This window comes from Bacillus atrophaeus, from assembly GCF_039519175.1.
Lineage (GTDB): Bacteria > Bacillota > Bacilli > Bacillales > Bacillaceae > Bacillus > Bacillus atrophaeus.
Window position 1 is genome coordinate 2,074,589 of sequence record NZ_CP154443.1, and the last position, 461,373, is coordinate 2,535,961.

407 protein-coding genes, 17 tRNA genes, 3 rRNA genes, 13 pseudogenes and 1 riboswitch (2 of these 441 only partly in view) are annotated in these 461,373 nt (G+C 44.9%); of the genes and pseudogenes, 289 read left to right on the forward strand and 151 right to left on the reverse strand.

The window, feature by feature from the left end; genetic code table 11:
- The 6 genes in view from AAHT65_RS10550 to AAHT65_RS10575 are tightly spaced (at most 20 nt apart) and all read left to right on the forward strand, a layout consistent with a single transcriptional unit that may run on beyond the window.
- Positions 1-448 carry the 3' end of a non-ribosomal peptide synthetase/type I polyketide synthase gene (locus AAHT65_RS10550; protein WP_343311470.1) on the forward strand. Its footprint begins 8,651 nt before the window's first position, so 448 of the gene's 9,099 nt are visible here — the last part of the coding sequence; the start codon falls outside the window, past its left edge; its stop codon occupies positions 446-448.
- Between the two features lie 20 nt (positions 449-468).
- A complete protein-coding gene (locus AAHT65_RS10555) occupies positions 469-3,141 on the forward strand; it encodes a non-ribosomal peptide synthetase (RefSeq protein WP_343311471.1) in 2,673 nt (890 codons plus the stop codon).
- Positions 3,134-7,657, forward strand: coding sequence for a type I polyketide synthase (locus tag AAHT65_RS10560; RefSeq protein WP_343311472.1), 4,524 nt, complete (start codon positions 3,134-3,136; stop codon positions 7,655-7,657). Before AAHT65_RS10555 ends, AAHT65_RS10560 begins: the two co-directional genes overlap by 8 nt.
- Before the next feature lie 17 nt (positions 7,658-7,674).
- On the forward strand, positions 7,675-15,234 hold the full coding sequence (locus tag AAHT65_RS10565; RefSeq protein WP_343311473.1) for a beta-ketoacyl synthase N-terminal-like domain-containing protein: 7,560 nt from the start codon (positions 7,675-7,677) through the stop codon (positions 15,232-15,234).
- A gap of 1 nt (position 15,235) precedes the next feature.
- Positions 15,236-21,655, forward strand: coding sequence for an HAD-IIIC family phosphatase (locus tag AAHT65_RS10570; protein ID WP_343311474.1), 6,420 nt, complete (start codon positions 15,236-15,238; stop codon positions 21,653-21,655).
- Entirely contained in the window at positions 21,648-22,649 is a 1,002-nt protein-coding gene (locus tag AAHT65_RS10575) for a phosphotransferase enzyme family protein (RefSeq protein WP_094231581.1), read from the forward strand. The genes AAHT65_RS10570 and AAHT65_RS10575 overlap by 8 nt, the downstream gene beginning before the upstream one ends.
- Positions 22,650-22,718: 69 nt before the next feature.
- Here AAHT65_RS10575 and AAHT65_RS10580 read toward each other — a convergent pair whose 3' ends face one another.
- The 3 genes from AAHT65_RS10580 to putP all read right to left on the reverse strand — a co-directional run bounded on the left by AAHT65_RS10580 (position 22,719) and on the right by putP (position 26,494).
- Positions 22,719-24,098 (reverse strand): alkaline phosphatase, encoded by a 1,380-nt coding sequence (locus AAHT65_RS10580; RefSeq protein WP_343311475.1) that lies wholly within the window; start codon positions 24,096-24,098, stop codon positions 22,719-22,721.
- Between the two features lie 113 nt (positions 24,099-24,211).
- The gene (locus AAHT65_RS10585; protein ID WP_315916544.1) at positions 24,212-24,910 is read right to left on the reverse strand and encodes an MgtC/SapB family protein; all 699 of its coding nucleotides are present in this window, start codon (positions 24,908-24,910) and stop codon (positions 24,212-24,214) included.
- 105 nt (positions 24,911-25,015) lie between these two features.
- Entirely contained in the window at positions 25,016-26,494 is a 1,479-nt protein-coding gene (gene putP, locus AAHT65_RS10590) for a sodium/proline symporter PutP (protein ID WP_094231584.1), read from the reverse strand.
- 411 nt (positions 26,495-26,905) lie between these two features.
- On the opposite strand from putP, the gene gatC reads away from it, so the two are divergent.
- From gatC to gatB, 3 genes are read left to right on the forward strand one after another with little or no spacing between them, the layout of a single operon-like run.
- Entirely contained in the window at positions 26,906-27,196 is a 291-nt protein-coding gene (gene gatC / locus AAHT65_RS10595) for an Asp-tRNA(Asn)/Glu-tRNA(Gln) amidotransferase subunit GatC (RefSeq protein WP_003328442.1), read from the forward strand.
- A gap of 15 nt (positions 27,197-27,211) precedes the next feature.
- Entirely contained in the window at positions 27,212-28,669 is a 1,458-nt protein-coding gene (gatA, locus tag AAHT65_RS10600; protein ID WP_343311476.1) for an Asp-tRNA(Asn)/Glu-tRNA(Gln) amidotransferase subunit GatA, read from the forward strand.
- A gap of 13 nt (positions 28,670-28,682) precedes the next feature.
- A complete protein-coding gene (gene gatB, locus AAHT65_RS10605; RefSeq protein ID WP_003328438.1) occupies positions 28,683-30,113 on the forward strand; it encodes an Asp-tRNA(Asn)/Glu-tRNA(Gln) amidotransferase subunit GatB in 1,431 nt (476 codons plus the stop codon).
- A 34-nt stretch (positions 30,114-30,147) separates the two neighbouring features.
- Here the strand turns inward: gatB and AAHT65_RS10610 are convergent, their stop codons facing one another.
- Positions 30,148-31,005: a TetR/AcrR family transcriptional regulator gene (locus tag AAHT65_RS10610; RefSeq protein WP_258728759.1), complete on the reverse strand. Its 858-nt coding sequence runs from the start codon at positions 31,003-31,005 to the stop codon at positions 30,148-30,150.
- 129 nt (positions 31,006-31,134) lie between these two features.
- Between AAHT65_RS10610 and AAHT65_RS10615 the strand changes: the two genes are divergently transcribed.
- The 4 genes from AAHT65_RS10615 to AAHT65_RS10630 all read left to right on the forward strand — a co-directional run bounded on the left by AAHT65_RS10615 (position 31,135) and on the right by AAHT65_RS10630 (position 38,063).
- On the forward strand, positions 31,135-34,269 hold the full coding sequence (locus AAHT65_RS10615) for an efflux RND transporter permease subunit (protein WP_343311477.1): 3,135 nt from the start codon (positions 31,135-31,137) through the stop codon (positions 34,267-34,269).
- 174 nt (positions 34,270-34,443) lie between these two features.
- Positions 34,444-35,355 carry a diacylglycerol kinase gene (locus AAHT65_RS10620; RefSeq protein ID WP_003328434.1) on the forward strand — a complete coding sequence of 304 codons (912 nt, stop codon included), beginning with the start codon at positions 34,444-34,446 and terminating at the stop codon, positions 35,353-35,355.
- A gap of 55 nt (positions 35,356-35,410) precedes the next feature.
- Entirely contained in the window at positions 35,411-36,790 is a 1,380-nt protein-coding gene (gene rlmD, locus AAHT65_RS10625) for a 23S rRNA (uracil(1939)-C(5))-methyltransferase RlmD (RefSeq protein WP_328184412.1), read from the forward strand.
- Positions 36,791-36,944: 154 nt separating this feature from the next.
- Entirely contained in the window at positions 36,945-38,063 is a 1,119-nt protein-coding gene (locus AAHT65_RS10630) for an MrcB family domain-containing protein (RefSeq protein ID WP_343311478.1), read from the forward strand.
- A gap of 460 nt (positions 38,064-38,523) precedes the next feature.
- Here AAHT65_RS10630 and AAHT65_RS10635 read toward each other — a convergent pair whose 3' ends face one another.
- From AAHT65_RS10635 to AAHT65_RS10650, 4 genes are all read right to left on the reverse strand, one after another.
- Complete coding sequence (locus tag AAHT65_RS10635; RefSeq protein ID WP_061573274.1) at positions 38,524-38,865, reverse strand: hypothetical protein; 342 nt, start codon at positions 38,863-38,865, stop codon at positions 38,524-38,526.
- A gap of 20 nt (positions 38,866-38,885) precedes the next feature.
- Entirely contained in the window at positions 38,886-39,251 is a 366-nt protein-coding gene (locus tag AAHT65_RS10640) for a hypothetical protein (protein WP_343311479.1), read from the reverse strand.
- Between the two features lie 262 nt (positions 39,252-39,513).
- A complete protein-coding gene (locus AAHT65_RS10645; RefSeq protein ID WP_343311480.1) occupies positions 39,514-39,822 on the reverse strand; it encodes a hypothetical protein in 309 nt (102 codons plus the stop codon).
- Positions 39,823-39,827: 5 nt separating this feature from the next.
- The gene (locus AAHT65_RS10650; protein WP_343311481.1) at positions 39,828-41,600 is read right to left on the reverse strand and encodes a ribonuclease YeeF family protein; all 1,773 of its coding nucleotides are present in this window, start codon (positions 41,598-41,600) and stop codon (positions 39,828-39,830) included.
- A gap of 327 nt (positions 41,601-41,927) precedes the next feature.
- Here AAHT65_RS10650 and AAHT65_RS10655 point away from each other — a divergent pair, with 327 nt between their 5' ends.
- The 7 genes from AAHT65_RS10655 to AAHT65_RS10685 all read left to right on the forward strand — a co-directional run bounded on the left by AAHT65_RS10655 (position 41,928) and on the right by AAHT65_RS10685 (position 47,249).
- Positions 41,928-43,043, forward strand: a complete 1,116-nt coding sequence (locus AAHT65_RS10655) for a Rap family tetratricopeptide repeat protein (RefSeq protein WP_343311482.1) — start codon at positions 41,928-41,930, stop codon at positions 43,041-43,043.
- Positions 43,043-43,165, forward strand: a complete 123-nt coding sequence (locus AAHT65_RS10660; protein ID WP_343311483.1) for a PhrK family phosphatase-inhibitory pheromone — start codon at positions 43,043-43,045, stop codon at positions 43,163-43,165. Before AAHT65_RS10655 ends, AAHT65_RS10660 begins: the two co-directional genes overlap by 1 nt.
- Positions 43,166-43,281: 116 nt before the next feature.
- Entirely contained in the window at positions 43,282-44,142 is an 861-nt protein-coding gene (locus AAHT65_RS10665; protein WP_003328417.1) for a DMT family transporter, read from the forward strand.
- 256 nt (positions 44,143-44,398) lie between these two features.
- On the forward strand, positions 44,399-44,896 hold the full coding sequence (locus AAHT65_RS10670; RefSeq protein ID WP_343311484.1) for a nitrate reductase: 498 nt from the start codon (positions 44,399-44,401) through the stop codon (positions 44,894-44,896).
- Between the two features lie 138 nt (positions 44,897-45,034).
- Positions 45,035-46,165, forward strand: a complete 1,131-nt coding sequence (locus tag AAHT65_RS10675) for a tetratricopeptide repeat protein (protein ID WP_343311485.1) — start codon at positions 45,035-45,037, stop codon at positions 46,163-46,165.
- The gene (locus tag AAHT65_RS10680) at positions 46,155-46,283 is read left to right on the forward strand and encodes a hypothetical protein (protein WP_343311486.1); all 129 of its coding nucleotides are present in this window, start codon (positions 46,155-46,157) and stop codon (positions 46,281-46,283) included. The genes AAHT65_RS10675 and AAHT65_RS10680 overlap by 11 nt, the downstream gene beginning before the upstream one ends.
- A gap of 246 nt (positions 46,284-46,529) precedes the next feature.
- A complete protein-coding gene (locus tag AAHT65_RS10685) occupies positions 46,530-47,249 on the forward strand; it encodes a YebC/PmpR family DNA-binding transcriptional regulator (protein ID WP_010787864.1) in 720 nt (239 codons plus the stop codon).
- Between the two features lie 58 nt (positions 47,250-47,307).
- On the opposite strand, the pseudogene AAHT65_RS10690 reads toward AAHT65_RS10685, so the two are convergent.
- Positions 47,308-47,666: pseudogene (locus tag AAHT65_RS10690) on the reverse strand (transposase); the annotation flags it as partial.
- Positions 47,642-47,827 carry a helix-turn-helix domain-containing protein gene (locus tag AAHT65_RS21630; RefSeq protein ID WP_425524852.1) on the reverse strand — a complete coding sequence of 62 codons (186 nt, stop codon included), beginning with the start codon at positions 47,825-47,827 and terminating at the stop codon, positions 47,642-47,644. The pseudogene AAHT65_RS10690 and the gene AAHT65_RS21630, both read right to left, overlap by 25 nt.
- A gap of 236 nt (positions 47,828-48,063) precedes the next feature.
- Between AAHT65_RS21630 and cotJA the strand changes: the two genes are divergently transcribed.
- The 27 genes and pseudogenes from cotJA to AAHT65_RS10825 all read left to right on the forward strand — a co-directional run bounded on the left by cotJA (position 48,064) and on the right by AAHT65_RS10825 (position 78,336).
- Positions 48,064-48,312, forward strand: a complete 249-nt coding sequence (gene cotJA, locus AAHT65_RS10695) for a spore coat-associated protein CotJA (RefSeq protein ID WP_010787867.1) — start codon at positions 48,064-48,066, stop codon at positions 48,310-48,312.
- Entirely contained in the window at positions 48,296-48,559 is a 264-nt protein-coding gene (gene cotJB, locus AAHT65_RS10700) for a spore coat protein CotJB (protein ID WP_010787868.1), read from the forward strand. The genes cotJA and cotJB overlap by 17 nt, the downstream gene beginning before the upstream one ends.
- 13 nt (positions 48,560-48,572) lie before the next feature.
- Entirely contained in the window at positions 48,573-49,142 is a 570-nt protein-coding gene (gene cotJC / locus AAHT65_RS10705; RefSeq protein WP_003328404.1) for a spore coat protein CotJC, read from the forward strand.
- A 131-nt stretch (positions 49,143-49,273) separates the two neighbouring features.
- A complete protein-coding gene (locus AAHT65_RS10710; protein WP_258728772.1) occupies positions 49,274-49,816 on the forward strand; it encodes a GNAT family N-acetyltransferase in 543 nt (180 codons plus the stop codon).
- A 99-nt stretch (positions 49,817-49,915) separates the two neighbouring features.
- The gene (locus AAHT65_RS10715; protein ID WP_088116689.1) at positions 49,916-50,191 is read left to right on the forward strand and encodes a YesK-like family protein; all 276 of its coding nucleotides are present in this window, start codon (positions 49,916-49,918) and stop codon (positions 50,189-50,191) included.
- A 142-nt stretch (positions 50,192-50,333) separates the two neighbouring features.
- The gene (locus AAHT65_RS10720) at positions 50,334-50,954 is read left to right on the forward strand and encodes a YesL family protein (protein ID WP_277714409.1); all 621 of its coding nucleotides are present in this window, start codon (positions 50,334-50,336) and stop codon (positions 50,952-50,954) included.
- The gene (locus AAHT65_RS10725) at positions 50,954-52,684 is read left to right on the forward strand and encodes a sensor histidine kinase (RefSeq protein ID WP_343311487.1); all 1,731 of its coding nucleotides are present in this window, start codon (positions 50,954-50,956) and stop codon (positions 52,682-52,684) included. Before AAHT65_RS10720 ends, AAHT65_RS10725 begins: the two co-directional genes overlap by 1 nt.
- Positions 52,684-53,811 carry a response regulator transcription factor gene (locus tag AAHT65_RS10730; protein ID WP_343311488.1) on the forward strand — a complete coding sequence of 376 codons (1,128 nt, stop codon included), beginning with the start codon at positions 52,684-52,686 and terminating at the stop codon, positions 53,809-53,811. The genes AAHT65_RS10725 and AAHT65_RS10730 overlap by 1 nt, the downstream gene beginning before the upstream one ends.
- Before the next feature lie 104 nt (positions 53,812-53,915).
- A complete protein-coding gene (locus AAHT65_RS10735) occupies positions 53,916-55,202 on the forward strand; it encodes an ABC transporter substrate-binding protein (protein ID WP_343311489.1) in 1,287 nt (428 codons plus the stop codon).
- Positions 55,199-56,129, forward strand: a pseudogene (locus tag AAHT65_RS10740) (carbohydrate ABC transporter permease); the annotation flags it as partial. The gene AAHT65_RS10735 and the pseudogene AAHT65_RS10740, both read left to right, overlap by 4 nt.
- Before the next feature lie 3 nt (positions 56,130-56,132).
- Positions 56,133-57,026 carry a carbohydrate ABC transporter permease gene (locus tag AAHT65_RS10745; RefSeq protein WP_343311490.1) on the forward strand — a complete coding sequence of 298 codons (894 nt, stop codon included), beginning with the start codon at positions 56,133-56,135 and terminating at the stop codon, positions 57,024-57,026.
- A 15-nt stretch (positions 57,027-57,041) separates the two neighbouring features.
- Positions 57,042-58,076, forward strand: a complete 1,035-nt coding sequence (locus AAHT65_RS10750; protein ID WP_258728777.1) for a glycoside hydrolase family 88/105 protein — start codon at positions 57,042-57,044, stop codon at positions 58,074-58,076.
- Positions 58,077-58,099: 23 nt separating this feature from the next.
- Entirely contained in the window at positions 58,100-60,424 is a 2,325-nt protein-coding gene (locus tag AAHT65_RS10755; protein WP_343311491.1) for an AraC family transcriptional regulator, read from the forward strand.
- 17 nt (positions 60,425-60,441) lie between these two features.
- Positions 60,442-61,137 (forward strand): rhamnogalacturonan acetylesterase, encoded by a 696-nt coding sequence (locus AAHT65_RS10760; protein ID WP_088116698.1) that lies wholly within the window; start codon positions 60,442-60,444, stop codon positions 61,135-61,137.
- Positions 61,130-61,792 carry a DUF1961 family protein gene (locus AAHT65_RS10765; protein ID WP_088116699.1) on the forward strand — a complete coding sequence of 221 codons (663 nt, stop codon included), beginning with the start codon at positions 61,130-61,132 and terminating at the stop codon, positions 61,790-61,792. Before AAHT65_RS10760 ends, AAHT65_RS10765 begins: the two co-directional genes overlap by 8 nt.
- Complete coding sequence (locus tag AAHT65_RS10770) at positions 61,789-62,415, forward strand: YesL family protein (protein WP_088116700.1); 627 nt, start codon at positions 61,789-61,791, stop codon at positions 62,413-62,415. The genes AAHT65_RS10765 and AAHT65_RS10770 overlap by 4 nt, the downstream gene beginning before the upstream one ends.
- A gap of 120 nt (positions 62,416-62,535) precedes the next feature.
- Positions 62,536-64,404 (forward strand): rhamnogalacturonan lyase, encoded by a 1,869-nt coding sequence (locus tag AAHT65_RS10775; protein ID WP_343311531.1) that lies wholly within the window; start codon positions 62,536-62,538, stop codon positions 64,402-64,404.
- A gap of 53 nt (positions 64,405-64,457) precedes the next feature.
- Positions 64,458-66,296, forward strand: a complete 1,839-nt coding sequence (locus tag AAHT65_RS10780) for a rhamnogalacturonan lyase (protein WP_343310220.1) — start codon at positions 64,458-64,460, stop codon at positions 66,294-66,296.
- Between the two features lie 10 nt (positions 66,297-66,306).
- Entirely contained in the window at positions 66,307-67,317 is a 1,011-nt protein-coding gene (gene mgrA, locus AAHT65_RS10785) for an L-glyceraldehyde 3-phosphate reductase (RefSeq protein WP_343310221.1), read from the forward strand.
- A 3-nt stretch (positions 67,318-67,320) separates the two neighbouring features.
- A complete protein-coding gene (locus AAHT65_RS10790; RefSeq protein WP_061671044.1) occupies positions 67,321-67,974 on the forward strand; it encodes a rhamnogalacturonan acetylesterase in 654 nt (217 codons plus the stop codon).
- Positions 67,975-67,980: 6 nt separating this feature from the next.
- Positions 67,981-69,972 (forward strand): annotated as a pseudogene (locus AAHT65_RS10795) (beta-galactosidase).
- Between the two features lie 46 nt (positions 69,973-70,018).
- Positions 70,019-72,592, forward strand: coding sequence for a hypothetical protein (locus AAHT65_RS10800; RefSeq protein WP_343310222.1), 2,574 nt, complete (start codon positions 70,019-70,021; stop codon positions 72,590-72,592).
- A 127-nt stretch (positions 72,593-72,719) separates the two neighbouring features.
- Positions 72,720-74,243 carry an extracellular solute-binding protein gene (locus AAHT65_RS10805; RefSeq protein ID WP_343310223.1) on the forward strand — a complete coding sequence of 508 codons (1,524 nt, stop codon included), beginning with the start codon at positions 72,720-72,722 and terminating at the stop codon, positions 74,241-74,243.
- Positions 74,244-74,298: 55 nt separating this feature from the next.
- Complete coding sequence (locus AAHT65_RS10810) at positions 74,299-75,255, forward strand: ABC transporter permease (protein ID WP_003328382.1); 957 nt, start codon at positions 74,299-74,301, stop codon at positions 75,253-75,255.
- 24 nt (positions 75,256-75,279) lie between these two features.
- The gene (locus AAHT65_RS10815) at positions 75,280-76,167 is read left to right on the forward strand and encodes a carbohydrate ABC transporter permease (RefSeq protein WP_343310224.1); all 888 of its coding nucleotides are present in this window, start codon (positions 75,280-75,282) and stop codon (positions 76,165-76,167) included.
- Positions 76,168-76,176: 9 nt separating this feature from the next.
- Positions 76,177-77,523, forward strand: coding sequence for an alpha-glucosidase/alpha-galactosidase (locus tag AAHT65_RS10820; RefSeq protein ID WP_343310225.1), 1,347 nt, complete (start codon positions 76,177-76,179; stop codon positions 77,521-77,523).
- A gap of 117 nt (positions 77,524-77,640) precedes the next feature.
- The gene (locus AAHT65_RS10825; RefSeq protein WP_063638932.1) at positions 77,641-78,336 is read left to right on the forward strand and encodes a DUF421 domain-containing protein; all 696 of its coding nucleotides are present in this window, start codon (positions 77,641-77,643) and stop codon (positions 78,334-78,336) included.
- Between the two features lie 89 nt (positions 78,337-78,425).
- Here the strand turns inward: AAHT65_RS10825 and hmoA are convergent, their stop codons facing one another.
- Both hmoA and AAHT65_RS10835 read right to left on the reverse strand, forming a co-directional pair.
- Positions 78,426-78,749 carry a heme-degrading oxygenase HmoA gene (gene hmoA, locus AAHT65_RS10830; RefSeq protein WP_003328378.1) on the reverse strand — a complete coding sequence of 108 codons (324 nt, stop codon included), beginning with the start codon at positions 78,747-78,749 and terminating at the stop codon, positions 78,426-78,428.
- Positions 78,750-78,853: 104 nt separating this feature from the next.
- Positions 78,854-79,216, reverse strand: coding sequence for a VOC family protein (locus tag AAHT65_RS10835; protein ID WP_003328377.1), 363 nt, complete (start codon positions 79,214-79,216; stop codon positions 78,854-78,856).
- 214 nt (positions 79,217-79,430) lie between these two features.
- Here AAHT65_RS10835 and AAHT65_RS10840 point away from each other — a divergent pair, with 214 nt between their 5' ends.
- The 4 genes from AAHT65_RS10840 (at position 79,431) to AAHT65_RS10855 (ending at position 81,851) form a co-directional block, all read left to right on the forward strand.
- The gene (locus AAHT65_RS10840; protein WP_343310227.1) at positions 79,431-80,300 is read left to right on the forward strand and encodes an STAS domain-containing protein; all 870 of its coding nucleotides are present in this window, start codon (positions 79,431-79,433) and stop codon (positions 80,298-80,300) included.
- Positions 80,301-80,557: 257 nt separating this feature from the next.
- The gene (locus tag AAHT65_RS10845) at positions 80,558-80,734 is read left to right on the forward strand and encodes a YezD family protein (RefSeq protein WP_073991387.1); all 177 of its coding nucleotides are present in this window, start codon (positions 80,558-80,560) and stop codon (positions 80,732-80,734) included.
- A 36-nt stretch (positions 80,735-80,770) separates the two neighbouring features.
- Positions 80,771-81,085: a hypothetical protein gene (locus AAHT65_RS10850; protein WP_013390430.1), complete on the forward strand. Its 315-nt coding sequence runs from the start codon at positions 80,771-80,773 to the stop codon at positions 81,083-81,085.
- 121 nt (positions 81,086-81,206) lie between these two features.
- Positions 81,207-81,851 (forward strand): Bax inhibitor-1/YccA family protein, encoded by a 645-nt coding sequence (locus AAHT65_RS10855; RefSeq protein ID WP_343310228.1) that lies wholly within the window; start codon positions 81,207-81,209, stop codon positions 81,849-81,851.
- Positions 81,852-82,040: 189 nt separating this feature from the next.
- Here the strand turns inward: AAHT65_RS10855 and AAHT65_RS10860 are convergent, their stop codons facing one another.
- Positions 82,041-83,111 (reverse strand): DUF3900 domain-containing protein, encoded by a 1,071-nt coding sequence (locus AAHT65_RS10860; protein ID WP_003328371.1) that lies wholly within the window; start codon positions 83,109-83,111, stop codon positions 82,041-82,043.
- Between the two features lie 171 nt (positions 83,112-83,282).
- Here AAHT65_RS10860 and AAHT65_RS10865 point away from each other — a divergent pair, with 171 nt between their 5' ends.
- The 7 genes from AAHT65_RS10865 to AAHT65_RS10895 all read left to right on the forward strand — a co-directional run bounded on the left by AAHT65_RS10865 (position 83,283) and on the right by AAHT65_RS10895 (position 94,002).
- A complete protein-coding gene (locus tag AAHT65_RS10865; protein ID WP_343310229.1) occupies positions 83,283-86,468 on the forward strand; it encodes a bifunctional cytochrome P450/NADPH--P450 reductase in 3,186 nt (1,061 codons plus the stop codon).
- Between the two features lie 545 nt (positions 86,469-87,013).
- Entirely contained in the window at positions 87,014-88,936 is a 1,923-nt protein-coding gene (locus AAHT65_RS10870; protein ID WP_343310230.1) for an LTA synthase family protein, read from the forward strand.
- Between the two features lie 249 nt (positions 88,937-89,185).
- Complete coding sequence (locus AAHT65_RS10875) at positions 89,186-89,950, forward strand: glucose-1-phosphate cytidylyltransferase (protein ID WP_003328362.1); 765 nt, start codon at positions 89,186-89,188, stop codon at positions 89,948-89,950.
- A gap of 6 nt (positions 89,951-89,956) precedes the next feature.
- Positions 89,957-90,925 carry a GDP-mannose 4,6-dehydratase gene (locus tag AAHT65_RS10880; protein ID WP_010787904.1) on the forward strand — a complete coding sequence of 323 codons (969 nt, stop codon included), beginning with the start codon at positions 89,957-89,959 and terminating at the stop codon, positions 90,923-90,925.
- 24 nt (positions 90,926-90,949) lie between these two features.
- Positions 90,950-91,861, forward strand: a complete 912-nt coding sequence (locus AAHT65_RS10885; RefSeq protein ID WP_061573309.1) for a putative nucleotide-diphospho-sugar transferase — start codon at positions 90,950-90,952, stop codon at positions 91,859-91,861.
- Between the two features lie 27 nt (positions 91,862-91,888).
- Positions 91,889-93,052 carry a glycosyltransferase family 2 protein gene (locus tag AAHT65_RS10890; protein WP_106273361.1) on the forward strand — a complete coding sequence of 388 codons (1,164 nt, stop codon included), beginning with the start codon at positions 91,889-91,891 and terminating at the stop codon, positions 93,050-93,052.
- 14 nt (positions 93,053-93,066) lie between these two features.
- Positions 93,067-94,002, forward strand: a complete 936-nt coding sequence (locus AAHT65_RS10895; RefSeq protein WP_003328358.1) for a hypothetical protein — start codon at positions 93,067-93,069, stop codon at positions 94,000-94,002.
- A gap of 43 nt (positions 94,003-94,045) precedes the next feature.
- Here the strand turns inward: AAHT65_RS10895 and AAHT65_RS10900 are convergent, their stop codons facing one another.
- Positions 94,046-95,278, reverse strand: a complete 1,233-nt coding sequence (locus AAHT65_RS10900) for an MFS transporter (RefSeq protein WP_315916583.1) — start codon at positions 95,276-95,278, stop codon at positions 94,046-94,048.
- Positions 95,279-95,398: 120 nt separating this feature from the next.
- Positions 95,399-96,784, reverse strand: coding sequence for an amino acid permease (locus tag AAHT65_RS10905; RefSeq protein ID WP_343310232.1), 1,386 nt, complete (start codon positions 96,782-96,784; stop codon positions 95,399-95,401).
- 256 nt (positions 96,785-97,040) lie between these two features.
- Between AAHT65_RS10905 and AAHT65_RS10910 the strand changes: the two genes are divergently transcribed.
- Together AAHT65_RS10910 and AAHT65_RS21635 are read left to right on the forward strand one after the other, a co-directional pair.
- Positions 97,041-98,498, forward strand: a complete 1,458-nt coding sequence (locus AAHT65_RS10910; protein ID WP_061671031.1) for an aldehyde dehydrogenase family protein — start codon at positions 97,041-97,043, stop codon at positions 98,496-98,498.
- A 468-nt stretch (positions 98,499-98,966) separates the two neighbouring features.
- The gene (locus AAHT65_RS21635; RefSeq protein WP_370499813.1) at positions 98,967-99,371 is read left to right on the forward strand and encodes a methyl-accepting chemotaxis protein; all 405 of its coding nucleotides are present in this window, start codon (positions 98,967-98,969) and stop codon (positions 99,369-99,371) included.
- Between the two features lie 39 nt (positions 99,372-99,410).
- Here the strand turns inward: AAHT65_RS21635 and AAHT65_RS10920 are convergent, their stop codons facing one another.
- Positions 99,411-100,487, reverse strand: a complete 1,077-nt coding sequence (locus tag AAHT65_RS10920; protein WP_343310233.1) for a glycosyltransferase family 2 protein — start codon at positions 100,485-100,487, stop codon at positions 99,411-99,413.
- A gap of 215 nt (positions 100,488-100,702) precedes the next feature.
- Between AAHT65_RS10920 and AAHT65_RS10925 the strand changes: the two genes are divergently transcribed.
- The 4 genes from AAHT65_RS10925 to AAHT65_RS10940 all read left to right on the forward strand — a co-directional run bounded on the left by AAHT65_RS10925 (position 100,703) and on the right by AAHT65_RS10940 (position 105,061).
- Positions 100,703-102,592, forward strand: a complete 1,890-nt coding sequence (locus tag AAHT65_RS10925) for an ABC-F family ATP-binding cassette domain-containing protein (protein ID WP_343310234.1) — start codon at positions 100,703-100,705, stop codon at positions 102,590-102,592.
- Between the two features lie 115 nt (positions 102,593-102,707).
- Entirely contained in the window at positions 102,708-103,130 is a 423-nt protein-coding gene (locus AAHT65_RS10930; RefSeq protein ID WP_003328348.1) for a MerR family transcriptional regulator, read from the forward strand.
- Positions 103,131-103,193: 63 nt separating this feature from the next.
- Complete coding sequence (locus tag AAHT65_RS10935) at positions 103,194-104,384, forward strand: MFS transporter (RefSeq protein ID WP_003328347.1); 1,191 nt, start codon at positions 103,194-103,196, stop codon at positions 104,382-104,384.
- A gap of 164 nt (positions 104,385-104,548) precedes the next feature.
- Positions 104,549-105,061 carry a GNAT family N-acetyltransferase gene (locus AAHT65_RS10940; RefSeq protein ID WP_010787913.1) on the forward strand — a complete coding sequence of 171 codons (513 nt, stop codon included), beginning with the start codon at positions 104,549-104,551 and terminating at the stop codon, positions 105,059-105,061.
- A gap of 94 nt (positions 105,062-105,155) precedes the next feature.
- Here AAHT65_RS10940 and AAHT65_RS10945 read toward each other — a convergent pair whose 3' ends face one another.
- Positions 105,156-106,712, reverse strand: a complete 1,557-nt coding sequence (locus AAHT65_RS10945; protein WP_010787914.1) for an ABC-F family ATP-binding cassette domain-containing protein — start codon at positions 106,710-106,712, stop codon at positions 105,156-105,158.
- 168 nt (positions 106,713-106,880) lie between these two features.
- Here AAHT65_RS10945 and AAHT65_RS10950 point away from each other — a divergent pair, with 168 nt between their 5' ends.
- Positions 106,881-108,011 carry a DEAD/DEAH box helicase gene (locus AAHT65_RS10950; RefSeq protein ID WP_063638919.1) on the forward strand — a complete coding sequence of 377 codons (1,131 nt, stop codon included), beginning with the start codon at positions 106,881-106,883 and terminating at the stop codon, positions 108,009-108,011.
- A 29-nt stretch (positions 108,012-108,040) separates the two neighbouring features.
- Here AAHT65_RS10950 and AAHT65_RS10955 read toward each other — a convergent pair whose 3' ends face one another.
- The 6 genes from AAHT65_RS10955 to AAHT65_RS10980 all read right to left on the reverse strand — a co-directional run bounded on the left by AAHT65_RS10955 (position 108,041) and on the right by AAHT65_RS10980 (position 113,499).
- Positions 108,041-109,069 carry an NADP-dependent oxidoreductase gene (locus AAHT65_RS10955; protein WP_088116721.1) on the reverse strand — a complete coding sequence of 343 codons (1,029 nt, stop codon included), beginning with the start codon at positions 109,067-109,069 and terminating at the stop codon, positions 108,041-108,043.
- Positions 109,070-109,194: 125 nt separating this feature from the next.
- The gene (gene yfmF / locus AAHT65_RS10960) at positions 109,195-109,992 is read right to left on the reverse strand and encodes a Fe(3+)-citrate ABC transporter ATP-binding protein YfmF (protein ID WP_088116722.1); all 798 of its coding nucleotides are present in this window, start codon (positions 109,990-109,992) and stop codon (positions 109,195-109,197) included.
- Positions 109,993-110,004: 12 nt separating this feature from the next.
- Entirely contained in the window at positions 110,005-111,006 is a 1,002-nt protein-coding gene (gene yfmE, locus AAHT65_RS10965; RefSeq protein WP_010787917.1) for a Fe(3+)-citrate ABC transporter permease YfmE, read from the reverse strand.
- Complete coding sequence (gene fecD / locus AAHT65_RS10970; protein WP_088116723.1) at positions 111,003-112,004, reverse strand: Fe(3+) dicitrate ABC transporter permease FecD; 1,002 nt, start codon at positions 112,002-112,004, stop codon at positions 111,003-111,005. Before fecD ends, yfmE begins: the two co-directional genes overlap by 4 nt.
- 68 nt (positions 112,005-112,072) lie before the next feature.
- The gene (locus tag AAHT65_RS10975) at positions 112,073-113,026 is read right to left on the reverse strand and encodes an ABC transporter substrate-binding protein (protein ID WP_003328336.1); all 954 of its coding nucleotides are present in this window, start codon (positions 113,024-113,026) and stop codon (positions 112,073-112,075) included.
- A gap of 104 nt (positions 113,027-113,130) precedes the next feature.
- Positions 113,131-113,499: a DUF3212 family protein gene (locus tag AAHT65_RS10980; RefSeq protein ID WP_034718380.1), complete on the reverse strand. Its 369-nt coding sequence runs from the start codon at positions 113,497-113,499 to the stop codon at positions 113,131-113,133.
- 229 nt (positions 113,500-113,728) lie between these two features.
- Between AAHT65_RS10980 and AAHT65_RS10985 the strand changes: the two genes are divergently transcribed.
- From AAHT65_RS10985 to nosA, 10 genes and pseudogenes are all read left to right on the forward strand, one after another.
- Entirely contained in the window at positions 113,729-114,076 is a 348-nt protein-coding gene (locus tag AAHT65_RS10985; protein WP_003328334.1) for a general stress protein, read from the forward strand.
- A 209-nt stretch (positions 114,077-114,285) separates the two neighbouring features.
- Positions 114,286-115,545 (forward strand): pectate lyase, encoded by a 1,260-nt coding sequence (locus tag AAHT65_RS10990; RefSeq protein ID WP_343310235.1) that lies wholly within the window; start codon positions 114,286-114,288, stop codon positions 115,543-115,545.
- A 94-nt stretch (positions 115,546-115,639) separates the two neighbouring features.
- Complete coding sequence (locus AAHT65_RS10995) at positions 115,640-116,119, forward strand: GNAT family N-acetyltransferase (protein ID WP_010787923.1); 480 nt, start codon at positions 115,640-115,642, stop codon at positions 116,117-116,119.
- Between the two features lie 561 nt (positions 116,120-116,680).
- Complete coding sequence (locus AAHT65_RS11000) at positions 116,681-118,117, forward strand: anion permease (protein ID WP_010787924.1); 1,437 nt, start codon at positions 116,681-116,683, stop codon at positions 118,115-118,117.
- A 126-nt stretch (positions 118,118-118,243) separates the two neighbouring features.
- A pseudogene (locus tag AAHT65_RS11005) lies at positions 118,244-119,901 on the forward strand (ATP-binding protein).
- Positions 119,849-120,535: a response regulator gene (locus AAHT65_RS11010; RefSeq protein WP_094231626.1), complete on the forward strand. Its 687-nt coding sequence runs from the start codon at positions 119,849-119,851 to the stop codon at positions 120,533-120,535. The pseudogene AAHT65_RS11005 and the gene AAHT65_RS11010 overlap by 53 nt, the downstream one beginning before the upstream one ends.
- Before the next feature lie 11 nt (positions 120,536-120,546).
- Complete coding sequence (locus AAHT65_RS11015) at positions 120,547-121,509, forward strand: tripartite tricarboxylate transporter substrate binding protein (RefSeq protein ID WP_343310236.1); 963 nt, start codon at positions 120,547-120,549, stop codon at positions 121,507-121,509.
- A 188-nt stretch (positions 121,510-121,697) separates the two neighbouring features.
- A complete protein-coding gene (locus AAHT65_RS11020) occupies positions 121,698-122,996 on the forward strand; it encodes a CitMHS family transporter (RefSeq protein ID WP_343310238.1) in 1,299 nt (432 codons plus the stop codon).
- Positions 122,997-123,059: 63 nt separating this feature from the next.
- Positions 123,060-123,857, forward strand: a complete 798-nt coding sequence (locus tag AAHT65_RS11025; RefSeq protein ID WP_343310239.1) for an MBL fold metallo-hydrolase — start codon at positions 123,060-123,062, stop codon at positions 123,855-123,857.
- Between the two features lie 136 nt (positions 123,858-123,993).
- On the forward strand, positions 123,994-125,073 hold the full coding sequence (nosA, locus tag AAHT65_RS11030) for a nitric oxide synthase (RefSeq protein WP_373687794.1): 1,080 nt from the start codon (positions 123,994-123,996) through the stop codon (positions 125,071-125,073).
- Here nosA and AAHT65_RS11035 read toward each other — a convergent pair.
- Positions 125,067-125,339, reverse strand: a complete 273-nt coding sequence (locus AAHT65_RS11035; RefSeq protein WP_003328622.1) for an acylphosphatase — start codon at positions 125,337-125,339, stop codon at positions 125,067-125,069. The genes nosA and AAHT65_RS11035 overlap by 7 nt on opposite strands.
- A gap of 65 nt (positions 125,340-125,404) precedes the next feature.
- On the opposite strand from AAHT65_RS11035, the gene AAHT65_RS11040 reads away from it, so the two are divergent.
- Positions 125,405-126,067, forward strand: coding sequence for an MOSC domain-containing protein (locus tag AAHT65_RS11040; protein WP_106034815.1), 663 nt, complete (start codon positions 125,405-125,407; stop codon positions 126,065-126,067).
- A gap of 43 nt (positions 126,068-126,110) precedes the next feature.
- Here the strand turns inward: AAHT65_RS11040 and AAHT65_RS11045 are convergent, their stop codons facing one another.
- From AAHT65_RS11045 to map, 4 genes are all read right to left on the reverse strand, one after another.
- Complete coding sequence (locus AAHT65_RS11045; RefSeq protein ID WP_343310240.1) at positions 126,111-126,251, reverse strand: YflJ family protein; 141 nt, start codon at positions 126,249-126,251, stop codon at positions 126,111-126,113.
- Between the two features lie 180 nt (positions 126,252-126,431).
- On the reverse strand, positions 126,432-126,587 hold the full coding sequence (locus AAHT65_RS11050; RefSeq protein WP_003328625.1) for a hypothetical protein: 156 nt from the start codon (positions 126,585-126,587) through the stop codon (positions 126,432-126,434).
- Positions 126,588-126,695: 108 nt separating this feature from the next.
- Positions 126,696-127,010, reverse strand: a complete 315-nt coding sequence (locus AAHT65_RS11055) for a DUF3243 domain-containing protein (RefSeq protein ID WP_034718078.1) — start codon at positions 127,008-127,010, stop codon at positions 126,696-126,698.
- A gap of 79 nt (positions 127,011-127,089) precedes the next feature.
- Positions 127,090-127,839 carry a type I methionyl aminopeptidase gene (gene map, locus AAHT65_RS11060; protein WP_199681382.1) on the reverse strand — a complete coding sequence of 250 codons (750 nt, stop codon included), beginning with the start codon at positions 127,837-127,839 and terminating at the stop codon, positions 127,090-127,092.
- Between the two features lie 172 nt (positions 127,840-128,011).
- Between map and nagE the strand changes: the two genes are divergently transcribed.
- A complete protein-coding gene (gene nagE, locus AAHT65_RS11065) occupies positions 128,012-129,373 on the forward strand; it encodes an N-acetylglucosamine-specific PTS transporter subunit IIBC (RefSeq protein ID WP_088116728.1) in 1,362 nt (453 codons plus the stop codon).
- Positions 129,374-129,413: 40 nt separating this feature from the next.
- Here the strand turns inward: nagE and AAHT65_RS11070 are convergent, their stop codons facing one another.
- Positions 129,414-131,363 carry an LTA synthase family protein gene (locus AAHT65_RS11070; protein WP_063638909.1) on the reverse strand — a complete coding sequence of 650 codons (1,950 nt, stop codon included), beginning with the start codon at positions 131,361-131,363 and terminating at the stop codon, positions 129,414-129,416.
- Positions 131,364-131,625: 262 nt separating this feature from the next.
- Between AAHT65_RS11070 and AAHT65_RS11075 the strand changes: the two genes are divergently transcribed.
- The 6 genes from AAHT65_RS11075 to AAHT65_RS11100 all read left to right on the forward strand — a co-directional run bounded on the left by AAHT65_RS11075 (position 131,626) and on the right by AAHT65_RS11100 (position 138,385).
- Positions 131,626-132,000, forward strand: a complete 375-nt coding sequence (locus AAHT65_RS11075; protein ID WP_003328631.1) for a DUF1992 domain-containing protein — start codon at positions 131,626-131,628, stop codon at positions 131,998-132,000.
- A gap of 90 nt (positions 132,001-132,090) precedes the next feature.
- Positions 132,091-133,491, forward strand: a complete 1,401-nt coding sequence (locus AAHT65_RS11080; protein ID WP_094231630.1) for an alanine/glycine:cation symporter family protein — start codon at positions 132,091-132,093, stop codon at positions 133,489-133,491.
- 162 nt (positions 133,492-133,653) lie between these two features.
- Positions 133,654-135,066, forward strand: a complete 1,413-nt coding sequence (gene treP / locus AAHT65_RS11085; protein WP_003328633.1) for a PTS system trehalose-specific EIIBC component — start codon at positions 133,654-133,656, stop codon at positions 135,064-135,066.
- A 79-nt stretch (positions 135,067-135,145) separates the two neighbouring features.
- The gene (gene treC, locus AAHT65_RS11090) at positions 135,146-136,840 is read left to right on the forward strand and encodes an alpha,alpha-phosphotrehalase (RefSeq protein ID WP_343310241.1); all 1,695 of its coding nucleotides are present in this window, start codon (positions 135,146-135,148) and stop codon (positions 136,838-136,840) included.
- Positions 136,841-136,860: 20 nt separating this feature from the next.
- Positions 136,861-137,577 (forward strand): trehalose operon repressor, encoded by a 717-nt coding sequence (gene treR, locus AAHT65_RS11095; protein WP_003328635.1) that lies wholly within the window; start codon positions 136,861-136,863, stop codon positions 137,575-137,577.
- A gap of 142 nt (positions 137,578-137,719) precedes the next feature.
- Complete coding sequence (locus AAHT65_RS11100; protein ID WP_343310242.1) at positions 137,720-138,385, forward strand: NAD(P)H-dependent oxidoreductase; 666 nt, start codon at positions 137,720-137,722, stop codon at positions 138,383-138,385.
- Between the two features lie 30 nt (positions 138,386-138,415).
- Here AAHT65_RS11100 and AAHT65_RS11105 read toward each other — a convergent pair.
- Positions 138,416-142,773: pseudogene (locus AAHT65_RS11105) on the reverse strand (multifunctional 2',3'-cyclic-nucleotide 2'-phosphodiesterase/3'-nucleotidase/5'-nucleotidase).
- A gap of 248 nt (positions 142,774-143,021) precedes the next feature.
- Here AAHT65_RS11105 and AAHT65_RS11110 point away from each other — a divergent pair.
- Positions 143,022-143,537: a type 1 glutamine amidotransferase domain-containing protein gene (locus AAHT65_RS11110; RefSeq protein WP_003328639.1), complete on the forward strand. Its 516-nt coding sequence runs from the start codon at positions 143,022-143,024 to the stop codon at positions 143,535-143,537.
- Positions 143,538-143,598: 61 nt separating this feature from the next.
- On the opposite strand, the gene AAHT65_RS11115 is transcribed toward AAHT65_RS11110, so the two are convergent.
- The 6 genes from AAHT65_RS11115 to AAHT65_RS11140 all read right to left on the reverse strand — a co-directional run bounded on the left by AAHT65_RS11115 (position 143,599) and on the right by AAHT65_RS11140 (position 149,853).
- Positions 143,599-144,612, reverse strand: coding sequence for a LacI family DNA-binding transcriptional regulator (locus AAHT65_RS11115; protein ID WP_003328640.1), 1,014 nt, complete (start codon positions 144,610-144,612; stop codon positions 143,599-143,601).
- A 175-nt stretch (positions 144,613-144,787) separates the two neighbouring features.
- Complete coding sequence (locus AAHT65_RS11120; protein WP_307441600.1) at positions 144,788-146,008, reverse strand: MFS transporter; 1,221 nt, start codon at positions 146,006-146,008, stop codon at positions 144,788-144,790.
- A 296-nt stretch (positions 146,009-146,304) separates the two neighbouring features.
- On the reverse strand, positions 146,305-147,189 hold the full coding sequence (locus AAHT65_RS11125) for a shikimate dehydrogenase (RefSeq protein ID WP_061669787.1): 885 nt from the start codon (positions 147,187-147,189) through the stop codon (positions 146,305-146,307).
- 83 nt (positions 147,190-147,272) lie between these two features.
- Positions 147,273-148,034 (reverse strand): type I 3-dehydroquinate dehydratase, encoded by a 762-nt coding sequence (aroD, locus tag AAHT65_RS11130; RefSeq protein ID WP_088116734.1) that lies wholly within the window; start codon positions 148,032-148,034, stop codon positions 147,273-147,275.
- A 16-nt stretch (positions 148,035-148,050) separates the two neighbouring features.
- Positions 148,051-149,238, reverse strand: a complete 1,188-nt coding sequence (locus tag AAHT65_RS11135; RefSeq protein WP_013390438.1) for an MFS transporter — start codon at positions 149,236-149,238, stop codon at positions 148,051-148,053.
- A gap of 399 nt (positions 149,239-149,637) precedes the next feature.
- Entirely contained in the window at positions 149,638-149,853 is a 216-nt protein-coding gene (locus AAHT65_RS11140) for a DUF1128 domain-containing protein (RefSeq protein WP_004430468.1), read from the reverse strand.
- A gap of 316 nt (positions 149,854-150,169) precedes the next feature.
- On the opposite strand from AAHT65_RS11140, the gene AAHT65_RS11145 reads away from it, so the two are divergent.
- Genes AAHT65_RS11145 through AAHT65_RS11155 form a run of 3 tightly spaced genes read left to right on the forward strand, consistent with a single transcriptional unit; the run spans position 150,170 to position 151,855 of the window.
- Positions 150,170-150,640, forward strand: a complete 471-nt coding sequence (locus tag AAHT65_RS11145; protein ID WP_343310243.1) for a low molecular weight protein-tyrosine-phosphatase — start codon at positions 150,170-150,172, stop codon at positions 150,638-150,640.
- A 25-nt stretch (positions 150,641-150,665) separates the two neighbouring features.
- Positions 150,666-150,998 carry a hypothetical protein gene (locus AAHT65_RS11150; protein ID WP_004430473.1) on the forward strand — a complete coding sequence of 111 codons (333 nt, stop codon included), beginning with the start codon at positions 150,666-150,668 and terminating at the stop codon, positions 150,996-150,998.
- 17 nt (positions 150,999-151,015) lie between these two features.
- Complete coding sequence (locus tag AAHT65_RS11155) at positions 151,016-151,855, forward strand: YihY family inner membrane protein (protein ID WP_004430476.1); 840 nt, start codon at positions 151,016-151,018, stop codon at positions 151,853-151,855.
- Between the two features lie 199 nt (positions 151,856-152,054).
- Here AAHT65_RS11155 and AAHT65_RS11160 read toward each other — a convergent pair whose 3' ends face one another.
- On the reverse strand, positions 152,055-153,230 hold the full coding sequence (locus tag AAHT65_RS11160; protein ID WP_094231633.1) for an MFS transporter: 1,176 nt from the start codon (positions 153,228-153,230) through the stop codon (positions 152,055-152,057).
- 175 nt (positions 153,231-153,405) lie between these two features.
- On the opposite strand from AAHT65_RS11160, the gene cax reads away from it, so the two are divergent.
- Positions 153,406-154,464, forward strand: coding sequence for a calcium/proton exchanger (gene cax, locus AAHT65_RS11165; RefSeq protein ID WP_010787949.1), 1,059 nt, complete (start codon positions 153,406-153,408; stop codon positions 154,462-154,464).
- A 70-nt stretch (positions 154,465-154,534) separates the two neighbouring features.
- Entirely contained in the window at positions 154,535-155,329 is a 795-nt protein-coding gene (locus tag AAHT65_RS11170) for a YfkD famly protein (RefSeq protein ID WP_199681372.1), read from the forward strand.
- A gap of 37 nt (positions 155,330-155,366) precedes the next feature.
- Here the strand turns inward: AAHT65_RS11170 and AAHT65_RS11175 are convergent, their stop codons facing one another.
- Positions 155,367-156,209: a mechanosensitive ion channel family protein gene (locus tag AAHT65_RS11175; protein ID WP_088116737.1), complete on the reverse strand. Its 843-nt coding sequence runs from the start codon at positions 156,207-156,209 to the stop codon at positions 155,367-155,369.
- Positions 156,210-157,331, reverse strand: coding sequence for a radical SAM/CxCxxxxC motif protein YfkAB (gene yfkAB / locus AAHT65_RS11180; RefSeq protein ID WP_343310244.1), 1,122 nt, complete (start codon positions 157,329-157,331; stop codon positions 156,210-156,212).
- A gap of 146 nt (positions 157,332-157,477) precedes the next feature.
- On the opposite strand from yfkAB, the gene AAHT65_RS11185 reads away from it, so the two are divergent.
- Complete coding sequence (locus tag AAHT65_RS11185; RefSeq protein ID WP_004430493.1) at positions 157,478-157,663, forward strand: SE1561 family protein; 186 nt, start codon at positions 157,478-157,480, stop codon at positions 157,661-157,663.
- A gap of 131 nt (positions 157,664-157,794) precedes the next feature.
- On the forward strand, positions 157,795-158,586 hold the full coding sequence (pdaA, locus tag AAHT65_RS11190) for a delta-lactam-biosynthetic de-N-acetylase (RefSeq protein WP_258728821.1): 792 nt from the start codon (positions 157,795-157,797) through the stop codon (positions 158,584-158,586).
- 56 nt (positions 158,587-158,642) lie between these two features.
- Here the strand turns inward: pdaA and AAHT65_RS11195 are convergent, their stop codons facing one another.
- The 3 genes from AAHT65_RS11195 to corA all read right to left on the reverse strand — a co-directional run bounded on the left by AAHT65_RS11195 (position 158,643) and on the right by corA (position 161,278).
- On the reverse strand, positions 158,643-159,521 hold the full coding sequence (locus tag AAHT65_RS11195; RefSeq protein WP_343310245.1) for an NAD(P)-dependent oxidoreductase: 879 nt from the start codon (positions 159,519-159,521) through the stop codon (positions 158,643-158,645).
- Between the two features lie 83 nt (positions 159,522-159,604).
- The gene (locus AAHT65_RS11200) at positions 159,605-160,240 is read right to left on the reverse strand and encodes a hypothetical protein (protein ID WP_088116740.1); all 636 of its coding nucleotides are present in this window, start codon (positions 160,238-160,240) and stop codon (positions 159,605-159,607) included.
- Positions 160,241-160,318: 78 nt separating this feature from the next.
- On the reverse strand, positions 160,319-161,278 hold the full coding sequence (gene corA / locus AAHT65_RS11205) for a magnesium/cobalt transporter CorA (RefSeq protein WP_094231639.1): 960 nt from the start codon (positions 161,276-161,278) through the stop codon (positions 160,319-160,321).
- A gap of 118 nt (positions 161,279-161,396) precedes the next feature.
- Here corA and AAHT65_RS11210 point away from each other — a divergent pair, with 118 nt between their 5' ends.
- Positions 161,397-162,260, forward strand: a complete 864-nt coding sequence (locus AAHT65_RS11210; protein WP_327854342.1) for a DNA-3-methyladenine glycosylase — start codon at positions 161,397-161,399, stop codon at positions 162,258-162,260.
- Positions 162,261-162,295: 35 nt separating this feature from the next.
- Here AAHT65_RS11210 and AAHT65_RS11215 read toward each other — a convergent pair whose 3' ends face one another.
- Positions 162,296-163,294 carry a hypothetical protein gene (locus AAHT65_RS11215; protein WP_343310246.1) on the reverse strand — a complete coding sequence of 333 codons (999 nt, stop codon included), beginning with the start codon at positions 163,292-163,294 and terminating at the stop codon, positions 162,296-162,298.
- Between the two features lie 193 nt (positions 163,295-163,487).
- Here AAHT65_RS11215 and rlmD (AAHT65_RS11220) point away from each other — a divergent pair, with 193 nt between their 5' ends.
- The 10 genes and pseudogenes from rlmD (AAHT65_RS11220) to AAHT65_RS11265 all read left to right on the forward strand — a co-directional run bounded on the left by rlmD (AAHT65_RS11220) (position 163,488) and on the right by AAHT65_RS11265 (position 174,464).
- The gene (gene rlmD, locus AAHT65_RS11220) at positions 163,488-164,888 is read left to right on the forward strand and encodes a 23S rRNA (uracil(1939)-C(5))-methyltransferase RlmD (protein ID WP_063638897.1); all 1,401 of its coding nucleotides are present in this window, start codon (positions 163,488-163,490) and stop codon (positions 164,886-164,888) included.
- A 361-nt stretch (positions 164,889-165,249) separates the two neighbouring features.
- Positions 165,250-166,236: a tRNA dihydrouridine synthase gene (locus tag AAHT65_RS11225; RefSeq protein ID WP_088116743.1), complete on the forward strand. Its 987-nt coding sequence runs from the start codon at positions 165,250-165,252 to the stop codon at positions 166,234-166,236.
- Between the two features lie 497 nt (positions 166,237-166,733).
- Entirely contained in the window at positions 166,734-167,186 is a 453-nt protein-coding gene (locus AAHT65_RS11230) for a DUF6884 domain-containing protein (RefSeq protein WP_150224953.1), read from the forward strand.
- A gap of 74 nt (positions 167,187-167,260) precedes the next feature.
- Positions 167,261-167,442, forward strand: a pseudogene (locus tag AAHT65_RS11235) (hypothetical protein); the annotation flags it as partial.
- 233 nt (positions 167,443-167,675) lie between these two features.
- Positions 167,676-168,677: an acetoin:2,6-dichlorophenolindophenol oxidoreductase subunit alpha gene (gene acoA / locus AAHT65_RS11240; RefSeq protein WP_088116745.1), complete on the forward strand. Its 1,002-nt coding sequence runs from the start codon at positions 167,676-167,678 to the stop codon at positions 168,675-168,677.
- Between the two features lies 1 nt (position 168,678).
- A complete protein-coding gene (gene acoB, locus AAHT65_RS11245; protein WP_343310247.1) occupies positions 168,679-169,707 on the forward strand; it encodes an acetoin:2,6-dichlorophenolindophenol oxidoreductase subunit beta in 1,029 nt (342 codons plus the stop codon).
- Positions 169,708-169,721: 14 nt separating this feature from the next.
- On the forward strand, positions 169,722-170,918 hold the full coding sequence (locus AAHT65_RS11250; protein WP_088116747.1) for a dihydrolipoamide acetyltransferase family protein: 1,197 nt from the start codon (positions 169,722-169,724) through the stop codon (positions 170,916-170,918).
- A gap of 20 nt (positions 170,919-170,938) precedes the next feature.
- Positions 170,939-172,315 carry a dihydrolipoyl dehydrogenase gene (lpdA, locus tag AAHT65_RS11255; RefSeq protein WP_343310248.1) on the forward strand — a complete coding sequence of 459 codons (1,377 nt, stop codon included), beginning with the start codon at positions 170,939-170,941 and terminating at the stop codon, positions 172,313-172,315.
- 99 nt (positions 172,316-172,414) lie between these two features.
- Complete coding sequence (locus AAHT65_RS11260) at positions 172,415-174,226, forward strand: sigma-54-dependent Fis family transcriptional regulator (protein WP_343310249.1); 1,812 nt, start codon at positions 172,415-172,417, stop codon at positions 174,224-174,226.
- Between the two features lie 58 nt (positions 174,227-174,284).
- The gene (locus tag AAHT65_RS11265) at positions 174,285-174,464 is read left to right on the forward strand and encodes a small acid-soluble spore protein H (protein WP_004430527.1); all 180 of its coding nucleotides are present in this window, start codon (positions 174,285-174,287) and stop codon (positions 174,462-174,464) included.
- Between the two features lie 57 nt (positions 174,465-174,521).
- On the opposite strand, the gene AAHT65_RS11270 is transcribed toward AAHT65_RS11265, so the two are convergent.
- The 5 genes from AAHT65_RS11270 to AAHT65_RS11290 form a co-directional block, all read right to left on the reverse strand.
- Entirely contained in the window at positions 174,522-174,848 is a 327-nt protein-coding gene (locus AAHT65_RS11270; protein WP_010787974.1) for a YnfA family protein, read from the reverse strand.
- Between the two features lie 80 nt (positions 174,849-174,928).
- The gene (locus tag AAHT65_RS11275; protein ID WP_151291087.1) at positions 174,929-175,486 is read right to left on the reverse strand and encodes a YfjD family protein; all 558 of its coding nucleotides are present in this window, start codon (positions 175,484-175,486) and stop codon (positions 174,929-174,931) included.
- 13 nt (positions 175,487-175,499) lie between these two features.
- The gene (locus tag AAHT65_RS11280; protein WP_088116751.1) at positions 175,500-176,291 is read right to left on the reverse strand and encodes a hypothetical protein; all 792 of its coding nucleotides are present in this window, start codon (positions 176,289-176,291) and stop codon (positions 175,500-175,502) included.
- 10 nt (positions 176,292-176,301) lie between these two features.
- Positions 176,302-177,525, reverse strand: a complete 1,224-nt coding sequence (locus AAHT65_RS11285; protein ID WP_004430532.1) for a hypothetical protein — start codon at positions 177,523-177,525, stop codon at positions 176,302-176,304.
- 18 nt (positions 177,526-177,543) lie between these two features.
- Positions 177,544-177,846, reverse strand: a complete 303-nt coding sequence (locus AAHT65_RS11290; protein ID WP_004430533.1) for a WXG100 family type VII secretion target — start codon at positions 177,844-177,846, stop codon at positions 177,544-177,546.
- Positions 177,847-178,185: 339 nt separating this feature from the next.
- Between AAHT65_RS11290 and glvA the strand changes: the two genes are divergently transcribed.
- The 9 genes and pseudogenes from glvA to AAHT65_RS11335 form a co-directional block, all read left to right on the forward strand.
- The gene (glvA, locus tag AAHT65_RS11295) at positions 178,186-179,535 is read left to right on the forward strand and encodes a maltose-6'-phosphate glucosidase (RefSeq protein WP_343310251.1); all 1,350 of its coding nucleotides are present in this window, start codon (positions 178,186-178,188) and stop codon (positions 179,533-179,535) included.
- Positions 179,536-179,596: 61 nt separating this feature from the next.
- Entirely contained in the window at positions 179,597-180,355 is a 759-nt protein-coding gene (locus AAHT65_RS11300; protein ID WP_315916613.1) for a MurR/RpiR family transcriptional regulator, read from the forward strand.
- An 18-nt stretch (positions 180,356-180,373) separates the two neighbouring features.
- Positions 180,374-181,960, forward strand: coding sequence for an alpha-glucoside-specific PTS transporter subunit IIBC (locus AAHT65_RS11305; protein ID WP_277714450.1), 1,587 nt, complete (start codon positions 180,374-180,376; stop codon positions 181,958-181,960).
- Between the two features lie 179 nt (positions 181,961-182,139).
- Positions 182,140-184,464, forward strand: a complete 2,325-nt coding sequence (locus AAHT65_RS11310; protein ID WP_343310253.1) for a peptidase G2 autoproteolytic cleavage domain-containing protein — start codon at positions 182,140-182,142, stop codon at positions 184,462-184,464.
- A gap of 284 nt (positions 184,465-184,748) precedes the next feature.
- The gene (locus tag AAHT65_RS11315; RefSeq protein WP_343310254.1) at positions 184,749-186,482 is read left to right on the forward strand and encodes an ABC transporter ATP-binding protein; all 1,734 of its coding nucleotides are present in this window, start codon (positions 184,749-184,751) and stop codon (positions 186,480-186,482) included.
- Entirely contained in the window at positions 186,463-188,280 is a 1,818-nt protein-coding gene (locus AAHT65_RS11320) for an ABC transporter ATP-binding protein (RefSeq protein ID WP_326086499.1), read from the forward strand. Before AAHT65_RS11315 ends, AAHT65_RS11320 begins: the two co-directional genes overlap by 20 nt.
- Before the next feature lie 168 nt (positions 188,281-188,448).
- Positions 188,449-188,853: a DoxX family protein gene (locus AAHT65_RS11325; protein ID WP_004430546.1), complete on the forward strand. Its 405-nt coding sequence runs from the start codon at positions 188,449-188,451 to the stop codon at positions 188,851-188,853.
- Between the two features lie 17 nt (positions 188,854-188,870).
- Entirely contained in the window at positions 188,871-189,728 is an 858-nt protein-coding gene (locus AAHT65_RS11330) for a VOC family protein (protein WP_343310255.1), read from the forward strand.
- 288 nt (positions 189,729-190,016) lie between these two features.
- Positions 190,017-190,388 (forward strand): annotated as a pseudogene (locus tag AAHT65_RS11335) (ABC transporter permease); the annotation flags it as partial.
- A gap of 38 nt (positions 190,389-190,426) precedes the next feature.
- Here AAHT65_RS11335 and AAHT65_RS11340 read toward each other — a convergent pair.
- Positions 190,427-190,981 (reverse strand): PadR family transcriptional regulator, encoded by a 555-nt coding sequence (locus AAHT65_RS11340; protein ID WP_004430555.1) that lies wholly within the window; start codon positions 190,979-190,981, stop codon positions 190,427-190,429.
- A 367-nt stretch (positions 190,982-191,348) separates the two neighbouring features.
- Between AAHT65_RS11340 and AAHT65_RS11345 the strand changes: the two genes are divergently transcribed.
- The 4 genes from AAHT65_RS11345 (at position 191,349) to bstA (ending at position 194,528) form a co-directional block, all read left to right on the forward strand.
- A complete protein-coding gene (locus AAHT65_RS11345) occupies positions 191,349-192,434 on the forward strand; it encodes an acyltransferase family protein (protein ID WP_343310256.1) in 1,086 nt (361 codons plus the stop codon).
- A gap of 167 nt (positions 192,435-192,601) precedes the next feature.
- Positions 192,602-192,874, forward strand: coding sequence for a barstar family protein (locus AAHT65_RS11350; protein WP_004430559.1), 273 nt, complete (start codon positions 192,602-192,604; stop codon positions 192,872-192,874).
- A gap of 59 nt (positions 192,875-192,933) precedes the next feature.
- Positions 192,934-193,941, forward strand: coding sequence for a zinc-binding alcohol dehydrogenase family protein (locus AAHT65_RS11355; RefSeq protein ID WP_106273455.1), 1,008 nt, complete (start codon positions 192,934-192,936; stop codon positions 193,939-193,941).
- A gap of 50 nt (positions 193,942-193,991) precedes the next feature.
- Positions 193,992-194,528 carry a bacillithiol transferase BstA gene (gene bstA, locus AAHT65_RS11360; protein WP_106273457.1) on the forward strand — a complete coding sequence of 179 codons (537 nt, stop codon included), beginning with the start codon at positions 193,992-193,994 and terminating at the stop codon, positions 194,526-194,528.
- Here bstA and AAHT65_RS11365 read toward each other — a convergent pair.
- Positions 194,525-196,081, reverse strand: a complete 1,557-nt coding sequence (locus tag AAHT65_RS11365; RefSeq protein ID WP_151291079.1) for an MFS transporter — start codon at positions 196,079-196,081, stop codon at positions 194,525-194,527. The two genes, bstA and AAHT65_RS11365, sit on opposite strands and share 4 nt — an antisense overlap.
- A gap of 112 nt (positions 196,082-196,193) precedes the next feature.
- Positions 196,194-196,676 carry a MarR family transcriptional regulator gene (locus AAHT65_RS11370; RefSeq protein ID WP_004430569.1) on the reverse strand — a complete coding sequence of 161 codons (483 nt, stop codon included), beginning with the start codon at positions 196,674-196,676 and terminating at the stop codon, positions 196,194-196,196.
- A gap of 168 nt (positions 196,677-196,844) precedes the next feature.
- Here AAHT65_RS11370 and mprF point away from each other — a divergent pair, with 168 nt between their 5' ends.
- A complete protein-coding gene (gene mprF, locus AAHT65_RS11375) occupies positions 196,845-199,412 on the forward strand; it encodes a bifunctional lysylphosphatidylglycerol flippase/synthetase MprF (RefSeq protein ID WP_088116769.1) in 2,568 nt (855 codons plus the stop codon).
- Between the two features lie 43 nt (positions 199,413-199,455).
- Here the strand turns inward: mprF and AAHT65_RS11380 are convergent, their stop codons facing one another.
- Positions 199,456-200,433, reverse strand: coding sequence for an ABC transporter substrate-binding protein (locus AAHT65_RS11380; protein WP_010787999.1), 978 nt, complete (start codon positions 200,431-200,433; stop codon positions 199,456-199,458).
- A 154-nt stretch (positions 200,434-200,587) separates the two neighbouring features.
- On the opposite strand from AAHT65_RS11380, the gene AAHT65_RS11385 reads away from it, so the two are divergent.
- The 4 genes from AAHT65_RS11385 (at position 200,588) to AAHT65_RS11400 (ending at position 204,305) form a co-directional block, all read left to right on the forward strand.
- Positions 200,588-201,589, forward strand: a complete 1,002-nt coding sequence (locus tag AAHT65_RS11385; RefSeq protein WP_010788000.1) for a FecCD family ABC transporter permease — start codon at positions 200,588-200,590, stop codon at positions 201,587-201,589.
- A complete protein-coding gene (locus tag AAHT65_RS11390) occupies positions 201,586-202,641 on the forward strand; it encodes a FecCD family ABC transporter permease (protein ID WP_390841146.1) in 1,056 nt (351 codons plus the stop codon). Before AAHT65_RS11385 ends, AAHT65_RS11390 begins: the two co-directional genes overlap by 4 nt.
- A gap of 117 nt (positions 202,642-202,758) precedes the next feature.
- Complete coding sequence (locus AAHT65_RS11395; RefSeq protein WP_063638875.1) at positions 202,759-203,640, forward strand: PhzF family phenazine biosynthesis isomerase; 882 nt, start codon at positions 202,759-202,761, stop codon at positions 203,638-203,640.
- 80 nt (positions 203,641-203,720) lie between these two features.
- Positions 203,721-204,305: a nitroreductase family protein gene (locus tag AAHT65_RS11400; RefSeq protein WP_061573406.1), complete on the forward strand. Its 585-nt coding sequence runs from the start codon at positions 203,721-203,723 to the stop codon at positions 204,303-204,305.
- Between the two features lie 38 nt (positions 204,306-204,343).
- On the opposite strand, the gene AAHT65_RS11405 is transcribed toward AAHT65_RS11400, so the two are convergent.
- The 3 genes from AAHT65_RS11405 to AAHT65_RS11415 form a co-directional block, all read right to left on the reverse strand.
- A complete protein-coding gene (locus tag AAHT65_RS11405; protein ID WP_004430587.1) occupies positions 204,344-204,535 on the reverse strand; it encodes a YfhD family protein in 192 nt (63 codons plus the stop codon).
- 77 nt (positions 204,536-204,612) lie between these two features.
- On the reverse strand, positions 204,613-204,723 hold the full coding sequence (locus tag AAHT65_RS11410; protein ID WP_003223230.1) for a YfhE family protein: 111 nt from the start codon (positions 204,721-204,723) through the stop codon (positions 204,613-204,615).
- 58 nt (positions 204,724-204,781) lie between these two features.
- Positions 204,782-205,693 (reverse strand): TIGR01777 family oxidoreductase, encoded by a 912-nt coding sequence (locus tag AAHT65_RS11415; RefSeq protein ID WP_327854321.1) that lies wholly within the window; start codon positions 205,691-205,693, stop codon positions 204,782-204,784.
- A gap of 90 nt (positions 205,694-205,783) precedes the next feature.
- Between AAHT65_RS11415 and recX the strand changes: the two genes are divergently transcribed.
- The 3 genes from recX (at position 205,784) to AAHT65_RS11430 (ending at position 208,243) form a co-directional block, all read left to right on the forward strand.
- Entirely contained in the window at positions 205,784-206,575 is a 792-nt protein-coding gene (gene recX / locus AAHT65_RS11420; RefSeq protein WP_004430590.1) for a recombination regulator RecX, read from the forward strand.
- Positions 206,576-206,582: 7 nt separating this feature from the next.
- A complete protein-coding gene (locus AAHT65_RS11425) occupies positions 206,583-206,909 on the forward strand; it encodes a YfhH family protein (RefSeq protein WP_063638873.1) in 327 nt (108 codons plus the stop codon).
- 134 nt (positions 206,910-207,043) lie between these two features.
- Positions 207,044-208,243: an MFS transporter gene (locus tag AAHT65_RS11430; RefSeq protein WP_343310257.1), complete on the forward strand. Its 1,200-nt coding sequence runs from the start codon at positions 207,044-207,046 to the stop codon at positions 208,241-208,243.
- Between the two features lie 40 nt (positions 208,244-208,283).
- Here AAHT65_RS11430 and AAHT65_RS11435 read toward each other — a convergent pair whose 3' ends face one another.
- Entirely contained in the window at positions 208,284-208,436 is a 153-nt protein-coding gene (locus tag AAHT65_RS11435; protein ID WP_004430596.1) for a small, acid-soluble spore protein K, read from the reverse strand.
- Between the two features lie 117 nt (positions 208,437-208,553).
- Between AAHT65_RS11435 and AAHT65_RS11440 the strand changes: the two genes are divergently transcribed.
- From AAHT65_RS11440 to AAHT65_RS11465, 6 genes are all read left to right on the forward strand, one after another.
- On the forward strand, positions 208,554-208,823 hold the full coding sequence (locus tag AAHT65_RS11440) for a YfhJ family protein (RefSeq protein WP_004430597.1): 270 nt from the start codon (positions 208,554-208,556) through the stop codon (positions 208,821-208,823).
- 127 nt (positions 208,824-208,950) lie between these two features.
- Positions 208,951-209,487 carry an SH3 domain-containing protein gene (locus AAHT65_RS11445; protein ID WP_010788007.1) on the forward strand — a complete coding sequence of 179 codons (537 nt, stop codon included), beginning with the start codon at positions 208,951-208,953 and terminating at the stop codon, positions 209,485-209,487.
- Between the two features lie 173 nt (positions 209,488-209,660).
- Entirely contained in the window at positions 209,661-210,008 is a 348-nt protein-coding gene (locus tag AAHT65_RS11450) for an SdpI family protein (RefSeq protein WP_010788008.1), read from the forward strand.
- On the forward strand, positions 209,995-210,861 hold the full coding sequence (locus tag AAHT65_RS11455; protein WP_106273468.1) for an alpha/beta fold hydrolase: 867 nt from the start codon (positions 209,995-209,997) through the stop codon (positions 210,859-210,861). The genes AAHT65_RS11450 and AAHT65_RS11455 overlap by 14 nt, the downstream gene beginning before the upstream one ends.
- A 220-nt stretch (positions 210,862-211,081) precedes the next feature.
- Entirely contained in the window at positions 211,082-212,035 is a 954-nt protein-coding gene (locus AAHT65_RS11460) for a glycosyltransferase family 2 protein (protein WP_063638870.1), read from the forward strand.
- 117 nt (positions 212,036-212,152) lie between these two features.
- Positions 212,153-214,735 carry a YfhO family protein gene (locus AAHT65_RS11465; protein WP_343310258.1) on the forward strand — a complete coding sequence of 861 codons (2,583 nt, stop codon included), beginning with the start codon at positions 212,153-212,155 and terminating at the stop codon, positions 214,733-214,735.
- Here the strand turns inward: AAHT65_RS11465 and AAHT65_RS11470 are convergent.
- Positions 214,728-215,711 carry a metal-dependent hydrolase gene (locus AAHT65_RS11470; protein ID WP_010788012.1) on the reverse strand — a complete coding sequence of 328 codons (984 nt, stop codon included), beginning with the start codon at positions 215,709-215,711 and terminating at the stop codon, positions 214,728-214,730. The genes AAHT65_RS11465 and AAHT65_RS11470 overlap by 8 nt on opposite strands.
- Before the next feature lie 231 nt (positions 215,712-215,942).
- Here AAHT65_RS11470 and mutY point away from each other — a divergent pair, with 231 nt between their 5' ends.
- Positions 215,943-217,037, forward strand: coding sequence for an A/G-specific adenine glycosylase (gene mutY, locus AAHT65_RS11475; RefSeq protein WP_268481592.1), 1,095 nt, complete (start codon positions 215,943-215,945; stop codon positions 217,035-217,037).
- A 24-nt stretch (positions 217,038-217,061) separates the two neighbouring features.
- Here mutY and AAHT65_RS11480 read toward each other — a convergent pair whose 3' ends face one another.
- Positions 217,062-217,286: a hypothetical protein gene (locus AAHT65_RS11480; protein ID WP_004430607.1), complete on the reverse strand. Its 225-nt coding sequence runs from the start codon at positions 217,284-217,286 to the stop codon at positions 217,062-217,064.
- A gap of 82 nt (positions 217,287-217,368) precedes the next feature.
- On the opposite strand from AAHT65_RS11480, the gene fabL reads away from it, so the two are divergent.
- The 5 genes from fabL to AAHT65_RS11505 all read left to right on the forward strand — a co-directional run bounded on the left by fabL (position 217,369) and on the right by AAHT65_RS11505 (position 221,376).
- On the forward strand, positions 217,369-218,121 hold the full coding sequence (gene fabL, locus AAHT65_RS11485) for an enoyl-[acyl-carrier-protein] reductase FabL (protein ID WP_004430608.1): 753 nt from the start codon (positions 217,369-217,371) through the stop codon (positions 218,119-218,121).
- Positions 218,122-218,189: 68 nt separating this feature from the next.
- Positions 218,190-218,438 carry a gamma-type small acid-soluble spore protein gene (locus tag AAHT65_RS11490; RefSeq protein WP_004430614.1) on the forward strand — a complete coding sequence of 83 codons (249 nt, stop codon included), beginning with the start codon at positions 218,190-218,192 and terminating at the stop codon, positions 218,436-218,438.
- 176 nt (positions 218,439-218,614) lie between these two features.
- On the forward strand, positions 218,615-218,875 hold the full coding sequence (locus tag AAHT65_RS11495) for a YgaB family protein (protein WP_010788016.1): 261 nt from the start codon (positions 218,615-218,617) through the stop codon (positions 218,873-218,875).
- A 144-nt stretch (positions 218,876-219,019) separates the two neighbouring features.
- Positions 219,020-219,550, forward strand: a complete 531-nt coding sequence (ntdP, locus tag AAHT65_RS11500; RefSeq protein WP_004430623.1) for a nucleoside tri-diphosphate phosphatase — start codon at positions 219,020-219,022, stop codon at positions 219,548-219,550.
- Positions 219,551-219,633: 83 nt separating this feature from the next.
- Entirely contained in the window at positions 219,634-221,376 is a 1,743-nt protein-coding gene (locus AAHT65_RS11505) for an ABC transporter ATP-binding protein (protein WP_013390444.1), read from the forward strand.
- 71 nt (positions 221,377-221,447) lie between these two features.
- Here the strand turns inward: AAHT65_RS11505 and AAHT65_RS11510 are convergent, their stop codons facing one another.
- Entirely contained in the window at positions 221,448-222,509 is a 1,062-nt protein-coding gene (locus AAHT65_RS11510; RefSeq protein ID WP_004430628.1) for an FUSC family protein, read from the reverse strand.
- A 219-nt stretch (positions 222,510-222,728) separates the two neighbouring features.
- Positions 222,729-224,018: a glutamate-1-semialdehyde 2,1-aminomutase gene (locus AAHT65_RS11515; protein WP_013390445.1), complete on the reverse strand. Its 1,290-nt coding sequence runs from the start codon at positions 224,016-224,018 to the stop codon at positions 222,729-222,731.
- A gap of 166 nt (positions 224,019-224,184) precedes the next feature.
- Between AAHT65_RS11515 and bcp the strand changes: the two genes are divergently transcribed.
- Together bcp and perR are read left to right on the forward strand one after the other, a co-directional pair.
- Complete coding sequence (gene bcp / locus AAHT65_RS11520) at positions 224,185-224,658, forward strand: thioredoxin-dependent thiol peroxidase (RefSeq protein WP_035175036.1); 474 nt, start codon at positions 224,185-224,187, stop codon at positions 224,656-224,658.
- 146 nt (positions 224,659-224,804) lie between these two features.
- Positions 224,805-225,242, forward strand: coding sequence for a peroxide-responsive transcriptional repressor PerR (perR, locus tag AAHT65_RS11525; RefSeq protein ID WP_004430646.1), 438 nt, complete (start codon positions 224,805-224,807; stop codon positions 225,240-225,242).
- 34 nt (positions 225,243-225,276) lie between these two features.
- Here the strand turns inward: perR and AAHT65_RS11530 are convergent, their stop codons facing one another.
- Positions 225,277-225,630, reverse strand: coding sequence for a YgzB family protein (locus tag AAHT65_RS11530; protein WP_106273474.1), 354 nt, complete (start codon positions 225,628-225,630; stop codon positions 225,277-225,279).
- A gap of 210 nt (positions 225,631-225,840) precedes the next feature.
- Between AAHT65_RS11530 and AAHT65_RS11535 the strand changes: the two genes are divergently transcribed.
- The 20 genes from AAHT65_RS11535 to AAHT65_RS11630 all read left to right on the forward strand — a co-directional run bounded on the left by AAHT65_RS11535 (position 225,841) and on the right by AAHT65_RS11630 (position 234,062).
- A complete protein-coding gene (locus tag AAHT65_RS11535) occupies positions 225,841-226,725 on the forward strand; it encodes a nucleotidyltransferase-like protein (RefSeq protein ID WP_343310259.1) in 885 nt (294 codons plus the stop codon).
- 297 nt (positions 226,726-227,022) lie between these two features.
- A 16S ribosomal RNA gene (locus tag AAHT65_RS11540) occupies positions 227,023-228,572 on the forward strand.
- Between the two features lie 181 nt (positions 228,573-228,753).
- Positions 228,754-231,681: ribosomal RNA gene (locus tag AAHT65_RS11545) — 23S ribosomal RNA — on the forward strand.
- Between the two features lie 107 nt (positions 231,682-231,788).
- Positions 231,789-231,904: ribosomal RNA gene (gene rrf, locus AAHT65_RS11550) — 5S ribosomal RNA — on the forward strand.
- The 16S, 23S and 5S rRNA genes sit together here with 15 tRNA genes alongside, the layout of an rRNA operon.
- Before the next feature lie 9 nt (positions 231,905-231,913).
- Positions 231,914-231,988: transfer RNA gene (locus tag AAHT65_RS11555), tRNA-Asn, on the forward strand.
- 5 nt (positions 231,989-231,993) lie between these two features.
- Positions 231,994-232,084 (forward strand) — tRNA-Ser (locus AAHT65_RS11560).
- A 35-nt stretch (positions 232,085-232,119) separates the two neighbouring features.
- A tRNA-Glu gene (locus AAHT65_RS11565) sits at positions 232,120-232,191 on the forward strand.
- A gap of 10 nt (positions 232,192-232,201) precedes the next feature.
- A tRNA-Val gene (locus AAHT65_RS11570) sits at positions 232,202-232,277 on the forward strand.
- 7 nt (positions 232,278-232,284) lie between these two features.
- Positions 232,285-232,361: transfer RNA gene (locus AAHT65_RS11575), tRNA-Met, on the forward strand.
- A gap of 39 nt (positions 232,362-232,400) precedes the next feature.
- Positions 232,401-232,477, forward strand: a tRNA-Asp gene (locus AAHT65_RS11580).
- A 15-nt stretch (positions 232,478-232,492) separates the two neighbouring features.
- Positions 232,493-232,568, forward strand: a tRNA-Phe gene (locus AAHT65_RS11585).
- Positions 232,569-232,573: 5 nt separating this feature from the next.
- Positions 232,574-232,646, forward strand: a tRNA-Thr gene (locus tag AAHT65_RS11590).
- Between the two features lie 18 nt (positions 232,647-232,664).
- A tRNA-Tyr gene (locus tag AAHT65_RS11595) sits at positions 232,665-232,749 on the forward strand.
- 10 nt (positions 232,750-232,759) lie between these two features.
- Positions 232,760-232,833: transfer RNA gene (locus AAHT65_RS11600), tRNA-Trp, on the forward strand.
- Between the two features lie 25 nt (positions 232,834-232,858).
- Positions 232,859-232,934 (forward strand) — tRNA-His (locus AAHT65_RS11605).
- Positions 232,935-232,943: 9 nt separating this feature from the next.
- Positions 232,944-233,015: transfer RNA gene (locus AAHT65_RS11610), tRNA-Gln, on the forward strand.
- A gap of 47 nt (positions 233,016-233,062) precedes the next feature.
- A tRNA-Gly gene (locus AAHT65_RS11615) sits at positions 233,063-233,137 on the forward strand.
- A 5-nt stretch (positions 233,138-233,142) separates the two neighbouring features.
- Positions 233,143-233,213, forward strand: a tRNA-Cys gene (locus AAHT65_RS11620).
- 6 nt (positions 233,214-233,219) lie between these two features.
- Positions 233,220-233,308, forward strand: a tRNA-Leu gene (locus AAHT65_RS11625).
- 672 nt (positions 233,309-233,980) lie between these two features.
- Positions 233,981-234,062 (forward strand) — tRNA-Leu (locus AAHT65_RS11630).
- A gap of 48 nt (positions 234,063-234,110) precedes the next feature.
- Here AAHT65_RS11630 and AAHT65_RS11635 read toward each other — a convergent pair.
- From AAHT65_RS11635 to AAHT65_RS11650, 4 genes are all read right to left on the reverse strand, one after another.
- The gene (locus AAHT65_RS11635; RefSeq protein ID WP_199680577.1) at positions 234,111-235,247 is read right to left on the reverse strand and encodes a zinc-dependent alcohol dehydrogenase; all 1,137 of its coding nucleotides are present in this window, start codon (positions 235,245-235,247) and stop codon (positions 234,111-234,113) included.
- A 22-nt stretch (positions 235,248-235,269) separates the two neighbouring features.
- Entirely contained in the window at positions 235,270-235,629 is a 360-nt protein-coding gene (locus AAHT65_RS11640; RefSeq protein WP_081112778.1) for a spore coat protein, read from the reverse strand.
- Complete coding sequence (locus tag AAHT65_RS11645) at positions 235,626-235,850, reverse strand: hypothetical protein (protein WP_035175039.1); 225 nt, start codon at positions 235,848-235,850, stop codon at positions 235,626-235,628. Before AAHT65_RS11645 ends, AAHT65_RS11640 begins: the two co-directional genes overlap by 4 nt.
- A gap of 94 nt (positions 235,851-235,944) precedes the next feature.
- Entirely contained in the window at positions 235,945-236,724 is a 780-nt protein-coding gene (locus tag AAHT65_RS11650) for a sporulation protein (RefSeq protein WP_343310260.1), read from the reverse strand.
- Between the two features lie 100 nt (positions 236,725-236,824).
- Here AAHT65_RS11650 and AAHT65_RS11655 point away from each other — a divergent pair, with 100 nt between their 5' ends.
- The 3 genes from AAHT65_RS11655 to AAHT65_RS11665 all read left to right on the forward strand — a co-directional run bounded on the left by AAHT65_RS11655 (position 236,825) and on the right by AAHT65_RS11665 (position 240,092).
- Positions 236,825-237,520 carry a Type 1 glutamine amidotransferase-like domain-containing protein gene (locus AAHT65_RS11655; RefSeq protein WP_199680573.1) on the forward strand — a complete coding sequence of 232 codons (696 nt, stop codon included), beginning with the start codon at positions 236,825-236,827 and terminating at the stop codon, positions 237,518-237,520.
- Between the two features lie 68 nt (positions 237,521-237,588).
- Positions 237,589-237,698: riboswitch (TPP riboswitch) on the forward strand.
- Between the two features lie 140 nt (positions 237,699-237,838).
- Positions 237,839-239,611 carry a phosphomethylpyrimidine synthase ThiC gene (gene thiC, locus AAHT65_RS11660; RefSeq protein ID WP_343310261.1) on the forward strand — a complete coding sequence of 591 codons (1,773 nt, stop codon included), beginning with the start codon at positions 237,839-237,841 and terminating at the stop codon, positions 239,609-239,611.
- Positions 239,612-239,909: 298 nt separating this feature from the next.
- Positions 239,910-240,092: an FbpB family small basic protein gene (locus AAHT65_RS11665; RefSeq protein ID WP_010788025.1), complete on the forward strand. Its 183-nt coding sequence runs from the start codon at positions 239,910-239,912 to the stop codon at positions 240,090-240,092.
- A 109-nt stretch (positions 240,093-240,201) separates the two neighbouring features.
- Here the strand turns inward: AAHT65_RS11665 and katA are convergent, their stop codons facing one another.
- The gene (katA, locus tag AAHT65_RS11670) at positions 240,202-241,653 is read right to left on the reverse strand and encodes a catalase KatA (protein WP_343310262.1); all 1,452 of its coding nucleotides are present in this window, start codon (positions 241,651-241,653) and stop codon (positions 240,202-240,204) included.
- Positions 241,654-241,963: 310 nt separating this feature from the next.
- On the opposite strand from katA, the gene AAHT65_RS11675 reads away from it, so the two are divergent.
- The 5 genes from AAHT65_RS11675 to rpsN all read left to right on the forward strand — a co-directional run bounded on the left by AAHT65_RS11675 (position 241,964) and on the right by rpsN (position 246,196).
- The gene (locus AAHT65_RS11675) at positions 241,964-242,731 is read left to right on the forward strand and encodes an ABC transporter ATP-binding protein (RefSeq protein WP_004430095.1); all 768 of its coding nucleotides are present in this window, start codon (positions 241,964-241,966) and stop codon (positions 242,729-242,731) included.
- 29 nt (positions 242,732-242,760) lie between these two features.
- Positions 242,761-243,744 carry an aliphatic sulfonate ABC transporter substrate-binding protein gene (locus AAHT65_RS11680; RefSeq protein WP_343310263.1) on the forward strand — a complete coding sequence of 328 codons (984 nt, stop codon included), beginning with the start codon at positions 242,761-242,763 and terminating at the stop codon, positions 243,742-243,744.
- The gene (locus AAHT65_RS11685; RefSeq protein WP_088116788.1) at positions 243,741-244,577 is read left to right on the forward strand and encodes an ABC transporter permease; all 837 of its coding nucleotides are present in this window, start codon (positions 243,741-243,743) and stop codon (positions 244,575-244,577) included. Before AAHT65_RS11680 ends, AAHT65_RS11685 begins: the two co-directional genes overlap by 4 nt.
- A 25-nt stretch (positions 244,578-244,602) precedes the next feature.
- Positions 244,603-245,739 (forward strand): FMNH2-dependent alkanesulfonate monooxygenase, encoded by a 1,137-nt coding sequence (gene ssuD / locus AAHT65_RS11690; RefSeq protein ID WP_343311532.1) that lies wholly within the window; start codon positions 244,603-244,605, stop codon positions 245,737-245,739.
- Between the two features lie 187 nt (positions 245,740-245,926).
- A complete protein-coding gene (gene rpsN, locus AAHT65_RS11695) occupies positions 245,927-246,196 on the forward strand; it encodes a 30S ribosomal protein S14 (RefSeq protein ID WP_004430086.1) in 270 nt (89 codons plus the stop codon).
- A 44-nt stretch (positions 246,197-246,240) separates the two neighbouring features.
- Here the strand turns inward: rpsN and AAHT65_RS11700 are convergent, their stop codons facing one another.
- Positions 246,241-246,717: a hypothetical protein gene (locus AAHT65_RS11700; RefSeq protein WP_343310264.1), complete on the reverse strand. Its 477-nt coding sequence runs from the start codon at positions 246,715-246,717 to the stop codon at positions 246,241-246,243.
- 1 nt (position 246,718) lies between these two features.
- Positions 246,719-246,919 carry a helix-turn-helix transcriptional regulator gene (locus tag AAHT65_RS11705; RefSeq protein ID WP_063637828.1) on the reverse strand — a complete coding sequence of 67 codons (201 nt, stop codon included), beginning with the start codon at positions 246,917-246,919 and terminating at the stop codon, positions 246,719-246,721.
- A gap of 204 nt (positions 246,920-247,123) precedes the next feature.
- On the opposite strand from AAHT65_RS11705, the gene AAHT65_RS11710 reads away from it, so the two are divergent.
- A tRNA-Gly gene (locus AAHT65_RS11710) sits at positions 247,124-247,197 on the forward strand.
- Positions 247,198-247,287: 90 nt separating this feature from the next.
- Here the strand turns inward: AAHT65_RS11710 and AAHT65_RS11715 are convergent.
- Positions 247,288-247,911 carry a hypothetical protein gene (locus AAHT65_RS11715; protein WP_151291064.1) on the reverse strand — a complete coding sequence of 208 codons (624 nt, stop codon included), beginning with the start codon at positions 247,909-247,911 and terminating at the stop codon, positions 247,288-247,290.
- An 84-nt stretch (positions 247,912-247,995) separates the two neighbouring features.
- Here AAHT65_RS11715 and queG point away from each other — a divergent pair, with 84 nt between their 5' ends.
- The 18 genes from queG (at position 247,996) to AAHT65_RS11805 (ending at position 264,271) form a co-directional block, all read left to right on the forward strand.
- Positions 247,996-249,156 (forward strand): tRNA epoxyqueuosine(34) reductase QueG, encoded by a 1,161-nt coding sequence (gene queG, locus AAHT65_RS11720; RefSeq protein WP_004430074.1) that lies wholly within the window; start codon positions 247,996-247,998, stop codon positions 249,154-249,156.
- A gap of 33 nt (positions 249,157-249,189) precedes the next feature.
- Positions 249,190-250,152 carry an amidase domain-containing protein gene (locus tag AAHT65_RS11725; RefSeq protein ID WP_343310266.1) on the forward strand — a complete coding sequence of 321 codons (963 nt, stop codon included), beginning with the start codon at positions 249,190-249,192 and terminating at the stop codon, positions 250,150-250,152.
- Positions 250,153-250,189: 37 nt separating this feature from the next.
- Complete coding sequence (gene trmL / locus AAHT65_RS11730; protein WP_087941860.1) at positions 250,190-250,672, forward strand: tRNA (uridine(34)/cytosine(34)/5-carboxymethylaminomethyluridine(34)-2'-O)-methyltransferase TrmL; 483 nt, start codon at positions 250,190-250,192, stop codon at positions 250,670-250,672.
- Between the two features lie 91 nt (positions 250,673-250,763).
- A complete protein-coding gene (locus AAHT65_RS11735; RefSeq protein WP_343310267.1) occupies positions 250,764-251,396 on the forward strand; it encodes a YhbD family protein in 633 nt (210 codons plus the stop codon).
- Between the two features lie 12 nt (positions 251,397-251,408).
- Positions 251,409-252,119, forward strand: a complete 711-nt coding sequence (locus AAHT65_RS11740; RefSeq protein WP_216413962.1) for a polymer-forming cytoskeletal protein — start codon at positions 251,409-251,411, stop codon at positions 252,117-252,119.
- Between the two features lie 11 nt (positions 252,120-252,130).
- Positions 252,131-252,796, forward strand: a complete 666-nt coding sequence (locus tag AAHT65_RS11745) for a hypothetical protein (RefSeq protein ID WP_343310268.1) — start codon at positions 252,131-252,133, stop codon at positions 252,794-252,796.
- Between the two features lie 372 nt (positions 252,797-253,168).
- Positions 253,169-255,064, forward strand: coding sequence for a serine/threonine protein kinase PrkA (prkA, locus tag AAHT65_RS11750; RefSeq protein WP_004430056.1), 1,896 nt, complete (start codon positions 253,169-253,171; stop codon positions 255,062-255,064).
- 196 nt (positions 255,065-255,260) lie between these two features.
- Complete coding sequence (gene yhbH / locus AAHT65_RS11755; RefSeq protein ID WP_063637250.1) at positions 255,261-256,439, forward strand: sporulation protein YhbH; 1,179 nt, start codon at positions 255,261-255,263, stop codon at positions 256,437-256,439.
- Between the two features lie 186 nt (positions 256,440-256,625).
- Positions 256,626-257,084, forward strand: a complete 459-nt coding sequence (locus tag AAHT65_RS11760) for a MarR family transcriptional regulator (RefSeq protein WP_061670395.1) — start codon at positions 256,626-256,628, stop codon at positions 257,082-257,084.
- A gap of 41 nt (positions 257,085-257,125) precedes the next feature.
- Complete coding sequence (locus tag AAHT65_RS11765) at positions 257,126-257,791, forward strand: HlyD family secretion protein (RefSeq protein WP_010788040.1); 666 nt, start codon at positions 257,126-257,128, stop codon at positions 257,789-257,791.
- Positions 257,792-257,831: 40 nt separating this feature from the next.
- A complete protein-coding gene (locus AAHT65_RS11770; RefSeq protein WP_004430044.1) occupies positions 257,832-259,442 on the forward strand; it encodes a DHA2 family efflux MFS transporter permease subunit in 1,611 nt (536 codons plus the stop codon).
- 21 nt (positions 259,443-259,463) lie between these two features.
- Entirely contained in the window at positions 259,464-259,994 is a 531-nt protein-coding gene (locus AAHT65_RS11775) for an NAD(P)H-dependent oxidoreductase (RefSeq protein WP_004430043.1), read from the forward strand.
- Positions 259,995-260,006: 12 nt separating this feature from the next.
- Positions 260,007-260,375, forward strand: a complete 369-nt coding sequence (locus tag AAHT65_RS11780; RefSeq protein WP_004430041.1) for a hypothetical protein — start codon at positions 260,007-260,009, stop codon at positions 260,373-260,375.
- A gap of 166 nt (positions 260,376-260,541) precedes the next feature.
- Positions 260,542-261,321, forward strand: a complete 780-nt coding sequence (locus AAHT65_RS11785) for a hypothetical protein (RefSeq protein WP_088116796.1) — start codon at positions 260,542-260,544, stop codon at positions 261,319-261,321.
- 6 nt (positions 261,322-261,327) lie between these two features.
- Positions 261,328-261,699, forward strand: a complete 372-nt coding sequence (locus AAHT65_RS11790; RefSeq protein WP_004430038.1) for a GntR family transcriptional regulator — start codon at positions 261,328-261,330, stop codon at positions 261,697-261,699.
- Complete coding sequence (locus tag AAHT65_RS11795; RefSeq protein ID WP_106047389.1) at positions 261,696-262,394, forward strand: ABC transporter ATP-binding protein; 699 nt, start codon at positions 261,696-261,698, stop codon at positions 262,392-262,394. Before AAHT65_RS11790 ends, AAHT65_RS11795 begins: the two co-directional genes overlap by 4 nt.
- A gap of 16 nt (positions 262,395-262,410) precedes the next feature.
- The gene (locus AAHT65_RS11800) at positions 262,411-263,328 is read left to right on the forward strand and encodes an ABC transporter ATP-binding protein (protein ID WP_004430036.1); all 918 of its coding nucleotides are present in this window, start codon (positions 262,411-262,413) and stop codon (positions 263,326-263,328) included.
- Entirely contained in the window at positions 263,321-264,271 is a 951-nt protein-coding gene (locus tag AAHT65_RS11805) for an ABC transporter permease (protein WP_088116799.1), read from the forward strand. Before AAHT65_RS11800 ends, AAHT65_RS11805 begins: the two co-directional genes overlap by 8 nt.
- A gap of 92 nt (positions 264,272-264,363) precedes the next feature.
- Here the strand turns inward: AAHT65_RS11805 and cspB are convergent, their stop codons facing one another.
- The gene (gene cspB / locus AAHT65_RS11810; RefSeq protein ID WP_004430034.1) at positions 264,364-264,564 is read right to left on the reverse strand and encodes a cold shock-like protein CspB; all 201 of its coding nucleotides are present in this window, start codon (positions 264,562-264,564) and stop codon (positions 264,364-264,366) included.
- 358 nt (positions 264,565-264,922) lie between these two features.
- Complete coding sequence (locus AAHT65_RS11815) at positions 264,923-265,096, reverse strand: hypothetical protein (protein WP_343310270.1); 174 nt, start codon at positions 265,094-265,096, stop codon at positions 264,923-264,925.
- A gap of 376 nt (positions 265,097-265,472) precedes the next feature.
- On the opposite strand from AAHT65_RS11815, the gene AAHT65_RS11820 reads away from it, so the two are divergent.
- Positions 265,473-266,312 (forward strand): MetQ/NlpA family ABC transporter substrate-binding protein, encoded by an 840-nt coding sequence (locus AAHT65_RS11820; RefSeq protein ID WP_343310271.1) that lies wholly within the window; start codon positions 265,473-265,475, stop codon positions 266,310-266,312.
- A gap of 2 nt (positions 266,313-266,314) precedes the next feature.
- Here AAHT65_RS11820 and AAHT65_RS11825 read toward each other — a convergent pair whose 3' ends face one another.
- The gene (locus tag AAHT65_RS11825; protein WP_343310272.1) at positions 266,315-267,394 is read right to left on the reverse strand and encodes a diguanylate cyclase; all 1,080 of its coding nucleotides are present in this window, start codon (positions 267,392-267,394) and stop codon (positions 266,315-266,317) included.
- 174 nt (positions 267,395-267,568) lie between these two features.
- Between AAHT65_RS11825 and AAHT65_RS11830 the strand changes: the two genes are divergently transcribed.
- Complete coding sequence (locus AAHT65_RS11830) at positions 267,569-268,963, forward strand: L-cystine transporter (RefSeq protein ID WP_004430021.1); 1,395 nt, start codon at positions 267,569-267,571, stop codon at positions 268,961-268,963.
- A gap of 36 nt (positions 268,964-268,999) precedes the next feature.
- On the opposite strand, the gene AAHT65_RS11835 is transcribed toward AAHT65_RS11830, so the two are convergent.
- Positions 269,000-269,389, reverse strand: coding sequence for a hypothetical protein (locus AAHT65_RS11835; protein ID WP_343310273.1), 390 nt, complete (start codon positions 269,387-269,389; stop codon positions 269,000-269,002).
- A gap of 174 nt (positions 269,390-269,563) precedes the next feature.
- Between AAHT65_RS11835 and AAHT65_RS11840 the strand changes: the two genes are divergently transcribed.
- Positions 269,564-270,148 (forward strand): YhcN/YlaJ family sporulation lipoprotein, encoded by a 585-nt coding sequence (locus tag AAHT65_RS11840; protein ID WP_010788050.1) that lies wholly within the window; start codon positions 269,564-269,566, stop codon positions 270,146-270,148.
- A 118-nt stretch (positions 270,149-270,266) separates the two neighbouring features.
- A pseudogene (locus AAHT65_RS11845) lies at positions 270,267-271,241 on the forward strand (hypothetical protein); the annotation flags it as partial.
- Here AAHT65_RS11845 and AAHT65_RS11850 read toward each other — a convergent pair.
- On the reverse strand, positions 271,170-271,826 hold the full coding sequence (locus AAHT65_RS11850) for a spore coat protein (RefSeq protein WP_034718055.1): 657 nt from the start codon (positions 271,824-271,826) through the stop codon (positions 271,170-271,172). The pseudogene AAHT65_RS11845 and the gene AAHT65_RS11850 overlap by 72 nt on opposite strands.
- 178 nt (positions 271,827-272,004) lie before the next feature.
- On the opposite strand from AAHT65_RS11850, the gene AAHT65_RS11855 reads away from it, so the two are divergent.
- The 3 genes from AAHT65_RS11855 (at position 272,005) to AAHT65_RS11865 (ending at position 279,830) form a co-directional block, all read left to right on the forward strand.
- Positions 272,005-275,553 carry a CheR family methyltransferase gene (locus AAHT65_RS11855; protein ID WP_343310274.1) on the forward strand — a complete coding sequence of 1,183 codons (3,549 nt, stop codon included), beginning with the start codon at positions 272,005-272,007 and terminating at the stop codon, positions 275,551-275,553.
- 114 nt (positions 275,554-275,667) lie between these two features.
- Positions 275,668-279,240 (forward strand): 5'-nucleotidase C-terminal domain-containing protein, encoded by a 3,573-nt coding sequence (locus AAHT65_RS11860; RefSeq protein ID WP_343310275.1) that lies wholly within the window; start codon positions 275,668-275,670, stop codon positions 279,238-279,240.
- Positions 279,237-279,830 carry a class D sortase gene (locus AAHT65_RS11865; RefSeq protein WP_088116807.1) on the forward strand — a complete coding sequence of 198 codons (594 nt, stop codon included), beginning with the start codon at positions 279,237-279,239 and terminating at the stop codon, positions 279,828-279,830. The genes AAHT65_RS11860 and AAHT65_RS11865 overlap by 4 nt, the downstream gene beginning before the upstream one ends.
- Before the next feature lie 39 nt (positions 279,831-279,869).
- On the opposite strand, the gene AAHT65_RS11870 is transcribed toward AAHT65_RS11865, so the two are convergent.
- Positions 279,870-280,781 (reverse strand): RluA family pseudouridine synthase, encoded by a 912-nt coding sequence (locus AAHT65_RS11870; protein WP_199680530.1) that lies wholly within the window; start codon positions 280,779-280,781, stop codon positions 279,870-279,872.
- A 110-nt stretch (positions 280,782-280,891) separates the two neighbouring features.
- Between AAHT65_RS11870 and AAHT65_RS11875 the strand changes: the two genes are divergently transcribed.
- From AAHT65_RS11875 to AAHT65_RS11940, 14 genes are all read left to right on the forward strand, one after another.
- Entirely contained in the window at positions 280,892-281,287 is a 396-nt protein-coding gene (locus tag AAHT65_RS11875) for a DUF5365 family protein (RefSeq protein WP_106034685.1), read from the forward strand.
- 144 nt (positions 281,288-281,431) lie between these two features.
- On the forward strand, positions 281,432-281,854 hold the full coding sequence (locus AAHT65_RS11880; RefSeq protein ID WP_003327840.1) for a CBS domain-containing protein: 423 nt from the start codon (positions 281,432-281,434) through the stop codon (positions 281,852-281,854).
- 127 nt (positions 281,855-281,981) lie between these two features.
- Complete coding sequence (locus tag AAHT65_RS11885) at positions 281,982-282,644, forward strand: HAD family hydrolase (protein ID WP_106272047.1); 663 nt, start codon at positions 281,982-281,984, stop codon at positions 282,642-282,644.
- 18 nt (positions 282,645-282,662) lie between these two features.
- Entirely contained in the window at positions 282,663-284,201 is a 1,539-nt protein-coding gene (locus AAHT65_RS11890) for a bifunctional GNAT family N-acetyltransferase/carbon-nitrogen hydrolase family protein (RefSeq protein ID WP_003327838.1), read from the forward strand.
- Positions 284,202-284,325: 124 nt separating this feature from the next.
- The gene (locus AAHT65_RS11895) at positions 284,326-285,237 is read left to right on the forward strand and encodes an AEC family transporter (protein WP_003327837.1); all 912 of its coding nucleotides are present in this window, start codon (positions 284,326-284,328) and stop codon (positions 285,235-285,237) included.
- A gap of 190 nt (positions 285,238-285,427) precedes the next feature.
- A complete protein-coding gene (locus AAHT65_RS11900; protein WP_151291046.1) occupies positions 285,428-286,759 on the forward strand; it encodes an aspartate aminotransferase family protein in 1,332 nt (443 codons plus the stop codon).
- 36 nt (positions 286,760-286,795) lie between these two features.
- On the forward strand, positions 286,796-287,371 hold the full coding sequence (locus AAHT65_RS11905) for a glycerol-3-phosphate responsive antiterminator (RefSeq protein WP_010788062.1): 576 nt from the start codon (positions 286,796-286,798) through the stop codon (positions 287,369-287,371).
- A gap of 175 nt (positions 287,372-287,546) precedes the next feature.
- Positions 287,547-288,371: an MIP/aquaporin family protein gene (locus AAHT65_RS11910; RefSeq protein ID WP_010788063.1), complete on the forward strand. Its 825-nt coding sequence runs from the start codon at positions 287,547-287,549 to the stop codon at positions 288,369-288,371.
- Positions 288,372-288,387: 16 nt separating this feature from the next.
- Positions 288,388-289,878: a glycerol kinase GlpK gene (gene glpK, locus AAHT65_RS11915; RefSeq protein ID WP_151291044.1), complete on the forward strand. Its 1,491-nt coding sequence runs from the start codon at positions 288,388-288,390 to the stop codon at positions 289,876-289,878.
- A 142-nt stretch (positions 289,879-290,020) separates the two neighbouring features.
- Positions 290,021-291,685, forward strand: a complete 1,665-nt coding sequence (glpD, locus tag AAHT65_RS11920) for a glycerol-3-phosphate dehydrogenase (protein ID WP_343310277.1) — start codon at positions 290,021-290,023, stop codon at positions 291,683-291,685.
- A gap of 166 nt (positions 291,686-291,851) precedes the next feature.
- Positions 291,852-293,600, forward strand: coding sequence for a phospho-sugar mutase (locus tag AAHT65_RS11925; RefSeq protein ID WP_199680529.1), 1,749 nt, complete (start codon positions 291,852-291,854; stop codon positions 293,598-293,600).
- Between the two features lie 140 nt (positions 293,601-293,740).
- A complete protein-coding gene (locus AAHT65_RS11930; protein WP_106272041.1) occupies positions 293,741-294,883 on the forward strand; it encodes a GAF domain-containing sensor histidine kinase in 1,143 nt (380 codons plus the stop codon).
- On the forward strand, positions 294,883-295,530 hold the full coding sequence (locus AAHT65_RS11935) for a response regulator (RefSeq protein WP_106272039.1): 648 nt from the start codon (positions 294,883-294,885) through the stop codon (positions 295,528-295,530). Before AAHT65_RS11930 ends, AAHT65_RS11935 begins: the two co-directional genes overlap by 1 nt.
- Positions 295,527-296,051, forward strand: a complete 525-nt coding sequence (locus AAHT65_RS11940) for an NADPH-dependent FMN reductase (RefSeq protein WP_106047374.1) — start codon at positions 295,527-295,529, stop codon at positions 296,049-296,051. The genes AAHT65_RS11935 and AAHT65_RS11940 overlap by 4 nt, the downstream gene beginning before the upstream one ends.
- A gap of 15 nt (positions 296,052-296,066) precedes the next feature.
- Here AAHT65_RS11940 and AAHT65_RS11945 read toward each other — a convergent pair whose 3' ends face one another.
- Positions 296,067-296,309 carry a YhdB family protein gene (locus AAHT65_RS11945; RefSeq protein ID WP_003327825.1) on the reverse strand — a complete coding sequence of 81 codons (243 nt, stop codon included), beginning with the start codon at positions 296,307-296,309 and terminating at the stop codon, positions 296,067-296,069.
- A gap of 206 nt (positions 296,310-296,515) precedes the next feature.
- Between AAHT65_RS11945 and AAHT65_RS11950 the strand changes: the two genes are divergently transcribed.
- The gene (locus tag AAHT65_RS11950) at positions 296,516-296,839 is read left to right on the forward strand and encodes a YqzG/YhdC family protein (protein ID WP_010788069.1); all 324 of its coding nucleotides are present in this window, start codon (positions 296,516-296,518) and stop codon (positions 296,837-296,839) included.
- 48 nt (positions 296,840-296,887) lie between these two features.
- Here the strand turns inward: AAHT65_RS11950 and AAHT65_RS11955 are convergent, their stop codons facing one another.
- From AAHT65_RS11955 to AAHT65_RS11965, 3 genes are all read right to left on the reverse strand, one after another.
- Positions 296,888-298,297 carry a LysM peptidoglycan-binding domain-containing protein gene (locus tag AAHT65_RS11955; RefSeq protein ID WP_343310278.1) on the reverse strand — a complete coding sequence of 470 codons (1,410 nt, stop codon included), beginning with the start codon at positions 298,295-298,297 and terminating at the stop codon, positions 296,888-296,890.
- Between the two features lie 214 nt (positions 298,298-298,511).
- Complete coding sequence (gene nsrR, locus AAHT65_RS11960) at positions 298,512-298,943, reverse strand: nitric oxide-sensing transcriptional repressor NsrR (RefSeq protein ID WP_003327822.1); 432 nt, start codon at positions 298,941-298,943, stop codon at positions 298,512-298,514.
- Between the two features lie 122 nt (positions 298,944-299,065).
- Positions 299,066-300,610, reverse strand: coding sequence for a mechanosensitive ion channel (locus AAHT65_RS11965; protein ID WP_088116819.1), 1,545 nt, complete (start codon positions 300,608-300,610; stop codon positions 299,066-299,068).
- 191 nt (positions 300,611-300,801) lie between these two features.
- On the opposite strand from AAHT65_RS11965, the gene AAHT65_RS11970 reads away from it, so the two are divergent.
- Entirely contained in the window at positions 300,802-302,208 is a 1,407-nt protein-coding gene (locus AAHT65_RS11970; protein WP_088116820.1) for a SpoVR family protein, read from the forward strand.
- A 40-nt stretch (positions 302,209-302,248) separates the two neighbouring features.
- Here AAHT65_RS11970 and AAHT65_RS11975 read toward each other — a convergent pair whose 3' ends face one another.
- Positions 302,249-303,625: an alkaline phosphatase gene (locus AAHT65_RS11975; RefSeq protein WP_425524824.1), complete on the reverse strand. Its 1,377-nt coding sequence runs from the start codon at positions 303,623-303,625 to the stop codon at positions 302,249-302,251.
- Positions 303,626-304,208: 583 nt separating this feature from the next.
- Here AAHT65_RS11975 and AAHT65_RS11980 point away from each other — a divergent pair.
- Positions 304,209-305,048: a C40 family peptidase gene (locus AAHT65_RS11980; RefSeq protein WP_106359860.1), complete on the forward strand. Its 840-nt coding sequence runs from the start codon at positions 304,209-304,211 to the stop codon at positions 305,046-305,048.
- 80 nt (positions 305,049-305,128) lie between these two features.
- Here the strand turns inward: AAHT65_RS11980 and AAHT65_RS11985 are convergent, their stop codons facing one another.
- Positions 305,129-306,001: a LysR family transcriptional regulator gene (locus AAHT65_RS11985; protein WP_013390453.1), complete on the reverse strand. Its 873-nt coding sequence runs from the start codon at positions 305,999-306,001 to the stop codon at positions 305,129-305,131.
- A gap of 109 nt (positions 306,002-306,110) precedes the next feature.
- On the opposite strand from AAHT65_RS11985, the gene citA reads away from it, so the two are divergent.
- The 4 genes from citA (at position 306,111) to AAHT65_RS12005 (ending at position 311,285) form a co-directional block, all read left to right on the forward strand.
- Entirely contained in the window at positions 306,111-307,199 is a 1,089-nt protein-coding gene (citA, locus tag AAHT65_RS11990; protein ID WP_343310279.1) for a citrate synthase CitA, read from the forward strand.
- 82 nt (positions 307,200-307,281) lie between these two features.
- The gene (locus AAHT65_RS11995; RefSeq protein WP_088116823.1) at positions 307,282-308,151 is read left to right on the forward strand and encodes an SDR family oxidoreductase; all 870 of its coding nucleotides are present in this window, start codon (positions 307,282-307,284) and stop codon (positions 308,149-308,151) included.
- Positions 308,152-308,405: 254 nt separating this feature from the next.
- The gene (locus AAHT65_RS12000; protein WP_343310280.1) at positions 308,406-309,809 is read left to right on the forward strand and encodes an amino acid permease; all 1,404 of its coding nucleotides are present in this window, start codon (positions 308,406-308,408) and stop codon (positions 309,807-309,809) included.
- Positions 309,810-309,935: 126 nt separating this feature from the next.
- Entirely contained in the window at positions 309,936-311,285 is a 1,350-nt protein-coding gene (locus AAHT65_RS12005; RefSeq protein WP_088116825.1) for a sodium-dependent transporter, read from the forward strand.
- Positions 311,286-311,340: 55 nt separating this feature from the next.
- On the opposite strand, the pseudogene AAHT65_RS12010 reads toward AAHT65_RS12005, so the two are convergent.
- Positions 311,341-311,653 (reverse strand): annotated as a pseudogene (locus tag AAHT65_RS12010) (PLP-dependent aminotransferase family protein); the annotation flags it as partial.
- 246 nt (positions 311,654-311,899) lie between these two features.
- On the opposite strand from AAHT65_RS12010, the gene AAHT65_RS12015 reads away from it, so the two are divergent.
- Positions 311,900-312,328 carry a GNAT family N-acetyltransferase gene (locus AAHT65_RS12015; protein ID WP_199680520.1) on the forward strand — a complete coding sequence of 143 codons (429 nt, stop codon included), beginning with the start codon at positions 311,900-311,902 and terminating at the stop codon, positions 312,326-312,328.
- Positions 312,329-312,382: 54 nt separating this feature from the next.
- Here AAHT65_RS12015 and AAHT65_RS12020 read toward each other — a convergent pair whose 3' ends face one another.
- From AAHT65_RS12020 to sigM, 7 genes are all read right to left on the reverse strand, one after another.
- Complete coding sequence (locus tag AAHT65_RS12020) at positions 312,383-313,810, reverse strand: amino acid permease (protein ID WP_343310281.1); 1,428 nt, start codon at positions 313,808-313,810, stop codon at positions 312,383-312,385.
- Positions 313,811-313,822: 12 nt separating this feature from the next.
- The gene (locus AAHT65_RS12025; RefSeq protein ID WP_343310282.1) at positions 313,823-315,568 is read right to left on the reverse strand and encodes a M20/M25/M40 family metallo-hydrolase; all 1,746 of its coding nucleotides are present in this window, start codon (positions 315,566-315,568) and stop codon (positions 313,823-313,825) included.
- A gap of 96 nt (positions 315,569-315,664) precedes the next feature.
- Entirely contained in the window at positions 315,665-317,212 is a 1,548-nt protein-coding gene (pruA, locus tag AAHT65_RS12030; RefSeq protein WP_343310283.1) for an L-glutamate gamma-semialdehyde dehydrogenase, read from the reverse strand.
- Between the two features lie 212 nt (positions 317,213-317,424).
- Entirely contained in the window at positions 317,425-318,705 is a 1,281-nt protein-coding gene (locus tag AAHT65_RS12035) for a Glu/Leu/Phe/Val dehydrogenase (protein WP_343310284.1), read from the reverse strand.
- Between the two features lie 219 nt (positions 318,706-318,924).
- Positions 318,925-319,215 (reverse strand): hypothetical protein, encoded by a 291-nt coding sequence (locus tag AAHT65_RS12040; RefSeq protein ID WP_003327804.1) that lies wholly within the window; start codon positions 319,213-319,215, stop codon positions 318,925-318,927.
- Positions 319,203-320,279 carry an anti-sigma factor gene (locus tag AAHT65_RS12045; RefSeq protein WP_088116831.1) on the reverse strand — a complete coding sequence of 359 codons (1,077 nt, stop codon included), beginning with the start codon at positions 320,277-320,279 and terminating at the stop codon, positions 319,203-319,205. The genes AAHT65_RS12040 and AAHT65_RS12045 overlap by 13 nt, the downstream gene beginning before the upstream one ends.
- Entirely contained in the window at positions 320,269-320,760 is a 492-nt protein-coding gene (gene sigM / locus AAHT65_RS12050) for an RNA polymerase sigma factor SigM (protein ID WP_003327802.1), read from the reverse strand. The genes AAHT65_RS12045 and sigM overlap by 11 nt, the downstream gene beginning before the upstream one ends.
- 201 nt (positions 320,761-320,961) lie before the next feature.
- Here sigM and AAHT65_RS12055 point away from each other — a divergent pair.
- The 3 genes and pseudogenes from AAHT65_RS12055 to AAHT65_RS12065 all read left to right on the forward strand — a co-directional run bounded on the left by AAHT65_RS12055 (position 320,962) and on the right by AAHT65_RS12065 (position 324,071).
- Positions 320,962-321,955, forward strand: a pseudogene (locus AAHT65_RS12055) (aldo/keto reductase).
- A 141-nt stretch (positions 321,956-322,096) separates the two neighbouring features.
- On the forward strand, positions 322,097-322,696 hold the full coding sequence (locus AAHT65_RS12060) for a 1-acylglycerol-3-phosphate O-acyltransferase (protein WP_003327800.1): 600 nt from the start codon (positions 322,097-322,099) through the stop codon (positions 322,694-322,696).
- A 250-nt stretch (positions 322,697-322,946) separates the two neighbouring features.
- Positions 322,947-324,071 carry an FAD-dependent oxidoreductase gene (locus AAHT65_RS12065; protein WP_343310285.1) on the forward strand — a complete coding sequence of 375 codons (1,125 nt, stop codon included), beginning with the start codon at positions 322,947-322,949 and terminating at the stop codon, positions 324,069-324,071.
- A 145-nt stretch (positions 324,072-324,216) separates the two neighbouring features.
- On the opposite strand, the gene AAHT65_RS12070 is transcribed toward AAHT65_RS12065, so the two are convergent.
- The 3 genes from AAHT65_RS12070 to AAHT65_RS12080 all read right to left on the reverse strand — a co-directional run bounded on the left by AAHT65_RS12070 (position 324,217) and on the right by AAHT65_RS12080 (position 327,459).
- The gene (locus AAHT65_RS12070) at positions 324,217-325,122 is read right to left on the reverse strand and encodes an NAD(P)-dependent oxidoreductase (protein ID WP_343311534.1); all 906 of its coding nucleotides are present in this window, start codon (positions 325,120-325,122) and stop codon (positions 324,217-324,219) included.
- 513 nt (positions 325,123-325,635) lie between these two features.
- Positions 325,636-326,970: a hemolysin family protein gene (locus AAHT65_RS12075; protein WP_003327797.1), complete on the reverse strand. Its 1,335-nt coding sequence runs from the start codon at positions 326,968-326,970 to the stop codon at positions 325,636-325,638.
- A 60-nt stretch (positions 326,971-327,030) separates the two neighbouring features.
- Positions 327,031-327,459, reverse strand: a complete 429-nt coding sequence (locus AAHT65_RS12080) for a MerR family transcriptional regulator (RefSeq protein WP_003327796.1) — start codon at positions 327,457-327,459, stop codon at positions 327,031-327,033.
- 475 nt (positions 327,460-327,934) lie between these two features.
- Between AAHT65_RS12080 and AAHT65_RS12085 the strand changes: the two genes are divergently transcribed.
- A complete protein-coding gene (locus AAHT65_RS12085; RefSeq protein WP_343310286.1) occupies positions 327,935-329,323 on the forward strand; it encodes a hemolysin family protein in 1,389 nt (462 codons plus the stop codon).
- A 232-nt stretch (positions 329,324-329,555) separates the two neighbouring features.
- Here AAHT65_RS12085 and crcB read toward each other — a convergent pair whose 3' ends face one another.
- The 3 genes from crcB to AAHT65_RS12100 are packed head-to-tail and all read right to left on the reverse strand — an operon-like array spanning position 329,556 to position 331,022.
- Complete coding sequence (gene crcB / locus AAHT65_RS12090) at positions 329,556-329,912, reverse strand: fluoride efflux transporter CrcB (RefSeq protein WP_088116834.1); 357 nt, start codon at positions 329,910-329,912, stop codon at positions 329,556-329,558.
- Positions 329,909-330,304 (reverse strand): fluoride efflux transporter FluC, encoded by a 396-nt coding sequence (locus AAHT65_RS12095; protein WP_088116835.1) that lies wholly within the window; start codon positions 330,302-330,304, stop codon positions 329,909-329,911. The genes crcB and AAHT65_RS12095 overlap by 4 nt, the downstream gene beginning before the upstream one ends.
- A complete protein-coding gene (locus tag AAHT65_RS12100) occupies positions 330,291-331,022 on the reverse strand; it encodes a glycerophosphodiester phosphodiesterase (protein WP_010788093.1) in 732 nt (243 codons plus the stop codon). The genes AAHT65_RS12095 and AAHT65_RS12100 overlap by 14 nt, the downstream gene beginning before the upstream one ends.
- Before the next feature lie 244 nt (positions 331,023-331,266).
- Between AAHT65_RS12100 and AAHT65_RS12105 the strand changes: the two genes are divergently transcribed.
- The 3 genes from AAHT65_RS12105 (at position 331,267) to AAHT65_RS12115 (ending at position 333,470) form a co-directional block, all read left to right on the forward strand.
- A complete protein-coding gene (locus AAHT65_RS12105; RefSeq protein WP_003327789.1) occupies positions 331,267-331,371 on the forward strand; it encodes a YhdX family protein in 105 nt (34 codons plus the stop codon).
- 158 nt (positions 331,372-331,529) lie between these two features.
- Positions 331,530-332,645 (forward strand): mechanosensitive ion channel family protein, encoded by a 1,116-nt coding sequence (locus tag AAHT65_RS12110; RefSeq protein WP_343310287.1) that lies wholly within the window; start codon positions 331,530-331,532, stop codon positions 332,643-332,645.
- An 81-nt stretch (positions 332,646-332,726) separates the two neighbouring features.
- Entirely contained in the window at positions 332,727-333,470 is a 744-nt protein-coding gene (locus tag AAHT65_RS12115; RefSeq protein ID WP_094231723.1) for an NAD-dependent protein deacylase, read from the forward strand.
- A 27-nt stretch (positions 333,471-333,497) separates the two neighbouring features.
- Here the strand turns inward: AAHT65_RS12115 and AAHT65_RS12120 are convergent, their stop codons facing one another.
- A complete protein-coding gene (locus AAHT65_RS12120; protein WP_094231724.1) occupies positions 333,498-334,346 on the reverse strand; it encodes a polysaccharide deacetylase family protein in 849 nt (282 codons plus the stop codon).
- 298 nt (positions 334,347-334,644) lie between these two features.
- Here AAHT65_RS12120 and dat point away from each other — a divergent pair, with 298 nt between their 5' ends.
- Entirely contained in the window at positions 334,645-335,499 is an 855-nt protein-coding gene (gene dat, locus AAHT65_RS12125; protein ID WP_094231725.1) for a D-amino-acid transaminase, read from the forward strand.
- A 39-nt stretch (positions 335,500-335,538) separates the two neighbouring features.
- On the opposite strand, the gene nhaC is transcribed toward dat, so the two are convergent.
- Entirely contained in the window at positions 335,539-336,900 is a 1,362-nt protein-coding gene (gene nhaC, locus AAHT65_RS12130) for a Na+/H+ antiporter NhaC (RefSeq protein WP_088116839.1), read from the reverse strand.
- A gap of 127 nt (positions 336,901-337,027) precedes the next feature.
- Positions 337,028-337,528, reverse strand: coding sequence for a universal stress protein (locus AAHT65_RS12135; protein WP_010788097.1), 501 nt, complete (start codon positions 337,526-337,528; stop codon positions 337,028-337,030).
- Positions 337,529-337,988: 460 nt separating this feature from the next.
- Between AAHT65_RS12135 and AAHT65_RS12140 the strand changes: the two genes are divergently transcribed.
- On the forward strand, positions 337,989-339,746 hold the full coding sequence (locus AAHT65_RS12140; protein ID WP_343310288.1) for an ABC transporter ATP-binding protein: 1,758 nt from the start codon (positions 337,989-337,991) through the stop codon (positions 339,744-339,746).
- On the forward strand, positions 339,743-341,764 hold the full coding sequence (locus AAHT65_RS12145) for an ABC transporter ATP-binding protein (protein ID WP_343310289.1): 2,022 nt from the start codon (positions 339,743-339,745) through the stop codon (positions 341,762-341,764). Before AAHT65_RS12140 ends, AAHT65_RS12145 begins: the two co-directional genes overlap by 4 nt.
- Before the next feature lie 48 nt (positions 341,765-341,812).
- Here the strand turns inward: AAHT65_RS12145 and AAHT65_RS12150 are convergent, their stop codons facing one another.
- From AAHT65_RS12150 to AAHT65_RS12175, 6 genes are all read right to left on the reverse strand, one after another.
- Entirely contained in the window at positions 341,813-342,433 is a 621-nt protein-coding gene (locus AAHT65_RS12150; RefSeq protein ID WP_106034659.1) for an NAD(P)-dependent oxidoreductase, read from the reverse strand.
- A gap of 37 nt (positions 342,434-342,470) precedes the next feature.
- Complete coding sequence (locus tag AAHT65_RS12155) at positions 342,471-342,590, reverse strand: hypothetical protein (RefSeq protein WP_206699549.1); 120 nt, start codon at positions 342,588-342,590, stop codon at positions 342,471-342,473.
- Positions 342,591-342,707: 117 nt separating this feature from the next.
- Positions 342,708-342,920, reverse strand: a complete 213-nt coding sequence (locus tag AAHT65_RS12160) for an alpha/beta-type small acid-soluble spore protein (protein WP_003327778.1) — start codon at positions 342,918-342,920, stop codon at positions 342,708-342,710.
- 216 nt (positions 342,921-343,136) lie between these two features.
- Positions 343,137-343,346: a YheE family protein gene (locus AAHT65_RS12165; protein ID WP_003327777.1), complete on the reverse strand. Its 210-nt coding sequence runs from the start codon at positions 343,344-343,346 to the stop codon at positions 343,137-343,139.
- A 170-nt stretch (positions 343,347-343,516) separates the two neighbouring features.
- Positions 343,517-344,875, reverse strand: a complete 1,359-nt coding sequence (locus AAHT65_RS12170; protein WP_343310290.1) for a YheC/YheD family protein — start codon at positions 344,873-344,875, stop codon at positions 343,517-343,519.
- Positions 344,865-345,956: a YheC/YheD family protein gene (locus AAHT65_RS12175; protein WP_035175052.1), complete on the reverse strand. Its 1,092-nt coding sequence runs from the start codon at positions 345,954-345,956 to the stop codon at positions 344,865-344,867. Before AAHT65_RS12175 ends, AAHT65_RS12170 begins: the two co-directional genes overlap by 11 nt.
- 298 nt (positions 345,957-346,254) lie before the next feature.
- Between AAHT65_RS12175 and AAHT65_RS12180 the strand changes: the two genes are divergently transcribed.
- Entirely contained in the window at positions 346,255-347,388 is a 1,134-nt protein-coding gene (locus AAHT65_RS12180) for a DUF445 domain-containing protein (protein WP_088116844.1), read from the forward strand.
- Between the two features lie 90 nt (positions 347,389-347,478).
- Complete coding sequence (locus tag AAHT65_RS12185) at positions 347,479-347,832, forward strand: YlbF family regulator (RefSeq protein ID WP_010788101.1); 354 nt, start codon at positions 347,479-347,481, stop codon at positions 347,830-347,832.
- 68 nt (positions 347,833-347,900) lie between these two features.
- Here AAHT65_RS12185 and AAHT65_RS12190 read toward each other — a convergent pair whose 3' ends face one another.
- Positions 347,901-348,974: a DNA alkylation repair protein gene (locus AAHT65_RS12190; RefSeq protein ID WP_343310291.1), complete on the reverse strand. Its 1,074-nt coding sequence runs from the start codon at positions 348,972-348,974 to the stop codon at positions 347,901-347,903.
- Between the two features lie 471 nt (positions 348,975-349,445).
- On the opposite strand from AAHT65_RS12190, the gene AAHT65_RS12195 reads away from it, so the two are divergent.
- From AAHT65_RS12195 to AAHT65_RS12205, 3 genes are all read left to right on the forward strand, one after another.
- The gene (locus AAHT65_RS12195; protein ID WP_088116846.1) at positions 349,446-350,312 is read left to right on the forward strand and encodes a Cof-type HAD-IIB family hydrolase; all 867 of its coding nucleotides are present in this window, start codon (positions 349,446-349,448) and stop codon (positions 350,310-350,312) included.
- A gap of 127 nt (positions 350,313-350,439) precedes the next feature.
- A complete protein-coding gene (locus tag AAHT65_RS12200; protein WP_010788104.1) occupies positions 350,440-351,942 on the forward strand; it encodes a coproporphyrinogen III oxidase in 1,503 nt (500 codons plus the stop codon).
- A 107-nt stretch (positions 351,943-352,049) separates the two neighbouring features.
- Positions 352,050-353,339, forward strand: coding sequence for a lysine N(6)-hydroxylase/L-ornithine N(5)-oxygenase family protein (locus AAHT65_RS12205; protein WP_343310292.1), 1,290 nt, complete (start codon positions 352,050-352,052; stop codon positions 353,337-353,339).
- Between the two features lie 29 nt (positions 353,340-353,368).
- On the opposite strand, the gene AAHT65_RS12210 is transcribed toward AAHT65_RS12205, so the two are convergent.
- From AAHT65_RS12210 to AAHT65_RS12220, 3 genes are all read right to left on the reverse strand, one after another.
- Positions 353,369-354,589, reverse strand: coding sequence for a cation:proton antiporter (locus AAHT65_RS12210; RefSeq protein ID WP_010788106.1), 1,221 nt, complete (start codon positions 354,587-354,589; stop codon positions 353,369-353,371).
- A gap of 7 nt (positions 354,590-354,596) precedes the next feature.
- On the reverse strand, positions 354,597-355,094 hold the full coding sequence (locus tag AAHT65_RS12215) for a cation:proton antiporter regulatory subunit (RefSeq protein WP_003327765.1): 498 nt from the start codon (positions 355,092-355,094) through the stop codon (positions 354,597-354,599).
- A 77-nt stretch (positions 355,095-355,171) separates the two neighbouring features.
- Complete coding sequence (locus AAHT65_RS12220; protein WP_088116848.1) at positions 355,172-355,486, reverse strand: hypothetical protein; 315 nt, start codon at positions 355,484-355,486, stop codon at positions 355,172-355,174.
- 188 nt (positions 355,487-355,674) lie between these two features.
- Between AAHT65_RS12220 and AAHT65_RS12225 the strand changes: the two genes are divergently transcribed.
- On the forward strand, positions 355,675-356,442 hold the full coding sequence (locus AAHT65_RS12225; RefSeq protein ID WP_010788109.1) for an enoyl-CoA hydratase: 768 nt from the start codon (positions 355,675-355,677) through the stop codon (positions 356,440-356,442).
- A gap of 41 nt (positions 356,443-356,483) precedes the next feature.
- On the opposite strand, the gene AAHT65_RS12230 is transcribed toward AAHT65_RS12225, so the two are convergent.
- Positions 356,484-356,669 carry a YhzD family protein gene (locus AAHT65_RS12230; protein WP_010788110.1) on the reverse strand — a complete coding sequence of 62 codons (186 nt, stop codon included), beginning with the start codon at positions 356,667-356,669 and terminating at the stop codon, positions 356,484-356,486.
- Positions 356,670-356,785: 116 nt separating this feature from the next.
- Here AAHT65_RS12230 and AAHT65_RS12235 point away from each other — a divergent pair, with 116 nt between their 5' ends.
- From AAHT65_RS12235 to AAHT65_RS12260, 6 genes are all read left to right on the forward strand, one after another.
- Positions 356,786-357,682, forward strand: coding sequence for an ABC transporter ATP-binding protein (locus tag AAHT65_RS12235; RefSeq protein WP_003327760.1), 897 nt, complete (start codon positions 356,786-356,788; stop codon positions 357,680-357,682).
- Positions 357,675-358,937 carry an ABC transporter permease gene (locus AAHT65_RS12240; RefSeq protein ID WP_088116849.1) on the forward strand — a complete coding sequence of 421 codons (1,263 nt, stop codon included), beginning with the start codon at positions 357,675-357,677 and terminating at the stop codon, positions 358,935-358,937. Before AAHT65_RS12235 ends, AAHT65_RS12240 begins: the two co-directional genes overlap by 8 nt.
- Before the next feature lie 136 nt (positions 358,938-359,073).
- Entirely contained in the window at positions 359,074-360,300 is a 1,227-nt protein-coding gene (locus tag AAHT65_RS12245; protein WP_010788113.1) for a metallophosphoesterase family protein, read from the forward strand.
- A gap of 13 nt (positions 360,301-360,313) precedes the next feature.
- Positions 360,314-363,190, forward strand: coding sequence for an ATP-binding protein (locus AAHT65_RS12250; RefSeq protein ID WP_343310293.1), 2,877 nt, complete (start codon positions 360,314-360,316; stop codon positions 363,188-363,190).
- 71 nt (positions 363,191-363,261) lie between these two features.
- Positions 363,262-364,206 carry a 3'-5' exoribonuclease YhaM gene (yhaM, locus tag AAHT65_RS12255; protein WP_003327756.1) on the forward strand — a complete coding sequence of 315 codons (945 nt, stop codon included), beginning with the start codon at positions 363,262-363,264 and terminating at the stop codon, positions 364,204-364,206.
- A 138-nt stretch (positions 364,207-364,344) separates the two neighbouring features.
- Positions 364,345-364,575: a sporulation YhaL family protein gene (locus AAHT65_RS12260; protein WP_003327755.1), complete on the forward strand. Its 231-nt coding sequence runs from the start codon at positions 364,345-364,347 to the stop codon at positions 364,573-364,575.
- A gap of 36 nt (positions 364,576-364,611) precedes the next feature.
- Here the strand turns inward: AAHT65_RS12260 and AAHT65_RS12265 are convergent, their stop codons facing one another.
- Positions 364,612-365,466, reverse strand: a complete 855-nt coding sequence (locus AAHT65_RS12265) for a peptidylprolyl isomerase (protein WP_010788115.1) — start codon at positions 365,464-365,466, stop codon at positions 364,612-364,614.
- Positions 365,467-365,625: 159 nt separating this feature from the next.
- On the opposite strand from AAHT65_RS12265, the gene yhzE1 reads away from it, so the two are divergent.
- Both yhzE1 and yhzE2 read left to right on the forward strand, forming a co-directional pair.
- Positions 365,626-365,712: a sporulation protein YhzE1 gene (yhzE1, locus tag AAHT65_RS12270; protein ID WP_003327753.1), complete on the forward strand. Its 87-nt coding sequence runs from the start codon at positions 365,626-365,628 to the stop codon at positions 365,710-365,712.
- A 122-nt stretch (positions 365,713-365,834) separates the two neighbouring features.
- Entirely contained in the window at positions 365,835-365,921 is an 87-nt protein-coding gene (gene yhzE2, locus AAHT65_RS12275; protein WP_003155248.1) for a sporulation protein YhzE2, read from the forward strand.
- 61 nt (positions 365,922-365,982) lie between these two features.
- Here yhzE2 and AAHT65_RS12280 read toward each other — a convergent pair whose 3' ends face one another.
- Entirely contained in the window at positions 365,983-366,201 is a 219-nt protein-coding gene (locus tag AAHT65_RS12280) for a hypothetical protein (protein ID WP_003327751.1), read from the reverse strand.
- A gap of 73 nt (positions 366,202-366,274) precedes the next feature.
- Positions 366,275-366,793, reverse strand: a complete 519-nt coding sequence (locus tag AAHT65_RS12285; protein ID WP_003327750.1) for a DUF3267 domain-containing protein — start codon at positions 366,791-366,793, stop codon at positions 366,275-366,277.
- Between the two features lie 210 nt (positions 366,794-367,003).
- On the opposite strand from AAHT65_RS12285, the gene AAHT65_RS12290 reads away from it, so the two are divergent.
- Positions 367,004-367,345, forward strand: coding sequence for a YhaI family protein (locus AAHT65_RS12290; RefSeq protein WP_061572505.1), 342 nt, complete (start codon positions 367,004-367,006; stop codon positions 367,343-367,345).
- Here the strand turns inward: AAHT65_RS12290 and AAHT65_RS12295 are convergent.
- Together AAHT65_RS12295 and AAHT65_RS12300 are read right to left on the reverse strand one after the other, a co-directional pair.
- A complete protein-coding gene (locus tag AAHT65_RS12295) occupies positions 367,342-367,953 on the reverse strand; it encodes an HTH-type transcriptional regulator Hpr (protein ID WP_003327748.1) in 612 nt (203 codons plus the stop codon). The two genes, AAHT65_RS12290 and AAHT65_RS12295, sit on opposite strands and share 4 nt — an antisense overlap.
- 179 nt (positions 367,954-368,132) lie before the next feature.
- Positions 368,133-368,489, reverse strand: coding sequence for a YtxH domain-containing protein (locus tag AAHT65_RS12300; RefSeq protein WP_003327747.1), 357 nt, complete (start codon positions 368,487-368,489; stop codon positions 368,133-368,135).
- 131 nt (positions 368,490-368,620) lie between these two features.
- Between AAHT65_RS12300 and AAHT65_RS12305 the strand changes: the two genes are divergently transcribed.
- Positions 368,621-368,812: a hypothetical protein gene (locus AAHT65_RS12305; protein WP_003327746.1), complete on the forward strand. Its 192-nt coding sequence runs from the start codon at positions 368,621-368,623 to the stop codon at positions 368,810-368,812.
- Between the two features lie 81 nt (positions 368,813-368,893).
- Here the strand turns inward: AAHT65_RS12305 and AAHT65_RS12310 are convergent, their stop codons facing one another.
- The 3 genes from AAHT65_RS12310 to AAHT65_RS12320 all read right to left on the reverse strand — a co-directional run bounded on the left by AAHT65_RS12310 (position 368,894) and on the right by AAHT65_RS12320 (position 371,198).
- Positions 368,894-369,409, reverse strand: a complete 516-nt coding sequence (locus tag AAHT65_RS12310) for a tryptophan transporter (RefSeq protein ID WP_343310294.1) — start codon at positions 369,407-369,409, stop codon at positions 368,894-368,896.
- A 125-nt stretch (positions 369,410-369,534) separates the two neighbouring features.
- The gene (gene serC / locus AAHT65_RS12315) at positions 369,535-370,614 is read right to left on the reverse strand and encodes a 3-phosphoserine/phosphohydroxythreonine transaminase (RefSeq protein WP_343311535.1); all 1,080 of its coding nucleotides are present in this window, start codon (positions 370,612-370,614) and stop codon (positions 369,535-369,537) included.
- A 146-nt stretch (positions 370,615-370,760) separates the two neighbouring features.
- Positions 370,761-371,198, reverse strand: coding sequence for an HIT family protein (locus tag AAHT65_RS12320; RefSeq protein WP_003327743.1), 438 nt, complete (start codon positions 371,196-371,198; stop codon positions 370,761-370,763).
- Between the two features lie 498 nt (positions 371,199-371,696).
- Here AAHT65_RS12320 and AAHT65_RS12325 point away from each other — a divergent pair, with 498 nt between their 5' ends.
- The 3 genes from AAHT65_RS12325 to AAHT65_RS12335 all read left to right on the forward strand — a co-directional run bounded on the left by AAHT65_RS12325 (position 371,697) and on the right by AAHT65_RS12335 (position 374,431).
- On the forward strand, positions 371,697-372,440 hold the full coding sequence (locus AAHT65_RS12325; RefSeq protein WP_061670443.1) for an ABC transporter ATP-binding protein: 744 nt from the start codon (positions 371,697-371,699) through the stop codon (positions 372,438-372,440).
- Entirely contained in the window at positions 372,433-373,659 is a 1,227-nt protein-coding gene (locus AAHT65_RS12330) for an ABC transporter permease (RefSeq protein WP_315916682.1), read from the forward strand. The genes AAHT65_RS12325 and AAHT65_RS12330 overlap by 8 nt, the downstream gene beginning before the upstream one ends.
- A 61-nt stretch (positions 373,660-373,720) precedes the next feature.
- Positions 373,721-374,431: an EcsC family protein gene (locus AAHT65_RS12335; RefSeq protein ID WP_315916683.1), complete on the forward strand. Its 711-nt coding sequence runs from the start codon at positions 373,721-373,723 to the stop codon at positions 374,429-374,431.
- Between the two features lie 15 nt (positions 374,432-374,446).
- Here the strand turns inward: AAHT65_RS12335 and AAHT65_RS12340 are convergent, their stop codons facing one another.
- From AAHT65_RS12340 to hmoB, 3 genes are all read right to left on the reverse strand, one after another.
- Positions 374,447-375,637, reverse strand: a complete 1,191-nt coding sequence (locus AAHT65_RS12340) for a M20 family metallopeptidase (RefSeq protein ID WP_106359837.1) — start codon at positions 375,635-375,637, stop codon at positions 374,447-374,449.
- A gap of 75 nt (positions 375,638-375,712) precedes the next feature.
- The gene (locus tag AAHT65_RS12345; protein WP_088116855.1) at positions 375,713-377,110 is read right to left on the reverse strand and encodes a hypothetical protein; all 1,398 of its coding nucleotides are present in this window, start codon (positions 377,108-377,110) and stop codon (positions 375,713-375,715) included.
- A gap of 144 nt (positions 377,111-377,254) precedes the next feature.
- On the reverse strand, positions 377,255-377,755 hold the full coding sequence (gene hmoB, locus AAHT65_RS12350; protein WP_003327737.1) for a heme-degrading oxygenase HmoB: 501 nt from the start codon (positions 377,753-377,755) through the stop codon (positions 377,255-377,257).
- A gap of 121 nt (positions 377,756-377,876) precedes the next feature.
- Here hmoB and AAHT65_RS12355 point away from each other — a divergent pair, with 121 nt between their 5' ends.
- The 6 genes from AAHT65_RS12355 (at position 377,877) to AAHT65_RS12380 (ending at position 386,779) form a co-directional block, all read left to right on the forward strand.
- Positions 377,877-380,018 carry a transglycosylase domain-containing protein gene (locus AAHT65_RS12355; protein ID WP_343310295.1) on the forward strand — a complete coding sequence of 714 codons (2,142 nt, stop codon included), beginning with the start codon at positions 377,877-377,879 and terminating at the stop codon, positions 380,016-380,018.
- Between the two features lie 121 nt (positions 380,019-380,139).
- The gene (gene hemE / locus AAHT65_RS12360) at positions 380,140-381,195 is read left to right on the forward strand and encodes a uroporphyrinogen decarboxylase (RefSeq protein ID WP_343310296.1); all 1,056 of its coding nucleotides are present in this window, start codon (positions 380,140-380,142) and stop codon (positions 381,193-381,195) included.
- Positions 381,196-381,265: 70 nt separating this feature from the next.
- A complete protein-coding gene (gene hemH / locus AAHT65_RS12365) occupies positions 381,266-382,198 on the forward strand; it encodes a ferrochelatase (RefSeq protein WP_343310297.1) in 933 nt (310 codons plus the stop codon).
- 21 nt (positions 382,199-382,219) lie between these two features.
- A complete protein-coding gene (gene hemY / locus AAHT65_RS12370) occupies positions 382,220-383,632 on the forward strand; it encodes a protoporphyrinogen oxidase (RefSeq protein ID WP_106271975.1) in 1,413 nt (470 codons plus the stop codon).
- 174 nt (positions 383,633-383,806) lie between these two features.
- Positions 383,807-384,379 (forward strand): TetR/AcrR family transcriptional regulator, encoded by a 573-nt coding sequence (locus tag AAHT65_RS12375; RefSeq protein ID WP_063637314.1) that lies wholly within the window; start codon positions 383,807-383,809, stop codon positions 384,377-384,379.
- A gap of 72 nt (positions 384,380-384,451) precedes the next feature.
- Positions 384,452-386,779 (forward strand): YhgE/Pip domain-containing protein, encoded by a 2,328-nt coding sequence (locus AAHT65_RS12380; protein WP_094231748.1) that lies wholly within the window; start codon positions 384,452-384,454, stop codon positions 386,777-386,779.
- 53 nt (positions 386,780-386,832) lie between these two features.
- Here AAHT65_RS12380 and fabHB read toward each other — a convergent pair whose 3' ends face one another.
- Entirely contained in the window at positions 386,833-387,810 is a 978-nt protein-coding gene (gene fabHB / locus AAHT65_RS12385; protein WP_106271974.1) for a beta-ketoacyl-ACP synthase III FabHB, read from the reverse strand.
- A 262-nt stretch (positions 387,811-388,072) separates the two neighbouring features.
- Positions 388,073-388,243, reverse strand: coding sequence for a hypothetical protein (locus tag AAHT65_RS12390; RefSeq protein WP_155723730.1), 171 nt, complete (start codon positions 388,241-388,243; stop codon positions 388,073-388,075).
- Between the two features lie 163 nt (positions 388,244-388,406).
- On the opposite strand from AAHT65_RS12390, the gene AAHT65_RS12395 reads away from it, so the two are divergent.
- Positions 388,407-389,447 carry a M42 family metallopeptidase gene (locus AAHT65_RS12395; protein WP_094231750.1) on the forward strand — a complete coding sequence of 347 codons (1,041 nt, stop codon included), beginning with the start codon at positions 388,407-388,409 and terminating at the stop codon, positions 389,445-389,447.
- Between the two features lie 96 nt (positions 389,448-389,543).
- Here the strand turns inward: AAHT65_RS12395 and AAHT65_RS12400 are convergent, their stop codons facing one another.
- Both AAHT65_RS12400 and yhfH read right to left on the reverse strand, forming a co-directional pair.
- Positions 389,544-390,833 carry a cation:dicarboxylate symporter family transporter gene (locus tag AAHT65_RS12400; RefSeq protein WP_003327726.1) on the reverse strand — a complete coding sequence of 430 codons (1,290 nt, stop codon included), beginning with the start codon at positions 390,831-390,833 and terminating at the stop codon, positions 389,544-389,546.
- Between the two features lie 284 nt (positions 390,834-391,117).
- Positions 391,118-391,252 (reverse strand): protein YhfH, encoded by a 135-nt coding sequence (gene yhfH, locus AAHT65_RS12405; protein ID WP_010788137.1) that lies wholly within the window; start codon positions 391,250-391,252, stop codon positions 391,118-391,120.
- 157 nt (positions 391,253-391,409) lie between these two features.
- Here yhfH and AAHT65_RS12410 point away from each other — a divergent pair, with 157 nt between their 5' ends.
- The 4 genes from AAHT65_RS12410 to AAHT65_RS12425 all read left to right on the forward strand — a co-directional run bounded on the left by AAHT65_RS12410 (position 391,410) and on the right by AAHT65_RS12425 (position 395,560).
- A complete protein-coding gene (locus AAHT65_RS12410) occupies positions 391,410-392,144 on the forward strand; it encodes an MBL fold metallo-hydrolase (protein WP_010788138.1) in 735 nt (244 codons plus the stop codon).
- Between the two features lie 13 nt (positions 392,145-392,157).
- Positions 392,158-393,153 carry a lipoate--protein ligase LplJ gene (gene lplJ, locus AAHT65_RS12415; RefSeq protein WP_010788139.1) on the forward strand — a complete coding sequence of 332 codons (996 nt, stop codon included), beginning with the start codon at positions 392,158-392,160 and terminating at the stop codon, positions 393,151-393,153.
- 86 nt (positions 393,154-393,239) lie between these two features.
- Entirely contained in the window at positions 393,240-393,884 is a 645-nt protein-coding gene (locus tag AAHT65_RS12420) for an SDR family oxidoreductase (protein ID WP_063637318.1), read from the forward strand.
- 134 nt (positions 393,885-394,018) lie between these two features.
- Positions 394,019-395,560, forward strand: coding sequence for a fatty acid--CoA ligase family protein (locus AAHT65_RS12425; protein ID WP_343310299.1), 1,542 nt, complete (start codon positions 394,019-394,021; stop codon positions 395,558-395,560).
- 55 nt (positions 395,561-395,615) lie between these two features.
- Here AAHT65_RS12425 and AAHT65_RS12430 read toward each other — a convergent pair whose 3' ends face one another.
- Complete coding sequence (locus tag AAHT65_RS12430) at positions 395,616-396,011, reverse strand: hypothetical protein (protein WP_088116861.1); 396 nt, start codon at positions 396,009-396,011, stop codon at positions 395,616-395,618.
- A gap of 205 nt (positions 396,012-396,216) precedes the next feature.
- On the opposite strand from AAHT65_RS12430, the gene AAHT65_RS12435 reads away from it, so the two are divergent.
- The gene (locus tag AAHT65_RS12435) at positions 396,217-397,509 is read left to right on the forward strand and encodes a M48 family metallopeptidase (RefSeq protein ID WP_343310300.1); all 1,293 of its coding nucleotides are present in this window, start codon (positions 396,217-396,219) and stop codon (positions 397,507-397,509) included.
- 39 nt (positions 397,510-397,548) lie between these two features.
- On the opposite strand, the gene AAHT65_RS12440 is transcribed toward AAHT65_RS12435, so the two are convergent.
- Positions 397,549-398,697: a S8 family peptidase gene (locus AAHT65_RS12440; protein WP_003327717.1), complete on the reverse strand. Its 1,149-nt coding sequence runs from the start codon at positions 398,695-398,697 to the stop codon at positions 397,549-397,551.
- A gap of 434 nt (positions 398,698-399,131) precedes the next feature.
- Here AAHT65_RS12440 and AAHT65_RS12445 point away from each other — a divergent pair, with 434 nt between their 5' ends.
- From AAHT65_RS12445 to AAHT65_RS12465, 5 genes are all read left to right on the forward strand, one after another.
- A complete protein-coding gene (locus tag AAHT65_RS12445) occupies positions 399,132-399,581 on the forward strand; it encodes a GNAT family N-acetyltransferase (protein WP_343311536.1) in 450 nt (149 codons plus the stop codon).
- 71 nt (positions 399,582-399,652) lie between these two features.
- Complete coding sequence (locus AAHT65_RS12450; protein ID WP_343310301.1) at positions 399,653-400,645, forward strand: acryloyl-CoA reductase; 993 nt, start codon at positions 399,653-399,655, stop codon at positions 400,643-400,645.
- Positions 400,646-400,821: 176 nt separating this feature from the next.
- Positions 400,822-401,784: an ABC transporter substrate-binding protein gene (locus AAHT65_RS12455; protein ID WP_343310302.1), complete on the forward strand. Its 963-nt coding sequence runs from the start codon at positions 400,822-400,824 to the stop codon at positions 401,782-401,784.
- Between the two features lie 76 nt (positions 401,785-401,860).
- Positions 401,861-402,898: an iron ABC transporter permease gene (locus AAHT65_RS12460; RefSeq protein WP_343310304.1), complete on the forward strand. Its 1,038-nt coding sequence runs from the start codon at positions 401,861-401,863 to the stop codon at positions 402,896-402,898.
- Positions 402,895-403,902, forward strand: a complete 1,008-nt coding sequence (locus AAHT65_RS12465; protein ID WP_277714519.1) for a FecCD family ABC transporter permease — start codon at positions 402,895-402,897, stop codon at positions 403,900-403,902. Before AAHT65_RS12460 ends, AAHT65_RS12465 begins: the two co-directional genes overlap by 4 nt.
- A 28-nt stretch (positions 403,903-403,930) precedes the next feature.
- Here AAHT65_RS12465 and AAHT65_RS12470 read toward each other — a convergent pair whose 3' ends face one another.
- Complete coding sequence (locus AAHT65_RS12470; protein WP_061571145.1) at positions 403,931-404,509, reverse strand: histidine phosphatase family protein; 579 nt, start codon at positions 404,507-404,509, stop codon at positions 403,931-403,933.
- 73 nt (positions 404,510-404,582) lie between these two features.
- Positions 404,583-404,684 (reverse strand): annotated as a pseudogene (locus AAHT65_RS12475) (hypothetical protein); the annotation flags it as partial.
- A gap of 10 nt (positions 404,685-404,694) precedes the next feature.
- Here AAHT65_RS12475 and AAHT65_RS12480 point away from each other — a divergent pair.
- From AAHT65_RS12480 to AAHT65_RS12505, 6 genes are all read left to right on the forward strand, one after another.
- On the forward strand, positions 404,695-405,021 hold the full coding sequence (locus tag AAHT65_RS12480) for a hypothetical protein (protein ID WP_010788150.1): 327 nt from the start codon (positions 404,695-404,697) through the stop codon (positions 405,019-405,021).
- A 594-nt stretch (positions 405,022-405,615) separates the two neighbouring features.
- A complete protein-coding gene (locus tag AAHT65_RS12485; protein ID WP_277714520.1) occupies positions 405,616-407,331 on the forward strand; it encodes an acyl-CoA dehydrogenase family protein in 1,716 nt (571 codons plus the stop codon).
- Positions 407,332-407,346: 15 nt separating this feature from the next.
- Entirely contained in the window at positions 407,347-408,231 is an 885-nt protein-coding gene (locus AAHT65_RS12490) for an NAD(P)-dependent oxidoreductase (RefSeq protein ID WP_010788152.1), read from the forward strand.
- Between the two features lie 21 nt (positions 408,232-408,252).
- Positions 408,253-409,707 carry a CoA-acylating methylmalonate-semialdehyde dehydrogenase gene (locus AAHT65_RS12495; protein ID WP_106047341.1) on the forward strand — a complete coding sequence of 485 codons (1,455 nt, stop codon included), beginning with the start codon at positions 408,253-408,255 and terminating at the stop codon, positions 409,705-409,707.
- Between the two features lie 98 nt (positions 409,708-409,805).
- On the forward strand, positions 409,806-410,591 hold the full coding sequence (locus tag AAHT65_RS12500; protein ID WP_035175435.1) for an enoyl-CoA hydratase-related protein: 786 nt from the start codon (positions 409,806-409,808) through the stop codon (positions 410,589-410,591).
- A 15-nt stretch (positions 410,592-410,606) separates the two neighbouring features.
- Positions 410,607-411,671: an enoyl-CoA hydratase/isomerase family protein gene (locus AAHT65_RS12505; protein WP_106047340.1), complete on the forward strand. Its 1,065-nt coding sequence runs from the start codon at positions 410,607-410,609 to the stop codon at positions 411,669-411,671.
- Positions 411,672-412,052: 381 nt separating this feature from the next.
- Here AAHT65_RS12505 and AAHT65_RS21640 read toward each other — a convergent pair whose 3' ends face one another.
- The 3 genes and pseudogenes from AAHT65_RS21640 to AAHT65_RS12515 all read right to left on the reverse strand — a co-directional run bounded on the left by AAHT65_RS21640 (position 412,053) and on the right by AAHT65_RS12515 (position 415,101).
- Complete coding sequence (locus tag AAHT65_RS21640) at positions 412,053-412,568, reverse strand: methyl-accepting chemotaxis protein (RefSeq protein ID WP_371176577.1); 516 nt, start codon at positions 412,566-412,568, stop codon at positions 412,053-412,055.
- Positions 412,569-412,856: 288 nt separating this feature from the next.
- Positions 412,857-413,234: pseudogene (locus tag AAHT65_RS21645) on the reverse strand (protoglobin domain-containing protein); the annotation flags it as partial.
- A 274-nt stretch (positions 413,235-413,508) separates the two neighbouring features.
- On the reverse strand, positions 413,509-415,101 hold the full coding sequence (locus tag AAHT65_RS12515; RefSeq protein WP_373422320.1) for an FAD-dependent oxidoreductase: 1,593 nt from the start codon (positions 415,099-415,101) through the stop codon (positions 413,509-413,511).
- A gap of 73 nt (positions 415,102-415,174) precedes the next feature.
- Here AAHT65_RS12515 and AAHT65_RS12520 point away from each other — a divergent pair, with 73 nt between their 5' ends.
- Positions 415,175-416,032 carry an SDR family oxidoreductase gene (locus tag AAHT65_RS12520; protein ID WP_003327697.1) on the forward strand — a complete coding sequence of 286 codons (858 nt, stop codon included), beginning with the start codon at positions 415,175-415,177 and terminating at the stop codon, positions 416,030-416,032.
- A gap of 30 nt (positions 416,033-416,062) precedes the next feature.
- On the opposite strand, the gene AAHT65_RS12525 is transcribed toward AAHT65_RS12520, so the two are convergent.
- Positions 416,063-416,296, reverse strand: coding sequence for an IDEAL domain-containing protein (locus AAHT65_RS12525; RefSeq protein WP_003327696.1), 234 nt, complete (start codon positions 416,294-416,296; stop codon positions 416,063-416,065).
- A gap of 326 nt (positions 416,297-416,622) precedes the next feature.
- Here AAHT65_RS12525 and AAHT65_RS12530 point away from each other — a divergent pair, with 326 nt between their 5' ends.
- Together AAHT65_RS12530 and AAHT65_RS12535 are read left to right on the forward strand one after the other, a co-directional pair.
- On the forward strand, positions 416,623-417,198 hold the full coding sequence (locus AAHT65_RS12530; protein WP_010788160.1) for a competence protein ComK: 576 nt from the start codon (positions 416,623-416,625) through the stop codon (positions 417,196-417,198).
- Between the two features lie 217 nt (positions 417,199-417,415).
- A complete protein-coding gene (locus tag AAHT65_RS12535) occupies positions 417,416-417,688 on the forward strand; it encodes an excalibur calcium-binding domain-containing protein (RefSeq protein ID WP_003327694.1) in 273 nt (90 codons plus the stop codon).
- A 27-nt stretch (positions 417,689-417,715) separates the two neighbouring features.
- Here the strand turns inward: AAHT65_RS12535 and AAHT65_RS12540 are convergent, their stop codons facing one another.
- The 3 genes from AAHT65_RS12540 to AAHT65_RS12550 all read right to left on the reverse strand — a co-directional run bounded on the left by AAHT65_RS12540 (position 417,716) and on the right by AAHT65_RS12550 (position 419,890).
- Positions 417,716-419,203, reverse strand: a complete 1,488-nt coding sequence (locus tag AAHT65_RS12540; RefSeq protein ID WP_106359821.1) for a sodium:solute symporter family protein — start codon at positions 419,201-419,203, stop codon at positions 417,716-417,718.
- A complete protein-coding gene (locus tag AAHT65_RS12545) occupies positions 419,200-419,400 on the reverse strand; it encodes a DUF3311 domain-containing protein (protein ID WP_003327692.1) in 201 nt (66 codons plus the stop codon). Before AAHT65_RS12545 ends, AAHT65_RS12540 begins: the two co-directional genes overlap by 4 nt.
- Before the next feature lie 124 nt (positions 419,401-419,524).
- Positions 419,525-419,890 (reverse strand): hypothetical protein, encoded by a 366-nt coding sequence (locus AAHT65_RS12550; RefSeq protein ID WP_094231765.1) that lies wholly within the window; start codon positions 419,888-419,890, stop codon positions 419,525-419,527.
- A gap of 154 nt (positions 419,891-420,044) precedes the next feature.
- Here AAHT65_RS12550 and AAHT65_RS12555 point away from each other — a divergent pair, with 154 nt between their 5' ends.
- The 4 genes from AAHT65_RS12555 to AAHT65_RS12570 all read left to right on the forward strand — a co-directional run bounded on the left by AAHT65_RS12555 (position 420,045) and on the right by AAHT65_RS12570 (position 423,476).
- Complete coding sequence (locus tag AAHT65_RS12555) at positions 420,045-420,668, forward strand: TVP38/TMEM64 family protein (protein ID WP_010788162.1); 624 nt, start codon at positions 420,045-420,047, stop codon at positions 420,666-420,668.
- Between the two features lie 2 nt (positions 420,669-420,670).
- On the forward strand, positions 420,671-421,171 hold the full coding sequence (gene lepB, locus AAHT65_RS12560) for a signal peptidase I (protein ID WP_003327688.1): 501 nt from the start codon (positions 420,671-420,673) through the stop codon (positions 421,169-421,171).
- Between the two features lie 203 nt (positions 421,172-421,374).
- Complete coding sequence (locus AAHT65_RS12565; RefSeq protein WP_390841211.1) at positions 421,375-422,862, forward strand: monooxygenase; 1,488 nt, start codon at positions 421,375-421,377, stop codon at positions 422,860-422,862.
- An 83-nt stretch (positions 422,863-422,945) separates the two neighbouring features.
- Positions 422,946-423,476 carry a MarR family transcriptional regulator gene (locus AAHT65_RS12570; protein WP_003327686.1) on the forward strand — a complete coding sequence of 177 codons (531 nt, stop codon included), beginning with the start codon at positions 422,946-422,948 and terminating at the stop codon, positions 423,474-423,476.
- A gap of 51 nt (positions 423,477-423,527) precedes the next feature.
- Here the strand turns inward: AAHT65_RS12570 and AAHT65_RS12575 are convergent, their stop codons facing one another.
- On the reverse strand, positions 423,528-424,676 hold the full coding sequence (locus tag AAHT65_RS12575; protein WP_315916698.1) for an AbrB family transcriptional regulator: 1,149 nt from the start codon (positions 424,674-424,676) through the stop codon (positions 423,528-423,530).
- 106 nt (positions 424,677-424,782) lie between these two features.
- The gene (locus AAHT65_RS12580) at positions 424,783-425,985 is read right to left on the reverse strand and encodes an MDR family MFS transporter (protein ID WP_151291002.1); all 1,203 of its coding nucleotides are present in this window, start codon (positions 425,983-425,985) and stop codon (positions 424,783-424,785) included.
- Positions 425,986-426,098: 113 nt separating this feature from the next.
- On the opposite strand from AAHT65_RS12580, the gene AAHT65_RS12585 reads away from it, so the two are divergent.
- The gene (locus tag AAHT65_RS12585; protein WP_106359802.1) at positions 426,099-427,826 is read left to right on the forward strand and encodes an SgrR family transcriptional regulator; all 1,728 of its coding nucleotides are present in this window, start codon (positions 426,099-426,101) and stop codon (positions 427,824-427,826) included.
- 35 nt (positions 427,827-427,861) lie between these two features.
- Here AAHT65_RS12585 and AAHT65_RS12590 read toward each other — a convergent pair whose 3' ends face one another.
- On the reverse strand, positions 427,862-428,191 hold the full coding sequence (locus AAHT65_RS12590) for a four-helix bundle copper-binding protein (RefSeq protein ID WP_106359801.1): 330 nt from the start codon (positions 428,189-428,191) through the stop codon (positions 427,862-427,864).
- Positions 428,192-428,286: 95 nt separating this feature from the next.
- Positions 428,287-428,724 carry a ferritin family protein gene (locus AAHT65_RS12595; RefSeq protein ID WP_003327683.1) on the reverse strand — a complete coding sequence of 146 codons (438 nt, stop codon included), beginning with the start codon at positions 428,722-428,724 and terminating at the stop codon, positions 428,287-428,289.
- A 205-nt stretch (positions 428,725-428,929) separates the two neighbouring features.
- Here AAHT65_RS12595 and addB point away from each other — a divergent pair, with 205 nt between their 5' ends.
- The 5 genes from addB (at position 428,930) to AAHT65_RS12620 (ending at position 441,078) form a co-directional block, all read left to right on the forward strand.
- Positions 428,930-432,430: a helicase-exonuclease AddAB subunit AddB gene (gene addB / locus AAHT65_RS12600; protein WP_343310305.1), complete on the forward strand. Its 3,501-nt coding sequence runs from the start codon at positions 428,930-428,932 to the stop codon at positions 432,428-432,430.
- Positions 432,417-436,121: a helicase-exonuclease AddAB subunit AddA gene (gene addA, locus AAHT65_RS12605; protein WP_343310306.1), complete on the forward strand. Its 3,705-nt coding sequence runs from the start codon at positions 432,417-432,419 to the stop codon at positions 436,119-436,121. Before addB ends, addA begins: the two co-directional genes overlap by 14 nt.
- A 70-nt stretch (positions 436,122-436,191) precedes the next feature.
- Positions 436,192-437,370, forward strand: a complete 1,179-nt coding sequence (gene sbcD / locus AAHT65_RS12610) for an exonuclease subunit SbcD (RefSeq protein WP_343310307.1) — start codon at positions 436,192-436,194, stop codon at positions 437,368-437,370.
- A complete protein-coding gene (sbcC, locus tag AAHT65_RS12615) occupies positions 437,367-440,759 on the forward strand; it encodes an exonuclease subunit SbcC (RefSeq protein ID WP_343310308.1) in 3,393 nt (1,130 codons plus the stop codon). The genes sbcD and sbcC overlap by 4 nt, the downstream gene beginning before the upstream one ends.
- 16 nt (positions 440,760-440,775) lie before the next feature.
- Complete coding sequence (locus AAHT65_RS12620) at positions 440,776-441,078, forward strand: HNH endonuclease (RefSeq protein ID WP_258728964.1); 303 nt, start codon at positions 440,776-440,778, stop codon at positions 441,076-441,078.
- A gap of 36 nt (positions 441,079-441,114) precedes the next feature.
- On the opposite strand, the gene AAHT65_RS12625 is transcribed toward AAHT65_RS12620, so the two are convergent.
- Genes AAHT65_RS12625 through AAHT65_RS12650 form a run of 6 tightly spaced genes read right to left on the reverse strand, consistent with a single transcriptional unit; the run spans position 441,115 to position 443,062 of the window.
- Positions 441,115-441,333, reverse strand: a complete 219-nt coding sequence (locus AAHT65_RS12625) for a spore germination protein (protein ID WP_003327676.1) — start codon at positions 441,331-441,333, stop codon at positions 441,115-441,117.
- Between the two features lie 39 nt (positions 441,334-441,372).
- Positions 441,373-441,768: a spore germination protein GerPE gene (locus AAHT65_RS12630; RefSeq protein ID WP_010788171.1), complete on the reverse strand. Its 396-nt coding sequence runs from the start codon at positions 441,766-441,768 to the stop codon at positions 441,373-441,375.
- Positions 441,769-441,770: 2 nt separating this feature from the next.
- Positions 441,771-441,947, reverse strand: a complete 177-nt coding sequence (locus AAHT65_RS12635) for a spore gernimation protein GerPD (RefSeq protein WP_088116884.1) — start codon at positions 441,945-441,947, stop codon at positions 441,771-441,773.
- Positions 441,944-442,561 (reverse strand): spore germination protein GerPC, encoded by a 618-nt coding sequence (locus AAHT65_RS12640; protein WP_343310309.1) that lies wholly within the window; start codon positions 442,559-442,561, stop codon positions 441,944-441,946. Before AAHT65_RS12640 ends, AAHT65_RS12635 begins: the two co-directional genes overlap by 4 nt.
- Positions 442,562-442,594: 33 nt before the next feature.
- Complete coding sequence (locus AAHT65_RS12645; RefSeq protein ID WP_003327672.1) at positions 442,595-442,825, reverse strand: spore germination protein GerPB; 231 nt, start codon at positions 442,823-442,825, stop codon at positions 442,595-442,597.
- Between the two features lie 15 nt (positions 442,826-442,840).
- The gene (locus AAHT65_RS12650) at positions 442,841-443,062 is read right to left on the reverse strand and encodes a spore germination protein (RefSeq protein ID WP_003327671.1); all 222 of its coding nucleotides are present in this window, start codon (positions 443,060-443,062) and stop codon (positions 442,841-442,843) included.
- A 135-nt stretch (positions 443,063-443,197) separates the two neighbouring features.
- On the opposite strand from AAHT65_RS12650, the gene AAHT65_RS12655 reads away from it, so the two are divergent.
- The gene (locus AAHT65_RS12655; protein WP_343310310.1) at positions 443,198-444,385 is read left to right on the forward strand and encodes a DUF418 domain-containing protein; all 1,188 of its coding nucleotides are present in this window, start codon (positions 443,198-443,200) and stop codon (positions 444,383-444,385) included.
- Here the strand turns inward: AAHT65_RS12655 and AAHT65_RS12660 are convergent.
- Together AAHT65_RS12660 and AAHT65_RS12665 are read right to left on the reverse strand one after the other, a co-directional pair.
- Positions 444,348-444,518, reverse strand: a complete 171-nt coding sequence (locus tag AAHT65_RS12660) for an aspartyl-phosphate phosphatase Spo0E family protein (protein ID WP_003327668.1) — start codon at positions 444,516-444,518, stop codon at positions 444,348-444,350. The genes AAHT65_RS12655 and AAHT65_RS12660 overlap by 38 nt on opposite strands.
- Before the next feature lie 151 nt (positions 444,519-444,669).
- On the reverse strand, positions 444,670-445,656 hold the full coding sequence (locus AAHT65_RS12665) for a CotH kinase family protein (RefSeq protein WP_343310311.1): 987 nt from the start codon (positions 445,654-445,656) through the stop codon (positions 444,670-444,672).
- Positions 445,657-445,832: 176 nt separating this feature from the next.
- Between AAHT65_RS12665 and AAHT65_RS12670 the strand changes: the two genes are divergently transcribed.
- From AAHT65_RS12670 to AAHT65_RS12680, 3 genes are all read left to right on the forward strand, one after another.
- A complete protein-coding gene (locus AAHT65_RS12670; RefSeq protein ID WP_258728969.1) occupies positions 445,833-446,738 on the forward strand; it encodes a fumarylacetoacetate hydrolase family protein in 906 nt (301 codons plus the stop codon).
- Positions 446,739-446,834: 96 nt separating this feature from the next.
- Positions 446,835-447,191, forward strand: coding sequence for a YisL family protein (locus tag AAHT65_RS12675; RefSeq protein WP_003327665.1), 357 nt, complete (start codon positions 446,835-446,837; stop codon positions 447,189-447,191).
- A gap of 205 nt (positions 447,192-447,396) precedes the next feature.
- Positions 447,397-450,099: a S8 family peptidase gene (locus tag AAHT65_RS12680; protein ID WP_343310312.1), complete on the forward strand. Its 2,703-nt coding sequence runs from the start codon at positions 447,397-447,399 to the stop codon at positions 450,097-450,099.
- Positions 450,100-450,135: 36 nt separating this feature from the next.
- Here AAHT65_RS12680 and AAHT65_RS12685 read toward each other — a convergent pair whose 3' ends face one another.
- On the reverse strand, positions 450,136-450,705 hold the full coding sequence (locus AAHT65_RS12685) for a DUF2777 domain-containing protein (RefSeq protein ID WP_106271926.1): 570 nt from the start codon (positions 450,703-450,705) through the stop codon (positions 450,136-450,138).
- A 175-nt stretch (positions 450,706-450,880) separates the two neighbouring features.
- On the opposite strand from AAHT65_RS12685, the gene asnB reads away from it, so the two are divergent.
- Together asnB and AAHT65_RS12695 are read left to right on the forward strand one after the other, a co-directional pair.
- Positions 450,881-452,722, forward strand: coding sequence for an asparagine synthase (glutamine-hydrolyzing) (asnB, locus tag AAHT65_RS12690; protein WP_063637358.1), 1,842 nt, complete (start codon positions 450,881-450,883; stop codon positions 452,720-452,722).
- A 138-nt stretch (positions 452,723-452,860) separates the two neighbouring features.
- Entirely contained in the window at positions 452,861-453,703 is an 843-nt protein-coding gene (locus AAHT65_RS12695; RefSeq protein WP_063637359.1) for a phytoene/squalene synthase family protein, read from the forward strand.
- Between the two features lie 10 nt (positions 453,704-453,713).
- On the opposite strand, the gene AAHT65_RS12700 is transcribed toward AAHT65_RS12695, so the two are convergent.
- Positions 453,714-455,081: an MATE family efflux transporter gene (locus AAHT65_RS12700; protein ID WP_063637361.1), complete on the reverse strand. Its 1,368-nt coding sequence runs from the start codon at positions 455,079-455,081 to the stop codon at positions 453,714-453,716.
- 122 nt (positions 455,082-455,203) lie between these two features.
- Between AAHT65_RS12700 and AAHT65_RS12705 the strand changes: the two genes are divergently transcribed.
- The 4 genes from AAHT65_RS12705 to iolG all read left to right on the forward strand — a co-directional run bounded on the left by AAHT65_RS12705 (position 455,204) and on the right by iolG (position 459,568).
- A complete protein-coding gene (locus tag AAHT65_RS12705) occupies positions 455,204-456,067 on the forward strand; it encodes an AraC family transcriptional regulator (RefSeq protein ID WP_010788183.1) in 864 nt (287 codons plus the stop codon).
- A 125-nt stretch (positions 456,068-456,192) separates the two neighbouring features.
- Positions 456,193-457,137 (forward strand): heme o synthase, encoded by a 945-nt coding sequence (cyoE, locus tag AAHT65_RS12710; protein ID WP_268476128.1) that lies wholly within the window; start codon positions 456,193-456,195, stop codon positions 457,135-457,137.
- Positions 457,138-457,242: 105 nt separating this feature from the next.
- Positions 457,243-458,277: a LacI family DNA-binding transcriptional regulator gene (locus tag AAHT65_RS12715; RefSeq protein ID WP_311187445.1), complete on the forward strand. Its 1,035-nt coding sequence runs from the start codon at positions 457,243-457,245 to the stop codon at positions 458,275-458,277.
- A 262-nt stretch (positions 458,278-458,539) separates the two neighbouring features.
- A complete protein-coding gene (gene iolG, locus AAHT65_RS12720) occupies positions 458,540-459,568 on the forward strand; it encodes an inositol 2-dehydrogenase (RefSeq protein WP_343310313.1) in 1,029 nt (342 codons plus the stop codon).
- Between the two features lie 507 nt (positions 459,569-460,075).
- Here iolG and AAHT65_RS12725 read toward each other — a convergent pair.
- Positions 460,076-460,576: a DinB family protein gene (locus AAHT65_RS12725; RefSeq protein ID WP_003327652.1), complete on the reverse strand. Its 501-nt coding sequence runs from the start codon at positions 460,574-460,576 to the stop codon at positions 460,076-460,078.
- 32 nt (positions 460,577-460,608) lie between these two features.
- Positions 460,609-461,037, reverse strand: a complete 429-nt coding sequence (locus tag AAHT65_RS12730; RefSeq protein ID WP_343310316.1) for a LysE/ArgO family amino acid transporter — start codon at positions 461,035-461,037, stop codon at positions 460,609-460,611.
- A 14-nt stretch (positions 461,038-461,051) separates the two neighbouring features.
- Between AAHT65_RS12730 and AAHT65_RS12735 the strand changes: the two are divergent.
- A pseudogene (locus tag AAHT65_RS12735) lies at positions 461,052-461,373 on the forward strand (PLP-dependent aminotransferase family protein); its annotated part runs 333 nt beyond the window's last position; the annotation flags it as partial.

Sequence of the window (461,373 nt, forward strand, 5' to 3'; positions counted from 1 at the left end):
ATTCCTGCAACATGTCAAGCAGCTGGTCATTGATGATTTTGACCATCAGGATTATCAGTATGAACATATGGTTCAAGACTTGAAGTTAGATAGGAAGTTAAACCGGAATCATATTTTTGATACCGTTTTTGCCCTCCAGAATCTAAGTCAGCCTGCTTTAGAGGTAGATGGGATCACATTGACCGATTATGAGTATGAAACAGCGGTCTCTCGCTTTGACTTGCTGTGGATCGCATCAGAAGACAAAAACGGTTTATCTTCTGTCATTGAATACAGCACCGAACTGTTTACAAGAGAAACTATCGAAAGTATTGCGAAAGGGATTAAAGAGGTGCTGTCAGCCGTAAGCGCGTGTAAGCAAACCGCTCTCAAAGATATAGAACTGGCTTCAGGCATCAATGATTTAGAAGTAGTATCGTTGCTGGAACTAGACGATCTGAAAATCTAGCAGAAATAGGTGAATATAGAATGAATCAAACCGATGTCTTTCAATTGAAAACTGCAGCTCTTGAAAAAGTGAAGGAGCGGCAATATTGGACGGCTGCATTATCTCATATGCCGACGGACTGCCGTTTTCCTTATCATTCACAGCACCTTGACCAAAAAGATGAAGAAGCTTCATTAACGTTCACATTTCCGCCTCAGCTGGAAAAGGCCATCTTAAAGGCAGCCGGAGCATCGGATTTGCGTCTGTTTATCATTTTTATGACTACAGCGGTCACACTGCTGCATCGGTACACCGGAAGGACGGATATCATAACGGCGGCTCCTGTGCTGAAGCAGCGGGAAACACAGCCGATAATCAATGATCTTCTTCCGCTGCAGGTGAAAACAGATCCATCTATGAGTTTCAGAGACTGCCTTGAGCGGGTGAAACAGGCTTTTCAACAAGCGCATGCCCATCAAAATTATCCTGTGAAAATTCTGTTGGATGAGCTTCATCCTTTGCATAAAAAGGGGGAGCCCCGCTTCGGGATTTCCCTTGCAGTGGCTGGCCTTCAGCAGCCTGCGTCATTGAAAGAGATGGACACCGATTTGTTGATTTCCATCCAGCGTGACGAAGGGATATTGACTGGTAAGGTGAGCTGGAATTTGAAGCATTACACATTTGAAACTGCTGAACGGATAGCGGGACATTTTTGCACGCTGACAGAGCAGGCAATGTCAGCGCCAGAGACACCGGTCTCTGAACTGCAATTTCTTTCTCAAGAAGAGAGAGAGCAAATCACCACCGCTTTTAATCAAACAGATCAGCCATATCCGAAAAACAAATCCATTGTCGACCTTTTCAAAGAACAGGCCGATCGCAAGCCGGATCAGCCGGCGATTGTTTATGAAGATGTCAGCTACACGTACTGTGAGGCAGATGAATTGTCAGACAGAATCGCGGCTTTTTTGATAAAAGAAGGTGTTCGCCATGAGGAGCCTGTGGGGCTGATGGTCGATCGCTCGGCTGAAATGGTGATTGGCATATTGGGCATTTTGAAAGCCGGCTGTCCTTATTTGCCTCTAGATGTGAATCTTCCGTCTGAGCGGATGGAATATATGCTGAAAAACAGCGGTTCGCGTTTAGTGATCACGAACGAAGACACTGCCATTTCTGCTGACAGGCAAAACAGATTGTTTATAGAGGAGATGCTGAAATTCGATCAGGTAGCGGAGCAGGAGCGTCAGCCGTCTCCTGAAGACCTTGCTTATGTGCTGTATACATCCGGGACAACCGGCAAACCGAAAGGTGTGATGGTTGAGCATCGTCAAGTCGTCAATTTGGTGTCTGGCCTGGACGGCATTCATTTTCAGCCGCTTTCACAAGTGCACCTCCGCATAGGAATGCTTGCGTCACATATTTTTGATGCTTCGGTGCAAACGATGTTTCCCGCGCTGCTTCTCGGGCACACCTTATATATTGCACCGGATCATGCGAGGATGGATGGAAAAGGGCTGTGGTCATTTTATGAAGAGAATCACATTCATATTTCAGACGCGACGCCATCCCATTTACGCCTTATGATCAAAGCGGCTGATGAGAATGAGCCGCATCACGTTGAAGAGCTGAAGTTAATATTGGCAGGTGGCGAAGTCCTTCCACCCCAATTGGTTCAGCAATTTTTACAAACGTTTCGAGCTGACAAGCCAGTGATGACAAATAATTACGGACCGACGGAATGCGCGGTACAGTCAGCCGCTTTTATCATTCCCGAGTCTTGGAAGGAAGCTGCTGTGCCGATCGGCAGGCCGATGCCGAATGAGCAGATTTTTATTTTAGATCACTGTGGCCAGCCTGTGCCGATCGGCGTGTACGGAGAATTATGCATTGCCGGCGACGGTGTGGCTAGAGGATATATCAACCAGCCAGAGCTGACGGCTGAAAAGTTTACAGTACCGCAACATATCCCTGCCAGCAAGCTTTATCGTACCGGTGACTTAGCGAGATGGCGTTCTGACGGATTGATCGAATTTTTCGGCAGATATGATGATCAAGTGAAAATCAGAGGATTCAGAGTGGAACTTGATGAGATTAGGCAGACACTGCTAGATTACCGCGAGTCAGGACAAATCATTCATAATGCTGTGGTCATTCCAGTTCGGAAGGAATCAAATGATCAGTTTCTTGTGGCGTATCTGATTTCCGATCAAAAGCTGAAAACTCGAAAAATGAGAGGGTTTTTAGCATCAAAGCTGCCCGGTTATATGATCCCGAGACGATTCATTCGGGTGGAATCATTTCCGATGAACCTGTCGGGAAAGCTCGATCTTCAGGCGCTCCCTGATCCAACGGAAGAGCCTGAATCGCTCGAGAAAGTCATAAAACCGCACAATGAAACCGAGAAAAAATTAGTTTCAATTTTTGCCGAGATTTTGAATATCCCTGAATCTGATATCAGCATGGAGGATAACTTTTTTGATATCGGCGGAAACTCATTTCACATCGTTGAACTATCGAACAAAATGAAAGAGCAGTTCGGGCAGGAGCTATCAGTTATTCAGCTGTTCCAATACACATCCGTATCGGCAATAGCAGCCCAGCTCAGCCGGCAAGTGGAGTCTGAGAATTCTGCAACAGATGCTGAGGGGGCGGAAGAGGCAGCGGAAGATTTAGAAAATGTCGTACAACTGTTAGGCGGGATCTCTGATGAGTAAAACAACAGGCTTAGAAATAGCTATTATTGGAATGGCGTGCCGCTTCCCGGGTGCCAGGAATATTGATGAGTTTTGGGAGAACCTCAAAACGGGCACGGAGTCGATTACGTTTTTCTCAAAAGAAGAACTGATGGAAGCTGGTGTTCCTGAAGAACAGCTGGATCATAAGGATTACGTCAGAGCCAAAGGAAAAGTGGACAGGCATGACCATTTCGATGCGGCGTTTTTCGGCTACTCGCAGCGGGAGGCTGAGGTGATGGACCCGCAAGTACGAATGTTTCATGAAGTCGCATGGGAATCGCTTGAAAACGCGGGCTACAATCCGGAAAACTATTCGCAGCCTATCGGCTTATTCGGCGCGGCTTCTGCAAATTTGTACTGGCAGGCAAGCTCAATGCTATTGAGAAGCAGCAGTTCTTCTGAGCAGTTTGCAGCAGTCCAGTTGACGGATAAGGATTTCATGAATACGCAAGTTTCCTACAAATTAAATTTAAAAGGACCGAGCATCGCAGTGGATACAGCCTGTTCTTCCTCTCTCACCGCTGTGCATCTCGCATCCAGGGCTTTGCTTACTGGTGACTGCAAAATGGCGCTCGCCGGCGGAGTGACGGTGACTTGTCCCCACAAAAAAGGCTATATGTATCAAGAAGGGATGATTATGTCGCCGGACGGCCGCTGCCGTACTTTTGACGCAGAAGCAAAAGGGACGGTCGGCGGTGAAGGCTGCGGCGTCATCGTGTTGAAAACCTTAAAGCAGGCGCTGAAGGATCAAGATCATATTTACGCTGTCATTAAAGGATCAGCCTATAATAATGACGGTAGCCGGAAAGTTGGCTTTACCGCCCCGAGTATCGAAGGGCAGGCGGATGTCATTAAAAAAGCGCTGAATATCAGCCGAGTAGAGCCTGAAAGCATTTCTTATATCGAAGCACACGGCACGGGCACCTCTCTTGGGGACCCTGTTGAAATAGAGGCGCTCAAACAAGCGTTTCAAACCGATAAAAAACAGTACTGCGCAATAGGGTCTGTTAAAACAAATATCGGTCATTTGGATTCAGCCGCTGGAATTGCGGGGTTGATTAAAACGGCGCTGAGTCTCAAAGCGAGAACCCTGCCGCCAAGCCTTCATTATCAGAAGCCAAATCCGAAAATTGATTTTGAAAACAGCCCTTTTTATGTCAGCGCATCAGCAAAAAAATGGACAACATCTGCCCAGGTACTCCGGGCGGGGGTCAGTTCCTTCGGTATCGGCGGCACGAATGTTCATGTCGTTATAGAGGAGCCGCCGCTAAAGGAACGATGTCATAAAGATCAGGAAGAGTCCCTCATGCTTGTATCTGCCCGATCTCAAAAAGCCGCGGTGAAGGCTGCCGATCAGGTGAAGCAATTTATAAAAGAGAACAAAGAGGTGCCGCTTCAGGACATTTCGTACACACTGCAGGAGGGCCGCAAGCATTTTCAGTACCGCCAGGCTTTTACGGCAGGTCCTTTAGGGATAACAAGCGGATTGTCAAAGCCTTCTCTGGCGCTGGAGAAGCCGGCTGTCGTTTTTATGTTTTCCGGACAGGGCTCCCAATACGTCAATATGGGGAAACAGCTGTTTGATACGGAGCTTATATTTCATGAGGAGCTGCAACGCTGTTTTACCATTCTCCAATCAGAGGAAGGAATCAATATAAGCAGCGTGATGTTTCCAGCTGATGAAGCAGAAAGCGCAGAAGCTGAACGGCTTATCCATCAAACATCGTATACGCAGCCGATTCTGTTTTCTTTTGAATATGCGCTGGCGTCCCTCTTGATCAAAAAGGGTCTTAAGCCGCAGTACATGATCGGCCACAGTATAGGGGAAATAGCGGCAGCCTGCCTGTCCGGCGTTTGTTCATTAGAAGACGCCCTCCATATGGTGGCGGTGAGAGGCCGGCTGATGCAGGATATGCCGGAGGGAGAAATGCTAAGTATCGCCCTGCCTTGCAGAGAGACAGAGATGGAATTGACGGCGGGAGTTGAGCTGTCGGCTTCAAACAGCTCGGGTTTATCGGTTGTATCGGGGCGGAGAGAGCCGATTAATGCCCTTGCCGCCAGCCTGCAGAAAAAAGGAGTGGCGATTCAGCATTTAAAAACGTCTCATGCGTTCCATTCAAGCATGATGGAGCCGGCGGCATCCCGTTTTGCTGATTGTCTTCAAGATATGGAATTACAAGCACCCGACATCCCCTTTATTTCGAATGTGACAGGCGATTGGATAAAAGGGGAGCAGGCGGCAGATCCGCATTATTGGGCCTCTCATATTATGAAAAAGGTTGATTTTGATTCAGGACTGAATACACTGCTGCAAATGGACAACGTTGTATTTGTCGAAATCGGACCGGGGAATACATTAACGCAATTTGTGAGAAAGCATAAGAGCTTCACAGATCGGCATGCCGCTGTAAACATCATCAGGCATCCGAAGGAAGCAGCGTCTGACCGGACATATCTGTTAAATAGCATCGGCAAGATTTGGGCGCATGGTACAAGCTTCAACTGGAAGCATTTTCGCCAAGATGACCCATACAAAAGAGTTCCGCTTCCGACGTATCCTTTTGAGCATCAAGTATTTCCCGATCCTCAACCGTCTCAAGGCAGTATGGAGGAAAAGATCAAAAAAGAATTAAAACTAAGTGCTACATCGGATGAACAGCAGCTTCCTTTTGATAAATGGTTTTCCATCCCAATCTGGGAAAGATCAGAACCGGCTATCAAGACAAGAACCCACAAAGGAAAGCAGATACTCATTTTTGAACAAAACAGTAATGTCAGCCAATATCTCTTAAAACAGCAAGCGGAAGCAGTGTCTGTCCTGCTGGGTGATCGCTTTGCAGAAATAGACAGAAACACGTTTACAGTAAATTATCGTGAAACCTCTCATCTGCAAAAACTTCTGGATGAGCTGAAAATAAGGGGATTTGTCCCTGATGAAATCCTCTGCATGTGGATGCAGGATTCTGATCACTGTGATACGGACATTGCGGAACACACATTAGCCGGTTATCTTCCTCTTCTTGATCTTGTCCGGTTGCTGGCAGAGAGTAATAAAAGAATGAACATCACCGCTGTGACAAATCAGGCGCATGATGTGACGGGAATGGAAGACCTTCAGCCCCACCAGGCCGCACTCACAGGAGTCTGTCTGACCATTCCTCAAGAGTATAAGCAAATCAGCTGCAAAACCGTCGATCTTTGTCCGCATCCGCGGCACGGTCAATCAGGCTGGGCTGAAATAATTTCTTATGAACTGACTAAAGAAGATGATCAGCCTGTGGTGGCTTATCGAGGAAACAGCAGGTGGATTCGGCGGGCGAAGCAGGCGGTCAAACAAGATGAGATGGATATGACGGACAATCTCAGGTACAAAGGTGTTTATTTCATTACAGGAGGCCTCGGCGGGATCGGATTATCGCTTGCATCTTATTTAGCCGAAAAGGTTCAAGCAAAACTGGTGCTGCTAAGCCGAACAAGCCTGCAAGATATGGAAGTAGCCGAAAACGGCACGGCTGAATCCAGAAAACTCAAAGCGGTGGCTGAGCTTGAGAAGCTGGGATCTGAGGTGCTGGTATTGCAGGCGGACGTTTCAGACGAGGCAGAGCTTCAAAACGCTTTGCAAAAGGCAAAATACCGGTTCGGACAAGACATTCATGGCGTTATTCATGCAGCGGGCGTTCCCGATGGTAAAGTGATTCAAGCAAGGACACCAGACGATGAGTGGCATATGGCAAAAGCCAAAATCGCAGGAACTGCTCTGTTAAGAAAAGCATTTAGAGACAAACAGCCGGACTTCTTTCTGCTTTGTTCCTCTTTGGTTTCTTTTTTAGGAGCAGGAGGCCAGGTCGGCTACGCAGCAGCAAACGCATTTTTGGACAGTTTTGCACATGCATGCCGAAAAGAAGGCGAAAACCTGATAGCGGTCAACTGGGACCGCTGGGAACAAGTAGGGATGTCGCATGAATCGGAAACGGCAGCCATCCTTTCGAAAATAGTGAACACAGATGAGCAAAACAAAGGAATCCTGCCGGCTCTAGGAGCAAATGCGTTTAGGAAAGCTTTGCAGCTGAACTATCCGCAAGTGCTGATTTCGCTGCAGGACGTACACAAACGAATAGAAGACAGCTATGTGAAAAAGGATGGACAAAACGCAGAGCCTGTGCTGACGAAAGAGCGCTTGGACACTCTTGAAGAAAGACTGATGGATATCTTCAAAGATTATTTTCATTCCGAGACTGATGTAAATATAAATTTCTTTGAATTAGGGGCTTCTTCACTTGATCTTCTTCAAGTAAGCGGCAGGATCAAAGCTGAACTTGGCGTGGATATCCCGGTTGTGATGATGTACAGCCACCCGACGGTTGCAGCGCTAACCCAAGCCGTCAAATCTCAGCAAAGCGGTGATGAATTGCACAAAAAAGGAATAGAGCCAGATCGCCAAAAAGTCATAAATGAAGGGAAAAACCGGCGAAAACAGCGAATGAGAAGAAAATAGATGGGAGGCTGATTTCCATGGCTGACGATAAACAATGGACAGAAACAGGACTGGAAATAGCAGTAGTCGGTATGGCGGGCAAGTTTCCAGGCGCGGCAAATATTGATGAGTATTGGAGCAACATTTTAAAAGGAATAGAATCGGTCACTCAATTTACCGATGAAGAATTAAAAGAAGCCGGAGTGGATGAGTCGCTGCTTTATCAAGAGGAGTATGTAAAAGCAAAGCCGATTATTGATCAAGTTTCTGACTTTGATGCAGAGTTTTTCGGCTACTCACCCAGAGAAGCTGCTTTGATGGATCCTCAAATCAGACTCATGCATGAATGTACCTGGGAAGCGCTGGAGCATGCGGGCTGTGATGCTGAACGATTTAACGGGCTGATCGGGCTGTATGCTGGTGCTTCCAGCAATTTGTCCTGGATGGGCCAACATATGTCTTCTCTTCATAAGAATGAAGACGCTTTTCAAATCATGCACTTAAATGATTCGTCGTTCGCGTCACGAATCGCTTATAAACTTAATTTGAAAGGGCCGAGTGTATCCGTTCAAACCGCTTGCTCGACTTCTCTTGTCGCGATTCATATGGCATGCCAGGGCTTGATTGGAGGAGAATGTGACCTTGCATTAGCTGGAGGTGTTACCCTGAGCCTGCCGCATATATCTGGGTACCTTTATCAGGAAGGAATGATCTATTCATCAGACGGTCATTGCCGCCCATTTGATGAAAAGGCGAACGGAACCATTTTTGGTGAAGGAGCCGGAGTGGTCGCATTAAAGCGATTGAAAGATGCCCAAGCTGACGGCGATGTGATTTATGCGGTTATCAAGGGCTCTGCAATTAATAATGATGGAAATAATAAAGCCGGGTATACGGCTCCAAGCGTGGAAGGGCAGGCGAATGTCATTGCCACAGCTATGGAAATGGCGGAAACGGACCCGGAAACCATTGGTTATGTTGAGGCCCACGGGACAGGAACGCCAGTCGGAGATCCGATCGAAATAGAGGCGCTTATCCGTGCTTTCAATACAGATAAAAAAGCATATTGCCGCATTGGTTCTGTTAAAGCGAACATCGGGCATCTGGACGCCGCCTCTGGGATAGCGGGATTTATCAAAACCGTTATGATGCTTCATCATAAAAAGTTGCCGCCCGCTTTTCACTATCAAAAATCGAACCCGCGCATCAAGTTTGAGAACACGCCGTTTTTTGTCAATACAGAGCTGACCGAGTGGGAATCTCTGCAAGGACCGAGAAGAGCCGGAGTGAGTGCCTTTGGAATCGGCGGAGCTAATGCGCACGTTGTCCTTGAAGAGCCTCCATTTCATACTGATGAAATGCCAGCCGGCAATCCTGAGCTTGTTGTTCTTTCTGCGAGAACAAGACAAGAGCTTGCCCGCTCTATGGATCAAATGGCTGACTTTCTTCGCCGGAATCCAGAAGCGCCGTTGCCAGCCACAGCTCGTACATTACAGCTTGGCAGAAAACAATTTCAGTACAGAATCTCATTTGTTGCTACACATCAAAAGGATCTGCTTGATCAGCTTTCTGATCATCGGCGTGAGAAACGAATCAGCGAATCGACAGCTGTTCCAAGCAGTACCATGTTTGTATTTGCGGGAGACGTTCAAGAGGGCTTTGGCCGATATGCGCAGCTGTACTGCACAGAGAACCTGTTCAAAAAAGAAGTTGATGTTTGTCTTGAACAGGTGCAAAACGTTTTTCAGCAGGATGTCCTCAGCTTCTTTAAAGCGTGCATTTCTGCCCCAAAAACATACCGAGAAGAGAAAGAACTGGGATTGGTCCATGCGTTGTCGTTCATCATGGAATACGCCGCAGCCCGTTTTTTACAGCACATCGGCATTACGCCAGACCGCTTTATCGGGCGGGGATTCGGGGAGTTTACGGCGGCCTGTGCGGCAGGGATGTTTTCCTTTGAAGAAGGTGCCATTGCTGCATATAAACGCGGAGAGTTAATCAGCGTGTCCCCGGCAGGAAAAATGCTCGGTGTCAGTCTGTCAGAATCGGATATCATTCAATACTTAGAAAAATCATTATCCCTTGCGCTGATTGATGAGCGGTATTGTGCCGTCTCTGGTTTGCCAGAGGATGTGTATCAGCTGAAGGCACGGCTTGAACAAGAAGGAATAGCTGCTGAGTTATTTGATGGAAATACCGCATATCAATCGGATCTGCTGGCTGACGCAGCGGAAGAATTCATGCGCTTCCTTGGCACGATGGAAATAAGATCACCAGACATTCCAGTCGTTTCATCCGTCACTGGAAAAGTTCTTACAAATGACGAAGCAGCAGATGCCAGCTATTGGGCCGGCCAAATCTGCAAGCCGATTCGATTTTTTGAACACATCTCGTCTTGCTTGCGGGAGGAACCTGCTGTTTGCATAGATCTGCGTTTGACTCAGGGTGCATCAGTATTTACAGAGCGCCGATCAGTTGGCATGACAGGTGAACTTGGCACGCGAGGATACACAGACGTTTTAAAGTTACATATATACGGAGCGTTGTGGAGTCTTGGCGCTGAGATTGATTTCAGCGCCCTGCATGAACCTCAGTATAATAAAAGATTAGCACTGCCGACTTATCCTTTTACAAAGCAGCATTTCCCGCTGCCTGACAGCTTAGCACAGGATAGGGAGGAAGGTGCGCCTCAGCAACAGGCGGATCCGCATCCCGAATTATCGGTCTTGACGTTATCAGCTGTTGAAAAGGCAATCAGTGAAATTGTCATAAAGCATTTTGGATACCATGAACTGGACGATGAGATGCCGTTTTTTGAGCTAGGGGCTACGTCACTTGATATCTCTCAATTGGCGGCAAAATTCACGGATTATCTGAAATGGAAAGTGGATTCAGTTATGCTTTATCAATTTGCCACAGTTCGCAGCTTGGCAAAGCATCTTCATCAACAGATTCAAACGATGACTGGGCAGCCGCAAAAGACACAGCATCAAAAGGTGCCGCAAAGCCGTCCGAACGGCCGGGGATCTGATATCGCGATCATCGGCATGGCAGGACGTTTTCCGGGAGCCGGCAATTTGGATGAGTTTTGGAATAATCTCGTAAACGCCAAAGAATCTGTCAGTTTCTTTACGGATGAAGAATTAAAAGCGTCAGGCATTGATGATCAGCTCTTGCAGCATCCCGGTTATGTAAAAGCGAAGGGGGTCATCGGGGATTCCGATATGTTTGATGCGGACTTTTTCCAATATTCCTCAAGAGAAGCAGAACTGATGGACCCGCAATTCAGGCTTTTGCATGAATGCGCATGGGAAGCGTTAGAGGATGCGGGATGCGATCCGGAACGAACAACAGGTAAAATCGGCGTGTATACCGGGACGAGTCCGAACCTTGAATGGATTACCCGTTTTGCAGGGAAGCTAAATGGGGCCGAGCAGTTCAGTTCCATGCTGTTAAATGACAGAGAATTCTTCAGTACCCAGCTTGCTTATAAATTAAACCTGCACGGACCAAGCATCACGATGCAGACAGCCTGTTCCACTTCTTTAGTGAATATCGGAGCGGCATGTCAGGCGCTGCAAAGCGGGGCATGTGACGCGGCGCTTGCGGGAGGCGTAACCGTCAGCACGCCTTTGCGGTCAGGATATGTGTATCAGGACGGCATGATTCAGTCACCGGACGGGCATTGCCGGCCTTTTGATCATGATGCAGGCGGTACAGTCTTTGGCGATGGTGCCGGAATCATTGTTTTAAAAAGGTATGAGGACGCCGTTAAAGAAGGACATACCATTCACGCGGTCATAAAAGGGGTAGGAATGAATAATGATGGAAGCCGAAAAGTCGGTTTTACCGCTCCGAGTGTAGAAGGTCAGGCAGAAGTATTAAAGAATGCGTACCAGAATGCCGGTGTCGATCCGGAAACAGTGGGATATATCGAAGCTCACGGAACCGGTACAAAAATGGGCGACCCAATCGAAATAGAAGCGCTGAGCCAGGTCTTTAAAAGTGATAAAACGATGACAGTTCCAATCGGGTCAGTTAAAAGCAATGTCGGGCATTTAAACAGTGCTGCCGGCATTGCCGGCCTCTTTAAGGCCGTCTTATCGCTAAAACATAAAACAATTCTGCCAAGCTTGAACTATAAATCGCCTAATCCGCATATTCAATTTGACCGGACGCCGTTTTATGTCAATACTGAGGCAAAATACTGGAAGGAATCCAGTCATCCTAGGCGGGCCGGTGTCAGCTCCTTCGGAATCGGCGGGACAAACGCACATGTCGTACTGGAAGAAGAGCCGCTGTCAGGCAGAGAAGCTTCTGAAAGACAAAGACATCTGCTTGTTTTGTCAGCTAAAACAGACACAGCTTTAGACCGGATGACCCATCGTTTGAAGGAATTTCTCCAGACGCATCCGGACGTTCCGTTAGAGGATGTGGCATATACCTTACAAACCGGCAGAAAACAATTTCCATACAGAAAATCTGTCGTGCTGTCAAAATCAGCGGAATGGGATAGCGGCACAGAACTCACAGGCTTTCAAAGAAACAGCGGGCGCCCGGCTGCCTTTATGTTTTCAGGCCAAGGCTCTCAGTATATTGATATGATGAAAGATTTATATGAAGCAGAACCAGTGTTTCAGAAAGAAGCAAACCGCTGCTTTGCCTTGGCTGAAAAAACACATCAGATCGATTTGAAGGCGACCGTCTTTCCAGATTCAAAAGACGGGGTGCGACTGACAGATACTGCTGTTGTGCAGCCGTTGCTGTTTATCTTTGAATACGCGCTCGCAAAGCTGCTGCAAAGCGCAGGCATTTCACCGGATTATATGATCGGGCACAGTATTGGCGAGTATACCGCAGCGTGCCTGTCAGGCGTGTTTTCGTTAGACACAGCCTTAATGCTGGTCATGGAGCGGGGACGATTGATGCAGAAGTTGGAGTCCGGGGCGATGATGAGTGTCCAGCTATCTGAGGATGAGCTGCAGCCGCTGCTTGCCAACGGTCTATCGCTTGCAGCTGTCAATGCTCATGATTTATGCGTAGTATCCGGAAAAAGTGAGGAGATTGAGGCGTTAGCGGTTCTCCTTGAAGAGAAGGGCATTGCCGGGCGGCAGCTGCATACTTCTCATGCTTTTCATTCCTATATGATGGAGCCGATTCTTGCGGAATTTGAAGCGCTTGTAAAGCAAATGGATATTCATACCCCAAGTATTCCTTTTGTCTCCAACGTAACAGGAACATGGATACTGCCGGAACAAGCAGCAGATCCGACTTATTGGTCTCAGCACTTGAGAGGCACAGTGCGTTTCCAAGAAGGATTAGAGCAAATTCTAAGTGATGAAAACGTGCTGTTGATCGAAGTCGGTCCCGGCAGCACACTCAGTACATTTGCCAAAAGGCACAAGAAGCGAACAAGCCGGCATGACATCGTTCATACAGTCCGGCATACTCAAGAACCGGCTGATGACCATGCTTATTTTTTGAAAAAATTAGGCCAGATTTGGGTATGCGGATATGAGATTGACTGGAACAGGTACTGCGGTGATAAGTCTAAGCGTCTCGTATCGCTGCCGCCTTATCCTTTTGAGAAAAAACGCTATTGGATAGATGCGGCTGATAATACGGCTGCTTTCGCCGCAGCTGATGAGCCAAATCGAAAGAAGCTGATGGATCAATGGTTCTACCTTCCATCATGGGAAAGAAAGATTAAGCCCGTAAACGGTCGAAAGCAAGAGCAGCCAGCTGAAAGCGGGAAAACGCTTGTCTTTCATGAAGGAACAGCCTTTGGAGACCGGCTGGTGCAAACGATACGCCGTCATGAGCATGAAGCGGCAGTTGTTACAAGGGGCCGGCAATTTGAAAAGGTGAACAGCAGATTATATGTCATTAATCCGGCCGACAGCACGCATTATGAGCGTTTGTTTTCGTCACTTGCTTCAGACGGACTTCTTCCAAACCGCATAATGCATCTATGGAGCGTTTCTGAACAAGGAGAAGCTCAGCAATCTTTCAGTGTTTACAGTGAAAGCGGCTATTACAGTTTGATTTTTACTGCACAGGCAGCAGCCAATCAAAAACAAATGAATCAATGTGACATGTTTGTGCTGACAAGCGGCATTCATGAGGTGACGGGAGAAGAACAAATCGATGCAGAAAAGTCCCCGATTTTAGGGCCGGTGAAAGTTATACCGCAAGAATACAACCATATGAAGTGCTGGAACATCGATATCCCTCCTTTACCGGACATTTTGACATGGAAAGAAGAGGAGCTGATTGACCAGATCCTGGAGGAAGCCGAAGCCCCGGATCTAGATCAGATTATCGCATATCGAAGCCGCCGCAGATGGGTGCAGACGTATCAGCCTGTTCAGTTAAATAAAGCATCCGGCTTGCCGGAGATGATCCGCCCGAGTGGCGTATATCTTATCACTGGAGGACTTGGCGGAATCGGTTTTGTTTTATCTAAGATGCTTGCGCAAGAAGGGAATGTCCGTCTGGTTCTGACAGGAAGAAGCGAACTTCCGCCGCGAAGCCAGTGGGAAAGCTGGTGCAAAGAACATCAGGAAGATGATCCGATAGCGGTGAAAATCGGGAAAATAAAAGAATTGGAACGGCTGGGCGCAAAGGTGACAGCCCTTCAGGCGGATGCAGGAAGCCTGTTAGATATGCAGTCTGTTATGAGAGAAATCCATGCTGAATTCGGACAGCTGACCGGCGTCTTTCACGCCGCTGGTCTCCCGGGCAGTTCATCATTCCGGGCCATTAAGGATATACCTGCAGCAATTGAAGGCGGAGAAGATCAATTCAAGTCTAAAGTAAGAGGCCTGGAAGTGCTTGAATCGTTATTGGAAAACGAAAAAATAGATTTCTGCTTCTTGTTTTCATCGATCAGTGCTTTACTCGGCGGTCTCGGTTTTTCCGCTTACTCCGCAGCGAATATTTATATGGATGCCTTTTCCGTGAAGATGAATCAGCGCAGCGAGACTCCTTGGATATGCGTCAATTGGGATGCCTGGAACTTTTGGGGACAGCTTGAATCTACAATTGGAGAATCCATTGCTGATCTTGCGATTTTGCCCGAAGAAGGGGGCGAGCTTTTTCAATATGTGCTGTCTGATGTCCGCAATCGCTATTTATTGGTTTCAACAGGTGATTTGGATCACAGAATCAGGCAATGGATATCCATGAATACAGAAAGCAGAGCGGGTGAGAAGAAAAAGGCAGCCGCCGTACACACCAGACCTGAATTGAATAATCCATATGTCGCCCCGCGCAACAAAACAGAACAGATCATTTGCGGCATCTGGCAGGATTTTATGGGTTTGGAGCAAGTCGGCATACATGATAACTTTTTTGATCTTGGGGCCAGTTCTTTAGATATTGTACAAGTGACAAACCGTTTAAATAAAGAACTGGGAACAAATGAGGCGGTGGTGACTTTATTCACATACCCATCTGTGGCTGCTTTAGCGCAATTTATTAGTCCTGATCAAGAAGAAAGTGATGAGGAGAAAGAGGAATTGGCGGCTGTATCCAGCGGACGGAGAAAAACGCGGATGCGCAATCAGCGAGATAAAAGATTGAGAGGCGGCGAATAGAATGAGTAATTCTAACAATTCGAATCACGGAGCTGAAATTGCTGTTATCGGAATGGCAGGCCGATTTCCGGGAGCGAAAAACATGCAGGAGTTTTGGAGCAATTTGATAAATGCGAAAGAGACGATTTCTTTTTTCACTGATGAGGAACTGAAAGAAGAGGGCGTCGATGAAGAGCTGCTGAATGATCCGCGATTTGTAAAAGCAAAAGGAATTGTGGAGGACGTAGACTTGTTTGACGCCGGCTTCTTTGACTATACGCCGAAGGAAGCGGCCATGATGGATCCGCAGTTTCGCATCTTTCATGAATGCGTGTGGACTGCGTTGGAAGATGCCGGCTATGATCCCTTCACTTATAAAGGACAGATCGGTCTTTATACCGGAGCCGGCCTGAATGCAGAATGGGTGCTGAGGGCTCTTCAGGGTGCTAAATCGGGAGAAGACTCAAAAACGCTTGAAACGGCTGTTTTAAATATGAGGGATTACATGGCGACACTTATTTCCTATAAACTCAATCTAAAAGGGCCGAGCATGATGGTGCAAACCGCTTGCTCGACCTCGATGGTCTCTATTCACCTTGCCGTTCAGGCTTTATTAAATGGTGACTGCCATATGGCGGTCGCAGGAGGTGTCTCCATTCGCCTTCCGCAAAAATCTGGATATCTCTATCAAGAAGGCATGATTCATTCTCCAGACGGACATTGCCGCGTCTTTGACAATGAGGCGGCAGGTACAGTTTTTGGAGACGGGGCAGGAGCTGTGATTTTAAAGACGCTTGAGGATGCCGAAGCAGACGGAGACCATATTTACGCTGTGATAAAAGGAACGGCGGTCAATAATGACGGCAGCCGAAAGGTGGGATATACGGCGCCGAGCACAAAAGGTCAGGTGACAGCCATCAAAACAGCCCTGCACATAGCCGAGGTTGATCCTGAAACCATTACGTATGTTGAGGCTCACGGCACAGGCACGACACTTGGTGATCCAATAGAGATTGAGGCTTTAAAGCAAGCCTATCAAACAGACCGCCGCGGTTACTGCAGAATAGGGTCTGTCAAATCCAACATCGGTCATTTAAATGATGCGTCAGGTGTGGCTGGATTTATGAAGGCTGTACTCAGCTTAAAGCATAAGGTGATCCCGCCGACCCTGAATTTTGAAAAACCAAACGCCAAAATCGATTTTGCACAATCGCCATTTGTCGTCAATACGGGACTCACCCCTTGGGAAGAAAATGAATTCCCGCGCAGGGCGGGTGTCAGCTCATTCGGCATAGGGGGAACAAACGCCCATGTCATATTGGAAGAAGCGCCGGCAGAGCACGGGACAGGTCAAAGACATGATGCGGAACTCTTCGTGCTGTCAGCCAAAACGCCGGCAGCGTTAGATAACATGACAGATCGGCTATCAGACTATTTTATGAAAAATCAGCAGGTCAATCTGGCTGATGCAGCATACACGCTTAAAACGGGGAGACATTCGTTCCCTTATAAAAAAGCCATTGTGGCCTCGGATGTGTCTGAGCTTCTTCAAGCTATTCATGAAAACCGCCATGAGTCTGTTAAAACCGGAAGCTCTCAAACTGCAAGCCGGCCCGTGGTCTTTCTTTTCCCAGGACAGGGAGCGCAGTATGTTGATATGGCTAAAGGGCTCTACGATACCGTACCGGTTTTCAGGGCAGAGCTCGATGACTGTTTTGACATATTAAAAAATCACATGGATACAGATCCGCGCACGGTACTTTTCTCAAATGATAATCAGCATGATGCAGGATTGATTAATCAAACTGAATATACGCAGCCTCTTCTATTCTGTATCGAATATTCACTTGCGAAAATGCTGATCCACTGGGGAATTAAGCCAAAAGCAATGGCAGGACACAGTATTGGGGAGTATACAGCTGCAGCAATTTCAGGTGTGCTCTCTTTGGAAGATGCTCTTGAAATCGTGAGTTTTCGAGGAGCTGCACTGCAAAAACTGCCGTCCGGTTCCATGCTCAGCGTTTCTTTAAGCGAAGCTGAGATCAAACCGTATACAGACGGAACGGTTTCAATCGCTGCTGTGAATGCACCGGATTCATGTGTTGTATCAGGGGAATCAGACGCGATTGAGGCATTGGAAAGGAAGTTGAGCGCCGAGGGGCACAACTGCAGAAAGCTCCATACATCTCATGCTTTCCATTCACATATGATGGAATCGGTTTTAGAGAACATGAAACATAAACTCTCAGCCTATCAATTTAAAAATCAAAAGATTCCGTTTGTCTCAAATGTAACAGGGGACTGGATCACAGACGAAGAAGCCGGAGACCCGGCATATTGGGCTCATCATTTGCGGGGGACCGTCAGATTTATGGACTGCGCAAAACGTTTAAAAGAAGAATTGAATCCGATTTTTATAGAGGTCGGCCCAGGAAATGCTTTACGTTCGTTTGTCAGCAAGCTGTATCAGGCGGAGGATCAGTCGCAAATCGCGATCCAGCTGTTGAGGCATCCGAAGGAGTCAGCCACCGATTACCGTTATTTGCTGAGCAGGCTGGGAGATGTGTGGCTGCACGGGGTTCCGATCGATTGGAAAGCTTTTTATGATCAGGAACAATACCGCCTCATTCCGCTTCCGACGTATCCTTTTGAAAGAGAGCGCTACTGGATTGATCGGGTAAAAGAACAGCCGGGAGCACGGTCAGCGGAAGACTTTCAGCTTTTGGTGCCAGAGCAAACAAATGACGGACAGACTGATGATACTGAATCTGATGTTCCATTTACTGAGACAGAAGCGGCTTTGGCCGTCATGTGGAAGGACATTCTCGGAGTCCAACGTGTCACCTTGGATGCTCACTTTTTCGAAACAGGCGGGCATTCATTAAATGCCACCGGCCTCATTTCCCGCATACACAAGGAATTTGGAGCGGACCTTACGTTAAGCGACGTGTTTCAGCATCCGACAATCCGTACGCTTGCCGCGCTTATCGAGCGCTCTGACCGAAATCAATATACAGCTATTCAGCCTGCGGAGAAAAAAGATGTCTACAGGCTGTCAGCGGCACAGCGGAGAACGTATTTAATTCATCAAAGAATCGGGCAGGTTACCACGTATAACATGCCGATGGCTCTTTTATGCCTTGGAAAAATTGATGCCGCCCGCTTCGAGGATACGTTTAAACGACTGATAGAAAGACATGAAACACTTCGTACGACGTTTGAAATAAAGGATGGAGAGCCTGTTCAGAGAATCCATCAGCAATTTGATTTTTCAATTGAACAAACACAAGCGAACATGGACGAGCTTGATGACGAAATCCGTTCATTTATACGGCCGTTTGATCTCAAGGTCTCCCCATTAATTCGGGTAAAATTCGTCAAAATTGAGGAAGAAAAGCACGCGCTGCTGGTTGATATGCATAATATTGTGGCAGACGGCGCCTCAATGAATATTTTCATCAAAGAATTTACCCAATTATACAGAGGAGAACAGCTTTCCGGTAGCATGGTCCAGTACAAGGATTACGCGGAGTGGCAGCAGTCATTTTTCGAAAGTGAAATGTTTAAACGCCAAAAAGAGTATTGGCTGAAACAGCTTGAGGGCGAAGTGCCTGTGCTGGATATGCCTCTTGATTATGAGCGTAAAGAACAGAGCTTTTTAGGCAGGGCAATCAAGTTTACAATTCCTCCGCACGTTTTAGAAAAGCTTGAGAAAATCGGAGAGGCGCAGCAGCTGACGAACAACGTCATGCTGTTCCAGCTTTATGCCATGCTCCTGTCCCGCTATACAGACCAGCAGGAGCTGATGATCGGCTCATTGGTGGCAGGCCGGCGTCATGCGGATATTGAGCATACAATCGGTATGTTTACGAACTTCCTTCCGATTAAAGTTCATTTAAATCCAGAAGAATCGTTTGCTGATAACCTTCAATACACGAAGAAAACATTGCTTGAAGCATATGACCATCAGGATTATCCATATGATCAAATGGCGGAAGCACTCCAGCCGGTGATCAAGCCGAATCACAATCCTTTCTTTGACACCATGCTGATTTATCACAATGAGTATGACCCGAATATAAAAATAGAGGCTGATGGACTGACATTTGAAACATATGAATTTGCAAAGGGCATTTCAAAGCTTGATATGAAAATGGATGTTGTGAAAGAAGTGACGGGAGAGCTTAAATGTGTGCTTCAATACAACCGGTCTCTTTTCACTCATGAATCTATGCAGGCGTTTGTTTCTCATTTTATCTCTCTTGCCGAAAGAGCTGCAGAAGAGCCCGAAAAAATCATAAAGGACATCCCGGTGCTCAGCCAAAAAGAACAGGAAGAGACAAAGCGAAAAAGGGAGAGAGAAGCAAACCGAACAATTGAGTGTCCATTAGCTGTTTGTTCCAATTTCACAGCTGATCCGATTGTGCCTTACCTAAAATGGTGGGGTAAACAGTTTGATATTCATCTTGACGTAAAACTGTCTCCTTACGGACAGGTGTTTCAAGAATTACTTAATGAAGAAAGCCTGCTGTCACGCCAAAAAAACGGTGCTAATCTGCTCCTGATCCGTCTTGAGGACATGGCGGGAGATGCTGGGCTCTCTTTGGAAGAAAGAATCTCTCACCTTCAATATAATTCAGACGAACTGCTTGCCATCATCAAGCAAAAGAAAAAGGAAGTGCCTTATTTCATCGGATTGCTGCCACTGGAAAACATGGGAGAAGGGCGGCTCTGGGACATCATCATGCAGGCACAGCAAAATTGGGTATCGCAGCTAGCTGACGAAAAGGATATCCATCTGGTTGATCTCCGCACTCTTCAACAAACGTACCAGCTTGATGATATTTTTGACCCGCAAAGTGAACGAGCGGCACGAATACCGTTCACTGAAGAGTTTTATGCGGCGATGGGAACACGGGTGGCGCGCGAACTTACGGCATGGCTGAAGCCTCCATTTAAAGCGGCTGCCATCGATTGTGACGGCACGTTGTGGAGCGGCACAGTGTCTGAAGCTGGGGCGGATGGGATCACCGTTACTCCTGCTCATCAAGCGCTGCAGCGATTCTTTAAGAAAAAACAAGAAGAGGGTCTGCTTCTTGTGCTGACAAGCAGAAACAACGAAGAAGACGTCTGGGATGTATTTGAACGTCATCCGGATATGATTTTGCAGAAGGAAGACTTTGTCCTATCTCGCGTTAATTGGAATGAAAAAGCGAGAAATATTAAAGAAATGGCGGATGAGCTGAACATCTCTGCGGATCGGTTTATGTTTTTAGATGATGATCCTGCTCAATGCCTTGAAATGAACGAACGCTTGCCTGAGGTTCTGACCTTGCTACTGCCGTCTGATACGGAATCCATCCCAATGTTTTTAGAACACATCTGGGCATTTGACAGGTTCAGAGTGACAGAAGCTGATCATAAACGCACGGAACGGTACTTGGCCGCGCAAGAAAGAAAAATAGATCTCAAAACGGCCCGTTCACTTGAGGAATTTCTCTCCGGCTTAGGGCTGCGTGTAGCTTTGACTGAAATGACAGAAGAGCATTTGCCGCGTGTCGCTCAAATGAGTGCGAGGATCAATCAGTTCAATTTGAATCCGTCGGTTTATCGTGAGGTGAAGCTTGCCCAGCGGCTTGATACGGACGGACACATCGGCTGGATTGTTGAAGCGGCGGACAGATTTAGTGATGAAGGCATTGTTGGTGCGATCATGGGAGTCCTAATGGAAGACTCATTAAAGATCGATACATTTCTGCTCAGCTGCCGTGCATTAGGCAAAGGCATTGAACATAAAGTGCTGTCGGGGCTTGCTTCATATGCACGGGAAAAACAGCTCCCGACGCTATCCTTGGAGTTTAAGGATTCAGGCAGAAATCGCGCCTTTTCTGAGTTCTTGGCTGCGCATCGTTTTGAAGAAGAAACGGGTCCGGTTTATCACATCTCTGTGTATGATGTAGAGGATCGAAGCGGGCATATCGAATGGGGATCGTCTCGGCAGCCTGCGCCGCACGTAACGGAGAAAGCGGCTGCAAGTGATGTATTGCCCCAAGCTTTCATTGAAAACACAAATGCTCATTGGGAAGTGCTGTATGCTGAACAATCCCTGCATTCTCCATATTTAATTGCCTTAGATACAAACCGGCCGGAGCATTTGCGTGCTTTATTAGCGAAGGAACATATAGGAGCCGAAGCAGAAGAAAGCGGGCCGGAAACAGAACAGCAAAAAATACTCGCGGACATTTGGAAGGATATTCTCCACTTGGATCATGTAGGAATTGACAAAGATTTCTTTGATTTAGGAGGAAATTCGCTTCTCGCTGTCAAAATGGAAGTAGAGATGGAAAAGAAGGGCTGGTATGTTAATGATTTGAATTTTGTAAAAAAACACACGATAAGAGAATTATCTAAATATATGAAAAGGGAGAATCAGCATGCATAAAGATATTAAAGCAATATTCGATGAAGAAAAGGTTCTGACAGAAGCTGCCGTTATATATGGATTTACAAGAGAGCAGGTGCAATTCTTAGCGGATGCGGAAAACTATGTGTATGAGTTTGCTAAAGACAACGAATCTTATATTTTAAAGATTACACACTCGATTCGCAGGTCGCCTAATTACATTATGGGGGAAATGGAGTGGCTCCATCACCTTGCTGAAGGAGGACTTTCTGTAGCCAAACCGATCCCGTCGCTAAATGGAAAAGACGTTGAGGAAGTGCCAGATGGAAATGGCGGAGCGTTTTTACTCAGAGTATATGAGAAAGCGCCTGGGCATAAAGTAGACGAATCTGACTGGAATGAAAATCTATTTTTTGAGCTTGGCAGATATACAGGGAAAATGCACAGTCTGACAAAAAGCTACAAACTGAGTAATCCCGTTTTTAAAAGACAGGAGTGGGATGAAGAGGAACAGTTGAAGCTCAGAAAGTATGTTCCTGAAGACCAGACAAAGGTTTTTCAGCAGGCGGATGCTTTAATGAAAGAGCTGCATCAGTTGCCAAAGGGGCGGGATAGTTACGGCTTGGTTCACGCTGATCTGCACCATGGAAATTTTAACTGGGATCATGGGAAAATCACTACGTTTGATTTTGATGATATCGGCTATAACTGGTTCGTTAATGATATAAGCATCCTTCTCTACAATGTGCTGTGGTATCCGGTTATTCCATATAAAAATAAAACTGCTTTTACAGAAGAATTTATGACGAATTTTATGAAAGGCTACAGGGAGGAAAATGAAATTGATGCCGTATGGCTCAAGAAAATCCCGGATTTCCTTCGCCTGCGCCATATGCTGATTTATGGATTACTGCATCAAATGTTTGACCTTGATTCAATAGGAGAAGAAGAAAAAGAAATGCTGAAGGGATTCAGAAACGATATCGAAAATCAAACGCCGATAACCGAATTTGACTTTTCGGCTTTGGCTTAAGAAATACGCGCCGATCCTGTTCGGGACCGGCGCTTCTTATAAAAAACTCCGGCTGTGCGCCGGAGCTTTTTATTTTTGTTCTAAAATAGCAAAAATGTTTTTTGCCTGCTGCGTATTGTCGATGAGTCCCTTCCATTTTTCCTTTCCCGGCCCGTAAGCATAAACCGGTACGTCTTCCCCGGTGTGGGCTAATGTCGTCCAGCCTGAAAAAGACCGTTTATCAAAAATCAGTTGAATACTTTTTTGAACAGCTGCTGTATCCGATTGTGAGGCTGCGTTTTTCACCTGATTTATCTCACTTTCCGTCAGTTCCATATCAATATAAGTGCTCAGTACCTTTTCGGCATCTTGCCCTTCAGCGATCTTCTCCGCCATATAGCCCGGCGTTTTTTTTGCGGCGATGATCGGAGCAGGGTCCCATTTATAGCCGGTCTCGCGCGTCATGCCTTCAGCGCCGTAGGAGAACCCGCCTGTAGAGTGATCAGCGGTGATGATAACCAATGTTTCTTTATCTCTTTTTGCGAAATCAAGCGCCGATTGAACGGCCTTCTCGAAGTCTTCCATTTCGCTCAAAGCGCCTACCACATCATTTTCATGGGCTGCATTGTCAATATTGCTTCCTTCCAGAAGCATAAAAAAACCGTTTTTGTTCTTTTGTAACTGTCTGAGTGCTGCTTCTGTCATGTCTTGTAGAGAAGGTGTACTGTTCTCTCTGTCAATCGCTTTATCCAATTCAACCTCTCCAAACAGCCCGAGCAGCTTGCCGTGCTGATTTTTTTTCAGGTCTTGCTTTGTGGTCACATAATGATAGCCGTCTTTTTGGAATTCCTCAGCCAGGTTTCGATCCTTACGAATGAAATATTTCGCTCCGCCTCCCAGTAAAATATCAGCTTTATGGGATCCGTTAACGCGATCATCATAGAATTGATCGGCGATTTCAGTGTAATTTTTCCGTGAGACGTTATGTACGCCAAAAGCAGCGGGAGTGGCGTCGGTTAAGTCCGAAGTCACGACGAAGCCGACGGACATCTTTTTCTCTTTGGCAGCTTCTGTTACGCTTTTGAGCTGCTGATGTTTGTTGTCTACAGCAATGGCGTCATTGTATGTTTTCGTTCCGGTTGCCATGGCGGTTGCAGCAGCAGATGAATCAGTGATATTGTCTCTAGGATCATTGGGGTGTGTCATCTGCACTCCTGTTAAATAAGAATCCCATGCTGTTTGTACGGGAGTGTTCAGCTTTTCGCTTTTTAATGTTCTATAGCTGTTAATCATAGGCATACCCATTCCGTCTCCGACGATAAAGATAATATTTTTGGGACTCTTGCTGTGGCTGCTCTTAGATGATTGAGAAATAGAAGGGGAAATAAATTCTGTTACAGCAAAAATACATAAGAAAGCAGTCAAAATGAGGGTGACAGTTACTGTGAACCGGGTTGAAATAAGAAACATCTCCTTTCATTATATTATTTTACTAATATGTATTTTATTTGAATATAATAGAGACTTCAATGTTTTTTTCAACCATACAAAAAGCCAATAGGGAAATAATGCCCCATTGGCTTTTATAATGTATCGCACTTCACGCCGACCACACCTTCAATGTCTTTGATATCATAGTAGACATCAGTCGTGTATCTTTTTTTATGGACACGTACCTTGACTTCCATGATCGGAAATTCTTTTTCATGAAGGTCATCGATTCGGACGGAGTATGTTTTAATATTTCTTCTTTTCATTTCTTTTAAGATCTCTGTCATTTTGTTTTTATCGGACAGCGACATTCTGATGCGGATGTCTTTTTCCTGCAAGCGGTCGGGACCGATTTTTCTGATCAGCCACGGCAAAACTTCCACGCTGATCAAAATGAACAGGAGGCTGACGAATGCTTCTTTATAGAAGCCTGCGCCGGTGGCAAGGCCGAGTCCGGCCGCTCCCCAAATCATGGCGGATGTGGTCAAACCGGAAATGACATCATTGCTTTTCCTTAGAATAACACCGGCACCGATAAAACCGACCCCGGAGATGATTTGCGCCGGCAGCCGCAGCGGGTCCATCATGATGCGGTAGTATTTAGGGAAATGATATGCCGCGTTAATACTGACAATCGTCAACATGCATGAGCTGACGGCGATCACGATACAGGTCTTTAACCCAAGGGGTTTATTTTTTAACTCCCGCTCAAGACCGATGATCATGCCAATCAAAGTGGCAATGCCCAATTTTAATAAAATGTCAGGATCAATATACCAGCTCAACAGCAACTTCCCCCTTATCTATGGTGTTTTTAAATAAATATGATTTTCTCACAGTATTTATCGCAAAACAAGAGCACAAAAGCCACCAAGCAGTGCTTGATGGCTTTTGGATTACTTTTTGCGCATTAACAGCTTTTCCATGACGCCGAATAATCGGTAAGAGGCTTTTGCAGGCCGCTTTGTAATAAAGCTTCCGATGATACCGGCAATCATACTCAGGAAAAATCCTGGAATCATTTCATAGATACCTGTAGAATCCGCTAAACCAGTTGTTATCCAAATTAATACTGTCGCAGCTCCCACAACCATGGCTGAAAGGGCGCCCCATTCAGTCATCCGTTTCCAATACAGACTCAGAAGAATAGCAGGCCCAAAAGCAGAACCGAACCCGGCCCATGCATAACCAACCAAATCAAGAATGGTGCTGCTTGGATTCAAGGACATCAGAATCGCAATGACAGCGATAATCAATACTGACAGCCGGCCGGTCATGACCAATTCTTTATCAGATGCTTCACGTCTGAAAAATGTCCGGTATAAATCCTCTGTCATCGCGCTCGCTGTTACCAGCAGCTGAGAAGAGATCGAACTCATAATCGCCGCTAAAATAGCAGATAGCAAAAATCCCGTAATTAGAGGATGGAACAATATTTTAGAAAAAATAATGAAAATCGTTTCAGGATCGCTTACAGCAACTCCGAATTTATGCGCGTAAGCCACACCGACTAAACCTGTTACGGTTGACCCGAGAATGGATATAACCATCCAGCTCATACCGATTCTGCGCGCAGGCTTTAAATCCTTGATATGCTTAATCGCCATAAAACGGACAATGATATGAGGCTGGCCGTAGTAGCCTAAGCCCCAGGCCAAATAAGAAATAATGCTAATGACGCTCGCGCCTTTAAAAATATCCAATAGCTTTGGGTCTACAGCTGTAATCTCATGTAAAGCAGGAGACACGCCGCCCAGCTGGGTAAAAGCAACGATCGGCACAAGCACTAGTGCTGCAAACATGATCGCACCCTGTACAAAGTCAGTCAGACTGACAGCAAGGAAACCGCCAAACAATGTATATAACACGACAACGCCGGCAGTCAGCAGGAGTCCAAGTGTATAATCGGCTCCAAAAGCAGATTCGAATAATCTTCCGCCTGATACCATACCTGAAGAAGTATACAATGTGAAAAAGATCATAATAATTAAAGCTGATACAATTTTCAGCACTGATGAAGAATGCTGGAATCGTTTATCAAAGAAATCGGGAATCGTAATCGCGTCATCCGCTGCTTCCGTATACGCTCTAAGACGCGGAGCCAGAAGAAGATAGTTCGAATATGCGCCGATTGTCAAACCGAGTGCAAGCCATAATGTGGAAAGCCCTGTAGCAAACATTGCCCCTGGAATTCCCATCAGCATCCATCCGCTCATATCCGCCGCTCCTGCAGACAATGCGGTGACAAACGGTCCGAGGCCTCTTCCTCCAAGCATGTAATCGTTGATATCGGTTGTTTTCTTAAATGCATACCAGCCGATTAACAGCATGGCAGTAAAATAAATTCCTAACGATATGATAATTTCAATACTCACGTTTTACCCTCTCTTCGATTCTATTAATGTTGCATCACCTCTCTAATTGATGGTGCCAGTTAAGCATCCTGGCGCAAGTGCGAAACAAAAGAAACCTTTTGCAGGTGCACTTGTTAACTTAACCTAACAAAGTATTCCCGGCGGTTCAACCGACGAAACCTGAATGATCAGAAATCAATATCGTGATAAACCTAGATAGGGGTAATAATTAAAGCGCTTACAAAAATAATTAAAGTAAAAATTTTCAGAAAAATGTTTCGTTTCTCCTTTGCCTCTTTTTAGTATAAAATATATAGGGTATTGTCTCGAAAACACAGGCCCGCCCCAAGGCGTTTTGTTGCTTTAAAGGGCTTGTTTTTGATATGATCAGTATTATATGACTTAACGGAGAAATATGTGGAGGTGGATAATATGTCACGAATTTCAATAGAAGAAGTAAAGCACGTCGCCCACTTAGCGAGACTTGCGATTACAGATGAAGAAGCGGAAATGTTCACAGAACAGCTTGACAGCATTATTTCATTTGCCGAGGAGCTCAATGAAGTGGACACAGACAATGTGGAGCCTACGACTCACGTGCTGCAAATGAAAAACGTCATGAGAGAAGATGAAGCGGGTAAAGGTCTTCCGGTTGAGGATGTTATGAAAAACGCTCCTGACCATAAAGACGGCTATATTCGTGTGCCATCAATCTTGGATTAGAGGAGGGATATCAGAATGTCATTATTTGATCATAAAATAACTGAATTAAAACAGCTTATACATAAAAAAGAGATCAGCATTTCTGATCTGGTGGATCAATCTTATAAACGAATTCAGGAAGTGGACGGAAAAGTCCAGGCATTTTTGCAGCTTGATGAAGAAAAAGCGCGCGCGTATGCGAAGGAACTCGACGAGGCGGTTGACAGCCGTTCTGAGCACGGCCTTCTATTCGGTATGCCGATCGGCGTGAAAGATAATATCGTAACAAAAGGGCTTCGCACAACGTGCTCAAGCAAAATTCTTGAGAATTTTGACCCGATTTACGACGCAACTGTCGTTCAGCGCCTTCAGGATGCTGAAGCGGTAACGATCGGAAAGCTGAACATGGACGAATTCGCCATGGGTTCTTCGACTGAAAACTCAGGGTTTAAGCCGACGAAAAACCCTTGGAATCTGGATACTGTGCCGGGCGGCTCAAGCGGGGGCTCTGCTGCGGCGGTTGCTGCGGGCGAAGTGCCGTTTTCCCTTGGTTCTGACACGGGCGGCTCCATCCGCCAGCCGGCTTCCTTCTGCGGAGTTGTCGGACTGAAGCCTACATACGGACGAGTGTCCCGTTACGGATTGGTTGCATTTGCATCTTCATTAGATCAAATCGGGCCGATCACAAGATCAGTTGAAGATAACGCGTTCTTGCTGCAGGCCATTTCAGGCGTAGACAAAATGGATGCGACAAGCGCAAATGTGGATGTTCCTGATTTTCTTTCTTCATTAACTGGCGATATTAAAGGCTTAAAAATTGCCGTTCCGAAAGAATATCTCGGAGAAGGCGTCGGAAAAGAAGCGAAAGAATCTGTTCTGGCTGCTTTGAAGGTACTTGAAGGACTCGGCGCCACTTGGGAAGAAGTATCTCTTCCGCACAGCAAATACGCTCTTGCGACGTATTACTTGCTTTCTTCTTCAGAAGCGTCAGCGAACCTTGCCCGTTTTGACGGCATCCGCTACGGATACCGCACTGACAATGCGGACAACCTTCTTGATCTTTATAAACAAACGCGTTCAGAGGGATTCGGCAATGAAGTGAAACGCCGTATCATGCTTGGCACGTTTGCTCTAAGTTCCGGCTACTATGACGCTTATTACAAAAAAGCGCAAAAAGTGCGGACGCTCATTAAAAAAGACTTCGAAGACGTATTTGAGAATTATGATGTCATCGTCGGACCGACTACGCCGACACCTGCGTTTAAACTAGGTGAAAACACGAAAGATCCGCTTACAATGTACGCAAACGATATCTTGACAATTCCGGTCAACCTTGCGGGCGTACCGGGAATCAGCGTGCCATGCGGACTCGCGGACGGACTTCCGCTCGGCCTGCAAATTATCGGAAAACACTTTGACGAAAGCACTGTATACCGCGTTGCCCATGCGTTTGAGCAGGCAACAGACCATCATAAAGCAAAACCTGAACTGTAAGGGGTGAAACGAATTGAACTTTGAAACGGTAATCGGACTTGAAGTCCACGTTGAGTTAAAAACGAAATCTAAAATTTTTTCAAGCTCTCCAACGCCGTTTGGCGCAGCGGCAAATACGCAGACAAGCGTCATCGACCTTGGCTATCCGGGCGTTTTGCCTGTTTTAAATAAAGAAGCGGTTGAATTCGCGATGAAAGCGGCAATGGCGCTGAACTGCGAAATTGCAACAGATACGAAGTTTGACCGGAAAAACTATTTCTATCCTGACAACCCGAAGGCCTATCAAATTTCTCAATTTGACAAGCCGATCGGCGAGAACGGCTGGATTGAAATCGAAGTCGGCGGCAAAACGAAAAAAATCGGCATTACCCGCCTTCACCTGGAAGAAGATGCAGGGAAGCTGACGCATACAGGCGATGGCTATTCACTTGTAGACTATAACCGCCAGGGAACACCGCTTGTCGAAATCGTTTCTGAGCCGGATATTCGCACACCGGAAGAAGCGTACGCTTATCTTGAAAAGCTAAAATCTATCATTCAATATACCGGCGTATCAGACTGTAAAATGGAAGAAGGCTCACTGCGCTGTGACGCCAACATTTCCCTTCGTCCGATCGGCCAAGAGCAATTCGGAACGAAAACCGAGCTGAAAAACCTGAACTCCTTCGCGTTTGTCCAAAAAGGACTTGAGCACGAAGAAATCCGCCAAGAACAAGTCTTGCTTTCAGGCGGTGTGATTCAGCAGGAAACACGCCGTTATGATGAATCGACTAAGAAAACCATCTTGATGCGTGTAAAAGAAGGTTCAGATGATTACCGTTACTTCCCTGAGCCTGACCTTGTCGAGCTTTATATTGATGAAGATTGGAAACAGCGTGTAAAAGAAAGCATTCCTGAGCTCCCGGATGAACGCCGCAAGCGTTATATCGACGAACTCGGCCTTCCGGCGTATGATGCCAAGGTTCTTACGCTGACGAAGGAAATGTCCGATTTCTTCGAAGAAACGGTTGCCAAAGGCGCGGAAGCAAAACAAGCGTCAAACTGGCTGATGGGAGAAGTGTCAGCCTATCTGAACGCGGAACAAAAAGAGCTGGCTGATGTCGCGCTTACGCCTGAAGGGCTTGCGGGCATGATTCAATTAATTGAAAAAGGCACGATTTCTTCCAAGATTGCGAAGAAAGTGTTTAAAGAATTGATTGAAAAAGGCGGCGACGCAGAGAAGATCGTCAAAGAAAAAGGCCTTGTGCAAATTTCTGACGAAGGCGCGCTTCTCAAGCTTGTCACTGAAGCGTTAGACAATAATCCTCAGTCTATCGAGGATTTCAAAAACGGGAAAGACCGCGCGATCGGTTTCCTCGTCGGCCAAATCATGAAAGCGTCAAAAGGCCAGGCGAACCCGCCAATGGTAAACAAAATTTTGCTTGCCGAAATTAAAAAACGATAAAAAAAAGCCGCCTGTGATGGGCGGCTTTTTTTATTTATGACCGGCATTCAGAGATATAACCGGAAATGATTGAGTGCAGCTGTGCAATTTCTTCGTCATTGCTTGCCGTTAAATTAGAAAGCATTCCTTTAATAATCGGTTTGCGGGGTTCTTCTTTAGAGAATTCCTCTTCTAAGACCTCGAGTGAAATCATTAGATCATCAGACAATTCTCCGTTTTCCTTTACTTTCCGAATTTCTTTCAGCACTTGCTCCGTGCCCGCTGGTATCACGCGGAAGATCTCTTCTGGAAGAATCGCTTTCTTACCTGATTGAATAAGCCCATAAATGAGGTCATCCAGCCTATCCATAATAAACTGCGAAAGATGTTCAAAATCAAGCTTGATTTGTTCGTTGAAAATCAAAAGATTAATATATGAGTTCACAATACCTTGAGCCATTATGGATATATCCGATAAAAACGGTGCAATGCGATCTCCATAAGAGGAAACGAGAGCCATGCGATATTGTTTATTGAACTCTATGTTTGCGTTATGGAAGTATTGCTTCAGTTTCTGATTTTCAGGAATGACGTTTTCGCTTAACAGTAAAACAATGAAATCCCGATGTTCAAGAAATTCTTGTAATTGATGCGTAATTTGTTTTTTAAAGATTTCTTTAGGCGGTAAATGGTGATGTTTTTCCTTTATCTTTTGCATATTGTCCATGGACATGCTGATGTAATATTCACAGGCAGACAGAAGAAGCGCTTCTTTCGATTTAAAATGCAAATAAAACGCACCTTTTGATATTCCGCATTCACTGGCTATTTCCTGTATTGTTGTTGAAGAAAACCCTTTTTTTGCAAACAGGTGAATGCCGGTTTTAATGATTTTCTCTTTTTTTTCATTCATGACGTGCTTCCCCTTAATCCTTGAAATATTTAGAAAAATTTCTGTCTTTTTGGTTGACGATGTTGCGCTATACCGTTTAGTATTATATAGAATGACCAGTCAGTCAATAAAAATGTAATGGAGGATACGATGAACCACATTATTAACTTTATACTTAAGAACAAATTCGCAGTTTGGCTGATGACCATTATTGTGACTGTGGCAGGGCTTTATGCGGGTTTGAATATGAAACAAGAATCCATTCCTGACGTTAACATGCCTTACCTTACAATAAGTACTACATATCCCGGTGCCACCCCAAGCCAAGTGGCTGATGAGGTGACAAAGCCGATTGAGCAAGCGGTGCAAAATGTAGACGGAGTGAGCGTTGTCACGTCCACTTCATATGAAAATGCATCCTCTGTCATGATTGAATATGACTATGAGAAGGATATGGACAAAGCCAAAACAGAGGCTGCTGAAGCGTTAGAGAACGCCAGCCTGCCTGATGATACGAAGGACCCGGAAATTTCACGCTACAGCATGAATTCATTTCCTATCCTTACGCTCAGTGTATCAAGCGACAAAGATTCACTTGAAGACCTGACGAAAAAGGTGGAAAACGGCCTTGTTCCTAAACTTGAAGGCACTGAAGGTGTTGCTTCCGTGCAAGTTTCCGGACAGCAGGTTGAAGAAGTTGAATTCTCTTTTAAAGAAGACAAACTGAAAGATTACGGCCTTGATGAAGATACAGTCAAGCAAGTGATCCAAGGTTCTGACGTTACGACGCCGCTTGGTCTGTACACGTTCGGAAAGCAAGAAAAATCAGTTGTCGTAAGCGGCGATATTGAATCAATTAAAGATTTGAAGAATATGAGAATCCCGACCGCTTCTGCAAGCTCTGGCAGTGCATCTTCTGCAGCGGCAGCCCAGAGCGCACAAGCGGCTTCCCAAGCACAGCAAGGCGCAAGCACAGATGTGCCGACGGTTAAGCTCTCTGACATTGCTGATATTAAAGATGTAAGAAAAGCGGAATCTATTTCCCGCACAAATGGAAAAGACAGTATCGGGATCAACATCATCAAAGCTAATGATGCGAATACTGTAGAGGTTGCCGACCAGATCAAAGATGAACTGAAGCAGTACAAAAAAGACAATAAAGGTTTCCAATACAGTTCAACACTTGATATGGCAGAACCGATTACAGAATCAGTCGATACAATGTTAAGCAAAGCGGTATTCGGTGCGATTTTTGCGATTGTGATTATCCTCTTATTCTTGAGAGATATTAAGTCAACGCTGATTTCTGTCGTTTCGATTCCATTATCACTATTAATCGCGCTTCTTGCGCTGAATCAGCTTGATATTACATTAAACATCATGACCCTTGGCGCGATGACGGTTGCGATCGGACGGGTTGTCGATGATTCCATCGTTGTGATTGAGAACATCTACCGCCGCATGAGGCTCAAGGATGAACCGTTACGCGGAAAAGCCTTGGTTCGTGAAGCGACGAAAGAAATGTTTAAACCGATTATGTCATCAACAATTGTGACAATTGCGGTATTCCTGCCGCTCGCATTGGTAGGCGGCCAAATCGGTGAACTGTTTATGCCGTTCGCATTGACGATCGTATTTGCGCTTGCCGCATCCCTGTTGATTTCGATCACGCTTGTGCCGATGCTCGCGCACAGCCTGTTCAAAAAATCGTTATCAGGAGCTCCGGTGAAGGCGAAGGAACATAAGCCGGGCAGACTGGCAAACTTCTATAAAAAAGTCCTGAACTGGGCATTGAGCCACAAATGGATTACGTCTATCATCGCTGTTCTGATGTTGCTCGGAAGTTTGTTCCTCGTACCGTTAATCGGGGCGAGCTACCTGCCTTCAGACTCAGAAAAAACAATGCAGATCACTTACAGCCCTGAGCCTGGTGAAACAAAAAGTGAAGCAGAAGATGAAGCAGAAAAGGCTGAAAAAATCTTATTAGATCGCAAACATGTGGATACGGTTCAATATTCATTGGGCTCTGAAAATCCACTGGCCGGCGGAAATTCAAATGGTGCGTTGTTCTATGTGAAGTATGAAGATGATACTCCTGCTTTTGATAAAGAGAAGGATAACGTGCTCAAAGAAATTAAGAAACAATCCGACCGGGGAGAATGGAAATCACAGGATTTCAGTTCATCCGGAAATAACAATGAATTAACCTATTATGTGTATGGAGATTCAGAGAGTGATATTAAAGGCACTGTAAAAGACATTGAAAAGATCATGAAAGATCAAAAAGATCTTAAAAACGTAAATTCAGGCCTTTCCAGCACATATGATGAGTACACATTTGTGGCCGACCAAGAGAAGTTAAGCAAACTGGGATTAACAGCTTCTCAAATTTCTCAAGCGTTAATGTCAGAAACATCACAGGCTCCGCTGACAACTGTCAAAAAAGACGGTAAAGAGCTTGATGTCAACATTAAAACAGAAAAAGACGAGTATAAGAGCGTCAAAGATTTAGAAAATAAAAAGATAACATCAGCCACCGGCAAAGAAGTGAAGATCGGCGATGTGGCAAAAGTAAAAGAAGGCACAACATCTGATACAGTCTCCAAACGGGACGGCAAGGTATATGCGGATGTGACAGGAGAAGTAACATCAGATAATGTCACAAGCATTTCTGCGGCTGTGCAAAAGAAAGTTGATAAGCTTGAGCTGCCTGATAATGTATCAGTTGATACAGGCGGGGTTTCCGCAGATATTGCTGATTCCTTTACGAAGCTTGGTTTAGCGATGCTTGCTGCCATTGCGATCGTGTATCTTGTACTGGTGATTACGTTCGGCGGAGCATTGGCGCCGTTTGCAATTCTGTTCTCACTGCCGTTTACAGTAATCGGCGCATTAGTCGGTCTGTATGTATCCGGAGAGACAATCAGTCTGAACGCGATGATCGGTATGCTGATGCTGATCGGTATCGTTGTCACAAACGCAATTGTCTTAATTGACCGCGTGATTCATAAGGAAGCGGAAGGGTTATCTACGAGAGAAGCGCTCTTGGAAGCAGGCTCTACACGACTCCGTCCGATCCTGATGACAGCTATCGCGACAATCGGAGCTTTGATTCCGTTGGCGCTTGGATTCGAAGGCGGAAGCCAGGTCATCTCAAAAGGCCTCGGCGTTACCGTTATCGGCGGTTTAATCAGTTCGACACTTCTTACCCTTCTGATCGTGCCGATTGTATATGAAGTATTGGCGAAGTTCCGACGGAAAAAGCCGGGCATGGAAGAAGAGTAAGATCATAAAAAAAGTCTTAGCTCCTGATAGGGGGGCTGGGGCTTTTTTTACGTATCGGCCCATTTTCTTCTGCCAAATCCTGTTCATTTTGTTGCGATTTTTATAACTCATAGTATAATTAAAGGTTGTTAGTGTAAAAATGGATCGGATACTCTTAAGTAGGATGATGAGATAATGAAACGTGCGCGAATTATATACAATCCGACTTCGGGACGGGAGCTTTTTAAGAAAAATCTTGCCCAGGTCCTTCAAAAATTTGAACAAGCCGGCTATGAAACCTCCACTCATGCCACGACATGTGCGGGAGACGCGACCCATGCCGCAAAAGAAGCGGCGCTGCGGGAATTTGACCTGATTATCGCGGCAGGCGGGGACGGAACGATTAACGAGGTCGTTAACGGACTGGCGCCATTAGACCGCCGCCCGACACTCGGCATCATTCCAGTCGGCACAACAAACGACTTTGCCAGAGCGCTCGGCATACCGAGAGAAGATATTTTGAAAGCGGCGGACACCGTAATTGAAGGCGTCGCCCGCCCGATTGATATCGGACTTGTCAACGGACAGTATTTCATTAATATTGCCGGCGGAGGGCGATTGACCGAATTGTCGTATGATGTTCCGAGCAAACTGAAAACGATGCTCGGCCAGCTTGCTTATTATTTAAAAGGGATGGAAATGCTGCCTTCGCTTCGTCCGACAGAAGTCGAGATTGAATATGACGGCAAGCTGTTTCATGGCGAAATCATGCTGTTCTTAGTCACGCTGACAAACTCAGTCGGCGGCTTTGAAAAGCTGGCCCCGGATTCCAGCCTGAATGACGGAATGTTTGACCTGATTATATTAAAGAAAGCCAACCTCGCAGAATTTATCAGAGTCGCAAGTTTGGCGCTCCGCGGCGAGCACATTAATGATCAGCATATTATTTATACGAAAGCGAACCGCGTCAAAATCAATGTATCTGAAAAGATGCAGCTCAATTTGGACGGCGAATACGGCGGGATGCTGCCGGGCGAATTCGTGAATTTGTACCGCCACATCCACGTGGTCATGCCGAAAGAGAAAGCGGAACAGCTGGATGATTAAAACTTGGTCTCTAGGCGGCCAAGTTTTTCTTGCTTATTAGAAGAGGTGAACATATATGAAAATGAAACCCCCAGTAGAAAAAAACGAATACTACGACGTGACATTTGAGGATTTGACCCACGAAGGAGCGGGCGTCGCAAAGGTGCAGGGCTTCCCGATCTTCGTGCCAAACGCCCTGCCGGAAGAAAAAGCCCAAATCAAAGTCACGCGCGTCAAAAAAGGCTTCGCCTTCGGCCGCTTGATCGAGATGAAGGAAGAAAGCCCGCACAGAACGGATGCTCCTTGCCCGATCTACAAACAATGCGGAGGCTGCCAGCTCCAGCACATGACCTACGAAGGCCAGCTCTTGTTTAAACAGAAACAAGTCAAAGACGTCTTAGAACGGATCGGCAAGCTGGACCTGTCCAATGTCACCGTGCACCCGACACTCGGCATGGAAGACCCATGGAACTACAGAAACAAAGCACAGGTGCCGGTAGGAGAACGAGAAGGCGGACTCGTCGCCGGATTCTATCAGCAGCGCAGCCATGATATCATCGACATGAGCGCCTGCCTGATCCAGCAATCCAAAAACGACGAAGCCGTCCAAGCCGTCAAAGACATTTGCGCAACATACGGTGTCAAAGCCTACAACGAAGAACGCCACAAAGGCTGGCTCCGCCACATCATGGTCAGATACGGCGTGGTTACGGGTGAAATGATGATCGTCTTCATCACAAGAACAAATGACTTCCCGCACAAAGCGAAGATCATCGAAGACATCACAGCAGCGTTCCCGCACGTCAAATCAATCGTGCAAAACATCAACCCAAATAAGACAAACGTCATCTTTGGCAACGAAACAAACGTCATCTGGGGCGAAGAATACATCTACGACCTCATCGGAGACGTCAAATTCGCCATCTCCGCCAGATCGTTCTACCAAGTTAACCCGGAGCAGACAAAAGTGCTGTACGACAAAGCGCTAGAGTATGCTGAGCTGAAAGGCGAAGAAACAGTGATTGACGCCTATTGCGGAATCGGCACGATTTCATTGTTTTTGGCGAAGCAGGCGAAAAAAGTGTACGGCGTAGAGATTGTGCCGGAAGCGATTGAAGATGCGAAACGCAACGCTGAGCTGAACGGCATCACAAACGCAGAGTTCGCGGTTGGAGAAGCGGAAACCGTGATTCCGAAATGGTATGAGGAAGGCATTACGGCCGATACGCTAGTCGTCGACCCGCCGAGAAAAGGCTGCGACGAAGCGCTCCTGCGCACGATTGTGGAGATGAAACCGAAGCGGGTGGTATATGTGTCATGTAATCCTGGCACGCTTGCGAGAGACCTGCGAGTGCTTGAGGATGGCGGGTATGCGACGCGCGAGGTGCAGCCTGTGGATATGTTTCCGCATACGAATCATGTGGAGTGTGTGGCTGTACTTGAGATTGAGGATTAATGAAGTTATAAAAAGCTAGAGCCTCTCGGATCAGGAGAGGCTCTAGCTTTTTAATTTCCTGTATAATAGTAAATAATGTCCTATTTAAGAACAGGGGTGTATTAAAATAGTAGATAACGTTACAAGTCATTCAGATTTCCCCATTCAAGAAAAATTGAAAAAGGTTTTAAAAAATTATCAACATGCCAAGAGTGAAACCTTCAAGAATCATCCTCTTGGTTACCTTATTCGTCATGAAATAAAGGGAAATCTTATTGTAGAGGCTAAATTAGATCTATCCAAATATCATGTAGCAGGGTCGGTCGGGATCGGGAAATGGGCCGAGGTTCCATGGATATCTATTTTTAGAAAGAATCTAACAACCTCAGCAACAAGAGGCTACTATATTGTTTACTTGTTTAATGCTGACGGTAGTGGTTTATACGTTAGCTTGAATCAAGGATGGACATACTTCAAAGAAAAGTATGGAACCAAGTTAGGTAAGACAAAAATTCAAAAGACAGCTTCTATTATCAGAGAGAAACTAAATACTATACCTCAGAAAATGAACCTTTTGAAAATTAGTTTAAAAGGCGAAGGTGATCTTGCGAGAGGGTATGAATTAGGACATATATGTGGTCGATACTATGATATTAGCAATTTGCAGGATGAAGAAGTCATCATAAGTGATTTACAAGCTTTATTGATTACATACATAGAATTAGAAGGTTTCATTGGAAACAGATCTATAGAGCAGTTTAACGATTTCATTTTGTTGAAGGAAGACGGTTTGTTTTTAGAAGATAGGGATAATGAAGAGAAATATCAGTTGGCAACTCAGCAATTCATTGTATCAGAGAGTATAGTTGAGGGATATGAAGTCAATCAAAAGAGAGAACGCCCAGAGCCAATCTTTAACAAAGGTGGGCAAAAACAATGGACAAGAAATGCGAGTTTAGCATCAAAAGCTATGATGCTTTCAAATTATACATGTGAAATAGATCGTTCACATAAAACATTTATTTCAAAATCTACAAATAAACCGTATGTTGAGTCGCATCACCTTGTTCCTATTGCAAAACAAGAAGAGTTTCGATTTGACTTAGATCAATTGGCAAATTTAATATGTCTTTGTCCACTTTGTCATCGTCTTATTCATTTAGGTAAAGATGAAGAGAAAGAGGAACGGCTGAAAAAATTGTTTGAACAGCGTAAAGAGCAACTAAGCTGGATCGGGATAGAAATTACTTTTTCTGATCTTAAAAGGATGTATGGTATATCAAAATACATTTAGAGTAATTCACTTTAGTCTCTTTCTATATGCTTTCTAAATTATAACAGTGTTATTTATTACTCTCAATACATTCAAATACATAATTGACTGTTGGTAATATAAAGAATGGGATTTTCTAATAAAGTTCTAAAAAACATACTCTTACTCCTAATTTTCGAGAAAATAGACGCAGCCAAAAGCTGCGTCTTGTTCTTAACCAAGCGTTCCGTTTTCTGCAATCATCATGTCTTTGTTTGCTAGGGGGCTCGTTGAGTTGTTTGCAGCTTTGCCTGTCATGTTTCTGGATGCCACCCATAGGTATCTTTAACAAGACAACAATTATATTGTTTACTTCTTTAATTTATAAATATCATGACTGAATTTAATTAGCAGATTTCCAATTGTAAGTGTACTCTCGATGAACGAAATAGCACTTTTCATTTTATCTCCTTCAATTTCAATAACTAAATACACTTGAGTTTTATTTCACAATATCCATACTTAAAAAAGTACCATCTTGTTCGTTGATGAAAAATCTTCTTCCGGCAAAGTCTATAATTGCGACTCCCTTACCTTGCTCAATACTTACTCCTACATAAGGAACATTTAAATTTCCTGCAAGACTCTTGTCAGGATCAGATATTCTCCAAATAATGTGCCCATCTTTTGAAACTCCATATACATTATTGCGTTCACTGCTTCGGGGAGGGAGTTTTAAAACAACAATAATTATATCATTTAGCTCTTTAATTTCTAAGATATCATGTTGGAAATTCACTTCTATATTTCCAATTTTTAATTTTTCATTAGAAAAAGCTACCATAGTCATAATCCACCTCGTCATTATTTTATAGGTCTCTCATTTCCAAACTCACCGATAAATTGTCCCTTCATATCAAATTGTGTGCCTCCGCCTTTATATCCGAATAAAGGGTTAACTTCACCAGTTCTTATAATATCTCCTTTTTCAAAAGTCACATCGGCAATATATTTTGGAGTATGAGGTAATGCAAACTTTTCTTGAATTTCTTGTGGAGTTAGACCATTAATATCTTCATATTTCATTGCCCAACCACCATACATTCGTGAATTTTCTCCATCGTATACCCTAACTAAAGTTGTTCTTTCTGTAATTTCTATTTCCTTTACTAGAGTTCCTGGTGTATATGGCGGTTCCGTATAACCTTGTTCCTTCCACCAATTATTCACATCTTCTGCTGTATGTGTTTTTATTGTTTTTGAATTAATTCCTTTTGTATATAGCTCTTCTTTTGAGATGGTTGTACCTTTTTTGATTTCTCCACTATCAGACTTGTAAGTGATTTTGTTTTTTTATCTTACGTGAGCGTTTAATTGTTTTATTATTTTTTTCTAACTGTCAATGAGATACTTCTTAAAGTAAAGTTCAATAATTAAATAATCGAAAGATATAGAAAATCCCCTTAGCAAAGAAGGGGACATAAGAACATTGCTATTTACTTAATGAATCTTTATAAGTTTTGAACAGCTTTACATTTAGATCATCAATTTCTGAAAAATGCCATTCAAATGAAGTCATTAATCTATGAATTTCCATTAAATTATTATCTACTGAATCTGGATTCTTGTAATCTAGTGTTTGGCTTTCTTCTAAAAGGTTATCCAATGATTGAAGTAATTTTGCGAAGTCCTCTAAATTTTCGTGTTGTTCTTTTATTTCTTCCGAAGAAATTATTTCGCCCCCAACATGATCATTTAAATTTTCCAAGTGAGTTAAAACTTTTTTAAGTTTTTCTATCATATTTCTCATCTCCAGTTTTTTATCGTTCTGCCTGTTGCTTTCTTGGTTTTATCAATATTTTTTGTTCCGTCTAAATTAAGGACATATTGTACTTTTCCTTTTTTATCTATAACTTCAAGATGATCTTTATGCATGCCATCTAGATAAATTCCGAAGCCCTTTTTTAAATATTCATTATCAATTTTTTTAGTGACTTTATAAATTGATTGCCCATCGTATTTAATTTTTGTCTTTGTAACAGAACCTTTTATTAACGTTCCAAAATCCATCTCAGTAAAAAAAGTTTCCATATTAGCTACCGGTTTAATATTACCGGTATAATTACCGAAATTAGATGTTTCGGATTTAAAGAAAAGGATATTTTTCTCTTCTTCTATTACCTTCTTTAGCAGTGGAGTATTCTTCACATTATGCGTACTTTCAATATCCTGCGCCATACCGACAAGTGCTGGTTCGTATTTACTTTTCGATAAAGAATTGATCCTTGTCTTCACATGTTTGGCGGCGGCTTTTTCTCCAGCTTCCAGCACTTTATCGACTTTGGCAGCACCTGTTTTACCAAGCTTGCCTGTAATTTTTACGGCAGAACCAGCGCCTTTAAGTCCAACAAGGCTTCCGACCGCATAGGTAATATAATGCGATCGTGAGTATGCATCGCCGTTAACCATTTTATCATTCCATGAATCAGCTATGTTTGTCCATATGATTTTTGCATAGGACGGCGTGTTTAATACTGTTGAAATTGTTTTGGCTAATTTTTGTTCATCGGAGAGCTGAGAGAATTCCCATGCGCCGACAGCTAAATCTTTGACGCCTGTTACCGTGTCTTTCCCGATATCATAAAGAGCGACTCCGCTTCCTTTTAGAATTTCCCAAGCGGTTTCGCCGACTTCCAATACAGTCTCGCCGGCTTTTTCTAGCTGTTTTGCTTGTTCAAGCTGCACCACATACTGTAACTGGGCAGGTTCAAGGTTCTCATACCCAATCTTCTTGGCAATTTCTAAATATTCATCCGGATCTGACACACCATCCGCAAGTTTTTTCTTCAAATCTTTGATTTCGCGTTCCTTCGTTTCCTCTTTCTTAACCTTCAAGTAAGCATCCGTCCGCTTTTCAATAACGCCTTTTTTCTTATGTATGTCACTCTCGCGATACGCCTTGGCGTTGTAATGAATTGGCGTGGCGTTTTTGCCTTTGCCCGTTGACTCCTGCAGTTTTTGAAAGTCTGCTTTGATGAATTGCTCATTTGGTTCTGACAGGGCGTATTCTGTCAGCAGGTCATCGTCCAGAGCGTCTAGCTTTTCGAGTGTTTTTTTGCGTTTGTCATTGGCATCGCCCAGTTCGTCTTTGAAGGTTTCTGTTGAAAACAGATCGAGCGGGAGGATGTCGTCGATATCATTCAGGATGTCTTTCATGGCTTTTTTCTGTTCGGACATGATGGATCTTGATTTTGTATAGGCGTTTGCCAGCTCGTGTTCTAAAAAGGATTCTTCTATGTAAGCGTCTGACAGGTCTTTATCTTCGGCTTTTCCGGTGGCGCTGTTGAAAAAAGCGATTTTCATGTCGATGTAGTCGATCCATTGGTCGGTGACGCCAACGTGGTCGTGGTAAAATGCTTTGATGTTGGTGGCGCCCTTTCCTGAGAACGCGCTGTCGTCAAGATCGGCGACGCCTTTTAACGCTTTTCTCAAGTTCACCATTTGGGTTCTTAATTCTTTGTATTCTTTTGCACGGTCTTCGGCTTCTGACATGAGTGTTTTGGCATCTAAGATTTTCATGACCATTTCCCTTCTTTTTGCATTCAATATCTAAATTTTACCACGCGTCGGGAGGGAAGTCGCTGTGAGAAAGAGTTTTATCGGAAAAATGATACTTTAGAACCGTGACTTTATGTGTGGATTACTTTCAATATGATTTTTGATATATCAATTAAAAAGGGGAAGAGCTAGTTTAGAAAAAGGATTTTTTAATAAATATATCAGATGAGGAACTTCAATTGAGAAGTTTCTTTCTTATTGACTGCATGTTATTACATAAATTTACAAACTGTGATATGATAATTATACAGATTATTTAGAATTCTCAAAAGAAAAGAGGGCTTGGGTATGAGCAAGGTCGCTTCTGAGGTTGTCGGCGGTGTTTTAAATGAACTTCATTTAGCCATAAAAAAGCATGACATTGAAAAAGCGGAAAGTCTCTTTGAGCAAGCGAAAGCTACCTTCGATGAGATGGAGGAGAATCAAGATGTGCTGATCTACTTCTCATTGCTTGAGGAAAGGTATCGGATGATGCTTTTTGATGCGAGGGGGAAGCGGCTGCCGGACAGATCTTATTTTGATGATTCACAATCCAAATGTATTGAACAAACAGATGATATGATTGATTACTATTTTTATTTTTTTGAGGCGATGCATGAAGCCTATAATAAAAACTTTGAGCGGGCAATCAGTCTTTATAAAGTTGCAGAGAAAAAAATAGTCAAGATTCCTGACAAGATTGAAGCTGCAGAGTTTTATTTCAAAGTGTCTTGGCTGTATATGTCTCTACGGCAAAGTGTGGTGTCCCTCAATTATGCGAAAGATGCCATGAATATTTATAAGGTGCATGAAGGGTACAAAAAGAAGCTGGCGGTTTCCCTCGTTGTGATGGCTACAAATTATATGCACATGAACCGGTTTCAAGAGGCAGAAGAGTATTTCACACAGTCAATTGAGATCTCAAAAGAGATTGAGGATTCATTTCTAGAGGCTATGCTTCATCATAATATCAGTATTCTTTATTCAAACTCTGGCAGGTCTATTGATTGTATACAAGCAGTTCAGCAGGCATTGAGTCATGACGAATGGTGTGAGTCAAGCTATTATATAAATTCTCTTTATATGCTGACGAGAGAATTTTTCAAAATCGGGGAGAAAAATAAAGCCCTATTCTATTATAAAAAAGGACAAGAAGAACTGGATAAGAACGGGAATAAGATATATGAAAAGAAAATAAATATGATATATAACCTATACTGTCATGACACCTCAGAAAGCTTTCCAGCATGCAAAAATGATATCCATTCTTTAAATAAACTGAATGACCTTGACGGCGTTCATGACCTTTCTTTGCTGATATCCAGCCATTATGAGTATAAGGGAGACTACAAGGAAGCACTAGAGTTTGCTAAAATGGCAATGATAGCCGAAAACAAAATGAGATCATTGGGGAGTGAGATGTAATGAAAAAAGTCATTCTTTGCTTTTCTTTAACAGCTATGGTCTTAGGCGGTGCTGCTTATTCTCAAAGCCACAATATGGTATCTGCAGATTTTAAAGCGGCGGAACTGCCTGTTGGAGGTTAATGTGGCGGAAGTCCTTTAGGGGCTTCTTTTTTGGTTTTGAAATTAATAGCTTAGAGTGGTTTGGACGCGCTATACATAATATTCTATAAGTTTTCCTTTAGTTGGGAGGTAAGTTCATGACAACCATGGGACTTTGCATTTTGTTATTATCTGCATTTATTCATGCGACATGGAACTATTTATCCAAAAAAGCTAATGGAGGAGTTCCGTTCATATGGCTGTTTACTGCGATTGCAACTGTTTTTTATACACCTTTAGCGATAGGAATTATTTTATATCAAAGGCCGCATATCGGCTTGATCCAAATTGTTTTTATTATTGCGAGCATTATCGCTCACTTAGGTTTTTTCCTTGTTCTTCAAAAAGGATACAAGATAGGGGACCTTTCCTTTGTTTATCCTATTGCAAGAGGTACAGGGCCTCTCATAACGTGCATATTAGCTGTTGTTATTTTTAACGAGAAGCCTACGGTATTTACCTTTATAGGGACATTTTTAATCTTGATCAGTATTCTGTTTTTTACCGGAGGAATAGATAAGCTTAAACAAACGAACTCTCTTGCACCAATACTTTACAGCTTAGCTGTCGGAGTCATTATTGCAGGCTATACCCTTTTGGATAAAGGAGCGGTCAGTAATTTTCTTATCCCGCCTTTATTATTAGATTTTTGTAATACAGTTGGCCGTTTAATCATATTAACGCCTTTTGCTGTTAAAAATTGGGGAGAGGTTACATTTGAATGGAAACATCATCGCCGGGAAGCTGCGGGAGTAGGGGTATTTAACTCCTTGGCATATATTTTAGCGTTGAGTGTCATGGTTTTTGCTCCCGTCAGTCATGTGGCCCCAATTCGAGAAATAAGTATTTTAATCGGAACAATTATGGGATCTGTCCTTCTTTCTGAGGGGTTTGGGAAGTTAAGAGTGATAGCTGCAACCTTTATGGTGCTGGGAGTCATTTCGGTTGCGATAGGTTAATTATTGAGTAAGAGCTGCCTTAAATGTCGAGCGGGTTAAGAAAGAAAATGCTTTTGGAACATTCCCGGGTTGATGTTGTGAGGAGAGGTTCTCCATTGTTTGCTGCGATATATTATAAAAATAAAAGAAGGGCTTCATTTTTTATGAGAGTAAATATTTTAAGGAGACAATTTGTGGTTGTGGAAAAGCTGGAAGGCCGGACGGTTTCATCCTTTATCGGCAGCCGCCTTCTGTGCTGCAAAGTCTTGGAGAGGGATTGGCAAGAATTCATTTGAACCAAAAAAGGTACGCCGGCAATCCATCGGGGACATTTCGAGTGGAGCTTTCCGATTTCCATCAGCATGTGATCACCGGTATGAAGCAAATCGTGTCCTCATTTTATGCTGATCATCATCAAATCGCAGCGACACTGCCTGATATCATTGGCGGGTTAAAAGAGCTGCCTGCTCCTGATTCTTCGTCTTTTGTATTAATCGACATAGATCCTTCACAGTTTCTTTCTGACGGCCGTACCATCACAGGGTTAGTGGATACCGAAGCTTATGTAATAGCACCTAGGGCATTTGATTTTATCGGTCTGGAGTACATTCTTGATGAAGCGTCAGCGGCTGAGTTTTCAATAGGATATGAGAAAGTTATGCCGCTTCCCGATTTAACATTCGTTCGGCTTCCGTATCGTTATTTATATCGTCTATTATCTGTCCAAGGCAGTGTGGATTTGGATGAATGGTTAGAGTATAAAACGCTGTTTTAATGGCTTGCTTTCAGAAACTGTGAAAATCTGTTTTGAAGCTTTTGACAAGATGAAAAAACAATTTCTTCCCTTCTTCTTGTTTTCAAAATTTGGAATTGATAAAATATGACATATAAAGACAAGCAGGGAGGGAAGCGGGTGAATCAAACCATACCATCTTCACATGTTGGTGTTAAGATTAATGAATGGTACAAGTTGATTCGTCAATTCAGTATTCCGGATGCTGAGATTTTGAAAGCAGAAGTCGAGCAGGAAATTCAGCAGATGGAAGAGGATCAGGATTTGCTGATCTATTATTCTCTTATGTGTTTTCGGCATCAAATGATGTTAGACTATTTGGAACCAGTTGATAAGTATTTACACCGGCCTACAACGACAGAGCTGTTAAAGAAAATCGAAACCTCACAGAAAAAACTATCCGGGATGCTCCACTATTATTCCTTCCTTTTTCGCGGCATGTATGAATTCAGTAAAAAAGAATATTTGAAAGCAATAGGATTCTATCGGGAAGCGGAACAGCAGCTGTTCCATATTACCGATGATATTGAACAAGCCGAATTTCATTTCAAATTGGCAGAAGCGTATTACGGGATGAAGCAGTCCCATGTCTCGATGCATCATGTGTCAAAGGCTTTAGAGATTTATAATCAATATGAGCTTTACAAAGTACGCAAAGTTCAGTGTTTATTTGTTATAGCGGGAAATTATGAGGACTTTAAATGCTATGACAAATGCTTGCCCCATCTGGAAAGAGCTTTAGAGCTCTCTAATGAGTTGCAAAATGCTAGATTGATTAGTTCCGCTTTGTATAACATAGGAAAGTGCTATGGTGAGATGGAGAACTTTGAGAAGGCAGAGAAATATATAGAAAAATCTGTGCGAATTTCAGATCAAGCTAAATTAAATAATCTCCCGCATTCTATGTTCACACTGGCCAAATATTTATTTAAACAGGGAAAAAGCAAATGCGCAGCAGAGGTAAGTAACAAAGGATTAGCAATTGCTTTGCAGCAAGGCGACGGACTGTTTGTATCATTACAACAGTATTTAAAAGCGCTTTATATTGATGCGATTGATCAGTCTGGCGTTAAAAACACAATTCAATATCTTGAAAAGCGAAAAAATTATTCTTATGTAGAGGATATTGCTCTAGATACAGCGACCGTTTTTGCAAAGGCAAATGAATTTGAACAGTCTCATTTTTATTATCAAAAAATGATAGAAACTCAAAATCAAATTCAAAGGGGAGAATGTCTTTATGAAATTTAAAAAGAGTGTTGCACTTGTTATTGCCGCTGTTATGTTGAGTGTGGGATTTGGTTTTAGTTCAATGAATAAGGCAGAACAGAGCTCTATTCATAATGATTCAGACCGAAATCAAACATAAAGAAAACGGTTTATACGAATTCAATTTTAAAATCCCCTCAAAGGGGATTTTTTTGTTGCCTTTCTGCTGTGTGTTTGTATTCTATAGGCGGATAGGAATTATGTTTGAAATAATAATCGATGCGGATGATTGGATTCCTTCTATTTCTAACCCCTTACACTCGAAACAACCAAACCGTTTGAGGTATAATGGATAAAGTGAATAACTATCATCCAGATTGATATATATGAAAGAGAGTGGAACATAATGGGCCGTAAGTGGAACAATATTAAAGAAAAGAAGGCGTCTAAGGACGCGAATACGAGTCGGGTTTATGCGAAGTTTGGCCGGGAGATTTATGTAGCCGCCAAGCAGGGGGAGCCGGATCCGGAATCAAATCAGGCGTTAAAAGTTGTGCTGGAGCGTGCGAAAACATACAGTGTGCCGAAAACGATTATTGACCGTGCGATTGAAAAAGCGAAGGGCGGTTCGGAGGAGAATTATGACGAGCTTCGTTATGAAGGCTTCGGGCCGAACGGGTCAATGGTGATTGTTGATGCGCTGACGAATAATGTGAACCGGACGGCGCCTGAGGTGCGTGCGGCATTTGGTAAAAACGGCGGGAACATGGGCGTGAGCGGTTCTGTCGCTTATATGTTTGATGCGACGGCTGTTATCGGCGTGGAAGGCAAAACGGCTGATGAAGCGCTTGAAATCCTGATGGAAGCGGATGTTGATGTCCGTGACATTTTGGAAGAAGAAGAAGCGGTGATTGTGTATGCGGAGCCTGACCAATTCCATGCTGTGCAGGAAGCGTTTAAGAATGCGGGCGTTACTGACTTCACCGTGGCGGAGCTGACCATGCTTGCGCAAAATGACATTACATTGCCGGAAGACGCACAAGTCCAATTCGAGAAATTAATTGATGTGTTAGAAGATTTAGAGGATGTTCAGCAGGTGTACCATAACGTAGACCTTGGTGAATAATAAGAAAGGCAGACCTGATCGGGACTGACCCATTTTTGAAACAGGGATCAAAACACCTTTATACAGCCAATTGCCGATCGTTTATCGGTGATTGGCTGTTTAGTTTCGTTTGAATACGAATTTGTTATCATCATGAATGTATTCTTTGACAGTGCGTTCGGCGATGCCGGTCGTCGTTCGATCAATGCTGTTAAGATAGAACGTTTCAGACTTTAGTGAGGAATGAAACGATTCGATGGAGGCATTATCAGCGGGCGTCCCTTTGCGGGACATACTCATGGTAATGCCTTTTGTTTTAACAGCTTCCTGATACTCGTAAGATGCATATACAGAACCTTGGTTACTTTGTAACACGGATTCCTCAAGCAGTGTTGGCAGCTGATTAAGTGTGTCTAAGACAAAGGCTGTGTCCTGCTTATCCCTGTATTCCCGGCTCTATGCCACCTAATCCATGTCTGAACCTGCGTCTTATTCTTGATATTCAACTCCTGCATGATCTCTTTTACAGGCACGCCTGCCAATCTCATTTCTACAGCCTTCTGTGTGGCCTCAACCGGATAACTCACTCTTGTCCCCATAGAAAAAAACACCTCCAAGTCTTTTCAAACTTGAAGGTTTTTTTTATTTGTCTCATCTTTGGGGGGCAGTCCCGAACATTGCAATGAATTTTTTATCCTTTTTCGGACTAAACGGTCTAATATCTTTTGGCCGTTTAGTCTTTTTTTGCAGAGCAGCTAAATCGAATAAGTCATAAATCCGGCATTTGGCTCATACATGTTAAAGTCATTGTTTTTTTGAGAAAGGAGGAGACAGTATGAAAGACGATCAAACGTTTACACCCATCAAATCCTACAAACCCTTTCACAGCCGCTTTGATCCCTGTCCGCCCATAGGGAAGAAATATTACAGAACACCGCCCAATCTCTATATGAATTACCAGCCTGTTCATTTGGAGCAGTTTTCACCGATGGAAGCATTAAGGAAAGGCACCCTTTGGAAGGATCTCTATGATTATTATGAAAATCCTTATCGAGGGGGAGACAAACATGGCAAAAAAGATTGACGAGGAGTACTACCGGTTGCTTGAACAGATTCAGGCGGCGGATTTTGTGCTTGTTGAGCTGAGCCTTTATCTTGATACACATTCTGATGATCATCAGGCTTTGCAGCAATTCAACCAATATTCCGGTTACTCAAGGCATTTAAAGAGAAAATTTGAAGCATCATACGGACCGCTCTTGCAGTATGGAAACAGCCCGGCCGGAGACGAGTGGGATTGGAATCAGGGGCCATGGCCGTGGCAAGTATAAGGAGGAATCATCAATGTGGGTGTATGAAAAAAAGCTGCAATATCCTGTAAAGGTCAGCACGTGCAATCCGACGCTGGCCAAATACTTAATCGAGCAATATGGCGGCGCGGACGGCGAACTGGCGGCGGCTCTTCGTTACTTAAACCAGCGCTACACCATACCTGACAAAGTGATCGGGCTGCTGACTGATATAGGGACCGAGGAGTTCGCCCATTTGGAGATGATTGCAACGATGGTGTATAAGCTGACGAAGGACGCGACCCCTGAGCAATTGCGTGAAGCCGGGCTTGGCGACCATTACGTCAATCATGACAGCGCGCTTTTTTATCACAATGCCGCCGGGGTTCCGTTTACCGCCAGTTACATTCAGGCAAAAGGCGATCCGATCGCGGACTTATACGAAGATATCGCAGCGGAGGAAAAAGCGCGGGCGACCTACCAATGGCTGATTGATATTTCTGATGATCCTGACTTGAACGATTCCCTCCGTTTTTTGCGTGAACGTGAAATCGTACACTCTATGCGATTCAGAGAAGCAGTTGAGATGCTCAAGGAAGAACGTGACAGGCAGAAACTTTTTTAAGTGCTGGGGCTAGGTACCAGTGCGTTTTTTTAGTGGGACGGCCTCTGGTTTGCGCTCTGTATGTCTTTTATGCCTGCCGCACTTTCATTTATAATAAAGGCGTGCTTGGATATAAGATGAAGGAGGCCTTTATGACATCTTTTAAAATCATTGAAACGGATGTAGACAGTTTCCATATTTGTGAAGCGAAGCGTGAGGATGCGAAAGAGGTGGAGGCGCTGCTTGTTCGCACTGCTGAATGGCTTCGTGAACAGGGATCAAGCCAATGGAGCGGATTATTGGAGGGGAAGGACACTCATAATATGCTTGGTTCCATTGCCGACGGACATGTTTTTCTCTTTAAGGAGGCGGAGGCATTGGCCGGGGTAGTGATGCTGCTGCCGCAGCCCAGTGAGTGGGACAGAGAGCTTTGGGGTGATCAGGGGCATGAGGAATCCATCTATCTGCACCGCTTGGCCGTAGACCGTCATTTTTCCGGCCGGAAGCTGGGAGAAACGATTTTATCATGGGCCGAGACGGGCGTTTTCTACCCGGGGAAAAGCCGGATTCGTCTCGACTGTGTGTCTGAGAATGGTGCGCTCAATGCGTTCTATCGCCGGATGGGGTATCAATTGATAGAGAGACGACATTCAAGCGGCTTTTGTACATATGAAAAAGTGATCTCGACAAGCTGAAGCATCCTGTTAGGGTGCTTTTTTGTTTTTCGTGCATATATTATAGGTATTGTATAATATTAACAAATGAAGGTAGAAGAAAGAGAGGTTTTCAGATTCATGGTATTTTTTTATTGTATTGGGATCGTTACCTTTTTTATTGTTGCTCTTTTATCAGTATGGTTTCGAAAAAAATATCCTCAGAAGATGTGGCCGGAATGGATGTTAATCTGCCTGTTTGCGCTCAGCTTCCTTACAGTCTTGTACAGTATTTTTGTTGTTGGCGGCTGGGAAGGCATGGGGCTCGGGCTTATCGGGATTTTTGTTTTCTTTGGAACGGTTGCCGGATATGCGGCTGAGCGGGTCTTGCGGCTGATGAAAAGCTGCCGGAAATAGGCTTTCAGATGAGAAAAGGTTCGCATCCTGAGATGAGCGAGCCTTTTATTTGTTGGGTGGGAACAGCAGGACTTTTTTTTCGGAAGCAGAAATATACTAACACAACATTGTAAGCGTTTTCTATATAAAGAAAGGTGATGACATGGTACACAGCTTAACAAATGGTCTTCATGGTTTTTGTGTTTGGGTGATGCGTCTGGCTTATCTGAATCTGCTTTGGCTTTTGTTTACACTTGCGGGGCTTGGGGTTGCCGGAGTGATGCCTGCAACGGCGGCGATGTTTACCGTGACGAGGGAGTGGGTGAAGGGCAATCCTGATGCGTCCGTGTTTTCTGTATTTCTGCGTGCATACAAAAAAGAGTGGGGGCGGTCGAATGCGGTTGGGCTGATACTCGGCCTGACGGGTGTGTTTCTTTATGCGGACGTACAGATTGCGGCGGGGATGAACCAGCCTCTCCTTGTGAATGTATTTATGAGCATCGGCTTGATATACGCGTTGATTCTTTTATATGTGTTTCCGGTGTATGTTCACTATGATGTGAAAATCAAAGAGGTGCTGAGCTTCAGTTTTCTGATTGCCTTCAGCAGGCCCGCGGTGACGCTTGGAATGGCGGTAAGCGCTGTCGGTGTGCTGTTTCTTGTGTTTTTCCATATGACGTTTCTGCTGTTTTTTAGCGGCAGCGTGCTCAGCTTTATCTTAACAAAGCTCGCTTTTAAGGCGTTTTCAGCAGTTGATCGCCATGCAAAAGAAAAGGCGGCGTGATGGGAAAACTCATTGGTTTTTACAGGCGGCTGAAAATCAAAGATAAGCTGTTTGTTTTTATTTTATTGATTATGGCGGTGTCATTTCTGTTTGTATACAGCGGAGTGCAGTATGCCTTTCATGTGTATGATGAACAGATTTACCGCAAGTCTTCTGATGTGCTGCGGATGTCTTCTAAAAGCATTGAAGACGAGTTGAAGAAGATTGAAGAAATGTCGTATGAGATCATGGCGGATGAACAGATTCAGGCGCATCTTCAACATGTACAGGATCATGATAGTGCTTATACTCAATACAAAATGAAAAGAGATTTGTGGGATAAGCTTGGGGAATATGCGGGAGAAGAAGCATACATCGAATCGATTCATTTGTACGATAAGAACGGTACTGAGTATGCGGCCGGCAGCAGTTCAGCCGATCTTGGGGAGAAGCAAAAAAGCGCCGTCTTTGAAAAAGCAAAAGCGAAGAAAGGAGCTAATCTGTGGCTGACACTTGGCGATTCACAGCCTCTTTTGATATCAGCCAGGCAAATTAGATCTTATCACCAGTTAAGCTTGGAGAATTTAGGCATGATCGTGATCCAGGTGAATTTGAAACAGATCATCCATGACCTGCCGAAGGATTGGGGCGACTCGGTCGGGGATATCGCCATTGCGGATCAGCGAAGCATCGTTTATTCAGAAAATTCCTCCGCCCTTATGAAAGATATCAAAAACCATATTCCCGCGCTTCCGGGTTATGAAATCAAGAAAGAGAATGGCAAGCGCTATTTTATCTCATCCCTTCCATCATCCTACCAAAACTGGAGCTATTACAATGTCATCCCATTTGACGATATGTTCGCGAAAATCACTTTTATGAAAACGGTGCTTGGGATTTTCTTTCTGTTGTTTTTCAGTATAGTACTGCTTCTTGGCAGAAGAATCGCCAACAGCATCACAGGGCCGATTGAACAGCTTGTCTCGGCCATGAAGGCGGTGCAATCCGGCGGTCTTGAGGCGGGAGCATCTTTGGCGCTGCCTGAGGATACCCAGGATGAGGCGGGCATGCTGAATCGTCATTTTACGATGATGATGAGGCGGATTAATGAGTTAATCGAAGAAAATGTCGAGAAACAATTGATTATTAAAGAAACGGAATGCAAAGCGCTTCAAGCTCAAATCAATCCCCACTTTTTATACAACACACTTGAGTCGATCAACTGGCTGGCAAAGGCTAACCAGCAGAAGCAAATATCAAAAATGGTGGAATCGCTCGGTTATTTGCTAAGGAACAGCATTAATATGAAAAAAGATACGGTCACGATTGAGGAGGAGGCAGAGATTGTTCTGCATTATATGACCATTCAGCGGTTTCGGTTTGAAGAGCGTTTGAACTTTACACTGGAAATTGATGAGGAGGTAAAGCATTGCCTGATCCCCAAGCTCTCCCTCCAGCCTCTTATGGAAAATGCGATTCAGTATGCGCTTGAGCCTTTTACCCGGCCATGCGCCATCCGGCTTCGTGCAAAACTGGAGGCGGGGCATGTGGTTTTGACTGTAGAAGACAACGGCCCGGGAATGGATAACCGCATTCTTGAAAAAACGGGCGGACGGGGGATCGGGCTTCAAAATATTCATGACCGGATCAGGCTGACATTTGGCGGCCAATATGGGCTGACCATACAAAGCGGGGAAGGAAAGGGCACAACAATCCTTATAAAAATACCATGTCAAAGGGGGATGGCGTGATGTATAAGGTTCTGCTGGCAGATGATGAAAGAATCATTCTTGACGGAATCGCCGGCATTATCGAATGGGATTCCATCGGAACCTCTTTAATCGGCAAAGCGCAAAACGGTCTGGACGCCTATGAATTTATTATGCGGTATAAGCCTGATATCGTCATCAGTGATATTAAAATGCCCGGCATGAACGGGCTTGAATTGATCGAAAAAGTTTCATCCGAATGTCCGTCTGTTCAATTTATATTGCTGTCGGGTTTCGGCGAATTTGAATATGCGAAGCAAGCCATGAAGTACGGCGTCAAGCACTATTTAGTGAAGCCTTGCAATGAACAGCAAATTATCAGTTCGCTGAAGGAGATCATTGCCGAATTCAAACAGAAAGAGCGGCGGGAGAAGGCGGCCGAGTGTTTGAAGGACGAGCTTGAACATATTCGGTCATACGCAGCCAATCAGTATTTGGAGGGCCTTTTAACAGGTGTGAAGAATCAAGCGCCTCCGCTTGCGGTGCAGGATAAGACAATCAATCTGATTCTCGTAAAAACAGACGCAGCCACAGAAAGTTATCAAACGGCTAAAGAGGCGTTCGGTTCTGATCTGACGGCTTTTTGCCATCTCGGGGATTATGCGATTTTGGCTGTAGAGGCACAAAGAAACGAAGAGGTTTTGGAAAAAAAGCTGGCGGTGTGTTTTGAGGGCTGCCAGCTGACTATCAGCCGTGCGGGTGAGCTCCGTCATGCAAAGGACCTGTTTGAGGAAATAACGGACGCTTACAGCGAGTCGAAGCATTCTGCCTTGATATCTAAAATGGTTAAGCTTGTGCGCGGTGAATTAAGCAATCCGCATCTTTCTCTCAAATGGGCGGCGAAGGAGATGCTTTATATGAATCCCGATTATCTCGGGAAATTATTTAAGCAGGAAACGGGCGAGAAATTTTCCGCTTACGTCACCAGAATCCGGGTTGAACATGCGATGAAGCGGATGAAAAGCCGCAAAGATGTGAGTGTCTCTGATATAGCGGAAGAGATTGGCTTTGGGGATAATCCGAAGTATTTCAGCCTTGTGTTTAAAAAATATACCGGCTTGACGCCGTCAAAATATCGTAAAAAACAGAGAGGCGCTTCTGTCAGATAGCCATCTCTGTTTTTTTAACTTTTCTCACTGTTTTTTGAGTGTTTCGCTTGACCAGGACGCTTTAAAATAAAATGTAAGCACTTACATAAAAGGGGGTATGGGGTTTGAAAAAGGCTGCTATCGTTTTTCTTACAGTTGTGTGCGCCTTTGTTTTCAGCGGATGCAGTTCAGCAGGTGAAGAGGCTTCAGGAAAAAAAGAAGACATTACACTCAGGATCGCTTGGTGGGGCGGCCAGCCGCGTCATGATTATACAACGAAGGTCATTGAACTGTATGAAAAAAAGAATCCGCATATCCATATTGAAGCGGAGTTTGCCAACTGGGATGATTATTGGAAAAAGCTTGCGCCGATGTCCGCAGCCGGCCAGCTTCCTGACGTGATTCAAATGGATACAGCTTATCTGTCCCAGTACGGAAAAAAGGGGCAGCTTGAGGATTTGACGCCATATACGAAGGACGGAACAATTGATATCAGTTCGATCAAACAAAATAAGATGTCGGGCGGCATGTTAGACGGAAAGCTGTACGGATTTACGCTTGGGGTTAACGTCCTGTCAGTCATCGCCAATGACGAACTTTTGAAGGAAACGGGCGTTGAGATTGACAGTGAAAACTGGACATGGAGCGATTATGAAAAACTGGCTTATCAGGTGCAGGAAAAAACAGGCGTGTACGGTTCAAACGGCATGCATCCGCCGGATATTTTCTTCCCTTATTATTTACGAACAAAGGGCGAGCGTTTTTATAAAGAGGACGGCACGGGCCTCGCCTATCAGGATGATCAGCTATTTGTTGATTATTTTGAACGGCAGGTGAGGCTTGTCAATCAGAAAACCTCTCCGACACCAGATGAAAGCGCGCAGATTAAAGGGATGGAAGATGATTTTATTGTGAAAAACAAGTCGGCGGCAACATGGAATTATTCCAACCAATATGCGGCATTTGCCCAGTTGACCGACGCCCCGCTTTCACTCTATCTGCCGCCTGAGCAAATGAAGGAAAAGGCGCTGACGCTGAAGCCGAGTATGCTGTTTTCAGTACCGAAAAGCTCAGAGCATAAAAAAGAGGCCGCGAAATTCATTGATTTCTTTATTAATAGTGAAGAAGCAAACCTTCTGATCAAAGGGGAGCGGGGCGTTCCGGTGTCCGACAAGGTGGCAGAAGCGATTAAACCGAAGCTGAATGAAGAGGAGACAAAAATCGTGGAGTATGTCGAAGCCGCTTCGAAAAACATCAGCAAGGCGGACCCGCCGGAGCCTGTGGGAAGCGCTGAGGTCATTAAGCTGTTAAAGGATACGTCAGATCAGATTCTCTACCAAAAAGTGACGCCTGAAAAAGCGGCGAAGACATTCAGAAAGCAAGCAAACGACATTTTAAAGAGAAATAATTAACGGGGAATGGGGATGACGGCCATGACGAAAAGCCGGAGTATCAGAAAAGACAATCTGGCGGGATACGCGTTTATTTCTCCGTTTATTATTGGGTTCTTATGTTTTACGGTGATTCCGATGGGCGCGTCTTTGTTTCTGTCGTTTACAAGCTATGACTTGTTTACGGCGCCGAAGTGGATTGGGCTTTCCAATTATAAAGAAATGTTCACAGGAGATGAAAAGTACTGGCAATCGCTGAAAGTCACCTTTACGTACGTGCTCGCCGGGGTTCCGCTCCGCCTCGGCTTCGCCCTCTTTATCGCCGTGATTTTAAACAACGCAGCGAAAGGGACGGCGGTGTACAGGACGCTCTTTTATCTGCCTTCGATCATCGGCGGAAGTGTTGCTGTTGCGATTATGTGGCGCAATATTTTCGGAAATGACGGGGTCATCAATGCGCTTCTGTTTTTTGTCGGTATTGATCAGAAAATTCTCTGGTATCAAGATCCGGCGAGCGCCTTATGGACGTTGATTCTGCTGTCCGTCTGGCAGTTCGGTTCCTCAATGCTGATCTTCTTAGCCGGGCTGAAGAATATTCCGCCTTCCTACTTGGAGGCGGCGAGTGTAGACGGGGCCAATCGGGTGCAGCGTTTTGTGAAAATCACGCTTCCCATGCTGACGCCGATTATTTTCTTTAACCTGGTGATGCAGACGATTTCTGCGTTTATGACCTTTACGCCAGCCTATATTATTTCAAAGGGCGAGGGCGGGCCGCTTGACGGGACGCTGCTGTATTCCCTGTATTTGTTCCAGCGGGCGTTTAACTATTTTCAAATGGGCTACGCTTCTGCTATGGCATGGGTCATGCTTCTCATTGTCGGGCTGATTACGCTCATTTTGTTCAAGACCTCTTCATATTGGGTGCATTACGAATCGAAGGAGGAATAACGGATGGAGCCGGTCAACCAGCCTGTCAAGAAAGCCCCGGCGGTGGGTCAAAGAAAAAAAACCGGGGGTATCAAGCCCAAACGCATATTGTTCCATGTTTTCACCGCTTCATTGGCGGTTGTATTGCTGTATCCCGTCATTTGGCTGTTTGTCAGCTCATTTAAGGAAAGCTCCAGTATCTTTTCAACTTCTCATTCTCTCATTCCAGACCCTTTTATTCTCAGAAATTATGCAGAGGGGTGGAAGGGAATCGCCGGCCAGCCGTTTCTGACTTTTATTAAAAACTCGGCCATTCTTGTCGGGCTGTCTACGATCGGCGCCGTTTTGTCATCCGCTGTCATTGCGTACGGATTTGCGCGGATTCCGTTTAAAGGAAAAGCTTTTTGGTTTGCGTGCATGATGGGCACGTTAATGCTGCCCCATGAAGTGCTGATGATTCCGCAATATATTATGTTCGCGAAGCTTGATTGGCTGAATTCGTTTAAACCGATTGTCGTTCCCCAATTTTTCGGGCATGCGTTTTTTATCTTTTTAATGATTCAATTTATCAGGACGATTCCGAAGGAGCTTGATGAAGCCGCCCGTATTGACGGGTGCGGGCGGTTCGCTTGTTTTTGGAGGATCATTCTGCCGCTCATTGCCCCGGCGCTTGCAACGTCAGCGATTTTTTCTTTCTATTGGAAATGGGAGGAACTGATCCAGCCGCTGCTTTATTTGAATAAACCGGAGCTGTATCCCGTTTCTCTCGCTTTGAAACTCTTCTTAGATACTGAAACGGCTTCAAACTGGGGGGCGATGTTTGCGATGTCCGCCGTCTCGTTATTGCCCGTCATACTCGTATTCTTTTTGTTTCAAAAATATATCGTCCAAGGCATCAGCACAAGCGGATTAAAATAAAAAGGAGTGGAATTCATGGCACAGCTTATGTTTGATGAAGAAAGGGTAACATCTGTCATCGACCGGATCGTCAAGCGGACGTTTCAGATGGATTTCGGCTGGGATTGGCCCGGGGGCGTAGCTTTTTATGGAGTGGCAGAAGCTTATGAAGCCACTGAAAATGAGGAATATATTCATCTCTTAAAAACGTGGGTGGATGAACAGCTTGAGGATGGGCTGCCGCCGCTTTCGATCAACGGGGTGTCCATCGGTCATACGCTGCTGTTTCTGCATCAGGTGACAGGGGATAATGTGTATCTCGAAACGGCGGGTGAGATGGCTGAATATGTTCTCCATAAAGCGCCGCGCTTTGGCGAAGGCATCCTTCAGCATACGGTCAACTCGGCGGATTATGTGTTTCCTGAGCAGGCGTGGGCGGATACGCTGATGATGGCGGGGCTGTTTATGCTGAGAATCGGCCGGGTGATGGAGAGGGAGGATTATTTTGAAGACGGCTTGCGCCAATTTCACGGACATGAAGACGTGTTGCAGGACCCGGTGACAAATCTTTACTATCATGCTTGGGACAATAAGGCGAAAAACCATCTGTCCGGAATTTTTTGGGGCAGGGCGAACGGCTGGGCTGCGCTGACGATGGCAAAAGCGCTGTCGCTTATCGAAGTGACACATCCGTCATTTATGATCATTGACGGATCGCTGAGGGACCAGCTGAGCGCGCTTGTCAGGCTTCAGGATGATTCAGGATTATGGCATACGATCGTAAATGATCCGGATTCTTATTTGGAGGTGTCGGCTTCTTCAGGTATTGCCTCCGCATTGTTATCAAGCGGAAAGTTATATACGAAATACATTCAAAAGTCGCTTGCGGCCATTCTTGATGCAGTGGAAGAGGACGGCCGGGTCGGCAGAGTATCCGCCGGAACGGCTGTCATGAAGGATGCCGGCGGGTATAAACAGGTGCCATATAAGAGAATTCAAGGGTGGGGGCAGGGCCTTGCGCTGACGTTTCTCGCTGATGTTCTCAAAACGAAAAAGCACGCTTATCAGTAAAAGACGGCAGCGGGGGGACAGAGATGAAAAAGCAGCCTCAAAGCAAAGAACGGGTTTCACGCTGGAAGGGATCATATTTTAAGAGAAACTTTGTTTTAATTTTGCTGATTGCATGTATTCCCGGATTGCTGACAGGCGGGGCCATTTACTTTTTATCCATCGCCAAGGTGGAAGATGAGCTGCAGCGTTCACATGAAGCGCAGGTGGTGCGTGAAGTGAACCGGATTGACGAGAAGCTGGAGGGGCTGGAACTGACGCTCACCCAGCTTGCTTTTGATTCAGCGCTTATGAACGGATTAACCGAAAAAGATGTAGAGAAAGATTTCAAGCTCTCCTATCAACTAACGAAAAGACTGTTTCTCCTGCGGGATCAGCAGCCCTTGATCGAGCAGGCTTCTGTCTTTTTGAACAGCCCCCGGCCCCTTTTGCTGAATCCCGAATACAGCCGGATCACAGAAGCGGAGGCGCTTCGTGAGTATCGATCGGTGTTAGCCTCAGACAGCAATATTTATTGGAAGGACACAGGCGGCAATTTTGGTTCATCTTCAAAAGCGATGCTTGTCCAGCTCATTCCGGGGTCAGCCGAAAAGACGTTTGGCGCTGTGATGCTGACAGTGAATCCAAAAGAGATGAAGGCTATGCTGCAAAGTCTGTCTCCTTATCCCGACGGGCGGGCGTTCCTCTTGAATCAAAAAAATGACGTCTTATTCCAAGCAGGGAAAAAGGGAGCGGCGGATTTTAAAAACGCTTTAATACATGAGGTGAAAAATCAGCAAAAGGCGGACGGGAATTTTCAAATGAAATGGGGCGGCACAGTTTACTCCGTCTCCTATGGACACATAAAGCGAATGCATCAGGAGTGGACATACGCATCAGCCGCTCCATTATCCTCTGTTACAGCTCCGATGGTTTTTTTATCAAAATTGATTATCGCAATGATCGTCATATGCCTTGGCTTGGCTCTGTTTATGACGTGGTACGCCTCTAAAAAAATTTATCACCCCGTTCAGCATCTGCTCAGCCTGTTTACAGGAGAAGAGAAAAAAGCGTGGAAAGCGGCTGAGCAGGATGAGTTCAAATGGCTCGAAAAAAGGTGGAATGATTTGTCTTCTGAAAGCCGGACGCTTCAGCAACGTATCTCTTTACAAACGCCTCAAATGAAAAAAAGCTTTTTACAGCAGCTCATCCAAGGCGATTTTTACTATCACACAGAAGAAAGCCTTAGGTCACGGATGGAAGACGCCGGGTGGGATATTAGAGATAAATTGTTTCACGTGCTGGATATTCAGATGACGGGGCTGGGGAGTCAGGAAAGCGAATTTTTCGCTGAAGATGAACATTTGGCCGCCTTTATGCTGGCCAACATAACGGAAGAGCTGGCAGCCTCCCGATTTCCCCATTTTTCATTAATTGATGTTGGACGGCTTTCATTAACGGTTCTTCTCGTACGGGAAAACGGGCCTTCTGTCCGGGATGATATCAGGCCGTTTGCTGGCGACCTGACAAAAGCTATCAATAGGGCGGCAGGATTAAAGGTAACCGGGACGATATCCAGGAAGGCCGGGTATGTGAAGGATATTCCCGCTTTGTATAAGGATGTGAAAATCGGCAAATCACACAGGCATTTCGCTAATCGCCATCAGATCATTGATTTGCATGACGAGAATCAGCTGGCACAACACCCTGCGCCGTATTATCCTTTTGAGCTTGAAAAACAGATTCTGCAGGCAATCCGGCTCGAGAGAAAAGAGGAGGCGGCACGGCTGGTCAGCTTATTTATTAATGAGCTGACAGAAAAAGCGGTCAAAGATATGCACGTCCACCCTGCGCTGGTTCAGCTGTTTTCCCGCATTCAAGAGGACATTCTGCATTCAGGGCTGTATCCGTCCGAATTGTTCCCAAATAGAGATATGCTTCGTGACATTTCTGAATTGCGCCACCCGGACCAGGCGGTCTCATGGCTGATGGAAACGGTAGTCAGCCCTTATTTGGCAAAGCTTGACGGCAGGAAAAACAGACAGCAGAAACAGCTGACTGAACATGTCATCGCGATGATTCATGATCAGTATATGGCTGATCTTTCTCTTGAGAGCTGTGCGGACGCTGCGGGTACCAATTCGTACACGTTAAGCAAAGCGTTTAAACAAGTGACGGGAACGAATTTTATTGATTATGTCACAGACATCAGAATTGAAAAGGCGAAAGAGCTGCTGGTCAGCACAAATAAAAAAATCCACGACGTTTCGGAAGAAGTCGGCTATCGGCACAGCTATTTTAACCGGATTTTTAAAAAGCAGGTGGGCATGCCGCCCGGTGTCTATCGGCAAATGTATCAGGAAACGTCATGAAGGGAGAGGGATGAACGATGGAAAAGCAGATTCAAGTGTTTTTAGCGGGAGATTCCACAGTGAGCGATTGTCCGCCGCATGAAGCGCCGATGGCAGGCTGGGGGCAGGTCTTGGGCCGATTGTTTTCTCAGGAGGTAAAGGTGCAAAATCATGCGAAAGGAGGCGCGAGTACGAATTCTTTTGTTGAGGAAGGCAGGCTGCAAGCGATTGCTGAGAAGATTTCACTGGGAGATTACTTGCTCGTTCAATTCGGCCACAATGACCAGAAGCCGCGGGGCACAGAGCCGTATTCCACGTATCAGCAATACCTCAGGCAATTTGCGGAAACAGCGCGCGGCAAAGGGGCAGTGCCTGTTTTTGTTACCTCAGTCCAGCGCCGCCGATTTGATGCGGACGGGCGAATCGAGCATACATTGGGCGAGTATCCGGAAGCAATGAGAGCTTTGGCGAGTGAATTAGATGTGCCGGTCATTGATCTGTTATTGAAAACAAAAGCACTTTATGAAGCATATGGAGTTGAAGAGTCAAAGCGTTTGTTCGTCTGGTTTGAGCCGAATGAACACCCGAATTATCCTGAGGGCATTCAGGATAATACGCATTTTTCGGAAGAAGGGGCCTTAGAGGTGGCAAAGCTTGTCGCAGAAGGCATCGCCGAATGTAAGCTTACGCTGAGCCGCCACCTTTTGAGGATGGAGGAAAACAGCGATGTATAAGGAAGGTGTTTGTCTGTACCGGAATCCTTTACGCACACCTGAGGATGTAAAAGACTGGCGGATGGAGGGCGGCGGAAGGCGTTCTTTTGAAAACGGCTCGTTGAATCTGTCACATGAAGACGACGGAGCGCATTTTGTTTTATGGTGTCCGGAAACATTTCCCGACGGCATCGTTGTGACATGGAACTTTTACCCGATCGAACAGCCCGGCCTTTGTATGCTGTTTTTTGCGGCAGCGGGAGATAAAGGAGAGGACCTCTTTGACAGCGGTTTGAACAAAAGAACAGGAAGCTATCAAGAGTACCATTCCGGTGACATTAACGCGCTGCACTTGTCTTACTTCCGCAGAAAGTATGCGGAAGAAAGAGCGTTTCGCACCTGCAATTTAAGAAAAAGCCGGGGCTTCCATCTCGTCGCCATGGGAGCCGATCCGCTGCCTTCGCCGGAGGATGCCGATTCTTCATATTGCATGAAGCTTGTCAAAGTGAAGGATTACGTACATTTTTCAATCAACGGCCTTACCGTTCTCGAATGGCGGGATGACGGCAAAACGTACGGCCCTCTCTTACACGGCGGGAAAATCGGGCTGCGGCAGATGGCGCCAATGAAAGCCGCTTATCATGATCTATCTGTGCATCAAGCGGTGAGAAGGTGAAGACAAATGTGGCGGATGCTCTTTATGCAGGCTGCGAGGCTGTTGTGAAAATCGCTTGGCTGAACGGCTTGTGGCTTTTGTTTACACTGGCGGGCGGTATTGTTTTTGGATGGGCGCCGAGCACAGCCGCCATGTTTGCCGTGATCCGAAAATGGCTGATGGGGCAAAAGGATGTGCCGGTTTTTGCGGCCTTTCTTGGCGCGTATAAAAAAGAATTTCTAAAAGTAAATGTGATTGGTTTGACATTTATGGCGCTGTTATTTATTTTGGCTGCCAATTATCATTATTTTTCACAGAGTGCAGACTGGCTGTCGTTTGTGATTACAAGCTGTACATTAATCGCCGGTCTCATTTATATGGTGGCGCTGATGTATGTCTTTCCCCTCTATGTTCATTACGAGCTGCCTTTATTGAAATATTTGTTCCAAGCCGTTTTGTTCGGCGTCATGCGTCCGCTAACCACGGCCTGCATGCTTTTAGGGAGTGCGTTTGTCCTTTATTTGTTATATACGCTTCCGGGGTTGATCCCCTTTTACGGTCCCAGTTTATTCGGACTTGTGCTGATGTTTTTTGCTTATCGGGGGTTTGTAAAGACGGAAGCGCAGCACCATCAGGCTCCATAAACAAAAAAGTGATAAAAACGCAAAAAAGTTCAGTCCCTCAATACCTCTTTTGCAAAAAAGTGCAATTGATGGCAGCGCGCCCAGCGCATACAATCCAATTTGGGTAAGCGTTTACAACAAATGGGAAGGGGCTGTCTGATGAGTATGCAAAAGAAAAGCATGTTGTCCATTTTCACTGTATTGACACTGTTATTGATGATCGGTGCGTCAGTATTTCCGGCTAAGGCCGAGGGGGCGGCAAGACAGCTGGAGGCTTTAAACCGAGGGCTTGTGGCTGTAAAGACAGAGAGCGGAGTATTTATCAGTTGGAGGCTTCTGGGCACAGAGAATGCTTCTGTTTCGTTCAATGTGTACAGAAACGGGCAGAAACTGAACGCTTCACCCATTGCCTCAAGCACAAATTATTTGGATAAAGGCGGTTCAACGAGCGCTGTTTACCAGGTGAAAGCCGTTGTAAACGGAACCGAGCAGGCAGCGTCTGAAAAAGCGGCGGTGTGGGGAAAGCAGTATCATTCTGTTCCGCTGAGAAAGCCGGCCGGCGGCCAGACGCCAAAAGGCGAATCGTACACTTACAGCGCCAATGATGCAAGTGCAGGTGATGTGGATGGGGACGGAGAATACGAGCTGATTCTCAAGTGGGACCCATCCAATTCAAAAGACAATTCTCAGGACGGATTTACCGGAGAAGTTTTCATTGACGCATATAAGCTTGACGGGACATTGCTGTGGCGGATCGGGCTTGGAAAAAACATCAGAGCGGGCGCGCATTATACTCAATTTATGGTATATGACCTGGATGGTGACGGTAAAGCGGAAGTGGCTATGAAGACAGCAGACGGAACGAAGGACGGGACAGGAAAAGTGATTGGCGATGCAAATGCCGACTATCGCAATGAGCAAGGGCGCATTCTTTCCGGGCCGGAATATGTAACCGTGTTCAAAGGGGATACGGGAAAAGAGCTTGTCACTGCGAAATTTGAACCGGCGAGAGGGAATGTTTCCGATTGGGGCGACAGTTACGGAAACAGAGTCGATCGTTTTCTGGCTGGAGTAGCGTACCTCGACGGACAAAGGCCGAGCCTGATTATGACGAGAGGATATTATGCGAAAACGATGCTTGTCGCTTATAACTTCAGAGACGGAAAGCTGTCAAAACTTTGGACTTTTGATTCAACAAAGTCGGGAAATGAAACGTTTGCCGGGCAGGGCAACCACAATCTAAGCATAGCGGATGTCGACAATGATGGAAAAGATGAAATCATTTATGGCTCAATGGCTGTCGATCATGACGGAAAAGGGCTGTATTCCACAGGACTTGGGCACGGGGACGCGCTGCATACGGGCGATCTCGATCCAAGCCGTCCGGGCCTTGAAGTGTTTCAGGTTCATGAAGATAAAAACTCTCCTTATGGCTTATCCTTCCGAGACGCGGCAACAGGGAAAATCATATGGGGGGTTCATGCCGGCAAAGATGTAGGCCGGGGGATGGCCGCCGATATTGATCCGCGCTATCCGGGACAGGAGGTATGGGCAAACGGTTCGCTTTACACGGCAAAAGGCGTGAAGATCGGAAGCACTGTTCCTTCATCGACCAACTTCGGGATCTGGTGGGACGGAGATCTCCTGCGAGAACAGCTTGACAGTAACAGGATAGATAAATGGGATTACCAAAATGGCGTATCAAAAACATTGTTAACAGCCGTGGGCGCCGCTTCCAATAATTCCACAAAAGCGACACCGAGTCTTCAGGCGGATTTGCTTGGCGACTGGAGGGAGGAAGCTGTATGGCGGAATGAAGACAGCAGCGAACTTCGGATATATACAACGACAGATATCACGGAGCACCGTGTGTATACACTGATGCATGATTCCGTTTACCGTCTCGGAATCGCTTGGCAGAATGTCGCCTACAATCAGCCGCCTCATACAAGCTTCTTTTTAGGAAACGGGATGGCTTCACCGGAAAAGCCAAACATGTACACGCCCTAAAGCGGAATGAAAGGGGGGAAGGAACGGGCGTTTCCCACGCCCGTTCCAATCAAATGAAACAAAAAAAGAGACAGATGGAATATCTGACAAGAGGTCTCATCGCTGTGAAAACCGAAGGAGGCGTCTTTGTCAGCTGGCGTTTTCTCGGCACCGATGATGAGGATACAGCTTTTCATCTTTACAGGAATGGGCAGCGGGTGAGTAAAAAGCCGATCACAGGGAGCACCAATTTTCTTGACCCGGAGGGAACGTTAGCTTCTGTTTATCGTGTATCGATTGTGAAAAAGGGCTTTGAAATCAGCCGTACACCGAAAGCCGCGGTCTGGCCGGAACGGTTCCTTACGATTCCGCTCAAAAAACCGGAAGGCGGCACCACGCCGGACGGACAGCCTTACACCTACAGCGCGAACGATGCCAGTGTCGGGGATGTGGACGGTGACGGTGAATACGAAATCATCTTAAAATGGGACCCGTCAAATTCAAAAGACAACGCCCATAACGGCTATACAGGCGAGGTATTGATTGATGCGTATAAACTGGACGGCACATTTTTATGGAGAATCAATCTCGGAAAAAACATCAGAGCAGGCGCCCATTACACCCAATTCATGGTGTATGACCTTGACGGGGACGGGAAGGCCGAAATCGCGATGAAAACAGCGGACGGAACAACAGACGGGATAGGGAATATTATCGGAAATGAAGATGCTGATTTCAGGAACGAACAAGGCAGAATCTTATCTGGCCCCGAATATTTGACTGTGTTTAAGGGAGAAACCGGTGAAGCGCTCTCTACCGTTGATTATGATCCGCCCCGCGGCACACTTGAGGATTGGGGGGACGAATATGGAAACCGGATGGACCGTTTTTTGGCGGGAATCGCTTATCTCGACGGTGAGCGGCCGAGCCTTGTGATGGCACGCGGCTATTATACGAGAACGGTTCTTGCCGCATACAATTTCAGAAACGGCAGGCTGGAAAAACGGTGGATATTTGATTCGGATGAACCGGGACATGAACGGTACGCCGGGCAGGGGAACCATAGCTTAAGCGTGGCGGATGTGGACGGTGACGGGAAGGATGAAATCATTTACGGCGCCATGGCTGTCGATCATGACGGCACCGGTCTGTATACAACGGGGCTTGGACACGGTGATGCGATGCATGTCGGCAATCTTGATCCCTCTCGCAAAGGGCTGGAGGTTTTTCAAGTGCATGAGGATCATTATTCGCCGTATGGATTGTCCTTCCGGGATGCCGGCACCGGCGATATATTGTGGGGAGTCCATGCCGGCACAGACGTGGGGAGAGGCATGGCGGCCCACATTGACCCTCAGTATGAAGGCTCGCTCGTTTGGGGCATCGACCCGCCGGGGAACGAGGGAATTTCATATGGCCTGTACACCAGTAAAGGAGAAAAGGTCAGTGACAAAGCGCCCGCATCAGCCAACTTTGCTATCTGGTGGGACGGCGACTTGGTGCGAGAGCTGCTGGATCACGACTGGAATGGAACGATCGGCCGGCCGAAAATTGATAAATGGGATGCTGAAAACCGATGTCTCAAGACGGTTTTTCAGCCGGAGGGAGTGCTGTCCAACAATGGAACAAAAGGAAACCCGGTACTCCAAGCTAACCTGTTCGGGGACTGGCGGGAAGAAGTCATTTGGAGAACGGAAGAAAGTGATGCGCTCCGCATCTATACAACGACCGACATCACACGCCGCCGCCTTTATACACTGATGCACGACCCGGTGTACAGACTCGGGATTGCCTGGCAGAACACAGCTTATAATCAGCCGCCGCACACAGGCTACTATCTCGGCACGGGAATGAAAAAGCCGCCGAAGCCTGCCATATATCTGGCGGGCAACAAAGCAGAAATGCCGCTTTAGGAGGGGGAGTATGGTCTATGAAGCAACGGCTGAACGCTTTGACAAAATGACGTATAACAAAGCGGGACATTCCGGTTTAAAGCTGCCGGCCGTTTCGCTCGGCCTGTGGCACCATTTCGGCGGTGTTCATCCGTTTGAACACGCCCGCTCTATGTTCAGAGCTGCTTTTGATGCAGGCATTGTCCACTTTGATTTGGCCAACAATTACGGGCCGCCGCCCGGGTCTGCTGAAGAAACGATGGGGCGGATGCTGAGAACAGATTTTGCGCCGTATCGCGATGAGCTTATCATCAGTACAAAAGCAGGCTATCCCATGTGGGCGGGGCCGTACGGAGACGGCGGTTCAAAAAAACACGTAACGGCAAGCCTTGATCAAAGCTTGAAACGGATGGGGCTTGATTACGTGGATATTTTTTATTCGCACCGCCCGGACCCCAAGACGCCGCTGGAGGAGACGATGGAGACACTGGCAGGCTTTATCCGGCAGGGGAAAGCCTTGTACATCGGTCTGTCAAACTACAGTCCGGATGAAACAGAACGAGCCGCAGATCTTCTGCAACAGGCAGGGGGCCGGCTGGCCATTCATCAGCCGCAGTACTCCATGCTCAACAGGGAGCCGGAAAACGGCCTGCTTGATGTGCTGGAGAAAAAAGGAGTCGGCTGTATCGCTTTTGCGCCGCTTGCCCAAGGGCTCCTAACAACAAAATACGTATCGGGCATACCAAGCGGCTCCAGAGCAAAAGATGCGAATAGCCCTTTCTTACAATCAGACCACGTGACAGAAAGAATTGTCCGCCGGGCGCAAAAGCTGAACGAAATAGCGGAAAAACGGGGACAGACACTCCCGCAAATGGCACTCGCATGGCTTTTGAAAGATCCTCGTTTGACTTCGGTGCTGATCGGGGCAAGCCAAGTCCGCCATATTGAAGAAAATGTCCGCATGCTCCGGTCACTGCCTTTTTCAGATGAAGAGCTTGCCGCTATTGAAGCGATTTTAAATGAAACCATTAAGGAGGAATGATTGATGCCAAATCATATTTATCTTGCCGGTGATTCCACTGTTCAGACATACGGCCAAAGCACGAATCAAGGAGGCTGGGGTCAATTTCTCGGCGGACATGTGCCGGATCACATTCAGGTGATCAACAAAGCGATCGGCGGCAGAAGCTCGAAAACGTTTGTAGAGGAAGGAAGACTTCAAGCTATCTTGGATATCATTGAACCGGACGATTGGCTGTTTGTCCAAATGGGCCATAATGACGCATCCAAGGATAAGCCGGAACGCTACACAGAACCATATACAACTTATAAACAATACCTGAAGCAATATGTCACAGGCGCGCGGGAAAAAGGCGCCCACCCGCTTCTGATCACACCGGTGGCCCGGTTCCATTATCAAAATGGCGTATTTTTAAATGATTTCCCTGATTACTGCATCGCGATGAAACAAACGGCTGCTGAGGAGAACGTACGGCTGATTGATTTAATGGAGAAAAGCCTGGCCTTCTTTACAGCACAAGGCGAGGAAACGGTCTATTCCTACTTTATGGTGTCAGAAGGGGTCAATGATTACACGCACTTCACCAAAACTGGCGCAAACGAGATAGCGAAACTTGTTGCAGAAGGCATTAAAGAACTGGGCCTTCCCTTAACGGAATCAACTTTAAAAAAAGGATGAGATGACATGGCAAAAAAGCTATACCACGGCGCGTGCTATTATCCGGAACTATGGGATGAGGAAACGATTCAGCAGGACATTACCATTATGCGTGAAACAGGCATTAACGTCGTTCGAATCGGCGAGTTCGCCTGGTCTGTCATGGAGCCTGAAGAAGGAAATATAAATGTCAATTTTTTTAAAGAAATCATCTGCCGTCTGTATGAAAACGGTATCGAAACCATCATGTGCACACCGACGCCGACACCGCCCATTTGGCTCTCGCATGGCCGCCCAGAGCGAATGTATGTGAATGAAAGCGGAGCGATCATGGGGCACGGATCGCGTCAGCACGCTTGCACCAATCACCCTTATTTTAGAAAAAAAGCAGCCCTGATCACGACAAGTCTCGCAAAAGAATTGGGAAGGCTGCCCGGCGTGATCGGCTGGCAGCTCGATAATGAGTTCAAATGCCATGTGGGAGAATGCATGTGTGAAACATGTTTGGGGCTGTGGCATGAATGGCTCAAAAATCGCTACGGTATGATTGATCGTTTGAATGAAGCGTGGGGGACGGATGTGTGGAGCGAAACGTATCAATCGTTCGAACAAGTGCCGCAGCCGGGCCCGGCCCCATTTTTGCACCACGCTTCTCTGCGCACGATGTATCAGCTGTTTTCTATGGAAAAGATTGCTGCATTTGCTGATGAGCAGGCAAGGATCATCAGAATCTATTCAGATGCGCCGATTTCCCATAACAGCACCGTCATGTTCAGTGTTGACAATGAACGGCTGTTTCAGGGCCTCGATGTCGCGTCATTCGATACGTACGCTACACAGGAAAACGCCTCCGCGTTCTTATTCAATTGTGATTTGTGGTAACATTTCAAAAAAGACCGGCCCTTCTGGATATTGGAAACAAGCCCTTCTTACGCCGCATCGCTTGAAAGCTACGCCTTGCCGCACGCAGACGGCTATTTAAAAGCGGAAGCAGTATCTTCTTACGCGTTAGGCGGCGAAGCGTTTTGCTATTGGCTGTGGAGACAGCAGCGTTCAGGCAGCGAGATTCCTCACGGATCTGTTCTCAGCGCTTGGGGAGAGAAAACGATCGGCTATAAGAACGTGCTTGACGTTGAGCGGGCAAGGAAGGAAATCGAGCCGTTCATCATTTCGACCGTGCCGGCACAGGCGGAAGCAGCGATGACATACTCCGACAGAGCGAAAGCGTTTTTCAGAACGGAGCCTCATCGAGAACTGAATCATCGCTCTTTGGTTACCTCTTTTTACGAACGGATTCTGAAAGCCGGCATTCATCGTGATGTGATTCCCGAACACCACCCGCTAGACGGTTACAAGCTGCTTTTCACACCGTATGTGCCTTACCTTTCTTCCGACTATATCAAAAAAGCTTCAGCGTTTGCCGAAGCGGGAGGGATTTGGATCGCGGGACCGATGACGGGCGGACGTACAAAAGAGCATACAATCCATACGGATTGCGCGCTGGGCGAACTTGAAAAAACGGCGGGTATCAAAACGCTTTTCACCTTCCCTATGGATGAAGACACCGATTACGGAAGAGCATTTGGTGTTTGTGCGCCGCTTGGCTTATGGAGCGCGGTTTTTGACGCAAATTCAGGAGAAACCGTCGGCACCATTGAAAAGGGCCCGGCCTCAGGCAAGGCTTTTTTGACGGAACAAAAGCACGGGGCGGGCAAAATTGTCTTGCTCGGATCAACGCCTTCCGGAAAAGACGGAGAGGCTATGCTTGAAGCGCTCATCGCTCATTATGCCAAAGAAGCCGGTCTCACCTTCCGAACGAATGTTACCCCAGGAACCATTGTGGCGCCGAGAATAGGCGACAGCGGTTTGATATGGGTGATCGTGAATATGGATGGAAAAGGGGGGAGCGTCACACTTCCGGAAGCGGGAACTGACATGCTGTCAGCGCTTGCTGTTGAAGCGGGAAGTTTGTCCGTTGGCGAGTATGAGTACCGAATCATTCAGTTTGACAGACCATAGCTGATTCTTGACGGAGTCAGCTTTTTTAAATGGAAGGAGCGGACAAATGGCGAAACTGAAATGGCTGAGCAAACAGCCCCCGATGGCGGGCGGAGTGACCTGGGGGGTGCCTTGGAAAAAAGGGGGCTTAAAAAAAGGAGAGTCACTGACACTTTTGGATTCACAGGGAAATAGCTTGTGTACGCAAAGCGAACCGTCGGCCTATTGGCCGGACGGGAGCGTCAAATGGACAAAGCATGCGGCCGTGTTCGGCGGACAGGCGGACTGCTGTTACGTTCTGCAAAAAGGCGAAGCTGCGGCACCCGACCAAACTGTCACTGTAAACGAGTCAGCGGATGTGATCAAGGCGGATACCGGACCGCTTACATGCACCATCCATACATCGGGGCAGGAGATATTTCAATCACTGGCCATTCACGGAAAGACAATTGCCGCGGGCGGGCGGCTGACTGCGATAAAAGAAACGAGAAGCGGGACAGAAGAAAGAATGATCCATGAGTATGAAAGCTCAGGCAGTTTCATCAAACAAGCAGCAGTTGAAACCAGCGGGCCTGTTAAAGCAGTTATTAAACTGGAGGGTGTCCATCTGAATAGTGGCACAAAAGAAGAGCAGCTCCCTTTTATCCTCAGGCTGACTTTTTACGCGGGCGTTTCCGAGGTTAACATCAAACACACGCTGCTGATTGACCGTCAATTTAAATCGGAATTTTTGAAAGGAATCGGTATGGAATTCGATCTGTTTTTACAGGGAGAACCGTACAACCGCCATTTTCGTTTTGCAGGAGACACCGGTATTTATAAAGAACCGGCCCAGTTGTTTGCGACGCGTGCATTCAATGAACACAACTCCCTTTATCAGCGGCAGATCAACGGAGAAACGCTTACCTCTGAAGAAAAACACCAAAAACTGTTCTGCCACGGAAGACAGAACGCGGTCTGGAATGATGTGAAGCTCGTTCAGAATTCCTCTGATCATTACAGTCTGTGTAAACGGACCGGAAAGGACTTTGCGTGGGTGAACATATTGCACGGAAAACGGTCTAAGGGGCTTTTTTATGCGGGCGGCGAGAACGGCGGCATGGCGGCCGGGCTGCGGCACTTTTTTGAAAAATACCCTTCAGCACTGGAAATCAGCGGCCTATGCAGAAGCGATACAAAAATGACCGTCTGGCTGTGGCCGCCGGACGCCGAAGCAATGGATTTCCGTCATTATTCAGAAGGTACTCACGTTGTCAGCGCTTATGAAGGATTTGCGGAAATGAGGTCAGATCCGACCGGAATCGCAAATACAAATGAGATAAATCTGGCTTGCTTTTCACAAACGCCTGCGGATGCTGAGCTGAATCGGTTAACCGACCAATGGCAGTCTCCGCCGCTGCTCGTGTGTGAACCGGAGCATTATCACAGTTCACGGGCGCTTGGCGTCTGGAGCTTACAAAACACGGCCAATCCGTTGAAAAAAGAGCTGGAAGAACAGCTCAACGCCGCTTTTATGTTTTACAAACAAGAAGTGGAGCAGCGCAAATGGTACGGTTTCTGGAACTACGGGGATGTGATGCACACGTATGATCCGATCCGGCACATGTGGCGGTATGATCTTGGCGGATACGCGTGGCAAAACAACGAGCTTGTTCCTACTTTATGGCTGTGGCAGGCGTTTTTTCGCTCGGGAAGAGAAGACATTTTCCGAATGGCCGAAGCTATGACCCGCCACACAAGCGAGACAGACTGCTTTCATCTCGGTGACTATGCGGGACTGGGATCAAGGCATAACGTCGTCCATTGGGGCTGCGGCTGCAAGGAAGCGAGAATCAGCATGGCGGGGCTTTATAAATGGTATTACTTTCTGACAGGCGATGAGCGTATGGGAGATGTACTGACAGAAGTGAAAGATGCGGACTTTGCGCTCGTAAAAACAGATCCGATGAGAGAATTTTATTCGAAAGGAGAGCATCCGACCCACGTCAGAACAGGACCGGATTGGGCGGCTTTTTGCTCCAACTGGCTCGCGGAATGGGAACGAACGGGAAATCCTGATTATTTGAAAAAAATCACCACAGGCATCAGCTGTCTGAAACGCCTGCCGCTCCGTTTATTATCCGGCCCGACATTCGAGTACGATCCGGCGGCCTCCATGCTTCATCATATGGGCGACGGCACGGCTGGCGGCTATCACATGATTATCGCGTTCGGCGCGCCGCAAGTCTGGATGGAGCTGGCCGAGCTTCTTGATGATGCGGAATGGGAGGAAATGCTGAGTGAATTCGGTGAATTTTACACACTGACAGATGAAGAAAAACGGCAAAAAAGCGGAGGCGCGCTCCATGACGGGCATTTTCATTGGCCGATGTTCGCCGCCTCGATGACAGCCTACGCTGCAAGAAAAAAACAAGACAAACAGCTGGCGGCCAAAGCATGGAATCTTTTGCTTGATCACCGAATGAGCCATACCCCGCTGCCGATCCAACCATCTCAGATCACCACATGGACACAGCTTGAGGAGCTCCCTTGGGTGACGACGAACACCGTATCTCAATGGTGTTTAAATGTCATGGCGGCACTGGAATTGATCGGAGATGACCTGCCTGCAAGAAAAGAGAAACCCGGCAAAAAAGGATAACAGACAGAAAATCATAGGATAAAGGGAGCAAAAAATGAAGATTGCAAGATTTTATGTAAGCGCTTTATATTGAATAGGCAAAGGGAAAATCAAGCAGCAAAATGATAAAAGGGGGACTTCGCGCATCATGAAACAATACGAGAAAAAAAGATTGCGAAAAAAATGGCTGGCCGTTCCGCTCGCTGTTTCCATCATAGCCGGATGCAGCCATTCAGAGACATCCAATCCTGAAAACAGCTCCAAAGACACGATCAACATTATGGCTCCTCTGCTTTCCCCGGAAAGCCCAGGCAGTAAAAGCCCGTCACTAAAAGCGCTGGAGACCTATACAGATGAAAACATTAATGTAACATGGGTGCCGGACTCGTCCTATAATGACAAATTCAATATCGTCATGGCTTCCGGAGATCTCCCGCAAGCGATTGTCATCAAAGATAAATCAGCCGGTTTCATTAAATCTGTTAAAGCGGGGGCGTTTTGGGAACTGTCCCCCTATTTAAAAGACTACAAGAATTTAAGCCAAGCAGATGAAAAGATTGTCAATAACAGCTCTGTCAACGGAGAGGTTTACGGCATTTACCGATCCAGAGACCTCATCCGTGCCTGCATGATCATCCGGACGGATTGGCTTGAGAAAGTAGGACTTGATATGCCGGAAACGCTTGATGATTTCTATGAAGTGCTGAAGGCGTTTAAAGAAAAAGACCCTGACGGAAACGGAAAGGATGATACGTACGGCATGGTGGTGCCGAAATGGCTCGGACTCGGCAACGGAAGCCCGTGGGATATCCTCCAAATCTGGTTCGGCTCGCCAAACCGCTACGGCATCGAGAACGGAAAGCTCGTCCCTGACTTTACAACGAAGGAATACATGGAGGCTCTGACCTTCTTTAAGAAGCTTTATGATGAAGGGCTGATCAACAAGGACTTTGCCGTCATGGATTCGGCGAAGTGGAATGATCCGATGGTCAAAGGAAAAGCGGGTGTCATCGTCGATACAGGGTCAAGGGCGTCACAGATTCAAAGTGCGATGGAAGAGTCGGATGAGTCGGCGAAAGAGATCATTGACATTATCGGCACAGTTAAAGGCCCAAAAGGCAAGAGAACGTTTCCGACCTCAGGCTATTCCGGCATGATCGCCATTCCGAAATCAGGCGTGAAAACAGAGAAAGAGCTGAAGAGGGTGCTGGCCTTCCTCGATAAGCTGAATGATAAAGAGGCGCAGATATTAACGAACAATGGAGTAGAAGGGCGCAATTACGAACTGAAAGATGGCAAGTTCACCTCTCTCGAAAAAAACAACAAGGCTCTTCTTTATGAGCATGAAGGTCTCGCCCAGTTCAGCATGTCCATCCCTAAGAGCGAGTATTATATCGAAGAACAAAAAACGAAGCTCTTCCAGCACCGGAAAGATATCATTACTGCAGGCGAAAAAATAGCTGTATTCAACCCGGCGGAATCCTTTGTATCCGATGTTTATACCCAAAAGGGGGCACAGCTTGACAATATTATCCTTGATGCAAGAACGCAGTTTATCATTGGAGAAATCGACGAAAAAGGATTCCGGGATGCTGTCCGGCTTTGGGAGAACAGCGGCGGGACTGAGCTTTTGAAAGACTTGAACAAACTGTATAAAGCATCATCCAAATAATCCAAGGCGCCTGTTTAAAACGGCGGGCGCCCTGTGTGAAGAAAGGAGAGCGGAGATGGAAACGGTGCCAAAGAGCAGGAAAAACCCCGTTCTTCATGCTGCCAATAAAACGGGCTGGCAGGCGGCCTTTAAAAGAGACAAATGGCTTTATCTTCTTCTTGTTCCCGGTATTTTATATTTTTTGATCTTCAAATATTTGCCGATGTGGGGTGTGTTAATCGCTTTTAAAGATTATTCTCCCTACCTTGGATTCTGGAAAAGCGAATGGGTCGGCTTGGAGTATTTTAAAGACTTTTTTATGAATCCAGATTTCTTCCGCCTCTTGCGGAATACGCTGATGCTGGCAAGCCTTGACTTGATTTTTGCCTTTCCCGCGCCTCTTATTTTGGCATTGCTGTTAAACGAGCTGAGAAAAGCGGTTTATAAACGATGCATTCAGACGTTTATTTACGTGCCGCACTTTGTATCATGGACAATCGTCGTCAGCATTACCTTTGTCTTCTTTACGGTAGATACGGGGGTAATCAATAAGATTGCTGAAAGCATTACGGGGCAGCAAATCTCGTTTTTGTCTGATGCCGATTGGTTCCGTCCGATGATTGTGATGCAAAGCATCTGGAAGGAAACGGGCTGGGGAACGATTTTATTTCTGGCCGCGCTTGCGACAGTCGATCAGGAGCAGTATGAAGCGGCCATTATGGACGGAGCGGGCCGGTTCAAACGCATGTGGCATATTACGCTTCCGGCCATCAGAAGCACCATTATTGTCCTGTTGATATTACGAATCGGCAGCTTCTTAAATATCGGTTTTGAACAGGTGTTTTTGATGACGAATTCCCTGAACCGCAGCGTCGCCGATATATTCGACACCTACGTTTATATGGTGGGTATTACCCAGGGCGCCTACAGCTACAGCACCGCGGTCGGTCTTTTTAAATCTGTTGTCGGGATTATTTTGATTTTCGGAGCGAACTACATTGCGAAAAAATTCGATCAGGAAGGCTTGTTTTAAGAACAGAGAGAAGGAGGGAATTTCGTGGCTGATATCCAATCAAAGCACAATACAAAGGCCGGACGGGTGTTTGACGTATGCAATATTCTTTTTCTGGGCGGCGTCGGAGCCATCACGATTTTGCCTTTTTTGTATATTATCGCAGGCTCATTTGCAACTGAAGCGGAGCTTGCGCAGCGAAGTTTTTTTATTTTTCCGAAAACCTTTACGCTGGATGCGTATCGGTACGTGTTTTCAACGCCGACATTTATCAGAAGCATGGGTGTGTCAATCTTCATCACGGTTGTCGGAACGGCGGTTCAATTGTTTTTCACCTTCACGATGGCTTATCCGCTCGCCAAGCGGCATGTAAAGGGACGGAACCTTTTACTAAATCTCGTCATTTTTTCGATGCTGTTTTCCGGCGGAATGATTCCGACATACATTGTGGTGAAATCGCTCGGACTGCTTGATTCCTATTGGGCCCTGATTTTGCCGATGGCGATTAATCCATTTAACCTGATCATTATTAATAACTTCTTTCAGCAGCTTCCGCGTGAGCTTGAAGAATCTGCGAAAATTGACGGCTGTTCAGAAATCGGCGTCTTTTGGCGGATTGCGCTCCCGCTTTCAAAACCGGTCATTGCGACCTTTGCGCTGTTTTACGCAGTCGGAATTTGGAATGATTTCTTCCACGCGCTCTTATATATCAATGACAGTGCAAAATGGCCGCTGCAAATGGTTCTCCGCCAAGTGACGATTTTGTCGGACTTAACGGCGGCAAACGGTGATATGGTGCAAAACACGGTGCCGCCGGAGCAAGGCATTAAGCTTGCCGTCATTGTCATTGCCACGATACCGATTTTAGCGGTTTATCCATTTTTGCAAAAGCATTTCGCAAAAGGAATATTAATAGGCTCTGTGAAAGGCTGACGAAAAGGAGTGTTCAATATCGAAACGGTAAAACAGATAAAAATCGCTTATATCGGCGGCGGTTCCAAAGGGTGGGCCAGAAGCTTGATGAGCGATCTGGCTCTTGATGAACGCATGTCAGGCATGGTTGCCCTGTATGATCTTGATTTTGAAGCGGCGCTGCAAAATGAAGCGATCGGCAATCTCAGCGGAAACGGAAAATGGAGATATGAAGCCGTTTCTTCTTTGAAAAAAGCATTATCAGGAGCGGATGTGACCGTCATCTCAATCCTGCCGGGAACATTAGACCATATGGAAACGGATGTCCATTTGCCCGAACAGTTCGGCATTTATCAATCAGTGGGTGACACAGTCGGACCGGGCGGAATCATTAGAGGTCTGCGGGCTGCGCCGATGTTTGCGGATATCGCCTGTGCGATCAGGGACTATGCCCCGGACTCATGGGTCATGAATTATACAAACCCGATGTCTGTCTGTACGAAGATGCTGTATAAAGTGTTTCCCGATATTAAGGCATTCGGCTGCTGTCATGAGGTATTCGGCACACAAAAGCTGCTTTGTGAAATGGTGAAAGAAAGACTGGAATTGGATGTGAAACAGCGGGAAGACATCAAAGTCAATGTGCTCGGCATTAACCACTTTACATGGGTGACGGAAGCCTCGTTCCGTCACGTTGATTTGGTTCCCGTTTTTCAAGAGTTTGCGGCGCAATACGCCGAGATAGGGTATGAACCCTCGGGGGAGAGCTGGCGGGACAGCGTATTTCATTCCGCTCACCGTGTAGCCTTTCATTTATTTGAAACATACGGCGCGATCCCGGCCGCGGGTGACCGCCATCTTGCGGAATTTTTCCCTGCCTTTTATTTGAAAGATCCGGAGAAATGGAAGTTTCATCTGACCTCCGTCGGCTATCGGAAACAAGAATCGGTAAGGAGAAAAAAAGAAACCGACCATATGATAAAACAAAAACAAGGTGCCGCGCTGAAAGCATCGGGTGAAGAAGGAGTCAATATGATTGCGGCCTTGCTGGGACTGGGTGATCTGATGACAAATGTGAACCTCCCCAATGAAGGCCAGGCAGCCAATCTGCCTATGGGGGCAATTGTGGAAACGAACGCGTATATCACCCGCAACAGGGTGCAGCCGATCTTTTCAGGAACATTGCCGAAGCGTTTGGAAATGCTGGCAAACAGGCACATATCAAATCAGGAGGCGGTGGCGGAAGCCGGTTTCACTCAGGATGACAGTCTTGCTTTTCAAGCATTCATCAACGATCCTCTCATCACGCTAGACCGAGCAGATGCGGAGCGTCTCTTTCGTGAAATGCTGTCCTGCAATCAAATAGGAGCACGATAACAAGCAGCCTGCATATAAGGGCTGTTTTTTCTTACGGTGAAATCTTGATAACACAGTATATAAAAGGTTTGATTGACAATAATGGTAGTGACTTTGAAGAAGTAGGTGCTTATCTATATGGAACATTATCTGGCAGTGGCGGTTGAACTGGTTTGCGGACTTGGTATATTATTTCTCATTTTAAAATGTTTGGGGAAAACACAATTCTCACAAATTACTCCGTTTGACTTCATATCTGCCTTAATATTGGGGGAATTGGTCGGAAACGCGGTGTACGATCATGAAGTTAGGATAAAAGAGATTATTTTCGCCTCTCTATTATGGGGGCTGCTGATCTATATCATAGAATTTATCACTCAAAAGCTGAAAGGAACGAGAAAGTTTTTAGAGGGCGAACCGAATATTGTGATTCAAAAAGGGATATTAAAATATGAAGTGCTGAAGAAGAATAAGCTGGACATCAATCAATTGCAAAGCCTTTTAAGACAGCAGGGCTGCTTTTCTATTAAGGAGGCGGAATACGCGATACTAGAAACCAACGGGATGATCAGTGTCCTGCTGAAATCCAAATATGACACTCCGAAAATGCAGGATGTAGAGCTGGCCCCAAAACAGGTTTATTTGCCGATTACACTTATTCTTGATGGCGAAGTCGTATATGATAATCTCCAAGAGGCGGGTGTGGATGAAGAGTGGCTGAAACAAGAGCTGGCGTCCCAGGGAGTAAATGAATGTAAGGACGTGCTGTTTGCAGAATGGCATGCAGGCCAGCCGCTGTTTTTTATCAAGTATGACAGCGGATCAGATAAATGATAAAAAAAGAGCTTTTGCGTAATGAAGGACCTCAAAATTTTAACTGTGTTTAAAATTTGAGGGTCACTTCATAACCGCGAGGCTCTTTTTTATTCTTGAATACCTTTTTTCACAGCTTTTACATGATACATACTGACTTCCGTGCCGAGCATATAATCAGGCTGGGCTTTGCCTTTGTTTGCTTTATGGGCGGCAATGTGTGCGTCGCTCTTCTCCCACTGCTTCCAATGTTCCTCTGATTCCCAGCGAATCATCACGACTACCTCTTCATCTCCGCGGCGGACTTTTTTCTCAAGAACTGTTACGTCAATTAAGCCTTCCTGTTTTTCAATAATGCCTTCCGCACTGAACCGTTCGATCACTTTATCCGCGTGACCTTCTTTTACCGTCATTTTTCTTAATTGTACAAACATGTGCACCTCTCCAATCAATATGTCTATTCTTTCATCTTAAATGATAATGATTATCAAAGTCAAAGAATAAAGATGGCAGATTCAATCCTGAACTTGCCTTTACGTTATCCCTTCAATAAAAACTCGTTGCCGTCCTCATCCTTAAATTGAACGAACGTGCCCCAATGCATCTCATTAGGCTCGCTTAAAAATTCCACACCGTTCGTTTTCATTTTTTCATAGGTGCCAAATAAGTCTTCACATTCAAACACGATGGATGCTTTCATATGCTCTGAGCCCTGCATCATGGACTTTGGATAGATGACTAAACGTGTTTGCGCTCCGCTTGGTGCGACTTCGAGCCAGCTGGCATCCGGACCCATGGGACGTTCCGCGGTTACCTCGAACCCCGCTTTTTCTGTCCAAAAAAGTTTCGCTTTTTGTTGGTCTTCTGCATAAACGGCTACTGTGGCGATCTGTTTAATCATAGGGGGAAACCTCCATTTACGATAAGATAGCTCTATTTTATCCTGCTACCATGAAAAATAACATTAAAATATCATCTGCTGTTTAAAGAGATTCAGCCCGCAGCGTTTTGCGTCTTTTTGACGATGAAGCGAAATAACACCTTTTTCTCTATTCCCCGGCTTCTAAACACTTTATAATAAAGAGGCTTCCATCATGAAAAAGGAGACCCGTAGCGTGAATAAAGAACAATTATTATATGAATATATTATAGAGCACTCAAGCGATATTACCGAAAAATGGTTCAGCCTGAGATTCGAATTAAAAGGAGAATTTTATTCCTCCGATCAGATAAGCGCAGAGATGAAAAAACTTTTGGCGGAACAGCACACCCTTACAAATAAAACGATTGCAAGCTCATTTTTGGAAGATCAAAAGGCCTTTGAAGAAAACGTGTCAGAATGGGCAGTGACTGTGGCGAAAAATAGGGTGGAACAAGACGCGAAAATTCATGAGGTTGTGGAAGCGATCTCAAACTCAAGAGTGACATTTTGGGACGCGGTTATTCAGTTCAGCAAAGAACAAGAAAACGTGGTGACAAATGAGGATATCCATCGCTGGAACCGGATTGTAAACCAAGCGTTTGATAAGCTGATCACCGAGTTTTGCAAGCAATATCAAAAATTCATGCTGCTCCGATTGACTTCCCAGCAGGAATTAATTGGCGAATTAGGCTGCCCAGTGATTTCAATTGCAGAGGAAATTGGCATATTGCCGCTCATCGGTTCAATTGATACAAGGCGAGCGCACGTGATGTTAGAATCGGTGCCCGCAAAATGTATCAAACAGCAAATCACCAGCCTCGTCATAGATTTATCCGGTGTTCCGATTGTGGACACAATGGTTGCTAGGCAATTATTCAATCTGTCTCAAACGCTGTACTTGTTAGGAGTCAAAGCTGTGTTTTCCGGCATTCGTCCGGATGTGGCGCAAACTTCAATCCAGTTGGGGCTTGATTTTGACGATTACGAAACGTACGGCACCCTGAAGCAGGCTTTGGCTCGCATGGGTGTCCAATGTATTATTGAAGAGAACATTCAGCCATAACATCGGCTCCCCGCCTTTATAGCGGGGGCTTTTTTTAATTGATAACAAATATGAAAGAGTGAATTTGTGATATTTCAGAAATATACAAAAGTTATTGATTTATTGAATAAAAGGTAATAATATAATGTTATATTTCCTATAGGATTAGTAAGGATTGAAATTGGTAATCCTAGTGTATTCGTGATGCATAAGACTGCCGGGGTACGATTAGCATTGGAACAAACAGCGCTTGAAATGAGTAAAGGGGGAGAATGTCATTGACTTCCAAAGCAACCGTTGATCCAGAGGTACTCGAAAAAATTATCAGTGCGCTAGAAACATTAGATTTTGGAACCGTGCAAATCACCGTCCACAATTCACAAGTCACCCAAATTGATAAAGTTGAAAAATACCGCTTTTCACTGCAAAGCAAGGAACCCAAATCTAAATCTTAAAGCAGCCTGTAAAACCAATGTCAGGAGGCATCGATTATGCAAACCACACCATATCCGCATCATTCACTGGCCGATAGCAAGTACTTGAATCTGCCTGAAGCACGCTTTCTCCATTGGTGCCGCAATCAATATGGACTAAATAAAGGAGTGCTGAATACGATTGATAATTGGTTTTACGATTCGGGCATCATCAATATCGCCAGCCGCCGGATTCATGTATTGGCTTTTTTGGAATTTGCAAAAGCTTCCGGAATGAAATCCGACAAACACAAATTTATGAAATTCGGAAACGGCGGACTGGCCAGAAAGCTTTCTGAATTTATGGAGTCACAGGAAAAAGTCTGTTCCTAAAAGAAAATCAAAGAAATCCCTAAAATGAAAAATTACCTTAAAATCCCCTTGCGTATATACAAATTCTCCTAAATTTTTATATAATAGAATTTTAAGATCAATTTCTGGGAGGATTTTTGACATGCAAGCAATGGTCCATGAAAATAAGCATTCTATCATGCAGCGCATCCTAACGGTCTTTGTTTTCACTTTGCTGGTCGCGACCATCGGGCTTTGTGCCGGCCAATTTGTGCCTGCGGCCTTGATGCTGCCCCTGTCCATCGTGGAAGTAGGGATGATTATCGCGGCGTTTTGGCTGCGGAGAAAAAAAGCGGTGGGATATGCGTTTGTTTATGCGTTTGCCTTTATCTCCGGGATTACCCTTTTTCCGGTCGTCAGCTACTACGCTTCAACCGCCGGAGCTTATGTTGTTCTTGAAGCATTCGGTTCAACATTTTTGATTTTTGCGGTTCTCGGAACAATCGGAGCGAAAATGAAGAAAGACCTTTCGTTTTTGGCGTCATTCCTTTTGGTTGCGCTGATCGCATTAATCGCGGTAGGCATTTTCAGCATCTTCAGCCCGCTGAATTCAGCTGCCATGCTGGCGTATTCTGTGATCGGAACGATTGTGTTTTCACTCTACATTTTATATGATTTGAATCAAATCAAGCATCGGCATATCACAGAAGACTTAATTCCGGTTATGGCTTTGTCACTGTATCTTGATTTTATTAACCTGTTTATTAATTTGCTGCGCTTCTTCGGAATTTTGAGCAGTGATGATTAAATGAAAAGGCGCCTATCCATGTGATGGGCGCTTTTTTATTCTTATTAGCACCATGATTTTCTCTTGAAGCGGATCTGTAATCATCCTGAGGCAGCTTGGGACGGAGACGCTGATTGGTGAATGTTATGCTTTGTTAAAGGAAGCCTGCTAATCTAAAAAAGTCCAGAAAAATAGATTCTGGACTTTTTGTCATTCCTGTTCTGTTTTCTGGCGTATCCGCTCAATCACCTCATGCAGCCCCTCAGGCTTATGAAACTCAACAGGAGAACTTCCCTTCTCAAAAGAAATCGTATCGGCTTCCACAAGAACGACATATCTGCCATTCACCTTTGCAAGATGAATAGAATCCCCAAAGTCAGCAAGCATTCCCTTAATCTCGGTTTCTCCGACTTTCATCTTCAGCCCGGCTTCAGGTGTGTGCTCGATGATTTGCGCGGAGGCTTCGATCACTTGGTGGGTGTCGAGCCGTTCTTGGATTTCCCGTTTTTCGCTCGCTTCCCAGATTTCAATGTCTTGCTCGAACTGCTGAAGCTCTTCGCTGTTTTCTTCATATGTTTCATATACATGCTCCTGGACCATGTTCATGACTTGCGATTTCATGATTTCCGGCATAGATTCTCCATACTCCACAAACTTCAGAAAATCCTCGAAGTAGCGGGCGTGTGACGCCTGGTGGATTTTCAGCTCGCCTTCTTCGACCATTCCTTCCTCTGGCATAAATGGATATTGAATGCTTTTCATGTTTTTCGTCGTGATCGCCATTTCGACTTTTTTAATGAGGGAAGACGTGTCTGAAATGCGGGCGACCTTTGGCTCAAAATCACATTTCATAATGAAGACAAAGGAATCGTCAAAGTATTTGCGCGGCACTGCGGAAGCAACTAAGAAAACGCCACCGCGAACAGCACTTGTATCAAGATATGTGCTGACGAATTGCTCGCTCAGCTCGTTAAAATCCTCTTTTGTTTCCGCCAGGCGTGCGCGGTTGAACATGTTGTAGTTCGGATTGGAATCAAGCTCATGCCCCGGTTCGACGATAAAATGGCCGATTTTGGTCGGCACCTGCTCGGACTGGGGGTGGCGTTCTGCTTTCCGTTTGACGATTTTTTTCAGCTCGCCGTCGAGAAAATCCTTCAGCTCGCTTTCTTCAAATTCTTCGGTGTTCAGCGTCTGGAAGTGCTTAAATGTCTTATTCGCCTGCTCATCCTTGCCTTCCACCTGTATGACATAAAAGGATAAAAACTTGATTTCAAACTCCATATGAACTCACCTTATTTGCGTATTTTACAGCTTCTCAAGTATAGAAAAAACAGTGATCATACGTCAATTGGAGAGTTGAGGGATGTTTGTCACACAAAACGGATAATTGCTGCCTTTAAAGGGCATTGTAGTTTAGAGATAGAAGGCATCGAATGCAGAAAGGATGTTTTTATGAAGAAAACAAGCCCGATTCCTCAGCCGAAAACGTTTGGACCGCTCGGCAATCTTCCTTTAATTGATAAAGACAGGCCGACTCTGTCGCTTAGCAAATTGGCGGATGAGTATGGCCCCATTTTTCAATTGAATACGCCTGCGGGCACGACGATCATTGTTTCTGGACATGAGTTAGTAGAAGAGGTTTGCGATGAGTCCCGCTTTGATAAAAGCATTGAAGGCGCTTTAGAAAAAGTCCGCGCTTTTTCCGGAGACGGATTATTTACAAGCTGGACGCATGAGCCTAACTGGAGAAAAGCGCACAATATTCTAATGCCGACTTTCAGCCAGCGGGCCATGAAAGAGTATCACTCCATGATGGTCGATATCGCCGTGCAGCTGATTCAAAAATGGGCCAGGCTTAACCCTAACGAAGCAGTTGATGTGCCGGGAGATATGACTCGGCTTACATTGGACACGATTGGTTTGTGCGGGTTTAACTATCGTTTTAACAGCTACTATAGAGAAACGCCCCATCCGTTTATTAACAGTATGGTTCGCGCGCTTGATGAAGCCATGCATCAAATGCAGCGGCTGGATTTTCAAGACAAACTTATGGTCAGGACAAAACGCCAATTTCACCATGATATTCAAACCATGTTTTCCTTAGTAGACAGTATTATTGCTGAACGCAAGGCAGATGGAGATCAAGACGAAAAGGATTTGCTTGCCCGTATGCTGAATGTGGAAGACCCGGAAACAGGGGAGAAATTGGATGATGAGAATATTCGTTTTCAAATCATTACATTTTTAATTGCGGGGCATGAAACAACGAGCGGTTTATTGTCCTTTGCGATTTACTTTTTATTGAAAAACCCGGATAAAATGAAAAAAGCGTATGAAGAGGTCGATCAGGTGTTAACGGGCCCGACTCCTACATACAAACAAGTGCTGCAGCTTTCATATATCCGGATGATTTTAAACGAATCATTACGTTTATGGCCCACAGCTCCGGCTTTTAGCCTTTATGCAAAAGAAGACACAGTGATTGGAGGGAAATATCCGATCACGACAAAAGATAGAATTTCCGTTCTGATTCCTCAGCTTCACCGTGACAAAGAGGCTTGGGGAGAGAACGCGGAAGAATTCCATCCTGAGCGGTTTGAAAATCCGGATCAAGTGCCGCATCATGCCTACAAACCGTTTGGGAATGGACAGCGGGCATGTATCGGCATGCAGTTTGCCCTTCATGAGGCGACTCTCGTGCTGGGGATGATTCTCCAATATTTTAAATTAATTGATCATACGAATTATGAACTGGACATCAAACAAACGTTAACACTTAAACCGGGTGATTTTAAAATCCGGGTTCAATCCCGAAATCAGGAGGCCATGAACTCAGCTGTTCTGACATCTGATGAAAAAGCGCCGGATGATCAAAAGGAGAAACCGGACACGAAGAGCGCTGCAATCGTAGGTGTCAATAATCGTCCTTTGCTTGTCCTTTACGGCTCTGACACGGGGACCGCAGAGGGTGTGGCGCGGGAACTCGCGGATACAGCCAGTATGCACGGTGTCCGGACTGAGGTAGCGGCTCTTAATGATCAGATTGGCAAATTGCCGAAAGAAGGAGCCGTTCTGATCGTCACCTCATCTTATAATGGAAAGCCGCCAAGCAATGCGGGACAATTCGTGCAATGGCTCGAAGAAATCAAACCGGATGAGCTTACAGGTGTTCAATATGCTGTGTTTGGCTGCGGAGATCATAACTGGGCCAGTACGTACCAGGATGTCCCGCGATATATTGATGAGCAGCTTGCCCAAAAAGGGGCGGAACGGTTCTCAGCACGAGGCGAGGGCGATGTAAGCGGTGATTTTGAGGGACAGCTTGACCAATGGAAACAAACCATGTGGTCGGACGCGATGAACGCGTTCGGGCTGAAGCTCAACGAAAATGCGGAGAAGGAACGAAGTACGTTAAGCCTTGAGTTTGTCAGGGGGCTTGGCGGATCTCCTTTGGCCCGGTCGTACGAAGCCGTTCACGCATCCGTTACGGAAAATCGCGAACTTCAGTCTGCGGACAGCGATCGAAGCACCCGGCATATTGAGATCGCTTTACCGCCGGGAGTGACGTATCAGGAAGGAGACCACCTTGGAGTGCTGCCAAGTAACAGTCAGGAAAAAGTCAATCGAATTCTCCGAAGATTTGGCTTGAAAGGAAATGATCAAGTCACACTGACTGCAAGCGGACGCAGCGCAGCCCATCTGCCTTTGGACCGGCCTGTCAGTTTACATGATCTTCTTAGCTACAGTGTTGATGTACAAGAAGCAGCGACCAGGGCACAAATACGGGAGCTGGCGGCATTTACAGTTTGCCCGCCGCATAAACGTGAATTGGAAGATTTGGCAGAAGAGGGTGTCTACCAGGAGAAAATATTGCAGAAACGCATTTCGATGCTGGATCTTCTCGAAAAGTACGAGGCATGTGAAATGCCGTTTGAACGGTTTTTGGAGCTTTTACGTCCGCTTAAACCGCGATATTATTCCATTTCAAGTTCTCCGCGGGTGAACCCGGAACAAGCTGCCATTACCGTCGGCGTGGTCCGAAGTCCTGCTTGGAGCGGGCATGGCGAATATCGCGGAGTAGCTTCGAATTACTTGGCGGACCGTACGCCGGGGGATGATATTGACATGTTTGTCCGTACACCGGAATCTCAGTTCCAGCTTCCGGAAGATCCCGAAAAACCGATCATCATGGTCGGCCCGGGGACCGGTGTCGCTCCATTCCGCGGTTTCTTGCAGGCACGCGCGGCATTGAAGCAGGATGGGAAAACGCTGGGCGAGGCTCACTTGTATTTCGGATGCAGAAACGATAACGATTTTATTTATCGGGGCGAGCTTGAGGCATATGAAAAAGAAGGAATCGTAACGCTCCATACGGCTTTCTCCCGAAAAGAGGGCATTCCGAAAACGTATGTACAGCACTTAATGGCGGAGAATGCCGAGAAATTAATTTCTATCCTTGACCAGGGAGGGCATCTGTACGTTTGCGGCGATGGCAGTAAAATGGCGCCGGATGTAGAGGCGACGCTGCAAAAAGCGTATCAGTCCGTACATGGAGTGGGAGAGCAGGAAGCACAAAAATGGCTGGGAAATCTGCAAACAAACGGTATGTATGCGAAAGATGTCTGGTCTGGAATTTAAGGGCAACCAGTTTTACATGGAGGGCTGGAGTAATCCAGCCTTTTTCCTTTTTTGTATAATGGAGAAATACTTGTGTTTGCAGAGGCGGAAAAAAGCGTTCACCTATTCTGCTGCATCATAGACTGTTTATCTTTTGATTCTCAAAAAAAGTGATCACCCGAAAGGTTCATGCATACAATAACCACAGTCCGGAAGAAGGCGTCTGTCCGTATGCCCATTTTTCGTTTTTGCTAGTTTATGTTATTCTTATATTTATATCTGTTTCCTTCTGGATGGGTAAAGGGGTATCTGGCCCCGCAGCACTGGGTTCTGCAAGTTTTTTTGTTTTTTTTGAAACGGAAAGAAGAGTTCTTGCGTCTAGTGTTTGGTGTTGAAATAGCTGTTATAAAAATGGTATGGTACAAACCGTAAATATTCCGATTTTTGATCGGCATGTTTATTTGTTGTGTGATGCCTTGATTTTGTTAGGAAAGAAGGAATTGGATTAAAGGATAAAGATAAACATTAAAAAAAGATTATAAGTGTTTAAGAAAGTAGAGGTTGACATGAAGAAACTTTTTTCTTACAAACTTAGCTTTTTTGTGCTGGCTGTTATTCTGTTTTGGGCAAAAACGTATTTATCTTATCAGACAGAATTCAACCTTGGGGTAAAGGGCACAACACAGGAAATTCTATTATTGATTAACCCGTTCTCAAGCGCCATCGTCTTTTTAGGACTGGCTTTGTTTGCGAAAGGGCGTAAATCGGCCATTATTATGCTGATTATTGATTTTGTGATGACATTCATCTTATATGCAAATATCCTATTCTATCGTTTCTTTGATGACTTCTTGACGTTCCCGAACATTAAGCAGTCAGGCAATGTCGGAAACATGGGAGACGGGATTTTCAGCATTATGGCCGCTCATGATATTTTCTATTTTGTCGATTTTATCATTTTGATTGCCGTACTGATCTGGAGACCTGAGCTGAAGGGCTACAAGATGAAAAAACGCTTTACATCGTTAGTGATTGTAGCGGGTATCGCGTTGTTCTTCATCAACTTGGCTGTCGCTGAAAAGGATCGCCCGCAGTTGTTGACAAGAACGTTTGACCGCAATTATATCGTAAAATACCTGGGTCTATACAATTACACGATTTATGACGGTGTGCAGACCGCTCAGACGGAATCGCAAAGAGCTTACGCAAGCAGCGATGATCTGACAAGCGTCGAGAACTACACGACGTCTCATTACGCAAAACCAAATGCAGAGTACTTTGGCGCTGCAAAAGGCAAAAACATTATTAAGATTCACTTAGAAAGCTTCCAATCGTTCCTGATCGATTATAAGCTGAACGGTGAAGAAGTCACGCCGTTTTTGAATAAGCTTGCGCACGGCGGAGATAACATGACTTATTTCGATAACTTCTTTCACCAGACAGGCCAGGGAAAAACAGCGGATGCCGAGCTGATCATGGATAACAGTATTTTCGGCCTTCCTGAAGGTTCAGCCTTTGTGACAAAAGGAGAAAATACGTATCAATCGCTGCCTGCGATATTAGATCAGAAAGAAGGCTACACAAGCGCTGTTTTACACGGTGATTATAAGTCCTTCTGGAATCGCGACCAGATTTATAAACATATCGGTTATGATGACTTCTTTGATGCAAGCACGTATGACATGTCAGATGAAAATGTCGTCAATATGGGGTTGAAGGATAAGCCGTTCTTTACGGAATCCACATCGAAGCTTAAATCGATGCAGCAGCCGTTCTACGCGCATTTAATCACGCTGACAAACCATTATCCGTTCAACTTGGATGAAAAAGATGCGACGATTGATAAAGCAACGACCGGCGATAACACGGTTGATAGTTATTTCCAAACAGCCCGTTATCTTGATGAAGCGCTCGAGCAATTCTTTAAAGAGCTGAAAGAATCCGGTCTCTATGATAACTCTGTCGTGATGCTCTACGGAGACCATAACGGCATATCTGAAAACCATAACCGAGCGATGAAGGAAATTCTCGGAAAAGAGATTACATCTTATCAAAACACGCAGAACCAGCGTGTGCCTCTTATGATTCATGTTCCCGGCAAAAAAGGCGGAGTGAATCATACGTACGGCGGTGAGATCGATGTTATGCCGACACTGCTTCATTTGCAAGGCATTGATTCTGAGAACTATATCAATTTCGGTACAGATCTATTCTCTAAAGAACATGATGATACCGTAACGTTTAGAAACGGTGACTTCGTGACGCCGAAGTATACGTCTGTCGATAATATCATCTATGATACGAAGACAGGGAAAGAACTAGAGGCGAATGAAGAAACAAAGAACCTGAAAACGAGAGTGACACAGCAGCTGAAACTTTCAGACAGTGTTCTTTACAAAGACTTGCTGAGATTCCATAGGCTAAGTGATTTTAAAGCGGTTGATCCGTCTGACTATCATTACGGCAAGGAACAGAAAACAAGCAATTAATAGGTATAGGAGCCTTAAGCGGCAGCATCATATCCGCTTAAGGCTCTTTTTTGTGGTTTTTAGACCAACTTGAAAAAATAGATTCTAATTGGTCACAAAGCGCTCCGTTCTCTCATATCATTACAGTAGAATTTGAAACCGAGATGGAGATTCGGACAAATTATCGAGGACGTTTACCTTGATAGATTGTGAGGACTGTTATGTTTCGAAAGGTTTCGATTTCAATTTTCATAGAGATGAGGGGTAGAGATGAAAGCGGTCATTCTCTGCGGCGGAAAAGGAACGAGAATGAGTGAGGTCACCAATGAGCTTCCTAAGCCGCTCGCCATGATAGGCGGCAAACCGATTCTATGGCATATTATGAAAATCTATCAGTACTATGGAGTGAACGAATTTATTCTGCTTTTAGGCTATAAAGGAGAGAAAATTAAGGAATATTTTTTAGACTACGATTGGAAGCACCACAGCATGACGCTGGACAGCTCGACAGGAGAGGTGCGGATGCTGGGGCAGCCTGAAACGTGGAAAATTACGTTTTTGGAAACAGGAGAGGATACGCTGACGGCGGGGCGGATTTTGCAGGCAAAAGAGTACATCGGCGATGAAACCTTTATGCTGACATACGGGGACGGACTTGCCAATATTAATCTTTTCCATCTGATCAGCTATCATCAAACAAAAGGCGCGGCTGCGACGGTTACAGGCATTGATAGAACGACGCAATTCGGCACCTTGACCGTTGACGGGGGAATGGCGAAAACATTTTCTGAAAAGACATCCAGCGACGGGATCATTAATGGCGGATTCTTTGTGCTGAGTCCTAAAGTGTTTGATTATCTGCCCGAGGACCGGGATGTCATGTTTGAAGATGAACCGCTTCGGAATCTGGTGAATGACGGTGAACTTGCGGTTTATCGCCATCACGGTTTTTGGACGGCGATTGATACGTATAAGAACCTTTTGGAAGTCAATAAGATGTGGGAGCAAGGACAACATGTATGGAAGGTATGGTGATTTGCGTTGAGCTTTTGGAAAAATAAAAATGTATTTGTCACAGGGTGTACAGGTCTTTTGGGAAGTTATCTGGTAAAAGAGCTTGTCGATCAGGGAGCCAATGTGACGGGGCTTATCCGTGATGCTGTGCCGAAGTCCAACCTTTATCAAGGAGAGTACGTTCAAAAAATAAACATCGTCCAAGGCGCACTTGAGGATCTGCCTGTGATTGAACGCGCACTTGGGGAGTATGAAATCGACACGGTCTTCCACCTCGCCGCGCAAGCCATTGTCGGGGTCGCAAACCGCAATCCGATTTCAACCTTTGAAGCGAATATTCTCGGTACATGGAATATTCTCGAGGCTTGCAGAAAGCATCCGTTAATCAAGCGTGTCATCGTCGCCTCCAGTGATAAAGCGTACGGAGATCAAGAAAACCTCCCGTATGACGAAAATATGCCGCTCCAAGGAAACCATCCGTATGATGTCTCAAAAAGCTGTGCGGATCTGATCAGCCACACGTATTTTCACACATACGGTCTTCCGGTCTGTATCACACGCTGCGGAAACTTGTATGGCGGCGGTGATTTGAACTTTAACCGCATCATTCCGCAAACCATTCAGCTTGTGCTGAACGGCGAAGCGCCGGAAATCCGCAGTGACGGCACCTTTGTCCGCGATTATTTTTATATTGAGGATGCTGTACAGGCATATCTCCTTCTGGCGGAAAAAATGGAGGAGAACAATCTGGCGGGTGAAGCTTTTAACTTCAGCAATGAAATCCAATTGACGGTGCTTGAACTTGTGGAGAAAATTCTGAAGGCCATGAACAGCAATCTGAAGCCTAACGTGCTGAACCAAGGCAGCAACGAAATCAAGCACCAATATTTATCCGCTGAAAAAGCGAGAAAGCTGCTGAACTGGACACCTGCCTACACGATTGATGAAGGACTTGAAAAAACAATTAAATGGTACACCGAATTCTTTAAAAAGTAATACGTATGGAGGTGAGAAAAAAACATGGCCAGCGCGTATTGTACCGTTTTATCAAAAGGAAGATTGTATCAGGCTGTCGCGTTATTCGGTTCCTTGGAGAGGGTCCAAGAGAGCTGCTCCATTTTTACTCTTTGTATGGATGATGACACGTACCGGGTCCTGCAAAAAATGAATCTGAAGCATGTCACGCTTGTTCCGGTAACGGCGCTTGAAAATGATGCCCTGCTGAAACTGAAGGACACGAGGGACAAAAGCGAGTACTGCTGGACACTGAAGCCGATTTTTCTTCAAGCCGTGCTCAACAGCAATCCTCACTTAGAACGAGTAACGTATATTGACGCTGATTTGTTTTTTTACTCTGATCCGAGCCGCATTTTTGAGAATCAGCCCGACTGTTCTGTTTTACTCTCCCGCGGCGACATTGTGATCCCCTCGTTTGAACAAGAGCAGATTGACATGCTCCAGCGTCTGTTAGGCCGGTATAACTCGGGTTTTCTAAGCTTCAAAAATGATCAAGCGGGCAATGACTGCCTGAAGTGGTGGATGGAGCGCTGTCTTGAGGAGTGTAAGAACGCGCCGGGTGAAGGGAAGTTCGGAGATCAAGGATACTTGGACTATATGCCGGATCTGTTTCCGAATGTTTGCGACATTACGACACCGGGTGTAAATATCGGCCACTGGAATTACGGGAAGCATACCCTTTCGCAGCAGGATGGACGAATTCTCTTGGAAGACGGGAATCCGTTGATTTTTTACCATTTCAGCGGGTATCGGATCGTCAGCATAAACGAAATCAAACAAATTCATGAAACAACCCGGACGGATCTGCCCTTTGTGCATGAGCTGTATCAAAAGATGCTGCCGCATGTCATCCGTACGGTGGAAAAAATTGATCCTGCTTTCAACGGCTTTGCATCAAAAGACGATAACAAATAAACGAATCAAATACAGGAAGTGAAAAAAGTGAAGGCAAGCGTTATTATTCCTGCATATAATTCAAAAGAACGGCTCTACAACAGCCTGCTGACATTAAATGAACAGGAGTGCGAGGAAGAATTTGAAGTCATTGTGGCGGATAATGGCTCTGAGGACGGGACGCTTTCCATGCTCGAATCCTTCAAAGCAGAATTTCCGTTGATCTTTGTACGGATTGAACAGAACAGAGGAATTGCGTACGGACGAAATCAGGCGGTCCGCAATGCAAGAGGAGAGATTCTGATATTTCATGACAGCGATATGCTTGCTGAAAAACATCTTGTCGCAAAGCATATTAAAGCCCATGAGAATGAAGACAGTCTTGTGGTGTGCGGCATGTTTTGGAAACGGATCTACAGTTTTTATTATGATCGATTTGAAAAGGAACATAAGGAGCGTCTCGCAAAGATTTATGAAGATATGCCGGCCAAAAATAAACAGGCGCTGTTAACTGAGAAAGAGGTGAAGGACGGAAGCTTCCAGAAGAAAAGCTTCGATCTGGATACCGATTTTATTGACGCGCTGAAGAGCATTTTAGACGAGTATGGAGATGCCTTGGCGGGCTACCATCTGCCTTGGCGGTTTTTTATTACGAATAACTCGTCAGTCAAACGGCGCCACGTGGCCGATATCGGTTTGTTTGATGAAGGCATTGTGAGGTACGGCTTTGAAGATTATGACCTTGGCATCCGGCTTCATCAGGCGGGGCTTTCTTTTAAGCTGCGGCGCGACATCATGAGCGTCCACCAGGAGCACCCGAGCAATTGCGCCTCTGTGGATGATATCAGAACAAACATTGCCTATATGTGTGACAAGTACAACAATATCCATTCGCTTGGCGTGCACCTCGCCTTTAACGGGCCATTTAACGCCTCCTTAACAAACGGCATTATGGAGGATATCGCCAAGCTGCTGGAATATGAAAAATATGAAGAGCTGCTGAACCTGTTCCTCGAACTGCTTCATGTAGTGAAGGACCGCAACCTTGATCCCGACTGGCGGCAGAAAAGCCCGAGGGTGACAGCGAAAAGCTTTGATTTGCAGCACATAAAAAAGCTTCTTGTTAAAGCGGAAAAGAAATTGGGCGTACATGACTTTGCCAATGCGCTATATGCGCTGATCGCTGATTTATTATACGTGGATCTTAGATAAATGGATGTGGTATGGTGAGTAAATTTCATTTTACAACGATCGTTTCAAGAACCCATATTTTTAAGCTGATGCCGATGATTCATTCTCTCCATGAGCATTGCAGCGACTTTCACTTGCATGTGCTGTGCATCGACCAGGAAGCGTATCAATTGCTTCGGCACGTGCCATGGGAGCATGTCACGCTTACGCAGCTGCATGAAATGGAGGACCCGGAGCTGTTAGAGGCAAAGGGCAACAGGACGTTTCACGAATACTGCTGGACGCTGAAACCCGCTTTCTTATTTTACGTGATGAATAAGCGGCGTGACGCGGAGTACTTTGCCCACATGGATACGGATCTGTATTTCTTTTCTGATCCGGGGCAAATATTTGCTGAAAAACCAGAGGCCTCTCTGTTTTTGACTGACCATCGCAATTCTGAACGGTTTATGTCATATTATGAGCGGACGGGGCAATTCAACACCGGATTTGTCGGCAGCAGAAATGTGAAAGAGGCTTATGAAGCGGTGTGGCAGTGGAGACAGGATTGCATCGCTCATTGTACAGTGGACATGGACGAGGAGCGAAAGACATACGGCGACCAAAGGTATGTCGAAAAGTGGCCGCGGCAGTTCAAAAATGTCCATGTGGTAACATCCATCGGTGCAAACGCAGCACTGTGGAATATAGAAAATTATAAGGTGACGCTGGAGAATGATAACGTGTATCTCAATGGAACACCGCTGATGTTTTACCATTTCTCAGGATTCACTCTTATTACGGAAAAGGAGTTTAACCTGTGCTGGTATTACCATATTGATGATAAAGCGGTAATTGATTTCATTTATCTCCCGTATACCTTAAACCTGGCAAGATGGATAGAAGAAATACAGCGCGCGTTTCCGAATTTTAAAGCCGGATTTATTCCGAAATACGCGGTTCCGGATACCCACTTTTATAAAATAGAATAACGAAAAAAACCCCTGTTCTATGCAGACAGGGGTTTTTAGATGATCAGTTATGCCATTCTCTCAGCTTTTGATCACTCGGCAGCAGGACAGCCAGAATGCCTAAAATCGGCAGAAAAGCGATGGCAATCATGGTTGGCGTCAGCCCGGCTGAGTCGATAAGAGCTCCCAGCGCGACAGCTCCGATCGCCCCCATTCCGAAGGCGAGCCCGACAGTCAGTCCGGACATCGTGCCGATTTTTCCTGGGACAAGCTCTTGAGCGTAGACAACAGTGACTGAAAAGCTTGACATGAGAATGACTCCGATCAGCGCGAGCACCCCATAGGCAAGGACAGGTCCGGCGAATGGGAGCAGAATCGCAAGCGGCGCTGACACAAGCAGAGAAAAGATAATGACGGTCCGTTTTCCGAAACGGTCTGCAAGCGGGCCTCCGAGAAACGTGCCGACAGCGCCAAACAGGAGAAAAACAAAAATATAGCTTTGCGCCTGCCGGATGCTTACGTGATATGTATCCATCGCATAAAACGTATAGAAGTTGCCGATGGCGCTGACATACCAAGAGCGCGCGAAAATAAGAAAAATAATAATGATAAGAGCGGCAGTAATTGACTTCGAAATGGACGTGTTTTTCGTCTGTGTTTGCGCTTTTTTAGCCGGCCGCTGCTGCAGGTCGCCGAGCCGAGCCGTGTACCATTTGGCGATATAAATTAAAAACAGAACGGCGAGCGCGGCAACAAGCGTAAACCATACGGCGCCAAATTGTCCGAGCGGGACAAGAATCAGTGCCGTGATCAGCGGAGCCATCGCCTGCCCGGAGTTTCCTCCGACTTGATAAATGGACTGAGCCAGACCGCGCTTTGAGCCTGCTGCCATGTAGGCGACGCGTGAGCCCTCCGGATGAAAGACGGCGGAGCCCAGGCCGATGAAGAACACACAGCATAAAACGGTCAAAAACGATGGGGCGAAGGCAAGCCCTAAAATGCCCAGCATGCTTGATGTCAGTCCGAGCGGCAGGGCGTACGGCATCGGCCGTTTATCGGCATACCAGCCAATAACGGGCTGCATGACGGATGAGACCATGTTTAAGGTGAACGCAATGATGCCGAGCTGTGTGAACGTCAGGCTCATGGAACGTTCCAAAATAGGAAACATCGCGGGAATTACAGCTTGCAGTGAGTCATTCAGCAAATGGCAGATCCCGATGATAACTAAAATAGAATACACCGTGGTTCCGGGTTTTTGGACAGGTTTCTCTTTCAATGGGGCGGCAATAGCCAACAGATTCTCCTCCTAACATATGTAACAAAGAACATACAAACATATTATTCATAAGGTGAAGGATTTATCAAGAGGAAAAAAGACTCTTCTTTAGGAAAACGAAAGAAGAGTCTTTTGTGGTCAGTTGTTTAGCTGGCTGTGTTTTTTTGAATAAAGGAAATAGACGACAGCTCCGACAGCAATCCAGATGACAAACGACAGCCATGTCACGCCGGGAAGGCTGGACGCGAGATAAAGGCATAATCCGGCGCTGATAATCGGAACGACCGGAACAAATGGAACTCTGAAGGAAGCCGTAACGTCAGGATGCTTCTTTCTTAACACAATGACGGCGATTGAGATGACCGTAAATGCAGCGAGCGTCCCCATATTCACAAGGTGGGCGAGCGTCCCCAAATTAATAAACCCTGCGATTCCGGCCGCCACGATACCTGTCAGCCAGGTGTTCTGAAAAGGCGTTTTAAATGTTGGATGGACTTTTGCGAACAGCGCCGGCAGCAGGCCGTCTCTGCTCATGGCGAAAGTTAAACGGACCTGTGCGTAAAGCAAAGCGAGCATAACAGTCGTAATCCCAACGATGGCGCCGACGGAAATGATGCCGGCCAATTGATCCTGTCCGACAAACTTCAGCGCGAAGGACACCGGGTCTCCGACATTTAATTGTGTATAAGGCATCATGCCCGTCAGGACGAGCGATACCGCGATATAAAGAATGGTACAGATCGCCAAGGCTCCGATAATGCCGATTGGCATATTTTTTTGCGGATTTTTGACTTCTTCCGAGGCGTTAGATACCGCATCAAAACCGAGATAAGCAAAGAAAACAGTCGCGGCGCTGGCAATCACGCCGTCTATACCGAACGGCATAAACGGCGACCAGTTGTCCGGCTTCACATAGCCGATTCCGACAATGATAAATAATAAAATAATCGCGATTTTCATAAGCACGATCACGTTGTTAAAGCGTGTGCTTTCTTTGACGCCTCTGCCGACAATCGCAGTGATGATCAAGATAATGACAGCCGCCGGAAGATTGAATACGGCTCCGGGAGAGCTTCCGGGTGCTCCAGTCAATGCTGCCGGAATGTGCAGATGAAAGCCGGCGAGCAGCGATTGAAAGTATGAAGACCATCCAGTTGCAACCGCAGCAAGCGCGATCACATATTCAAGCATTAAATCCCATCCGATTAAAAAGGCGAGCAATTCCCCAAGAGTCGCGTATGAGTACGTATACACACTTCCGGAAACCGGAATAGAAGATGAAAATTCAGCATAGCAAAAGGCTGCGAGCGCACAAGCAAGCCCCGCTAAAATAAACGATAAAATAAGAGCGGGCCCCGCGCCTGTAGCGGCTACTGTCCCCGTGATGACAAAGATGCCGGTGCCGATCACACAGCCGATGCCTAACAAAACGAGGTCAAAAGCGCTTAAAGAACGGGAAAGGCTCTTTGTTTGGCTTTGGGCGAGCAATATATCAAGCGGTTTTTTCCGAAATAATGAACCCATGAAGTTCCTCCTGTTAAATACTCATAATATTCTTTCAATTATATACATTGACGGTAGTATTATATTGTCGAAATTTTAGATAGTCAATAAAATATTTTTCCGCTTTAAAAGAAAGAAGCATAAAAGCGGTGTGGTATAACAGTATAGTAATTTTTGCTAATAAAATTGAAAATAGAATTGAATTTTTTTAAATAAAACCGATAGAAAAAGTATATTCATCAAATTTCGACAATATCTTGGGTAAGGAGTTGCTGATATGTTTCAATATGAAGAATTAAACAAACAGTTTATTGGGGGAAAATGGCGTGAGGGCGCCGGTTCAAGTCTTTTGGAAGATAAGAACCCGTATACCCAAAAAAATATCACATCATTCCGTAAAGCAAATACGGATGATGTAGATGAAGCATACAAGTCAGCCGCACAAGCAAAGAAAAAATGGGACGCGGTGAATCCGTTTGAAAAAAGAACGATTCTTGAAAAAGCCGTGGCCTATATTGAAGAAAATGAAGAAGCCATTATTTATCTGATTATGGAGGAACTCGGCGGAACAAGGCTGAAAGCCGCGTTCGAAATCGGCCTAGTGAAAAATATCATAAAAGAAGCAGCGACATTTCCGGTGCGGATGGAAGGCAAAATTCTCCCATCCACCATTGACGGCAAAGAAAACAGATTGTACAGAGTGCCTGCCGGTGTGGTCGGCGTTATCAGTCCGTTTAACTTTCCTTTCTTCCTATCTGTGAAATCCGTCGCGCCCGCGCTGGGAGCCGGAAATGGAGTCGTGCTGAAGCCGCATGAAGAAACTCCGATTTGCGGCGGTACCTTAATCGCGAAGATTTTTGAAGCGGCCGGCATTCCTGAAGGGCTTTTGAACGTAGTCGTCACTGATATCGCAGAAATCGGCGACAGCTTTGTGGAGCATCCTGTGCCGCGGATTATCTCGTTTACGGGTTCTACAAAAGTGGGCAGCTATATCGGCCAGCTGGCGATGAAACATTTCAAAAAACCTTTGCTTGAGCTAGGCGGAAACAGTGCGCTTATCGTGCTTGAAGACGCTGATCTTGAATATGCGGTCAATGCGGCGGTGTTCAGCCGGTTTACGCATCAGGGGCAAATATGTATGTCTGCAAACCGCATCTTGGTTCATTCTTCTATCCATGACAGATTTCTGGAGATGTATCAGGCGAAAGTGGAGTCACTTAAAGTCGGAGACCCGATGGACCCTGAAACGATTATAGGACCGTTAATCAACAGCAGACAAACCGATGCGTTAATGAAATCTGTTGAAAAAGCGATAGAAGAAGGAGCGGTTCCGGTTACACTCGGCGGATTCGCGGGAACAGTCGTGGAGCCGACGATTTTAAAAGACGTCAAACCTTCCATGAGCATTGCCCATGAAGAATTGTTCGGACCGGTGGTTTCAGTGATGAAGTTTGATTCGGAAGACGAAGCGGTTGATATTGCGAATGATACGCCGTTTGGTTTAAGCGGAGCGGTTCATACGGCCAATGTTGAACGCGGCGTCGCATTTGCGAAACGAATTGAGACCGGAATGATCCACGTCAATGATACGACGATCAACGATGAACCGAACGTAGCCTTCGGCGGAGAAAAACAATCAGGCCTCGGCCGATTAAACGGCGAATGGAGCCTTGAAGAATTTACAACGATGAAATGGATTTCCGTTCAGCATGAAAAACGCAATTTCCCATACTAAAAAAGGAGTGGATAAACTGTGACCATAAACACGGAGAATGACACCCAGGAACTTCTGGAGGCGTTTGTAAAAGTCGCGCCTTATTTAAACAGCCTGATTCAAGACGATATTACAATCGGTATTTATGATACAGAAAAATTAATCGTCAATATCCCGGCGAAAACCTTTTCTCTCAATGTAAAAGCAGGCGACCCGCTGCAAGAGGGGGATATTATCACCGACGCGATCCGCCGCAACCAGAAGAAAACAAGCATGGTGCCAAAAGAACTGTTTGGTTTTCCGCTGATCGCCCGGGCGATCCCGCTTCATGATAAAAACGGCAGAGTCATAGGCGGAGTCGGCGTAGGCACAAGCCTTGAGGGATCGTCCAAGCTTCATGATGTGGCGGAGAGCCTGTCTGCTGTCGTAGAACAAACCGCATCAGCCATCCAGGATATTTCTGAATCCATTAACGGTTTTTCAACCCAAATGTCAGGCATCTCTTCCCAAGCGAAGAAAGTCAGTGAAAGCGCCGGTGAAATTGCCGATATTTCCGTCACAGTTAAGGGAATTTCCGACCAAAGCAACCTGCTTGGCTTAAACGCTGCAATTGAAGCGGCAAGAGCGGGAGAGTCGGGGAAAGGCTTTTCCGTCGTCGCGGATGAGATCAGAAAGCTTGCCACCCATTCGAAAGAAAACGTCGGACAGATCGACCATATCACGAAAAAAATCCACAGCCTGCTTAAGGGGCTGGAGGAATCCATTGAATCCATCAACCAGCATACAGACGGGCAGGCAGCGGCTGTCGAACAGATTTCAGCAACAATGCAGGAAATCTCAGGAAGCGCGCAGCACCTTGCGAAAATGGCCGAAAAGGCGCTGGAAGAAGCTTAAAAGATCAAGGGCTGTACCCTTGATCTTTTTTTAATGCTTTCATTCTGATTGTTCGGCGAATATGTTTTGATTAAACAAGACGCTTGGATGGGTCGGATGGAAGGAGGCGGCAAGATCATTGTGCTGTTTTGCTGTCTCCTTGTCGCCGAGCTGCCAGTAACAGACGCAAAGCTGCAAGTGCGGATACCAGGTGGAATATTCAACTTGTGTAAATCCTGAATCGCTGCTTTTTGCGGAAAGGGCGAGCTCATACCAAAAGGCGCCTTCCCGGTATTTTTGTTTTTCTTTAAAATAGTCACCGAGCCGGCAGCAAAACTCCGGTCTTGGCTGATCGAATAAAAAGGACTTTAACAGCGAGTGTAAGGCCGCTTCTTCATGGCCGAGCGCCCGGTAGCAGTCAGATAAATATTGGCAGGTTCTGATTTCGTCTTCGATCCAGCACTGTTTTGTAGCTAAAAAATGATGGTAATACGTAATGGCGCGGTTGTATTGCTTGTGGTCCTTCAGTTCATTGGCAAAATAAAATAAATCACGCGGTGTCAGCGTTTGATTGCCCTCCACCATTTTTTCATAGATTTTTAAGTTGCGGTCTGAAGGAGGAGCTGCGGTTTTATGATGTTTACGATGTGTGACGGCGATATCGGTTTCTAAAATATTGCCGTATACCTCCAGATATTCATGGACCGCTCCGATCCAGCGAAACCCTTTTTCCCGCTTCACAAGCCGATTTCTCCGGTATTTAAAATTAACTTCGCCTCTCTCATCAAATCCGACGTGATAATACATCGACACGGCATCAATATCGGGACTAAGGCTTATTTTTAAATCGGCGAGCTTTTTTCTGTCTTCATCCGTCAGCACGTCATCGGCGTCCATCCAGAGGATATAATCCTTTGACGCTTTAGAAAAAGCAAAATTGCGTGCGTCGGCAAAATGGTCAGTCCATTCAAAATCATAAATTATATCCGTATAGCGGGCAGCAATTTCTTTTGTCGCATCCGCTGATCCCGTATCAACAATGACAAACTCATCGGCGATCCCCTTGAGTGGATCAAGGCAGCCTGCCAGCACCTCTTCCTCATTTTTTACAATCATACACAAACTGATGCTGATCATATTATCACCTCTCCTTTTCCAGTTTATAAAGGAGAGGGCGGAAACATGCTTCGGTCAAGCACTGTAAATGGCCGAATCCTCATCGGACCGAATCTGTTAGCTGGTATATGGTACGAGAAAGGACGCCTTACCACGCGATATGATCTTTTACTAGTTTTATTCCATCACCTGATTTACAATGAACTCATGAACTTACGTGAGGATTGATAGGAACCATGAGCATACTAAAAGCGGAACATCTTTATAAAACATACGGAGATAAAACGTTATTCAATCATATTTCCTTCCATATAGAAGAGAATGAAAGAATTGGTCTGATCGGGCCGAACGGCACCGGCAAATCTACATTGTTAAAAGTGATTGCCGGCCTTGAATCAACAGAAGAGGGGGACATCGTTAAATCAGGCAGCGTTCATGTTGAATTTTTGCATCAGGACCCTGAACTTCCTGCCGGACAGACGGTGCTGGAACACATTTACTCTGGCGACTCGGCCGTGATGAGAACATTGCGGGAATACGAAAAAGCGCTTCAGGAACTGAATGAAGCGCCTGAAAATGCAGTATTGCAGAAAAATCTGCTCGCAGCCCAAGGGAAAATGGATACAAATCATGCGTGGGACGCAAACACCTTGGCGAAAACTGTTCTCTCAAAGCTCGGTGTCAATGACGTGACAAAACCTGTGCATGAGTTGTCAGGCGGACAGAAAAAACGGGTCGCCATTGCGAAAAACCTAATTCAGCCTGCTGATCTGTTGATTTTAGACGAGCCGACAAACCATTTGGATAATGAAACGATCGAATGGCTGGAAGGCTACCTGGCGCAGTATCCGGGCGCGGTCATGCTGGTGACGCATGACCGGTATTTCTTAAACCGTGTGACGAACCGAATTTATGAGCTGGAAAATGGCAGCCTGTACACGTATCAAGGAAATTACGAGGTCTTTTTGGAAAAGCGGGCAGAACGGGAAGCGCAGGCGGAGCAAAAAGAAACAAAGCGCCAGAATTTGCTTAGACGTGAATTAGCTTGGCTCAGACGAGGAGCAAAAGCACGGTCAACAAAACAAAAAGCGCGAATCGACAGAGTCGAGGCGCTGAAGGAGCAAGACGGGCCTTCCTCTTCAGGCGCACTCGATTTTGCGATCGGCTCACACCGCCTCGGCAAACAGGTGATTGAAGCCGAGCAAGTGACGATTTCATACGGCGGGAATACATTGGTGGACAGCTTCAGCGAATTGATCATCCCTGGTGAGCGAATCGGTATCATCGGACCGAACGGCATCGGGAAAACAACGCTTTTAAACAGCCTTGCCGGACGGGTGATACCGGATATGGGTGAGATTACAATCGGCCAAACGGTTCGGATCGGTTATTATACGCAAGACCACAGTGAAATGAATGGCGAGCTGAAAGTCATTGATTATATAAAAGAAACAGCGGAAATCGTTAAAACAACTGAAGGAGATGTCATTACAGCGGAGCAAATGCTGGAGCGTTTCTTGTTCCCGCGCCATATGCAGCGCACATTTATCCGCAAGCTGTCCGGCGGGGAAAAACGCCGTTTGTACTTGCTGCATGTATTGATGCAGGAACCGAATGTCCTGTTTTTGGATGAGCCGACCAATGATCTGGATACCGAAACACTGGGCGTGTTGGAAGACTATTTAGACCAATTTCCCGGCGTTGTCATCACGGTATCCCATGACCGGTATTTTCTTGACAGAGTTGTGGACCGGCTGATTGTGTTTGAAGGAAGCGGCGTGATTTCACGCTTCCAAGGCTCTTACAGTGAGTATATGGAAAAAGCGAAGACCAAGAAATCAGCAGAAAAACAGCCGGCAGAAGAGAAACGCACTGAAGCAGAGCCGAAGAAAAAGCGGAAGAAGCTTTCGTACAAGGATCAGCTTGAATGGGATGGCATTGAAGACAAAATCGCAAAGCTGGAAGAGAAGCACGAACAGCTTGAGGCAGAAATCGCCGGTGCGGGAAGTGATTTTGGAAAAATTCAAGACCTGATGGCTGAGCAGGCAAAAACAGCGGAAGAGCTGGAAGCAGCCATGGATCGCTGGACGGAATTGTCGCTTATGCTTGAAGAGCTTGAGCAATAAGAAGAAAAAAGGGAGACCGCGTGACGCGGTTTTTCTTTTTGTCGAAAAGTTTACGTTTACGTTAAGGTTCAAAAGGTGTATAATAAGATCAGATACAGCAAAAGGGGGAGTAACCTTGGAATGGATGAAGATTGATCAGGTGGCCAAAAGAAGCGGGCTGACAAAGCGGACCATCCGATTTTATGAGGAGATCGGTTTAATTCCTGCGCCGAAACGGACAGAAGGCGGAGTTCGGCTTTATTCGGAAGACGATATGGAAGAGTTGGAGAAGGTGATCAATACCAAAGAAGTGCTCGGCTTTTCTCTTCAGGAGCTTCAGCATTTCATGGAAACAAGCCGCCAGCTTGAATTAAAGAAAGAAGGCTATTTGCTGTCGCTTGATCCAAAGGAACGTAAAGAGAAATTGGAAGAAATTCAGGAAACATTGAATCATCAGCTTACGATGATTGATGAAAAGATACGCACGTTCCAAAGCTTCAAAGAGCGGCTGAACGGAATGAAAGACAAAGCGGAACACGCCATTCAGTCAATCGAATGATTTTAGTAAAAACGCTATGGATGTAGCGTTTCTTTTAATGTATCAAGTTGGAGGTCAGATCATATGGATAACAATACACAAGTGAATCAGAAAACAGGATTGCTGAGCCAGCCGAAAGCGGTGTGGGCTGTTGCATTTGCCTGTGTCATTTCCTTTATGGGAATCGGGCTGGTCGATCCTATTCTTCCGGCGATTGCAGCACAATTACATGCTTCACCTAGTGAAGTATCGCTGTTATTTACAAGTTATTTGCTCGTGACAGGTTTTATGATGTTTTTTTCTGGAGCGATTTCAAGCAGGATCGGTGCAAAATGGACATTGATTCTCGGTCTTATTTTTATTATTATTTTCGCCGGACTTGGCGGAAGCTCAGGTTCTATTGCACAGCTTGTCGGCTATCGGGGCGGCTGGGGCTTAGGGAACGCCCTGTTTATTTCAACAGCGCTCGCGGTTATCGTAGGAGTATCTGTCGGCGGAAGCGCCAAAGCGATTATTCTGTATGAAGCTGCGCTTGGACTTGGGATTTCAGTCGGTCCTCTTTTAGGCGGCGAGCTGGGAAGCATCTCATGGCGCGCGCCGTTCTTTGGTGTGTCTGTCCTGATGTTTGTCGCTTTATGCGCGATTTCAATCATGCTTCCGAACATTGCAAAACCGGCGAAACGTGTCGGTGTGTTTGACGCTATGAAGGCGCTGAAATACAAAGGGCTGCTGACAATGGCGGTATCTGCATTCTTATACAACTTTGGATTTTTTATTTTACTCGCTTATTCGCCGTTTGTTCTTGATTTGGATGAACACGGACTTGGTTACGTCTTTTTCGGCTGGGGGCTGCTGTTAGCCATCACGTCGGTATTTACTGCGCCGGCACTTCACAAAGCGCTTGGCACTGTGCGCTCCCTGGTTCTTTTGTTTATCGCGTTTGCCCTAATTTTATTCATCATGGGCATTTGGACGGAGCATATGGTTCTTGTGATTACATGTATCGTTATTGCGGGAGCGGTTCTCGGGATGGTCAATACCATTATGACAACCGCCGTCATGGGCTCTGCGCCTGTCGAACGTTCCATTGCCTCTTCTGCTTACAGCTCTGTCCGCTTCATCGGCGGTGCGATCGCGCCGTGGATTGCGGGAATGCTGTCTGAACATTTTACAGCCCATACTCCGTACACGGTTGGCGGAATTGTTGTTCTTGTGGGTATGCTCGTGCTTCTTGCGGGACGCAAACATTTGGCCGGGATTAAGGCTGGACATTAAAAAAAAGACACTGCGCGGGATGCAGTGTCTTTTTTAATTTGTGGAGGAAAATAGAGCCGGAGATTGATATGAATTGATGGATAAAGAGATGGTAAGAGGTTTTTGTATGTTTCCTATCGAAATAAATATAAATAGATGACTATTTTTGAATTGGAGAGAATCAAATGGATATAAAAACGGATAGGCTGGTAATACGTAAATTTAAATGCGAAGATTGGCAAGATGTCTATGAATACACATCAAATCCTCATGTTATGAAATATATACCGGAAGGTGTGTTTACTGAAGAGGATGCCAAGAAGTTTGTGAATGAAAATATGGGTGAAAATGCTGAAAAGTTTCCCGTGGTAGTAAAGGAAGAAAACATTGTAATCGGTCACATTGCTTTTTTTAAGTATTTTGGTGAGCATAGTTATGAAATTGGGTGGGTATTTAATCCGAAGTATTATAATAAAGGGTATGCCTCAGAAGCAGCACAAGCTATATTAGAATTTGGTTTTACAAACATGAAATTACATCGGATTATCGCAACCTGTCAGCCGCAGAATATCGCTTCCTATCGAGTAATGGAGAAGATCGGAATGAGAAGAGAAGGCTATTTTAAAAAATGTATTCCAAATGGAAACCAATGGTGGGATGAGTATTATTACGCTATTTTAGAAGAGGAATGGATATGAGTTACAAACGAAGGCGTTAGCGGAAGCATATACCGAGAAAAAATGGCAGTAACAAAATAAACCCGCCCTTAAAGGAGGCGGGTTTTCATTTTGATTAAAGCACTTTCGTCGTCCAAGACTCACAGTTCCATGTTTCTGTCGCAATGTCCATATAAAATTCAGGCTCGTGGGAAATCAACAGGATGGAGCCTTTGTATTCCTTAAGCGCGCGTTTGAGCTCTTCCTTGGCATCGACATCCAAGTGGTTGGTCGGCTCATCGAGTACAAGCAGATTCGTTTCTGAGTTGATCAGCTTGCACAGTCTGACTTTCGCTTTTTCGCCTCCGCTTAATACGGAGACGCGGCTTTCAATGTGCTTCGTGGTCAGCCCGCATTTTGCCAGCGCGGCACGGATTTCGTACTGCGTATAGGAAGGGAATTCACTCCATACCTCTTCGATACATGTGTTGTTGTTCGTTTCCTTAACCTCTTGCTCGAAATATCCCGTAAACAGATGCTCACCGCGCTCAACTGAGCCTTCAAGCGGCTGGATTTCACCAAGCAGACTTTTAAGCAATGTCGTTTTACCGATGCCGTTTGCGCCGTAAAGGGCGATTTTTTGTCCGCGTTCCATCCGGAGATTCAAAGGACGGGAGAGCGGTGTATCATAACCGATGACAAGGTCTTTCGTTTCAAAAATCAGCTTGCCTGATGTTCTGGCCGGCTTGAAGTGGAATTCTGGTTTCGGTTTCTCTGCGGCAAGCTCAATCATATCCATCTTATCAAGCTTTTTCTGGCGGGACATTGCCATGTTCCGCGTGCTGACCCGGGCTTTGTTGCGCGCAACGAAATCCTTCAGCTCAGCGACTTCCTGCTGCTGCTTTTTATAGGCTGCTTCCAACTGCTGCTTCTTCACTGCATAGACTTCCATAAACTGATTATAATCGCCGACATAGCGGGTCAATTCTTGATTTTCTACGTGGTAAATCAGATTGATGACGCTATTTAAAAACGGAATGTCATGAGAGATCAGAATGAACGCGTTCTCGTACTCCTGCAAGTAGCGCTTCAGCCATTCGATGTGCTGTTCATCAAGATAGTTGGTCGGCTCATCAAGAAGCAGGATTTCCGGCTTCTCAAGAAGAAGCTTGGCAAGGAGCACCTTTGTACGCTGTCCGCCGCTTAGATCCGTGACGTCACGATCAAGTCCGATATCACTTAAGCCGAGGCCGCGGGCAATTTCTTCCACTTTGGAATCAATAATATAAAAATCATTATTTGTGAGAGCGTCCTGAATGACGCCGACATCCTCAAGAAGTTTCTCAAGCTCATCAGGATCGGCTTCTCCCATTTTGTTATAAATGCCGTTCATTTCTTCTTCCATCGCGAACAGATAATGGAATGCGTCTTTCAGCGCATCGCGGATGGTTTTTCCTTTCTCCAGCACCGTATGCTGATCAAGGTAGCCGACACGGACGTTTTTTGACCATTCCACTTTTCCTTCATCAGGTTCAAGCTTTCCGGTAATAATATTCATGAAGGTTGATTTCCCTTCGCCGTTCGCGCCGATCAGTCCGACGTGTTCTCCCTTTAGGAGACGGAAGGACACATTGTTGAAAATGGCCCGGTCGCCGAAGCCATGGCTTAAATCTTTCACTGATAAAATACTCATATTCACACCTCTGTCTATAATCAAACACGCTTCTTGCGTGTAGTTCTCATGTTTGATTATAACGGACTATCCGAATTGTTAAAAGACTCGAAAGCGAAAAGAAAAATTGCGTTCCGGCTCTCATTTTGAGATACTATGGAATAGATTTGAAGAATTGAGGAGAAAAAAATGACGCAAACATGGCCATTTTTACATAACGCTAAGACTTTTATTAAAGAAAACTGGGAGACATCAGGCTTCACGAAACCGACTGCCGTACAGGAGCAGACGGCTGAACTCATTATGGAAGGAAAGGATGTCATCGCTGAATCGCCAACGGGAACGGGCAAGACGCTTGCTTATGCGTTGCCGGTTCTGGAACGGATACAGCCTGAGCAAAAACACGCTCAAGCCGTCATCTTAGCTCCATCACGTGAGCTTGTGATGCAGATTTTTCAAGTGATTCAGGATTGGAAATCGGGTTCTGAATTGCGGGCGGCATCTATCATCGGAGGCGCGAACGTGAAAAAGCAGGTGGAAAAGCTGAAAAAACACCCGCATATCATTGTCGGTACACCGGGAAGAGTCTCTGAATTAATTAAGATGAAGAAGCTGAAAATGCATGAAGTCAAGACCATTGTCCTTGATGAAGCGGATCAGCTCATTTTACCGGAGCATCGTGAAACAATGAAGCAAATTATCAAAACGACGCTTAAGGACCGGCAGCTGCTTTGTTTCTCAGCGACTTTAAAGCAGGAAACGGAACAGGTGCTGCGTGAAATGACGCAAGAGCCTGAAGTGCTGAAGGTGGAGCGCAGCCAACACGATGCTGGTAAAGTGAAGCATCAATACTTGGTATGTGATCAGCGGGATAAAGTGAAGCTTTTACAAAAGCTTTCAAGGCTTCAAGGCATGCAGGCGCTCGTATTCGTCAGAGATATCGGCAATTTAAGCGTCTATGCGGAAAAGCTTGCGTATCACCATGTCGATCTTGGCATCTTACACAGTGAAGCGAAAAAGATGGAGCGAGCGAAGATACTGGCAGCTTTTGAAAACGGCGAATTTCCGCTGCTTTTGGCGACGGACATTGCGGCGCGCGGCTTAGACATCGAGAATCTGCCTTATGTGATTCATGCTGATATTCCTGATGAGGATGGATATATTCACCGATCGGGGAGAACCGGAAGAGCGGGAAAAGAAGGAACCGTGATCAGCCTTGTCACTCCAATGGAGGAATCAAAGCTGAAAAAAATGGCGAAGAGACTTGGACTGACTTTACAGCAGGTTGTTTATGCTAAAGGCCAATTGGCAGAAAAATAAAAAAGGCGGGGATCTCCCCGTCTTTTTTATTATTGCACACTTGGTTCACTGACTTTTATCAGCTGTTTTCCTTTGTTTTTTCCTTGAAAGAGTCCGAGGAAAGCGTCAGGAATTTTGTCAAAGCCTTCTGTAATGGTTTCCTCATAATGAAGCTTTCCATCTTTCAGCCATTCCGCCAGCTGCTTTGCCCCTTCAGGAAAACGCTCAGAATAGTCACTGACGATAAAGCCTTGCATCAGCGCTTTTGTTTTAATCAACTTGGACTGCACACGAGGCCCCATATCATCCTTCTCGCTTTCGGCATTGTAGGATGAAATCGCGCCGCACACAGGTATGCGGGCAAACTCATTCAGCAGGTTCATAACGGAGTCTGAAATCGGGCCGCCGACATTGTCAAAATAGACATCGACACCATCCGGGCAAGCGTCAGCAAGCGCTTTTTGAATGTCATCTTCGGTTTTGTAGTTAATGGCTTCATCGAATTGCAGCTCATCCTTCAAATAAGCTATCTTTTCATCAGACCCCGCAATCCCTACAACGCGCGCGCCTTTAATTTTGGCGATCTGTCCGACAGTTGAGCCGACTGCTCCCGCAGCTCCTGAAACGACAACGGTTTCGCCTTGTTTTGGGCGGCCGATGTCCATAAGACCGAAGTATGCGGTTAAGCCGGTCATTCCCAATATACCGAGATAAGCTGAAGCCGGAGCGATGCTTGTATCAATTTTCCGCAGGGCGGACTCGCTGGCAGCGGAATACTCCTGCCAGTTTAAGTTGCCGATGACGATATCGCCTTTTTTAAACTGACCTTCACCGTCTGACACAACCTCAGCTATCACCCCGCCTGATAAAGCCTCGTCCAAGGCAAACGGCTCCACATATGACTTCGTATTCTGCATCCGGCCGCGCATATACGGATCGACCGATACATAAAGCGTTTTAACAAGCACTTCACCTTGTTTTGGTTCAGGGACAGAAATCGTTTCAAAACGGAAGTCTTCATGTTTAGGAACCCCTTGAGGGCGTCTGGCTAATTGTATTTGCTGTTGAGATTCTGGCATGCTGATCCTCCTATCATATTGATTTACACCAATGTAACACGGACAGGCTGAGGAATACAAAAGTAACACGGGGAAAAGTGTGCTGGGGAAATATAAAAAAGGAGGGGATCAGCCCTCCTTTTGTTTCACGCACGTAATTTCGGACATAGCCCCGTCGGCAGGCACATCGGCTTCTGATCGATCGGGCTTCTCATGATGCAGCATTCCAGTCCGAAGACTTCTCGGAAAAATGGCTGGGTAAACACGTCTTCAGGTGTTCCGGCATTGTATATTTTTCCGTCCAGCACGCTGATAAGATAGTCCGCATATTGAGCGGCCTGGTTTAAATCATGAAGCACCATGACGACTGTGCGCCCATGGTCGCGGTTCAGCGTTTTCAATAGTTCGAGCACTTCAATCTGATGTGAAATATCTAAATAAGTGGTCGGTTCATCAAGCAAAAGCAGATCAGTGCCTTGTGCGAGCGCCATAGAGATCCATGCTCGCTGCCTTTGGCCGCCTGACAGCGCATCAAGAGTCCGGTCCTTCAGCTCGTTCATCCCCGTTGCTTCCAGCGCCCACTCTACCATGTCGTGGTCCTCTTGGGTATGCTTGGATAACAGCTTCTTATGGGGATGTCTGCCGAAATAGCATAATTCCTGTACCGTCAATCCTTCAGGCGCCTGAGGGGCTTGGGGCAGGATCGCCAATTTTTTTGCCACTTCTTTTGACGGCTGGCGGTGAATATCTTTTCCTTCTAAAAGAACAGAACCGCTTTTCGGAGCCATCAGTCTGGCAAGCGATTTGAGGATTGTCGATTTCCCGCAGCCATTGGCGCCGATGAGTGCAGTGATTTTTCCTTCTTCAATCTTTAAGTCAACACCGTCGATAATCACTGTGCTGTCATATGATAGAGTGAGCTGGTCTGCAGTCAATTTTCCCATTGTATTCTCTCCCTACTGTTTCCTCGCTTCGAATTTCAATAAATATAAAAAATAGGGCGCGCCGATCACAGCTGTCAATATTCCGGCCGGTATTTCAACCGGCGGCATGATGCCGCGTCCTAACGTATCTGCGATAAGTAATATAATAGCACCGATTAATGCCGATGCAGGCAGTAAATATTTGGCTTTTTCTCCGGCGAGCCGTCTGGCGATATGCGGGGCAAGCAGTCCGATAAAACCGATAGATCCGACAACGGCCACGCAGCTTCCGGCAAGCGCTACTGCGGTGAAAATCAGGATGAATCTCAGCCGATTTGCGTTTTCGCCAAGTCCTTGCGCAAGCTCATCTCCTAATGACATGAGATCAAGTTTCGGAATGAGGATGCAGACGATCGGCAAAAGAACCAAAAGCCATGGCGAAAGCAGCTTGACTTCTTCCCAATTTCTGCCCCAGAGGCTTCCTGTCAGCCAAATGAGCGCCGCATTCACATCACCCGGAAACTTCACCATCATATATTGCATGCCGGCGTGGCAGACCGCGCCTAAGGCAATTCCTGATAAAGCTAATGAAGAGGGCTGTATGCTTTTTTTGCGGGCTACCAGTAATAATAGTACAGCAATAATGGCTGCTCCGGCAAATGCTGAGAACGGCAGCACGTAAACCGGAGATTTAGGAAAGATCAGGATGACGGCCATTGCCGCAAGACCCGATCCTTTTGAAATCCCTATCACGTCGGGAGAAGCAAGCGGATTTCGGATGACGCCCTGCAAAATCGCCCCCGCCGCAGCAAGTCCGGCTCCTGCCAATATGGCTAATATAATGCGCGGCAATCGATATTGCTGAATGATAAATTCAAAGGAGTCATCCAGTCCCAATAAGTTTGTAATCACCGCATCAGGTGAAATATATAATGCCCCGAATCCGATGCTGATCACGGAAAGAACAAGCAGGATCGCAGCCAGTATGAGTATGACGAACAAGGGGCGTTTTTGTTTTCTGGTTGTTTTCTTCATTTCAGATTTCGCCCTTTCCTTGCCAAGTATAAGAAAAATGGTGTCCCGATAATAGCTGTGACGATACCGACCGGAGATTCATAAGGAAAGGCAATCCATCTGGCCAGAACATCTGCGTATACCAATAAAATCGCGCCGAACAATGCGGAAAACGGAAGCACATACTTATAATTTTCTCCCGCGACCTTGCGGACAATATGCGGAACAAGCAATCCGACAAAGCCGATCGGCCCGGCGACGGCGACAGAAGCACCTGAAAGGATCAAAATAATAAAGCTGATCAGGATCCGGATTCCGTTCATATTTTGTCCGAGCCCTTTTGCCGTTTCATCACCAAGACCTAGAACAGAGACTGATCCGGAAAACACGAGGGCAAGACCGATCCCGATGACTGAAAACGGGGCAATCGTCAGGACATCCTGCCAGTTGCTGCCGTCAATCGCTCCCGTCATCCAGTACAGAACATCCTCTCCGGACTCATTTAAAATAATGACCGCTTGTGTCATAGAAGACAGAAACAAATGCACCGCCATACCTGATAAAGCCAGTTTGACAGGTGTCATTCCGCCTGATGAAGCAATCATATAAACGATCGCGCCGCCTGCTGCCGCGCCCGCAAAAGCAAATACAACAGAGGAGTAGGCTGACGCAGGCAATATGACAATTGAAGCAACAACAAAAAGGGATGCACCCGCGTTCACGCCGAAAATTTGAGGTGAAGCCAGAGGGTTTCTTGTCATAGCCTGCATCAGCGCGCCGGCCACAGCCAGGCTGGCGCCGACGAAAACGCCGATTAAGGTTCGGGGAAGGCGGAGGGTAGAGATGATGAGCTGTTCTTTTGACCCGTCCCATACAAAAAGATATTTCAAAGCATCAATAATGCCGATGTCAGATGCTCCTACAGAAAGATTCAGCCCCAGCCCGAATATAAACAGAATAAGTGCGATGATAAAAATCATCAATCTAGATGCTGAGCGCCGTTTGGCTGAATGATACAACAGTCTCACTTCCTTATTGCGTCAGTTATCAAAAAGAAGCAAGGGATCTCCTCGCTTCTTTTTGGATACTACTTATTATACACTTTTTTGAGCACATCTTTGGCGCTTGTTTCACTTGACTGGATTCCTCTGAATCTTGTCCAAATATCACGGTCCGCATCATAAATCTGGCCGTTTTTCACAGCTTTTAGGTTTTTCCAAAGCGGATTCTTTTTCCAATCGTCAACGATCGTTTTGCCCTCGTTAGCTGAAATAAATAAAATATCCGGGTCGATTTTGCTTAATTGCTCCAGGTTGACCTCTTGATAGGCGGTATCTGATTTGACAGCGTGTGTAAAGCCAAGCATTCTGAAGATTTCGCCGTCATATGAAGATGATGTATGGAGCTGGAAGGAATCTGATCTTGCTACCCCGAGAACAATGCTGCGGTCTTCATCTTTCGGGAGCTCCGCTTTCAGGCCGTCAATTACCTTATTATGCTGCGCAAGCTTTTCTTTTCCTTCCTCTTCCTTATTTAAGGCTTTAGAAATCGTTTTGTAGCTGTCAATTGTTTCATCATACGTCGCTTCCCGGCTCTTTAATTCAATTGTCGGTGCGATTTGTTTCAGTTGTTTATAAATATTTTTATGACGCTCAGCGTCAGCGATGATCAAATCAGGTTTTAAGGAGCTGATCACTTCAAGGTTCGGCTCGCTTCGTGTGCCTACCGATGTGTAATCGATTGAGCTGCCGACAAGCTTTTTAATCATATCTTTTTTGTTGTCATCGGCAATGCCAACCGGTGTTATGCCGAGATTTTTCACAGCGTCTAAGAATGATAGTTCAAGGACAACGACCTTTTTAGGAGTGCCGGTCACTGGCGTTTTTCCTTCTTCGTGCTGGATCACTCTGGAATTCTTATCGGATTTGCTTCCGGCTTTGCTGCCGTTGTTTTCTTGGCTGGATGAACAGCCTGACACGATCAAACAGGCTAGTAATAAAACACTCATGATTGCAATGAATTTTTTCTGATAGGTACGCATTTTATTCTTCCCTTTTCTGATTTTTAATAATGAGAATCATTATCACAAATAAAACACTATAATAGTATGGCTTATCATGTCAAGATGTTTTAAGGAAACGATGATTATTGCTTTCTGATGAATGCGTCATCAGGAAGAAATAAATGGTATGCATTGGTGTCGTGTTTATTAGACAAAAATTCATTGGCATTTGCTTGAGAAGCAGCGAGCATATCAGCACTGACAAACGGAAGGAGAGCGCTGAGATAGCCGGACAGTTTTTCCTCTAACTCTTCAGAGACGGCGAATTCAATGTCTCCGATATTCATAATAATAGAGAAAACAAAGTCAATATCGATATGGAAGGTTTCCTCTGCAAAGACTGCCAGCTCATGAATTCCGGCCGGGCTGCCAATACGCTGATGAAATACCTGTTTGACTAAATCACTCACAACCCACGCGTTGTATTGTTGTTCGGGTGAAAAATATTGTATGGGACCCACCTCCTGCTCGTACGGAACACGATCGGGCTTTCCGCGAACCATTTTTTACAAGTTTTGATTATTCTGAAAACAAGTAACGGTTGCTTTTACTTTAACATAGCAGGGAAATAAATATCTACTACCATTCTTCCTGTTTTTAGAGAGAAATGTTCTCCGGCTTGTTTAACAAAAAAACACACAGGGTATGAAATAAATAGAATCATCAAAGGAGGAATTCGAGATGAAACCAGTAGTAAGAGAATATACAAATGATGAAAAATTAATGAAGGATGTCGAAGAGCTGAAACAGCTGGGCGTGGCGAAAGAAGATGTGTACGTCTTATCCCACGACGATGACAGAACAGAACGATTAGCCGACAATACGGACGCCAATACAATTGGGGCGAAAGAAACAGGGCTTAAGCATGCGGTAGGCAATGTCTTTAATAAAAAAGGCGATGAGCTTCGCAACAAAATCCATGAAATTGGCTTTTCAGAACAAGAGGCTTCACAATTTGAAGAACGCCTGGATGAAGGAAAAGTGCTTCTCTTTGTAACGGATAATGAAAAAGTTAAATCATGGGCGTAATGCAGAAACTAACTCCCGAAAGGCGATACATAAGCCTTTCGGGTTTTTTTGCGCGAAAACATGTTTGCGGTCTATGCGGTGATTTTTGCAGAATGCCGCAATCAGAATGGTGTATATTTTCGGTTATGAAAGCCCCTGAATTTGCTATTATATTTCTGAGATAAAATGGAATAAAATCTCACAAAATAGAAAATGGGGGTACATAGGGAATGAAAAAAATGGTATTAGCCACGGCTCTTTTTTTAGGCTTGACTCCGGTTGGGGCAAACGCGGCGGATTTGGGCCATCAGACGTTAGGGTCAAATGATGGCTGGGGAGCGTACTCCACTGGCACGACAGGCGGATCAAAAGCATCTTCATCCCAAGTATATACAGCCAGCAACAGAAACCAGCTTGTTTCTGCATTGGGCAAGAACACCAACACAACGCCAAAAATCATTTATATCAAGGGAACGATTGACATGAATGTGGATGACAATCTGAAGCCGCTTGGTTTAAACGACTATAAAGATCCAGAGTACGACCTTAACAAATATTTGAAAGCTTACGACCCAAGCACATGGGGCAAAAAAGAGCCGTCGGGAACACAGGAAGAGGCCAGAGCACGTTCTCAGAAAAACCAAAAGGCCCGCGTCATGCTCGATATTCCTTCGAATACGACGATCGTCGGTTTGGGGACAGACGCCAAGATCCTAGGGGGAAACTTCCAGATCAAGAGCGATAACGTCATTATCCGCAATATCGAATTCCAAGACGCATATGATTATTTCCCGCAATGGGATCCGACTGACGGAAGCTCAGGAAACTGGAACTCACAATATGACAACATCACCATAAACGGCGGCACACACGTATGGATCGATCATTGTACATTTAATGACGGCTCCCGCCCGGACAGCACATCTCCAAATTATTTCGGAAGAAAATATCAGCACCATGACGGCCAAACCGATGCCTCTAATGGCGCAAACTATATCACAATGTCTTACAACTATTATCACGATCATGATAAAAGCTCTATTTTCGGATCAAGCGACAGCAAAACATCAGATGATGGCAAATTAAAAGTAACCCTTCACCATAACCGCTACAAAAATATCGTCCAGCGCGCACCGAGAGTCCGTTTTGGGCAGGTACACCTGTACAACAACTATTATGAAGGCAGCACAGGCTCTTCAGGTTATGCCTTCAGCTATGCGTGGGGAGTAGGAAAATCATCTAAAATCTACGCGCAAAACAATGCGATTGACGTACCGGGACTATCAGCGGCTAAGACGGTCAGCGTGTTCAGCGGGGGGACGGCTTTATATGATTCCGGCACATTGCTGAATGGTACACAGATCAACGCATCGTCTGCCAACGGGCTGAGTTCTTCTGTCGGCTGGACGCCATCGCTGCACGGATCAATTGATGCTTCCGCCAATGTGAAATCGAATGTTATATCTCAAGCGGGCTCCTTTAACAAGTAAAACTTCTACAACAGTTGTAACTATTGGTTTGAAATAAATGGTAAAATAGGGGTGTGATTGTGATAAATTAATGTAGGTTTGGGGTGGAGGTTATATGGAATTATCAATTCGTAATGCTGAACGAAAAGATATTAAAGAAATACAGAAAATAGCTAAAGTTACCTGGAATCACACATATAAAGGACTTATACCTTTGGAGATACAAAATGAATTTCTGCGAATGGCATATTCAGATAAATCAATGAAAAAGCGAGTAGAAAAGACTATTTTGTTAGTAGCTGAAGTCAATAATAAAGTAGTTGGTTTTGCTAATGCTTTTACAAATGAAAATAACGCTGAATTAAGTGCCATTTATATTTACCCAGATTCACAAGGAAGAGGAGTTGGCACTAAACTATTACATGAGGTAATTAAGGAACTGCGTGGATTTTCTAAAATAACAGTTGATGTTGAATCAGGTAATGAGGTTGGAGAAAAATATTATTTTGCAAAAGGCTTTAAACTTGTTGAGGAATTTCATGATGATTTTCTTGGGCATAAGTTAAAAACCAAGAGACTATTTTTAGAAATATAATTGCACTTCCTACTGTTATTGTTTAAGTTCAAAGCTAGAAAATGATTAAACTTAATTTTAAATCAATGTTTGTGTGTTTTGTAACAACTAAAACTTCCACAACAGCTGTAACTCCCTTGCAGGAGTTATGGAAGTGACGTTATGTTACATTTGGTCAAAAGCCAACAAACATACCCTAGTTCGGAAGTAGTTAAATTATTGGGAATTGCCCCGTCAACATTGAGAAAATATTATTCGCTTTTCCAAAGTAGGTATTTCTTTTGCGAAAGAAAAAGGAAGACTAGTTTACAAGGAACATGATATTAAATTGTTCCAGGAGTTAATTAAACTTCACGAGGAAGGTGGAACAATGTTACAAAACTGTTGAAAAAGTTGTGCAACAATCACAACTATCTGATCCGAACCCTCTTGGCATTGGGGGTAAACTAAATTAAGAAGTTTAAAAACACAAAGGACTGATCCCCTTTGTGTTTTTTAATTAAGAAAAACATTTATTAACTTAGTTAAGGAGTAGAATAAAAGGGGGGGATGGGAAAACAAGTTTACAGGAGGAGACCTACAATGGCTTCAGAAAAAGACGCAGAAAAACAGTCAGCAGTAAAACTCGTTCCTTTACTGATTACTGTCGCTGTGGGATTAATCATTTGGTTTATTCCCGCGCCGTCCGGACTTGAACCTAAAGCTTGGCATTTGTTCGCGATCTTCGTCGCAACGATTATCGGCTTTATCTCCAAGCCCTTGCCAATGGGAGCAATCGCTATTTTTGCATTGGCAGTTACTGCTTTAACCGGAACGTTATCTATCGAGAATACATTAAGCGGATTCGGAAATAAGACCATCTGGCTTATCGTTATCGCATTCTTTATTTCCCGGGGATTTATCAAAACCGGACTGGGTGCGAGAATTTCGTATGTATTCGTTCAGAAATTCGGGAAGAAAACACTTGGACTTTCTTATTCACTGTTATTCAGTGATTTAATACTATCACCTGCTATTCCAAGTAATACGGCGCGTGCAGGAGGCATTATTTTTCCTATTATCAGATCATTATCAGAGACATTCGGATCAAGCCCGGCAGATGGGACAGAAAGAAAGATCGGTGCTTTCTTATTGAAAACCGGTTTTCAGGGGAACTTGATTACATCTGCCATGTTCTTGACAGCGATGGCAGCAAACCCGCTGATTGCCAAGCTGGCCCATGATGTCGCAGGGGTGGACTTAACATGGACAAGCTGGGCGATTGCCGCAATTGTTCCGGGACTTGTAAGCTTAATCATTACACCGCTTGTCATTTACAAGCTGTATCCGCCGGAAATTAAAGAAACACCCGATGCGGCTAAAATTGCAACAGAAAAGCTGAAAGAAATGGGACCATTTAAAAAATCTGAACTATCCATGGTTGTTGTCTTTCTTTTGGTACTCGCTCTTTGGATCTTTGGCGGAAACTTCAACATTGATGCCACGACAACAGCGTTAATCGGATTGTCTGTCCTTTTATTGTCTCAAGTGCTGACTTGGGATGATATAAAGAAAGAACAAGGCGCGTGGGATACGCTCACATGGTTTGCGGCGCTTGTCATGCTGGCCAATTTCCTGAATGAGTTAGGTATGGTTTCTTGGTTCAGTAACGCTATGAAATCTTCAGTATCAGGATTCTCATGGATTGTGGCATTCTTAATCTTAATTGTTGTGTATTTCTACTCTCACTACTTCTTTGCAAGTGCGACAGCCCACATCAGTGCAATGTATTCAGCATTTTTGGCTGTGGTTGTGGCAGCGGGAGCACCGCCGCTTTTAGCAGCACTGAGCCTCGCATTCTTCAGCAATCTGTTCGGGTCAACAACCCACTACGGTTCTGGAGCGGCTCCGGTCTTCTTCGGAGCAGGCTACATTCCGCAAGGCAAATGGTGGTCTATCGGATTTATCCTGTCGATTGTCCATATTGTGACATGGCTGGTCATCGGCGGATTATGGTGGAAAGTGTTGGGGATATGGTAGAAAAAAAGGCAGACGCGTTCTCGCGTTCTGCCTTTTTTTGTACAGATATTGCATCTTGGACAAAAACATTAAAATTTCTGAATAGAAAAATGGTATCATTTTAGGTAGAAAGGACGGCTGGTGTCTGTGGTCAAAAAGCGGTTCAACTTTTCTCTGCAAACAAAAATTATGGGTTTGATTGCGGTGCTGCTCATGTTTGTGATCGGGGTGCTGACGGTTACGTTTGCTGTTCAGCAAACAAAGGAAGGCCAAAAACAGGCAGAACAGCTCGCGGTCCAGACAGCGCGAACCATTTCGTATATGCCCCCGGTCAAGGAATCCATACAAACAAAAGGCAATAGGATGAAAGAGGCACAAGAGGTCATTGAGCAAATGAAAGAACAGACCGGCGCCTATGCAATTTATGTATTGAATGAAAAAGGAGAAATTAAAACAACTTCAGAAAACAGCGGAAAAACAAGGCTGACCCCTAGCAGAGCGATATTATTCGGAGGATCTCACGTATCCGGAACAAAAGAGGATGACCGCAAAGTGATCAGAGGAAGTGCGCCCATTATGCAAGAGCGTAAGGGACATAGCCAGATTATTGGCAGTGTGTCTGTTGATTTCTTGCAAAATGAAACCGAACAAGGAATTAAAGATCACTTACGCGATTTAAGCTATATGGCAGTGCTCGTTTTGCTGTTAGGTTTTGGGGGTGCCGCCGCGCTCGCCAAAAGCATCAGAAAGGATACGCTTGGTCTTGAACCTCAGGAAATTGCCTCTCTTTACCGGGAACGGAATGCGATGCTTCGTGCGATTAAGGAAGGAATCATCGCCACCAATCGTGAAGGTGTCGTCACGATGATGAACGTATCGGCAGCCGAGATGCTCAAGCTTCCCGAGCCGGTCATTCATTGTCCTATTGATGATGTGATGCCGGGAGCCGGGCTGATGTCTGTCCTCCATCAAGAAAAGATGCTGCTGAATCAGGAGGTCTGTGTCAATGATCAAGTCTTTATCTTAAATACAAAGATCATGACACAAGGCGGACAAGCTTACGGGATTGTTGTGAGCTTTCGGGAAAAAACAGAACTGAAAAAGCTGATTGATGCCCTGACAGAGGTGCAGAAATACTCAGAAGATCTCCGGGCGCAAACACATGAATTTTCAAACAAGCTCTATGCGATATTGGGACTTCTTGAACTTGGTGAGTATGAAGAGGCGATCGACCTGATTAAAGAAGAATACGCTATCCAAAATGAACAGCACGATATCTTATTCCAAAACATTCATTCACAGCAGGTACAAGCCATTCTATTAGGGAAAATGGGCAAGGCGTCTGAAAAAAAGGTCAAGCTTTTCATTGATGAAAACAGCACGTTAGAACCGCTCCCAGGGCATATCGGTTTATCACATTTGATTACGATTATCGGAAACTTAATTGATAACGCTTTCGAAGCTGTGGCTGATAAGAAAATGCGGCAGGTCTCTTTTTTCATTACGGATATCGGGCATGACATTGTGATAGAAGTTTCCGATACAGGTGATGGGGTACCGCCTGACAAAATGGATACCGTGTTTCAAAGGGGATACTCTTCAAAGGGGATGAAGAGAGGCTATGGGTTAGCCAATGTTAAAGAATCAGTAAATGAAGTCAACGGATGGGTCGAACTGACAAATCAAAAAAACGGCGGGGCGGTATTTACTGTATTTATACCGAAGGAGAAATAAACAAAGGGGGGAATCCATTTGATTCACATCGTGATTGCGGAGGACGATTTTCGAGTAGCCCAAATTCATGAGAGATTGATTGAACAGCTTGATGGATTCAATATCATAGGCAAAGCGGCCAATGCAAAAGAGACCATATCGCTTTTGGCCGCCCAAAAGGCGGACTTGCTGCTTTTAGATATTTATATGCCTGATGAACTGGGAACAGCATTACTTCCAGTGATTCGAAGCCGTTTTCCGGCAGTGGATATTATGATCATTACAGCGGCCACAGAAACCCGTCTTCTGCAGGAATCACTTCGGGCGGGTATTTCACATTATCTCATTAAACCTGTAACCGCAGATAAATTCAAACAGGTGCTTTTGCAGTATAAAGAAAAAAGACAGATGCTGCTGACTCAAACAGAGGTGAGCCAGTCTGTGATTGACTATATTTTCGGGGGAAGCACCAGTGTGAAAGAAGCTGAGCAAGTCAAGGACTTACCCACCGGCATCAGCTCCATTACACTGCGAAAGATAAAAGATACGCTGCGCGATGCACAAGAGGGAATGACGGCTGAAGAGCTGGGAGAAAAAATGGGCGCATCACGGACAACAGCCCGCCGCTATGCCGAGTATCTGGTCTCTAAGGAAGAAGCGCGCGCCGAACTGGAATACGGCATTATCGGCAGACCCGAAAGAAAATATTATCTGGCGGCGGAATAGGGCGGGGAGATATGAAGAAGCTGGGGATTATGTTCATCGTTAGCCTGATCGTGTTGTCAGGGGATATACGGCACAAAACCGCTCCCCGTTTGCCGGACGGGCCGATTGAAATCGTCGTGCCCGCAGAGCCATCCGGGGGCTGGGATTTAACAGCACAGGCTATCCAGTCTGTGCTCAAGCAAAAAGACATTGTAAGAAACTCCGTTCACATTGTGTATAAGCCCGGAAGCGGCGGTGATAAAGGCTGGAATTACGTGAACACACAGGATAAACCCACCATCAGCATGACATCTAGCTTGATACTAAGTAATTACATTCTCGGCCAAAGCAAACTGAAGCTAGACGATTTCACTCCATTAGCCATTCTCGCAAAAGAATGGCAGACTGTCGCCCTGCCAAAAGGGTCGGCGATACAAAACGGAAAACAGCTGCTGCGCCATATTAAGCAACATCCAGGCGAGGTCAAAATCGGCTTTGCGCCCGGACTTGGAAATGATGATCAGCTATCGTTCGTCAGGGCGGCTGAGATGTACGGCATTGACCCCTTTGACATCCAATTTTATCAGTACGACAGCAGCGAAGAACTGATTCAGGGGCTCATCAGGCATGAGATAGAAGCGGCGTCGATGACGGCATCTGAAGCAAAAAAATACTACAAGACCGGCGAGATCACATTAGCGGCGGTGACATCAGAAAAAAGGCTCGCCGGCTTTCGCAGTGTGCCGACTTGGAAAGAGCAAGGCATTCCGTTTGTCTTTTCTCATTGGAGAGGTATCATGGGACCGAAAGACATGTCGGATGAAGAGATTTTATATTGGGATCAGGCGTTAAAAAAAGTCACATCATCAGCTGAATGGAAGCGGAAAATAAAGGAGCAGGACTGGGAAAGCTTTTATTTAAACAGCCGGGAAACAAAACGGTTCTTAGAAGAACAATCAAGGTTCTATAAAGACATCATGAGCGGAGACCAATGAGTATTCTGTAAACTCGCAGAATACTTTTTTTATGATCAAAATGAACAAAAAGGTTATAAAAAATTAAAAATATATAAAATTCACAATATTTACTTTAGTATTTTTTTCTCATAAGATGACAAAAAGGCAAAGCAAAGGGGAGCAGAGCCTTTCAAAATGAAAGCGGATTCATAACTAGGGGGGATACTATGTTAGCAATCTTAGGCTTTTTTATGATGCTTGTGTTTATGGTGCTGATTATGACGAAACGGCTTTCTGTCCTGACGGCATTAGTCTTGACGCCGATTATATTTGCACTGATTGCCGGGTTTAAATTCAACGCTATCGGCGACATGATGATATCGGGGATTCAGCAGGTGGCGCCCACTGCGGTCATGATTATGTTTGCGATTTTATATTTCGGTATTATGATTGATACAGGGTTGTTCGATCCCATGGTCGCGAAAATATTAAATCTGGTCAAAGGCGATCCGTTAAAAATCGTGGTCGGGACTGCGGTGCTTACCATGCTTGTCGCTTTGGACGGAGACGGCTCGACCACCTATATGATTACGACAAGCGCCATGCTTCCGCTTTATTTGCTGCTTGGTATCCGGCCGATTATTTTAGCCGGTATTGCCGGCGTCGGCATGGGGATTATGAATACGATTCCGTGGGGCGGTGCGACACCAAGAGCGGCGAGCGCGCTGGGAGTTGATCCGGCTGAGCTGACGGGACCAATGATTCCTGTTATAGCAAGCGGGATGCTTTGTATGATTGCGGTCGCTTATGGGCTGGGAAAAATGGAAAGAAAACGTCTCGGCGTCATCGAGCTTAAGCAGCCCGCTCATACGAACGAAACGGCAGCCGCAGTAGAGGACGAATGGAAACGGCCGAAGCTTTGGTGGTTTAATTTATTGTTAACGCTTACATTAATAGGGTTTTTAGTTTCCGGAAAAGTGAATTTGACTGTGCTGTTTGTGATCGCGTTTTGTGTCGCCTTGATTGTGAACTATCCGAGGCTTGATCATCAAAGAGAACGCATTTCTGCCCATTCCAGCAATGTGCTCGCAATCGGATCAATGATCTTTGCGGCGGGTGTATTTACCGGTATTTTAACAGGAACAAAAATGGTCGATGAAATGGCGATTTCCCTTGTGTCTATGATCCCTGAACAAATGGGCGGGTTTATTCCGGTGATTGTAGCGTTAACGAGCGGCATATTTACGTTCCTCATGCCAAATGACGCGTATTTCTACGGGGTGCTTCCGGTTTTATCCGAAACGGCTGTTGCCTATGGCGTGGATAAAGTTGAAATCGCAAGAGCCTCCATCATCGGGCAGCCTATTCATATGCTCAGCCCGCTGGTTCCGTCTACACATTTGTTAGTCGGCCTTGTCGGCGTATCAATTGATGAGCATCAGAAATTTGCGATGAAATGGGCCGTTCTCGCTGTCGTCGTGATGACGGTGTGCGCTCTCTTAATCGGCGCGATTTCTATTGTATAAACATAAATTCAATTTAAAAGACGCAGACTAATGGCATTCAATGTTATGACGGAGGTGCCAACAATGAGTGATCCTTATATGCCGCTGTCATCAGTGAGAAGCGGCATGGGGTTTGAAGCGGCAAAGGGCGTGCATGGTCTGACTGTGCAAATTGTGAATGTGTATTTTGTTCAAAATCCGTCGCAGCCTCATGAGTTTGTATTAATAGATGCCGGGATGCCGAAATCAGCCGGCATGATTATAAAAGAAGCGAAACAAAGGTTTGGAGACAATTGTACATGTAAAGCAATTATTCTGACACACGGGCATTTCGATCATATAGGGGCCATTGAGGAGATATTGGAGCAATGGAAAGTCCCGGTTTATGTTCATGAAAAAGAGCTGCCGTATGTGACGGGACAAGAGGATTATCCGCCGGCCCGGCCAGACAGTAAAAGCGGGCTTGTCGCAAAGCTGTCTCCTCTGTTTCCGCGTCACTCCATTAATATCTCTTCCCATGTGCACACACTGCCGGAAGACGGCTCAGTTCCGTTTCTTGAGGAGTGGGAATGGCTGTTTACGCCGGGACACACCCCCGGCCATGTTTCTTTATTTCGTGAATCCGGCCGTGTGCTGCTGGCAGGTGATGCCGTCATCACGGTGGAACAGGAATCATTGGCCGATGTCATCATCCAAAAGCAGGAGCTTCATGGCCCGCCGGCATATTTTACGATGGACACAGCATTGGCGTCCGAGTCGATTCAAAGGCTTGCGAAGCTCGAGCCGGAAGCGCTGCTGACAGGACACGGCATACCGATGACGGGCAGGAACTATAGCAAAGACTTGAGTGCATTGGCAGAACGTTTGTCTGCTATTACGTAAACACCCCCAGCGGGTGTTTTTTTATGCCCAGTTTACCAAAAGATACAAAAAAACAATTTATGTTCCATAACAAAAACGATACAATGAAAAGCATGAATTGTGATATGAAGGAGAGAGTTTGTTGAAAGATCTAGAAATGCTCTGGTACGAAGCGAAAGAATTTATTGCCGTTTGCTATCAGGAATTGGGGAAAAGAGGGGAAGAAGCGAAACAACGTCTTGAGGACATTAAGAAAGAGATTGATCAGACGGGAAGTTATGTACATACAAGAGAAGAGCTGGAACACGGGGCAAAGATGGCATGGAGAAACAGCAACCGCTGCATCGGCCGTTTGTTTTGGAACTCGCTAAACGTCATTGACAGGCGGGATGTCCGGACGAAGGAAGAGGTGCGTGACGCATTATTCCAACATATTGAAACCGCAACAAATAACGGGAAAATCAAGCCGACAATTACGATTTTTCCCCCAGAGTGCCAAGGAGAAAAACAGATTGAAATCTGGAACCATCAGTTAATCCGCTATGCCGGATATGAATCCGAAGACGGAAGAATCGGTGACCCGGCATCCGCTTCCCTGACGGCTGCATGTGAGAAGCTCGGCTGGCGCGGGGAACGAACCGACTTTGATTTGCTGCCGATCGTCTTCCGCTTGAAGGGTGAGGCGCATCCGGTTTGGTATGAGCTGCCCCGTTCGCTCGTCATAGAGGTGCCGCTCTCGCACCCCGAAATAGAGTCGTTTTCAGATTTGGAGCTGAAGTGGTATGGTGTGCCGATTATTTCGGATATGAAGCTTGAAATCGGCGGCATTCATTACAACGCCGCTCCGTTCAACGGCTGGTACATGGGAACGGAGATCGGAGCAAGGAACCTCGCTGATGAAAAGAGATATGATATGCTGAAAAAAATCGCCTCCATCATGGGAATTGCCGCTGATTTTAATACCGATCTGTGGAAGGACCAGGCGCTTGTGGAATTGAACAAAGCCGTGCTTTATTCTTACAAAAAACACGGGGTGAGTATTGTCGACCATCATACAGCCGCAAGCCAATTTAAACGGTTTGAAGAACAGGAAGAAGAGGCTGGCAGGAAGCTGACGGGAGATTGGACGTGGCTGATTCCGCCGATATCTCCCGCTTCCACCCATATTTTTCACCGTTGCTATGACAACACGATCGTCAAACCGAATTATTTCTACCAAGATAAGCCTTATCAATAAATGATGGAAAACTTGTGATGGCCTTCAAGGGTGCGCGATTCTGAAACAGAGACGTTTGTGACTTCTGAAAAAGGGCTGCCCTTTTTGACAGCGTTCAGAAAAGGCTTCAAGGATTCTTCGGAACCTTCCGCCAGAATCTCGACCCGGCCGTCATCCCGGTTTTTCACCCAGCCGGCCAACTTGTAGCGATCCGCTTCTGATTGAACAAAGTAGCGAAAACCCACACCTTGGACACGGCCGTCTGCAATGATTCGATATTGGAGCATGTCAAAACCACCTTTTCTTATTATGATAATCGAATGGTTCCTATCACTGCAAAGGATGTGTTTATATGAATTCAACGCGTTTTCCCATTCTTTCTATTAATATCGGCAAACCGCAAACCTATGAATTTGAAGGGGGAAAAGTGGAAACCGGGATTGTGAAGCGCCCGGCAGAGTCGGCTGTCATGCTGTACCGTGAGAATTTTGCAGGAGACGGACAAGCCGACCTGGTCAATCACGGCGGCCGTGATAAAGCGGTTTGTGTATATCCGTCCGAGCATTATCCATATTGGGAGAACGCCCTAGCAAGACGGCTGCCGGAAGCGGCGTTTGGCGAAAACCTGACGGTAAAAGGACTGACGGAGCGGGACGTTTGGATCGGAGATGTGTATCAGCTGGACGAAGCGGTTGTTCAGGTCAGCCAGCCGCGCCAGCCCTGTGTGAAGCTTGCGAAAAAATACGGTGTGAAGGATATGGTGCTTCAAGTTCAGAAAACGGGATATACAGGCTTTTATTTCAGAGTGCTTGAGGAAGGGAACGTCTCGCCGGGTGCTGAGCTGGAATTGCTGTCCCGCGGCGCGCAAAAGATTTCAATCTCGTATGCGAACCAAGTAAAATACCATGACGCAAAAAATCTGACGGCGATTGAAGCGATCCTGCGTGAGGACACACTGTCAGAAAGCTGGAGAACGTCTTTTATCAAGAAACGGGACAGACTGCTGCAAGCTTGACCGCAAAAAAAGCCGGGCACTCAATGTGCGCGGCTTTTAAACGTTAGGATTGTTGGTTTTTTCTCGTTTCAAGCAAGTTGGCAAGAAAATAGGTTTTAAAGCTTTGAAGCTTTCTTCCTTCATAGTGTGTTACACCGTGTTTTTTTAATTCTTCTACATACCAGCCTTTACTGCCATAATGCATGTCAGAAAACTCCTTTCCCATCTCCTGCACAGGAGAGTTTGTTCAGTTTTTTACCAAACTTTTGGCATTGTAACATCTATAAAAAGACGTTGAAAAGGGGTGTTTGGCAAACTGAGTCTTTCGGTCTAGAAGGTGTGAAGTTCTCTAACATGTATATGTAAAGGACAAGCGTTTCATGCTTTAATGGCCGGTCAATTTTAAAAGCACGATGCCAAGCGTCATAATGCCGAACACGATTCCGATATAGATCAGCATCCCGTTTTTTTTCTTGATTCCAAAAAAGGTCAGGATGATGCTCTCAATGAAAAAAATGATCCCAAAAATAATAAACCACATGCGGACTGGCTCCTTTCGCAACATCATGTATAGTGTACCATAATGGACAGCCTTGAGCCCGGCGCGCACATTAAAAATGCCGGGCACTGTACTGTGCCCGGCAGCCTATTATTCTGTATCAACCAGCTTGACAAGAAGCTGGGCCAAACGCTGCTTTTCATCCTCGTCTGCCACTCGCCACAACTCTTGCAGAAGCATTTCTTCTCCGTTTTGCGGCTCCTCGTGTTTGGCGAGATAGTCCCCGAGGATGGCGGCACTTTTGATGATTTTTCCATCATCTAATCCGAATTTCTTTCCTAGGTCCACTTGTTTTTTCAAATAAGCTTTAAATTCTTCAAAGTCTTTTAAAATGTCCTTTTTATCTGTTCCGTGCATCGCATGCATTTCGTTTTCGATTTGGATTTTTTCTTTATCTCTGTTGATGACTATCCCTCCTTCGCCGATAGTATTGTTTTACCTGTTCTTGAAGGGGGATAAACATGCCGGATGTCCAGACCTGTTTTTACAGCGTTGTTAAGATAATCGGTTTGTCTTTCGTAATCACGATCGAATGCTCAACTTGGGCGACAAGACTTTTGTCAGGTGTCTTAAAGGTCCAGCCGTCTCCGCTCTCAACAATGGTTTCTGCTTTCGTTGAGATAAACGGTTCGAGTGCAATCACCGTGCCATTTTTGAAAAGGGCGTTATCAAACGGATCATAATAATTCATGATATGATTCGGCTCTTCATGCAGGTTTCTGCCGATCCCGTGGCCGGTCAGAGTTTTAATGACGGTGAAGCCTTGAGAACGGGCTTCATGATATACGGCTCTTCCGATCTGGTTTTGGCGCTTGCCCGCTTTAGCCTGCTGGAGCCCTTTTTGAAAGGCGTCTTCAGCGCATTGGCAAAGCTTATGGAGGCGTTCTTCTCCTTCACCGAGGACAAAGGAAATGCCGGTATCCGAGTAAAAGCCGCCGAATTCAGCGGAGATATCAATGTTAACCAGATCGCCCGCTTTTAAAATGGTCGATGTGCTCGGAATGCCATGAGCCACTTCGTCATTTACACTGATGCATGTCACACCGGGAAAATCATATTCCTTTTCCGGAGCTGACACGGCCCCATGTTCATCAAGCACCGCTTTACCGATCAGGTCAAGATCTTTTGTGCTCATGCCGGGCTCTGCTTTTTTCTTCATTTCTTCTCGTGCCAAGGCAACGATTCTGCCGATTTTTTTAAGGCCTTCTAATTCTTGATCGTTTGTTACAATCATCTTCATTCCCGCTTTCTTTTTACATAATCTCATTTAAGCTTACCACAACTGGTTCAAAAATAGGAAACCCGCCGGCCTGATAAATATGAAAGTGATACAGGAAAATTGGTATAGATAACTAGTTATCTTATGTGGTATATTTGAAAAAAAGGGTTAGAGGGGGATGGGTGTTATGCTTCAGTTTTTGCAAAAACTCGGGAAATCATTTATGCTCCCGATTGCGGTGCTGCCCGCAGTCGGGATTATCCTTGCGATAGGGAGAGAGGATTTGTTTAATATCCCATTTGTGTATCAAGCGGGGTCAGCGGTTTTTGCTCATTTGCCGCTTGTTTTTGCGATCGGGATAGCTATCGGCATTGCCAAAGACAGCAATGGAGCGGCGGCCTTATCGGGTGCGATATCCTATGTTATGCTGGATGCCGCGACAAAAGCGATTGATAAAACGAACAACATGGCGGTGTTTGGTGGAATTATCGCCGGTTTAATTGCGGGTTATACGTATAACCGCTTTAAGGATACGAAGCTGCCGGAATACCTTGGGTTTTTCAGCGGAAGGCGTCTTGTTCCAATTGTAACCGCTATCGTGACGGTTATACTGGCAGGAATATTCGGTTTTGTATGGCCTCCGATTCAGTCGGCAATCAATGAATTTGGAGAATGGATGCTTGGACTCGGCGGAATCGGGGCGGGAATATTCGGTGTGTTTAACCGGCTGCTGATTCCGATGGGGCTGCATCATGTGCTGAATAATATTTTCTGGTTCCAGTTTGGTGAATTTAATGGAGTTACAGGCGATTTGGCGCGATTTTTTGCCAAAGACCCGACAGCAGGCACATACATGACCGGGTTTTTCCCGATTATGATGTTCGGTCTGCCCGCGGCTTGTTTTGCGATGATTGTAACCGCTAAGCCTGAAAAACGGAAAGCGACGGCAGGTATGATGATTGGATTAGCGCTGACCGCTTTCATTACGGGAATCACAGAGCCGATTGAATTTTCCTTTATGTTTTTATCACCGCTGTTATATGTTGTTCATGCCATATTAACGGGATTGTCCTTATTTATTGTAAATGTTCTTGGAATAAGGTCCGGATTTACTTTTTCTGCCGGAGGCATTGATTTTTTGGCCAGCTACGGAATAGCGGAAAAACCGCTGCTTCTGCTAGTGATCGGGTTGTGTTACGCTGTTTTATACTTTGTCGTCTTTTATGTGCTGATCAGAGTATTAAACTTGAAAACACCTGGACGGGAAGATGATGATCCGGATGAAGTGCTGGATGAGGACACTGCAAATTCCGTCAATGACAACCTCATGTTGAGGGGCCTGGGCGGAAAAACGAATCTTCAAACCATCGACCACTGTGCGACAAGGCTTCGGCTGACTGTCAACAGCACGTCTTTGATAGATGAGGCCCTGCTCAAAAAAGCGGGAGCAAAAGGAGTTGTGAAAGCTGGCAGCAACTCGGTGCAAGTTATCATCGGGCCGAATGTGGAATTTGCAGCGGAAGAATTAAAAGCTGCGGTAAAAGATTGATGAAATAAAAAAGCGGAGAGGGCAGCCTCTCCGCTTTTTTTTATTTGTCTTTATCGTCTGATGAAGTTGTTTCAGATTCATCATGCTTCGTATAATCATAGTCGGACGGGTTCACTTTTTCGAAACCTTTCGGTGTATAGAAACGCAGCAAATCGCCGTTTATGATTTTATCAGACATTTCGAGTTCTTTTTTGACAAGCGAGTCTTCTTTCTTATCGACTTCAGATTCTTCCAGAAGCTCTCCGGTCTTTGTATCATAATATTTACCGGATATTTTCGTGTACTTAGGAGAAATAAAGTCCCCGTTTCGGAACGGAATCACTTCACGGTGCTCTTTCGATAAGATATCAGAGCCTGACATCAAATAATCCTTCGTATCTACTCCGAGTAAATGAAGAACAGTCGGAGCCACATCGACATCACCGGCGTATTTATGAACTTTCTCACCTTTTACGCCCGCAGCGTGAATAAATAATGGAACCCGCTGAAGCTGAGCATTATCATAATCGGTGATTTCGTCTTTGCCGAGTACTTTTGCCATTGCTGTATTGTGGTTTTCAGAGATGCCGTAATGGTCTCCGTACATCACAATAATGGATTTATCGTACAGACCGTCTTTTTTCAGATCATTAAAGAACTGCTCAATCGACTGGTCAAGGTAATTCGCGGACTGGAAGTAATTGTTGACGACAGAATCGCCAAAGTCTCCGGCCGGGAAGTCTGTATCCTCTTTATCCATTCCGAATGGGAAATGGTTGGACAGCGTAATGAACTTCGTATAGAACGGTTCTTGTAAGCTTTCCAAAAGCGGCATGGATTCTTTGAAATACGGTTTATCTTTCATACCGTAGTTTTTAATGTTTTCTTCACTCATGTCATAGTAAGCGGAATCGAAAAACTTATCAATGCCTTCCGCTTTGTACATTTCATTCCGGTTCCAGAAGGTTTGCGTATTGCCATGGAAAGCTGCAGACGTGTAGTCTTGAGATTTCAGAATGGCAGGAACTGATTGAAGCGTGTTTTGTGCTTTGTTTACAAATACCGATCCTTGAGACAATGGATACAGAGAGTTTTCCATCATAAACTCTGCATCAGAGGTTTTGCCTTGTCCCGTTTGGTGGAAAAAGTTATCAAAGTAGAACGTTTCGTTATCGTGTGCCAGTTTGTTTAAAAACGGCGTGACTTCCTTACCGTTAATTTTGTAGTCAATGATAAATGACTGCAGCGATTCTAAAGAGACGTAAATCACATTTTTGCCTTCCGCTTTGCCGAAGTACACATTATTCGGCACGTCGTAGTTGGCTTTCATATAGTTTTCAACGTCCGTTACATCGCTTGAATCCGCAAGTACACGCTGGCTGTTTGATTTCACATTTTGCACGGCGTCATAAATCGTAAAGTTATAGGTTCCCAGATATTTGACGAGATAGTTGCGGTCGAATGATCTTGTCAGCAATTCAGGACGGTCCGATTCAGCCACAGCAAGGTTGATTAAGAAAACCAGCACGGCAGAGGCAAGGACAATGCGGAAAGATTTTTTATTCGACGTTGTTTCGGCAGGCTTATTGACCTTGAGGGCCAAAATAATCAAAATGACCGTATCAATAAAATAGAAAACGTCAGTCGGGCTCATCAGCGAAAAGGCGCTGTCTCCAAGCTGCCCTCCGTTTGTTTTAGCCTGCATAATAACGGGAATGGTAATAAAATCATTAAAGAATCTGTAATACACAATGTTTGCGTACAGTAAAAAAGACATTAAAAAATGAATCACTATAATGGCTGTCTGCTGTAATCTTTTCTTGAATAAGAGTCCAAATCCAAGAAAGAACAGGCTGGAGCTGAGCGGATTCACAAAAAGCAATATTTTTTGGATCATGTTGTCAATTCCCAAATTAAAGTTCAGGACATAAGCGACATACGTTTTCATCCATAAGAGGACGGCGGCAACCAAGAAGAAGGCCAGTCCTTTTTCTTTTATAAATTTTTTCATTGTTACACTCCTTTTTCCCGATCACAGTTCAAGGCGGAACGATAGAAAAAACGAACGTAATTAAATATACCATGAATCCGGCGATTAGAAAAGTGAAAAACGGTTTATGGGTAAAGTGCCGAAAAACACTGTCGAATCAACGTTTATCATAGGTTTTTCCGGATTTTTTTGCGGTGTTGTTTATTTGTAAATATGGATGGATATGGGTTGGTATGCACGCATATGGTAAAATAGAAACAATAAATGAAAAAGGAGCGGGATCATGGATTTTGCGCAAATTGTGGCTGAGGATAAAATCAAACGCGCCATTCAAGAAGGAGAATTTCAAAACCTGCCGGGGATGGGAAAGCCGCTTCCAAAGGATGACGCAGCCCACTTGCCGGAATCGCTCAGAATGGGATACCGCATCTTGAAAAATGCCGGAATGGCAGAAGACGAGGGCGCGCTCAAAAAAGAGCTGATGACCATTAACCAGTTGATAGCCAAATGCTATGATGAAGAAGAGCGAAAGCAATTAATCAGAACGAAAACGGAAAAACAGCTCAGGCTCGACAAGCTGATCAGCAAAAAAGACATGTTTGCCAAGCCGGCTTCTGCCTTTTATAAAAGCAAGGTGGATGACAAGCTGGGACGATAGTCATTTCAATCTGCTCCTAAAAAACGCCAAACAACGTTTACTTTCTTCCTATTGTGGTAATGACCCATAAATGAAAAAAAGGGTGATGGGATGGATCAGTTATTGCAATGGGTGGAACGTGTATCTGACTGGATGTGGGGTCCTCCTCTGATTATATTGCTGACGGGGACAGGACTGTATTTTACGATTTTACTGAAATTTTTTCAGTTTCGTTATCCGTTATATATTTTCAAACAAACGATCGGCAGTGTAGGGAAAGAGCCGAAGGGAGAGGGGACGGTCACGCCGCTGCAGGCATTGACGTCGGCTCTAAGCTCGACTATCGGTGCAGCTAATATTGTCGGTGTGCCGGCAGCCATTATGTTCGGCGGACCGGGAGCAGTCTTTTGGATGTGGCTGATCGCGCTGTTTGCCATGGCGATTAAGTTTTCGGAAAGCGTGCTTGCCGTTCATTACAGAGAAAAAAATGAACATGGCGAATTTGTCGGGGGACCGATGTATTACATAACAAAAGGGTTAAAGATGAAATGGCTTGGCGTCTTCTTTTCAGTTGCACTTATTGTGGAGTTGATTCCAAGCATTATGGTACAGGGGAATTCCGTTTCTTCATCGCTTGCCTTAACCTTTTCCTTCAATGAATGGGCTGTAGGCATTGTCATGGCTGTTATTGTTGGATTTGTCGTGCTTGGCGGGATTACAAGAATCGGGAAAGTGACGGAGTGGTTCGTTCCGCTGATGGCGGGAATTTACATAGGAGCGGGCGTATGGATTATGGTAACGAACGGCTCGAGTATTCCTGCATTTTTTTCACTGGTATTTTCTGACGCGTTTCAGCCTTCTGCCGCTGTCGGCGGTTTTGGCGGCGCCGCATTGGCGGAAACGATCCGCTGGGGTTTCGCCCGGGGGCTTTATTCCAACGAAGCGGGAATGGGAACAGCTCCGATTGCCCACGCCGCGGCGATGACCGATCATCCTGTCAGACAGGGTTTCTGGTCAATTACCGGAATTGTCATTGATACACTAATCATTTGTACGGTGACAGCGTTTGTCGTGGTGTCGTCAGGGGTATGGACGAAAGAGAATGCAGCGTCTGATCCTTCTTCTTTGACAGCAGCAGCCTTTGAACATTATTTCGGCGCTTTTGGCGGGTATTTGGTTGCTGTGTCTCTTGTATTCTTTGTGGTCTCAACGATATTGGTTGTGATTTTTTACGGGGCGAAACAGGCAGAATTTTTATTCGGCTTAAAAGCAGGCCCCGTGATGAAGGCTGTTTATTTAGCAGCCATCATTGTGGGTGCAGTCGGCGGCGCGAAGCTGATTTGGGGTTTTCTTGATCTAGCGCTGTGCGGCATTCTTCTGCCTAATATTATCGCGTTGCTTCTATTAAGTAAGAAAGTCCGCGCCTTATTTGACGAATTCTTTCAATCTGAACAGTTTTATTTACGGGATATAAAAAAAGCAAAATCATCTGAGAAAGTCGTAAAGTCCTGATATTCAGGGCTTTTTTTGTGTGTAAAGGTCTTTTGGCACGATTCTGGTATGAAAGCGCTATAAAAAGTTGTTGACTACATGTATATACAAGAATACAATAGATTCATAACATGTATATACAAGTTTATCAATAGAAATGAAAACGGTTACGGAGGGGTTGGCATGGGTGAGCTTACTAGATCTGTACGGCAGATTGTCGATGCTGTCGGCGGAAGAGAAAATATAGCAGCGGCGACTCATTGTGTTACACGTTTACGGTTTGCGTTACTGGATGATAGCAAGGTTGATCAAGAGGTGCTTGATCAAATTGATGTGGTAAAGGGATCTTTTTCAACAAACGGCCAGTTTCAGGTGGTCATCGGCCAGGGAACAGTCAATAAAGTATATGCGGAACTGGTGAAGGAAACGGGAATCGGCGAGTCGTCAAAGGATGAGGTAAAGAAGGCTTCAGAAAAAAACATGAATCCTTTGCAGCGTGCTGTGAAAACGCTTGCTGATATTTTTATCCCGATTTTGCCTGCGATTGTTACAGCGGGTTTGCTAATGGGGATCAACAACATTTTAACCGCTCAAGGCATTTTCTTCAGCTCCAAATCAATTGTTCAAGTCTATCCGCAGTGGGCGGACCTTGCGAATATGATCAACTTGATTGCGGGAACGGCCTTTACCTTTCTGCCTGCTTTAATCGGCTGGTCGGCGGTGAAGCGATTTGGGGGCAATCCTCTGCTCGGCATTGTGCTTGGCGTAATGCTTGTGCATCCGGATTTGTTAAACGCTTGGGGCTACGGTGCGGCAGAGCAAAGCGGCGAGATTCCGGTCTGGAATTTATTCGGCCTAGAGGTGCAAAAGGTCGGCTATCAAGGCCAAGTGCTTCCGATCCTGCTCGCTTCCTATTTATTGGCGAAGCTGGAGCTGTTTTTAACAAAACGCACGCCGGAGGGCATACAGCTATTGGTGGTAGCGCCGATCACTCTGCTTGTCATCGGATTTGCTTCCTTTATCATTATTGGACCGATTACTTTTGCGATCGGCAATGTATTGACATCAGGCCTCATTGCGATTTTCGGATCATTCTCCGCGCTTGGCGGTCTGTTGTATGGCGGGTTATACTCGGCCCTTGTTATTACAGGAATGCATCACACGTTCTTAGCAGTCGATCTTCAGCTGATCGGTTCCAAGCTCGGCGGCACGTTCTTATGGCCGATGCTTGCGCTTTCGAATATCGCACAAGGCTCAGCTGCGTTAGCGATGATGTTTATCGTAAAGGATGAGAAACAAAAAGGACTTTCTTTAACCTCGGGAATTTCTGCCTATCTCGGCATTACGGAGCCGGCGATATTCGGGGTGAACCTCCGTTACAGATTTCCGTTTATCATCGCCATGATCAGCTCAGGGCTGGCCGGCATGTACATTTCTACACAAGGTGTATTGGCAAGTTCAGTCGGCGTCGGCGGCGTGCCGGGGATCTTCTCCATCATGAGCCAGTACTGGGGCGCGTTTGCGATCGGAATGGCGATTGTGCTGATCGTTCCGTTTGCGGGCACATACGCCTACGCAAGATTGAAGCGAAAATAATAATAGATCGGGAGCGGGACGCATATACAGCAGTCCCTTTTCCCCTTTCAATAGAAAAAAATTAGTGGTGGTGCTGAATATGAAAACAACGCAACAGCCATGGTGGAAAAAAGCCGTGGTTTATCAAATTTATCCGAAAAGCTTTAAGGATACGACAGGAAACGGCATTGGCGATTTGAATGGTGTGATAGAGAAGCTTGATTATTTGAAGGAGCTTTCTGTTGATGTCATATGGCTGACGCCTGTTTATGACTCTCCGCAGTACGATAACGGCTATGATATAAAGGATTATTACAGCATTTATAAGGACTACGGTACAATGGAAGATTTTGAGCGCTTATTAGATGAAGCGCACAATAGAGGCATCAAGGTTGTGATGGATCTTGTTGTGAACCATACCTCAGTTGAGCATCAATGGTTTAAGGACGCCGCTTCCTCAAAGGATTCTCCGTACCGTGATTTTTATATTTGGAAGGACCCGAGGGAAGACGGCTCGGCTCCGACTAATTGGGAATCGAAATTCGGAGGCTCCGCATGGAAATTTGACGCTTCCAGCGGGCAGTATTATTTGCACTTGTTTGATGTGACGCAGGCTGACCTGAACTGGGAAAATGAAGAAGTCAGAAAGCATGTATATGACATGATGCATTTTTGGTTTCAAAAGGGCATTGACGGCTTTCGGCTCGATGTCATCAATTTGATTTCCAAAGATCGGCGTTTTCCTGATGCAGAGGACGGTAGCGATGGGCGTTCGTTTTACACTGACGGACCTCGGGTGCACGAATATCTTCATGAAATGAACAAAGAAGTGTTTTCCCATTATGACAGCATGACCGTCGGGGAGATGTCTTCTACATCAGTTGATCATTGCGTCCGGTATACAAATCCGGCAAGCAAAGAGCTTGATATGACATTCAACTTTCACCATTTAAAAGTAGACTATCCAAACGGAGAAAAATGGGCGCTGGCTCCGTTTGATTTTCTGAAATTGAAGGAGATTTTGTCGGCTTGGCAGACGGAAATGCATGCCGGCGGAGGCTGGAACGCTTTGTTTTGGTGTAATCACGACCAGCCGCGAATTGTCTCCAGATACGGAGATGACGGAATGTATCGGGAAAAGTCAGCAAAAATGCTAGCAACCGCGATTCATATGATGCAGGGCACTCCGTACATTTATCAAGGTGAGGAATTTGGCATGACCAATCCGAAGTTTCAGCAAATAAGCTCTTACCGGGACGTGGAATCGCTGAATATGTACCGTCTTATGAAGAAAAATGGTGTGGCGGAAGAGGAGATTCTGGCAATACTGAGAGAGAAATCCCGTGATAATTCCAGAACCCCTGTGCAGTGGAACAGCGAGGCGAATGCGGGTTTTACAACCGGGACGCCATGGATATCGGTTGCAGACAATTACCGGGAGATCAACGCCGAAGCCGCGCGCAAGGACAAAAACTCGATTTTTCACCATTACAAAAAACTGATCCAGATCAGAAAAGAATATGATATTGTCACCGATGGGGAGTACGAACTGATTGACAAAGATGACCCGAACATTTTTGCGTATGTAAGGCACGGTGAGAATGAAAAATTGCTCGTCATCAATAACTTTTACGGCACGGAAGCGGTTTTTACACGTCCTGAGCAGTTTGAGCTTGAACAATGGACGTATACAGTGCTTCTCTCAAACGACGAAGAAGTGAGGGAAGGATGTCCGAAACAGCTTAGGCTCCGCCCGTATGAATCCATCGTTTATCATCTGACAAAACCGTGCTAAACTAGTCTGGGTGGTAATAAATGAAAGCAAATAAATATATTTCGATTTATAAAGACATCGCACAGCACATTGAATGGGAAAAATGGAAGGCGGAGGAGACTCTCCCGTCTGAAAATGACCTGTCCGTACAATACGATACATCCAGAGAAACCGTCCGCAAGGCGCTCAACATGCTTGCGCAAAACGGTTATATTCAGAAGATCAAAGGCAAAGGCTCGGTCATTCTGAACAGAGAAAAAATGCAATTTCCCGTCTCAGGCCTTGTCAGCTTCAAAGAACTTGCGCAGACGCTTGGCAAGGAAACCGAAACAACCGTTCATAAATTCGGATTGATTCTTCCCCCAGATCTGATTCAAAAGCAGCTTCAGGCACTGCCGGATGAAGATGTATGGGAAGTGATCAGATCGAGAAAGATTGACGGCGAGCACGTCATCTTGGACAAGGATTACTTTTACAGAAAACATGTCCCGCATCTGACAAAGGAAATTTGCGAAGACTCGATTTACGAATATATTGAAGGGGAGCTTGGGCTTACGATCAGCTACGCACAAAAAGAAATCGTCGCAGAGCCGTGCACAGATGAAGACAGGGACTATCTTGATCTGTACGGATATGATCATATGGTGGTCGTAAAAAACTACGTCTTCTTAGAGGACACAACCCTTTTTCAATATACGGAAAGCAGACACCGTCTGGATAAATTCCGCTTTGTAGATTTCGCGAGACGGGGAAAATAAAGCGCGGCTGCCTTTGGCAGACCGCGTTTTTGTATCTGATTGGTATCAAAATTGATACTATCCAACAAAAATGTGCGTACTTTTACTTTTTAAAATAATGGCTACAATAGAAATCAGATTAACCAAAAGGAGAGGTGCTGACATGGCAGATTTAAAAACACAAATTATTGATGCATACAAATTCAGACACGCGACGAAGGAATTTGATCCTGCTAAAAAAATATCAGAAAGTGATTTTGAATTTATTTTAGAAACAGGCAGACTGTCTCCAAGCTCGCTCGGTCTTGAGCCTTGGAAATTCGTAGTCGTGCAAGATCCGGCATTGCGTGAAAAGCTTCGCGAATATACATGGGGCGCGCAAAAGCAATTGCCGACGGCAAGCCACTTTGTGCTGATCCTCGCGCGTACGGCAAAGGATATCACATTTGATTCCGATTACGTGAAACAGCATTTAAAAGAAGTGAAACAAATGCCGGAAGAAATGTATGAAGGATACTTAAAAAAGACAGAGGAATTCCAGAAACATGATTTTCATTTGTTAGAAAGCGACAGAGCCATATTTGACTGGGCTTCAAAACAAACTTATATTGCTCTTGGCAACATGATGACCGCTGCCGCGCAAATCGGAATCGATTCCTGCCCTGTCGAAGGATTCAATTACGACGAGATCCACCGTATTCTTGAGGGAGAAGGGTTACTTGAAAACGGAAGCTTCGACATCTCCGTTATGGCGGCATTCGGCTACCGTGTCAGAGAACCTCGTCCGAAAACAAGATCGGCTGTTGAAGATGTTGTGAAATGGGTGTAAAAAAAAGCTGCTCGTAATGAGCAGCTTTTTTTATGCTTGATCCGCTTTATTCTGCTTTCTCCGCTGATACAGATACAGAGCGGTGCCGAGTGCGCTGAGCAAAAATCCGGCTAACAGAATGGAGTACATAGAGGTGGCGGTGTCAGGCAGTAAGCCGCCGCCCGGCATGTCATCTCCTGAACCTCCTGTTGTGTCTGTCGGTTCGGTGCCTGGCGGTGTTTGCGTGTCACTGCCATCATTCGGCTGTTTTCCGTCATTGCCGCCGCCATCATTGCCGTGGTTCCCATCTGACGGGTTATCGGCTGGAAAATCAGGCGGTGTGCCGTCAGCTCCGGCGTTTAAGACGGTGTATTCACTAAAGTGATTCGTATATCCGGTGACAACGTCATGCCGAACGGAGCCATTGTCTGTTTTTGTGAATAGTTTCTTTTTCCGGTCAACATAGTAGACCGCGGGATTTTTCGCTTTTTTCATATCATTGATCCGAAGAGACAGCTGAACTGGTTCATCGAAGGTGTTAACGTCTTTTCCGTTTTGTTCAATGCTGAAATCATACACATTTGCCAGTGCAGCGTCCATATCTTCTGTCGATTCGATCCCGATTGCGGCCTCGGCTGATTCGATGTTGGAAAGCGGAAGCTTCATACCGAACCAATGGTTAAATATCGTGACAGTCGGATCGGTTTTCCGTGCTTTTAACAAATCTATTTGATTTTTCGTCAGCTTGAGATTGATTTTGTTTGCAGTGCCTTCGTCCTTTTCAAAGTAGACCATCGCCGTATTTGCGTTGTTTGCATAAACGGAAAACAATTCATCATTGTCAAGCGTCCAGCTGCCATCTTTTTGCTTTGTCGGCAGGTAGACTTCTTTGACGCGGTTTTCGATTTTCGGAGAAACTTTTTCTTCTTTTTCAAGCTGTTCCGTGAATATCTCATAATCAACATAGCCTAAGTCTTCTCCGCGGGAAGCCTTTGTAAAGACGGAATACCCATCACCGCCCGCTCCGACGAAATTATTTGTCGCCACACGGTAGGTGCTGTCCTCGTTTACTTTATCTGTGCTTCCGTCGCCATTTACCATTTTGACATCAATCACGCGTTTTCCCGGCTCATTTTGTAACGTGAAAGTATATTCAATGCCGGCCACATGAGGGAAGGCGCCGCCTCCGTCTTCCACGCCGCTCAAGCCTTGCTCGAGGGCTTCTTTAATTTGTTTTCCTGTTAAGTCTGCGACATAAAGGGTATTGCCGAACGGCATGACGTTCAGAACTTCTCCGAGTGTGATTTTGCCCTTATCAATGCCCGCTCTGATGCCGCCGCCATTTGTGATGGCGATTTGTGCGCCCGCTGATTCTTTCGCTTTTGCCAGCATGCCGTCAGCGATAAAGTTACCGAGATTGGTTTCCTTCGTTCGCACATGTTCACGCTGTCCGTCGAGCGCCACGTCAGTATAGCCGACTTTTTCATTTTTTACGTCCTCTAACTCGTTTTTGAACTTGCCGAGCTGTTTTTTTGCATCTGGGTCTTCTTTAATGGTTTCATCGATCGGAAGAGCTTTGAGATTTGATTTGTCCGTCTGAACGATTCCGTCTTTATCAAACGCAAGATCTACTCGGCCTAAATACTGGCCATATTCCTTAGCTTGCGCCACGATTGTCGGTTCTTCATTGTCCACAACCTCCATCTTGTCAACGAGCGTATGAGAATGTCCGCCGACAATCAAGTCGATGCCTTTTACTTTTTTGGCCAGCTCAAGATCACGATTATGCCCGATATGGGTCAGGGCGATAATTTTGTTGACCTTCTCTTTGTCCTGAATTTCCTTCACTGTGTTTTGCGCTGTTTCAAAGGCATCATTAAAAACAATGCTTTTTCCCGGACTGGATGTTGTCGAGGTATCTTCTGTCGTGAGTCCGAATACGGCGACTTTTTCGCCGTCAACGTCAAGCAAAATATATGGGTGGATGCCTGCTTCCTTCTTTTCTCCCGCGGTGAATGTCTGCGGGTCTTTCATGAATGGCTTCAGTTTAGGCTCTTTGGAGACATCCACATTGGCACTGACGATCGGAAACTCAGGCGCTTTGAATTGATAGTGGTTCGCCGGGTCGACGGCGGTGCTGTTTCCGCTGAGAAAATCAGCAAGCACTTTCGGGCCTTTGTCAAATTCATGGTTCCCAAAAGTCATCGCGTCATATCCCATCTTATTCATGAACTGAAGATCAGCGAGCCCGTTCCATTTTGTAAATAAAGATCGCCGGAAAACACATCTCCCGCGTCCAGCAGAAGATTGTGATCCGTTTCGTTACGCACCTCGTTTACTTTCGTCATCCGTCTTGCTGCATCGTCGAGGTGGGCGTGCGTGTCATTGGTATGCATAACCGTCAGATTCCATATGTCATCATCCGGCGGATTTGTCACCGGATCATCATCAAACTGCAGCTTGTACAATCCATAGCCCGCATTAGATGATTCGCCCAGATACGCAACGTCATCAGCTTCTTCTGCGAACGGTTTAGCAAGCAGAGAGGACTCAAACGTAAGGTTCGTTCCCGCTACAGGGGCGATGGACCAGTTGTTATCCGCTTTTGGATTGATCTTTTTCTGATCAAGAATGTAATTCATCAGCACCTGTCTGTTTTCATCAGCTGATGCATACACAATTTTATCATTGGACAAATGAGGAAAGCCTCCGCCGCCCGAAGCCCGGTAATTGTTTGTGACGACAAGAAACTCTTGATCGGCATCTATCGGTTTTCCTTCGTAGGAAAGATTGATGATTCGGCCGGAATCGGAATTGATCATTTTACCGTTTGCGTTATATTTAGCAGGTTTTGTGACATCAACTTGGTAGGTGACGCCGTCAATCACATCAAAATTGTAAGAACGGAAGCTGTCATTCAGCAAAGCCTGATTGCCGCCTTTATTAGGTGTAATCTGATTGAATTGGCCTGCGGACATTTCCAGCCAATCCTTAACCTCGCTTCCGGTCAGTTTTACGATTTGCACGGTATTGTCATACAGATACAAATCACCTACGTTTTTAATTGCCAGATCGCCTGCTGCGATGTTGGTGTAATAATTGGACCCGTTTCGCCCGCCTGCTTTAAAGGGCGCTCCTGCCGACAAAATCGGGAGGTCCTTATATTTTGAATCCTTCATGACATCCTGCGCATACCATTTCTGCGCGTCTGTCACGATTTGGATGGATGGGTCGTCTTTCACCTGTGCAAAAAAGCTGTTGATATCAGCTTCTGTTTGCCCGACCGGTTTTCTGACATACTCCAGCGTGTTTTCATGTGTTTGCTTAATTGTGTTTGTTACCGTTTCATCTCTGCTTGTGACTGTACCTGCAATCGGTTCGATGCTGCCTTTGGAATCAGCGACCCGCCATGAGCCGTCCGATTGCTCCAGATTAAGATCAATGACGCCTAAATACTTGCCCCAGTTGCTCGGCATCACAACCGGAATGCCATTAATCGTGCCTTTTTCAACATCGAACTTGTCGATTCCGGCATACTCTGCATCAGGAAAGAGTCCGTGCTGGTGGCCGGAGACGATGGCGTCAATGCCGTCTGTTTTTGTGGCAAGGTCGAATACCGCATTTTCCGCTCCGGTTGACTGTGCTTGTTTTTCAATGCCGGTATGGGCGAGGGCGATAATGACATCTGCGCCTTCCGCCTTCATTTGCGGAATCGTTTCATTGGCCGATTCGACAATATCCTGAACTTGGACGTTTCCTTCCAGATGTTTTTTATCCCATGTCATGATTTGCGGCGGAACAAAGCCGATATAGCCGACTTTAATGCGCTGCTCGTTTCCGTTTTCATCTGTTACGGTTTTTTCATCAATCACATACGGCGTAAAGCGATGCTTTCCGCTGAGTGTTTTGACATTGGCGTTTACAATCGGAAAACCGGCGCCTTTTATCGTGCCGTCCAAAAAGTCGAGACCGTAATTGAACTCATGGTTGCCAAGTGTGCCGGCGTCATAATCCAAGTGGTTCATAACATCAATAATCGGATGGGTTTTTGCGCCCGAGATAATGTCGTCTTTTTCGTATTTCACCGCATACTCGCCAAGCGGATTCCCCTGAATCAAGTCTCCGTTATCAACGAGAAGGGTGTTTGGGTTTTCTTTGCGGTGCTTTGCGATTAATTCAGCTGTTCTTGCGAGGCCGAATTCCGCTGTTTCTTTGTCGCTGTAGTAATCATAATCCATCATGTGGGCATGAATGTCCGTTGTCGCTAAAATACTGAGATTCACATGAGGATCAGCGCTTTCTTCTGCTCGAATGGGTGATGCTGGGAGGATTAGACTAAGTATCATAATTGAGGATAGCAGAATACGGAGAATCGTTTTGTTATTGCCTCGGCTTTTCTGTATTCCCACCTGTTCTCCACCTTTCAACCAAATTTTTGTCACATTCCCTATTGTAAGAATGTTTTGTAAACTTTTGTAGATGTTTCGCCTCGATTATTGTAAAAGGGTGAAAAAATGAGGATAATGGCGCATGTGTCTGACTTGCTGAATGAGCCTTATTGCTCAGAAGTCCTTTGTTTTTAGAAGACAATGTTTTACTTTAGTGTGGCTGGGGTACATTGTTTTATGTAGACACATTGAGCAGGAGGTAATCAACGATGGGTAAAAAAATTGCAGTTGTATTAACGGATTATTTTGAGGATGTTGAGTACACTGAGCCTGCAAAAGCATTTAAAGAAGCGGGCCATGACTTAACAGTTATTGAAAATGAAAAAGGGAAGACTGTAAAAGGAAAACAAGGTGATGCGGAAGTAACGGTTGACGCGTCTATTGATGAAGTAAATCCTTCAGATTTCGATGCACTTCTCATTCCGGGAGGTTTCTCACCTGACATGCTGCGCGCGGATGATCGGTTTGTACAGTTTGCGAAATCCTTTATGGATGACAAGAAACCTGTATTTGCCATTTGCCATGGACCGCAGCTGCTGATCAACGCAAAAACGCTTGACGGCCGCAAAGCAACAGGATTTACATCAATTCGTGTCGATATGGAAAACGCCGGCGCAAACGTGGTGGATGAAGAAGTTGTCGTCTGCCAAAACCAATTGGTGACAAGCCGTACGCCGGATGATATTCCAGCGTTTAACCGCGAGTCTTTAAAATTACTCGCCTAATTTAATAAAAAAAGCGGGCGCCCATGCTGGTGTCCGCTTTTTTGTTGCTTCCGTACTCTGATCAAGAAGATTCCCGGATTATCAGCTCCGGTTTTAAAATAATCCGCTGCTGCTTATGATTCGTATTGGACATTTTGTGGTGCAAAAGGTTTGCCGCCTCGGTCCCGGAACGGCGGGGAAATGAGGAGACCGTTGTTAAAGGCGGGTGGGAAATTTCCGCTTCAGGTACATTATCAAAACCGACAATATCCACATCCTCACCAGGTATCAGGCCTGCCTGTCTTACCCCTTGCATCACACCAAAAGCGATCAAATCGCTAAAGCAAAAAATAGCGGTCGGACGTTTTGAGAGACGAAGAATTTTTGACAGAGCCTCCAATCCTCCTTCGCGAGTAGGGGCACTGTCAATGACAAGTGAATCATCGACTTCTATTCCTGCTTCAAGAAGGGCTGTTTGATATCCTTCCATCCGTTTAACCCACGTGGAAGATTCTCTTATTCCTCCTAAAAATGCAATTCTCTTATGTCCTTTTTGGATTAAATGATTCACAGCACTAAGCGCGCCTTCTCTATAGTCAGCACCTACATAATCACACTTTATTTCAGGTATTTCTCTTACGGCTAATACAACCGGAATGTCCAGTTGTTCTAAGCGGAGGGCGGTCTCTTGGGCCGTTCCCGAGACAGGGCATAGAATCAGACCGCCGACTCGATGTTCCAGCATGGTTGAAATCAAATGGTCTTGCTTATCAATGGAGTCAAACGTTGTTCCCAGAAGCACCGTATATCCGACCTCTTCTAACGCATCGTGGACACCTATCAAAAATTCAGAGAAAAATGTATTGGAAATATCCGTTATGATTAAACCGACGGTAGTAGAACTCTGCGATCTGAGATTGGCGGCCACCCGGTCATAAACATATCCCAGTTCACGCATAGACTGCAGCACCTTTTGACGAGTTGCTTCTGATATCCTCGGATTATTGCGGACAATAAGAGAAGCCGTCGACGTTGAGACGCCGGCATGCTCGGCGACCTGCTGTAATGTGACTCTGCGTTTTTTAGACTGTTTCATACTATGAACTCACCACTTACATTGTATTTTGATACCTATGTTACATCATAACGTAACCATAATAAAGCTGGCTTTCATTAATCAAATTGTTGGCCTTTATAAAGAAATATGTCCTCATGTACGCAGTGAATCAGTAAAAAAACGCTCTCCCATGGATGCAGGAAAGCGTTCATCATCAATGTTCATTCCCTCTCAATATCTTTTGGGACCGAGGTTTGGTTAATTTGCTGTATCTGTAGTACAGGAAGGAGGCAGCTGAGATTCCGGCGGCTGCAATAAAGCAATCAAATACAAAGATATGGGCAATACCGCCATTTTTTGCAATTAAACCTGTCGCAATCGGCAAGGCGATAGACGCCAGGCTGGAGGCTGTCGCTACAATCCCGGTCACCGTTCCTTTTCGTTTCCAAAACAATTCCGTCACTATTGTAATGGTCAGCTGAAAGATGCCCGCTGTTGAAAAACCTAAAAAGAAGGAAGTAACAGTCAGCACGATCGGGATATGAACTGTCAGAATGATCGTAAGCGTAACCAGCGTAATCATTGGATAAAGCAAAATCACCATAACGGGTTTTATCCATTTGTTTAACATCACAGCTAAAAGAAGAACAGAAATGAGAGAACCGACACTATAGAAGCTGAGTAATTGAATCGAAGCGTCAGCGGACATTCCCGCCACTTCCTGGCCGTAGCTAGGCAGCCAGATTTGTGAAACCGTAAATAGAGCAGTAGAAGTAAACCCTATAACAATCAGGGCGGTCCCTTCTTTTCGAAATACCGGTTCAGTCAAAAAGGATGTCAGTTGTAACTCGCCTTCTTGGCCGGCTTGTCCCAGCTTAATTTTCGGAAAAGTTAGCGTGGACAAAAACACTACGTTTAAAAAATAAACAGCGGCCGGAATGAAAAAGGCAAATCCATAGAAGAGATGATGCTTGGAAAGAAACAAAATCATGATCGGCAGGATCGTTGCCCCCAAGGAAACAAATGCCTTCACCATCACATTCGCTGAGCCGGGAGATTTCGGGAATACCTCAGTCAGCCCGGGATATGTGCCCGCATCCATGGCTGAATTAGAAATACCGGCAAGCAAAGCAAACACAAAGGCTAATTCATAACTCGGGGACAAGGGAATGCCGACCAAAAAGATTCCCATGGCCGCAGCAGAAACAACGATTAACGGTTTTCTGCCGAATTTATCTGATAAAACACCGGATATCCCATATGTCAGCAATCTCCCCGCGCCGATTGCCGCGATGAGATAACTGATTCCAGTGCGGTCAGTATCCCATTGTCGGGTGAGGGGGCCCATATTGGAAGCAAGTATAATATTGACCATCCCCAGCAAGAAGTAATTGATGTACATTCCTGACGCAGTTTTCATATATCGATTCTTCATTATTAACCCCCTGTTTGTTCATCATGATAGCACTGCATAATAAAGAATTGATAGAATTCTATCAGGCTTGTTCGGCCTGCATCATAAATAAACATTGCATTTTTTTAGGTGATATAAGCAGCAGAAAGATGATATACCTATTATCGGCGATAATGATGGAACATACAATCCGCTATATTGGTAAGATGCTGCCTATACCTCCCTAAAAAAGAGCTAAGAAAACGCGGGATTTAACCCCGGATTTTCTTAGCTCAACATGTCCGATTGTCTGGTTTAAATAATAGGTGAAACCTGCTTTATTCAAACATTTGCTCGTTGATGTAAGCGACAGGCATTTCTTTTCCAGTCCATAATTCAAATGCCATAGCCCCTTGCCAAACCATCATTCCCAAGCCATTAATCGTTTTACAGCCAGCTTCTTCAGCTTGCTCAAGCAGCTTGGATTTTACCGGATTGTAGACAACATCCGATACAATGAGATCAGGGCGAAGCATAGAAACATCTTCAATGACACTTAACCCTTCAAGCGGTTTCATGCCCACGCCTGTTCCATTGGCTAAAATATCACTTGAAGCGATTTCAGCTCGCAATGTTTCTTGGTCTTCAAGCGGATACACATTCGCTTTGCAGTTGGAATCTTTCATATCTTCATTAATAATGCGGACGTTTTCCACCGCTTTTTCAAAAAACGCGTCATTACGGGCAAAGATTGAAATTTCCGCAAGACCTTCTAAAGCAGATTGAATGGCGATCGGAGTAGCCGCTCCGCCAGAACCGATCAGCGTCATTTTTTTGCCTGCAATGTCTACGCCATGTTCTTTTAAGTTTCTTACATAGCCCATACCATCTGTGCTGTGTCCTGTCAGTGTTCCGTTATCATTGACAACTGTGTTGACGGCTCCGGAAAATTTAGCGCTGTCAGCTAACTGATCAAGGTAAGGAATGATTTTCATTTTGTTCGGCATAGAGACGTTAAATCCTCTTACGCCTAAAGCGCGCATTCCAGTGACAACGTCTTCAAGCTGTTCATTGCCGACTTCAAATGCTAGGTAAGCATAGTTCAAACCTAGTTTTTTAAATGCTAAGTTATGCATTGTCGGTGATAAAGAATGTCCGATTGGTGTTGCTAAAAGTCCAATTAATTGTGTTTTTCCATTAATCCGTCCAAGCTCTTTCGTCATGATAAAATTCCTCCAGTTCATATGATGGCAAATGATCTATTTTCAAATCAAGCTTACGGATAAGCAAGAAGAAAACGCGAAGATTAAAGGTTTTTGTGCAATATATTCAGTACATCACGCAATTCAGGTACAGGTATTTGGCCTGGCGCGGATGCTTCTTTTCCGGCGCCGAACGTACAAGCTGAACCGAAAATTTCTCCGGCGAGCCTGCTGACAAGGCCTGTCCCTGCCATTGACATCGTAATCAGCGGGCGATCGGCGTACTTTGTTTTCATCGTATGTGTGGCATCTAGCAGCACAAGCAGATCTTCCGTTGTTTGCGGCATGACTGCAATTTTTGGAATATGCGCGCCGTACTCCTGCATTTTACGGAGACGGGCAATGATTTCTTCCTTTTCAGGCGTTTGATGAAAATCATGGTTTGACATAATGACGTAAACACCATTGTTTTCCGCTGTTTTCACAACAGATTTCACATCGGATTCATCATAAAATAATTCCACATCTACAAGGTCAATCTGTTTCGTTCTGATGACTGTTTTCAGCAATTCAATATAATAGCTGTCTTCAATTTCTTTATTTCCGCCTTCTTTATGGCTTCTGAAAGTGAAGAGAAGAAGCGTGTCAGGCAGAGCCTTTCTCAATTTTGCTGCCATGCCGGCAACAGCTTCTAAGCGATCGACTTCTTCATATACATCCGCGCGCCATTCAATAATGTCAGGATGTAATGATGTAACGGATTCAGCTTCTTGAAGCAACTGTTCTTCTGTTGCCGCCATTAAAGGCACGATAATCTTCGGCACACCTTCGCCGATGGTTGTGTTTTTTATCGTAATGGTTTTCATCGCGTAAACTCCTTTTCTATCTCATGACTTGCTTATAGCGGTAACCAATGAATAGTGCTAATAAAATACTAATGACGGCAATGCCGACATCAAGCATAAATACAGAAGTCAGTCCGGCGCTCTTTGATAGGATGCCGGTAACAAGCGGAATCAGAATGAACGCTAGGCTGGCTGCGGTGTTTACAAATGATGTAATGGTCCCTTTATTGGCAGGGAACAATTCTGCCATAACCGTCATCGCCAATTGGAAGACACCTGCGGTTGATAATCCGATGACAAACGAGCTGATAACAGAAACCGCCGGCTGATGGATAAACAACAGAGCCAATAAGGACACAAGCGCAATAGCCGGATAGACAATCATGACAGTAACAGGCTTAATGACTTTGTTTAACAGAACAGCTAGTAATAAGACTGAAACAAGCGCCCCGACGCTGTAGTAACTGAGCAATTGTACGGATTGCACCTCAGGCATTCCCAATACTTCTTGTCCGAATTTTGGAAGCCATACTTGAACAAGCACGAATAACGCCGTTGATGTAAAGCCTAAAATAATGATGGCCAACCCTTCTTGCCTCAATTTAGGCTGAGATTTAAATTGATCTTGCGCCGAAGCGCCTGATGTTCCGGCCGCATCTTTTTGGTTATGGTTCGGAAAAGCGACTTTTAACAGGAAGAATCCATTAATAAAGTAGATTATAGCCGGCAAGAAAAACGTGTATCCGTAAAACAGATCTTTCGCCACAATGAATGAGATGAAAAACGGCAGCAATGTAGCGCCGATGGATACAAAGGCTTTGACCAGTACAGTCGCAGAACTTGCTTTTTTCGGAAATCCTTCAATAAGTGCAGGGTACGTGCCTGAATCTAAAAATGAGTTCGCAATTCCCGCGCTGACCGCAAAGATAAACGCTAACGCATAGTTAGGGGCAAGCGGTATGCCGATAAGAAAGATCAGATAAATAAATGATGCCGCAACGACAAATGGTTTTCTGCCGTATTTATCGGACAGCCTTCCAGCCACGGCCAAAGAAACCAATTTCCCGATTCCGATCGCTGATACTAAATAACTGATCCCGGCGGCAGTGGTGCCTAATTGTTTTGAAAGAGATTCCATATTTGAGGCAAGGATGATATTAACCATACCTAATAAAAAGTAGTTGATATACAAACCAATTGCCATTTTTGTGTATTGATTTTTCATGATGACATCCCCTATGTGAGTTAATAAAGAATCGAATGGTTTAAAACAGTGTGTAATTAAAGCGCTTTCCTCTTCTGATATAATCCCTGCCTTTCATGTAACTTGGTGATAAACAAGCTGATAAAAACAGAGAACAGCTTGTTAGGTACATCGTTATACTAAAGAATAAAGAATTTCACTTTGTGAACTAATATCCCAGAAATAAAACGGTCCGTTTGTTGCTTAGCCGATATTTTATTCTGTTTAGTATATCGTTCTACCAAACTCACAGTTATCATACTCCTTCTTTATATCTATGTCAAACTTGTGAACAAATATTTTTTTATTATTTAAAGTGAGAATTTATTATTTAAACCAGGGCATACAAAAAGACTTACCGGTTTACGGCAAGTCTTTTTGTTATTTGCGAAGAGAGGCAAGCTCTTGAGCGATCGCCTGCATTTCGCTTGGGCTGAATGATGCTTTTTTCATTACCATTTTATGAAGGTAGGTAAGATCCTCAATTTTTTCATCGCTGAAATCTTCCGCTCTGATCACGCCGACATTCAGCATGTTGAGCTTTTGGGAAATCTCTTCAATCATTTGGTTCAATGTCTCTGTGTTTTGGCTGGACAAATGCATCCATCCTTTCTTTAGGCCATATTTGTCCTTTATATTCTAACAGAATTCCCTGAGAAAAAAAGCGCGTTTTCGCAGGGGTTATATAAGCTGGCGTATCTTTTTAGGGGGCTGTTTCTCCGGCGATTTCCGAAAAGAGAATGATGAGTCCGCAGACCACATAAAATATAAAGCATCAAACCGGCTTGTACAAGACGCAGACAGTTTTAAAAAAATGACGGCAGATGTTGAAAACATTTCGGTTTTCTTACTATGATATCCTAAAGGTTTCTTTTTAAAGAAATGTGGGGAAAGATTAGGGAGGTCATATAACATGATAAAAGTTTTATTTGTTTGCTTGGGGAATATTTGCCGGTCACCCATGGCAGAGGCAGTGTTCAAGGATTTGGCCGAAAAAAACGGTCTGCAAGAGCAGATCAAAACAGATTCTGCCGGAATCGGCGGCTGGCACATCGGCAGCCCTCCGCATGAAGGGACACAGGAGATATTGCGGAGGAAGGGGATCAGCTTTGAAGGCATGCTGGCACGCCAAGTGTGTGAGCAGGATTTGGCTGATTTTGATTACGTGATAGCGATGGATGCGGAAAACATCGGACATTTGAGAAGCATGGCGGGTTTTAAAAAAGCGCCCCGTCTGGGAAGGCTGCTTGATTATGTGAAGGAGTCAGATACGGCCGACGTGCCGGATCCTTATTACACAGGAAATTTTGATGAAGTTTATCAGCTGGTTGAGTCAGGCTGCCAGAATTTGCTGGAATCCATCAGAAAAGAACAAAATCTGTAATCAAAAACGAAAGGGGTTTTAGATGATGAAAAATGAACGAATGATGCTGAAGAATATGTTGATCGGTGCATCCATCGGCGCCGCATTGTCTCTTTTTCATAAACCGACAAGGGACGCGTGCGGGTTGAAATGGATGATGTGCAAAAATAAGGTCCGGCTGTATCGAAGCAATCCGGAGCTTTTGAAAAATTCGATGATCACAAAATTGGATGATACAAAAAAGCTCGCCCAATCACTTTCAGATGATTTAGGTTTTTTGAATAAGCAAGTAAGCGAATTGAAGAAAACAACACCGAAAGTCATGGAGCTTGTTGAGGAAACCAAGGAGCATTTTTCAAAAAAAACAACTGACAATTGAGCTGAGGTGAGACAGACATGGACTTTATAAAAGAGCTATTCGGGAGATTTACCCTGCATGAAGGGCAAAGCAAATCAGCAGAGCTGGCGTATTTTTTTCTTCTATCTTTGTTTCCGTTTATGATCTTTATTTTAACGCTTGCCGCCTATCTCCCGCTGACATCGGATGACGTGCTCGGAGTAGTGGATCAATATGCTCCGGACGGCGCTATGTCGCTTATACAATCTATTACCGAACAAACATTAAACAACCGCAACGGCGGGCTGCTTTCTTTCGGGATCATCGCGGCTCTCTGGTCGGCTTCAAACGGGATGAACGCCATCGTCAGAGCGTTTAACCACGCGTATGAAGTTGAGGAAAACCGCTCTTTTATCATTGTTCGTCTAACCTCTATTTTCTTAACGATCGGGATGGTATTTACCATTTTAGTTGCCTTGCTGCTGCCGGTATTCGGTAAGCAGATCGGGCTTTTAACCGCTGAATTTGTCGGCGCGTCTGATATGTTTTTAGCGGTATGGGCCGCGGTGCGCTGGGGAATCAGCCCTTTGATTTTGCTGATCGTATTTTCCGCTTTGTATTTATTCGCCCCGAACAAAAAGCTGTCATTGCGTTTTGTATTTCCAGGCGCGCTGTTTGCGACCATTGGCTGGATCGCGGTAAGCACATTATTTTCCTTTTACGTGGGCACCTACGCGAATTACAGTGCGACATACGGAAGCATCGGGGGAATTATCGTGCTGATGATCTGGTTTTACTTAAGCGGGATTTTAATTATTTTAGGAGGAGAAATCAACGCGCTTTTACATAAACGTAAAAAGCTTCCTGATGAAAATCCGGTTGATTCGAGCAACCTATAAACGAACAGATATTGTTCAATCAGGCATGCGGAGGGATCATCATGACAAAGCAAAAAGGCGGAAGCCATAACAAACAAAATTCGAAAAGCAAACCGAAACAAAAAACGAGCGGTAGTTCCAACGGACAAAACGGTTACCATTAGATACAGAGGGGATGACACCCCTAAAAAAGAGCTGGCTTTTAGCGTCAGCTCTTTTTTTAATGGGTGACAGAGTGTGACCCACTATGGGAAGGATGTTTTGTTTTGCCAAAAGCAATAGCAATCCAAACAACTGATAAAACAAAGGTGATGAAGTAAAACAGATTGGCATTTTCAAATATCTGCATATACCAGCCGCCGGCGATCGGACCGATGATGCTTCCGAGACTGAATGAGATACCGCAGAGCAAATTCCCCGCCGGAAGAAGGTGGGACGGCAAAAGGTCGGTCATATAACTGATCCCGAGTGTAAAGGTTGACCCAACAGCCATTCCGGCAATGAAAAAACAGCACCCCAATACATAAGGCGACGGGAACAGACCGGCTGTCAAAAAACACAATGCGCCCGTTAGTAGAATGATGAGCAGGACGTTCCTTCTGCCGTATTTATCACTTATTATGCCGAGCGGAAATTGAAACACAATGCTTCCTATGGCAAAAGCCGGCAGAATGAGTCCCACCGCATCAACCGAAATTCCCAGACGCAGCGCGTACACGGGAAAACTGCCGTTTAACGCCGTTTCTAAAAAACCGTAGCCAAAGGTCGGCATAAAGGCGATCCACCCTAAAAGCACAGCCTGATAAAATCGTGAAAAACTATTTTCTGTACCGGTTTCGTGAGGACTGGGTTCCGGGTATTCATTTTGTAGAAAGAACACAAAAAGCCACGCAAACAGACTGATGCAGCCGGATACGATAAAAGGCAGCGCTGGATTTGACTGAACGAGCGGCACCATAAAAGGGCCCGCGGCAAACCCAAGGCCGAATGACAGCCCGTACAGTGAAAGATTTTTTCCGCGATTTTGTTTAGATGATCTGGAGGTCACCCATGTTTGGGTGGAAAAATGAAGCATGTGATCTCCGATTCCGATTAAAAGGCGCAGGAAAAACCAGATCCAGACGGATTGAAGCCATATAAAGCTGAATAAACTGACAATAACAAGGGCGCCGCCGATCACAATGAGCGGTTTGAACCCAAGCTTTCGAAGTGGCGCCTCCATAAAAGGCGCCGCGAGCAATACGCCGATATATAATCCGGTCGCATGCAATCCGTTTACAGCGGCTGATTCGCCTTGTGTTTCAAAAATAATTGAGATCACAGGCAGCAGCATTCCTTGAGAAAATCCTGAAATTGAAACAAGCAGTACAAGAATAAAGAAATGAAATCGTGACATCGCGTTTTCTCCTTAGATGGGATCTATTCTTGATCGTACACCGATTTCCAAAAGACGGCAACAGGAAAATTCGGCACGGAAAGGAGGTGAGGGCTGAAACGTGTGACTTGGTGTAATCATGATGTTTTTTGAGAAGAATAAAAAATAAATCAATATGATAAAAGGAGCCAATCAAATGAATCGTATCTTTTTCATCTTAGTGGCGGCGGGGGTGCCGCTGTCAGTCATCGGCAGTTTGGTGCATTGGCCTGCGGCAATCTTATTTACCATCTATTGTATCACCATTATAGCGCTGGCAAGCTATATGGGAAGGGCGACAGAATCGCTGGCTATTATTGCCGGGCCCCGAATTGGCGGGCTTTTAAACGCGACCTTCGGCAATGCAGTTGAGCTTATCATTTCGATTTTCGCTTTAAAGGAAGGATTAACGGGCATCGTGCTCGCATCTTTGACCGGTTCTGTTTTAGGAAATTTACTTTTGGTTGCTGGCTTATCGTTTTTTGTCGGCGGTTTGAAATACAAGCGGCAGGTATTCAATATTCATGATGCGCGCCATAATTCCGGTCTTTTGGTATTTGCCGTTATCGTCGCTTTTGTTATTCCTGAGATTTTTTCAATCGGTATGGGGCATACAAGCAAGCTTAATTTAAGTGTCGGCATCAGCGTGATCATGATTCTTCTATATGTGGCCGCTCTTTATTTCAAGCTTGTCACGCACCGCGGCGTCTATCAGCCGAAAAATGAAACAGCAAACCCGGAGGAAGAGGAACAGCCGGAATGGTCACTGAAAGCGGCTACTGCGGTATTGTTTGCGGCAACCATTGTCGTCGCCTACATTTCAGAAAATCTTGTGCACACCTTCCATTCCGTTGCGGCGCAATTCGGCTGGAGCGAACTTTTTATCGGGGTCATTATCGTCGCCATTGTCGGAAACGCGGCGGAGCACGCGTCTGCTATTATTATGGCCTATAAAAATAAAATGGACGTGGCTGTTGAAATTGCGGTCGGCTCCACATTGCAGATTGCGATGTTTGTTGCACCGATACTCGTCATCTGTTCGCTGTTTTTCCCGACAAGCATGCCGCTCGTCTTTACGCTGCCGGAGCTCGTCTCGATGGTATCGGCGGTGCTGCTGATGATTGCCATTTCAAATGACGGTGATTCCAATTGGTTTGAAGGAGCCACCCTGCTTGCGGCATATGTCATTATGGCGATCGGTTTTTTCCTGCTTTAACCTGAAAAAATAATGGATAACAATATAGAGGGCGGAAAAGACTAAAGGAAAATGCCATAGAAAGAGTGATATGATGAAAAAGCTATGTAAGGCCACACTCATTGTGTTATTATCCTTTAGTTTTTTCGGCGTTCAGCCTCTCCATGCTACAAAACCGTTTAAGATTCCTGATTCTGTTGCAAGCATTTCTAAGGAAAATACGTATCCGAATGCTTCGCAAGATCAGCCGACTCTCCAGCCGAGTAAGCTGGCGCAAGAATTGCTAGATACATCAGAGGTGGCAATTGAAAACCCGCATCTGATTAAAATGCTGAACGAGTCCACCATCTCCGGAACGCCTCTTGCTGTAGGCTACAGGGCGACAGTATTTCTCGGGAAATGGGCGCTCGGGTACGAATCAAACGAAACCGTCGCCAACTGGGAGTACAAAAAAATCAATACAAACCGCGCTGACAACCGAGGCGGAGAGCAAACGGCTGAAATGAGATATTCTCAAGAGCGGCAATTCAGAGTTAAAGGCGATTTGACGGCAAAGGTTCCAAACGCAGAAGATGTCAGAAGTATGATGATGCAAAAAGCCATGAAGAAAACCAGCCTTCCGCTCGCATTTGAGACAGTTGTGGGAGCCGGAACGAAGCGTGACCAAATGTATAAAATAGCAGCCAAAAAACTTGGTTACCTAAACGCTTATGCTCCGGCCGTGAATGAAAAGGGGAAAGTCACATACGGAGAAGTGTACTTGGTGCTGAAAGGCAATAAACGAAAGCTCGTTGTGAAAAATGTCACTTCACAAGGGATCGGCGCTTGGATCCCCGTTCAAGACCACGTCACTTTCAGCTTCCAGCTTTCCGCACAGCCGAGGTAATAAAAAAACTGATTCCGTCTTAAACGGAATCAGTTTTTTATTGGCTTTTTTCAACCCGGATCGCTTCCTCAAGCATTTGTACATTATGTTGATAAAGCTGACGGACAAGGACCCGCCTTACTGTGAGGCTGGCGCTGAAATAATCCTGATCCTTCACCATGCCCTTCACTGTAAACTCGATCCCGCGATTGATCTTATTCAGGCTTGTAATGCCGTGTACTTGAAACGGTTCTTCCGGGTTTAGAAACTCGTCTCTTTTTAAGGAATCGCGAAGCTCTTGGTTCAGCATATCGCACGCTTCCTCAAGCACGCGATACACGCGCTCGGGATCTTCCTTAAAGCTCACAAGAAGAGACTCAGTAATTCGCATGTAATTGATATTGTAGTTTTCAATTTGTCTGACTTCCCCATTGCTGATCGTTAAAAGCTTCCCGCTCCATTCCCTGATTTGCAGCGAACGAAGGCCGATTTCTTCCACAGTGCCGTTAAACAAATTGTTCACCGTCACATAATCGCCTTTATGGAGCTGGCGCTCGTATATTAAGAAAATCCCGGCCACTATATCTTTAATCAGTGATTGGGCGCCAAATCCGATAACGATACCCGCGACACCGGCTCCTGCGAGTATTTTTCCGAAATCATCCACAAACAGTGAAACTACATACAATATAAAGCCGATGGTCGCTGAATAACGGGTAAGCGAACGAACAAGGCTTTCAATTGTTTTCTCTTTCCGTTCTTCAATAAAGTCAGTCCGTTTAAAAAACGCCTGCACAAACCGATTGATGATAAACACACCAACCCAAAGCAGGGCGGCGACAATAAGTATATCGAATGTTTTGCTTTTCAGAATGTCAATAAACGTTTCTTTCATCCGCATCTAACTCCTGGCTTGGCGTACTGAAAAATCTTCATTTTGATAATAACTGTTTTTCACCAGAACATTCGGGCCGAGGCACCGCACATTCGGGCAATGGCAATTCAGCTCTTTAGCCAGCTTCGTTTCTCTCCACTTTTCATAAGCGGAAGGCAGGCTGTCTGTCTGGATATTGCCAAGCGGAGGTGTATCCCCAAAGTCTGTCACAATAATATTCCCATCAAAAATATTTACATTCAGGCGTGAACGGCCATCGGGATCATTTCGCACTGTCACATTTTTCGCCTGGCGCAGCCGCTTTAATAATGTCTGATCTTCTTCATCAGGGCTGCACGCGTAAAACGGCAATGTGCCAAACAGCATCCACGTGTTTTCGTCACGCACATCTAGCAGTTTGTGAATGGCTTTTCTCATATCCTTTAAGCTGAGTGAATCAAGCGCACTGGCAAAATCACTTGGATACATCGGATGCACTTCATGACGCTGGCACTTCATTTCTTCAACGATTTGCCGGTGAATATGCTCGATATGGGGAAGTGTGCGTTTATTCAGCATGGTTTCCGCTGAGACCATTACGCCGGCGTCGACCAAGGTGCGGCTGTTTTGAATCATTTTTTCAAAATATCGGGCGCGCTGTTCGAAGGTCGGTTTTTTATCCATCATCGCAAAACCGATATCGGCAAAATCCTCAACCGTTCCCCAGTTATGGGAAATATGCAGAACGTCAAGGTAAGGAATGATCCATTCATATCGCTCGATATCAAGCGTTAAATTGGAATTAATCTGTGTCCGCACGCCGCGTTCATGAGCGTATTTTAATAAAGGGACAACGTACTCCTTCACCGATTTTAATGAAAGCATCGGTTCACCGCCGGTAATGCTGATGGACCGAAGAAGCGGAATTTCCTCAAGCCGCTGTAACAAAAGATCTATCGGAAGAGCATTGGGGTCCTTCGGCTGCAGCGTGTAACCGACAGCACAATGCTCACATCTCATATTGCACAGTGTCGTCGTCGTGAATTCAACGTTCGTCAGCTGCATTTCTCCATATTGGTCTACGTCCATATACGCTTCCCACGGATCAAATTGGGGCGTAATCGGACGGAGCTTCGTATTTTGCATCATGGTCTATCTAACTCCTTTATCATTGGGGCATACTAACGTCTGCCAACTGTTAATTTTAGACCTGATCCACAAAGATCGCAAGGGGCGAAGCCGTTGAAAAACAGGAAAAAATGAGCTACCATTAAAAAAATGAAAGGAGGAGAAAAATGGGGAATGCAATAAACAACAAGGATCAGCAGATTGATTATTTGAAGAACAGACTGGATATGTTTATGAACGTGATTGATTCATTAGACCCTGAATCAACAGACGTTGAAGATATAGACCGCCTCATCAGCATGCTTGACGATCTTGAAGCCAAATATGAACGATTCAAAAAAGATTGGGAATAACCGGGGCGGACGCCGCGGTTTTTTTATGCCAAAAAACGGCTGTACGGACATACAGACCTGGAAAGAAAGCAATGGTATAAAACAAAGCGCTCTACTGCAAAATAAGAAAAACTGCAGAAGGAGCGCTGACCATGAAATGGATTTGTTCTGTATGCTGCATTGCCGCTTTGCTCACAGGCGGAGTGAGCGGTGCAAAAGCAGTATCAAACGAACCGGTAAACTGGGGATTTAAACGAAGTGTCAATCACATGCCGGCTGACGCGGGCAAACAACTGAACAGTCTGATCAAAAAATATGACGCGTTTTACTTAGGAAACACTAAAGAAAAGACGATCTATTTAACATTCGATAACGGTTACGAAAACGGTTATACGCCGAAAGTACTCGATGTCCTGAAGAAGCATCACGTGACTGGAACCTTTTTTGTGACGGGACATTTTGTTAAAGATCAGCCGGAACTCATCAAACGCATGTCTGATGAAGGCCATATTATCGGCAATCATTCTTTTCATCACCCTGATCTGACAACCAAAACGGCCGATGAAATTCAGGATGAACTGGATTCGGTGAAGGAAGAAGTGTATAAGATTACCGGGAAACAGGACAATCTTTATTTGCGTCCGCCGCGCGGCGTGTTCAGCGAATATGTGCTTCAGGAAGCAAAACGGCTCGGGTATCAAACGGTGTTTTGGTCAGTTGCGTTTGTGGACTGGAAAATCAATCATCAGAAGGGAAAACAATATGCCTACGACCATATGATGAAGCAGGCGCATCCCGGGGCGATTTATCTTCTCCATACCGTCTCAAAAGACAATTCAGAAGCGCTTGATGATGCGATCACTGACTTGAAGAAAAAAGGGTATACGTTTAAAAGCATTGACGATCTGATGTTTGAAAAAGAAATGCGCTTGCCCAAGTTTTAAATGCCGATGAAGCCTCTCCCGCACATTAAAGGGAGAGGCTTCTGTCTGATAGCGCGTTATTTTTGTTTTGACAAGAGCTCAACGCTTTTTATGAGAGCGGCCCAGTCCAAATCTCCCCAGCCTTTGTCTATCCCGCTTTCAAAATGAGTTTTTGCAAGCTCGGCTGTCGGGAGCTTGGCGGAGACCTGTTTGGCCGCGGTGAGCGCAAGGTTTGTATCTTTTAATCCTAATTTCAGTTTAAAGCCTGCGGGATCAAATGTCTGCTCGGCCATAATGGTCCCGTAATTCTGATACACCGGAGAGCCAAAAAGCGCGTTTGTGATTTCTAAAAATTGTTTTTGCTCCAATCCGTACTTTTCCACCATGACAAAAGCTTCTGATAAAGCCTCCAGCATGGAAACAAGCAAAAAGTTGTTCCCGATTTTGGCGACATTGGCTGTGCGGCTTTCTTCGCCGACGTCAAACAATTGCTGGCCTAAGCTTTCAAGAAGCGGCTTCGCTCTTTTCTTTGCTTCCGCAGGACCGGCAACGATGATGCGAAGTGCGGCTTTCTCTGCGGCATCGGGCCGGCCGAGTACAGGCGCCGCGAGAAAGAACTGGCCCTTCTCACTATGAGCTGACGACAGTTGTTGGGAACATTCGGTACTGATCGTGCTCATGGAAATGTGAATTCCGTTTTCTGATAAGCCTTCTAAAATTCCGTCGACTCCGAAGGTTACGGCGCTGACAGCCTCGTCATCAGCAAGCATTGTCAGCACGATGTCTGCTGTCTCCGCTGCTTGGCGCGGCGTATCTGCTGTGTGCGCTCCTTTTGATATCAGTTCTTCCGCTTTTTGTTTCGTTCTGTTGTACACGATCAATTCATAGCCCGCTTGTATGACATTTTCGGCGATGGGGCGGCCCATGTTGCCGAGACCGATGATTGCAATTTTCATTTGTATCACTCCACTATAGGTTTTTTCACATTATATATTTAATGGGAAGTGACAGCATTAAAATTGCCTGAGCATGACTCTGCTCATTCTGTATGATTCGTAACGGTCAACTTCATGTCAGCAGAATCGCCTTCCATCTGTATATCTTTTTTTGAAATCCCGGTAAATCGGATGTTTAGATTCGTTTTAGAGCGGGGACTGAGGGTAAAGGTTTTTGCTTTTATTTTGACATCCTGGGGTTTTATCATTTCTTTATCAAAATAAGGCTGAATCGCTACTTCGGTATCCTGTTTTCCGTAGTGATTGATTCGAAGAGTACATGTAATATGCACTTTCTTTTGTTCTATTCTATTGTGGCAATAGCTGCGCGGCTGAATGTATTCGACAGCGCTGCTGCCCTCAGCCGGCCTTTTAATGAAAAAAACAATATGTTCAGATAAGGGCTGAAAAGCGGCAGCGGCTGTAAAACTGAGTAATAACAATGTAAAGCCCGCCGCGGGAAGCTTTTTTACAAAATGAAACGAACTCCAAACCCAGCCGGTCAAAAACAAAACCAAGCCGCAAACCGCGCTAACATGCGAGCCTTTTTTCGGCCAATCTGAAAGGCCGGCCAGCTGAAAAACAAGATCGCCAAGAGTTGTGCCATTGTAAAGGGGGATGGAAGTGAGCAATCCGAACATCATCAGACAGAGGGCAATTACCCCTCTATAGGAAACCATACGTGTCATCCTCTCCAGAGGCTTTTTAATTACCATTATAAGGATGAGGATAAAAAAAGAACAGCCTAAAGCCGTTCTTTACTTAAATATTTTGAACCATCCTTTATGTATAAACCAAATCATCATTCCGACAACTACGGCTCCCATTACACCAAGCACGCCAACATATCCGTATTTCCAGTGAAGTTCGGGCATGTTGTCAAAGTTCATGCCGTAAACGCCGGCGATAAACGTGAGCGGGATAAAAATCGTCGACACGATAGTTAATGTCATCATGATGGCGTTCATCCGGTTTGAATTCATCGTCACATAGCTGTCTCTTAAATCAGACGTCATGTCGCGGTTCGACTCGACAAGCTCCGACAGCTTTAACAAGTGATCGTAAATGTCGCTGAAATATGCTTTTGTTTCGCGCTGGTCTTTCACATGATCAAGGCTTAAAATCCGATACAGCAAGTCACGCATCGGAATAATGGTCCGTCTGAGGTGCAGAAGATCTGTCCTCAGGTCAAACACCTCGCTCATCAGCGTGCCGTATGTTTTATGGCTGCGGCTGTCTTCAATCTCATTCAGACGGTCTTCAATTTTATAAAGCACAGGGAAATACTCATCCACAAGCTGGTCTATCACCATGTATGAAATATGCCCGGGGCCCTTCTTTAAAATGTCCGGTGAAGCATAAACACGCTCTCTCACTTTGGCAATTCCATGTGATTCATGCAAATGAAAGGTAACGACATAGTTTTCGCCATGAAAGATATCAACCTCTTCTGTTTCCAGCGTATCCTGATTCAACGCATGCAGCACATAAAAGCGATAGCCGTCATAATGATCAAGCTTCGGCCGCTGCATATGCTGGAAGCAATCTTCAATCGCCAGGGGATGAAAATGAAAAAAATCCCTCAATAATGCGGTTTCTGTTTCCTCAGGCCCGAAAAAATCAACCCAATACCATGCAATATCCGGCTGCTCAACCCGTTCGATCGGTATATTTTTCAGAAGCTGATGCTTTGTTGTGATTGCGGTAATGTTGATCATAAACAACCCTCCGATTGCCATTATATCATGCGGTGTTTTCGAGAAAAGTATACGTGTTTTCAATCCGGTTCCCGGGACGTGTTATACTGAACAAAAAAGTGGAAAAAGGGTTGATCACATGTGGAAGGAAAAGGTTTCAGTTACACCGCCGTACCATTTTGATCGTGTGTTGGACAGATTGTCGTTAGATCCGCTGAATGCGGTTGATATCAAAGCGCGGAACGTTCGTGTGCCGATCAGGAACCGGGCCGGAGACGTGTGTATTGTGAAGGTGCAAGCGTTAGGCCATGCAGACGAACCTGAGTTTCTTGTCAGCGGGGAAACGGATCAGGAAGATATGATGATGGAAATCAAGCGAATTTTTCAATGGGAGAATGATCTTCGGCACGTACTCGATCATTTCTCGAAAACGAATCTATCCGCTATTTTTGAAGAGCATGCGGGCACGCCGCTTGTGCTGGATTACAGTGTGTACAATTGTATCATGAAGTGCATCGTCCACCAGCAGCTTAATCTATCCTTCGCCTACACATTAACGGAACGGTTTGTCCATACGTTCGGCGAGCAGAAGGACGGCGTGTGGTGCTATCCGAAGCCTGAAACGATTGCGGCGCTGGATTACCAAGACTTACGCGAGCTCCAGTTCAGTATGAGAAAAGCGGAATATGCAATTGATACATCAAGAATGATCGCAGAAGGAATACTCGATTTATCAGAGCTGGCGCAATTGACCGATGAAGAAATTATGAAAAAACTGATCAAAATCAGAGGCATCGGACCATGGACCGTGCAAAACGTCCTCATGTTCGGACTTGGGCGCCCTAATTTATTCCCGCTTGCTGATATCGGACTCCAAAACGCAATCAAACGCCATTTTGCTCTCGATGATAAACCGGCGAAAGATGTCATGTTGGCCATGAGCAAGGAGTGGGAGCCGTATTTAAGCTATGCGTCGTTGTATTTATGGAGGAGTATTGAATGAAAAACGGCTGCCTTTTTGGCAGCCGCAGCTGGAGGTTAATCTAGCTTCACTGTGATGTTTTGGCCTGAATCGGCACTTTTAACAGGGAAAAATGTAATTTTTAATTGATGGAGATCTTCCGCTTTTCCACTGTATACAGCTCCTATCACACCTTCGTTTTCTGTATGCGGTGCGAAAACATGATCATTGCCTTTTAGTATATTATTATCAGCAATTGTCAGCTTTTGTCCGTTATCTGTTTCTACAGATTCGATACCTTGCCAATCAATTTGTGTGTCTCCTGTATTCTCAGCTTTATAAGTGATCTGAATGTATCGAAGCGGTTCAGTCACTTTTTGATCTGTCATTCTTTTAAAGAGTTTCAGCTGGAAGGGACTGATATTTGTACGTGACAGCAATTTTACTTGGTCGACAGTAATCGTTAAAGGATTCATTACTGTCTGTTTCTGGACATCAGCAATTTTGTCTAATGTAACAATTTCTCCATTGTCCTCGGTGGATGTTTCACCGGGCTTGGAAAGAATTTTATGCCCGCTGTCTTGGCTTGAATCACCTGTTTCATTGTCGGAATCCATCGGCTTATCACTTTCCTGAACCAGCTGATTCTTAAGATCAACAAATCGAATTGTCGGCTCGCTGCCGTCGTAGTAAGATGAATGCGTATACAAAGCGCGAAGAAACTGATCAAAGACAATCGCCAATAGACCATTTTCCATGGATTTTCCGTCTGAATTATTAAAGGTGACAACGACTGTATTGTTCTTTTTCACATCCGCTTCTTTAATCACTTTTTCTCCATTGGAATTGGCTTCTGTCATTTTTTCAATAGCGCCGTTGAAATCCTTTTTGGAAATGTGGATTTTTTTCCATTCTTCTTTTGTAATGCTGTTAAAACCCTTTTTCAGCAAATCTAAGTTTTTGCTTTCGTCTACTTCTTTTGTTTCTGCTTTAGCAGAGCTTTCGCTGCTGTTTCCGCAGCCTGCCGCGCTGAACATCAATCCCAATGCACAGACAGCAATTAGAAATTTCCTCATCGAATCCCTCTTTTATCAAATAGTATACTTAAGGTGTATCGGTTAACTTATTGATTTATTGAGTAAATTTGGAAAAGTATTTGAAAAATATGAAGGATTTCCGGTATGCGTGTTATACTAAAGAGATGTGATAGAACACAATATCACTTTCTGTAACTTGCAGAAAGCTTTATATAGAAACGGAGAGAACAACGTGAACCAACAAAACAAAAAGGCGCCCGTCGAACTGAAAGTCGGACAAACCTTTCCGCTGACCATTAAGCGTCTCGGCATTAACGGGGAAGGCGTCGGCTACTTTAAGAAAAAGGTCGTTTTTGTCCCCGGCGCACTGCCTGGTGAAGAGGTTGTGGTCCAAGCGACGAACGTTCAGCCTAAGTTTTCGGAGGGACGGGTTAAAAAGATTCGCAAGCCTTCGGAGCATCGGGTCACACCGCCTTGTCCGGTATACGAGCAATGCGGCGGCTGCCAGCTTCAGCACCTTGCTTACACACAACAGCTTAGGGAAAAACGCGATATCGTGATCCAGTCTCTTGAACGACATACGAAATTTAAAGTTGAAGACATGAATATTAAAGAAACAATCGGAATGGACAATCCGTGGAATTACCGTAACAAAAGCCAATTCCAGATCGGACGCTCACAAAGCGGCAGCATCATCGCCGGTTTATACGGGATGGATTCCCATAACATCGTGCCGATCAAGGACTGTAAAGTTCAGCATCCGGCCACAAACAAAACAACAGGCATCGTCCGCCGGATTTTGGAGGACTTCAATGTATCTGTTTATAATGAACGGAAACGAAAAGGCGACGTCCGCACCATCGTGACAAGAGTCGGTTTTGAAACAGGCGAAGTACAGGTTGTGCTGATTACGTCCAAAGAAACGCTTCCCCATAAGGAAGAAATCGTCCAAGCCATCCAAAAGCGCCTGCCGGAAGTTAAATCGATCATTCAGAATGTGAACGGAGCAAAAACATCTGTTATTTTCGGAGACAAAACAAAAGCACTTGCCGGAAACACGGTGATCCAAGAAGTGCTGGGCGATGTTTCATTTGAATTGAGCGCCCGCGCCTTCTTCCAGCTCAACCCGGAGCAGACCGTCAAGCTGTATGACGAAGTGAAAAAGGCAGCTCAATTGACAGGGAAAGAAAAAGTCGTTGACGCCTATTGCGGCGTCGGTACCATCGGCATGTGGGTGGCGGACGGAGCGAAGGAAGTCCGCGGCATGGACGTCATCAAGGAATCTATTGATGATGCGAAGAAAAACGCCAAAAAACATGGCATGACAAACGCTGCTTATGTGACAGGAACAGCCGAGCACTGGCTCCCGAAATGGACGAAAGAAGGTTTCCGCCCGGACGTCGTTATCGTAGATCCGCCAAGAACCGGCTGCGACGGAACATTCTTAGACACGATCAAAAAAGTAAAACCGAAACGCTTTGTATACGTATCCTGTAACCCATCAACATTAGCGAAAGATTTGCAGACATTGTCGAAGGATTACCGAGTGGAGTATATTCAGCCTGTGGATATGTTTCCGCAGACAGCTCATGTCGAAGCGGTTGCGCAGCTTGTATTGAAATCGTCTAACTAAAATAAACATCTTCCAGTAAAAATAAACGATTCCTAATCAGGTCTGGATTTCGGTAGAATTAACATTGCCGATTTCCGGGTCTTTTTCATGCACAGCCCATCCAAGCTATTGTAAGAAAATTTGCAGGAACATACACTGAAACTTGAATAATGTACCTAACCCTATGACTCAAACTGCTTTTCTAGTCGGTTTCCTTTGTCACTTTTTATATGTTATTAGTAAAGATTTAAATGTTCAAAATTTACTATCGTTTGATAAGAAGTGCTTAAGCATGCTATAAGTGTAAAAGCAGCATGGTCAGCTTTTTAATTTTGGGATAAAGGTTTGGGTTGGTATCCCATAATGAAAGGATTTGAATGGAATGACGATAGATAATTTCTGGCGTGAATTACCACGGCCTTTTTTTGTACTGGCACCAATGGAAGATGTGACGGATGTTGTGTTTCGCCATGTAGTAAGTGAAGCAGGAAGACCTGATGTGTTCTTTACGGAATTTACAAACTCGGAGAGCTATTGTCACCCGGATGGGAAGGATAGTGTGCGCGGCCGTTTGACTTTTACAGAGGATGAACAGCCAATGGTGGCTCATATATGGGGAGATAAACCTGAAAACTTCCGGCAAATGAGTATTGGGATGGCGGAACTGGGGTTTAAGGGTCTAGATATCAATATGGGCTGTCCTGTGCCTAATGTGGCAGGCAATGGAAAGGGAAGCGGCCTTATTTGTCGTCCTGAAGTTGCAGCAGAATTAATACAAGCTGCAAAAGCAGGGGGATTGCCTGTAAGTGTGAAGACAAGGCTTGGTTACACAGATGTAGACGAATGGCGCGATTGGCTGACACACGTATTGAAACAGGACATTGCGAACCTTTCCATTCATCTGCGTACAAGAGCCGAAATGAGCAAAGTGGATGCGCATTGGGAACTCATCCCGGAGATTAAGAAACTCCGTGACGAGGTGGCACCAGATACTCTTTTGACGATCAATGGGGATATTCCTGACCGCCAAACTGGCTTGAAACTCGCTCAACAATACGGTGTTGATGGGATTATGATTGGGCGCGGTATTTTTACAAATCCATTTGCCTTTGAAAAGGAGCCGAAAGAGCATAGCAGTAAGGAATTGCTTGATCTCTTAAGGCTGCACCTGGATCTCCATGATAAATATTCAAAATTAGAAGCCCGACCGTATAAGCCTCTTCCTCGCTTTTTCAAGATTTATCTCCGTGGATTCCGCGGGGCAAGTGAATTAAGAAATCAATGCATGAACACAAAGTCAACGGATGAAGTGCGGGCATTGCTCGATGACTTTGAGAGAAAGTATCTTGATGGGGTGGAGCAACAGTAGAAGTATCCTAATTCTTTGTTCAACTATGTCTAACTAAATAAACATCTCCCAGTAAAAATAAACAACTCCTAATAAGACCTGGATTTTGGTAAAATAAATAATTCCGATTTCCGGGTCTTTTTCATGCGCAGCCCTTGTCCTAGGTGTTCTTTCTCGAATTTCTCTTCGTTTTCTTTTCGGAGATCTTTATATTAGGAGATCTTTATATTAAATGAAGAAAAGAGGTGAAAAGGGGCGAAAAACGGTCGATTTTGAACCGAAAAAGTGAAAATGGGGGTTTTAATATAGACGCGCTCCCAATTACAGAAAGCGCAGATACGGACTATGTTCCGTTTGCCAAGGGCTTCCGTCTACCGTGAAGTGTCCAGCTGCTGGAGCGGGCGGTAAATAAACTGCTGAAGGAGAGAAGGGGAGACCTCTCTTTTTTTATTTAGACATGCAGGAAAAATAAAATAATGATACATTGATAGGAAATACCTTATCAAGGGGAGAAAAAAATGAAACGACTATGCATCATTCCCTGCGGCAAGAAAAAAATTTGGGATGCCCATCCTAATGCCGGGCCGACGAGGGCGGAGGACGCTTATCTCAGCCCGTTTCATCAGGCGTGCGAGCGGTACGCGAAAGCTTTTTTTGACGAGTGGGTCATTTTGTCGGCAAAGCACGGATTCCTGCGTCCTGATGACATCGTCCCGAACAACTACGATGTGGCATTCGGGAGCGGTCATCTAGAGATTATAACAACGGAGGAGTTAAGCCGCCAATTTCGTGAAAAGGGTTTTCTCGAAAAAGAAGAGCTCGTCATGCTCGGCGGGAAAAAATATCGTAAAGTCCTTAACAGGGTCGTCGGAGATCATCAGCACATCAACTGGCCGCTGACACCGTACAAAGGCATTGGCTACATGCTTCAGGCACTGAACAGGGCGGTTGAAGAAAAACAAGAACTATAAAATGTACATATCCGGAAAAGAGTGTAAAAATGAAAAATTGTGTTTGGCTTCCTTGCCATTACGATATTTGGGAGCGGATGGCGGAAACCGTTAGAAAAACACTTAATGAAAAGGGGTATACATACTCAAACGGCACGATACGATAGATTGCATGCAGAAGGATGGGGACGGCGGCCTCGGTTATGTGAAATATTCAATTGATTTTGCTCCCGAAAACGCCATTCAGACAAAAGATGCAGAGGTATTAGGAAGTTGAAAAGATTTCCGAGGAAATAAATATGTCGATCGACGTCAAAAGACCGGGCATCTGCCCGGTCTATTTTATTTAGAATAAAACGAGACACATGGTTTCATATCGAGACAAAATGAGACACTTGTCTCAAACTGTCTCCTAGTATGAACATAGAAGGCTGGTTTTACGGGCCTCCAAAGGCTGGCACACTTCTTGCATTTATTATCGTGAACCCTAAATAGAAGGAGGCACACACAATGGAACTGTTAAAACGAGAAGGCTTGTCATTAACTGAGGAAAAAGCGCTGTGGATGTACCAAAAGATGCTGGAAATCAGGGGCTTTGAGGACAAAGTGCATGAACTGTTCGCAGAGGGAGTGCTTCCCGGATTCGTCCATTTGTATGCTGGTGAAGAAGCGGTAGCTGTAGGCGTGTGCGCTCACTTAGATGATGGCGACAGCATTACAAGCACACACAGAGGGCATGGCCATTGTATCGCCAAGGGCTGTGATCTGAACGGCATGATGGCTGAAATTTTCGGGAAAGCGACTGGGCTTTGTAAAGGCAAAGGCGGGTCGATGCATATTGCTGATCTCGATAAAGGCATGTTGGGGGCAAATGGAATCGTCGGGGGCGGGTTTACGCTCGCATGCGGGTCAGCGCTCACGGCTAAATATAAACAGACTAAAAATGTAAGCGTTTGCTTTTTCGGAGACGGAGCAAATAACCAAGGAACCTTCCATGAAGGCCTCAACTTAGCGGCTGTATGGAACCTTCCAGTTGTGTTTATTGCTGAAAACAACGGCTACGGCGAAGCCACGCCATTTGAGTACGCGTCAGCCTGTGATTCAATTGCTGATCGGGCAGCTGCCTATAACATGCCGGGAGTAACCGTGGACGGAAAAGATATTTTAGCAGTTTATCAGGCAGCAGAGGAAGCGATTGAACGAGCAAGAAACGGCGGGGGCCCGTCTTTAATTGAATGCATGACCTACAGAAACTACGGCCATTTCGAAGGAGATGCCCAAACTTATAAAACAAAGGATGAAAGAGCTGAGCACCTTGAAGAAAAGGACGCCATTCAAGGCTTTAAAAACTATCTGTTAAAAGAGACGGATGAAAAAAAACTGGCAGACATTGAACAAAGCGTGAATGAATCGATTGAAAAAGCAGTCTCCTTCAGCCAAGACAGCCCATATCCGAAAGAGTCAGAGCTGCTGACAGATGTATATGTCTCATATGAAAAAGGAGGAATGTAAGATGGCAAGAGTCATAAGCATGTCAGACGCGATCAACGAGGCGATGAAACTTGCGATGAGAAGGGACGAAAATGTACTGTTGATCGGTGAAGATGTAGCCGGAGGAGCGGCAGTTGATCATTTGCAGGACGACGAAGCATGGGGCGGCGTATTAGGCGTCACCAAAGGGCTCGTTCAGGAATTTGGACGGAGCAGGGTACTGGATACGCCCATTTCTGAAGCGGGCTATATGGGCGCCGCTATGGCTGCGGCATCAACAGGGCTGAGACCGATTGCGGAGCTGATGTTTAACGACTTCATCGGCACGTGCTTTGACCAGGTTATCAACCAAGGGGCAAAATTCCGCTATATGTTCGGCGGAAAAGCGCAAGTGCCAATTACCGTCCGCACCACATACGGAGCGGGTTTCCGGGCTGCGGCACAGCACTCCCAGGCGCTGTACGGCCTTTTCACAAGCATTCCGGGGCTGAAGACGGTTGTTCCGTCGAATCCGTATGATGCCAAAGGCCTGCTGCTTACGGCGATCGAAGACAACGACCCTGTGTTCTTTTTTGAAGACAAAACGTCCTACAACATGAAATGCGAAGTGCCGGAAGACTATTATACAATCCCCCTCGGAAAGGCAGACATCAAACGCGAAGGCAGCGACATTACGCTGTTTGCGATCGGCAAGCAGGTCAATACCGCACTCGAAGCGGCAGCACAATTATCAAAAAAAGGCATTGAAGCCGAGGTACTCGATCCCCGCAGTCTGTCTCCTCTGGATGAGGACGCGATTTTCACATCGTTAGAAAAAACAAACCGGCTGATCATCATTGACGAAGCCAACCCGCGATGCAGCATAGCGACAGATATAGCCGCGATTGTGGCCGACAAAGGCTTTGATCTGCTAGATGCGCCGATTAAGCGGATTACAGCGCCGCACACACCTGTGCCGTTTTCGCCAGTGCTTGAAGATCAATATTTGCCTACACCACACAAAATTGTCAGCGTCACGCTTGAGTTGCTTGGCGAGCCGGCAGTGAATTAAAGGGGGGGACACATATGGCGGTCAAAGTAGTGATGCCAAAGTTGGGAATGGCCATGAAACAAGGAGAAGTATCGATCTGGAACAAAAAAGTGGGAGATCCGGTTGAAAAAGGAGAAAGCATTGCCAGCATTCAGTCGGAGAAAATTGAAATGGAAATTGAAGCGCCAGAAAAGGGCACGCTGATTGATATTAAGGTGAAAGAAGGGGAAGAGGTTCCGCCCGGTACGGCCATCTGCTACATCGGGGATGCCGATGAATCGGTGCAGGAAGAAACGGAAGAGCCAGCCGCTGAAGCAAGCAGGCAAGCAGATCCCCAGCCTCCTAAACATGAAAACAAACCCGCAAACACTAAAAAAGATAGACTGAAAATCTCTCCAGTCGCCAGAAAAATAGCGGAAAAAGCAGGGTTAGACCTGAAAAATCTGAAGGGCACGGGACCGGGCGGACGAATCGTGAAGGATGATGTCACAAAGGCGCTTTCTGAACAAAAAAGAGAACAGGCTGAGCCAGTTTCCGACCAAAAGGCGCAGGAAACGCCGGTTACAGGCATGAGAAAAGTGATCGCGTCCAGAATGCAGGAAAGCTTGGCAAACAGCGCCCAGCTGACGATTACAATGAAGGCTGATATCACTAAGCTGGCAGCGCTTCAAAAACAGCTTTCGCCGACAGCAGAGGAACGGCACGGCATGAAATTAACGATGACTCATTTTGTCTCAAGAGCTGCGGTGCTCGCTCTCCAATCACATCCTATGCTGAACAGCTTCTACAAAAATGAGCGCATTATCACACATCCTCATGTTCATCTTGGAATGGCTGTTGCTCTTGAAAAAGGGTTGGTTGTGCCTGTGATCCGCCATGCTGAAAAGAAATCGCTGATTGAACTGGCTCAATCCATCTCAGAAAATGCAAAAAAAGCACGCGAGGGACGGGCGGGAAGCGAAGAACTGCAAGGCTCAACCTTCTCCATTACAAACCTGGGCGCTTTTGGAGTGGAGTATTTCACGCCGATATTAAATCCGCCGGAAACAGGCATTCTCGGCATCGGAGCAAGCTATGACACGCCGGTGTATCTAGGGGAGGAAATTGTCAGAAGCACGATCCTGCCGCTCAGCCTGACATTTGATCACAGAGTCTGTGACGGCGCTCCGGCCGCTGCCTTTCTGAAGGCGATTAAAACATATTTGGAAGAACCGGCAGCATTAATTTTATAGGAAAAGCAGGTGAAAACGACATGACACTAGCCATTATCGGAGGGGGACCGGCAGGCTATGCCGCTGCAGTCTCCGCGGCACAGCAAGGGAAAAAGGTGCTGCTCATTGACAAAGGCTCACTTGGAGGAACCTGTCTGAATGAAGGTTGCATTCCGACGAAGTCTTTGTTAGAAAGCGCAAACGTACTTGATAAAATCAAACATGCCGGGCGCTTCGGAATTGAACTTCCGCCTGGTGCAATCTCGGTTGATTGGAACAAGATGCAGAGCCGGAAACAGCAGGTTGTCAGCCAGCTTGTCCAAGGTGTACAGTACTTAATGAAGAAAAATCAAATACAAGTCGTAAAGGGAGAGGCTTCCTTTCTTTCTGACAAGAAGCTCTTGATCAAAGGGGAGAACGGAAAAGAAATCAGAGAGGCTGACCAAATATTGATTGCTTCCGGATCAGAGCCGATCGAGCTGCCCTTCGCCCCGTTTGACGGCGAATGGGTGATCGACAGCAAAGACGCCCTCAACCTCTCTGAAATTCCCGCTTCGCTTGTGATTGTCGGCGGCGGTGTGATCGGCTGTGAGTACGCCGGATTGTTCGCGAGACTTGGATCGAAGGTGACGATTATTGAAACAGGCGGCCAGCTAATCCCGGCAGAGGACGAGGATATCGCCCGTCTCTTTCTGGAAAAGCTCGAGGAAGACGGAGTTGAAGTTCATACCTCCTCCCGGTTAGAGCGTGTTGATCAAGCAGCCAAAACGGCGATATGGAAAAGCGGACAGCGTGAGTTTAAGACAAAGACCGATTATGTGCTGGTGGCGGTCGGAAGAAAACCTCGTCTGGATGGTTTGCAGCTTGAACAGGCGGGAATAGATTTTTCCCAAAAAGGTATTCCCGTAAATGAGCAGATGCAGACCAATGTGCCTCATATTTACGCATGCGGAGACGCGATCGGTGGCATTCAGCTGGCTCATGCCGCTTTCCATGAAGGGGTCATCGCTGCTTCACACGCTTCAGGACGGGACGTCAAAATGAACGAAAAAAATGTGCCCCGATGTATTTATACATCCCCGGAAATTGCTTGTATCGGATTGACGGAAAAACAGGCGAGAAACGTTTACGGAGATGTACAGATTGGTGAATTTCCTTTTTCCGCAAACGGGAAGGCGCTCATCAAACACCAAGCAGAAGGAAAGGTCAAGATCGTGGCGGAGCCGGAGTTCGGTGAAATCGTCGGAGTCTCAATGATCGGACCGGATGTGACCGAGCTCATCGGCCAGGCGGCTGCCATCATGAACGGAGAAATGACGGCGGATATGGCAGAGCATTTTATCGCGGCTCATCCGACGCTCTCGGAAACGCTGCACGAAGCATTGTTAAGCACAATTGGGCTTGCGGTGCATGCATAATAAAAAAGCTGGCGAATCCGCCGGCTTTTTTTGTTGAAAGCGCTTTATTTTTCCCCTACAATAGATGAAAACGGCGTGTAAGGGAGGAACGATCAAGGAATGAATTCGATCCCGAACGATTTGCAAACCTGGAAACGTTTTGTGAAGGACGGCGTGCTGGACGAATCTCGAATAAGAAAAAGGATAGCCGAGTCTTGGCATCGCTGCAGAAAGGCTGAGGTTAACCCCTATTTAGAAAAAGGTCCGAAGGTTTTGCAGCAAACGGAACTGGATCAGCAGTCAAACAAACATTCATTCTTTTTTTCGACCACAATGCCTTACCTGGAAAAACTGCTGCCCGCAATAAAAGAAATGGAAATGATGGCGCTATTAATTGATGCGGACGGCGTGGTGCTGGCGCTTGACGGCCATCACCGCGCGCTGCATGAAGCCAAACGCATTAACTTTGTCGAAGGCGCGTGCTGGACGGAAACGGCGGTTGGCACCAATGCAATCGGCACGGCGCTTCACATTAGCGAGCCGGTTGTCATTCAAGGGTCAGAGCATTATTCTGTCGCCTCCCATCGCTGGAATTGCTCAGCAGCTCCGATTCATTATGAGGACGGCAGTCTTGCGGGGGTGATTGATATCTCTTGCCCGGCAGCGCACGCATACCCCAGTATGCTAGGCATTGCCGCGGCGATTGCCTATGCCGCAGAAAGAGAATTGGCAGCCAAAAGCAGGGAGAAAGAGCTTGAACTGCTCAGCCGCTTTGCTGATAGGGCAGCGTCCCGTGTGCCGATCGTGCTTTGCAATGCCAAACAGCACATCATCGGCGCGAGCCTACCGATACAAACGTCAATACCGGATTGGCAAGGCCGGCATCTTTATGAGTTGAAGGAAAGGGGTTTTACGATCGAAAAAGCGGTCACCATGGGGGATAGCGGCACTTGTTTTTATTTATCGGAACAAAAGAAAAAGCCAGCCTTTCGATTTAATGGAGTCCTCGGACAAAGCAGGCAATCGCAAACCATGCTCAAAAGCCTCGAACGAGCGGCCTCAGCTGATGCGACAGTTTGTCTGTCGGGCGAAACCGGCACGGGGAAGGAAGTAGCGGCCCGCGCGCTTCATGAAAACAGCGACCGTAAGCACGGACCGTTTGTAGCCTTGAATTGCGGAGCGATCCCGTCGGATTTAATCGAAAGCGAGCTGTTCGGCTATGCAGAAGGCGCTTTTACGGGAGCGAAACGAAATGGCTACAAAGGCGCCTTCCAAAAAGCGAATCATGGCACCTTATTTCTAGATGAAATCGGAGAGATTTCCCACTCGATGCAGGTAGCGCTTTTACGGGTGCTTCAGGAACGCAAGATTACACCGATCGGCGGAACAAAAGAAATCCCGATTGATATCAGAGTTGTAACTGCCACACACTGTGACTTGCGTAAGCTTGTCGAAAGCGGGAAACTGCGGGAGGATTTGTTTTACCGTCTTCATGTGTTTCCGATTCGGCTTCCTCCTTTACGAGAGCGACCCGAAGATATTCCCGCTCTCTTTGCCTGCTTTAAAGAAAAAAACAAGTGGAATGCAGAGCTTCCCCAAGAATTTCTGGAAACCTTGAAATTGATGGAGTGGCCCGGAAATATCCGCGAGCTGTTTAATGTATTTGAACGTCTTTCGATCATCTTTCCGGACGGCCGATTGAAAAGCCGCTCGCTCCCATCATTGCTTCAAGCGGCAGGACTCCCGACAAATCACGAGCAGGCAGAGAAGGACAGCGCCGCTTCACTTACACTCCGTGAACATATCCAAAAAAACATTATCATCAGCGCTTTGGAATCTACAAATGGAAACGTATCAAAAGCTGCTGAGATGACAGGCATTCCGCGCAGCACATTTTATAAACGGCTTAAGAAATTCAAGGTGTCGCCATAGAATATTTTCATGTGTTCAAGGAAACGTTACCTTTATATTGAAAAAGGAGGCTGGAACATTGAACACACAGCGAGCAAAAGAAATTGCTGAGTCCGCCGAAATGGCGAATGTCACATATAATGGAGTTCCGATCTATATTCAGCATGTAGATGAAGACCACGGAATGGCGAGAATCTTTCCGCTGGATGAGCCCCAGAAGGAACACGAGGTTTTGTTAACCAATTTAAAAGAACATTAATTGTCAGACGGCAAAAACCGGTTCTGCTAATACTAGCAGACCGGTCTTTGTAAAAAACTATCCTCTCGGAGCAAAAAGCATGACGCCGACTCCGAAGAGACAGATCAATGCCCCCGCCCAGTCATACAGATCAGGCGTTTTTCGATCAATAAGCCAGCCCCACAGCACGGCCAGCACGATAAATACGCCTCCGTAAGCGGCATATACACGGCCAAATGAAGGGAACGTCTGAAACGTCGGAAGAACGCCGTAGACAATGAGAATCAGCGCCCCGGCAACCCCATATCCAACAGGTTTTGTCTCCCTAAGCCACAGCCAAATCAAATACCCGCCGCCAATCTCCGCTGCCCCGGCTGCGAGAAACAAAAGAATCGACAAAAGCATTTTGCAGCACTCCTAGTTACCAGTGATCGTTATTTCTTATTATATAGTAACAAGCAGTTATGACGAGAGGCGAGAAGAAATCACAGTTTCGGGTTATTTTCAAATTCTTTTAAATACACATTTCTCTGGACTTCAGTAAACTGGCTGATCCAATTGGTTTGCGCTTCATTGTTCATATGGGGCAGTATGTATCGCTCAACGGCTTCGAAAAACAAAGGGTTAGGAATGATGTTCCAAGTAGGAATTTGAATCATCTTATTTTCAACTGTTTGAATCATGATATCTTCTAAAAAAATCCCCTTTACACTGTTCTTATGTCGATTCATTTCAATCTTCTTAATGTCTTTGAATTCTACGGTGTGTTTATCAGTAAATATTTCACCAGTTTCTCCTGTTTTCAATCGAAAGATCACATTTCCCCGCTTTGTAAATGCCGGAAACAAGATGATAAATAGATACAAACAAAACAAACTGAATATCAATCCGGCAGGTATTGCTATCAAATAATATTTCGTCTGAAAGGTAATTCCCATATAAAAGAGCCATAAACAAGCTAAGCCCATACCGCCAGAGGCGGCAAATGCCCAGATTCTAAAGAACATTCTGCTTCTGACTTCAATGATTTCACTATTTTTCAATGATCTTCTCCTTTTAAGAATTCAGGTTGATGTTCTTTTCAAAAATGATTTCTTTGACATCATTTTTATGAGCGGGCACGATAGAAAATTCATTTTGAGTGATGCCGGTTACAAGCCATGTAAAGCGGTTGCCTGGAATAACAAATGCCATTTTTGCCACTTCCGGCGTGTTGTCTTTATCGTACAGGAGATGCATCATCGTATCCATTTTTCCTTTGCGCAAAGACAGATCCTGCACAAACTGAGATACGCCTTCTCGGTTACCATGCTTATCAAGGAATTCCATCATACGTGATTGGTTCTCGGAAACGCCCTCAAGAAGCTGTTCAAATTCCTCAGATGTAAGTGTCAGGATCGGACCGCTCTGTTCTTCTGATTCTATTATATGTAAAAACTCGGATGCTTTTGTATATAATTCTTCTTTGGAAGCGATTGTCACGATTCTATGTACTTGCTGCTCATGTATTACTTCATGAGAATAGATCCCTGATTTTGATACGTGACAGGAAAAGTTCAGCTCATTTCCGTTTTGCTCATCAAATTTTGACATTTTCACCGTATAGTCAGCATCATTTAACACATGAATAAACGGGCGATATTCTTCCTTCAGCCGATATTGATGATTTCGGTACTCCGCGACCTCTTTAGCTAAAAGCGAACGGCAGGCCGCTTCAAATAAAAATCCGAGCTGCTCATCTTCCATGTCAGGAAAGTAGTTTTGTTTCATTGCCATGCCTTGTTCAAAAAAACCCTCGCTATAAAAACAAAAAATGAGTTCTTCAATACTGATCCTAAGCTGGTTCATTATCATTCTCCTATCCAAATGAAAGTTTGTCTCTGAGGAAATGGCTTGCGCCGTTTAACAGTGATCCTGCTGTTTCCTTCGCCTTGTCCGCGCCCTTTTTCGCGCTGTCTATTCCTTTATGAATCGTTCGGTTGGCCGTCTCTATACCATCATTCACCAACTTCACGGCTTTTCCGGCTGTTTCCCAGCCTTTTCTCCCTGTATCAATGACTTTGTGAATGGGGTCTTTCAGTTTAACCGCCGCTTTTTCGGCAAAACCTGCCGTGAATTTGGCGATTTTTTCTCCGGCTACTCCTCCTACAAATGAGCCGGCTGCGCCAAGCACAACTGTGCCTGCAGGACCCGCTAAGCTTCCAATTGCACCGCCGACTACAGCTCCGACAGTTGACCCGCCGGCAATAAATACCGTATCATTTACAGCTTTTCCGACGGCTTTCGCATTTTCCCGCTTCAATACTTCAGGGTTGTTTTCGTATCTTGCATAATTATCGGCGATTTTTAAGCCCGCTCCGACTGTTTCGGTTGCTCCTGTTATGATGCCTGCCGTTATCATATTTCCTTTCGCAAATTTAAGGCCTGTTTTCCCGACATCTTTTAGTGTTGAGCGGACCCCGGCTTCGTCGGCTAATCCCTTTGTATAACTTCTTACACTGTTTGAGAAATTCACCGCATCCTGCGGAAAGAACTTCGTGAATTTTTTGTGGACTAAATCTGCAAAGGGCTTGTTTGTCTTTTTATATAGATATTTCGGATTGAGAAGGACTCTGGCCGCTTTTTGATAACGAGAGCTATCGACAGTTCTGGAAATATCCAATAATAGCTTCGAGTGCTGGGCTGTATGCAAGCCGCTGCTTTGCTTTACAAATGTCGTCAGCCCTAATCCGTAATATTTTCCCTGAGTAATCATGAGACCTGATAAGCTTGCCATCGTGCCATATTTGTCATATACGTTATAAAGCTTTCTTAAAATATCATCTTTCTCAACAAATTGATCACTGGTTTTTCTGATAAAGATCTCATGATCGCTTAGTTTGCTGACGAGCGCGCTTCCCGAGCCCCATGCATCGCCGACACCTGAAAAACAGCTGCTGTACTGCGGATCGCATTGTAAGATCAGCTGTGCCAGTTCGAGATGTAAGTCTTTATATTTGTTTTCCATATCCTTTAATTCTGTGACAAAATCATTTGCCAAATGTTCTAGCTTATCGGGATCGACTGCAATTTTTCCTGACATGGCGGGTACCCCCTGATTCTATTTCTTTATTTCTCTTGCTTTTCTTTCGAGTTCTTCCATTCTGGCAATCTCTGCTTTTCGTTCTTCTATTTTCACAGCGGCTGCCTTGAGTTCATTGCTTGTTTCAATTAAATCCTGTTCGAATTGGTCGTAATCAGACTTTGTCTCCTCAAACTTTTGGTCGAACGTTTCTCTTGCTTTTCCTTGCCAAGCGCCGCCCAATGCAAATAAACGTGAATTCAGGAGCTGTTTTGAGTTTCTAACCTCTTCTGCCGCTTCACTATATTTGTTTGCCAGTTCCAGTACTTTATTTGAGTCCAACTTTTGCACCCCGCCTTTCCTAATTTAACGCACAAATGGATGGTTTTATATAAATGATTATAAATAATTAGGCATATATCCGAATCCTACAAAAGAACCTTTTCATAAAGGATAGAAGGGTGTATATCCACTTTTATTTTAAGAAAAACGAGACTTTAAGCTTACGTGGAGGTGAACAGATCAATCTGTGTACATATTCAATAAAACAGCCGGGAATTTTCCCGCTTGCTGAGAAAATAAACTAAAACTGATCAAATGACCTAACTGCGCCAAACGCGTTACGGAGAGAATCGTCCCATGATATAAATGTAATGTAAACGTTATCAAGGAGGTCGTCATATGAAGAAAAAATCATTCTCGATTGTGATCGCAGGCGGGGGCAGCACGTTTACCCCGGGAATTGTGTTAATGCTCTTGGATCATTTACAGGAGTTTCCGATCAGAAAGCTGAAGCTATATGATAATGACAAAGCAAGGCAGGAACGAATCGCGGGTGCTTGTGACGTGTTCATAAAGGAAAAAGCGCCGGATATTGAATTTACAGCGACGACTGATCCAAAAGAGGCTTTTACAGATGTGGATTTTGTGATGGCGCATATCAGAGTCGGCAAATATGCGATGCGCGCGCTTGATGAACAAATTCCGTTAAAGTACGGAGTCGTCGGGCAGGAGACATGCGGGCCGGGCGGAATTGCGTACGGGATGCGTTCAATCGGCGGTGTTCTCGAGATTCTGGATTATATGGAAACCTATTCACCGGATGCGTGGATGCTGAACTATTCAAACCCTGCAGCAATCGTGGCCGAAGCGACGCGCCGTCTCAGACCGAATTCGAAAATCTTAAATATATGCGACATGCCGGTCGGAATTGAAGACCGTATGGCACAAATACTCGGCCTGTCCTCAAGAAAAGACATGAAGATCCGTTATTACGGATTGAATCACTTTGGATGGTGGACATCCATAGAAGATCAAGAGGGCAACGATTTAATGCCGAAGCTGAAAGAGCATGTTCGTGAATACGGATATATACCGAAGACGGAAACCGAACAAGTGGAAGCAAGTTGGAATGACACATTCGGAAAAGCGCGCGATGTGCAGGCAGCTGATCCGGACACTTTACCGAATACGTATTTGCAGTATTATTTGTTCCCGGATGATATGGTCAAAAAATCAAATCCAAATCATACGAGGGCAAATGAAGTCATGGAAGGACGCGAGGCGTTTATTTTCAGCCAATGTGACATGATTACACGTGAGCAGTCTTCTAAAAACAGTGACATTACGATTGATGATCACGCTTCCTATATCGTCGATCTGGCCCGAGCCATCGCTTACAATACGGGCGAAAGAATGCTGCTGATTGTAGAAAACAACGGCACGATCGTTAACTTTGACCCTTCTGCGATGGTCGAAGTGCCGTGTATCGTCGGTTCGAACGGCCCTGAACCCGTGACAGTCGGCAAAATCCCGCAGTTCCAAAAAGGGCTGATGGAGCAGCAGGTGTCTGTTGAAAAATTAACAGTGGAAGCTTGGGAAGAGAAATCATTCCAAAAGCTGTGGCAGGCGCTGATCCTCTCAAAAACAGTGCCGAACGCCCGCGTGGCGAGATTGATTTTAGAGGATTTAATGGAGGCCAACAAGAAGTACTGGCCTGAGCTTGACCAAAGCCCGAGCCGCATTTCTTAATAAGTTCCCCCATTTTCTTGGTCTATTATTGTATATAATAGAAAGAAAATGGGGGGATCATATGAGCTTGGAAGAATTGATCAATCAGCATTACAATAAATTAAATGATAACGATTTTTATATTTTAAAATATATCTTGAATCATAAGCACACATGCTATCTTCTCGGAATAAATGATCTGGCGAAAGAGTGCAGTGTGTCGCGTTCTTCGATCTTGCGCCTCTCCCAAAAGCTCGGCTTCAGCGGCTATAGCGAATTCCGTGTGTACTTGAAATGGGAGGATCAGCCTGAAGAAGGGGAAAGCCTGAGCTTTGAAAAGCTGCTTGATGATATAGAAGCCAACCTGAAGTTTTTAAAGACGAAGGATATGACGGAAATGTGCCGGCTGATTGATGAAGCTGAACGAATCTTTGTCTATGGATCGGGGACGGCGCAAACAACGTGCGCCCGAGAGCTGCAGAGAATGTTTGTGTCCCGCCATCGGTATTTGATTTTGATTCAAGACAAAATAGAGTTTGATACGATGCTGGATGATTTCAAAGGTAATGACTTATTTATTATTATTTCACTCTCCGGGGAAACGCCGGAATTAATTCCGCAGGCCCGAATCCTTTCTGCAAAAGGAATTCCCTTTATTTCCATTACGAATTTGAAAAATAACGTGCTCGCCCAGACAACGCCGTACAACCTGTATGCGACAAGCAAGCCCGTGACTTTAAGCGATAAAACGGAGATTGTCGCGTTTGCGCCATTTTTTCTCGTTGGTGAAGCATTGTTTCGCGCATATGTTGCATATAAAGAGGAAGAGAAACAACATTGATTGACAGGGGGTCATGGTATGATGCAAAAAGTGCAGCGCTTTGGAAGCGCCATGTTTGTACCTGTTTTATTATTTGCGTTTTCCGGTATTATTGTCGGCCTTAGTACACTGTTTAAAAATGAAACCCTGATGGGACCGCTCGCTGATCCTGATGGGTTTTGGTATCAATGCTGGTATGTCATTGAGCAGGGCGGCTGGACCGTGTTTAATCAAATGCCTCTTTTATTCGCGGTCGGTATCCCGGTCGCATTGGCGAAGAAGGCTCAGGCGCGCGCTTGTTTGGAAGCGCTTACTGTTTACTTGACGTTCAATTATTTCATCAGTGCGATCCTTACGGTGTGGGGCGGCGCGTTTGGTGTTGATATGGATCAGGAGGTCGGCGGCACAAGCGGATTAACCATGATTGCGGGCATTAAAACGCTTGATACGAATATTATCGGAGCGATTTTAATTTCCTCCATTGTGGTCTATTTGCACAATCGCTATTTTGATAAGAAACTGCCGGATTTTCTCGGCATATTCCAAGGCTCAACATACATCGTCATGATCTCCTTTTTCATCATGATTCCTGTCGCTTTGGCCGTTTGTCTTATATGGCCGATGGTGCAGAACGGCATCGCTTCTTTGCAAGGATTTCTCGTCGCATCAGGAGCATTTGGGGTTTGGCTGTACACTTTTTTAGAACGGATTTTAATTCCGACAGGCCTACATCATTTCATTTACACTCCATTTGTTTACGGCCCGGCTGTCGTAGAAGGCGGAATCGTCACCTATTGGGTGCAGCATCTCAGCCAATTTTCAGAAAGCAGCAAACCATTGAAAGAGCTGTTCCCACAAGGGGGATTTGCCCTTCACGGCAATTCGAAGATCTTCGGCATCCCGGGAATCGCTTTGGCCTTCTACGTGACTGCCGCAAAAGAAAAGAAAAAAATCGTCGCCGGCCTGCTGATTCCCGTCACGCTGACGGCCATTGTCGCCGGTATTACAGAGCCGATAGAATTCACCTTTTTATTTATTTCGCCATTCTTGTTTGCTGTTCATGCGTTGTTGGCAGCCACAATGGCTACCGTGATGTATATGGCCGGCGTCGTTGGAAAAATGGGTGGCGGTTTAATTGAAGTAGCCACACTGAATTGGATTCCGCTTTTCGGCAGCCACGGGATGACCTATGTGTATCAAATCTTGATCGGGCTCGCCTTTACAGCCATTTACTTTTTCACTTTCAGATTCCTTATCCTCAAATTCAATATCGCCACACCTGGAAGGGAAAGGGACGATCAGCAGGAAACAAAGCTATATTCAAAAAAGGAATACAAAGAAAGAAAGAACACACAGAAGGAAACAGCCTCCGCAAAAGAAGCAGAGGATGATGAGGCGTTTTTATACATTGAAGCTTTGGGCGGAAAAGATAATATCACAGATGTTACTAACTGCGCCACACGTCTCAGGGTCAGCGTAAAGGACGAATCAAAGGTCGAGCCGGACAGCGTATTCCGGGCATTGGGCGCCCACGGCGTCGTAAGAAACGGAAAAGCGCTTCAAGTCATTGTCGGGCTGAGTGTTCCGCAGGTACGGGAGCGTGTGGAGAGAATACTGAACGGTTAAATAATGCTGCAGAAGTCTATGTGCAGAGTGGAAAGAGCGCTTGTTTATCCAGCGCTTTTTTTATGTTTTAAAAAAGATGTATGAATTTGTCATACCTTTGCCACCTGTATATGTAGGAGTGAATGACTTCTATGATGTACGGTGTTTTAAATAGCGATTAAAAAATAGGAGGCAGAACAATGACAAACTATACTACTTTCTTAGGACTTTACAAACCCGATAAAGCTGAAGGCGTTGAAGTTGAAAGCCTTGCTCAAAACTTTGAAACGATTGACAGCAAAATCGGTGCCGCTCTTAGCAATGGTACGTCAACTTATGAAAACTTAAACGAAAGACTTAAAACGTATGAAAACAGATTTGAACATGTTACAGAGCGCAACGTTATGGATTTTGGGGCTAAAGGAGACGGAGTAACAGATGATACGCAAGCATTTCATGATGCTATGGGTGACGGAGGTTATGTAGTAACAGTTCCCGCCGGTGTTTTCAGAACATCGGGATTGTTTGTTCCTTCAAATACAATGCTTATCGGAGCAGGCAAGAAAAGAACGGTCATTAAATTATTAGACGAAACGCCGGTCGGCCATTCTGTTCTTACCAACAGTGATTACACGAACGGTAATGAAAATATTTATGTCGGCCACCTCACACTGGACTGGAACAAGGATACGCGCCCTGCCGGCTGGAAGATTCCGAAAGGCCCCACTTCAAGCTGTTTGCTTTTTGCGAATGTTGACTATTCTTTTGTCGAGCATGTTTTTGCCAAGAATGGCGGCCTCCACGGTTTTGATTCGACAAGCCCGAACTATAATAGACATGGTGAAATGGACGACCCAACTTATTATCAGCCCAATGGCTGTAATTTTGTAACATTTTCACATTGTGAAGCAACAGGGTCCGGCGATGATAACTTTACTTGTCATTTTGGATTCCATACTACTTTTAGCCATTGTGTTTCCTATCATCCGATGGGAAATGGGAATGGCACATCAAATTCAAATTGCTTTGAGATCGATGACGGTTCTCAAGATGTATTTGTCGATAGCTGTGTCGCAATTGGCGGTGCCCGCGGCTTTGAGATTAAGGCGCATGACTATGCCCCGGCAGCTAAACGGGTCCAACTGGCTAATTGCCGTGCTTACGAAAATGCCATCGGTTTTTGCATTAGACATATTGGCCACCATTTATCGGATGAGCCAACATCAAAAACTGCCCATGATGTTCAATTAGTAAATTGCCAGGCAACAAATCCTAAACAAAATTCTATATATAAAGGCGTCGGAGCGAGTGCTTTGGTTGTTTCGGGCTATGATTCAGTTAATATAGTGAACTTTCAAGCTATTTGTGAAGATCCTTCATATGATTACAGCAAGGACACGATCATTATGATTTATTACAAAGGGCGGTATGTCAATCTGAAGAATATTACGATCCGCGGGTTCCGCTCTGCTGCTCATGATCTTTATGTTCTTGGCGGAGAAAATGCAGTTGGAAAATGCATGATTGATGGCGTTTTTCTAATTGATGGCGGCACGACGGGACTTGCTTTTGGCGGAGGCGTTGATAATTGCACAGTGAGCAATGTATACGGACATAGATTGGGAACCAGCAGCGGAGCGGTTGGACTCTATTCTTCCGGTCCAGATCTGAATATATCAAATATTAATTTCCAAGGGTATGAAACAACATTTAATGTTGGCGGTAAAAAAACACCGTATGAACTGTTTAAACATAAAGGATCCTCTGTTCTGGCATCTAAAGATTCCCACGTCACAGGAACCAATGGGTTTGTCGTCGGTTCTGTTCGGGGACAGGCTACAGGAGATTCTCAGTCTGGGGTAATCGGTTCATACAATACGATAAACCCAAAAGCTAACTCAACTGTATGGGGCTGGGGTGCCGGCAGCACTCCGTCATCAGCAAACAGAAAAATTGAGCTTCATGCAAAAGAAGGAACAATTAAGGCCACAGGAAAGATAACAGGTTCCGCGACATTCTCTGACTACGCCGAGTATTTTGAAAGCCTGAGCGGGGAGAAGATTCCTACAGGAACACTGGTCACACTTGAAGGTGATAAGATCAGACCGGCTGAAAAAGATGATCTCATGCTTGGGGTAATTTCCGAGACTGCCGGAGTGATTCTTGGCGAGTCGAGTTTCCATTGGTCGGGACGATACGTAAAGAATGAGTTTGGCGGCTGCGTTTATGAAGAACAGAAAGATGCAAACGGGCAAATGGTCATGGCTCCAAAAGAAAATCCTGACTATCGACCTGAAGAAGACTATGCTTCAAGAGATGAGAGAGACGAGTGGAACATTGTCGGACTCATCGGCCAGGTATATGTCAGATGTGATGAGACGGTGAAAGCAGGAGATTTTATTCACGCTCATAACGGGATCGCAACAAAATCCGATTCTCCAAACCAGCGCTGGCAGGTCATGAAAGTGATCCAAGAGTTTGATGCTGATAAAGGATTTGGGGTTGCTTTCGTTTTTATTCGTTAAATGAAATGACACGCCATGAATGATCATCTGAATAGCGGGCCTTCTAAAGCTCCGCTATTCATTTTAAAATAAAAGACTCCGGTTCAGGCGCTGGTAAAAAGAAAAGTAAGTCAGCCTCCATATATTTACACGCTTCAATCCTTCCATTTTTATCTTCAATGATTTTCATTTTTTACACAAAGTACATAATAAAAGTGCGGGTTCAAGGGTTAATCCTTTATTCATTTAAGACAAACAAATAAAATAAAAATACATATTGATAAACAGGTTTGGGAGGCTTTCAGATGTCAAAGGCTTTATCATACTTAAAACCATACTATTTGATAGCGGGGATAGCTCTTGTCTTGATGCTGACTGAGCTTGCGGTAGAGCTTGTGCAGCCCCTCCTTATCGCAAAAATTATAGATGAGGGGATTTTGAAACAAGACCTTAGGACAGTCTGGGTATGGGGAGCTGTAATGGTCGGGCTTACACTGGTGTCATTTGCGGCGGGAATGCTGAATTCCTTCTATGCGGCTCATGTCAGCCAAAGCTATGCTTACGATACGAGAAAAGGGATATTTCAAAAAATCCAGTCCTTCTCTTTTTCTACTTTTGCGCAGTTTTCCTCCTCATCATTTATTACGAGGCTCACCAATGACGTGACACAGGTTCAAAATATGATTTTCATGAGTCTCAGGTTTATGCTTCGGGCGCCTTTAATGATTATCGGCGGTGTTATTTTATCATTGGCCGTCAATGTGAAACTCGGTTTTTTTCTGCTTGTGACGATTCCGATTTTGATTCTTTTTTTACTTTGGGTATTAAAAAAAGGGGGTTCGCTGTTCCGCTCTGTGCAGAAACGGCTTGACCAAGTGAACACCATCATGCAGGAAAACCTGGCGGCTATTAAATTGATTAAGGCGCTGCTTCGCGGGAGCCACGAGATCAAACGGTTTCTGAAATCAAACACCATACTGATGCAAAAAACAGTATCGGCCTTTCGCCTCGTTGAAGCAACGATGCCTGTTTTAATGCTGTTAATGAATATATGCATTCTGTTTATTTTGTGGCTTGGCGCCAATAGCGTGGCACAAAACGGTACGCAGGTCGGCGATGTTGTCGCGATTATTAACTACGCCACACGTATTACAGGCGCGTTGTCCGTTTTTCCGTTCTTGATTATGATTTTTTCACGGGCGAAAGCTTCCGGAGAAAGAATCGGAGAGGTGCTTAAGACAGAAGGCGACGAACGGGAGCGCGGCAAAACGGATGAGCCGCTGAGCGGCCGTATTGATTTTGAAGATGTGTCATTCCGCTATCCCGATATGGAAAGAGAAGCGCTTCAGCACATAACCTTTACAGCAAAACCAAAGGAAACGATTGCTCTCTTAGGAGCGACGGGCTCTGGAAAATCAACGCTCTTTCAGTTAATTCCGCGGCTATACAAACCGGATTCAGGCAGGATTTTGATTGACCGGCAGCCGATTGGCGAGTTTCCGGCTGAAGGGCTTCGGAAGCAAATCGGCTACGTTCCGCAGGAAGTGCTGCTTTTCTCGGGAACAATCAGGGAAAATATCGCCTGGGGCAAAGAAAATGCTTCACTAGATGAAGTAATGGAAGCGGCCAAAAGCGCGCAAATTCATGACACGATCATGAAGCTCCCGAAAGGCTATGATACGGTGCTTGGACAAAAGGGCGTCAATTTGTCAGGCGGTCAGAAACAAAGGATTTCCATCGCCAGAGCCTTTATCAGAAAGCCCGCCATTCTTTTATTGGATGACAGTACAAGCGCCCTCGACCTGCAAACAGAGGGAAAGCTGCTTGAGGCGATCAGCGCTTATGAATGCACAACACTGATCATTACCCAAAAAGTCAGCACGGCCATGAAAGCCGATGTCATATTGCTTCTTGAGGACGGCGAACTGATTGAAAAAGGCACGCATCACGAGCTGCTTTCACAGTCTCATTTGTATCAGCTTATTTACGAGTCTCAATTCGGAAAGGAGGGTGCTGGTCATGCTGAAAGACATTCGTAGTCCTTTCCAATATAAAAAAATACCTATTGATCAAAAAGACCGCTCCAAAAAAAGAACGAAAGCAAAGGATGCCAAAGGGACGCTAGGCAGAATGTGGTCTTACTTGGCTGAGAAAAAAGGCATGCTCACACTTGTCATGATCATGGTTGTGGTCAGTGCCGTGTTTGGCTTGCTTGGACCTATTGTGATCGGCCGTGCCATCGACCATTTTATTGTCGGCCGGACGGCAAGCGGGCTTTTTCCGATATTGCTTGGTTTGTTAGGGATCTATGTCATCCAGTCCCTGTCTTTATGGTTTCAAAACTATTGGATGATTAATATTTCTCAAAGCACTGTATTCAGAATGCGGAGTGAGCTGTTCACCCACTTGCACGAGCTGCCGATTCCGTTCTTCGATAAACAGCGGCACGGCGAGCTGATGAGCCGGGTGACGAATGATATTGAAAATGTCAGTTCTACTTTAAACACGTCGGTCATCCAAATCTTATCAAGCGTCATCACCTTTGTAGGAACGATCTCAGTGATGCTGTACATGAGTCCGCTGCTGACTCTCATTACGCTGATTATCGTGCCGATTATGGCGGTCAGCATCAAATGGATCACCAACCGTACGGGAAAACTTTTTAAAGAGCAGCAAAAAAACCTTGGAGAGCTTAATGGCTATATTGAAGAATCCATTTCAGGCGCCAAGGTCATCAAAGCTTATTCGCGGGAAGAACAGGTGACTGCTGAGTTTTTAGAAAAAAATGACAGCTTGAAGGCATCCGGCTTTTGGGCGCAGACGATTTCCGGCTTTATCCCGAAAGTGATGAACACGTTGAACAATCTAAGCTTTACGATTATTGCGGCCATCGGCGGTTGGTTTGCGTTAAAGGGCTGGATTACGATTGGCTCAATCGTTGTGTTCGCCGAGTATTCAAGACAGTTTACCCGCCCTTTGAACGATCTCGCCAACCAATTTAATACGATGTTGTCCGCCATTGCCGGAGCTGAACGTGTCTTCGATGTGCTCGATGAAAAAGAAGAACGGGAGGATGAAAAGAACGCCTTACATCAGCCGATTCAAACAGGCGCCATTGAATTCAGGCACGTCTCTTTCGGATATGAGGAAGGGAGTCAGACGCTGAAACACCTCAGCTTCACAGTGCCGGCGGGACAATCCATTGCATTTGTAGGCCCGACAGGCGCGGGAAAAACGACTGTCACTAATCTTCTCGCCCGTTTTTATGAACCGGATGAGGGAGCGATTTTGATTGACGGCATTGATATTAAGGACATGACGAGGTCCAGCCTTCGGAAACATATGGGATTTGTCCTTCAGGATTCCTTTTTGTTTCAGGGAACCATCAGAGAGAATATCCGCTATGGCCGTTTGGACGCAACGGATCAAGAAGTGGAAGAGGCAGCGAAAAACGCCAATGCGCACAGCTTTATCGAACGGCTGCCGAAGGGATATGATACGGTGCTGACCCAAAACGGAGCAGGCATCAGCCAAGGGCAAAAACAGCTGATTTCCATTGCCAGAGCGGTGCTGGCAGATCCGGTTTTGCTAATTTTAGATGAGGCGACAAGCAACATTGATACAGTCACAGAAGTCAAAATTCAGCAAGCCCTTGCCCGCTTGATGGAAGGGAGAACAAGCGTGATGATCGCCCACAGGCTGAACACGATTCAAAGAGCGGATCAAATCGTTGTTTTAAAAGACGGAGAGATGATAGAAAGAGGCAGCCATGCCGAGCTTCTCCGGCAAAAAGGATTTTACAGCAATTTATATGAAAGCCAATTTAAAAGAGCCTAAGTGAGAAAAAAGACCTTTGTTTCGGCAGCAAAGGCCTTTTTTTTATATCATTTGTGGTACTTTTATTTCATTTTCGTAAAATGTAACAAAATTACTTGACGTAAACAAGTTATCTATATATACTAACTTACACAAAGTAAGTGATAACACTTATCAAGGAGGAACATAATGAATAAATCATTTGAAATTGGCACATTACTTTTAAGGGTAGTTACAGGTATTATCTTTTTTGTTCACGGTTTATCAAAGTTTACGGCAATGGAGGGCACAATCCAATTTTTCGGAAGTATAGGGCTCCCAAGTTTTATGGCTTATGTCATCGCAACCATTGAACTCGTCGGAGGAGTGCTTGTCTTTTTCGGATTAGCGACACGCATCGTGGGAGTATTGTTTGCACTAACTCTGCTCGGAGCCATCTTTACAGTGAAACTTAAAGCGCCTTTCATGGGGAATTCTGAATTTGATTATCTTCTGTTGGTAGCATCTATCCATTTAGCTCTTTCAGGGAGCCGTTTCTTGGCGCTAGATTCGTTTGTTTTTAAAGCGAAAAAGGAAGAAAACGTTTCAGCATAAGAAGAGAGGCCATCAATATGACGAGTATCCACGAAGATACAAACATCGGTTATGTCAAATTAAGCATACGCAGCTTAGAGCGTTCCCTGCAGTTCTATTGCGGCGTGATCGGCTTTCAAGTGCTGAAGCAAACAGATACCGCGGCAGAATTGACGGCCGACGGAGAGCACGTTTTGCTTGTCCTTGAAGAAAATCCGAGCGCTGTCGTCTTGCCTGAACGGACAGTAACGGGCCTTTATCACTTTGCGATTCTTCTTCCCGACAGAAAAGAACTCGGCATTGCTATCAACCGCCTGATTGAAAACGGCATCGCAATCGGGCAGGGGGACCACGGCGTGAGTGAGGCGTTCTATCTGTCCGACCCGGACCAAAACGGCATTGAAATATATGCTGACCGGCCGCGCAGCACATGGCAGCGTGATGCAAAAGGAAACTATATCATGGGCACGGCGCCCGTTGATGTGGAAGGTCTGTTAGCCGAGGCGGGAGATGAGCGAAAAAGCTTGCTTCCGGAGGGAACGGTGATAGGCCATATCCATCTTCATGTAAATGATTTAAAAAAGGCGAAAGCATTCTACACAGATATATTAGGGTTTGACATTACAGGCGACTACGCAGGCATGTCCGCCCTTTTCGTATCGGCGGGAGGCTACCACCATCATGTCGGCTTAAACATATGGGCGGGGAAAAATGCCCCTCCGAAGCCGACAAACGCCAGCGGCCTGACTTATTACGCCATTGTGCTCCCAAACAAGGAAGAACTCGAAAAGGTGGCAGACAGGCTGCAGAATACCGGATACTCCGTTGAAGAAAAGCACGAAGGATTATTTGTAAAAGATCCGGCTTCAGGCGCAGGTATCGTATTTGTGATCTGACAAAGACAGCCCCCTTGCATAGCTTGCAAGGGGGCTTTTTTTATGTTCGGAATTATTTGAAATATCGCGCAGGGAAGGCATGATAAGAAAAACGGCGCAGTAAGGAGGCGTTTTTTGGACTACAATCAGCTTGTGCCGGGAAAATTTTTTAAATCAATATGTCCATCAATTAGAGCAAATGGAGCTTCTTTCCATGTTCATTATTACGACACTCTGCTGCATAAACACTCATTCTATGAAGTCTGTTACGTCCTTGACGGAATAGGACATTATATAGAAAACGAGTGTACATATCTGCTTAAAAGCATCAGCTGGGGTGATCCTTTCGCTGTCATCATATTAGTCTCGCTGTTCCTCTTAGCCATTGTCGGCATCGGACTGATGATCGCCGCCCTCGTCAAAACACCTGAACAGCAAATGGCTTTAGGAAACCTGTTTGTAATTGCGACATGTATGGTAAGCGGAATGTACTGGCCGATCGAAATTGAGCCGAAGCTGATGCAGTCCGTGGCTGAGTTTCTCCCTCAGAAATGGGCGATGAACGGCTTTACCGACATTATTGCAAACGGCGCGCATATCTCGGATGTACTTGGAATATACGGTATTTTGCTGGCCTTTGCCGCCGTGTTTTTTGCAATGGGAGTGAAAGCATTGCGATAAAAATAAGAAAAAGGCGAAGCGGGCTGCTTCGCCTTTTGTTACTGTTGATTCTTCATCACAGCGAGTATGTCCTCCAGCCAAGTCACGTAATTCTTTTCCCGTTCCAGCGCTTTCGTCAGAACAAGATAATGGCCGAAATCCGGTGAAGAAAATGATATAGGCTGATCCAATGATTCGATCAGTTCATTGTAGCTATGTTGTAAATCAGACAGCTTCAGCTGTCGTTTCAAAAGCTGATCTGTAAACAAATCAACAGCTTCCTCTTGAGTTAAAGAAGAAATGAAATACGCCTTCAGCATAAATTCATCCTTTACCGTTTCCGGAATCGGGTCCTTTTTTGTCAGCCAAGCGTGCAGTTCCTGTTCGCCGCTTTCTGTCAGCGTGTACATTTTTTTTTCAAGCCTCGTGCCTTGAATCGCTGTTCGAAATTCGATAAAGCCTTCATCCGTCAGCTTTTTCAGCTCGGGATAAATCTGGCTGTGTTTTGCGCTCCAAAACTGCCCGAGCTCCTCTTTAAAATAATTTGTAATATCGTATCCGCTCAATTCGCCTTTACGCAATAGCCCTAAAATGGCGTATTTTAAAATTCTCATGATGTCCTCCATGCAAGCACATTTTGAGAGTTAGTATACCATACGCATGCCGGAATCGCAGGTTGCTCATCTTTTTTTACGTTGCAGACTCCCCGGCATGGTATATAAAATGTCTGCGGCGGCTCAACGCAGATTGGATTACAATTTACGGAATGAAGCAAGTCAAGCGGATTCTTATTCCCAATGAAACATAGCACCCCAAAAGGGGCAAATGGCTTTAATAGGTGTATAACCAAGTTCGCTGCCACCTCGGGTAACATGACATTCAGACCGCCGCGGATAGGAACTATTGCTCTTTTTTAGATTGGATGAATATGGTAATGTACAAACATCCAATTGTTTCAAATTTGAAAAAAGGAGCGCGAGTATGCAAATTAAAGAAATCTTTGTCATCCGCTGCATTTCCTGTCTGAGTGTCGTTCTTCTTCATATTATCTCAATGGTTCTCATTCTTCAGGCTGAAGCTCTGGCTGACATCTCACATACAGTGGATTCTTATCGGACCCTGCTGATGTTCAGTACGCCGGCATTCATCTTTATCTCGGAATTTTTGCTGGCCCGCTCATATCCCGCAGGGGTGCCGAAGGGTTTTCTGAAGAAAAGAGGAAAAGTGATTTTTGTGCCTTTTCTATTTATCGCTGCCGTTGATGCGGTACTGATGGGGAGTATGATGATGCAGGGGATCGACTTTCTCGCAATCGTGAAAAACTTCCTGGCAAATGTATTTTTAGGCCATTTCATCGGCTACTTTATATTGGTGATTTTTCAATTTTATTTACTCCATATGTGCTTTCACACATTTTTGGAAAAGGCGCAGCCAAAGTGGGTGCTTACCAGTTCATTTGTCATCACTGCCGCTTATTTAAGCTATTTTTCATTTGGGAGTTCTTCTTCCTCCGCCCCGGATTCTGCTTTTCCTTTCTTCTGGGTTCCTTTTCCGGGCTGGCTGTTCTACTTCTGTCTCGCTTATTATTGCGGGAAACAGTACAAGAGTTTTTTAGCGTTACTGAATAAGTACCGTTATGCGGTATATGGCGCTGCCGCAGTGTCAGCTGTTTTGATTGTTGCCGTTTCCTATTTCGGCGAAGTCGGCATGATCAGCTCCAAACGGCCGGACATCATGCTGTATTCAACAAGTATGATTTTCCTGTTCTTTCAGCTGTTTTCAAAGCTTCAGTCTGTTCCGAAAATCATTATGTTTATCAGCAACTATTCTTTTTCTATCTATCTGCTGCACGCTTATTTTATGATCATCGGTTACGTGCTTTTAGCGAATATCAATGACATTCCTGCCATGTGTGCTGTTGTGCTGCTGTTTGTCATTTGTGTAGGCGGCCCGATCCTCACATCTTGGGTGATGAATAAGTTTAAATACGGTTATCTGTTTGTCGGCAAAATCTATCAGCCGAAGCGGGATAAAGTGAATTTGGAAGTCCGCGATCATGCGGGCTGAAATAAAGGACGGCAGGGCATCGGCCCGCCGTTCTTTGCATTATGTCATCCGTTTTTTTTCTAAATCGCCTTGTGAAGCGGCAGATGGGTTTTTCAGTTGACAGGATGTAAAATAATAGAGAAAGTAAAGTAAGAAAAGAAGTGAACAAACAGCAAAGGAGATGAGCCATGAACAAAATCATCATTAATGGAGAGCAAATCCGGGATGTAAAAAACCTTCACAGGCAGCTGAAACAAGATTTGGAATTGCCCGAGTATTACGGTGAAAATCTTGATGCGCTCTGGGATTGTTTGACTGGATGGGTTGAGTTTCCGATCGTCATAGAATGGAAGCACTTTGATCAAAGCAAAAAGCTGCTCGGCAGCTCAGCCGAAGCCTTTTGGGAGGTATTTCAAAGCGCCAGAGCAGATGGCTATGATATCACCATAGTGAAATCATAAGCACATGGTTTCATAACTGTTTTTTCAGTGAAACACAAAGAACAAAAGGAGTGAGTCACATGAAAGCAGTAGGATTACATCGTTATTTGCCCATTGATGAGCCTGATAGTCTGATAGAAGAAGAGATTGAAAAGCCTGTACCGAAAGGACGGGACCTGCTAGTCAAAATCGCCGCGGTCTCAGTCAATCCCGTCGATACGAAAATCAGATCGCCGAAAGCAGAGAAGGAAGATGAGCTGAAAATTCTTGGCTGGGATGCTTGCGGAACCGTTGTCCAAACAGGTGAGAATTGTGAATGGTTTCAAGAAGGCGACGAGGTATATTATGCGGGAGATGTAAACCGCCAAGGGTCAAACAGCGAGTATCAGCTCGTCGATGAGCGTATTGCCGCCAAAAAGCCGGAGTCGCTGTCCCACGCAGAAGCTGCCGCCATGCCTTTGACGACTTTAACAGCGTGGGAGGCGCTTTTCGACCGTCTCCGCATAACAAAAGAGGATGAAGGGAAAACGATTCTGATCATCGGAGGAGCCGGGGGTGTCGGTTCGATTGCAACCCAGCTTGCGAAGCAGGCGGGATTAACTGTGGCAGCTACCGCATCCAGAGAGGAAACGAAGGACTGGTGCTTTAAAATGGGCGCTGATCATGTCATCAACCATCACCATGAGCTCCTGCCCCAACTGAAAGCTGCGGGGATAAATGGGACAGAATACATCCTTTGCTTAAACGATACAGACGGGCACTGGGAAGGAATGGCTGACGTCATCCTGCCGCAGGGAACCATCTGCTCCATCGTCGAAAATCAGCACCCTCTCGATCTTAATCTGCTGAAAAGCAAAAGCGCCGGCTTTGTCTGGGAGTTCATGTTTACAAGAGCGATGTTTCAGACGGATGACATGATCAAACAGCGAGAGATATTAACAAAAGCCGCAAAAAAATTCGATCAAGGAAAGCTTCGCCATACACTGACGACAGTGTTAAAGCCGTTCAGCGCAGAACAGCTGAAAAAAGCCCATGCTAAAATAGAGTCAGGCAAAATGATCGGCAAACTCGTCGTAGAATATTCATAAAACAAAAGGCAGCGGTGCGGCTGCCTTTTTAGAAGGAGGAATGGAACAACATGAATAAAGACAATCTAAGCTATCCGATAGGCGAGTACGAGCCGAAGGAATACATATCAGACCAGCAGAAAACAGAATGGATCAAAGCGCTTGAAGAAGCGCCCGCATTATTGCAAAAAGCCATTGGCGGTTTGACGGACAATCAGCTGGACACGCCGTACCGCCCGGGCGGATGGACCGTCCGCCAAGTGGTGCATCATCTGGCGGACAGCCATATGAACAGTTATATCCGTTTTAAGTTAAGCCTTACAGAAGAAACGCCTGCCATTCGTCCATATGATGAAAAAGGGTGGGCCGCGCTGGCGGATTCCAAAACAGCCGATCCAAGCGGTTCGCTGTCTCTGCTTAAGGCTCTTCACGGAAGGTGGACGGCGCTTCTGCGTTCTATGACAGACGAACAATTTAAACGGAGCTTTTATCACCCTGATACAAAGCAAAGCATCACGCTTGAAAATGCTCTCGGCCTATATGTCTGGCATTCTCATCATCATATCGCGCACATTACGGGGCTTGCGGGCCGAATGGGCTGGAATTAGCAGGATTTTCGTCGATAGAAAGCCAGCAGACTGATAGAGATAATAACCAAAATAGAAATGACGGCGGCTGAAGCATATAAATGGCTAAAGCCGCTGCCGACACTTACATGAATGGCTTCGGTGATCGCATGTCTGACCTCAGGCATGGGAATGTGCTGAAGCTGTTCTTGGAATGAAGCCGATTGCCCGCTGCTGATGTCGGGAATGGGTATATCTTTTGATGAAAAGCCGCTGTCTGATAAACGGCTGCTCACTTCATCTCCGACACGGTCAAACCCGGCCGTAATAAACCCGGCATAAAAAGCCGGCGCCAATGTCAAACCGACCTGCCTTACCAGTGACAGCGTGCCGAGCGCCGTGCCTTTATTCACGTCCGCCGCTTCTGATACTAAGACATTCAGCGGCGCGCCGAGAAGAAAACCGAAACCGGCCCCCGCGATCATACTCGCAATGACAAATTCCCATTTCTCCGTTACCCACAGCGGAAATAAACCAAATCCAATCATTGAAATGATTCCCGACAGTAAAGTTGTTTTGACAGGGCCTTTTTTGTCGGTAAACGCTCCGCCCAGCCAAGCGCCGACTCCGGATGCCAGAGCGAGCGGCGTCATCCAATACCCCGCTTTCGCAGCAGATACCCCTAAATATTGCTCCACATAAGACGGTATAAAAATAACAGCCGCCAATAAACCGCCTGACAAAAATCCGATGACAAGGGTCCATTGAAAGACTTTATTTTGCAGCAGCGAATAAGCGAGAATCGGATCTCCGCCTCTTATCTCGACCCGTTTTTCGTACCATAAAAGAAGCGCAAAAAGCCCGAGTCCCAGAACCATAAATCCATAGACATTAAGCTCCGTTATACTGCTCAGCAGCTTTGCCCCGTCAAGATTTGTAATCCCGTACATTACAGACAAGATCGACAGCGACAAGATGAGTGAGCCGAGAAAATCCAGCCGTTTGGCTTCCGAAGCCTTTGTTTCTATAATAAACAGGCCTCCGAAGATAACCAAAAGAACGGCAATCGGCAGATTTATCAAAAACAGCCAATGCCAGGACCCGCTCCAATCAAGCAAAAAGCTGCCGATATTAGGACCGAGCACCGCCGCCATCCCGTTCATCGCACCAAGCAGTCCAAGCGCCTTCCCTTGCTTTTCCTTAGGTAGAGTGGCAAGGATGTGAGAACTTCCGATAATAAAAATACCGCCGCCTCCCAGCGCTTGAACAAGACGCGAAATCAGAAACATCGGAAAGCTTTGGCTTAACGCAACAAGCAATGAACCGAGACCAAAAAGGCCTACTTCAATCATAAAAAGCTTTTTCCTTCCGTAGCGGTCAGAGAGTTTCCCGACGATCGGAACGCTGACGCTAAGCCCCAATGTATAAAGGGTGATTCCCCATGATCCCCAGGAAGGAGAGACGCCGAATGAACTGTTAATTGTGGTGAGCGCCGCTGAGATAATCCCGTTATCAAGCGCCGCCATAAAAACCCCGATCGTAAATAAACTGATCGCCCATTTCTGTCCGCCTTCCAGGGATTTTGGATTTTCCATATGATCAACTCCTTTTTTAGTTCACTTTAAATATATTATTCATTTTAAGTGAACTAAATGTCAAATAAAAAAAGCCTGTGACCGGAATTCCAAGTCAGGCAGACTTTGATTTTTATTCTGCGTTATCAGGTGCAAGTGCTTTAGCGAGAATGGAAAGGCCTTGAGTAACAGCTGCTTTTTCATCAGCGGTCAGCTTTTCCAAAGACCGTTTCAATTTGGTGTGGCCTTTCTCATAGAGCCCTCGAAAAATACTCTTCGCATCCTCTGTTAATTGAATCACGACCGAGCGGCGGTCCGTCTCAGAGTGTGAACGTTTAATAAAACCTGATTTCTCAAGGCGGTCGAGAAGGCCGGTTGTGTTGGACAGGGAAGCGCCCATTTTCTCAGCAATGTCACTGACCTTCAGTGTCCCGTGATTATTCAAAAGCATCAGCACTTTCATTTGCGGCATGCTCATATCAAGCTTCATCCATTCGGATACGTCCCCAAGCCCCGCGGCAGTCAGCACCTTCATATAAAGCACCCATATTTCCCGTTCCTCAGATGATAGGATGTTTTCGTTTAATACGGTCGTGTCATGTAAGTTGTAATCCATCTTCTCACTTCCTCATCATTTGCTCCTGCTTCCATATTACTTATTTTTACGGAAGAAAGAAAGTTGCTTTGACTGGGTTTTGTCCGCAAATGATGTGGTAGTGTATAATATGTTGGAGATTATTTGGGGAAACATGACAAAATAGTTGTAAGACGATTGGAGAGATCATTGCTGAATAAAAAAAATGCTTTATCGATATTAAAAATTGTATTTCCTATTGCTGTTTTGCTCTTTGTGATCTATACGTTAAAAAATGAACTGACGAACCTGTCTTTCAAAAGAACTCTTATGATCATCAACGGCTTGCAGCGCACGGACCTATTTATTCTTGTATTAATCGGACTGCTCGCGGTTGCGGCGATGTCTTTATACGATTTTGTGCTTAAACGCTCACTGCGCCTTTCCATCTCAAATGCGAAGGTTTTCAGAGTATCATGGATTGCCAATTCATTTAATAATGTGCTGGGTTTCGGCGGATTGGCAGGCGTCGGCTTAAGAACCATGCTTTACAAGGAGCATACGAAGGATGTAAAAGGCCTGGTCAAGGGAATCGCGTGGCTTACATCTTCTATGGTACTAGGCCTGTCTGTCTTCAGCATTCTCGTGGCTGTGAGAGTGCTGCCTGTCGAAGAAGTCATGAATGAAAAACCGTGGCTCTGGATTGTAGTAATCGGCTTTGCCCTTGTCGTTCCCGTATCCCTCATCGCGGCAAAGGTGAAAAATGCAAAAACGAAGAATACCGAAGAAACGGCTCAGGTTAAAAATCCGATAGTTTTCTATATCGGAGCTTCATTTGCAGAATGGCTCGCTGCGGGTATGGTCATGTATTTGTCCTTGTTCGCTATGGGGATTCACGCTGATGTGAGGCATGTATTTGGCGTATTTGTGATCGCTGCCCTCGGAGGATTGATCAGCCTTGTGCCCGGAGGTTTCGGCTCATTTGACCTGCTGTTTTTACTCGGTATGGAGCATTTAGGCTTTCATCAAGAAGCCATAGTCGCATCGCTCGTGCTTTATCGCATTGTGTATTCCTTTATTCCATTTGTGCTTGGCCTTTTCTTCGCGGCTGGCGATTTAACTGAGAATACAATGAAGCGGTTTGAAACGAACCCGCGTATTGCCCCGGCGATTGAAACGACCAACGTGCTGCTGATTCTGCAAAGGGCGATTTTAATCAGGCTGCTGTACGGCTCACTCTCGCTCATTGTGTTTGTTGCGGGGGTTATCGTCCTCGTCTCGGTATCTCTGCCGATAGATAAGCTGACCGTCATCCCGCACATTCCGCGTCCAGCCTTGCTGCTGTTTAACGGGCTGAGTTTAAGCTCTGCTTTAATTTTGCTCATTTTGCCGATTGAGCTGTATAAACGGACAAAACGCTCTTATATGATGGCGGTCACAGCACTTGTCGGCGGATTTGTATTCAGCTTTTTGAAAGGGCTGAATATCAGCGCCATATTTATTCTGCCGATCGTAATTGTGCTGTTCGTGCTTCTGAAAAAACAATTTGTCAGAGAACAAGCATCTTATACGCTCGGACAAATGATTTTTGCGGTTGCGCTTTTCGTCGTGGCCTTGTTCAACTATAACATCATCGCGGGATTTATTTGGGACCGGATGAAACGGCTCCTTCGCCATGATTACTTTGTGCACGATACTTCACATATCACGCACGCAACCATCATGGCCGTCATTATCGTTCCGCTGTTTTTCTTATTATTCACGGCGTTCTATCATAAAAAAACAAAAACAATCGGTGAACAGGCCGACCCAGAGCGCCTTCAGGAATTTTTGCAGGAAGAGGGGGGCAATGCCCTCAGCCATCTCGGGTTTTTAGGAGATAAGCGGTTTTATTTTTCGAGCGACGGCAAAGCGCTTCTGCTGTTTGGAAAAATATCCAGACGATTGGTGGTGCTGGGCGATCCGTCCGGTCAGAAGGAGTCATTCCCGCTTGTCCTCGAAGAATTTTTAAACGAAGCGCACCAGCACGGTTTCAGTGTGATGTTCTACCAGATTGAGCGGGAGGATATGGCGTTGTACCATGACTTCGGCTACAACTTTTTTAAACTCGGGGAAGAAGCCATCGTGGATATGACCGCCTTTACCCTGTCAGGCAAGAAGAAGGCGGGACTCAGGGCGATTAACAACAGGTTTGAAAGAGAAGAATATACTTTTCATGTCGATGAGCCGCCTTTTTCTGAAGCGTTTATAGAGGAATTGAAACAGATCTCTGATGAATGGCTCGGCCCGAAAAAAGAGAAAGGCTTCTCACTTGGATATTTCGATGTTTCTTATTTGCAAAAAGCGCCTGTCGCTTATATGAAAGACCCGGAAGGAAAAATCATTGCGTTCGCCAGTGTGATGCCGATGTACCAAGAAGGAGAAATCTCGGTGGATCTCATGCGGTATAAGAAAGAAGCGCCAAACGGCATCATGGACGCCCTGTTTATCCGGATGTTTCTGTGGGCGAAGGAACAAGGCTACACAGCCTTTAACATGGGGATGGCGCCCTTGGCGAATGTCGGCACGTCCTTTACGTCCTTTTGGTCAGAACGGATTGCCGCCGTCATTTTCAATAATGTGCGCTATATGTACAGCTTCAGCGGCCTCAGGGCATTTAAAGAGAAATATAAACCGGTATGGCGCGGAAAATATCTCGCATACCGCAAAAACAGATCACTGCCTGCCACGATGTTTCTCGTGTCACGGCTGATCGGGAAAAGCAAGCGCAATAGTTAATATGAAAAAGCTCCGTCTGGCGCAGACGGAGCTTTTTTTCTGTTTAATTTGTTTTTAAAAAAGTTGTTTCAATATCATCCAGAAGCAGGTTCGCCGCTTTGATTCCGCCGGCTGTCGTCCAGACGATATCATCCACCTCATGAGCGTTTCCAGATTTAACGGCCTTCAGGTTTTTCCAAAGGGGATCGCTCGTCCACTGATTTTGCCATTTTACATTATCTTTGGCGTTATCAGCTGTATACGTAAAGTAGAACAGGACATCACCGTCCATGTCAGGAATGGATTCTTTACTGTCGGTTGAAAAAATAAATTGATCCTTCTGTTTTTTGAACAATTCCTTCTGTTTTTCCGGACGCTTGAAGCCAAGTTCGTCTAAAATGATGCCTGAAAAAGAGTCTTTATAATAGATTCTGGACTCGCCGGACATAAAACGGACGACTGAAACCGTTTTGTTTTTCTGGTCGCCAAGTTTTCCGCTGATGTCGGACACACGTTTATTAAATGTTTGAATGACTTCTTTTCCTTTATCCGCTTTGTTGACGGCGTTTGCATAAAGAGTCAGATTGTCTTTCCAATTGCCCGCCAAAGACTCGGCAAAGACAGTCGGCGCTATCTTATTCAGCTGGTCATAAATCTTTTCCTGGCGCACTTTATTTCCGATAATTAAATCAGGCTCTAATTCCGCAATCGCTTCTACATTCGGCTCGGTTTCAAGCCCCACATCTTTTACATTTTTCATATCGCTTTTAATATAGTCATACCACGGGTCGCCTTTCCACGATCTGACTGCCCCAACGGGAGTAATTCCGAGGGCTAGAAGCGCTTCCGTTCCTTCATTCGTCAGCACCACGATTCGCTTTGGATTCGCGGGAATGTTAGTTGACGTCCCCATCGCATGCTTAATCGTTCTTGTTTCACTGCTGTTCCCCTTGCTGTCATTTGAACTCCCGCTGCTGTTACAGGCAGAAAGTACCATGATCGCCATAACGAATACGAATAGCATGGTGATTTGCTTTTTCATTTTTTTTCCTCCCACATTGAAATCTGTTCTCAATTAGATCATAATTATCAACAATCTGACTGTCAATCATTAATTGAGGTTGATTTTCAAAATCACTAGAGTCTGATAAAATTAATAAGGATGTATACATAGTGAAAAATAGGAGAATTGGACGATGCTCTTTCGAAAGACGTATTTTAAAGTTCTTGTTTTGATTAGTCTTCTTATTTTGTTATTGGCAGTAAACTGTGCGAGTGTCGTGTATGGATATACAGATACATCATGGGGATTGGTCTATCAAGCGTTTACATCTTTTGACGGATCAAACGAACACTTAATCGTGCAAAATGTAAGGCTGCCGCGCGCCCTCGTAGCCACAGCGGTCGGGGCCTCGCTGGCTGTCGCCGGAGCTTTAATGCAGGCGCTGACAAAAAATCCGCTCGCTTCTCCGGGGATTTTCGGAATTAACGCGGGCGCCGGATTTTTCGTGGTCGCCGGTTCATTTTTTCTGCATATCCAATCGCCCCATGCGCTGGGGTGGAGTTCTTTCATTGGCGCAGCCTTTACCGCGGCGATTGTGTATGGAGCTGGCTCATTGGGGAGGGAAGGGTTAACTCCCGTTAAACTGACGCTGGCCGGAGCTGCTATGGCGGCGATGTTTTCCTCTCTGACTCAAGGGTTGCTCGCCGTGAATGAGCTTGAGCTTGAACAGGTGCTTTTCTGGCTCACAGGCTCTGTACAGGGACGCAGTCTCCATTTACTTTTGTTAATGCTGCCTTATGCCGCTGTTGCGCTGATCATCAGTTTCTTCCTCGGACAAAAAATAAATCTGCTGTCAATGGGAGAAGACGTAGCCAAGGGCCTTGGACAAAAAACGGGTCTGTTAAAATTAGTTATGGCGATATGTATCGTTCTGCTTGCCGGTTCGGCAGTTGCGATCGCCGGGCCGATTTCATTCATCGGAATTATCATTCCTCACTTTGCCCGGTTTGTCATCGGGAATGACTACCGCTGGATTTTGCCTTTTAGCGCTGTGCTGGGCGCGATCCTGCTTGTGACCGCAGATATTGGCGCGCGCTATATTATTATGCCGCAGGAGGTTCCGGTCGGTGTGATGACGGCGATTATCGGAATGCCCATCTTTGTTTATATTGCAAGAAGGGGGAAGACTATATGAAACAGATTCGGACGTTTCGCTTCGGCAGCGGAAAAGTCATGACGGCATCCGAAAAAAAAGCCTTGTTCGTCTTCTTGATCTTACTCATCTTGACGGCGGCAACACTGTTGATAAGCGCCGGTCTCGGCCAGCGGTTTATTTCCCCGTGGCAAGTGGCAAAGACGCTGTTTGGGGCAGGCACAACGCTCGATGAAATGATTGTGCAGTCATTCCGTATGCCAAGGATTTTGGTCGCTTTAGTAGCGGGGATCTGTTTGGCCGTTGCCGGCGCGATTTTGCAAGGTCTAGTCCGCAATCCATTGGCTTCTCCTGATATTATCGGAATAACAGGCGGCGCCGCTGTGGCGGTTATGCTTTTTCTCTTGCTCTTTTCAGACAGCAATGATTCGCTGACGGTCAGTCTGTCCTGGCTTCCCGTCGCCGCCTTTATCGGCGCCGCGCTCGTAGGGCTCATCATTTACGTATTAGCGTACAAAAACGGCGCCTCGACCTTCCGCCTCGTGTTGATCGGCATAGGATTTTCCATGTGCGCGCAGGCGATGACGACACTGCTGATGATTAAAGGTCCTATCTACAGGGCGTCTCAAGCCAATGTTTACATTACAGGCTCTGTGTACGGGTCAAACTGGCAGCATGTGAAAGTGGCTGCGGCATTTTCAATTGTACTCTTAGTGATTTGTTTTGTTTCGCTTAAAAATATGAATATACAAGGGCTTGGTGAGGATGTGGCGGCTGGTGCGGGAAGCTCTGTTCAGCGAAACCGTTTTTTTCTGCTGCTGTTAAGTACTGCTCTAACCGGCTGCGCGGTTTCTGTTGCGGGCACCCTCGGTTTTGTAGGTTTAATGGCGCCTCACATTGCAAGGCGGCTTGTCGGTTCGTCGTTTGGCGCGCTCTTGCCTGTATCTGCACTGATCGGCGGTTTGCTTGTCTTGCTGGCTGACATTGTCGGGAGAACGTTCTTTTCCCCGGTGGAAGTCCCGGCTGGCGTCTTCACAGCCGCGATTGGCGCACCTTACTTCATTTATCTGTTATATAAAACAAGAAATAACTGATGCAGAAAACTCATTTTCAGATGAAAATGAGTTTTTTTGTTTTAAAATACTAAATATTCTCATTTCTTGTTTGTTATACTAAAACGTGACATTGAAAGCAGAAAGGGATGGCTTGACATGAGAGAGGCAAAGGTATTGAAATATGAAGCATTTGCGAGCGAACCTAACCAAGGAAATCCGGCGGGAATTGTGTTTGACGGAGACAGCTATTCAGAAGATGATATGCAGAAAATTGCTGAATTGACAGGTTATTCGGAAACCTCCTTTCTATTGAAAAGCGATTCGGCCGATTTAGAAATCCGCTATTTTACACCTGGACACGAAATGAACTTATGCGGACATGCAACCGTCGCCTCATTATTTGCATTGTGCGAAAAAGGCGGTCTTGAAAAGGGGAAGACATATAACATACAAACGAAAGCCGGCATTTTGCCTGTGGAGATTTCAGAAAGGGAGGGGCGTATCCATATTACCCTTGAACAGGCTTCTCCCCAATTTAAAGCTTTTACAGGAGATAAAGAAAAGCTGGCGGCCTCTCTTGGCTTAACAATCAGCGATTTTCATGACGAACTGCCGATTGTTTATGGCAATACGGGGATCTGGACGACAATTGTTCCGTTAAAAACCTTAGATGCTTCAAAAAGAATGAAGCCTAACAACAAACAATTCCCAGACGTTTTAATTGATCTTCCCAAAGCTTCCGTCCATCCATTTACCTTTGAAACGATTCATCCCGATTGCGATTTGCACGGCCGCCATTTCTCCTCGCCTTATTCGGGAACAACGGAAGACCCCGTAACCGGCACAGCTTCCGGCGTGATGGCTGCCTATATGAAAACATACGGCCATTCGGATCAGCAGGTTTTCACAATTGAACAAGGACAAGAGATGGGGAAAGACGGAAAAGTTGAAATTGCTGTCCTTGAAGAAAACCAAGAAATGAAAATAAAAATGACAGGAACCGCCGTATATGCGGAAACTCTGATACTTAACATCTGATTTTAGTTTACAAAAGGCATTCCTTTCCGTTATTATTACTAATGATAATCATTTTCAATTGTATAGGAAGGTGAATCGGCATGCCTCACACCGAACAAATAAATCAACATTCATCCATTCGAGATATTATCCGAAATAGAAGATCAATCAGAAAATTCAAAGCTGAACCAGTTGCTTCAGATATCATGCTGGAGATGCTTGATTCCGCTGTATATGCGCCAAACCACAGACTGACGGAGCCGTGGAGATTTATTTACGTCTCAAGCGAAACAGGTAAAAAAAATCTGGCAAATCAGTATATATCTTTTTTCAAACGAACAAAACCCGACCTGACAGAAGAAAAGGTGCAAAATGTGAAAAACACGCTGAGCGGTGTGCCCGGTTTTCTTCTTGTTGTATGTAAAGTGGATGAAAATGAAAGAGCAAAAGATGACGACTTTGCAGCTGTCAGCTGCCTCATCCAAAATCTTCAGCTCCTTGCCTGGGAAAAAGGGATCGGCATGGTGTGGAAAAGCGGCCCAATCCTTTACGATAAAGAGATGCACAAGGCATTCGGATTGAAGGACGACGAACGCTTTGCCGCTATCATCCAAACCGGCTATCCTGATGAAATGCCGAAAGTCAAAGACCGCACACCTGTGCGCGAGCGGTTTACCGAACTGTAAAAAAACCCCGTCTCAAGAAGAGACGGGGTTTTTGCCGGTTAACGGTTTTTATTTTTCGCCCGGTTGTCAGCGGCTTTCATACGCGCTTGTGCTTCACGGTCTGCTGAATCAGCAAGCTCGCTTGAGTATTCCTCATATACGCCGTCAGCTTCACGTTTATATGCGTCAGGAACTTGAGGAAGTTTTTGTTTGTTTTTATCACGGTTTTTGTGGATATGATTTCTGCCCATTGCACATTCCCCCTGAAAAAAGTGATATCAAACAAACATAGTATCTGCCGCTGACGCGTTTCTATTCAAAGCAAAGTTTATTTGCGTTTGGCAGCTTTTTCTGCTTTTTTAAATTCGCCGGAATAAAGTACTTCCTGCATTTTTTTCAGATTCGCTCCCTGCTGATGTTTCTCCCGCTTCTTTTCCATAAAAGACCCTCCTTTATGATAAACAGTGTATTCTTAGGGTGATGCATTCCTGCTAATTTTATACAGCGTTCCGGTTCTTTAATAGATGGGAGAGTGCAAAGCCGAGATCTGAATAGGTGTAACGGAACCCCTCTACAATGGCTTTTTTAGGCAGAGCGCGCTGTCCTTTCACAATAAGCAGGCTCATTTCGCCCAGTGCTTTTGTTAAAAAGAATTCCGGCACGGGAAGCCAGTGCGGACGGTGTTTAATGCGTGCGATCGCTTTGCCGAACTGTTTCATTTCGACAGGATTTGGTGATGTTACATTGACGGGGCCGGATACGCTGTCATGTTCGATCGCGAAGGAAATCAAGTCGGCCGCATCGCCTACATGGACCCATGACAGCCATTGATCCCCTGAACCGATCGTCCCTCCGGCGAACAGCTTGTATGGCAGCACCATCAGGGGCAGGGCGCCTTTTTCTCCAAGCATGACGCCGAATCTTGCATAAACGGTGCGAATGCCGAGCGCTTCGATCCTCTGTCCTTCGCGCTCCCATACATGCGCCGTATGGCTGAGAAAGTCTTCATTTGATGTGGGGGAATCCTCCGTAAAGGAATCGGTGCCGCTCGTACCGTAAATGCCGACAGCGCTCGCCTGAATGAGGACGTCCGGTTTGTCCGTTTGTTTATGAATAAGCCTTCTCACTTCTCTCGTTGAATCAACGCGGCTGGAGAGAATCTGCTGTTTTGTATCTTCCGTCCAGCGGCCAAAAATGGATTGTCCCGCGAGATTCACCCAGGCGTCAATATGGGGAAGCTCATGTTCAGGCGCAGCGTCCTCAGTCAGCCATTGAACATACGTGATATTTTTTTGTTCAGTTTCTTTCGGTTTTCTTGATAGAATATAGACATGGTGCCCCTGCCGGGTGAAAACACCTGTCAGATGCTGACCGAGAAATCCGGTGCCGCCCGTCATCGCAATATTCATAAACATCTCTCCTCATGATTCTGATAGTTATACTTTACCTCATTTTAATAAAAGAAAACGCCTGACACGGGCGCAAGAAGGGAGATCGGCATGCCGTTTATCACGAAAATCACAACGCAGAAAAAAACGACCGAGCGCTTTAACATTTTTCTCGATAATAAATATGCTTTCAGTGTGGATGCGGACGTACTCGTCAAATTCGACCTGAAAAAAGGAAAAGAACTCGACGACCTTGATATCGTTGAAATTCAATACGGGGATGAAGTAAAGAAAGGCTTTAACCGGGCGCTTGAATTTTTATCATACCGGATGCGCTCAACAAAAGAGGTAACGGACCATTTAAAAAAGAAAGAAATATCTGATCCGGCCATTACAGAAATCATCCATAAGCTGAATGATTATCGCTATCTGAATGATAAAGAGTTCGCAGAAGCTTATGCGAGCACACATAAGAAAACAAATGGAAAGGGACCGGACGTTCTTTATAAAGAGTTAAGGTCAAAGGGGATCGACGATGATACGATCAAAGAGACATTGAGCACATTTTCTTTTGAGGAACAGACAGAAGAGGCGCTGAAGCATATTGGAAAAATCCTAAAAAAAGAAAAAAAGCTCTCTACAAAAGAAATCAAGCAGCGAGCGCAAATGCTTCTGCAGCGAAAGGGCTTCTCCTTCGACGTCATCACAGCGGCGCTTGAGCAGACCGAGTATGCAAACGATGAAGATACAGAAAGGGAAGCGTTACGGCAGCACGCTGAAAAGGCGCTAAGAAAATACCGATATGACGGCTCCTACGAGAGCAAAATGAAGGTAAAACAATATTTATTCAGAAAAGGATTCTCACTGGATATGATTGACCAATTTCTGCAGGAAGAGGAGTAATTACAGAATGGACAAACGATACAGCCAAATGACTGAGCACGAATTGCATACAGAAATTGCCGGACTTTCTGAAAAAGCGAGAAAAGCGGAACAGCTTGGAATCGTAAATGAACTGGCGGTGCTGGAACGGAAAATCACGATGGCAAAAGCATATTTGCTGAAACCGGAAGACTTTTCATCGGGCGAAAGCTACCAGATAGAAGGCTCAGAGGACGAGTTTCATATCAGCTATTTAAACGGAGTGTTTGCATGGGGGTTCCGGAAATCTTCTCCCGAACAGGAAGAGGCCCTGCCGATATCTGTCTTAAAAGAAAAAGGTGAAAGAAGAGGCTGAAAACAGGCCTCTTCTTTTTTTGAAAAAAAGGTGCCGGCACATTAGCTATAATATTTTAGGGAAAAATGATTGAATTCGCCGCTGATATCTTTTAAGATGAAATCTGTTGTTTTTTAAAAAGGAGGCGATTTGCGTTGAGTATCAAAAATAAGCAGGCATCAGTTAAACTGATCATTTTCGTATTAATGATCTGCACCTTTTCGATCGGGTATACCGAATATGCTGTGATGGGTATTTTGACGTCGATTGCCGATGACTTTAACATACATGTATCCTCTGCGGGGCTTCTTGTCACCGCGTATGCGGCAAGCGTCTGTCTGACAGGCCCGCTCGTAACGATTATTTCAGTCAAACTGCCGAGAAAACCTGTGCTTCTCGGATTAATGGGCGTCTTTGTCCTGTCTAACCTGATCAGCGTGTTAGCGCCTAATTTTGCTGTATTGGCTATTTCGAGAATCTTATCAGCTTCGATACACGGTGCCTTCTTTGCTATCGCAATGGTATTTGCAAGTGAAATGGTGCCGCCTGAAAAACGTTCAGCTGCCGCCGCATCCATGAACGGCGGTTTAACAGTAGCCTTAATGCTCGGTGTTCCGTTCGGCTCCTATTTAGGAGATATCATGAATTGGCGATTTGTCTTTGGAATTATTACCATCCTTGGCGCAGTCGGTTTTATCGGACTTATGCTGACTGTTCCGAACCGGAAACCAAAAGTCATTCCGATGCTTATGAATGAATGGGGCGTGTTCAAACAAAAGCAAGTGCTGTATTCGTTTGCGATTACCATTCTGGGTTATTCAGGCGTATTTATCGCTTATACGTTCATTGAACCGATGCTCAGAAATTCAGCAGGATTCGGCACCGTGGGCATCACGGGCGCTTTATTTGCCTACGGGTTAGGCGGAGTCGCAGGAAACTTTTTCGCAGGGAAAGTGCCGCTTCATCTGCTGACACGGACGATGATTGGCGTCATGATCGGCTTAATCGGTGTGCTGTCTGTTTTTCCATACATGGCGGTATATCCGGCAGCGGCCATTTTAGCCACGTTCTTATTCGGGGCTTGCGCGTTCGGCACCCCGCCGCTCTTGCAAACAAAGGTAATATCATCTTCTAATAGCGGAACAACCATCGCCGCAGCTGTCAGCGTATCAGCGTTTAACCTCGCCAATGCGCTTGGAGCGTGGATCGGCGGAATCATCTTAAGTGGAACCGGGTCTTATCACTTGCTGTTTGCCGGCGGAGCGCTGGTGACCGCTCTTGGCCTAGTTCTGTCCACATTCGCGCATTTTTCTGAAAAGAAAAGCATGTATCAATATGAAATCAATAAAAGCTAGACACACAAAAACAGCTGCAGACACCCGCAGCTGTTTTTCCTTATTGTTTACCGGATGCTCTCATTCTTTCTTGAGGATGCGTATTCGTTGATCCGTCGGGGCGCTTTGAAGCAAAGTCATCCTTCGCTTTCGGTTCGCCTTCAAATTTATTGTTGTTTAAGTTAGGAAAGCCTTTTGCTTTGTTCCGTACCATATCATTACCCCCAGTCAAGATCAAAAAGTTGCGTCTCATCATCTGAAGACGTAAGGTTAGTATATGGAGAACAAGCCGTTTTAAAGCGTAATTTTTTTTCTTGGAAGGAGTTTAACGATGAATACATATATTGAGAAGCTGACAAATTTGCTGCTTGAGAAAAATGAGATGCTCAGCTATATACAGGCGAAAACTTGGGTTGAGCTGTTATGGGGAGATTTTGAAGCGACCTATGCCAAAGCAGGACACACTTATAAAGGCGAAGAAATGACGGAGCGGATCGTAAAAGAATGGATTGACCACTACGGCAGCCAGCTCCACATGTTTCAAAGCGCGCGTGAAGATGTGAATGATTATCTGAATCAAAGCAGAGGACTGCTGCATTAAACGAAAAACAAAGACCTGCCGGATGTTTCCGGCGGGTCTTTTCTTATTTATAAGAAAAGAGGTTTAAAACTGAATCAATGGTGGAAATACCTACTATATCTTGTCAATATGCGAGGAGGAACTACATATGAAAATGAAAAAAGCACTGATCGCTTTTACCGCGGCCGCTGGACTGGGATTCACAGCAGCAGGCAATGTTCCTTTTGATGCCGTTCCGACAGCACAAGCAGCATCATCTCACCAAACGAATGTCACAATGCCAACAGATTCATATATGATTAAAGCAGGCGAACTGAACGTCCGAACACAACCCAATCATAAAGGGAAAATTCTCGGCACCTTGAAATCAGAAGACAAAGTGAATGTGAAAGGTTTTGCAGGCGCCGACTGGGCCGAGATTCAATTCAAAGGCCAAAAAGCGTATATATCCACTCATTTCTTAATGAAACAGACAAGCCTCGCAAAAACAGCAAATAAAACAACTTTTTATTCACCGACACCAGAAGTTGGCAAAAAACAAAGCATTTCTTCAGGCACCCAAGTTTCTTTCTTAGGATGGGGATTCAGTGAGAATGGCGGATTTGATTTCAACTGGGCATATGTTGATTATGACGGAGTAAGAGGTTATATTCATACTGACGATTTACAGTTGAATATCAAGTAAAGGCAGACTCAGCGTGTGCACAAACCGAATCAATCGCTAAAACGCGGACTTCCTGATGCCCGCTATCAGCGGCTGCAAGCAAACAAAAGCCAGATCATTTACCATGACCTGGCTTTTTTACAGGAAACCTTTTCCTGACTTCTTTCGTAATACTAAGAAAGGAGAGTGGTGACATGATTGGTTTAATCGGCGGCGGATTAATGGTAATTGCGGGTTTCTTGGTTAAATGCTTCCCGCCTCGGCATATCAACAGCTTGTACGGTTACAGAACAAGGCTTTCAATGTCAGAGGATACGTTATGGAAAGAAGGCAATCGGTACAGCGCAAATGTCATGCTAATCAGCGGATTGTTCGTCATGGGGGCTGGTTTTGTGAGCGACACGATTTTAGGACCGGAAACCGTCATTAATATCATCCTCCAGTTCATTTATCTGCTCACCGCATGTAGTCTGACGTTTTTTGCAACGCAAACTAGGCTGAAAAAGCTGAAACATGGAGGGGAAACAGATGGCAGACATTGAATTTCAATATGTGAAAACAAACGGAGTCACGCTGCATGTAGCTTCAGCAGGACCTAAGGACGGCCCTTTAGTTGTGCTGCTGCACGGGTTCCCGGAATTCTGGTACGGATGGAAGAACCAAATCAAACCGCTGGCAGAAGCGGGCTACCGAGTGATCGTGCCTGATCAGCGAGGATACAATTTGAGTGAAAAACCGGAAGGCATCAGGAATTATATGATCGATACATTAAGAAATGACATCATCGGCCTCATTACCCAGTTCACGCATGACAAAGCGATTGTGATCGGACATGATTGGGGAGGAGCTGTAGCTTGGCATTTGGCAGCCACCCGACCTGAATATGCGGACAGACTGATTGCTGTCAATATGCCTAACCCGACAGTCATGAGAAAGGTAACGCCTGTTTATCCGCCACAGTGGAAAAAAAGCTCCTATATTGCCTTTTTTCAGCTTCCGGATATACCGGAGGCGTCTTTAGAACGGAATGATTATCAAGTATTGGATCAGGCTATCGGCTTAACAAACCGCCCTGAGCTTTTTTCAAGCCGGGATGTAAGCAAGTATAAAGAAGCTTGGAGCCAACCAGGAGCGCTCACATCCATGCTGAACTGGTACAGAGCAATAGGAAAGGGCGGATTAAGGGCACTTCAACCGAAACACACGGTACCTTACAGGCTGATATGGGGGATGGAAGACCGTTTCTTAAGCAGGAAGCTTGCGAAAGAAACCGTCAGACGCTGTCCGAACGGCCATCTCATTTTTGTGGATGAGGCAACACATTGGATCAATCATGAAAAACCTGACATTGTGAACAGGCTGATCCTAGAATTTATAAATAACAACACGTTGTAAAGTCTGTCTCTTTCGCAGACTTTTTTCTTTTTTTCTCATAGATGGTTGAAAACATGACAAAATAACAATAAAACATACGCAAATTGAAATTTTTTAAACAAAATGTAACAAATAATAGGTTTAAACGACTTTTAAAAAAGGAATAGCCTTACTGAAGAATTTGCGTACACCTCCCATAAGGCAATACTTAAAAAAGAATATACCAAAAGAAGGTGCCTTAATGAAACAAGGATTGATTTCAATTATTATCCCGTCCTATAACGAAGGTAACAACGTCAAACTCATTCATGAATCCTTGAAAAAGGAATTCAAAAGCATTCATTATGATTATGAAATTTTCTACATAAACGACGGAAGCAAAGATGACACACTTCAGCAGATCAAAAGTTTGACTCAAATTTGTGACAGAGTCAAATATATTTCCTTTTCCCGGAACTTCGGAAAAGAAGCTGCGATCCTGGCCGGTTTTGAGCATGTTCAGGGCGAGGCTGTCATTGTCATGGATGCGGATTTACAGCATCCGACGCATTTGCTGCATGAATTTATTAAAGGCTATGAGGAAGGGTATGACCAAGTGATTGCCCAACGAAACAGGAAAGGGGATAATCCGGTCCGCTCCGCACTTTCATCGCTTTACTATAAATTTATAAACAAAGCGGTGGAAGTGGATTTGCGGGATGGTGTCGGTGATTTTCGCCTGCTGAGCCGCCAGGCGGTCGATTCTTTGCTGAAATTAAGTGAAGGCAACCGCTTCTCGAAAGGGCTGTTTTGCTGGATCGGCTTTGATCAGAAAATCGTTTTTTACGAAAATGTCGAACGAAAAAACGGTACATCCAAATGGTCATTCAGCAATCTCTTTAACTACGGAATGGACGGTGTCGTATCTTTTAACAACAAACCGCTGCGCATTTGCTTTTATACGGGAATCTTTATTTTGCTGCTATCCATTGTTTATATCATCAGCACGTTCGTCAAAATCATGACAAACGGCGTGGCAGTGCCGGGTTATTTCACCATTATTTCAGCCGTTTTGTTTCTCGGGGGCATTCAGTTGTTAAGCCTTGGGATCATCGGAGAATATATCGGCAGAATCTATTATGAAACGAAAAAAAGACCGCATTATTTAATTCAAGAAGCGAATATCCCTAATGGAGATCAAAATGAAACAAATTGAAGTAAATAAAGAGACAAAAAAGAAGCATCAACATTCCGCACTGAAAGTAATGAACAAGAGACGGCAGTGCTCTTTTTGTATGCCCGGCTTTTATGGCTGGAAGGATGTGGCAGTGAAATGAAAAAAGCATATCTGATTGCTGCAAGCCTGCTCATTTCGATTTGCGCCCACGCTTTTTTCCTTAAAGAATGGGCTGAGGGCCGATATATGACAGGACCGGGAGACGGTCTTGCACAAATGATCGTCTTCAAAAAAATGCTTTTTGAACAATACATGCAAGGCAATTTTTTTTATAATTATTCATTTGGACTTGGCGGCGGAGTCTACAGTCAGCTTGGCTATTATTTTTCTGTTTCCTTTCTATTTATCCTGACTTCTGCCATCGTCCGAATTCTTCAGCTTGTCCATCTGGCGGGGGAAGCTGATACGCTGTTTTGGGCGCAGGCGGCCGTTTTTATCAGCATTGCAAAGCTCAGCCTTATTATATTTACTGCCGCCGGTGTGTTGCGTTATCTCGTGAAACATACAGGAGCGGCTTTTGTCGGGGCCGTATTATATGGGGTATCCATTATTTATTTTCGCCATGAAGCATACTGGGAGTTTTTTACCGACACGATGATATGGCTTCCGCTTCTCGTCTACGGAGCCGAAAAAATCATCAGGGAACGCCGGCCTGCGTGGTTTATCGCAGCCTGCGCGCTGACTTTAATCAATAACTTTTACTTCGCATATATGAATCTGATCTTTATCGGCATTTACATTCTATTCAGATGGCTGATCAGGCTTGAAGAAGGCGAGATTAAAAAACTCGCCCAATTTAAAATGTTTATGATCTCAGGCCTGATTTCTTTTGGCATCAGCGCGGCAGCCTTTGTTCCTGTTGTATACGGATATTTACATAACCTTCGCCCGCCGTACAGCGGGCAGATTGAGTGGTTCGATTTCTCAGACAATATTTTATTTTCAAGCCGAATTATCGTGCTTCCCGCGATTTTTCTGCTGTTTCTGTTTACGTTCTCCTTGTACAGAAATCGTGTATTTCGCCTATTTGCCGGGCTCAGCCTGCTTTTCATCATGTTTCATTACAGTCCTTATGCCGCAAGTGTCTTTAACGGCTTTTCAGCTCCTCAATACAGGTTTGAATATGTGTTGTCCTTTACCCTTGCAGGAGCTGTCGCTGCAGGTTTGTCCCAGCTGTCTGAGGTAAGATGGAAGGAAATGCTGGGAGCGAGCGTCATCGCCATCCTGTTTTACTGGTACAATGAGCACCGGCACGGGCTTGATCTGACAAAACCGGCATATACCTGTGTCATCCTGCTCTTATTTCTGACAATTGCTGCCCTTTTCGTGTCAAAGCTGACTTTTAAAAAGTCACGTCTCACCGTATATGCAGTGATTGTCCTGTCAGCTGTGCTGATTGCCAACATCTATCAAAAATATGTGTTGTCAGAAGGAGGAGGCCTTCAAACCGTTTCAAACACCTATTTAACAAGCACAGAGTATAAAGGCGAAGAGCAAATGGAGCTCATCGGCCGCCTGCAATCAAAAGATACCGATCCTTTAGCCAGGTTGGATTGGATGAATGGCGTCCGCAATAATACGCCCATCATGTATGGATTTAACGGATTTAGCGCTTATTCCAGCATTTTGAACCAGAATCTCCTGTCTTTTTATTGGAATGATCTCAATATAGATATGGGGAGGGAAAGTGTCAGCCGTTACGCATCAATGGGAGGCAGAGCGAATTTGTACAGCCTGCTATACGGAAAGTACTTCATGACGGAAAAAACGAACACAGCCAATGTCCCTTACGGCTTTACAAAAATAATGGAATCAAAACATTACGCTGTCTATCAAAACCAACATGTGCTTCCGTTCGTGAAGACCGCCGGCCAGGTGTACAATGAAACAGATTTTGACGGGTCTCCGGCGCTTGTGAAAGAACAGGCGATGTTACGGGGAATTGTCATAAAAGATCCTTCAGGAAAAACTGAGAAACCGCCGAAGCTGAACAATTTGATCTCACATTCAAACATTACAGCAAAGCATGCGGAATATAAAACCGGACAGCTGACGGTAATGGAATCAACCGGACAACTGATCATCACGCCGGAATCTCCGTCAAAACAACCGGGCGATTACTATCTCAGTTTCTATTTGAAAAGCAAGGCGAAGGACAAAGGCTTTACGTTGAAAGTGAATGATTATGTAACAACAAGAAAATCAAACAAATCCATTTATAAAACCGGAGTAAACGACCTCACCATCAGAGTGCCGAAAACAAACCAAATCACAATCGAGCTGCCGAAAGGAACCTATGAGCTTAAGCGCTTTACGCTCTATGAAGAAACCTATCAAACCTTAAAAGCCGCTGCCGAAAAAGAAAAAGAAGAACAGCCGGCTAAAATAGACTGGAACAAAAATAAACTCAACATCACATATCAAAATAAGGAAAATGCTCGATATATCAAGCTACCAATCCCGTATGAGAAAGGCTGGGAGCTGAAGATCAACGGGAAAAAACAGCCGGTGGAACAAGCTGATTATTCCTTTATCGGTTTCCGCGCCCAAAAAGGGGAGAACCGTATTGAGTTGGCCTACTATCCTCCCTATTTTAAACCGGCTGCAGCCGTCACTTTGGTCAGTCTGGCCATTGCTTGTTTTTATATCAGGAAACGAAAAAAGCCCGGCTCTAAATAGAGCCGAGCTTTAATTTTTTCTGAAGCTTTTCTTCGCTGAATATCCACCCTGTGTAAGACGATTTAAGCTCAAGATCATGGGTGAGGTGAACGATTGCGACAAACGGATAGTGCCCTTTGCTGCGATAGCGGAGATCAATAAACCGGACCTCATAATGGTCCTTGTATGTGTCAACCTCCCACCTGTACACAGGTGAAAACGATAGGAACGCAGCGATGTTTTCATCCTGCTGCGCGGCCTTCATGACATCTGTTTCAGGCACGGGAACCCGGTTGAACGTATCAAGTATAACGACATGGCCGTCTAGGCTTCTGCCGACATAAAACGCATGGGCGGTCGTAACCGCAATCCGCCATTGTCTGAATTTCATCGTCGGCGATATAATAATGGTTTCGATGTCCTCGTCAATCAGCTCCCGCAGCCTTCTTTTAATCCTCAGCTGCATGATAATCCTGACACCGTAATAACCGATCAGTACAGCATATAAAATCAAGAAGGTTATACCGGGATGACCGCCGACATACCAAACGGCAATCGCCGCCAGATGACTGATGAAAATAAATGGATCAAACGTATTAATTAAACCGAGAGCTACCCACTTTTTTGAAAAAGGCCGGATTGCCTGTGTTCCATATGCATTGAATATATCAACGAAAACATGCAGCACAACGGCCAGCAGCGTCCACAGCCACAAGTGAAGAAAATTTCCATGATGATAAAACAACATCAATATCCCCGGAATCGCTACTGACCAGAACAAAACAGCGGGAATTGAATGGGTGAAACCTCTGTGGTTTCTTATATAAACGGCATTATTCTTCAGCTTTAACACTGTGTCAATATCGGGAGCCTGAGAGCCCGCAAGCGTTGCGATCATAGCGGCGTGAGCCATCGAAGTATCCGTGCCGATGACCGGGTCCAGGGTCGCAATACCGCCGAGCGCGATGCCCATGACAACATGAGTGCCAGTATCCATTGGTGACCTCCTTGCAGGTAAAATCGTATAGCCTGCACATACACATTAAAGATATTCCCCATTTTACATTTGCCAAATCATAAAACAGACTTGTTCTCATATGTTTCCGCTTTTTCTTTATCTATATTTAATGTAACATATTATCGTACTGTGCCCTAAGTGTACAACAAAAAACAGTCTTAAGAAAAGCGGGGCGCGATTGAGGCAACGAAAGACCGAGGAGAAACTCAAATGAACGCACTTGAAGAAAAACTACAACAAAAAGATATAGACATGTTTCGTGATGATTTAATTACATGGTTTGAAAGAGAACAAAGAATTCTGCCGTGGAGAGAAGATCAAGATCCGTATAAGGTGTGGGTATCAGAAGTAATGCTGCAGCAAACAAGGGTAGAAACGGTTATCCCTTACTTTCTGCGGTTTGTTGAGCAGTTTCCCAACGTCGAAGCATTGGCGGAGGCCGATGAAGAAAAAGTTCTTAAAGCATGGGAAGGGCTTGGGTATTACTCGCGAGTCAGAAATCTGCAAAGCGCCGTAAAAGAAGTGCAGCAGCAGTACGGGGGGACCGTCCCTTCTACGGAAAAGGAATTCGGCGGCTTAAAAGGAGTCGGGCCTTATACAAAAGGGGCTGTGCTCAGCATTGCCTATAATAAACCGATACCTGCAGTTGACGGAAACGTAATGCGCGTGATGTCCAGAATCCTTTCCATCTGGGATGATATTGCCAAACCAAAAACGAGAACCATTTTCGAGCAAGCGGTTCATGCATTTATTTCTAAAGAAAAACCATCTGAATTTAATCAAGGGCTGATGGAGCTCGGAGCAATCATCTGCACACCGAAGTCGCCGTCCTGCCTGCTGTGCCCGGTGCAGAAGCATTGCTCAGCCTTTGCGGAAGGCTCTGAACGAGAACTTCCCGTCAAAAGCAAAAAGAAAAAACCGGGGATCAAGACAATGGCGGCGGTTGTCCTGACTGATGATCAAGGAAATATATATATCCATAAACGCCCGTCAAAAGGCCTGCTTGCCAACCTGTGGGAATTCCCGAATGTTGAAACACAAAAAGGAATCAAAACAGAACGCGACCAGCTTGTCTTATTTTTAGAAAATGAAATGGGGATAAATGCGGAGATTGACGAATTACAAGGTGTTGTCGAGCACGTTTTCACCCATCTTGTCTGGAATATTTCTGTATTTTTCGGTAAAGTAAAACAAGTGTCGGACAGCACACGTCTGAAAAAAGTAACCAAAGAACAGCTTGAGGAATTCGCATTTCCCGTCTCTCATCAAAAAATATGGAAAATGGCTGTTGAGGCAGCCGAGTAGCATATAAACCGACTGCCTTAAGCCTTAATCATAACTGATGCGTGTGCCGTGGCTGTAATCTGCTTCATTTCGTTTCAGTCCGCCGCGCGCTTCAATTTCTTGATTTAATTCACGATATTTTGATTGGCCTTCTTCATTCAAATAAGGCATAATTTGTTGGAAGGCATGATGAAAATAAGAGAGCTCACTGTTTTTCCAATCTTTTTTGGATATCATACTAAGTTCGCCCATATCACGTCCGACATACATAACAGAAGACCCCCTTTTTCGTTCTTATCATTATTATTTGTGGAAATGAAAGAACTATACACAACAAGGAGATGAGGAAAAAATGGAACAAAATAAATGTGCGCTTGTTACAGGAAGCAGCCGCGGCGTCGGAAAAGCAGCCGCAATAAGACTTGCTGAGCAGGGCTATAACATCGTTATTAACTATGCACGAAGCAAAAAAGCGGCGTTAGAAACTGCTGAGGAAATTGAAAAGCTCGGCGTTAAAGTGCTTGTTGTCAAAGCGAATGTCGGACAGCCTGCAAAAATAAAAGAAATGTTTCAGCAAATTGATGAAACATTCGGCAGACTTGATGTTTTTATTAACAACGCGGCGTCAGGCGTATTAAGACCTGTCATGGAGCTTGAAGAAACCCATTGGGACTGGACGATGAACATTAATGCGAAAGCATTGCTTTTCTGCGCCCAGGAAGCGGCCAAGCTTATGGAAAGAAACGGAGGCGGGCATATTGTCAGCATCAGTTCATTAGGGTCCATCCGTTATCTTGAAAACTATACGACAGTCGGCGTGTCAAAAGCCGCTCTTGAAGCATTAACACGCTATCTGGCGGTCGAGCTTTCTCAAAAACAGATTATCGTCAATGCGGTTTCCGGCGGAGCGATTGATACGGATGCACTTAAGCATTTTCCAAACAGGGAAGACCTATTGGAGGACGCGCGCCAAAATACGCCTGCCGGACGAATGGTCGACATTAAAGACATGGTAGATACCGTTGAATTTTTAGTTTCTTCAAAAGCGGATATGATCCGCGGGCAGACTATCATCGTCGATGGCGGACGTTCTCTGCTCGTTTAAAATTTTTTCCGAAATATGAATAGCCCGTTTATCTCCTGCACATTCTAATTGTCGTGGAGGTGATAAACATGGCTAACTCAAACAACAAAACAAACGCTCAACAAGTAAGAAAACAAAACCAACAATCAGCATCTGGCCAAGGTCAGTTTGGTACAGAATTTGCTAGCGAAACAAACGTACAACAAGTAAGAAAACAAAACCAACAATCAGCTGCTGGACAAGGACAATTCGGCACTGAATTCGCTAGTGAAACTGATGCTCAGCAAGTAAGACAGCAAAACCAATCTGCTGAACAAAACAAACAACAAAACAGCTAATCACTGAAACAGAAAAAAAGCACTTCATCCTCGGGTGGAAGTGCTTTTTTCTTTTTATAAAACGACAAAACTTGTGAAAGCTCAACATAAAGAGTCAAAGGGATTTATTCAGCAAAATAGAAATCATACTGTATGGAAAACCATATACCCTGCACCATGCATGAAGGAGGAACCGGATGTCAGAATTTGAAAAACTGGTAAGCGAACAAATGAAGATTATGGATAAGCTTCTCGACCTGCAGGCAGAGCTTGACCGGTGCAAACAAGTTGAATCAGAACTCCGGCATTTGGAACGGGATGCAAGGCTGCACATCATTCAGGAGGAGATTGCGATAAAACGAAAAGATCTGGCTGACATACAGAGTGTATTTCAAAAGCAGACCGAACAGGTTATTCGCTCCTATCGCAGATCAGAAAAACCGTCTTCTTATGTGTAGCGCTTAAAATGTGCCATTCCGACACCGGAATGGTTCTTTTATTTTCATTTTTTAATTTGTAACGTTATAATAGGTAAAAGACGTTGTCATAAAGGAAATTTGGACATACTAACCGCAGGGCTTTATAGAAAGTAGGGGAGAAAAATGGGCTATCCCAAGGAAGGAGAAACCATTCAAATTCACAGCTATAAGCATAACGGGCTGATTCATAGAATTTGGAATGAAACGACGATTTTAAAAAGTACAGAAATGTGTGTCATCGGCGCAAATGACCGGACGATGGTGACAGAATCAGATGGCCGGACATGGGTGACAAGGGAGCCCGCAATCTGTTATTTCCATGCGCGACAATGGTTTAATGTCATCGGGATGCTGAGAGAAGACGGAGTTCACTATTATTGCAATATCAGTTCGCCGTTTGCCTATGATGACGAAGCGATTAAATATATTGATTATGATTTGGATGTCAAAGTATTTCCTGATATGACTTATAATATTCTTGATGAAGACGAGTACGATGACCATCGAAAATTAATGAATTATCCAAAAGAAATCGACAGTATTTTGAGAGAATATCTGAACACGCTGCTGCATTGGATTCACCAGCGAAAAGGGCCGTTTGCTCCAGAATTTGTAGATATGTGGTATGAACGGTTTCTGCGTTATACAAAATAATTCTTAATGAAAAACCTGTTGGGGGTGCAACAGGTTTTTCACATGGGCTCGCACATCATGATAAAGAGAGAGGGGGATGAAGTGTGGGTGTTATTAAACGCTATATGCATTTTGTAAAACCTTATAAGAAGCAGATTGTCATTACAGTATTAATCGGAATCGTGAAGTTTTCTATTCCTCTTGCTCTCCCGCTCCTGCTGAAATATGTCGTGGATGATATTATTCAGGGGGGCGGCAGCGCCCACGATAAAACAACATCATTGGTTACGATTATGGCTGTAATGTTTGCCATATTTTTAGTGCTCCGGCCTCCTGTTGAGTATTATCGGCAATATTTTGCCCAGTGGACAGGCAGCAAAGTGCTCTATGATATTAGGGCGAAGCTGTTTGACCATATTCAGAAGCTGAGTCTGCGTTTTTACGCCAATACGAGAACGGGTGAAGTCATTTCCCGGGTTATAAACGATGTGGAACAAACAAAGGATTTTGTCATTACCGGTTTAATGAATATCTGGCTCGACATGCTGACGATTTTGATTGTCATTTGTGTCATGCTTACCCTGGATATCAAATTGACGCTCATATCCATTGTGTTGTTTCCGTTATACGGTATATCGGTTAAGTATTTCTACGGACGGCTGAGAAAGCTGACAAGGGAAAGATCCCAAGCGCTTGCCCAAGTTCAAGGCCACTTGCATGAACGGATTCAAGGCATGCCGGTGATCAGAAGCTTTGCGATAGAAGACCATGAACAAGAGAACTTTAACGAAAAGAACGGACATTTTTTAGATAAAGCAATCAGTCATACCAATTGGAACGCGAAAACCTTCGCTGTCGTCAACACCATTACAGATCTGGCGCCCCTCATCGTCATTGCGTTTGCAGGATACTTTGTCATAAACGGCCCGCTCACTGTAGGAACAATGGTTGCATTTGTCGGGTATATTGACAGAATGTACAATCCCGTGAGAAGGCTGATCAATTCTTCCACCACATTGACACAGTCGATCGCATCCATGGACAGGGTGTTTGAATTTATTGACGAACCATATGAACTGACAGATAAACCGAATGCTAAAAAAGCAAATCACATTAAAGGCGAAGTAGAATTCCAAAATGTTTCTTTCCAATATGAGAAAGAAAAAGAGGATATACTGACTGATGTGACCCTGAAGGTGAATAAGGGAGAAACCATAGCCCTCGTAGGAATGAGCGGCGGCGGAAAATCAACGCTCGTCAGCCTGATTCCGCGGTTTTATGATGTATCAGGCGGGAGCCTGCTGATTGATGGTACCGATATCCGGGACTATGAGGCGAGAAGTCTGCGGAATCAGGTGGGAATGGTGCTTCAGGATACGTTTTTATTCAGTGAAACGATTCGGGAAAACATTGCCATCGGCCAGCCGGATGCTAAGCTTGAAGACATTATCGAAGCCGCAAAAGCCGCCAATGCCCATGAATTTATTATGAATTTCCCTGAAGGGTATGAAACGAAAGTCGGGGAAAGAGGAGTCAAGCTGTCAGGCGGACAAAAGCAGCGGATCTCAATAGCGCGGGTCTTTTTGAAAAATCCGCCTCTCTTAATATTGGATGAAGCTACCTCTGCGCTTGATCTCGAAAGCGAGCATTATATCCAGGAAGCCATGGAAAAACTGGCAAGGGACCGCACGACATTCATCGTCGCCCACAGGTTGTCTACCATTACACACGCTGATAAAATCGTCGTGATGGAAAATGGAACGATTATCGAAACCGGCACCCATGACGAACTGATGAAGCGGGACAGCCATTACAAACACTTATTTACCATCCAAAATTTAAACTGACATGTAAAACTGATATCGCTCCTGCGATATCAGTTTTTTTCGTACAAAAAAACCCGGTTAATGAAACCGGGCTACTCCTCTGTCTCCAACTCACTGTCTTCCGGATGATAGGTCTGAAAGCTTGTGATTAATGTTTCTAAATGTTCAAGCTGTTCACGATACTCCACCGCGCTTGCCATAATATTAAGCATATTATAATCAAGCAGTTCATCCTCAGCGTTTTGCTGGTTTTTTAAAAATGATCTTGTTAAAAGCTGTTTGTACTGTATGCCTTCTTCCTCAAAATCATCGTGCGGCTTAACTTTGCCGACAAACCGCATCAAAATCCGTTCATGCCAATGAAGCAAGTAATCAATCTCTTCTGTCAAAGTCGTCTGAAACTCCTCAGGCATGTGATAGATTTCGTTTTCGAGCCTGTGCAGTTTCTTTAATGTATCCAATGCTCGATTGGCTGTAATAATGGCTTGCCTGAATAGGACGAGCTTTCTCGATTTTACATATGTCGTTTTTTTAAAGTAGCTTCTTTCTTCTTTATATAGAAGGTATGTCTGATCGAGTTTAATCATTTTTTCCTTAAGCTTTTCGATATCCTCTTTCAAAATAGAATGCTCCGTTGACTGACGCATCGTCAGCCTGATCCATTTCATGATTTCATCGGTGTTCTCCACAGTATTATTGATCAGCTTGGTCTCATACTTAGGCGGGAGAAACACCAGATTGACGATAAAAGAACAGAGAACTCCCAGAATGACTGTGCCGGTTCTAATCAGGGCAAATGTTAAAAAATCGCCTCCGGCAGTTTCTAAAATCGCAATAACTGTAACGAGCGCGATTGAAATCGTGTGTTCAATTTTAAGCTTTAACATAATGGTAATGACAATAACTGCTGTCAGTCCGATCATAATCGGGCTGGGACCAAAAATAAGGCCGAATAGGGTGGCGATGACAGCGCCGATGATATTTGCCTGAACCTGATCAATAATAATAAGAAAAGACCGGTAAATAGACGGCTGGATCGCAAATATCGCTGCAATCCCGGCAAAAATCGGCGAAGGAATTCCGATCCACGAAGCTACATAAAGAGCAAGCGTAATCGCTATCCCTGTTTTTAAAATGCGGGCACCAAGTTTCATTAGTTTGTGCGTGCATTCCTTTCTATAATAAATTGTTTTACATAGCAAATGTATAACACTTAAAATCCCCTGTCAGTTTATTTGCTAAACAATAAAGTAATATACAGGGATCATACCAAATATTCAAGGTCTTTTTTGAGAAAAGACCAATATCTTACACATTGTTTCTGAAAATAAGAAAAAACAGGAGCGAAAGCCGCTCCTGCATGTCTAGTGTCTTTACTTCTTTAATTGTTTAAAGGCATCTTCAACAGCTGCTAGAGTATTCTTAATATCCTGCTCTGTATGGGCTGTTGTAATAAACCATGCTTCATATTTAGAAGGTGCGAGATTGATGCCGCGTTCAAGCATGAGTTTGAAGAACGTTGCGAATGTTTCTCCGTCTGTTTGTTCCGCTTGCTCATAATTTTCCACTTTTTCATCAGTAAAGTAAACGGTAAGCGCGCCTTTCAGACGATTGACTGTGATTGTAATGCCATGTGTTTCAGCATGTGCGAGTATGCCTTCTTCCAGCATTGCGCCGAGCTGATCAAGCTTTTCGTAAACGCCTTCCTCTTTCAGAACTTCAAGACATGCAATACCTGATAGGATCGAAGCGGGATTTCCTGCCATCGTTCCGGCCTGATAAGCCGGACCGAGCGGAGCGACTTGCTCCATAATTTCTTTTTTGCCCCCGTAAGCCCCGATAGGAAGACCGCCGCCAATGATTTTTCCAAGCGCGGTTAAATCAGGCTTAACCTGCAGAAGATCCTGCGCGCCGCCGTACATAAAACGGAACGCCGTAATGACCTCATCGTAAATAACAAGTGCGCCCGCATCGTGCGTCAGTTCATTTACCTTTTCTAAAAATCCTTCCTTAGGCTCGACGATTCCGAAATTGCCGACAATCGGTTCAACGAGGACTGCTGCAATCTCGCTGCCCCATTTATCAAGCGCCTCTTTGTAGCTTTCAATATCATTAAAAGGAACCGTGATGACTTCGCTGGCAATGCTTTTTGGAACTCCGGCCGAATCAGGGGTGCCGAGAGTGGATGGACCGGACCCGGCAGCCACAAGTACAAGATCCGAATGACCATGGTAGCAGCCTGCGAATTTAATGATTTTTGTTCTGCCGGTATAAGCCCGGGCCACCCGAATCGTCGTCATTACTGCTTCCGTCCCTGAATTGACAAACCGCACCTTATCCATCGCCGGAATCGCTTCCTTCAGCATTTTGGCAAAGGTAACTTCATGAGCTGTCGGCGTCCCGTATAATACGCCGTTTTCCGCTGCTTTCTTGATGGCTTCCGTAATATGCGGATGGGCGTGCCCGGTAATAATCGGACCGTATGCCGCCAAGTAATCAATATATTGATTTCCGTCCACATCCCAGAAGTAAGCGCCGTTAGCTTTCTCCATGGCGACCGGAGAGCCTCCGCCTACCGCTTTATAAGATCGGGAAGGGCTGTTTACGCCTCCGACAATATGCTCTAGGGCTTCATTATGAAGTTCAACTGATTTCGTATACAAAAATAATACCTCCTATATCTCCTTGCGTCATTTCTATTGTAGCATGCTTCAAAACGAGCACAACGGTTCAAGGTCCGGCAAATAGAAAAACGGTGAGGGAGGGTAAGAGTTGTAATCTGCTATGGAATTGGATACGCTTATTAAAAACACCTTGGAGGTAAAGAAAATGGCTGTAGAAATCGGACAAGAAACACCGGACATTGAATTAAAGGGTGACAATGGTGAAAAGGTAAGATTATCGGACTTTAAAGGAAAATACATCGTCCTTTATTTTTATCCGAAAGATATGACGCCGGGATGCACCACTGAAGCATGTGATTTCCGTGACCATCATGAAAGCTTTGCAGAGCTTGATGCTGTCATTATCGGCGTAAGCCCTGACAGCGAAGAAAAGCATGGAAAGTTCAAGGAAAAGCATGGTATTCCTTTTCTGCTGCTAGTTGATGATGAAAACAAGCTGGCAGAAGCGTTTGGCGTCTGGAAGCTTAAGAAAAACTTTGGTAAAGAATATATGGGGATTGAGCGGTCAACCTTTATAATTGACAAAGAAGGACGGCTGATTAAAGAATGGAGAAAAGTGAAGGTGAAAGATCACGTAGCTGAAGCGCTTCAAGCGCTGAAAGAAGTTTCAGCAAAATAAAAAGCGCAGGGAAGCCTGGCCTGCCGTAAAGCTGGTCTTTTGTATCTTTTATCCTGATTATAATTGACAAAGAATCATAAAAAGAGTTACACTAATTATAAACATTATAATGTAAGAATCTTTTTTAGAAGAGAGGTGCATGACGGATGGCTGCACATGAACTAAAAGAAGCCTTAGAAACGTTGAAGGAAACTGGGGTTCGCATTACTCCTCAACGTCATGCGATTTTGGAATATCTCGTGGATTCTATGGCTCATCCAACAGCGGACGATATATATAAAGCTCTGGAAGGGAAATTCCCTAATATGAGCGTAGCGACGGTATACAACAATTTACGCGTGTTCCGGGAGTCGGGTCTTGTGAAAGAATTGACGTATGGCGATGCTTCAAGCAGATTCGATTTTGTGACTTCAGACCATTACCACGCCATTTGCGAAAAGTGCGGTAAGATCGTTGATTTTCACTATCCGGGTCTTGATGAAGTGGAGCAGCTCGCTGCACATGTGACCGGCTTTAAAGTAAGCCACCACCGTTTAGAGATCTACGGCGTCTGCCAAGAATGCCTGAAAAAAGAAAACCATTAAAATAAGCTGACCGTGTCAAAGCGGCCAGCTTATTTTATTTGGCGTTTCTTTTGCTGTTATAAGACTCGTTGAAAGCCTTGCCTTCAAGATTCTTGTCTAATGTAAGCGGCTCTCTGCAATGCATGCACATATCGACTCTTCCTAAAATCTTTGTTTCTTTCTCGCAAGCAGGGCACACCACCCGGACTGCCTTCGTTGAAAGCATGCCGATCCAAAAATAAACGACAGTGCTGAGCCCGATGGACAAAAGCCCGAGTAACATAAATAAGCTCGCAAGCAGCACAGACTCCTTAAAGAAAATCCCGATGTACATAATGATAAACCCAACGAAAACCAAACTTAACGCAAACGTTCTGATTTTATTAATTTTGCTGGAGTATTTCGCCATGTCCATCCCCCTCTGTTTAAATATAGCATATTCACACTGGGAGTTTCTTCATGTTTTCATCCGGAATTGAAACTTTGCTGTAGAGACATGCCGTGAAATTGTTTATAATAGTTCAATATGTTTAGAAAAAAGGATTTTCCGCTTCATCATAGAAATGAATGGAAGAGTAAAAAATATAATAACTGACACATTTGCACTGGAGGAATGGGAATGGAAAATCTTCTCCGTCCAATTTACCAAGAAAGAGCAAGTCATCCGAATACATTGGCTGTCATAATGATTGAGAGAAGAAACAAAGCATCTTCCATAACGGATAATTTTGATGCGGCTTTACTTGTTATTGTAAAACAGGCGGAAGAGCCTCTCTTTATAAAGCATTATGAGTTTGAACACCAAACGGCTTCTTTAAATATTGTAACGGACGCACAAGTTCAAGAATGGATTTTGCTCGGAACCAATAGGAGAATCATAGATTGGGTCCTAAATGGGAGAGTCCTTTTTGATCGGAATGAATATATTGTTGAACTGATTGACAGGCTTAATACATTTCCGTTTGCAGAGCGGAAATTAAAAATCGGTCTTGAATACGGAAAGTTAATCAGAAGGTATATAGAAGGCAAAGCCTTTTTTGAAGCGAATCAGTTTTTAGATGCTTACAATGCGGTAGTGCATGCTCTTCATCATTTAGCCCGTATTGAAGTGATTGACAGAGGGTTTCATCCTGAAACAACAGTGTGGAATCAAGTCCGGCAGATGGAGCCGCAGGTATACAAGCTGTACTCTGAACTGATTGAGAGTCATGAAAGCCTGGAAAAAAGGCTTGAATTATTATTCTTAGCAAATGATTTTCTTATTCACTCTAAAGCAGAGATCGGTTCTGCCCATCTATATCAAGTAATGAAGGAAAAAGACATTTGGCAATTCGGAGAGCTTCTACAACATACGGACTTAAAGGATTTCACACCAGACCTTGGCGTTCTGCTTGATTATCTGACTGAAAAAGGTTTTATCGAAGTATGCCAAATAGAGACCAAGAGCCAGGCAATCTATCATCGGGGATATTCTTTTAAAAAAGATGTTGACTCTTTTTCATAGCCATGGTATATTATTAAACGTCGCTGATGCGCTTCTGAAAAAAAGCTCACAGCGGCGGAAAAATAAAATCAAAAAAACATTTGACATAATGATGAGAAAATGTTATATTGATAAAGTCGCTTCGTTGAGAAGTGAGTCATGATCTTTGAAAACTAAACAAGACAAAACGTACCTGTTAATTCAAAGTTTTAACATAAAAATCGCACAGCGATGTGCGTAGTCAGTCAAACTAAGGCCTGCAGATGCAGGTCACGCAGATGTTGCCACAGGATGTGGCGGACTTAATCTGCGATCCATTTATCGGAGAGTTTGATCCTGGCTCAGGACGAACGCTGGCGGCGTGCCTAATACATGCAAGTCGAGCGGACAGATGGGAGCTTGCTCCCTGATGTTAGCGGCGGACGGGTGAGTAACACGTGGGTAACCTGCCTGTAAGACTGGGATAACTCCGGGAAACCGGGGCTAATACCGGATGCTTGTTTGAACCACATGGTTCAAACATAAAAGGTGGCTTCGGCTACCACTTACAGATGGACCCGCGGCGCATTAGCTAGTTGGTGAGGTAATGGCTCACCAAGGCAACGATGCGTAGCCGACCTGAGAGGGTGATCGGCCACACTGGGACTGAGACACGGCCCAGACTCCTACGGGAGGCAGCAGTAGGGAATCTTCCGCAATGGACGAAAGTCTGACGGAGCAACGCCGCGTGAGTGATGAAGGTTTTCGGATCGTAAAGCTCTGTTGTTAGGGAAGAACAAGTGCCGTTCAAATAGGGCGGCACCTTGACGGTACCTAACCAGAAAGCCACGGCTAACTACGTGCCAGCAGCCGCGGTAATACGTAGGTGGCAAGCGTTGTCCGGAATTATTGGGCGTAAAGGGCTCGCAGGCGGTTTCTTAAGTCTGATGTGAAAGCCCCCGGCTCAACCGGGGAGGGTCATTGGAAACTGGGGAACTTGAGTGCAGAAGAGGAGAGTGGAATTCCACGTGTAGCGGTGAAATGCGTAGAGATGTGGAGGAACACCAGTGGCGAAGGCGACTCTCTGGTCTGTAACTGACGCTGAGGAGCGAAAGCGTGGGGAGCGAACAGGATTAGATACCCTGGTAGTCCACGCCGTAAACGATGAGTGCTAAGTGTTAGGGGGTTTCCGCCCCTTAGTGCTGCAGCTAACGCATTAAGCACTCCGCCTGGGGAGTACGGTCGCAAGACTGAAACTCAAAGGAATTGACGGGGGCCCGCACAAGCGGTGGAGCATGTGGTTTAATTCGAAGCAACGCGAAGAACCTTACCAGGTCTTGACATCCTCTGACAACCCTAGAGATAGGGCTTCCCCTTCGGGGGCAGAGTGACAGGTGGTGCATGGTTGTCGTCAGCTCGTGTCGTGAGATGTTGGGTTAAGTCCCGCAACGAGCGCAACCCTTGATCTTAGTTGCCATCATTCAGTTGGGCACTCTAAGGTGACTGCCGGTGACAAACCGGAGGAAGGTGGGGATGACGTCAAATCATCATGCCCCTTATGACCTGGGCTACACACGTGCTACAATGGACAGAACAAAGGGCAGCGAGACCGCGAGGTTAAGCCAATCCCACAAATCTGTTCTCAGTTCGGATCGCAGTCTGCAACTCGACTGCGTGAAGCTGGAATCGCTAGTAATCGCGGATCAGCATGCCGCGGTGAATACGTTCCCGGGCCTTGTACACACCGCCCGTCACACCACGAGAGTTTGTAACACCCGAAGTCGGTGAGGTAACCTTTATGGAGCCAGCCGCCGAAGGTGGGACAGATGATTGGGGTGAAGTCGTAACAAGGTAGCCGTATCGGAAGGTGCGGCTGGATCACCTCCTTTCTAAGGATATTTAACGGAATATAAGACCTTGGGTCTTATAAACAGTACGTTCCCTGTCTTGTTTAGTTTTGAAGGATCATTCGATTCTTCGAGATGTTGTTCTTTGAAAACTAGATAACGATAAGTAAGACATCACATTCAAAAGTAAGACCAAGAATAACTGTAGTGATTCTTTTTTAACGGTTAAGTTAGAAAGGGCGCACGGTGGATGCCTTGGCACTAGGAGCCGATGAAGGACGGGACGAACACCGATATGCTTCGGGGAGCTGTAAGCAAGCTTTGATCCGGAGATTTCCGAATGGGGAAACCCACCACTCGTAATGGAGTGGTATCCATATCTGAATACATAGGATATGAGAAGGCAGACCCGGGGAACTGAAACATCTAAGTACCCGGAGGAAGAGAAAGCAAATGCGATTCCCTGAGTAGCGGCGAGCGAAACGGGATCAGCCCAAACCAAGAGGCTTGCCTCTTGGGGTTGTAGGACACTCTATACGGAGTTACAAAGGAACGAGGTAGATGAAGAGGTCTGGAAAGGCCCGCCATAGCAGGTAACAGCCCTGTAGTCAAAACTTCGTTCTCTCCAGAGTGGATCCTGAGTACGGCGGAACACGTGAAATTCCGTCGGAATCCGGGAGGACCATCTCCCAAGGCTAAATACTCCCTAGTGACCGATAGTGAACCAGTACCGTGAGGGAAAGGTGAAAAGCACCCCGGAAGGGGAGTGAAACAGATCCTGAAACCGTGTGCCTACAAGTAGTCAGAGCCCGTTAACGGGTGATGGCGTGCCTTTTGTAGAATGAACCGGCGAGTTACGATCCCGTGCAAGGTTAAGCAGAAGATGCGGAGCCGCAGCGAAAGCGAGTCTGAATAGGGCGCATGAGTACGTGGTCGTAGACCCGAAACCAGGTGATCTACCCATGTCCAGGGTGAAGTTCAGGTAACACTGAATGGAGGCCCGAACCCACGCACGTTGAAAAGTGCGGGGATGAGGTGTGGGTAGGGGTGAAATGCCAATCGAACCTGGAGATAGCTGGTTCTCTCCGAAATAGCTTTAGGGCTAGCCTTAAGGTAAGAGTCTTGGAGGTAGAGCACTGATTGGACTAGGGGCCCCTACCGGGTTACCGAATTCAGTCAAACTCCGAATGCCAATGACTTATCCTTAGGAGTCAGACTGCGAGTGATAAGATCCGTAGTCGAAAGGGAAACAGCCCAGACCGCCAGCTAAGGTCCCAAAGTATACGTTAAGTGGAAAAGGATGTGGAGTTGCTTAGACAACCAGGATGTTGGCTTAGAAGCAGCCACCATTTAAAGAGTGCGTAATAGCTCACTGGTCGAGTGACTCTGCGCCGAAAATGTACCGGGGCTAAACGTATCACCGAAGCTGCGGACTGTTCTTCGAACAGTGGTAGGAGAGCGTTCTAAGGGCTGTGAAGCCAGACCGGAAGGACTGGTGGAGCGCTTAGAAGTGAGAATGCCGGTATGAGTAGCGAAAGAGGGGTGAGAATCCCCTCCACCGAATGCCTAAGGTTTCCTGAGGAAGGCTCGTCCGCTCAGGGTAAGTCGGGACCTAAGCCGAGGCCGAAAGGCGTAGGCGATGGACAACAGGTTGATATTCCTGTACCACCTCCTCACCATTTGAGCAATGGGGGGACGCAGGAGGATAGGGTAAGCGCGGTATTGGATATCCGCGTCCAAGCAGTTAGGCTGGGAAATAGGCAAATCCGTTTCCCATAAGGCTGAGCTGTGATGGCGAGCGAATTATAGTAGCGAAGTTCCTGATTCCACACTGCCAAGAAAAGCCTCTAGCGAGGTGAGAGGTGCCCGTACCGCAAACCGACACAGGTAGGCGAGGAGAGAATCCTAAGGTGATCGAGAGAACTCTCGTTAAGGAACTCGGCAAAATGACCCCGTAACTTCGGGAGAAGGGGTGCTCTGTTAGGGTGCAAGCCCGAGAGAGCCGCAGTGAATAGGCCCAGGCGACTGTTTAGCAAAAACACAGGTCTCTGCGAAGCCGTAAGGCGAAGTATAGGGGCTGACGCCTGCCCGGTGCTGGAAGGTTAAGAGGAGCGCTTAGCGTAAGCGAAGGTGCGAATTGAAGCCCCAGTAAACGGCGGCCGTAACTATAACGGTCCTAAGGTAGCGAAATTCCTTGTCGGGTAAGTTCCGACCCGCACGAAAGGCGCAACGATCTGGGCACTGTCTCAACGAGAGACTCGGTGAAATTATAGTACCTGTGAAGATGCAGGTTACCCGCGACAGGACGGAAAGACCCCGTGGAGCTTTACTGCAGCCTGATATTGAATGTTGGTACAGCTTGTACAGGATAGGTAGGAGCCTTGGAAACCGGAGCGCCAGCTTCGGTGGAGGCATCGGTGGGATACTACCCTGGCTGTATTGACCTTCTAACCCGCCGCCCTTATCGGGCGGGGAGACAGTGTCAGGTGGGCAGTTTGACTGGGGCGGTCGCCTCCTAAAGAGTAACGGAGGCGCCCAAAGGTTCCCTCAGAATGGTTGGAAATCATTCGCAGAGTGTAAAGGCACAAGGGAGCTTGACTGCGAGACCTACAAGTCGAGCAGGGACGAAAGTCGGGCTTAGTGATCCGGTGGTTCCGCATGGAAGGGCCATCGCTCAACGGATAAAAGCTACCCCGGGGATAACAGGCTTATCTCCCCCAAGAGTCCACATCGACGGGGAGGTTTGGCACCTCGATGTCGGCTCATCGCATCCTGGGGCTGTAGTCGGTCCCAAGGGTTGGGCTGTTCGCCCATTAAAGCGGTACGCGAGCTGGGTTCAGAACGTCGTGAGACAGTTCGGTCCCTATCCGTCGCGGGCGCAGGAAATTTGAGAGGAGCTGTCCTTAGTACGAGAGGACCGGGATGGACGCACCGCTGGTGTACCAGTTGTTCTGCCAAGGGCATCGCTGGGTAGCTATGTGCGGACGGGATAAGTGCTGAAAGCATCTAAGCATGAAGCCCCCCTCAAGATGAGATTTCCCATTCCGCAAGGAAGTAAGATCCCTGAAAGATGATCAGGTTGATAGGTCTGAGGTGGAAGTGTGGCGACACATGGAGCTGACAGATACTAATCGATCGAGGACTTAACCACACTTTTGAATTAGTGCTTACGCGTTATCTAGTTTTGAGAGAATAATTTTTAAAAAATCTCTTGCTTTTTCTGAAATACATAGTATAATGATATTTGTCACTAAAATGTCTGGTGATGATGGCGAAGAGGTCACACCCGTTCCCATACCGAACACGGTAGTTAAGCTCTTCAGCGCCGATGGTAGTCGGGGGCTTCCCCCTGTGAGAGTAGGACATCGCCAGGCAGACTTCATTCCGCAGTAGCTCAGTGGTAGAGCTATCGGCTGTTAACCGATCGGTCGTAGGTTCGAGTCCTACCTGCGGAGCCATTAATGGAGAGCTGTCCGAGTGGCCGAAGGAGCACGATTGGAAATCGTGTAGGCGGTAACCCCGTCTCAAGGGTTCGAATCCCTTGCTCTCCGCCACTATTATTTATACATATTTCAAATGAATCAATCAGGGCCCGTTGGTCAAGCGGTTAAGACACCGCCCTTTCACGGCGGTAACACGGGTTCGAATCCCGTACGGGTCATTAAAATGATGGAGGATTAGCTCAGCTGGGAGAGCATCTGCCTTACAAGCAGAGGGTCGGCGGTTCGAGCCCGTCATCCTCCACCATCATTATCGCGGGGTGGAGCAGTTCGGTAGCTCGTCGGGCTCATAACCCGAAGGTCGCAGGTTCAAATCCTGCCCCCGCAACCAATTTTTAAAATCAGTACTCAGAACAGAGTGCATTAAAATGGTCCGGTAGTTCAGTTGGTTAGAATGCCTGCCTGTCACGCAGGAGGTCGCGGGTTCGAGTCCCGTCCGGACCGCCATTTTTAAAAAAGTTTGGCTCGGTAGCTCAGTTGGTAGAGCAACGGACTGAAAATCCGTGTGTCGGCGGTTCGATTCCGTCCCGAGCCACCACCTATGCCGGTGTAGCTCAATTGGTAGAGCAACTGACTTGTAATCAGTAGGTTGGGGGTTCAAGTCCTCTTGCCGGCACTGTGTTTTTTATAAGATGGAGGGGTAGCGAAGTGGCTAAACGCGGCGGACTGTAAATCCGCTCCCTCAGGGTTCGGCAGTTCGAATCTGCCCCCCTCCACCATTTTTATTCTAGGGGCATAGTTTAAAGGTAGAACAGAGGTCTCCAAAACCTCCGGTGTGGGTTCAATTCCTACTGCCCCTGCCACTATATAATTCATCTTAAGACTATGGCGGTTGTGGCGAAGTGGTTAACGCACCAGATTGTGGCTCTGGCACTCGTGGGTTCGATTCCCATCAATCGCCCCATATTATCATTGGGCTATAGCCAAGCGGTAAGGCAACGGACTTTGACTCCGTCATGCGTTGGTTCGAATCCAGCTAGCCCAGTTGTATTTTTAAAACCAACTGCATATGTTATTATAAGTTCTTTAAATGCGGAAGTAGTTCAGTGGTAGAACATCACCTTGCCAAGGTGGGGGTCGCGGGTTCGAATCCCGTCTTCCGCTCCAATTATGGCGGCATAGCCAAGTGGTAAGGCAGAGGTCTGCAAAACCTTTATCCCCGGTTCAAATCCGGGTGTCGCCTTTCTTTGCCGGGGTGGTGGAATTGGCAGACACACAGGACTTAAAATCCTGCGGTAGGTGACTACCGTGCCGGTTCAAGTCCGGCCCTCGGCACCAATTTAACTTAATAAATGTTAAATTGGTTTGCAGCATTTTTGCTATCGAACTTAAACGTATACCTTATATAAAGAGTGATCTACTAACTGTAGATTACTCTTTTTTGTTAGATTTTATTGGTACTATAAAGGCATTTATCAGCGCCTAACAGCAGCGTGGACTTTTCTTTCTTAATGATTTTCGTTGGGAAAGAAAGGTTTTTCTTTATTTCATATAATTACATTCTAAGCTTTAACTTATTTGCAAAATGAGATATAAAGATAAAAGGGGATTAGTCAGTGAGCAGCACAAAACGATGTACTTTGAAGGGATGAAAATTACGTTAGATAGCATATATGTTTCTAAATAGGATGATTCCCCATATTGCGATGAAAGTATCGAATATAGGGCATAATCACTTTACCGTAAGTCCTCACCAGGCAGCTATTATTCCTAACATGTAAAGTGAGCTTTAGCAAAATATCTGAAATCAAAGAGGTTGAGATTAGTTGGAGTAATAATGCAAATCCTTTTTCGTATTATTCTAAAGAAAAGGAGTTTAAAGAAACCGTGATGTTGAGTTAATAGAAGATTCGAGAAATACTTTTTTTAAAAATCTATTGACTCTCTGGATAATGCATGATATATTTATATTCGTCGGTTACATACGAATTGTAAACGGACATTATACTTGCCGGTGTGGCGGAATTGGCAGACGCGCACGACTCAAAATCGTGTTCCTTCTGGAGTGTCGGTTCGACCCCGACCACCGGTATAAAAATGAAAAAAGACGGTATTTCAGAAAATGAAATACCGTCTTTTTTTATGGTTTTAAAAGAACTTTGATTGCCCCGTCTGTTTTGGTGTCAAATACTTCGTAGCCTTTTTTAGCTTGGTCTAGGGGTAAGACATGTGTAATGATATCGCCGGGATCGACTTTGCCTTCTGCAATTAAATTGTATAGGTAAGGCATGTAATGGATAACCGGCGCTTGTCCTGTTCTGATATTGACGTTCCTTTGAAAAATGTCTCCAAAAGGGAAAGCATTGTATCTCATGCCGTATGCTCCGGTTACTTGAATGGTGCCGCATTTACGGACAGCTTGAGAAGCCATGACGAGTGCGCCCATTGAACCGCCGTGAAGCTTTAATCCTGTGGCGAGAAATTCAAGCGGCGACATTTTTCCGTCCATCCCGACACAGTCGATAACCACATCGGCTCCGCCCTGCGTGATTTCTTTCAGATAGCTTCCCGTGTTTTGTTCGTTTTCGAAATTTACGATCTCTACGTTATTTGTCCGTTTTGCATGCTGAAGGCGGTAGTCAATATAGTCGACAGCTATGACTCTTTCAGCACCCTTCAGCCAGGCGAATTTTTGCGCTAGGAGCCCGACCGGACCGCATCCGAGTATAATCACGGTATCTCCCTTTTTCATTCCGGCGTTATCCACGCTCCAATAGGCTGTGGACATGGCATCTGAGAGCAGGACTAATTTTTCATCTTCTACTTCACAGTCATCAGGGATGCGGAAGGGGGTGAAATTGGCGTATGGCACACGCATATATTCAGCTTGTCCGCCCGGATAGCCGCCGGTTGTGTCGGAGTATCCGAAATATGCGCCCATTTCTCCATTGGCGTTTGAGTTGTCACATTGGCTTTCTAACTGATTTTTACAAAAAAAACATTCACCACAGCTCACATTAAACGGGATGATGACGCGGTCGCCTTTTTTTACTTTATGGACGTCAGGACCCGCTTCTTCAACGATTCCCATCGGTTCGTGACCAATAATATAGTCTTCCGGAAAATTTGGTATCATACCGTGAATTAAGTGTAAATCTGATCCGCAAATCGCTGTAGTCGTTAATTTAACAATGATATCGTCTGATTTTTTGATTTCGGGGGCTTTCACTTCTTTGACTCGTATATCTTTAATCCCTTGATACGTCACTGCTTTCATTCAACATGTCTCCTCTGGCTGTCTAGTTATCGGGTGTGGCAAATGTTCCAAGCCGGTTCGTATTGTCGGGAAATAGCTTCAAACCGGCAATATCAATCGCTGTTTGGGCTGATTTCATATCCAATTGAAATTGTTTGTCCGTATCAGCGGGATGAAGCCACCCTTTTTCAATCATGAGGCTGGATAGTTCCCCGTGTAAGTGAATGGCGGCATCTAATTGATGGCGCAGTGCGGCTCTTAGTTCAGGGCTTGCCGTTTCTGTGATGGCTGCCGCGTAATTTCTGACTCCGGTTTTTACTGAGATTAAGAAATCGAGAGCCAGTGCGGAATCAGCAAGATCAGGCATTCCTTTCGCGTTTTGGGGATCTAAGTAATCGTTCAATGAAGGTTACCTCCGTTTCTCGTTGGGGCTTTTGTATATAAAGCTTGCAGCTCAGTAATATCTTTTATCGATTGCTGCACGTCTTTTTCCATGAGTGCTCTCAGTTCTTGATCAAACACAAGTCCCTGCATCATTTTTGACTTCAATAAGCAGACGGTTTTAAAATTAAGGATTTCATGTGTTTCCATTGTTTCGTGGTTTGCCAAACGGTCTTGTGCCATACAACGTTCACCTCCCGGATTCCCGTGTATTCTTTCCTTGTTTAAACCATTTATACAAAATAAAAATGATCCCGAACCATATGGGATCATTTCTTCATTCTGCGTATCGGCTGATGAGCTGATCTAGTCTGTCTGCCAGTCTGTCTGTGCCGGCTTCTAATTCATTTTCACTAAAGTAAACCTCTGTCAGCCGCTCACCATCGTTATACATTTCTTCAAGCCAGCCCGCAAGGCCTCTCGCTTTCCGATCTACTTCTAGAATAAGCTCTAGACCGTCTTCGTGGAGGTGAAATACGGCTTCCAGTTCATCGAGCAGCCCTTTGTAAGGTCCGGAATGCGGGATAAATTCAGATTCCTGCACAAATGGCAGACGCCGGCGGAAATAGGGGGCATGTTCACAGTCCGCCTCATGGAGCCTAAAGCCAATTTCCTGCAGGGCTTGTAATACATTGTTCATCCAAGGGTGGAGATTGACGTGAAACGAATCATAGTCTGATTTATCGATGCCGCCTTCAATATCTAAATCAGTCATGAGAAATACTTTTGTCTTGCCGATAGTAACGGGTGTATCAAGCGGCAGCCGGCAGCTGAATGAAAAAACTTTTTCTTCCCCGGCACCTATCATAAATTCATTTGCCACCCGATGGGAGGTCACAGTTTTATATTTTGTCTCTGCTTTATCATCTTCTTGAATGTTATACTTTGTTTTAACAATGACTTCAATATGACGGATTTGCTGTTCAATACTTCCGCCTTTGACACGGACAGTGCCTCTTACCATTTCTCCGGGACTATAATTTGACTTATGTAAAATCGTATCCACTTTTGCTGCTCCGATTCCTGCGCTTGCAGCCAGTTTCTTAAAAAATGACATGTGTTTAAGGCTCCTTTTCTTATCATATGGAAAGACATTTATTATACGGTCTGTATATCTGTGGGGATTCATTTATTTTAAATGAAGGAGATGTTGCTTTGTGAAACAAATTATAGCTATGGGCGGAGGCGGCTTTTCGATGGAGCCGGATCATCTGCTACTTGATCAATATCTTTTGGAGCAAACAAAAAAATCTGCACCGCGGGTATGTTTTTTGCCGACTGCGAGCGGTGATTCCGAAAGCTATATTCAGCGGTTTTATCATGCATTTCAAAAGCTTGAGTGTATGCCGGACCATTTATCCTTGTTTAAACCGCCTTCAACAGATCTGGCTTCATTTATATGTGAACAGGATATTGTATACGTCGGCGGCGGAAATACCCGGAATTTACTTGTGCTTTGGAAAGAATGGGGATTAGATCATATATTGCGTGAGGCGTGGGAGAGAGGCGTTATTTTATCAGGATTAAGCGCCGGAGCCATTTGCTGGTTTAAAGAGGGCGTGACGGACTCGATGAATGGCCCGTTAACAGGCCTGAATGGCTTAGGGTTTTTACAAGGGAGTTTTTGTCCTCATTATGATGGAGAGAAGGAGAGGAGACCGGCGTTTCACAGGCTTATTTCAGAAAAGTCTTTGAGCGAAGGCTATGCAGCGGATGATGGAGCGGCCTTGCACTTTATAGGAGATCAACTGTTTCAGGTTGTGAGTTCAAGAGCTGGCGCACAGGCATATCGGGTGACAGTGCATGAGAATGAAATAACTGAAATTTCATTGCCGGTTCATCACTTAAGTTGAATTAGCTGAATATTTTCTACATTTCTCTTTCTTCGATTCTGTATTTATGATAAGATGAAAGCGAAATCAATAGTTACTGGGGGTGCCCGTCTGACGGGCTGAGAGAGAAGTGTTTGCTTCTTAACCCTTTGGACCTGATCTGGTTCGTACCAGCGTGGGGAAGTAGAGGAATTGTTTTTATTATTGTTTTTTTGGGCAATAATATATTTCTTTATGACTGACTGCCAAACCGGGTTCTTACATATGAGCGCGGTTTTTTTGTGCTGGTGCTAAAGCTTGGTTGGTCCTTTCAAACTTATAGAGGGGGAAGGATTATTCATGCAAAACAATTCAGTACAGCAAGCTAACATTTCCATTATGTCGAGTTTTTCCGGAAGCAAAAAAGTATATGTGGAGGGTTCTTCACCGGACATCCAAGTGCCGATGAGAGAAATCGGCTTGAGTCCGACCACTGGATCGTTCGGCGAGGAAGAAAATGCGCCGGTTCGTGTATATGATACGAGCGGCCCTTATACTGATCCTAATCAACAGATTAATATTCATGACGGCTTGCAGCCACTGCGCCATGAGTGGATTTCAGTGCGTGGTGATGTGGAAGAATATGAGGGACGAGCCATTAAACCGGAAGACAACGGCTATAAAAAAGCAAATCAAAATGAAAGCTATCCAGGATTAAAACGAAATCCGCTTCGGGCTAAAACGGGAAAAAATGTGACTCAAATGCATTATGCGAAAAAAGGCATCATTACACCGGAAATGGAGTTTATCGCGATTCGTGAGCATGTGTCTCCGGAATTTGTGAGAGATGAAGTGGCAAGTGGACGTGCGATCATTCCTTCCAATGTGAATCACCCTGAAAGCGAGCCGATGATTATCGGGCGGAATTTCCATGTGAAAATCAATGCGAACATCGGGAATTCTGCGGTCACTTCGTCAATTGAAGAAGAAGTCGAAAAGATGACATGGGCGATTCGCTGGGGAGCGGATACGATGATGGATCTTTCTACCGGGAAGGATATTCACACGACTCGTGAATGGATCATCCGCAATTGCCCGGTGCCGGTGGGAACAGTGCCGATTTACCAGGCCCTTGAAAAGGTGAATGGGGTTGCTGAGGATTTAACGTGGGAAGTGTATCGCGATACATTGATTGAACAGGCGGAACAAGGTGTTGATTACTTTACCATTCATGCGGGAGTCTTGCTTCGATATGTGCCTTTAACCGCAAAGCGTACAACGGGTATAGTATCACGCGGAGGGGCAATTATGGCGCAATGGTGTCTGGCCCATCATCAAGAAAGTTTCTTATACACTCATTTTGAAGAGATTTGTGAAATTATGAAGGCTTACGATATTGCTTTCTCCCTCGGTGACGGTCTGCGTCCTGGTTCGATTGCGGATGCGAATGATGAAGCGCAGTTTGCGGAGCTGGAGACGCTTGGAGAACTGACGCAAATTGCGTGGAAGCATGATGTACAGGTGATGATTGAAGGGCCTGGCCATGTGCCGATGCATAAAATCAAAGAGAACGTCGATAAACAAATGGAAATCTGTAAAGAAGCGCCTTTTTACACGTTAGGACCGCTGACGACGGATATTGCACCGGGCTATGACCACATTACATCAGCCATCGGAGCGGCGATGATCGGCTGGTACGGGACTGCGATGCTGTGCTATGTCACGCCGAAAGAGCATTTGGGGCTGCCAAATCGCGATGATGTGAGAGAAGGGGTAATTACTTATAAAATTGCAGCTCATGCGGCTGATCTTGCAAAAGGGCATCCGGGAGCACAAATGCGCGATGACGCCCTTTCAAAAGCGCGCTTTGAATTCCGCTGGCGTGATCAGTTTAACCTTTCCCTCGATCCTGAAAGGGCGATTGAATATCATGATGAAACATTGCCTGCGGAAGGAGCAAAGACGGCTCATTTCTGTTCGATGTGCGGACCGAAGTTTTGCAGTATGAGAATTTCACAGGATATTCGGGATTATGCGAAGGAAAATAATCTTAATGAATCTGAAGCTATAGATGAAGGATTAAAAGAAAAGGCAAAAGAGTTCGTAGAGACGGGAAGCAATTTATATCAATAAAAGGCGGCAGATGAAGATGGAGTTTTAAGCATCTTCATCTGTTTTTTTATTGTGTCCGAACCATAAATGGTAAGCGTAGCCGGACCCCTTTGATGAAATGATTGGCCATAAGGTTTGTATTTAAGGTGCCGCTGTCTCAAATTATAGTTGACAGGTAGGTATAGTGTGAATTAAGATGATGAATAAATATTTCCATATGCAAGCTGATCGGATCACCGAAGGCCCTTATCTTTTGTCATAGATAAGGGCCTTTTTGTATCTGATAAGCGGGCATGCGTGGAATCGGGAGGAGTTTGTCATGGGAGTTAAAAAATATGTGCCGGCAGGGCGGAAAAAACCGAAAAAACGAAAAAAATATAAGAAACAAACGTTAAGTTTGGAGTTGCTTATTGAAAAAAACAAATGGGAGATTCTGAATAATGAACATCAGATGGAGGAGATTTATATGAAAATTGATGAAAAACATGCAGGAACCAGATAAGTGTCTTTTATTTTGAGGCAAATGCATTTTTCAATTCAAACCGTTAAATGAGAATATCTTTTGAATGAAAAAAAACCGCTGATCACGTTGTCAGCGGTTTTTTGTAAGGTCAAACTTCTTTCTTAATCGGCAGGCCGAGCCCTTTCGCAACCCGGTTTCCGTATTCAGGATCCGCTTTGTAGAAATGCTCGATTTGACGCAATTTGATTTCTTCTTTTTCTACCGGCTTCATGGCATCAACGATGTTTTGGACAAGGCGTGTACGCTCGTCTTCGTTCATTAAGCGATAAAGATCGCCGGCTTGAGTATAGTGGTCGTTATGATCGTAGCCGACGCTGTCAGCCACCCCGGATACCGGATATGCGGCTTGTTTATCTTCAGGTGATTCAGTCGGTCCGCCGAAACTATTAGGCTCGTAATATACGGAACCGCCGCCGTTATTGTCAAAGCGCATTTGGCCGTCACGCTGATAGTTTTTCACTTCATTGCGAGGACGGTTAATTGGCAAGGATTGATGGTTCGCGCCCACACGATAGCGATGCGCATCATGATATGCAAACAGACGGCCTTGGAGCATTTTATCAGGTGATACATCGACACCCGGCACCAATGTTCCTGGAGAGAATGTCGCCTGTTCTACTTCAGCAAAGTAATTTTCAGGATTTCTGTCAAGAACCATGCGTCCAACTTCGATCAGCGGATAGTCTTTTTGAGACCATACTTTTGTGACATCAAATGGATCGAAGCGATACGTATTTGCATCTTCTAAAGGCATGATTTGCACATATAATTTCCATGCGGGGAAATCACCGTTTTCAATCGCGTTGAACAAATCTTCTGTATGATAATCCGGATTTTCACCAGCGATTTTTGCAGCTGTTTTTACATCAAGGTTTTTCACGCCTTGTTCTGTTTTAAAGTGATATTTGATCCATACGCCTTCGCCTTCGGCATTTGTCCATTTGAATGTATGGCTTCCAAAACCGTGCATGTGGCGCAGTGTAGCTGGAATTCCGCGATCAGACATCAAGATGGTGACTTGATGAAGTGATTCAGGGGATAAAGACCAAAAATCCCATACAGCGGTAGGGTTTTTCAAATGTGTTTTCGGATCTCTCTTCTGTGTATGAATGAAGTCTGGGAATTTGATCGCATCGCGAATAAAGAATACAGGGGTATTGTTACCGACGATGTCATAGTTCCCTTCTTCAGTATATAATTTCACTGAAAATCCGCGAGGGTCGCGTACTGTATCAGCAGAGCCAAGTTCACCGGCCACTGTAGAAAAACGTACAAATAGCGGTGTGCGTTTTCCGACTTCTGATAAGAAATTCGCTTTTGTATATTTAGTCAGATCATTTGTCACTTCAAAATAACCGTGGGCACCGGCACCTTTAGCATGAACAACACGCTCAGGAACACGTTCTCTATTGAAATGGGCCAATTTTTCAAGCAAGTGTACATCTTGAATTAAAGTTGGTCCGCGAGAACCGGCTGTCATTGAATTTTGGTTATCTCCAACCGGAGCGCCCCAGTTAGTCGTAAGTTTATTTGAACTCATATCATCACCTCTTGGAATTTATAAAGTTATAATACCATCTATTATAAAAAAGTCAATATTATTTTATAATTATTATAAAATAAATATTTTTATAAAAGAGTAATACTGCTAACCAGTGAGAACGTGTTGATAAGAAGTTTTAGTTTTTAAAAAATAGTTGACATGTCGGAATACTTTGAATTAATATGTTATTTACATTCAAATCGACATTGAGGCAGCTGATCGGACCACCGAAGGCTCCCATCTCTATAAAAACTTGAGATGGGGGCCTTTTTGTTTATCCAATTATTAAAAGAAAGCGGGGAGCATAATGGCTGTAACCATTCACATTAATGAAAAATCTTTTATCAGCGACGGCCGGAAAGTAAACGTATTGGATCATATTCATTTATCCATCGCGCCGGGCGAATTTCTGACGGTGATCGGACCGAGCGGATGCGGTAAAAGCACACTGCTTAAAATGATTGCCGGACTGGACACGGACTATGACGGTGAAATTATGATAAACGACAGAGAAATAAAGGCTCCCGGCATTCAGCAAGGTTTCATTTTTCAAGAGCATCGGCTGTTTCCTTGGATGACAGTCGAACAGAATATCGCTGCAGATTTGAATTTGAAAGATCGAAAGGTCAGAAAAAAAGTAGATGAACTAATAGAGATTGTCAGGCTGAAAGGGTCGGAGAAGGCGTATCCCCGGGAACTATCAGGGGGAATGTCACAAAGGGTAGCCATTGCAAGAGCTTTGCTGAGGGAGCCAGAGGTACTGCTTTTAGATGAGCCGTTTGGCGCTTTAGACGCTTTTACAAGAAAACATCTTCAGGATGTGCTCCTAGATATCTGGCGGGAGAAAAAGACAACGATGATTCTTGTTACACATGACATTGACGAGTCTGTTTATTTAGGAAATGAGCTGGCGATTCTCAGTGCCAAGCCGGGCAGACTGCATAAAATGGTGCCAATTGATCTAGCGTATCCCCGGAACCGGACAACGGCTGATTTTCAATTGCTCAGACAGAAAGTGCTATCAGAATTTGAAAAGACAGAAGACCTGCAATATGCAGAAGGTGCAGGGATTTAAAATGGGCAAAAGAAAGGGCGGAATCTGACATGAAAAAAGCATTCATACTTTTATCGGCAGTTATTTTTCTACTAGCAGGATGCGGCTCTGACGGGGCAAGCGGAAAAAAAGAATTAAAGGAAATTAATATCGGAATTCAGCAGAGCTTAAGCCCGCTTTTGATTGCTAAGGAAAAAGGCTGGTTTGAAGAGACATTTGAAAAAGAAGGAATTAAAGTGAAATGGACGGAATTTCAAAGCGGGCCGCCCCAGTTTGAAGGGCTTGCCGCTGATAAGCTCGATTTCTCACAGGTCGGTAATTCACCTGTCATTTCCGGTCAGGCAGCAGGCATCAGCTTTAAAGAAATCGGCCTGTCACAGGATGGTTTGAAAGCTAACGGGATTCTGGTCAAAAAGGACAGCGGCATTGATAACCTGAAAGATTTGAAGGGGAAAAAGATAGCGGTAGCCAAAGGAAGCAGCGGGTTTGACTTTCTCTATAAGGCTCTAGATCAGGCGGGGCTTTCTGCCGATGATGTCAATATTATTCAGCTTCAGCCAGATGAAGCCACGTCCGCTTTTGAAAACGGCGCTGTGGATGCATGGTCGATTTGGGAGCCGTATCTGTCTATACAAACGCTTAAGCACGAGGCGAAAATCATCGCAAACGGAGAAAGCACGGATTTGTATTCACCGGGCTTTACACTGGTCAGAACGAAATTTGCCGATGAGTACCCTGATGAAGTGGTCCGCTTTTTGAAAGTTTACGATAAAGCGGTGGCATGGCAAAAGAAACATATAGAAGAAGCCGCAGATCTGTATGCGGACATAAAGAATTTAGATAAAGAGGTAGTGAAAAATGTATTAAACAATACTGAGCCGCTGAATGAAGTCATCAATGATGACATTATCAAGGCCCAGCAGGAAACTGCGGATTTCCAATACCGGACTAAAGCGATTAATAAAAAAATTGATGTGAAGGAAGTAGTGGATAATTCATTTATCAAAAAAGCGTTGAAAGAAGGTGAAAAATGATGAAAGCTGCTGCAACAACTGCCGGTTCATTACAGAAAACAAATGTCTCACAAAAGCGGAAGAACACAGCCAAAAACGTCTATGGCTGGGTAAAAGGGTTGGTTTTGCCCTTTGTGATCATTGCGGTGTGGCAAATCGCAGGGTCACTGGAAATTGTGTCTGCTACCGTCCTGCCGACGCCGCTTGTTATTCTCCTGACTTTTAAAGATTTAATTGTATCGGGAGAGCTGTTCGTGCATTTGAAAATCAGTGTGTACCGGGCGGCCGCGGGCTTTCTGTCAGGCGCGGGGCTCGGTTTGCTCATTGGATTGCTGGTTGGATTCTCGAGAAAAACAGAACATTACATTGACCCGTCCTTACAAATGCTCAGAACCGTTCCGCATCTGGCAGTGACACCGCTGTTTATTTTATGGTTTGGCTTTGATGAGACTTCGAAGATTCTCTTAATTGCACTCGGCGCCTTCTTTCCAGTCTATATCAATACCTTTTTAGGCATACGCGGAGTCGATTCAAAGTTGTTCGATGTGGCGAAAGTGCTGGAGTTTCCTTGGTACCGGCAGATGACGAAATTGATTTTGCCGGCGGCGCTTCCGAGTATTCTTCTTGGCATTCGTTTATCGCTCGGAATTGCTTGGCTGGGGCTTGTCGTGGCGGAGCTGATGGGGTCAAGCGAGGGCATCGGTTATATGATTATGGATGCGAGACAGTTTTCGCAAACGAACAAAGTATTTGTCGGAATCATCATTTTTGCGGTTGTCGGCAAACTGACGGATTCATTCGTCCGCTTCTTGGAGCGCAAGTTATTAAAATGGAGAAACAGCTATCAAGGCTGAAATCATATAGAAGGGGAGAGTTATGATGGAGATTCTTTGGTTTATTCCAACACATGGAGACGGCCGGTACATTGGAACGAAAATAGGCGGAAGACAGGCCGATCATTCCTATTTTAAACAAGTAGCGCAAGCAGCCGACAGGCTTGGATATACGGGTGTGCTGCTGCCTACCGGGAGATCATGCGAAGATCCGTGGCTGACCGCGTCGGCATTGGCTGCGGAAACAAGACATTTGAAATTTTTAGTGGCTGTCAGGCCGGGCCTTATACAGCCGTCTGTCGCTGCGAGAATGACATCCACTCTTGACCGGATTTCAGAAGGGCGTTTGCTGATTAACGTTGTAGCCGGCGGCGATGCGCATGAATTGGCGGGTGACGGGCTGTTTATCAGCCATGATGAGCGCTATGAAGCGACAGATGAATTTTTAACGATTTGGCGAGGGCTGCTGCAAGGGGAAACCGTTGACTATGAAGGCAAGCATATGAAAGTGGAAAACGGGAATCTGTTGTTTCCGCCGCATCAAACGCCGCACCCTCCCCTTTATTTCGGAGGATCTTCCGCCGCCGGCATTGAAGTGGCAGCAAAGCATACGGACGTATATTTGACATGGGGCGAGCCGCCGGAAAGTGTGAAAGAAAAAATAGAGACAGTCAAAAAACAAGCGAAAAAAGAGGGAAGATCCGTCCGTTTCGGTATCAGGCTTCACGTCATTGTCAGAGAATCGGCAGAGGAGGCGTGGAATGCGGCCGACAGATTGATCAGCCATTTGGATGACGATACAATCGCCCAAGCTCAGGCAGTACTCCGGAGGGCAGATTCTTCAGGGCAAAAGCGAATGTCAGACCTTCATAATGGTGACAGAAGCAAGCTGGAGGTAAGCCCCAATCTTTGGGCAGGCATCGGGCTGGTAAGAGGAGGAGCAGGCACAGCACTTGTCGGCGATCCTGAAACAGTTGCCGAACGTATATTGGAATATAAGGCACTGGGCGTAGAATCATTTATTTTTTCCGGCTATCCACATTTAGAAGAGGCGTATCATCTTGCTGAGCTGGTTTTTCCGCTTCTGCCTTTTGACAATGAACGCACAAAGGGATTAAAAGCTGTTACAGGAGAGGCTATCGGGAACAGCCGTTTCCCTGATCAGAAAAAAATGAGTGTGTAAGTCAGAGCCTTGAAAGCCATTTTCTTGTTCGCTTTTTTTGTAATGAGCGAACAAGAAAATGGAAAGAAAGTCTGTATTGGGAGAATAAGAGGTCAAACGATTTTTATAAGCGGGAATCTTGCTTTTTTTAGTTGTACATGATAAATTTTAAATCGTAATTATTACGATTAACAGGAGGTTTTATTTTTTGGCTAAGAAATCTAAAGTGGCAAAAGAATTAAAACGGCAGCAGCTTGTTGAAAAATATGCAGAAATCAGAAGAGAATTGAAGGAAAAGGGAGATTATGAAGCGCTAAGCAAGCTTCCGAGAGATTCAGCTCCAGGAAGGCTTCATAACCGCTGCATGGTAACAGGCCGTCCGAGAGGTTACTTGAGAAAATTCAAAATGTCCAGAATTGCATTCAGAGAGCTGGCGCATAAAGGCCAGATTCCGGGTGTGAAAAAAGCTAGCTGGTAATCAAGAGATTGCTGTTTCTTTTTGTGAATAAAAACTCCGTCCATTCATATGGTGCCGGAGTTTTTTGTGCTTTTATGAAAAGAGATAACATAGGCTATATGCTGCACAATCATGATGGCAAATACGAGTAAGATGGGAAAGAAGGGGATGTGTGATTGGAATAATGGATAAAAAATGAGCAGGACGGCTGCGATTGGCAGAGAAAAATAAACGGCAACGTATGAGGCCCGGCATGCTTTCGCTGTCAACATCTGTTCTCTCTCATCCTGTTCTTCAAATTCATCAGGCAGCAGCAGGCCTTTTTTTGACTTCGGGCCCATCTTTTTCTGAACATAGAGGTAAACGGCGGTTCCGATACAAAAGAGAATAAACGGGGTAATGTTAATCTCAAATTCCATTCCGCCTGATTGGGTCCTGAAAAATAAAGCCCCCCTTTTTGATGCTTCAAAATAAGAAATAATTGTCCAGCAAGCAAGGGCAAAAAGCACAAGCTGAAATGCTGCTTTTAATTTCATGTTCATTTTACATTTCCTCCTCCAGCCAAAAAACGTCCTCCATAGCCATGGAGAATGTTTTGCAGATTTTTAAAGCCACTAACAGCGAAGGAACATAGTCTCCTTTTTCAATTGCTGCTACCGTTTGTCTTGTCACGCCGACTGCTTCCCCGAGTTTTTCCTGAGAATAACCGAATCGCGCTCTAAGCTCTTTCACCTTATTATCCATCATGACATCCGCCGCCTTTAATTCTCTCACTTTCTTATATTGTAAAGTATGTTTAACATTATGTAAACGTTACTTAACATTTTTGTGGTCTATCTCATAAAAATAATATTTTTCGACAAAAAATTTAATATTCCCTTGACGAAAAATTAATAAACCTGTAATATAAGAAAAGTCGATGCGGTGCTGTTGCCGCGATATTCTGACGCGGGTGTAGTTTAGTGGTAAAACCTCAGCCTTCCAAGCTGATGTCGTGAGTTCGATTCTCATCACCCGCTCCATACATACGTTATTAACGCAGTGTTTCGTTTCTCAGATAAACGAAGTATTGCGTTTTTTTATGTGAAAAAAGACACGTTTCAGGCGTGTCTTTATGTAAGCCAATGAACGGTATGAGAGCCGCCGTGAATTTGCTCAAACATTTTTGTTAATGATTCCAGCAGCTTATTCGCTTTGTCTTTTTCAAAAGAAGGCGGAAAAAAGACAAGCTGTAAGAGCTGTTTTGTGTCAGGTGTGACAGGTGCGTGATTCGTCAATCCTGTAAAATCGCCAAATACGCCGTTTTGATCGGAAAAGGCCAAGATGTTTTCCTTTTCGCCGACTGAAAGACGGACAGGCGCATGAAGCCGTCCGGCATCATATACCATGATGGGAAGCGAATATTTCAATGAGAAAAAATTTGTGGTATCATGGGCTGAATCCTTGCTCTCTATGAACTGTTCGCGTGAAATGAGCAAGAGCACCTGTTCAACGGGTGTGATTTGTCCTTCAAAAGAAGGGTGCAGCTGTTTAAAGACCTGCTGCCATTCTTTCACGAAGGGCTGATCGGATATTCCGCCATCGGCATAATCAAAATAAAGAGATTCTTGAAATAAGCGAAGTCTGCCTTTCAGCATTTGCGGAGACGGCCCGACTTCAATATGCTCATATAGGACGGCCGCAGCGTGTAAACCTTGTGCCCGTTCAGTTATTATAGGGTCAAGATGGATTTCCAACTAACGTCACTCCAATCCGGAATAGTACTCATCTATTATACGCGGCTTAGAGGTGATTCACAAAGAAAGGAGGCTGTGCAAAAAATGAATATTCGTCAGCTGCAAGAAGAATTAATTGAATATGCGAAAAGCATCGGGGTGGACAAGATCGGCTTTACCACTGCTGACACTTTCGAAAGCTTAAAAGACCGTTTGATTTTGCAGGAATCACTTGGCTATCTGTCAGGTTTTGAAGAGCCTGATGTGGAGAAAAGAGTGACACCGACGCTTCTTTTGCCAAAAGCAAAATCCATCGTGGCTATCGCGCTTGCATATCCTTCCAAAATGAAAGATGCGCCGAGAAGTACAAAAGACGCGCGCCGCGGTATTTTTTGCAGAGCTTCCTGGGGAAAAGATTACCATGACGTGCTTCGTGAAAAGCTTGATCTTCTGGAGGCTTTTTTGCAAAGCAAGCATGAAGAAATACGGACAAAGTCCATGGTTGATACAGGAGAACTGTCTGACCGTGCGGTGGCAGAGCGGGCCGGCATAGGCTTCAGCGCGAAAAACTGTATGATCACGACACCTGAATACGGGTCTTACGTCTATTTGGCGGAAATGATCACAAATGTGCCCTTTGAGCCGGACGTACCGATTGAAGATATGTGCGGTTCATGTACAAAATGTCTTGATGCCTGTCCGACCGGCGCTCTTGTGAACCCCGGACAGCTTAATGCTCAGCGGTGCATTTCTTTTCTTACGCAGACAAAAGGGTTTTTGCCAGATGAATTCCGCACGAAAATCGGAAACCGGCTGTATGGCTGTGATACTTGCCAGACCGTATGTCCGATTAATAAAGGAAAAGATTTTCACCTTCATCCGCAAATGGAGCCGGACCCGGAGATTGCAAAGCCGCTGTTAAAGCCGCTTTTGACAATAAGCAACCGTGAGTTTAAGGAGAAATTCGGCCACGTGTCAGGATCATGGCGCGGCAAGAAGCCGATTCAGCGTAACGCAATCTTGGCGCTCGCCCACTTTAAAGACCAATCGGCTTTACCTGAATTGGCAGCCCTTATGCATCAGGACCCGCGCCCTGTCATCAGAGGAACTGCCGCGTGGGCAATCGGGAAAATCGGCGATCAAGAATATGCCGAAGAGCTGAACCGTGCGCTTGCGAAAGAAAAAGATGAAGAAGCCAAACGTGAAATTGAAAAAGGGATTGATTTATTAAAGGCGGCCAATAAGACTAAACAGGGATTGTCCTGACATATGCTGATAGAGGATTGAAAAAACACTTGTATGCAGAATCAAGTGTTTTTTCTCTATAAAAAAGCATGGTGGGTGGAGCGCTTGAAGCACATTTTAGAAAGTTTAGCGGAGGAGCGGCTTGGTTACTTGGTGAATGGGCTTGAATTGAGGCAAGAGCGCCAAGTCGGTGATGCAGATGTGATTGACCGGAAGAAGAAACTCTTGGCAAAGCGAAAAGTTGAGATTGTAAAAGCGAAGGCGAAGGCCGTGATCAGGAACACACATGTAGAAGATGACGGAACAACCTGTATGACGTATACCATACACACAGAGTATCTTTGCAAGGAGCAGGACGGAACCCTTTATATAGAAGAACAAATAGAAGAGCGAACTGCGTTTATTTATAACCAGATGCTGATCAAGGACCAAGAAGTTGTGAAAAAGCCTGCCGGATTTTCCGAAGGGCAGAGTATCATTGAGTATACGAATGAGGAAAGAGAAGGATTTGGCAGAGCGTTTCAATACGACCGTCTGGCAGCGGTTCAGTATGCGGAAAAATACTGGAATAAACGAAATGCTGCGTATAAAAATTTTAGTGATAATTGCACCAATTACATCTCACAGTGCCTCCATGCAGGCAGCGCACCGATGCGGGGCTATCCGAATAGAGGCTCAGGCTGGTGGATGAAGGACAGCTCATGGAGCTACAGCTGGACTGTTGCCCATTCAATGAAAATGTATTTAGCCAAATCGAAGGCCGGCCTGCGCTCGGTACAGGTTTCGTCTGCCGAGGAACTGGTGCCGGGTGATGTCATTTGCTATGACTTTGAAGGGGACGGACGCTTCAATCACACAACGATCGTCGTGGCGAAGGATAAAAGCAATATGCCGCTGGTGAACGCCCAATCCTATGACAGCCGGATGAGATATTGGTCATATGAAGATTCAACAGCGTACACACCTTCTATCAGATATGTATTTTTTCATATTACGGATGATACGACAAAGGGATAATTAATGATATAATGGTGGGCGGACAAGAAAAACAGAGGTGAACAGATTGGCATTACATGTCGTTTTATATCAACCGGAAATTCCCGCAAACACAGGGAATATTGCACGTACCTGTGCAGCAACAAATACAACGCTTCATTTGATCCGCCCGCTCGGATTTTCAACTGATGACAAAATGCTCAAGCGCGCAGGACTCGATTACTGGGAGTTCGTAAATGTCGTTTATCATGACTCATTGGAGGAATTATTTGAGGCTTACCAAAAGGGGCAGTTTTTCCTCATCACGAAATTTGGCCAAAAGCCGCACACGTCATTTGATTACACTGACATTGACGAAGACTATTTCTTTGTTTTCGGCAGAGAAACTAGCGGATTGCCAAAGGATCTGATTGAAAAAAATATGGATCGCTGTCTGCGTCTCCCTATGACAGAGCACGTAAGATCACTGAATCTGTCAAATACAGCGGCAATTCTCGTCTATGAGGCGCTGCGCCAGCAGAATTACAGAGACTTGAAATAGCCGAAATCCGCTCATATGAATGGGCGGATTTCTTTTTTATTTAACAACGTAACAGTGTTATGTTACAATACGACATAAAGGAGTTGGAAAGATGGAGGAACACGAACAATTAATCTCTAAAAAGGACTTGCTGGAAGAGACTTCGATATCATACGGCCAGCTATACCGATGGAAACGAAAAAACTTAATTCCTGAGGAGTGGTTTATTCGTAAATCAACTTTTACCGGGCAAGAAACCTTTTTTCCGCGTGAAGAAATATTGAAACGAGTATCGAAAATTCAAGAAATGAAGGAAAATCTATCCTTGGATGAAATGCGGGATATGCTGTCGCCGAGAGTCAAGGACATGAAAATAACCGGAGGCGAGCTGGTTGAAAGAGGACTGATCTCGTCGGAAGTTCTGTCTGTTTTTCTAAAGCTGCGCGATACGGACAACGTGTATTTTTCTTATCAGGACATACTGTCAGCCTATGTGCTTGAAGGGCTTCTCCAATCTGGAAACATCAGTCTTGATGAAGGGAAAATGGCAGTGGAAGTGCTGAACCAGTCTGGCCTTTCTGAGATAAAGAAACATACCGAATTGATTATATTACGCAAACTCGGCATCACGACATGTTTTGTCGCTGCTTCTTTAGAGCCGATCATTTTTGAGAAAGCAGTAAAAATTGCAGAGAAAATAGATTTGGCAGAGGCTTCGGAAGAATTAAAAGCAAAATTATTGTAGGAGGAGCGGCGAATGAATAACGAAAAGCTTATTATCAATGGATCAGGAAGCTCAAAAGGAGGAAAGTTTCAAACCGTTGAAATTAATGGGAGCGGCATTGTGACCGGAGATATCGAATGTGAATCTCTCAGATTTAACGGCAGCGGAAAAGCCGATGGCAAAGTCAAAGCGGAAGATGTGATCATCAGCGGATCTGGAAAGATAACCGGAGCCGTTGAGGCAGATTCTATTCATATTAACGGATCGGCATCTATTCATGGAAATCTTCAAGCGAATAAAGTGAAAGTCGCTGGTTTTTCCTCGTTCGGCGGGTTTGTCAAAGGGGAGGATCTCACAATTTCAGGTAAAGCCTCCATCGCGGAAGATTGTGAGATTGAAACGTTTCAATCTGAAGGGAAATTCTCAGTGGGCGGTCTTCTTAACGCCGACGACGTGAATATCAGACTTTCCGCCGGGGAAAGCAAGGCGCAAGAGATCGGCTGCCGGCGCATTGTGGTCAAAAGCCGGCGCGGGGTGCTGTCTCTGTTCAAGCTTTTGCCTTCTCCAATTTTAACGGCTCATACAATCGAGGGAGATGAGATTGACCTAGCAGATACAAAGGCAAAGATCGTCCGGGGAAATTCAGTGAAGATTGGTCCCGGCTGCCACATTGAGCTTGTGGAATACAGCGGACAATTTGAATGTGATCAGTCGGCGACGGTAGTGAAAAGCCAGAGGATCTAAGGAGAGCTCTCATGGAGAATTTGAAGTTGAACGGATCGGGAAGTGCAGCCGGAGGAGCCTATCATAAGGTTACCATCAAAGGAGAAGGGATCATCGGTGAAGGCTTGGTCAGCAACGGCTGCCGGATTTTCGGCACAGGGCGTTTCTTGGGAGACGCGGAAGTAAACAAGTTTACCGTTTTTGGAGAAAGCAAGGTCGACGGAAGTCTGACCGCTCAGCATATCGGCATTTTCGGAACAATGAAAGTCGGAGATGACCTGCATTTTGAAGAAATGAAAATGAAAGGAACGGCAGACGCAGCCGGGAGTGCGGCCGGACATTCGTGTGATGTCAAAGGAACACTGAGGGTGAAGGGAGATTGTGAAACAGAGATCTTTCGCTTGTCGGGAAGCCTGGAGGTTGGTGGATTGCTGAATGCCGGCGAAGTAGCCATTGGATTGCGCTTTGGGCGCAGCTCGGTAAAAGAAATCGGGGGCACGTCCATTACGATAAAAAATAACCCCGGTTTTTTCAAACGCGGAGGCACTCTGACAGCCGATCTCATCGAAGGCGACACTATTTATATCGAAAACACACAAGCGGCTGTTGTCAGAGGTAAACATATCAAGATCGGCCCCGGCTGTATAATCGGGAAACTCGAGTATTTAAAAAGCGGCAAGATCAATGAAGAAAAATGATAACGAAACATTGTTGTGTTTCATGATGAAAAGGGTGCCTGAACGAATCAGGCACCCTTCCTTTATATTCCATTATTTCTTTCCTGGCTTGCTGTCGTACCCGGCTGTAAAAATTGAGACCAAAAAAGTGAGAATGACCCCCATCATGATGATTGTTTTCACCATCTCTCCCCCTCTTCATTTTTCCCTTTGCTGCCCGGTCTGGATGATTCTGTATGTTCTTCATTATGAAGGGTTCGAGTCATTCTTGTCAATGACGGACAAACTCTCTTCATTTTTAAGAAACGAAAGCATGTATCATCAGACCACCGCATAGATTGTATCAAAGTACCTTATTTGCACAGCGCATCAAACATGATAGAGGAGGTCCTTATGGATATATTAAAGAAAATTGAAAAGTACAGAGAGGAAGAGCAGCGTCTCAAATGGGAAGGAACATTCGCTGATTATTTGGAGATTATTAAAGAAAATCCAATGGTCGCGCAATCTGCTCATTCTCGTGTTTTTAATATGATAAAAGACAGCGGAATCGAGGAGAGCGGCGGAAAGAAGAAATACAGCTTTTTTGATCGGGAGCTGTTTGGGCTTGAGGAATCTCTGGAGCGCCTTGTAGAGGAATATTTTCACCCGGCAGCCAAAAGGCTCGATGTCAGAAAACGGATTCTTCTGTTAATGGGTCCTGTCAGCGGCGGAAAATCCACCCTTGTCACGATGCTGAAAAAAGGGCTTGAAGCATACTCCCTGACCGATAACGGCGCTGTCTACGCGATCAAAGGCTGCCCGATGCACGAGGACCCGCTCCATTTAATTCCCCAAAATTTACGTGAAGATTTTTACAGAGAATACGGCATCCGCATTCAGGGCAATCTTTCTCCGCTTAATTTAATGAGGCTTGAAGAAGAGTATGGTGGAAGAATTGAAGATGTAAAAGTGGAAAGAATCTTTTTTTCCGAAGATAAAAGAACAGGAATCGGAACCTTCAGCCCGTCTGATCCGAAATCACAGGATATTGCAGATTTAACCGGAAGCATTGATTTCTCAACGATTGCTGAATACGGTTCCGAATCAGATCCGCGCGCATACCGTTTTGACGGTGAGCTGAATAAAGCAAACAGGGGAATGATGGAGTTTCAGGAAATGCTGAAATGTGATGAAAAGTTCCTCTGGCATTTGCTGTCACTGACGCAGGAAGGGAACTTCAAAGCCGGGCGGTTTGCTTTAATTTCGGCCGACGAACTTATCGTAGCCCACACGAACGAAACAGAGTACCGCTCGTTCATCTCCAATAAGAAAAATGAAGCCCTTCATTCAAGAATCATTGTAATGCCCGTTCCTTATAACCTGAAGGTGTCAGAGGAAGAGCGTATTTATGACAAAATGATTTCTGAAAGCGATGTGGCGGATGTTCACATTGCGCCTCATACACTTAAAGTCGCCGCCATGTTTTCGATTCTCTCCAGATTGAAGGAGCCAAAGCGGTCTGACATAGACTTGGTGAAGAAAATGAGATTGTACGACGGAGAGAGCGTTGAAGGTTTTAATTCCGTTGACGTGGAGGATATGAAAAAGGAATACAATGATGAGGGGATGAGCGGCATTGATCCGCGTTATGTCATTAACCGCATTTCCTCCACCATCATCAGAAAAAATATGGAGTCGATCAATTCGCTTGATGTTTTGCGCTCTTTAAAGGAAGGGCTTGATCAGCATCCATCTATTTCAAGTGAAGACCGGGAGCGTTATCTGAACTTTATCTCGGCCGCACGCAAAGAGTATGACGACATCGCCAAAAAGGAAGTCCAAAAAGCATTTGTCTATTCATATGAAGAATCTGCCAAAACGCTGATGGACAATTACTTAGATAACGTCGAAGCCTATTGCAATAAAAATAAGCTTCGCGATCCGCTGACCGGAGAAGAAATGAACCCGGATGAAAAGTTGATGAGATCCATCGAAGAACAAATCGGCATTTCTGAAAATGCGAAAAAAGCATTCCGCGAAGAAATCTTAATTCGCATTTCCGCGTATGCAAGAAAGGGCAAGCGGTTCGATTATAATTCCCACGAAAGGCTTCGTGAGGCGATTCAGAAAAAATTGTTCGCCGATCTCAAAGATGTGGTTAAAATTACGACATCAACCAAAACGCCGGATGAGCAGCAGCTTAAAAAGGTAAATGAAGTTGTGGCTCGATTAATTGATGAACATGGCTACAATTCCACAAGCGCAAATGAGCTGCTGAAGTATGTCGGCAGCCTGCTGAACCGATAAAATGAGAAACCCGTCCGTCAAGGGCGGGTTCTTTTACACTCACATACATGTTGTCCCGTTTCCGAAATTGTTTGGCAATTGTTTGTACCCTTCTGCATATGATAAATATAAATCTTTTCGAAAGACTTGTTTCATAATTCAGCACAAGCCGGAATACGTATGTATCACGACCACAATTGGTTAAGGAGGGGAATTCATGTCCCAAAATGACAGCGGCCATTTTTTGATTTCACAGGAAGACTGGTCCCTCCATCGCAAAGGCTTCGATGACCAGCAGCGCCACCAGAAAAAAGTGCAGGAGGCCATTAAAAACAATCTGCCGGATCTCGTCACAGAAGAGAGCATTATTATGTCTAACGGAAAAGATGTCGTGAAAATTCCGATCCGCTCACTTGATGAATATAAAATTCGCTATAACTATGATAAAAACAAACATGTAGGCCAAGGAGACGGGGAAAGCCAGGTAGGAGATGTTGTAGCAAGAGACGGCTCAGATAAGAAACAGGGTCCTGGCAAAGGGCAGGGAGCCGGCGATCAGGCAGGTGAAGACTATTACGAAGCTGAGGTTTCGTTAATGGATTTAGAGGAAGCGTTGTTCAGTGAACTGGAGCTGCCGAACTTGCAGCAGAAGGAAAGGGACGATATCGTCACCACTGATATTGAGTTTAATGATATCCGCAAAACGGGGTTAACGGGTAATATTGATAAGAAAAGGACAATGATGTCGGCTTACAAGCGAAACGCGATGTCAGGCAAGCCGTCATTCTATCCGATATTTCCTGAGGATGTAAAGTATAAAACATGGAATGACGTGACAAAACCTGAGTCAAAAGCCGTCGTCTTAGCGATGATGGATACAAGCGGCTCTATGGGTGTCTGGGAGAAATATATGGCAAGAAGCTTCTTTTTCTGGATGACACGTTTTTTACGGACAAAGTATGAAACGGTGGAAATAGAATTCATCGCCCATCATACCGAGGCTAAAGTGGTGTCAGAAGAAGATTTTTTTTCAAAAGGGGAAAGCGGGGGGACGATATGTTCTTCAGTGTACCGCAAATCGCTGGAATTAATTGATGAGAAATACAGCCCCGCCCGCTATAATATTTACCCGTTCCATTTCTCAGACGGAGATAATTTGACCTCTGACAACGCGCGGTGCGTCAAATTGGTCAATGATATTATGAAAAAAGCAAATTTGTTCTGCTACGGCGAGGTTAATCAGTACAATAGACATTCGACATTAATGTCCGCCTACAAAAATGTAAAAGATGAAAAATTTAAACATTATATTTTGAAGCAGAAATCAGATGTTTTTCAGGCGCTGAAAAACTTTTTTAAAAAAGAAGAGGCAGACGTAAGCCATCAATTTTCATAATGCTGTGTGAGCCCATTACAGAGCCGGTGCGTGCCCGGTCCTTTAATGGGTTTTTTTGCGTCAGAAACTGAAAACGGTTACTAAAAAAAAGCCGAAAAAAAATGAAACTTTCCCTTTGACAAATCTTCTTTCATTTATTAATATTTTATCTTGTGAACTATTATTGGGGAATGAGGTGAAAAACAGGTGACTGAATCAGATCGTGCTTTGCTCACATTTGAACAACTTTTCGATACGTCGCGGGCCATCTATAAAAAACAGAAGATGATCTTGGAAATTGTGCTTGAACCATTTCAAATTACAGTTCTTCAATATTTACTGATGTTTAAAATTCATAACAGCGGAAGCACCGCGCTCAGCCGATTGGCTCTGACGCTCGATCTCAAGCCGGCATCGGTAACGAGAATGACAGAACTTCTCTGCAAGCGTCATTTGATGGTTCGGTATGACAGTCCGGATGATCGGCGTATCGTAATGATTCAGTTAACCGATGAAGGGGAAGATCTTTTACAACAAGCAGCTATTCAGTATGCGAGAAAAGCAGCGAGCCTTTATCGGCAGCTTGACGCAGATCAACTTCAATATTTGGGTAAGCTGGCTGGAAATTTGTCGAAACTGGCTGAAGGCTGTGCAAAAAAAAGCTGAAATAAAAACTTTCCCACATATTTTAACCATCATTCCACAAAATGATAGAGGAAGAAACGAAAGGAGAAAACAAAATGAACAGAGGACGTTTAATACTGACCAACATTATCGGTTTGATTGTTGTTCTTGCAATTATTGGCGGAGGTGCTTATTACTATTATCAAAGCACAAACTATGTAAAAACTGATGAAGCTAAGGTAGCCGGCGATATGTCAGCCATTACAGCTCCTGTTGCGGGTAAAGTGACAGATTGGAACCTTACAGAAGGCAAAGAAGTGAAGAAAGACGATGTTGTTGCAAAAATCAAAGGCGAAAAGTCAGTTGATATCAAATCCATCATGGATGGAACAATCGTGAAAAACGAAGTGAAAAACGGACAAACCGTTCAGGCTGGTACAACAATTGCACAAACAATTGATATGGATCACCTATATATCACAGCTAACATTAAAGAAACAGACATTAAAGATATTGAAGAAGGAAACAAAGTTGATATCGTGGTCGACGGCGACGCAGATACAACATTCGATGGAACAGTTGAGGAAATCGGTTATGCGACAAACTCTACTTTTGACATGCTTCCGTCAACAAACTCAAGCGGAAACTACACAAAAGTAACACAAAAAATTCCTGTTAAAATTTCAATCAGCAACCCATCTGACAAGGTGCTTCCTGGGATGAACGCATCTGTTAAAATTTCTGAATAAAACAGATCAGTCATCAAACCATGAAAGGAGGTTGTCTTAGATGGCTACACAAACAGTCAATGCAAATAAAGTAAAAAGCCCTATGTCACTGCTTATTGTGCTGATGGCCGGTTTATTCCTGGCAATCTTGAACCAGACGCTGCTTAACGTGGCTATGCCCCATTTAATGACTGAGTTTGGCGTGAGCGCAACGACGATTCAGTGGCTGACAACCGGTTATATGCTGGTTAACGGTGTTTTGATCCCGTTATCGGCTTTCCTGATTACACGCTTTGGCCAGCGCTCTCTTTTTCTCGTTGCCATGATCTGCTTTACTCTTGGTACGTTGGTCTGCGGAATGGCGCCTAACTTCTCGACAATGTTAATCGGTCGTTTAATTCAGGCCGTCGGCGGAGGAATTTTACAGCCGCTAGTTATGACAACCATTCTGTTTATCTTCCCTCCTGAAAGCAGGGGGAAAGGGATGGGGATCTTCGGTCTTGCGATGATGTTCGCACCGGCGGTCGGCCCGACTCTTTCCGGATGGATTATTGAACATTATACATGGCGTATTATGTTCTACGGTCTTGTGCCGATTGGTGCGCTCGTCATTATATTAGCGCTTTTCCTATTTAAAAATATGGTTGAGCCTCAAAAAATTAAATTGGACACTCTTGGAGCGTTCCTTTCAATTGTCGGATTTGCTTCTCTGCTTTACGGGGTCAGTGAAGCCGGTTCTGACGGCTGGAGTGACCCGATCGTTCTTTCTACCGTCATCATTGGTGTGATTGCGATCGCCGCGTTTGTCGTTCAGCAATTACGAGCTGAAGAACCGATGCTAGATTTCAGAGTGTTTAAATATGACATTTTCTCACTTTCAAGTATCATTAATATTATTATTACAGTAGCGTTGTACACAGGGATGTTCCTGCTGCCGATCTACTTGCAGAACCTAGTCGGCTTTACGGCATTACAATCGGGACTGCTGCTGCTTCCGGGCGCGATCGTCATGCTGATAATGTCGCCGATTTCAGGGATTTTATTTGATAAATTCGGTCCGAGACCGCTTGCGATTATCGGGCTTCTGATTACGGTTGTGACAACATTCCAATACACTAAATTAACAATTGATACATCTTATACGCACATTATGCTCGTTTATGCGATTCGCGCATTCGGTATGTCATTGTTAATGATGCCTGTTATGACAGCAGGTATGAACCAGCTCCCGGCCCGTTTAAACAGTCACGGGACAGCGATGAGCAACACGCTTCGCCAAATCTCTGGTTCAATCGGAACAAGCTTAATCACAACTATTTATACGAACCGCACGACATTCCATTATTCACAAATTGCTGATAAAACGAATACAGCGGACCCAACATTTATGCATTCGTTCCAAAACGCGGTTTCGTCCATAATGGTTAACATGAATGTATCTCTTGATACAGCGAAAACATATGTGTACTCACATATTTATAAACACGCGATGCTCGATTCCAATGTCATGGGTATCAATGACGCGTTTATGTGGGCGACATTATTCTCCGTTGCCGGCGTTATCTTAAGCCTCTTCTTGCGTGACGTGAGAAAAGACAAAAAACGCGCGGAGAAAAAGAAAAAAGAGGAGCTTTCATTGCTTCCGGCTCCAAAAGAAGTGAAGGAATCTTAAACTGACAGGAGGGTTTCCTGAATGAAAATTTATGTAGTATACGACAGTGAAGGCGAACATACAAAGCTTCTTGCGGAATCAATCGCAGAAGGAGCAAGAGAAAACAGTGCCGCTGAAGTATTTATCGATCATGTGGATCATGCGGATATCCGCAAGCTGAAGGATATGGATGCCATCATCTGGGGATGCCCGGGGCATTTCGGGACGATCAGTTCCGGATTGAAAACATGGATTGATAAATTGGGTTATTTGTGGGCGGAAGGCGAGCTGATTGATAAAGTCGGCGCGGTCTTCTGTACAACTGCCACAACACACGGCGGTCTGGAAATGACAATGCACAATTTGATTACACCGATGTTCCACCAAGGCATGATCGTTGTCGGCCTTCCGGGCAATGTCCCTGAAAACGCTCTGTACGGTTCTTACTACGGAGCGGGTGTCACCTGCCCTGTTGACAGTGACGTATTAATGTCTGATGAAGGTCTTCAATTGGGGCGCGCTTTAGGAAGACGCGTCACCCAAGTCACAGGTAATGTAACAGCCGGACAGTAAGGAGAGGGTTAAATGGCCATTATTCTAGCAATTATTGCTGCTGTCATTGTGATTGCGGGTCTTATCACGTTTAACGTCCGTAACACTTCTGCTGGAAAAGACATCAAAGAAGAAACAAATGAAAAAGTGAACGAACCTGCCGAGCAAACACCAGAAGTGAATTACCCGGCGGAGCAGCGGGCTGCTGAGCATGCCCCGTCCGCTGAAAGAGCCGATTCCCAAAAGAAGAAAGCTGATTCAATGGGTGATGATATATACAGGCAGGCGCTTCAAAAATTCAAACATTCTGCTGACCAGGAAGAGGTCAAACCAGAGAGCGACAAAATGGAGGACAGCAGCTACCGTGATGCGCTGCTCTCCATGAAAAATAAAAAGAAGTAACCACGAAGGCAAATCCGTCAGGTCATGACGGGTTTGCCTTTTTTTATTATTTAACATGTATTTATCATCATTTTTATCAATTTTATCCAAGGGTTATGTTGTATTTTTTTGTGAACTAGTGTACTATTTGAGTCATACACATTGTGTCATTTGGGGAGGAAAAGAGATGAATTCGTTTTGGGGCTTGGTGAAAAAGGATCTTACTTTATCAACAATGTGGTTTTTTACATGGCTTGTGGGCCTTATATTTCTAGTGGCAGTAAGCTTTGGACTTCAAAATCTGATTGATGAACCGTTAACTGTTTTTGGTTTCTTGGTTATGATCATTTTTTTTCAAGTATTTTTAGCACCTGTGCTTATTTACTGTCACCTTCGTTTAGAGGGCAAAAACCAGCTATGGCTTTATAATCCGAACGGTGCGGTCAGGCTTTTGCTGTCTAAACTGACTGCCAGTCTTTTGTATCAGCTCATTTCACAGGTTTTGCTTACAGGCTATGGTGTTTTTCTTTACCATTTTCTTGACTCAAAAGCAATTGTATTAAATGATGTCCCGCTGACTGGCACGATATTGATCTTCAATCTTTATGGATTGTTTTTAACTGCTTATACATCAGCTGCACTCATGTTGCTGTGGACCGTTTTTCATTCCCTGAAAGCCTGTTCTTCTGCACTCAGAAGATTTCGATGGATCATTTGTTTCCTGCTTGGAGCAGGGTGGTATATGATCGAAGGATATGGGTTGGCGACTTTGTTGAAGCCGCTGGATAGGCTGTGGTATTTCACAGTTTATGGTGACTTTCAATTTCATTATAAAAAGTCAATAGGGTGGAGTTTGGAAATGAAAACAATTCATGTATCCTATCTTACCCTCCCTGTTATGCTGGTGCTGGCAGCCGTGTTTCTTTTTCTTGCTTCAAAGCTTCTTCAGCGAAAAGTTGAGGTGTAAGAGGATATGAAACAAGACTTTCATTCTTCCAAGCCCATTTATTTGCAAATTGCTGACCAAATCTTTTTCCGGCTGGTCAGAAAGGAGCTGTTCCCCGGTGACAAGCTCCCGTCTGTCAGAGAAATGGCCATTCAAACAAAAGTAAATCCCAATACGATTCAAAGAACCTACAGTGAGATGGAAAGGCTGGGAATTGTGGAGACAAGAAGAGGGCAAGGAACATTTATCACAGAAAAGGCCGGAATTGTCGATGAGCTGAAAGAGCGGCTTACACGAGAAGTGTGTGAAAGCTTCGTAATGCAAATGAAAGAGCTTGGATTAACAAAAGAGGAAATGCTGGAAGGGATAGAAAAGCATGCAGAAGGAGGCCGAAAATGAATATTACACTTCACAATGTGTCTAAACAATACGGCCGTCATGCCGCTGTGAAGGATGTATCCATTTCCCTGTCTCCGGGAAAAATCTATGGACTTATAGGGCCGAATGGGAGCGGGAAATCAACAACCTTAAAAATGCTGGCCGGACTGATGTTTCCGACTTCAGGATCTGTCAGAGCGGATGGGAAGCCGGTAACCAGAGATATGGTTCGGCATACGGCTTATCTCACGGAACTCGATATGTTTTATCCCCGGTTCACAGTAAAGGATATGCTTGCTTTCTATCAATCACAGTTTCCTGATTTTCAAATGGAAAAAGCGTATAAGCTGCTGGAGGAAATGAAGCTGCAGCCTGACAAGAAGATTAAGCAGCTTTCCAAGGGAAACCGGGGCAGGCTTAAGATCGTACTCGCTTTATCAAGACGGGCGTCCGTTATCCTGCTGGATGAGCCTTTTTCCGGGCTTGATCCGATGGTCAGAGAATCCATCGTGAACAGTCTGGTATCTTATATTGATTTTGAGCATCAGATCGTAGTGGTTGCCACGCATGAAATTGAAGAAATCGAAACATTGCTTGATGAAGTGATTGTGCTTGTGAACGGAGAAAAGGCCGCACAGCGAAACGTGGAAGAGATTCGCGAACAAGAAGGCATGTCTGTGCTGGAGTGGTTTAAATCGAACATACAAGTTTACTAGAAAGAGGGGGAATTTGATGCAAAATGTAATGGAACTAAAGAATGTCACAAAAAAAATAAATGGAAAAACGATCATCGATAATCTGAGCTTTACGGTTCAGGAAGGCGAAGTGTTTGGTTTTTTGGGACCGAACGGAGCGGGGAAAACAACGACAATCAGAATGATGGTCGGTTTAATGAAGTTATCACAAGGCGATGTTGTGATTTGCAGCCAATCAATCACAAAAAACTACGCCCAGGCCGTCAAACACGTCGGAGCAATCGTGGAAAATCCTGAGCTGTATAAATTCTTAAGCGGCTACAAAAACCTTCAGCAATACGCAAGAATGATAAAAGGCATCACGAAAGAAAAGATCGATGAAGTCGTTGAACTGGTCGGGTTAAAAGAAAGAATTCATGACAAAGTGAAGACGTACTCACTTGGAATGAGGCAGCGTCTCGGTTTGGCGCAATGTCTTCTCCACGATCCTAAAGTGCTGATTTTAGATGAACCGACAAACGGCCTGGACCCGGCAGGAATCAGAGAAATCAGAGATCACTTAAAAAAACTGACGCGGGAAAGAGGAATGGCGGTTATCGTTTCAAGCCATCTGTTGTCGGAAATGGAACTGATGTGTGACAGGATCGCTATCTTGCAAAAAGGAAAGCTTATAGATATTCAGAATGTAAGAGATGAAGAAACAGAAGAGAAAGATACATATTTCTTCCATATCGAGCAGCTGAAAGAAGCCGCTTCTGTTCTGAAGGAGTATGATTGCGTGAACAAGAAGAACGGTGTGGAAATCAAGCTGTCCAAGCAGGAAGTGCCGGCCGTAATTGAACTGCTGGTACAGGAGCAGATTCGTTTATATGAAGTAAAACTGGTCACAAAATCATTAGAAGACCGTTTCTTAGAAATCACCGGCGGAACAAAAGAGGAGGTTCAACATGCTTAACCTGATCTATAACGAGTGGATAAAAATTTTCAGCCGAGTCGGAACATGGGTAATGATTGGGATTCTTGGTGTTTCCATGGTCGGCTTTGCTCTCTTGTCCAACCATTTTTCATCTGATGAGGCCAATCCGAATTGGAAGCAGGAGCTTCAGGCTGAAAATGCCGATATGAAGAAGCAAATCAAAGATAATCCAGGCAATGATATCCTTGTGAAAAATTTAAAAAAAGAGATTGCAGTAAACGAATACCGCATTGAACACAATCTTCCGGCTGATACAGGATATACGGCTTGGTCATACGTAACAGATTCCTCAATGTTAACCATGCTTACCGGACTGTTTACCATCATAATCGCGGCTGGAATTGTTGCGAACGAGTTTAACTGGGGCACTATTAAGCTGTTGGTCATCCGGCCGCTCAGCCGTTTTCAAATTCTGTTATCCAAATACATTACCGTGCTATTATTTGGTCTGGGCTTGCTGTTGTTTTTATTTGTCGGCTCAACCCTTCTCGGATTGCTCTTTTTCGGGACAGGCGGAGATGCTGCCGCTAATGTCCACTTAGTGTATAAGGACGGTCATGTGGCCGAACAAAACATCATCGGTTACTTGGCGAAAACGTATCTTTACGAATCGATATCGGCCTTTATGCTTGCAACAATGGCCTTCATGCTGTCGGCTGTGTTCAGAAACAGTTCTCTTGCAGTTGGTTTTTCCATTTTCCTATTGGTCATGGGCAGTACGGCGACTGGATTTTTAGCAATGAAATTCGACTGGGCAAAGTATATTTTATTTGCCAATACAGATTTAACGCAGTATCTTGACGGTACACCTTTAGTGGAGGGAATGACGATGACCTTCTCCATCGTGATGCTTGTCATTTACTTTGTCATTTTTCAATTGCTCGCATTCGGTGTCTTCTTAAAAAGGGATATCGCGACATAACAGAAAAAAGCTGTTTTCGCTTCAGTGCGAATACAGCTTTTTTATTACAAAACAAAAAAACTGCAGGCATGAGCCTGCAGTTTTCAAAACATTTATGCTTTTGTTACATTAGCAGCTTGTGGTCCGCGGTTTCCTTCAACGATTTCGAAAGAAACAGTTTGGCCTTCTTCTAAAGTTTTGAAGCCTTCGCCTTGAATAGCAGAGAAGTGAACGAATACATCGTCTTGACCTTCTACTTCGATGAATCCGAATCCTTTTTCAGAGTTGAACCATTTTACTTTACCTTCTAACATGCAATTTCCTCCTAAAGCGATCATAACGCTTAAATTCACTATTCTTGCTCTTAAACAAACTTCCAAGACGAAAACTCTTACAAAACTTTCTTCTTAAAGATAGTTCGAACAAAAATAATTATCTTTACTCTACCAGTAATTTAAAGAAAAAACAACAGTTAAACACAATTTTTTTCAGAAAAGAGCACATTATCTTTCCTTTTGATATTCATTCGGGGAAATCGATCTCAAATCTCGATATATGCCTATCTGCCTGCCTTATCTCAAAACGACAGAGGTGTAATTGATTTCAATAAATTCTTCAATGCTGTAATATCCGCCTTCACGGCCGGTGAATGATATTTTTCTCACACGTTCGTCAGCTTGCTATACTTCTGTCAGCTTTTTTGCATCGCAGACCACAACACGCTTTTTTTGCTTCCTTCTTGCCGGCGTATGCTCCCTCTGCGACAATATCTCCTGTGGCGGGGTTTGTCACTTCAATGCTTTGATCTGATCTTATCCATTTCCCATTAATATAGTTCTCCTTCATGATTATTCCTCACTTTCTGAAAGGGTTTTCTTCTTATCCGAATATCTCTGCGGGGGGCTGGATAAACAGTATCACTGCCTGCCGCCACGGCGGGACGCAAGCAATTGACAAGCCTTCAATAAATAGGTAAGGTAATGTTACAAATACAAGATGATACTCATACATAAACTTCTTCTGCATAAAGGCGAAGGGAGTTGGATTTGTTCCAATTTCGGTAAGCCGCCATAAGGCTTGGAAAGTATAGGAGAGGGTGCTCCGGCTGTGAGCGTTTATAGGCTTCTTCTTATTTTATAAGCGGGAGCTTTTTTATGCGCGGCATGTTCGCCATTGCAACCTCAATAAATGCTCTAATAAATAGATAGGGAGTATGGTCGCCATGAAAAAATGGCTTGCATATTGTTTGTTCCTCATTTTAGCCATTTCACTTAGTGCATGTTCAACATCAGCAGAAAACGAAACGATTAAAATCGGCATTAATGATTCAGATCGAGCAATTTGGGATTTTATTGCTGGGAAAGCCGAGGAGGAAGGTCAACAAATTGAGATGATAGAATTTTCGGATTACGGAGATTCCAATATGGCCCTTGCCAACGGTGAAATTGATGCCAACGCGTTTCAAACGATTTCTTATTTTCAAGCGTTCACAAAAAAGTACAAGGACAAACTCGCACCTCTCGGAACGACGTACATAGCGGGAATGGGGATTTATTCAAAGACATATAAACGGATAAAAGATATTCCGAATGGAGTTGTTGTTGCTGTACCGGATGAAGGAATTGATTTAGGAAGAGCGCTTATGTTATTGCAAGAAGCAGGGCTGCTTAAGCTGAAAAAGGGATTTAACGGAAATGGATCAATGGATATGATAAAGGATAATTCAAAACATCTAAAAATTAAAACAGTGTCAAAAGAGGATGCATACAGAAGGCTGGATGATGTTGACGTAACTGTTCTCACTATGGAAGACGCTGAAAAAGCCGGCCTTCACCCAGAAAAGGATGCTTTACAAAGAGCTGAACAGACTGCGGAGGTCTATATGAACATGATTGCTGTCAGAGCGGAGGACAGGGATCGTGAAAATCTGCAAAACATCCTTGAACTATACCATTCGGACGATACAGCTGCGTTTATTGAAAAAGAATATCACGGAAACTTGATCCCTGCTTTTCTCCCGTTAAAAAGCCTTTCAGATTGGAAGAATGAATTCACACAATGAATTCATTCTTTTTTTGTGGAATAACATACCTTATTTCGACCGGTTTGTTTGGCTTGATAAAGCTTTTGATCGGCTATCAGCGGCAATGTTTCCGGCTGATCTGCGTTCAGGGGGTAATGGGCTGTCCCGAGGGAGACAGTGACGGAAAGCTTATCGCCGCTCGACAGTATAATTGGTTCATCGGAGACAGCTTGTCTGATTCGTTCGGAAACTTGCACCGCTTTTGCATGAGTGCAATTCGGCAGGAGAACGGCAAATTCCTCACCGCCAATGCGGGCCGCGGGATCTGAGGTGCGTGTATTGAGCTTAAGGCGCGCTCCGAGTTCTTTCAGTACTTGATCGCCTTCATGATGGCCGTATTGATCATTAATCTGTTTGAAGCGGTCAATATCTAAATAAATGAGCGCGAATTGAAAGGAAGGCGAACAGCCCGCCTGTTTATAGAACTGGTGCATGATTTCCTCGAATTTTCGCTTATTAAAAATTCCGGTTAAGAAGTCGTAGTTCGCTTGAAATTTATATTGTTTGAACAAGAGGTGCGCCTTTGCCTCGTGCTCGATTAAATAGAAGCTCAGCATGCCTCCCAAAGAGGATAGCAGCCAATAATACATGTGAAGCGCGGCAGAATGAATATGCAATACAAAGTAGGTCATAACGGAAGAAACAACATTCACAAGCAGCAACACGTAAAAAGCTCTTAGTACATCCGGCTTTTTTTGTTTTGAAGCAAGCAGCGTAATCACGGAAACGATGCTGATTGTGACCAGCGAATAAAGTGCAGAGGCATTTGTGCTGATCAGTATACGGCCGGCCATAATAATGGCAAAAGCCGTCGCGGTAGACACCCAACCTCCATAAAGAGCGGCAATCATAATGGGTATATTTCTTAAATCAATGATGGAATGATGGTAGGTAAAACCAAAGATAATCAGAAAAACCCCAAGAAGCCCGCAGCATGCACCTTTTAATATCTGAAAGGGCAGGCGGTCTTCTTTATGTATTAACGTTTCTTTAAATAGGAAGGTGAAAAGATAATTAAATGTAATTAAAATGGTCAAATTTACAAAAAGTTCTTTTAACATATCAATCACCCGTATATACGTTACTAAAGATGCAGGGGAATGAAAAGGATAAAAGCGGGATGGAGAAAGGTTTTTTTATCCAGAACGAAATGAATCATTAATTCTTACTTGACCCATAGGAATTTGTGTAATATATTTTTAAAAGGAAAATCTGTAAGGGAGTGTTAACCTGAATTGGCGACTTTATTAGTCATTTTAAATCTTTTCATCATTATTTTACTTATAGCAGGGCTGTTTGTTATGCAAAAAAAACACGTTTCCTTTTCTAAACGTGTGTTCACCGCTCTTGGACTCGGAATTGTGTTTGGGTTTGCGCTGCAGTTGATTTACGGGCCTGCCTCGGACATTGTTACGCAGACGGCAGACTGGTTTAATATTGCCGGGGGCGGATACGTCAAACTGCTCCAAATGATTGTCATGCCGCTTGTGTTTATTTCGATTCTCGGAGCCTTTACCAAATTAAAACTCACAAAAAATCTTGGTAAAATCAGCGGATTGATTCTTGGCATTTTGATTGCGACAACAGCAATTGCTGCCGCAGTGGGTATTGTGTCTGCCCTTTCTTTTGATCTTCAAACGATCCAAATCGACCAAGGGGATACTGAATTATCACGCGGGCAAGAGCTTGAGCAAAAATCCGAGGATATGACGGCGAAAACGCTGCCGCAGCAAATGATCGAACTGCTGCCGAGCAATCCGTTCCTTGATTTTACCGGAGCCAGACCGACATCTACGATTGCGGTTGTCATTTTTGCCGCTTTTCTTGGCGTCGCATTTCTCGGGGTTAAACGAAAGCAGCCGGAACAGGCGGAAACATTTAAAAAGATGGTTGATGCCGTATATTCCATCATCATGCGCGTTGTGACCTTAATTTTGAGGCTGACGCCTTATGGTGTATTGGCCATTATGACGAAAACGATTGCGACAAGCGATATTGACAGCATCTTAAAGCTCGGTATGTTTGTCATTGCTTCATACGCGGCGCTGATCGTTATGTTTATCATTCATTTGCTGCTCGTGACATTCAGCGGTTTAAATCCTTTTATGTATGTGAAAAAAGCGCTGCCTGTCATGATCTTTGCTTTTACATCACGTTCAAGCGCGGGCTCATTGCCGCTTAATATCAAAACACAAAGAAGCATGGGTGTGCCAGAAGGTATTGCCAACTTCGCCGGTTCTTTCGGGCTGTCAATCGGCCAAAACGGCTGTGCCGGTATTTATCCCGCGATGCTTGCGATCATGATTGCTCCGACAGTCGGGCAAAATCCGTTAGATCCTGCGTTTATTGTTTCGGTTATCGCGGTTGTCGCAATCAGTTCCTTCGGTGTAGCGGGTGTCGGAGGAGGCGCCACATTCGCCGCTCTGCTTGTATTATCTGCACTGAATATGCCGGTTGCGCTCGCTGGTTTGCTGATCTCCGTTGAACCATTAATTGATATGGGACGGACAGCATTAAATGTCAGCGGAAGTATGACGGCAGGCTTGATCACCAGTAAAGCCACAAAAGATATTGATACAGCAGTATTTAATGACCAATCGACCGTAATTGAAGCGGAAGAGGGGGCATAAGAAAAACGTGTAATCCAAAACGGATTACACGTTTTTTTAATGGCTTCCGGGTTCTAAATCTTCAATCATATTCATGATCGTGTTGTCATTCATTACGTTTACGGCACTTTCGTCAAAGTGAATCGGTTCAGCGTAGTGCGGTTGCTTTCTTTCCGCGGGTGACGCCTGCTGCTGTTGTTGATGGGACTGTTGCTGCTGTGTTTGGGTTTCCCCGCCAAACGCCTGCTTGATCATATTCCCTACATCGGAAGTGCCGGCCTTCTGCTGTTGAGAATCTTTTTTCATTTGCTGCGAATCTTCTTTATTCATTAGGCCTGCCATAAAACCGCGAACCCTGTTGCGTACTTCTGGGGATAAAGCTGCAAGAAGTACAGATGAACCGATCAGCAATGCGGCCGGATTGATCCCTTTTCTTTGCTTAAACAATATGGACCCTCCTTAAGTTATACGTTTACTGCTATTTTCTCCTGCGCAAATCTTTTTATCCATTTTCTTTCCTCTTGGAAAAGCATTTTTGTGGAGGAATTTGTATTTTTTATTTGTGCATAAATAAAGCTGATTAGAAAAACCTATAAGTAAAGTGATAAAGGAGGAATTTAAATGTTTGGAAAAAAACAAGCTGTCATGTCTGTGTTTCTCATCCCTTTGCTCATAACTGCTGGATGCGGTATGGCTAATCAAGGAGAAGGCAATCGTGATAATAACAGGCCCGAAAATGTAAACTACCGCAACCCGGAGAATGACGGGACAAGAAATATGAACAATGTTGATAATGGTCGTAATGGCAACGTCAACGATAACGTCGATAACAACGCCAACAACGACAACAACATGAATGACAATCAGAACCGCAAACTGGAAGTAGCCGACAAGGCGGCTGATAAGATAACTGATCTAAAAGAGGTAAAACATGCAAATGTCATAGTAGCCGGAGATCAAGCATATGTGGCTGTTGTTCTGACAAATGGACAAAAAGGCGAAGTTGAAAACAAACTGAAAAAGAAAATTTCAGATAAGGTCAGATCTGCTGATAAAACGATTGACAATGTCTTTGTTTCTGCAAACCCAGATTTTGTAGAGCGGATGCAGGGTTATGGCGATCGGATTCAAAATGGCGATCCGGTAGCAGGATTCTTTGATGAATTTGGACAGATGGTACAGCGTGTGTTCCCTAACGCTGAATAACAATGAAAAAAAGCCGCATCATGGATTGCGGCTTTTTTCTATGCTCAATTGTCACTTCCTTTTCCCCATCTGCATAGGTTAGAGAATAAAAAGGACTGCTCGGGGGAGGGGAAGGCGTTTGAATGACGGCATGGGAAAACGCGAGGCGTTGGCTTTGATCCTGTGCGGAATACTTGTGGTTTTTGCTGTAAGTTCAGCTATCGTATCAAGTGCGATGTATATGTTGTCAGAACCAGACAGTCAAGCCTCCGGGTTAACGAAAGAGCAAGTGACTGAACATATGGAAAAAGTGTCATTTCACCAGGTGACTGTTTACTATACATCTGAAGAAAAGCCGTTGCTTCCGCTGACAAAAGAGACGTTGGATTATGCAGCAAACATGAATAGAATCATTTTAGGATATGCAGGCTCAGAGCATCTGGATATTATATTTTTTTCGAATCAAAAGCAGATAGAAGCCTACTCCGGCCTGGCGGAGGTTGCAGGTTTTTATTCTGAGCAGGAGAAGCTGATCGGCATCATGCCGGAGGAAAAGAAAGAGCTTTTGAAAGAAAATGATATGGCGGTCTATTTGTATCAGCGGTTATTCATACATGAATTCACCCACTATGCGTTTCATCAGAAATTGAGGGAGCTTGAAACCGATCCGGATGATTTTCCTTTATGGTTTCACGAGGGGACCAGCGAGTGGACGGCTAATTATGAACTGGTGATCGATCCGGTTTCGTTTGCTGTCGTTCCGTTTGAGCAGCTTGATACAGATGAGAATTGGCAAAAAGCCAGATCAGCCTATCAAACCGATGTGTATTTACAAAGCTTCTATATGATAAATGAACTGACGGGAACGTTTGGAGAAGACATTATTTTGAAGATCATGAAGAAGACGTCGGAAGTGCAGAATTTCGAAAAAGGGTTTAAAGCAGCGACAAATGAGAGCCTGACTCAATTTGAAAAGGACTTTACCCATAAATATGAGAAAAAGAAAGCGGCATTGGATACCGGGTCCAGTGCCGCTTCTGTTTTAATGAAGGCCTTGCTGTCCCATGCTTCCGTTATTCGGAGGCATCTGAGGCTGTCCCTGAGCCGGAGCGAATGCGTTCAGCATATTTTGCATATCCTGAGTATTCAGCTGCGGAACTTGATAGTATCCGTGTTTATTCTGATAGAGAAAAATTTCAAAAGCCATTTCAACGAATTGCTGAATTTGGGCTGAAAGCACACGTCTGACGGCTGGATTCGTCATTTCAAGAGAAGCCATAGTCATCATGGATGCCTGTGCTTTTATAGATACAAGCATCTGTCTGCTGATGAGGCCGTCATTAATATCTGTCATAGATTGAAGCGGTTTATGAGGCTGTGAAGGCTTCATGCCGTAAACTGTCTGGTTGTCTTCCTTCATCAAGTACGTAGCCGTTTTTTGGGATGGCTCACTGCCTGTTTTAAAGCATTCTGCAGTCAAGTTGTACTGTGACAAAATGAACTGATATTGGCGGTCCAATATCCCCAGCAGTTCTTGATCTTGGACAAACTGTCTTAACATGATAAATTGGTCAAGAACATTGATGGTTCCTACCAGCACCTCATGCATATCAAACATTTCGTGCCCGCCGTGGTTAGCTTGCGGTTTGCTCGGTATTCCTTGGTTTACTTGTGACTGTTGCTGATTTTGCTGTTCCAAATCGGGTATCCTCCTTTATTTCAAATCACATTTATCATGTGAGTGAATGTAGTTTTTTATGCATCAAGAGCCGATAAGCGTTCCGAAAAATGAAACAATATGCAGGAATGAAAGGATTTGGTGTCTCTCTGTCGAATATTTTTCAGACAGACTAAACAATTACTGGTGGGGGTAACGGATGCAAGAAGAACTAATGGAAGTATCACCGATAGACATTGCCAAACAGAAACCGGCCATTATAGGCATCGGAGCATCTGCGGGCGGTTTGAATGCGGTTAAGGAGTTTTTCAAAGCATTTAAAAGCAGCCTCAATGTCTGCTTTGTTGTGGTTCAGCATCTTTCTGCGAAGTACAAAAGCTTTATGCCGGAACTTCTCGGAAAATATACGTCAATGGATGTGCGTCTGGCAAGAAACGGAGAAACGCTAAAGGGGAAAACCGTCTACTTATGTCCGCCTAATCATAATATTAAAATCGAAAATCATACGATACAAGTACATACATATGATGAAAACGAAAAGATCAATTATCCGATAGATTACTTTCTCAAATCGTTGGCTCTGTCCCAAAGAGAAAAAGCGATTGCCATCATATTATCCGGAAAAGGACGGGATGGCGCGGAAGGCATGAAATTAATCCATGAACACGGCGGGATATGCATGGCGCAGGACGAGTCGGCCCAATGTCCGGACATGCCGAATCATGTGATCAAATCGGGGATCGCCGATTTTGTAGAACGTCCGAAAAAAATCGCCGCCTATATGAATCAGCTTTTAAACCAAGTGAAATACAAATTATCTGATGAAGCGATAGAACAAACCGTTTACCTGATCCAAAAGCAGACAGGCATTGATTTTTCAATGTATAAAAAGAACAGCGTAAGCCGCCGGATTGAGCGGAGAATGAATTTGCTTGATGAACAGATGCTGAGCCTTGATGAGTACAATAGGTATGTCATGAAGCATCCCGAAGAGCTGCAGCTGCTGTTTAACGATCTTCTCATCGGGGTCACCCATTTTTTTAGAGATAAAGAATCATTTGACACGTTAAGAAAGCATTTTGTTCCTGCGATTGTGGAGAACAATATCAAAAAAGGGAGAAAATCTTGCCGTGTCTGGGTCGCAGGCTGTTCCACGGGTGAAGAAGCCTATTCTGTCGCCATGGTGTTTTGTGAAGAAATTGAAAAACGTAAAGCGGCAATCGACTTGCAGATTTTCGCCACAGATATTAATAAAAGCTCCATACAAAAAGCAAGTAAAGGGACATATACGGAACAGGCCGTATCCCCCGTTCCTCCTGAATGGCTGGTTAAATATTTTGAAAAAAAAGGGCCGAACTATGTGGTTAAAAAGAGGCTGAGAGAGCATGTGGTCTTTGCTCCCCATAATGTAATCAAGGATTCTCCCTTTGTGGATCTTGATTTTATCAGCTGCCGTAATGTTACGATTTATTTTCAGCAGGAATTCCAAGAGAAGGTGCTGTCTCTCTTTTATTTTGCTCTGCGTGAAGAAGGCTACCTGATGCTTGGCCCAAGTGAAACAATCGGAAAAATGACCAATCTCTATACGCCTGCGGACAGAAAATGGAAGGTCTTCAGCAATTCAGGGTCGGCAGAACAAATCAAGTATCAATTGTCTGAGGCAGCCCATGCTGAAAGGAAGCATGAGCAGGAAGAAAAATGCAATAAAATTTATGAGCTGATGGGATTTCACCAAATGGATGAAATGTATTTATCCCTGATTGATCAATATCTGCAACCATGCATGATTTTAAATGACAGAGAAGAAATCATCGCATCCTCTGAAAGCGCAAATCAATATTTAAAATTTCCAAACGGCAAACGCAATTACAGCATATACAATATTTTTCCTGCAAATTTATCGGTTCCCATCAGCACAGCGCTCAAAAAAGCCAGAGCGACAAACACTGAAGTGAAGTTTCAAAACATGAAAGTGTCTGTCGGAGGCAAACCTGCTCACGTAGAACTGACCTTAAAAAGCTTAAAAAGAAACCATTATCAATTATATATTTTGTTTATCGAGAATAAGAAATATAAGCGAGAAAAGAGCGCAAAACACGAGCTTTTGATGTTTGATGAAGATTCCGCTTATCATCAGCGGATACTTGATCTTGAAAAAGAGCTGTATGAAACCAAACAGCATTTGCAAACGGCCATTGAGGAATTGGAGACGTCTAACGAGGAATTGCAGAGCACAAATGAAGAACTGACCGTGGCCAATGAAGAGCTGCAATCGACAAATGAAGAAATGCAGTCTGTCAATGAAGAGCTGATGACTGTCAATCAGCAGTTTGAGAAGAAGATTGAAGAGCTGACAGCCATGACGACAGACATGGATAATCTGCTGATCAATACCAATATTGCTACGATTTTTCTCGATGAACAATGCCATATTAAGCTGTTCACACCTGAGGCGGAAAATGTGTTTCATCTGATCGAAAGGGATATCGGAAGGCCGATTTATCATATTTCCAGCAGGCTGAAATATGAAAATTATTTTGAAGACATTCAGCTCACACTAAAAGACAAGAGATTTATCCAAAAAGAAGTCGAGGCGCAAAATGGCGATTGGTACAATGTCAAAATGATGCCGTATTATACAAACGAAAATAAAGTAGAAGGGGTAGTCATTACCTTCGTCAACATTACGGATTTGAAATCAACAAACAAAGCGCTTCAAATCAGCTCCGAAGCAGTTGAACAAAGCCCCGCAAACATATTAATCGCTGCGGCGGACGGGCAAATTAAATATGTGAACAAGCGTTTCTGCGAAATGATCGGCAAAGAGCAGTATGAGATTATCGGCGAGAACGTGTTTGAGCTTTATGATCAATATTTTCAGCTGAGCGAGCTCAGCTCCCACTGGCATTCCATTCCGGAAAACAACAGGTGGTCCGGCGAGCTGTATTATCAGGATAAAGACGGCCTTGACCGATGGGAGTATGTCACCCTTCTTCCGGTTAAAGACGATTCCGGACAAGTCGGTCGGATTATGAGAATTGCCGAGGATATTACAAATCAAAAGCAGTCTGAAAAAATGCTGATGAAATCTGAGATGCTCTCTGCGATCGGCCAGCTTGCAGCAGGGATCGCCCATGAAATCAGAAATCCGCTCACCTCTTTGAAAGGATTTTTGCAGCTGATGATTCAAAGTAAAAAATATCAAAAAGATTATGCGGAAGTCATGATGTCCGAGTTTGTCAGATTAGAATCTATCATTAATGAATTTTTAGTATTGTCGAGATCAAAATCAGTCCAATTTGAAACGATTCAGATCAACGATATTGTGGAGGATGTTTCATTAATCCTTGAGTCCCAGGCCATGCTGAAAGGCGTTCGGGTTATCAAAAATCTGAATGATAAGCTGCCTGATATAAAGGGAGTTCCAAATGAGCTTAAGCAAGTCTTTCTGAATGTGCTGAAAAACGGGATTGAATCGATGGAACAAATTGAAGGTGACATTCACATTCATACTGTGTATCAAAACGGATATATCCAGCTGACGTTTGAGGATCAAGGGAAAGGTATTTCCAAGGAAATGATGGAAAGGCTGGGAGAGCCTTTTTATACAACAAAAGAAAAAGGAACGGGTCTCGGCCTCATGGTAAGCTTTAAAATTATTGAAAGTCATAAAGGCACGATCGAATTCGAAAGTACTGAAAATCAAGGCACAAAAGTGACGATTAAACTGCCCGTATCTAAAAAATAAAAGTGAACGCCCGGGTGCGGCGTTCACTTTTTCATAATAGAAAAATCCGTGAATCTGGCTGGAGAACCGATAGTGTGTAAATCAGAAGATTGCTTTAAAAAAGGGGGAGAATTTATGGGGAGAAAAGGTACCGCACGGGCGATTTACTGTGTGCTTATTACATTACTAGTGATAACAAACATGCCGTTGTACGCACTGCCGGCCGCTAAGGCAGCCGAGACAATGTCAGTTGAAGAGGCATTGCAGCAAAAAGAAGGAAAAGCTGTTACAGAAGGGTTTATTGTGGGACAGGCCATTTCAAACCAGAACTACAAGCTGAGCAGTCCGTTTTCTAACGATTACAATGCAGCCATTGCTGACAGCAAAGACGAAACATCACCCGAGAAACTGCTCCCCATCCAAATACCTTCCTCATTCAGAAATCAATTCGGCCTTAAAACGAATCCGCAGCTTCTGGGCGAAAAGATAACGGTTCAGGGAGAGCTTGAAGCATATTTTCAGACAACAGGCCTGAAGAAAGTGCAATCAATGAGTCTGAACGGCGGCATTGAGGAACCCCCCGCAGACAGTTTTATGTCCATTCACGATGCCCGCAGCAAATTGAATGAACAAGTGAAGATCAAAGGGGTAGTGACTGCGGACCAAGCTGCGATCGGCGGCGGAAAGCTCTCAACATTTATCCAGGACGGCACGGCAGGAATCAATATTTACTCAGGTACACCTGAAGTGTTTCCAGAGCTGAAAGAAGGCATGGAAGTGACCGTAACCGGAAAAATAGCCAAGTACCAAGGCTTGACTGAAATCATTCCCGGCTTATCCGGGATCGAGATAACAGCAGCAAAACAACCGCTTCCAGAACCAGAATCATTCACCATAAACGAATTAGTAAACAGTGACCGAGGAGCCGCTTATGAAGGCCGGCTTGTCACTGTAAAAGCTTATATCGCTTCTAAACCGAGTTCACAAGCCGGAGGGGGCTATAACGTGACAATGATTGATGATGATCACCATTCCCTCACGCTCCGAGTGATGGAGGAAACGGGCATCATCAATGAACTGTCAGCCGGCAAATGGTATGAATGCACGGGGATTTTAAGCCGATACCAATCCCTTCAGCTGCTGCCGAGGAAGCCTGGTGATATCAAACTGCTGAAAGATCAGCCTGCTCCCCCTACTCAAGAAGGTGAATATGAAGGAGTGGTGGACCGCGTCGTTGACGGTGACACAATAAACATAAAAACACCTATACTTGGCTCGACAAAAATTCGATTCGTACATGTAGATACGCCCGAATCATATCACACGCCAAAAAATGAACTGGATGAGAACCAATTAACATTCGGCCAAAAAGCATCAAACTACTTAAAAACCATTCTTTCTCCCGGTGATAAAATTACTGTCAAGGTCGGTCAAGAGGCAAAGGACAGCTATGGCAGGCTGCTTGGACAAGTTTTCACTGAAGATGGACTGAACGCAAACTTAGACTTGGTGAAAAACGGCTATGCTCCGACATACTTTATTTGGCCGGTCGATCATGAAGGCGATTATCTTAAGTTTCAAAAAGCGGCGGCCGAAGCTCAAAAAGAGCAAAAAGGAATTTGGAATCAAGCAAACCCGCTGAAGGAAATGCCGTTTGAATTCCGGGCAAGAGAACAAGGCAAAGGCCTGACAAGATATGTAGGCGACTCTTCAGACAAAACCTATGTGCCGCCTGAAGAATGGAAGCAGATCGCTGTCGAGCACCGAATTTTCTTTTCTTCCCCGGAGGAAGCAGAGTCTGCCGGATATAAGAAACGGGAGAGCGGAAACAAAGCCAATATACCGCTGAGGATTTTAAGCATGAATGACCTGCACGGAAAAATAGATCAGCGATATGAGCTCGATCTCAATCAAGACGGTAAAACAGACGGCACTTTTGGGCGCATGGATTTTGCCGCAGCCTATTTGAAAGAGAGAAAAGCCGAAAAAGAAAATACGCTTCTTGTACATGCCGGAGATATGATTGGCGGAAGCTCGCCGGTATCCTCCTTGCTGCAGGATGAACCGACTGTGGAATTGATGGAGGAGGTTGGATTTGATGTCGGAACGGTCGGAAACCATGAGTTTGACGAAGGAACCGATGAATTGATGAGGATGCTAAAAGGCGGAGAGCATCCTGAAGAAAAGGGAACAAGCGGATATGACGGGCAAAACTTCCCGCTCGTTTGTGCGAATTGTAAAATGAAATCGAGCGGAAAACCTTTCTTGCCGCCTTATGAGATCATTAATGTTGACGGTGTACCTGTCGCTTTTATCGGTGTTGTCACCCAATCGGCAGCTGGAATGGTGATGCCCGAAGGAATCAAACAGATTGAGTTTACTGATGAAGTACAAGCGGTGAATGCGGCTGCAGCCGAGCTGAAGAAAAAGGGCGTCAGGTCAATCGCCGTTCTCGCCCATATGACGGCTGAACAGAACGGAAACTCCATCACCGGTGAATCGGCTGATTTGGCAAAGAAGACAGATTCAGAGATCGACATTATCTTTGCCGGACATAACCATAAAGTTGTAAACGGCGAGGTGAACGGAAAGCTCATTGTCCAAGCCTTTGAATACGGCAAAGCCATTGGTATCGTTGATCTAGAAATCGACCGCAAGACAAAGGATATTGTAAAGAAGTCGGCGGACATCGAATATGTTGATCAAAGTAAAATAAAACCAGACCCGGCGGCGGCAGGCATTTTAAGCAAATATCAAACCGTTGTTGATCCGATTATCAGCGAGGTCGTCGGAGAAGCAGCAGCCGATATGAATGGCGGGTATTCAAATGAAGGTGACACTCCGCTCGGAAACTTGATCGCCGATGGGATGAAGACGGCGATGAATTCGGATTTTGCGCTGATGAACGGCGGCGGCATCCGCCAAAATTTGAAAAAAGGGCCCATTACATGGGGAGACCTGTTTAACATTCAGCCATTCGGAAATGTGTTAACAAAACTCGAAATCAAAGGAAAGGATCTTACCGACATCATCAATGCGCAAATTTCGCCCGATTATGGTCCAGATTACAGCATAAGCGGTTTTACTTATACATGGGATCCAGAGACGGCTAAAGTGATTGACATCAAAATGGCAGACGGCACAGCTATTCAGCCTGAGACTGGCTATACACTGACAGTTAATAATTTTATGGCGACGGCAGCCGGAACAAAGTACAAGCCGATCAGCTCACTCGGCAAAAATCCGGTGACAGGACCGGAGGATATAGAGGCGACTGTAGCATTCGTAAAAAGCTTTAAGGACCCCATTTCCTATAAAGCAGACGGAAGAATCAAAAAGGCGGAAGCGAAAGAAGGAGAGGGGCAAGATCCGGATGACGGAGCGCCTGCCGATACAAAGCCGGGAACGAACCAGCCTCCTTTGAACCAACCTGAAAACACACCGGCTGATAAAGAAAATCATCATCAAAGTATTCCTGCCGTCACTGAGGGCGTTACAGGAATTACAGAAAGTCAGACGGCGCCGATCGGCATGACAGATGGAATAAGTGCCCTCCCCATACAAAATAAAATAGCGAAGCAGCCTGCCGCACACAAGCTTCCTGACACCTCGGCAGGCCATTATAACTTCATCGTCATCGGTACAGCGATGACCCTATCCGGTATTTATGTTTATGTCAGAAGAAAAAGGAGCGCCAGTTCTAAATGAAGAAAATGAAGCACATCCCGATTCTGATTATCGCAGCGGGTCTCGCTCTTACTGGCTATGGGGGATGGAAAGTGGCCGATACAAAAATGAAAACCGAGCGATCACTTGAAGAAGCGAGGGAAGTGGCTAGCAGCGATAATTCAGCAGGCGGCGCCGAAGTTTCTCAAGAAAAAAAAGCAGACTTCAAGCCCAAGATCGGAGAGGCCAGCGGCATATTGAAGATCCCTAAAATAAAAGCCGAGCTTCCAATAGTGGAAGGCACGGATGCCGATGATTTAGAAAAAGGAGTCGGGCATTACAAAGACAGCTATTACCCGGAGGACAACGGCCAAATTGTGTTATCGGGCCACAGAGATACCGTTTTTCGCCGGACGGGTGAGCTTGAAAAAGGAGACAAATTGGAGATCCTTGTGTCATACGGGGCATTCACCTATGAAATCACCGGAACTAAAATCGTTGATAAAGACGATACCTCTATCATCACGCTTCAGCATGATAGGGAAGAACTGATTTTGACAACATGCTATCCCTTTTCCTATGTCGGCAACGCACCGAAACGCTATATCATCTATGGACAGCGAACATCATAAACAGCCGCACGGGACTAGTTCCCGGCGGCTATGGTTTTTTTATTGGGGAAAATAGTCTCCGCATAATTCCGCCAGATCAGCGGGAAGCGGTGCTTCGGCAATGATGAATTCCCCCGTTATCGGATGGACGGCTTGGACCTTTTTCGCATGCAGGGCCTGCCTGTCGAGAATAAAAGTGCTTCCTCCGTACAGTTCATCTCCTGTTAGTGGGTGGCCGATACTTGCCATGTGGACGCGGATTTGGTGCGTTCTTCCCGTTTCCAGTTCCAATTCAGCCAGGGAAAGACGGGCTTTTGGGTGATAGCCTTTTACCCGGAAATGAGTGACGGCTGCCTGGCCTCCCGGAGAAACCCGCCTCCGCGTCGGGTGTGACCTGTCTCGTCCAATCGGTGAATCAATCATGCCTTTTTTCGGTTTCAGCTTTCCTTCCGCCAGCGCGATATACGTGCGTTTGAGCTCTTTTTTTTCTAATTGCTGATCCAAGATCGCATGGGCGAGCCGATGCTTTGCAAATACGACAGCGCCTGACGTATCCAAATCAAGGCGATGAACATGGCGCACTTTTGTTTGCTCGCCATTTGCCTGAAAATGATAAGCGATCAGGTTGGCGAGTGTGCCGGTTTGGCCTTCCTCATTCGGATGAGTCGGCATTCCGGCAGGTTTGTTTACGATCAGCATATGGCTGTCTTCGAATAAAATCTCAATTTCTCCATATTCAGGGATCACGTTTGATTCTGCTTTTTCTTGCAGGTCAATAAACAAACGGTCGCCTTTTTTTACTATGAAATTATGGACGGCGGGCTCATGATTCACTTTTATGCTTTTAGTGGTCATCCATTCTTGAATCACGGGTTTAGACGCTTTTACTTCCGTTTTAAGAACGGAAAACAGCCATTGGCCGTCCAGCTTTTCAGTGATCATGAGCTCCAGCCCTCTGCCTTTTTGTTTCATGGTATATATCTCCTTTTGAAGCGAGGAAGGCAGGTGATGCAACAGGAAACACTTACCTTGGCACTCGCGATTTTTTCTGTGCTATTCTTGATAAAGACTTAGGATATTCGATGGCAAGAAAGGTGATTGATGTGAGAATTGTGAACGCTGCGACTGAAGAACAGGAGAGTTTCATCAATGAATTGACAATGGAACTGCTCGATGACGTTTTTCCTCTTTTTTTCTCCGAATTGGACATTCAACGCTATAAAAAGAAAGGCGTTCTGTCCCTAACAAACCAATATTACCAAGGAACATTAAAGGAAGCTTTTCAAATTATGGCTTGTCTTCAAATGATACATACCATTTTGACAAAGCCTTATCGTCAATATGACATGAAAGATCAAGTATTATTTGATAAAAACAGCACCTTGCTGAATGAGTGCGGAATGTTCTTTCCATTTGCATTGTCTGATTTTCAGACGGATGCAAATCAAGACTATTCCGATAAAAGAAAATCAATGTAATACATGCGGAGAAAGAGCTTTTCCTTGAATGCGGAAAGGCTCTTTTTTTAGGCCTTATGTGATCATATCATAAATTCTTTCCTGCAACTCCCTTTTTAATCGGCTCCCGCCTGCACATACTAACTGATGAAAGGGGTGCTTGCAATGAATTCAATCAGCAATTCAATGACAAAACAGGTAGCAACCGTTTCTTCAAATCAAACGATTCAGGAAGCGGCTGCGCTGATGCATCAGCATAATGTCGGAGCGATTCCGGTTGTAGACCAAGGGGTTTTACAAGGGATGCTCACAGACCGTGATATTGCATTGAGAACCACTGCTCAAGGCCGGGATGGCCAAACACCCGTTTCTGAAGTGATGTCATCCAACGTCATTTCCGGGAATCCGAATATGAGTTTGGAAGAGGCGTCTGAACTGATGGCCCAGCACCAAATCCGCCGCCTTCCTATTGTAGATAACAACAATCTAGTCGGGATCGTTGCGCTTGGGGATTTAGCGGTGAATCAGCTGTCAAACGACTCTGCGGGAGAAGCGCTGACAAACATTTCACATCAAAACATGCAGTAATAACCGAAAGAGCTTGCACTATGCAGGCTCTTTCTTCTCATAAAAGTTTCAATTTTGAAAGCAGAGACAATTCGGGGTATAGTGTAAACATACATCTCATTCGTAAAGTCAAAAGGAGTTGTGGGCAGTGATAAAAGCGTTAATATTTGATTTTGACGGGCTTATTCTGGATACAGAAACCCATGAATACGAAGTATTGCAGGAAATATTTGAAGAACACGGTTCAACCTTGCCGTTATCCGTTTGGGGAGAAGTAATCGGAACAGCTGCCGGGTTTCGCCCCTTTGTCTACTTAGAAGAACAGCTGGGCAGACAATTGGATCATGGCGAGCTTACGAAAATCAGAAGAGAACGATTTTCGAAAAGAATGGAGACTGAAAAAGCGAGACCTGGCGTTGAAGCCTATTTAAACGCCGCGAAGGACTTAGGTTTAAAAGTCGGTCTGGCGTCAAGCTCTGATTATAAATGGGTCGCGGGTCATTTGAAACAAATCGGGCTGTTTGATGATTTTGAAGTCATTCAAACGGCTGATGATGTGGAAGAGGTCAAACCAAATCCCGAATTATACTTAAAAGCGGCGGAAAATCTTGGTGTGTCACCTGCGGAATGTATCGCGTTTGAGGATTCTGTCAACGGTTCAATCGCCGCCAAGCGAGCGGGCATGAAATGCGTCATCGTGCCGAACAAAGTCACGGGCAGCTTGTTATTCGAGGACTATGACCACAGACTTGAATCAATGGCTGAGATGGAGCTGGCGCTGCTTTTGGATCATTTGAACGCCCGGAACTAGAAAGAAGGAGGAAATGTTTTGTCTGAGAAACTTGATTTGACCAGATTTGAGAAAAAGATGGTCATCCGCAATATAGAAGAAAAAGATATCAGTAAAATAATCGCCTTGCAAAAGGATTGTTTTCCGGGGATGGAGCCTTGGGAGCCAGAGCATTTAATCAGCCATTTGGAACATTTTCCGGAAGGGCAGTTTTGTGCAGAATTTGAAGGCGAGATTATCGGTTCTTGTTCCAGTCTTTTGATTAATTTTGATGAATATGATGACCGCCATACGTGGCAGGACATTACCGATGACGGATATATCACCAATCATAATCCGGACGGTTTAAATATGTACGGGATTGAAGTAATGGTTCATCCGACGTACAGAAGAATGAAGATCGGGCATCGTCTATATGAAGCGAGAAAAGACTTAGCCAGACGATTAAACTTGAAAAGCATCATTATCGGCGGCAGGATTCCGAACTTTCATAAGTATGTGGAGGAAATGACCGCACGCGCTTATGTCGAGCAGGTGAGCCGCCACCAAATTTATGATCCTGTGCTTTCTTTTCAGCTGATGAACGGGTTTACACTGATGCGGATTAATCCAGATTATCTGCCGGATGATATGGCGTCAAGCAAATACGCGACGCTGATGGAATGGAACAATGTCGATTATCTTCCGCAGACAAAACGTTATTATAAATCGGCGTTTCCGGTGAGAATCTGTGTGATTCAATATGAAATGAAAAAGATCTATTCCTTTGATGAATTTGCGAATCAGGTAGAGTACTATGTCGATGTCGCTTCAGATGCGGGTGCTGATTTTGCGGTCTTCCCGGAAATTTTCACGACACAGCTGATGTCTTTCCTTGAAGAACGTTCACCAAGCTTGGCAGTACAGAGAATTACCGAGTACACCGAGGATTATATCAGCGTCTTTACGGAGCTTGCGGTGAAGTATAACGTCAATATTATCGGCGGTTCTCATTTTGTTGAAGAAGAGGGGAAAATTTATAACATCGCCTACTTATTCAGACGCGACGGTACGATTGAGAAACAATATAAGCTCCATATTACGCCGAATGAGCGGAAGTGGTGGGGGATCAGTGCAGGTGACCAGGTTCGTGTATTTGATACCGACTGCGGTAAAATCGCCATCCAAATCTGCTACGACATTGAGTTTCCGGAGCTTGCCCGGATTGCAGCGGATAAAGGCGCAAAAATCATCTTCACGCCATTTTGTACAGAAGACCGCCAAGGCTATTTGCGGGTAAGATATTGTTCGCAGGCAAGAGCGGTGGAAAATCAAATTTATACTGTTATCTCAGGGACGGTAGGAAACCTGCCGCAAACAGAGAACATGGATATCCAATACGCCCAGTCCGCTATATTCGCTCCTTCAGACTTTGAGTTTGCAAGAGACGGCATCGTCGGAGAATGCAACCCGAATATTGAAATGGTTGTCATCGGCGACGTCGATTTAGAAATCCTCAGAAGGCAGCGGCAGGACGGTACTGTGCGCCAGTTGAAAGACAGAAGGCACGATATTTACCGAATTAAGTACCAAAAGTAAAACAGAGAACGGCCCGCCGGGAATTTGGCGGGCCGTTCTTTATAAATGCGGAATTGAAACTGTGCCGTTCTTTCATTAAAATATAAATAGATTAATGCGTGTAAATAGAAAAAGAAGGTGCCTTATGCAGTTTTTGCTTGTATTATTGCCTGTTTTCGGAATTTTTGCGATCGGTTACATCGGACAGAAAACCCTTGGGTTCGATATTCAGACGCTGTCCAAAATGTCCTTATATTTAATGTCTCCTTTTTTGGCTTTTGATACGTTCTACTCTAATAAGCTGACGATGGATTACCTTTACCTCTTCATTTTTGTGCTCGGCCTCTGTTTAGTTCTCGTTTTGCTTGTTTATTTTTTATCTTATTTTCATAAGTATCAGAATCAGGACCGCTGCGCCATGATCCTCTCATCGGCATTTATGAATAACGGCAATTACGGAACGCCGGTCGTTTTACTTGTATACGGAACGGCGGGGCTTGATGTGGCTGTTGTCTTAATGGTGCTCCAGCAATTGATCATGAGCACAATCGGCATCTATTTTGCAGCGAAGGGCAGTCCGGACGCCGGCGGCTTTAAAACTGTGATGAACCGGGTGACTCGTATGCCTGTCGCTTACGGCGCACTTCTTGGCGCAATACTTCAGCTAGTTCATATTTCTATACCTAAAGAATTAATGACATCAATCGAACTTGTCGGGAACGCCGCGATTCCCACGATTATGATCATTTTGGGTATGCAGCTTGCGTTAATTTCATTTAAAAATATTGAATATCGAAAAATTTCTTATTCATTGCTGCTGAAGCTTATGATTTCCCCGGTTATTGCTTTGGGCTTTACATTCATTTTGCCGGTGGACGATATGACAAAGCAAATTATGATCCTTGTAGCCGCAATGCCGACAGCTGCAAACACAACATTAATGGCCGTACAATTTAATACTAAGCCGGAAGTGGTTTCAAGCGCCACCTTCATCAGCACAATGCTCAGTATTGTGACGCTGCCGGTATTGCTTTGGCTTCTGCATCCTCTTTCATAGAAAGGGGATTTTTTATATGCGGGCCTGTCCCGCGGTTTGTTGACTCCGCTGCCGTCTGGCTTTATATTGAAGGAAGAGGAAACCTTCACCATGACGAAGTAAGGAAATGATAAGACCATTACCTTCGTGACAGCCTATTTTCAATTTTAGAATCGTATGTTTATAACGATAATGAAATGGGGATGATCAGGTGGAAAAGCAAAATCACGCATTAAAGGAAAAAGATGAGCGATTTGTATGGCACGCTATGAAAGGATCGCAGCCGGCTGACAGTCTCATCATTCAGAAGGCCGACGGAGCCAGTGTAACCGATATTGACGGACGGCGTTATTTAGATGCGATGTCGGGTTTATGGTGCGTGAACATCGGTTATGGCAGACAGGAGCTGGCTGAGGCGGCGTATGGCCAATTGAAGGAGATGCCTTATTATCCGCTGACACAAAGCCATACGCCGGCGATTCAATTGGCGGAAAAGCTGAATGAATGGCTCGGCGGCGATTATGTGATATTTTTCTCCAACAGCGGGTCAGAAGCGAATGAGACCGCATTCAAGATCGCCCGGCAATATCATCAGGAAAACGGTGATCCCGGCCGGCATAAATTCATTTCAAGATACAGGGCTTATCATGGAAATACGATGGGTGCTCTCGCAGCGACAGGGCAGGCGCAGCGGAAATACAAATATGAACCTTTAGGCCAAGGCTTTTTGCATGTCTCCCCGCCTGATCTTTACCGCAACCCTGCTGATGAGGAAACCTTAGAAAGCGCATTAGAAATTGACCGGACGATGACATGGGAATTGAGCGAGACGATTGCAGGCGTCATTATGGAGCCGATTATTACAGGCGGAGGCATTTTAATGCCGCCCGAAGGGTATATGGCCAAGGTGCAGGACATTTGCCGTAAACATGGCGCCCTTTTGATTTGCGATGAAGTCATCTGCGGATTCGGGCGTACCGGCGAGCCGTTCGGGTTTATGAATTATGGAGTGCAGCCTGATATCATAACCATGGCAAAGGGGATTACAAGCGCTTATCTGCCGCTGTCAGCGACAGCAGTCAAACGCGAGATTTTTGAAGCTTACAATGGAGAAGCCCCTTATGACCGTTTTCGGCATGTCAACACATTCGGAGGAAATCCGGCCGCTTGTGCATTGGCGTTAAAGAATCTGCAAATAATGGAGGATGAAAACCTGATTCAACGATCACGCGATTTGGGAGCGCGGCTTTTAGGCGAGCTTCAAAGCCTGAGAGAACACCCGGCTGTCGGTGATGTCAGAGGAAAAGGCCTTCTCATCGGAATCGAACTTGTGAAAGACAAAACAACGAAAGAACCGGCCGACGCAGATATCATCAATCAGATCATAGCTGCATGTAAAGCAAAAGGGCTGATTATCGGAAAAAATGGCGATACGGCTGCCGGATACAACAATGTGATCCAGCTTGCACCGCCGTTTTGTCTCACAGAGGAGGAGCTTTCTTTTATCGTAAAAGTGCTGAAGGAAAGCATACTGACCATGTAGTTTCGGCAGAAGTTATTTTTAAAAAAGGAGCAAAATATGAGTTTTCACAATCAACCTATTTTACCGGCTATTCGAAATATGAAGCAATTTGATGAATTTTTAAACAGCTCATTTACATACGGCGTGATTTTGGATATTCATCTCGGACAATTAAAGGGCGTTATAAAAGAAGCGCAAAAGCATGGAAAGAAAATGATGGTCCACGTAGATTTAATCCATGGCATTAAGCATGATGAATATGGCGCTGAATTTATTTGCCAGGAAATGAAGCCGGCCGGTATTATTTCAACAAGATCAAACGTCATCGTGAAAGCGAAGCAAAAGAAAATTTATGCAATCCAGCGGCTGTTTTTGCTCGATACAAGCGCCATGGAGAAAAGTATGGAGTTTGTCGGCAAACACAAACCGGATTTTATTGAAGTGCTGCCGGGCATTGTTCCGTCACTCATTAAGGAAATAAAAGAGAAGACGGGAATTCCGATTTTTGCCGGCGGCTTTATTCGTACTGAACTGGATGTCGAACAGGCGTTAAAAGCAGGGGCCACCGCAGTGACAACATCAGACACCAAATTATGGAAAAAATATGAAAATTTCTTGACAGAAAATGATTGACACCGCTTACACCGGTTGTTACAATTGTACTAGGTTAATTTATTGTGATGGAGAATCCGGAGACCCACGACAGCTCTTTACGGCAGAAATCAGGCCGTAAAGCCGTTTGTTGTGGTTTTTTTCATCTCTATGACTCTGTCACACCTGTTGAATAGTAACTTTAGGAGGAATTTCTATGACAGCATTTTGGGGAGAAGTCATTGGTACGATGCTGCTTGTCATTTTTGGTGCAGGTGTTTGTGCAGGAGTCAATTTGAAGAAATCGCTTTCTTATCAATCTGGCTGGATTGTCATTGTGTTTGGCTGGGGCTTGGGAGTTGCAATGGCGGCTTATGCTGTTGGAGGCATCAGCGGCGCCCATCTCAATCCGGCGTTAACTATAGGTCTTGCGTTTGTAGGAGATTTTCCTTGGGAAGAGGTTCCGGCGTATATTGCCGCACAAATGATCGGAGCCATTATCGGCGCGGTTATTGTATTTCTGCATTACCTTCCGCACTGGAAGGCAACTGATGATCCGGCTGCAAAGCTTGGCGTTTTTTCCACAGGCCCGAGTATCCCGCATCTATTCGCTAACGTGTTAAGTGAAGTTGTTGGGACATTTGTCCTTGTGCTCGGAATATTAGCGATCGGAGCAAATGAATTTACTCAAGGACTGAATCCGCTGATTGTCGGCTTTCTCATTGTGGCCATCGGAATTTCTCTTGGAGGAACAACAGGCTACGCGATTAATCCGGCGCGTGACTTAGGTCCCAGAATCGCTCACGCTTTTCTGCCGATTCCGGGGAAAGGTTCATCGAATTGGAAATATGCATGGGTTCCGGTTGTCGGACCGATTTTAGGCGGTTCCTTCGGGGGCGTGTTCTACAATGCAGCGTTTAAAGGGCATATTACAATCAGCTTCTGGTTTGTAAGCGTTATTTTAATTGTGGTATTGTTAGGACTCTATGTCTATACGAAAAAACACTCAGCTAAAACACTCTCAAATTCAAAATATATTTAAAAAGGGGAGCTTATTTATGGAGACATATATTTTATCACTAGATCAAGGCACAACGAGCTCAAGAGCCATTCTTTTTAATAAGAAAGGGAAGATCGTGCATTCCGCCCAAAAGGAATTCACACAATATTTCCCGCATCCGGGATGGGTCGAGCATAACGCAAATGAAATTTGGGGTTCCGTCTTATCTGTCATTGCATCCGTTTTATCAGAATCTGGGGTCAGTCCTGATCAAATCGCCGGCATCGGAATCACAAACCAGCGGGAAACAGCCGTTGTATGGGATAAAGATACCGGGAAACCGATCTACAATGCGATTGTTTGGCAGTCAAGACAGACATCAGGCATCTGTGAGGAGCTTCGCGAAAAAGGCTATAGCGACACATTCAGAGATAAAACAGGACTCCTGATTGATCCGTATTTTTCCGGTACGAAGGTAAAATGGATCTTAGACAATGTAGACGGTGCAAGAGAAAAAGCCGAGAACGGAGAGCTGTTGTTCGGAACGATTGATTCGTGGCTGATTTGGAAAATGTCAGGCGGGAAAGCGCATGTGACCGATTTCTCTAATGCCTCCCGCACACTGATGTTTAACATATACGAATTGAAATGGGATGATGAACTGCTTGAGATTCTGGGCGTGCCGAAATCAATGCTTCCAGAAGTAAAGCCGTCCTCTCACGTATATGCGGAGACGATTGATTATCATTTCTTCGGGAAAAAAATTCCGATTGCCGGCGCTGCGGGCGACCAGCAATCCGCATTATTCGGGCAGGCGTGCTTTGAAGAGGGCATGGGAAAAAACACGTACGGAACCGGCTGCTTTATGCTTATGAACACCGGCGAAAAAGCAATTAAATCAGAGCACGGTTTGTTAACGACAATTGCATGGGGCATCGACGGAAAAGTTGAATACGCGCTGGAAGGCAGCATCTTTGTTGCAGGTTCTGCGATTCAATGGCTCAGAGACGGATTAAGAATGTTTCAGGATTCAGCGTCTAGCGAAACATATGCAAAGCGGGTTGATTCAACAGACGGCGTCTATGTGGTTCCGGCATTTGTCGGTTTGGGAACGCCGTATTGGGACAGCGATGTGCGCGGCTCCGTATTCGGATTGACGCGGGGAACGACAAAAGAACATTTTATCCGCGCTACACTTGAAGCGCTGGCGTATCAGGCGAAAGATGTGCTTGACGCAATGGAAGCCGATTCAAATATTTCATTAAAAACGTTGCGGGTAGACGGCGGCGCTGTTAAAAACAATTTCCTTATGCAGTTCCAGGGAGATATTTTAAATGTACCTGTCGAACGTCCGGAGATTAATGAAACCACTGCGCTTGGCGCGGCATATTTGGCAGGGATTGCTGTCGGCTTCTGGAAAGACCGTTCAGAAATCGCCGACCAGTGGAGCCTGGATAAACGGTTTGAACCGGAAATGAAAGACGATCAGCGTAAAGAGCTTTACAGCGGCTGGCAAAAAGCTGTAAAAGCAGCTATGGCTTTTAAATAAATATTGAGTATGATATAATAAAAACAAGTTAATAATAACGGTCCTGAGATGAGGAGAGACCACAACACCAAAGTGCAGACATACGCTTTGGCTGTTGTGGTCTCTTTTACTATATACCGTGACAACTGGGAGGAACTTAAAAATGAATCAACAATTTTCAAGTCTTGAACGGGATAACATGCTTTCGGAAATGACGAAAAAAACATATGATTTGTTTATTATAGGCGGAGGAATTACAGGAGCAGGCACAGCACTGGATGCCGCTTCAAGGGGAATGAAAGTCGCGCTCAGCGAAATGCAGGACTTCGCGGCGGGAACATCAAGCAGATCGACTAAGCTTGTCCATGGAGGACTGCGTTACCTCAAACAATTCGAAGTTAAAATGGTCGCTGAAGTAGGAAAAGAACGGGCCATCGTATATGAAAACGGCCCGCATGTCACCACACCTGAATGGATGCTGCTTCCGTTTCATAAAGGCGGCACATTCGGATCATTCTCAACTTCTATCGGCTTGAGAGTGTACGACTTTTTAGCAGGCGTGAAAAAGGCGGAACGAAGAAGCATGCTGTCCGCTAAAGAAACTCTGCAAAAAGAGCCTTTGGTGAAAAAGGACGGTCTAAAAGGCGGCGGGTATTACGTTGAATACCGCACAGATGACGCGAGATTGACCATTGAAGTAATGAAAGAAGCCGTTAAATTCGGCGCCGAGCCTATGAACTATTCCAAAGTTAAAGAGCTTCTCTACGAAAAAGGAAAAGTAGTCGGCGTATTAATTGAAGATTTACTGACCAATAAAGAATATAAAGTGTATGCGAAAAAAGTCGTCAATGCGACGGGCCCTTGGGTGGACCAATTAAGAGAAAAGGACCATTCGAAAAAAGGTAAGCATCTTCAGCATACGAAGGGAATTCACCTAGTATTTGACCAATCCGTATTTCCGCTAAAACAAGCGGTTTACTTTGATACGCCGGACGGCCGTATGGTGTTTGCGATACCAAGGGAAGGCAAAACATATGTAGGAACGACGGATACCGTTTATAAAGAAGCATTAGAGCATCCGCGTATGACGACTGAGGACCGCGATTATGTGATAAAAGCGATCCAATATATGTTCCCGGATTTAAATATCACAGAGAATGATGTGGAATCAAGCTGGGCGGGGCTTCGTCCGCTGATTCACGAAGAAGGAAAAGATCCTTCGGAAATTTCTCGTAAGGACGAGATATGGACATCAGAATCAGGTTTAATCACTATCGCCGGCGGAAAGCTGACCGGCTATAGAAAAATGGCTGAACACATTGTCGATCTTGTAAGCAACCGCTTAAAAGAAGAAGGCGGAAAGGACTTCGGTTCTTGTAAGACGAAAACAATGCCGATCTCAGGCGGACATGTCGGCGGCTCTAAAAATCTTGCTTCCTTCGTTGATGCAAAAACAAAAGAAGGCGTCGCCATCGGTTTGTCTGAAAAGGATGCTAAGCAGCTTGCCATCAGATACGGTTCTAACGTAGAGAACGTCTTCAAAAGAGTCGAACCGATGAAAGAAGAAGCTGCCAAACGCCAGATGCCGGTTCATATCTTGGCTGAAGCTGCCTACAGCATTGAAGAAGAAATGGCAGCCACGCCTGCAGACTTTTTTGTCCGCAGAACGGGCAGATTGTACTTTGACATTCATTGGGTGGAAACGTATAAACATGCTGTTATTGAGTATATGAGCGACCGTTTCAACTGGGATGAGCAGACGAAAAACAAACACACACAACATCTGAATGAGCTGCTGCACGATGCCGTCGTGCCGCTTGATCAGTAAGAAAATTTGATGGGCTGTGCCTTAGTGGCACAGCCTGTTTTATCTTTTAGAAGATGAAATAAATGGCTATATATCCCATATATATCAGCCTCCGCAGTTAACAAGTGACACAGACAGCCGCTTCATATTAAAATAACTACATAAGATAATCATTAGGAGGACGAACATGAGCTGGAATAAGAGCTATGAGCGTTGGAAACAAACAGAAGAATTAGACCCCGAAATAAAAACTTTGTTAGCTGATTTAGAGGGAAATGAGCAGGCGCTTGAAGACTGTTTCTACAAAAACCTCGAATTCGGAACCGGAGGCATGCGCGGAGAAATCGGAGCCGGCACGAACCGAATGAATGTATACACTGTCCGCAAAGCATCAGCGGGACTTGCCGCTTACATATTGCAGCAGGGAGAGGAAGCGAAAAAAAGAGGCGTAGCCATAGCATATGATTCACGCCACAAGTCACCGGAGTTTGCCATGGAGGCAGCAAAAACGCTTGCCACTCAAGGAATTCAGACATACGTGTTTGATGAGCTTCGCCCGACGCCTGAATTATCCTTCGCTGTCAGAGAACTGAAAGCTTATGCAGGGATTGTGGTCACAGCCAGCCACAACCCGCCGGAATACAATGGCTATAAAGTATACGGCGACGACGGAGGCCAGCTTCCGCCGCGTGAGGCTGATATCGTCATTGAGCAGGTAAATGCCATTGAAAACGAACTGACAATCAAAGTAGAAGACGAAAAAGTATTAAAAGAAAAAGGCTTGATTAAAATCATCGGTGAAGACATTGATAAAGTCTACACGGAAAAGCTCACTTCTATTTCCGTACATCCTGAATTGTCACGCGAAGTCGATGTGAACGTCATTTTCACACCGCTGCACGGAACAGCGAATAAACCGGTCAGACGCGGGCTTGAAGCGCTGGGATACAAAAATGTAACGGTTGTCGCAGAACAGGAGCTTCCTGATCCGAACTTTTCAACCGTCAAATCCCCTAACCCGGAAGAGCATGCGGCGTTTGAATACGCCATTAAGCTTGGAGAAGAGCAAAACGCTGATATTTTAATCGCCACAGATCCGGACGCCGACCGCCTTGGCATTGCCGTGAAAAACGATGAAGGCAAATACACAGTGCTGACAGGAAACCAGACAGGTGCGCTGCTGCTTCATTATTTGCTTTCCGAAAAGAAAAAACAGGGCATCCTGCCTGACAATGGCGTCGTTCTCAAAACAATTGTCACCAGTGAAATGGGCCGTGATGTTGCTTCTTCATTCGGTCTGGATACCATTGATACTTTGACAGGCTTTAAATTTATCGGTGAAAAAATCAAAGAATACGAAACATCCGGCCAATATACATTCCAATTCGGATATGAAGAAAGCTACGGCTATTTGATCGGAGACTTTGCAAGAGACAAAGACGCGATTCAGGCCGCGCTTTTAGCGGTTGAAGTGTGCGCATTCTATAAGAAACAAGGAACATCGCTATATGAGGCTTTGATCAACCTTTTTAAAGAATACGGTTTTTACCGTGAAGGCTTACAATCATTAACACTGAAAGGGAAGCAGGGCGCTGAACAGATCGAATCGATACTGGCTTCGTTCAGAAGCAATCCGCCGCAGCAAATCGCCGGAAAACGAGTGGTGACAGCGGAAGATTACGCGGTCAGCAAACGAATGATCCTTGCGGAAAATAAAGAAGAGGCCATCGACCTTCCGAAATCAAATGTATTGAAATACTTCCTTGAAGACGGTTCTTGGTTCTGCCTTCGCCCGTCAGGAACAGAGCCGAAGGTTAAATTCTATTTTGCCGTAAAAGGCACTTCTACGGAAGACAGTGACCAGCGTCTTGCCGCACTTTCAGAAGATGTGATGAAGACAGTAGACCGAATTGTACAAGAAACATCAGCGAAATAAACCATGCAAATCACCAGCTTCCGGCTGGTGATTTTTTTATTCAGCCAAAAGTCTGAAAAAATTCATCCTATAAGAGAAGAAAAAATGTGCTAATAACTGGTATAATAACAAGTACTAGAAGTAAAGCCGGAGTGAGAGAAGTGAGCAAACCAAGGGTGGAGAAATTAAGAACGTTAAAAACCATTGCGGAAACCTTGAACCAAGGGCATGATGTCAAGGTCACACTTGATGAGGTGTTAAAAGAACTGCTTAGCTTGACCGGGCTTCAGTCAGGATGGATATTCCTGATAGACGCAGACGGCTCCTATACATTAGCAGCGGATGCATATTTGCCTCCGGCTTTAAGCCATAAACAAAATGTGCTGATGTGTGAAGGTGATTGCTATTGTCTGAATAAATTCAGGAACGGGAGCCTTACCAGGGCTGCCAATATAATGAACTGCAAGCGGATTGAATTGGCGGAACAATTAAACTGTTTTGACACAGAGGGCATCACCCATCATGCGACGGTTCCGCTTGAAGGCGGCGGGCGAAGCTTCGGACTGCTGAACGTTGCCGCGGCGGGTAAAACCTTATTCGACGAGGATGAGCTTCACCTGCTTGAGGCTGTTGCTTTTCAGGTCGGAACGGCGATACAGCGAATGAAACTGGCCGAATATGAACAAAAAAACGCTCTCTTAATGGAGCGTAACCGCCTTGCTCAGGATCTTCATGATTCAGTCAACCAAATGCTGTTTTCCGTCAGTTTAACGGCAAAAGCGGCAAAATCATTAACAAAAGACAAGACACTTCAGGATATGATCGATTTTATCCAAACCTTATCACAAGACGCCCTTGCAGAAATGAAGTCACTCATCTGGCAGCTCCGCCCTGAAGGACTTGAAAAGGGATTGCCTTCAGCCGTAAAAAGCTACGGAACGCTTATCGGGCTGACCGTTAATGTCAAGCAGACAGGTAGCCTGTCCTCTCTCTCCGATGAACAAGAGCTTATGCTGTGGCGGATCGTGCAGGAGGCGCTTAACAATTGCAAAAAACATGCCGGGACGGATACGGCATATGTGAATATTGCTTTACGCGGTAAACAGATTGCACTTGAAGTCATTGACCATGGCAGCGGATTTTGCGCGGAGGCGCATGACGGGCTGCCTTCCCTAGGAATTAAGGGAATGAAGGAGCGTGCTGAAACCAGCGGCGGCCGGTTTACGATACACTCAGAGCTCGGAGCGGGCACGGTCATTTCTGTCAGCCTCCCGCTTAGTGAACAGAGGGGGAGGACAATGTGATGAGAATTGTGATTGCGGATGATCACCATGTCGTACGGAAAGGGCTTCGATTTTTCTTTGCAACCCAGAAGGATATTGATGTTGTCGGTGAGGCCTCAACCGGGACTGAGGCTCTCCGCGTGATAGAGCAAACCAAACCGGATCTTGTGCTGATGGATTTATCCATGCCTGATATGGATGGAATCGAGGCGACAAAAAAAGCGGCAGCGCTTTTTCCAAGCATCAGTATTATTATCTTAACGAGTTATTCTGATCAGCAGCATGCGATACCGGCCCTTCAGGCAGGTGCAAAAGCTTATCAGCTGAAAGATACAGAGCCTGAGGAATTGGTGAAAACACTGCGGCAGGTACATTCGGGAGAATATAAGCTCTCAAGTGCTATTATGCCCCATGTGCTGACACATATGAGGACACAACATGAACCGGAGAAGGAAAAGTACTATCACCTGACAAGACGGGAAAAAGATGTTTTGAAGGAGATTGCCAGCGGAAAAAGCAATAAAGAGATAGCCGCTTCCTTGTTTATTTCAGAAAAAACAGTCAAAACGCATGTGTCAAATCTTTTAGCTAAGCTGGATGTTGCAGACCGCACACAAGCGGCGCTTTTTGCAGTCAAGCATCATTTGAATGGAGAGATGACGAATTGAATATATTAGTGATTAATGGAACCGCAAGAAAACAGGGCAGAACAAGAATTGCCGCTTCATATATCTCAGCTTTATACAACACCGGGTTGATTGACTTAAGCGAATACACATTGCCGATTTTTAATGGGGAAGCAGAGCAGTTTGAAATAGAGCGTGTTCAGCAGCTTAAACAGCGTGTAAAAGAGGCCGATGCGGTTGTTTTATTATCGCCTGAATATCATAGCGGCATGAGCGGAGCATTAAAAAATGCGATAGACTTCCTGAGCAATGAACAATTTAAATATAAGCCTGTGGCATTATTGGCAGTGGCAGGAGGCGGAAAAGGCGGTATTAATGCCTTAACGAATATGCGCACAGTCATGCGCGGAGTATACGCCAACGTCATTCCGAAGCAGCTTGTGCTTGATCCCGTCCATATTGATTATGATAATGCCGCGGTAACAGAAGAGATGGAAGTCAGTATAAAAGAATTAATGGAAGAACTGAAAATGTTCGCAAAAGCAGGAAATCCCGGCATCTGATATGCCGGGATTTTTTTATGTCAAAAGTGCCAATTGATCTTGATAAGTCAGTTCTGTGGCATGGTCAATATAACGGAGAAGAGAGTACAGTTCCTTTTCAAGAACACCATAATCATGTTCAAAGTGGTACGCGTGCAGAAAATGCTCAATACGTTTTGACAATAAATCGTCTTCTGTGCGCACCATTAAAATCAATAAGTTATCCCACTGTGAACGATGAGTATAATATAACGCTTTATCATAATCCGCATAATTCAACTGAATCGCTTCTCCTTTCTTGTGAGAAGTTCGTGTTTAGTTTATGCAGCGGATGATTTTATTGACCGGGGAAAAGTTGGCGTTTGCGTCAGTAGCGGAGTAGCAATATGAGGGAGACATAAAAATCAATGCGTTTTACATGAATGCCGGATGGAAATTGGGAAACCCTATGACATACATAAATCTAGGCACAGGAGAATTTGAAAATGAAATCACTTCCGTATACCATTGCCCTTCTTTTTTGCGGCCTTTTGATCGTTTCCATTGCTGCGAAAGGGTACTCAACAAATCCGAATGAGTCAGTGCAGAAGTGGGAGCAGCTCGCCTGGAGCAAGCTTCAGAATGAATATAAGGGCGCTTCTTTATCTGATTATGCTTATATGGGGCGAACTGAGGTTAATGATGAACAGACAAAAGACGTCTTTCGTGTGACGGTCAGCCGGAATAAAGAAACATTTTCTGCTCATGCAGAGGTCTATTTTCATCCGGTGACAAAGCATATGATCAGCATCAACGTCTTTCGGCTGTAAGACAATGAAAAAAACTGTACAGCCCTAAGGCCATACAGTTTGAACCGTTTATAAATAACGTTTTGCTCCGAGGTAGCGCTGTTTCCAATAGGAATTGCTCATCTTTGAGATGACGACGCCTGAATCGTTGGCATTAATAAATTCGCCATTTCCGAGATAAATGCCGACATGAGAAGGACCCGCGGCATACGTTGTGAAAAAGACAAAGTCGCCGACTGCAGGCTGGCTGACCGATTTCATGACATTCCAATAACCGGCCGCTGTTAACCTGGAGACAGAAGTGACTTTATTTAGTGCATAATAGATAAAGCCGCTGCAGTCAAAACCTGAAGGCGTTGTGCCGCCCCAGCGGTAAGGCACTCCTAATTGTTGTTTGGCAGCCGCAATCATTTGGTTAATCTTCGTGCTTCTTGAGCCTGTGCTTGTTGAAGGCGAAGATGTAGAAGGAGTGGAAGCCGTGCCTGAAATCGTTAATTTCTGGCCGACTTGCAGCACATCTGTTTTTAGATTGTTTTTATCGCGGATCTGCTGGGCGGTCACATTGTACCTTTGCGCGATCACCCAGAGAGAGTCGCCGCTTTTTACAGTATAAACCGTTGTCTTCCCTGAACCGGTATTCTTCGACGGTGAAGTTGAAGAATTCGATGATGTGCCTGAAAGCTGCAATACTTGTCCGACTTGCAGCACATCTGATTTTAAATTGTTGCTGTTTCTGATTTGCTGAACGGAGACATTATGCTGATTGGCGATTTTCCAGAGAGAGTCGCCGCTTTTGACTATGTATTTAGTTGATGATGACGGCTTCGTCTTTGATGAACTGTTTGAGTTGGAACTTGTTTTATCAGAAGCCGTTCCTTTTATTTTTAATACTTGCTTCACATAAATGGTATCTGATTTTAAATTGTTCAAAACCTTTAATTCGCCGATAGACATATTGACTTTATTTGCGATTTTCCAAAGTGAATCGCCGAGCTGAACCGTATAAGTGCCTGAAGCTGACGTTTTTTTGTTGCCCTGGGACGATTTGTTTGTGCTTGATTTGGAATTGGAAACGGTTCCTGAAACCTTTAATTTTTGTCCTGCACGAATGAGATCGCTGCTGAGCCCGTTTAGTTTTTTAAGTTCCTGAACAGACATTTTAAAATCGCTTGCAATCAGCCAAAGTGAATCGCCGTTTTTGACTGTGTACACAGATTTTCCGCTCTTGGCTGATGATGAAGAGGTAGATGAACTTGATTTTCCGTTTGGAATGTCGAGTGTTTGTCCGATCGACAGCACCGTGCTCTTCAGATGATTTGCAGACTTAATTTTGTCAATGGTTGTATTGTAGTTTTGAGCAAGTTTCCATAAAGAATCACCGCTTTTTACCTTAATGGTTTGTGCCTCTGCCGGTGTTACAGCAATGGTTGTGCCTACGATCGCGGATGCTGTTAACCCTGCCGCTAGTTTCTTTTTCATATGAATCTCCTTTTCCCCCATGAAAAGTATTTTGCTTTTTCTTAAAACAATGTCCCTTATTTATTTTTAAGATAATTTTAAGGAAAAAACAATCATTATTTTTATTATCGGCTGGATAAGCATTTCATTTCGTCTTTTTTGACAGATCGGTTATATTTTCCTATGTTATGTTTGAAAAAAATACATAAAAAAAGAAGGAAACGCGTTCCTTCACTCACTTTAACAATCGCATGATGTCCTGCTTGTTTTTGACTAAATCGCCCAGTGTGTACTTGTCCAGCACTGAGAGATATGCCAGAAGCGCTTCGTTGAATACATGCTTCAAACCGCAAACCGGAGAAATAATACAAAGATTCTTACCCGAATCAAAGCATTCGACAATATTAAAGTCATCTTCCGTTTTTCGGACTACCTCTCCGATGTTGATATCTTCAGGTGCCATACCTAAACGTATGCCGCCGCCCCGGCCGCGGATGGTTTCCACATAACCAAGCTGGCCGAGCTGGTAAATGACTTTCATCAGGTGGTTTTTTGAAATTGAATACGTTTCTGCGATTTGTTTTATATTGCAAAGATCTTCTGTATGTTGGGTGGCCAAGAAAATCAAGACCCGTAAAGAGTAGTCTGTATAATTTGTTAATTTCATAATATGACCTCGAAATAAGAGATTTCTTCTATCTTATCATATTCTATTATAAAATGAAAAAAAAGGAATTAAGCCAAAACAGGCATAACAAAAGAGTGAGCCGATAAGCTCACTCTTTTTGATTAGGATAAGTGATTCGGTGGTTCTTGATTTCCAGATTCATTCGGCCGCTTTTGTTTACTTATTTCGGTGTTTTGAATTTTGCGGTCGATCTTTGCTAAATAGTTAGCAGCGAAGTCTTTTCCGCCAAGTCCAAACGATAAGCCGAATGCGAGAGCAAACCCGCCCAGCACAATAATAAACGCTGAATTGACAATTGTAGCTGCCACTCCGAGCTGGTCAAGAGCCATAAAGAACGACAAGGCGATAATGGTATACTTCGTGATAGCTGCCAATGATTTGAATTCCTGCCCTTTGATCACGCTTGCCAGCAGTTTGCTGACAAGCTGTCCGGCATAAAGGCCGAGTGCGAGAATAAAGACAGCGACAAATACATTCGGCAAATAGGCAATGATTCCTGTTGCGATCACCACGAGGAAGTCAAGCTGAACAATTTGCAGCGCCTCGGCTGTAAACAGCAGAATGACAACAATTTGAGCAATCATGCCGACGATTTGCGCGAGCGATAATTTCGCCGGTTCCTGAGTTCCGATACCCATTTTTCCTAATAATGAGTTAAAGCCTGTCCGGTGCAGGAGTCCCGCAACCATCGTATTCACCCATTTTCCGACCCAAATTCCGGCCAATATGAGGACAATGGCGATAATGATATTCGGAAGCATGGTCAGTACGGTATTCAGCATAGCGACGGCAGGCCCGGATATACCCGCGATATCAAGCTGGTCTAGAGCTGAAATGACAACCGGAATTAAAATGAGCACATACGCGATCGTGCCGATGATAGCTGAAAGGCTTGTGTCTTTTAAGTAAATAGACAGTCCCATACGCGCCGCCACCCGTTCTGTGCCGATGCTGGCAAGGAAATTTGTGATGATGTCACGAACAATACGCGCGATGAGCCAGCCGATTAAGACGATAAGGGCCGCTGCGAATAATTTCGGCAGGAAGGAAAGCACGCTTTCCATCATTCCCGTAAACGGACCTGATATGCCGCTGATTTGAAGCGCGGATAAGACACCAGGCAAAAAGACCAGCAAAACGAGATAAAAAACAATTTGTGACGCCGTGTAGACAGCCTGATGTATATCTTTTCCTTCTGAAATCAAATTCCACTGGCGCAGCTTTTCAGCGATATGCATTTTCGTGCCGAGTTTTTTCACAAGATAGCTCAGCACTGAAGCGACTGCCCAGCCGAGTAATAGAATCAATCCAGCCTTCAACACGCTCGGAACCGCTGCAGCAATGGCAGAAAGCATGCTGACAAACGGCGAAGCGACGGCAGTCAGATGCAGAATGTTAAAGAATAAAATGAACACAATGATTAATGCGATAAAGTAAACGACTTTGCTGATGACTTTTTCTGATGAATAGCGGGCTGGTTTTTTGTCCGCAAACAGTTTGTCATCCATTTTCGTTTTTTGGAGCCCTTTGTAAACCCCTTTTTCGATGGCTTTGGCAATGGCCCAGCCGATGAGTAAAACGAGTAAAGCGATGATTAGGTTTGGTAATTTACTGAGAGAAGAACTAAGCATGTCTGCAACATTCAATGGGTATCGCTCCTTTTTGAAAAAGTTATATGCGTGTTTTACCCACTCGGATATTTAGCAAACCACTTGAGTGTGTTTCCTTATTTATCCTTCCAGTTCTTGATAGCCCCTAAAGAAAGTTCTTTTTCACATTTCATCTTTTGACAGGATGGCTCATACATTATAGATAAGTCCAAGTAGGGGGGATTCGGTTGAACGTGCAGGAAAAGAAGGATTTGCAGCGGGCGATTGAGGAAATTACCGAAATTGCAAAGGGATTCGGCCTTGATTTCTACCCGATGAGATATGAAATTTGTCCAGCGGAAATTATTTATACATTTGGAGCGTACGGCATGCCTACAAGATTCAGCCACTGGAGCTTCGGCAAGCAGTTTCACAAAATGAAGCTGCATTATGACCTTGGATTAAGCAAAATTTATGAACTGGTCGTCAATTCAGATCCATGTTACGCCTTTTTACTGGACAGTAATGCGCTGATCCAAAATAAATTGATTGTCGCTCATGTATTAGCCCATTGTGATTTTTTCAAAAACAATTGCCGTTTTCAAAATACGAAGCGGGACATGGTTGAGAGCATGGCGGCAACGGCTGAGCGTATCAAATATTATGAACGGGTTCACGGAACAAAGGAAGTAGAATCCTTTCTAGATGCTATTCTCGCGATTCAGGAGCATATAGATCCGTCACTTGTGCGCCCGAAGCTGTTGTGGAGCATGGATGATGAGGAAGAAGAGGAGGGCGCGGCAGCCACCCCGTACGATGATCTATGGGGATTGGATGAAAAAAAGAAAACACAAGAGAAAAGAAAAGTGAAAAAGCATTTTCCTCCCCAGCCTGAAAAGGATATCCTGCTCTTTATTGAAGAGCATTCACGTGAGCTTGAACCGTGGCAGCGTGATATTTTGACAATGATGAGGGAGGAAATGCTCTACTTTTGGCCGCAGCTTGAAACAAAAATTATGAATGAAGGCTGGGCTTCCTATTGGCATCAAAGAATCATCCGCGAGCTTGATTTAACCTCTGATGAGTCCATTGAATTCGCAAAGCTGAACGCCGGCGTTGTCCAGCCGTCCAAAACGGGCATTAATCCATATTATTTAGGGTTGAAAATCTTTGAAAATATAGAAGAAACGTATAATAATCCGACCGAAGAGATGAAAAAAATTGGAGTTAAGCCGAATTCGGGCCGGGAAAAAATGTTTGAAGTCAGAGAAATAGAATCGGATATATCGTTTATCCGCAATTATTTAACGAAGGATTTAGTCATGAGAGAGGACCTGTACTTATTCCAAAAGCAGGGAAGAGATTACAAAATCGTTGATAAGGAATGGCAGTCCGTCCGTGATCAGCTTGTCAGCATGCGGGTTAACGGAGGATTTCCATATTTAACTGTCAATGACGGAGATTATTTGAAAAACAATGAGCTTTATATTAAGCATTGGTACGAAGGAATCGAATTGGATTTGAAATACTTGGAGAAGGTCCTTCCCTATTTGTATCAGCTGTGGGGAAGAAGCGTTCACATTGAATCGATTCTTGAGGATAAGCCGGTGATGTTCTCTTATGACGGAAAAGGGGTGCATCGGCGGTATTTATAAAGTGAAAAAGGATGCAGGCTGCCTGCATCCTTTTTTTATGTTATTTTCCCGTTTTTAAGATCTTAAAAATCTTTTTCGCCTGGTCCGTGTTGTTGATCAGCCCGGTGAATTTTTCTTTTCCTGGTCCGTACGCGTAGACGGGAACCTCTTCACCGGTGTGGTCAGCACTTGTCCAGCCGCTGTTAGAACGGGTGTTGAAAAGCTTGATGATCGCTTTGTAGGCGCCTTTGTCTTGATCAGCTTGAGCGGCTGCTTCGACAGTTTTTATTTCCTCGGCGGTAAATGTAAGATCAGTATAGCGGGCAAGCACATCCTTAGCAGGTTTTCCCTCGGCTATCTTCTTCGCCATAAATTCAGGAGTCCGCTTCGCCGCTAAAATCGGTTTGGCGTGCCAATTCTTTTCGCCGTTTGCACCGATTGTAAAACCTCCGGTCGTATGGTCAGCAGTTGCGATGACAAGGGTGTGCTTATCTTTTTTTGCGAACTGAATCGCAGCTTTATAAGCTTTTTCAAAATCCTTCACTTCACTCATTGCCCCGACAACATCATTATCATGGGCGGCCCAGTCGATTTGGCTGCCTTCCACCATTAAGAAAAATCCTTTTTTGTTTTGTTTAAGACGGTCAATAGCCGAACTTGTCATGTCTTCAAGCGACGGAGTCTGGCTGTCACGGTCTAAGGCTTTCGCAAGCCCTCCATCGGCGAATAATCCAAGGATCTGTTTGTTTTTATCTTTTTTTAATTCACGCTTTGTCGTTACATAACTATAACCGGTTTTCTTAAATTCTTCCGTTAAATTTCTGTCTTTGCGGTTGAAATATGTTTTTCCGCCGCCAAGCAAGACGTCAATTTTTTGTTTTCCGTTAATTTTATCATCAAAATAGCTATTTGCGATTTGATTCATATTTTTTCTTGATTCATTGTGTGCGCCGTATGCTGCTGGAGTGGCGTGGTTGATTTCAGAGGTTGCGACAAGTCCGGTCGATTTTCCTTGCTCTTTTGCTTCCTCAAGCACGGATTTAACTCTTTTTTTGTTTTTGTTTACGCCGATCGCGTTGTTATACGTTTTGACGCCGGTTGAGAGAGCAGTGCCTGCCGCCGCCGAATCTGTAATATTGTAATCCGGATCATCAGGGTAAGTCATCATCATGCCGGTGAGGTTAGGATCAAATTCGGTGAGCTTCATATCGTTCGGGGTCTTGCCGTTATTCTTCAGAGAACGGTAGGCGTTTATGTATGGCGTTCCCATGCCGTCTCCAATCATCACAATGACATTTCTGATTTCGTTCTTGTCTTGTTTTTTGGCGTCCGCTTTTTCTGCCTGCTGAAACTCGATACCTGTGAAAATTCCGGCTGTCAGCACTGAAACAGCAGCAAGCGGCAGGAGCTTGGCTTTCACATTTTGAAAAAATTTCATCGTCCGAATGCCTCCTTTGGTTATTGTTCTGCACGTATTATGGTAGCGAAACTTTGTTAAATACGGCTTTCGTTTGTATAAAAAGCAGGTAAATCATTGTTAGAAATTGTAAAGATGAGATACTTTTTTATCTTTCCGTATATCAGGGAAAAGCATTCGTTTTTTTCATTAAGATGTGAGTGCAGGAGAAAAATATTGGAGAAAACGAAAATGCCAGACAGAGGATTTGACATGCTGGCAAATGAGAAGTTCTCTTCATAAAAGATACAATTTTTGGACTGCTCATACTGACTAAAAGGTTATGTGATGTTTTCGAATTCCCTTATCTCTTCCTTCTTTTTGATTTATTTCTAAATATAGAGATTGAAAGAAAAATAACATGACAAACAGCCGCGGTTTTTGTCACTTTTGAAATGAAATTGAAATATTTTGTACCCTTAAAAACTTTTTTTAAAAACGAATTAGTAAGAAATTTGTCACAGGAAGTCAAGTCTATTTCTATTGGGAATCTATCCTTATAATAGAAAACAGATAAATGATCAAAAAGACAATGAATGAGATAGGTATATATAGGGAGGAAATCATGAAAAAGCAAATTATAACAGCTACAACAGCAGTAGTTTTGGGGTCAACTTTGTTTGCAGGAGCGGCGTCTGCACAAAGCGTCAAAGTGAAAAAAGGCGATACTTTATGGGGATTGTCCAAGAAATATGGCACATCTATCAACAGCATTAAATCAGAAAACAAATTAAAATCAGATATCATTTACATAGGACAAACGTTATCCGTTAACGGCAAATCGTCCTCAACAAGCTCAAGCAGCAGTTCATCATCATCATCATCATCTACTTATAAAGTAGTGAGCGGTGATAGTCTTTGGAAAATTTCGAAAAAATACAGCATGACAATTAACGAATTGAAAAAATTAAACGGCCTAAAAACAGATTTAATCCGCGTCGGCCAGGTTCTTAAAGTGAAGGGCTCAAGCTCAAGTTCAAACCAAAGCTCGTCAAATGTTTCTGCATCAAAACCGTCTACATCATCAGGCAGCAACGTGTCATCAACGTCACTTAATGTAAGCAAGCTTGTATCTGATGCAAAAGCGCTCACTGGCACTCCGTATAAATGGGGCGGAACAACTACTTCTGGTTTTGACTGCAGCGGATTTATCTGGTACTTGCTGAATAAACAAACAAACGTGGGCAGAACAAGCACTGCGGGATACTGGAGTTCTATGAAGAGCGTATCAAGCCCGTCTGTCGGCGACTTTGTTTTCTTTACAACATATCAAGCAGGCCCTTCTCACATGGGTGTGTATATCGGAAACAACAAGTTCATCCATGCAGGATCTGATGGCGTGCAGACAAGCGATCTGAACAACAGCTATTGGAAACCTCGTTATCTTGGCGCAAAACGTTTCTAATCTAATTGCCTTTTGAAACCCGTTCAATGAACGGGTTTTTTATTATTACATTAGACGGGTGACATGATGATTGGTTACAGCTAAAAATGAAAATGTGATAAGAAATCCAAAAACTTTTTTTCTTTTTCGTTTTCATGAAGAGCAATCGCATACGCCCCTGCGTGAGGCAGTTTTGTGAATTCGCACGGAACCTCGATCATACGTCCTGCAGTTAATTCCCGCTTGACTGTTGATAACGGGAGAAACGAGACTCCAAGTCCTTCTTTAATAAAACGCTTCGTAATGTGGGTTTGTGTCACCTTCATGGTTCTGACAAAAGGAAAAGTGATCCTGATCTGGCGCAGCAAATCGTCCCAATAATCGGGATGATTATGGGTCAGCAATAAGTATTGGTTAAGCAGTTCTTTCACTTGGAAAGTATAAGCAGCTTGAGCTGCATCAGGAGGTGCGACAAGCACAACCGGGTCCTTATATAATGGGCGGCAGGTTAAGGAGGCAGACTGCACCTTTAAACAGCTTAACCCGATATCAGCTTCGCCTGCTTTAATCAATGGCGAAATTTCGGCTGATTCAGCGATTGTCACCGTTATTTCCGTTTCTGTATTCATCATTGTATACCGCTTCATGACAGACGGCAGGACCGTATCGGCGATCAGCGGTGAGACGGCGAGATTTAAGGTTTGTGAGTAGCCTTGCCTGACCCTGTGAAGTTCTGACATGCTTTTTTCATAATCATCAAGCAGTCTCAAAGCATAAGGCAAGTAGGCTTTGCCTTCCTCAGTCAGCTGGATTTTCCTCCCTTTTCTTTGGAACAGCTTGCAGCTTATTTCTTCTTCCAAGAGCTTAATATGCACGGTTACGGTAGGCTGGGATAAAAAAAGCGTTTCGGCTGTTTTTCTGAAGTTTTCATATTTTGCAGCTGTTACAAAAGTGTGAAGCCATTTAAAATCCATATATGATCTCCTCTGATTAATAATTTTAATTAATTTCCTTAAAAATATTCAATATTTTTTAAATATTATATTTACTATAATAACAGAAAGAAGAAGAGGGGGAATAGAAATGGTATATCACGGATTAAAAGGGATTACATGTGTTGAAACATCAATCAGCCATATAGACGGAGAAAAAGGCCGTTTAATATACAGAGGCCATGATGCAAAGGAAATCGCACTTCATGCGAGCTTTGAAGAAGCGGCCTATCTCATCCTTTTTGGATCGCTTCCTCAGCCGACAGAATTGCTTGATTTCAACGAAAAGCTGATCGCGGAACGCCCGCTGCCCGAACATATTCAATATCTCATTCAAAGACTGCCTGAAAATATGGACGACATGTCGGTGCTGAGAACAGTCATTTCAGCATTGGGGGAAGCATCCTATACATATCCTCCGAAAACAGAGGAAGCGATTCGCCTTATAGCCATTACGCCTTCCATCATTGCGTACAGGAAAAGATGGGTTCAGGGAGAAAAAGCGATAGCGCCTTCTTCTCAGTACGGACATGTCGAAAACTACTACTATATGCTGACTGGCGAACGTCCCGCCGAATCTCAAAAGAAAGCGCTTGAAGCCTATATGATTCTCGCTATGGAACACGGCATGAACGCGTCTACTTTTTCAGCAAGAGTCACTGTTTCCACAGAGTCCGATTTAGTATCTGCGGTGACATCGGCACTGGGTACGATGAAAGGCCCGCTTCACGGGGGTGCGCCTTCTGCCGTGACAAAGATGCTGGAAGATATTGCGGAAAAATCACAAGCGGAAAAATATTTGGCCGAGAAGCTTGAAAAGGGAGAGCGGCTGATGGGGTTCGGCCACAGAGTGTATAAAACGAAAGATCCGAGGGCGGAGGCTCTGCGGCAAAAGGCGGAGGAAGTCGCGGGCAATGACCGTGATCTTGACCTTGCACTGCATGTGGAGGCTGAAGCAATCCGCTTATTAGAAATATATAAGCCAGGCCGCAAGCTGTATACAAATGTAGAATTTTATGCGGCGGCGGTTATGAAAGCGATCCATTTCGAAGATGAATTGTTTACACCGACATTTTCGGCAAGCCGTATGGTAGGCTGGTGCGCCCATGTGCTTGAGCAGTCGGAAAATAATATGATTTTCCGTCCGTCAGCAAAGTATACCGGAGCGCTCACCGTATAGTAAAAGCAGCACATTCATACCGTTTAATCCCGCCCATAAGGTGGTAACGTTTACTATCATTATGTGCAGGAGTGATTTTAATATGAACCCTATGGACAGACAAACAGAAGGCCAAAAGCCGCAGCACCAGGACAGGCAGCCCGGCATTGAGTCAAAAATGGAGCCTTTGCCTTTAACGGAAGATCCGGATTATAAAGGGAGCGGAAAACTCAAAGGAAAGACCGCTATTATTACCGGGGGAGACAGCGGAATCGGCAAAGCTGCAGCGATCGCGTATGCAAAGGAAGGCGCCAACATTGCCATTTTGTATCTGGAAGAGCATGCTGACGCTGAAGAAACGAAGCAGCGGATTGAGCAGGCGGGTGCAGATTGCCTTTTAATACCGGGCGATGTGGGAGATGAAGAGCATTGTAAAAAAGCGGTGGAGCAGACAGCGAAGCACTTCGGGGGCTTGGATATCTTGGTGAATAATGCCGCTGAACAGCACCCGCAGAACGATATTCTCGATATTTCGACTGAACAGCTTGAACAAACGTTTCGCACGAACATGTTTTCCATGTTCCATATGACTAAAGCGGCTCTGCCTCACATGGGGAAGGGAAGCGCGATCATCAATACAACCTCCATCACCGCTTATCAGGGTGATACATCACTGATTGATTATTCTTGTACAAAAGGAGCGATTGTTTCTTTCACCCGCTCCATGGCACTGTCTCTTGCTGAAAAAGGGATCAGGGTGAATGCGGTGGCTCCGGGGCCGATCTGGACACCGCTTATTCCGGCAACATTTTCAGAAGAAAAGGTGAAAAACCATGGATTGGATACGCTGATGGAAAGACCAGGCCAGCCGGCAGAGCATGCAGGCGCTTATGTGCTGTTGGCTTCGGATGAATCCTCTTATATGACAGGGCAGACGATTCATATTAATGGAGGCCGCTTTGTCTCAACTTAATATAGGTAGAAAACCAGTGAAACCAGCTTTCTTAGAAAGCTGGTTTTTTGTTGGGAATTTTAAAATAAAGATTTTGTACAATATTTTAAAAATTCTGTTTTCATTTTTAAATTTTTATATATAATATTGAGTAGGAGAAAGGAATTATTGTTCAAACGAACAAATATAGTAGAAAATAAGGAGATAGCTCAATATCGCCTTTATTGTCAGAAGATTCAAATTATAGGGATTATAAGTTATAGGAGTTGATGGGGATGAAGGGAAGCGTATTTAGAAAGAAAAGCATTCAAGATTTGATAGCTGCCACAGGCGGTGAAAAGTCTTTAAAAAGAGAACTTGGGGCATTTGATTTAACATTGCTTGGCATTGGAGCGATTATCGGCACGGGAATCTTTGTATTAACAGGAACAGGCGCCGTCACCGCGGGTCCCGGTCTTACGATCTCATTTGTTGTCGCGGCGCTGGCCTGCTTATTCGCGGCCCTGTCATATGCCGAATTTGCTTCATCTGTTCCTGTATCAGGTTCTGTATATACATTTACCTATGCGACGTTAGGTGAGCTGATGGCCTTTATTATCGGCTGGGATTTAATTTTAGAATACATGCTGGCCGTGAGTGCGGTTTCTGTCGGATGGTCCGGTTATTTCCAATCGTTTTTATCAGGTCTCGGCATTGGTCTTCCAACTGTTTTAACGGCTGCTCCGGGTGCTGTAAAAGGCACCGTCACGATATTTAATCTTCCTGCCTTTGTGATTGTGCTGGCTATTACGTTCTTGTTGTACTTAGGAATTCGGGAGTCAAAAAGAGTCAATAACATTATGGTTATTTTAAAAATTCTTGTCGTGCTTTTATTCATTGCAGTAGCGGCAGTCTACGTTAAACCAGATAACTGGCAGCCGTATTTGCCGGGGGGATTTGGCGGAGTATTCAGTGCTGCGGCGCTCGTTTTCTTTTCTTTCATTGGATTTGACGCTGTCTCTTCCGCAGCGGAGGAAACAAAGAATCCCGCGAAGGATCTGCCAAAGGGAATTATTTTTTCTTTATTAGCCTGTACGATCTTGTACGTGGTCGTTTCTGCCATCATGACGGGAGTTGTGCCATTCGCTCAATTTAAAGGTGTTGACCATCCCGTATCCCTCGTTCTTCAGATGTCCGGCCAAAACTGGGTGGCGGGCATCATTGATATCGGAGCGGTATTGGGGATGACGACTGTTATGCTTGTTATGCTTTACGGCCAGACAAGGGTGATGTTTGCCATGTCACGCGACGGCTTGGTGCCGGGTTCTCTTTCAAAGGTCCATCCAAAGCATAAAACACCTTATGTGGCGACTTGGTTTTTCGGCATACTGTCTGCTTTGCTCGGCGCGCTGGTTCCGTTAGACGAGCTTGCGAAGCTGGTGAATATCGGTACCCTGTCAGCGTTTGTCCTGATTTCGGTAGCTGTCATCGTCCTGCGAAAAAAACAGCCAGACCTTCCGAGAGCATTTAGATGCCCAGGCGTTCCGTTTATTCCGATTTTGGCGATTCTTTTCTGCCTGTTTTTAATTATTAACCTAGGCTGGGTGACCATCGTCCGTTTCTTTATCTGGCTCTTAATCGGTCTGGTGATTTACTTCCTTTATTCGAGAAAGCATTCCAAATTGAATCAAAAACTTTGATAAACTGGGAAGCGGCCTATGCAGCCGCTTCTTTTTATATTTTCTGAACAATAGAAAATATAAAAATAGACTTAAAAAGTGCAAAAAAATAAGAGATAATATGGGGTGAAAAGGAAGGGTGATTTTTTGTCTGAGCAAAAACCAGTTCAATGGGCTTCGAAATTAGGTTTCGTCATGGCCGCCGCGGGTTCGGCGATCGGATTGGGCGCGATTTGGAAATTCCCTTACGTAGCGGGAACAAATGGGGGAGGCGCTTTTTTTCTCATTTTCGTGATGTTTACAGTTCTCCTGGGCTGCCCGCTTTTAATCGGCGAATTTATATTTGGCCGGCGGAGCCAGACGAATGCTATTGATGCATACAAAAAAGCTGCGCCCCGCACAGCTTGGTTTCTCACTGGCTGGGTTGGTGTAGCGGCTTGTTTCCTAGTCTTATCGTTTTACAGTGTGATCGGCGGATGGATTCTACTGTACCTCTTGAAGACGGCTTTGGGTTCGTTATCAGGTTTGTCACAGGCACAGTATGGTTCTTTGTTTGCATCCGTTATCCAAAATCCCGTGCAGACGCTTTTAGCACAGCTTATCTTTATGGCGCTTACCGTGATGGTTGTGGCAAGAGGTGTACAAAAGGGGATCGAACGGGTAAGTGCGATTATGATGCCGATTTTATTTATCCTGTTTATTTTGCTCGTTCTGCGTTCTGTGACGCTTGAGAACTCAATAGAGGGCATTTCGTTTTTACTTGTGCCTCATTTCAGCGACCTTACTTCTGAGTCTGTTTTATTCGCACTTGGACAGGCCTTTTTTACGTTAACACTGGGGGTCTCCGTCATGGTGACCTACAGCTCTTATTTGCCGAAAACACAAAATCTGCCCCGCTCTGCAGGTTCAATCGTTTTGATGAATATAGTGGTGACTTTGCTTGCGGGCTTAGCTATTTTTCCGGCTGTTTTTTCATTCGGCATGCAGCCGAACGAAGGACCGACTTTGTTGTTTACGGTGCTTCCGGCGGTGTTTGACCAGCTGCCTTTTGGAACGCTGTTTTTCATTGGTTTTCTTGTGGCGTTTTTATTCGCGGCTTTGACTTCCGCTTTTTCGATGGTTGAGATTATAGTGGCGACAATCGGCAAGGGTGATGAATCAAAGAGAAAAAAATTGTCCTGGACGAGCGGATTCCTGATTTTCTTATTCGGAATCCCGTCGTGCTTATCATTTGGTGTTCTGGGCGGTGTGCAAATATTTGATAAAACGTTTTTTGACGTGGTTGATTTCACCGTCAGCAATATCCTGATGCCATTAGGCGCTCTGCTGCTGTCTATTTTTATCCCGCTGAAAATCCCAAAAGAAGAGCTGTTTGCTGAAATGAGAAACGGTTCAAATGTCGGCAAAGGCTTCTTTTATGTTTGGTATTATCTGCTTCGTTTCGTCGTGCCGCTTGCCATTATAATCGTCTTTTTAAATTTAATCGGGATTTTTTAGCAGAAAAACAGGCCGGGCAGCGGGCCTGTTTTTTTATCTTGCGCTAAACGATCCATTGGCTGTGTGCTGGAACTGTTTGCTTACATAATGCCGCCCTTTTTTTCCGCTTTCTCCATAAGAGATAGGGGGAGAATCATGTAGCTGATCCGCAGGGAAGGAGAAGTGATTTTGAAAAGGTGCCCAAATAAATCATCCAGCCACCTTGTAAAGAGATTAGGTGTCCGCTATCGGAACTCCCCGTCATAATCATCCTAAACAATAAAAGATTGCGCCTCTTTAGCCCATGCTAACAGCTTCTGCCTTCTGGTGATCGTCATAATAGCGCCGAGCGGAAACTGATGGGAGGGTGTCGTGTACACGAGCTGCGGATGAAGCCTTCCGCCGTTTTGAAGGAAGCTTCATTCCTTTAGTAATTCTGGCATGAGATATTTCTTGTTTGAAATAATCATAAAGCTGCCTGTATAGCGGAGTCTTGCTTGGTTGTCCAAAAAAGGTGTCATATCCATTTTGAAAGCTCCTCTTCAACTGGACTGGTCATTTTTTTGTGAAGTGGTTATTTAAAGAAAGCCAGGACCTGATTATAATCATTGTAACGAAAGAGAGGGGATGAAAAAATGATAGAAATAAAAAGGCTGACAAAAAAAGAAGAGTGGAAAGAGGCTTTTCCGGTGATGCACGAGCTGAGGACCCATATTGATGAGCCGACCTTTTTAGAAAGGATTGAACGTTGTATTAAACAAGAATCATACACACTGTTTGCCTTATATGATCATGGCGCGATCACTGCGCTATGCGGAGCGCTGCCGCGGGTATCTCTTCATCAAGGAGAATATGTGTGGGTGGCGGACCTTGTCACAAGTGAACACAACCGATCAAAAGGGTATGGCAAACAGCTTCTTGAACATGTGTGCAAGTGGGCGAAGGAGGCGGGCTACGACATGATCAGCCTATCTTCAGGCGTTCAGCGGGTTGACGCGCACCGATTTTATCAAGAAAAAGCAGGGTTTACTATAGAAAGCTACTTGTTCAGGAAATCACTATAACACATAAAAGCCAGAGCATGAAAAATGATCTGGCTTTTGTATGTTTCTTTTACTCTATTGCACCTGATCCGTTTGCTTCTCTACCACAACCTGATTTTGATGTTCAAGCCGTTTTTTGATACGGAAATGATAGTACACATAGCAGAAAACAATAAATGGCACTCCGCAATATAAACCGATTCGCTGATCAGGGATAAAAATGAGACTGACTAAAATAAGCCCGTATAACCCAAAGCCGAGAATCGGAACAACCGGATAAAATGGCGTTTTAAATTTTAGGTCTTTTACATCTCCGCCTTCAGCAAGAAAACGTCTGCGAAAGAAAAATTGCGAGGCGCAAATAGACATCCACGCCACAACTGTAATCATCCCTGAAATTGAAATGAACCATAAATAGACTGTTTCAGCCGCAACGATACTTGTAATTAATGAGCAGCCTGAAATCGCAATCGTCACCATCAAAGCGTATAGCGGCACTCCTTTTTTGGACAGCTTTGTTAAGAAGGCTGGCCCCATTTTGCTTTTGGACAGCGACCACATCATTCTCGACGCCGCGTATAAACCGGAATTTGCTACTGATAAGATTGCTGTTAAAATGACAAAATTCATGATATCTCCCGCATAAGGGATACCAATTCGGTCTAATACCGCCACAAACGGGCTTTCGATAACACCGGCTGTTTCATAAGGAAGAATGGCAACTAATACAAACATAGCCAGTACAAAGAAAAACAATGTTCTCCAGATGACATTCCGAATGGAGCGGGGGAGTGTTTTCTCCGGGCTTTCGCTTTCACCCGCCGCAATCCCGACAAGCTCTGTTCCCTGAAAAGAAAAGTTAACCATCACTAATGTAAACATAACCGCCAGTACGCCATTGGGAAACAGGCCTTTATCTGTTGAAAAATGAGATAAAAATGGCGCTTGCTGATCTCCTTGGAAATCAATAAAGCCAAATACCGCAGCTCCTCCAATAATAATAAATAAAACAATGGCGGTTACTTTAATGCTTGAAAACCAGAATTCCATTTCAGCAAAACTTCGGACGGATAAGGCATTAATCGAAAAGATAATCACCCCGAAAACCAGGCACCACACCCAAATCGGAACAGACGGAAACCATCTTTGCATTAAAATCCCCGCAGATGTAAACTCCAATCCCACTGTATTAGCCCAGCTGAACCAATAAAGCCAGCCGATCATAAAACCGGTGGCCGGGCCCAAGAATTTTGTGGCATAGGCTTGGAAGGAACCTGCTATGGGCATCGCAACTGCCAGTTCTCCAAGACACAGCATCACCAGATACATTAAAAAACCGCCCAAGATATAAGCAAGAATCGCGCCGGCGGGTCCAGCCTGGCTGATGGTAAATCCCGAGCCTAAAAATAACCCGGTGCCAATAACGCCGCCTAATGCAATCATAAAAAGGTGCCGGCCTTTCATGCTGCGCTGTAATTCATTTTTATTGTGATTTTCAGCCATACAGATTCCTCCTTAATACACACAACCGTTATCGTGATCGCATGAATACGTGTAGGTTTTATGTTCTGAACCATTTTGCTTTTTTCTATCTGTGGTCAATTGATCGCTTTCCAGCAGGTGAACAGTCGTTTGCTGAATGAGAGCCGGAAGGACATGAAATGTATAAGGCTTGTATACTCTTTCCGTCCATTTATGACCGTCTTTGCCGTACACTCCCATATTAATAGAGGGAATGTTTAGCTGGCGTATGTCTTCGAACGGAATGGAACCGATGATATCCCATCCTGGAAAATTCTTAGTAAAGGATGCAATTTCTGAATCTGTTTCATGCAGAGAGAGAAAGCTTCCGTCTGCTAAATAAGGGAAGAATTTTTTAAAGGCAAATGTTTCTCCGGTGGAAACAGCGACTTTTTCCACTGCTTCTTTTATGACACTGAGTAATTGCAGGTCATTGTTGTCTTCCTCTTTCAAATAGTTATGAGGCAAATAGGGAGGAGCATAGAATACAATGACTTTGGCACTCTGTTCAGGGTCCAGCTTTTGCAATTCCTCTACAACCTTAAAGCATCTCATGCGCAGCTCCAGATGTTCATACTTCTTGAAGGTTTCTTTGATGCTTAAGTCAGGGTCTATTCCTTTCGCGCGTAGTTCCTCCATGTACTCTTCCAGACTTACGACTTGGATATGCCAGGACAAATCTTTTTTAGGCAAATTGGTGCGTTTTAAAAATTCTTCATAATAATCTGATAATTTTTCTTCTACATGTTCGCAGGCTTCGAGAGAAATGTGAAGTAACTGATCCATCACTTCTTTCGCAGTTTTTTCATAGAGAAAATAGTTGAAATATAAATAACTGCTCACAGCTGTTTGGACATTATAAGCCTCTTTATTGTCACGCTGGTATAAACAAGAGGGAGGTAAAATGAGTTCGCCGTCAATGTTCTCCGCTAAATTGATGTTATTGTGGATTCTTCTTGTCAGTTCAGAAGCAATGAGGTTGGGGTCAATGCCTGCTAATGTATCTCCTACGTGCACTTCACGTCCGTAAATATAAAAACAGGGAAGTAATTTGCCAGCGGCTCCTGTGTAGATGTACCTTGTTGAATCGTTGTCATATAACGGTGTAATAAAGTCAGTATTAATGGCAGATAAATAGGTAAAGTGATGTTCCTTTTGTAACCGATTCAGCTCAGGAATAGCAGACAGAATGCCGGCATGCTGGCTTTCCTCGTCCGGATTTGCCATAAATAATATATTTCCCGGAAGCTCGTCCAGATGTTCTGAGAAGTATAAAACGTTTGCCAGATGAACGGCAATACCGCTTTGCATATCGACAGATCCTCTTCCGAACATCCACTCACCTGATTGGGCATCTTTTTGAACCTCTTGATGAAACGAATAAGAAGCGAAATATTCAGCTAATTTATCCGGGTCTAATGCATCGTCTTTTAGCGGGCCAAAATCTTCAATTCCCACAGTATCAATATGAGCATGATAAATGACCGTTTTCTGGCTGTCTTTGGTGCCTTTCAGTAATGCAAAAACATTTTTACGGCCGTATGGATCACTTGGAATAGGCTGTTCCCACACTTGATCAGGATGCTGCTTAAAATATGGAAAACCTGTTAGCACCTCTTTTATAAAATCGGCTGCAGCAGCTTCTCCGACCGTTCCGTTTATGCTTTTAATATTGATGAGAGATTTAGTCAATGCCTCGATTCTTTCCGGCATTTTCATTTGGCTTATTTTCTCATACATAGAAGTACCTCCATCTTTAAATAGTATACGTTATAACAAAATAGTACGATAGAATCCCATCGTACTATTTTGCTGGGTGGTTTTTACATTATAGGTTTAATATGCTTCTGATGTTGTCTTTGCCTGCATATGCAGAACTAAATAATCCGGACCTCCTGCTTTGGAATCCGTACCTGACATATTAAAGCCGCCAAACGGCTGATAGCCGACAATCGCTCCTGTACAGCCGCGGTTAAAATATAAATTTCCAACATGAAAGTCTTCACGGGCGCGTTCAATATGCTCGCGGTTATTCGATAAAAGGGCTCCTGTCAGTCCATATTCCGTGTTGTTGGCGACTTCCAGCATATGATCAAAATCGCGCGCCTTACAAAGCGCCACAACAGGCCCAAAAATTTCTTCCTGCATCAGGCGGGCATTTTCATCCACATCCGCAAAGATAGTAGGCTGAATAAAGTAGCCTTTTGAATCATCGCCTTCTCCTCCGGTCAAAAGACGGCCTTCTGTCTTGCCGATTTCAATATAACTCATGACCTTATCGTAAGACGCTTGGTGTATCACCGGCCCCATATACGTATTGGGATCTTCGGGATTTCCCACTGTCAGTGTTCTTGCCAATGCCGCTGCTTTTTCAACAACAGCGTCATAGACGTCTTGATGAATGACCGCGCGTGAACCGGCTGAACACTTTTGTCCGGAAAAGCCGAATGCCGAATACACAATCGCAGACGCCGCAGCATCAAGATCAGTGTCCTTATCTACAAGAACGGTATCTTTTCCGCCCATTTCAGCGATAACGCGTTTTAGCCATTTCTGCGTCGGCTGTACTTTAGATGCCCGCTCATAAATACGGCAGCCCACAGCCCGGGAACCAGTAAACGAAACAAATCGGGTTTTCGGATGTTCAACTAAATAATCGCCGATTTCTGAGCCATTCCCCGGAATGAAATTAAGAACGCCGTTTGGCAAGCCTGCTTCTTCCATTACTTCGACAAATTTTGCTGCGACGACAGGCGTTGCATCTGCCGGTTTTAATAAGATCGTATTCCCCGTTACAATGGCAGCGGCTGCCGTACCGGCCATAATCGCAAGAGGGAAGTTAAATGGTGAAATGATAATGCCTACGCCAAGCGGTATGTAGTGATATTGATTGTATTCGCCTGCGCGGCTTTTTACGTCGGCTCCGTCTTTTAACTTCAGCACCTGGCGGGCGTAATACTCTAAGAAATCTATCGCTTCTGCTGTGTCGGCATCTGCTTCATTCCAAGGTTTCCCGGCTTCTTTTACCAGATAGCCGGAAAACTCATGCTTTCTTCTGCGGATGATTGCCGCCGCTTTGAATAAAACATTTGCCCGGTGTTCCGGTTTCTGCTTTTTCCACGTTTCAAATGCCTGTAATGCAGCTTGCATCGCTTTTTCAGCAAGATCTTTGTCGGCCATTGACACGCTGCCGATCACTTCTTCTTTATTAGCAGGATTAATGGAGACGATTTTTTCATCAGTTTCAACTCGTTCCCCGTTAATCACCAGCGGGTAATGTTGGCCTAACTGAGTATTTACATAATCCAATGATTTTTGAAATGATGTTTGCTGCTTTTCTTCTTTGAAATTTGTAAATGGTTCGTGCGAATATGAGACTGCCATAACGAGACCTCCTAATGTTGGTTGAAAATTTTTCACTCTTCTTATCATGCAAGTTGTGTACCAATATTGTAAAAATGTAAAATATTTTTTGTAACTTTATGATATAGAAAATAAAATGATAGATTTTTTTTGATATAGGAATCTGGATCTGTATAAAAAGTGCAAAATAATATGGCATATTTTTATGTTTTAAGCGCCAATCATTTTTGCAGTTATACCCAGCCACGGAAACGGGCGGCCTCAGCAGACTTTCTGATCCCCGTCATATATGCGGCTAACCGCATATCGACTTTATGTGTAATGGAAGTTTGGTATATGTTTTCAAAGGAGTCGACCATGACTTTGCGCAGCTTTTCGGCAATTTCTTCCGCTGACCAGTAATAGCCTTGATTGTTTTGAACCCATTCAAAGTAAGAAACGGTAACCCCTCCTGCACTTGCAAGGATATCTGGGACAAGCAGCACTCCTTTTTCATTCAAGATTTTCGTCGCATCCAATGTAGTAGGGCCATTTGCTGCTTCTACGACAATCGCCGCTTTAATGTCATGTGCATTCTTGGCGGTAATTTGATTGGAAATGGCGGCAGGCACCAGAATATCACAATCCTTTTCCAATAATTCTTGATTCGAAATGATATCTGTGAATAAATTGGTTACTGTGCCAAAGCTGTCCCGTCTATCAAGCAGGTAATCAATATCAAGTCCATTCGGGTCATACAGCGCGCCATGTGCGTCCGAAATGCCGATTACTTTGGCTCCGGCATCATGCATGAATTTGGCGAGAAAGCTTCCCGCATTTCCAAAGCCTTGAATGATGATGCGTGCGTTTTGTAAGTCAATGCCTTTTTTCTTCACAGCTTCTTCAATGCATATCGTAACGCCCTGCGCAGTTGCCGTTTCGCGTCCTTGGGAGCCTCCTAAAACAAGGGGTTTTCCCGTTATAAAACCCGGAGAATCAAATTCGCGCAGGCGGCTGTATTCATCCATCATCCACGCCATGATTTGAGAATTCGTATACACATCAGGAGCGGGAATATCCTTTGTAGGCCCCACAATTTGGCTGATCGCCCGTACATATCCGCGGCTTAACCGCTCTAATTCACCAAAAGACATGTTCCTCGGATCACAAATAATTCCGCCTTTTCCGCCGCCATAAGGAAGATTTGTAATTCCGCATTTCAAGCTCATCCAAATGGATAATGCCTTGACCTCTTCTTCCGTCACTTCAGGATGGAATCGTACGCCGCCTTTCGTCGGACCTACTGCATCATTATGTTGAGAACGATAACCGGTAAATACGTTAACGCTGCCATTGTCCATTTTGACAGGTATCCGTACGGTCAGCATTCGAATGGGTTCCTTCATTAATTCATATACATCATTGGAGTAGCCTAATTTTCTTAACGCTTCCCTTATCACGGTTTGTGTTGAAAGGAACAAATTTAAGCTTTCTTTTTCTTCTGTTTCGGCGTTTACTTTGTTTTGGGTTGACACGATATTTCACCTCATAATGTTTTAAATAATAAACAAATCGATCAGAAACAAGCGAATGTAAGCGTTTTTATTTCTGTGTGGAATCAAGCATACATGATTGCCTCCTAAGCCTTTAAATCATTTCACGTATTTAACATGCAAGTTTCGTGCCATGTATTTTGCTGTTGAGATTCATGCCGCGAAATTAAGGATAAAAAAAGACGCCTCTCGGGGCGTCTTTTAAAAACCAAACTGTAAATTCGTATCGACAGCTACAATTGTATATACACAGATAATAACAAAAAGATTTAGGACAACACCGAGCAGGCCCGGGCCTGTGCGGCCTTTTTTAATGATCAGCTCGGCAATGCCGAAAGGGACGGCGGCCATGGCGAACGGCAGCATTTGATAGGAATAAAAAGTGACGTTGCTGATAATGGCCAAGTTCAGCATGAGCAGAGACAGAACAGCTGTCCCGACAGAAATCCAGCCAAACACATTATGCTCTTTAAATATTCTTACCAGTTCCATAGTTCCACCTCGCCGATTTTTGCTGCTTTCACTGATTTGTTTTTAAGCAGACGTTCAATTTCCTTTGTCGGCCCCGTCACGACAGAACCGTAAACATTTACGCCATGTTGTTCGACATAATCAACTCTGTTATCCAGATTCATATCTTTACGTTTCGAAATGACGTGCACCCAGTTTTTATGCTTGGACATATATTCGAGCGCATTGATAAATTGTTCGCGATCCGATTCACCTTGTGATTCAAATGTAGGAAGCACCTTGGAATCTTTCCCGGGAAATCCTAGCGGCTCTGCATAAGGGGTGTCTTTCAGATTTTTTTCCGTCTCAATTGCATTCCAGAGGAACCTTACATCATAACCGCTGAATTTTTCATAGATATCATTTGAAGGATACGCGCGGTCATACGAGAGATATACTTCAGAAACCGTTCCTTCAGGCAATTTTTTCAGTGTTTCCTGTGCTTTAGAAGTCGTTTTTTCCTTTAAGCCGGAAGGGTGGGTAAAATAATGGCTTGATTGATTGGCTTCTAAATCATAGTAATTGACAGAGGGTGCTTTGACTTTATCATAAAACATCTCAATTCTTTCATTTCCAACCGCTATTGTTTTTGTTCCGATCTGCTTTTGCAGCGGAAATTCTGTATTCATTCCGAACAGTTTGACCTGGCTTTTTAAGCCGGACGTATCAACAAGGACGTTAGGCATTGTAAGCGCTACGGTAACAGCCGCTGTTTCCATGAATTCATTTCCGGTGCTTTGTTTTCCTCCCAGCCCATAATAGAGGTAGCTTCCCAGCGTGCAAAGCGGCAAGATAATTAATGTTGAAATGACAGCCAAGACAGAGATACGCAAATAGGATTTTCGTTTTCCATATGACAGAATCGCTTTTTGTTTTTCCGGGCTGATCGTGGCGTCCCATTGGGGCTCGTCTTGCATTTCACTCTCAATGAGTTCTTGATACACTTCAAGTTTCTCAAGCTCTTCTTCAAATGCGATCATTTCCTGGTCGCTCATCTCTCCATTTTTATATTGTTCAAAACGCTTTTTAAATTCTTCATTCATCATTAACACCTCTATTATAAAGTGTCTTCAGCCGCTGTCTGGCACGAAATAAAACACTTTTAAAATTAGCCTCTGAAATATTCATAATATGGGATGCTTCTTTGTAATTTAATTCCTTTAAATAATATAGCGTTAAGGCCTCCCGATAATTGTCGGGAAGCTCGGACATATATCCAGTCAGCACTTCCTTGATTTCAACCTGATGAGCCGGGCTTTGAACAGCCGTTTGAAAAAGGCTCCCGATTAAGTCATCAGAAATGGTCACTTCCTTTTTATGTTTTCTGACATAATCAATAAACGCATTTCGGGCCACTTGAAAAAGCCATGGCTTTACTTTGCTGTGGTCGTAGGAGTGGATGTGTATGTATGCCCGCATAAAAGTTTCCTGCAAAAGATCCTCCGCGAGATGCTTGTCTTTCGTCATGGAGAGCAGGAACCTGTAAACATCATTCATGTACATTTGGTATATTTCATCGATCGTCACTGCCTTTTCTCCCCTCTATGTTATACACGCATAAGAAAGGTTTAAAGTTGCACTTTACATGCAAACGGCTTATTTCCATTTTCACCTAATCAAACACCATTATTATATAGTACCTAAAAATTGCTCTGAAAGATAGGGCTGACACATGTTTTACATTTTTGTCAATGGGAAAAGGTCAGAAAAAGGGTAAGGAGTGGAATAATGGAACATATCAATATCTCTAACACTGAAATTGAAGCTTCAAGAATCGGATTGGGCACGTGGGCCATCGGAGGCACCATGTGGGGCGGAACCGATGAAGAAAACGCAATCAAAACAATCCACGCCGCCTTTGAAAAGGGGATTACATTCATAGATACGGCTCCCGCATACGGGTTCGGGCAATCAGAAGAAATTGTCGGAAAGGCGATTGAGCAATATGGCGCAAGAAATCAAGTCGTGCTTGCGACCAAAACGGCGCTTGATTGGAAGCATAACCAGCTGTATCGCCATGCAACCCGTGCCAGAATCATTGAGGAAATCGAGAATTCTTTAAAAAGATTAAAAACAGATTATATAGATCTCTATCAAGTTCACTGGCCGGACCCTCTCGTCCCGATTGAAGAGACTGCCGAAGCCATGAAGGAGCTGTATGACGCAGGGAAGATCAGAGCGATCGGCGTCAGTAACTTCTCAGTGGAGCAAATGGATACCTTTAGGGCCGTGGCGCCGATTCACGCCATTCAGCCTCCGTATAACCTGTTTGAAAGGGAGGCCGAAGAGGATGTTCTCCCATATGCGAGGGAAAAGGGACTGACTGCGCTTTTGTATGGAAGCTTATGCCGCGGGCTTTTAACCGGAAAAATGACGGAGGATTACACATTTGAAGGTGATCCTTCGAAAACAGGACCCTAAATTTCAGCAGCCGCGTTTTAAAGAATACATCGCCGCTGTTAAAAAACTCGATGAATTGGCATACTCACGTTACAGGAAATCGGTTATTCATCTTGCTGTAAGATGGATTTTAGACCAGCCCGGGACAGGTATTGCCTTGTGGGGCGCCAGAAAACCTGAACAAGTGGAAGCCGTCTCAGATATTACAGGCTGGGAATTGACCTCTGAGGACAAAAAAGATATCAATCATATTTTGCAGGAAACGATATCAGAACCGGTCGGCCCTGAATTTATGGCACCGCCGACAAAAGAAGAAGTGTAAGAAAAAAGCTGAGGCCGCCGCCTCAGCTTTTTAGCGCCATGAAAAGAGGAAATGATAATTATTAGTACCAGGTAATAAAAAATGTTGTTATAATAGATAACAGATAGAATCATTTGATAACAACAACAAAGGAAGTGCGATATGTATAAGTTTTGTGCAAATGCTCTAAAAGTCATTCTTTCTCTGCGCGGAGGGGTGAAAGTCTATAACAAAGAAAACCTTCCGGCCGATTCAGGATTCGTCATTGCGTGTACACACTCCGGCTGGGTAGACGTCATCACACTTGGAGTCGGAGTTCTTCCTTACCAAATACATTACATGGCGAAAAAAGAGCTTTTTCAAAATAAATGGATCGGTTCTTTTTTGAAAAGCATTAACGCGTTTCCGGTCGACCGGGAAAATCCAGGGCCGAGCAGCATCAAAACACCGATTAAGCTGCTGAAGGAAGGCGAAATCGTCGGAATCTTCCCAAGCGGAACGAGAACGTCTGAGGATGTTCCGCTGAAAAGAGGAGCCGTCACCATTGCGCAATTGGGAAAAGCGCCGCTAGTTCCTGCTGCCTACAAAGGACCGTCAAGCGGAAAGGCACTTTTCAAAAAAGGAAAAATGAAGCTGATCATCGGTAAGCCGCTTCGCCAGGAGGATTTTGCCCATTATTCTTCTAAAGAAAAGCTTGCCGCAATGACGGATGCTTTGAACAACAGCATTAAAGAGCTTGAAAAGAAGCTGGAGCAGCTTTAAAGAATAGCTTTAAACTCAAGTCCCAAAGTATGGGGGAGCAATTGAAAGGTGCATATGCTGTTATTGATCCGGGATGATGTGGACTTTGATTGTGTATGCCTGCACAATTGTAAGCTGAACATCTATGCCACTTTTCCACGTCCTAAAGTAATAAAAACCCCTGAAAAAATTGCGTATTGTTTATACTTTTCTGCACTTAGTTATAATATATGAGAAGTTTATAAATGCAATTTAGGAAAGGGTACTGGGGATGAAAAAAGTCATAGTAGTCGGCGCAGGGATTCTTGGTGCATCGGCAGCATATCAGTTAGCAAAAATGGGTGCTGATGTTCTTGTTATAGACCGCAAAGATAAAGGGCAGGCTACCCATGCAGCTAAGGGTATTATTTGCCCGTGGATATCACCGCGGAGCAATCAGGCTTGGTACCAGCTAGCAAAAGCTGGAGCACGTTTTTATCCTGGTCTGATAGAAGAACTTAAAAACGAAGGCGAGAAAGAAACTGGTTATGCTCGAGTGGGAGTTCTCAGTAATCATTACGACATAGAGAAAATCGTAAAATTGGAAGAGCGTGTGCGAGAACGCAAAATAGATGCCCCGGAAATCGGTGAGATTACCTATCTTGCTGAAAAAGAGACCGGTGATTTGTTTCCTCTGCTGGCTGGCCGTTATCATTCTGTTCACTTAAGCGGGGGTGCCCGTGTGGATGGCCAAGTGCTGCGAGATGCGTTATTGCGATCTGCACAAAGAAAAGGTGTAACCTTTTTAACTGGTGATGCTGCTCTTCGATTTCATTCAAATCGGGTAACAGGAGTAACTGTCGGTGAAAAATGCTATTCATCTGACGAGGTCATTATTTGTGCAGGTGTTTGGGCAGATCAATTATTGGAGCCTTTAGGCATTCATTTCAAAGTAAGGTGCCAAAAAGCACAAATAGTTTATGTACAAGTTCCTGACGTAAGCGACACAGATACTTGGCCTGTTGTCATGCCGCCTTCTAATGAATATCTTTTAGCTTATAACCAGAGGATCGTAATTGGGGCGACCCGAGAAGATGATATAGACGGCTATGATGTACGAATAACAGCAGGCGGGATACAGGAACTTCTGAATAAGGGCTTAGAAATGGCTCCCGGTTTATCGAACAGTACTTTTCAAGAAGCAAGAGTCGGTCTTCGTCCCTTCACACCAGGGGAAGTTCCGGTGATAGGATCTCTTCCGGGGTGGGACGGTATTATAGTCGCTAATGGACTTGGGTCGTCTGGTTTGACAATGGGACCCTATGTTGGGGAACAGCTGGCGAAGATGGTATTCAAAATGGATTTGGATATAAATATAAATGATTATGATATTCAAAAAGCAATGGGGGATCGTTGATCTCCCATTGCTTTTTTCCTCTAAAAGGGATGTTACTTTCCCTATTGGCAGGAATCGATATACATGGCGGTGTGGAATATTAGAGTAGCCTCATCGAATCCCCATATTCAGATTTATTTGTATCGGTTATAACTGTAGATGATTTTTATATGGATTTATTTATTAAAGCAAGTTGATCCTCGGGCAGTGCCTTGGTTGTGCCATCATTATTTAGAACAGTACGCCATGTATAACGTGGTTCGTAACCAAGGATCTTCCGTGCTTTATCTATTGCCATCAGAGTCTCGTGGCCTTGAATATCCTTCTTTAAAGTGACATCTGGAAAAAATCTTTTAGCTAAATCCTCGCTGAGATCGGACATAATTGTATCAGGGGCCGTAATATGGAATACATCATTCCCTAGATTACTCTTTTCAATTGCAAGACGGCAAGCGTTTGCGGCGTCTCTGACATCGCAATAAGCCCATGCATTTTTCTTTTGAACATCCTTTTGTTGATCATTCCAGTGCATGGTGGGAATTTTTTCGTATTCATCAGGCTCATATATATTAGCAAACCGAAGAGTGACTATCTGTGTATTGATAAGCTTGGAATACATGTCTGAGAGGATTTCAGTCAGCCGCTTTGCCATCGCATATGACGATTTGACGATAGTTGGATGCTCTTCGTCTACAGGGAGGTAGCTGAGCTCCTCCGGAACAAATGGATAGCCCAAAACAGTTTCACTTGATGCCCACACAAGCTTAGGGATTTTGAAATCTTTACAAGCTTCCAGTATATTGAAATTAACGAGCATATTATTTTCAAATATAGCTTGGGATGTATTCCTCACATCGGTAGGAATATTTCCAAGATGGACCACTGCATCACAACCATTTAAAAGCTGACATACCTGACCATAATCACGTAATTCAGCTTGAATAAATTTTTTCGATGCAGATTCCTCCCTGAGTTTTCTATCTGATGCTATTACATCATGACCGGATTCTAAGAGTGTTCTTACGGTCCATCGGCCGATTTTGCCTGCTGCTCCTGTTACTACTACTTTCACCATTTTCGCTCCTTTACTCATATCTGCAATATTAGGGTTGAGAGTCATTTCACTAATTATTTGGTTCATTTCTTAACAGAGCATTCGTTCACTCATTCTGCTAATACATTGAGTAGGAAATGAGCAGAATATGCTTACCGAAAAGCCAATGTTTTTTAGTAAATTCTCACCTAATATCTGTTAGAATCCCCTTTTATTCATGTTTTATTAGTAATATCTATAAATTGGAAATGATTGTGATTTATGCTTGTCAGCGGATTTGGGCCTTTACAGCTAAAAATGACCATGAAAATTTTTATTCGACATGGTATTCGAGGAGCTAGTCATTTTAAGGTTAAATGTAAGAGGAAATCGGTTCGGCAAATGATGATCTTAACCGTAAATCATGTAGCGAAATATCGCATTTTATCAAAAAACAGGTTCAGGTGTCCAATTGTTATTCCGAGTCTTTGGCAGGAATGTTTGTAAAAACTGAATTAAAAAAGACACCTTTTTAAAAGGTGTCTTTTTGTTTTATGCTTCTTTCTGTTCAGCCGCTTCTAACAGCTCTTCGTGCTGAAGCTTTTTCACTTCAATATAAGCAACATGGTGGCCGTCAATTTCATTAATAATAAATTCGCAGCCTTCTTCTATGATGGAATCGTCCTTTTCAACATCATATTTCTGGGTCAGGAACCAGCCTCCGATTGTATCGACTTCTTCGTTTTCTAAATGAATGCCGAGAAGGTCGTTTACTTGGTCGATCAGCACTTTCCCGTCAAGCATATAATGTCCGTCTCCAAGCTTGCGGATTTCGTTAATTTCATCAATATCGAATTCGTCGCGGATTTCTCCGACGATTTCTTCAATGATATCTTCAACTGTCACAAGTCCAGCTGTTCCGCCGTATTCGTCTGACAGAATAGCCATATGCACTCTGTCTTTTTGCATTTTGACGAGTAAATCTTGGATTGGTGCAGACTCAATGACGTGAATGATCGGATTCACAAAGTCGGTGATTGTTGACTCAACTGAATACTCACCGCTGATGCAGGCTGTCAGCACCTCTTTAATATTGACGACACCGATAATATTATCTTTATCGCCTTCTTCAACGGGGTACCGGGTATACTTTTCAATTTGAATGATTTCCATCATGTCAGCGATCGTAATATCGTGCGGCAGGCTGACAATTTCGGTTCTTGGAATCATAATTTCTTTCGCAAGCCTGTCATCAAATTCAAATATCTTATTCACGTATTTAAATTCTGATTGGTTGATTTCTCCGCTTTTATAGCTTTCGGATAAGATAATCCGCAATTCTTCTTCGGAGTGAGCCAGTTCATTTTCAGAAACGGTCTCCAAGCCGAAAGCTTTCGTCAATAATCGTGCTGAGTTGTTCAGCACCCAAATAAATGGGAACATAATGCGGTAGAACCAAATCAGCGGTTTGGCAAACAGCATGGACACTGCTTCAGCTTTCTGAATTGCGACCGTCTTAGGCGCCAATTCTCCCACAACGACGTGCAGGAAAGTAATGATGGCGTAGGCAAGGATAAATGAGATGATGTGAGACAGTGAACCTGGCATGTTCATCTGTACGAAAAGCGGGTGAAGAAGCCTTTCAATCGTCGATTCGCCTAAAACCCCTAATCCAATCGAAGTCAATGTAATTCCCAGCTGGCACGCTGATAAATATTCATCAAGGTGCGTGGTCACTTTTTTTGCGGCAATGGCTGATTTATTTCCTTCCGCGATCAACTGATCAATCCGTGAGCCTCTGATCCTGATAATGGCAAACTCAGATGCTACGAAAAATGCCGTCAGCGCGATTAAAACGGCGACTAAAATCAAATTAACAATATCCAATTAGAACCTTCACTCTTAAACGAGAATGAAGGTAACACCTCCTGTAAGTAAAATAATGTTTTAACTTAACAGCAGCAAAAATGATTGAAGCACGGTCAGCTTTTCGGGTGCGAGCTTGCTTTTCAGCTTATCGCGTTCCTCAGGCTGCAACCTTTCAAACCGATGCAAGATTCCGGAGATGTTTTGATTCATATGATCAATTTCTGAGGTCAGAATACCAATTTCATCATCTTTCAAAGTTGAAGAGGGAAACTGATTCTCCAGGCGATCTTTAATATCGGACAGGGCCAATCGCTGCTGCTTGCAATCTACAATAAACATAAGACGTTTAAGTGCGTTTTCATCATAATAACGGTAATTCGAACAGGATCTGGCCGGCGTAAGCAGACCGAGATTTGTATAATAATCAACTGTTCGTTTCGTTACTCCGGCAAGCGCCGCTAGTTCACTGATGCGATAAGTCTCAGCCCCATCTAAATCCCTCCCCAACCATCACGTTATAGTTATGAGAATAGTTTAATATATGTAAGGGGATTTGCACAAGTTTATTGTTCTTAGAAATTAAGCGAGCGAGGTCAAGCTTCCCCGGATTCTATAAAGGCAAAGGACCTGTACGGACAGCTGCTGGAACAATATATATATGTACGATACTTTTTACAGCAGCGTCTTCCTATAGAAGAGGGGATAGAACAACTGTGCTTAGAAATAGAGCAACTATTACAGCATCAGCCGCATGCTAAAAGAGAAGCCCTTTATACTCGGGAAGCAAAAAATCAAAATATTTAAAACTCTGTTTTGGAATGATTTATGGTACAATAAAATATACAATTTATTAAACATATTGACTTGGAGGTGGTATGATGGGGCCCTCTGCATAGTCATCAATACATCAAGCGCATCAACCTTAAGAAAATTTGATTTTATCAGGAGGTGACTCCCTGTCCTATCGTAAGGGCGGGGTTAAATGGACGATATTGACAGTCTGATTTTAATTGGCGTGCTCATTGCTTTAACCGCATTTTTTGTCGCAAGTGAGTTTGCGATTGTTAAAGTAAGGAGATCCAGAATTGATCAGCTTATAACAGAAGGAAACAAACGGGCAATACTCGCAAAACGTATTATTACGGATCTGGATGAATACTTATCCGCATCCCAGCTTGGCATCACCTTGACATCAATCGGACTCGGTGTGCTGGGGGAACCTGCTTTTGAACGCCTTTTACATCCGGTGTTTGAGGCATTCAGTCTGCCGGCGTCGCTTACCCATGCTTTGTCATTTGCGGCCGCATACGGCTTGATTACATTCCTGCATGTCGTTGTAGGCGAGCTTGCCCCTAAAACGGTTGCTATTCAAAAGGCAGAACAGCTGACATTATTGATCGCAGGTCCATTACGTTTTTTCTATTTGCTTATGTATCCTTTTATTTGGGTCCTCAACGGATCTGCGAGGCTTTTGACCGGAATGTTTGGTTTGAAGCCCGCGTCGGAACACGACAGTTCTCACTCTGAGGAAGAGCTCAGAATGCTGCTGTCCGAAAGCTTGAAAAACGGAGAAATTAATCCGTCTGAATATAAATATGTAAATAAGATTTTTGAATTCGATAACCGAATAGCGAAAGAAATCATGATTCCGCGGAAAGAAATGGCCGCTGTTTCAACCGATATGACGATGAATGAGACGCTTCAAATCATGCTGAAAGAAAAATACACCCGCTGGCCCGTAACTGACGGTGACAAAGACAGCGTAATCGGCATGGTCAACACGAAGCACTTGTTTTCCGACTTGCTGTTTACGAGCGATGAGGAAAGGGAGAAGATCTCGATACGCTCGTATGTGCGCCCGGTAATTGAAGTCATTGAAACGATTCCCATACATGATCTGCTGATTAAAATGCAGCGGGAACGCATTCATTTGGCGATTCTGTCGGATGAATACGGAGGAACCTCGGGAATCGTGACGACAGAGGATATTCTTGAAGAAATTGTCGGTGAAATCAGAGACGAATTTGACGAAGATGAGCAGCCGCTGATTCAGAAGCTGTCCGACCGCCATTATGTGATGGACGGAAAGGTTCGCATAGATCAGGTGAATGAGCTTTTGAGCGCAGCTATTCAAGAAGAAGAAGTGGACACAATCGGCGGACTGATTCTGAAAGAAAACATTGACATCGGAGCGGGAGAATCCATTCAAATCGGACAGTATACGATACAGGTCCTAGAGATGGACGGACGGCACATTAAGCAAATTGACATACAAGAACACGTCAGCCAAACCCCTGAACGCGCGGCACATCACAAGCTGCCGATTCCCGAACCGGTTATGCTGAATAATGCAACCTTGAGCGAAAAATAAGCTCAAGGTTTTTTTGTTAGTCTGTGTGAAATATGATCTAAATAGAACGATCAATCGTTCTGTAAGGGCTGATAGTGCCGGTCTATGATCGTATTCATTAGAAAGCAAACATAAAAAAGGCAGAAGGTGCCTAAGCAGATTTCTGCCAGTCATCTTTTCAAGATAAAGGAGCTTTAACGGAATAAGAAAGGGAACTTCCAATCAATGGAGTTCCCTCATTTTTATTGTAAATTCAAGATAACAGCGCTATTCCGCACCAAAACGCAACCAAGCAGCCGCATAGCGTTATCGCGGTGTATAACAGGCTTTCCTTTACGCGCTTTTCAAGCAGCAGCTGAACGGCTTCCACACTGAAAGTGGAAAAAGTGGTAAACGCGCCGAAAAATCCGGTGCCGATGATGGTGCTTACGGACGGATTGGTGATGTTAAGTGCGGTAAACAGCCCGAGACCGAAAGCTCCGAGTATATTGATCGTCAAAATACCGATGGGAATGATGAAGCTGTTCCTTTTGGCTGAAATCATCTGTCCGAGCCAAAAGCGGAGCACAGATCCGATCCCCCCAGCAATACATATTCCGGCAATTGTCATGACGGATCAATCTCCTTCCTTTGCTGTCCGTCCGCGATTCGCCGTCCGCACAAAACACCGGCAAGCGCGAGGCCGATCCCTGCTAAAAGTGAGGCAGCCATATATGCAGCGGCTGCTGCCGGGGCTGTTTGCAGCATCATAACCGATTCTTTAGAAAACGTCGACATTGTGGTAAACCCGCCGCAAAAGCCGGTGCCTAAAAAAGCGGACAGAAGAGGCCGCTTAGCCCGGACTGTAAAAAACCCGGTGAACAGCCCGAGCAGAAAGCTTCCGGATATATTTTCAAGCCAAGTTGCAAGGGGAAACGTATTTGTATGTAACCATGCAGATAATCCATATCGGAGGCAGGACCCTACAGCGCCTCCGATAAAAACAGCACTATATTGTTTCATGTTTGTCATCCTTTAAAGTGAAATCAGGATAATCCGTGACGATGCCGTCAACAGCCATGCTTTGCAGTTTGTCGGCTGTTTTTTGATCTCTTATCGTCCAGGCAAACACTTTTAAGCCGCGTTTATGGACGGAAGATATAAGCAGACGGTTCAGCCGAGTATATTTTATATTGGCATAATCCGCGCATGATTGATAGACCTTCAATTGGTTTCTCGTCAATCGCCCGAAACTCGGTCTTGCAATGACGGCTGTCGGGATAGAAGGATAGAGATCGCGGAACGTCTGAATGGATCGGATGTTAAAGGATTGAACAATATTATAAATGGAGAAAGAAAACGTGCTTAACAGCTTTCCCACTTCTTTTTCAAGTCCGACTTGAGAAGGAGGGCCTTTCAATTCAATCAGCAGACCGACTTTCTGATGATAGCGCTTGAGTACGGCTTCAAGTGTCGGAATTTTTTCTCCTTGAAAGGCGGGGCCGAACCAGCTCCCTGCATCAAGTGTTTGCAGTTCTTTCAGCGTATAATCCTTTACATAGCCAGTGCCGTTCGTCGTCCGGTCAACCCTGTCATCATGTATCACCACAATGTGCCGGTCTTTGGTGAGCTGCACATCAAGCTCAATCATATCCGATTTCAGTTCCGCAGCTAAGTCGAAGGCGGCAAATGTATTTTCCGGCGCGTACCCGGATGCTCCGCGATGGGCGATGGTGTACAAGCGTGTCAGCTCCTCATATGGACATTTCTGTTATTGTATCAAAGTTCATATATGCGCCGCGATACCAAGTGGTGAATTTTTTTGAGAAAAAAGAATAGGCCGGGCTGATTAGGGCGTATATCTTAAAAAAGAAAAATAAACAGCACGGTATACCGGTATGACAGTGTTCGCCAAAAAAATAGTGCTTTCGACTTGTTTACAAAAAATTCTGTTATTTTATAATAGCAAAAAAGGAGGCGAGATCATGGGTAAAGGGAGAATCAGAGTGGAGGAAAGAATTAAGGCCGAAACGGATGCTGAAATGCAAAAAGCAACTCTCCTGGATCAGACACAAACGAAAAGGAAGTAGTACGTGTTGTCCCTATTGAATCTGGCTGAAATATGATGAAAGATACTATGCCCCGGCTCTGTGCCGGGGTTTTTATGCGTCTATTGAGACATTAAAAGAGATTTTTGCCGAATGATTTAGTATAATTAATTTTCGATTGGGATAAAGGAGCGACCGTCATGCCGGAAAATCTTCAACAATACTTTACACTTGATAAAACGATACAAATAGGAATCAGCTTAGGCATTTTGCTGATTTTTCTCATACTCAGAAAGATATTTACGAAGTATTTATTCAATCTGATTTTTAATTTAACAAACAAGCCGAAAACAGAAATATTTAAACAGGTGATCGTTGCCTTTGATAAACCTGCCAGGTGGTTTTTTGTCGCCCTCGGTCTTTTTTTGGCCATTCGGTATTCCCCGTTCTTTGACGGGCAGATGCCGCTTATCAGCAAAGTGTACCGTTCGTTTATTGTGGCGCTGTTGTCTTGGGGTCTCTGTAATTTGACAGCAGCCTCATCATTTTTATTCCATAAGGTCAATCAGCGATTCGATCTTGAAATGGACGATATTTTGGCCCCGTTTTTATCGAAGCTGCTTCGATTTGTCATTATTGCGCTCAGCGTAAGTGTTATTGCGCAAGAATTTAATTACGATGTAAACGGCTTTGTAGCGGGGCTGGGGCTTGGCGGATTGGCATTTGCGCTTGCGGCCAAGGATACCATCAGCAACTTCTTCGGCGGAATCATTATTATCACGGAAAAGCCGTTTACCATTGGCGACTGGGTTCAAACACCGAGCGTGACGGGAACGGTGGAGGATATCACATTCCGAAGCACGAGATTCAGAACGGCACAAGAAGCTGTTGTTACCGTCCCGAACTCCACGCTGTCGATGGAAGCCATCACGAACTGGACAAAAATGAACAAACGCCAGGTTACATTCTCGCTTCATGTGTCATACGCCACGCCTGTTGAGAAAATGGACCGCTGCATTAAAACGCTCAGAAAAATGCTGATCGAGCATGAAGACGTGCATGACGACACCATTATGGTCAACTTTGACATGTTTGCTGACAGCTATTACAACCTATTCTTTAATTTTTATACAAAAACCACAGCATGGGCTGAGAACCTTGATGTCAGAGAAGATATCAATTACCGTATTATAGACATTTTGGCGGCGGAGGGCGTAGAGTTCGCATACCCGGGCCAAACCGTACTGGTGAAACAGAAAAACCATAATGATCCGTTTCAGACGAATCGGATCAATGGGGAGAAGGAGCGGGCATAGCCCGTTGCACTCCGTCCTTTAGCTGCCGCTTTCGGACGGAGTTTTTTTTATGATAAAATAATCGAAAAGGGCGGTGAAGCTTTGAAGGATTATCAAGATATAGTGGACAAAGCCAAACGTATTGTCGTGCTGACGGGAGCCGGCATGAGCACGGAATCGGGTATTCCGGATTTCCGCTCAGCGGGCGGTATTTGGACTGAAGACTCCTCCAGGATGGAAGCGATGAGCCGCGATTACTTTGAACGCCATCCCAGCCTGTTCTGGCCTAAATTCAAAGAGCTGTTTCAAATGAAAATGAGCGGCCGCTTTGAGCCGAATGAGGGTCATGTCTATTTAGCAGAGCTGGAAAAAGAGGGGAAGCAAGTCGATATTTTCACGCAGAATATCGACGGCCTTCATAAGAAAGCGGGAAGCAGACACGTATACGAATTGCACGGATCGATCCAGACAGCGGCCTGCCCAGCGTGCGGCGCGAGTTACGATCTTTCTCATTTGCTAAAGCATGACGTGCCCCAATGTACGGCGGAAAAAACGGACAGCGACATTTGCAGCACGGTCTTAAAAACAGACGTCGTCCTTTTCGGCGACATCGTGCAGCATTTTGATACCCTTTATGAAAAATTAAGTCAAGCTGATCTGTTTTTGGTGATCGGAACATCACTTGAAGTGGCGCCTGCCAGTTTTGTACCTGAGGAAGCAAGCCGGATTCCAGGAATGAAACAGATTCTCATTAACCTAGAACCGACTTACTGTGATGACTTGTTTGATCTTGTGATTCATAGAAAAATAGGCGAGTTTGCCAAAGAATTATCCGATAAAAAATGAGGCAGCCTTTCGAAGGCGCCTCATTTTTTATTCATGGACAGGAATCATTGTATCCTTCAGCACATCAAAGGAATATCCCTTATCCTTCAGTTGTTTGATTAAAACCGGCAGTGATTGAACGGTGGACGGAAGGTCGTGCATGAGAATGACATGTGGGCGGCTTGAATGGCTGTTTTCCATATATTCAAGCTGATTGATGACCTCCGGCACAAATTTCGGTCCGCGGTATTTCCAATCCATGCTGTCAATCGTCCAGTCCCAGTACACAAAACCGCCTTTTTCCAGATGTTTGATCTGGGTGTCGGTAAGTGACGGCTTGCTGCCGTATGGGGTTCTGACAAGGTCTGTTTTGACCCCCGTGATGTCTTTCAGCGTAGCACGCGCCTGCTGCATTTCTTTCAGAGGCGATACCGGCGTCTGATAGAATCGTTTGTTGTCATGCGTGACGCCGTGCAGGCCGAGTGAGTGTCCTTCATTCTTTGATCTTTCCACAGCCTGCTTAAATGTATTCATTTGCGGTCCGAGCATGAAAAAGGTAGCTTTCACATCAGCGCTTTTTAATACATCCAGCAAGCGGTTTGTAGAGGCTGACGGGCCGTCATCAAACGTCAGATAGACCGTTTTTTCATCAGGGCTCTGCTCGGTCTGTAAATGTTTAATCAGCAGATCCGGGGAGTTTCTTTTGAGCTTGAGGCTCGGATTTTCGTCACGAAGCTGGCTGTTGGTTGTGACCGTGATTTGTTTACCTTTTGCGTGCGACCCTGAGTAACCCAAAAAGACGATTAACAACAGCAACACACACAAAACTGCTAAGCTTGTAAATTTAAAAACAAGTGAAAAAACAGAAGGAGAAGTGTCTCCTTTCGTCTGGCGCATATTAATCTCTCCAGTGGCATAGATTTCTACATACCGCTGTATTGGTGGCAGTTTTATTGCAAGATACACTGCCATATGATTACAACCTATGTACTCCGACATAAAGTATACAGGAATAAAACTGGAAAGAACATAGAAAAATTGTCGAAATATCAGTTTTTAAGGAAAAAATAATCTCTTCTGCCTGCGCTTTCTATATCTCTAATTCTTTCTGTTTTTCAGCTTGTTCGGTATGGTAGAATAGTTGACAATGACAGCTTGAGAAAAACAGGATATCACGAAACTTGGGAGGGTTTGTATGAAGGTGTTAGTGAATGGACAGTTATTGAAACGGGATGAGGCCGTTGTTGATATTGAAGACCGCGGTTATCAATTTGGCGATGGTATTTATGAAGTCATCAGAGTTTACAAGGGTGTTTTATATGGATTACGCGAGCATGCTGAACGATTTTTTAGAAGCGCCGCTGAAATCGGAATCGATCTGCCGTTTAGCATTGAGGATCTTGAATGGAAGCTGGAAAAGCTTGTCCAAGAAAACGGTGTCGAGAGCGGCGGGGTATACATTCAGACAACAAGAGGCGTGGCGCCGAGAAAGCATCAATATGAAGCCGGATTGGCTCCGCAAACAACTGCGTACACGTTTCCAGTGAAAAAACCGGAAAATGAGCAGGCGCACGGCGTGTCAGCGATTACTGATAAAGACCTCCGCTGGCTGAGATGCGATATCAAAAGTCTGAATTTACTGTATAATGTGATGATTAAGCAAAAGGCCTATGAAACGGGTGCTTATGAAGCTGTGCTGATCAGAGACGGAATTGTAACGGAAGGAACATCCTCCAATGTGTATGCGGTGAAAGACGGGGTAGTCCGGACACACCCGGCCAACCAGTTGATTTTAAATGGCATCACCCGCATGAACATTTTGGAACTCATACGAAAAAACGGATGGAAGCTGGAAGAAAAGCCTGTCACCGAGGAAGAACTCAGACAAGCAGAGGAAATTTTTATTTCTTCTACAACGTCAGAGGTAATTCCGGTTGTGACCCTTGACGGGGAAGCGGTTGGCAGCGGAGTTCCGGGACCGCTGACGAAGCAGCTGCAGGCGGCATTTCAAGAAAGCATTCAGCAGGCGATCGGCATCTCGTCATCATAAACAAAACAGCACCGCTGCAAAAGAGCGGTGCTGTTTTGTTTATTTTTTTGCAAATCCAAGAATGACCGATATGATCGGAGAAATATAGAGGAAGAAAACATACGGCAAATAATCGATGACAGGAACGCCGAGTGCGCTGGCCATAAATGCCCCGCTTACTCCCCACGGAATTAACGGATTAATTAAGGTGCCGCCGTCTTCAAGCGAGCGTGACAGATACTTTCGTTCAATATTTTGTTTGTCATATAAGTGTTTAAATGACTGGCCGGGTATTAAAATCGACAAGTACTGTTCACCTGTTGCTAAGTTCACTCCGATGCTTGAGCAAACGGTTGCCAAAATCAGGCGTCCTTTTGTGTGAATGCCTTTCATGACACCCTCCAATAAGGCTGAAATCAGACCGATTTTCTCCATTATTCCTCCGAGTGCAAAAGCGATCATAATGAGAGAGACTGAGCCCATCATCGACTGAAGCCCGCCCCGGTTGATGATGTTTGAAACAGCCTGATTGTCCGTCTCATAAACAGTTCCGTTTTGCAGCGCTGAGATAAATGCTTGGACACCGCTGTCAGGAATGAAAAGGGCAGTCAGTATGCCGGAGGAAACAATCCCGGCAGCCAGAACGGGAATCACGGATACCCGCTTACCTGCTAGCAGGATGACCAGCAGCGGAGATAACAGCGCCCAAGGAGTAACGTTTGCCGCCTCTTTTATCACTGAGATCATTTTCTCGATATTAGCTGTTGAAGCGGCGTTTGCCGAAACAGATAACCCCATTACATAAAACAGCACGATCGTAATAAGCAAAGCGGGGATTGTCGTCCCCGTCATATGGCGAATGTGTTTGAAAATCGAAATTTCTCCAATGCCGGCAGCGAAGTTGGTCGTATCTGACATAGGTGACATTTTATCTCCGAAGCAGGCGCCGCAAATCACTGCCCCGGCGGTCCATTCAAGCGGAACGCCGGCAGCGCTTGCTACTCCTATCAAGGCTACGCCGATCGTGCTCACTGTTGTCAGGCTTGATCCGACCAGTGTGCTGATAATCATGCATGAAAATAATGCGGTCAACAGAAGCTGACTTGGTTCAATAAAGGACAAAGCATAAACGGTAACAGTCGGTATAGCGCCGCTGTACATCCACGCACCGATCAAAATGCCGATCAATGACAGGACAATAATTGGCTGTACTCCGTTTTTTATGCCGTTCACAATGCCTTCCTCAATGTCCTTCCACGAAAAGCCGATGGTTAAGCCGGCAATCGAAAGAATAAGGATGCATAGAAACAGGGGCATATGCGGTTCTGTATGGAACATAAACAGGCAGGAAATGATAACCGCCAATATAAATAAAAATAGTCCGGCAGCCAACGGAAACGTCAGCCGTTTTTGTGAATTCAAAAAAACACCCCATTAATGATCTTTAATGCTTTTGTGCTTTTTTGCACGAAAGTATTATAGCAGAAAAAGCGGATAAACACTGTTTTTTTACAATTGTGAATTTAAAAAAGTGAGCACTGCTGCGTGCTCACTTTACAATCAGAACCGGAATATCGGATTTCGCTGACAGCTTTTCGCTGACACTTCCGAATAACAGTTTTTTCAGCCTGTTTTGGTCACGGCTTCCCATGACGATCAGATCGGCTGATATATCTGCTGCGTGCTCGATAATTGAACTCGCGGGATCGCCTTCTAATATATCAATGTCTCCGTCAATTTGGTTATCATTCAAAAGCATTCTGGCTTCAGCAACGACTTCTTCCGTTTGATCTTCATAGATCATCGGCTGCGGCTGGACACCTTCTGACATAAGCGGGTCGGGAACACTCGTCATTCCTCCGCCGATATAGCTTGCGCCTGCTGCCGGTCTAGGCGGGTCGATGATGGTCTGATTTTCTTTTCTGTCATGAGAATGTGCGACAGTTATCCGTGCGTGCAGAGTTTTTGAAAGGTCAATGGCTTTTTGAAGCGCTTTCTTGCTATTGTCACTTCCGTCAAATGCAACAATGATTCGATCGGCATGAAACATGATCCTCACCCTTTCAAAAGATGGATTACAATACAATACCCGAAATATGAAACCGCTAACCATTTTTCTTAAAGTAGTGATTGACAAAAAAAGGTTTTATTTATAATATGAAAAAGAATCTAAAATCGGAACGGAGGTATTGTCATGCTAAGGATAAATAACGTTAACATCGTTCAATTTCATATCCGCGTGACGAGCCCGAACCTCCCTTATTCTGTAACCTGACGTCTGTTTAAGTGGTTCAGTCGCGCACCAAAGCGGACTGCGCCTGTTAATAATTGGCAAAAAGAGGCATGGAGCTTACGCTTTATGCCTCTTTTTTATATGCAAAATGATTCTAAATCTAAAGAAAGATGGGTGTGGTGGATGTGAATACAAAAGAAGAATGCATGATGAAGAATAAGAAAAATGGCCGGGATAAACTTGAAGGCGGCTGACGAAGTGAAGGAGATGGGGATATATGTTTTCTGTATTAAAAAAGCTGGGATGGTTTTTTAAAGCCTACTGGCTGCGTTATACTATTGCAATTGTGCTTTTATTGGCCGTCAATGTGCTGGAGATGTTTCCGCCCAAGCTTCTCGGAAACGCGATAGATGATATGAAATCCGGTTTGTTTACCGTCAGCGGCATGGTGTTTTACATTGGACTTTTTCTCGGCTTGACGGCTGTTGTGTATGTTATGTCTTATTATTGGATGTATCAGCTGTTCGGCGGGGCGAACATAATGGAAAAAATTCTCCGTTCTAAGCTGATGGGGCACTTGCTGAACATGTCTCCGCCGTTTTATGAGAAATACAGGACAGGAGATTTAATGGCACGCGGAACAAATGATCTGAAAGCGGTCAGTTTAACGACAGGTTTCGGAATTTTGACGTTGGCTGATTCTACGATGTATATGCTGACGATCTTTTTGACGATGGGTATATTGATCAGCTGGAAGCTGACATTTGCTGCGATTATTCCGCTTCCTTTTATGGCGCTGGCAATCAGCTTGTACGGAAGCAAAATTCATGCGCGGTTTACTGAGGCTCAAGATTCATTCGGCGCTCTGAATGACAGGGTGCTAGAATCTGTTTCCGGCGTCCGGGTGATCAGGGCTTATGTGCAGGAAACAAATGATGTCCGCCGCTTTAACGACATGACGGCTGACGTGTACGAAAAAAATATGAGGGTGGCCTTTATTGATTCCCTGTTCGAGCCGACGGTCAAGCTTCTCGTCGGTATGAGTTACCTTATCGGACTTGGTTACGGCGCCTATCTCGTCTTTCAAAATCAGCTGACACTTGGCGAGCTTGTTTCCTTTAACGTATATCTTGGCATGATGATTTGGCCGATGTTTGCCATTGGTGAATTGATTAATGTGATGCAGCGCGGAAATGCGTCTTTAGATCGCGTCAATGAAACCTTATTCTACGAGCCTGAAGTTGTGGAACCGACGCTTCCTGCCGCAGTTGAAGAGCCGGGCGAAATGGTTTTCAGCCGCGTCAGCTTTACGTACCCCAGTTCATCCCACGGCAACCTGTGCGATGTCTCTTTCACAGTGGGTAAAGGGCAGACGGTCGGGATCGTCGGAAAAACGGGAAGCGGAAAAACAACCATCATCAAGCAGCTCTTACGCCAATATCCCGCCGGAGATGGAGACATTACATTATCAGGCGTCCCAATTCAGGACATTCCGCTCGACCGTCTGCGCAGTTGGATTGGTTATGTCCCGCAGGATCACTTGTTATTTTCGCGAACGGTTAAGGAAAATCTATTATACGGAAATCCTGATGCCTCAGATGAAGAGGTGAGGCGGGTAATTCGGGAGGCGCATTTTGAAAAAGATTTGGAAATGCTGCCGGCCGGGCTAAACACAATGGTGGGCGAAAAGGGTGTCGCTCTCTCAGGCGGGCAAAAGCAGCGGATTTCGATTGCGAGGGCATTAATGGGAAATCCGGATATTTTGATTTTGGATGATTCGCTTTCAGCCGTCGATGCGAAAACTGAGGCGGCGATTATTCGCAATATCAGAAAAAACCGCCAAGGGAAGACCACATTTATTACGTCTCACCGCTTATCCGCAGTTGAGCACGCAGACCTGATTCTTGTCATGGACGGCGGGCGTATATCTGAAAGAGGGACCCATCAGGAACTGCTCGAGAACAACGGGTGGTATCGTGAACAATATGAGCGACAGCAGCTGTCCTCTAATGAAGAAGGAGGGACTGTTGCGTGAAGACAGGAAAAACATTATGGAAATATGCGCTTATTTATAAGAAGCTGCTGATATCCGCGGTTCTTTTGCTTATGGTCGCTGTGGGCGCCGAGCTGACAGGACCCTTTATCGGAAAAAAGATGATAGACGACCATATACTTGGCATCGAAAAAACTTGGTATGAAGTGTCAGCAGGAGAAAAAAATGCGGTATCATTTCAAGGCAAATCATACGTGAGGGAGGATCGGTATGATTCTCCCGGCGCCCCGGAAAACGAGGCGCATATCTATCAGGTCGGAACGTCTTATTATTTTGTCGGTCAAGCGGTCAGTTTTGACGGGGACAGAAAGGTATCTGACGGAAAACTGACCATCTCAAAAGGGGGAGAAAGCCGGGCGTATCCTGCTGAAAAGCTTACAAAACAGGAGATTTTTAAGTTTTACCAGCCGGAGATTCATGGGCTGCTGTTCTTGATTTTTCTCTATTTAGGGCTGCTTGTCTTTTCTGTGTTTTTTCAATACGGACAGCACTATTTGCTCCAAATGAGCGCCAACCGCATTATTCAAAAAATGAGGCAGGATGTGTTTTCTCACCTTCAAACGCTTCCGGTCCGATACTTTGACAACCTGCCAGCCGGTAAAGTGGTTGCGCGGGTGACCAATGATACCGAAGCGATCAGGGATTTATATGTCACGGTTCTTTCTACTTTTGTTACAAGCGCGATTTACATGATCGGCATTTTTACGGCGCTGTTTTTGCTTGATATAAAGCTTGCGTTTCTGTGCCTCGCAATCGTGCCGATTATATTGATCTGGTCTGTTATTTATCGCAAATATGCGTCGGACTATAATCATCAGATCCGCTCCATTAACAGCGACATCAATGCAAAAATGAATGAATCCATTCAAGGAATGCCCATTATTCAGGCTTTCCGCCACCAGAAGGAAACGATGAGAGAGTTTGAGCAGCTTAATGAATCGCACTTTCATTATCAAAACAAAATGCTGAATCTAAACTCTCTCTTATCCCATAACTTGGTGAATGTCATCCGCAACTTGGCGTTTGTCGGCTTGATCTGGCATTTCGGCAGCGCCAGTCTGAATGCGGCTGGGATTATCTCAATCGGTGTGCTGTATGCCTTTGTGGATTATTTAAACCGGCTATTTCAGCCGATTACCGGTATCGTCAACCAGTTTTCAAAGCTTGAACTGGCGAGGGTATCGGCGGGAAGAGTGTTTGAGCTATTGGCAGAAAATGAAACAGAAGCACAGGGGGTTCCGGCAAAAAATCGCGCATCAGGTCAGGTCGAATTTCGGGATGTATCTTTTGCTTACAATGAAGGGGAAGACGTGCTGAAAAATATCTCGTTTAAAGCGAAAAAAGGAGAAACCATCGCCCTCGTCGGCCACACAGGCTCAGGCAAGAGCTCGATTTTGAACATCCTGTTCCGTTTTTACGACGCCCAAAAAGGGGATGTGCTGCTTGACGGGAAAAGCATATACGAAATGTCGAGGCATGAGCTCAGAACCCATATGGGCATTGTTCTGCAAGACCCGTACCTTTTTTCGGGAACAATCGGTTCAAATGTAAGTATGGAGGATGAGAGAATTTCGGCAGAAAGGATCACTGAAGCTCTCCGCCAAGTCGGGGCCGAAAACCTGCTAAAGAATCTGCCAAAAGGCGTGGAAGAACCTGTTATTGAAAAAGGAAGCACGTTATCTTCAGGAGAGCGGCAGCTCATTTCGTTTGCGAGAGCGCTCGCTTTTGATCCGGCTATCCTGATTTTAGATGAAGCCACCGCCAATATTGACACCGAAACAGAAGCGGTCATCCAAAACGCCTTAGATGTTGTCAAACAAGGGCGGACCACATTTGTCATTGCCCATCGTCTTTCCACGATTAGAAACGCTGACACCATTCTTGTGATGGAAAAAGGCAGCATCATCGAAAAAGGCAGCCATGAAGAGCTGATGGAGCAAAAAGGCCAATATTATCAAATGTATGAGCTGCAAAAAGGAAAACAAAATTCAATTGCATAGCTTGAGCGGCATACGGATTTCCGTATGCCGCTTATTATTATGTACACATTAATAAGCAAGCCCGACACGTTCTCGGATGAAGTCACGCGCTTCAAGCTGTTGATAGAGAAAATGTGCCGTATCGCCGACTGTGATTTTTGATCCGCCCTCTGGCAAAAAGTCTTTTTCAAAGCGGTAAACACCGGTTGCTTCACCGTCCGGAAGATAAGTGGGACAAATGGCGGTCCAGTCTAACCCAGAAGCCTCGAGCATTGTGAAGACTTTGGCATGCTCCTCAGCCGCCCGGGTCAATTTTCGCTTTGACTCATTGGTCTCAAATCGAAATTTTTGCGGATGTTGCCGGGATTTGAGAATTCCGGCTGTACCGATAGTAATCAGCCGCTTCATGTTTTCTTCCTCCATTATGTCAATGACATGTTTCATCGACACAGAGAGCGTGTCATCTCCATCTGTACCCAGACAGCTGATCACCATGTCTGAGCCAGTGATCACATGTTGTACGTCATCTCGATTCCGGCCATTTCCTGTGATGATCCGTTCCGGAGGCAAGTGAGGCACGTTCTTTTGTTCTCTGGCCAGCGCGTAAATATCATATCGCTTGTTTGCGCCTGCTTCTTTAAGAAATGCCTGTCCGACTCGGCCAGTCGCGCCAAATAAAGCTATTTTCATCCAAAAACCCCCTCGTCTTATTATAAAATGAAGGCAATCATTTTGAACAGCGCGGAAAAGAATACCTGTACAAATTGATAGAACGGTGGGAAACATATTCATGAACCATCGATATACTTACAAACTGTACAAGCTCCCAATTGACAAACGCCATCATAGACACTATTTTCCCCTCCCTTTTCTCCTAGGATATGTGGAATAGGAAAAAAGAGTGACAGCATCAAAAGAAGGCGCGGGAGCCCGCGCCTTCTGTCAGCCATTATATTGAATTAAGTTATTGTACGCCGCCGCCCATTTGTTGTTGAGCAAAAGAAACTAAACGTTTAGTGATTTCTCCTCCGACAGATCCGTTAGCGCGAGAAGTTGTTTCAGCACCAAGGTTCACACCGAATTCTGAAGCGATTTCGAATTTCATTTGATCAATTGCCTGAGCTGCGCCAGGTACAAGTAGTTGGTTTGAAGAGTTACTTCCAGATTGGTTTGGCATTGTTAATATCTCCTTTTATATATAGTATGGTTGGGCTTGCTGGAGTTGCACCAGCCGTGAATCCGGGGAGTCACTGCCTTCTCGGCTGTGCCCAATGGCTGCTGACTGTACTATGTATTATGTTAAATTTGCGAAGTTTGATGCAGCCATTTGAATGGTAAATGTTGTGAGAGGAATAAAAAAAGCTTAGCCATTTTCAGGCTAAGCAGTTATCAGTTAATCATAAATGTGAAAGAGCATCAGCTCATGAATCTCGCTTTTAATAGAAGGCTCGTCGTCATGGGCGGGGAATTGCCTTCCCCACTCAATATCTCCTGTCTTATGGTAAATCCCTTCATAATGTGTCCCTTTATGAAAAAACGAAATTCTCCACCCGGGCAGCTTTTCTTTTTGGAACAAAGGCTTCCAGCTAAAATGAGAAATCATGAAGTGTCACGCTCCTTAATTGATTTCAATTGACATGGATCGGAACCGAATTAGTTACATTGTATCTTATTCTGATGAAAGTTCATAGAATAGGAATTCATTTCCGCATGTTGACCTTGTCCAAAATTATCAGAAAAATAGTGCCCGGATGTTTTCCGGGCTGCGCCGGATTACGGCCAAAGCTTTTCAGGCGCTACGATGGCCTGCTCCGAGAGATAAGACGCATATTCAAAGTTTCTCCGCTTTGTCAGAGAATCAACAGAGGTTAAGTTCGGATGCGAAAAAATACTGCGGCCCGGTCGTGAATTAGCCTCAAACATCCATACCTTTCCGGCCTGATCGATTCCGAGGTCAAAGCCGATTTCGCCGATGAAGCCTTCAATATGTTCATTGAGTACACGGCTGACAGTTAGTGCGGCGACTGAAAGCTTTCTGATCATATCGGCCCTTTCCTTAGGATCGTCATAGAGTTCCGCCAATGTTTTCACTGTTCCTCCATTTGAGAGGTGGGTCGTTATGCTGTTTTTGCCGGAAATCTTCACGGCAATTGCGGTTACGTCCCATTTTCCGCTTGCGTTCTTATTTGTATGCACGCGAAAATCGGCAGGACGTCCCTGAAATTCGATAAGATCAATACCTTGCTGCACAAGAAAAGAAGCGGCATCGTGTTCTTTTTCAAACGCAGCTAAAAAGGCTGATGAATTCGGATACTCAATAGAAGTAAAGGATTTTTCTTCATTTGTATGTTTGACGGTCAGTCCTTTCTCCGATTGGGTCAGCTGGTAAATTCCAGTGCCGAGCGCGCCGTTAGCCGGTTTGATATAGACGGTCTCAAATGATTTACACAGTGCGTCAATGCTCTCAACGGACGGATGAAGGATGGATTGCGGTAAGAAGGGTGCCGTCCGGTTGTCTTTTTCCAAAAGCTGATGAACCTCCCATTTGTTAAAAAACCCGCGATTAAACCATGGAATTTGATATTCATTTATCAGCCGCTGTTTTGTTTCCTGTAAGAGTGCAGAATCTTCTATTTTACGGTTCGGCAAGCGGTCATACACAACATTCGGGAGCGGGACGGTTTTCTTTTCCCAGCCGTTTTCTCTGTAAAGGTACGCTTCAATCGTGCCGTGTTCCCATTGGATTTGATGGGCGCCAAAGACAAAGCAATACCCGCCAGACTGAAGGTTCAAGGTGAGCAGCTTTGAAAAAAAGAGAGAGCGTTCTTTGAATGGCTGAGAAAGAGACTTAGTAAATCCGGCCGTGAAAATCCCGATTAATGGGCCGATAAAGACCGTATTCTCGTGAATAATGATATTCGCCTGGCTTCGGTGCGGAATCATCAGCTCGTGAAACAGATTTTCAGAAAGCAGTACTGTGCGCTCAAGATTTTTCTTGAAGGAAATATGACATCTTGCGACCTGTGTACCGAACGCGGCATACAAAAGACCGTTTTGCTTCATAGAGGAGGGGAGGAACATCGTGTTTTCGCTTTTTTTGTGTATGCCGACCACGAAGCTTTTACGATTCATGCGGCAGGGCTCCTTTCTGGTCCCGTGACGAGTGAATCCCTAAGCAGCGCTTAAAAGGACTTGTGCAGAGCTGCTCCTTTTGCTCGGGAGAGACTTTTAAAATGGATTTTCTGCCTGGCTTTGAATTGATATCAAGCAGCCAGATTCTTCCGTCCTTGGCCAGACATATATCGAGCCCAAGTTCAAATAAAGGTCCGTACTGCTCGTCGAGAAAATAAGGAACGGACTGGGTAATCGAGAAGACATCATCCAATAAAATGACCTGCTGTTTTTTCGGAATCTCTTGAAACCATGTATCAAATTTGAGAGCATCAGACCCCCCAGATAAATTTGCCAGAAGCCCGTTTTGATAGCCGCGTCTCACGGCCTTGCCGACAGTTTCCCAGCTGCCGGACTCATTTTTCTGCATTAATATACGAATATCACGCGGATACCGTTCCTTATCTTGAATATTTAAATAAGGCTGTAAAATGTAGCGGTGCTGCAGCACTTTTTTACACCATGTTTTAAAAGACACCTGATTGGAAAAAGATTTGGTTTGTTTATTCTTTCCGATATGATAGGTGGCCGTAATTGATTTTTTGCCCAGCTCGAGAAGAATGACGCCTCTGCCGCCAGACCCGAACGCCGGCTTTAAAATACAGGTTTTTTCTTTTGATAAAAACGAATAAATTTGCTCATATTTTGTGATTTGAATCGTTTCTGGGATATATGGGTTAATCAAAGGATTTTGCTGCAAATCGTTTAACACAGCCCACTTATCAGGAAGACCGAAACCGAGAAATTCTGTTTTTGGGTATTTTTTGAGCCACTCGACGATCGGTTTTGCTTTATGGGAATGAGAGTCTTTCCCATAAAAACAGCGATCATAAATAAAGTCGGGAATATTTATTTCTGTTTCGTTCCATTTTCCGCTGGACGGATGATGGGCAAGCGCCTTGACACGCAGGGTGTCAGGAGATATATCAAATGGCGTAAAGCGGACGAAACGAATGCCGAAGTCAGGCGCTCTCTTCGCCAATTCGGCGGCATAATCTTCTTCATGCTGGCGGGATAAAGACATAAAACCGAGTGTTATCATGTTGTTACTCCCCCTTATTGAAAAACTGCTGATCACGTACGGAAGGATCGCATTCCCTTCCAGCAGCAGCTTCAAGCTGTTTAACCAAGAAACCGGAGACGGATTTTGCTGCAGGTGTTCTACCTTAATGATTACGATACTTCTCCTTGCCTTATTCCTGACAAAACAAGATGATTTTTAAAGGCAAGGTTCCGTCTCCTTTATTTGCTAAGTCGTCTCACGAACCTCTATAATACGAATAGATATAGTTCAGGTATCATAAAAAAGATTCGGTTAAGATGGAGGCAGATGAAAAGGAATGGGTATTGCAGGAACTTTTATTTTTATGATTGTGATCGGCGCTGTAATCGGGGCGATTACCAATCATTTAGCAATTCAAATGTTATTTCGGCCATACAAGGCTTATTACGTATTTGGCAAACGGGTCCCTTTCACGCCCGGGCTGATTCCAAAAAGAAGAGATGAGCTTGCTAAACAAATGGGACTGACGGTGGTCAATCATCTTTTGACACCAGAAGGCATTAAAAAACGGCTTGTTTCTGAAACGGCCAAAAAACAGGCGCTGCAAGCCGGAGAACAGTTTATCCGCCGCATGACGGATTCTGAGATGACATTAAATGAAGCGTTGGACAAAGTCGGCATCAAGCGTCCGGGTGAGGCTGCGGATGCATGGATTGACCAATGGACGGATGAAAAACTTTCACAGCTCTTCCTACAATACGAACACCGGCCGTTAAAAGAGTGGCTGCCGCCTGAAGTGCAGGAAAAGCTGGAAGAGAAGATTCCGATGGTTTCCGAATATATTTTGAAACGAAGCAGTGACTATTTTGAAGGTGAAGAAGGAAAAACAAGACTCGGCAATATGATTGATGACTTTTTAAAAGAACGCGGGATGCTCGGAAGCATGGTGCAAATGTTTCTCGGCAATTCAAGCCTCGCGGACCGCGTGCGGCCGGAGCTGTTAAAGTTTTTGCGTAATGAAGAAACGAAACGGCTGCTTTCCGATCTTCTCAATAATGAATGGGATAAGCTGAAGCAATACTCATTTTATGAGGCTGATGAAAAATGGAATACCAAAGCCTTAATCGTCAGCTTGAAAAAAAGAGTGCTGCAATCATTCTCCGCCGCACCGTTTTTTGAAGGGACAATCGGCGCATTGGCATCCCGATATGAAAAAGAACTGAGCCAAACGTATTTGCCGGCGCTTTTAGACAGGGCCCTTGATGGGATCGCTGCAAATCTTGATGATGTGCTGAAAAGGATGCGCCTTGAGGAAATTGTTAAGGAACAGGTGGATCAGTTCCCTGTTCAGCGATTGGAGGAAATGGTGCTGTCCATTACAAAAAAAGAATTTAAAATGATCACATATTTAGGCGGCCTTCTAGGCGGATTGATCGGAGCTATTCAAGCCCTGTTCGTCATCCTTTTTTAAATGAAAGCCCGTATAATAATGAAAGATGCTCCATAGTCTGTTATAGTGGAATGGTATGTCTAGCGGTATTGAAGAAAGGAGCAATAAAACATGGCAGGTAATTTTTATGATGCAGCCTATGATCTTGAAAAAGCAATACGGGAAAGCGAAGAGTATACCCGTTTAAAAGGGCTTTACGATGAAGTAAATGCTGATGAATCAGCAAAGCGGATGTTTGAAAACTTCCGTGACGTGCAGCTGAAACTTCAGCAAAAGCAAATGTCAGGTGAAGAAATCACGCAAGAAGAAGTAGAACAGGCGCAAAAAACAGTCGCACTTGTCCAGCAGCATGAAAAAATTTCTCAGCTGATGGAAGCAGAGCAGCGCATGAGCATGCTGATCGGCGAGTTGAACAAAGTGATTATGAAGCCTTTGGAAGAGCTTTACGGCAGTGTTGAAGGCTGATGATGAGACAGAACCCTTCTTTCTTAGGAAAGAAGGGTTCTTTATTTTTGCCGAGGTCTCCTAATGTGTCAGTTCACAATAAAATCAAGCGACTCTTTTGGAGTTCCATTAATAATGATAGTGATCATATGAACTCCTTTATAGTGTTTTCTCGTAGATAAATCTCTAAAGGAATGAGTTTTTGAATAAGCTCGTGTTTCACCTTGATGTATATCAATCTCAGTGATTTTAAACACTTTTTTATTCCGCTGTCCTCTGGCTTTCACATAATCAATTGCATATTCGGCTCTTACTTTGGTATTTTTTGCAGAATGAATCTGAAAGGAAAAAGATAAACTCTCTCCAATAGAGATTCGGTCAGGGCTGCAAGTGAAGTGCTGTAATCGGATGGATTCATCATCTTCATATCCAAAAACGGACAGCGCTTGTTTATCGCCTTTTTTTAATAACGTACGGTAAGCATGTTTTATGATCCAATCTGTGTCATGATGTTTTCCGTACCATTTTGCGGTGATGTCTGCCAAGAGTGCTGGATGTGTTTTTGAGATATCATTCAGGTTATTTGCCACACTTTTCCTTACGTACAATGATTCATCCTGTATGAGGTTGTGCAGGATCGGAAGGATAGGGGAGGGATCGGATTTAAATGAAGGAATAGATATTCCCCATGGAAGGCGGGGCCTGCTTCCCTCACTAGCCAGTCTCCTTACATGGTCATTCGGATGGCAAGACCATTCCAGAAACTGTTCGATCATTCTTTCCTGATTCAGCAGTAAAAAAGGCCTGACAGCAAACTCTGAGGTAGAGTATTGTGTAAATGCTTCTAAAGCCCCCATCGACTCTTCCCAATGCTCTAATCCGTATTGCTCGACATAATCAGGAAATATGATTCCGCTCAGACCCGTAAAATGAGGGGCGGTTTTATATAAAATGGTAAGCGCTTCATTAAATTTGCTCGGGAGCGTTTCATATAAAGACACTGTTATTCGGCGCATTCGCTGTTTTAATGCAAGGTCCTCCCAGTCTTCCCGAAAAATCAAAGTTTGGCATTTAGGCGCGTCAAAAGAAGGATATTCTTTTTTTATAGTGTGAGTCAGCTTCTGAACAAACTCGTGGTTGTAGATACCTTTTAGATTACTCATACGGTCACCGCTTTTCTCCTTGTTAATGTGAATTATATACGAATGTATGTTCTGTATCAATGTAAATCTCCAGTATTGCTGAAAATTTAATTTTGCTGACCGAGCTGATTTTTTAAATTAAAAAAATACTTGATATCCGGCGGATAAATTGAGATAATAATGTTGAAAGCGCCTACACTTACATTTTTACTGAGGATACGGTCGCATATACTGCCGATTTTTTAGGGGATAAGCAACAGAGAGTAAGTGAACGAGTGCGCTCGGTCAAAAAAGGGGTTCCTGATAAATGATATTTCGGAAATAGAAATAATGGTATTGGGAGAATGGCTGCATCGATCGTATCCTAAAAAGAAGATTTCATTCAAAGTCTGCCTACGCGGGCTTTTTTGCTGTGAAGAAAACTTGTTCTAAACACAGAGACAGGGTCATATTCTAATGACAAGTACAGTCATCAAGGAGGGGGACATCTCTGTGTCTAAACAAATGCTTGCATTAAATATAGATGGCGCGCTTCTTCGCTCCAACGGAAAGCTGCATCAGGCCACAAAAGACGCAATAGACTATGTGAAGAAAAAAGGAATTTACGTTACTCTTGTGACCAATCGCCATTTTCGCTCTGCACAGAAAATAGCGAAATCGCTAAAACTGGATGCGAAGCTGGTTACTCACAGCGGCGCCTATATCGCTCAAAAAATAGATGAGCCATTTTTTGAGAAAAAAATTTCTGAGGACCATACGTTTAATATTGTGCAAGTGTTAGAGAGCTATCAGTGCAATATCCGACTTCTCCATGAAAAATATTCGATCGGAAATCGGAAAAAGGTGAATTCCAATTTATTGGGGAAAGCGCTGATTCATCCGTCAGACCCGATCTTTTATCCAGTTCAGTTTGTTGAGTCATTAAGTGATTTGCTCATGGATGAACCGGTGAGCGCCCCTGTGATTGAAGTATACGCGGGCGGCGGCATTCAGAGCGATATCATGGAAACGATTTCTGCAGCCTTTCCGGCGGTCGATCTCATCCGTGTGAATGAAGAAAAACTGAACATCGTTCCAAAAGGCGTATCAAAAGAAGCCGGTCTGGCGCTTGTTGTCGCTGACGCAGGCTTAACAATGGAAGATGTAGTCGCCATCGGGCATCAGCATGACGATCTGCCGATGATTGAACTCGCAGGTCTTGGAGTCGCCATGGGGAACGCTTCTGCAGAGATTAAAAGAAAAGCTGACTGGGTTACGAGGTCAAATGATGAACAGGGTGTTGCATATATGATGAAGGAATACTTCCGTATGCAGCAGCGAAAAGGGTTTCTTGATAAATACCATATGAAACGAATATAAAACTAGAGCCGCATGCGCACATGATATCGCGCCTGCGGCTTTTTGCATATAAAGGGAGCGGATTGATTTTACCCATTTATTTTTGTACACTAAAGAAAGTTTTGAATCTGAAAATAAGGTGATTACGTTGCAAATAAAAATAGAAGGCATTACGGATGACAGGCTGCACCGTCCGCTTCAAAATATCGCGAATTTGTTTTATGAAGAATGTGTGCTTACATACGGAGGTTCAGAGGAATCATCAGATCTTGTCATCAGCTTGGATTATTCTGAAAGCCTAGAGAATGTCACGGTTTCAGGGGAAGTGAAAGGCACCTCCATTAAAGAACGGCATACAAAGCCGATTTCCTCTGGCATGAACGAAAAAGAAGCATTTAAGCAAGTGAAAAACACAATTTCTTACGTGTATTTAAATCTGCTTCAAGCACATACGGGCATCACGCAAAAATGGGGAATCCTGACAGGCATCCGGCCGACCAAGCTGCTCCATAAAAAACTCCAAAGCGGGATGACGCAACATCAAGCGCACGCCGAATTAAAAAAGGACTATTTGATTCACGATGAAAAAATCAGCTTAATGCAGCAAATCGTGGACCGCCAGCTTGCCGCAGTTCCGGATCTTTATCAAGTCAAGGACGAGGTCAGCATATATATCGGCATTCCTTTCTGCCCGACAAAGTGCGCCTATTGCACCTTCCCGGCTTATGCGATTCAGGGACAGGCCGGCAGAGTCGGTTCGTTTTTGTGGGGGCTTCACTTTGAAATGCAGAAAATCGGCGAATGGCTGAAGCGGCATGAAATAAAGGTAACAACCATTTATTTCGGCGGAGGCACACCGACCAGCATTACCGCTGAAGAAATGGATTTGCTGTATGAGGAAATGGTCCGCTCGTTCCCGGATGTGAAACAGATTCGGGAAATCACTGTAGAGGCGGGGCGGCCTGATACCATTACGGAAGAAAAGCTTGATGTGCTGAACAAATATCATATTGATCGCATCAGCATCAATCCGCAATCGTATGAAAATGAAACATTAAAGGCAATCGGCAGACACCATACGGTTGAAGAAACTATTGAGAAGTATCACTTGTCACGCGAGCACGGCATGTCCAATATTAATATGGATTTAATCATCGGCCTTCCGGGAGAAGGGGTGGAGGAATTCAGAAACAGCCTTCGTGAAACAGAAAAATTAATGCCTGAATCCCTTACCGTCCATACGCTCTCATTCAAGCGGGCGTCAGAGATGACGAGAAATAAACACAAGTATAAAGTAGCGGACAGAGACGAGGTGTCGCAAATGATGGATGATGCCGTTGTTTGGACAAAAGAGAACGGCTATGAGCCTTACTATCTGTACCGCCAGAAAAACATTCTCGGTAATCTGGAAAACGTCGGGTACTCAGTTCCGGGACAGGAAAGCATCTATAATATTATGATTATGGAAGAGGTGCAGACGATCATCGGAATCGGCTGCGGCGCGGCAAGCAAATTCATTGATCCCAAAACGGGAAAAATCACACACTTCGCCAATCCGAAAGATCCAAAATCATACAACGACAGATTTGAACATTATACGGAAGAAAAAATTAAATATTTAGAGCAGATTTTTGAAAAGACGTCTCTTTAAAAGAAAGCAGCACTGGCGAGCAGTGCTGCTTTTTTATGATATCGCGTTTAAGACATGATCCATTCGGGAAAAAATTGTATAGACTGAACTTAAGAGGACGTGAGTGCATGTATGATGTCATCGGAATAGGAATAGGACCGTTTAATTTGGGGCTTGCCGCTCTATTGGAGGATATTCCTGAATTGAACGGACTTTTTTTTGATAAAAAGAAGGAATTCGCCTGGCATCCAGGGCTTTTAATAGAAGGAACAGATCTTCAGGTAGCTTTTTTAGCAGATTTGGTGACGATGGCCAATCCGCAAAGCCGTTATACCTTCCTTCATTACTTACATAAGTCAGATCGGCTCTACCGATTCTATACGTTTAACGAATTTGATATTCCAAGACGGGAGTTTAACGAGTATTTAGCATGGGCTGCGTCTGATATCGGATCATGCAACTTCGGCTCAGAAGTCATTCGTGTGACAGACAGCGGGAAACACTACCAGGTGACCGTCAAAGATACAGAAAGCGGAAGCGAGACGGTGTATGAAGCAAAGCATGTTGTCATGGGCACAGGCAGTGAACCGTTCGTTCCGGTAGAGCTGAATGATGAACTTCGGAAAGACACCATTTACAGCCCGGAATATTTGTATCGGAGAGATGAACTTAAGGATGCAGAGTCGATTACAGTGATCGGCTCCGGCCAAAGCGCGGCTGAAATTTTTTCTGATTTGCTTAACGGGGCAGCACACCGCGGCTGCCGGCTGCAATGGATTACCCGCTCAACGGGATTTCGGGAATTGGAGACCGCAAAGCTCGGCCAGGAAATGTTTACTCCGGAATACATTGAGTATTTTAATCAGCTTCCGTTTCAAGAACGGCTGAATACACTTCCTGAGCTTAACGGATTGCGTAACGGAATTGATTCAGCTACACTTGCCGCCATTTATAACACGCTGTATCACAGATCCATTTCCGGCGGATCGCCTGATGTGTATATACAGTCGATGTCGGAGCTGACTCGCATAGAGAAAAAGAAAGAACATTGTCAGCTCACATTCAAGCAGCGGCAATTAGATGAAACGTTCCAAGTTGATTCGCAAAAGGTCATTTTGGCGACAGGCTTTAAGCCGCACATTCCTGAATGGTTTGATTATTTCAAGGATGACATTGAATGGGAGGATGAAAAGCGTTTCAAAGTAACGGATGACTTCCGCCTTGTTTTTCATAAGGAACGGGAGCATCACTTTTTTACGCTGACCAATCTCGATCACTCTCATGGAACGGGAGCTACGAACTTAAAGCTTTCCGCCTATAGAAATCAAAAAATCATTAATACCATTCTTGGGAGAGAATACTACTCACTGAAGAAAAAAGCGGCATTTCAGCAATTTCTCCCCGCAAAAAAGAACTGACCCTCCAAGGAAGGCCAGTTCTTTTTTGTTTATCCTCGCTGTTTTTTCTTTATGGGAACCTCAGGCTTCCACTTGAATATCTTGTTCAGCTGCCGGTATATCCGTTTCGATTCCTTCGTCAGCAGCGGACCGAGAATCGCTAATATCAATACGTAAAGCGCGGCGAACGGCTTTAGCGTGCTGGACAGTCCGCCGGCAATACCGAGATTTGCGACGATAATGGAAAATTCCCCGCGGGAGACGATGGTGAGGCCGATATTTGACGACGCTTTATGTGAGAGTCCCGCGCGTCTTCCGGCAATCATTCCGGCGATAAAGTTCCCGGCAATGGTAAGAATAACGGCGCCTAAGGCAAGCCAAACCGCATCGCCGAGCGTAAAGGGATCAATACTGAGGCCAAAGCTGAAAAAGAACATGGCGCCGAAGAAATCACGGAAAGGAACCACAAGATGTTCGATCCGATCGGAATGCTCTGTTTCAGAAAATACAAGGCCGAGAAGCAAAGCGCCGATGGCCTCGGCAACGTGAATCGTTTCTGAAAAACCGGCGATAAAAAAGAGCGCGGCGAAAATGACGATAATAAACACTTCATTTGAGCGAATATCAAACAGCTTATTCAAAAGGGCGGGGAGCTTTCTTGCCACAATGAAGAACAGCAGCATATATCCGAAGGCGATCAGGATTGATAAGAGCGCGCTTCCGACAGAAGTCGCGTCACCCAGCACAAGACCGGACACAACGGACAGATACACAGCAAGGAATATATCCTCAAACATAATAATTCCAAGTATCAGCTCTGTTTCCGGATTTGCCGTTCTTTTCAAATCAACTAGAACCTTCGCGACAATCGCACTTGAGGAAATGGTGATAACGCCGGCCAGCACGAGTACTTCCAGAAATGAAAATCCGGTAATAAATCCATATATCAGGCCGAGGCTGAAGTTGATTAAGATATATATTGACCCGCCGACCGCAATGGACCTTCCGGATTTAATCAATTTGCCGACAGAGAATTCGAGTCCGAGATAAAAGAGGAGAAAGAGAACACCCATTCGCCCGAAAAACTCAATAATCTCGCTGCTTTCTATAAACGTCAGATCAATAATCCCCAGCTTCGGCGCGTGAGGCCCAAGCAGCATTCCTAATATGATGAGGAAAGGAATAATGGAGAAGTTGATTTTGTTTGCAATTAAACTGGCAATCGCCACGAGGACGAGCGCAGTTCCGACTTCAAAGACCAAATGATCCATAGGCTGATCACACTCCCCCTCTAGAAAGAAATTCATGAGTCAGTTTCTTCAGATGCTTTCTTTCACCTGAGAGAACGAGTGTGTCATTTTCTTCAATGATGGAATCCGCTCCGGGGTTTAAGAACTTCTCCTGATTATGCTTAATGATGGCGATCACAGTTACATCATGGTTTTGGCGAACATCCAGTTCGCCGAGTGTGCAGCCGACTGATTTCGCTCCTTTTTCCACTCTGAACCACTCGATGATGAGATCGCTGAATGCCATTTCAATCGACTCCAGCGCCTGCGGCTTATAGACCATACCGCCTAAAATAGCGGCAATTTGTCTCGCTTCGGAATCATCGAGTGAGATGTTGGTCAGAAGCTCATCAGGATCTTGGTCATCAAACCTGTAAATTTCTCTTCTTCCGTCATCATGAATGATAATCGTCATTTTTTCATGATTTCTTGTTTCGATTTCAAATTTTTTGCCGATGCCGGGCAAGTCGTTCTCTTTTATATTCATACATTTCCCTCCGAAAAAAATAGTATTGGATGACTAATAAAAAAGTTTGATACGATTGATGGATGGTTTGAATGTATTTATGATCGGAGGTAATTTGATTGGTATTTTATAGGGACGGCACATATTTTATCCAGAATGCTCACCTTTGACTGATCAAGGGGCTTGACGGATAACAGGAAAATAACCTGTGCCAATGGATCATATTCTTTGCCCATAGGGGAAAACAAGCTGGCAGGCGAAGCCGTTTTTGCCGATTGTGTTTCCTGAGGATAAGAGGAAATCTGCAGCTGGCTGTCAGCCGCTGCATCAAGCTGTGAAGGCAGAACAACATCAGAAGGGGGGAAAAACACCATAAATAAACTTAACAACATACCAAGCATCAATTTATCCAACGTTATCCTCCCCCTTTCTCTCGAATATATTCTGTCAATTTCACTATATAAAAATTTATGACCACTTTCAAATGATATGCACTTTTCAGTATCAATTGAACTCGAAAAATAAAGAGGATTTCACTGTGAGCGAAGGGAATGTATACAAGGTGAAGAAATTTTGTAAGCGTATACAGGAGGTGCTTTAGTTGGACTATATTCAATATGAAGCAAAGGGGCTTGTCGCAGAAATTGTATTTCAACGCCCTGATGCTTACAATGCTTTCAATGAACAAATGCTTAATGAATTAAAAGAGGCGTGTGTAAAAGCGGCTGAAAGCGAGGCGCTTATCGTTCTTTTAAGAGGGAGCGGCAGAGGTTTCTCGGCTGGCGGAGACATTCATATGATGACGTCACCCCATGATTCCGGGCAATTTAAGCAGCTCATGGACACAATTGAAACCATCACGATAACACTATTTCAAATGAAAAAAATAACTGTGGCCGCTATTCACGGCGCCGCTGCGGGCCTCGGGTTAAGCGTGGCGCTTTGCGCTGATATGGTTCTGGCTGAAAAGAACGCAGGCCTTGCAATGAACTTTAATGGCATCGGGCTTATTCCTGACGGGGGAGGCCATTATCTTCTTATGAAACGTGTGGGCGAAACAGAAGCGAAAAAGCTGATCTGGAGCGGGAAAAAACTGTCGGCTGAGGAAGCGGTCACACTGGGGCTTGCAGACGGAACATTCAGCGGGGAGCCAGCAGCGGGCGCTGAACCGTATGTAAATCAGCTTTTGGCGTCGCCTCTTCAAGCGATGATTGAAACAAAAGCCATTTACCAAAGTCTGCATGAGGACAAATTGAAACAGGTATTATCGCTCGAACGAAGCGCTCAGGAAAGAATGAGGAAAACGAAGGATCATCAAGAGGGGATACGCGCATTTTTGGAGAAACGAAAACCGATGTTTAATACGTAACACACAAATTCAGCCGGCCTATTGCAGCCGGCTTTTCCAGATTATCTGTGAAATAATATCAATTTTCCAGAAGCATTTACCAAACGGTGGGTATGGCTGTAAAGGTTCTTTTCCTTTAATATTGATTCCCCGGTTTTTTTCGCCTTTTCTTCACTTTCTGCTTCTATTCTTTCATTGATCAGCGTTTCTCCCGACGGGTGGAATGCTGTGAGAAAATAATAATCCATGGAATTTGTCCTCCTTTTTACCCTTTAATAAATTATATTCTTAGTAAGATATGAAAATCCTTTATTATTTTTCATCCAATAATAGTATATAATGGGTGAAGGAAGGAGGGAGTCAGGTGCTGACAATAGATCATGTAACGAAACAATTTGGCAAACAAAAAGCAGTTGACGGATTGCATCTTGAAATCCCGGAGCAGCAGATGTTCGGCTTGTTAGGCGCAAACGGCGCAGGAAAAACGACCACATTTCGAATGATATTAGGCTTATTAAGCATAACGGAGGGCTCCATCAGCTGGAAAGGCCGGCCAGTCAATTACAGTATAACCAGTAAAATCGGATATTTGCCGGAAGAACGGGGGCTTTACCCGAAATTAAAGGTAAAAGACCAGCTTGTATATCTTGCCCGTCTTAAAGGGATGGCAAAACAAGATGCTGTAAAAGAACTCGGCACATGGCTTGAACGGTTCAATATCACAGAGTACGAGAATAAGAAGGTAGAAGAGCTGTCAAAAGGAAATCAGCAAAAAATTCAATTTATATCGGCTGTCTTGCATAAGCCTGAACTGTTGATTCTTGATGAGCCATTCAGCGGCCTTGACCCTGTGAATGTCGAACTGTTAAAGGATGCGGTTGTATCTCTTAAAAACAGCGGAGTGTCCATCGTATTCTCAAGCCACCGCATGGAGCATGTAGAAGAACTGTGTGAAAACCTCTGTATTCTGCAAAAGGGAAAGCCAGTCGTCCAAGGGAAGCTGAAGGAAATTAAGCGCTCGTTTGGAAAAAAGAATGTGTCTATTCATTCTGATGACAATCTTGAATTTCTAAAGTCGCACGAGGGCATTACGAAATGGAAAGAAACGTCTGACGGAGTAAAGCTTCAAATTGCCAATGAAGCCATTTCCCAAGAATTGTTTTCCATGCTTCAAGGCAAAGGATTTATCAGAAAGTTTGAACTGGAAGAGCCGTCACTTCATGATATTTTCATTGAAAAGGTGGGGGCTGTCTATGAATAAATTTTTTATTATGCTATTCCATACATATAAAAATAAGATCACGGCAAAGTCGTTTATTATTTCAACCGTTATCAGCGTACTGCTTGTTTTGTTTGTGACAAATTTAGAGTCGATTATCTCTATGTTCCAGTCTGATGACGATGCAAAGCAGGAAATAGCGGTCATTGATGAAACAAATGAATTGTACCCGATCTTTTCAAAGCAGCTGAAAGCTGTTGATGCCGACAGCGAATTGGATATGAAACAAACGAAAAAATCCGAAAAAGAAGTGTCTCAGCAAGTTAAAGATGAAAAAGTGGACGGAATGTTCATCATCAAAAGAGATAAAAACGGAGAAATATCGGGGACTTACAAAGCGTTAACGATTTCTGATGAGACGGCGTACAATTACCTGAAGCAGGCGCTGACACAAACGAAAACCGCTGTGGGCACGGCTGACTTGGGTGTCTCACAAGAAAAAATCAGCAGCCTCTATGCCCCTGTCTCTGTTGATAATGTAGCATTGCAAACGGGAGCGAAGTCAGAGGAAGAGCTTGGGCAGGTTATGGGGCTTGTCTATATCCTTCTGTTTATGATTTATTTCGCTGTCATTATGTATGCGAGTATGATTGCGATGGAAGTGGCGACGGAGAAATCATCCCGCGTCATGGAAATTCTGATCTCAAGCATGCCGCCGATCCAGCAGATGTTTGCAAAGCTGTTTGGCATTGCGCTCGTCGGAGTGACGCAGCTCGCTATCATCCTGTCAATTGGCTTTGCGTCTCTCAAGCTCGGTGAAACCGGCGAGACAACATCATCGGTCAGTCAGTTTATCAATGTAACCGATGTTCCGGTTTCAACGATTATCTACGCAGTTATTTTCTTTTTGCTCGGATATTTCCTTTATGCGACAATGGCTGCCTTTCTCGGAAGCGTCGTCAGCCGCATAGAGGATGTGCAGCAGACGATCACACCAATGACGCTTTTGGTCGTGGCCGGCTTTATGATTGCAATGTTTGGAATACGCACTCCTGACGCGGGATTTATTACTGCCACATCGTTTATTCCGTTCTTTACGCCGATGATTATGTTTTTGCGTGTCGGCATGCTGGATATCCCGTTTTGGCAGGCAGCGCTCGGCATTGGAATTACCCTGCTCACCATCATCATTTTGGCAGTGATCGGGGCGAGAATCTACAAAGGCGGCGTCCTTTTTTACGGCAATTCAAGCGCATTCAAAGCAATCAAACAGGCGCTTCGTTTATCGAAAAACTAATGGGAAACAGTCTGGGGACACTCAGGCTGTTTTTTTTTTGCGGTTTCGGCGTTTTTCAATCTTTTAGCAGAACGTGCATTCGTACGGAAACGATGCTAAAATAGGGGTAATTCACCTCATCGAAAGGAGCGGAACGTTGACTGATTTAACCTTTATACATGCTGCGGACCTGCATCTCGACAGCCCGTTTTACGGCATATCGCATCTGCCCGATCCGATTTTTAAACGGATAAAAGAAAGCACTTTTCACAGCGTAAGACATGTAATGGATGCCGCTGTCCGGGAACGCGTTGATTTCGTTTTGCTGGCAGGTGACTTATTTGACGAAGCTAACCGCAGCCTAAAAGCTCAGCTTTTTTTAAGAAAGCAGTTTACAAGGCTGAGAGAGTGCGGGATTCAGGTATATGTCATCTTCGGAAATCATGATCATTTGGGCGGGGAATGGACGCCGATTGAATGGCCGGATAATGTGCATATCTTTACCTCTTTTTCCCCTGAAGAAAAATCCTTTTACAAAGAAGACAAGCTCGCGGCCAGCATCTATGGCTTCAGCTATCCTGCCCGAGCCGTTACGAGCAACCAGGCCTCCCGTTACCGGGTGTCAACGGATGCTCCCTTTCATATCGGCATGCTTCACGGTACTTTATCAGGGGCGGAGGGGCACGATCCGTATGCTCCTTTTACATATGATGATCTTGAAAAAAGCGGGATGGATTACTGGGCGCTTGGCCACATTCATAAACGGCAGGTGCTATCTTCTCGGCATCCGGCCGTTATTTACCCCGGAAATATTCAAGGGCGGCATATGAAAGAAACGGGTGATAAGGGCTTTTATCTCGTCAATGTTTCAAGCGGTGACATATCCTATGAATTTAAGCAGGCCCATGATGTATTGTGGGAACAGATCAGTATTGATGTGACGGGCATAGAGCATATGACCGCTTTATTTCAAACGGTAGAGACTGTTTTTTCGGACTTGCGGCTGACGGAGAAACCGGTTTGTGCAAGGCTGGTTTTGCAGGGAGAAGCGCCCGAATTCCTGAAAACGGCGTCAAACGGCGTGCTGGACGAACTTCTTGAAACGTTTCAGGAGCAGGAAGCAGAGGAGGACCATTTTATATGGCTGCTTTCTGTGGAAGATGAAACTGAGGACGGAGACGCGGACGCAGCTCTCGGCCCTTTCTTTGGCGGGTTGTTTTCAGAAATAGAACAATCGGAAGAGATGAACGGAGTGTTTGAAGGCCTTGAGCGGCATCCGGTGTACAGAAGGCACGCCAGCCGGTTCAGTGACGAAGACATAGCGGAAATCAAAGAGCAGGCGCAAACTTTGTTAAAAAAACAGCTCAGGGTGCTTGAGACATAAGGCGGTGAAAGCGATGCGAATCCTATCTTTACATATCTATCAATATGGAAAATTTTCAAACCAAACGTTTCACTTTTCAACATCCGGGGTTCAATTGATCTACGGTTTGAATGAAGCCGGAAAAACGACCATGATGTCATTTATTGAAAGCATGCTGTTTGGGTTTCCGAAAACAAAAAAGTATGAGCCGAAAACAGGCGGCGTCTACGGAGGTATCTTAGAGGCGGAACACCATGAGTACGGCAGGATTAAGGTTGAACGGACAAAAGGAGTCTCGGGAAGGGTTCGGGTATACACGGCAGCAGGTGAAGTGAAAACTGAGGATTTTTTAAAGAAGCTTCTCAGGAACACGGATCGTGCGCTCTATAAATCAATTTATTCTTTTGATGTGTTCGGTTTGCAGGAGATTCATACCTTTAATAGAGATAAAATTGGAGAGTTTCTGCTGTTTTCGAGCTTGTTCGGCGCCGAAGCGGTTACAAAGCTTGACTCTCGGCTGGCGAAGGAACAAGACCGTCTTTATAAACCGAACGGCAGAAACCCTCGTTTAAATCAGGAACTCGAAACGCTTAAGCAGCTTACGGCAAAACTGAAACAGGCAGAATCTCTTGAAGCCGGCTACCACAGTCTTCTCGAGGAAAAAAAAGCGCTCGCCTCAAGCCTTGCCGATGCTGAAACGGAGCTGACCGGTTTAACGGAACATATTCGTCATATAGATGCAGCGATCCACATCAAGCCGCTGATAGACCAAAAAACGGCACTGCAACAAAAAATGGAGGCGTACCCGGCACAATCCGCCCGATTTCCAGCGGACGGATTGTATCAGCTTGAGAAATACGAGTCGCATATCCATCCGAAATCAGCCCAGCTTGAGGCGCTCAGGGTAAAAGCGGCGGAATTATCCAGCCAGTCACAACAGCTTATGCCAAATGAAGAAATGTTGAAGAATGAAGCGCTCATTCAAAACCTGCTTGCAGAGTATCATATGTATCAATCATATGGCGAACAGCTTTCGGCCGTACAAGCGCAGCTTCGCCAGGTCTCTTCCCGCGTGTCTTCCGGCTTGCAGCAGCTCGGCAAAACGGATGAAAAAGAGCTGCTGCACATGAATACCGCCTATGATTACGAATGGCAGCTGCAGCAGGCAATGCAAAGCTATGGCCAAGCCAGAGACAGAAAAAAGCAGCTTGATGAGACATTTGAACAGGCGCGGCGAGATCTTGAAGAAGCGGAACGGGCGTATGAAGAGTCCGCTGCCGCAGTGCTAAACGATCATCAGCGAAAAGAAAAGGAAGCCGAACTCAAAAAACAGGGGTTTTACCAAGGGCAAGAGGAACTGGCATCACAGCTTATGCTCTTAGAGAAGCAGCAGGCAAAACAAAAGAAGATCATCCTGGGTGCCGGCGCCCTCTGCACCGCCTTCTTTCTTATCGTAAAGGAATGGCTGCCCGCGATTGCTTTTGCCGCTGCTGTTTTAATCTATCTATTCGTGACCTTTAAAAAGGCCCCTGCCATCCGTATGACTGCGCAGAGAAGCCAGCAGAAAACAAATGTGTTTTCAGGAGAAATGGATGAGCTGAAGGAAGCGCTGTGGCGGGATGATCAAAACAGACAGCAGCTGATTACACTCAAAGTGGTTTTACAGCAAAAAGAAGCCGGTTACGAAAGAGTCATTCAGCAATTTGAAGAGTGGGAAGCGGAAATGGCCCCTGCTCAAAGCAGGATCGAAAGTTATAAGAAGGATCTCGGTTTCAGCGAAGACGCGTCTTTTTTGCTGGATGCCTATAGCTTAATGAAAGATTTGAAAAACGAGATCAAGAAAAAACACGAACTGACCATTGAAGCCGGAAGACTTCAAAAACACCGGCGGACTTTTGAGGCGCGGCTTAATCAGTTAATGCCGTCAGAGAACGGGGATAAGCATACCGTTGCAGACCTCATTCATTTCCTGAAAAAAAGTGTCGAACGTGAAGAGAAAATAGAAAAGCAAAAAAGGGAAATTGACACGGAAATTCAGTATGCCGAGGAGCAGATGCGTGATCTTGACCAAGAGATTCAGTACTTTCAAGCTCAGATTGACCAGCTATTTCACGCCGCAGGTGCAAATGACAGGGAAGATTTCCGGGCTATCGCCGAAATCGGCAAGAAACGGAAAGAGACAGAAGAGCAGCTTCAAAACATAAAGGCGCAGCTGCATGGGGCTCATTCCGATGCAACTGAACTGGCAGGATCGGGGACGCTTTCAGAAATGAAACGAAAGCTTTCTGAAGCAAAGGAAAGAAGAGACCGGCTCCATGAGGATGTACATCATTCCAGGGAGCAGCTTGCATTGCTTGCGGTCAGACAAGAACAGCTGGAGGCATCGGGAACAGTATCCGAGCTGAAGCTGCAAACTGAAATGCAAAAAGAACGGGTCAAATCGCTTGCAAAAGAATGGGCCGCCATTCAAATGGTCAGACAAGTGATCAAAGACAAAATGGAGCGCCATAAAAAAGTCGGATTGCCGCGCTTGTTAGAAACGGCAAAAGCATTTTTTCATCCGCTCACGGGCGGAAGCTATGAGAATATATATTTTTCCGAGGCAGATGACTCTATTATGGTGATGCGCAGCGACGGAATGACATTTCATGCGGAAGAGCTTTCACAGGCGACATGTGAGCAGCTATATGCATCGATACGTTTTGCGCTTGCACTTACCCGTCAGGATGGCGTTATGCTCCCATTTCAGCTTGATGACAGTTTTGTTCACTTCGATCAGGAGCGTCTTAAACGAGTGCTTGAGGTGCTTGTCAGGTTCTCTGAGGGCAATAGGCAAATCCTTTATTTCACATGTCATGAGCATGTCAAAGCGTCGTTTCCAAACGATCAAGTGATCCATTTATTGTCATAAATGAGTTTTTAGCTTAAAAGCTGTGTGTGATATACTGGTAATATGTAAGATATGGAGGGAGCTTTAATAGAATGGCTAAAGGTATTATGCTTCACGAGGTTGGCGAACAGGTTGACCAATATTTATTGATTAAATCCTCAACAAAGGGGATTGCAAGCAATGGAAAACCATTCTTGACATTAATGCTTCAAGACCAATCAGGTGATATTGAGGCGAAGCTATGGGATGCGAAGCAAAGCGATGAAACCACCTATGCGCCGCAAACGATCGTTAAGGTCGTCGGGGATGTCCATCACTACCGCGGTCGAAATCAGCTGAAGCTGAGAAACATCAGACCGGCGGGCGAGCATGAAAATGTAAACATTGATGACTTTTTAGAAACGGCGCCCATCCCGAAAAATGAGATGATGGACACTGTCACCCAATATATATTTGAAATGAAAAACCCGAATATCCAGCGGATCACAAGACATCTGGTCAAAAAATACGGTGCAGAGTTTATAGATTATCCTGCAGCTACCAAAAACCATCATGAATTTGTCTCCGGTCTGGCGTATCATGTTGTGTCCATGCTGAATCTGGCAAAAGCGATAGCGGATTTATATCCGTCGCTTGACCGTGACCTTTTGTATGCCGGCGTGATTTTGCATGATCTCGGAAAAGTAAAAGAGCTGTCCGGCCCTGTATCAACCACGTATACAGTGGAAGGCAATCTGCTCGGTCACATCTCCATCATGGTGACTGAGCTTTCAAAAGCGGCAGAGGAGCTTCAAATTGATTCAGAAGAGGTGCTGATCCTTCAGCATTTGATCTTGAGCCATCACGGCAAAGCGGAATGGGGAAGCCCAAAACCGCCGATGGTAAAAGAAGCGGAAATTCTGCATTACATTGACAACCTTGACGCGAAAATGAACATGATGGACAGAGCACTTGAACGGGTGAAGCCGGGCGAGTATACCGAGCGGGTATTTGCACTGGAAAACCGTTCATTCTATAAACCGTCGTTCCACGAATAATACGAAAGGGCTGGTCCTCCAAACACATGATGTGTTTGAAGGGTCAGTCCTTTTTTTATCAGCTTCTTCACTCATAACTTGTCTGGCTGATGCATAAAGTTAGAAATAAAGAAACTATGCAAAAAGGGGGAAGAGGCCGTGCTATTTTTTCCGTGGTGGGTATACCTTTGCATCATCGGCATCATTTTCAGTGCTTATAAGCTGGTGACAACTGCGAAAGAGGAAGAAAAGCTTGACCAGTCTTTTATTGAAAAAGAAGGACAAATCTATATAGAGCGAATGGAACAAGAAAAACAACGCCGTCTGGCTCCGATTCCTTCTGCTGAAACGAAGCAGGGAGAAGAAGATCAAAACCATTCGATCGCATAAAAAAAGCGCAGCTCTTTAAAAGAGCCTGCGCTTTTTTTATTTGGAAGTGCTTGAAGATGTGTTAAATGTATCTTTTAAATCTTTGTCTTTCACATCAATATCAGCTTTTTTGATCACTTTTTCAACAGCAGCCTGAACAGCTGATGTATCGCTGAGTTTTTGTTCTTTCACGTCTTTCTTAAGATCTTTCTTCATGTCATCATATTTTCCGCGTTCCTCGGTATTTTTGATGATATGGTAGCCGAATTGCGTTTTAACAGGGTCACTGACTTCGCCTTTTTTCAGCTTAAATGCCGCTTTGCTGAAAGTCGCATCCAATTGGGTATCATCTTTTGAAATCCAGCCAAGATCTCCGCCGTTGCTTGCAGAGCTGTCTGTAGAGTATTCTTTCGCAAGGTCTTCAAATTTCTCGCCTTTTTTCAGCTTTTTCTCCACTTCTTCAGCTGTATCTTTGTCAGCGACAAGGATGTGGCTTGTACGGATTTTTCCTTTCAGACCTTCCCAATATTCTTTTACATCGTCATCAGTTACTTTGATGTTATCTTCAGCGGCTTTTTGTGTGAGCAATTCATATTTTACCTGTTCTTTCAGGTAATCCTCGCCATATTGCTCTTTGAGGGCAGAATATTGATCGCCGAGCTGTGTTTTATACTCTTTTAGTTTTTTGTCAATTTCTTTGTCCGTTACTTTATACTTTTTAGCTAACACTTTTTCTTGTACAAGCTGAGTCAGTACACTCGCTCCGGCTGTTTTTTTCATGTTTGTGTAAAGTTCGCCCTTCGTTACATCGCCGGCGTCTGTTTTAGCGATGACTTCTTTGTCGCCGCTGCTGCAAGCGCTAAGAGCCAAAATGCTTGTAGCAGTAATAGCTGCAATTGCCATTTTTTTCATTTTTCTCAAACACTCCTAATCATTCCAAATTAAATTGCCTATGCGTATCATAACATATTGTGGCATTCTGTAAAAAGATTTTAAATAACGGGCATTCGTCTAGTCAAACTTTCCCCAGTTACATACAAATATATTGATCAAGAAAAGGAGGTATGTAGCATGAGCGGAGGATACTCAAATGGTTTCGCGTTGCTCGTTGTACTGTTCATTTTGCTTATCATCGTAGGTGCAGCGTACATTTACTAAGCAGTTTAGGATCGCTTGCAGTTTGAGCGGTCCTTTACTTTCACCTCAGCCTAATCGTTTTAACACCTAACTGCATAAGATGTAATTGGAAAATAAACCTTTTTTGAGGAGGTGCTTTTCAGATGGGCGAAGTTTTCGCAGGCGGTTTTGCGCTATTGGTTGTATTGTTTATTTTATTGATCATCATCGGTGCTTCTTGGCTGTATTAATCAGAAAACAAAAAAGCATAGCTGCCGGACGTCCGACAGCTATGCTTTTTACTGTTGTTGTTTAAACAGTAAAGGAGATCTCTACAAACGAAGAGATCAGCAAAATTAAAATGGATACATTAATGAATCTGAATACCTTATCCTGCCGCTCTTCAGGAATCTCTCTGACAAGGCATAATGTATTTGTGAGCTTGTTTATAAAGTACAAAATAAACAAGGCTGCCACGATAAAATAGAATAAAATAATGGGAGATTCCCCCTCTCTCTGAACTGCTCCCATATTACATTACCAAATATTTATACAAAAAGATAGAAATTAAACTGAAATATCAGGTAGGAAAAGGGCGGCACAGCTACTTTTCAACCAATATATCAAAGCCGTCAGCTTCCTGATCTATAAAGCACGCTTTCGGCGCTTTCAGCAATTTTAATGCAAACAAGAAATCGGGCAGACAATAACCGAAATGAATGCTTGAAATAATACAGAAATAATGAGCGTGGCTTGGAAATGCCAGCCCTGCGTAAAATAATACCGGCGTAATCAGCAAAAACGGGCTCAACAATGAAATGAGCATAGTCATTTTAGGAATCCGTTTCCACTGGCGCAGTCTTAACAAGTAAATCTTTTTTTCTATTTTTCTTTTTTTGCTGATGATCGGCAGGACATGGATGGCTTTATGTACAAGTAAAGTAACAACGAGCAAAACGCCGAAGACAGGTACATATTCATCGCTTAAGCTCATTTTCGGCCGCAGCAGTTCGAACGCTAAAAAATTCGATATAAAAAACATAATCATTAAACAGACAGCAATCAATACGATGCGAACGGCCCCATAATCTTTTACAAGATTAATGGTTTTCCAGCAATTCATCAAAGTCATCCTTCCGTACAAAGCGTGAATACAATCTCAAAATAATTTACTCCTCCCAAGAGAAAAAATCAATCCTTTTTCACGAAAAAAAATGGATTTGGCAGGAATTCTTTTGAAAGCGCCAAACAATCTGGGAAATGTACGGTTAGAACTTTCTTCTCACTGCATTATCAGCTAAAATAAGATTAAAGATAGAAAGAAGTGAAACGGATGGATTCGATGGATCATCGCATTGAGCGATTGGAATATTACATACAATTATTAGTGAAAACAGTAGATATGGACCAATATCCCTTCTATGCGATGCTGATTGAAAAAGGGCTGACCAAGCGGGAAGGGGAAGAGGTTGAACGGATTTGCCGCGATTTGGCAGAAGAGCTGGCGTCACAAAAAGCGCAAGGTTTTGTGACTTTCGAAAAGCTCCTTGCGCTTTTTGCCGGACAATTAAATGAAAAATTAGATGTCCACGAAACGATTTTTGCCTTATATAAGCAGGGGATGTATACCGAGCTGATGGAAGAATTTATTGAAATCATCAGGAACTTTGACTAACTGTTGACCGGTTCGAGGTGTTCAGCTGTTTCATCAAGAAGATCGCCGTCTGCTTTTTTCTTCAATTTTCCGTCTTCAATATCAAAATCGTTTTCGATATTCATAAGCGATTTTTCAAAGTACTCCATAAAGTCATCTCCGTATATATTACGGATAATACATGTCATTTCTGCGTTTTCAGGGAATTTTCCGAATAATTGATATAAAGGCTGTGATCCTTTGAATACCGCATTGCGCGTCGGATCAAATTCTTCAAGCAAGCTCGAAAAGATATTTTCCCCTTCTTCGGTCAGCTGAATGTACGTATTTCTTTTATCATTTAACCGCTTCGAAAATTTTAGATACCCCCGCTCCTCAAGCTTCTTAGAGAAATTAAAGGCCGTTGATACATGCATCACGCCGAACTTCGCAATTTCAGAAATTGAAGCCCCGTCCAGCTGATAGGCTATCCATAAGATATGATGTTCGTTAATATTCAAGTCGTATGGCTTGAGCCATTGCTGCCAATCCTTCTCTAAAGATTTCCAAAGGGCCTTGCTCAGCTGTGCCATTTTTTGAGTAAAAACAAGTGCTTCTTTTAAATCATAAGGCGGTTCCACTCGATTCATTACGTTCACCTGCTTCTCTTTATCTTTGTCTCTATTATGCCAATAAAATAAAGATTAATAAAGATGAAAATTTAAGAATTTTATAATAAATTCAGCACCCGTTGCCAAATAAGGATTTTCAGCCTAAAAAAAGTGCAGGGAAGCCATTTTCCCGCACTTTTTTTAATTAGAATAGGATATTAGTTTTGTAAGGTTTTCTCCAGCTGTTTAATCTTCTCTTCAATATCCGCAATTTCCTTTTGCAGATCCTGCTGGTGCGGTTTAATTTCTTCCTGCCATTTTTTAATTGAGGTTTGCAGCTCGCCGCTTACGTCTTTTATGACATCAGCGCTTTCTTTCGCAGCTCTGACTAGCTGATCTTTTAATGCCATGCCGTCTGTTTTTAAGCGTTTGATCGTTTCTTCAAAAGATTCACAATTAGATTTAATTTTCCCGCGCAGCTCTTTACCTGATGAAGGTGCTGAAAGCAAAACCGCCGCGCCTCCGATAATCCCGCCTACGAATAGTCCTGTTAAAAGAGAACGTCCGTTAGCCATTTGTATCACCCCGTTTTTTCTTTGGATATCATACATGTGTTAGCTTTTTCTCATTCTAGCTAGAATGAGAAACTTCTATACATAGCTTGCTTTATTTTAGCATATTTTTTAAGTGAAAAGGAGGGAGAAGGTTGTCTGTCTTTATGATTGTGTTATCATGTATGACTCTTGCTTTCGCTTCAGGCGCCGTTTACTATATCAGACTTCTCGGCCAGGCTGCGTCTTACCCGCCGAAAAGGGTTCTCCGGCAAAAGGCGCTTGTTTGTTCAACCGGAACCGCCCTCACTCTATGTCTTATCTTTTTCACAAAACTGCTCGTTTGAAACCTGTTGAAGCGCCGTCAGCTCTCTTATATAAAAAAACCTCTTCCAGTGTGATTCGGAAGAGGCGTTTTAAATCAATTATTACGCCGATTCGGATAAACTCGACCGTTTCATGATGGTTTGCACAATCGGATACATAATAACCACCGTGATTGTATTCACAGCGGCTGCAGGCAGGACAATTGCGACAAATAGTGCGGCAAAACCGCCCGGCAAACCGACAATAAGCAATGCTGATAATAAAAATACCGTTCCCGACAAGATGGTTCCGATAGCCGTCAGAATAGCACATGACGCTGTTTTTTGGCTCTTTCTGAACACAAGGAACAGGCTGAAAAACAGAAACGCCGATACCGGTTTGTCAATGATGTTTGGAAGCTGTCCGCCCGGAAAAGCGGTTGTCAGAGCCGAAATCAATCCGGTCACAATCCCGATCAGAAGCACATTTTGCACCCGCGGAAACAGCAGGATGGCCATAAACATCATGATCAGCATCATATCGGGCTTCATGCCGCCTAAAAAAGGCGGAATAATGGAATGGAGCCCTGCGCCGATTGCGGCAAACAGTGCCATAATGACTAACTCTTTTGTTTTCATAACTATGCTCTCCTCTGCTAAGCTCTTTTTGCCTTCCAATAATATGCTCGTCATTTATTGCGAGGGCTTAAAAGAATATAATATGCAAACAGTATATCAAAGGAACGGTTTGCATAGAAGATTTTTTACTCATTTTCTTGCTGGAATTTCTTCATAAAGACTGCCAGTTTTTCGCAGTCTTTCAGTGTGACAGCGTTATAGATGGAAGCACGGCAGCCTCCGACAGAACGGTGTCCGCCAAGCCCGACCATTTTCTCTTCTTTTGCCTGCTGGACAAATGTCTTTGTCAGCTCATCATCACGAAGGGTGAAGGTGACATTCATGCGTGAACGGCTGTCTTTTTCGGCGTGGCCTTTGTAGAAACCGCCGCTTTCATCAATGCATCTGTACAGCACGTCTGCCTTTTGCTCATTGCGCTGTTCAGCCGCATCAATGCCGCCGTTTTCTTTCAGCCACTCTAGGACAAGGCTCAGCATGTATATCGCAAATGTCGGAGGTGTATTGTACAGTGAGTCCGCTTTTGTATGCGTTGAATATTTTAGGATTTTCGGAACGTTGGCATTTTCATTTTGCAGCCATGATTTTTTCATTACGACAACGGTAACACCTGAAGGACCAAGATTTTTTTGGGCACCGCCGTAAATGACGTCAAATTTGGATACATCGATTTTTCTGCTTAAAATATCGCTGGACATGTCAGCGACGAGCGGAATTGGAGAGTTCGGGAATTCCTGCCACTGTGTGCCGAAAATCGTATTGTTAGATGTAATATGTAAATATGCGCCATCTTTTACATCCGTAAGGTCAACCTCGGGAATGTAGCTGTAATTGTCTGATTCGCTTGTCGCCGTCACAGATGTGTTTCCGAACAATTTCGCTTCAGCGAGCGCTTTTTCAGACCAAGCGCCTGTCATCACAAAATGAGCGGTTTTTTCAGGTGTTAAAAAGTTCATCGGAAGCATTGAGAATTGAAGGCTTGCCCCGCCTTGAAGAAACAGAATGTCATAGTCTTCCGTGATGCCCATCAGTTCAATCAGCAAGCTTTTCGCTTTTTGATGCACCGCTTCATATTCATTGCTGCGGTGGGAAAGCTCCATAACAGACATGCCGGATTCATTAAAATCAATAAACTCTTTCTGTGCTTTTTGCAGAACTTCCAATGGCAGCGCTGCAGGACCTGCATTAAAATTCGTTGTACGTTCCATCATGATCTCTCCCTGTTTTCCACGTTAATGTATGAAATAATACAATTATCCTATCACAAAAATTCAGTTTTTTTTATAAAAAATTTGAATTGTCTAAAGAAAGTGACGGATTATAACGATTTGTTCCCATAACAAAAAACCCCATCTTATGATGAGGCCAGGCGTTTGGCAATGGATGAAGAAATGTCTTGCAGATCTTCCGGTTTGTAATCATCTGCATGTGTTTTCCACACTGCTCCGAAACCGTCTCCTTTTCCATAGCGCGGGATAATATGCATATGGTAATGGAAAACAGATTGTCCTGCTTTTTCGCCGTTGTTGTTTAACGTATTTAAGCCGATCGGTTCAAATTCATCCCTGATGGCGCGGGCAATTTTCGGAACGGCGTGAAAATATTGTTTCGCTAATTCGTCTGTAAATTCGTAAACATTTTCAATATGTGTTTTCGGGATAACGAGGGTGTGGCCTTTCGTCACTTGGCTGATATCGAGAAATGCCAGCACATGTTCATCTTCATAAACCTTTGCTGACGGGATTTCGCCGGCGATAATTTTACAAAAGATACAATTCTCTGCACTATGCATGAGGGTTCCTCCTTATGAAATTGTTTTTTTATGTATAAACTCATCGTACCACAGAAATGCAGAAAATAGAAAACAGGATGAACGGCGAGCGTTCACCCTGCATGCAGAGGAATAGCTTAAGTTAAGAAAATTCGGATATGCCTTTTGTAAGCACCTCATTTGTTTATAAAATGAAGACTTTTTTAACGCCTATAGATTCCTGCGACAAACACCTCATTTGACAGTCAGCTTCATGTTTAATGAAGAAATTCATCAATTTAGTGAATGAGAAATGGTCTAAGCATTGGACATGTGAATTTCTATCCAACTGTTTTTAAGACGTCTTTGACAAACACCTCGTTTTTCAGTTGATTAAAGCTTTTTCCTCTACAACCATTATAATGTCCCGGAATCGGTTTGTTTATTACAGCTATTTTTAAGAATTCAGGAAAAGGGAATCGTTTCAAATCAGCCTTTATTTTTGGTACTATTAAGAAAACAAATTGAAGGGGAGAAACTATGTCTCTGCTATCGGTAAATAATGTGACCGGCGGGTACACAAGAAACCCGGTCTTAAAAAATATTTCCTTCACTCTTGAACCGAATCAGATCGTCGGTTTAATCGGGCTGAATGGAGCAGGCAAAAGTACGACAATCAGACATATCATCGGTTTAATGGACCCGCATAAAGGCGCGATTGAATTAAACGGCAAAACATTCGCTGACGATCCGACCGGCTATCGGTCGCAATTCACCTATATACCGGAAACACCCGTCTTATATGAAGAGCTGACGCTAATGGAGCACCTTGAATTGACGGCTATGGCGTACGGGCTTTCAAAAGACACGTTAGAAAAAAGGCTCCCACCGCTTTTAAAAGAATTCCGGATGGAAAAACGGCTGAAATGGTTTCCGGCCCACTTCTCCAAAGGAATGAAGCAGAAGGTTATGATTATGTGCGCGTTCCTTGCAGAGCCTGAGCTTTATATTATTGATGAGCCGTTTCTGGGATTGGACCCGCTCGCTATCAACGCGCTGCTGGAACGGATGAATGAAGTCAAAAGGGGCGGGGCGAGCGTCCTCATGTCCACGCATATTCTGGCGACGGCAGAACGCTATTGTGACTCATTTATCATTTTACATAACGGCGAGGTGCGGGCGAGCGGAACGCTGGCCGATCTCAGAGAACAGTTCGGAATGAGGGATGCGGCGCTGGACGATTTATATATTGAACTGACAAAGGAAGAAGACGGCCATGAATAATATGCTTGATATTTGGCAGTCACGGCTTCAAGAGCATATAAAAGAAACTAGAATGTATATGAAATATATGCTCAATGACCATCTCGTCATCGTCCTGATTTTTTTTATTGCCGGGGCGGCGAGCTGGTACAGCAAATGGGTGAAGGATATACCCGCCCATTTTCCGTCCTTTTGGGTGATGGCGGTGCTGTTTTCCCTTATCCTTACCGGTTCATATGTACGGACGTTGCTGAAGGAAGCCGATCTGGTCTTTCTATTGCCCCTTGAACCGAAAATGGAGCCTTATTTAAAGCAGGCGTTTACGTACAGCTATCTTTCTCAGCTTTTTCCGCTGATCGCTCTTACTTTAGTCTGTATGCCGCTTTATTTTGCCGTTAATCCGGCGGCAACGCTTGTTTCTTATACAGTTGTTTTCATACAGCTGCTGATCCTGAAAGGGTGGAATCAGGCGATGGAGTGGAGGATCACCTTTCTGAGTGACCGAAACAAAAAGCTGACAGACGCTATGGTCAGATTTGTAGCCAATGCCCTTGTCCTTTACTTTGTATTGCAATCTTTGTATATATACGCTGTTGTTGTGTATGTCATCATGGCAGCGCTTCTGATGTACTTTACAGCGGCTGCAAAGCATAAATCATTTAAATGGGAAGCGCATATTGATTACGAATTGAGACGGAAACAGCGGTTTTACAGAATCGCCAATCTGTTTACAGATGTGCCGCATTTGAAAAAGAGAGCCAAGCGCAGGGCGTATCTTGACTTTTTGCTGCGGCTTATCCCGTTTGAACAGCGAAAAACGTTCTCTTATATGTATGCGCGCGCCTTCTTGCGGTCGAGTGATTATTTGGGAATACAAGTGAGGCTGACGGTTATTTTCGCGCTGATTATTATGTATGCCTCTTCAAGTGAGTGGATCGCAGCGGTTTTAACCGTGTTCACTTTATTTATCACGGGCATCCAGATGCTCCCGCTTTTCGGTCATTTTGATCACCTTTCCTTGCAGGAGCTGTATCCAGTGAAGAAGGAAGAGAAGATGAAAAGTTATTTTGCTTTGTTAAAAACAGCTTTAGGCGTGCAGGCATTGATCTTGATTGCCGCTTCTGTCTATGCGGCGGGTTTGACAGGCGGGCTGTACGCTTTAATCGGTTCCGCAGTGCTTATCTTTGCCCTGCTACCGTCATACATGAGCGCCAGATTGAAAAAATACGGAAAGATTTGATTGAAACCTTTTTTCCATTCATATCGTGTAATAAAAAAGCGAGACGAAGGAGTGGAAGCTGATGACAGACAGCGAGCTGCTGTTAAGCGAAGCGTTTCAATGGAAAATGCGTTTTTTAAGAAAGTCCTCGATGTTTGAACGGTTTTCGAAGGGTGTGCAAATGAAGGTGAATGAGCGCATTCCTGAGAAAATTCATGCAGCGGTAACCGAGAGCATAAAAAAGATGGTGGAAGCGACCATGCTTGGTTCTAATATGACAGCCTTTAAAAAGGACACAAGCAGCCTTTCCGTCAGAGAAAAGGATAAGCTTGCTAAAAAAACGATTGCTTCCTATCAAAAGATGGCCACTGCTGAAGGGATTGGCACCGGAGCGGGCGGTTTTATGCTGGGGGTAGCCGATTTTCCGCTGCTGCTCAGCATAAAAATGAAATGTTTATTTACATTGTCGTCCATTTACGGTTTTGATGTAAAGGACCGTGACGAGAGGTTATACCTTCTGCTCATTTTTCAGCTTGCATTCTCAAGCGAGGAACATCGGAAAAAAGTTTTTTCCGCACTGGAGAATTGGGAAACGGTCAAAGAAGACATTGACTGGAGAGTCTTTCAGCAGGAATACCGGGATTATATTGATGTTGTCAAGCTATTTCAGCTATTGCCGGGCATCGGCGCGGCGGTGGGCGGAATCGCCAACTACAAACTGCTTGCACAGCTGGGAGAGACGGCAAGACATGTGTTTCATCTGAGATTACTAAAAGAAACAGCCGGAGAATAAATGCCGGCTGTTTTTTTATGAATGATGATATGAGATTGCAGCCCCTGCAAGCACTTTGGCGGCTGTCAGCATTGCTTTTTCATTGATATCAAATTTAGGGTGGTGATGGGGGTGAACACATTCAGGATCTTCAGGGGCAGCTCCTGTGAAGAAAAAGGTTCCTTTCACATGCTGCAAGTAATAGGCGAAATCCTCACCGCCCATTTGCGGCTCAGCTTCGATCACATGCTCCACGCCTTCTGTTATCTTTGCGATGCTGGCTAGGTGGTCTGTTTCTTCCGGGTGATTGACAACTGCCGGATAACCGCGTTCATAGCTGTAATCATAGGAGGCCGCATGCATATCGCAAACTCCTTTAACGACAGATTCAATTTCCTTTTCCAAAAGGCTGCGTACATTTTCATCAAAAGAACGTGCCGTGCCGATCAGTGTGGCTTGATCCGCAATCACATTAAACGGATTACTGGCGACGAATGAGCCGGTTGAAATAACGGCAGACTGAATCGGATTGACCTTTCGGCTGACAATGTGCTGAAGGGCGGTTACAATCTGTGATCCGATGAGAACGGCATCTTTTGTATCATGAGGGTGAGCACCGTGCCCTCCTTTTCCGCGAATGCTGATTGTAAACCTGTCAGCCGCCGCCATCACCGCACCTGTTCGGTAAAGGATGGTTCCAAGCGGTTCTGTCGCCCACAAATGGGTGCCGAATATAACATCCGCTTCCTCGAGGCAGCCGTCGGCAATCATCGGCTCCGCTCCGCCCGGGGCATATTCTTCCGCATGCTGATGAATTATGATGAATTTTCCCTTCAGCTTATGTCTGTTTTGGTAGAGCACCTTTGCAACCGAGAGTAAGGTCGCCGTATGGCCGTCATGCCCGCATGCATGCATGACACCGGGCACTGTAGAAGCGTAGGGAACATCTTTGGCATCTTGAATGGGGAGGGCGTCAAAATCAGCTCTCAACGCAACAGCCGGACCGGGTTCGCTGCCTTCAATATAAGCCAAAACTCCGCGTCCCCCGACTTGTGTCCGGATCGGAACACCGAGTTTTTCATAAAAAGAAGCGATAAACGCCGCCGTCTTTTCTTCCTGAAAAGAAAGTTCAGGATTCATATGAAAGAACCGTCTGTGCTTTACCATTTCATCAAAACAGCTATCAAGCTGTTCATTTATACTTTTTTGAAGTGTCGAAAGTGACAAAAGCAGCATCTCCTTTTTGGTCATCTTTTCCCATGATTGTATAGAAAAATTCAGAAAATTTCAATCTCTTGATCATCAAAGAATAAAAATGGCTGCCGCCGTGGTTGCCAATAAACCGATGACAACGGGAAAGAAGTTTTTTCTCGCCAGTTCAAACGGGTCTACTTTGCAAATCGCCGCGGCGGGGATGAGTGCCCACGGTATCAGCGTTCCGCCTCCGACCCAAATGGCGGAAATTTGCCCGAGTGCCGTTAAGACTGCGGGATCGGCATGTAAGGCGGCCGAAAAAAGCTTGGCGATGGAACCGTTGAGAGAAATGCCTGAAAAGCCTGAGCCGTCAAGGCCCGTCACTGCACCAACGGCAGTAAGAGTGATGGCGGCAAACTCCTTAGACATGGGAATAGCGTGAGATAAGGCAAAACCGAGGTCATTGACGATCCCGTCAGATCCTTCGGGAAGAGGGGTGCCGAGTATATGCTTAAAGCCTGAGTCGCCAAGATAAAAGAAAGCGGCAATCGGTATAACAGGGCCAAACACCTTAAAACCGAATTGGAAGCCTTCAATAAAATATCCGGTGATTTTTTCAAGGCTTTTTTGTTTGTAGACGATGAAATGGACAGTCATTAATATCATAATCGCCGTACCGCCAATCAATGCCGTGGCATCGTTGCCTTGGAGGTCAAGGATCAGCATGCAGCCGATATCAGCCAGAAAAACAATGGGAATAAAGAGAGCCAGCGTCGTTCTCAGGCGTTTCGGCAAATACATCTCGGTATTTTCATTTGCAGGGGAAGGCAGGACGGAAGCTGTTTTCAGTTTTGTCTTGTTTTGTTTTCTTTGATCCCGCAGGATGATGATAAAGGCTGTGACTGTTGTAGTAAGGCCCATGATAAGGACGAGCGGAATGCTTGCCGACATCACATCATGTACAGGAATTCCGGCTGCATCAGCAGTAAGCTTCGGGGCCGCCTGAATGACAAAATCACCAGAGAGGGCAAAACCGTGGCCAAACAAATTCATCGACATGGCGGCCGCAATGGGAGAAAGGCCGGCGCGGATGGCGGCGGGAAGCAATATCGCTCCGATTAACGCCACTCCCGGAGAGGGCCAGAAAAACAGCGAAATGGCAAACATAAGTCCGCCAATGAGCCAATAGGCGATAACTGGGCCTTTGATCAGCCGTGCAAAAGGAGAAATCATCGCATCATTTATCCCGGTTTTCGTTAAGATCTCACTCATAGAAACAATAAAGCAAATGATGAAAATAGTAGGAAGCAATTCTGACGCCGCATAAATGAAACTATGAAATAAACTGCTGACAGACGCATGAAGCGATTGTGTGGCCAATAAGGAAATCGTAAAAATACCCGCTAACGAAATGAAGGTCGTATCTTTTCTTAACAGCATAAAAAGGATAATAGCTCCTATGAAAAGCACATATAAAACATGAATCGACATGCCCGTGACTTCCATTCAGATCACTCCGTTTATATTCCGCTTTGCTACAGAATATTCATAGGCGGGCATATGGTGCAAAGCTGTATCATAGGGAAGAATGTCATTTCCAAGGAAATAATGGGCGGAAACACGAAAAAAACTGCCGGAAAAATCCGGCAGCTATTCAACTGCGAAATAAGTGGTCACATACGAAGGGCGGGAGAACATGGACGTTGTGTCGATTCCTGCAGAAGTGTTCCGTTTTTTGTGAGCCTCGCTGTAGGACGCGGACTGCTGCCAGTCATTGAAGGCTTTTTCCGTTTCCCAAAGGGTGAGAATGACATAGGTGTCGCTCTCAATCGGTCTCAGCACTCTGATTGCTTCAAAACCAGGTTCGTTTTCTACTTTTCCGGCTCTGTTTTTAAAGCGGTTTTCAAACAAGGGTCTTCCTTCCGGTGTTACGGCAATATTGTTTAATACCGCAAAACCCGGATTGCGGATTTCTCCAGCTTGGTCAATGCTTTCATATTGATGGGGCGCCTGAAATACAGTCGGTCCTTCTGTTTCATGCACAAGGATCGCATTTTCCTGACCTTGCATCAGCAGCATATTCTCCGAAGAATTCTTTTCAGCAATGGTCTTTAAAAAATCGGCTGTCCCATATGTAATATAAACATTCATATTTGCCACCTCCTGCTTGCTAGTATAACAAAAGAATGGTATAAGTTTCTATTGGCGACTCATTCAAACATAATTCGAAACAAATTTTCCCATACTACACGTAGAAAGGCGAGGTGAGTTTATGTTCAAGAAGAAAAAGAGAATCATCATTCCTTTATTCATTTTAGCTGTAACCGCTTTTCTCGCTTTAATAGGATACATTTCAATTATTTTTCTCGGCCATTATGTTATTGATGAAAAGAAGCTTATTCTTCATGCTTCATCTAAAATAGTTGATCAAAATGGCGATGAAGTTGCGAGTCTTTACACTGAAAACCGCGAGCCTGTCACTTTTGACGATATACCGAAGCATGTCAGCAAAGCATTTGTGGCTGTTGAGGATAAACGATTCTACGAGCATCATGGAATTGATTTGCAGTCTGTCGGAAGGGCGGTTTACCGTGATATCTTAGCGGGAGGCAAGGTGGAAGGCGGAAGCACCATCACGCAGCAGCTTGCCAAAAACATCTTTTTGACTAATGACAAGACATTTTTAAGAAAAACAAAAGAAGTGATTATTGCCATAAATCTTGAACGGGATTACAGCAAGGACAAGCTGCTTGAAATGTATTTAAACCAGCTTTATTTCGGGCACGGCGTATACGGCATTCAAGCGGCATCACACTATTATTTCAATAAAGAGGTTAAGGATTTAACGGTGTCAGAAGGCGCTGTACTGGCGGCCATTCCTAAGGCGCCTTCTACTTATTCGCCAATCTTGCACCCTGACAAAAACAAAGAGCGCCGTGATACCATTCTCAGCATGATGAATGAACAAGGCATTATCAGCGCAAAGGAAGCGGTCAGAGCCCAAGGTCAAACCCTAGGGCTGCACATCAAGAAAAAATCTGAAACGCCGTGGTTTGACAGTTACATTGACCTTGTAATGAAAGAAGCGGAGACGAAGTATTCCATCTCCGGAGAACAGCTTCTTCAAGGCGGCTATACGATTAAAGTGCCGCTTGATTCCAAACTTCAAAAAACAGCCTATACGCTCATGAAGGAATCCCGTTATTATCCGGGAACGGATGAGAACGCCGAGGGAAGCGCGGTGTTCATCAATAACAAAACAGGCGGTGTAAAAGCGGCGATCGGCGGGAGAGAATATACATCCCGGGGTTATAACCGCGTAACAGCGGTGCGGCAGCCCGGTTCTACTTTTAAACCGCTGGCGGTATACGGGCCGGCCATGCAAGAAAAGAAGTTTAAGCCCTATTCACTTCTTCAGGATGAAATGAAAACGTATGGAGATTACACGCCAAAAAACTATGACGGACAGTACGGGGGAGAGGTGACTATGTCAGATGCCATTACCTACAGCAAAAACGCTCCCGCTGTCTGGACATTAAACGAAGTCGGAATTGAAACCGCCAAATCTTATTTAAAAGCAAACGGCATTGATATACCTGACGACGGTCTGGCGCTTGCACTGGGTGGTTTGGAAAAGGGCGTTTCGCCGCTTCAACTTGCCGGCGCTTTTCATACCTTTGCAGCCGGAGGAACCTATACAGAACCATTTTTTATCACAAAAATAACAGATGAAGACGGTGAAACTGTAGCCGGCCATAAAGCGTCCGCGAAACGGGTATTCAGCAAACAAACCGCTTGGAATATGACAAGAATGCTTCAGCAGGTCGTGAAAAAAGGCACCGCGACGTCAGGGGTCTATCATGGCGATCTGGCGGGGAAAACAGGGACTACATCTTTTACTGAAATCCCGGGCGCGACAAAAGACGCTTGGTTTACCGGCTATACGCCTGATACTGCAGGAACCGTTTGGATGGGCTATGATAAAACTGATAAAAACCATTATTTAAAAGGGGGAAGCTCTTATCCGACAAGACTGTTTAAGGATATTTTGACACAGGCCGGCGAGAATGGATCTGCATTCAGCAAACCGGACAAAGTGAAAGAACTGGAAAGCCCGATTGTGCTGGAACCGGTAAAAACAGTAAGCGCTGATTATACGTTTAAAGCGGCGGGGTTGTTTACAGTTGTATTAAAGTGGGACGCTCAAGAGGATAAGAGAGTGGTTTACAGGATATATGTGAAAAAAGACGGCGAGGAAACGCTCCTTGATTCAACCGAAGGGAAAGATAGCTATGACATTCCTTATGCCAACTTGTTCTCAGGCGCTTCATATAAAATTGTGCCTTATAATACACAGACGAAAAAAGAAGGGGAAGGCACCGATTACGTTCAGCCCAAATTATTTTCCTCTTAATGAATTCGGCGATTTTTTGAACTTTGCGCTTCATTTATATACCATTCGCATAAAACAAGGTATAGTGTAATGAGCGATGAATACGAACGTATGGTTGCAGGATGAAAGGTGGAAATGAGAGATGAGTAAAGCATTTAATGAGACATTATTAAAAGCAGCACGCGGCGGGAAAGCAGATCATGTGCCTGTTTGGTATATGAGACAGGCAGGGCGTTCACAGCCTGAATATCGGGCGCTTAAGGAAAAATACGGTTTGGTCGAAATTACGCATCAGCCTGAGCTGTGCGCATATGTGACAAGGCTTCCCGTCGAGCAGTACGGCGTCGATGCCGCAATCCTTTATAAAGACATTATGACCCCTCTTCCGTATATCGGGGTTGATGTGGAAATAAAAAACGGTATCGGGCCAGTCATTGATAATCCGGTCCGGTCGTTACAAGATATCGAAAAGCTTGGCGTGCTGGAGCCTGAACAGGATGTTCCTTACGTGCTTGAAACGATTCGGCTACTCGTAAATGAGCAGCTGAACGTTCCGCTCATCGGTTTCTCAGGTGCACCTTTTACACTGGCCAGTTATATGATCGAAGGCGGCCCGTCAAAAAACTACAATAAAACAAAAGCATTCATGTACAGTATGCCGGACGCGTGGAATCAGCTGATGAATAAGCTGGCTGACATGATTATTGTGTATGCCAAAGCGCAGATTAAGGCAGGCGCAAAAGCCTTTCAAATTTTTGATTCATGGGTCGGCGCGCTGAATCAGGCGGATTACCGCACGTATATCAAACCTGTCATGAATAGAATATTCACCGAGCTTGCTGATCAAAATGTACCGCTTATCATGCACGGTGTCGGCGCAAGCCATTTAGCGTCAGATTGGCATGATCTCCCGCTTGATGTCGTCGGCTTGGACTGGAGATTGGGCATTGATGAAGCCAGGGCTCAAGGGATCACCAAAACGGTTCAAGGCAATCTGGACCCTTCGATCCTGCTGGCCCCATGGGACGTTATTGAGAAGAAAGCAAAAGATATACTTGACCAAGGCATGAAATCTGACAGCTTTATTTTCAACCTTGGACACGGGGTTTTCCCCGATGTCAGCCCTGACGTTTTGAAGAAGCTGACATCGTTTGTTCATGAGTATTCTCATGAGCAGAAATTGGGGCAATATTCCTGAGCATATCCTTTGGTATCTCGCCAAAAGCCTGTCAAAATTATGTTAGATCATCTAAAGAGGGTGTTAAACAGTGAGTAAGAAGAAAATGGGGCTTCTCGTTATGGCGTACGGCACGCCTTATAAAGAAGAAGATATAGAACGTTATTATACACATATCAGAAGAGGCAGAAAGCCGGAACCCGACATGCTTCAAGATTTAAAAGACAGATATGAAGCCATCGGGGGCATTTCGCCGCTTGCAAAAATTACGCAGGAACAAGCTGAAAAGCTTGAGCAGCATTTGAACAGCATCCAGAATGATGTCACATTCCAAGTTTACATCGGGCTGAAACATATCGAACCGTTTATTGAAGACGCGGTAGCCGCAATGCATAAAGACGGTATTACGGAAGCGGTCAGCCTTGTGCTTGCTCCGCATTTTTCCACATTCAGTGTACAGTCTTATAATAAACGTGCGAAGGAAGAAGCCGAAAAGCTTGGCGGATTAACGATCACCTCTGTTGAAAGCTGGTATGACGAACCGAAATTCGTGTCATATTGGACAAATCAAGTAAAAGATACGTACGAAGCGATGCCGAAAGAGGAAAGAGACAGAGCTGTACTGATCGTTTCCGCGCACAGCCTTCCTGAAAAAATCAAGGAGTTTGGCGACCCTTATCCCGACCAGCTTCATGAATCAGCAAAAATGATTGCTGAAGGAGCCGGCGTTTCCGAATATGCCGTAGGCTGGCAAAGTGAAGGAAACACGCCTGATCCGTGGCTCGGTCCGGATGTCCAGGATTTAACACGCGACTTGTATGAACAAAAAGGCTACAAAGCATTTGTGTATGTGCCTGTGGGATTTGTCGCTGATCATTTAGAAGTGCTGTATGACAATGATTATGAGTGCAAAGTCGTAACAGACGATATCGGCGCCAGCTACTACCGGCCGGAAATGCCAAACGCAAAGCCGGAATTCATTGATGCTTTAGCAACTGTAGTATTGGAAAAAATTGGGGAATAAAAGTTAAAGAAGGCGATTGAAATGAGTGACGGCAAAAAGCATCTTGTCATCATCGGCGGCGGCATCACGGGATTGGCCTCCGCCTTCTATATGGAAAAAGAAATCAGAGAGAAAAATTTGCCGCTTTCTGTGACATTAGTCGAAGCAAGCCCGAGAGTTGGCGGAAAAATTCAAACGGCCCGCAAGGACGGTTATATTATTGAAAGAGGGCCGGACTCATTTTTAGAAAGAAAAAAAAGCGCACCGGAGCTTGTCAAAGATTTAGGCCTTGAGCATTTGCTTGTCAACAATGCGACGGGGCAGTCTTATGTGCTGGTTAACGAAACGCTTCACCCGATGCCAAAGGGTGCTGTTATGGGCATACCTACTAAAATAGCGCCATTTATGTCTACCGGCTTATTTTCATTTTCCGGCAAAGCGCGGGCGGCTATGGATTTCGTTTTGCCCGCAAGCAAGCCGAAGGAAGATCAGTCCCTGGGTGAATTCTTCCGCAGGCGTGTCGGTGACGAAGTTGTTGAAAATTTGATTGAGCCGTTATTATCCGGTATTTATGCGGGTGACATTGACAGGCTCAGCCTGATGTCGACGTTCCCGCAGTTTTATCAGACCGAACAAAAGCACAGAAGCTTGATCCTCGGCATGAAAAAAACAGGGCCTCAGGGCTCCGGACAGCAGTTAACGGCTAAAAAACAAGGGCAATTCCAAACCTTAAAGACCGGCTTGCAGACACTCGTCGAAGAGCTGGAAAACCAGCTGAAGCTGACGAAGGTATACAAGGGCACAAAAGTAACCAATATCAGCCGCGGAGAAAAGGGCTGCTCCATCGCTCTTGATAACGGGATGACGCTGGATGCCGATGCAGCGATTGTGACCTCACCGCACAAATCGGCTGCCGGAATGTTTCCGGATCTGCCAGCTGTCAGCCAGTTAAAAGACATGCACTCTACCTCTGTGGCGAATGTCGCGCTTGGCTTTCCACAAGAGGCTGTCCAAATGGAGCATGAAGGAACGGGTTTTGTCATCTCAAGAAACAGTGATTTTTCAATAACGGCCTGTACTTGGACGAATAAAAAATGGCCGCACTCTGCTCCGGAAGGCAAAACGCTCCTCAGGGCTTATGTCGGAAAAGCGGGTGATGAATCAATCGTCGAACTGTCTGATAATGAGATTATCAAAATTGTATTAGAAGACCTAAAGAAAGTCATGAAAATCAAAGGCGAACCTGAAATGACGTGCGTCACACGCTGGAATGAGAGTATGCCTCAATATCATGTCGGCCACAAACAGCGTATAAAAAAAGTGCGCGAAGCACTGGCTGCTTCCTATCCGGGAGTTTACATGACGGGCGCTTCATTCGAAGGCGTTGGGATTCCGGACTGTATCGACCAAGGGAAAAGCGCCGTTTCAGACGTACTTGCTTATTTATTCGAATGATGAAATCCTCCTCTGCGGAGGATTTTTTTTTATGCTGATTTACATGTTCTCTCAGCATATGGGCAAACCAACACTACGTAAAAAATAATTGAATCTTTTAAGGCGTTATGTTAAATTATCTTATGTACTTAATGACTAAATTGTTCAAACGGTCAATTCATTGAGGTGTAAAACATGTCCATAGATCGAAAAAAGCTTATATTGGATGCGGCAACAAAGTCTTTTACACAATTCGGCTATAAAGCGACCACAATGGATTTGGTAGCGAAGCTTGCGAATGTAGGAAAGGGAACCATCTACACTTTTTTTAAAAACAAGGAAGAGCTGTTTGACGACATTTTTTCTACGTTATTAAAAGAAATGAAGCAAACGGCGGACGAAGCGATGGACCCTGGCCTGCCATTTCATGAAAATGTTCATCGGGCGCTGTTTGCGATTCTTGAGTTTAGAAAAACACATCAGCTGACGATTAAGATCTTCCAAGAAAATGCTGAGATTGGTACAATGGCAGTTCAAGAGGTCATTCAAAAGATGGAACGCATGATTCTTCTTTACATTACAAGAAAGATAGAAGCGGCCGTTCAGAGCGGTGAAATCAAACCGTGTGATCCCGAGCTGACCGCCTTTATTATGCTGAAGCTTTATATTGCCCTTATTTTTGATTGGGAAAAAAATCACCAGCCGCTCACAAAAGAAACGATTGCAGAGCTGCTGGAGTTGTATGTAGTGAAAGGATTGTCTACTTAGATAATCCTTCCTTTTTTAGATGTGGATGGCCGTTCCCGCGAATGAGTCAGTTTTAATTAGGAGGCATCAAGGATGAGCACAATACGGAGTCAATGGAAAGACATCCTGACAAGTAAAAAGCTATTAATCCCCATTATCGCAATTTTGTTTGTTCCGCTGATTTACAGCGGGGTTTTCTTAAAGGCATATTGGGACCCTTACGGCACAGTCGATCAGCTCCCGGTTGTCGTTGTGAACCAAGACAAAGGGGAAAAATATGAAGGGGAAAATCTTCAGATCGGCGATGACCTGGTAAAAGAATTAAAAGACAATGAAAATTTTGACTGGCACTTTTCAAACGATCTCGATCAATCTTTAAAGGACTTATTAAATCAAAAATACTATTTAGTTGTCGAGATTCCGGAAGATTTCTCAAAAAACGCCAGCACCGTGCTTGAGAAAAATCCGAAAAAACTAGATTTGAAGTACCATACGAATGCCGGTTCGAACTATGTCGGAGCGACAATCAGCGAAAAGGCGATAGATAAGCTGAAAGCCTCCGTGTCAAAAGAAGTGACAAAGCAATACGCTGAAGTTATTTTTAATAACTTTAAGGATATTGCCAAAGGTTTAGGCGACGCGAGCAGCGGAGCAAAGAAAATTGATGACGGTACAAAAGACGCGAAAAACGGAAGTTCGCAGCTGAAAGAGAATTTGGAGAAACTGACTGAGAGCACCGCAACCCTCAGTGATAAAACGAAACAGCTGTCAGACGGCGCGGCCAAAGTGACGAGCGGCATTAAAACGCTAGACAGCTCGTTAGGCAAATTCCAAGAAAGCAGTAATACTATCTATGAAAATTCTGGTCTGCTTGCAGAAAAAACCGGTGAGCTGAGCGATGGCCTGAAACAAAGTTTAGACGGCCAACGCCAATTGCAAAAAAATATTCCGAATTTGACAAATGGACTCAATGAGATGAATCAGAAGGCTTTAGAGACTTCTCAAAAAGTGACAGAGGCCGAAAAGTTCATTAATTCGATAGATACAAGCGGGCTCGAACAAGCAATTAAAAATCTTCAAGACACAGAAACAGAAGTGCAGAAGTTCAGCAAACAACTGAAAGAGCTCGAACAAAATATTAAAAATCGTGATAAAGCATTAAAAAATATTATCAATTCAAGCAAATTTTTAACAGATGAACAAAAAAGTCAATTAATCAATTCAGTCGATAACCAGCTTCCGAAGATTGATCTTCCCGATGTGGATAAGATTTTGAATCAGCTTCCTTCAGCAGGGAATCTTCCTGATATCTCAGGTATAAAAAGTTCGCTGGAAGAAGTGAAAGCAAAAGTGCAGGAATTGAAGGCACTCCCTCAGGCCACGTCTAAGTTATATAACGGAGCAGTCGACATTCAAAATGCCATTAACCAATTGGAGGAAGGAACAACTAAACTTTACACCGGAGCGCAAGCGATAAATGAAAATCAAAATAAACTGACGGCAGGTATTGGCGAATACAATAAAAAGTTTGCTGAAGCAAAAGCCGGATCAAGTGAATTAGTCTCAGGGAGCTCCCAAGTATCAGGCGGCCTGTTGAAGCTTTTAGACGGCACTAATCAGCTGCAAAATGGTTCTTCTCAGCTTGCCGAAGGATCAGGGTCGCTAGACAGCGGTCTTGGCAAACTGTTGGACGGAACAGGCGAACTGTCAAATAAACTGAAGGATGCGGCTGATGAAACTGGAGATGTCAAAGCTGATGACAAGACATACAGCATGATTGCCGAACCGGTTGAGACAGACGATAATGCGATTCATTCCGTTCCTAACTACGGTACCGGATTAACCCCGTATATTTTATCTATGGGCTTGTATGTCGGAGGTTTGATGCTGACAGTCGTGTTCCCGCTAAAAGAAGCCTCAGGACGGCCGAGAAACGGCTTTGAATGGTTCTTCAGCAAGTTTAGCGTTATTGTGCTTGTCGGGGTGATTCAGGCCCTTATCGTGGCCACAGTGCTATTGAAAGGCTTGGGACTTGATGTAGAAAGCACCTGGAGATTTTATATCTTTACCATCATTACAAGTCTCGCCTTCCTGTCAATAATACAATTATTGGCGACGACGATGGGCAATCCGGGCCGATTTATTGCGGTCATCATTCTGGTGCTGCAGCTCGGAGCAAGCGGCGGAACATTCCCGTTAGAACTGCTCCCGAATTTCTATCAGGTCATCCACTGGGCATTGCCGATGACGTACAGCATTAATGGATTCAGGGCGGTTATCTCAAACGGAGATTTCGCTTACATGTGGCATCAGGCCGGTATATTACTCGGTATTGCTTTCGTGATGATCCTGTTAAGTATTACTTACTTTACAATCTTGAGCCGGAAAGAAGAAACACCAACAGAGGATCAGCCGGCATAATGAAGCTTTAAAAAAAGAACTTGTTTCCGAACACGGAAACAAGTTCTTTTTTGTTAAAATCCCCATCTTATCAGTAAGCCTGTATAAGTCAGCCCTCCGCCAAATCCAAATAACACTAGCGTATGGTCTTTTTTCAGCTTGCCTGCCTTCACAGCTAAATCAAGCGCCAAAATAATTGAAACAGAAGACGTATTTCCGAAGTATTCAACACTTGTGAGTGTTTTTTCTGCGGGGAACAGTGCTTTTTCACAAATAGACTCAATCATGCGCATATTGGCGCTGTGCGGAACAAACCAATCGAGGTCCTCTGGACGCAAGTCAGCTTTATGTATGAGCTGGTGAAACTCCGCAGGCACCGTTCTGGCGGCCCATTTGTATACTTCACGGCCGTTTTGCACCATTTTCCCCGTTTCTTCGAGCTTTTGGCCGTTTAGATCGCTTCGCAGCCCCGTGCGGTACAGAACATCGGCTCCATTGCCGTTTGTACCCTGAACGGAGGCCAAAAAGCCAGGGGATTGTTCATCATATTCAACCAATAATGCGCCGGCGGCATCGCCAAACAGGACGCAGGTCGTTCTGTCAGTGTAGTCCGTTACTTTTGATAATGTCTCTCCGGCGATAACGATCACTTTTTTATGCAGGCCGGATGTAATCAATCCATTTGCCATATGAAGCCCATATGTCAGCCCCGCGCACGTTGCATTGATATCAAGAGCGCCGGTCTGTTCCCAGCCGAAGTACTCTTGAACGCGGCAGGCCGTGCTCGGAAATGCATAGTCCGATGTGGTCGTGGCTACAAGAATCATATCCACATCTTCGAGAGTGCCTTCATATCGTCTCTGTAAATCCTTTACAGCTTCAATACACAAATCAGAGGTGAATTCGTGATCACCGGCAATGCGGCGCTCTTTCATCCCTGTACGCTGAACAATCCATTCATCCGAGGTATCAACGATTTTTTCAAGATCTTTATTTGTTAAACGCTTGCTCGGCACATAGGTGCCAATGGCTGAAATCTTTGCCTTAGACAATGTCACCACTCCTTTATGATCAGATTATAACATTAGATATTAGTATCTGGTACTAAAAAATAGCAAAATAAGAAGGTATTTTGTTAAAAAGAGAGAAGATAACGGATGAGAGGGAACGTATTTGATCTTTAACACCGTCCTCTGTATCACCCGGCTGAGCCGCGAAACAAAAAAACTCCCCCAAGCAGAAAATCATTCAAACTGCTTGGAAGAAGTCTTGAAAAGAAATATTCTTTTCAGCATGGGTCATAAAGAATATTTCTTATTTGGATTTACCAGCTTCTGTGTTTATTACAATTACAGCCACAATGGTGTTTCTTTCTTTTCTTTTTGCAAGGGTCATGACACTCTCTCTTCTTTTTACAAGGGTCGTGGTCATGGCAATCTTTATCGAACCAGTCATCAAAGAACCAGAAATCATCGAACCAATCATCGTGGAATTTCCGTTTATGTGAATGACGACAGCACATAGATACCCCTCCTATTCCCATGCCTCCCTACAACATATGATGAATGAATAGAAAAAGATTGGACGTGTCCATCGGGTAAAGAGTATATTTTAAGAAGAAATAGAATGATAAAAAGGAGGAATGGTTTTGACGTCAGTTCGAAAAACAATGAAGCTTATCAAAGAGCTTGTCCAAATACCAAGTCCAACGGGAAATACATTTGAGGTGATTGCATATATTGAAAGCCTCTTAAAAGAGTGGAAGGTAGAAACCATTCGAAATCATAAGGGAGGTTTGATCGCAACGTTGCCGGGACGAAATGAAGAGCGCCACCGGATGCTGACGGCGCACGTTGACACACTCGGCGCCATGGTGAAGGAAATAAAAGCTGACGGCAGACTGAAGATTGATTTAATCGGGGGATTCCGCTATAACTCGATTGAGGGTGAGTATTGCCAAATTGAAACCTCTTCAGGAAAAACGTATACGGGCACCATTTTGATGCATCAAACCTCTGTGCACGTTTACAAAGATGCAGGAAAGGCTGAACGCAATCAGGAGAACATGGAGATACGGCTTGACGAACCGGTGCGCAGCAGGCGTGATACAGAGGAGCTGGGCATTGGAGTCGGTGATTTTGTTTCATTTGACCCGCGTGTAGAGGTTACGCCGAGCGGTTTTATCAAATCACGCCATCTTGATGATAAAGCCAGTGTCGCCTTACTGCTGCAATTGATCCGCCAAATCAAAACAGAAGAGATCGAGCTGCCGTACACCACTCATTTTCTCATTTCTAATAATGAAGAAATCGGGTATGGCGGGAATTCCAATATTCCGGCGGAAACGGTAGAATACTTGGCTGTTGACATGGGGGCTATCGGAGACGGGCAAGCAACAGATGAATATACAGTTTCTATTTGTGTAAAGGATGCCAGCGGACCGTACCATTATCAATTGAGAAAGCATCTGACGGAGCTGGCGGAGAAACATGGGATTGAGTATAAGCTTGATATCTATCCGTATTACGGTTCAGATGCGTCAGCAGCAATCAAATCTGGACATGATATCGTCCATGGGCTGATCGGTCCGGGCATTGATGCGTCACACGCGTTTGAGCGCACCCATGAATCGTCTCTGCGCCATACTGCCAAGCTTTTATACTATTATGTGCAATCTCCTATGGTATAAAAGGGAGAAGATTATGGTTCACTAGAATCAGCCGAAGTATCAGGCTGACAAACATAACAAAAAGCCTGCCGGACTATAGTCCGACAGGCTTTTTGATTAACCGGAAATCGTAGCGTCTTGTTCTGTTTTAGAACGGCTCATGATTTCCGCTCCTTTAACAGGATCGTATTGGCCTTCCCATTTTGACATAACAACTGAAGCCAGTGCGTTACCTGTCAAGTTTACTACAGTACGGGCCATATCCATGATCCGGTCAACACCTGCGATGAAGGCAAGTCCTTCTGCCGGAACGCCGATGGTTCCCAATGTCGCAAGCAAGACGACAAAAGAAGTGCCAGGCACGGCAGCCATACCTTTAGAAGTGACCATCAAGACAAGTACAAGTGTAATCTGATGCCAAATCGTCAAGTCAATTCCGTACACCTGCGCTAGGAACAGGGCGGCAATGGATTGATAGAGCACAGAGCCGTCTAAGTTAAACGTATATCCGATCGGCACGACAAAAGAAACGATACCTTTTGGACAGCCGATTTTCTCCATTTTTTCCATGATGCGAGGAAGAACGGTTTCTGAACTGGACGTACTGAACGCCAGTAAAATTTCGTCCTTCATATAGGCAAGGAATTTAAATATGTTCACACCGGCAAGTTTACCGACGATCCCAAAGATTACGATTAAGAAGAAAGCAAGCGCGACGTAAACCAATCCGACGAGCTTTCCTAGGGAAAGCAATGAACCGAGCCCGAATTTGGAAACGGTAACACCGATAAGAGCGAAAACTCCAAACGGCGCCACTTTCATGACAAGATTCACCACATGGAACATAGCGTGGGATACACCGTCAAAAAAGGCCAAAACAGGCTTTCCTCTTTCGCCGATTGCTGAAATGCCTAATGCAAATAAGACGGTAAAACAAATGATCGCAAGCAGATCGCCTTCAGCCAATGATTGGAAGAAGTTTGTCGGCACAATATGGAGAAATGTCTCTGCCACTGATTTTGTGCTTTGCTCTTTCTCTGTTTCAACATATTGGCTGATGTCTGATTTTTGCGCACTTTCGATGTTAACACCCGTTCCCGGCTGGAATAGATTTGCAAGGGCAAGGCCGAGAATAATCGCAAATGTTGTAATTATCTCAAAATAGAGAATAGTACGGAATCCAAGTTTACCGACTTGCTTGCCGCTTCCCGCTCCGGCTACACCGATAATTAAGCTTGAGACAACAATCGGGATGACAATCATTTTAATTAAACGTAAAAACAAGTCGCCCACAGGCTGTAAGTACGTAACTACCGCAGGGTTGCCATACCAAATGACCCCTACGACTACCCCGAGTATAAGACCAACAAATATTTGAGTTGCTAATCCAAAGCGTAATTTTTTCATAGATACCCTCCCGAAGAAAAAATACTAATATATCATAAAAGACATATATTAATTCTCACTAATAGATCAAATTATACTGGATAAGAAAACATTTCGTCTATAGTTAAATAGAGTTAGAAAATATAGAATAATCTGACAAATTCAGTAAACCTTCTATAATCATCCAATTAAGGTGAGGTTTGTCCTGTTTAAAATGAATCATTATTTTAGAATTATCAGTCAGAAAAGCAATGCCCATAAAAAAATCCCACTGCAAAAGAGTGAGATAAGGAATTGCTTTTTATTTACATATCGCTAATTTTCATACAACGATCGCAAACATTTCCATAACACTCATGCTGTTCAGATATCTCTTTTCCGCATTCCCCGCACTTTTTAGAAGGCAGGTTTCTAAAAAATTCTGTAATTTTCCCTAACATAACCAATCCCTCTTTTCCCTTTGTTATGACATCATTGTAATATAACAGATTGTAAAAATCAATAACTGTTTTGATACAATGTTTAAAACATGCAATTTTTAAGAAAAATAGGTATATTGGAGTGGGGTTATTTTTAAAGAATAGATGGGAGGACAATATGAAAGTTACTGTTATCGGGTGCTATGGCGGATTTCCTGCTGCACATGAAGCGACATCGGGATATCTGTTTCAATCGGGTGATTACTCTTTGCTTGTCGATTGCGGAAGCGCTGTTTTGTCAAAGCTATTTGCATATGTGCCTGCTGAAGAGCTGGACGCCGTCATACTGTCCCATTATCACCATGACCATATCGCAGACATCGGGCCGCTGCAATTTGCCAAACAAGTCGGTTCTTTTCTCGGTAAAGGAAAGGAAGCGCTTCCGATCTACGGCCATGATGCTGATATAGAACAGTTTCAGCGGCTTACATATAAATCACATACAAAAGGAATGGCTTATCAGCCGGATCAGCCGCTGACCGCGGGCCCTTTTACGATCACTTTCTTAAAAACCGTTCATCCGGTCGTTTGTTATGCCATGCGAATTACTGATGGAATCCATACCGTTGTGTATACAGCCGATTCAAGCTATCAGGATTCATTTATTCCATTTGCCAAGGATGCTGATTTATTGATATCAGAGTGCAATTTTTACGCGGATCAAGACGGAAAAAGCGCAGGCCATATGAACAGCCTTGAAGCGGGACGCATCGCTGAGCGGGCGGGCGCAAAAGAATTGCTTCTCACACATTTGCCGCACTTTGGTGTTCATGAGCGTCTGCGCGATGAAGCGAAAACCGTTTTTCATGGCAACGTGGATATAGCGAAGTCAGGTCTTGTGTGGGGAAAATAAAAGGAGGAGCAGCATGTTATTTATAGATAATCAAAATATAAATGATCCGAGGATAAACCTTGCGATTGAGGAGTATTGTTTGAAATATTTAGATCCCGAGCAGCCTTATTTGCTTTTTTATGTGAATCAGCCGTCGATTATTATCGGGAAAAATCAAAATACGATTGAAGAAATCAATACGAAGTATGTTGAGGACAACGGAATTATTGTGGTTCGGCGTCTGTCAGGCGGCGGTGCTGTCTATCATGATTTGGGAAATCTGAATTTCAGCTTCATCACAAAAGATGACGGGGACAGCTTTCACAACTTCAAGAAGTTCACAGAGCCGGTGATCCAGGCTTTGAAACAGCTTGGCGTGGATGCTGAATTAAGCGGACGGAACGATATTGTCGCAAACGGCCGGAAAATTTCGGGGAATGCCCAGTTTGCGACGAAAGGCCGGATTTTCAGCCACGGGACGCTTCTGTTGGATTCAGCAATTGACAATGTGGTGTCGGCGTTAAAGGTGAAGAAGGATAAAATCGAATCAAAAGGCATTAAATCCATCAGAAGCCGTGTGGCAAACATCAGTGAGTTTCTTGATGATAAAATGTCGACAAACGAATTTCGCAGCCATTTGCTTCACCATATTTTCAATACAAATGACATTACCAAGGTGCCTGAATATAAATTGACGGAAGAAGACTGGAAAATCATTAACAAGATTTCCGAAGAACGCTATCAAAATTGGGACTGGAATTTCGGGAAATCTCCGAAGTTCAACCTGCAGCACTCAAAGCGCTTTCCGATTGGATCAATCGATTTGCGTTTGGAAGTCAAAAAAGGAATCATAGAGGACTGCAGCATATTCGGAGATTTCTTTGGTGTCGGAGATGTAACTGATATTGAAAACGCGCTGATCGGAAAACAATACGAGCGCAAGGCGATTGCAGACGCTTTAGAAGATTTTGATATGAAACACTACTTCGGAAAGATCGGAACAGACGATTTTCTAGAATTGATTTATTAATAAAGAACATTGCATAAACGCATCGTTTGATATGTAAAAGCAGTTTTGAAATAATATAAGAAGAAATGATAGGAGGGATATGCATAATGAAGGTGTTTTTAATTGGAGCTAACGGACAGATCGGGCAAAGGCTTGTCGGGCAATTTCAGAAAAACGGCGCCCATACGGTCAGAGCGATGGTCAGAAAACCAGAGCAAAAAGAGGCGCTTCAAGCATCTGGCACAGAGGCTGTCATTGCTAACTTAGAAGGAAGCCCGGAAGAAATCGCGGCTGCTGCAAAGGGCTGTGATGCGATTGTGTTTACAGCGGGTTCAGGCGGGAGCACAGGACATGATAAAACACTATTGATCGATCTCGACGGAGCGGCAAAAGCAATTGAAGCGGCCGAGATTGCGGGAATCAAGCGGTTTATCATGATCAGCGCTCTGCAAGCCCACAATCGTGAAAATTGGAATGAGTCTTTAAAACCTTATTATGCAGCCAAGCATTACGCAGATAAAATCCTTGAAGCAAGCGGATTAACATATACGATTATCCGCCCGGGAGGCCTTCTGAACGAAGCGGGCACCGGTCTTGTTTCCGCAGCCGCTGATGTAGAAAGAGGCTCGATCTCCCGCGACGATGTAGCGGCAGCTGTCATAGCATCATTAGACGAATCCAATACAGAAAATCAAGCCTTCGATCTGACAGCGGGAGAAACACCGATCGCCGAGGCATTGAAAAATTTGTAAAATTGATAAGCGTTTGCTGACACTCGGGGCTTTTTGCTCTTGAGTGTTTTTTCCTGTTTCTCTATAATAAGGGGGAAAGCTTATTTCGTTTAATGAATGGCTATTCATTCATTTTTTACAAAAGGGGTGGGAGAATGAATCTGGTTTCCAAATTAGAGGAAACAGCAGCTGTGAAGCCTGACAAAACCGCTTGTATATTTGGCGGCGAGTCTATTACGTATGAAGAACTGAGAGAGAGCATTTTCAGATTTGCCAATGGGTTGCAGGATTTAGGGATGGAAAAAGGGGACCATCTTGCGCTGCTGCTCGGCAATACACCTGATTTTGTCATCTCGTTTTTTGGAGCGCTGAAAGCCGGAATTGTGGTTGTGCCGATTAACCCGACATACACACCGACAGAAATCGGCTATATGCTGACAAACAGCGATGTGAAAGCGATTGTCGGTATTGATCAGCTGCTGCCGGTGTATGAGCGCATGCATGAAGCCTTGCCTAAGGTGGAACACGTGATTTTAAGCCAAACAAGCACAGCAGAGCCGGAGGCGGAAGACCCTCAGGTAAAAACAAAAATGACAACGGTTACAAAGATGATGAATCCGATCAATCGGAGCCGAAGCTACCCGGAGCTCTCTCATGATGACACCGCTGTTATTTTATACACCTCGGGAACAACGGGAAAACCGAAAGGCGCCATGCTGACCCATCAAAATTTATACTCTAATGCAAATGATGTCGCCGGTTATCTGGGAATGGATGAGAGAGACAAAATTGTCGCCGCGTTGCCGATGTTTCACGTGTTTTGCTTAACCGTCTGTATGAACGCACCGCTTATGAGCGGAGCTTGTGTGCTGATTGAGCCTCAATTCAGCCCGGCGGCTATTTTTAAGCTGGTTAAAGACCGGGAGGCGACCATATTTGCCGGCGTTCCGACGATGTATAACTACTTATATCAGTATGAAAAAGGTTCTCCCGATGATTTTGCTTCTATCAGATTATGCATCTCAGGCGGCGCTTCAATGCCGGTCGCTCTATTAAACGCTTTTGAAGAAAAATTCTCCGTTGCCATTTTAGAAGGGTACGGGCTTTCCGAAGCTTCTCCGGTCACCTGCTTTAATCCGTTTGACAGAGGGAGGAAGCCGGGCTCCATTGGGACAAACATCTTACACGTAGAAAATAAAGTCGTCGATCCTCTCGGCCGTGAGCTGCCGGATCATCAGGTTGGGGAGCTGATCGTAAAAGGCCCCAATGTAATGAAGGGCTATTACAAGATGCCGATCGAGACGAAGCATGCGTTAAAAGACGGATGGCTGTATACTGGGGATTTGGCCAGACGTGATGAGGATGGCTACTTTTACATTGTGGACCGTAAAAAGGACATGATTATTGTCGGCGGGTACAATGTGTATCCTCGCGAGGTAGAAGAGGTGCTGTACAGCCATGAAGATGTCAAAGAAGCTGTTGTGATCGGCGTGCCTGATGCGAAAAGCGGGGAGGCGGTCAATTGCTATATTGTGCCAAAACGGCTTTCTTTAACGGAAGAAGAGATTATGCAGCATTGTGAAAAGCATCTTGCCAAATATAAACGTCCCGCCGCGATTATCTTTCTTGAGGAAATTCCTAAAAACGCGACAGGGAAGATTTTAAGAAGGGCGCTGAGGGATACCCTGCCTAAATGACATACAAAAAATGCGAAGCCAAAAGGGCTTCGCTTTTTCATGCTGCGGTGAACGGTCAATCTTTTGCTTCTTTTTTGATAATGGTTTGCAAAGCCTTCGTATCGTTTCGGGTTAATTTGTAATACGTTCCTTCATGTAAAAAGACAGCCTGTTTATTATCATCGAACCATAAGCTGAATGAATCAAAGCGATCTTCATGGAACTTCACCGTTCCTTCATAGTCAGGATTTGACTGTTTGTCTGTCTTTATTTGTTTTCCCTGGTTCATGATGTCCAGCATATCTTTTACATGCTGTCTTCTTTCAATTTCGATATCTTCATTTTCGTCCGAAGACAACGTAATCAAATCCGCGTTGACCGATTGAAAAACGTCTCCTGATCGGCTGTACAGATAGAAAAAAGCAACAAGCAAAAGACCGAGAACGACGATGACCGCCACTATTTTTTTCATGCACATCACTCCAAACATTTCATAGTTTCCCCAGCAGTAAAGCTTTCCATCCCCATATATTGAGAAAAAATTGACAAATGATTGAAGCTGTGTGAGGTTGATTATACATTTGGCAGTCATGGGAGAAACAAAGGGCTTGGTTCTAAGAATCTAAAAAAATGATTACAATAGAAGTAAAGTTAGTGATGTAAGGGGTGAGACAACGATGCGCAAATGGATTGCGGGAGCGGGCCTTGTTTATGTGTTATACGGCCTTTTTATTTATTGGTACCTCTTTATGACGGGCGATGCCGCTGTGCCTGAAGCTGTAAGAGGAACGGAAGCTGATCCTGCCTCGTTTATGAAGCCGTCTCAACTGGCGGTCGCGGAACAATATTCAAACATAAAGAACTTTTTATTTTTTATCGGCATTCCGCTTGATTGGTTTTTATTTTTTATTCTATTAATTACCGGCATTTCGAAGAAAATTAAGCAGTGGATGGTAACGGCTGTGCGATTTCAGTTTTTGCAGGTGGCCGGTTTTGTGTTTGTTCTGTCTCTCATCGTCGCAGCAGTCACTTTGCCATTAGACTGGATCGGCTATCAGGTGGCTCTTGACTATAACATTTCGACACAAACAGCGGCCAGTTGGGCAAAAGACCAAATCATTGATTTTTGGATCGGTTTTCCGCTGTTTACAGTCTGTGTGCTTGTGTTTTACTGGCTCATCTCAAAGCATGAAAAAAGATGGTGGCTTTATGCATGGTGTTTAACCGTGCCGTTTACCCTGTTTTTGTTCTTTTTACAGCCCGTTGTCATTGATCCTCTATATAACGATTTTTACCCGTTGCAGAACAAAGAGCTGGAAAGCAAAATTTTAGCCTTGGCGAACGAAGCTGATATTCCGGCAGATCACGTGTACGAAGTCAATATGTCGGAAAAAACAAATGCGCTGAACGCTTATGTGACAGGGATCGGGGCCAATAAACGGATCGTTCTGTGGGATACGACGCTCAACAAACTGAACGATTCTGAAATTTTGTTTATTATGGGGCATGAAATGGGCCACTACGTCATGAAGCATGTTTATATCGGACTGGCTGGCTATTTGCTGCTGTCGCTAACGGGATTGTATGTGATTGATAAAATTTACAGGCAGGTTGTCCGTACTTTCGGCGCAATGCTTCATATCAATGGAAAAGGGGATATAGCGGCTCTTCCTTTGCTGCTTCTGCTGATTTCCGTGCTGACATTTGCGTCAACGCCTTTTTCAAATGCGGTTTCCCGCTATCAGGAGAATGCTGCTGATCAATATGGGATGGAGCTGACTAGAGACCGGGAAGCTGCTGTCGATACGTTTCAGGATTTAGCTGTAACGGGGCTCACCCAAGTCAATCCGCCGCTTTTAGTCAAGTTGTTCAGAAATAGCCACCCTTCTATTATGGAGCGGATTGAGCATGCGGAAACAAACGAGAAAACCGAAGAGGACCCGACATCCAAGCCAGATTCTGATCAATAAAAAAGAGAAGCAGGCATGAACCTGCTTCTCTTTTTTTGCTTATTGCGCTGCTGCCTGAACGTTGATTAAGCCTTTTCCGTAGTAGAAAGAGTTTCCAAGGTTAGTGGCAGTGCTTTCTAAACTGTTGCGGACTTGAGAGTTTGTCCAGTTAGGGTGCTTAGAAAGAACCAATGCAGCGGCTCCGGCAACATGCGGAGAAGCCATTGATGTTCCGTTGTAAGAACCGTAGCTGCTTCCCGGAAGTGTGCTTTGAATTGAAACGCCCGGTGCCATGACATCTAGCTCAGAGCCTGCGCTGGAGAAAGATGCTCTTTGGTTATTGCTGTCCACCGCGCCAACCGCAATGACAGAAGGGTATTTCGCAGGATAGCCGACTGTGCTTGTGCTTCCTGATGAACCGCTGTTTCCGGCTGCAGCCACTACAACGATTCCTTGAGAAACAGCTTTATCTACAACTGCTTTTAAAGCTGTTGAACCTTGTGGTCCGCCAAGGCTCATATTAATGACGTCCATGTTGTTGGAAATTGCCCATTCGATTCCGTTAATAATCCAGCTGTAATCACCGCTTCCTGAAGAAGAAAGAACTTTTACAGCATATAGGGATGCGCTTGGCGCGACACCAAGTACACCAACTGAGTTATTAAGCGCTGCAACAGTTCCGGCAACGTGAGTTCCGTGTGAATTTCCATCTTGGAAAGGGTTTGGCTCAGACGGGACAAAGCTTGCTCCGCCGCTGACTTTTAAATCAGGATGAGAAGAGTCGATGCCGCTGTCGATTACAGCGACTTTAACGTTAGAGCCGGTGTAGCCCTGGGAATGTACAGCAGGCGCTTTGATTTGGGAGATGCCATAAGGTACTGACTGAGCTAATGCGTGAGCTGTGTGATCTTCTTCCACGTATGCGATGCTTGGATCATTTTTCAGCTCTTTTACAGCCTCTTTGTCTAAAGTCGCTGTCGCCGCATCTACATACTTGAACTGTTTCTGTAATTTTCCGCCGTTTTCAGCAATGACATCTTTTTTCGCTGCGGCGCTCATTGCCCCCATTGTCTGTTTAAATCCGACAATATACTTCTTTTCTTCACTGCTTTTTCCTGCAGCCTGAGCCGGGGACATACTGCTGAACGCCATCGTAAAGACTAAAGTGAATGCAAACAACAAGCCGATCCATAATTTCCTGCTTCTCACTCTTTACCCTCTCCTTATACCGAATTTAGAATAATCCTATCTTTGGGATTATTCTGTAAATTTATTGTAATAGATGGAAGCGTTTTTTAGTAGACCCATTTTTTTACGAGCGTTTTAATTCTATTTAGGTATATCATCTCTCGTTATTTCAGTAGAGACTCGAAAGATCTAAAAATATTGAAGAAAAAATGAAAATTGGCATGAGTAAATGATCATGGTGTAGAAATTTCTGATGAAATCAGGCAGAATCTCCTGAATCTCTTATTTTTCCGAACAAGAAAATCAGTGCAAATGACCTGCCTGTCAAATGACAAGAAGAAACGAATACTATTTTGATATTCTATCACTGTATGCATAACAAAATAATTTGTATAAAAAATTCTGATTAATGTAAAATAGGTTCATCTGAATCTTATAGAAAGGGAGAATAAATGATGAACATTTATCAAGCAGAACTGAAGGATATCAAAGGAATCACACCGCTTTTTAATAAATACCGGGAGTTTTATCGCCAAGCGCAAGATCTGGACGGGGCAGAGACGTTTTTGAAAACACGTTTAAAAAATGGAGAATCTGTTATCTTTACGGCAGCGGAAAATGGTGAATATCTTGGATTTGCCCAGCTCTATCCAGTTTTTTCATCCGTGGCGATGAAAAGAACTTACATATTGAATGATTTATTTGTTGCCGAACATGCCCGAAAAAAAGGAGCCGGCCAAAAGCTTTTGGCGGCTGCGAAGGAGTTTGCAGCACAAAATGGAGCGAAGTCGCTGTCGCTTCAAACCGCTACGGACAATCATGCTGCAAGAAGTTTATATGAGCAGAACGGCTATGAAGAGGATACCGATTTTATCCATTACATCTGCAAGGTGCAGACGACATAAAAAACGAAGCTGAATGATTTGGTTTTTCGAAGGCATTTCGGTACGATAGAAGCTAAAAAGGAGTGTGCCGTATGACCAAATCTTTTCAAGCCGTGCTTGCAGAAAAACACGGTGATGATGTATCAGTAAAAGTGACAACTATGACGGATGAAGATTTGCCGCCAGACGGCGTTCTGATCAAAACCGCCTTTTCAGGAATAAACTATAAGGACGGGCTGGCCGGCAAAGCGGGCGGAAATGTTGTCAGAGAATATCCGCTTATTCTGGGGATTGATGCGGCGGGTACTGTCGTATCTTCAAATGATTCCCGGTTTCAAGAGGGAGATGAAGTCATTGCGACAAGCTATGAACTCGGTGTCTCCCGTCATGGCGGGTTGAGCGAGTATGTATCTGTTCCCGGAGATTGGCTTGTCTCTTTGCCTAAGCAACTCTCCCAAAAAGAAGCGATGGTTTACGGAACAGCGGGCTTTACCGCCGCATTGTCCGTCCACCGCCTTGAAGAAAACGGACTGTCCCCGGAAAAGGGCAGTGTACTTGTCACAGGGGCAACCGGAGGCGTAGGAGGCATTGCCATTTCCATCCTGAGTCAGCGGGGATATCATGTCGTTGCGAGCACCGGAAATCAAGCCGCTGCTGATTACCTTAAACAGCTGGGGGCAAATGAAGTGATCAGCCGGGAAGACGTCTATGACGGCAAGCTGAAGGTGTTATCTAAGCAGCAATGGCAGGGAGCTGTCGATCCTGTCGGCGGAAAACAGCTTGCTTCACTTTTAAGCAAGATTCAATATGGCGGCTCTGTCGCTGTCAGCGGATTGACGGGCGGAGGAGAGGTTCCTGCGACGGTATTTCCGTTTATTCTCCGCGGAGTGAATCTGCTGGGAATCGATTCAGTTTACTGTCCGATGGAAACGAGAAAAGCAGTTTGGCAGCGAATGGCTGGAGACTTAAAGCCTGATCATCTGCTGAATATAGTCGACAAAGAGATATCGTTACAGGAAGTGCCTGATGCATTGAACGATATTTTGGAAAATAAAATTCAAGGAAGAGTCATTGTGGAACTATAATAAAGAAAGGTCTCTCGCGAGGGGCCTTTTTTTATTGTTGAATCTATTTAAATAAGTAATAAAAGCAATTGTTGATAATGATTATCATTGTTATTTGTTTCGTCCATGCTATAATATTTCATGGGTATTGCCCTATAGAAGAAAACAATAGAACAAACAGGAGAGAGTTGAAAGCTATGAAGAAAATACTGACAATTCTTACAGTTGTCATACTCGCTGTGACCGCAGCGGCATGCTCTTCTTCAGCAGGCAATAAAAAAAGTGCTGAAGAGCAGATTACAATCAAACATGATTTAGGAAAAACAAAAGTCGCCAAAAACCCAAAACGGGTTGTTGTTCTTGAATTAGGCTTTATCGATACATTATTAGACCTCGGCATTAAACCCGTCGGTGTGGCGGATGATAATAAAGCGAAGCAGCTGATTAACAAGGATGTGCTGAAAAAAATTAACGGCTACACGTCAGTCGGCACCCGGTCGCAGCCCAGCATGGAAAAAATCGCTTCATTAAAACCAGATTTAATCATTGCTGATTCTAGCCGGCACAGCGGAGTGTACGAGCAGCTCCAAAAAATCGCGCCAACGATTGCTTTGGAAAATTTAAACGCAGATTACCAGGATACGCTTGATGCTTCTCTGACAATTGCAAAGGCAGTGGGAAAAGAGAGCGAGATGGAGAAACAGCTGACAGCGCATGAAGAAAAGCTGAGCAATGTAAAAAGAAAGATTGGAGCTCAGGGAGAGTCTGTTCTCTTAATCGGGAATACCAATGACGCAATTACCGCAAGAGATGAAAACTTTTTCACTTCGCGTCTGCTGGCCCAAGTCGGTTACAGATACGCGATCAATAAATCTGACAACAGCAAAACAAGCAACGGAGAATCCGTTAATATGAAGATGACGCTTGAGCAGCTTTTGGATACAGATCCTGATGTTATTGTTTTAATGACAGGGAAAACAGACAATGTAGATCAAGACGGCAAACGGCCGATCGAAAAAGACCCTCTGTGGAAGAAGCTGTCTGCGGTGAAAAACGGACACGTCTATCACGTTGATCGGGCGGTGTGGTCACTTCGCCGCAGTGTTGACGGGGCTGATGCTATTTTAGATGAGATCGAAAAAAATATGCTTCCATCCTAAAACAATATCAAATGCTTTGGTTCGCCGGGGCATTTGATGTTGTTTATTTCATTTTTGAGAGAGGACTGAACACAACATGCGCTCTGTTTCTCAGCAGAAAGAAGGGACGAGAAGCCGGAGAAAGTATGCGCTGCTTGCGGCGTTTCTGATTGCTTTGCTGCTTTTAAGCTTTACGCTATCCATTTCCGCAGGTTCTTCCTATATTCCTATGCCAGACATCATTGATGCGGTATTTCATGACGATGGGTCAAAGCTTCATTCTATTATCCTGTCGATTCGGATTCCGCGTGCCATTGAGGCTGCTTTCATCGGTGCAAATCTGGGCGCCGCGGGCGCGCTGATGCAGGCGATGACCAGAAATGCGCTGGCGTCCCCGGGGATTTTTGGTATAAATGCGGGCGCGTCAGCCGCGGTCGTCTTGCTTCTTGTGGTCTTTCCGGCAGCCGTCCCGCTTCATTTTACAATGATTGGAGCTTTCATGGGCGGGGGCGCGTCAGTTTTGGCGGTTTATGCTGTTTCTTCTTTTTTTAATGAAGGTCAAAAAGAGATTGGCTTTGCGCTGACGGGCATCGTCATTCAGGCGATTTTAGCCTCTATTACCCAGATGTTATTGATCTTTAATGAAGAAAATACAGAAACCATTTTATTTTGGCTTGCGGGTTCTCTTTCAGGAAGCAGTTGGGAAAAAATAGCCTTCTTGATTCCAGTGAGCGTGACTGCGTTGCTTGTTGCGGTGCTGCTGGGGAGAACGGCATCTGTATTAAGTCTTGGCGAAGACGTATCTAAAGCTCTTGGGCAGAAGGTATGGTTCAGCCGAGTGTTGATCGGATTAACCGTCATCGCTTTGGCAGGGGGTTCTGTTTCGGTAGCGGGACCTATCGGGTTTATCGGTTTAATGGTCCCGCATATGGTTCGTTATATGGCCGGAGCTGATTATCGGGTCGTTATTCCCTTGTCCGCTTTGCTCGGCGCTTCTCTCCTGCTGTTTGCGGATATTTCCTCCAGATTTGTGTATTTTCCTTATGAAACGCCTGTCGGTGTGGTAACCGCTTTTATCGGATCGCCTTTCTTTATTTATTTAGCGAGGAAGAGAAAAGAGGGAACTGACAGATGAAAAAAAATACAGCTAAAAAAACTTGGGGAATCATTACGCTGCTTACCATCCTGCTTGTCCTGCTTATTCTTTTTAATTTGAGAATTGGCGATACGCCGATTGCGTTTGCGGACATCATAAAGGCTCTTGTCGGAGTGGGAGACCCGGGTATACAGTTTACGTTATTCGAATTTAGGCTGCCCAGAATCGCCTTGGCGGTGCTTGCAGGCGCTGCGCTTGCGGTCAGCGGCGTCATTGCCCAATCGGTAATGCGGAATCCTTTGGCCGCACCGGACACTCTGGGGCTAACAGGCGGTGCCGGACTTGGGGCGGCAATTGTCACGATTTTGCTTCCGGGGGCACACTCATTTATTTTAGCAGGAGCGGCTTTTAGCGGCAGTGTGGCTGCGGCTGTATTTGTCTATTTGCTTGCGTATCGCGAGGGAATATCTCCCGTGCGATTAGCGCTGGTCGGCTGTGCCGTAAGCGCGTTTTGCCATTCAGGCATCCAGCTTTTGATTTCCAGAATAAGCCCTAATGTAAACAGTGCGTTGGTTTGGCTGAGCGGCAGTTTATGGGGAAGGGAATGGGACGATGTCCTTTCTCTGTTGATATGGGCCGTCATTCTGATTCCTCTTGCTTTGTTTCTGGCTGGACCGATGGACTTGATAAAATCGGGAGATGATATCGCGAAAGGCTTAGGTGTCAGTCTTGAAAAAACCCGGCTTCTTTTGCTCGCCATCACCGTTTTTTTAACCGCGGCGGCAGTGTCGGCAGTGGGGACCATCGGGTTTATCGGCTTGATGACGCCTCATATCGCCAGGAAGCTGGGCGGCTTTTATTCTAAACAATTAATCCCTATCTCCGCTCTAATCGGGGCCATTATTTTATTAACGGCCGATGCTATTGGCAGAGGGCTGATTCCGCCAATTGAAATTCCCGCCGGTTTAATTGTCGCTGTTGTGGGCGGGCCATTTTTTCTATATCAATTATGGAGAGCGTCAAATCGGAGGAAGAAAAGGTAAAGACAGGCGATATAAGCCTGTCTTTATTTTATATATAAGAAGATAAATGGCTGCTCAGGTTGTAATCCTTCACATGCCATTTGTCTTCAATATATTGAATGTTGCTTAAGCATGCATTAACAAGCCTTGTGTTTTCAAGGTTGATTTCTCCGGCGGATATTTCTGACAAAAGGGCGTGAATCGCCACGCCGTGAGCGACAATCAATACCTTTTGGTTTGGGTACGCGTGATTCACCTTTACTAAACCCTCCATCAGCCTGGCTGTTAAGTCTTCTAAAGTCTCCATATTCGGATAGTTTTTATCTGGATAGCGTTTTCTCCGCTCTTCAAGTGACATGCCTTCCGCATCGCCATAGTCCCGCTCTTTGAAATCCTCCATCACTGCAATGGGAAGGTGCAAATATTCATTTATGATTTCTGCTGTTTTTTTCGCTCGTTTCATTGGGCTTGTCACAATGATATCCCAATTAAAGTCCTTTAAATACTCTCCTGTTTCTTTGGCCTGACGCTCTCCCGCTGCGTTTAAAGGAATGTCAGTGCTGCCCTGCAATTTTTTTTGGGCGTTCCAATCTGTTTCTCCATGCCTGACTAAACAAACGGCTGTCATAAAAATCCCACCTTTCGATGTGTCGGTTGTTGATTCGATATATGTTTATTATACTAGAAAACCGAAAAAAGATTTAAACTAAGGCCTCAAATAAAAGAGCCAGCCCAATTACGCCGCCGCTTCCGATTGCTGCGACAATATATTTGCAGTCCGCGCGCCTTTGTACTTCATAAAATGAGGGACCGATGCAGCCATCATCCGGTGCAATATTTGGGGAAGAATATAACCAAGCCTTTAAAAGTAAAATGAAATCAACCACAAAACATTTGGGAATTTTCCATATATTTGTTATGATTGATTTGAAAGCTAAATACGTGCAGAAATCATTTGCTCAAAAGGGAAGTTCTGTTAGATCCCGCCGATGTCCAGCAACTGTATTTGGGAGCGATTCGAAACAGCAGCTGTCTTTACCAGCACGAAGATGGGAAGGTTCGAGAAGACTTCTTTGTTTGGAACAGTTGAGTATGATACCGATTGCGTGCATCATGAACAACTTTAGTGGTGAAAATTAACTTACGCTGCCTCCTATTATGAGCAGCAGTTGCAAGAAATTATGAGGCGGACAGGAATGAGTGAAAAGAAGAAGTTTTTTCGAACATTATTGAAAGGGCTTACAAAAAAATAATTGAAGGGCTTTCGGGAAATGGAAGGAAGAATGATTGAAAGATAAAGAGAAATTTTCCCGGTGGTTAGATGGTGTTTATCGAATATGAATGTTTTCAAAAGCTCTGCAGGTATTTCATAAACGCGCCAGAGAGTCGCGATCTTCCCTGAGTCGCTCGAAATCCGCTGAAGAATTTCAGGACTTTGGCTTTCAGATGGTCATCTATCCGAGGACATCCTTCCCGGGCAGCAGCAAAAGCCTATGAACGAATGGTTCAACACAAAAAGAAGCAATAAAGGATAGGCAAACGAGAAGTAAGCTATATGACACGATAAAAATCCGGATAAAGAAATGGCAAAAAACAATTCTTAACGAAGAACATAAGGCAAAAAACACACCATGAGAAAAGAAGGCGATGATTCGTATCAAGAAAGAGATGTGATCGGATTCATCGCTTTTTTATCACAGTTCATATTCATGAGTGAAAGCGAGGAGGAAAGCGATGGGTAAAGAAGAGCTTAGATGGAATGAACCCTTCATTTCTCATCATGAATCGGCTGCTGAAGTATTTACACCGGAAGATTTTAATGAGGAAGATCAACTTATTTTAAAAACCACAGAATTATTTGTCAAAAACGAAGTAACACCCCTTATTGAATCGATTGATCAGCATGATCACGAGAACGTAAAGAAATTGTTTCAAGAAGCGGGAGCGCTCGGCTTACTCGGTATCGAAGTTCCAGAAGAATATGGCGGACTGTCTCTAAACAAGAAGCTTTCAGGGCTTGTAGCCGAAAAGATGGGAGCTGGCGGATCGTTCAGCGTCTCCTTTAATATTCATGCGGGTGTAGGGACATTGCCATACGTTTATTATGGAACAGAAGAACAAAAACATAAATACCTTCCGAAGCTCGCTGCGGGAGAATGGATCGGAGCGTATGCCCTAACAGAGCCTAGCGCAGGATCAGACGCTTTAAACGCAAAAACGACGGCCGTCTTGAACGAGGAAGGAACAGCCTGGATTTTAAATGGTGAAAAACAGTGGATTACGAACGCGCAAGTGGCTGATGTCTATGTTGTCTTTGCGAAAACGACTGAAGGCATGACCGCATTTATCGTCGAGCGGTCGTTCGAAGGCGTTTCGGTCGGGCCTGAAGAGAAGAAGATGGGGATAAAAGGATCTTCGACAGCAACCTTAATCTTGGAAGAGGTCAGCATTCCAATAGAGAATGTTCTGGGGGAAGTCGGAAAAGGGCATCGCGTGGCCTTGAACATTTTAAACATGGCGCGATTAAAGCTGGCGTTTTCGAACATTGGAACATCGAAACAAGCATTGAAGCTTGCCGTGAACTACGCCAAACAGCGTAAACAGTTTAACAGGCCGATCATCAGTTTTTCCATGATTCAAGAGAAGATTGCGGATATGGCGATTTCGATTTATGGAGCGGAAAGCGCCGCCTACAGGACGGCAGGCAGCTTGGACAATGTTTTTGATTGCGCTGATCCATTAGACGATAGATTGAGAGAACTAGCAACCTATGCATCCGAATGTGCGATCAATAAAGTAAACTGCTCCGATGTACTTGGCCGGATCGTAGATGAAGCGGTACAGATCCACGGCGGCTACGGATACATGCAGGAGTATGAAGTGGAACGATTGTACCGAGATGTACGGATCAACCGGATTTTCGAAGGTACAAACGAAATAAACCGTCTGACGATCGCCAAACTTTTGATGAAAAAAGCGGATCAAAACGGTGGCATAAGGCTTGAAACTCAATTAAGCAAGCAAGAAAACCGAAACAAGCAATTCATTCAGCTGTCTAAGTGGCTTCTCAACAAATCTTTGAAAGCGCTGACAAACTCTGGCGTTAACATTCAGCAGGAGCAAGAATACTCGCGGCTGCTCGCCGACATGAAGAAAGAAATCTATGTGTTGGAATCCGTTGACATTCGGACGAAAAAAGCGATACAAAAGAACGGGAAAGAAAAAGAACGGTTGAAAGAGATGATGACGAACGTCATTTGTGAAGAAAGCTTCCGCAGAATTGAAGAGATGGCGGTGTCCGTTTTATCGGGGGTCGTATCAGATGAGGCCGAAAGAAAACTCGTATTGGAAGAGATTCGCAGCCTTCCTTTGCCCCTCTTCAGCAACCTGTTTACTCAAAAACGCGAAATCGCAGAAAGAATAGCCGATCATGAAAAATATATTGTGTGAACGGAGTGACGTCTTGTGAAAAAAATCGGGTTTATCGGATTGGGAAACATGGGTCTTCCTATGTCGCAAAACTTGCTTCTGTCAAACTTTACTGTGTATGGAATGGATCTGAACAAAGAAGCTGAGATCTCCTTTCATCAAGCAGGAGGAACGATCGGCATATCGGTTGAAAAGATGGTTGAACTCTGTGATGTGATCCTCACAAGCCTTCCTTCATCAAACGCAGCAGAGAAGGTTTTTCTAGGGGAAAAGGGGCTCGTAAGCCTGGCTGAACCCGGCATCCTGCTGATCGATACGAGTACGGTCGCTCCTGAACTGAATCAACGAATTGAAGAGGCAGCCAGGAATAAAGGTGTTGCTTTTCTTGCGGCACCTGTCAGCGGCGGTGTAATAGGGGCGGTCAACCGGACGCTAACCTTTATGGTAGGCGGTGCGAAGTCCGCTTTCGATGAGGCAGTGCCTGTTTTTAAGGCAATGGGCGAGAATATTTTTCACGTAAACGAGAACATCGACAGCGGTACGAACACGAAGTTGATCAACAACCTCTTGATAGGATTTTATACAGCCGGTGTTAGCGAAGCTCTGCATCTTGCAAAAATAAGCAATCTAGATCTTGATCAATTGTTTGAGATGCTGAACGTTAGTTATGGGCAGAGCCGTATTTATGAGCGCAACTATAAAAGTTTTATAGCGGATGATCACTATGAACCAGGCTTTTCTTTGAAGTTGCTGCTCAAAGACCTTGGCTTTGCACTGGATTTAGCTAAAAAGAACAAGGTGGACCTGCCGGTGAGCAAAATCCTCTTTGACCTTTACGAAGAAGCCGAAAAGAACGGATATGGCGAAAAGGATATGTCTGTCTTATACAAAAAAATAAGTGAACAGACGACGACTATTTGATAAGGAAAGGTGATAAAGCAGATGTTGACAACCAATATGAAAAAAATGCAGAACAACATCAATGGAGAATGGGTTGATTCTACAGGCGCCGAAGTCGAAGAAGTGATCAATCCTGCAAACGGAAAAATAATCGCTTATGTACCTCTATCTACGAGAGCGGATGTAGATCGCGCCGTACAGGCCGCTCAACATGCTTATCAGACTTGGTCATTGGTGCCTGTGCCCAACCGGTCAAGACTTTTATACAAATACCTGCAGCTTCTTCAAGAGCAAAAAGAACAGTTGGCAGAAATCATTACGATGGAAAACGGCAAAACGTTAAAGGATGCCCGCGGAGAAGTGCAGCGGGGAATCGAAGTCGTTGAGCTTGCGACCGCAACACCCACTTTAATGATGGGAGAATCCCTGCCCGGGATAGCAAACGGCATCGATGGATCGATCTGGCGCTATCCTTTAGGAGTCGTTGCCGGAATTACGCCATTTAACTTTCCAATGATGGTTCCCCTGTGGATGTTTCCACTCGCCATCGCGTGCGGAAACACGTTCGTCCTAAAAGCTTCAGAACGTACACCTATACTCGCAGAGAAACTGGTAGAGCTGTTCTATGAATCAGGTTTTCCTAAAGGTGTCCTCAACCTCGTACATGGAGCAAAGGATGTCGTGAACGGTATATTGGAGAATGAAGATATCAAAGCCGTTTCCTTCGTTGGTTCAGAGCCGGTGGCAAGGCATGTGTATCAAACGGGTACAGCTAACGGAAAACGCGTTCAGGCGCTTGCCGGCGCTAAAAACCATGCGATTGTCCTGGCGGATTGCCATCTTGAAAAAACAGTACAGGGCATCATTGGAGCGGCGTTCGGCAGCAGCGGGGAACGCTGTATGGCATGCTCTGTGGCAGCGGTCGTTGATGAGATCGCCGATGAATTTATGGAATTGCTCGTTTCTGAAACACGAAAGCTGGAAACAGGAGACGGCAGATCCGAGAATCACTTTGTCGGCCCGCTGATACGTGAAGTCCACAAAAACCGCGTCCTTGATTATATAGACAGCGGTATTAAAGAAGGCGCCGCATTGGCCGTAGACGGACGCGATCCGGATATTCAGGAAGGATACTATGTGGGGGCCACCATTTTCGATCATGTGAACCCGGACATGAAAATATGGCAGGACGAAATCTTCGCGCCGGTATTGAGTGTCGTACGAGTAAAAGACATTGATGAGGGAATCGAACTTGCCAATAAGTCCAATTTTGCCAACGGTGCTGTGATCTACACGTCGAGCGGCAAAAGCGTGCAGCAGTTCCGCGACAAAATTGATGCCGGTATGATCGGCGTGAATGTCAATGTACCGGCTCCAATGGCGTACTTCTCCTTCGCAGGGAATAAAGCCTCTTTCTATGGAGATCTTGGGACAAACGGAAAAGACGGCGTCCAATTTTACACACGCAAAAAAGTCGTCACCGAACGCTGGTTTTAACCTGAGAATCTCTAAAATAGGATCCCTCTAATTGCAGGACAAAACCTTTAGAGGGGTCTTTCTATTGAACAGCTAGCTTCAATCGGGAGGGATAAATGTTGAGCTACAAATATATAACGCTTGAAAAGGAAAATGATATCACGACCGTCACATTGAACAATCCGCCGGCAAATACACTATCCTCTTCCTGTATCGCTGAAATGCGATCCCTTTTTCAGGAACTGGCCCAAGATGATGATACAAAAGCGATTATCATTACAGGAGCGGGCCGCTTCTTTGCGGCAGGAGCGGACATAAAAGAATTCGTTTCAAAATTAGGGGACCAGGAACAAGGGTTGGCGCTCGCCGAAGGAGGACAGGCGCTCTGTGATGAAATCGAAGCGCTAAAAAAACCCGTCATTGCTGCGATAAACGGACCAGCTCTTGGCGGAGGTCTTGAACTGGCGATGAGCTGCCACTTCAGAATCATATCAGATCAGGCTACAGTAGGTCTTCCGGAATTAAAGCTCGGTCTGATTCCAGCGTTTGGAGGTACACAGCGGCTTCGCAATATAACAGATACTGCCACAGCACTTGATCTCATCCTGACGAGCCGAACACTTTCAGCTCATGAGGCAGTAGAGCTTAAGATCGCGAAGCTGGCCGTGAAGAAAGAAGAAGTGTTGAAGACGGCAAGAGCTGTCGCGGCGTCATTTCTGGAAGGAAAAAGCATGACCAGTGTCATGCGGGCAGTGGAATGTATCATACAAGGGAGCAACGAGAGCATGGAACAAGGGCTGGAAAGGGAACGAAAAAGGTTTGCCGAGCTGTTTTTGACGTCCGATGCCAAAGAAGGAATCCACGCATTTGTTGAGAAACGCAAACCAGACTTTCACCATTCATAAAAGGAGAGGATCAAGATGTCCGATGAAGTTTTGTTTTCCGTCAATCAAAACGGAGCCGCAACCATTGTTCTGAACCGCCCGAAAGCTCTCAACTCACTATCTTATGAAATGGTTCGGCTGATTGGTGAAAAATTAAGAGAATGGAAGACAGATCATAGCGTTTCTGTCGTGGTCATCAAAGGCGCAGGTCCAAAAGGGCTTTGTGCCGGCGGCGATATTAAGGCACTCTATGAAGCTCGTTCGTCAACATCGGCTTTGCAAGATGCAGAGCGATTTTTCGAAAAAGAATATGAGGTCGACATGGCAGTCTATCAATTTCCGAAGCCGGTCATCGCCTGCTTGGACGGCATCGTGATGGGTGGAGGGGTAGGCCTGACGTATGGGGCCAGTCATCGGATTGTGACGGAGAGGACGAAATGGGCGATGCCCGAAATGAATATCGGTTTCTTTCCCGACGTCGGCGCAGCCTGTTTTTTAAACAAAGCTCCGGGACACTTGGGGCGATATCTCGGATTAACGGCGTCTGTCATCCATGCCGCTGATGTGCTGTATATGAACGGTGCAGACATCTACATGGAGAGCGGCGCTTTAGAGCGATTGATCCAAAAAGTGGAACATACGGACTGGAACCTTGTAAACGTTGAGGAAAGGCTTGATCAGATGATCGGGGAATGTAAAGCGGAGCCACCTCAAGAGAGCAAGCTCGCTTCTTATCAAAAAGCGATCGATCATCATTTTAGATTTGATACGTTGGAAGAGATCCTTCAGTCGCTCGACGAAAGCGAGGGAAGCGATTTTAGCGTGAATGTAAAAAAACTGCTTCTTTCCAAGTCTCCATTTTCATTGAAGATCACGCTAAAACAACTGATCGACGGCAAGCATAAAACGCTGGAAGAATGCTTTGCCACGGATCTGGTACTGGCAAAGAACTTTTTGAAGCATAACGATTTCTTTGAAGGTGTACGATCCGTCCTTATCGACCGTGATCAATCACCGAACTATGAATATCAACACGTTTCAGATGTAACCGATGAAGCGGTGAATCAGTTCTTTCAACCTTCTGAATCTGCCCAATTTTAACAGCGAGGGGTGATCGTCATATACGGGCCCTTTACACGGCATTCTCTCATTGAGGTTCAAATAGATGATCGGAAGACAAAATGGTAAGAAAAATAATCTGATAATACACCCAAAAGGATATAAATGTAAATTCAAAAAGAGAGCGATCGGACATTTGGCATCATTTTTTTGCGTTTTGCATGAAATTATATGATTTTATGAAAAAGCATTGAACTTGACACCAGCAAGTATCTATCAGTTTTATCATCTCGTAACCTCCAACTCTGTAAAATATGGTTATACTTTAAACGCCGCTGTTTTATATGTCAGCTTTTATTTTAATTCGGTTAACAAATGAAATAACAAAAAACCAGCCGATGTAAGGCTGGTTTTTTTGTTATTCTATTCTTCTGTCAAAATCACAAGAGAATCTACAGAAGAAGCCACATGGGAAACTGCACGGCTCACTTCTTGAAGGCCCCCGAGAAAGGCTTGAAGATCGACATCAATTCTGCCGGTTTGGTCTTTGCTGACTTTCATGCTGTTGACAATGTCATCAAACAGGCGGTTGATTTGAGCCATTTTTTCTTTACTTTCCGTTACAAGATGGTTCACATCTTTAATATGCTTTGACACGATGTTGATTTGCGTGTTCGTATTGTTAACGAGTTCGGATACTGTCGAAACTGTCTTTTTCGTATCTTCAGAAAGTTTTCGAACTTCGTTGGCGACAACGGCAAAGCCTTTGCCATGCTCACCGGCCCGTGCCGACTCAATCGAGGCGTTTAAAGACAGAAGATTCGTTTGCTCGGCTATGCCGGTGACGATGCCGAAAATCTTCTCAATTTGTTGGGCGATATCATTCAGCTTCTCCATTTCTTTCTCAATTTGGACAAGGCTGCTGTCAATTTTGTTCATTTGTTTTTGCTGGATTTCCAATTCTTTTTTTCCGCCGATTGATTTTTCTTCTACATGAATAGAAGTAACAGTGCCCGCTTTGGACGCTTCAGAGATGCCTTCGGATTTGTCGACAAGCTCCTGTACGGAACGTGTTGTTTCTGAAAAAAGATTTGCCAATGAGCCGGATGTTTCCTGGATTTTCTGGTGAAGAACGGCTTTCTTTTCCTCTTGATCATCCCGGCTTTGTCTGTACTCATCTTGAAATGCTTCAAGTACAAGCTGCTGCTCCAGATTTAATATTTTTGTCGTTGCTTTGATGGCTTTAAGAAGCTCTTGATGGTCTGAAATGGATCGTTCATAAATGCTGATCATGGAGAGCAGCAAATCCTGAAAAGCGCCCATGTACCATTTCGGAAGCAGCCCGATTTTTAAATGAATCGAGGCGATTCTGTTTCTTTTTTCAATAAATTCATCATTGATCACGCCACCAAACATTTCCTGAATATGCCGTTTTAACGTTTGTTTCAAGCGGTCGACCGAGCTGTGGTCATTAATGATGTCCATTAAAGAGCTTTCATGACCCAAGTTTTCATAAAAAGCATCTACGATACTTACTATATTCTCTTTAATCAGAGGCTGCAGTTCCTGTAAGACATGGAGTTCTGCATCCTCTAATCTGACCATTCTAAGTTGTTTTTTTACATCTGAAAACCGATCTGTCAGTTGAATCCGGTTTTTTTCTTGAACAGGTGAAGCTGAAAAATAAGCCGTATCTTTTTTTCTGTCTTTTTTAAATAACAATGTGTGGTCCCCCAGATCATATTCTCTTTGGCTATTTTGCCTTTTTCTTTTTTATCGGTATACGGGGAGCATGAATGAAGGTAATAGGGCAAAATATTTTCCTATTATTTGATTTTTTAGCGGAATTAGAAAAACCGTTCTGCAAGCATGAACGGTTTTAGTCATTCTTTATTTGTTTCAGCGGCTTAATGGCAGGGCCTTCCGCCACCTCGCCGTTTGGCTTGAAGCGGGACCCGTGGCACGGGCAGTCCCATGTGTGCTCGCCGTCGTTCCATTCAACTTCGCAGCCTAAATGCGTGCAGGTCGTATCAACGAGATGCAAGCACCCTTGTTCATCTCTATATGCACCGGCTCTTTTGCCGTTTACGGTGACGATTTTTCCTTCTCCCGTTTCTACATCCTCCGGTGTCACATCCGGTTTTTCAAGCTTTCCTTTAATGAAATGCTTGGCGACATCGGCATTGTAGGAAATGATCTTTTTTAAGCCGGGATCGGGATGGAAACGGGACGGAGTGAAGATGTTTGCGTATGAATTCTGTTTGTTTTCAATATGGTCAGACAAGATGTTTGCCGCAACGGCTGAACTTGTCATCCCCCATTTTTTAAACCCGGTGGCGACAAGGATATTGTCTTCGTTTTTTGAGATCGGCCCGATGAATGGGATTTTGTCAATGCTGACAAGATCTTGGGTTGACCAGTGATACGGAATGCTTTCAATTCCGATTGTGTTTTCTGCGAACTGTTTCAGCGCTTCGTAATGCTCTGACATTTCTTTTCCCTGACCGGTTTTGTGGCTTTCACCGCTCACCAGAACAAGCTTGTCTCCGTTCATCTCGGTATATCGGAGCGATCTTGACGGCTGATCAATACTTAAATACATGCCTTCCGGGTATTCGATTTTCGGTTTAACTGCAAGAATATAAGATCTGTCAGAGTACATTCTGGCAGAATATAACCCGCCGCCGTCATAAAAAGGAAAGTGTGAACAGCATACAATATATTTGCTTTTAATGGCGTGTCTGTTTTTAGTTACAACCTCAGGCAGCACGCCTTTTTTAATATCAAGCGCCGCTGTCTGCTCAAAAATCCGCCCGCCGTTCTTTACGATGTCATCAAGCAGGGCTGTGAGGTAAAGCAGCGGATGAAACTGAGCCTGATGCTTCATGACAAGCCCCAACTTGATATCAACGGGGACAGGCAGTTCCTTAACAAGTTCCCGCTCTATCCCAAGCTTTGTATAGGCCTCGTGCTCGTCCCTGATTTTTTTGACAGATGACTCGCTCGTTGCGTAAATATACGCATCCTGTTCTGTAAAATCGCAAGAAATCTGTTTCTCCTTCACAATATCTTTAATGTAAAAAAGCGCTTTTTGGTTGGCTTCATAATAGAGCCTCGCGTTTGGCATGCCGATATGATTGATTAACTCGTCATATATCAAGTCATGCTGGGCCGTGATTTTTGCCGTGGTATGGGCTGTTGTTCCGTTCAGAACTTGATTGGCTTCAATCAGCGTCACACGGAAGCCTCTTTTTGTCAGTTCATAGGCTGTAGTGATTCCGGTTATTCCGCCGCCGATAATCGTCACATCAGTTTCTGTATCTTCCTGAAGTTCGGGAAAAGAGGGGACATCCGCTGATGCTCTCCAATATGACTCCGGAGCGTTGTCGTGTGAAAACGGTTGAGTAGTCACGAAATAATACCTCCCTTGCAAGTTATTCTTAATTTTTCCATTATGCTCATATTCATACATCTAATAAATCATGTGATAGAAAGCTTTCTTTTTTCATAAAATAAAAAGGTTTATTGAGAAAGGAGTGATACGTTTGACGAATCAAAAAAAGAAAACATTGCCGCCCCAGCATCAGAACCAGCAGCCGGGTTTTGAATATGTCATGGACCCGCGGCCGGTGTTTGATAAGCCGAAAAAAGAGAAGAAGCTGGAGGGGAAAACGGCTATTATCACCGGAGGCGACAGCGGAATCGGACGCGCCGTTTCTGTGTTATTTGCTAAGGAAGGCGCAAATGTTGTCATTGTGTATTTAAATGAACATAAGGATGCGGAAGAGACGAAGCAATATGTAGAGAACGAAGGCGTGAAGTGTCTGCTGATTGCAGGCGATGTCGGAGATGAAGCTTTTTGTAATGATATCGTAAGACAGGCGAGCCAAGCGTTTCCGTCCATTGATATTCTGGTGAACAACGCGGCAGAGCAGCATGTGCAGACAGGTATTGAAAAAATCACAAGCCACCAGCTGGTCAGAACATTTCAGACCAATATCTTCTCCATGTTCTACTTAACAAAGGCTGTATTGCCGCATCTGAAAAAAGGATGCTCGATTATTAACACAGCCTCCATCACGGCCTATCAAGGAAATGAAAGGCTGATTGATTATTCAGCAACTAAAGGAGCCATTGTTACGTTCACACGGTCGCTTTCTCAATCTCTTGTCAAACAGGGGATCAGGGTAAATGCTGTGGCGCCCGGTCCGATTTGGACTCCGCTCATTCCGGCAAGCTTTGCGGCTAAAGATGTAGAAGTTTTCGGTTCAGATGTGCCGATGGAACGGCCGGGACAGCCTGTTGAAGTGGCTCCAAGCTACTTATACTTAGCCAGTGATGACTCGACTTATGTAACGGGGCAGACGATTCATGTCAACGGGGGAACAATTGTAAACGGATAATATAAAAAAGCCAATCCATGTAGGATTGGCTTATTCACTCTGCTTGAGAGCGGCATATTCTTTAGAGAGCGTAAGGAACGCTTCTTTATCTTTTTCATCTAACGCTTTATTGATTTTATCAGTCAGCATGGTCAACCGACGCTTAAACAAGGATTCATCGAGCACCATTTGAATGTAAATATCCATCATCGTTACATCAAATTCTTTTGTTTTTTGCGTGTTGCGGGACTTCATGAGCTCAGTGTACGATTTTTTCTCTTTCATAAAGAATCCCCCCAATGCCTTTTTTTAAGTATATGGATTACGGTCAGAAAAATCAATAAATTTTTATAATTTTTAGACAACTAATACTTGGAAAAATATCGACATATCCTGCAAAAAGCGGAGAGGAACAAATGTTTAAAGGGTAGAAAGATAGAAAATAGTATCGGTGATAAGAAGAAATATTATTTTAAATAGTAATATAGAACTAATAACTACCTTTAAAAGATTATTTTGAACTGTTTTGAAAAAAATCCTGTCGTTTTATTTACGTTGATGATAGATTATTAAGTATAAATTTTGCAAAAAAAAGAAATGGAGGAAGTATCATGAGTCAGAAAACTGACGCACCCCTAGACACCTACGAAGTAAACAGCTCAACAATCGCCGTATTGCCCGAACCGATGAACGGGAAAATGTACTCAAAGATCATTGAAAAGGACTGCACGTTTTATGTCAGCATGAAGCCGCTGCAAATTGTCGACCGAAGCTGCCGTTACTTTGGCTCAAGTTATGCGGGAAGAAAAGCGGGAACCTATGAAGTGATTAACATTTCTCACAAGCCGCCGATCATGGTGGACCTTTCCAACCATATCTTTTTATTCCCTACACTTTCTTCAACAAGACCCCAATGCGGCTGGATTTCACACGTGCATGTAAAAGAATTTAAAGCCACGGAATTCGACGATACAGCTGTGACCTTTTCCAATGGAAAAACAATGGAGCTCCCGGTCTCCTGCAATTCGTTCGAAAACCAGGTCTACCGCACGGCATGGCTCAGAACAAAATTCCAAGACCGGGTCGAACACGCGCCAAAACGGCAGGAATTCATGCTGTACCCGAAGGAAGAACGCACGCGGATGATTTATGATTTTATTTTGCGCGAGCTGGGCGAGCGGTACTGAGGGAATAATGGGAACAGGCCCACAAAACGTTAATCCTATTATGAATGTGCGGCTGAAGATGTGTGAACGCTGAAGTTTGATCAAAGATCATACTTGAGCCGGCCAAAAAGATGCGCTTGATATCTCAATCTTTCTTCCTATTTATATTGTAAATGGCGATTATTTCAATTATGATAAATCTAGCTATGAAACAACTGCAAATAGGGGGATGGATGAGATGTTTAAAAAGGCAGCTGCCGTTCTGTTGTGCTTAGGCCTGATTTTCGGTTTTTCTTACGGGGCAGATCATACAGCAGAAGCAAAGACAAAGGTGAAGACGTATAAAAATTGTAAAGCGCTGAACAAAGATTATAAGGGCGGGGTTGCCCGTTCAGCTAAGGTGAAGAATAAAGGCGGAAAAACGAAGTACAAGCCTTACGTCTCAAAGGCGCTGTATGACGCTAATAAAAAGAGCGACCGTGATAAGGATTACATCGCGTGCGAACGGTAATACCGGCAAAAAAGCAATCTGAACATGTCAGATTGCTTTTTTATTATACGATGCGTGACCGGCTGAGCCGGCCTTTGTTTTCCTTGTCCACATGCTGACAGCCATCATAACTGTAACATTGAGCAGCAGGGCGATGATGCCTACATTCAAATCTTTCATCATTTGAGGCAAAAACGGCAGCAATGTTCCGATTGTCGTTTCGGTCAGCGTAATATATGCGACTGCGCCGACTCCTGTTATAATGCCGGCAAAAGCGCCTTGTTTTGTCACGAAACGGTGTTTCGGCAGGCTGAAAAGCAGTGCCGGGAACAGTTGAGTGACAAGGCTGTATCCCATCAGGAGCAGAGTGACAATGGTGTTTCCGCCTTTGAATGTAAAGTACACTGAAATCAGAGCAATAACGGGAACGGTGTATTTCGCCAATGTTGTCACGTGCTGTTCAGCGGTGTTCGGAGCAAGTGCCTGATACACATTTTTGGCAAACAATGTGGAGGCGGCCATTAAAATCATGGAGCCCGGCACAAGAGCCGTGAGTAATCCCGCTGCTCCGATGACCCCGACAATCCAAGGGTCAAATGTCTGAAGAGACAGCCTCAAGAGAGACAAATCCGCATCCGCACCTTTCAATCCCGGAACCTGTAAAATCGCAGCAAAACCGACAAAAAGGACAAATAACAGGACAAGCTGATATAAAGGCATAATCATGGCATTTTTCCGAAATACTTTTGGGTTTTCCGCTGAATAGGAAGCTGCGAAGGTATGGGGCCACATGTAAAATCCGAGTGCTGTTAATAATACGGTTGAGCTGAACCAAGAGACGCCCTGTCCGCTTTCCGGCAGGGTGAGAAAGCCGGGTTTTGCCGCGTCGAGCTGTTGGAACATGTCCTGAAAACCGCCATAGTAATGAAAGGGCAGGTAAAGTCCGAGAAACAAAGCCACGACCAATATTAAAATATCTTTGACAACCGATATCCAAGCCGACCCGTGAATGCCGGAAACCATAACATAAACCGTGGTGGAAACGGCCCCGATCCAAATGGCCGCAGCCGGGGTGATTTGCCCGTAGGATGTTTCTGATACAATTAACCCGAGCCCTTTCAGCTGTAAAACAAGATAAGGAATCAGCGCCGCAATTCCGACTAAGGAGACAATGATGCCCAGCAGAGGACTATCATATTTTTTGATGAAAAAGTCGGATTGTGACATAAGCTTGTGCTCTTTAGAATATGTCCAGACGGCTGGTAGAAGCCAATAAGATATGATATAGGCCAAACAACCGTAAGCGATGATATAAAAGGCCGGCCCGCCTTTGCCGTAAGCCCAGCCGCTTCCGCCTAAAAATGTAAAGGTGGTATAAATTTCTCCCGCCATAAGCAAAAAGACAAAGATAGTGCCGAACCCGCGTCCTCCGACCGTCCATTGCTCAAGGTTCATATCTTTTCCTTTTTTGGCCCGTATGCCAAGGTACATGCAAAATAAGAGTACACTAAAAATAATGATCAGCGCTGCATTCATTTTGTCCCACCTTCCTTATTTTCCTTGTCCAAGACATATACAATGGTCATCAGTACAGAGGTCAAGAGCGCCCACATGACAATGTAAGCAAGAATAAAGGGCATACCGAAAAGGTAAGGAGTGACTTTGTTGGCAAATTGAATCCCGAATAAAATTCCGATAAAGGGTAAAGCCGCAAGTACATGAATCAGTTTCATAATGCTCCTCCTTATCTGTCGAAAATCAAGGGTTCGGCTGACGGGGTTAATAATACGTGTTTCGAATTATAAATAAAATGTTTCAATTTGTATAGTGTGAATTGTCTGTTAATTATAATTTACGTCAGTTGCTTTTTTCAGCCGCAAATAAATAATGCTCCAGTAATCCGCTTACCTGCTCCCGAATCCGCGGATTGAAGTAACGGTGATTTTCCTCGTACCCGTTGATGGCGAACACATAAAACGTAAACGCATCATCCCGGTCCGCCTGATGAATTTTAATCTTCCTTTTCCGCAGTTCTTGTCGTATGCCGATCAAATCCTTTTGTGCTATTTTTATTGATTGTTTGATAAGTTGTATATAGGGCTGTTTCAGTTTGAGTGTGCTTTTTCCGATGCTGTCCAGGTCGCGGTTTAAAATCGTGATGGCCATCGGCAAAAAGAGCGCCCTTTCAATGATGTCATATACTTCTGCCTTTGTGTTTGGCATGTAAGTCCCTTCTTTCTTTGGGAACGTTTGTTCTTATTTGTATTCTATATCGGCATAAGAAATGTTTCAAGGTCTGAGAAAAAAGACCGAAATTTTTTAGTTTTTTGCCGATAATGTGTAGAATAAGGATAGACAAACCTGATGAGGAGTATAAATGTTGGAGCATTTTTTTTCTTATTTGACTGAGGATCGTTTAACTGAATTATTTCAGAGCTACAGGGCTTTTGGTCCGTTGATTGCTGTTTTGCTTCCTTTAATTGAAGCATTTCTTCCTTTCTTGCCTTTGATCGTCTTTGTGGTGGCGAATACGAATTCCTTCGGATTGTGGGAAGGGTTTATCTTGTCCTGGCTGGGATCAACTGCCGGATCGGTGCTTGTTTTTTTTATCGTCCGCAGATACGGGCAGAGGAGAATTCTCGGATTTATCCGCAGACATCAGTCAGTCAGAAAGCTGATGCAGTGGGTGGAAAGGCGCGGCTTTGGACCGCTGTTTATTCTGCTTTGCTTCCCTTTTACGCCGTCAGCAGCGGTGAATGTCGTCGCCGGCTTATCAAGGATTGGAATGCGGCCGTTTATTTTGGCGGCGGCTTCGGGGAAGCTTGTTATGATTTTTATGATCAGCTTCATCGGTTATGATCTCCACGCGCTGATTACTCAGCCTATTCGGACAATCATTGCCGTATTGGTCATTGTTGTATTATGGTATGTCGGCAAGAGAGTGGAACGGCGTTTACATGTGAGAGCCAGTCAGCAGGAAAACGACGGAGGGAGACAATAATTTTGAAAAAACGGTTTTGGTTCATGGCCGGTGTGGTGTGTGTGGTTCTGGTCATTCAGGCTAAAAATGCTGTTTTTATTGATTATAAAGTTGAAGGCATCAGTATGAAACCGACCTTTCAGGAAGGGAATGAGCTGATGGTCAATAAGTTTTCGCATCGCTTTAAAACCATCCGCCGTTTTGATATCGTGCTGTTTAAAGGCCCGGAAAAAAAGGTGCTGATCAAACGGGTGATCGGCTTGCCAGGGGAGTCTATCCAATATCGGGATGATAAGCTGTATGTCAATGGAAAACAGGTTAAAGAACCTTTTTTGAAATCTCTAAAATCCGTATCTGCGGGGAGCCATGTGACCGGAGATTTTACGCTAAAGGAAGCAATAGGTAAAGATGCGGTGCCAAAGGGACAATATTTTGTAATTGGAGATAATCGTATTTACAGCTTTGACAGCCGCCATTTTGGACCGGTTAAGGATAAAGATATCGTCGGAGTCATTTCTGATTGAGGCTCTATAAAAAACCAAAAGACGCCAATATACCGGCGTCTTTTTTTGTGATAAATTTGGAAAAAAGGTGTTGATACACAAGCTTGGAATCATTATAATAAATATTGTTACGTGTGTAACAAAAAATAAAAAGTCTGAATTAAGGTTCATGGATGATATTCTTTTGTTTTTGTTTCCCTCGTAATAAAAAAGGAGTGGTGAATATGGATTACCAGACAGTCATTATCGGAGGCGGGCCGGTCGGATTTATGCTGGCTTCGGAACTTGCTTTGGCAGGCGTGAAGACATGTGTGATTGAGCGTCTTGAGCAGCCTGTCCCGCATTCCAGGGCACTGACGCTTCATCCCCGCACGCTTGAGCTTCTTGAGATGAGGGGATTGCTGAATCGTTTTGCATCACAAGGGAAAAAAATATCTTCAGGGCATTTTTCTATGCTCGATACCCGTCTTGATTTTTCCGGTTTGGATACAAGCACTAATTATACCCTGCTGCTCCCTCAGGCGATGACTGGACAGCTGCTGGAGGAATATGCGCGCGGTTTGGGCGTGGATATTTTTCGCGGAGCGGAAGCGCTGGCCGTTACCCAAAATGGGGAAATGGCTCAAACGATCGTGAGGGAGCATGATGGCACTGTGCGTACTCTGCGAAGTTTGTTTGTCGCGGGTGCTGACGGAGCGGGAAGCATTGTCCGAAAGCAGGCGGGAATTGAATTTATCGGAACGGACAGTACGGTGACGGCAGCTCTTGGAGATGTCAAGCTGCTTTCTCCACCGGCATCAGGCGTTCTTTCCCTTTGTACAAAACAGGGGGGAGCCATGATTGTTCCTCTTTCTCCGAAGCTTTATCGGGTAGTGGTTGCCAGCCCTTATCGTGCTCAGACGCCGAAGGATGTACCTGTTACAGAAGAGGAATTGAAAGCAGACCTCATGCGTATTTGCGGAACTGATTTTGGCCTGACCGATTCTGTGTGGACGTCTCGATTCGGGAATGCCGCCCGCCAGGCAAAACAGTATCGGAACGGAAGGGTATTTCTTGCGGGGGATGCGGCTCACATCCATTTTCCTGCGGGAGGGCAAGGTTTGAATGTCGGCCTTCAGGATGCCATGAATCTGGGGTGGAAGCTGGCGGCGGACATCAACGGCTCTGCGCCGTCATGGCTGCTGGACAGCTATCATGCTGAACGGCATCCTGTTGCTGAAGATCTTCTGTCGAACACGGAAGTGCAGACACGCCTCTTGGATTTCACGCCGGCCGGACTCCATTTGCGAAGTATGATGTCAAATATACTGGCATTTCCTGAGGTCAACCAATATATTGCGGGACAAATATCTGCTCTTGATGTGTATTATAAGGCTGATCAAAAGATGCCGGCTCATGTCCTCAATGGAACGAGGCTGTCGAATGTAGAACTGGTCCTTCCTGACGGTAAATCCGAGCAGCTTTACAATTTCCTGCGATCAGGGAAATATGTTCTGCTGTCGCTGCGGCAGGAAGCTGGTCATGAGTCCCGGTCCGACGTGTTTCAGACCGTTTTCGCCTCCTTCGCTGAACCACGTGAACAATGGTGCGGCGTCCATACTGCATTGATACGTCCGGATGGCCACGTCGCTTGGGCGGTCGATGCATCAGACCCCGATTGTTCCGCTGCCATTCAAGCAGGTATCAGCCGCTGGTGTTCGGCTGGCTGCTGAGTGTAACATGAATTCGATTGTTTCATCTGTAACAAAACGTTATAGTAAAAGAAACAAACGAATGAAAAGGATGGAAGAGACGTATGGATCAATTAAATCAAGAGCAAGCCAAACGCGCCATTTTTGAGTTATATACTGAGCTGATTCATCAGCAGGAGAAATGGGAAGGCATTATCAAAACATTCTTATCTGACGAGATGAAGAAACTGGATCATGGAAGCAGCCAAAAGCCCCAATTGACAATGACGGAAATCCACGTTCTGTCTTGTATTGGGGAGCATGAGCCGATCAATGTCACCTCTATTGCAGATAAAATGAATACCACAAAAGCCACGGTATCCCGCATCAGCTCAAAACTGCTCAAAGCGGATTTTCTTCGCAGGACACAGCTCAGTGATAATAAGAAGGAAGTATATTTCCGGCTGACACCGGCCGGGAAGAAGCTGCACGGCTTGCATCAATACTATCATCAAAAAATTGAACAGCGTTTCATCTCATTTTTTGACCGATATACCGATGAAGAGATTTTGTTTGCGGAAAGGCTTTTTCGGGATCTGGTGACAAATTGGTATCCTGCGTCGGATACGATTGATCATGTAATCCAAGATCTTTAAATCAGAAAAAAAACACGCAGCCACTGTGCGTGTTTTTTTCTGCCGTTATGATCAGCTCGCGTTATAGGAGCTTTCCGTTTCCTTCTTTCCATCATGAAGGTGGTGCAGCAGCCGATAGAACGGCGGAAGCATGGCGATGACGAGGATCACCCGAATCACCTGAACCGCCACAACAAAGGTGGAATCTGCGTGCAGGGTGACGGAAGTTGTTGCCATCTCAGCTATTCCGCCTGGCGCAAAAGCAAGAACAGACGTGATCAAAGAGATTCCAGTCAGCTTGGAAACAATAGCGGCGCTTAACAGCATGGCTGCGATTAAACCGATTGACGAAACCAAGGCGACGAAAAGGATACGCGTCACACCTGCAAACATACTTCTGTACATTTTAGAGCCGATTGTTGCGCCGAGAAAGATTTGTGACACATGGTTTGCCTGCGAAGGCCACCACGCGAGCATGTCATGTCCTGTCACAGAGGCCCCGCCGATTTGGACGGCCGCAACGCCGAGCATGCTGCCGAGCAGCCACGGAGCGGGGAATTTCAGCCATTTAGCCGCTTTACACGCGCCCCACGCGATGAGTGCCAAACATCCGGTCCATAGCACCGGCCCAAGGCCTAATTCCACTGTTGCGCTTGAAATCGTATGCTGGGCATCAACCGCTGCGCTGCCTTGTTTTGCATATAAAAAGATCACAAGAAAAGGAATGGACAAAACGACGAGAAGCACCCGCATCATTTGCACAAGACTTACGATGGCGGTGTTTGCGCCGACTTCCTGAGCGATGCTGGGCATAGCGGAAAGTCCGCCGGGCGCCGTGCCTACAAAACTTGTCATCATATCCGTTTTACTGAAACGCCAAAGCACATAACCGGACAGCATGGCGAGAAGTATGGACAATATCAGCATAATTCCCACTGAAAGCCAGTGGTCTTTTAAAACTGAGAGGACGGACAAGTTTAGTTTTTGTCCTAACTCTATCCCGAGGATCATTTGTCCGAGAGCGAGCCAGCGTTTGTTAATGCCTTTTTGGTCGGGTGCCATCATCAGCCATGACGGGCGGAGCATGGCGAGACAGCAGCTGACAAGCAGCGTGCCGATCATCCATCCGATTGACATCCCGGTTAACGAAAGAATAAACCCCCCTGCTGCACTGATGGCGATAAACCAAATATCTGTAAGGAGATTTTTGTCTTTCTTCAATGAAAACCCTTCTTCCTTTACACGTAACACTCCAATTGTTCACGTAGTGAATGTATTATTACTATAGTATATTTTCATTGATAAAGAAATTATGAATTATTTTCTATTAGCCATTCATTTTTCTTATGACCTTGTGTTCGAGCTTCTCTATTGTGTAAGTCAGGGATAAACCCGCTGCCAGCAAACACACGGCAAGGGCGTAAAAAATCACTTCTCCGCCAAACGATGTCAGGATCAGCCCGCCTGCCAGTGGTCCGATTGAGCGGGATATATCCCAATGTAGGCCGTATACCGCATAAAACCGGCCGAGCAGATGAGGCGGTGCCAATTTCGAAATGAAGGTCTGGATGTGAGTTAGTCCAATACTTTCGCCAACTGTCATCACCGCTGCCGTCACTAAAAGCATTGTCAGGGAGGTTGAGCATGCAAAGCCGGCAGCCGCAAGTGAGTAGCAGATATAAGTAAAGAAAAGGATCGTTTTCATTGAAAGCTTTTCTGTCCCTTTTACAAGAGGAACTTGGAGAATAAAGCTGAATAAAGCTTTTGCAGCCGAGTAGATGGTCAGCATGGATAGATAATCAGAAAACATGTTTTTGCTGAACAGCCTGTATGTTGTTTCTGTTTGCGCGTATAACATGCTGATGGGGAGAGAAAGCAGCAACAGAAGCAGTACAGGCCTGTATATCGTAAAGCTCTCGGATATTTCCGATGTTACAGCTGACTTTAGCGGCTTTGTTTCTGGCAGTTTCAGTGCAGCGATCAGAAAGTAGATGAACAATGCCGCAGCATCTAAAGTGAATATCCACACGGGGTTATGATTGTACAGCAGCATCCCCAATAGTGGCCCTGCCGTCAGGCCAGCCGAATAGATCGAATTGATAACCGCAAACACTTCCGAACGTCTGCTTTCCGGCGTGCTTTCGGCGATTTGGGCACGGGAAGCAGGTATGTACAACGATCTCCCGATGCCATTCATGGCGTAGAGAATGGCAAAAACATACGCATGATCGGCAAACACAAACCCCGTCATGGCCGCTGATTGCAGCAGCAATGCGATCAGAATCGCTGTGCGCCGCCCGAGCTGGTCCGTTACCCGTCCTGCAACGAGTGTCAGGCAAATATCAGCAAATGGTTGAAGGCTGATAATAAGCATCGGAATCATGACACTGCCGTTTAATTGTTCATGCAGGTACAGCACCATAAAAGGACCCATCATTGCACCTGTCAGGCTTGTCAGCATTTCGCCGATAAAGCGGAGCCAAACTGGAGCGGTATATCTCGATTTTATAGCTTGAAAGCTGGTCAACATGTGATCGCCGCCTTTCGCTGTTTGATATAGTAGTAGTGTATAGAAGGGGCGGCGGCCCAAAAAGTGAAGACAATAAGAGAAAAAGATTCCCCTTTTGTCGGGAGGTGCGGGGATTGAAGCTGATTGAGCACTACGTGGCACTTGTAAAAACAGGACGCGCTGCATATGGACAAATGAACGAAATGACGCTCACTGAAGTTGCTGACTGTTTATTTTGTACAGTAAGAAATGCAAAGCTCATATTACATAAGCTGGAGAATAAGAATTGGATCATACGGGAAAGCGGGGCAGGGCGCGGCCGCAAATCCAAAATCGCATTTCTTCGCCAGCCTGAGGAACTGCTTCTTCAAACTGCCAAGGAATATACAATGGCTGGAAAGCTTAAAAAGGCAAAGGAGCTGCTTCAGCAGTATCAGTCCGCGTTTCCGGGGCTTCAAAACGAATATGGTATGTGGATTTCTGAGGTATTCGGTTTTGTGACAGAGACCGGCGGGAATGGAGAAAAGGATGTTCTCCGGCTGTTCATCACCCCTGAATCTGTCAGCAGTTTGGACCCGTGCCAAATATTTTTGCGGTCTGAGGGGCATTTCGTCAAGCAGATATTTGATACATTGCTCACGTTTGATCCGGCTGTGCAGGAGCCGAAGTCTCATTTGATACATGGATGGGAAGAGGACGGGAAAAAACGATGGAGATTTTTTCTTCGAAAGGGTGTGTCTTTTCATAATGGACAGCCGCTGACAGCGCGGGATGTTGCGTTTACGTTTCAGCGCTTTTTGACACAGGCTGACAACCCGTATAAATGGCTGTTACACGGAGTGAAACAAGTCTTAGAAAATGGCCCTTATTGTGTGGAGATCATACTTGATAAGCCGAATGAGCTTTTGCCGTATGTTCTTTGTGATGAACGGCTGTCCATTCTGCCAGCGGAACAGGGAAGCGGGATCAATGGAACAGGGCCTTTTCGGGTGAATCAGCATTGCGAGCAGATCCTTGTGCTTGAAGCCAATGAGCGCTACTTCAAGGGACGGCCCTTTTTGGATCGCGTTGAGTTTGTCTTTTCTGAACAAGCCGGAGAGATGAACGGTTTTACCATTCAAGAAAAACAAACATTTTCTGAGCAGCAAACTGTTTTTGATGAGCGACATGTTCAGTATTTGTCACTCAATCTGAAAAAGAAGGGGCCTCTGCAGCATAGAAGCTTTAGAAAAGCGCTCCGCCTGCTGATTTCCTCTGAACGGCTCGTTCGTGAAGCGGGAGGGCACCGCAGAACCCCGGTTACGTCTTTTTTGCATTCGAGTCCTTTTGATTGGGGAGGCGTTTCACCTTCTGAATTGCTGAAGCAAAGCGGATATAAGGGAGAAACGCTGGTGCTGTATACCTTTTCGGAAACAGATCATCGTGAGGATGCCGAGTGGATTCAAAATGTTTGCGCCCAACATGGCATCAGGCTTACACTTCAATTCTGTGATTCTGCTGATCTGCGCCGGCACGAAATCGTGCAGATGGCGGATATCATTCATGACAGTGCGACGTTTTATCAAGACAGTGAGTTTGGTTTTATGCATTTGCTGCTGTCGGAGAACAGTTTTTTGTGTCAGCATCTATCTGAAAAGCTGGAACAGATATGCTCAGGAATGACAGTACGGATATTTTCAATGTCTGACCGCTGTTCGAGAATCCATATGCTGCAGGACATTGACCGTCAGCTTATACAGGAGTTCAATGCGATCCCGCTGTATCAAAATGTGCTGCAGGTGACATCAAGTGAGAATGTGAAAGGCCTGATGCTTGATGAAGAGGGGTGGATTGATTTGTACTCCGTGTGGCTGTCCAAATAAAAAAGAGGGTTCTATTATTGAACCCTCTCCGTCTTTTAAGACGCTGCCATGCTTCGGCATTGCTCAGCACAGGCAAAGCAAGACTTCGCACACGCTTGGCAATGGTCATGATCATGCTTTTGACATTCTGTGCCGCAAGCTTCACACACATCGGCGCAGAGGGCGCAAATTTGCTTCATAAACGGGCTGTCTGTTTGCATCGCTTTTACAGCCAACTCGCATATGTCGGCGCATTCTCTGTCCAGCCGGATACAGCCGCTTAAGTCGTGATGGGCTTGCTCTTTCAGGCAGCGGCTGAAACAGGTGTTAAAGGCTTCGATACAGCTCACGCACGCCTCAAGGCAAGCTTCTGCATGTTGTGTCATCATACATACCTCTAAAAACATTGTATGCTGAACCATTTCCCGAAACATAGAATGAAAACAAACTTATGTATATATACCCAAAACGGGTATATAGGCTAAAGGGTTACCATGTAATACAAAAACCAGACGGCATGGTTTTGTTCATCTCGTGCAGCGCGGGTAAAAGTGCCTTTTGCCTTTAGGTTTGTGGTTTCCTCCGCGGTGCGTAAATAAAAATCAACGGTTTTCTGTTCATCCTTAAAGGCTGCGTCAAGCCCTCTCGCGAATGAGTCGGGACAATCTTCCGTTTGTTTAGGCATGATTTGTTTTCCGGTAATGGATGAATACAGTGAGGAGAAGGCGCGGAGATGGCGAAGTTCATCTTTTCTGATTTCCTCAATTTGTTTTCTTACTTCCTCCCGGTGCGCTAATTGGGAGAGCTTGCGATAATATTGAACTGCACTGTATTCTCCGTTAATGGCCTTTTCCAAATTCTTAATTAAAACGGGATCTTCACGAAGCTGCTGCGGATATGGATAATAGCCGTAATGCAAGGGATTCACCTCTGCTCTTAGAGTTGGGCTGTCATTAAAGTATATGACCGCTTTAGTGATATGTGCTGATTGTTTTATGTGAAGGCGGAAGCGGTTTTTCCCGGAATTGGACATGAAAAGGCCGTTTTTACCAATAGATCAGATTGGTCATTTTCGTCAACATTCGATAAAATATAGAAAGATTACAAGAGAGGGGACTTCTAATTTGGGAGCAGAGTTTTTAGTAGGCAGATCCGGGAGTGGAAAAACGAAGCTGATCATAGACAGCATTCAAGATGAGCTGCGCCGGAATCCATTCGGGAAACCGATCATTTTTCTAGTCCCGGATCAAATGACGTTTTTAATGGAATATGAGCTTGCTAAAACGCCTGGTATAGGCGGAATGATACGCGCTCAAGTGTTCAGCTTTTCACGTTTGGCCTGGCGTGTCCTGCAGCATACGGGCGGAATGAACCGGCCGTTTGTCACCAGCACGGGAATCCAAATGCTTTTGAGAAAGCTCATTGAAGAGCATAAACAGGAGTTTAAAGTCTATCAAAAAGCGAGTGACAAAAGCGGGTTTACCGAACAGGTAGAACGGATGCTGACGGAATTTAAACGGTACTGCCTTGAGCCTGAAGATATCCGCCGCATGATTGAAAGCGGAACTGCCACAGACTATCGCGGCGAGCGGGTGTTAACCGATAAGCTGCATGATTTGTATATTTTATATCAGCAGATGGAAAAGAGCCTTGAAAACCAGTATCTTCATTCAGAGGATTATTTAACGCTGCTGGCGGAACAGATCCCGTATGCGGAAGATTTGAAAGGGGCGCATGTCTATGTAGACGGCTTTTATCAGTTTACTCCGCAGGAATTCAGAGTGCTTACGCAGCTTATGGCACAGGCTGAGCATGTGACGTTTTCACTGACGGCGGACAAGCCGTCACATGTGCAGGCGCCTGATGAGCTGGATCTGTTCAGAATGACAGGCAAAACATATTATCAGCTCCATCAAGCAGCTTCGGAGCTTCATTTGGACATCACAAACAGAGAACTGACCGAGACGAAACGATATCAGCAAACACCGGAGCTTGCCCATTTAGAAGCAATGTATGACGCGCGCCCGGCTGTTCCGTTTTTGGAAAAGCAAGAAGCCTTTACCGTGATGCAGGCTGCGAACAGGCGGACAGAGCTGGAAGGAATTGCCCGTGAAATTCATGCTCTTGTAAGAGATAAGGGATTACGCTACAAGGATATGGCAATTCTCGCCCGCCAGCTGGAAGATTATAAGGATATGGTTAAAGAAGTATTTGCAGATTATGAAATTCCTTACTTTATAGATGGAAAGGCATCCATGCTGAACCATCCGCTTGTTGAGTTTATCCGTTCAAGCCTTGATGTCATAAAGGGAAATTGGAGATATGAAGCGGTGTTTCGCTGTGTGAAAACCGAACTGCTATTCCCGCTTGACCGTCCGAAGAACATCATAAGGGAGCAGGTCGATCAACTGGAAAACTATTGTATCGCTTACGGAATTAAAGGCGACCGATGGACGAGAGGCGACCGTTTTGTTTACAGGCGGTTTGTTTCACTGGATGATGATTTTGCGCAAACAGATCAAGAGATTGAAATGGAAAACATGCTGAATGACACAAAAGACTGGATTGTTCCGCCGCTTTTCCGTCTTCAAAAACGGATGAAACAAGCAAAGACGGTCCAAGACATGGCGGAGGCTCTTTATCTTTATTTAGAAGAAACGGATATTCCGTTAAAGCTGGACCAAGAAAGACAGCGCGCGGAAGAGGACGGGAGAATTATCGAAGCGCAGCAGCATAATCAGGCTTGGGACGCTGTCATACAGCTTCTCGAGGAATTTGTGGAAATGATGGGCGAAGACGAAATTTCGCTGTCTCTTTTTCAGCAAATGATGGAGACGGGTGCGGAATCGTTAAAATTCGCTCTGATTCCGCCTGCACTCGATCAAGTCTTTGTCGGCAATATGGATTTATCGAGAATGTACGGTACACGCTGCACCTTTGTTATCGGTGCGAACGACGGCGTACTTCCGGCGCGGCCTGAGGATGACGGGGTGCTGTCTGATGACGACAGGGAATGGCTGAAAACCATTGGAGTCGAGCTGTCATCCGGAGGGCGCGAACGTCTGCTTGATGAGCACTTTCTCATATATATGGCGCTTTCCAGTCCATCTGACCGCCTTTATGTATCCTACCCGATCGCAGACGCCGAAGGTAAAACGCTTTTGCCGTCAATTTTGGTCAAACGGCTTACAGAACTGTTTCCGGAGCATCAGGAAAGGCTTTTGACCAATGAACCGGAACAGGTCAGCGACTGCGAACAGCTCTTGTATCTCGTCAATAAAAGCGTGGCGCAATCGTATACGGCAAGCCAATTCAGGTTGTGGTTAAGGGAGTATGACATCAGTGATGTATGGTGGAGCACGTATAATGTATTGATGAATGAACCGGACAGGCTGAACTCGAAAAAACTTTTCTCCAGCCTGTTTTTCAGAAATGAAGTCAAACCGCTTGAACGCGCTGTATCGAGACAGCTGTACGGCGAGCATATTCATGGAAGTGTGTCCAGAATGGAGACCTTTAACGCTTGTCCGTTCTCCCATTTTGCGTCCCACGGCTTACATCTGAAAGAACGGCAATTTTTCAAGCTGGAAGCGCCGGATATCGGACAGCTGTTCCATTCCAGTCTGAAGCTGATTTCAGACCGGCTTCGTGAACAAAAGCTGGATTGGCGCGATTTAACAAAAGACCAATGTAACAAGTTCTCTTACGAGGCGGTGGAGCGGCTCGCGCCGAAGCTCCAAAAAGAAATTCTGCTTAGCTCAAACAGACATTATTATGTCAAGGAAAAGCTGCAAAAAATTGTGGCGCGCGTGTCCGGCATTTTAAGCGAGCATGCGAAGGCGAGCGGGTTTGCACCGGTTGGGCTTGAGCTTGGTTTTGGCGGGAAAGGCCCGCTGCCGCCTCTTACATTCACATTAAAAAACGGCTGCACGATGGAGCTTGTCGGACGCATTGACCGCGTGGATAAAGCGGAAAGTTCAAAAGGGCTGCTGCTGAGAATAGTGGATTATAAATCCAGCGACAAGGGTCTTGATTTGTCAGAGGTATACTACGGCCTTGCTCTGCAAATGCTCACGTACCTTGATTTATCCATTACGTATTCGGCAGATTGGCTCGGCATGAAGGCTACACCGGCCGGCGTTCTTTATTTCCATATTCACGACCCGATGATTCAAGCCAGCGTTCCGCTCGGGCTTGATGAAATAGAGCAGGAAATTTTTAAGAAATTTAAGATGAAAGGCCTGCTGCTCGGCGATCAGGAAGCGATTCGATTAATGGATACGACGCTCCAAGAGGGAAGGTCAAATATCATTAATGCCGGGCTTAAAAAAGACGGTTCATTAAGGTCTGATTCAGCGGCGGTCGGAGAAGAGGAATTTCATCTGCTGACACAGCACGTGCGGCGGACCTTTCAGGAGGCCGGCGAACAAATCACCGACGGGTGTGTGTCGATTGAGCCGTATAAGCTGAAAGATAAAACACCCTGCACATACTGCTCATTCAAATCAGTATGCCAGTTCGATGAATCATTGGAAGAAAACGAATATCGCACGCTGAAAGCGGAAAAAGATCATACCATATTAGATTGGCTGAAAAAGGAGGGAGATGGCGATGCAAATTCCTAAACCGGCAGACAGCACCTGGACAGATGACCAGTGGAACGCCATTGTCTCATCCGGACAGGATATTCTCGTTGCAGCGGCCGCTGGATCGGGAAAAACCGCTGTGCTTGTTGAGAGAATGATCCGAAAAATTACCGCGGAGGAAAATCCGATAGATGTGGACCGTCTTTTGGTCGTGACATTTACGAACGCATCTGCGGCTGAAATGAAGCACCGGATCGCGGAGGCTTTGGAAAAAGAGCTCGTGAAACGTCCCGGCTCTCTTCATATCAGGCGGCAGCTGTCACTGTTGAACCGGGCCAGCATTTCAACCCTTCATTCGTTCTGCTTGCAGGTGCTCAGAAAATATTATTATCTCATTGATCTTGATCCGGGCTTTCGGATTGCCGATCAGACAGAAGGCGAGCTGCTCGGGGACGAGGTCCTTGATGAACTGTTTGAAGACGAATACGCGAAGGGTGAAAAAGCGTTTTTCGAACTGGTGGACCGGTATACGACAGACCGGCACGACTTAGACCTTCAGCACCTCGTGAAACGGGTGTATGAGTTTTCCCGTTCCCATCCCGATCCAAAAACGTGGCTGGAAGGTTTCGTTCATCTTTACGATGCCTCAGAAAAAAGTACGATTGAAGAACTGCCGTTTTATCCATATATGAAAGAAGACATTGCGATGGTGCTGAGTGCTGTGAAAGAGAAGCTTCAGCGGGCGCTTGAGCTGACAAAAGTGCCGGGCGGCCCTGCGCCGCGCGCTGATAATTTTCTGGATGATCTTGCACAGACAGAGGATCTGATCGCACATTCGGCGGATTTCACTGAATTATACAAGCGGGTTCCCGCAGTCTCCTTTAAGCGTGCCAAAGCGGTCAAAGGAGATGAATTTGACCAGGCGCTCACAGAAGAAGCGACGGATTTACGGAACGGCGCGAAAAAACTGCTGGAAAAACTAAAAACGGATTATTTCACAAGAAGCCCCGAGCAGCATCTGAAGAGCCTGTCGGATATGAAGCCTGTGATTGAAACGCTCGTCCAGCTTGTCATCAGCTACGGAAAACGGTTTGAAGCCGCCAAACAAGAGAAATCAATTATTGATTTCTCTGACTTGGAGCATTACTGCTTGTCTATCCTGACAGCCGTGAATGAGTCGGGGGAGCGCAAGCCGAGTGAGGCGGCGGCTTACTATCAAGAGCAGTTCCAAGAGGTGCTGGTTGACGAATATCAAGATACGAATCTTGTGCAGGAAGCCATCCTGCAGCTTGTCACAAGCGGGCCTGAAGCTTCAGGAAACTTGTTTATGGTAGGGGACGTCAAACAGTCCATCTACCGATTCAGGCTTGCCGAACCGCTTCTTTTCCTTTCTAAATATAAACGATTTACCGAAACGGGAGAGGGGACAGGCCGGAAAATTGATTTGAACAAAAACTTTCGAAGCCGGGCGGATATTTTAGACAGCACGAACTTTCTGTTTAAGCAGCTCATGGGCGGCAAGGTCGGCGAGGTTGATTATGATGAGCAGGCGGAATTGAAGCTAGGAGCCTCTTACCCTCCGAATGACCAGACTGAAACGGAGCTGTTGCTGATTGACAGAGCGGAGGAAAAAGAGGCGAGTGAAGAAACAGAAGAGCTCGAAACCGTTCAGCTTGAAGCAAAAGCGATTGCAAAGCAGATTCGAAAGCTCGTATCCTCTCCTTACAAAGTCTATGATGGAAAATCGAAAACACACAGCAATATCCGCTACCGCGATATCGTGATTTTACTGCGTTCCATGCCGTGGGCGCCGCAAATCATGGAAGAACTGAAAGCTCAAGGCATACCCGTCTATGCCAATTTGACATCAGGCTATTTTGAAGCGGTCGAGGTGTCTGTTGCGATTTCCGCTTTAAAAGTGATTGATAATCCGTACCAAGATATTCCTCTCGCTTCCGTGCTGCGCTCGCCGATTGTCGGCGCAGATGAAAATGAACTTTCGCTCATTCGGATGCATAATAAAAAAGCGCCTTTCTATGAAGCGATGAAGGACTATCTTTCAGGCGGGGACCGAAATGACGAGCTATATCAAAAGCTGAACACGTTTTTTGAGCTTTTGCAAAAATGGCGCTCTTTTTCGAAAAACCATTCAGTTTCCGAGCTGATATGGGAAGTTTATCGTGACAGCAAATATATGGACTATGTCGGCGGTATGCCGGGCGGAAAACAGCGGCAGGCCAATTTGCGCGTTCTCTATGACCGGTCCCGCCAGTATGAATCGACGGCATTTCGCGGTTTATTTCGTTTCTTGCGGTTTATAGAACGTATGCAGGAACGGGGCGATGACCTCGGGACAGCGAGAGCGCTCAGCGAGCAGGAGGACGTGGTCCGCCTGATGACGATTCACAGCAGCAAGGGGCTTGAATTCCCTGTCGTATTCGCTGCGGGACTTGGACGGAATTTTAATATGATGGATTTGAATAAATCATATCTGCTGGACAAAGAGCTTGGTTTCGGCACAAAGTTTATTCACCCCGAATGGCGCATCAGCTATCCGACACTTCCGCTCATCGCCATGAAGAAAAAAATGCGCCGGGAGCTGCTGTCAGAAGAGCTGCGTGTGCTATACGTGGCTTTAACAAGAGCGAAGGAAAAGCTGTTTCTTGTCGGCTCCTGCAAGAATCGTGAGAAGCAGCTGGCCAAATGGCAGGCTTCAGCGTCTCAGCCAGACTGGCTTCTCCCGGATTTTGAGCGGTATCAGGCGAAAACGTATTTGGATTTCATCGGTCCCGCATTGATTCGTCACAGAGACATGGGGACAGATGCTTTACAAGGGCTTGCGAGTCAAGCTGACATATCAGAACACCCTGCCCGGTTTAACATCCAAATGGTCAGCGCCCAAGATTTATTGGATGATGATCTGGAAGAAAGACAAGAGGAAAAGAGCGGCCGTCTTGACGCCATCCGCCGCGGTGAGCCTGTGTCCGGTTCGTTTGAATTCGAAGAACAAGCTCGGCAACGCCTGTCATGGCGATACCCTTATCACGACGTGACAAAAATTCGCACGAAGCAGTCTGTTTCCGAGATCAAGAGAAAGAAAGAATACGAGGACGAATACAGCGGCCGCTCTCTTATCAGACCAGCTGACGGAAACATGTTGTACAGGCGCCCTGCGTTTATGATGAAAAAAGGGCTGACTGCGGCTGAAAAAGGAACGGCGATGCACACCGTTATGCAGCATATCCCGCTTACACATGTACCGTCAAAAGAGGAAGCGGAATGTATTGTCAAACGTCTTTATGAAAAAGAGCTGCTCACCGAAGACCAGCAAGCCGTTATTGACCTAGAGGAAATCGTGCAATTTTTCCATACTGAAATCGGCGAAAAGCTGATCGGCGCAAAATGGATTAACCGCGAAGTGCCGTTTAGCATGGCGCTTTCAGCACAAGATGCGTTTCTGGACACTGAATCTAAAGATGAGCCTATATTGGTGCAAGGGATTATTGACTGTCTGTATGAGACTGATGAAGGGCTTTACTTGCTGGATTACAAAACGGACCGAATCGAAGGGAAATTCCAGCACGGATTTGAGGGGGCGGCTCCTATTCTTAAAAAACGGTACGAAACTCAAATCGAGTTATACACAAAAGCTGTAGAACAAATAACGAAAACCAATGTGAAGGGACGTGCACTCTACTTCTTCGATGGAGGACACGTTTTGAACGTATAACGAGATCCATTAGCTCCCTGTTTCGAATGGGAGCGGATCTCTTTTTCTATAAAAAGAGAGGTGAGGCCTTTTGCGGATTTTACATACGGCTGATTGGCATTTGGGAAAAACACTTGAAGGAAGAAGCCGCCTAAATGAGCAGGCGGAATTTTTAGAAGAGCTGAACAGGATTGTAAAAGAAGAAAAAATTGACGCGGTAGTCATGGCGGGTGACGCGTTTGACACGGTAAATCCGCCGGCCCTTGCCGAGCAGCTGTTTTATGAAAGTCTTTCCGCTCTTTCAGACAGCGGAAAACGCCCGGTTGTTGTGATTGCCGGAAACCATGATAATCCAGACCGTTTGTCAGCCGCTTCACCGCTGACGACAGAGCACGGCATCCATTTGATCGGCTATCCGAAGACAGAGCCGGTTCATATCGAAGTGCCGTCCGCAGATGAGCTTTTAGCTGTTGCGGCGCTTGCTTATCCGTCTGAAGCGAGATTAAACGAAGTTCTGTCTGATACCTTTGAGGAAAAACTTCTCCGTGACCATTATGACATCAAAATCAGACAGGCGTTTGAACATATGAGCAGGCAATGCCAAAAAGGCGCTGTCAAAATAGCGGCAAGCCATCTGTACGTTGCCGGCGGAAATCAGACGGATTCTGAACGGCCGATTGAAGTGGGCGGAGCTTATACGGTTGCGGCTGAAAGCCTTCCGGCAGACGCAGCTTATGTGGCGCTTGGCCATCTTCACCGTCCGCAGACGATTAAGCGGGCAAAGACGCTGGCGCGTTATTCAGGATCACCGCTTGCATACAGCTTTTCTGAAGCGGGCTACGCCAAATCGGTGACTGTCGTGGAAGCCGGTCCGGCCGGGAAAGCTTCTTGGAAAGAGATTTTCTTATCAAGCGGCAAACCACTTGTGAAGTGGAAAGCGGCAAACGGGCTGAGCGAGGTCTATAGCTGGCTGGAAGAAGGGCGTGATACCAACGCTTGGATTGATCTTGAAATACGAGTGACTGATCAGCTATCACTGGAGGAAATCCACCGTTTGCGAAAATCACATCCCGGATTTATTCATATCCGTCCGATTTTCGAAGAGAAAGACACGGCAGCCGAGCCAATTGAAATTGAACATGCATCTATTGAAGACCGGTTTAAGAAATTTTATGAAAAACAGACAGGCGGCGCTGTGCCGGATGAGGAAATGGTGAAGCTGTTTTTAGAGCTTGCATCAGGAGCGGATGATGAGGAGGAAGCAAGATGAAGCCGATCGCATTAACGATAAAAGGGCTCCACAGCTTTAGAGAGGAGCAGACCATTGATTTTGACGGTCTTTCAGGCGCCGGGGTTTTCGGCATTTTCGGACCGACGGGAAGCGGAAAATCCTCGATTCTCGATGCGATGACACTTGCTCTTTACGGGAAGGTCGAGCGGGCGGCGAATAATACGCACGGCATTTTAAACCACGCGGAAGACCAGCTTTCCGTCTCCTTTACCTTCGCGCTCCAATCAAATCATCAAACCTCGTACAAAGTAGAGCGTGTCTTCAAAAGAACAGATGAGACAAAGGTGAAAACAGCTCTCTGCCGTTTTATCGAGATAAAGGATGAACAAACCGTACTCGCCGACAAAGCGAATGAAGTGAATAAAAAGGTCGAGGAACTTCTTGGATTGACAATCGACGATTTCACCCGGGCGGTCGTTCTGCCGCAAGGAAAGTTTGCAGAATTCCTTTCTCTAAAAGGCGCAGAACGCCGGCATATGCTTCAGCGCTTATTCAACCTTGAGCAGTACGGCGACAGGCTCGTAAAAAAACTGAGACGCCAGGTGCAGGAAGCCAATTCGAAAAAAAATGAAATGCTTGCCGAGCAGTCTGGGCTTGGAGAAGCCGGGGCTGAAGCGCTTGAGCAAGCTGAACAGGCGCTTCATGAGGCCGAAGAGCGACTTGAAGGTATGAGGAAGAAAAGAGAGCAAGAAAAAGAGCGGTATACAGAGCATCAGGATATCTGGAATCTTCAGAAGGAAAAAGGGGTTTATGAGGAGGAACAAAAGCGTCTTCAAGAGGAACAGCCGCGTGTGGACGCTATGCGCACCCGGCTTTCAGAAGGGGAAACCGCCGCCGCCTTAAAGCCTTATGCGGAAGGCTATATAGAAGCCATCCGACACGAAAAAGACACCGCCCGTGAAAAAGAGCTTGCGAATGAGGAATTCACGAAGAGCAGCAGCTCATTTGACCAAAAGAATAAAGAGTACGAAGACTGGCGCCGGCACAAAAGCGAAAAAGAACCCGAGCTTGTCAAGCGGCAGGAGCAGCTCACACGGCTTCAAAAAATCGAAATCAAACTGACAGAGGCGAAGCAAGAGGCAGAACGAACAAAAGCGGAGCTTAAGAAAAAGGAAGAATCCTGCCAAGCCGCCGTCAAGGAAGCAGAAACGGTAAAAGACCGGCTCGCACGCGGACAAAACAGACAGGCTGAGCTAAAAGAACAGCTGAAAGCCGTGCAGGTGACTGCCCAAGAACGAAAGAACTGCCAGAAAGCGGCCGAACTTGTCTTACACATGAAGCAGACAGAAGGCCTGATCGAAAAAGAAAACGCGCGAAATCACGCGGTAACTCGCACCTTGCATGACATGAATTCAGAAAAAGAGAAGCTCGCGCTAAAAGCCAAAACAGAGGAAGAAAATATCATTCAAGCCTATCAGACGGTACAGGCTGTATATGATATGGTGTGCGAAACAGAACGGTCACTGGCTCGAACGGCCGAACGCGCGAGACAGACGCAAAAAATGCTTCACACCCAGCGCGAGGAAGCGCGGACGGCAGCGTTAACGAAAGAATTATCGGAAAAGCTTATCAACGGAAAGCCTTGCCCTGTTTGCGGTTCAACTCAGCATGATCCGGCCGCATCAGCACATGAAACCTATATACCTGCTGCAAATATTGAGGAAAGCATCGCTCAGACAGAAGTTCTAATAACAGACGCAGCGGTCCTTGCGCAGGATATTCTTTCTGCGAAAATCACACTTGAGGAGCAATCGGCGCGTTTCATCGAGGAATGCCCGTTTTTACAGACGGTTCAAAACCAAACCCTTGAGCCTGCTGCTTCTCATGAAGACAGCCCGCTTACAGAAGCATTCCATGCCGTTAACATAGAATGGAAACAAATAAAACAGGATATATTGTCTGTCAAGACGCAGATCACCCGAATGCTCGGCGCATATCAAGAGGCGTCAAGACAGGCGGAACAGCTCAATGAGCGAATCAGCTACGAGGAAAAAGAGGCCGCCCGCATCAGCCAGGCATTAGATGAACTCCAAACCTCTTTGCACAACCAGCAAAAAACGTTCTCGGAAACATGCAAAGACCTGCATCCGGATCAAGTGGAAACTTGGCAGCAGGCTATCGAGGAAAAAGATCGCGCTGCCGAGGAATGTGAGAACAGAATTGAGCGAAGCATTGCGTTTTTAAAGGAGCATGAATCGGAAAAAGAGAGACTTCAGGATCTTATCCATCGACTCGAACGGAAACGGCTGGAGCTTCACTATGAGACCGAACGCATCAGCGGCGCCATTTTAGAGTACCAAAAAGAGCTGGGCGAGCATGTAAAAGAACAATCGGTGCAAACGAATCTCCGAGCCGTAGAACAGGAATTAAAGCTTTTAAAAGAGAAAGAACATATCCTTTATGAAAGCTTGAAAAATGCCCAGATGACGCTCAATCAGGCAAAGGGGCGGGCAAACGGAAGCGAGCTCTCACACCAAGAAGCGAAAGAAAGGCTGTCCAAAGCCGAGACCGTATGGCTGACATACGCCAAAGATACCTCTTTCGATCAGCCGGAACAAATAGAACGAAGCTTGATTCCGTCAGACGAGCTTGAGAACATGAAAAATGAAATTGACCAATATATGGATAAAATGAAACAAAACGCAGCAAACTTAAAGCGTGTCACCGATAAACTGGACGGAAGACATGTAACCGAAAACGAATGGAATGAAACTGTCGCAGCGCTTAAAGAAGCCGAGGACATGTTTGGCGCCGCCATGGAAGAAAGGGGCGCGGCCGGCAAAGCTCTTGCTGTGATGCGTGATCATCACAAACGATTTAAAGAAATTGAAGCCGAACTGAAAAAATGGCAGACACACATTGACAGGCTGGATAAGCTGCAATCTGTATTTAAAGGAAATACCTTTGTCGAATTTTTAGCGGAGGAACAGCTCGAAAGCGTTGCAAGAGACGCATCCGCGCGGCTTGGCGTGCTGACGCGGCAGCGGTATGCAATAGAAGTCGATTCAGAAGGCGGTTTTGTGATGCGTGACGATGCAAACGGAGGGGTCAAGCGTCCCGTTTCGAGCTTGTCGGGAGGGGAAACCTTTCTCACCTCGCTTTCACTAGCACTTGCGCTGTCTGCACAAATCCAGCTTCGAGGTGAGTATCCGCTGCAATTTTTCTTCCTTGATGAAGGATTTGGCACACTGGACCAAGACTTGCTGGATACGGTCGTTACCGCTTTGGAGAAGCTTCAGTCGGACAACCTGTCAGTCGGCGTGATCAGCCATGTGCAGGAACTGCGTTCGCGGCTTCCGAAAAAACTCATCGTTCATCCTGCTGAACCGAGCGGAAGGGGAACACAGGTGACGCTTGAATTGATGTAAAAGGGGGCTTTGCGCTGTGCCTAAACAGACTGTCGGACATTGTAAACTGTGCGGCCGGCAGAATGTCCTGCTGACAGAACACCACCTGACACCGAAGGAAGAAGGCGGCACCTTCCTGCTGACCGCGATGCTTTGTATTCCTTGCCATAAGCAGATCCATGCCTTATACACGAATCAGGAGCTTGCGGCCAGGCTGTCCGGCATTGAAGAGCTTCGGCGTGATCCGCAGCTTGCAAAATTTGTGAAGTGGATCAGAAAACAGCCGGCAGCCAAGCTGGTTAAAACAAGAAAAGCAAATGAACGAAAAAAGAAACGATAGCAAAAAGCAGCCTCCTCTTGGCAGAGTGGCTGCTTTTTATCCATTTCCAACCATATCCTGATCGCTGACATCGGGGTCTATATAGTTTGTTGCGTTTACTGCGTTGTTTAAAATAAGGAAATCTCCTGTATTTCCTGCTCCCGAACCGAGCGCAGATTTTGAGGAACTCTTAGGAGAAAGGTAAAAGGAATCACCAAAGTTTACGACTCCGCCCGATATGGAATTGATAGCTATAGGCCCGACAATTGCTGGCATAAACGACACCCTCTATAGAAGTCTCAAGAGTATTATATGTCAGCTCTGGGACGTTTGTGAGTTTGAGAACGGAATCTCTCGGATATGTTTGACTCTCGCATCGCCGCACACCGCCGAAGCAGACCCAATATGAAAAACAGAGGAAGAAGACACCCCTTGTATGTTCACGCTGCGGACACGAATTGAGGGGACTTCATGACAAAAGGCGCTCTGTATACCGGTTTCCGGAAGAGGCTTCACTGCAGGCTGCTGAAATATTTGATATTCGTCTCTGTTAAAGGAGCCTTCCTTTGCCTCATACAAAGGGATATACCGTTGTACGGCGAAAACTTTTACATTCATATCAATTTCATTTGTATCTCCGGCTTGAAAAACACTTGAGATCCCGATCGAGTTTATTTTTGCAAACCTGAGGTGTGATAATCGTTTAAGCATTATTATTCAGGCGCCAGCGGAACTAATGGTCCGATAATAAGTGATTCCGGCGGTGTATCGAAAATAGAAGACAAATAAATAGAGTCCGTATCTCCGATAATAAATAAAGAAGAACTGGACACCCCGTCGGTGCGAATATCTCCGATTTCAAGCTTTCGATTGACGACTGTAAACATCATGATTGATCATCACCTTTCATTTCCGGGGGAATATGTTCAATAAAGTGTTCAATAGCCCGGATGATATCTCGCTTCACATGCTCTGCAATCTGCTCTGCGTATTGTGCAGGCGGCATATTCTCTTCTTTTTTTATATGAGATACATAGTATCGGATCCGGCTGTCCATTTGTTTTCTGATATCTTCAATAATATGATGCCTGTTTGTGTCGTCCAGTCTGCTTTCATACTGATTCTCAAGCTGTTCTAATACCGATGTAATGTCCTCTGACAGGTACATATCGACGTTTTGCCGGATTTGCTGCATAAGCTGTGCAGATTGCTCTTGCTGCATGATTCCAATGCCCGGCGGCGTTTGGCTCACCTCGAAATTCTGGACACCTTCCGGATCTGTCGGGTTTAAGCCGATATTCAGCGTGCCCTCCAGCCGTTCGATTTTCAACTGGTCGAATTTATATTCAACACGTTCAATATTGGTGGCAGGCCGCTGTTTCATATTCTCCATTGAGGATTGGATTTCTTTAAGTTCCCTTTCAAGCTGCTGGATCTTCACAGCCTGCTGCTGAACAAAGGAATTTAAATTTTGTAAGTATGATGAAACCGATTGATCATACATGTTTTATTCACACCCCGCATTCATTTGTAGACATTAACGGCTTGGCGCCTGCAGCGGCACGAATGGAGTAGAGTCGGAATCCTCTGACGTTACGGCTCCGCCAGGGGAAAGGGACGGAGCCGCTTCAACATAGCTGCCTGTGTTGTATAAGTTAGAAAGTGATTTAATCGAGCCCGCGCTGCCGATCTGCAGCACCGAGGAGTTGCTGACAGATTCCACCCGCAGATAATTGATTTGGATGGTCTGATTAATATAAAAGTTCATGAAGCATGCACTCCTTTAAGCATTGCCCGCGATCGGCTGATCGACCATATCTTTATCGTACACATTGGTCGTATTTTTGTAATTCGTAAGCGTGAGATTGTCTCCTGTAATAAAGCTGCCCGCACCCGCAAATGTCTTGACCTGGCTTTGGGGGGAAATGGTGATGCAATCGCCGATATGAACGACTCCGCTCGTACCGACTGCATTAATTTTAAACGCTCCGACAATCGCTGGCATACGGGCACATCCTTTATTGTAAAAATGAGGCAAAACAAGTAAAGTGAGTAAGGATATACATCCATTTGGGCTATTCACGATAGCTTATGACAAATGCACATTTTTGTGAGCGAAAAAATAAAGGAGAACGTAAAAATGAATCAAAGTCCTGCGCCAACGCAGTCCGATGAGCGGATTGTATCGCTTGATTTGCTGAGGGGAATCAGTATATTAGGAATTCTTCTTGTGAATATTTTTGATTTCAAAGCGCCGATAGCCCAAACGATGACAATCGTCCAGAGTATGCCTGGAACGATTTCCTATTGGTGTGAAGCGCTGATTGCCATTTTAATTGAAGGAAGTTTTTATCCGCTGTTTTCTTTCCTTTTTGGGACGGGGGCGATCCTGTTTTATGAGAGAATCCGCGCCAAAGGGCTTTCATTTGGGGCATTTTACACAAGAAGACTGCTCGTTTTAACAGCGATCGGCATCCTTCACGCGGTTTTTGTGTGGTCTGGCGATATATTGTTTACATATGGCATCCTCGGTTTTCTGCTGTTTTTCTTTCTGAAACGGAAGAAGTCTGTGCTATTGATTTGGGCGGTGTGCTTATATTGTATTCCGTACGGGATTTTATCTCTTTTGATGCTTCTCATGCTGCTGGTTCCGGCGGAAGAGATGCAGGATCTGCTTGGTGCGCCTGATCAGACGGCGGCGATTTTGCAGCATGGAAGCTTTGGTGACATTACCGCTTTTCGATTCAGCGAATGGCTGACGGAAAATGTGGCGGTGCTGCCGCTCTCTGCTTGTATCATCGTGCCTTGTTTTCTTATCGGTATTTATGCTTATAAAAGAGGATGGTTTGAAAAAGAAATATCCGCGGGTGTAAAAAGTGAATTGCTCGTGCTGATGTGGTGTTCGTTAGCCGCCGGTCTGTTGCTTAAGCTTACTCCCGTGTGGTTTGGCTGGAATATGACATGGATTTACATACAGCAGATGGCGGGAGGGCCGATTCTTGCCCTTGGCTATGTATCAGGATTCCTGCTGTTATGGAATAAAAAGCGGCAGGCTGGCTCTGTTCTTCGCATGTTTTCCTATGTCGGCAGGCTCTCGCTGACTCAATATTTGTTTCAGACGATTTTTTTAAGCCTGTTTTTTTACGGCTACGGACTGGGATTCTACGGGATGTTTTCTTCAGCGGAAATGATTGGTATCGCGCTGATTTTTTATGCGTGTCAGCTGGTATTCAGCAGATTATGGGTTAAAACGTTCCGCTACGGTCCGTTTGAATATGTATGGCGGAAGCTTACCTATTGGCGTCTTCCCTCTTTTCGGAAGGAATAATGTCCTGCTTAATGCCATCATTTAAGAGGTTGTCCAGCTCTTGGCTGCATTGAATCGCCTCTTTGGAATTCATGCCGAATTTTTGGGCTGTCTCGATTAAAGTCATTCTCTTTTCTTCAATTTTTCTGTTCATCATGACGGTCTCCAACTCTCGAATTTATTTTGGAAAACGGAGGATATGGTTAGTATAACCTATTTTTGTATAAAAGGTTTTCTTTCGTCAATATGACAAAAAATGTGACAAAATTTTATGTTAAAAGAAAGCGGGCCAGGATAAGAGACAGCTAGAGTGTGGCCAGCTGTAGGTGCAATAAGGCCTGCCGATGTTCGATATCATGTAAGATTTTTGTCTGTTCCCGTTCTAATGAGGAGCAGGTGCCGCTGATATATGGGTCGCCGCTAATCCGCGGGCAAATGTCAAGGTGCCACTCTCTGATTTTCTGAGACAGACGGTCTATCGTAAATTCCCTTGTTAACACATTTTTTAATAGAGCGTGATACTGTGCTTTAAAGGCGGTAATAGCGAGCAGTCTGGCAGCCAGCGTTTGTCCGTTTGCAAGCAGCATGTCATCGTCTGCCAATGTGTTCAATACAAGCTCTCGCGACTCTTGCGGCACGATTTGAAAGCGGCCGGCGTCTCCGTTTAAATAAAGGGCGAAATGGGATGAGTGCCGGGTGCAGGCGCTTCCGATCAGCCATAAGTAAAAAAGCTTCACATCAAGGTATGTTTTGATGCGCGCGGCAAATTCGTCATCAGCCGCTGAATGAATAAAGGAAAGAAATTCTTGTAAGTACGCGTCATGCATGGGTGTGTTCATATTGCTTAACGCATTAAAAAGCCCGTTCTCTGTGCCAAAGAGCGGAATTCTCGGATCGGTATGGCGGGCTTCGTAAATCGCCCCCCACGGCATATGGCGCTCCTTTAAGAAATGGTCGTCAACCGCTTCGATTTTGACATAAATGCCTTCTTCCCGGCCATTTATATGAAGAAACACATGGGAAGCAAGAGGAGAGAGAACGCCGATTTGGCTGAAAAAGTGATAGGCCAGCCTTCGTCTGATAAGTGAGGGATCATGCTCCTCCGCGTTCAAATATATCGTCCTTTTTCCGTGCAACGCGTTCTCATATTCTATTACATAAGATTTCTTATTCAGGCCGCCCCGGTTTCTGATAAGAATACGTGAGGCTGCAGATTCTGAGACGAGCAGGCCCGCTGCTGAGCCATTGCTTTGTATCTGCTGCGGATGAAAATATAGACTTATCGTTTCCATATTCTTTTCCTTTCCTCCTTTACGCCATATGTATGATATGTACAAGGAGCATGTCCCGAAACTGTGCAGCTCGTTATTCTTTGCCTAAACTCATGACGGAGAAAAAAGGGTTTCTCATTTTTAATAGAGAATAAAATAAATAGCGCGTTTTGATATAAAGACGATGGGGGAATAAGATGAAATTTGCGACAGGGGAACTATACAACCGAATATTTGTCGGCCTGATTATTGATGATCACAAAATTATGGATTTGCAAAAGGCTGAAAAAAAACTGTTTGAACTTGAAACAATTCCGACTACGCTTGCGGAATGCATTGCAGAAGGAGACAAATTTGTGGCGCATGCCCGCCAACTTGCGGAATGGGCCAAAAAACCAAATGATGAGCTTGGTTCATTTATTTATTCACTGTCAGACGTGAAACTGCACGCGCCTATCCCTAAGCCATCTAAAAACGTGATGTGTATCGGGAAAAACTATAAGGATCATGCGATTGAAATGGGGAGTGAGGCAGACATACCCGAGTATCCGATGGTATTTACAAAGTCGCCGACAACCGTCACAGGGCACGGCGATGTGATCAACTGCCATTCACAAGTCACTGCACAGCTTGACTATGAGGGGGAGCTTGCGGTCGTCATCGGTAAAAGCGGGACACATATCTCTAAGGAAGAAGCGTATGACCACATTTTCGGATATACGATAATTAACGATGTCACAGCCCGTGACCTTCAAAAAAAGCATAAGCAATTTTTCATTGGCAAAAGCCTTGATTCTACCTGTCCGATGGGACCGGTGCTTGTACATAAATCATTGATTCCGGACCCTCAGTGCTTACAGGTTGAAACGAGAGTCAACGGCGAACTGCGCCAGTCCGGCTCGACAAGCGATATGATTTTTTCGATTGCAGAGTTAATTGAAACGCTGTCGAAGGGCATGACGCTTGAAGCAGGGGATATTATCGCGACAGGCACGCCGTCCGGTGTCGGCAAAGGATTTACCCCGCCGAAGTTTTTACAGGCGGGAGACAGCATTGACATTACCATTGAACCAATCGGGACTTTATCAAATCGCATGGGCTGATTGTCCGGCTGGCTTTTTGAGAAATTCATTTTGTTGCCGGGGACAAGTTCATGGTACTATAAGTGGGGTATATTTATCTGATAGGGGGAAACGTGTATGACACACATGCATATTGCATCATGGATCGTGGCGTTGATTTTGCTTTTCGTCAGCTACGGGCTTTATTCTTCTGGAAGTGCGAAGGGCGCCAAAATCACTCACATGATCCTGAGATTATTTTATATTCTCATCATTTTGACAGGCGCTGAGCTATTTATCCGGTTCGCCAACTTTAACGGAGAATACGCCGGAAAAATGCTGCTCGGCATTATCACGATCGGCTTAATGGAAATGATCCTGATCCGCAAGAAAAAAGAGAAATCAACTGGAGGCTTGTGGATCGGTTTTATCATTGTTCTCGTTCTTACTGTTTTACTCGGCTTGCATTTGCCGATCGGCTTTCATTTGTTTTAAAAGATGATCCGGTTAAGGGACAAAATCCTTAACCGGGTTTTTTTATGCTCTCAGGAAACGATGTGCTTGTGTACAATATTTTAGCAGATTTATATAAATTCCAAAAATACTTAAAATTACCTTAAATGTCCCCTTAAATAACTTCCGAATCTGTTAAATTGTGATACTCTTCAAAAAGAATCAGAATTTTTCAGGAGGTTATGAAATGAAACGAACAAAAGTGAGTTCTTTCTGGGCGTCGGTTTTGATCTTTACGCTTGTCATCAGTCTCTTTACGCCGTTCAGAGAAGTATCTGCTTCAGGCAGTACGATTGAAGATGCCTCAATTTTGGAAAATGGAAAAGAACAAACCGGAATGCTAAAGGAGCCGGAGCAGTCTCAATGGTACCAAATCTCTCCGGGCAAAGATGAAATCTTCAACGATTCTCATATGGCATTGTCGGTTAAGAGTGAATCCTTTTTAAATGTAAGCGTTTATGCCAGCAAAGAAAAAGCGCAAAAAGACGAAACCTTTGATATGTACCGGTCTTATACTGCGCAAGAAGGAAAAAGTGAAATCAACATTCCTCATGCCTGGAAGGGGCCTTACTACATAAAGGTGGAGTATGTCGGGGAAGAAGCTGAAGACGGGGATGCGGTTGCTGCTGAAAATGGCGAATCCGACAAAACCACGGAAGCGGCGTACTCCATCAGCTACAAAGGAACAAAGCTTCAGCCGGCTGACCTTGAAGAAGAGTCTTGTCCGGTGGAAATGAGTGTTGACCAGAAAAAGTCAGGTAAAGACATCTTAAAGCAGCTGAGAGCCATTCGTGATGATCAGCTGAATCAAACGGCTCTAGGTAAACAGATGTCCGGCCTCTATTATAAGGCAGCTCCGTTCATCGTCGCTAAACTTGCTCTGAATAAAGAGACGAGAAATGCGGTATATCAGGATCTTGTGACGCTGCAGCCAATGTTCAAAGATGTATCTGAAAATGGCGCGGATTCTTCGTATACCATAACGGAAAACGATCAAAAAGCGATAACTCGCCTGTATGAAACGGCAATAAAATCCGTTCCTTCTTTCCTGAGAGAAGACATGAAAAAACAAGCGGAGCAATTGAAAATAAATCAAGTAAAGGGAAAGACGGCGGGAGCATTTTTAACAGAAAACAAGCTCGCGCCTGAAAGCAACGTTCAGACCGGAAAAGTCATCTTTAAAGTGAAGGACAAGAAGAGCCTTCAGTCCGTAAATAATGAAATGAAAGGCTTTACGGCCAGCGCGCAATCGAAAAAAGATATAGAAAACGTGAAAAATGCAAAAAAACTGTTCGATAATCTCTATTCGTTCGAACTGCCGAAGGATCAAAAACAAAACGGGTCGTATACAGCAAGTGCAAAACGAGTGAAGAGCGCGGCTTCTTCTTTATCAAAAATGTCCAACGTAGAGTTTGCTGAACCTGTACAGGAATACAAAAGTCTGTCTAAGGATATTCAATACTCCTATCAATGGCCGCTCAAAAATAACGGGGAAGACGGCGGCGTGAAGGGGGCGGACGTGAAATCAGAATCGGCAAATGCCCTGCTTGCAAAACGCAAGCTGAATGACACGCTGATCGCTGTTGTGGATACGGGCGTTGACAGCACCCTTTCAGATTTGGAAGGAAAGGTAAGGACGGATTTAGGACGCAATTTCGTCGGACGAAACAATAATGCGATGGATGATCAAGGACATGGAACACATGTCGCCGGTATTATCGCGGCAGAAAGCGGCAATGGATATTCAATGGCGGGTTTACATGCTAAAGCAAACATTATACCTGTTAAAGTGCTCGATTCCACCGGGGCCGGAGATACTGAGCAAATCGCGCTCGGCATCAAATACGCGGCTGACAAAGGAGCAAAAGTCATCAATTTGAGCCTGGGCGGGGGATACAGCCGGGTGCTTGAATTTGCGTTGAAGTATGCTGCATCCAAAAATGTCACGATCGCGGCGGCAAGCGGAAATGACGGAGAAAGCGAGCTGTCGTATCCTGCTTCTTCTAAATATGTAATGTCAGTCGGAGCAAGCAACCGCATGGATATGACGGCTGATTTCTCAAACTATGGAAAAGGGCTGGATATCACAGCGCCGGGTTCTGATATTCCAAGCTTGGTGCCGAACGGAAACGTGACGTATATGAGCGGAACTTCAATGGCGACGCCATATGCTGCTGCGGCCGCCGGACTATTACTTTCTCAAAATCCGAAGCTGAAACCGAATGAAGTTGAGGATATTCTGAAGCGTACAGCTGACGATATTTCCTTTGACAGTGTGGACGGCGGAGAAGAAGAACTGTATGACGAAAACGGTGATCCGATTGAAATTCCTCATATTCCCGGCGTTGACTGGCATTCCGGCCACGGCCGTTTGAATGTGATGAAGGCGGTCAGCGCGGTAGATTTACAAGTGAAGATCAACAAGCTTGAAGATACGCAGACAGCCGTCCGGGGAACAGCAAAAGCAGGCACGGCAGTTGAAGTTAAAAACGGCAAGAAAAAGCTGGGCAGCGCAAAAGCCGGAAAAGACGGCAAATTCAAAGTTAATATTCCAACCCAGAAAAAAGATCAAGTATTGCATATCAATGCCTCATTGGGTGATGCAAAAACGTCTGTCAAAACAGTGGTGGTAAAAGGCAAACCATCAGGCGCTCCAAAAGTAAATGGAGTGAAAGCGAAAGACACGGCAGTAAAAGGAAAAGCAAACAGTAAGGCAGCAATCAAGGTCAAAAATAAATCGAAAAAGGTCATAGCCTCGGCGAAAGCGGATAATAAAGGAGCGTTTTCTGTAAAAATCAAAAAACAAAAAGCGGGAACCGTCCTTTATGTCACGGCGGCCGATACAGATAAAAAAGAAAGCAAAGCGGTAAAAGTGGTTGTGGAAAAATAGAAAAAACAGGCGGAGCCTCGGCGGCCGCCTGTTTTTTTATTCAGTTCCGTCCCGCTGAACAGCGGAGTACATAATGGATCGTTTCCCATCAGAGGCTGTCCATTCAAACCGGTCGTTTGAGGAGGGCCCTCTGCTGTAATGATGCTGCAAAGCGCACTGAGCTTCATCATTTGAAAAATGATAAAAGGACACGCCCTCTTCTTCTTCCGGACTGCCGCCTGAAAATAAACCTTTATTATAAGAAAAAACACAGTCAAATACAGATAAGCCGAAGACACGTAAATGCTGTAAAAACGCAAGAAAGGTCTCATCATCAAGCGAATCCAAAAGAGCCATTAACGGACGCTTAATCGACTTTTCATAGCGGATGCTTTCCCCGCCGGAAAGCGGAATACGCCGTCCGTCACGGATCACGGCAAAGCTGCTTGAAATGCCGGCTTTCTCCCATACTCCGTTAAGCTGAATATAAACGGGGGCATTCGGAAGGCTTTCGGCAAGCAGCATATCGCCTTCCTCATTTTCAATGACGCATATCCCGTCTTCTACGATGATTGTTCCATATTCCCATTTTCTTTCTTCTGTAAATAAATACTGTTTTCGCTTCATAGAATAGGGTAATCTCCTTTTTTATTTCATCCTCACCGTTCTTTCCAATTCAGGCTTGTCTCATACAAGTCTTCATGGGACAAATCAACTATAAGCCTATAGATGCATAAGCTAAGAAAGGTGCTGAAGGATACGAATTTGATACCGAAAGAAACGGGATTGGAGCTGATATTACATGTGCGGTATTACGGGTTGGGTCGATTTTAAAAAGCAGCTCGTCCAAGAAAAACAAACGATGAACAAAATGACAGACACTCTTTCCAAACGAGGACCTGATGATACAAACGTTTGGGGAAAGCATCATGTTTTATTCGGACATAAAAGGCTTGCGGTTGTGGACATTGAAGGCGGGCGCCAGCCGATGGCTTGTACTTTTCAAGGAAATACGTATACCATCATTTACAATGGCGAACTGTATAATACAGAAGATTTACGAAAAGAACTGCAGGCTCGCGGCCATCGGTTCGAACGGACTTCTGACACGGAGGTCTTGCTGCACAGCTATATTGAATGGCAGGAAGAATGCGTTCATCGCCTGAATGGCATTTTTGCCTTTGCCGTTTGGGATGAAAAACGGAATCAGTTATTTGCGGCGAGGGATCGGCTCGGCGTGAAGCCGTTTTTTTATACGGAGAAAGGTTCTTCGTTTCTATTTGGCTCCGAAATCAAAGCCATACTCGCCCATCCTGATGTGCCGGCCCGCGTGGACAGAAACGGGCTTGCCGAGATATTTGGGCTCGGCCCGTCTAGAACCCCCGGTATGGGTGTATTTAAAGGGATAAAAGAAGTTCGTCCCGCACACGCACTGACCTTTACAAAAGACGGGCTGAATATGTGGCGCTATTGGAATGTGGAAAGCAAGAAACATACAGACAGCTTTGGCGAGACTGTCGCAAACGTAAGGTACTTATTTCAAGACGCGGTGACACGACAGCTCGTGTCGGATGTGCCGGTCTGTACGTTCTTATCCGGCGGGCTTGATTCAAGCGCCATCACTGCCATTGCAGCAGGCCATTTTGAAAAAGAAGGAAAAGGCCCGCTTCATACTTATTCGATTGATTACGAGGAGAACGACAAATTTTTTAAGGCAAGCGCGTTTCAGCCGAACGACGATGGCCCCTGGATTGAAAAAATGACAGAAGCATTCGGCACACAGCATCACAAATGTGTTATCAGCCAGGCAAAGCTTGTTGAATATTTGGAAGAGGCTGTGTATGTGAGAGATTTGCCGGGAATGGCGGATGTCGATTCTTCTTTACTGTGGTTTTGCCGGGAGATGAAAAAAGACTTTGTCGTCGGCCTCTCCGGGGAGTGTGCGGATGAAATATTCGGCGGGTATCCGTGGTTCCATACTGCTGATGCGGAGGCGGGATTTCCGTGGATGAGATCTACAGAAGAGCGAATTACCCTGTTACAAGATTCGTGGCAAAAAAAGCTGAATCTGAGAGAATACGTGAATGCCAAATATGAAGAAACCTTGGCGGAAACGCCGTTATTAGACGGAGAAACCGGGGAAGATAAAGTAAGAAGACAGCTTTTCTATTTGAATATGCTGTGGTTTATGACAAATCTATTGGATCGCAAGGACCGGATGAGCATGGGAGCAAGCCTTGAAGTGCGGGTTCCGTTTGCCGACCACCGCCTTGTAGAGTATGTATGGAATATACCGTGGGAGTACAAAATGCATGACCAGCGGGAAAAGGGGATTTTACGCAAAGCGCTTGAGGGGATTTTACCAGACGAGATTTTGTACCGCAAAAAAAGCCCTTATCCGAAAACCCATCATCCGGAATACACAAGAGCGGTCAGTGAGTGGCTGAAACAACTTCTGAGCCAGAAGGATTCGGTGCTTCACACGCTTCTGAACAAAAATAAAATGGATCAGCTATTAGAAACAGAAGGTTCATCCTTTCAGGTGCCTTGGTTTGGGCAGTTAATGAAGGGGCCGCAGCTGATTGCGCATCTTGCTCAAATCCATACATGGTTTGAAGCATACCGCATTGATATAGACGAATAAAATTCATATGCCGGTTCCTGATAAGGAACCGGCATATGTTTTATAGATAAAGGACGAGCTTCGGGATACGATGATATGTGACAAAGCCGCAAAAACATAATAGACTTGGAGAAGAATTTTGGAAAGGAGTGAATACGAATGGCTGATATCAAAAGAGCCTATCAGCAATGTGAAGAAATCACAAAAACACATGCCCCGACATGTTATCAAGCATTTACGTTCCTTCCGCTGAAAAGAAGGCAGGCGGCCTGTGCGGTTTATGCTTTTTGCCATACAGCTATTACGATAGACGATAAAGACGAGTTGTCTGCATTAGAAAGAGATGCGGAACAATGTCTCGCCGGTACATATGAAGAGAATCATTTTTTGTGGGCTGCGCTTGCCGATGCTTTCAGGCAGTTTGCGTTAGAAGCGGAACCTTTTCGGGAGTTCATCGCCGGTATTCATGAAAATAACGAAAAAACGAGATTTGAAACGCTCGATGAATTGCTCATGTTTGCATATCAAACGGGAAGCACAGCCGGATTAATGCTTTTGCCGATTCTCACCAAAAGAAATAAAGAAAAACTTCGCCAGGCTGCCGTATCCCTCGGCTTGGCTATCCAGCTGACCCGCATGCTGCGGGATGCCGGTAAGGATTATCGCCGGAAAAAGCGTATTTGTTTTCCTCAGCAGGCGATGCGGCAATTCGGTTATACAGAAGATGATTTTTGCAATGAGACGGTTAATAAGGCCTTCGTTTCAACATGGGAGTATGTCGCCTTTGAAGCGGAAGCGTATGCCGAGGAATGCTTCGACGCAATGTCCCTCTTTCCTCGATATTCCCAATCATCAGTAAAAGCCGCAGCTTCTTTATATAAAGCCGTTTTAGAAAAAATCAGAGCGGAACATTACGAAGTTTTTACCAAGAATATGACGCTGACGGAAGAGGAAGCAGACGCCATCCTGCAGCAGCTTAAAAAAAATCCCGGCTCTCTTTAGAGACCGGGATTTATGCTATTCCTTTTTGAATCCAAATTCGGGAGCGCCATCTTCTGTACATTAAAATTCCTCTGATCCATTCATCTGCGATAAAGGAAATCCAAACGCCGGCAAGGCCGAATCCTAAATGGATGCCGAAAAGATACGCGAGCGGAAGTCCGATGCCCCACATTGAAATCATCGCCATGTAGACCGGAAACTTCGCATCACCAGCAGCACGCAAGGAGTTGATGATGATGACATTAAATGAACGGCCGGGTTCAAGAATAATCGTCATGACAATCAGCATGCTTGCTGTTGCGATAATATCAGGGTTCTGGCTGAAGATGCCGATGAGCTGTTTGGAAAACAGAGACATGATAACTGAAGTTCCCGCAGCGATTCCGAGCGCCCAATACAGGCTTTTCATACAGCGGTCATAGGCATTGTCAAATTGTTTGGCGCCGATATATCGGCCGATTAAAATCTGTGTTCCTTGACTGATGGCGGTCCCAAACAGCAGGATAAACATTGTGATGTTTTGTGTGTATACTTTTGTAGTGAGAGCCTGTGCGCCCATAATGGCGATAAAATAAGTAATCACCATTTGTGAAATGTTGTAGGAAAGCTGCTCCCCGGCCGAAGGAATTCCGATTTTCAACAGCTTGCGCAAATGCTCTTTATGCACGTGAAACACTTTTTTCAATGTCAACGTTAGATTGATGCGTTTATTAACAATTACGATCATAGCAATTAATCCGATGACGCGGGCGATGGATGTTGACATAGCAACACCGGCCACGCCGAGAACAGGCAATCCGAACGGCCCGAAAATGACGAGAAAGTTACCGGCAATATTTAAAACGTTCATGCCGATGGTGACAAACATTGTATCTTTTGTATAGCCGTAGCTCTTTAAAATCGCACTGAACGTCATGATTAACGCCTGAATAAACGAAAGACCTCCGACAACCTGTAAAAAGATTTTCGCATCGGGCATCAGGTCATTGGTCAGCCCCATCATATGCAGCATCGGAACGGCTGCCATAAACACAGCGGCGCTGATGACGAGACTGATAACAAAGTTAGCCCCGATGGATACGTAAGCGACCTCTATCGCTTCTTTCTTTTGCTTTGAGCCCAAAAATTGAGAAATAATGATGGTCGTTCCTGTAGCGATAAAGCTGAACATCACGATAATTAAATTCAAAATCTGGTTGCTCACACCGACCGCAGCCACGCTGTTATCGGAATATTGACTGAGCATCAGAGTGTCGGCATTCCCCATAAACATATATAATGAAACCTCAATAAATATCGGCCAAGTCAGCGAAAATAATGAGAGTTTTTGATCAGCAGGTTGTTTCAATGCAGTTTGACGTAAGACAGCCTGTTTCATAGCGCTACCCCTTTCTTTTAAAAAAATCAACGTTTTAAAGTGTACCGCCATTTCCTTATAATAAAAAGGGAGAGAACCGAAACTTCTTGCAATAATCCGACTTAAAAAGGAGGATGAAAAAAGTGCCGCGCATCATGTTTACAGTGCCGCCTTTTCCGGTCTTTATCGCAGCCGGTGAAGGTGTTTTTAAAAAAGGCGAAATGCATGCGAGACGAATTTTTTCCGTATTTGATCTTATCTATGTAAAACAAGGAACCTTATATATAACAGAAAATGACCAGACCTTCTCGGTGGGAGGAGGCGAATATATTTTGCTGTCGCCCGGCTTGGAGCATTTCGGCTCAAGGGGCTGTGAAGAAAATACCTCCTATTATTGGCTTCATTTCGACGAAAAAAGGTATGAATTCACGCAAAAAGGCGGAAACAATTGGGCGGAGCTGCTGCAGGAAAAAGGCAGCTTTGAAGAGCCGGCCCGCTACCGCCTGGCCTTGCCTCGCAAAGGAAAGGTGCAGCGTCCGCTATTTATGGAAAAACAATTTGACAGCTTAATGGATTACACTGCTGAAAACTCGGATTTGCCGCTGCGCAAGCAAATCCTGTTCGAAGAGCTTTTGCTGCATCTCCAAAAAGAGTCATTTCAGATTCCGTCAGCTAAAGAGCGGGTTGCATGGGATGCCGCCAGATACTTGCAAGAGCATTATAAAGAGCGGGTGACGATAAAGGACCTCTCTTATGCGCTCCACTATCATCAGGATTACGTGACCCGCTGTATGCAGCAAGTGCTCGGAGTAACTCCGGGCCAATATACAAACAAGGTGAGAATGACAGAGGCGAAGCGCCTGCTGTCTTCAACAAATGACAAAATGGGGGTTATCGCGGAAACCATCGGAATGGAGGACCCGACTTATTTTTCAAAGCTCTTCAAACAGACTGAAGGCGTGTCACCGATTGAATACCGTAAAATCGTAAGCCGTAAAATCGAGTAGTTATTTTTCAATATTTGACAATAAAGTGAATGTTTTATAGAAACGTTTCGTATGTGCACCTTCTCTTGGTAGGATAGAATAGGGCGGTTTCTATTCGTCTGAAAGATAAGAGGAGGTGCTGATTTGTGGATAAACCTGAAACGGTTTTCGGTTTTGAGCAAAACCGGGTCACAATTAAAGATTATATCAAGCTTGTAAAACCGGGAATTATTATATCAAACTCAATTGCCGCATTCGGCGGGTTTTGGATCGCTTATGTGAGTTCAGAAAAAGCTTTAACAGGCTCCGCGTTTTTTGTGACCATGCTGGCGGCTATGATCGGAACGGCGTTTGTTATGGCCTCAGGCACAGTATATAACAATTATTTTGACAGAAAGATTGATGCCAAAATGGCCCGTACACGTCATCGGGCATCTGTCACTGGGAAAATGTCTGCGGCCTCGATTATCACTTTTGGTACATTCTTAGGAATAGCCGGATTGGGGATGCTGGCGGCCCTGAATGTGTTAACCGCTGTTTTAGGTTTTTTAGCTTTTATTTTCTATGCCGTGATTTATACGATCTGGTTTAAAAGAACGTCCGTCTGGAGCACGGTTGTGGGGAGTTTTCCAGGAGCCGCGCCGCCATTGATGGGATATTGCGCTGTGGCGGGACATATAGACATGACAGCAGTTGTACTGTACGCCATTATGTTCTTATGGCAGCCTCCTCATTTTTGGGCAATCGGCATCAGGCGAAAAGAAGAGTATCGAGCGGCAGGCGTCCCGCTATTGCCGGTTGTAAAAGGCAATCATGTGACAAAAATAAGCATACACCGTTATATTACAGTGCTCATTCCCGTCACACTTCTGCTGTCTTTTTATGTAGGCCTTCATCATTTAAGCCCGCTCTATTTTATTTCTGCCTTAATCCTCGGATTCATATGGATATATAAAAGCTATCAGGGATTTAAAACAGATGATGATGTTCAATGGTCAAAGGGTATGTTTATCTATTCTCTTTTTTATTTTTGTATACTGTTTTTCGTTATGATGATCGACTCTTTCATCATGGCTTTTTTTGTACAATGATAAACGATGCCTCATATCCTGATCCGTCCGCCTTCCGCAGCCCTGTTCTTTTCTGATAAAATAATGAAACACGAAAATGATGAAGGAACGGATGAGGGATTTATGATGAAAAAAACAATTTATGACGTGGCAAAAGCGGCAGGCGTCTCCATTACAACAGTATCGCGTGTCATTAACAATACCGGCAGAATCAGCGTGAAAACCCGGCAGAAGGTGTTGGATGTCATGAAAGAAATGGATTATCTGCCTAATGTGCACGCCTCCGCGCTGACAGGAAAACGCTCGAATATTATCGGCCTGCTGACTCCGGATATATCGAATCCCTTTTTTGGCGAGCTGGCAAAAAGCATTGAAGACAGGGCAGACGAGCTTGGGTTCAATATCATTATTTGCAGCACGGATCATGATTCGAAAAAAGAAGCGAAATACTTCTCAATTCTCAAGCAAAAAAGCGTGGACGGGATCATTTTTGCAACCGGAATTGAGAATCATGACAGCATGTCCGCATTAGAAGACATCGTCAATGATGAAATTCCGCTTGCCATGATTTCTCAAGATAAACCGCTCGTTCCGATGGACATCGTCATTATCGACGATTTTCTCGGCGGCTATGCGGCAACGAACCATTTGCTGTCCTTGGGCCATAGAAAAATCGCCTGTATCATGGGGGACGGTTCCACAACAGGTGAAAAAGACAGGATGAAAGGATTTCGGCAGGCCATGCAGGAGGCGGACGTGCCGATTGATGATTCGCTCTTTGTCCCGACAGTATTTTCTTTGAAAAGCGGGAAAGAAGAAGCGGGCAAATTGTTTGATCGAAGCTTGCCGACCGCCATTTTTGCATTTAACGACGTTTTGGCGTGCGCGGCGATTCAGGCGGCGAGAGAAAGGGGAATCAAGGTGCCGGAGGAGCTGTCTATCATCGGATTCGACAATACCGTCCTTGCAGAAATGGTCGATCCGCCGCTCACCACGATGTCTCAGCCGATTCCTGAAATGGGCCGCCGAGTCGTCGAACTGCTTGTTGATGAAATGAAAGGAAAGAAAACGGCAAAACAAAAAATCATGTTATCACCCGAGCTTGTCATCAGACATTCTACCGCTAGATTAAAAGACATTCCGCCAGTCCGGCTTTCATAGCGGTCTTTTTTTTGTAAAAATGAATGTGTGAAAAAACAAAAAATATATTGCGAATGGGAAAAAGGCATTGTAGAATGAAATCACCTCATTGAGAAAGCGCTTGCGCAAATTTAAGAAAACCGTTAAGCGGTCACTGGATGCCGAAACGGCACTTTATTTCACCTATTATGTAAAGCGCTTTCATATCGGGTGATCCCGGACGGAATCATCATATGTAAAGGCTTCGGCGGCCGGGTCAGACAACATAAGGAGTTGATTGGCAATGACGAATCAAGTAAGATGCGCGGTATTGGGGCTAGGGAGACTTGGTTACTATCATGCAAGAAACATCATCAACGAAGTGCGCGGAGCAAAGCTCGTCAGCGTGTGTGACCCTATGAAGGGAAGGGCCGAGCAGGTCGCCGAAGAGTTCGGCCTGGAAAAATGGACGGATAATCCGGATGTGATTTTGGAAGATCCTAATATTGACGCCGTTATCATTGTCACCCCGACAAGCACCCATGCAGAGGTGATCAAAAAAGCCGCGGAACACGGCAAGCAAATCTTCGTTGAGAAGCCGTTGACGCTGAACCTTGAAGAATCAAAAGAAGTGACAGAAAAGGTAAAAGAAACAAGCGTCATCTGCCAGGTCGGCTTTATGAGGCGATTCGATCCCGCATATGCAGATGCAAAAAGGCGCATAGACGCCGGAGAAATCGGCAAGCCCATTTACTTTAAAGGCTTTACGAGGGACAGCGGTTCACCCCCTCCGGAGTTTATCAAACACAGCGGCGGAATTTTTATCGACTGCTCGATACACGACTATGACATTGCTCGTTATGTGATGGGAGCCGAAATCACCTCTGTTTCCGGACATGGCCGGATTTTGAACAATCCGTTTATGGAAGAGTACGGTGACGTTGATCAAGCGTTAACCTATCTTGAGTTTGATTCAGGTGCGGCCGGTGATGTTGAAGCAAGCAGGACCTCCCCTTACGGCCATGATATCCGAGCGGAAATTATCGGGACAGAAGGCAGTATATTTGTTGGAACATTGCGAAATCAGAATGTGACGATCCTAACGTCAGCAGGCAGCAACTATGAGATCATACCAGACTTTCAAACTCGTTTTCACGAGGCATATTGTTTAGAACTCCAGCATTTTGCTGAATGCGTTCAAACAGGAAAACGTCCGCTTGTCACCGAGGTCGACGCAACGATCAATTTAGAAATCGGAATTGCAGCAACCGACTCATACAAAACCGGCAAACCTGTAAAGATTCACATGGATAAAATTCACGCAGATGTGTAACACGCCAAAGCGCCCTTGCAGCAGAATGATGCCGGCTTTGAAAGATGGAAGAGAAAGCGGGAAATGATTCAAACGAAGGCATCACGCTTGGAATTGCTCCGATCAGTTGGGCGAACGACGACCTTCCGGATCGAGATGCGACCAGCTGGAAGTATTGAAAACCTATTTTAATAGAATCAGATATGTGCATCTAAAGGACGTAAGAAAGGACATTTTTTATGAGGTTCAAGAAAAAAATCTGGATTTCCAGGCTGTCCGTAAAGGGTTTTACGGTGCCGGGGACGGAGATTTTGATGTTGCGCCCATTCCATTGTGAAAGAGCTGGCGGAAAAGGCGGTACAGCGGCTGGGTCATCGTTGAAGCGGAACAGGGCCCGGCGATCTATGATCCTTATGATTATGCTAAACGTGCAAAAACATATATGGGCGGTTTGCCTGTTCGTGAACGAAACAGGTAGAGGCATCTCTTTTACGGGCTGACAGTCGAAAAGATTGCCAGCCGCTTGTCTTACTGCTTCAATCCATACAAATATTGGATATAGTCAGTTGCAATTCCTTTATGCCCCAGCTGCCGCAGCATCGCCGTAATATTCCCGCGATGATACGTACCGTGGTTGATAATATGCTGCATGATTTCTGCGTATGTGGTGTCAAGCGTGCCGTAGTGCTGATGATAAATGGAAAAAGGCTGGTCCAAGTTTTTCTGGCGGGTGAAAAAATCTCTATACTGCCCGTTTAAGGACAGAAACTGATTTTCAATCGCTTCGAGCTGCCCCCGAATACCTTGAAATTGGCTCAGATCGTCAATAGCGTCTTGAAAAGAATCTCCTAACAGCGTTCTGAGCCATATATGATCTGTTTGGCACATGTGAAACAGCACTTCATTTATGGAAGAAAAAACACTCTTCGTTTCTTGATTGGCAATGTCGGCCGGCAGGCTTTTTACGTGTTCAAAAATCCGTTTGTTTGCCCATGTGTGATACTGATAAAGCTGTTCTATATTATTCATCTGACTCCCCCTCATATTTATTATTCTCTTTTTTATTCGGCAATTCCTTTTTTTAAAACAGCAGTGCAGCAAATTGCAGCCCCCCGCATCACCAAAGCTGAACATTTATTTAATACGATCATCAGTCCTCCGCCCGTATCCAGCGTTTTAAATATTCGCACGGCCAAAACCAGCACGATAAACCCAAGAAACGGCCATGCAAGACAGCGCGTATATAACCATTTATCAAGTCCCGTGTATGGAAGCGATTGGGTGCTGATCACACCGACAGTGTCCAAAATGGCGTGCGGATTTAAGAGGGAAACCGTTGCCGCAAATGCGGCTTGTTTTTTAGCGCTGAACACGTTCTTTTGCGTCTCATCCGGATCCGGCCGGCTGTGCCATGTCACCCAGCCCATATAAGCAAGAAACAAAAATCTGCACGTAAGCATGATCGTTTCAAAGGCGGGAATCTGCTGCACAACAACATTCTGCCGGAACTGTGCTTTCAAAACAGCGGAGACAAGAAATGATTCGGCTGACAACAAACGAACGGATGCCAATCATAGAGGACGATGCGTACGGAGATTTGTGGTTTGAAGAAAAGCCGCCGCCCCCAATAAAGTCGATGGATAGGGAAGGAAATGTCCTGTATCTGGGCACGTTATCCAAGACGGTGAGTCCGGGACCTCGCATCGGCTGGGTGACCGGACCTGAACCGGTGATTGAGAGGCTGGCTGATATCAAAATGCAGACAGATTACGGTTCAAGCGCTTTGTCCCAGTGGGCTGCGGCAAAGTGGCTGTCAGAAGACCGTT

Excerpts from the sequence above, each read along its gene's own strand:
- AAHT65_RS10555 (WP_343311471.1), top strand. The coding sequence starts at position 469 with ATGAATCAAACCGATGTCTTTCAATTGAAAACTGCAGCTCTTGAAAAA.
- AAHT65_RS10560 (WP_343311472.1), top strand. The coding sequence starts at position 3,134 with ATGAGTAAAACAACAGGCTTAGAAATAGCTATTATTGGAATGGCGTGC.
- AAHT65_RS10565 (WP_343311473.1), top strand. The coding sequence starts at position 7,675 with ATGGCTGACGATAAACAATGGACAGAAACAGGACTGGAAATAGCAGTA.
- AAHT65_RS10570 (WP_343311474.1), top strand. The coding sequence starts at position 15,236 with ATGAGTAATTCTAACAATTCGAATCACGGAGCTGAAATTGCTGTTATC.
- AAHT65_RS10575 (WP_094231581.1), top strand. The coding sequence starts at position 21,648 with ATGCATAAAGATATTAAAGCAATATTCGATGAAGAAAAGGTTCTGACA.
- AAHT65_RS10580 (WP_343311475.1), bottom strand. The coding sequence starts at position 24,098 with ATGTTTCTTATTTCAACCCGGTTCACAGTAACTGTCACCCTCATTTTG.
- gatC (WP_003328442.1), top strand. The coding sequence starts at position 26,906 with ATGTCACGAATTTCAATAGAAGAAGTAAAGCACGTCGCCCACTTAGCG.
- gatA (WP_343311476.1), top strand. The coding sequence starts at position 27,212 with ATGTCATTATTTGATCATAAAATAACTGAATTAAAACAGCTTATACAT.
- AAHT65_RS10610 (WP_258728759.1), bottom strand. The coding sequence starts at position 31,005 with ATGAATGAAAAAAAAGAGAAAATCATTAAAACCGGCATTCACCTGTTT.
- AAHT65_RS10615 (WP_343311477.1), top strand. The coding sequence starts at position 31,135 with ATGAACCACATTATTAACTTTATACTTAAGAACAAATTCGCAGTTTGG.
- AAHT65_RS10620 (WP_003328434.1), top strand. The coding sequence starts at position 34,444 with ATGAAACGTGCGCGAATTATATACAATCCGACTTCGGGACGGGAGCTT.
- rlmD (WP_328184412.1), top strand. The coding sequence starts at position 35,411 with ATGAAAATGAAACCCCCAGTAGAAAAAAACGAATACTACGACGTGACA.
- AAHT65_RS10635 (WP_061573274.1), bottom strand. The coding sequence starts at position 38,865 with ATGGTAGCTTTTTCTAATGAAAAATTAAAAATTGGAAATATAGAAGTG.
- AAHT65_RS10645 (WP_343311480.1), bottom strand. The coding sequence starts at position 39,822 with ATGATAGAAAAACTTAAAAAAGTTTTAACTCACTTGGAAAATTTAAAT.
- AAHT65_RS10650 (WP_343311481.1), bottom strand. The coding sequence starts at position 41,600 with ATGAAAATCTTAGATGCCAAAACACTCATGTCAGAAGCCGAAGACCGT.
- AAHT65_RS10655 (WP_343311482.1), top strand. The coding sequence starts at position 41,928 with ATGAGCAAGGTCGCTTCTGAGGTTGTCGGCGGTGTTTTAAATGAACTT.
- AAHT65_RS10660 (WP_343311483.1), top strand. The coding sequence starts at position 43,043 with ATGAAAAAAGTCATTCTTTGCTTTTCTTTAACAGCTATGGTCTTAGGC.
- AAHT65_RS10665 (WP_003328417.1), top strand. The coding sequence starts at position 43,282 with ATGACAACCATGGGACTTTGCATTTTGTTATTATCTGCATTTATTCAT.
- AAHT65_RS10680 (WP_343311486.1), top strand. The coding sequence starts at position 46,155 with ATGAAATTTAAAAAGAGTGTTGCACTTGTTATTGCCGCTGTTATGTTG.
- AAHT65_RS10685 (WP_010787864.1), top strand. The coding sequence starts at position 46,530 with ATGGGCCGTAAGTGGAACAATATTAAAGAAAAGAAGGCGTCTAAGGAC.
- AAHT65_RS21630 (WP_425524852.1), bottom strand. The coding sequence starts at position 47,827 with ATGGGGACAAGAGTGAGTTATCCGGTTGAGGCCACACAGAAGGCTGTA.
- cotJA (WP_010787867.1), top strand. The coding sequence starts at position 48,064 with ATGAAAGACGATCAAACGTTTACACCCATCAAATCCTACAAACCCTTT.
- cotJB (WP_010787868.1), top strand. The coding sequence starts at position 48,296 with ATGGCAAAAAAGATTGACGAGGAGTACTACCGGTTGCTTGAACAGATT.
- cotJC (WP_003328404.1), top strand. The coding sequence starts at position 48,573 with ATGTGGGTGTATGAAAAAAAGCTGCAATATCCTGTAAAGGTCAGCACG.
- AAHT65_RS10710 (WP_258728772.1), top strand. The coding sequence starts at position 49,274 with ATGACATCTTTTAAAATCATTGAAACGGATGTAGACAGTTTCCATATT.
- AAHT65_RS10715 (WP_088116689.1), top strand. The coding sequence starts at position 49,916 with ATGGTATTTTTTTATTGTATTGGGATCGTTACCTTTTTTATTGTTGCT.
- AAHT65_RS10720 (WP_277714409.1), top strand. The coding sequence starts at position 50,334 with ATGGTACACAGCTTAACAAATGGTCTTCATGGTTTTTGTGTTTGGGTG.
- AAHT65_RS10725 (WP_343311487.1), top strand. The coding sequence starts at position 50,954 with ATGGGAAAACTCATTGGTTTTTACAGGCGGCTGAAAATCAAAGATAAG.
- AAHT65_RS10730 (WP_343311488.1), top strand. The coding sequence starts at position 52,684 with ATGTATAAGGTTCTGCTGGCAGATGATGAAAGAATCATTCTTGACGGA.
- AAHT65_RS10745 (WP_343311490.1), top strand. The coding sequence starts at position 56,133 with ATGGAGCCGGTCAACCAGCCTGTCAAGAAAGCCCCGGCGGTGGGTCAA.
- AAHT65_RS10750 (WP_258728777.1), top strand. The coding sequence starts at position 57,042 with ATGGCACAGCTTATGTTTGATGAAGAAAGGGTAACATCTGTCATCGAC.
- AAHT65_RS10755 (WP_343311491.1), top strand. The coding sequence starts at position 58,100 with ATGAAAAAGCAGCCTCAAAGCAAAGAACGGGTTTCACGCTGGAAGGGA.
- AAHT65_RS10760 (WP_088116698.1), top strand. The coding sequence starts at position 60,442 with ATGGAAAAGCAGATTCAAGTGTTTTTAGCGGGAGATTCCACAGTGAGC.
- AAHT65_RS10765 (WP_088116699.1), top strand. The coding sequence starts at position 61,130 with ATGTATAAGGAAGGTGTTTGTCTGTACCGGAATCCTTTACGCACACCT.
- AAHT65_RS10775 (WP_343311531.1), top strand. The coding sequence starts at position 62,536 with ATGGGAAGGGGCTGTCTGATGAGTATGCAAAAGAAAAGCATGTTGTCC.
- AAHT65_RS10780 (WP_343310220.1), top strand. The coding sequence starts at position 64,458 with ATGAAACAAAAAAAGAGACAGATGGAATATCTGACAAGAGGTCTCATC.
- mgrA (WP_343310221.1), top strand. The coding sequence starts at position 66,307 with ATGGTCTATGAAGCAACGGCTGAACGCTTTGACAAAATGACGTATAAC.
- AAHT65_RS10790 (WP_061671044.1), top strand. The coding sequence starts at position 67,321 with ATGCCAAATCATATTTATCTTGCCGGTGATTCCACTGTTCAGACATAC.
- AAHT65_RS10800 (WP_343310222.1), top strand. The coding sequence starts at position 70,019 with ATGGCGAAACTGAAATGGCTGAGCAAACAGCCCCCGATGGCGGGCGGA.
- AAHT65_RS10805 (WP_343310223.1), top strand. The coding sequence starts at position 72,720 with ATGAAACAATACGAGAAAAAAAGATTGCGAAAAAAATGGCTGGCCGTT.
- AAHT65_RS10810 (WP_003328382.1), top strand. The coding sequence starts at position 74,299 with ATGGAAACGGTGCCAAAGAGCAGGAAAAACCCCGTTCTTCATGCTGCC.
- AAHT65_RS10825 (WP_063638932.1), top strand. The coding sequence starts at position 77,641 with ATGGAACATTATCTGGCAGTGGCGGTTGAACTGGTTTGCGGACTTGGT.
- hmoA (WP_003328378.1), bottom strand. The coding sequence starts at position 78,749 with ATGTTTGTACAATTAAGAAAAATGACGGTAAAAGAAGGTCACGCGGAT.
- AAHT65_RS10835 (WP_003328377.1), bottom strand. The coding sequence starts at position 79,216 with ATGATTAAACAGATCGCCACAGTAGCCGTTTATGCAGAAGACCAACAA.
- AAHT65_RS10850 (WP_013390430.1), top strand. The coding sequence starts at position 80,771 with ATGCAAACCACACCATATCCGCATCATTCACTGGCCGATAGCAAGTAC.
- AAHT65_RS10855 (WP_343310228.1), top strand. The coding sequence starts at position 81,207 with ATGCAAGCAATGGTCCATGAAAATAAGCATTCTATCATGCAGCGCATC.
- AAHT65_RS10860 (WP_003328371.1), bottom strand. The coding sequence starts at position 83,111 with ATGGAGTTTGAAATCAAGTTTTTATCCTTTTATGTCATACAGGTGGAA.
- AAHT65_RS10865 (WP_343310229.1), top strand. The coding sequence starts at position 83,283 with ATGAAGAAAACAAGCCCGATTCCTCAGCCGAAAACGTTTGGACCGCTC.
- AAHT65_RS10870 (WP_343310230.1), top strand. The coding sequence starts at position 87,014 with ATGAAGAAACTTTTTTCTTACAAACTTAGCTTTTTTGTGCTGGCTGTT.
- AAHT65_RS10875 (WP_003328362.1), top strand. The coding sequence starts at position 89,186 with ATGAAAGCGGTCATTCTCTGCGGCGGAAAAGGAACGAGAATGAGTGAG.
- AAHT65_RS10885 (WP_061573309.1), top strand. The coding sequence starts at position 90,950 with ATGGCCAGCGCGTATTGTACCGTTTTATCAAAAGGAAGATTGTATCAG.
- AAHT65_RS10905 (WP_343310232.1), bottom strand. The coding sequence starts at position 96,784 with ATGGGTTCATTATTTCGGAAAAAACCGCTTGATATATTGCTCGCCCAA.
- AAHT65_RS10910 (WP_061671031.1), top strand. The coding sequence starts at position 97,041 with ATGTTTCAATATGAAGAATTAAACAAACAGTTTATTGGGGGAAAATGG.
- AAHT65_RS21635 (WP_370499813.1), top strand. The coding sequence starts at position 98,967 with ATGTCAGGCATCTCTTCCCAAGCGAAGAAAGTCAGTGAAAGCGCCGGT.
- AAHT65_RS10920 (WP_343310233.1), bottom strand. The coding sequence starts at position 100,487 with ATGATCAGCATCAGTTTGTGTATGATTGTAAAAAATGAGGAAGAGGTG.
- AAHT65_RS10925 (WP_343310234.1), top strand. The coding sequence starts at position 100,703 with ATGAGCATACTAAAAGCGGAACATCTTTATAAAACATACGGAGATAAA.
- AAHT65_RS10935 (WP_003328347.1), top strand. The coding sequence starts at position 103,194 with ATGGATAACAATACACAAGTGAATCAGAAAACAGGATTGCTGAGCCAG.
- AAHT65_RS10940 (WP_010787913.1), top strand. The coding sequence starts at position 104,549 with ATGGATATAAAAACGGATAGGCTGGTAATACGTAAATTTAAATGCGAA.
- AAHT65_RS10945 (WP_010787914.1), bottom strand. The coding sequence starts at position 106,712 with ATGAGTATTTTATCAGTGAAAGATTTAAGCCATGGCTTCGGCGACCGG.
- AAHT65_RS10950 (WP_063638919.1), top strand. The coding sequence starts at position 106,881 with ATGACGCAAACATGGCCATTTTTACATAACGCTAAGACTTTTATTAAA.
- AAHT65_RS10955 (WP_088116721.1), bottom strand. The coding sequence starts at position 109,069 with ATGCCAGAATCTCAACAGCAAATACAATTAGCCAGACGCCCTCAAGGG.
- yfmF (WP_088116722.1), bottom strand. The coding sequence starts at position 109,992 with ATGGGAAAATTGACTGCAGACCAGCTCACTCTATCATATGACAGCACA.
- yfmE (WP_010787917.1), bottom strand. The coding sequence starts at position 111,006 with ATGAAGAAAACAACCAGAAAACAAAAACGCCCCTTGTTCGTCATACTC.
- AAHT65_RS10975 (WP_003328336.1), bottom strand. The coding sequence starts at position 113,026 with ATGCGTACCTATCAGAAAAAATTCATTGCAATCATGAGTGTTTTATTA.
- AAHT65_RS10985 (WP_003328334.1), top strand. The coding sequence starts at position 113,729 with ATGAAACCAGTAGTAAGAGAATATACAAATGATGAAAAATTAATGAAG.
- AAHT65_RS10990 (WP_343310235.1), top strand. The coding sequence starts at position 114,286 with ATGAAAAAAATGGTATTAGCCACGGCTCTTTTTTTAGGCTTGACTCCG.
- AAHT65_RS10995 (WP_010787923.1), top strand. The coding sequence starts at position 115,640 with ATGGAATTATCAATTCGTAATGCTGAACGAAAAGATATTAAAGAAATA.
- AAHT65_RS11000 (WP_010787924.1), top strand. The coding sequence starts at position 116,681 with ATGGCTTCAGAAAAAGACGCAGAAAAACAGTCAGCAGTAAAACTCGTT.
- AAHT65_RS11015 (WP_343310236.1), top strand. The coding sequence starts at position 120,547 with ATGAAGAAGCTGGGGATTATGTTCATCGTTAGCCTGATCGTGTTGTCA.
- AAHT65_RS11020 (WP_343310238.1), top strand. The coding sequence starts at position 121,698 with ATGTTAGCAATCTTAGGCTTTTTTATGATGCTTGTGTTTATGGTGCTG.
- AAHT65_RS11025 (WP_343310239.1), top strand. The coding sequence starts at position 123,060 with ATGAGTGATCCTTATATGCCGCTGTCATCAGTGAGAAGCGGCATGGGG.
- nosA (WP_373687794.1), top strand. The coding sequence starts at position 123,994 with ATGCTCTGGTACGAAGCGAAAGAATTTATTGCCGTTTGCTATCAGGAA.
- AAHT65_RS11035 (WP_003328622.1), bottom strand. The coding sequence starts at position 125,339 with ATGCTCCAATATCGAATCATTGCAGACGGCCGTGTCCAAGGTGTGGGT.
- AAHT65_RS11040 (WP_106034815.1), top strand. The coding sequence starts at position 125,405 with ATGAATTCAACGCGTTTTCCCATTCTTTCTATTAATATCGGCAAACCG.
- AAHT65_RS11045 (WP_343310240.1), bottom strand. The coding sequence starts at position 126,251 with ATGCATTATGGCAGTAAAGGCTGGTATGTAGAAGAATTAAAAAAACAC.
- AAHT65_RS11050 (WP_003328625.1), bottom strand. The coding sequence starts at position 126,587 with ATGTGGTTTATTATTTTTGGGATCATTTTTTTCATTGAGAGCATCATC.
- map (WP_199681382.1), bottom strand. The coding sequence starts at position 127,839 with ATGATTGTAACAAACGATCAAGAATTAGAAGGCCTTAAAAAAATCGGC.
- nagE (WP_088116728.1), top strand. The coding sequence starts at position 128,012 with ATGCTTCAGTTTTTGCAAAAACTCGGGAAATCATTTATGCTCCCGATT.
- AAHT65_RS11070 (WP_063638909.1), bottom strand. The coding sequence starts at position 131,363 with ATGAAAAAATTTATAAAAGAAAAAGGACTGGCCTTCTTCTTGGTTGCC.
- AAHT65_RS11075 (WP_003328631.1), top strand. The coding sequence starts at position 131,626 with ATGGATTTTGCGCAAATTGTGGCTGAGGATAAAATCAAACGCGCCATT.
- AAHT65_RS11080 (WP_094231630.1), top strand. The coding sequence starts at position 132,091 with ATGGATCAGTTATTGCAATGGGTGGAACGTGTATCTGACTGGATGTGG.
- treP (WP_003328633.1), top strand. The coding sequence starts at position 133,654 with ATGGGTGAGCTTACTAGATCTGTACGGCAGATTGTCGATGCTGTCGGC.
- treC (WP_343310241.1), top strand. The coding sequence starts at position 135,146 with ATGAAAACAACGCAACAGCCATGGTGGAAAAAAGCCGTGGTTTATCAA.
- treR (WP_003328635.1), top strand. The coding sequence starts at position 136,861 with ATGAAAGCAAATAAATATATTTCGATTTATAAAGACATCGCACAGCAC.
- AAHT65_RS11100 (WP_343310242.1), top strand. The coding sequence starts at position 137,720 with ATGGCAGATTTAAAAACACAAATTATTGATGCATACAAATTCAGACAC.
- AAHT65_RS11110 (WP_003328639.1), top strand. The coding sequence starts at position 143,022 with ATGGGTAAAAAAATTGCAGTTGTATTAACGGATTATTTTGAGGATGTT.
- AAHT65_RS11115 (WP_003328640.1), bottom strand. The coding sequence starts at position 144,612 with ATGAAACAGTCTAAAAAACGCAGAGTCACATTACAGCAGGTCGCCGAG.
- AAHT65_RS11120 (WP_307441600.1), bottom strand. The coding sequence starts at position 146,008 with ATGAAGAATCGATATATGAAAACTGCGTCAGGAATGTACATCAATTAC.
- AAHT65_RS11125 (WP_061669787.1), bottom strand. The coding sequence starts at position 147,189 with ATGACGAAAGAGCTTGGACGGATTAATGGAAAAACACAATTAATTGGA.
- aroD (WP_088116734.1), bottom strand. The coding sequence starts at position 148,034 with ATGAAAACCATTACGATAAAAAACACAACCATCGGCGAAGGTGTGCCG.
- AAHT65_RS11135 (WP_013390438.1), bottom strand. The coding sequence starts at position 149,238 with ATGAAAAATCAATACACAAAAATGGCAATTGGTTTGTATATCAACTAC.
- AAHT65_RS11145 (WP_343310243.1), top strand. The coding sequence starts at position 150,170 with ATGATAAAAGTTTTATTTGTTTGCTTGGGGAATATTTGCCGGTCACCC.
- AAHT65_RS11150 (WP_004430473.1), top strand. The coding sequence starts at position 150,666 with ATGAAAAATGAACGAATGATGCTGAAGAATATGTTGATCGGTGCATCC.
- AAHT65_RS11155 (WP_004430476.1), top strand. The coding sequence starts at position 151,016 with ATGGACTTTATAAAAGAGCTATTCGGGAGATTTACCCTGCATGAAGGG.
- AAHT65_RS11160 (WP_094231633.1), bottom strand. The coding sequence starts at position 153,230 with ATGTCACGATTTCATTTCTTTATTCTTGTACTGCTTGTTTCAATTTCA.
- cax (WP_010787949.1), top strand. The coding sequence starts at position 153,406 with ATGAATCGTATCTTTTTCATCTTAGTGGCGGCGGGGGTGCCGCTGTCA.
- AAHT65_RS11170 (WP_199681372.1), top strand. The coding sequence starts at position 154,535 with ATGATGAAAAAGCTATGTAAGGCCACACTCATTGTGTTATTATCCTTT.
- AAHT65_RS11175 (WP_088116737.1), bottom strand. The coding sequence starts at position 156,209 with ATGCGGATGAAAGAAACGTTTATTGACATTCTGAAAAGCAAAACATTC.
- yfkAB (WP_343310244.1), bottom strand. The coding sequence starts at position 157,331 with ATGATGCAAAATACGAAGCTCCGTCCGATTACGCCCCAATTTGATCCG.
- AAHT65_RS11185 (WP_004430493.1), top strand. The coding sequence starts at position 157,478 with ATGGGGAATGCAATAAACAACAAGGATCAGCAGATTGATTATTTGAAG.
- pdaA (WP_258728821.1), top strand. The coding sequence starts at position 157,795 with ATGAAATGGATTTGTTCTGTATGCTGCATTGCCGCTTTGCTCACAGGC.
- AAHT65_RS11195 (WP_343310245.1), bottom strand. The coding sequence starts at position 159,521 with ATGAAAATTGCAATCATCGGTCTCGGCAACATGGGCCGCCCCATCGCC.
- AAHT65_RS11200 (WP_088116740.1), bottom strand. The coding sequence starts at position 160,240 with ATGGTTTCCTATAGAGGGGTAATTGCCCTCTGTCTGATGATGTTCGGA.
- corA (WP_094231639.1), bottom strand. The coding sequence starts at position 161,278 with ATGATCAACATTACCGCAATCACAACAAAGCATCAGCTTCTGAAAAAT.
- AAHT65_RS11210 (WP_327854342.1), top strand. The coding sequence starts at position 161,397 with ATGTGGAAGGAAAAGGTTTCAGTTACACCGCCGTACCATTTTGATCGT.
- AAHT65_RS11215 (WP_343310246.1), bottom strand. The coding sequence starts at position 163,294 with ATGAGGAAATTTCTAATTGCTGTCTGTGCATTGGGATTGATGTTCAGC.
- AAHT65_RS11225 (WP_088116743.1), top strand. The coding sequence starts at position 165,250 with ATGACGATAGATAATTTCTGGCGTGAATTACCACGGCCTTTTTTTGTA.
- AAHT65_RS11230 (WP_150224953.1), top strand. The coding sequence starts at position 166,734 with ATGAAACGACTATGCATCATTCCCTGCGGCAAGAAAAAAATTTGGGAT.
- acoA (WP_088116745.1), top strand. The coding sequence starts at position 167,676 with ATGGAACTGTTAAAACGAGAAGGCTTGTCATTAACTGAGGAAAAAGCG.
- acoB (WP_343310247.1), top strand. The coding sequence starts at position 168,679 with ATGGCAAGAGTCATAAGCATGTCAGACGCGATCAACGAGGCGATGAAA.
- AAHT65_RS11250 (WP_088116747.1), top strand. The coding sequence starts at position 169,722 with ATGGCGGTCAAAGTAGTGATGCCAAAGTTGGGAATGGCCATGAAACAA.
- lpdA (WP_343310248.1), top strand. The coding sequence starts at position 170,939 with ATGACACTAGCCATTATCGGAGGGGGACCGGCAGGCTATGCCGCTGCA.
- AAHT65_RS11260 (WP_343310249.1), top strand. The coding sequence starts at position 172,415 with ATGAATTCGATCCCGAACGATTTGCAAACCTGGAAACGTTTTGTGAAG.
- AAHT65_RS11270 (WP_010787974.1), bottom strand. The coding sequence starts at position 174,848 with ATGCTTTTGTCGATTCTTTTGTTTCTCGCAGCCGGGGCAGCGGAGATT.
- AAHT65_RS11280 (WP_088116751.1), bottom strand. The coding sequence starts at position 176,291 with ATGAACCAGCTTAGGATCAGTATTGAAGAACTCATTTTTTGTTTTTAT.
- AAHT65_RS11285 (WP_004430532.1), bottom strand. The coding sequence starts at position 177,525 with ATGTCAGGAAAAATTGCAGTCGATCCCGATAAGCTAGAACATTTGGCA.
- glvA (WP_343310251.1), top strand. The coding sequence starts at position 178,186 with ATGAAGAAAAAATCATTCTCGATTGTGATCGCAGGCGGGGGCAGCACG.
- AAHT65_RS11300 (WP_315916613.1), top strand. The coding sequence starts at position 179,597 with ATGAGCTTGGAAGAATTGATCAATCAGCATTACAATAAATTAAATGAT.
- AAHT65_RS11305 (WP_277714450.1), top strand. The coding sequence starts at position 180,374 with ATGATGCAAAAAGTGCAGCGCTTTGGAAGCGCCATGTTTGTACCTGTT.
- AAHT65_RS11310 (WP_343310253.1), top strand. The coding sequence starts at position 182,140 with ATGACAAACTATACTACTTTCTTAGGACTTTACAAACCCGATAAAGCT.
- AAHT65_RS11315 (WP_343310254.1), top strand. The coding sequence starts at position 184,749 with ATGTCAAAGGCTTTATCATACTTAAAACCATACTATTTGATAGCGGGG.
- AAHT65_RS11320 (WP_326086499.1), top strand. The coding sequence starts at position 186,463 with ATGCTGAAAGACATTCGTAGTCCTTTCCAATATAAAAAAATACCTATT.
- AAHT65_RS11325 (WP_004430546.1), top strand. The coding sequence starts at position 188,449 with ATGAATAAATCATTTGAAATTGGCACATTACTTTTAAGGGTAGTTACA.
- AAHT65_RS11330 (WP_343310255.1), top strand. The coding sequence starts at position 188,871 with ATGACGAGTATCCACGAAGATACAAACATCGGTTATGTCAAATTAAGC.
- AAHT65_RS11340 (WP_004430555.1), bottom strand. The coding sequence starts at position 190,981 with ATGAGAATTTTAAAATACGCCATTTTAGGGCTATTGCGTAAAGGCGAA.
- AAHT65_RS11345 (WP_343310256.1), top strand. The coding sequence starts at position 191,349 with ATGCAAATTAAAGAAATCTTTGTCATCCGCTGCATTTCCTGTCTGAGT.
- AAHT65_RS11350 (WP_004430559.1), top strand. The coding sequence starts at position 192,602 with ATGAACAAAATCATCATTAATGGAGAGCAAATCCGGGATGTAAAAAAC.
- AAHT65_RS11355 (WP_106273455.1), top strand. The coding sequence starts at position 192,934 with ATGAAAGCAGTAGGATTACATCGTTATTTGCCCATTGATGAGCCTGAT.
- bstA (WP_106273457.1), top strand. The coding sequence starts at position 193,992 with ATGAATAAAGACAATCTAAGCTATCCGATAGGCGAGTACGAGCCGAAG.
- AAHT65_RS11365 (WP_151291079.1), bottom strand. The coding sequence starts at position 196,081 with ATGGAAAATCCAAAATCCCTGGAAGGCGGACAGAAATGGGCGATCAGT.
- AAHT65_RS11370 (WP_004430569.1), bottom strand. The coding sequence starts at position 196,676 with ATGGATTACAACTTACATGACACGACCGTATTAAACGAAAACATCCTA.
- AAHT65_RS11380 (WP_010787999.1), bottom strand. The coding sequence starts at position 200,433 with ATGAAAAAGCAAATCACCATGCTATTCGTATTCGTTATGGCGATCATG.
- AAHT65_RS11385 (WP_010788000.1), top strand. The coding sequence starts at position 200,588 with ATGCTCTTTCGAAAGACGTATTTTAAAGTTCTTGTTTTGATTAGTCTT.
- AAHT65_RS11390 (WP_390841146.1), top strand. The coding sequence starts at position 201,586 with ATGAAACAGATTCGGACGTTTCGCTTCGGCAGCGGAAAAGTCATGACG.
- AAHT65_RS11395 (WP_063638875.1), top strand. The coding sequence starts at position 202,759 with ATGAGAGAGGCAAAGGTATTGAAATATGAAGCATTTGCGAGCGAACCT.
- AAHT65_RS11400 (WP_061573406.1), top strand. The coding sequence starts at position 203,721 with ATGCCTCACACCGAACAAATAAATCAACATTCATCCATTCGAGATATT.
- AAHT65_RS11405 (WP_004430587.1), bottom strand. The coding sequence starts at position 204,535 with ATGGGCAGAAATCATATCCACAAAAACCGTGATAAAAACAAACAAAAA.
- AAHT65_RS11410 (WP_003223230.1), bottom strand. The coding sequence starts at position 204,723 with ATGGAAAAGAAGCGGGAGAAACATCAGCAGGGAGCGAATCTGAAAAAA.
- AAHT65_RS11415 (WP_327854321.1), bottom strand. The coding sequence starts at position 205,693 with ATGAATATTGCGATGACGGGCGGCACCGGATTTCTCGGTCAGCATCTG.
- recX (WP_004430590.1), top strand. The coding sequence starts at position 205,784 with ATGCCGTTTATCACGAAAATCACAACGCAGAAAAAAACGACCGAGCGC.
- AAHT65_RS11425 (WP_063638873.1), top strand. The coding sequence starts at position 206,583 with ATGGACAAACGATACAGCCAAATGACTGAGCACGAATTGCATACAGAA.
- AAHT65_RS11435 (WP_004430596.1), bottom strand. The coding sequence starts at position 208,436 with ATGGTACGGAACAAAGCAAAAGGCTTTCCTAACTTAAACAACAATAAA.
- AAHT65_RS11440 (WP_004430597.1), top strand. The coding sequence starts at position 208,554 with ATGAATACATATATTGAGAAGCTGACAAATTTGCTGCTTGAGAAAAAT.
- AAHT65_RS11445 (WP_010788007.1), top strand. The coding sequence starts at position 208,951 with ATGAAAATGAAAAAAGCACTGATCGCTTTTACCGCGGCCGCTGGACTG.
- AAHT65_RS11450 (WP_010788008.1), top strand. The coding sequence starts at position 209,661 with ATGATTGGTTTAATCGGCGGCGGATTAATGGTAATTGCGGGTTTCTTG.
- AAHT65_RS11455 (WP_106273468.1), top strand. The coding sequence starts at position 209,995 with ATGGCAGACATTGAATTTCAATATGTGAAAACAAACGGAGTCACGCTG.
- AAHT65_RS11460 (WP_063638870.1), top strand. The coding sequence starts at position 211,082 with ATGAAACAAGGATTGATTTCAATTATTATCCCGTCCTATAACGAAGGT.
- AAHT65_RS11465 (WP_343310258.1), top strand. The coding sequence starts at position 212,153 with ATGAAAAAAGCATATCTGATTGCTGCAAGCCTGCTCATTTCGATTTGC.
- AAHT65_RS11470 (WP_010788012.1), bottom strand. The coding sequence starts at position 215,711 with ATGGATACTGGCACTCATGTTGTCATGGGCATCGCGCTCGGCGGTATT.
- mutY (WP_268481592.1), top strand. The coding sequence starts at position 215,943 with ATGAACGCACTTGAAGAAAAACTACAACAAAAAGATATAGACATGTTT.
- AAHT65_RS11480 (WP_004430607.1), bottom strand. The coding sequence starts at position 217,286 with ATGTATGTCGGACGTGATATGGGCGAACTTAGTATGATATCCAAAAAA.
- fabL (WP_004430608.1), top strand. The coding sequence starts at position 217,369 with ATGGAACAAAATAAATGTGCGCTTGTTACAGGAAGCAGCCGCGGCGTC.
- AAHT65_RS11490 (WP_004430614.1), top strand. The coding sequence starts at position 218,190 with ATGGCTAACTCAAACAACAAAACAAACGCTCAACAAGTAAGAAAACAA.
- AAHT65_RS11495 (WP_010788016.1), top strand. The coding sequence starts at position 218,615 with ATGTCAGAATTTGAAAAACTGGTAAGCGAACAAATGAAGATTATGGAT.
- ntdP (WP_004430623.1), top strand. The coding sequence starts at position 219,020 with ATGGGCTATCCCAAGGAAGGAGAAACCATTCAAATTCACAGCTATAAG.
- AAHT65_RS11510 (WP_004430628.1), bottom strand. The coding sequence starts at position 222,509 with ATGAAACTTGGTGCCCGCATTTTAAAAACAGGGATAGCGATTACGCTT.
- bcp (WP_035175036.1), top strand. The coding sequence starts at position 224,185 with ATGGCTGTAGAAATCGGACAAGAAACACCGGACATTGAATTAAAGGGT.
- perR (WP_004430646.1), top strand. The coding sequence starts at position 224,805 with ATGGCTGCACATGAACTAAAAGAAGCCTTAGAAACGTTGAAGGAAACT.
- AAHT65_RS11530 (WP_106273474.1), bottom strand. The coding sequence starts at position 225,630 with ATGGCGAAATACTCCAGCAAAATTAATAAAATCAGAACGTTTGCGTTA.
- AAHT65_RS11535 (WP_343310259.1), top strand. The coding sequence starts at position 225,841 with ATGGAAAATCTTCTCCGTCCAATTTACCAAGAAAGAGCAAGTCATCCG.
- AAHT65_RS11635 (WP_199680577.1), bottom strand. The coding sequence starts at position 235,247 with ATGAAAGCAGTGACGTATCAAGGGATTAAAGATATACGAGTCAAAGAA.
- AAHT65_RS11645 (WP_035175039.1), bottom strand. The coding sequence starts at position 235,850 with ATGGCACAAGACCGTTTGGCAAACCACGAAACAATGGAAACACATGAA.
- AAHT65_RS11650 (WP_343310260.1), bottom strand. The coding sequence starts at position 236,724 with ATGTCATTTTTTAAGAAACTGGCTGCAAGCGCAGGAATCGGAGCAGCA.
- thiC (WP_343310261.1), top strand. The coding sequence starts at position 237,839 with ATGCAAAACAATTCAGTACAGCAAGCTAACATTTCCATTATGTCGAGT.
- AAHT65_RS11665 (WP_010788025.1), top strand. The coding sequence starts at position 239,910 with ATGGGAGTTAAAAAATATGTGCCGGCAGGGCGGAAAAAACCGAAAAAA.
- katA (WP_343310262.1), bottom strand. The coding sequence starts at position 241,653 with ATGAGTTCAAATAAACTTACGACTAACTGGGGCGCTCCGGTTGGAGAT.
- AAHT65_RS11675 (WP_004430095.1), top strand. The coding sequence starts at position 241,964 with ATGGCTGTAACCATTCACATTAATGAAAAATCTTTTATCAGCGACGGC.
- AAHT65_RS11680 (WP_343310263.1), top strand. The coding sequence starts at position 242,761 with ATGAAAAAAGCATTCATACTTTTATCGGCAGTTATTTTTCTACTAGCA.
- AAHT65_RS11685 (WP_088116788.1), top strand. The coding sequence starts at position 243,741 with ATGATGAAAGCTGCTGCAACAACTGCCGGTTCATTACAGAAAACAAAT.
- ssuD (WP_343311532.1), top strand. The coding sequence starts at position 244,603 with ATGGAGATTCTTTGGTTTATTCCAACACATGGAGACGGCCGGTACATT.
- AAHT65_RS11700 (WP_343310264.1), bottom strand. The coding sequence starts at position 246,717 with ATGAACATGAAATTAAAAGCAGCATTTCAGCTTGTGCTTTTTGCCCTT.
- AAHT65_RS11705 (WP_063637828.1), bottom strand. The coding sequence starts at position 246,919 with ATGGATAATAAGGTGAAAGAGCTTAGAGCGCGATTCGGTTATTCTCAG.
- queG (WP_004430074.1), top strand. The coding sequence starts at position 247,996 with ATGAATATTCGTCAGCTGCAAGAAGAATTAATTGAATATGCGAAAAGC.
- AAHT65_RS11725 (WP_343310266.1), top strand. The coding sequence starts at position 249,190 with ATGCAGAATCAAGTGTTTTTTCTCTATAAAAAAGCATGGTGGGTGGAG.
- AAHT65_RS11735 (WP_343310267.1), top strand. The coding sequence starts at position 250,764 with ATGGAGGAACACGAACAATTAATCTCTAAAAAGGACTTGCTGGAAGAG.
- AAHT65_RS11740 (WP_216413962.1), top strand. The coding sequence starts at position 251,409 with ATGAATAACGAAAAGCTTATTATCAATGGATCAGGAAGCTCAAAAGGA.
- AAHT65_RS11745 (WP_343310268.1), top strand. The coding sequence starts at position 252,131 with ATGGAGAATTTGAAGTTGAACGGATCGGGAAGTGCAGCCGGAGGAGCC.
- prkA (WP_004430056.1), top strand. The coding sequence starts at position 253,169 with ATGGATATATTAAAGAAAATTGAAAAGTACAGAGAGGAAGAGCAGCGT.
- yhbH (WP_063637250.1), top strand. The coding sequence starts at position 255,261 with ATGTCCCAAAATGACAGCGGCCATTTTTTGATTTCACAGGAAGACTGG.
- AAHT65_RS11765 (WP_010788040.1), top strand. The coding sequence starts at position 257,126 with ATGATAGAGGAAGAAACGAAAGGAGAAAACAAAATGAACAGAGGACGT.
- AAHT65_RS11770 (WP_004430044.1), top strand. The coding sequence starts at position 257,832 with ATGGCTACACAAACAGTCAATGCAAATAAAGTAAAAAGCCCTATGTCA.
- AAHT65_RS11775 (WP_004430043.1), top strand. The coding sequence starts at position 259,464 with ATGAAAATTTATGTAGTATACGACAGTGAAGGCGAACATACAAAGCTT.
- AAHT65_RS11780 (WP_004430041.1), top strand. The coding sequence starts at position 260,007 with ATGGCCATTATTCTAGCAATTATTGCTGCTGTCATTGTGATTGCGGGT.
- AAHT65_RS11785 (WP_088116796.1), top strand. The coding sequence starts at position 260,542 with ATGAATTCGTTTTGGGGCTTGGTGAAAAAGGATCTTACTTTATCAACA.
- AAHT65_RS11790 (WP_004430038.1), top strand. The coding sequence starts at position 261,328 with ATGAAACAAGACTTTCATTCTTCCAAGCCCATTTATTTGCAAATTGCT.
- AAHT65_RS11795 (WP_106047389.1), top strand. The coding sequence starts at position 261,696 with ATGAATATTACACTTCACAATGTGTCTAAACAATACGGCCGTCATGCC.
- AAHT65_RS11800 (WP_004430036.1), top strand. The coding sequence starts at position 262,411 with ATGCAAAATGTAATGGAACTAAAGAATGTCACAAAAAAAATAAATGGA.
- AAHT65_RS11805 (WP_088116799.1), top strand. The coding sequence starts at position 263,321 with ATGCTTAACCTGATCTATAACGAGTGGATAAAAATTTTCAGCCGAGTC.
- cspB (WP_004430034.1), bottom strand. The coding sequence starts at position 264,564 with ATGTTAGAAGGTAAAGTAAAATGGTTCAACTCTGAAAAAGGATTCGGA.
- AAHT65_RS11815 (WP_343310270.1), bottom strand. The coding sequence starts at position 265,096 with ATGAAGGAGAACTATATTAATGGGAAATGGATAAGATCAGATCAAAGC.
- AAHT65_RS11820 (WP_343310271.1), top strand. The coding sequence starts at position 265,473 with ATGAAAAAATGGCTTGCATATTGTTTGTTCCTCATTTTAGCCATTTCA.
- AAHT65_RS11825 (WP_343310272.1), bottom strand. The coding sequence starts at position 267,394 with ATGTTAAAAGAACTTTTTGTAAATTTGACCATTTTAATTACATTTAAT.
- AAHT65_RS11840 (WP_010788050.1), top strand. The coding sequence starts at position 269,564 with ATGTTTGGAAAAAAACAAGCTGTCATGTCTGTGTTTCTCATCCCTTTG.
- AAHT65_RS11855 (WP_343310274.1), top strand. The coding sequence starts at position 272,005 with ATGCAAGAAGAACTAATGGAAGTATCACCGATAGACATTGCCAAACAG.
- AAHT65_RS11860 (WP_343310275.1), top strand. The coding sequence starts at position 275,668 with ATGGGGAGAAAAGGTACCGCACGGGCGATTTACTGTGTGCTTATTACA.
- AAHT65_RS11865 (WP_088116807.1), top strand. The coding sequence starts at position 279,237 with ATGAAGAAAATGAAGCACATCCCGATTCTGATTATCGCAGCGGGTCTC.
- AAHT65_RS11870 (WP_199680530.1), bottom strand. The coding sequence starts at position 280,781 with ATGAAACAAAAAGGCAGAGGGCTGGAGCTCATGATCACTGAAAAGCTG.
- AAHT65_RS11875 (WP_106034685.1), top strand. The coding sequence starts at position 280,892 with ATGGCAAGAAAGGTGATTGATGTGAGAATTGTGAACGCTGCGACTGAA.
- AAHT65_RS11880 (WP_003327840.1), top strand. The coding sequence starts at position 281,432 with ATGAATTCAATCAGCAATTCAATGACAAAACAGGTAGCAACCGTTTCT.
- AAHT65_RS11895 (WP_003327837.1), top strand. The coding sequence starts at position 284,326 with ATGCAGTTTTTGCTTGTATTATTGCCTGTTTTCGGAATTTTTGCGATC.
- AAHT65_RS11905 (WP_010788062.1), top strand. The coding sequence starts at position 286,796 with ATGAGTTTTCACAATCAACCTATTTTACCGGCTATTCGAAATATGAAG.
- AAHT65_RS11910 (WP_010788063.1), top strand. The coding sequence starts at position 287,547 with ATGACAGCATTTTGGGGAGAAGTCATTGGTACGATGCTGCTTGTCATT.
- glpK (WP_151291044.1), top strand. The coding sequence starts at position 288,388 with ATGGAGACATATATTTTATCACTAGATCAAGGCACAACGAGCTCAAGA.
- glpD (WP_343310277.1), top strand. The coding sequence starts at position 290,021 with ATGAATCAACAATTTTCAAGTCTTGAACGGGATAACATGCTTTCGGAA.
- AAHT65_RS11925 (WP_199680529.1), top strand. The coding sequence starts at position 291,852 with ATGAGCTGGAATAAGAGCTATGAGCGTTGGAAACAAACAGAAGAATTA.
- AAHT65_RS11935 (WP_106272039.1), top strand. The coding sequence starts at position 294,883 with ATGAGAATTGTGATTGCGGATGATCACCATGTCGTACGGAAAGGGCTT.
- AAHT65_RS11950 (WP_010788069.1), top strand. The coding sequence starts at position 296,516 with ATGAAATCACTTCCGTATACCATTGCCCTTCTTTTTTGCGGCCTTTTG.
- AAHT65_RS11955 (WP_343310278.1), bottom strand. The coding sequence starts at position 298,297 with ATGAAAAAGAAACTAGCGGCAGGGTTAACAGCATCCGCGATCGTAGGC.
- nsrR (WP_003327822.1), bottom strand. The coding sequence starts at position 298,943 with ATGAAATTAACAAATTATACAGACTACTCTTTACGGGTCTTGATTTTC.
- AAHT65_RS11975 (WP_425524824.1), bottom strand. The coding sequence starts at position 303,625 with ATGAAATTTTTTCAAAATGTGAAAGCCAAGCTCCTGCCGCTTGCTGCT.
- AAHT65_RS11980 (WP_106359860.1), top strand. The coding sequence starts at position 304,209 with ATGAAAAAGCAAATTATAACAGCTACAACAGCAGTAGTTTTGGGGTCA.
- AAHT65_RS11985 (WP_013390453.1), bottom strand. The coding sequence starts at position 306,001 with ATGGATTTTAAATGGCTTCACACTTTTGTAACAGCTGCAAAATATGAA.
- citA (WP_343310279.1), top strand. The coding sequence starts at position 306,111 with ATGGTATATCACGGATTAAAAGGGATTACATGTGTTGAAACATCAATC.
- AAHT65_RS11995 (WP_088116823.1), top strand. The coding sequence starts at position 307,282 with ATGAACCCTATGGACAGACAAACAGAAGGCCAAAAGCCGCAGCACCAG.
- AAHT65_RS12000 (WP_343310280.1), top strand. The coding sequence starts at position 308,406 with ATGAAGGGAAGCGTATTTAGAAAGAAAAGCATTCAAGATTTGATAGCT.
- AAHT65_RS12015 (WP_199680520.1), top strand. The coding sequence starts at position 311,900 with ATGATAGAAATAAAAAGGCTGACAAAAAAAGAAGAGTGGAAAGAGGCT.
- AAHT65_RS12020 (WP_343310281.1), bottom strand. The coding sequence starts at position 313,810 with ATGGCTGAAAATCACAATAAAAATGAATTACAGCGCAGCATGAAAGGC.
- AAHT65_RS12025 (WP_343310282.1), bottom strand. The coding sequence starts at position 315,568 with ATGTATGAGAAAATAAGCCAAATGAAAATGCCGGAAAGAATCGAGGCA.
- pruA (WP_343310283.1), bottom strand. The coding sequence starts at position 317,212 with ATGGCAGTCTCATATTCGCACGAACCATTTACAAATTTCAAAGAAGAA.
- AAHT65_RS12040 (WP_003327804.1), bottom strand. The coding sequence starts at position 319,215 with ATGGAACTGGTAAGAATATTTAAAGAGCATAATGTGTTTGGCTGGATT.
- AAHT65_RS12045 (WP_088116831.1), bottom strand. The coding sequence starts at position 320,279 with ATGATGAATGAAGAATTTAAAAAGCGTTTTGAACAATATAAAAATGGA.
- AAHT65_RS12060 (WP_003327800.1), top strand. The coding sequence starts at position 322,097 with ATGTATAAGTTTTGTGCAAATGCTCTAAAAGTCATTCTTTCTCTGCGC.
- AAHT65_RS12065 (WP_343310285.1), top strand. The coding sequence starts at position 322,947 with ATGAAAAAAGTCATAGTAGTCGGCGCAGGGATTCTTGGTGCATCGGCA.
- AAHT65_RS12085 (WP_343310286.1), top strand. The coding sequence starts at position 327,935 with ATGGACGATATTGACAGTCTGATTTTAATTGGCGTGCTCATTGCTTTA.
- crcB (WP_088116834.1), bottom strand. The coding sequence starts at position 329,912 with ATGACAATTGCCGGAATATGTATTGCTGGGGGGATCGGATCTGTGCTC.
- AAHT65_RS12095 (WP_088116835.1), bottom strand. The coding sequence starts at position 330,304 with ATGAAACAATATAGTGCTGTTTTTATCGGAGGCGCTGTAGGGTCCTGC.
- AAHT65_RS12105 (WP_003327789.1), top strand. The coding sequence starts at position 331,267 with ATGGGTAAAGGGAGAATCAGAGTGGAGGAAAGAATTAAGGCCGAAACG.
- AAHT65_RS12110 (WP_343310287.1), top strand. The coding sequence starts at position 331,530 with ATGCCGGAAAATCTTCAACAATACTTTACACTTGATAAAACGATACAA.
- AAHT65_RS12120 (WP_094231724.1), bottom strand. The coding sequence starts at position 334,346 with ATGCGCCAGACGAAAGGAGACACTTCTCCTTCTGTTTTTTCACTTGTT.
- dat (WP_094231725.1), top strand. The coding sequence starts at position 334,645 with ATGAAGGTGTTAGTGAATGGACAGTTATTGAAACGGGATGAGGCCGTT.
- AAHT65_RS12135 (WP_010788097.1), bottom strand. The coding sequence starts at position 337,528 with ATGTTTCATGCCGATCGAATCATTGTTGCATTTGACGGAAGTGACAAT.
- AAHT65_RS12140 (WP_343310288.1), top strand. The coding sequence starts at position 337,989 with ATGTTTTCTGTATTAAAAAAGCTGGGATGGTTTTTTAAAGCCTACTGG.
- AAHT65_RS12150 (WP_106034659.1), bottom strand. The coding sequence starts at position 342,433 with ATGAAAATAGCTTTATTTGGCGCGACTGGCCGAGTCGGACAGGCATTT.
- AAHT65_RS12155 (WP_206699549.1), bottom strand. The coding sequence starts at position 342,590 with ATGATGGCGTTTGTCAATTGGGAGCTTGTACAGTTTGTAAGTATATCG.
- AAHT65_RS12160 (WP_003327778.1), bottom strand. The coding sequence starts at position 342,920 with ATGCCAAACCAATCTGGAAGTAACTCTTCAAACCAACTACTTGTACCT.
- AAHT65_RS12165 (WP_003327777.1), bottom strand. The coding sequence starts at position 343,346 with ATGATTTCTCATTTTAGCTGGAAGCCTTTGTTCCAAAAAGAAAAGCTG.
- AAHT65_RS12170 (WP_343310290.1), bottom strand. The coding sequence starts at position 344,875 with ATGAATCGTAAAAGCTTCGTGGTCGGCATACACAAAAAAAGCGAAAAC.
- AAHT65_RS12175 (WP_035175052.1), bottom strand. The coding sequence starts at position 345,956 with ATGATAACACTCGGTTTTATGTCTTTATCCCGCCAGCATGAAGAAGAT.
- AAHT65_RS12180 (WP_088116844.1), top strand. The coding sequence starts at position 346,255 with ATGGGTATTGCAGGAACTTTTATTTTTATGATTGTGATCGGCGCTGTA.
- AAHT65_RS12185 (WP_010788101.1), top strand. The coding sequence starts at position 347,479 with ATGGCAGGTAATTTTTATGATGCAGCCTATGATCTTGAAAAAGCAATA.
- AAHT65_RS12190 (WP_343310291.1), bottom strand. The coding sequence starts at position 348,974 with ATGAGTAATCTAAAAGGTATCTACAACCACGAGTTTGTTCAGAAGCTG.
- AAHT65_RS12205 (WP_343310292.1), top strand. The coding sequence starts at position 352,050 with ATGTATGATGTCATCGGAATAGGAATAGGACCGTTTAATTTGGGGCTT.
- AAHT65_RS12210 (WP_010788106.1), bottom strand. The coding sequence starts at position 354,589 with ATGGATCATTTGGTCTTTGAAGTCGGAACTGCGCTCGTCCTCGTGGCG.
- AAHT65_RS12215 (WP_003327765.1), bottom strand. The coding sequence starts at position 355,094 with ATGAATATAAAAGAGAACGACTTGCCCGGCATCGGCAAAAAATTTGAA.
- AAHT65_RS12230 (WP_010788110.1), bottom strand. The coding sequence starts at position 356,669 with ATGGATTATTATTTTCTCACAGCATTCCACCCGTCGGGAGAAACGCTG.
- AAHT65_RS12240 (WP_088116849.1), top strand. The coding sequence starts at position 357,675 with ATGAATAAATTTTTTATTATGCTATTCCATACATATAAAAATAAGATC.
- AAHT65_RS12250 (WP_343310293.1), top strand. The coding sequence starts at position 360,314 with ATGCGAATCCTATCTTTACATATCTATCAATATGGAAAATTTTCAAAC.
- yhaM (WP_003327756.1), top strand. The coding sequence starts at position 363,262 with ATGGCTAAAGGTATTATGCTTCACGAGGTTGGCGAACAGGTTGACCAA.
- AAHT65_RS12265 (WP_010788115.1), bottom strand. The coding sequence starts at position 365,466 with ATGAAAAAAATGGCAATTGCAGCTATTACTGCTACAAGCATTTTGGCT.
- yhzE1 (WP_003327753.1), top strand. The coding sequence starts at position 365,626 with ATGAGCGGAGGATACTCAAATGGTTTCGCGTTGCTCGTTGTACTGTTC.
- yhzE2 (WP_003155248.1), top strand. The coding sequence starts at position 365,835 with ATGGGCGAAGTTTTCGCAGGCGGTTTTGCGCTATTGGTTGTATTGTTT.
- AAHT65_RS12280 (WP_003327751.1), bottom strand. The coding sequence starts at position 366,201 with ATGGGAGCAGTTCAGAGAGAGGGGGAATCTCCCATTATTTTATTCTAT.
- AAHT65_RS12285 (WP_003327750.1), bottom strand. The coding sequence starts at position 366,793 with ATGAATTGCTGGAAAACCATTAATCTTGTAAAAGATTATGGGGCCGTT.
- AAHT65_RS12290 (WP_061572505.1), top strand. The coding sequence starts at position 367,004 with ATGGATTCGATGGATCATCGCATTGAGCGATTGGAATATTACATACAA.
- AAHT65_RS12295 (WP_003327748.1), bottom strand. The coding sequence starts at position 367,953 with ATGAATCGAGTGGAACCGCCTTATGATTTAAAAGAAGCACTTGTTTTT.
- AAHT65_RS12300 (WP_003327747.1), bottom strand. The coding sequence starts at position 368,489 with ATGGCTAACGGACGTTCTCTTTTAACAGGACTATTCGTAGGCGGGATT.
- AAHT65_RS12310 (WP_343310294.1), bottom strand. The coding sequence starts at position 369,409 with ATGAAAACAAAAGAGTTAGTCATTATGGCACTGTTTGCCGCAATCGGC.
- serC (WP_343311535.1), bottom strand. The coding sequence starts at position 370,614 with ATGGAACGTACAACGAATTTTAATGCAGGTCCTGCAGCGCTGCCATTG.
- AAHT65_RS12320 (WP_003327743.1), bottom strand. The coding sequence starts at position 371,198 with ATGCATAGTGCAGAGAATTGTATCTTTTGTAAAATTATCGCCGGCGAA.
- AAHT65_RS12325 (WP_061670443.1), top strand. The coding sequence starts at position 371,697 with ATGTCTCTGCTATCGGTAAATAATGTGACCGGCGGGTACACAAGAAAC.
- AAHT65_RS12330 (WP_315916682.1), top strand. The coding sequence starts at position 372,433 with ATGAATAATATGCTTGATATTTGGCAGTCACGGCTTCAAGAGCATATA.
- AAHT65_RS12335 (WP_315916683.1), top strand. The coding sequence starts at position 373,721 with ATGACAGACAGCGAGCTGCTGTTAAGCGAAGCGTTTCAATGGAAAATG.
- AAHT65_RS12345 (WP_088116855.1), bottom strand. The coding sequence starts at position 377,110 with ATGGAAGTCACGGGCATGTCGATTCATGTTTTATATGTGCTTTTCATA.
- hmoB (WP_003327737.1), bottom strand. The coding sequence starts at position 377,755 with ATGAATGTTTATATTACATATGGGACAGCCGATTTTTTAAAGACCATT.
- AAHT65_RS12355 (WP_343310295.1), top strand. The coding sequence starts at position 377,877 with ATGTTCAAGAAGAAAAAGAGAATCATCATTCCTTTATTCATTTTAGCT.
- hemE (WP_343310296.1), top strand. The coding sequence starts at position 380,140 with ATGAGTAAAGCATTTAATGAGACATTATTAAAAGCAGCACGCGGCGGG.
- hemY (WP_106271975.1), top strand. The coding sequence starts at position 382,220 with ATGAGTGACGGCAAAAAGCATCTTGTCATCATCGGCGGCGGCATCACG.
- AAHT65_RS12375 (WP_063637314.1), top strand. The coding sequence starts at position 383,807 with ATGTCCATAGATCGAAAAAAGCTTATATTGGATGCGGCAACAAAGTCT.
- AAHT65_RS12380 (WP_094231748.1), top strand. The coding sequence starts at position 384,452 with ATGAGCACAATACGGAGTCAATGGAAAGACATCCTGACAAGTAAAAAG.
- AAHT65_RS12390 (WP_155723730.1), bottom strand. The coding sequence starts at position 388,243 with ATGATTGGTTCGATGATTTCTGGTTCTTTGATGACTGGTTCGATAAAG.
- AAHT65_RS12400 (WP_003327726.1), bottom strand. The coding sequence starts at position 390,833 with ATGAAAAAATTACGCTTTGGATTAGCAACTCAAATATTTGTTGGTCTT.
- yhfH (WP_010788137.1), bottom strand. The coding sequence starts at position 391,252 with ATGTTAGGGAAAATTACAGAATTTTTTAGAAACCTGCCTTCTAAAAAG.
- AAHT65_RS12410 (WP_010788138.1), top strand. The coding sequence starts at position 391,410 with ATGAAAGTTACTGTTATCGGGTGCTATGGCGGATTTCCTGCTGCACAT.
- lplJ (WP_010788139.1), top strand. The coding sequence starts at position 392,158 with ATGTTATTTATAGATAATCAAAATATAAATGATCCGAGGATAAACCTT.
- AAHT65_RS12420 (WP_063637318.1), top strand. The coding sequence starts at position 393,240 with ATGAAGGTGTTTTTAATTGGAGCTAACGGACAGATCGGGCAAAGGCTT.
- AAHT65_RS12425 (WP_343310299.1), top strand. The coding sequence starts at position 394,019 with ATGAATCTGGTTTCCAAATTAGAGGAAACAGCAGCTGTGAAGCCTGAC.
- AAHT65_RS12430 (WP_088116861.1), bottom strand. The coding sequence starts at position 396,011 with ATGAAAAAAATAGTGGCGGTCATCGTCGTTCTCGGTCTTTTGCTTGTT.
- AAHT65_RS12435 (WP_343310300.1), top strand. The coding sequence starts at position 396,217 with ATGCGCAAATGGATTGCGGGAGCGGGCCTTGTTTATGTGTTATACGGC.
- AAHT65_RS12445 (WP_343311536.1), top strand. The coding sequence starts at position 399,132 with ATGAACATTTATCAAGCAGAACTGAAGGATATCAAAGGAATCACACCG.
- AAHT65_RS12450 (WP_343310301.1), top strand. The coding sequence starts at position 399,653 with ATGACCAAATCTTTTCAAGCCGTGCTTGCAGAAAAACACGGTGATGAT.
- AAHT65_RS12455 (WP_343310302.1), top strand. The coding sequence starts at position 400,822 with ATGAAGAAAATACTGACAATTCTTACAGTTGTCATACTCGCTGTGACC.
- AAHT65_RS12460 (WP_343310304.1), top strand. The coding sequence starts at position 401,861 with ATGCGCTCTGTTTCTCAGCAGAAAGAAGGGACGAGAAGCCGGAGAAAG.
- AAHT65_RS12465 (WP_277714519.1), top strand. The coding sequence starts at position 402,895 with ATGAAAAAAAATACAGCTAAAAAAACTTGGGGAATCATTACGCTGCTT.
- AAHT65_RS12470 (WP_061571145.1), bottom strand. The coding sequence starts at position 404,509 with ATGACAGCCGTTTGTTTAGTCAGGCATGGAGAAACAGATTGGAACGCC.
- AAHT65_RS12480 (WP_010788150.1), top strand. The coding sequence starts at position 404,695 with ATGCAGCCATCATCCGGTGCAATATTTGGGGAAGAATATAACCAAGCC.
- AAHT65_RS12485 (WP_277714520.1), top strand. The coding sequence starts at position 405,616 with ATGGGTAAAGAAGAGCTTAGATGGAATGAACCCTTCATTTCTCATCAT.
- AAHT65_RS12495 (WP_106047341.1), top strand. The coding sequence starts at position 408,253 with ATGTTGACAACCAATATGAAAAAAATGCAGAACAACATCAATGGAGAA.
- AAHT65_RS12505 (WP_106047340.1), top strand. The coding sequence starts at position 410,607 with ATGTCCGATGAAGTTTTGTTTTCCGTCAATCAAAACGGAGCCGCAACC.
- AAHT65_RS21640 (WP_371176577.1), bottom strand. The coding sequence starts at position 412,568 with ATGAACAAAATTGACAGCAGCCTTGTCCAAATTGAGAAAGAAATGGAG.
- AAHT65_RS12515 (WP_373422320.1), bottom strand. The coding sequence starts at position 415,101 with ATGTATGAATATGAGCATAATGGAAAAATTAAGAATAACTTGCAAGGG.
- AAHT65_RS12525 (WP_003327696.1), bottom strand. The coding sequence starts at position 416,296 with ATGAAAGAGAAAAAATCGTACACTGAGCTCATGAAGTCCCGCAACACG.
- AAHT65_RS12530 (WP_010788160.1), top strand. The coding sequence starts at position 416,623 with ATGAGTCAGAAAACTGACGCACCCCTAGACACCTACGAAGTAAACAGC.
- AAHT65_RS12535 (WP_003327694.1), top strand. The coding sequence starts at position 417,416 with ATGTTTAAAAAGGCAGCTGCCGTTCTGTTGTGCTTAGGCCTGATTTTC.
- AAHT65_RS12540 (WP_106359821.1), bottom strand. The coding sequence starts at position 419,203 with ATGAATGCAGCGCTGATCATTATTTTTAGTGTACTCTTATTTTGCATG.
- AAHT65_RS12545 (WP_003327692.1), bottom strand. The coding sequence starts at position 419,400 with ATGAAACTGATTCATGTACTTGCGGCTTTACCCTTTATCGGAATTTTA.
- AAHT65_RS12550 (WP_094231765.1), bottom strand. The coding sequence starts at position 419,890 with ATGCCAAACACAAAGGCAGAAGTATATGACATCATTGAAAGGGCGCTC.
- AAHT65_RS12555 (WP_010788162.1), top strand. The coding sequence starts at position 420,045 with ATGTTGGAGCATTTTTTTTCTTATTTGACTGAGGATCGTTTAACTGAA.
- AAHT65_RS12565 (WP_390841211.1), top strand. The coding sequence starts at position 421,375 with ATGGATTACCAGACAGTCATTATCGGAGGCGGGCCGGTCGGATTTATG.
- AAHT65_RS12570 (WP_003327686.1), top strand. The coding sequence starts at position 422,946 with ATGGATCAATTAAATCAAGAGCAAGCCAAACGCGCCATTTTTGAGTTA.
- AAHT65_RS12580 (WP_151291002.1), bottom strand. The coding sequence starts at position 425,985 with ATGTTGACCAGCTTTCAAGCTATAAAATCGAGATATACCGCTCCAGTT.
- AAHT65_RS12590 (WP_106359801.1), bottom strand. The coding sequence starts at position 428,191 with ATGACACAACATGCAGAAGCTTGCCTTGAGGCGTGCGTGAGCTGTATC.
- addA (WP_343310306.1), top strand. The coding sequence starts at position 432,417 with ATGCAAATTCCTAAACCGGCAGACAGCACCTGGACAGATGACCAGTGG.
- sbcC (WP_343310308.1), top strand. The coding sequence starts at position 437,367 with ATGAAGCCGATCGCATTAACGATAAAAGGGCTCCACAGCTTTAGAGAG.
- AAHT65_RS12625 (WP_003327676.1), bottom strand. The coding sequence starts at position 441,333 with ATGCCAGCAATTGTCGGGCCTATAGCTATCAATTCCATATCGGGCGGA.
- AAHT65_RS12630 (WP_010788171.1), bottom strand. The coding sequence starts at position 441,768 with ATGCTTAAACGATTATCACACCTCAGGTTTGCAAAAATAAACTCGATC.
- AAHT65_RS12635 (WP_088116884.1), bottom strand. The coding sequence starts at position 441,947 with ATGATGTTTACAGTCGTCAATCGAAAGCTTGAAATCGGAGATATTCGC.
- AAHT65_RS12640 (WP_343310309.1), bottom strand. The coding sequence starts at position 442,561 with ATGTATGATCAATCGGTTTCATCATACTTACAAAATTTAAATTCCTTT.
- AAHT65_RS12645 (WP_003327672.1), bottom strand. The coding sequence starts at position 442,825 with ATGAACTTTTATATTAATCAGACCATCCAAATCAATTATCTGCGGGTG.
- AAHT65_RS12650 (WP_003327671.1), bottom strand. The coding sequence starts at position 443,062 with ATGCCAGCGATTGTCGGAGCGTTTAAAATTAATGCAGTCGGTACGAGC.
- AAHT65_RS12655 (WP_343310310.1), top strand. The coding sequence starts at position 443,198 with ATGAATCAAAGTCCTGCGCCAACGCAGTCCGATGAGCGGATTGTATCG.
- AAHT65_RS12660 (WP_003327668.1), bottom strand. The coding sequence starts at position 444,518 with ATGAACAGAAAAATTGAAGAAAAGAGAATGACTTTAATCGAGACAGCC.
- AAHT65_RS12665 (WP_343310311.1), bottom strand. The coding sequence starts at position 445,656 with ATGGAAACGATAAGTCTATATTTTCATCCGCAGCAGATACAAAGCAAT.
- AAHT65_RS12670 (WP_258728969.1), top strand. The coding sequence starts at position 445,833 with ATGAAATTTGCGACAGGGGAACTATACAACCGAATATTTGTCGGCCTG.
- AAHT65_RS12675 (WP_003327665.1), top strand. The coding sequence starts at position 446,835 with ATGACACACATGCATATTGCATCATGGATCGTGGCGTTGATTTTGCTT.
- AAHT65_RS12680 (WP_343310312.1), top strand. The coding sequence starts at position 447,397 with ATGAAACGAACAAAAGTGAGTTCTTTCTGGGCGTCGGTTTTGATCTTT.
- AAHT65_RS12685 (WP_106271926.1), bottom strand. The coding sequence starts at position 450,705 with ATGAAGCGAAAACAGTATTTATTTACAGAAGAAAGAAAATGGGAATAT.
- asnB (WP_063637358.1), top strand. The coding sequence starts at position 450,881 with ATGTGCGGTATTACGGGTTGGGTCGATTTTAAAAAGCAGCTCGTCCAA.
- AAHT65_RS12695 (WP_063637359.1), top strand. The coding sequence starts at position 452,861 with ATGGCTGATATCAAAAGAGCCTATCAGCAATGTGAAGAAATCACAAAA.
- AAHT65_RS12700 (WP_063637361.1), bottom strand. The coding sequence starts at position 455,081 with ATGAAACAGGCTGTCTTACGTCAAACTGCATTGAAACAACCTGCTGAT.
- AAHT65_RS12715 (WP_311187445.1), top strand. The coding sequence starts at position 457,243 with ATGAAAAAAACAATTTATGACGTGGCAAAAGCGGCAGGCGTCTCCATT.
- iolG (WP_343310313.1), top strand. The coding sequence starts at position 458,540 with ATGACGAATCAAGTAAGATGCGCGGTATTGGGGCTAGGGAGACTTGGT.
- AAHT65_RS12725 (WP_003327652.1), bottom strand. The coding sequence starts at position 460,576 with ATGAATAATATAGAACAGCTTTATCAGTATCACACATGGGCAAACAAA.